Genomic DNA, 455,069 nt, shown 5'->3' with positions numbered 1-455,069 from the left:
CTCTTCGGCCTGCCGGGCGGCAACACCGGCGTGCAGATGGGTGGCTGGTTCCGCAAGGAAATCAACACGGTCGCCGACCTCTCGGGCCTCAAGATGCGCATTGGCGGCTTCGCCGGCAAGGTGGTGCAGAAGCTCGGCGTCGTGCCACAGCAGATCGCCGGCGGCGACATCTATCCGGCGCTGGAAAAAGGCACGATCGACGCCGCCGAATGGGTCGGCCCCTATGACGACGAGAAGCTCGGTTTCTACAAGGTCGCGCCCTATTACTACTATCCCGGCTGGTGGGAAGGCGGCCCGACCGTGCATTTGATGTTCAACAAGGCGAAATACGAAGAGCTTTCGCCGGCCTACAAATCGCTGCTGCGCACCGCCGCGCAGGCCGCCGATGCCGACATGCTGCAGAAATACGATTATGTGAACCCGGCGGCGGTGAAGCGGCTGGTCGCCGGCGGCGCCAAACTGCGTCCGTTCAGCCAGGAGATCATGGCCGCCTGCTTCGAAAAGGCCAACGAGGTCTATGCCGAGATGGAGGCATCCAATGCGCCGTTCAAGAAGATCTGGGAATCGATCAAGGGCTTCCGCAAGGAGCACTATCTCTGGGCGCAGGTGGCCGAATACAATTACGACACCTTCATGATGGTCCAGCAGCGCAACGGCAAGCTGTAAACTGTCCCATCGCGTTCGTTCGAGAGACCCCGGGCAGCTCGTCCGGGGTCTTTCTTTTCAGATTGGCGAGGAACTAACCTCGACCAGTATTCCGCCGGCGCCATGCAGTAGAGGTCGTCGATTTAAAGCCGCCGCGTGCCAGGCGGCGTAACGGCAAGCAGGTCCGGCGCGACTGGCCTTTGGTTCAGCCCCGACCTGGCACCACCAGCACCTTGACCTCGCCGGGCGCCGGCGGGTTGGCGATCACGGCGACCGCCTCTTCGAGCGGCACCTGCCTGGAGATCAGCCGGTCGATCTCGATCGCGCCCGAAGCGATCAATTGGGCGGCGCGGCGGTGCGTGTAGGGATTGAGGAACGAACCGACCACCTTCAATTCCCGAAACAGCAGGTCGAAAGGCTCGAATTCCGCCTTCATGCCTTGCGGCGTCACGCCGACGATGACGACGGTGCCGCCGGCCCTTGCCAGCCGCATCGACTGCTCGACGGTATCGCGCACGCCGGCGCATTCGAACACTACGTCGGCGCCTCCGGGCATCATGCCCGCGGGTCCCGCGATGGCATCGATGACGTCGCCGGCGGTAGGATCGACCGTCGCCGTCGCGCCGAGCGCTTCGGCAAGCGTGCGCCGCGAGGCCTGCCTGGTCGACAGAATGATGGTCGTGGCACCGGCCAGTTTTGCCAATTGCACGGTCAGCAGGCCGATCACGCCGCCGCCCAGCACGATCACCGAACTGCCCGGCTTGATCTCGGCAAGGTCGACGCCATGCAGGCAGCAGCCGAGCGGCTCGCAGAAGGCGCCATGCGTCGGCGGCAATTCGGCGGGCAGGATGAAAGCCTGTTTCTGCGGCAGCACGACATACTCGGCAAAGCCGCCATCGCGGTGGATGCCGATGGCATTGAGATTGCGGCAGAGATTGACCCGGCCGGCATGGCAATGCGGGCACCGTCCGCAGGCGATGTTGGGATCGCCGGTGACACGATCGCCGACGGCAAAGCCGGAGACACCGTTGCCGATCGCCTCGATGATGCCCGAAAATTCATGTCCGGGCGTCACCGGCGGCCGGCAGGGAAATTCGCCGTGGAAAAGATGCCGGTCGGTGCCGCAGACGCCGCAGGCCTCGATCCGCACCAGAAGCTCGTCCGGGCCGGCGACAGGTTTGCCGACTTCCCGCAGCGCAATGCTGCCCACCGCCTCCAGCCGCACCGCCTTCATGACGCCGTCCCCATCAATTGAAGCTCGGCGGCTGCGAAAGGTCCGGCGCCGGCGCCGCCGGCTTGGCCGGCGGTGCATCGCCGAAACTTGGCGGTTGCGACAGGTCCGGCGCCGCCGGCTTGGCCGGCTGCGCATCGCCGAAACTCGGCGGTTGCGACAGGTCCGGCGCGCCGGGCGCGGCCGGTGCGCTGCCGCCATTGGCAGGGGCCGTGCCACCAGCCGGCGGTGTACCGAGCGGCGACAGGCCGGGCACCTCCGGCACCTTGTAGTCGATCGTGCCCGGATCGATCACCGTGCCCTTGTAGCGCATCACCATTTGCGGGAAGGCGATGGTCAGTCCGATCATCACCACCTGGATCAGCACGAAGGGCACCGCGCCCCAATAGATCTGGCCGGTCGTCACCGGCGCGATCTTCTTGCCGGTAAGGCGGTCGAGATAGGGCACGCGCGCGGCGACCGAGCGCAGGTAGAACAGCGCGAAGCCGAAGGGCGGATGCATGAAGCTGGTCTGCATGTTGACGCCGAGCAGCACGCCGAACCAGATCAGGTCGATGCCGAGCTTGTCTGCCGCCGGCGCCAGCAGCGGCACGATGATGAAGGCCAGTTCGAAGAAATCCAGGAAGAAGGCCAGGAAGAAGACGAGGATGTTGACGCCGATCAGGAAGCCGACTTCGCCGCCCGGCAGCGAGATCAAAAGGTGTTCGACCCAGATGTGGCCGTTGACGCCGTAGAAGGTCAGCGAGAACACGCGCGCGCCGATCAGGATGAACAGCACGAAGGACGACAGCCGCGTCGTCGAGGTCAATGCCTGCTTGATCACGTCCAGCGACAGCCGGCCTTTTGCCGCCGCCATGATCAACGCGCCGACAGAGCCCATGGCGCCGCCCTCGGTCGGGGTGGCGATGCCGAGGAAGATGGTGCCAAGCACCAGGAAGATCAGTGCCAGCGGCGGGATCAGCACGATGATCACCTGCTGCGCCAGCCTGGACATCATGTTGAAGTTCAGGCGTTTGTCGGCAATTGCCACGATGTAGATGAAGAGCACCCCTACGGTGGCGCCGAGAATGTCGGCATTGTCGCCATGAGCTGGCGCGAGATAGCGATACGCGGCATAGGAGATGGCCACCGCCACCACCAGCGCCACCAGCAGCGACAGAACACCGTGGCCAAGCGTGCGTGCTTCGAGCGGCAGCGCCGGCACCATTTTCGGCCGGAAGATCGAAACGATGAGGACGTAAAGCGCGTAGAGGCCGGTCAGCACCATGCCCGGGATCAGTGCGCCGGCGTACATGTCGCCGACCGAGCGGCCGAGCTGGTCGGCAAGCACGATCAGCACCAGTGATGGCGGGATGATCTGGGCCAGCGTGCCGGATGCCGCGATAACACCGGCAGCCAGCCGCCGGTCGTAGCCGTAGCGCAACATGATCGGCAGCGAGATCAGACCCATGGCAATGACGGATGCCGCCACCACGCCGGTGGTCGCCGCCAGCAGCGCGCCGACGAAGATCACCGCATAGGCGAGGCCGCCGCGGATCGGACCGAACAACTGGCCGATCGTGTCGAGCAGATCCTCGGCCATGCCAGATCGTTCGAGCACGATGCCCATGAAGGTGAAGAACGGAATGGCCAGCAGCGTGTCGTTAGACATCACCCTGCTGCCGTAGAAATTATCCGGCAGTGCGTGCAGAAGCGGCCAGGCGAGATTGATCGATCCACCAGAATAGGGCGAGAGGAGCACGCCGATGAAGAAAAACATCAAGCCGTTGGCGGCCAACGAGAAGGCCACTGGGTAGCCGATCAGCAGGAAGATGATCAGCGAGGCGAACATGATCGGCGCCATGTTCTGGGCGATGAATTCCATCATGAGCGCACCTCGTCGGCCAGTGCCTTGGCTTCGAGTTCGGCTTGCTCATGTGCCGATATGAACGGATTGGGGTCGTCCATGTCGCCGCGCATGATGGCGATCTTCTTGATGATTTCGGAGATGCCCTGCAGGGCCAGCAGGAAAAAGCCGACCAGCAGGATGGCCTTGGCCGGCCAGATGATAAGCCCGCCGGAATTATTGGACATCTCGCCGCTGCGAAACGACAGCGAGACGTAGGGAACGAAATAGATGACCATCAGCGTCACGAACGGCATCAGGAAGATGAGATGGCCGAGAAGGTCGATCCAGTGCTGCACGCGGCGTGAAAACAGGCCGTAGACGACATCGATGCGGATATGGTCGTTCTGCTTCAGCGTATAGGCGGCGGCCAGCATGAAGGCGGCGCCGAACAAATACCATTGCAGCTCCAGCCAGGCATTCGACGATATGTCGAAGATCTTGCGGATGACGGCGTTGGCCGCGCTCACCAGGATCGCCAGCAGGATCAGCCAGGATACCGATTTGCCGATGAATTCGTTGGCGCGATCGATCACCCTGGATAGAGCGAGAAGCCCTGCCATGCATTCCTCCCTTTTGTCGGAGGCGTGTCGGCTCCCCTTATTCCGTCACGCCGCTTGGTCCAACGGTATGCCGCGCGTGGACTGACGGGTCAACAAGGATGGGAGCAACAAAACAGCATCAACTGAAAGCGAGGGGCGGAGACTGGCGGTCTGCCCCGGCGTCATGCAACCAAAGTCTGATGGTTCAGACGACCTTGCCGGTGTCGCGGCCGGCGCCGATCAGGATCAGCATGGCCACCAGGAACAGATACATCCACGCATCGCGCCATTCGATCGGGAAATAGCCGGCCCACAGTGATTCGGCCATGCCGAAGGCGGCGGCACCCAGAGCCGCCCGTGGCGGCGAGAGATAGCCGCCGACCGCGGTCACGAACAGGATCTTCAGGCCGTAGACGAGACCGGAACCGAAGCTGACATTGCCGTAGTAGAGGCTGGCCATGACGCCGGCCAGCGCGGCGCAGAAGCCGCCGAGCAGCACGGCGTTCCGGAACACGCCGCGAACGTCGATGCCGCACAGCGCGGCGGCGCGCGGGTCGTCGGAGACGGCCCGCCAGCGCCGGCCGAAGCTGGAGCGGGCAAAGGCGGAGGTGGCCAGTGCGACCGCCGCCAGCACCACCGCGCAGTCGAGCACCTGGATCAGCGTCAGCGTCGCCTTGAAGCCGGCGCCTTCGGCAAAGACGATGGGCTGTGCCAGCATTGGCGGCAGCCACAGATCATGCGTATCGGCGGCGATGCGGCTAGCTTCCGACAGGACGATCAGGATGCCGAGCGTCGTCACCACGATGGCGTTGGGCGTGCGGTCGGCCAACGGTTCGAAGACGCTGCGCGACAGGACATGGCTGATCAGCGCGGCATAGAGGAATGCCGCGACGACGCCGAACAGCACCGACGCCAACAGCGTCAGCCACAGCACCTGGTAGCCGAAGGCGACGCTCAGGATCATTGCCTGGCCGCTGAAGGCGAACAGCGCGCCATAGGCCAAGTTGGTGCGGTGCAGGATGCCGTTGATCAGCACGTAGCCGAAGGCGAGCAGCGCGTAGAGCGCGCCGGAATGCAGCCCGTTCAGGACCTGCTGGAAGAAATAGAGCATGCTCAACAACACCTGAAGCATCTCGCCGACAGCGGTTAGGACGACGGAATGCTCGAGACAAAGGCGACGATACCCTGCGCAGAAGAGGTTTGCATCGCCGAATCTAACTTGTCAAACGCGATTTATTGGTTAGATTTTGCGGCATGACAGTCGCCTGGACCCCGCACCGCTTCACCGGCGGCCTGCTTGCGCTCGATACGGCGAACACCGTCGTGCTGCGCGGCGATCCGGAGCGCACGTTCGACCGCTTCGATGATCCGGCCGAAATCGCCCGCTTCGCCGACGCGGCCAGCGCCTTTCGCGCCGCCGAACTCGGCGACCGGCGGCTTGCCGTGTCTTCGCCGACGGCAATCGCACCCGTCGTGCTGTCGATCCGCGAGACGACCGACCGGCTGTTTCGCGGCGCGGTGTCGAATGGCGCGGTCGCCACCGCCGACTTGCCCGATTTCCTGCGCGCCTGTGCCGAAGGCCTGGCCGGCAGCCGGACCGAGATCGGCGCACCGGGAAGGCCGTTCGGCGATCCCCGTGTGCCGATCCCCTTCGAGGCGGCGCTGGCGGTCTCGGCCCTTTCGCTGCTGCGCGACGACACGGTCGCGCGGCTCAGGATCTGCCCCAACTGCACCTGGCTGTTCGTCGACAGAAGCCGCAATTCCAGCCGGCTTTGGTGCGATATGGCTGTGTGCGGCAACCGGCAGAAGGCCAGTCGTCACTATCGTCGCCGCCGCATGGCGGCCCATGAGGTCAAGGATGCCTAGAGGATTTTCACGCGCGCTCGTTGCCGGCGCCATGTTGATTGCCGCAGCGACCCTCGGCGCCTGCCGCGACACCGGCGGCGAGGGCAAGCTGTTCGAGGTTTCCGGCAAGATATTCGTCTTCAACTACCGTCTCGCCAGGGCGACCTATGTCGTGACGCTGCGGCCCTTGCAGCCGATGGGCGAGGGCCAGGTGGCGGTTGCCAGCTTCCAGAATCCGGCCGGCGGTGCGCCCTTGGTGGTCGAGCAGAAGGTTTGGCCGAAGCTCGACAAGGTCAGCCTGGAGAGCCCGGCGTTGACATGCATCGTCAAGAACAAGCCCTATGCCATCGCCATCAGCATCAAGGGACCCGACGGCGCGGTCCTGCAGAAGATCGACACCACGCTGATGTCGACGGAAGACCAGTCGATCCTGCCCGACCGGCCGCTGGTCATCGACCAGCTCTATACGGCCAATCCCGACCTCGCCGGCCATCCCGACGGCAAGCTGCCCGGCGAGCCGAAGCCGGACTGCTCGAAAGCCGGCTGACACCTTCCGACGGCATCGATTCCGGCCGGAGTTTTCGTGCGCCGAGGCACTCTCGGCGTGCGGTTTCATGCGCGCTCCTGCGCCCGCCGGACTGTTTGTTGCGCGTTGCCTGGCCCCTGCGATTTTGTTTGACCTCACTTGCAAGGGGAGAAAGGATGCGTCATCCGACCCCGACGTTGGCTGCCTGCCCCCGCGCGGCCTTCGCAGAGGAAATGCCTGATGACGCTGCATGATGTCGCGCTCGACGACAAGTTCGACCTCGGGAAGGAGCGCATCTTCCTGTCCGGCGCGCAGGCGGTCATCCGCATGCTCCTGATGCAGCGCGAGCGCGACCGCCGCGCTGGCCTGAACACGGCCGGCTTCGTCTCCGGCTATCGCGGCTCGCCGCTCGGCGGCCTCGACATGCAGCTGTGGAAGGCGAAGAAGCAGCTCGCCGGGGCCGACATCGTCTTTCAGCCAGGCCTCAACGAGGAGCTCGCCGCCACCGCCTGTTGGGGATCGCAGCAGACGGAGCTGCTGGGCGAGGGCACCCATGATGGCGTCTTTTCCGTCTGGTACGGCAAGGGCCCGGGCGTCGATCGTTCGGGCGACGTGTTCCGTCACGCCAATCTCGCCGGCTCGTCCAAGCATGGCGGCGTACTTGCGCTCATGGGCGACGACCATATGGCCGAATCCTCGACCAACGCGCACGCCACCGAATTCCTCTTCGTCGACACCATGGTGCCGATCCTCAACCCGGCCGGTGTCCAGGAGATCATCGATTACGGGCTGTACGGCTTTGCCATGTCGCGTTTCGCCGGCACCTGGGCGGCGATCAAATGCGTCAAGGACAATATCGAATCGACGGCCTCGGTCGATGCCTCGCTCGAGCGCTTGAACATCGTCGTGCCGGAGTTCGACATGCCGCCGGGCGGCCTCAACATCCGCCACGAGATCGACATGCTGGGCCAGGAGGAGCGGCTGCACGAATACAAGCGTGCCGCGGCCTCCGCCTTCATCCATGCCAACGGGCTGAACCGCATCGTCTATTCGGGCGGCCGCAGCCCCAAGCTCGGCATCATCACGCTGGGCAAGAGCTATCTCGATGTCCGCCAGGCGCTGGAGGATATCGGCATCGACGAGGCCGCCGCAAACCGCATCGGCGTGCGGCTGTTCAAGGTCGGCTGCCCCTGGCCGCTCGACCTGCATCACATCGCCGAGTTTGCCCGCGGCCTCGACACCATCGTCGTCGTCGAGGAGAAGCGTTCGCTGATCGAGGTGCAGCTGCGCGAAAGCCTCTACGGCACCGCCTCGCAGCCGGTCATCGTCGGCAAGAAGGACGAGCGCGGCGACTGGCTGTTTCCGGCCAAGGGCGCGCTTGATCCCAACGAGATCGCCATTGCCCTTGGCGAGAGGATCGTCAAGACCATCGGCCCCTCGGAGGAGATCTCGGCGCGGGTCGGCAAGCTGCGCCAATTCCAGGCGATGCTGGCGGACGCCACCGACATCGGTTCGCGCACGCCCTTCTTCTGCTCGGGCTGTCCGCACAATTCCTCGACCAAGGTGCCGGACGGTTCGATCGCCGCCGCCGGCATCGGCTGCCATTTCATGGCGCTTTGGATGGACCGCAACACTCTGGGCTTCACCGCCATGGGCGGCGAGGGCGCGCAATGGGTTGGCCAGGCGCCGTTCTCGAAGCGCGGCCACATCTTCCAGAATCTCGGCGACGGCACCTACAATCATTCCGGCACGCTGGCGATCCGCTTCGCTTTGTCGAGCGAAGCCAACATCACCTACAAGATCCTCTACAACGATGCGGTGGCCATGACCGGCGGCCAGCCGCATGAAGGCGGCCTGACGGTGGACATGATCGCCAGGCAGGTGCGGGCAGAAGGTGTCGACCGCATCGCCATCGTCACCGACGAGCCCGACAAATATGCCGGCAAGGTCGAATTCCCGGCCGGCGCCACCATCCATCACCGCGACGACCTCGATCTGGTCCAGCGCGAGCTGCGCGACGTCAAAGGCGTGTCGATCCTGCTCTACGACCAGACCTGTGCCGCCGAAAAACGCCGGCGGCGCAAGCGCGGCACCTTTCCCGATCCCGACAAGCGCGTCTTCATCAACGAGCTGGTCTGCGAAGGCTGCGGCGATTGCGGCGTGCAGTCGAACTGCGTCTCGATCCAGCCGGTCGAGACCGAATTCGGCCGCAAGCGCAAGATCGACCAGTCGAGCTGCAACAAGGACTTCTCCTGCGTCAACGGCTTCTGCCCGTCCTTCGTCACCGTCCACGGCGCCAAGATCCGCAAGGCCGAGGGCCTTGCCGGCAAGACCGATCCGCTTGCCGGCGTGCCGACACCGGCCGAATTCCCGTTGGGCGCCGAGGGCTGGGCGGCGATCATCGACGGCGTCGGCGGCACCGGCGTCGTCACCGTCGGCGCCGTGCTCGGCATGGCGGCCCATCTCGAGGACAAGGGCTGCGGCATGATCGACATGGCCGGCCTGGCCCAGAAGGGCGGCTCGGTGTTCACCCATGTCCGCATCGCCCGCACGCCGGACGACATCCATGCCATCCGCGTCTCGGCGGGCAAGGCCGACCTCGTGCTTGGCTGCGACCTCGTCGTGTCGGGCGCCAAGAAGGTGCTGACCGCGGTGCGCGAGGGCCATACGATCTTCCTCGCCAACACCGCCGAGATCATGCCCGGCGAGTTCGCCCGCTCGGCGGATTTCTCTTTGCCGATTGAGCGCCTGAAGAAGGCGATCCGCACCGCCGCCGGCGACGACAAGGCGCATTTCTTCGACGCCACCCGCACCGCCACGGCGCTGTTCGGCAATTCGCTCGGCGCCAACATGTTCATGCTCGGTTTCGCCTTCCAGCATGGCGGCCTGCCGCTGTCGGCCGAGGCTGTCGAGAGGGCGATCGAGCTCAACGGCGAAGCGGTGGCGATGAACATCGCCGCCTTCCGCTGGGGCCGCCGCGCGGCGCACCAGCCGGATTTCGTGCGTGGCCTCGTCGCTCAGCCGGGCAAGGCGGGACAAACAGCCCCCGTCGCGCAGACGCTGGACGAGATCATTGCCCGGCGTGTCGCCTTCCTGACGGCCTACCAGAACACCGCCTATGGCAAGCGCTATGCCGACAGGCTGGCGCTGCTGCGCGCCGCCGAGGCCAGGGCCGTGCCCGGCTCGACCGCCGTGACCGAGGCGGCGGCCAGGAACCTGTTCAAGCTGATGGCGATCAAGGACGAGTACGAGGTGGCGCGGCTCTACACCGACGGCTCCTTTGCCGCCGAGCTTGGCAAGCAGTTCCAGAGCTATGAAAAACTCGAATTCCACCTCGCCCCGCCGATCATGGGCCGTCGCGGCAATGACGGCAAGCCGAGGAAGTCGAGCTTCGGCCCCTGGATGATGAAGGGTTTCCGCCTGCTGGCGGCGCTGAAGGGGCTGCGCGGCACCGCTTTCGACCTGTTCGGCTATAGTGCCGAAAGGCGCATGGAACGGCAGCTTTTGGCGCAGTATGAAGGCGATCTTGAACTCGCCGCCAGGTCGCTGGCGCCGGGCAAGGCCGAGGCGGCGGTCGCACTGGTTTCGGTTCCCGCGCTCATCCGTGGTTATGGCCATGTCCGGCAGGCCAGCGCGGAAAAGGCCGCGGGCGAGCGTCGAAGACTGGTCGAGCGACTGACCCAAACCATGCCGGTACCGGTCCTCAGTGCCGCTGAGTGATTCCTCCGCCAACGCCCGAAGCCTGCTGCGAGGTTCCTCTTGCCGCTGCGGGCGGGCCGAAGCCGTAGCTTAAGCCCTGTCTAAGCCTTTCTTAAGGCGGTTGTGGCATGACAAGGCTTAGCGTTGGGCCGATCATATGGGCAAAACAAAGACCGAAAGCATCCCCGCGGATGTCTATATCCAATTTGTGCGGTCGTTGTTCGACAACGCGCACATGTTGGTGATCGGTGGCGTGTGCTACTGGATCCTCGGATTCATGATTTATCTGCGCACGCAAAATCCGTTGTTTCTCGCCTTTTCTTTTGTTCTGCTGCCGATCAGCCTTCTGCGTTATTTCGGTATTCGCAGCTTCCTGAGGACGGGCGGCGTGATTGCCGACGTCGAACACGCACACCGATTGGAGCGCAGTTACATCCTCAAGGGCTGCTTGCAGGGCCTCGGATTGGGTGCGCTGTGCTTCGTGTCGATCTATGTGTATCCCGACCCATTCGCCGAACTGGCGGCGATGTCGCTGACCCTGGCGACCCTGGTCACGGTTGTCGCCCGTAATTACGGGTCTCCGCGCATGGTGCGGATTTTTTCGGTAACCTTCATCGGTCCGGCGGCGCTGGCGCTCCTGCTGCGTCTGGATGCCCCGTCCGTCGTCCTCGGTCTGATGATCTTCCCGATGACGTTCATTACCATCAACAGCGCCGACCATGTTCGCAACGTGCTGTTTTCCGCGGTCATCGGCCACAAGCAGGCGAAAAGCATAACGCGCAAGTTCGATCGCGCGCTCAACACCATGTCGCACGGCCTAGTCATGCTCGGCCCTGACGGGCGCGTCGCGGTCGCCAACGCCGAGGCCGCCCACCTGATGTCGCTGAAATCGGCCGACGCGCTGCTCGGGCGCTCCATTCACGGCCTTCTGATGCGCGGTGTCGCCGGCGGCATGCTGGCGCCGAAGGACTGCCGCTACGTCGAGGCGCAGCTGACGCGCGCCCTGCGCGAGGGCAGGGACCGCAAGGTGCTTGTTTCGCTCGCCAACGGCCAGCATTACGAATTCTCCGCGCGCGAAGGCAGCCAGGAACTCGGCGTGATCACCTTCGAGGATGTCACGGCGCGCGTCGAAGCGGAGGAAAAGATCCGCTTCATGGCGCGCTACGACAATCTCACCGGCCTTCCCAACCGCGCCTATTTCCACGAACTGGTCGGCGAGCTGATGGCCTCCGGGGACCGGGATCGCCTGTGCGGCCTCGCCGTGATCGACCTCGACGATTTCAAGAGTGTCAATGACACGCTCGGCCATCCGATCGGCGACGGTTTGATCTACGCGGTCGCCGAGCGTCTCGCCGCCGTTGCCGGGCAAGGCATCACCGTCAGCCGTTTCGGCGGCGACGAATTCATGGTCTTCTTCGACCGCATCGACGATGAGAGCCATCTGACCATGCAGATCGACGAGATCTTCGCGGCATTGCAGGGCGAAGTGGACGTCGCCGGGCATGGATTGCGGATCCAGGCCAGCGCCGGCGCGGTTCTGTCCAAGGTCGCGGAAACCGATGTCGATGCCATGATCGTCAAGGCAGACCTCGCGCTCTACAAGGCCAAGGAGCTTGGCAAGAACGGCTGGCGGCTGTTCGAGGCGGCAATGGACGCCGCCTTCCGCAACCGGCAGCTGATGAAGGCGGATCTCCGCAGCGCGGTGGAAACCAAGAACCTGCGGGTCGTCTACCAGCCGATCGTTGCGATGGACACCATGCGCATCGCCAGCTGCGAGGCGCTGTGCCGCTGGGACCATCCCGATCTCGGACCGATCTCACCCGGCGTCTTCATCCCGCTGGCCGAGGAGATGGGCATCATCTCCGAGATCAGCACCTTTGTGCTGCATGCAGCTTGCACCGAATGCGCCAAATGGCCTGACCAGACCAGCGTCTCGGTCAATCTCTCGGCGAGGGATTTCCGCAGCCGCGACGTCATCCAAAAGGTGCGCGATGCGTTGGCTAATTCCGGCCTCGACGCTAGCCGCCTAGAGATCGAAGTCACGGAAACCGCGCTGCTCGACGACAAATCCATGACCCGCCAGTATATCGAGGAACTGAAGCAGCTTGGCGTCCGCATCGCACTCGACGATTTCGGCACCGGCTATTCAAGCCTGAGCTATCTCCATAAGCTTCCACTCGACAAGATCAAGATCGACCGGTCGTTCGTGATGGACGTCACCCACAATCCGCGCTCGCTCGCGCTGTTGAAGGGCGTCGTCGACCTGACCCGTGTCCTGGGACTCACCGTCACCATCGAAGGCGTGGAAACATTCGAGCAGCTTAAAATCCTCATGCGTTCGGTGAGGCCGGATCTTGTCCAAGGCTTCCTGTTCGGCGCAGCGCTCAGCGCGTCGGGCATCGAGACGATGTCGAACGTCACCTGGCCGTTTGCCGCGGATTTGCGTCTCGCCGCCAAGCGCACAGTCGGCTAGCTTTCGTCGCAGGTTCTTGCCAGTTGAAGCTGATAAAGCGCGTTGCTTGGATCGTGCGACAGGTACGAGCCAGAATATTTGTTTGGTGGCGAAAAAATCCAAAGCAAAGCGCGCAGTAGTTTTGGCAGAATTTGAATAAGCGAAAGGTTTGACTGGATCGGCGCATCTGTCAAAGCGGAACGCTCCAGTGCTTTTCGCGCCCGAGTTTGCAGCGCTCTTCATAGGAATGCAGACTTGGATTCGAACGTCCAAGCTGCTCCTTCAGCAACCACTCTGCAGCCAAGGATCTCTGGCTGTTAAGGTTAACAAGTGGTAAATTAGTGGGATCCAATTTTCAGCTTGTGTCTCATTTCAACTCGAATAGCCTGTTCACAGGCGGATTACGAGGACATGAGAATGGATGTTGCGAGAAACGATGCGCGGGTTGGCGCCAGCTCCAATGCTGGGTCGGCGCTGAACCAGTCGATCATGCAGTTGCTTGAGCATGTCGACTACCGTCTCATCACCGGAGGCGAGGATCTGGAGGCGATCTATCGCCTTCGCTATCAATCCTACCTGCAGTCGGGCATGTGCGGCCCGATCGCCAGCGGGATGTTCGAGGATCGCTGGGACAATCTGCCGAATTCCTATCGGTTCGGCGTCTATTTCGATGGACACCTGGTCAGCACGTTACGGCTCCACTACATTTCCCGAGAGCACCCCTATTCGCCGTCCGTCGACGCTTATCCGGAAATATTGGCCGAGCGGCTTGCCCGCGGAGAGACGTTCATCGACGGGACTCGCTTCGCAACCGATGCCGACAACGCGCCCGCGGCCGGAGTTCTGCCTTTTCTGACGCTCAGGCTTGGCATGGTGGCCGCCTCTTACTTTGGGCTCACTGCAGTGCTTACGCCGATCAAGATCGAGCATTCCGCTTACTATGCTCGTATCTTTCATGCCGTTCAGAGGACAGAAGGCAAGGTGTTCCCGGGTGTCCTCGCGCCGATCGCTCTGTTCGAAATCCCCTGCGGCGAAAACTTGCGCCAGACGCTCGAACGGTTCCCGTTCTTTAAGTCGACAGCCGTGGAACAGCGGATGATGTTCGCCAATCCGGCCATCAACCGGTTGACGCCGCTGTCCATTGTGCCGACGGCGAAATACTACCGCGATGCTGCCTGAACGGGCGTCATCTCTGCATCTGAACCTTCCCGCGGCTTCGCCGTTATAGGTAGTGGCATCGCCATCGAGTATCGCCGCGATCCTGCCCGACGGGCATTTCGCCCCGGGCTCCTGTCGCATTGTTCGTGGAAAGGAATACGGTCATGACCATCCACTCGCTTGCGCTCACGCCGCTTATCTCGCTGATCGCCGGCGTGCTGATCCTGATCATGCCACGGCTGCTGAACTACATCGTCGCGCTCTATCTGATCGTCGTCGGCCTGCTCGGGCTTTTCCCGCACCTCGCTGGCTGAGGGCTATCGAGCTGGCCTGCCGCAAAGCCGCCCTTCGCCGAACCGGCCGGCGGTTTCAATTTTCCCTTGAGGCAGTTGTCGGCTCCAATGCGGCAATAGCGCCATTGCTCTCGGGCCGGCTTTTCGCTATGTGCCTGAAAGATGTCTTCGAAGGGGTATTCCTATGGCTGATCACTCGCCGACCGGTCCTGTCGAACTGGGCGCGAAGATGGACTATGCCGAGCACGACCGCACCTATGCGGGCTTTCTCGCTCTGGCCAAATACGGATCGCTGTTCTGCGGCGCGCTGCTCATCGCGATGGCCTTCGGCTTCTTCGCGGGCGGTTTCTTCTCGGCGACTATCCTCTTCATCCTGATCATGGCCGCCGGCGCCTTCATTCTGCGATAGACCTTCCAAAACCCCATTGCCATTGACGTCGCCGGATGATCCGGCCGACATTTTGCGCAAACAGGTTCCAGCCGAAAGGATCATGCGGTGGGACAGACGGTTTTCATCCCTCGTGAGCTTGATGCGAACGAGCCGCGGGTCGCGGCCTCGCCCGATACGGTCAAGCGGCTGGCGGGGCTGGGCTTCGACGTGATTGTCGAAACCGGCGCCGGCACAAGGTCGCGCATCCCCGACGAAGAGTTTGCCAAGGCAGGTGCCGTCATCGGCAAGGCTGTGGACGTTGCCAAGGCCGATGTCGTGCTGAAGGTCCGCCGGCCTGATGAAACCGAGTTGAAGAGCTACAAATCCGGCGCCGCCGTGATCGCCATCATGGATCCCTACGGCAACGATGCCGCCGTCGCGGCGCTCGCAAAGGCTGGTGTCATTGCCTTTTCGATGGAATTCATGCCGCGCATCACCCGCGCGCAATCGATGGACGTGCTGTCCAGCCAGGCCAATCTTGCCGGCTATCAGGCGGTCATCGACGGCGCCTCGGAATATGACCGTGCCTTGCCGATGATGATGACGGCAGCCGGCACGGTGCCGGCGGCGAAGATCTTCATCATGGGCGTCGGCGTCGCCGGCCTGCAGGCGATCGCAACGGCGCGTCGCCTCGGCGCCGTCGTCACCGCCACCGACGTGCGCCCCGCCGCCAAGGAACAGGTCGCCTCGCTCGGCGCGAAGTTCCTGGCCGTCGAGGACGAAGAGTTCAAGGCCGCCGAAACAGCCGGCGGTTACGCCAAGGAAATGTCCAAGGAATACCAAGCCAAGCAGGCGGCACTCACCGCCGAGCACATCGCCAAGCAGGACATCGTCATCACCACGGCGCTGATTCCAGGCCGGCCGGCGCCGAAGCTGGTGTCGGCGGCGATGGTCGCCTCGATGAAGCCGGGCTCGGTGCTCGTCGACCTGGCCGTCGAACGTGGCGGCAATGTCGAGGGCGCTAAGCCGGGTCAGGTGGTGACTACGGCCAATGGCGTAAAGATCGTCGGCCACCTCAACGTGCCGGGCCGCGTCGCCGCGTCCGCATCGCTGCTCTATGCGAAGAACCTGTTCGCTTTCCTCGAGACGCTGGTCGACAAGACCACCAAGACGCTCGCCATCAAGCGCGATGACGAACTGGTCAAGGCGACGATGCTGACCGATGGCGGCAAGGTGGTCCATCCGGCCTTCGCCAAGGCCGACCAGCAGCCGCATGTCGAACCCGCGGCGATCCCGGCCACGACCATGGTCGCCGATGCCTCGGCAGCGCCCAAGAAGCCCGCGCCCAGGAAGACGGCCTCATCCAAATCGTCCTCGCCCAAATCGTCCTCGCCCAAGTCGTCCTCGCCCAAGTCGAAAGGCACCGCGTGATGGATCAGACCCTGCAGAAAGCCCTCGACCAGCTCGACCAGGCAAGTGCGGCCGTCCGGCTGGCGGTGCAGAACCTGGCCAATGCTCCAGGCGGCGCCGAGGCGGCGGGTGATGCCGCGCACGCCCTGTCCGGCGGCGCCATCGATCCCTTCGTCTTCCGCTTCGCCATCTTCGTGCTGGCAATCTTCGTCGGCTACTATGTCGTCTGGTCGGTGACCCCTGCGCTGCACACGCCGCTGATGGCCGTCACCAACGCCATCTCGTCGGTCATCGTCGTCGGCGCGCTGCTCGCCGTCGGCATCGCCGCTTCCGGCGTTGCCGCCGGCTTCGGCTTCGTGGCGCTGATGCTGGTCTCGGTCAACATCTTCGGCGGCTTCCTCGTCACCCAGCGCATGCTGGCCATGTACAAGAAGAAGGACAAGTAGAGCGCCATGAACGCCAACTTCGCGTCCTTCCTCTATCTCGTCTCCGGCGTCCTGTTCATCATGGCGCTGCGCGGCCTGTCGCATCCGACCACCAGCCGCCAGGGCAATCTCTACGGCATGATCGGCATGGGCATTGCCATTGCGACCACGCTGGCGCTGGCAACCCCGTCCGCGGGCCGCTTCGGCCTCATCGTCCTCGGCCTCGCCATCGGCGGCGGCGTCGGTGCCGTCACCGCGCGCCGCATCGCCATGACCTCGATGCCGCAGCTGGTTGCCGCCTTCCACTCGCTGGTCGGCCTCGCCGCCGTCATGGTCGCGGCCGCCGCCATCTATGCGCCGGAAAGCTTCGGCATCGGCACGGCGGGCGACATCCACGCCCAGGCACTGATCGAGATGAGCCTCGGCGTCGCCATCGGCGCCATCACCTTCACCGGCTCGGTCATCGCCTTCCTGAAGCTCGACGGCCGCATGTCGGGCAAACCGATCATGATCGGCGGTCGCCACTTCATCAACGCGGCCCTCGGCGTCGCGCTCATCGTGCTGATCGTGCTTCTGGTCACCACGGAATCGAAGCTGGTGTTCTGGCTGATCGTCGCCGCTTCGCTGGTGCTCGGCATCCTTTTGATCATCCCGATCGGCGGCGCCGACATGCCGGTCGTCGTCTCGATGCTGAACTCCTATTCGGGCTGGGCGGCGGCCGCGCTCGGCTTCACGCTCGGCAATCTGGCGCTGATCATCACCGGCGCGCTAGTCGGCTCGTCCGGCGCGATCCTGTCCTACATCATGTGCAAGGGCATGAACCGAAGCTTCATTTCGGTCATTCTCGGCGGCTTCGGTGGGGAAACGGCGGCAGCAGCCGACGACGGCATCGAGCGCACGGTCAAGCAGGGTTCGGCCGACGACGCCGCCTATCTGATGATGAATGCGCAGAAGGTCATCATCGTGCCGGGCTACGGCATGGCGGTCGCCCAGGCACAGCACGCGCTGCGCGAAATGGCCGATAAGCTGAAGGCCAACGGCGTCGACGTGAAGTACGCCATCCACCCGGTCGCCGGCCGCATGCCCGGCCACATGAATGTGCTCCTGGCCGAAGCCAACGTGCCCTATGACGAAGTGTTCGAGCTCGAGGACATCAATTCGGAGTTCGCGCAGGCCGATGTCGCCTATGTCATCGGCGCCAACGACGTCACCAACCCCTCGGCCCGCGACGACAAGTCGTCGCCGATTTACGGCATGCCGATCCTCGACGTCGACAAGGCCCGCACCTGCCTGTTCGTCAAGCGTTCGCTCGGCTCCGGCTATGCCGGCATCGACAACACGCTGTTCTACAAGGACGGCACCATGATGCTGCTCGGCGACGCCAAGAAGATGACCGAGGAAATCGTCAAGGCCATGGATCACTGATCCGGCCGATAGGCGGAAATAGCAACGAGCCCGAAATAGCAACGAGCCCGGCTCTGGAGCCGGGCTCGTTGATTTCTGGCGTAAGCCTGCGTTTAGCGGCTGCTCAGGAAAGCCGCTTCCTCTTCGTCGCGCTGCCTGCCGCCGAGCGCTGCGGCCGCACTGGCGATGAAGGCGCCGATGACCAGAGACAAGGCGCCGAGCAGCGCGAAGGTCGCGCTGGCCTTCCTGGCGCTATCGGCCGCCTGCTTGGCCTTGACCTTGGCGTCCTCGACCTTGGCAACCATCGCATCGACACGCGCCTTGGCGTCGGCCTCGGAAAGGCCGGTGCGGGCGGCGACCAGTTGCGCCAGGTAGGTCTTGTCGTCGGCCGAAATCTCGCCCGCCGCGGCGCTGGCAATGAGGATACGCGAGGCCTGGCCTACAGCGGCGGCATCGCCATCCGGAGTGGCAGCAGCCAGCTTGCTCGGATCGGCGGGACGAAACAGCGAATCCACCAGATAGGAGGTCGCGCTGTTGGCCGGCGCATTGCCGGCGTTGCCGGCGGCACCAGCAGATGCTCCCATGGCTGCGCCCGACGCCGCTGTGGACACGGCCTGTACGCCCGAGCCAAGCACTGCGGAAAGCGCTGAGCCGAGGACGCCGACGACAAGCAACGTGGCCAATGCCCAGGCAAGAAAGCCGTGAGCCGTGTCGCGGAAATAAACCTCGTCAGTGTGGATGCCGACCCATTTGGTGCGCAAGCGCCCGGCAAGGTAGCCGCCGACGCCGGAGGACAGCCACTGCACGATAACCAGCCAGATCGCGGTCGACGCCGCGAAGGTGGTGATCGACGCGCCGGAGCCCGACCATGGCGAAACCATGGTGAGCCCAAGCCCGGAGCCGAGCAGCATGAGGATGAAAGTCAGCGTCGAGGCGGCGAAGGCGCCAGCGATGATCGGCCCCCAGCTGACGGCTGTCGCGGAGGATTCTTCTGAAGCGGACAGGTCGATAGCCGATACGGTGGGCTGCATTAACGCCCCCTACCGTACGAACAACATGATGAGGATGATGATCGGGATCGGAATACCGAGCAACCAGAGCAAAATGCCACGTCCCATGAAAGCCTCCTGTGGGAAATTGTGATCGATGTTGGCACAATGTCCCGTGAGGACTTCCGTTCCGGCGGGCTAGAAAATGATTTTGTTTGCCGGCGATGGAACAATTCGGAGCGCGGCTCCGCAGCAATGTCTCAAATGATCCTGTTGCGGTTTGACCCATGGATCGCATCGGGCAAAAGCGGAAATCCGAGGCTTCGACGGCGCGCGACCCCTCCCGACATCTGCATCGATGCGCCCGGCTTTGACCGGGCCGCGTTCCATCAGCGCCGAGCGCTGCCCTGGCAGACTTCTTCAGCGCATCGCTACAGTCTCAAAGCCCGTCGCATTGAAGCGGATTCAGCCGGCGCGCTTTAAGCTCGTGTGCATGTCGTTCGCCCAAAACCGCTGCACGGTTTTGCGTGACATGCATCAAATATCCAGATTGGCGACCGACAGCGCGTTGTCCTGGATGAATTCGCGCCGTGGCTCGACCTCGTCGCCCATCAGCCGCGAGAACAGGCTGTCGGCATCGGTCGCGTCGTTGACCTTCACCTGCAGCAGCGACCGTACATTCGGGTCGAGCGTGGTTTCCCACAATTGCTCGGCGTTCATCTCGCCGAGACCCTTGTAGCGCTGCATGGTCAGCCCTTTGCGGCCGGTCGCAAAGACTGCGTTGAGCAGCGCCAGCGGTCCCGAGACGGTTTCGGAGACATCCTTGCGGCGCAGCACCGGCGGCGTCCCGTAGACCTCGCTGAGGCGCTGTGCGTAGCGGTCGAGCTGGCGGGCGTCGGCCGAATTGACCAGCCCCATGTCGAGATGGGCGTATTCCTTGACGCTGCGCACGGTGCGCTCGAAGACATAGCCGCCGCTGCCGTCATTCGAGGTCGACATCCGGCCGGTCCAGCCGCGCTCGGTGTCCTCGGCTATGATGTCGAGGCGCTGTGCGATCCGCTCCGCCATGGCGTTGGCGCGGCCAAGATCGCTGAAGACGTCGGGGTTGAGACCGCCGGCGATCGACGCTTGTTCGACCACGCCTCTGTTATAGCGCGTGTGCAGGCCGTTGATGAGCTGGCGCACAGCCAGCGCATCGTCGACCGCACCGCGCAGATCCTGCCCGGTCCGCACTTCCCCCGAGCCCAGCGTCAGCGAAGCGTCCTCCAGCCCGGACTCGATCAGGAACTCCTCGAAGGCGCTTTCATTCTTGATGTATTGCGAGCTCTTGCCGCGCGTCACTTTGTAAAGCGGTGGCTGGGCGATGTAGAGATGGCCGCGCTCGATCAGCTCCGGCATCTGCCGGAAGAAGAAGGTGAGCAGCAAGGTTCTGATATGGGCGCCGTCGACGTCGGCGTCGGTCATCAGGATGATCTTGTGGTAGCGCAGCTTGTCGGCGTTGAACTCGTCCTTGCCGATCGAGGTGCCGAGCGCCGTGATCAGCGTGCCGATCATGTCGGAGCCGAGCATGCGGTCGAAACGCGCCCGCTCGACATTGAGGATCTTGCCGCGCAGGGGAAGGATGGCCTGGTTCTGGCGCGAACGGCCGCCCTTGGCCGAGCCGCCGGCCGAGTCACCCTCGACGATGAAGATTTCGGATTTCGCCGGATCGCGCTCCTGGCAGTCGGCCAGCTTGCCGGGCAAGGAGGTGACGCCGAGCGAGCTCTTGCGGGTGATGTCGCGCGCCTTGCGCGCGGCTTCGCGCGCCGCCGCCGCCTGGATCACCTTGTCGATGACCACCTTGCCTTCGGTCGGGTGCTCTTCCAGCCAGGTGCCGAGCGCCTCGTTGACCAGCCCCTCGACCACCGGGCGGACCTCGGAGGAAACCAGCTTGTCCTTGGTCTGCGACGAGAATTTCGGATCGGGAACCTTGACCGACAGCACCGCCGTCAGCCCTTCGCGGCAATCATCGCCGATCAGCGAGACCTTTTCCTTCTTGGTCAGGCCCGAGGAGTCGCCATAACCGGTGATCTGGCGCGTCAGCGCGCCACGGAAACCGGCCAGATGGGTGCCGCCATCGCGCTGCGGGATGTTGTTGGTGAAGGCCAGCACGTTCTCATGGTAGCTGTCGTTCCACCACATCGCCACTTCGACGGTAATGCCGTCGCGCTCGGCCTTGATGGCGATCGGCTTCTCGATCAGCGGCTTCTTGACCCGGTCGAGATATTTGACGAACTCCTCGAGACCGCCATCATAGTGCAGTTCATGCCGCACGACGTCGGCGTGGCGGGCGTCGGTCAGTATGATGCGCACGCCGGAATTGAGGAAGGCGAGCTCGCGCAGGCGGTGCTCCAGCGTGCCGAAGTCGAACTCGACCATGGTGAAGGTTTCGGCCGACGGGAAGAAGGTGATCGAGCTGCCGCTGCGGCCCTCATAGGTGCCGGGCTGCCTGTCCTGCTCGTAGCTGCCTGTGGCCTTCAACGGCGCATCGGCATTGCCGTGCGTGAAGCTCATTTCGAAGATCTGGCCGTTGCGGCGGATCTTGAGCTTCAGCCATGCCGAAAGGGCGTTGACCACCGAGACGCCGACGCCATGCAGGCCGCCCGACACCTTGTAGGAATTCTGGTCGAATTTGCCGCCGGCATGCAGCTGCGTCATGATCACTTCGGCCGCCGAAATGCCTTCGCCGGTGTGGATATCGGTCGGAATGCCACGGCCATTGTCGATCACCGTCACCGAACCATCGGGGTTGAGCGTCACGGTGACGAGGTCGGCGTGCCCTGCCAGGGCCTCGTCGATGGCGTTATCGACCACCTCGTAGACCATGTGATGCAGGCCCGAACCGTCGTCGGTGTCGCCGATATACATGCCCGGGCGTTTGCGGACTGCGTCCAAGCCCTTCAAAACCTTGATGGAATCGGCGCCGTATTCGGCTTCGGCGCCGTTGGTGTTCTCGATCTGGTCGCTCATGAAAACCTATTGTCTAGATGCCGCTTGTACAGCGCGAAAAATCGGCCCCGAATCGCGCGTCTGATATAGCGCAGATATAGGCGCTAAAGGCGGTTTTTCCAAGGTTTGCGGGCATTTCCAGGCCGAATCCCGGGCTGGCACCCGGCTATTTTTTCCGGGCGTTCAATTTGGCGAGAAGGCCGCGCAAATATTTGATCGTGGGTTTGTCTCTTGGAGCCAGCCGACCCGTGCGGTCGAGCTCCAGCGTCAGGTTCAGCGCCTTGGTCAGCACAGCCTTCGGATCCTTCGCCACATACGCATAGTTGATGTAGGCCTGTACCAGATCAAATTGCCAGATCGCATTGTTCGGATCGGACTGGGCCAGTTTCTGGCGGATGCCGAGGCTGGCCTCGAAGGCCTTCTCGGAGCCCTCGAAGTGGCGCTGCTTGGTCTCCAGCATGCCGATTTCCGAGAGCGTGATCGACAGGTCGCGTTGCCAGTCGGAATTGCCTGGATCGAGCTTGGTCAGCCGGTCGACAATGGCAAGACTATCCTGGTAGTTTTGCAATGCGCCGCCGACATTGCCCTGGGCATCAAGCACACCGGCAACTTTTTCCAGGCAGACCGACAGGTCGCGCTGCCAGTCGGTGTTGCCAGGGTCATCGGCGGCAAGTTCGCGCGCCACGGCCAGCGCTTGCTGATAGGAAGCCAGCGCGGCCGGCCAGTTCTCCTGGTCGTTGAGCGCGTTGCCGATCTTGGCGTAACTGATCGACAGGTCGCGCTTCAAGTCGGTGTCGTTAGGGTCACGGCGGACCAGTTCCTCGGCGATCGCCTGGCTCTTGCTGTAGGCCACGAGCGCACCGGCGGCGTCGCCGCGCTCGCGCAGTACATCCCCGATCCTCTCGTGGCTGACGGAAACCGCGCGCTGGCGTTCAGGGTCCTCGGGTTTGTTCGCGGCCAGCGCAAGCCGAATTCTCAGGCTCTCTCCAAAGGCCGTCTGGGCGCCGTCCAACTGCCCGGCGGTCCGGGCAAGGTCGCCGATTTCATCATAGGTTATGGTCACGTCGCGCAGCAGGTAGGCGCTGTTCGGCTGGGTATCGGCCAATTGCTGCTTGATCGACAGGCTTTCCTGGTAGGCCTTGGCCGCCGCACCCACATCGCCCTGCGTTGCCAGCACGTTGCCGATCTTGTCATTGGCCATGGCAAGATCCCCGAGCCAGCCTTTCTCGTCCGGCGTGCTTGCGGTCAGGTCCTGCAGCATGTCCCGGGCCGCCTCATAGTGCTCCAGAGAGGTTGGCAGGTCGCCCTGCACCATCTTTATGTTGGCGAGCTTGATGTGGCTGATGGCGAGATCGCGCTTGACGCTGGGGTCGGTTTCCTGGCGCGACCGCTGTTCGAGGTTGGCCAACAGTGCGGTAAAGGCGCGGCCGGCCGCCTCGACATTGCCCACTGTCGTATAGAGAATTCCGAGTTCCTCCAGCGTGCGGCTCTGGCGATCGGCCTGCTCCAGGTTGAGCGAGGTCTGCCCAGCCTCGCCATAGAGCGCCAGCACCGATTCATAGTCACCGATGGCCGTGGCGTAGTCGAGGTCGGCGCGCGCCGCACCACCGGATAGGAAACGCGTCGCGGCCTCGGACAGGGTGCGGCTGACGAAATTGACCTTCAGCGCCTGGCGCGAAACATTGTCGATGTCGGCGGCCTTGGCCAGAAGAGCGCGGGCACCATCGAAGGCGCCGAGCGAAAGCTGTTCCTCGGCCTGCCGGCGCAATTCCGCCACCTGCGGATCGTCGGAGGCGAGCGTCTTCATTTCGCCGCGCACCTTGACGAAGGCGTCGGCGGCCTCGCGCAGCCGGACGTTCAGGCTGTCGGCGGAGAGATGGCTGGCGTCGGAACTGATCAGCGCGCCATAAAGCGGCGCCAGCGGCATGTCGGCGTCGCTGGCGATCTGTTCGACCTCGCCGCGCATTTCCGGGGTCACGTCGGCCATGGCGAGCAGCAGCCGTTCGCGCTCCGGCAGCTGTTCCTTGGCCGCAGCGGCAAAGAACAATTTCGGCAGGCCGCTTTCGACATAGGGCAACTGCTTGCCGTGGGACAGGTCATAGACCTCCTGCTGCACCAGCGTCAGCACCGAGCGGATCTCCAATCCATCCGTGCCGAGATATTTGGTCAGCGCGGTCGCGAAGGGCGAGTTCTGGCCGGTGCCGTCGGCGGCGGTCTCGCCCGGGGCGGCCGAGAAGGCGAACAGGATGTTCTCGGCACGCCCGACGCGGCCGAGGCCCGGCTTGACCTTGTCGGCGACATCCTTCGCCAGCGAAGTCGCGCTACGCCCTTCGCCGCTGCTTGCCGAGAAGGGATCGCTGCGGCACGCATCGAGCACGATCAGCCCGACCTTGGCGGTCGCGGCGACGGCATCGCGCACCTCCTCCAGCGGCAGACTGGTCTTGTTCAGTTGATCGAGCGAAGACGCGTCGGCATCGACCGGCAGCAGCCGGTTGTCGCCTGAGATTTCGACGCCATGGCCGGAGAAATAGACCATTGCGACATCGGCGCCCTTGGCATCCTGGCGAAAGTCGTCGAGCGCGCGCCGCATGCGTCGAAGGTCGCGGTTGGTTTCCAGGGTGACCTCGAAGCCGAGCTTCTTAAGCGCGGCTTCCATAGCCTCGCCGTCATGGATGGGATTGGCCAGCGGCCGCACCAACCGATAGTCGTCCTCTGCCATGACCAGCGCCACGCGCCGTTCCGCCACCGCGGTGGCGGTGGTCGCAATCGTCAGCAGCAAGGCAAACAGCAAGCGCAAGTCGAACCGCCCCCGGCTCAGTCACTTGCCGACCATTCCACCTCTTTACGGCGCGGGCAAGCCGGCGCGTTTGGCCAAACACCGGCCCATTCAGGCAGCGCGCAGCGGCTTCAGCGCTTCGCTCCAGCGCAACAGCTCGTCCAGCATGGTCCTGGCGCCGCCGGTCACCTGTTCGCTGGCGCTGAAGGCGCCGTTCTCGTCGAGCAGCTTCTGATACATCGGCAGCGCGACGCCTTCCGGGATCGGCATGATCCCCACCGACGTCAAAAGGGGCTTCAGCGCCTGCGCAGCGCGCAGGCCGCCGGACACGCCGCCATAGCTGAAAATGGCGGCCGGCTTGTACTTCCATTCGCGCAGCAGGTAGTCGATCGCGTTGACGATCGCGGGCGCTGCGAAATAATTATACTCCGGCGCCACGAACACGAAGGCGTCCGCGGCGTCGATCGCCTTCGACCAGGCCTTGGTGTGGTCGTTCTGATAATTGCCAAGCCTTGGATGGTGGGGCTCGTCCAGCACCGGCAGATGGAACGCGGCGATGTCGGTCAGCACCGGCTCGAATTTCCCGTGCTGGCGCGCAAATGTCTCCAGCCACTCGGCAAAAACCGGGCCGGCGCGGCCGGGCCGCGTGCTGCCGATGATGATGCTCAACTGGTGCTTCAAGGCGGGCTCCTTTGTCAGGCGGTATCTGTTGGTGACTGTCACTACGGCAGAGCGTGCCGGCGGACAAGGCGGGATGCCGGAGCGGGCGGTCACGATCGGATGAACGGAGCGTCTGCCGGGCGCCGAGAATTGCCTGCCGTCCGGTCACATGGACGCCGGGATCGCCAGCCACTACATTGATGTGAGCAGCGGAGCACTTCATGGACATTCAGCCCGCCCCCTTCGTTCCTCCCGCGCCGAAGCCGCGCACCTCGCCGCCTTCGACGCTGGAGATGATCCGCATCGTCTATCGCAATCCGCTCGAACTCTGGGGCGAGCCGACCTACAACGAGCCGTGGATTTCCGCCAATGGCGTCGGTGGCCATCTGATCGTCGCCAACGATCCCGGCCTCATCCGCCATGTGCTGGTCGACAACGCCAAGAACTACAAGATGGCGACGGTGCGCCAGAAGATCCTTCGGCCAATCCTGCGCGATGGCCTGCTGACCGCCGAGGGCGAAGTGTGGAAACGGTCGCGCAAGGCGATGGCGCCGGTGTTCACGCCGCGCCATATCTTCGGCTTTGCCCAGCCGATGCTGAAACGCACCAGGGAGTTCGTCACCCGCTACGAGGCGGGCGGCACATCCGACATCGCCCACGACATGACATTGCTCACCTATGATATCCTGGCCGAGACGCTGTTTTCCGGCGAGATCGCGGGCGAGCCGGGCAGTTTCGCCAACGAGATCGACCGCCTGTTCGAGACCATGGGCCGTGTCGATCCGCTCGATCTGTTGCGCGCCCCCGACTGGCTGCCGCGTCTGACCCGCATCCGCGGCCGCAAGACCATGGCCTATTTCCGCAAGATCGTGACCGATACGGTCAAGATGCGCGAGGAGAAATTCAGGCGCGATCCCGATGCGGTGCCGCAGGATTTCCTGACGCTGCTGCTCAAGGCCGAAGGTCCCGACGGGCTGACGCGCTCGGAGGTCGAGGACAACATCATCACCTTCATCGGCGCCGGTCATGAGACCACCGCGCGGGCGTTGGGCTGGACGCTTTACTGCCTCGCCGAATCGCCATGGGAACGCAATCGGGTCGAGCAGGAGATCGATGAGGTGCTGGCGCGCGAACCCGATCCGACGAAGTGGCTCGACGCCATGCCGTTGACCCGCGCCGCCTTCGACGAGGCGCTCCGGCTCTATCCGCCGGCGCCCTCCATCAACCGCGAGCCGATCGAGCCGGAGATGTGGAAGGATCTTTATATCCCCAAGCACGCGGCCGTGCTGGTCATGCCCTGGGTCGTCCACCGCCACAGGAAGCTGTGGGACAGGCCCGATGCCTTCCTGCCCGAGCGCTTCCACCCGGGCAACCGTGAAAAGATCGATCGCTTCCAGTATCTGCCCTTCGGTGCGGGGCCGCGCGTCTGCATCGGTGCCAGCTTCGCCATGCAGGAGGCGATCATCGCGCTCGCCATCCTCTTGTCGCGCTTCCGCTTCGACACCACTGCCGAGACCAGGCCTTGGCCGGTGCAGAAGCTGACGACCCAACCGCAAGGTGGGCTACCTATGCAGGTCACGCCGCGCTAGGCGTGCCTTTCAGGCGGTTGCGGTGAATCAAGCCGCGGGCTTGCGCTGCTGGAACTGGCCGGCGGCGCGGAAGCGCCAGAGGTAGCTGGGCAGGATCGTCCCGATCGATTGCGGCTGGATGCCGAGCCCGGCGAGTGTCCTGTTGGCCTTGGCGGCGGCTTCCGAGACGATGTTGTGCTCGCGCAGCTGCATCACCTGGTCCTTGGTCAGCATCGGATTGGGCAACAGGCCGAGGATCGAGGCCTGGATGTTGGCCACCCACCACGGCACCGGCACCAGCAGGCGCTTGCGCTCGATCACGGTCAGCAGCTCTTCCATGCACTTCTTGAAGGTGAGCACGTTGGGGCCGCCGAGTTCGTAGATCTGGCCGCGATTGATCTTGCCGTCGACCGAGCGCGCCACCGCTTCGGCGACGTCGCCGACATAGACCGGCTGGAACTTGGTCTGGCCGCCGCCGATCAGTGGCAGCACCGGCGAATAGCGCGCCATGCTGGCAAAGCGGTTAAAGAAGCTGTCTTCCGGTCCGAAATTGATCGACGGCCGGAAGATCACGGCGTCGTTGATCGTCTCGAGCACGGCCTTCTCGCCAAGTGCCTTGGTGCGCGCGTAATCCGATTCGGAGTCCGCATCTGCGCCAAGCGCTGAAATATGGGTCAGCCCGGCACCGACCGAACGCGCCGCCTCGGCGACCGCGCGGGAGCCGAATTCGTGCACAGCGGGGAATTTCTGCCGGCCGGTCTCATGCAGGATGGCGACGAGATTGACGACATGGTCGGCTCCTTGCACGGCGCGGTCGACTGACCAGCGCACGCGCACATTGGCCTGCACCGGCTGGATCTGACCGACATTGCCGAGCGGCTGCAAATGGCCGGCAAGATCGGGCCGCCGGCAGGCAACCCGGATTCGATAGCCGCGCTTGGCCAGCGCGCGCACGACATGGCGGCCGACAAAGCCAGACCCGCCAAAGACGACGACGAGCTTTGGGGTCTGCAGGATTTCGGTCATGGCTGGCTCCGGCGCACTTTCCAGATGGCTTGGCTGAAGCCGTTTCATAGTCGGTTTTGCGTCAAAGGCAAAGGGTGACGCGTCGTCGCGTCACCCCTCTTGAAAGCTCGTCAGAGTGCCTTGCCGATGCGGGCCTCGACCGAGTGGCGTTTGCCGCCGCGAATGGCGAGGAACAAGAGGATCGCGGCCTACAAAGGGGACTTTTCGGCACCCGACAACCGTGGCCCATGATCACCAGTGGAACCAGGCGGTCACCAGCAGCACGAAACGCAGAAAACCCCGCCGAAGCGGGGTTTTCCGGGTGAAGCTCATGCCGAAACCAGGGTCCAACGAGGCGGCCTGACCTGAGACGGTATCAGCGTGGCGTAAGACGCCCGCCCCAGCCCTGGACGCATTCGACAGGAGACACCGACCGGGCAACCCCGACCCGGACAGCCATTGGTCGCCGCGACATGCGGGAAGGTTCACGAAGGCGCAAAAAATCGCACCGCCGGGGCGACATGAATGCGGTATTCCGTAGGCGGGCTCCGCGAGAAACATCCCACGATCCACTAAAGCGCGTCGCGTCTGAACGGATTCATGCGACGCGCTTCAGGTCTTTGTTTTTATGCATGTCGTTCTCCCAAAACCGGGGCCACTTTTGGGCGACATGCATTATGTCGCCGACCGGCGCTTCGTCGTCGATCAAAGTGTCGCGACGACAACGGGGATCACCGATGATGCCGACCCTGATCGAGGCCATCGCCGGCCGGGACAAGGCCGAAGCCGTCGGCCGTGATCTGGGCCTAGCGCACTGGGATGCGCGGCATGACAGCGGCGCCTTCAAGTTCACCGCCCATTCGCGCTGACGGCGATCGGCAACACACTTGCCGTCCTGAGCAGTTCGGTATCGCGCTCACATCAGGCGTGGACGAGGTGTTGCTGGCGCTGGCCGCCGACGCCTGGTCGCCAACGTTTCGCTCCGGCGCGGTCGCAATTCAGGCCGAATAGCGCTCGGCGAATTCGGAAATCCGCTGCACCACCGCCTTGGGCGCGGTGATGCCGCGCGCCTGCGCCTTCTCGGCGGTTTCAGCCCGGGCGCGGCCGGGAACATGCACGCCGAAGCGGCGGCGCAGGCGGTCGAGCTGGTCCTTCATGCGCTGTTCGAAATCCGGATCGAGCAGCTTGGGCTCGACGGCCAGCACGAACAGGCCGGTTCCGGGGCTATCCGGGCCGCCGGTGAACCACGGCGCGTCGAGCGACCAGTTGGCGCCCGACAGGCCGGCAGCCAGCACTTCGACCATCAGCGCGATGTTGGCGCCGCGCTGGCCGCCAAAGGCAAGCATGGCGCCCTTCATGGCCGCCGCCGGGTCGGTGGTCGGGTTGCCGCTGGCGTCCAGCGCCCAGCCTTCGGGGATTTTCTTGCCGTCTTCGGCCGCCTTGCGGATGTTGACGAAGGCAGTGGCGCTCGACGACTGGTCGATGACCAGCGGCGCGCCGTCGGCGGCGGGCGCGGCAAACGACATCGGGTTGGTGCAATAGACCGGCTTGACCGAGCCCGAGCCGGCAAGAACCGCCGGGCCGTTGGTCGCGGCGAAAGACACCAGCCCCTGCGCAGCCAGCCTGCCGGTAAAGTAGCCGAGCGCGCCGCACGTATAGGCGTTCTTCTGCGAGAAGATGGCGACGCCGAACAGCTTTGCCGCCTTGGCAAGATCGTCGATCGTCCGGTCGAAGCCGGTATGCGCCAGTCCGCCGCGTGCATCGGAGAGATAGACGGCCAGCGCCGGCCTTGTGATCACCGGATCGGCATTGCCGTCGATGCGCCCGGCCTCCAGCGCTTCGAGATAATCGATGAAATGCGACAGGCCGACGGTCGAAAGCCCTTCCGCCTCGGCGGCGATGATCGAGGCGGTGAGCGACTGCGCCGCCTCCTCATTGGCGCCGGCGCCGAGTGCCGCCATCCGGCACAGTCCTCTTGCCTGGTCGAGACTGAGTTGCATAGTAGCTGCCTCTAAGGGAGTAGTGGGTAGGGAGTAGTGAATAGGGCATGAAGCGAGCCGCTTCTACTCACTATTCGCTACTCGCTCCTCGCTCCTCACTAACCGACCTTGACCGGAATCCGCGCCTCGATCCGGCTGAGGGCAAGGACCAGAATGCCGGTGATCGCCATATAGATCAACGCCAGCAGCAGCAAGGGTTCATAAGTAAGGTAGGTGTCCTGCCGCACCTTGCCGGCGACGGCGAAGATATCGATCACGCTGATTGTCGCCACCAGCGGCGTCGACTTCAACTGCAGCACGGTCTCGCCGGTCAGCGTCGGCAGCGCCCGGTAGAAGGCCTGCGGCAGCCAGATGCGCCGGAGGATCTTCCAGCGGCTCATGCCGAAGGCGCGGGCGGCTTCCAACTGCCCCTTGGGCACGCCGGCAAAGGCGCCGCGCATCACTTCGCCCTCGTAACCGGCGAAGGACAGCGTGAGAGCCAGAACGCCGTACGGCCATGCCTGCCTCAGATAGGGCCACATCCAGGAGTCGCGGATCCATGGATATTGCGGGAACAGCGAGCCCAGCCCGTAATAGAGCAGCCACAGCTGCAGAAGCAGCGGCGTGCCGCGGATGATGGTGCAGAAGACTTTCGCCGGCGCCGCGACCCAGATTGAGCCGGCGGCCTGTGCCAGCCCGACCGGCACTGCGATCAGGAAGCCGAGCGCGCAGGTGACGGCCAGGATCCACAGGGCCCGCCAGATGCCCATCAGGCCCATTTCCCAATATTGCGGCAGCCAGTTCCAGCGCATGAAATAGGCGGCCGACAGCACCAGCCCCAGCGCGATCAGGACGAGGACGATGCGATGCGGCTGCAGCCAGAGCGAGGCGCGCGCCGCCGTGTTGATGATGGCCGCTTCGCCCGCCATCAGCGTGCCTCCTTGACCGAAGGCATGCCCCGCCGCGCCCATTTCTCGGCGCGGCCAAGCAGGAAGTTCGAAAACAGCGTCACCGCGAGATAGAGAACGCCGGCGGCGAGATAGAATATCAGATAAGCCTTGGTGACGCCTGCCGCCTGCCGTGTCGCCAGCGTCAACTCGAAGAAGCCGACGACGGCCAGCAGCGCGGTGTCCTTCGTCGCGATCAGCCACAGATTGGCGAGACCTGGAATGGCAAAGGGCAGCATCGCCGGCAGCGTGATGCGCCGCAAGAGAAGGCCGGGAGACATGCCGAAGGCGCGGGCGGCTTCGATCTGGCCTTGCGGGATGGCCAGGATCGCGCCGCGCATGACTTCCGTCGAATAGGCGCCCTGGCAGAAGCCGAGCACGGCTATGCCGGCCACCAGCCCGCTAATATCGACACGCTGGTAACCGATAGCGGTCAGCACCTGGTTAATCAGGTCGGTGCCGGCATAGTAGAGCAGCAGGATCAGCACCAGTTCCGGCACGGCGCGCACCACGGTGGTGTAGACCGCGAGCAGGTCGCGCACGACAGGTCCGCCATAGAGTTTGCCATAGGCGCCGCAGATACCGATGAACAGGCCGACGATCGTGGCGCCGACGGCAATCTCGAGCGAATGCAACAGCCCGAGCATGAGTGTGCCGCCCCAGCCGATGGGCGCGGGCGAGAGAAGTTCGATGATACCGGCCGCCGAGGCCGGAAGAAACGCGTCGATCAGCTTTGCCCCCGGATTGCTGGCTCTTTCCGCCGACGCCAGCGGCCGGCGGCAGGCATGCGTGGGAAGGATAGGCGGGAGGGCACGACTATGGCGTCATGCCCTCCGGCTCATGCGCGGGGCGTCAGTTCGACTGCGTCGAGCCGCCGTAAATGTCGAAATCGAAATATTTCTTCGAGATCTCGTCATACTTGCCGTTGGAGCGGATCGCCTTGATGCCGGCGTTGATCTTTTCCTTCAGGTCGGTGTCTTCCTTGCGCACGCCGGCGCCGACGCCCGGCCCGAGCACCTCGTCGTCCGGAGCCACCATGCCCTTCAGGTCGCAGCAGGCTTTGCCCTGGTCGGACTTCAGGAATTCGCCAAGCGCGATGGAATCGGCCTGCACCGCATCGAGGCGGCCGGCGGCGAGATCCTGGTTGGCTTCGTCCTGGGTCTGGTATTCCTTGATTTCAGAGGCGGTCGCGCCGAAATGCTTCTTGGCGTAGACGGCGTGGACGGTCGACACCTGGACGCCGACCACCTTGCCCTTCAGGTCGTCAGGCGTGGCGCCGAACTTCTGGTCCTTCGGTCCGATGATCGCCGTCGGCGTGTTGTAGTACTTGTCCGAGAAGTCGATCGTCTTCTTGCGCTCGTCGGTGATCGACATCGACGAGACGATGAGGTCGATCTTCTTGGTGGTCAGCGCCGGGATGATGCCGTCCCAGGCGACAGGCGTGATGACGCAGTCGAGTTTCTCCTCGGCGCACACGGCATCGATGAAGTCGATCTCCCAGCCGACCCATTTGCCCGAAGCATCCGGTGAGGTGAAGGGCGGATAGGGCTCGGCGGCGACGCCGATCTTGACCGGATCGGCCTTGGCCACACCCATGGCGGCGACGCCGAGCAGCAGCGCCGCGGCGAATGTCTTCAGAACAGTCTTCATTTCAAACTCCCAGTTTGTTGTTGGTTCCCGGTTTTCGTCCGTCCCGGCCTGTCCCTAGCCGACGTTGCGGATGAACTGCTTGAGCCTTTCGGATTTCGGCGCGCCGAAGATCTGCTCCGGCGGCCCTTCTTCCTCGACCAGCCCGTTGTAGAGATAGACGACATGGGTCGCGACCTCGCGGGCGAATTTCATCTCATGGGTGACCAGCACCATGGTGCGGCCTTCGCGCGCCAGATCGCCGATAACCTTCAGCACCTCGCCGACCAGTTCGGGGTCGAGCGCCGAGGTCGGCTCGTCGAACAGCATGACGCGCGGATTGATGGCGAGCGCGCGGGCGATCGCGGCGCGCTGCTGCTGCCCGCCAGAAAGATAGGCCGGATAGACGTCGCGCTTTTCGGCAAGTCCGACGCGCGCCAGCAGTTTTTCGGCCTGGGCGATCGCCTCGTCGCGCTTGACGCCGAGCACGTGCACGGGAACCTCGATGACGTTTTCGATCAGCGTCATGTGGCTCCACAGGTTGAAGTTCTGGAACACCATGCCGAGCTTGGAGCGGATGCGCTCAATCTGCTTGCGGTCGGCCGGAACGGTGTGGCCATGGCTGTCCGCCTTGAGCTTGATCTCCTCGCCGTTGACGCGGATGATGCCGCTGGTCGGATTTTCCAGGCAGTTGATGCAGCGCAGCAGCGTCGATTTGCCCGAACCCGAGCCGCCGATGATGGCGATCACCTCGCCGTCGCGCGCCGAGAGCGACACGCCCTTCAGCACATGCAACTGGCCGAATTTCTTGTGCAGGTTTTCGACATGGATGGCTTCGGCGGCGCCACTCTGCGCCTTGCCGGATGAGACTGCGGCAGCTTCCACAGCGCTCACCGGCTGACCTCTGCATCGTCGTCGGCAGTTCGTCGAACGTCTATCCGGCTAATCAACATATACGCTGTACTGCCCCGCTCCAGACTTCAGCATGGACCCAACGGCGCGAGCCCGTCAATCCCGCTCATTACGGCACTTGCGAGCTTGTTGTGCAAGTGTATAAATAGCCCTCCATGAAATTTTCTCGGTTTTTTTCAGCAAAAAAAGGGCTTCGATGAGCGCTTTCGGATCACAATCCATGGCAGCGCCGCTGCGACGCGTGCTGATGCGGTCGGCGGCCAACGCGATGCGCGACGCCGACAGAGCTGCCTGGCACTATGGCCCAGGATTCAATCCGGCGAAAGCAGCATCGCAGCACGCGGCGCTTGCCGAACTGGTGGCGGCCTCCGGCGCTGAAATCGAATGGATCGAGGACCAGGCCGATGGACTTTCGGACTCGGTGTTCACGCACGACCCATCGCTGATGACCGACCGCGGCGCACTGATTCTGTCCATGGGCAAGCCGTTGCGCGCCCGGGAGCCCTCGCTGCACGAGGAGACCTACAGAAGGCTGGGCATTCCGATCCTTGGCCGCGTCGAGGCCCCAGGCCAGGTCGAAGGCGGTGACTGTGTCTGGCTCGATGCGCGCACGCTGGTGATTGGACGCGGTGTCCGTTCCAACCAGGAAGGCATCCAGCAGATCTCCAACCTGCTGACGCCGCTGGGCGTTTCCGTCTACGGCTTTGACCTTCCGTTGTGGCAGGGCGAAGAGGCCTGCCTGCATCTGATGTCTGTGATCAGCCCGCTGGCCGACGACCTCGCTTTGGTCTATTCACCGCTTTTGCCGGCCCCTTTCTATCAGATGCTGAAGGCGCGCGGCATCCGTCTGGTCGAAGGCGATGCAGAAGAGTTCGCGGCTTCCAACGGCCTCAGCCTGAACGTGCTGCCGACCAACCCGCTCAAGGTCATTGCCGTCGCCGGCTTTCCAAAGACCAAAGCCGCGATGGAAGCCGCCGGCTGCACGGTCGAGATCTTCGAGGCGGATGCGCTCTGCATCGCCTGCGAAGGCGGGCCGACATGCCTGACGCGGCCAATCCTGCGCCAATGAATACGCCATCCCGCCGCAGGTTCCGTCGCGAGGGCGAGGAGCGGCGGCGGCAGGATCTGATCGAGGCAACTCTGGACAGCGTGGCGGAACATGGCCTGCAGGGCGCCACCTTGCGCACCATCGCATTGCGCGCCGGCGTCACCGCCGGCCTGATCCGGCACTATTTCCCCGGCAAGGAAGAACTGCTGCAGGAAGCCTATGCCGCCCTCATGGGCCGCATGACCGAGCAGGCGAAAGCGGCGTTGGTCATGGAAGATGCCTCGCCGCGCCAGCGCCTTGCCGCTTTCGTCACCGCCAACCTCAACGTGCCGATCATCGACGCGCGGGTATTTTCACTCTGGGCAACCTTCATCGGCCGCGCCGGTGCGGATCCAAGCCTGGCTCGCGCCCACCGCGAGGGCTACCTTGGCTTTCGCAACGAGGTGGAAGCCGTTGTGGCCGAGGTGCTCGCCGCCGAACGGCGCGAACCGGATGCAAGCCAGTTGCGCCACCATGCCATCGCGATCAATGCCATCATCGACGGGCTCTGGATCGAAGGCTGCCTGGCCGGCGACATGTTCTCGCCCGGCGAATTGGCGGCGATCGGCATCAAGACTGTAGAGGCCGAACTGGGCCTCGCGCCGGAAAGGGAAGACAATCAATGACAACACTCGGCGAAGCCCTGATCACGCTGCTCGAAGCGCATGGCGTCGATACCGTCTTCGGCATTCCGGGCGTCCACACCGTCGAGCTCTACCGTGGCCTTGCGCGCTCGAAGATCCGCCACGTCACGCCGCGCCATGAACAGGGTGCCGGCTTCATGGCCGACGGCTATGCCCGCGCCAGCGGCAGGCCAGGCGTCGCCTTCGTCATCACCGGGCCGGGGCTGACCAACACCATCACCGCCATGGGCCAGGCGCGCGCCGATTCGGTGCCGATGCTGGTCATATCGGGCGTCAACGCAATGCCGACGCTGGGCAAGGGGCTGGGCTTCCTGCATGAGCTGCCGGACCAGCGCGGCATGATGGAAAAGGTGGCGTTGCTGTCGCGGCGTGTCATCGGGGCCAGCGAATTGCCTGACGCGCTGGCACAGGCCTTCGCGCTGTTTTCATCCTCGCGGCCGGGCCCGGTGCATATCGAGATCCCGACCGATGTCATGGTCGAGCCGGCCGACGATATCGCGGCACTGTTGAGCAACGCGGCGCCTCCGGCGCCGGATGGCGCGGCCATTGCCACGGCTGCCAAACTCATCGCCGCCGCGCGCCGGCCGCTGATCCTGGCCGGCGGCGGCGCCAAGCGAGCCGAGACGGCGCTGCGGCGCCTGGCCGAGACACTGCGCGCGCCGGTCGTCGAGACCACCAACGCGCGTGGCCTGCTGCACCGCCACCCGCTCTGCGTGCCGGCAAGCCCAAGCCTGAAAGCGGTTCGCTCCCTGATGGCCGAGGCCGATCTGGTGATTGCCGCCGGCACCGAATTCGGCCCGACCGACTATGACGGCTATGGCGACGGCGGCTTTGTGCTGCCTTCCAACCTGATTCGCATCGACATCGGCGCCGACCAGCTCGCACGCCGCCCGGTGACGGTCGGCATCCAGGCCGACTGCGCCGAGGCGATCGAAGCCTTGCTTGCCGCGATCGGTTCCGCTCACCCTGCCGTGCCGGACGGCGAGGTGCGCGCCGCCGCCGCACGGAGGGCGGCATCCGCCGAGCTGAGCCCGGCCTATTTGGCGCAGGTGCATGCCGTGGAAATGATCCGCGATGCCTTGCCGGGGGCCATCATCGTTGGCGATTCGACGCAGCCGGTCTACGCCGCCAACCTCTGCTATGATCACGACCGGCCGGGCGGCTGGTTCAACGCCGCCACCGGCTTCGGCGCGCTTGGCTACGGCCCGCCGGCGGCGATCGGCGCCGCACTTGCCGTGCCCGACGCGCCGGTTGTCTGCCTGACCGGCGATGGCGGCTTCCAGTTCACCTTGCCCGAACTTGGCGCGGCGCTCGATGCAAAGGCGCCGGTCATCTTCGTGGTCTGGAACAACAGGGGCTATCGCGAGATCGAGACCTCGATGCTCGATGTCGGCGTCGAGCCCGTCGGGGTCTCGCCGGCGCCCCCGGATTTCTGCAAGCTCGCCGAAGCCTATGGCATCGGTGCCGAACGGCTCGCCAATATCGGCGCCTTGCCACAGGCCTTGAAGCGCGCCCGGGCAACCGGATTGCCTTGCGTCATCGAAATCACCGTCGATTGAAGGCTTCAGCCCAGCGTTGATTTTTCTCGTCTGCATCGGACCATTCGTCGGCTCGGCTGTTGTACCGCAACGGCCGCATGACTGATGCCATTGCCATAATATGCGTTGTGACGCATGCAAAGACGCGACGGCTGCCATGTCGAGATATCAATTGAGTGATCGCCCGAAAGGCGCGACGCTTCGCGTCGGGGCGGCACAACAAGCGACACAATCATAAAAATACGACAGGAGCGGTCCAGGATGACGGAAACACTTCAAGGCAGGCATATCGTTGTGACCGGTGGGACCGGCGCGCTCGGCGGTGCGGTGGTTGGCCGGCTGCTGGAACAGGGCGCTATCTGCCACGTGCCGAACGCGCACGCCGCAGCACCCCAGCAATTTCCTTTCACCGCCCACGACAACGTCAAGCTGGCGCACAATGTCGACCTATCGGACTCCGCCAAGGTCGAAGCCTTCTATGCCCAGGTTCCTGCCTTGTGGGGATCGATCCATCTCGCCGGCGGCTTCACGATGGCGCCGGTGGAAAAGATCGAATCGGCATCCTTTGCCGAGATGATGGACACCAACGCCCGCACCACCTTCCTGTGCAGCCGCGCGGCGATCCGCTCGATGCTGGCGTCGGGCACATCAGGCCGCATCGTCAATGTCACCGCGCGCGCCGGGCTCGACCCCAGGCGCGGCGCCGGCATGGTCGCCTACACCGCCAGCAAGGCGGCGGTCGCGGCCATGACTGTGGCGATGGCCGAAGAACTCAAGGCAAAGGGCATCCTGGTCAATGCCGTGGCGCCGTCGACGCTCGACACGCCGGCAAACCGCGCCGACATGCCGGATGCCGATTTCAGCAAATGGGTCAGCCTCGAGGCGGCGGCCGAAGCCATCGCCTATCTCGCCTCGCCGGCCAACCAGGCGATGAGCGGAACGCTGGTGCCGCTCTACGGCCGGGCCTGAGCGGCGAGCGTCGAAGTCGGGCACGCGGCATCCGATCCATCGGCGTTGCGATAGCTGTAGATGCGCAACGGCGATGAAGCTTTCGTCGGGCACTCCCGCAACCATGCCGGCGGCCGGCCTTCAATCAGGCCCGCCGCGAATGGATAGGCGGCTTCCAGTCCCGGCAATGGCGGGCCTCGCCAGGCGCAAATCGCCACATGCGTTGCCTTGGAGGCATCGAGTATCGCGCGTGGGTCGGCGGTCGCCGGATCCAGAAAACGATAGCTGCGCTCGATGCCCTTGGCCGATGGATGGTTGGGGATCGTCACCACCTTGGGACCTTCAGCAAGGGCGACGAAACGCGAGCCGATCAGCGGTGGAGAAAGAACGATTGCGCCGGACGGCCAACCCTGTTCCGGTTCAAAAGGGCTGGAATAGCAGCCGTCGGCAAGTTCCGCGGCGGGAACCGCCGCGTGTGCCGGTTTTACCGACAAATGGTACAGCACCATTGCTCCGGACAAAACGAGACCGGGCAGGATCAGTGCGTATCCGTGCGATGCCGCCGGCACCGGAGATTTCAAATAACGACCCAACCCCGCATTCGGCAGGAGGCTCGCCAGGGCGAAGATGAGGCCGATGCCGGAAAAGATCGGAAGGTAGCGGTAGTAGCGGACATAACCGATCGCAAGCGCCAGCGAGACCAGCGCGAACAGCGCCAATATGACGAGAGGCCGGCTTCGGCCTTCCGGCCTGGCGCAGATCACGGCTGGCGCAAGCGCGCCGATAAACAGCAGCGCCATGCTGAGAAAACCTGTCGACAGGACGACATCGGGGCGCCGAAACAGGCTCAATTCCTGGAGAATTCTGTTGATCATATTGTCGCGGACATAGGCGTCGATCGAAGCATAGGGGCTGGCCAGGCATTGCGGGAACAACACCGCCAGCACCGCAGCGCTGGCCGCCGCGAACACCAGTAGAATTGCCGAGCGCATCGGCCACCCTCCACGCCGGCCGGCAAGCAAAGGCACGACGGCGAATGAAAGCCCGGCCGCGACCAGTGCCGTGACATGCGGCGTCGAATAGGTGTCGCATCTGACCGCGGTATAGGCAGAGGGTGGCACGATCGCCGCGAACAGGGCGATTGCTCCGACGGTCAAGGCAAGCCCGAAACCGACGATCCTGCTTTCACCGCCCTCGCGGTCGAAGATCCAGTCGAAGGCATAGACCGCCATCACCAGCGCGTAGAACGGCGCGAATTCGGCGCTGACGGCGATTGCCAGGGCGGTCAGCAGCCCGTTGACGAAGGCCGAAAAGCGGTTCTGCGACATCATCAAAACCAGCGCCGCCAGCAGAAGCAGGATTTGCAGATTGTGATAGTCGATCCGTCCCGGGGCGAATTCGAAAAAGCTGCGCGCGGCAAAGATCAAGGCCAACGGCAATGCCACGGCCGGGTAGGCAAAGCCGATGGCTGTCACCAGCCTATTGTAGAAATAGAGCGCGGGCGCCAGCAGCAGCAGCGGGACGGCAAAGCTTGCCAGCGTCAGAGCCGGCTCGAAGCCGGCAAACGGCGCGAACAGGCGCGCGAAGGCGGCGTAGGGCAGGTCCACGATCCACGGCCAGTGTGAGACATAAGGCTCTGGCTGGACGATACCGGGCAGCGTGCGGTCGAAGATGTTGCCCGTTTCAAGCAAAGTGCGGATTTCGTGCAGCTTGAGGAGATCGTCCGCGTCATTGTTGAGCTGGAAGCCCAGGCACCACAGAGCGGTCGTCAGGATCGCCATTGCGCAAAAGCAGAACAGGACAGGCATGCTGGTGTAAAGGCGCAGCAACCCCGAAGGCTGCGCAGCGGCACGAATGGCGCCAGTGCTCATGGAAGTGTTCCGTTGGACCACCGGCAAATACGCGATGAAGTTTATGTTCCCGTAAAGAAAAGACCCGCCGGATCGCTCCGGCGGGTCTTTTTGTAAGGCCGGACGCGAGGCGTGCTGGCTATGGCTGACGCCTTAGTTGCCCTGCTTCTTCAGCGCGGCACCCAGGATGTCGCCCAGCGAAGCGCCGGAGTCGGTCGAGCCGTACTGGGCGACCGCTTCCTTCTCTTCGGCGATTTCCAGCGCCTTGATCGAGACCTGCAGCTTGCGGGTCTTCTTGTCGAAGGCGATGACGCGGGCATCGACCTTCTGGCCGACGGTGAAGCGCTCGGGGCGCTGCTCGTCGCGGTCACGGCTGAGGTCGGAGCGCTTGATGAAGGTCTCGATGCCGCTGTCGACCAGCCGCACTTCGAGACCGCCATCCTTGACGCCGATGACTTCACAGGTGACCACGGCGTTCTTGCGCAGTTCGCCCGAAGTCGCCGCTTCGCCGACCGTGTCGCGGGCCAGCTGCTTGATGCCGAGCGAGATGCGCTCCTTGTCGATGTCGACGTCGAGCACCTGCGCCTTGACCATGTCGCCGCGATTGTACTCTTCGATGACTTGCTCGCCCGGACGAGTCCAGTCGAGGTCGGAGAGGTGCACCATGCCGTCCACGTCGCCTTCCAGGCCGATGAACAGGCCGAACTCGGTCTTGTTCTTGACCTCGCCCTCGACCTGGCTGCCGACCGGATGGCTGCGTGCGAAGGCTTCCCACGGATTCTCCAGCGTCTGCTTGAGGCCGAGCGAGATGCGGCGCTTGGCCGGATCGACCTCGAGCACCACCACGTCGACTTCCTGGGTCGTCGACAGGATCTTGCCGGGATGCACGTTCTTCTTGGTCCACGACATTTCCGAAACGTGGATGAGGCCCTCGATGCCCGGCTCCAGCTCGACGAACGCGCCGTAGTCGGTGATGTTGGTGACGGTGCCCTTGATCTTCTTGCCGATCGGGAACTTGGTGCCGATCTCGGACCACGGGTCGCTCTCGAGCTGCTTCATGCCGAGCGAGATACGGTGGGTTTCCTGGTTGATGCGGATGATCTGCACCTTGACCGTCTGACCGATGTTGAGGATTTCGGTCGGATGGTTGACGCGGCGCCAGGCCATGTCGGTGACATGCAGCAGGCCGTCGATGCCGCCGAGGTCGACGAACGCACCGTAATCGGTGATGTTCTTGACGACGCCTTCGACAACCTGGCCTTCTTCGAGGTTCTGCACGATTTCCGAACGCTGTTCGGCGCGGCTCTCCTCGAGCACGGTGCGGCGCGACACCACGATGTTGCCGCGGCGGCGATCCATCTTGAGGATCTCGAATGGCTGCGGGTTGTGCATCAGCGGGGAGACGTCGCGGATCGGGCGGATATCGACCTGGCTGCGCGGCAGGAAGGCCACGGCGCCGTCGAGGTCGACGGTGAAGCCGCCCTTGACCTGGTTGAAGATGACGCCTTCGACGCGCTCACCCTTGGTGAACTTCTCTTCGAGACGGACCCAGCTCTCTTCACGGCGGGCCTTTTCACGCGAAAGCATCGCTTCGCCAAGCGCGTTCTCGATGCGCTCGACATAGACTTCGACGGTGTCACCGACCTTAAGGGTGGTGTCCTTGCCCTTGACGCCGAATTCCTTCAGCGGCACGCGGCCTTCGACCTTGAGGCCGACGTCGATGATGGCCATGTCCTTTTCGATGGCGGTGATCGTGCCCTTGACGACCTGACCTTCGCCGGAGTGGCCGGTGGTGAATGATTCTTCGAGCAGGCTCGCGAAATCATCGCGAGTGGGATTTGCAGCTGACATTGTTTCTCCTGGAGTGCCCCGCATCTTTGAGCGGGACGGGGCGCCGTGGGTTAGCGTTGCGTTGGCCTGCCGGCGTTCCGGGCTTAAAAAAGCCCTGGGCCGCATTTTAAGCGGCAATTCCGGCGCATGAAGAATGCTGGCAGGCTGGTTCGTGCCCGATATGGGTATTTTCTGCGCTTCCGGCAACGGAAACGCGGGAGAAAACCCGGATCAGGCCTTGTTTCTCCTGGCCAGCGCGTCGTCAACGATCGCCATGGCCGCGAGAAACGCGGCTTCTATAGCCATTTCGCTGGTATCAAGCAAGTGCGCGTCGGCGGCAGGCTTCAGCGGCGAGTCGGCACGGCCCATGTCGCGCTCGTCGCGGCGCACGATGTCGGCGAGGATTTCGGCGAAATTGGCGGTGCCGCCGATGCTTTCGATCTCGGCCAGCCGACGCTTGGCCCGCACCTCGGCGCTTGCCGTCACATAGAGTTTGATGTCGGCGTCGGGGCAGACGACCGTGCCGATGTCGCGCCCGTCCAGCACCGCGCCCGGCGGCGTCCTGGCGAAGGCACGCTGCTTTTCCACGAGAATGCGCCGCACGGTCGGATACACCGCAACTTTCGAGGCGGCCTCGCCGATGGCATGCGCCGACAGCACCGCCCGGTCGAGCTTGGCCATATCGACCTGGCGGGCCGCGGTTTCCGCCGCCGAGACATTGTCGAGCGGCAATGCGTGCTGGATGAGCGCGTAGGCAACGGCACGATAGGTGAGGCCGGTGTCGAGCAGGTTCAGCCGGTAATGGTCGGCGAGACGGCGGGCGAGGGTGCCTTTTCCGGCGCCGGCGGGGCCGTCTATGGCGATGGTAAAGGGCAATTCGCTACCTCGAAGACTCAATGCTCGTAAGTGCTAGGGTCGAAACTGGAAACCCGCATCTTTCAGCTTCAGAGCCTCATTTCCAGCGTAGAAGCCACTATGCAGATGATTTAGATTTTTCCGGACTAGGCGTAGCAGTGAGTCGCCTATCTTGTTGAACGTCGCATGCTTCTCTACCAATTGCCCAAGATCGTCGACGTAGCGCGCTTGAAAATAAAATCGACCCTGAAAAATTGAACTGCCTTCGATCCGGCACGGGTTGTACTGCACGACTGGTGAGCGGCCGAGGTCAGGATCATACGTGTCATTATGTTTGTTGTGATCCCAAACAATTTCCCCGCTAAGTGCCTTGGGGACGAGATGAAAACGCTCGACCTTGTGGTCTGGATGAATTCGTTCAAGTCTCTCCTTCATCAAAAGCTCCGGGGCCGACGAATGGCTGTTGAGCACCGCGAACGAACCCTTTGAAAGGACGATGGACTCAAGATCAGTTTGGTCTTTGACCGACAACCAGAAATTGACCTGCCTGCCCATCATTGTAGCGATTCCTACGCTGCGCTCTCAGAGGCGAAATTGCATGTCGTCGACGCAGGGAATCAGCTGATCTCCGCGCCCAGCCCCGTCATCAGCCCCATGAACTCCGGAAAGCTCGTCGCGATCATCGCCTGGTCGTCGATGGTGACAGGCTTTTCCGTTGCCAGCCCCATCACCAGAAAACTCATGGCGATGCGGTGGTCGAGATGCGTCTTCACGGTCGTATCCAGGCCGTTGGGATGGCCGCCCAGCCCCTTGCCACCCGGCTTGCCGCGAACAGCAAGGGAAGCCTCGCCTTCGGTGCAGTCGACGCCGTTGAGCTTCAGCCCGTTGGCGACGGCCGACAGCCGGTCGGACTCCTTCACCCGCAATTCTTCCAACCCCTGCATCAGCGTTTCGCCCTCGGCGAAGCTGGCGGCGACGGCCAGCACCGGGTACTCGTCGATCATCGACGGTGCCCGCTCGGGCGGAACGGTGACGCCCTTTAGCTCGGAATAACGCACGCGCAGATCGGCGACATCCTCGCCGCCGGCATTGCGCGGGTTCAAGATGTCGATCTTGCCGCCCATTTCCTGCAGCGTCAGCAGCAAGCCGGTGCGGGTCGGGTTCATCAGCACGTTTTCGATCACGATGTCCGAACCCGGCACGATCAGCGCGGCGACGAGCGGGAAGCCGGCAGAGGACGGGTCGCCGGGCACGGCGATCGTCTGGCCGGTCAGTCTGCCCTGACCCTCGATGAAGATGTGGCGCACGCCGCGCTCGTCGGTCTCGACCGAAAGATTGGCGCCGAAGCCTTTGAGCATCTTTTCGGTGTGGTCACGCGTCATCACCGGCTCGATGACGGTGGTGATGCCGGGCGTGTTGAGGCCGGCAAGCAGCACCGCCGACTTCACCTGTGCCGAGGCCATCGGCACGCGGTAGGTGATCGGGGCGGCGTGCTTGGGGCCATGCAGCGTGATCGGCATGCGGTCGCCGGGCGTCGCCTTCAGCACCTGCACGCCCATCTGGCGCAGCGGCTCCAGCACGCGGCCCATCGGCCGGCCCGACAGCGAGGCGTCGCCGATGAAGGTGGTTTCCATGTCATAGGTGCCGACGAGGCCCATGGTGAGCCGCGAGCCGGTGCCGGCATTGCCGAAGTCGAGCGGGCCTTCCGGCTGCAGCAGCGCACCGTTGCCGGTGCCGCGGATCACCCATTCGGCGCCGCGCTTCTCGATATGCGCGCCCATCGCTTTCATGGCCGCGCCCGTGCGCATCACGTCCTCGCCCTCGAGCAGGCCGGTGATGCGGGTTTCGCCGGAGGCGAGGCCGCCGAACATGAAGGAGCGATGCGAGATCGACTTGTCGCCCGGCACACGCGCGGTGCCGGAAAGGGCTTGAGATTTGCGGGCGGTGGCCGGCTTGGCAGCGGCGGCGTGAGACATGGAATTTCCCTGGACGGAATGCCGGCGGGCCGGCGCTTTTCATTTGTTGCGGCGGTCTCGTATCACGGCGAGGCGAAATGGTCATCCCCATGGTCGTCACTTGCCGCGAGGCCTTTCAGGACTTGGTTTTGTGACGCCGGCTTTTGGCTTTGACAGCGCCGCAAACAGTGGTTAAGGGGACCACTCTTTTATTGACGAGGCTTGCCGTGGCAAAAACCGAACTTGGCACAAAGCGTATCGATCCTGAGACGGGTCGAAAATTCTACGACCTGAACAAGGACCCGATCGTCTCGCCCTACACCGGCAAGACCTATCCGCGTTCCTATTTCGAGGAAGGCAAGATCGCCGCCCTCGAGGAGGAAGAGGAAGTGGCCGAGAAGGAAGTGGACGCCGAGGACGAAGAGGGCGTTGAAGTCGTCTCGCTCGAAGAGGCCGACGACGACGCCAAGGGCGACGATCTGCCCGATCTCGGCGATGACGAGGACGTCGACCTCGGCGACGACGAGGATGATACTTTCCTTGCCGACGAAGAGGAAGAAGACGACGACGTTGCCGACATGATCGGCGTCGGCGACGACGACGACGAGGTCTGACAGGCCTAGACGCAAGCGTTTGCAGGCTTTCTCGGCCTGTGAACAAAAAGCCGCTCTTCAAGGCTTGATATCTGAGAAAGGCGGGGTTAGAAGCCGCCTGCACTAACGGCGCGGTGTTCCAACCCGCGCTGATCTCTTCGCCGGAAACGGCGCCGGCTGACTGCCGGGAGTGGGGCCATAGCTCAGTTGGGAGAGCGCTTGAATGGCATTCAAGAGGTCGTCGGTTCGATTCCGATTGGCTCCACCAAACAGTCTTCCAATGTTTTCAGGTTATTTGCCGTTTGCGTATCCGAGGCTGACATTCGGAAACCTGCCGGGCACGGCCAGGAGCGTTTTCGACCCGGAGACCAGGTTTGCGAGCGGGACTGACAGGAAAAAGCGGGAAAGCCGCGGCCGAGCCTCAAGTTTCACCAGCACCGCAAGCCTTTAGGACTACTCTTGGTAGGGAAGCTTCACTTCGTCGTGCAAACCTGCGGCAAGCAAGCGCCGTCTACGGTCGGGATCGTTCGACAGAGCTTGGGAATGGCGCAAGCAGATGACGGCCAAACGGCTTTGGCGCTTGACGGGCGCTGGCCACTCCATCACTTCGCCCGTAGGCGGCGTCATGCTCACAGTAGGTTGCGGCCGGCCTGTCGGTCATCATCGGCCCGATGAGACGCTACCGTCTCGACGGATGGGCTGATGAGCAGTATCCGGTTTTGTGTCGGTGCTTTTCGTCGAGCGCTTGTAGAAAAGCCCAAATGCCAGCAGGAAATATCCAACCTGCAGCATCATCAGTGTGAGGACGGTCCAAGCGAGCGCTTTGGCGACAGATCCAGTTTCTATGCCGGCCCAGATCGCCACTACGGCCGACGTGGCGAACATCCCCACCAAGAATTGCGGAAAATACATGGCTGCCCGCCCCCCGTTGTTGATAGCCCGCCGCTCCATTCGCGAAGCGGCGGGGCCCCCCATCTGCCCCCCGATTGCTGGGTGAGAGATGTCGCCGGCATTGCCGACTGTGCAATGACGGTGCCAGACACGGTGACCCATTAAGGGACACCTATGCCGACGATGCAAGGCCGGATAGCTGATTCACATTACCTGTGGCTAATATGACACCTAGGAGTCGGAAGGATCGCCAAACAGTGTTCTCCAATTCGCCAGGGCCTGACGCCAGCGAGCTGCCGAGGATCAGGCGCGGCTTCGATCGAACGAAGAGAATTTCCAATTTCAACGGCGGATTTGGAATAAACTAACTCTACAGAGTTTATAGAATAAGCAAAGTGCGGACAATCTGTTTTCCCGGACAGGACTCCGCCATGCCCGCCTCTCTGCGTCCGCTCTCAACCCCGCCAGGCACAGACCGCCATTGCCGCCGGCTCGCGGGAGGCAGGCAATGACCCGCGACATTCCGGACCGCATCAAGGTCCTCTGGTTCCTGCCGACGCATGGCGACAGCCGTTATCTCGGCACCGCCGCGGGCAGCCGGTCGGTCGATCTGCCCTATCTGACGCAAGTGGCGGAGGCCGCCGACACGCTGGGTTACTACGGCGTGCTGCTGCCGACCGGCCGGTCGTGCGAGGATTCCTGGGTGATCGCCTCGGCGCTGGTGCCGCTGACCGAGCGGCTGCGTTTCCTGGTCGCCGTGCGGCCGGGCCTGCAATCGCCGACGCTCGCCGCGCGCATGACGGCGACGCTCGACCGCATCTCCAATGGCCGCCTGCTGATCAATGTCGTAACGGGCGGCGATCCGCTTGAGAACAAGGGCGACGGCATTTTCCTGTCGCATGCCGAGCGCTACGAGGTGACGCAGGAATTCCTGCGGATCTACAAGCGCGTGCTGAGCGGTGAGACGGTCGAGCACCAGGGCAAGCATTTCCACATCGAGGACGGCAGGCTGCTGTTCCCGCCGGTGCAGACGCCCTATCCGCCGCTCTATTTCGGCGGCTCGTCCGATGCCGGGTCGACGGTTGCGGCGCAGGAGATCGACAAATATCTGACCTGGGGCGAACCGCCCGCCGATGTCGAGCGCAAGCTGGACGCCGTGCGAGAACTGGCCGAGAAGGCCGGCCGCAAGCTTTCCTTCGGCATTCGCCTGCATGTCATCGCGCGGGAAACCACCGAGGAGGCCTGGGCCGCCGCCGACCGGCTGATCAGCCGCCTCGACGACGCGACGATCGCTTCGGCCCAGACAGTCTTTGCCCGCATGGATTCGGTCGGCCAGGCGCGGATGAGCGCGCTGCATGGCGGCGACCGCGCCAAGCTCGAGATCGCGCCCAATCTGTGGGCCGGTGTCGGCCTGGTGCGCGGCGGCGCGGGGACAGCCCTGGTCGGCGACCCCGACACCATCGCCGAGCGCATCGACGAATATCGCCGCCTCGGCATCGACACCTTCATCCTGTCCGGCTACCCGCATCTGGAGGAAGCCTATCGTTTTGGCGAACTGGTGCTGCCGAAATTGCCGACCGATCATCCGGTCAAAGCCGCCGGCTCATCCGTCAACACCGGCCCGTTCGGCGAGACCATCGCCGGCGACCACCGGCCGAAGTCGCTCGCCAGCGCCTCGTGAACGCGCTGCCTCCGGCCCGCCGACTGCGCGTCGCCATCATCGGCGGCGGCTTTTCCGGCGCGGCGTTGGCCTGGCATCTTGCGCGGGCGCATCGGCCGGAGCGCCTGTCGATCTCGGTGATCGAGCCACGCCCAGCGCTCGGCGGCGGTCTGGCCTATTCCAGCGAAGAGCCGGCGCACCGGGTCAATGTGCCGGCCGTCAGAATGAGCATGGCTCCCGACGACCCGCAGCATTTTGCCCGCTGGTTGGCCGGCTCCGGCGAACTCGAACGTGACGCGGACGCGATCTGGAAGAATGACGACGCCTATCCGCGCCGGCGTGTGTTCGGCCGCTATGTCGCCGAGCACCTCGCGCCCTGTCTGGCTTCAGGCGCGGTCCGTCATGTCGGCGGTCTCGCCACCGGCGTGACACGCAAAGCCAATGGCGCGGGCTGGACCGTGCAAACCTCCGCCGGACCTGTCATCGCCGACATTGCGGTCCTCGCCGCGACGCATCCTGCCCCCGCAATCCCGGCAGCGCTTGCTTGCCTGGCCGAAGCGCCGGGTTTTGTCGCCGATCCCTACGCAGCGTCGGCACTTGCCAGGATCGAGCCGGACGCTTCCGTGCTGATCGTCGGCTCCGGGCTGACCTCGGCCGACATGGTCGCAGAGCTCGATCGCCGCGGCCATCGCGGCCGTATCCTGGCGCTGTCGCGCCGCGGACTGCGCTCGCGCGGCCATCCTGATGTCCGGGGCGAACCTTTCGGAGATTTCGCATCGGCGCCGGCCACATCGGCGCTCGGTCTGCTTCGCGACATTCGCGCGACGCTGGCGGCGGCGCGCCAGGCCAATGTCAACTGGCAGTCCGTCTTCGACCAGCTGCGCCTGCAGGGGCCGGTTCTGTGGGCCGCCCTTGCTCCATCGGAACGGGCAAGGTTGGTCCGCCAACTGCGTGTGTTCTGGGACGTGCATCGCTTCAGGATCGCCCCCCAAATTGCTTCCGTCCTTGACCGCCGCCAGGCTGCCGGCACGTTCGACACCATTGCCGCCAGGCTTGTCGCGTCGAACGACGAGGGCGAGAACCTCGCGGTCAGCTTTCAGCGGCGCGGCCAGACACGGATCGAGACGGCGCGCTTCGATGCCGTCATCAACACGACAGGGCCTGCCCATGGGCAGGCGCTTCAGCTCAATCCGGCGCTGCGCTCCCTGGCCGAGACCGGATTGATCAGGGTCGACGCCTACGGACTCGGCATCGAGACAAATCTCGACAGCCTCGCCATCGGCTGGGATGGCGAGGCGGTCGCCGGGCTCTTCGTCGCCGGGCCGCTGGCGCGGGGCACCTTTGGTGAACTCATGGGCCTGCCAGAGGTCGCCCGCCATGCCCAGATGGTCGCGACCGAGATCGCAAGGCTGGTCGACAGGTTTCCGTCCGTCGAGGCGGTTGGCGCCAATGCCAGCGACGTTGCGGCCGCCCGCTGACAGGCCGAAGCCGGCCTGGCCGGCCAAAATTGGTATTTCCGTCCCAAGCGGCCGCCAAAAACGGAAAATCCTACTTTGTATATATAATCAGTAGACATAATAAATATCGGCGAGATCCGGCCACGCCGGACCGATCAACGACACGGCCTGAAAGGGAGACAGTTCATGGCACACGCAGCAACCGACGCGGTCAAATTCGCCTATTGGGTGCCGAATGTTTCGGGCGGCCTGGTGATTTCCAACATCGAGCAGCGCACCAACCATTCGGCCGAATACAACTGCAAGCTGGCGCAGATTGCCGAGAAGGTCGGCTTCGACTATGCGCTGAGCCAGATCCGTTTCACCGCCGGCTACGGCGCCGACGAACAGCATGAATCGGTTGCCTTCAGCCATCATCTGCTGGCCGCCACCAAGACGCTGAAGGTGATCGCCGCGATCCTGCCCGGGCCGTGGAATCCGGCGCTGGCTGCCAAGCAACTCGCCACCATCAGCTACTTGACCAATGGCCGCGTCGCCATCAACCTCGTCTCCGGCTGGTTCCGTGGCGAGTTCCATGCCATCGGCGAGCATTGGCTCGACCATGACGAGCGCTACCGCCGTTCGGAAGAATTCATCCGCGCCTTGCGTGGAATATGGACACAGGACAGCTTCACCTTCCGCGGCGATTTCTACCGCTTCAACGAATATTCACTGAAGCCGAAGCCGCCGCAGCCTTTGCCGGAAATCTTCCAGGGCGGCTCGTCGCGTGCCGCGCGCGACATGGTCTCGCGTGTCTCGGACTGGTACTTCACCAACGGCAACACGCCCGCCGAAATCGCCAGGCAGGTGGATGACATCAGGGCCAAGGCGAAGGCCAACGACCATTCGGTCAAGGTTGGCGTCAACGCCTTCGCCATCGTCCGCGAGACGGAGGACGAGGCCAAGGCGGTGCTCGCCGAAATCATCGCCAAGGCCAACCCCGAAGCGGTCAACGCCTTCGGCCACGAGGTCAAGAATGCCGGCAAGGCCTCGCCGGAAGGCGAGGGCAACTGGGCAAAATCCTCCTTCGACGATCTGGTCCAGTACAATGACGGCTTCCGTTCGAACCTGATCGGCACGCCAAGGCAGGTCGCCGAGCGCATCGTCGATCTCAAGCGCGCCGGCGCCGATCTCATCCTGCTCGGCTTCCTGCACTTCCAGGAAGAGGTCGAGTATTTCGGCAAGCATGTCATCCCCCTCGTCCGCGAACTGGAAAATGCCGAGCAGGCTGCATCGCTGGCAGCGGAATAACCCTTTTCAAAAAGCAGGCCGGTCAGTCCGGCCTGCACACCAATGAAGGTTCCCAAGCGCGCTCGATCGATCGGGCGGCGATGAGGATTCGTGCGCCTGTGAAGCAATCGAGGACGATTGGAATGCCCTTGGCCAGTTACGCCCTTGGAATGATGGACGCGTCGGTCTATGCGCCGGAAGTCTTTGCGCGCGGCCTGCCGTTAACGCCCCAGTCGTCCGTCGTCGGCGTCGTGCCGACAGGGTCGATCGCGGATGCCGCCGCTCCGTTGCTCGTCCTGCAGGGCATCGGCCTGTCGTTCGGCGGCGTAGTCGCGCTGGCCGATATCGAGCTGTCGGTGCGCCCCGGCGAGATCCGCGCCATCATCGGCCCCAACGGCGCCGGCAAGAGCTCGCTGATCAACGTCATCAGCGGCGTCTACCGGCCGGATAGAGGCCATGTCCTGCTCGATGGCATCCGCTATGATCAGGTGCCGACACAGCGGCTGGCGCATCTCGGTGTTGCCAGGACGTTTCAGAACCTTGCTCTGTTCAAGGGCCTCAGCGTCCTCGACAATGTCGCCTCCGGCCTCGCCTACAAGGTCCGCTCCAATTTTGCCGGGCAGGTGCTCGGCATCGGCCGCTCGCCTGGCGAGCAGCGCGACTCCCTGAGCCGCGCCGACCACATCCTCGAATTCCTCGATCTCACCGCGGTCCGCGATCGTCTCGCCGGCACGCTGCCTTACGGGCTGCAGAAGCGGGTGGAACTGGCCCGCGCCTTGGTCGCTGAGCCGCGCCTGCTTCTGCTCGACGAACCGATGGCCGGCATGACCGCAAGCGAGAAAAGCGAGATGGCAAGTTTCGTGCGCGCCGCGCGCGACCGCTTCGCCACCACGGTCGTGCTGATCGAGCATGATGTCGGCGTCGTCATGGGCCTGTCCGACCGCATCGCCGTTCTCGACTACGGCCGCAAGATCGCCGACGCCACGCCTGACGAGGTCAGGAACGACCAGCGCGTCATTGATGCCTATCTCGGCGTCGCCTCCGACAATGAGGACGGGGCTGGCATATGATCGCCGATTTCGACTACCAGTTCTTCATCGAAGTGCTCGTCGGCGGCCTGCTCTCCGGCGTCATGTACTCGCTGGTCGCGATCGGCTTCGTGCTGATCTACAAGACATCAGGCGTGCTGAATTTCGCGCAAGGCGCGCTGCTGTTGTTCGCGGCGCTGACCTTCGTCAGCCTGGTTGAGCGCGGTGTTCCCTTCGCCTTGGCGCTGGCGGCCACCTTCGCCATCATGGTGGCCATCGGCGTCGCCATCGAGCGCACCGTGCTGCGGCCGCTCACCAACAAGCCGCCGATCACGCTGTTCATGGCGACGCTCGGCCTGTCCTACATCATCGAGGGTGCCGCCCAGCTGATCTGGGGCACGCAGGTCCACGGCCTCGACCTCGGCATCGAGGATGTGCCGCTGGAAGTCGGTGGCGTGCTGATCAGCCAGTTCGACATCTTCGCCGCGTTGGTCGCCGCCGGCATGGTTCTGCTGCTGTCGCTGTTCTTCCGCTATACCCGCATCGGCCTCTCCTTCCGCGCCGTCGCCGACGACCAGTTCGCCGCCCTGGCGGTCGGCCTCAGGCTGCCGCTGATCTGGGCAACCGTCTGGGCCGCCGCCGGCCTGGTCGCGCTGGTTGCGGGGTTGCTCTGGGGCGCCCGCCTCGGCGTGCAGTTCTCCCTGTCTCTGGTGGTGCTCAAGGCGCTGCCGGTGCTGGTGCTTGGCGGCTTCGATTCTATCCTCGGCGCCATCGTCGGCGGCCTCTTGATCGGCGCCAGCGAGAAGCTCGCCGAGGTCTATATCGGCGACTATTTCGGCGGCGGCATCGAGAGCTGGTTCGCCTATGTCGTGGCGCTCGCCTTCCTGCTGATCCGTCCCTCGGGCCTGTTTGGCCAGAAGCTCGTGGAAAGGGTCTGAGCCATGGCCGTGATCACAAGCGATCTCACCTCCGCCGCACCGGTGCTGCCGAAATGGATCGCGCCCGTCCTGCTGCTCGCCTTCGCCTATGGCGTCGTGCCGCTGATCGGCTCGAGCTATCTGTTCGAGGCCATCCTGCTGCCGTTCCTGGCGCTCGGCCTTGCCGGCGTCGGGCTGAACATCCTCACCGGCTATGCCGGCCAGGTCTCGCTGGGCAGCGCCGCCTTCATGGCGACGGGCGCCTTCGCCGCCTATAATTTCAACCTGAGGGTCGAAGGCCTGCCACTGATCGGCAGCATTGTCCTCGCCGGTATCGTCGCCTCCGCGATTGGCATCGTCTTCGGCCTGCCAAGCCTGCGGCTGAAAGGCTTCTACCTCGCGGTCTCGACGCTCGCCGCGCAGTTCTTCGTGCAATGGGCGCTGACCAAGTTCAGCTGGTTCTCCAACGACTCGGCGTCCGGTGTCATCGACGCGCCGCGGCTGTCTATCGGCGGCGTTGCGTTGGATGGCGCCGTCGGCCGCTATCTCTTCGCGCTGACCATCGTCAGCATACTCACCTTCCTCGCCCACCGTCTGGTCACATCGCAGACCGGGCGCAACTTCATCGCCATCCGCGACAATGAAACCGCCGCCCGCATCATCGGCATCCCGGTGCTGAAGACCAAGCTGCTGGCCTTCGCCATCTCGTCCTTCATCATCGGCGTTGCCGGCGTCATCTGGGCCTTCGCCTATCTGCGGACCGTCGAGCCGGACGGCTTCGATCTCGACCGCTCGTTCCAGATCCTGTTCATCATCATCATAGGCGGCCTGGCCTCGATCCGTGGCGCCTTCTTCGGCGCCGCCCTGATCGTCGTCTTTCCGCTTGGCTTGTCGCGTCTCGGCGGCTTCCTGCTCGGCGATGTCTTCGACTCGGGCGTCCTCGACATGAGCCAGCGCATCGTGCTCGGCGCTCTCATCATCCTGTTTCTGATCCTCGAACCGGACGGGCTGGTGGCCCTGTGGGACAGGGTCCGAAGACGGCTCCTGCTCGCCTGGCAGTCGACATGAGCCTGCGGGGCAACCCGCATCGAACTGAATCGGAAAATGAACCAGAGGCCGAACCAAGACGGCCCATACCGGGAGTATCTCGACCATGACTTTCCTCAGCACAATCAAGGCGGCGGCGCTGTCCGCGGCGATGATCGTGTCGGTGGCCTTGCCATCGGCCCACGCCGACGAACAATACTTTCCGCTGCAGAGCTATCGCGTCGGTCCCTACGCGGCCGGCGGCACCGGCTTCTTCGGCGGCTTCATCGATTATCTCAACCTCATCAACATCCGCGACGGCGGCGTCAACGGCGTCAAGCTGACCTGGGACGAATGCGAAACCCGGTACGAGGTCGAGCGCGGCGTCGAATGCTATGAGCGGCAGAAGAGCCATGCCGGCGCCGCCGCCTGGAATCCGCTTTCGGTCGGCATCGCCTATGCCATGATCGACCGCATCACGGCCGACAAGGTGCCGCTGATCACCGTCAACCACGGCCGCACCGATTCCACCGACGGCCGCGTTTTCCCTTACGTCTTCCCGCTACTGCTCAACCCCTATAGCGAGACGTCCGGAATCGTGAACTACATCGCCGCAAAGGAAGGCGGCATCGACAAGCTCAAGGGCAAGAAGATCGCCGTGCTCTATCACGGCTCGCCTTACGGCAAGGAAACCATCCCGATCTACGAACTGCTGGCGCAGAAATACGGCTTCACCGTCCAGCAGATCGAAGTGCCGCATCCCGGCAACGAGCAGCAGTCGCAGTGGCTGACCATCCGCCGCGCCAAGCCCGACTTTGTCGTGCTGCGCGGCTGGGGCGTGATGAACCCGGTGGCGCTGAAGACGGCGGTCAAGGTCGGCTATCCCGTCGACCACATCGTCGGCAATGTCTGGTCGAATTCGGAAGAGGACGTCATCCCGGCCGGCGATGCCGCCAAGGGTTACACCGCCATCACCACCCAGGCCTCCGGCAACACCTATCCGGTGGTGCAGGAGATCGTGAAGACGGTCTACGGCGCCGGCAAGGGCAATCTGGAAGACAAGTCGCGCATCGGCTCGGTCTACCACAATCTCGGCATCGTCAACGGCATCCTCAATGTCGAGGCGATCCGCGTCGCGCAGGAGAAGTTCGGCCACCGCACGCTGACCGGCGACGAAGTCCGTTGGGGCTTCGAACATCTCAAGCTCGACCCGGCCAAGGTCGAGGCGCTTGGCGCCAAGGACCTGTTCCACTCGATCAACGTCAGCTGGGACAATCACGAGGGCGAGGGCTACGTGACCTTCCAGCAGTGGGACGGCCAGAAGTGGAACGTCGTCTCCGACTGGATCGCGCCGGACTGGGCGCTGCTGCGGCCAATCATCGAGAAGTCGGCCGAGGCCTATGCCGCCGAGAAGGGCATCAAGCTGCGCACCGCCGATGATGCCAACGCCGTGACCACCAACTGATCAGCCACTGCCGGGCGCCACGGACAGCTTCCGCGGCGCCCGCTCCTTACGGTTTTCGAACCGCGGAAGAAGAGCCCCATGCCGGACAATGACGTCATCCTTGCGGTCGACACGATCCATGCCACCTATAACCACGCCATCACGGCGCTGCATGGCGTCAGTTTCGAGATCAGGCGCGGCGAAATCCTGGCGCTGCTCGGCGCCAACGGCGCCGGCAAGACCACCACGCTGAAGGCCGTTTCCAACCTGCTGCCGGCCGAGCGTGGACAGGTCAACGCCGGCACCATCCGCTATGACGGCGCCGATGTCTCACGCCGCAAGCCGGGCAGCCTGGTGCGCGATGGCCTGGTTCCGGTGCTGGAAGGCCGCCACTGCTTCAAGAGCCTCACCGTCGAAGAAAACCTGGTCGCCGGCGGCATCGGCCGCAGCGGCCGCCGCACCGAGATCAGCGCGGATCTTGAGCGGATCTATTCCTATTTTCCCCGGCTGAAGGAAAAGCGCCGGACATTGTCCGGCCTGACCTCGGGCGGCGAACAGCAGATGACCGCGATCGGCCGGGCGCTGATGTCGCGGCCGCGCCTGTTGGTCCTCGACGAACCGTCGATGGGGCTCGCCCCGCTCATCGTCCAGGACATCTTTCAGACGCTGAGGAAACTGAACCGCGAGAGCGGCCTGTCGATCCTGGTCGCCGAGCAGAACTCCGCTGTCGCGCTGCGCTATGCCGACCACGCCACGGTGCTCGAAAACGGCGTCTCTGTTCTCGCCGGCGCGGCCGCCGATCTTCGCCAGCGCGAGGATGTCCGCGCCTTCTATCTCGGCCAACAACCGTCGCCGGCTGCGAAGCCAACCCGTCTCCATGCCGTTGCCTGAAACGAAATCTCGAGGAGCAGCAATATGACCGTCTCTACCGTCAAGACAGACCACGCCTCCGCCGCCGTGCCGCCGGTCGCAAGGCCGTCGGCGCCGGCCCACATCATCCGGGATGATGCCGAAGCGATCGCGGTCGCCCGCGCCCTCGCCGCCGAATTCGTCAAGGACTCCTCCCGGCGCGACCGCGAGCGGATCTGGCCGGTCGCCGAACTCGACGCCTTCTCGCAGAGCGGCCTGTGGTCGATCAACGTACCCAAGGCATTCGGCGGACCGGAGGTGTCTTATGCGACGCTGGCCAAGGTGATCGAGATCATCTCGGCTGCGGATTCCTCGATCGGCCAGATCGCCCAGAACCATCTCGGCGTCGTCGCTGCGATCCGCACCGTTTCCGACGCGGACCAGCAGAAGCTGCTGTTCGCCGAGGTGCTGAAAGGCACGCGGTTCGGCAACGCCTTTTCCGAGTTCGGTTCCAAGCGCGCCGCCGATTTCGAGACCCGTTTCACCGATGCCGGCGACCATGTCGTCGTCAACGGCCGCAAATTCTATTCCTCCGGCGCGTTGCTTGCCCATCTGGTGCCGATCGTGGCGCTCGATGACGAGGGCCGCGCCTGGTATGCGATTGCCGACCGGGCAGCGCCAGGCCTGACCGTCATCGACGACTGGTCGAGCTTCGGCCAGCGCACGACCTTGTCCGGCACCGTCATCATCGACAACGTCAAGGTGCCGAAGACTTTTCTGGTGCCCGGCTACAAGGGCTACGACAGACCGACCGCCGACGGCGCCATCTTCCAGATCATCCAGGTGGCGGTCGACACCGGCATCGCCCAGGCAGCCATCGACGAAACGGTTCACTTCGTCAGGACCAGAAGCCGCGCCTGGATCGACAGCGGCGTCGACAATGCCTGGGACGACCCCTACACCATCCAGGCGGTCGGCGACCTGACATTGCGCCTGCACGCTGCGCAGGCACTGCTCGAAAAAGCGGGCCTGGCGATCGACAAGGCGGTGGCCGAGCCGACCGCCGAAACGGTGGCGCATGCGCAGATCGTCACGGCGGAAGCAAAAATCCTGTCGACCGAGATCGCCATTGCCGCCACCAACAGTCTGTTCGAACTGGCCGGCACCCGCTCGACGCTGGCCGAGCACAATCTCGACAGGCATTGGCGCAATGCCCGCACCCACACGCTGCACGATCCGGTACGCTGGAAGTACTCGATTCTCGGCAAATATTTCCTCAATGGCGAAAACCCGCCGCTGCACGCCTGGAGCTGATTTCCCTCGGCGGGCCATGTGGCCCGCCATTTCCAACTTCGACATCCGAGAGGCCCACTGCCATGTCAAACCCCACAGTCGTCGGTTTTTCCGGCAACATCACCCGGCCGTCAAAGACGCGCTCCTTCGTCGAATTGGTCACCAGGGACATCGCCGCGCGCCATGGCCTGTCGGCTGTCACCTACGATGTCGAGGATCTCGGTCCATCGCTCGGCAGCGCACGGTGGGCGCGCGACCTCGACAGCCAGGCGCAGCCGATCCTGGCGCAGATCCTCGCCGCTGATGCGCTGGTGGTCGGTTCGCCGACCTACAAGGGCAGCTATACCGGCCTGTTCAAGCACTTCTTCGACCTGATCGACCCGGCAGCACTCCGCGGAAAGCCCGTCCTGTTGACAGCGACCGGTGGCGGCGAGCGCCATGCCTTGATCGTCGAGCATCAGCTGCGGCCGCTGTTCGGTTTCTTCGAGGCCTTTGCCTTGCCGACAGCCGTCTATGCCACCGACAAGGATTTCACCGACGGCGTGCTGCGCTCCGAGGCGATCCTGAAGCGCGCGGCGCAGGCGGTGGATGAGGTCGGCTTCGTGCTGGCCAATCGCTCGACAGGCAGGGTCGCCGCCGAATAGCGGCCCGACAGCGGATTTCACCGATTGAAATCGGCACCGGTGGTGCCGTCGCTTACGTGCAATTTACGACCGCCCGCTACAAAGTTCCTGTCTGATTCGTCCGGGACAGGAACACCATGAGCAAAGCCCTCACGACCTTCGCACTCGTTGCCGTGCTGACCGCCCTGCTCATGGCGCTGAGCCTGGCGGTGGCCCGTCACGGCTATCCCTATGGCGCGATCGGCGTCAGGCGGCTCGACGGCATCGCCGATGCCGGAACCTTCATTCCGCTCGCCGCCGTCTTCTTCTTCAGCGCGCTGTTGATGATGATCCTGCCGATCCGCGCGGCCAGCATCGTCCTTACCCATGCGGCCGACGCGATCTTCTGGACGGTGATCGCGCTGTTTGCCACCATCGTCGGCGGCCTTCTCGCCCGATGGGCCTTCGGCCAGGGCAGCGCTCTCCTGGCCTTGCTGAACTGGCGGTTCCTGTTTGCCGTCGCCATCGTCGGCTGTCACTTCGTCATGAACGAACTGCGCCGCAACGTGCTGTTGCGCAGCCTGTTCTTCGTGGTCTTCGCCGCCGCGACGCTCGCCTGCCTGTTCTGGTCGTTCACCCTCTAGAAAAGCGGAATATTCGTCAGCCTCCATCCTCTGTTGCCGGGTGGCGGAACGCCGCACCGCATACCGTTTCGTCGTGCATCCCTCATGCCTCAACGGGCGCGAGAATGAGACCTGTCGCGTGCTCGTCTCGTCCGGATGAATTGCGCAAATTTACAATCCGCGCTGCCGCCGTTCCCATACTTTGGCTCCATCGAAAAAGAACAAGGAGCTGCGAGAATGAACCGCCGCGAATTTGCCAAAAGCCTCATCGCGGCAGCCCTTCTCGGCGGTCTCGCCGATCGCAGCGCCTTCTCACAGGAGAACACGACAATGGCCAAGCCGACCCCGTTCAAGATTGCCGTTTCCGATGACCAGCTCGCCGATCTCACGACGCGCCTGAGCCACACCCGCTGGCCGGATGAGCCCGCCGGAGCGGGATGGATGACTGGCACAAATCTCGATTACATGAAGAAGCTGACCGACTACTGGCTCCATGACTATGATTGGCGAAAGGCCGAAGCGGGCCTGAACGCATTGCCGAATTACAAGGTCGATATCGAGGGCATCGACCTCCATTTCGTCCATCAGCCGTCGAGAAAGAAGGGCGCGACGGCAATCCTTCTGCTGCATGGCTGGCCGGACAGTTTTTACCGCTATCACAAGGTCGTGGATGCCCTGGCGGAGGAGTTTCACGTCGTCGTGCCGTCCATTCCGGGGACCGGCTTCTCCGGCAGAACGGCTCTGCCCGCCGACAAGGTGGCCGACATTTTTGCAAACCTCATGAATGACATCCTGGGTTACGACAGCTTCATCGTGGCTGGCGGTGACCTGGGGTCGGTAATCGCCATGTCGCTGGCGCAGCGCCACCCGGACAAGCTTATCGGCTCCCACCTGACCGATGTGGGCTACCCGGACCAGACCACGGATTTTGGCGCCCTCAGCGGGCCGGAGCAAGGTTATGCCGGCGCGATCCAGCAATGGTTCTTCATGCACGGCGCCTTTAATCTGGTCCAGGCGACAAAGCCGCAAAGCATCGCCTTCGCCATGAACGATTCGCCCGTCGGACTTGCCGCATGGATCATGAGCTTCATGGCCGGGATGGGGGTCGGCGATGAGGCCGACGCCAGATTTGGTCGCGACGAGCTTTTGACCAACATCATGATCTATTGGCTGACGGAAACGGCGGCCTCGTCCTTCCGCATTTACAATCAGAACGCGATGCAGCAGCCGACCATCAAGGGAAACAACACGGGGGTGCCGGTGGCGGTGGCGACCGAAGTGCCGATCCCGGGCGGCGTTCGCTTGCCGCGCGAATGGGCGGACCGCCAGACCTCGGGAAATGTCGCGCAATTTCACGATATGGAGAAAGCGGGCCATTTCGCCGCGTGGGAAGATCCCGCATTCTATGTCGAAGACATCAAGCAATTCGCCGCACTCGTCACGAAATAGCGCCGTGAATCCGCCGGGCGAAACCTTCGCCCGGCGTCAGATCTTGTGAACCGCATCGAGGTTTGAGGGCAGAGAACCCATGATCCTCTTTATGGATTTGATCATGTGCGGTTGATCCGTATAGCCAAGATCGAAAGCCACGGCTGTGGCACTATGGCCGGCTTTCAAACGCCGAACCGCTTCCTGGGCGCGGCGGATTAACTGGAAATCCTTCTGCGTAATGCCGGTGGTGTTTTTGAAATGCTGTTGCACGGAGCGTTTGGAGGCGGCCTTGGGCTTCTCGGTAAAGGCGCTGGCCACGACGTCGTCGGACGCAAGCAGCCCTGCCGCGATCATCTCGTCGACAAGAGCTTCAGCGTTCAGGAAAGTCGGTAACGGCAGTTCCACGCCATCCAATAGAAATTCGTCCCCTTCTACACCCAGAAAACGGACCGCCGCGCCGGTTCGCACCTCCATGTCGCGCGCAAGATAGACATGGGCGGCAAATGAGATGACAACCGAGTGCTCACCCTCGACATATGGCACGTCGACCGGCTCGGTTGCCTGGCCGCTCAAGAACACCACGGAAATCCCGTCAGGCGCGACGCTGCGGATCAGATCCCACGAACCGTCCGGTGTGGCTTTGTAAATCCCGTCTCTTAAACACACGGTTTGCCAGACAGTGTCGATCCAGGGATGGGGGGATGACCGGCTCGTATGCTTTTGGACCATGATCGGCAATTGCTCCGGCAAAACTGCGAATTCGATTCATGAATGGAGATCATACAGTCGAACCCTTGCGCGATGCTGGCAATGGGGGGTGCGCGCTCTACGGATCGCGTCTGGAAAACTGTCGGGTCAGGGCCGGCCGGCGACTGCGTCTATCGTTTGCCAGAAAGCGTCTTCTCGACGTATCGAGCGAAGTCCTCGACATCTTCCGCCGGAGGCTCCTGGCCGGTGAAGCTGCGCAGATAGGAGGCGACGTGCGCGAGACGGGTGCTCATCGGCTCATTGAGCTCAAGCGAGTAATAGCCGATCTGCATGAAATAGAGGACGCGAGCGCGCACGAAGGCGTCCTCGTCCTCATAGCCATGACGCTTGAACATGTCGCGTATGGCATTGACGCGCTCCTCGTCGGCCTCGTCGAGCGCGCGCCTGATGGTGGGTGAGCGCCGGGCCCAGGCCCTGATCGCGAAGTCCAGCCGGGGATCGAACAGCCTTTCGTCCACCCAGCATTCGAAAATGCTCATCACGCCGCGGATGACGGTCGCGGAAGGCCGCGAGGCGCGCTCGACGATGAACCTTGTGTTGGTCTGCCGCCAATAGTCCAGCAGCTGGTCGAGCAGATCCTGGCGGCTTTTGAAATACCAGTAGAAGCTGGATCGCGAGACATCGAGCTGCTGGCCAAGTGTCAGCACGCGGACGCGTTCGACACCATCCGAGATCAGTGTCTCAAGCGCCAACTTCAGCCAGTCTTCACGCGTGGCCTTGATGTTGCCGGTGGCGCCGGCGCGCTGGATCGTCGTTTCGAGTGCTGCCATCTGTACGACGCATGACACGCCGCATCAGCCAAATCAAGGCTATGGACATAGGTGTGCAGGGCAACTCGCCTGGTCGGAAACAACGCTCCGCGGATACCAGCCGGGCTGGCTGCAACGGCTGGCCCGGGGATTTTTGTCGCGGCTGTTCGACCAGTGCGTGCTTTCCCGCAGGGCATTTGTCTGGCAAATACCAGTTCACACAGATGCCGCCGCGCGGCCAACCAGCAGGAAAGACCAGATATGGCACAGTTTCGAAAGAACCTCATCGATGGCGAATGGGTCGGCGATGCCGGCTCCCGCAACATCAACCCTTCGGACACCGGCGACGTCGTCGGCGAATATGCCTCGGCTGGGGTCGACCAGGCCAAGCAGGCAATCGCGGCGGCCAAGGCGGCGTTTCCTTCATGGTCCCGCTCCGGTCCATTGGCCCGCCATGCGGTGCTGAAAAAGGCATCCGACGAGATCATGGCGCGCAAGGACGAGATCGGCCGCAATCTGGCGCGTGAGGAAGGCAAGACGCTGGCCGAAGGCATTGGCGAGACCATCCGCGCCGCCCAGATATTCGATTTCTTTGCCGGCGAAACATTGCGCCTGACCGGAGAGATGGTGCCGAGCGTGCGGCCGGGCGTCGGCGTCGAGATCACCCGGGAGGCTGTCGGCGTGGTCGGCATCATCACGCCGTGGAATTTCCCCATCGCCATCCCCGCCTGGAAGATCGCGCCGGCACTCGCCCATGGCAACACCATCGTCTTCAAGCCGGCCGAGCTGGTTCCGGAGAGCGCCTGGTCCATCGTCGATATCCTGCACCGCGCCGGCCTGCCCAAGGGAGTGCTCAACCTCGTGATGGGCAAGGGCTCGGTGGTCGGCCAGGCGATGCTGGATAGCCCCGATGTCAACGCCATCACCTTCACCGGTTCGGTCGGCACGGGAAAACGCGTCGCCGCGGCAAGTGTCGAGCATATGCGCAAGTTCCAGCTCGAAATGGGCGGCAAGAACCCGCTGGTCGTGCTCGACGACGCCGATCTCGCGGTCGCCGTCGATTGCGCGCTCAACGGCGCCTTCTTCTCGACCGGCCAGCGCTGCACCGCCTCGTCCAGGCTGATCGTGACCGAAGGTATCCATGACCGTTTCGTCGATGCGCTGAAGGAGCGGATGGGCAAGCTGGTGATCGGTGATGCGCTCGATGCGCAGACCCAGATTGGCCCGGTCGTCGACGCGACCCAGCTGAAGCAGGACGAGGATTATATCGCCATCGGCGTCAGGGAGGGCGCCACGCTCGCCTTCGGCGGCGAACGGCTCGACCGCAAGACGCCCGGCTTCTACCTCAGCCCGGCCCTGCTGACCGAAGCCACCAATGGCATGCGCAGCTCGCGCGAGGAGATTTTCGGCCCAGTCGCCAGCGTCATCCGCGTCAAGGATTTTGACGAGGCGCTTGCCGTCGCCAACGACACGCCTTTCGGGCTCACCTCGGGCATCTGCACCACGAGCCTGAAACATGCCACCCACTTCAAGCGCAATTCGGAGGCCGGCATGGTGATGGTCAACCTGCCGACGGCGGGCGTCGATTTCCATGTTCCCTTCGGCGGCCGCAAGGGCTCGAGCTTCGGCCCGCGCGAACAGGGCCGCTATGCCATGGAGTTCTACACCACGGTAAAGACCGCCTATACATTCGCGGGCTGATCGGGCGCCGGCCTGTCGGGCCGGCGACCTTCACCACGGAACCGGCATGAGGCGATGACATTGCAGGGCCTGACCTGGCTCAACCCGCCGCCGCATCACGCCATCGACGGCGATGCGGTGCGCGTGCGCACCGGCAAGGAGACCGATTTCTGGCGCGAGACCTTCTACGGTTTCTGGCGCGACAACGGCCATTTCCTGCATCGGCCGGTCGAGGGCGATTTCACCGCCGAAGTCACCGTCAAGGGCGACTACAAGGTGCTCTATGACCAGGCCGGACTGATGGTCCGGCTCGGCCAAACGCATTGGATCAAGGCTGGCATCGAATACACCGACGGCCTTGCCTATTTCTCCGTCGTCGTCACCAACGACACATCGGACTGGTCGCTGGTCGCCATTCATGCCGGTCCGAACGGGGTCAGCATCCGTCTGACCCGCCACGGCGAGGCGATCCGCGTCCAGTATCTCGACACTTCGGACGGTCGCTGGAAGCCGGTGCGGCTCGCCTATTTTCCGATCTCGAAGACGGTCGATGTCGGCATGATGTGCTGTTCGCCGCAGCGCGAGGGTTTCGAGGTCACATTCTCCGGATTTTCGGTCGGCCCGCCGATTTCCCGGGAACTCCACGGCTGACGTTCGGGCGGGAACTGGGACATTGCAGGCGCGACGGTGTCTGGGCTAAGCCTTGCCGATGGGCATGTCGCGTTGGCGGGCAAAACTCAAAAAGGCGGTGCGGTCCTGGGCGCTGAGATCTCTCGGCGTTCCGTCCGTGCTGTGGTCGCAAGGCATCGCTTGCTTCTGCGACTTCGCCGGACCCGAGTGGTATCGCAACGCGCCGACCGAATCGACGCAGAGCGAGGCCTTTTTCCGCGACCACTACAGTGGCGCGCACGGCATCGTCTGGGTGCGGCTGAGCACATTGGCCAGGGAGCGGCGAAACTGCGACCTCGATACGTTCACCCGGGTCGTCTTGCCGACCATCAAGGCTCCCTTCATCCTGCTGACGACAGACGGCGATGCCTCGGTGCCGTCGGACCTGGCGAAGGACACCGTCGAGCGGCTTCTCGCCAACCCCTATCTGGTGTCCTGGTACAGCCAGAACTGCGATGGCGTTCATCCCCGGATCAATCCGTTCCCGATCGGGCTGGACCTCCATACGCCACGCTCCCTTGCGACGCCTGCCGGACTGGTGCGGCAACTGCAAACCCTGCGCGGCCGGCAAGGCAATGCGGATCGTCGTCAGCCCAGGATATTCTGTGATTTCAGCGTCAGCAGCGGCTCGAGCGAGCGTCGGGAATTGCTTGATGTCCTGGACGGATGCCCGCATGTCGACTTCCTAAAAAGACGCGTTTCGCAGCGCGGCATCTGGCAGCTGTATTCGCAATATCCGCTCGTGCTTTCGACCACGGGAAACGGCCTCGACTGCCACCGCACATGGGAGCTGCTATATCTCGGGTGCATCGTGGTGACCAAGACCTCGCCGCTCGATCCTCTCTACGAAGGCTTGCCGGTCATCATTGTCGAGGATTGGCACGAGGTCAGGGATCCAGAAGCGCCACAGCGCTGGATCGGCAAGGCCGCGCATCTGACGGACCGGGAATATTTGTGGCGGCGCCTGCGGCCGCAGGCCTATCTGGAACCCCTCAGGCAGGAACTTCGGCAGGCTGCCGCTTCACCAGGGGACGTGTAGGATCTCCAGCTTCGGCAGGCCGACCGGCCGGATGCCGAGATCGTTGGCGAGCACCCCAAAGGCTTCGGTCTCGATCAGGTCGCGGTAGGGAATTTCAGGGAAGCGAAGGCCGCCGCGATGCAGAGCGGCATCGACCAGAAGCATGGTCCCGCCGACCGCATCGAGGCCGATGATGTCGAGATGCCTGACATCGCTCAGGTGATATCGATATGGTGTCTCCCTGGGAGGCTGGTGCAGACCGCCGCGTATCTCGCGGTAATAGCGATAATCCCTGGTCTGCCGTCGGATAACGAAACTGTTGAGGTCGAAGCTGCTGCCGCCGGCGATCTTCACGCAGTTGGGCACAGCGATGCGATGCCGCGTGGCGATCAGCCGGTTCAGCACATCGCCGGGAAAGCGCCAGACGTCGATATCGATCCACAGCGCCCAGTCGTCGTCTTCCTTCAGCCCGTGGTCGATGAGGTAATTTCGCACCTTGGCAATCGCGCCGCGCCTCACGCGTCGCATCCTCGGCTTGGCCCGTTTTGCCCTGTCCAGCCTGGTGCCGACATGTCGTTGCAGCAGCACGATATCGCGATATTTGCCGGCCAGTCCCGCCGTCGCGGCCTGCAGCCGTTCCCAGCTGCCATCCAGGCTGTCGCCTTCGCAGAAGACCAGCTTGAGCCTGTCCTTGGGGTAGTCGAGCCCGTCCAGCGCATCGAGAAAGGGTTGGATGAGGTCGGCGGCGTCGCGAAGCGGCACCAGAACGGCGATGTTCTGGCCTGAAGGCGGCGGCGCCGCCAGAACCGCCTTGTCGACGCCGGCTTTGGCCTCGGCCTCATCCAGATACGCGCCGCGCGTCAGCTGGAACCGGAGCCGATAGGCTTGATTGCGCAGCCTGGTCGTCCATCTCGGTGGCGGCTCCGGGATCCACCATGTGCCGGCCCAGTGATGGATCGAAAGTGCCGCAGTATCGTCGCCGGCCTCACGCTCCATGCTCCCCGCGGACGTCACCGGCGTGAACAGGCCGGAAGGGTGAATGGCCAAGGCTTCCTGATCGCCGTAGCTGCGCTGGGCGGAGGTCAAAAGGCAGGGACCGGTCGCGTCGAGCACGTCCTTGGCGCCGGCGAGCCCGGGCATCATGGCCAGGACATGCATCCAGAACGGATGCCTGGGCGGGCTGGCGATTGTTCCGTTGAACAGAAGATAGGGCAGGCCCCGGAAATCCGCCTGGACGGCCGCATGCGACGCCGGCTCCTTGCACAGCACGACACGGGTCTCATCCATGATGGGATCGAAGGCCGCGACGCATTCGCAGTCGATGTCGGCATAGACCCCGCCAAAATGATGCAGCAGCATGTAGCGGGCCGCATCCGAGCGCTGCACGCCCCTCGTGTAGCCGCAGAACATCGACAGGAAATCAGGGTAGTGCTCGGCCACGAATTCGAGCAGCATCCGGTCGCTCCAGAACATCACCGTCCAGTGCGGATTGTGCCGCTTCCAGCTGTCTGCATATGCCTGGAAGCGCGCGGGAATGGCGTCGCTCTTCCAGGTCTGGTGCAGGATTGCCGGAATCATCCAGCAGCGCCGTTTGGTCCAAGCCCGTCACGAACGGCATCGCGGATCGCTTGCGGGCCGAACCTTGCCCATACCGCCTGATGCGCCCGAAGGCGTTGCCGCGCCCTGCGTTCGGGATCGAGACAGAGTCCGATGGTCATCTCGGCAAGCGTTTCGTCGGATTGAGACAGCAACACCTCGTCATTTTCGACCAGATCCAGGCCTTCGGCCGCGATCGGCGTGGCGATCACCGGCACGCCCGCGGCCATTGCTTCCAGGATCTTGATGCGTGTGCCGCCACCCGCCGTCAGCGGGACGATGGTGAGATGCGCGCTGGACAACAGCGGCGCGACATCCGCGGGATCTTCGATGAGCTCCACACCAGGCAAGCTGGCCAATGCCTGCACTTCCGGTCGCGGGGTGCGTCCCGCCAGGACGAGCCTGGCATCCGGCAGGGCGTTTCGGATACGGGGCAATATGACACTGGCCAGCCGCTGGGCGGCATCGATGTTTGGCGGGTAGGCGAGATGGCCGATGAACACGATCACCGGAAAGCCGTTGTCGGTCGGCGGCTCGGCGGGCAGGCGCGCGCGACTGTCCCCGGGCTGCGGAATTCCGTTCGGAACAACGTCGATCGGGATCTTGTGCCGGGAAAGCGTCATCAGCTTCTGGCGATCGAGGTTCGAGCAGACCCATACCCTGTCGACAAGGGACAGTGCTTTTCTCTCGAGGAACCGGACGCCGAATGCTGCCGCGCTTCGCTTGGCACTGAGACGCCTGATCTGTCCGGCCAGGTCGGACTCGACATTGTGCATGTCGAGAATGAGCTGCTCCGCCAGCGGCCGCAGCGGCCGCAGCAGCTTGAACAGGCCGACCCCCTCGACAATGATGGTGTCAGGGCGGAATTCACGGACGAGTGCTTCAAGCCGGGTCAGCGCGGAACGCGGTATGCGATTCTCCACCCTTGAGCGCCACCAACCGATCGAGGCCGTGCGAGGCTCCCCCTCGATCGACAGGGCCTCGACCCGGATCAATGGATCAGGCGCATTCCTTGCATTGTTCGGCTTCACCGAAACCAGGCACACCGGTCCGAACCTGGCGGCCGCTTCGGCGTTGCGATAGTTTCTCAGATCCGCGCCTGAAGCCGGCGGAAAGCCCGGGTCGTGCGACACGACCAGCGTACGCTTCTGGGTCGCCCGCCCGGGCTGGCAGACAGCTGGTTGCGCGCCTGTGCCGTTCAATGCTGACGCCTGGGGCTTTGTGCCAGGCAGGGGGTCCAATTCGGATGGCATTCAGAACGATTCCGTGACTACAGGCATCAGCGCCACCTTGTTTAGCTGAACAAGGCTTTCGTCAAGCACTGGATATTTTGAGTCCGCCGCGCCCCCGAGTCCTCGGCGCGCGGCCAGGCTCATCGCCTCGACCAGGCCAGCCAGCGCGCCGCCAGACGCCTGCGCAAGGAGGTGAACCGGGTTCGCCTGTAGGCATCGCCCGCCATCTTGATGCCTTGTGCCTGCGTCGGGAAGGGATGGATGACGTCGGCCAGGGCTTGCAATCCCATGCCGGACCTTATGGCAAGCGTCACCGCATTGATCATCTCGCCGGCATGGGCCGCGACGACCGTCGCCCCCAGGATGCGGTCGGATCCCTCCCGGGCATGGATCTTGACGAACCCTTCCTCCTCGCCGTCCATCACGGCGCGGGCGACGTCATGCATCAGCACCGTATAGGTCTTGACCGGAATGCCGTTCTGCCGCGCCTCGATTGGATAGAGCCCGACATGGGCGATCTCCGGATCGGTATAGGTGCACCAGGGAACGACGAGGTCACTGAGCCTTTCGCGCCCGCGAAACAGGGCATTGCGCACGACAATACGTGCCGTTGCCTCGGCGGTATGGGTGAACTTGTACTCCAGGCACACATCGCCCGCCGCGTAGATGTGCGGATTGGTCGTCCTGAGGTGATCGTCCACCTTGATGCCGCTGGCGTCATACACTACCCCGGCCTCTTCCAGCCCGAGATCCCTGACATTGGGCGAACGGCCGACGCCGGTGATGATCTCGTCGACGGAGATCGTTGTCGTGTCGCCGTCCCGCAGAAGGTCGGCGAGCTTCTTGCCGCCTTCCTCGCGCACCGCCACCACCTCGGTGTTCAGGCGTACCTCCACCCCCTCGCGCGCCAGCGCGTCCGATAGGATCTGCGCGGCGTCGCGTTCCTCGCCGGGCAGGAACATCGGATCGCTCTGCGCCAGGATGACCTTCGCGCCGAGCAGGCAGAAGGCCTGCGCCGTCTCGCAGCCAAGCGGCCCGCCGCCGATGACCAGGAGCCGCTCGGGACGTCGCGTGAGGTTGAACATGCTCTCATTGTCGAGATAGCCGGCCTCGGCAAGTCCAGGGATCGCCGGCCCGCTGGGACGCGCGCCGGTCGCGACCAGGGCCTTCTTGAAATGCAGCGTCTTGCCGGCGACCAACACCGTATCGGGTCCGCCAAAGCGCGCTTCGCCGAAATAGAGGTCGATGCCTTCGGCTGTGATGGCAGCGGCCGAATCGGCACGGCTGAGCCGCTGCCGGATCTGCCGCATCCGCATCATGGCCCGTTCGAAGTCGACCGGAAGACGCGCCGGCGTGTCGCCGCCGAAATTCTCGGCATCGCGCATGTCGGCATAGAGCCGGGCCGTACGGATGATCGACTTCGACGGGATGCCGCCGACATTGATGCAGGCGCCGCCGATCAGCCCGCGCTCGATCAGCGCAACTTTCGCGCCAAGGCTTGCGGCGTCGCGCGCCGCGGTCAGCCCGGCTGGTCCGGCGCCGATGACGACGAGATTGTAGGGGCCGTCGGGCGTAGGGTTCTTCCAGTGAGGCGGATGCGCGCCTCGGACCAGGTCGACGTCGTTGCGGTCGACAGGGAAGGTGGCCGCCCTTGTCTGTTCACGCGCCATCGTAGACTCCCGATGCGGAGCCTGCCGGCTGTGCCAGCCAGCCGCCGGTGAAACCCGCTTTGTCCAGGCCGCGGCGGATGTGCCGATTGGAGCGCATCAGCTCCCAGATCAGGCGCGAGCGGTGGTTCTCGATCATCATCACCACAATGCCCTGGTCCAGCCCGTAATGGCCTTCCGACACCCAGCCGTTGCCGCCGAATTTTCGCCGGTTGGCCAAGGTCGGATTGAAGCCGCTCGGCAGGCGGAAATTGTCGATCACTTGCGGATAGCGCTCGCCGAGATGACGCATGGCTGCCAGGCAGATGTCAGGCGCGAAAGGCAGCGACGCTGGATAGGACCATGGCGCGATCGTCCCGTCATCCGGCCCGAACGGTGCACCGCGCGCGGCATAACCCGAAAACCGGTGCCTCCGTCGCTCCACACTGGCGCGGAAGCCGCCCGGCCCGTCTCCGGCCGAAAGGCCCCAAAGGTTCTCGCCATAGCCGTCGAAGCCATAGGGGTTGTGGCGGGCATAGTCGCGGTGGAGATAGGTCGAGCGGCGGCTGTTTTCGAAATAGTCCGAGTTCTTCTCGCGCATGAAAGCGTCGCGGATGCCGGCGAAATCGATCCAGGCATGCGAGAATTGATGCATGAACAGCGGACCGCCATAGAGCACGTCATGGCCGTAGATGTTTTCCCACTGGTAGGTTGCCGTCCAGGCTTCGTAACTGTCGTCGGAAGTCGGGCTGTCCGGCGAGGCCATCGACAGCACATAGAGGATGGTCGCCTCGTTATAGCCTTCCCAGCCATAGTGGAGAAAACCGCTCTTCGGCTTCCAGCCTTGCCGCAAGGTCGGGCTGCTGCCTTGCGCCCAGCGCCAGTCGACGCGCCGGTAGAGTGCTTCGGCCAGTCGCCGGATTTCGGCCTCCTTCTCATTCCCGCCGGAGAAATAGGCGCCGGCCACCAATATGCCGGCCATCAGCAAGGCGGTGTCCACCATCGACAGCTCGCAGCGCCAGACGCGCAGCCCGGTGCGCATGTCGAGGAAGTGGTAGTAGAAACCCTTGTGGCCGGTGACGCCATCACCACCGTTTTGCGGGCTGGCCGAGAAGAAACGCAGCGCCGCAAGCGTGAGCTCCACCGCCGCCGAGCGCGTCATCCAGCCGCGTTCGACGCCGATCGGATAGCAGGAGAGGGCGAAACCGACGACCGCGATGCTGGCCGGCGAATTCGGCCGCGATGTATCGGCGACCAGCCCGTTGTCGGGGTTCACATTCTCCAGGAAATAGCCGAAGGCCGCGCGCTGGTAGCGGTCCAGAAGTTCGTCATCGGACAGCGCTGCGGGCTCTGCTTCAGGCAAGCGATGCAATCTCCAGCCCGATGGCCGTGGGCCCTGTCGATCTCCCGGCGTCGGCACGGCGGCCATCGGTCATCGCCAAACTGTCTCGTCGTGTCATGGCTTTCCCTCAAACCCTGTTCTGTCGCCAATACAGACGTCAGCGACTATAAGCCTGTCCAGTTCCGATCGTTGCCTCGTCACGCGGATTTGTAGTTGCACCGGCCAATGTGGGGATGTTCCGGCCCGGATCAATACGTGGCGCGGCCACCGGAAACGTCGAAGACGGCGGCGGTCGTGAACGAGCATTCTTCCGAGGCGATCCAGCAGATCAGCGCCGCCACTTCCTCGACCTCGCCAAAGCGCGCCATCGGAATCTTGGACAGCATGAAGTCGATGTGCTCCTGTTTCATCTGCTTGAAGATCGCTGTGCGCACAGCCGCCGGCGTCACGCAATTCACCGTCACCTTGGTCTTGGCCAGTTCCTTGCCGAGCGACTTGGTCAGCCCGATCACGGCGGCTTTGGACGTGCTGTAGGCGGAAGCGTTGGGATTGCCTTCCTTGCCGGCGATCGAGGCGATGTTGACGATGCGGCCATAATTGCGTTCCAGCATGTGCGGCACCAGCGCCTTGTTGCAGTAGAAGACGCCGTTGATGTTGATGTCGATGACCTTCTGCCAATCCTCGGTCGAATAGGCCCAGGTTGTCATGTTCGGTCCGGTGATGGCCGCGCTGGTCACCAGAATGTCGACGCCGCCAAGCGCTTCGATCGTCCTTGCGGCGGCGCCTTCGACGCCGGCGGCATCGGCGACGTCAATGGCGACACCATGCAGGCCAGGGATGAGAGTTTTCGCCTGTTCGATCTGGGCCGGATCACGGTCCCAGACGCAGACGCGCCCGCCTTCCTCGACGATCCGTTGTGCGACCGCCAGGCCGATGCCCGAGGCTCCGCCGGTGATGACGGCTGACCGGCCAGCGAAGCGTCCCGCGAAGTTCAACATATATCTTCCTCCCAATCGGTGGCGAATGTGAAGTCAACGGCAACCAAGTTCAAGGCGGGATCGGGCTCGCCCAACGGGATATTGGTAGGCCAGCAGGGGCGCTATCGGTGCTGAAAGAACTGCAAAAACAGCTCCCGCTCGGTGGTGATGTCGAGCTTTCGCCGGAGGGGTGGCGCATGGCGTCACCTGCGTCATGATCGGCCCGACCTGGGTCGAGACCGAACTGATGCGCCGCAACGTGACGCAGGTCGTCGAGCGCGAGGGCAAGAGGCGCACGGCGCAGCAAGCGACGGCCGAGATCGCCAGGGGCAACCCGCAGCAGAGCATGCTGCAGCCGCAGAAGATCGCCGCACTGGCGGTGTTCCTGTGCTCGGATCTGGCCAAGGGCATCGCCATGGAAAACATCCAGATCACCGGCGGAGCGCTGTGGTAGCGTTCTTGTTGCTGATGCAGGCGGCTGTCGCGGGCGGGGCCACCGGCTGCCCTCTCGCCGTCCGCTAGAGTAATTCCAGGAAAAGTGTGAACGGTTTTCCGTCCGGAATAGCGTCAAAACAAAGAGTTAGAGCGGTTCGCGGTTTCCGTGAAACGGTGAACTGCCCTGATGTAAGACAAGGTGACCGGATTTGCCATTGAGCATGCGGTGCCATAGGTTATATTGCACTGCACAATGGAGATGCCGTTTATTGCACGCCCCTCTTTGCGGATATGCCGGCTGGCCTGCCGCCTGCCGGATTTGCTGGTCTTGGGCCGCTCCGACCGGACTCTGAGATGAAAATTCCAAAGTCCCTGCTGGTCGATCCCGAGAAGAACTCGGTCTACGGCGCTTTTGCCGTTGCCGTTTCGATCTGGGCGTTCTCCTATTCCGTCATTTTCGGCCAGGTGCTGATCCTGGCCTACTACGCCGTCTGGCTTCCGCTCGTCCTGGTCGACTACCGGCGCTTCCTGCGCCAGCTCTCCAGCGCCTGGCTGCCGCTGCTGTTCGCGGCCTATATCTGTTTTTCCATCTTCTGGTCGCAGGCGCCCGGCGTCACCGCCAGAACGGCGGTCCAGTACCTGTCCCACATCGCCTGTGCCTATGTCGCGGCGCGCACCGTCAGCGTGCGCACCCTGACGCTCGGCGCCCTGGTCGGGATTTTCTTCGTCATGCTCTATTCGCTCAAGGTCGGGGCCTATTCCGAGGACGTCCTTGACGGCACCTACAATTTCGTCGGCGCTTTTGCCTCCAAGAACCAGATCGGCTTCGTCGGCTCGCTCGGCATCTATTTCTCCGTGGTGTTCCTCGCTTTCCTGCGGCGTGGCCGGCTGAGTTTCATCCTGACCGTGCCTGTCGTGCTGTTGTCGGCCTACCTGCTGGTCATTTCGCATTCCGCCACGTCGATGGCCTCGATACCGGCGGTCCTGGCGCTGATCGCGCTTCTTGCCATGACCAAGCTTTTGTCACGGCGCTATCGCCGGGTGATCTTCCTGGTCGGCGCCGGCCTGATCGTGGTGGTGGCCGTTGTGGCCCTCAATCTCGGGCTCATGGACTTCGTGCTTGGCCTCTTCGGCAAGGATTCGACGCTCACCGGGCGGACCTATCTGTGGGAGCAGGGCTGGAACGCCGCGCAGCGCTCGCCGATCCTCGGCGTCGGCTATGCCGCCTATTGGGTGCAGGGCTTTGCCGAGGCCGAGCGGCTGTGGAATGAATTCTACATCACCACCCGCACCGGCTTCCATTTCCACAACACCTATGTCGAGGCGCTTGTCGAACTCGGCTTTACCGGTGCGGTGATGATCTCGCTGATCATGCTGCGAACGCTCTACGGCCATGTCTCGACGGTGATTTTCAAGGCATGGCAGGCCGAATCGGTGGTGCTGTTCGGCGTGATGGTGTTGCTGCTCATCCGCTCCTTCGTCGAGGTCGAGGTCCTCAACCCCTACATTATGGGCTCCTTCCTGATGTATTTCAGCTACTTCAAGCTGGCACGGCTGCCAGTCACCCGCACGCGCTGGTCGCCGGCCTTCGAGCCGGCGGATGCGGCGGCAAGGGGCGAGCCGGCCTGGCCCCGGCATGTCGGCCGTCCGGCCGCAGCCGATCCATCATGAGCCCATCCACGTTGCCCAAAGGCGCATAGCGCCTTGCGGCAACGAGACATTCCCGTCCTTCGAGGCGGCGCGCTCTGGAGCAATTCCGGGAAAAGCGCGTGGCGGTTTCCCTTGGGAATTGCGTCGGAACAAAGAGATGGAACGGCTCGCCGTTTCCGTGAAACGGTGAAACGCTCTATCATTTCGCGGCCTGGATCGCTCATCATGGCAAAACCTCCACCAGACGGGCCTGGTGGAGGTTGGAACTCGTTGTGCGATGGAACGGAGCGGCTGGATCGCGCCGAAGTCCGCGACCTATTGGCTGGCCAGCGGTGCCAGCTTGACCTTGATCACGTCGCCGGGCAGCACCGGTGTTTCTTCCTTGGCCGCGATTTCGCTGGTCTTGCCGTCGACATTGCGCACCAGCGAATAAAGCAGGGTAGGCTGCTGGCCATTGGTGATGGCGGCCGTCGTCGCGGGATCGCTGGCCTGGGCTATCAGGCCTTTCTGCATGTTCACCTTCAGCGCGGCCTCGTTCAGGTCGGCTTCGGTCTGCTGCCGGTCGGCGGCGAGGCTCGAGCTCAACGTGTTCTGGGCATCGATGGCATCCTGCGTCGCCTTGCTGATCGACTGCTTGGCGGTGAGGATGGCCGTCTCGTAGTCGAGGATCTTGCCCTGCAGGTCGGTGACGGACTGCTGCGAATCCAGCAGCCGCGCATTGGCGACCAGTCCCTTCTGCGCCAGCGGACCGATACTGGTGAGCTGCTGCTGCGCCAGGTCGACCTGCTTCTGCTGGTTGACGATCTTCTTCTGCAGTGATTCGATTTCGGACTGAAGGACACTCTTGAGATCGTCGAGCGCCTCGAGCTTCAGCTTCAGCGCCTTCTGATCTGCGGTCAGGATCGTCATTTCGTCGGCGACGATGGTCGGCAGCCGCGGATCGCCCTCGACCTCTTTGGGCGCTTCGAAACTTGCCTTGCCGGCCAGATCGGCATCGATGCGGGCGCGCCTGACGAGCAGCCGGACGCGCTGGTCGTCGGAGATATCGAAATTGCCCTTGGCGGTGACCAGGTCCTTGCCGAGCTGGGGACCGTAATCGGCGCTGCGCCTGATGCCGCCGGCGACGCTGATCGCTTTCAGCACCGTCAGTTCGGGCACAAAAGGAAACTGGCCGGGATTCTGCACTTCGCCCGAAATATAGAAGGGCCGGAACTGCGCCATCTCGACCGAGGCCTCGGGCTTGTCCGACAGAGCGAGCTTGTGCTGCAGTGCCTCGCCGATTGCCGCCGCGACTTCCGCCGTGGTCTTGCCGGCCGCCGGCAACTCGCCGACGAAAGGCACCGACAGCGTGCCGGCCGGGCCGATCGTGTATTCGCCGTTCACCGCCGACCAGTCGCGGAACGTGCCTTCGACGGTCTGCCATTCGGCTATACGGATGTTGAGTTTGTCCTGCGAGCCGAGCTGGTATTCGCCTGAGATGGCGACCTGGGGAAGAAAAGCGAGCGACATCGCAAGGCAGGTGGCCATAAGCCGAGAGCGGCCGGAAAAGCGGCCGCTGCCAAAAGCTTCGAACATGTCTTTTTTCAACTGAACGTTCCGATCCGTTTTAGCCCCATCGCCCGATGAGCTTGCCGCCGGATGCCTGGTCCCGGCGTCCGGTCAGTAGGAGCCGCGTGACATCCAGACGGCCGGCACGGTCTTGATGATGATGCGCACGTCGCCGAACAGCGACCAGTTCTCGACATAGTGGCGGTCGAAGGCGACGCGGCTGTCGTAGGAGACGTCGTTGCGGCCGCTGACCTGCCACAGGCCGGTCAGGCCGGGCCGCGACTTCAGATAGTAGACGGCGGCGCTGCCGTAGATTTCCAGCTCGTCGCGCACCACCGGGCGAGGCCCGACAAGGCTCATATCGCCCTGCAGAATGTTGATGATCTGCGGCAACTCGTCGAGGCTGAGCTTCCGCAACACCGCGCCGACACGGGTGACGCGCGGATCGTTCTTCAGCTTGCGGGTCGCTATCCATTCCGCATTGGCCTCCGGATTGGTGGCGAGATAGGCGGCCAGCACCTTGTCACCGTCCGGAACCATGGTGCGGAACTTCAGGCACGGAAAAATCCGTCCGCCGCGCCCGATTCGCCGATGGCCGTAGAAAATCGATCCACCGTCGGAAAATTTGACCAGCAGCGCTACCATGATGAACAGCGGGCTGAGCGCGATCAGACCAACCAGTGAACCGACAATATCGAAGCTGCGCTTGATGAGGCCGCCGATAGGCGGCGGAAAATCGGTGTCAGCCTGCGAAAAGCCCGCCGTGGCCGACTTGGCAATATCCCTCATGCGGAAACTCCATGCGTTGAACGAATGGTTCACCACACGATACCAAAAAAATGTTGCAGCGCAACACACAATTTCCCGGCCCACTGAAATAGTCACGTCATGAATTGACTAAATAATAAGCTAGCGATGCACATTTTTCAGGATGTTTAGCACAATTGTGACAATAAATGGGCAAGCGTAAAAAAATGCGGCTCTTTTCGCGGCGAATCTGGGGCAAGGCGTTCTCGCAGGCCCGGAATGGCACATATTAGAGCTTTAGGAAGGCGCAAAGTTCCTGACTATTAACATAAAATACTACATAATATTGGGAATTGTACTGAAACGGGTCGGCGGCTGCAGGTTGAGTGAATTGCGGTGGTGTGCGTTGCAGCATGCCAGAGTCGATCGCGCAAGCTCAATCAAAAATATGTGCGGTTGCCCTTGCCGCCTTCTGCTCGCCTTAATAGAATTGCAAATTATACCTGTCAGAATGGCGACAGGTTGAAAGGCCGGAAGCAACCGGCCGATAGCGGGCACCTCTACAAGCCCGCATGACAAGGGACGGCGCTCGGGTGGGGCTATCGTTTGATATAACCCGGGCCGGTTTATGGGCTGTTGGGTATGTCGCTTCCAAAATTCATCGTTGGGATGATTTTCGCTCTTGCAATCGTCGTCGCCTGGTCATGGCTTGGCGGCGCTTCGCTGGGCATGACGCTGATGCGCGTCATCATCTGTGCCGGTATCATCCAGGCCGGCTATTTCGTCCTCGTCTATGCCATGATCGCCAGGAGTGCGCCGACGCAAGCCGACAGGCTGCGCGAAGCTGAGAGAAAGCTGAGTGCGCCCGACGTGACCGAAGGCGAGAAGCTGGGCAACGCCCGGCGCAGCCTGCATTAGCTCCTGCAAAGGTATCCGCGGCCTCAGGCCACATCGGCGGGTTCGGTTTCCGATTGTTCCCCCGACAGCATCCTCGACAGCCGGCTCGCCGGCTTGGCCTTCAGCCGCTGATACTGGCCGACCTCCACGATACGGCCGTCTTCCATCGCCACCACCCAGTCGGCGAAGGCGATCATCGATGGCCGGTGCGCGATGGTCAGGATGGTCATCGCGCCGCGCAAGCCGTCGATCGACCGGGCGATCAGCGACTGGTTCTGCCAGTCGAGCGCGCTGGTCGCCTCATCGAGGATGAGCAGCGACGGCTTGCGCAGCAGCGCACGCGCCAGCGCAATGCGCTGGCGCTCGCCGCCGGAGAGCCGCACGCCGCGGTCGCCGACCACCGTCTTGAGCTGCAGGTCGAGCCGTTCGACGAAGTCACCGGCATGAGCGGCGCGCAGCGCGATCCACAGATCGTCGTCGCTGGCCTGCGGCGCGGCAAGGCGCAGGTTCGCCGCGATCGTGTCATGCAGCAGGAACACGTCCTGCGGCACATAGGCCACCTGATCACGCCAGCGCCGGCGATTGCCGGCATCGATCTCGACGCCGTCGACCAGGATCTTGCCGGCGGTCGGCTCGAGCAGGCCGAGCAGCATGTCGGCGATCGTGCTCTTGCCCGATCCCGAGGGGCCGATCAGGGCGGTGACTTTTCCGGCAGGGAGACCGAAGGTGATGTCGCTCACCACTGCCTTGCCGGAGCCGTCGTCGTAGCCGAAGGAGACGCCGCGAATGTTCAGCCCGGTATCGAGCGACAGCTTGCCGGCATCCCCGGATTCGGCATGGCCGGGTTCGCGCTCGGCTTCGAAACGGGCCTGCAGGCTGCGCATGGCCGTATAGGCAGGCAGGTTGATCAGCACCTGCTGGGCCTGCGTCTGCATGTCCATGAAGCGCGGCGCGATGCGCATGAAGACGAGAAGCAGAACGACAATCTCGGCCAGCGACAGGTTGAAGCGGACCAGCGCCACATAGATGAACAGGCTGAGGCCTACCACGCTCGCCACCTGGAACACCGCGGTGCCGATCGAGCTGTTGCGCACATAGTCGATATTGTCGGCCTTCATCTTTTCCAACGTCGACCGCAACTGCGCGAAATAGCTGGCCTCGACATTCAGGCTCTTGGCCACCTTGATGCCGCCGAGGAACTCCGAGACCGTGCGGTACTGATCCTGGCGATTGCTGGTCAGGACACGCCCGAAAGCGGTGGCGCGCGCGCGAAACGGCTGCAGCGCTATGAACATCACGATGCCGATGACGATCGCAAACGCCGTCATCACCGGCGAGATGAACATCGAGATCACGAGATAGCCCACCAAAAGCACCGCGATCTGCACCAGCATCAAAAGCGAGAAGGCGGCGCCCTGGACGCGATCGATGTCGCCGGTCAGGGCATGGTCGAGATCGGAGCTTCGCATGCGCGAGAACACGCCCCAGCGCGCCTTGCCGATGCTCTCGAACAGGTTCATGCGCAAACGGTTGACGAAATCGAAGAGAAGCCTGGCCATGTAGACCGACTTGAATCGGTTGAATGCTGCCTGCACGGCAACGAGCCCGACCAGCGCGCACAGCACCGTCGTCAGTTGCAGCGTTCCCTCGGGCACCAGCCAGCGCACGAAATCATTGTTCGGCAAGCGGACCGCGAAATCCTGGTCGGCGCGCCCGACCAGGTGCAGCAGCGGCACAAGCAGCAGGATCGAAATGCCTTCCGTCAGGCTGCCGAGGATCAGGAACAGCAGTGCCGTCCAGGTCCGCCGCCCGCCGATCTGGGCGATGACGGCGCCGAACGCGGCGACATCGCGAAACAGCGACAGGCGAAGGATCGAAGATTTCGACATGATTGCGCTCACCGCCGCCGACGGCCGGCCGCCAGCTCTCTGGTCGTGAGGTCCGGGGCCGCCAGATCCCCGGCCGCCAGGTCGCCTTCGATCAGCGCCACGGCCTCGCCAATCCTGTCGAGGCCGGTCGGAACTTCCAGCCGGAAGACGCCGATATGGTTAGCGATTGCTGAACATTGGCGAAGATGCAGCGCCGCGAAATCGCCAGGGAGCGCCGCGCGGCCGAACCGCGTCACATAGGAGAACTTGATGATCGCCGGCAGGGCGGCAATGCCGGGCAAGGGCGTGATCGCGGCCTTCGCACCGCGCTCGAGGACATAGATCCTGGTCGCCGGCACCATGCCGCCGGAGAAGGCGCCATGCAGGCGGTGCTGCATCTTCTCGATCGCCGGATGCACTTGCGGCCGCACCTCCGCCTGGCCAAGCGAGATCGCGGCCGCGGCGTCCGCGGCAAGCTTGATCTGGGGAAAGCCCGGAACGATCATCGGCGCGTCCGGCCTGGCGAGATCGAGCGCCACGACATCGTCGGTAAGCAGATGATGACCGGCCCGGATCATGGCGCTTGCCGTGGTCGATTTGCCGGCACCCTTGTCGCCCATGAAGATGGCTCCCCTGCCGGCCACCGCGATGGCGCTGGCATGCAGGACGAGCAGGCTGCGCTGGTGCAGCAGCAGCGCCATCACCGGCCCAAGCAATGGAAAGGCAAGCAGGGCGTCATCCACGCCGGGTGCCGGCTCGATGTCGATGCGGCTGGCATCGCTGATCAGGAAGGCGCCGACGGCATGCCAAGCCAGATATTGCCGGTCCGGCTCAAAGCGGAAGATCGTCGCGGCCTCGGACGAAGGCTTCGGCATGTCGATCGTGCCGATGGCGATCAGTATATCCGCCGCAGCCGGCTCCGCCGGCTCCAGCTCGGGCAGCGCCACGTCGGACGCCACGGTCAGGCCGTAAGCCCGGTAGTAGCGACGCTCCCTCGTGGTCCGGCCATGGGGGGGATCGCCGACATATGTGGCGAGCGGCTGGTTGCGCGGCATCATGCGGGGCTCCCGCCGTGCTGGACCTGCCGCAGCCACAACGACAGCGAGGCCGAACGCCAGACATACTGGACATCCAGCGGCGCTGCCTGATCGGGCTGGCGCAGCAGCCGCGCATAGGCGGCGCTCACCTGCGGCAGGTTGACATAGGGCGCGATACGGCCGGCATCCGAAACCAGTAGCTGTTGCAGGAGGTCGCGGTGGTTGCGCACCATGCCGTTGACGAGATTGGCGGTGAAATCGATCTTGTCGCGCCGCCACTGCACCGCTGCCGGCAGGATGCCCTCCATCGCCCGCCGCAACACGTAGCGGCCAAAGCCGTGGCTGAGTTTCTCCTCGCCCGGCAGCGCCAGGCAGAATTCGACCAGCGGCTTGTCCCAGAACGGATAGCGCGGCTCGACGCCGAAATTGGCAGCGGCCTTGTCGAGCACTTCGAAAGAGTGCGGCACATAGCCGTTGGACAGGATCCAGCGATGGCTGAGCGCGTCGCTGGCCTGGACGCCGGGCGGCATGTAGCCGGCCCGATGGAAGCGGTCGATGAGTTCGGTCCGCCTGGCCAGGTCCGGATTGATCAGGTCGCGCCAGCTGCGGCCGCGCTGCATTTGCGTGGGCTTGCGTATCCTGTTGAGGGCACGGTTCGCCAGCTGTCTCGCCTTGGCGATGCGCCAGGCCGGTCCGTAAAGGGTCAGGAACTGGAAATAAAGGCCGTGCGTGCTGTCGCCATAGGTGTTGGAGGCGCTGCGAACCTCGCGCCAAAGGTCCAGCCACCTTCCGCCATTGGCAAGCTCGTGCAGATGGCCATGTCCCTGTGAGACGACCTCGTCGCCGCCATGGCCGTCGAGCAGCACCTTGACGCCTTTTGCGCCCGCCGTCCGGTAGATGCCGCGGGTCAGCGTCAGGCCCGGCGCCAGGAAGGTGCCCTCCTGTTCCTCCAGCACCCGTTCGAACTCGGCGAAGGGCGCATAATTGCCGACGGGGATCAATGTCGGATCGGTCTTCTGCTGATCGAGCACCGCATCGATGAAGACCCGTTCGTCCATCGACGAGCCCTTCTCGAAAACCAGCGAAAAGGTCGGCAGCCTGGGTTTCCGCTCGGCGGCGTTCTGCAGGCCGGCGACACAGGCGATCGAGGAGGAATCGAGGCCGCCGCTCAGCATCGCGCCGACGGACGGGCTTCCGCGCATGCGATTGCGCACCGATTGCGAAAACAGATGCGCGAATTCCTCCGCCGCATCCGACCGCGGCGGTCGTGCCGACGGCTCGATCTGCCAGTATCGGCGCAGCACCACTTGTTGCGCGGTGACCGTCAGGCTGTGACGCGCCGGCAGGCTGAAGATATCGCTGTAGGGGGTGGATTGCGGGTCGTCGGGAAGCCCGGCCAGGAATCCCGAAATCCGATGCTCGCTGATGCGCGCGCCGACCCCGTCAAGCCCAAGCATAGGCCCGATCTCGGAGGCAAAGGCAAAACGCCGGTCCGCCGCGTGGTAGTAGAATGGCTTGACCCCGAAATGGTCGCGCGCGCAGAACAGCAGCTGCCGCTCGGCGTCCCAGATGGCAAAGGCGAAATCGCCCTGCAGATGCACGGGGCAGGCTTCGCCCCAGCGCAGATAGGCCCGCATCAGCAATACGGCGTCCGCAACCGACCTGTCGCGTATGCCAAGCCTCGCCATCAGCTCGTCGCGATTGTCCAGCCGGCAATCGGCGGTGATGGCGAGCTTGCCGCCGGCCATCGTCAGCGGGCCGGGGCCGGCTTCATCCGTGGTGTTGAGCCAGGCGTGGCCAAGGGCGACGGCGCTGTCCAGCCACCATGAATTTCCGTCGGGACCGCGATGGCGCATGCGGGCCAGCATCCGCTGGATATCGGTCGCCGCGTCCGCCGGCGCGTGTCCCCGGACCGTTTCAGCGTGTCCTCGGACCGCTACCGCGTGTCCCCGGACCGCTACAGCGTGTCCCTGTCGCAGCAGGATTCCGACCACGCCGCTCATCGGCTGCCGTGGTCGACCAGATGCGCGAAACCATCGACGGAGCCGCCAAGCACGACATGGTTGTCGCTGACCAGCCAGGCATGCGCCTTCAACTGCTCGCCCGTGCCGCGTTCGATGCCGATGCGGATGTTGGAGGCATTGCCCTGGCGTGCGAGAATGTATTGGCCCGAAAGCGCCTGGGTAAGGCAGGTGGCGCGCGGCACGAACCGTGCGGCCGCGGCAACCCCCCAGGCGACGAGCCGCAGTTCGCCCATGCTGGCGCACTGGCGCGCGTCGAGCCGGGTCACCATGCCGCGAACACGGTTGTAGGAAAACAAGGTCAGCCCCAGCCGGACGGTCGCGACCACCAGCAGGCAGTGGCAGAGGAAAAGGGCTTCCGAGCCGCTCAGGGACAGGATCCTGGCCAATCCCCGGCCGGGCCGGCGTTTGGCAGGCCTCGGTCTTTGGTCCATCGCAGGTCTCTGCCGCGAGATCATGGCCTTCTGCGGAACCTGCCTAGACAAGTGCCTCATTGTGCAGCCTCGCAAGTCCGTTTTCGGCGAAGCCCTTAAGCAAGGCGTCGACGTCAGCCTTGCAGCGCTCGGCGTCGACATTGTAGCGCGCAAGCACGGCGCTGCGGATATCGGCGATCGACTTCGGCTCCTGGATCTGCTCCCAGATGAACGCACCGACGCTGTTGAGGCTGTAATAGATATTGGATTTCAGGTTGAGAAGCGCCAGGCCATCGCCGAATTCACAGGCCACCGCATCCCCGGTGGCCCTTACGCAATCGTGCTCGGATGGGTTCCAGTTCATGCCAAAACCTCGTTAGCAACACACGGTCTACGCGTCGTCAGTTCAAAAAGCGGAAAGTCGGGGATTTTCATCCCCGGCTCCATTTGCGGTCTTCAATCCTGGAGGCCCAACGTCACTCCTCCAGAACCAAGCTAGTCTCAGGAGAACGTCAGATCGCCAATCGGGGTGTGCGCCGGAAACGACGCGTCGATTGCCGTGCTGCCGCCACCGCCCTGGGTAATGGTTTCGATCGAACCATGGACCGTCAGGCTTGGCGTTTCGTACTCATGCTTTTCAACATTCTGTTCCATTTTACTCTCCACTGAGGACTGGAAACGGCCTGTCGAGTGCCGTCAGCACTTTCATGCTGCGATGCAATAGCTGCATAGCAACATTTATGAGTCAAGCCGGATTTACTTCTGGTTAATCAATTACGGGTTGCGGGCGTCACCATGCGTGTGCGAAATGCTCAAGATTCCGCCTCTGTCGAGCCGAAGCTCGGTGCAGTCTGCCTTCAGCACGGGCGATTCTTTAAGCAATTGAATTTGCTTGCATAAAAAGCTCATGGCGATGACGCTTTTTTAGGCATGTCTAAAATGATGGATTCTTGTCAGCCAGCCGGTGTCGATGATCAACTGTAGCGCCACGATTGCGTCGGAATTTCAGCCGAATGTTGCGCCGCATCGAGGAAGCGCGGCAAACGCTCTGGTTGCAAAATTTCGCACTGCGAAAGGAAAGACTTTACGGCGTCCAGGTTTTTGAGGATGCTTTGTTTCGCACTTGCAGCATAAACGCCGCGCAAACCGCATTTTGGAGACCATGCGCTCAATGGCCTTGCCGGAAAGTTCCTATGAACGACTGCGCGCCGCCGACTGTGCCGACGAGATTGCCTATGTGCAGGCCTGCCTGCGGTTGTATTTCTCAGGCGCGGCGGCTCTGGCCGGCAATGTGTCGACGCCGAGCCTTTCCGCCGCCGCCGTCGCCGATATCGCCAGGCTGAACAAGGTCGCCACCTTCGTTTTGAAAGCGCTGTCGCGCGCCCCGGCCACCGAAAGGCCCGCCGTACTTTTCCAATGGCTCGACACCTATCGCCGGCGTACGGTGTCGATGAACGCCGCCTGTCTCATGGATTCGATGGCGATCCATCGGGCGCTGCGCGACAGGCAGATCGATTTCGTCTTTCTCAAAGGTCCCTTCCAGCAGCATCTGCTCTATGACGACCATTTCATGAAGCCTTCGGGCGATGTCGACATCCTGGTTTCCCCGTCCGGATTCGCGAAAGCACGCAATGCACTGCGCTCGATCGGCTATGAGGTCTCAGGCAAGTCACGCTCCGTCTGGTGGGTCCGCTTCCTTGGCGAGCAGCACATGATCCGTGGCAACGGGCCGTCCACGGTCGACCTTCATTACCGCCTCCAGCAGCCCGGCTCGCCCAGTCCGCGCGATGCCGACGGTTTCCTGCGGCGCAAGCGGCTGGTCGAGATCACCGGCACCGAAGTGCCGTTCACGTCGGCCGCCGACACGTTGATGCTGTCCTGCATCAGCGTCGCCAAGGCACTGTTCAACCGCGAACCCTGTGCCGGCTATGTCTGCGATATCAGGGCCAGCGCCAACCGTCTTGGCGAGGCCGATCAGCAGCGTGTGCTGGATGCAGCGGTGAGCCAGGGGCTGGACGACACGTTGCTGCTCGGCCTGCGCGCCGCCGATGTGCTGCTGGGCGCCACCGGCACGCTTCTGTCGGAGCGGGCCAAGCCGGTTTTGTCGCGCATCGGCAACGAGGACCTGCTCAACATGGTCATCGCGCCATGGCTGTCATCCTTGCGGTGGCCGCAGCGGCGAACGGTGTTGTGGGAATTGTGCGGCAGGGCTCCCGTCCGCTACCTGGCCGAAGCCGGCTGGGCAGCGTCGGCGGATATCAGTCGCCGCATCTTCGAGCGGCCGGCCAGCCCGTGATGGCGGTGGTGTTGCAATACGTACAGGGCGAGGGCAAATCGGAACCTGTGCAAGAGGCTAACCCATGTCGATGACGAAATCAGAGGTCTGCGTGATCATCGCGGCCAAAAACGCGGCACGCACGATCGCGGTCGCCATCGCGTCCGCATTGCGCGAGCCCGAGGTGGCGGAGGTCGTTGTCGTCGACGACGGCTCTACCGACAATACGGCCGAGGTCGCCCGCGCCGCCGACGACGGCAGCGGCCGGCTCAAGGTCATGCGCCTTGAGGTCAATCGTGGCCCCTCCTTCGCGCGCAATGCCGCGATCGCCGGTTCGAAAGCGCCGTTCATCAGCATTCTGGATGCCGACGACTTCTTCCTCGGGGGCCGGTTCCGCAATCTGTTTGCCGCCGCCGACTGGGATTTCGCGGCCGACAACATCATGCTCATCAGGGATGATGCGACTGATGACGCGACCAAGATCGTCGCTCCGGATTTTGCCGCCGAACCGGAATTCCTCGACTTCGAGCGCTTCGTCGAAGGCAACATCTCCAGGCGCCGCGTGCAAAGAGGCGAGCTTGGCTTCTTGAAGCCGGTGATCAGCCGCGCCTTCCTCGATCGGCACCGATTGCGCTACGACGAAAGCCTGCGGCTGGGCGAGGACTACGAACTCTATGCGCGCGCGGTCGCCCACGGCGCGCGGTTCAAGGTCATCCGTTCCTGCGGCTACGGTGCCATCGTACGCGCTGATTCGCTCAGCGGCCGCCACAAGACGCAGGATCTGAAGCGGCTGGCCGACGCCGATCTGGCGCTGTTGGCGATAGACAGCCTGCCGGAAGGCTCCAGGGCGGTGCTGCGGCGGCACGAGCGGCATGTGCGCGACAAATACCGGCTGCGCAATTTCCTCGACGTGAAGGCCGAGCGCGGGCTGGCCTCGGCCGCGGCCTACGCCTTTGCAAGTCAATCCAACCTGGTCCCCATCGTCCAGGGCGTGGCGTCCGACAAGCTGGAGGCGCTGTTTCGGCGCGTTGGCCTTGTGTCCAGGCAAAAGCGCGTGCCGCCGTTGCGTTTCCTGATGGCCGGGACCAGTGCGGGCAAGGAGCGGTAAGGGGCGCCCGCGTCACCCGTCAAACAGCATTCGCACTGTGCAAACCATTTCCACTGGATTTAAGAGTTTACGAATTGGGTGGTTGCCTCACGGCTCCGACGATGGCAGTCTATGTTGCGGTGCAGCAAATCGAACGACCAACCGAATTGGCCCCCGATCGGATTGGTCCGACGTCTCTCCCGTCAAAGGAGTTGGACGATGCGGTACGAGCTTTTCAGCCCTGCTTGCGGGGATCGGCCAGTGGTCGGCAGTAAGCCGGCGATGACAGGAATTTAAGCCCATGGCCTCGATATTTGGCTTCAGATCAAGGGATCCTGCCCGCGACCGGCAGGCCGACATCGCCCGCCTCGACCGGCTGGCGAAACTGTTCGAGCAGATCTCCGCCGAGATCGCAGCCGAGAAAACGGGCCTGGAGAGCCGCTACCGCAAGACGGCGACCAACGCGGCCTTTCTCGTCGAAGCCATGGAAAACGGCTCCGCTTCCGAGAAGCGCTCATCCGAAGTCAGCGCGCTGACGCAATCGATCCTGAATTGCGAGCGCCGCATCGCGGCGCTGTCGCGCCAGCACGGTTTGATGAAGGAACTGCGTCGTTCGCTCGATATGGTCTTCGACGCGGGTGGGGAGTCCGATTCGGCCGCCACGGCTGATTTCGCCAAGCCCGCGGGCGCCAGCCGGGCGTGAGACTACTTCAAAGGCATGATGCAAGCTTCAAAGCTATGATGCAGGACAGGAGAGGGATTTCTGGGGGCTCGAAAAGGAGGCCAAGGTTGGCCCGTTTGGAAGCGGTTCAAACGTCGACTTTGGGTTGGGGACGCACAGCACAAAGGTGAGTTTGGCATGAATTTAGATCCGAAAACCACGTCCACGACAGCAATTGCCGCAACCTCCGTCGCGCATGAGATCCGGCAAGGCGACCTGCGGCGGTTGGGCTTGATCGGCGGATTGCTGCTGGCTGCTCTCGGCAGCCTCTTTGCGGCTCCATCCCATGCGCAGGATATCCAGTCCGCTCCCTCTTTCGTCGATGATTTCAAGAGCTTCGACAAGTCTCGCTGGTATGTCTCCGACGGCTGGAGCAACGGCAGCCACCAGAATTGCACCTGGTCGAAGGGGCTGGTCGAGCTTTCAGACGGTGTGCTGTCGCTCGGCTTCGGAAAACAGAAGCTGAAGGATCGCGAGTTCGCCTGCGGCGAGATCCAGACCAAGCAGCGCTTTGGTTATGGCACCTATGAGGCGCGGCTGAAGACCGACACCGGTTCCGGCCTCAACGCGGCCTTCTTCACCTATATCGGCCCGTCGGACAAGCAGCCCTGGGACGAGATCGACTTCGAGATCCTGACCAAGGACACCTCCAAGGTGCAGGTCAACGCCTATATCGACGGTAAGGGCAAGAACGAGAAGCTGGTCGAGGTGCCGGGCGGCACCGACAAGGCCTTCAACGACTACGCCTTCGTCTGGGAGAAGGACAGTTTGCGCTGGTACGTCAACGGCCAGCTGGTGAACACCATCACCGACCCGGCGAAGCTGCCCAGCCACGCGCAGAAGATCTTCTTCAGCCTTTGGGGCAGCGACACCATGAAGGGTTGGATGGGCGCCTTCGCTGATCCGGGCCGCAAGCTTTCGCTGCAGGTCGAACGCGTTGCCTTCACCGCGCTCGGCGAGCCATGCCAGTTTCCGGAATCGCTCGTATGCAGCGTAAAAGAGTTGGGAAAGACGAATTGAACCGGCCGGACCGAGAACGGGTCGCGGCCATGGATGGGAATGAAACCGAATGAACTTGACGGTGTTTGGAATTGGCTATGTCGGCCTCGTGCAGGCGGCGGTGCTTGCCGAGGTTGGCCACCAGGTGGTTTGCGTCGACATCGACGAAAGCAAGGTGGAGCGCCTCAACCAGGGCTTCGTCCCGATCTTCGAGCCAGGCCTCGAAAGCATCGTCAGGGAGAATCATGCCGCCGGCCGCATCAAATTCACCACCGATGCCGCCGCCGCCGTCCGGCACGGTGAAATCCAGATGATCGCGGTCGGCACGCCGCCCGGCGAGGACGGCTCGGCCGACCTCAAATACGTGCTGGCGGTCGCCGAGACCATCGGCCGCGAGATGGATAGCGCCAAGATCGTCGTCGGCAAGTCGACCGTGCCGGTCGGTACCTGCGAAAAGGTGAAAGCCAGGATCGCCGAGACGCTGAAGAAGAGAGGGCGTGAGGATCTTGCCTTCGACGTCGCCTCCAATCCCGAATTCCTCAAGGAAGGCTCGGCCGTCGCCGATTGCATGAAGCCCGACCGTATCATCGTCGGCACCTCGAGCGAGGAGACCGAGGTGGTGATGCGTGAGCTTTACGCGCCCTTCAACCGCAACCACGAAAAGATGATCGTGATGGACGTGCGCAGCGCCGAATTCACGAAATACGCCGCCAACTGCATGCTGGCCACCAAGATCAGCTTCATGAACGAGATGGCCAATCTGGCCGAGCAGCTCGGCGCCGACATCGAGGAGGTGCGCAAGGGCATCGGCAGCGATCCGCGCATCGGCTACCACTTCATTTATCCGGGTCTCGGCTATGGCGGCTCGTGCTTTCCCAAGGACGTCCGCGCCCTGATCAAGACCGCCGAGGGCGTCAAGTTCGACGCCAAGCTGCTGCGCGCCGTCGAGGAACGCAACAATGACCAGAAATCCGTGCTGTTCGACAAGGTGAACCGCTATTTCAAGGGCAGTCTCAAGGGCAAGACCTTTGCGCTGTGGGGCCTGGCCTTCAAGCCCAACACCGACGACATGCGCGAGGCGCCGGCACGCGTCCTGATGGAAGCGCTGTGGAAGGCCGGCGCGACCGTACAGGCTTATGATCCGGAGGCGATGCAGGAATGCCAGGCCATTTACGGCCTGCGCGACGACCTGCTGCTGTGCGGCACCAAGGAAGCGGCCTTGCGCGGCGCCGATGCGCTGCTCATCGCCACCGAATGGAAGAGCTTTCGCGCCCCGTCCTTCGACGCGTTGAAGGACGCGCTGACCACGCCGGTCATCTTCGACGGCCGCAATCTCTATGACCCCAAGGTCGTGGCGCGCCACGGCATCGAATATCACTCGATCGGCAGAATGGCGGCATGAGAGCGACCGCGGGAAGCAAGCGGAATTTGGCATACGCGCCCGGCGCGGAAAGGAGTTGCGGCTGATGGTGCTGGACGTAAAGCCAGAGCAAATCACCAAGGATCATTTCGATCTCATCGCGATCGGTTCCGGTTTCGGTTCGACCTTCTTCCTGCACGAATTCGCCATGCGGCGTAAGGCGCGCATCCTGATCCTGGAATGGGGTCGGCACAACACGCATGAATGGCAGCTCGCCCAGAACGCCAACACCGACATCGACGACGAGTCGACATACAAGACCAACTCCGACAAGCCGTGGAATTACACGATCGGACTGGGTGGCGGGACCAACTGCTGGTTCGCCCAGACGCCGAGGTTCCATCCCAATGACTTCAGGCTGAAAAGCACCTATGGCGTCGGCAATGACTGGCCGATCAGCTATGACGACGTCGAGCCATTCTACTGCGATGCCGAAGAGATCATGTCGATCTCCGGCGATCCCGACATGGCGGCGATGCTGCCGCGCTCGAAACCGTTTCCGCAGCCGCCGCATCGCATGTCGACGCCGGACAAGATGATGAAGGTGGCCCAGCCCGGCCAGCATTTCGTCATGCCGACCGCTCGCGCCCGGGTCCCGACCGCGCAGCGCACCTCGTGCTGTGCCAATCTGCGCTGCTGGCTGTGCCCGGTCGACGCGAAATTCACCGCCAACAATGGCCTGATGCATGTCTTCGAGCATCCCGACGTTTCGGTCTGCCTCGGTGCGGAAGTGCGCAGGCTCGATCAGGTCGGCGGCGCGGTCCGTTCGGTCACCTTCGTTCATGACGGCAAGGAGTATCAGGTCAGCGGCGACCTTTTCATTCTCGGCGCCAACGCCATCCAGAGCGCGGCGATCATGCTGCGCTCCGGCCTGGGAGACGAATTCGTCGGGCGCGGCCTGCATGAATCCTATGGCTGGAATTTCGAGGTCTATCTCGACGGCGTCGACAATTTCGACGGCAGCACCATCACCACCGGCCTGAATTTTGGCCTCTATGACGGTCCGCACCGGTCCGAGCATGCGGCGGCACTGGTCTATTTCGAAAACCGCTGGCAGCACGGGATGCGCGCCGAGCAGGGGCGGTTGCGCCAGACGCTGCCGCTGGTCGTGGTCACCGAAAACCTGCTCGATCACGAGAATTTCGTCACCCTCGACAAGGACGACAATGCCTTCGTCTCCTTCAAGGCACCGTCGGACTATGCGGTCAAGGGCATGGCCCGGGCGCTGGACAAATTGCCGGCGCTGCTTGCCCCGCTGCCGGTCGAGCGGCTCTTCGACCGCGGCATCCGGCCAACGGAATCGCATGTCCAGGGTACGCTGAGGATGGGTACCGGCCCGGCTGATTCGGTGATCGACAGCAACATGATCCATCACCGGTTGAGAAACCTGGTTGTCGTCGGAACCAGCACCTATCCGAGCTGCTCCTGCGCCAACCCAAGCCTGACCGCGGCGGCTTTGTCCCTGCGGGCGGCGAGCCGGATCGCGTGAGAGGAGCGGCCCGATGATCGAAGTCACACGGCGTTCCGCACTGGCCATCCTGGCGGGTGGCGTTGCCTCGACGGGCGTTGCCTACGCCGCCGTCTCCTCGTTTTCGGACGAGGATCTGGTTCGCGTCACGCTCGAAAAATATCTCGGCAGGCTGAATATGCGCATCGAGCACCTGCAGCAGTTCGTGCTGGAGTTCCGCAACCGCAATCCCTGGATCTTTCCGAGCGAGAAATTGAGCGACGCAGTCACTCTGGCCGAGGAGCTCAAACTGGGCGCCGTCCGCCGTCTGCTGCCCCATGAAAAGCGGGAAGATCTGGTACATTTCGACCGCTGGGTCATCGCCGAATTCCATATGCTGACGGACTACGCCTGGCGCAGTTCGCCTGACGATCCGATCCGGTTCACCGGATGGCACTCATGTACCAATCCGTTCGCGACGCTTGACCCGCCAAAGAGCGCGTGAGGCGCTTTCGACACGGCGAAAAGACAGGAGCCACGACCATGAAAGTTCTTTTTGCAGGCGGCAACGGCTACCCGCCGGAGTTCAGCGGCGGCGTTCAGTCGAGCACGCATCATCTGGCCGAACAGCTGATCGAGCACGGACATGAGGCCGCGGTGCTTGCCGCTCTCTTCGGCGACGGCGTCTTCGGCTTGAAGGCGCGTGCCAAGATGAAGCTGTTGCGCCAGCCTGCGGTCGTCGACAGTTTTCCCGGCTACCCGGTGATCCGGGCGTGGTTTCCCTGGGAAGCGGCGGGTTTTGCCGTCAAGAAACTGAGGCCGGACGTGGCGGTGGTTCAGTGCCACAAATCGGTGCCCCTCGGCAAAGCGCTGAAGGCCGAGGGCGTGCCGCTGGTCGTCTATCTCAGAAATGTCGAGTTCCACGAGTTGGGCGGCGATTTGCGCGAACTGGGTTCCGCACTCTACATCGCCAATTCGGAGTTCACCGCGCGCACCTACAAGCGGGAATTCGGCATCGAGGCGACAGTGATCCCGCCGACCATCAACCCGACGCAGTACAGCACGCCGACCACGGGCCAGTTCGTCACGCTGATCAACCCCTATGAGGAAAAGGGCTTCGAACTGGCGGTCCGCATCGCCGGCGCCTGCCCGGAAATCCCGTTCCTGTTCGTCGAAAGCTGGAAGCTGGACGACGACCACCGCGCGCGCATCGAGGAGACGATCGCGCCGCTCGGCAACGTCACGCTGGAGAGCCGCACCAACGACATGAAGACGGTCTATGGCCGCACGAGGATCCTGCTTGCGCCCTCGAAATGGGAGGAGGCCTGGGGCCGAGTCGCGTCCGAGGCCCATTGCAGCGGCATCCCGGTCGTCGGTTCGCGGCGCGGTGGCCTGCCCGAAGCCATCGGCCCCGGCGGCACGGTACTCGACTACGATGCTCCGCTCATCGACTGGGTCGCGGCTGTCAGGCAGCTGTGGAACGATAACAAGGAATATGAAGGGGTTTCAAACCTGGCGCGCGGCTTCGCGGCGCGTCCGGAGCTCGATCCGGACCGCCAGTTCGTCACCTTCTTCTCTATCCTGGACAGGGCGGTTCAGCAGCGGGCGCGCCAGGCGGCGTAGCCGGCGCTCAGAAAGCCAGCCGATCAGGCCGGGCGCTTGACCCGGCTTTTCAGCGTCTCGTAGCCGCGGGCGCCGAGCAGGGCGCGGGCCAGGGCCTTGGCGGCGCCCTTGCGGCCTTGCTGCGAGTTGATCTGCCGCAGCCTTGCCGGCAGATTGCGCGCGGCTTGGCCGAGCGCCGGCAGCGACAGCGCATCGGGGAAGCTCACCATATGGGTTTCGACGCACAGCACCGGCTTGCCCGACAGCTCCGTGATCTTCAGCGCCTGCGCATGCTCGCTTTCGATGAACAGGATAGCGTTGGATTTGCGGTAGAAATCAGCCTTGAAACTGCCATGCGCGCCGAGCCGCTGGCGCTCCGCCTTGCTCGGCAGGTCGAGCATGATCAGTTGGTCGTACACGATCCCATTCTTGGCCAGCCACGCCTCGGTCAGCGCACGGTATTTCTCCAGCCGGCTGGTGACCAGCCAGCCGATCCGGTGGGTCGGGGCATGAAGCGGGCGCGCTTCGCTGAGGAATTTCTCATAGGCCGGACCATCGTCGTTTTCCGCCTCGGTCGGATCGAGGCACAATACGCCGTCAATGTCGACGCAGCATTGCGCCAGGAATTTGTGATGCATGAAATTCCACTGGAACATGCGCGGATGCGGCACGACTTCGAAGACGACGTCGGTTTCCCGATGCTTCGGCTCCAGGCCGAATACCGCGGCATAGATGAAATCACCCTCTATGCCGGCAGCCTCGATACGGGCACGGGCATCGCGCATGGCGTTGCCGCCGGCGATGCTGTCGTCGATCACCAGCACCTTGCGCATGTCCGAGACCTTGCGGTCGAGCGCGGCGCGCCGCTTGGTGATGCCGGACGTATAGACCCGGCCGTCCAGGAAGGAATCCAGGTCGGTCATCGGAATGTTCGCCGCAAGGCTGACCAGCGTCGCCGCCAGCACGCCGCTTCTGGGCACGCCGACCACCAGGTCGATGTCGCGCGGCAGCCGGTGAAGGTTGCCGACAATCGTGTCGTTCATGTCGGAGATCGATCGGTAGTGCATGCATCAGACCTGATGTTCGTGTGGATATTGGGTAGCCGGCAAAGGCGCCGAAATTATTGCGCCTCGCGCGGCGTTGCCGCCGGCTGTCTTGCCGGCAGCATCTTCAGGGCCTCGCGCAAGGCCTCGCGGCCGGATGCGAAGGCCAGCGCGACGACAATGGTGATGAGGTAGGCAAGCATGGCGCCGCTGGCCAGGGCGACGACATGCTGCTGCGGCAGCATCGGCTTGATCAGCCAGACCGCCGCCAGTGCCAGATGCGCGCCGAGCACGAATGGCGTTGCCGCGCGCAGCACATGGCTGGCCCGCAGCGGTCCGCTCTTGCCGACATAGAGCCACAGGAACGGCGTGCGCAGATATTCGCTGACCGCATAGGCTATCGCCACGCCGAGCGCGCCATAGGGCAGGCCGAGCGCGAAGGCGAGCACCGAGGTCACGGCGGTGATGATGCCCCAGCGCATGAAGTCGCCGGAGCGGCCCTGGCTTACGAAAAGCCAGCCTGCCGGGTTGTTGAGCGGCTGCAGCAGCCCGGCAAAGCCGAGCGCCAGGAAGATCGAGGCGCTTGCGCGCCACTGTTCGCCGAGCACGAAGGGGATCAGCACATCCGACATTGCGGTGGCGAAGGCGACGCCGGGCAGCGCCACCAAAAGGATCAGCGGCATGACGCGCAGATAGGCGCTGCGGTAGCGGTCCGGCTCGTCTTTCAGCCTGGACAGCGCCGGCACCATGACCTTCGACAGCGGATTGGTGATCTGGCTGAGCGGGAACAGAAGCAGCTTGTAGGCGCGGTCGTAGAGGCCGAGTTGCTGCTCGCCCCAGTATTTGCCGATCAGCACATTGTCGAGGTTGCGGGCGAAGAAATTGGCGAAGTTGAAGCCGGTGATGCCGGCGCCGAAATTGATCAACTCGCCGATGCCGGCGACCTTGCGCGGCAGGCCGGGCCGCCAGCGCGAGCTTGCCCAGTAGCACAGCGTCGGCAGCACCGCGCCGGTCAGCGTGCCGGCAAACAGCGCCCAGTAGGAGCGGTCGATGAAGGTCCAGGCGATCGACACCACCAGCCCGGCAACCGCGCTGGCGACGTCGATGACCGCCAGGCGCCCGAACTGCATGCGTCGTGTCAAAAGCGCCAGATGCTGGGCGCCGAGCCCATAGGCCATGATCTGCAGCCCGAACGCGGCGACCAGCCCGGCCACGCGCGGCTCACCGTAGAAGGCGGCGACCAGCGGTGCCGCACCCGCGAGCACGCAGGCCAGGATGGCACTGACCGCGACATTGATCCAGAAGAGGTAGTTCACCTCCTCATGGCGGATGCCCGATTTCTGGATCGTCGCCTGGGTCAGGCCGAAATCCTGGAACAGCGCGATGAAGGCCAGCACCGGCGCGCACATCGCCACGACGCCGAAATCCTGCGGCGACAAGAGCCGCGACAGCACGATGACGGATATGATCTGCGTCGCGACCCGCACCGATTGCGACATGGCGGTCACCACCGCGCCGCGCCCGACCGATTTACGCAGCGAGCCTTCCGGCGGATCGAATGGGTTGGCTTCCAAATTCAGGATTCCTGATTTTTTGCGCGGATTTCCGAACCCTGAAAATCCACGACCGCCGCCATCCCCAAACTACGGCAATAATTTTGCAGTGCAACAGAAAATGTCCATTGCCGCGCCAAAAATGTTGCGATGCAGCAAGAGCTGTACTAGCATCCTTGTGGGTGGGGTCAAACAGCGGTCGAGTTTTCATGCTGCATGTCTTGTACCTGGTGCACGATGTTTCCGATCCGGCGGTTCGCCGACGGATCACAATGCTCAGGACAGGCGGTGCCCGGGTCACTCTGGCGGGCTTTCGCCGCACCGCGACCCCGATCGCCGACATCGAAGGATTGCAGCCGGTCGACCTCGGCGCGACGCGCGACGGCCGATTCGCCCAGCGCCTGGCGGCGGTGGCGAAAGCGGCGGTTTCGATAGGCTCGAAGCTGAAGGGCGCGCCGCGGCCCGATCTCATCATCGCGCGCAATCTGGAAATGCTGGCGCTGGCGCGCCGCGCCAGGTCGGCCTTCGGCGCCTCGGTGCCGATAGTCTATGAATGCCTCGACATCCACCGCTTGGTGCTTCGCGACGACATCTTCGGCAAGGCGCTGCGCGCCACCGAGCGCCATCTGGCGCGCGACGTGAAGCTGCTGGTGACCAGTTCGCCCGCCTTCATCGCCAATTATTTCAAGCCCTTCCGCCAGGTCGCCGCACCCGTCGAGCTGATCGAGAACAAATATTTCGAGGCAGCGGCGATCCTGCCCGGCGAGCGTGAAACGGTCGAAGCGCCCGCCACCCCGCCATGGCGGATCGGCTGGTTCGGAGCGCTGCGCTGCCGCCGCTCGCTCAAGCTTCTGGCTGATTTCACCCGCCGCATGGATGGACGTTTCGAAATCGTGCTGCGCGGCCGTCCGGCGCTTTCCGAATTCCCCGATTTCCACGCCTTCGTCGATGCCGAACCTTATCTGTCGTTTCGTGGACCCTACCGCAATCCAGAGGACATGGCGGCGATCTACCAGGACGTGCATTTCTCCTGGGCGATCGATTTCTTCGAGGAGGGGCAGAATTCGGAATGGCTGCTGCCCAACCGCCTCTATGAAGGCTGCCGCTTCGGGGCGGTGCCGATCTCGATGGGCCATACGGAAACCGGACGGTTCCTCAGCCAGCAGGACATCGGCATCCTGTTGTCCAAGGCGACGCCCGAGGCGCTCGAAACCGCACTCGGCACGATGGAGGAGCAGCGCTTCGGCAGACTGAAGGCGCGCGTCCTTGCCCGCAATCCGAGGACGTGGAGCTACGATCGCAGCGACTGCAGCGCGCTGGTCGAAAAACTGCGCCGCCTGACCACCGTGCGCGAGTCCCTCGCGACCGAAGCCCTGGCATAGGATGGACTTCTCCCGATGACGCAAGCGCTTCCCTCCAGCCTGATCGTGATCCCTTGCCTGAACGAGGCAGCCCATATCAGCGCGCTGCTCGGCCAGCTTTGCCCGGCGGCGGCAAGGCTTGGCGCCCGGATCGTCGTTGCCGATGGCGGCAGCACCGACGGCACGCTGGCCATTGTCGAGCAGATCGTCGCGAAGGACCCGCGCGTTGTCCTGCTTCACAACAGGCGGCGCATCCAGAGCGCGGCGATCAATCTCGCCGTCGGCACTTTTGGCGAAGGTGCGGAATATCTCATCCGCATCGACGCGCATGGCGGCTATCCCGACGATTACTGCGACCGGCTGCTTGAGGAAGCGCTGGCCACATCAGCCGATTCGGTCGTGGTTTCGATGCTGACCAGCGGCAGCGGCGCCGTGCAGAAGTCGGTTGCGGCGGCGCAGAATTCGAAACTCGGCACCGGTGGTTCCAAGCATCGTCACCTCTCGGCCGGAGAATGGGTCGACCACGGCCATCACGCGCTGATGCGGATATCGGCCTTCGGCGCTGTCGGCGGCTATGACGAGAGCTTCAGCCACAATGAGGATGCCGAGCTCGACTACCGGCTGCGGCAGGCCGGCTACAGGATCTGGATGAGCGGCAAGACGCAGATGGTCTACTATCCGCGCGCCTCGCTCAAAGGCCTCTATTTCCAGTATCTCGGCTATGGCCGCGGCCGCGCCAAGAATGTGTTGAAGCACCGCGTCATCCCGAAGGTCCGGCAGATGGTGCCACTGGCGGTCTTCCCGGTGGTTCTTCTGGCGGCCTTCTCCTTCGTGCACTGGATCGCGGCTGTGCCGCTGCTGATCTGGGCTTCGGTCTGCCTCGGCTATGGCCTGGTGACGGCCATTCGCCAGCGCAATGCCGACATCGCACTGGCCGGCGTTTCGGCCATGGTCATGCATTTCGGCTGGTCCGTCGGCTTCTGGCTGCAACTTCTCGGCCTCGGCGCGCGACGCGGGGTGGCGTGATGGTGGCTCAGGCCAAGAACCGCAGCATCGACATCGGCGTGTGCACGTTCCGCCGGCCGGAGCTGGCCGACACGCTGCGTTCGCTTGCCGCCATGGAGATGCCCGAGGGCTTCGATGTCGGCGTCATTGTCGCGGACAATGACGACACGCCGAGCGCGCAGGCATTGGTGACGGCGCTGTCGCAGGAATTGGCGCTGGCGGTCCGCTACCGGCATGCCCCGGCGCGCAACATCTCGGTCGCCCGCAATGCTTGCCTCGATGCCAGCGAGGCGGATTTCCTCGCCTTCATCGACGACGATGAGACTGCCTCCGCCCGTTGGCTGGCCGAGTTGGTGGCGACGGCCGAGGACAGTGGTGCAACAGCCGTGCTCGGTCCGGTGCGGGCGCTCTACCGTCCGGATGCACCCGAATGGATGCGCCGGGGCGATTTCCATTCGACCTTGCCGGTCTGGGTGCGCGGCGAGATCCGCACCGGCTACACCTGCAACGTCCTGCTGCGCATGCGGTCGGACAGCCTGCGCGGCCGTCGCTTCAGCCTGGCGCGCGGCCAGACCGGCGGCGAGGACACCGAACTCTTCGATCAGATGGTCAAGGCCGGCGGCCGCATCGCCTTCGCTCGAGAGGCCTGGGTGGACGAGGTGGTGCCGCGCTCAAGGGCCGCGTTCGATTGGCTCGGCCGCCGCCGTTTTCGCGTCGGCCAGACGCATGGTCACCTCTTGGGCAGCAATGCGCGCGGCATCGGGCTGATCAAGCATGTCGGCCTTGCCGCCGCAAAGGCAGCCTTTTGTTTCGCCGCGGCCCTTCCCGTGGTCGCCAGCCCGGTGCGCAGGAACCGCAGCGTCCTGCGCGGCATCATGCATGTCGGCGTCGTCAGCGGCCTTGTCGGCGTCCGCGAACTCCGGCTCTACGGCCAATCGTCATCCCCGGAAGGAGGCAAGCGTGCAGCCTGACGTTTCCTTCGCTCCGGATGTTTCCTTTGTCATCGCCGCCTACAATGCAGAGGCGACGCTCGACCGCGCGATTGCCAGCGCCATGGCGCAGAAGGGTGTCAGCGTCGAGATCATCGTCGTCGACGACCAGTCGCGCGATGCCACGCTCGATGTGGCGCGGGCCTATCCGCAAGACATTGTGCGCGTCGTCGCGCTTGCCAGGAATCGCGGTCCCGGCGGCGCCCGAAATGCCGGACTCGACGTCGCCCGCGGCAGGTGGGTCGCGGTGCTCGATTCCGACGATGCCGTCTTCCCTGGCCGTATCGCCGCCATGATCGGCCGTGCCGAAAAAGCGGATGCCCAGATCGCCGTCGACAATCTCCAGGTCATCCGCGAGGACGGCGTCGTCGAGGATGCGATGTTCCCAAGGCGTTATCTGGAAGGCCTGCGCGAGATTTCGCTGGCCACCTACATCGCCGGCAACGTCGTCTTCGAATCGAAGTTCAACCTCGGCTACCTCAAGCCGATCTTCCAGCGCCGGTTCCTGGACGAAAACCGGCTTCGCTATGACGAGAAACTGAGGATCGGCGAAGACTACATCCTGTTTGCCGAGGCGCTCGCCAAGGGCGGCAGATGCGTGGTCGAGCCGGAGATCGGCTACGCCTACCATATTCGCAGTGGCTCCATCTCGCGTGTGCTCGAGCTTCACCATGTAGAAGCGATGCGCAAGGCGGATGCCGTATTCGCACAAATCCATCGGATGGACGAGGCGGCCCAGGCGGCCTTTGCCCGGCGCGGCCGCAGCCTGCGCAAGGCAGCCTCCTTCCTGGCGATGGTCCAGCACATCAAGGCGCGGTCCCCGCTCAAAGCGATCCGGACGGCGCTCAGCGACCCGGCGGCGGTCAGGCATATGGGCATGCCGATCGCCGTGCGGTTGCGACGAGTAGCGGCACAATTTGCCGCGGGGGCGGGGAGGTGAAGGTGCAGGCACATGGAGGGATTTTTCGTGGCCTGTGAATGGACTGAAGTCGATCTCCTCAGAAGGAATTTGCGATGAAGAAAATCAGGAAGGCCGTGATACCGGTGGCGGGGCTTGGAACACGGTTCCTGCCGGCGACCAAGTCGATGCCGAAGGAAATGCTTCCGGTGGTCGACAGGCCTGTCGTGCAATATGCGGTGGACGAGGCCTTCGAAGCCGGCATCGAGCACATCGTGTTCGTGACCGGCCGCAACAAGGCGGTCATTGAGGACTATTTCGACCTGCATCCGGAATTGATCGGAACCCTGGAGCAGACCGGCAAGAAGACCCAGCTGGAGGCGCTCGAAAGCATGCTGCCTGTGGCCGGCGCCACCTCCTTCATCCGCCAGCAGTCGCCGCAAGGTCTCGGTCACGCCGTCTGGTGCGCCCGCGAGGTCATCGGCAGCGAGCCCTTCGCCCTGCTTTTGCCGGACATGGTCTCCTTCGGCGGGCGCGGTTGTCTTGCCGAAACCGTCGACCTCTATGAGCGCACCGGCGGCAATGTCATCGCCGTCGAACGCTGCGATCCGAGCGAGACCAACAAATACGGCATTGTCGGCCGCGGTGCCGAAATCGGCGGCGGCTTCGAAGTCACAGCGATGGTCGAAAAGCCGGCCCCGGCCGACGCGCCGTCAAATTTCTACATCAACGGCCGCTATATCCTGCAGCCCGAGATCTTCGCGCTGCTGGGCAATCAGCAGCGTGGCGCCGGCAACGAGATCCAGCTGACGGACGCCATGGTCCGCCTGTCGAAGGACCAGCCGTTCTTTGCCCAGCCTTTCCTGGGACGCATGTTCGACTGCGGGTCCAAGGAAGGCTTCATCCAGGCCAACATCGCTTTTGCGCTGGCGCGCAACGACATGAAGGGCCCGGTTTTCGAGATGCTTCAGGAGTTCGTCCGGTCGCATGAACGCCAGGAAGAAGCCGCATAATGCCCATCTTTCGGGAGTATTGCCGGATGGCTGGCGGCGAGGGGCCGACAGGCCCCGTCGTCTGGCATGAAGCTTGCGTTGCTTCTTGGCAATGCTCCCGACCGTTGGGGCGCCTGCAAGCCCAAGCATGATCCCGGAAAGTGGCTCCCGGTTTCCGCAAAGGTCATGCTTAAACTTAGACAGGTCATGATTCCCGAAGGTTTCGGAAAAGATCATGCCCAAACAAAGAGATAGAGCCTCAACCCGATTATCGGGAACGCAGCGGGCTCTGGGATTGGACCGACGATGAATTATGCCAACTTTCCTCTCGACAAGAGGATGCCATTGCCGAATTCGGACGCAGGAAACGGCGAAGACTTCATCGATATCGAGCGGCTGCTTGGCATGGCTGCGCGGCAGGCCAAGGTGGTTGCCGTGTGCGCCGTCATCGGTCTTTTCCTGGGCATGCTCTATCTGCAGACAACCCCGCCCAAATATGTGTCGGTCTCGAGCGTGCTGATCGACGAGGGCCTGAACAAGATCGTCGACGACATTTCAGCGGCGTCGACGACCATGCAGACCGATTCCGCCATCCTGAGCCAGATCGAGATCCTGACCTCGACGCGCCTTGCCGCGGTCGTCGTCGACAAGCTCAAGCTCGACCAGAACGATGCGTTCATGAACCCGCCGCAGTCCGCCCTTGCCCAGGGCGTCGGCCTGATCCGCGGCCTGATCCAGTATGTCCGGCCCAGCCCGACCATCCCGGGCGTCGGTGACATCAGCAAGCTCGACCCCGCCACCCGTGATGCGCTGATCGCCACGTCGCGCCGCGACTATGCGATCCTCAAGCTGCAGAGCGAGATCCAGGCGGATCGCGTCGGACGAAGCTACGTCATCGCGCTTGGTTATCAGGCGACCGATCCGGGCCTGGCGAAAGCGATTACCAAGGCCTATGCCGACGCCTATCTGGCCGATCAGCTCGATGCCAGCTTCGACGCCACCGAGCGCGCGGCGGTCTGGCTGCAGGGCCGGCTGACGGAACTGCGCGAGAGCTCGCAGCAGGCATCGCTGGCGGTCGAAAAATTCAGGGCCGAACACGGCCTGTCCGCCAACAGCGATGGCCAGCTGTTGAGCGACAAGCAGCTTGCCGACCTCAACGCCCAGCTCATCGTGGCGCAGGCCGACACGGCGCGCGCCAGCGCCCGCTACCAGCAGTACAAGTCGATCGTCGACAGCGGCTCGGACAACGCTTTCAAGGATGCCGCCATTTCGAGCGATCAGCCGAGCAGCTCGGTCATTTCGGCGCTCAAGACCCGCTACCTCACCGTCTCCAAGCGTCAGCAGGATGTCGAGGCGAATTTCGGTCCTCAACATCCGCAGGCCGTGGCGCTTGCCAAGGAAAAGGCCGACATATCGGCGCAGATTTTCGGCGAGCTGAAGCAGCTCACCGAAAGTTATCGCAACGAGTATGAGGTGGCGCTGGCGCGCGAGACCGCGCTCAGGGCCAATGTTGCCGCCGCTCAGGGCAAGAGCTCCGTCGACAACCAGTCGCAGGTGCAGTTGCGCGACCTCGACCAGAAGGCGACGGCGCTCACCACGCTCTATCAGACGTTCCTCGGCCGCTACGAGGAAGCCGCGCAGCAGCAATCTTTCCCGGTCGGCAAGATCCGCATCATCTCGGATGCCTCGACGCCGCTCTCCGCCTCGAGCCCGCGCACCATCATCGTGCTCGGACTGTCTCTCGTGCTCGGCGTGCTGATGGGCGCCGGCTTCGGCGGCCTCAACGAGTTCAACGAGCGGTTCTTCCGGACCGGCGAGGAGGTCCGCGACCGCGTCGGCCTCAAATTCCTCGGCTATCTGCCGACCATCGGCAGCAGGCCCGCCAAGGACGACAAGCCGGCCGAGGCTCAGCCGGATGCCAAGGCAGCGAGGTCGCCGGCGGCCATCGAAAGGCGCGCGCGCATGCGGGTGAGCATCGACGCGCCGGCATCGATGTTCTCCGAAACGCTGCGCAGCGCCAAGATCGCCTTCGATGTCGTGATGGAAGGACAGGGCAGCCGCGTCGTCGGCGTCATCTCGGTGCTTCCCGGCGAAGGCAAGTCGACGGTCGCGGCCAATCTTGCCGGACTGCTGGCCGCCAATGGCGCCAGGACGCTGCTCATCGACGGTGACTTGCGCAATCCGGGGTTGAGCCGCAGCCTCGGCATGGAAGCCGAGCAGGGCCTGATGGAAGCGGTGATGAATGGCCAGACCTGGCAGTCGGTCGGCAAGATCGACCGGCAGACGAAACTCGCCATCATCCCGGCCGTGCTGCGCGGCCACTTCTCGCACACCAGCGAGCTGTTGTCCTCGGCTGGCATGCGGCGCTTCATCGAGAACGCCAAGGAGACGTTCGAATACATCGTCGTCGATCTGCCGCCGCTCGGGCCGGTGGTCGACGCCAAGGCTTTCGCGCCGTTGGTCGACGGCTTCGTGCTGGTCACCGAATGGGGCCGCACGCCGCGCGCCATGGTCAGGTCGATGCTGGAATCCGAACCCTATGTCGCCAACAAGATCGTCGGCGCGGTGCTGAACAAGGTCGACCTGAAGAAGCTCGCCAAATACGGATCGTTCGGCGCGTCGGAAAAATTCTTCGACAAATATTCGAGCTACTATCTCGACAAGTCCGAAGTGCGCAGCAAGGCGACGGTATAGAGCATTCCAGGAAAGCCGTTTCACGCTTTCCTGGAGCGGCTCCAAAATGAATATCTCAAGCGGCTACCTGGATTTCCGTCTTGACGGAATTGGCGATGAAGCACTGTTCATGCGCCAAGTGGTGCAACTCCGCTTGCGTTGCGGCATGTGGCAGCTGGAAATCGCCGCGATGTAGGCCTCCTCCGGATCGACATTGGCCTCGACGGAATAAGGAAGCGGAACGATATGCGGCGACGCCGACGCCGGCACGACCTGGCCGCCGTCAAAGCGCCAAATGTGCGCGCGGCTGTAACGTCAGTGAAGACCGCTCCTTCGCGCTCCCAATGTACTGGTTCGTCCGGTCGACGCCCGCCTCACGCCGGCATGGACGAACACCATTTCCTCAAACGGACGATCGCGGCTACGCTGCCTTGAGCCGATAACGGAAGACGGTGTGGTCGAGCAGCAGCCTTATGCGCGGTTCGGCTTCCGTCGCCACCAGCCAGCTTGCCGCGATCATGGTCGCGCCGACCACTGCCATCGACAGGAGATAAGGCATCCCTGCACGGACCATCGCCCCGAGCATCGCCGCGCCGACGACGTCGTGGATCAGGTAGAGCGGATAGGTCATCAGGCCGATCCGGCGCCAGCCGCTCCAGCTGAGGTCGAGCCGCAGCGACCACGCCATCAGCGCGATGGCGACGAGGAAGATCAGGATCGGCGGCGCATAGGGCATCACGGCATTGACCTTGATGCTGTGGACGTCGACTGAACTGGCGATCTGCAGCACGCCCCCGCCGAGGAACAGCAGGCAGAAGCCAAGGCGAGGCGCCGTCAGCGCCTTGAACCGGATCAGCCACAGCAGCACGCCGACGGCGAAGAAGCAGCCGTGATGCACCAAAGTGAGCTGGAGCAGCCGCGTCTCGGCGAAGTCGGCCCAGCCGAGCGGATAATAGAGGCACCAGAACAGCGTGCTGACCAGGCCGATGACGATGGCGACCGCCTCCATCAGATCGAAACGGCCAAGCCGCAGCAGGATCCAGACGATGGCGTAGAAGGCGATCTCGATGCCGAGTGTCCAGTAGACGCTGTCCACCCAGGGACCATAGGGCACGAACAGCCCGGTGCGAACCAGCCTGACCACCGCGTCGGTCGGCCAGCTCAGGCCGATGGCAAGAAGCAGCACGGCGGTGACCGGCGCGCAGATCCAGACCGCCGGCGCCAGCCGCTTCACCCTGGCCTCGAAGAACCGCAGCGGCGTCGACTTCTCGGCGCTGAAGGCGATGACGAAACCGCTGATGACGAAGAAGATCTCGACGCCGACCCATCCGGATCCGACCCAGGCGCCTATGTCAGGCTGCGCCGGCACGCCGCCCGTGGCCTGTGCCGAGATGCCATCGGGATAGGCCCACACCCAGAAGCCATAGTGGTAGACCATGACCAGAACGGCTGCGAGAAACCGCAGGATGTCGACGCCGCCAAAGGTAATTTTTTGCTGAGCCATACCGCACCGTCGGATGGCCCCCCAGGAGACACTGTAGGGTGGCTTGCTGCATTGCACAATAAGAGATTGGTGCTGAAGGGCAATCGCGTCAGGTTTCGGCTTCGCCGAGGCACCCTCCCACTCCGGGGGAGAGAACGGCGCGAGTTCGCCGGCCTTGGCGCGTGTCCGAACCGGATAGATAGGTAACAGAATGGACCGGTAGCATGGGTGACAGTTCTCTTGTCCGCCGGAGGACCGGCGATGGCCTAAAGCGCGTCGCGTCTGAACGGATTCATACGACGCGCTTTAGGTCTTTGTTTTCATGCATGTCGTTCTCCCAAAACCGGGGCCACTTTTGGGCGGCATGCATTATGCGATTGGCTGCCCCTAAACCCCGATCCCCCGCGCCTTTATCGCAGCGGTGATCTCGTCGAGGATGGCCGGGTCGTCGATCGTCGCCGGCATCGTCCATTCTTCCTTGTCGGCGATCTTCTGCATGGTGCCGCGCAGGATCTTTCCGGACCGCGTCTTGGGCAGGCGCTTGATCGTCACCACGGTCTTGAAGGCGGCGACCGGCCCGATCCGCTCGCGCACCAGCGCCACGACCTCCTTCTCGATGGCGCCGCCGTCGCGCGCGACACCGGCGTTCAGCACCACGAAGCCGAGCGGAATTTGCCCCTTCATCGCATCGGCAATGCCGACGACGGCGCATTCGGCGACATCGGGATGGGCGGCCAGCACCTCTTCCATGGCGCCGGTCGACAGCCGGTGGCCGGCAACATTGATGATGTCGTCGGTGCGCGCCATCACGTAGAGATAGCCGTCCTCGTCGATCATGCCGGCATCCGCGGTCTTGTAGTAGCCGGGAAACTCATCGAGATAGGCCTGGCGGAAGCGGGCGTCGGCGTTCCACAGCGTCGGCAGGCAGCCGGCCGGCAACGGCAGCTTGACCACGACATTGCCGAGCGTCCCGCGCGGCACCTCGTGGCCGGCATCGTCGAGCACGCGGATGTCATAGCCGGGCATCGGCACGCCGGGCGAACCGTATTTCACCGGCAGCAGGCCGAGCCCCGCCGGGTTGATGGTCATCGGCGAGCCGGTCTCGGTCTGCCACCAATGGTCGACCACTGGCAGGTTCAGCTTCTGCTCCGCCCATTTGATGGTTTCGGGGTCGGCGCGCTCGCCGGCGAGGAACAGCGTGCGGAATTTCGACAGATCGTATCTGGCAACGAACTCACCCCGCGGATCCTGGCCCTTGATCGCCCGGAACGCCGTGGGCGCGGTGAACAGCGCGACCACCCCATGGTCCGAGATGACCCGCCAGTAGGTGCCGGCATCCGGCGTCCCGATCGGCTTGCCTTCGAACAGGACGCTGGTGCTGCCATGCAGCAGCGGTCCGTAGACGATGTAGGAATGGCCGACGACCCAGCCGACATCGGACGCCGCCCAGAACACTTCGCCCGGTTTGACGCCGAACTCGTTTTCCATCGTCCATTTCAGCGCGACCATGTGGCCGCCATTGTCGCGCACAATCCCCTTGGGCTGGCCGGTCGTGCCTGACGTGTAGATGATGTAGAGCGGGTCGGTGGCCAGCACCGGCACGCAGTCGACATTGGCGCCGGCCGCCCGCTCACGCGCGACGGCGTCGGCATAGTCGATGTCGAAATGCTCCTTCAGGTCGCAGCGCAGCTGGTCGCGCTGCAGGATCAGGCAGGCATCCGGCTTGTGGTGGGACATCTCGATCGCCTTGTCGAGCAGCGGCTTGTAGGCGACGACCCGGCCCGGCTCCAGGCCGCAGGAGGCCGAGATGATCAGCTTCGGCTTGGCATCGTCGATGCGGGTGGCCAGTTCATGCGAGGCAAAGCCGCCGAACACAACCGAATGCACGGCGCCGATGCGGGCGCAGGCAAGCATGGCGATGGCCGCCTCCGCCACCATCGGCATGTAGATGATGACGCGGTCGCCCTTGCCGATGCCCCGGTTCTTCAGCACCGAGGTCAGCGCCACCACTTCGCGCTTGAGTTCGGCGTAGGTGAATTTTTTCACCGTTCCGGTGATGGCGCTGTCATAGATCAGTGCGATCTGGTCGGCGCGTCCGCCGGCGACATGCCGGTCGATGGCGTTGTAGCAGGTGTTGCAGGTCGCGCCGGTAAACCAGCGGCCATAGACGCCGGCGGTGGCGTCGAACACCTTGTCCCAGGGCGAATACCAGTCGATGGCGCCGGCCGCGTCCGCCCAGAATTGTTCCGGGTCGCGTTTCCAGCCGTCATAGACCTCATGATAGCGTGAAGCCATCCGTAACCTCCCCAGGAACCATTTGACGTCTTTGCCGACAGCCTATGCTGTTTTTTCCGGCGCTGTCTCCCCTGATTTTCGTATGAACCGGTCCCGGCTTGGATCGTGAAGTGAGGTCTTCTCGGGGGGACGGGATCTCAGCGATGCGCCATCCGGCGTCGATCATGGCAAAACCGGTTCTTGCGCTGGCGATCGGCGCGGTGCTCGCGATCTCAACCGCCTTGGCCGGAGATGCCGCGGCCCATCATCGGCTTTTCGCCCGATGGCCGCTATTTCGCCTTCGAGCAGTACGGCCAGCGCCTTCCGGCAAACCGGCGGTGATTGTCGTGCTGGGACTTTGAAGGGCGCGACCGCCGCTTCATCGCCGTGACCGGGCAGCCTTGCCGAGAGGCCAGCCGATAGCCGCCTAACAAACGGTATTCATGGGACGAAATGGTCTACCGCACTAGATCGGCAGGGCCACAAGCATGAGGCCCACGCCACCGAAGATCAAAATGGCCGCCGCCAGCGCTTTCCGATGACGTTCGAAAGTCGTCGGCGCCCGCTCCCAGTTGTAACGCATACGCTATCTCCCCAAAAATCCCGGGAGTCCTTACCTTACTTTGGGGAAGAAAGGCAACGGCCCGGCGAGTCAACGCACTTACCGGAGGCTTCATGGTGACGACTATTTCTGGGGTGATTTCCGCTGAGAGCAGGCCATTCCCAACGGAAGCGCTATGGCTCTTCCAGGGAAAATCGCCGCGCACTCGAATTGCTACATGCCCCAACGCAGCGCCGCCGTATGGACAGGCGCGTCCCACCAGCCGGTCATCTCTTCGTCGAGCATGGTGAGCGTGATCGAGCAGCCGGCCATGTCGAGCGAGGTGACATAGCTGCCGACCAGCGAGCGGATTACCGTCACGCCATGCGTCTCGAAGATCTTTCGCGCGCTGTTGTACATCAGATAGAGCTCCATCAGCGGCGTGCCGCCGAATCCGTTGACGAACAGCAGCGCCGGTCCTTTCGCTTTGTCGCCGAGATCGCCGAGGATCGCTGTGCAGATCTCCCCGGCGATCGCGTCGGCGCTCTTTAAGGCATCGCGCCGGCGGCCAGGCTCGCCATGGATGCCGACGCCGAATTCCATCTCGCCGTCGCCGATGTCGAAGGTCGGCTTGCCGGCGGCCGGCACGGTGCCGCTGGTCAGCGCCACGCCCATCGAGCGGGTCGCGGCGTTGACGCGCTCGCCCAACGTCTTCAGCACCGGCAGTGCCAGGCCGTGCTCGGCCGCCGCGCCGACGATCTTTTCCACCACCAGCGTGCCCGCCACGCCGCGCCGGCCGGTCGTGTAGGACGAATTCTCGACGGCGACATCGTCATTGGTCACCACCTGCTGGACGCCATCGGACATTTCGGCAGCCATGTCGAAATTCATCACATCGCCCTCGTAGTTCTTGACGATGAACAGGCAGCCGGCGCCGGTGTCGACGGCCTGCGCCGCCGCCAGCATCTGGTCCGGCGTCGGCGAGGTGAACACCTGGCCGGGGCAGGCGGCGTCCAGCATGCCATGGCCGACAAAGCCGCCATGCAGCGGCTCGTGGCCCGAGCCGCCGCCGGAGATCAGCGCCACCTTGCCCGGCCGCAACGTCCTGCGGCGGACGAATTTGTGCTCCTCGCCAAGCACGAGGATATCGGCGTGGGCGGCCACGAAACCGTCGAGGCTCTCCGTCAGCACCGTGTCCACCGCATTCATAAATTTCTTCATGGCGTCCTCCCAAACAGCCCGGCAAGAATGGTCAGCTGCCACCCTTGCCGGCGATGCTGGTGATCTTCTGGATGAATTCATTGATCGCCCGATCGAGCGCCGCATTCTGCTTGTCGTCGCCGAAATCCGGCACGACGAGCGACACATGCCGCGTCTTGCGCATGCCCGCGGCGATCGACATTTTTCCCGGATGCGCCTGATGGTAGGCGGCGAGAAACTGATCCCGCTCGGCTGGACTGAAATGGCAGACGGAAAAAATAGCCGGCAAATGCTTCGACGGAATCGGCACCGTATAGGCAGGGCTTGAAATCTGCGTCACGAAGCTGCGGTGCTTGCCAAGCGCGTCGGCCAGGCGCTGGCGCATGCCGGACGGTCGCTGGTCGATGACCTGCGACAGGATCGTCTTGTAGGCGCGGATTGCCTCTTCGGAGCCGGGTTCGGGTTTGATGTCAACCATGCCGGCCGCGCCTAGACCGGGACATCGGATATGGCCGCCTTGGCCATGGCGAGTTGCGCCGGTGCAACGGACAGATCGCGCAAACCAGCCTTCAGCAGCGAAGGGATCGACGCGGGATCGCCGCCGGCATCGCCGCACAGGCTGACTGGAATGCCGTTTTCCCGTCCGAAGGCCGTGACCGAGCCGATCAACCGCAGCACAGCGGGATGACGGACCGAATTGAGATGGGCCACAGCAGCGTTATCCCGCGCGGCCGCCATCACATATTGCGTCAAGTCGTTGGAGCCGATCGAGAAGAAGGCGACGCCTGCGAATGCTTCCGGCGCGATGGCCACCGACGGCACCTCGACCATGATGCCCAGCGGCGGCATCCTGTGGGCGACGCCACGCGCGGCAAGGGCTGCCTGCTCTTCGGCGAACAGGGCGGCTGCGCGCTCATACTCATCGGCCATGGCGATCATCGGAAACATCACCTTGAGAGTGCCGTGTGGCGCGGCGCGCAGCAATGCCCTGATCTGTACGCGAAAAATATCGAGCCGCGCCAGCGACAGCCTGATGCCGCGCAGGCCAAGGAATGGATTGCCTTCCTCGACGGTGAAGCCCGGTACCGGCTTGTCGCCGCCGGCGTCGACAGTACGGATCGTCACTGGTTTTTCCCCAGCCCATTCCAGCACCTTGCGATAGGCGCGATATTGCGTCTCCTCATCCGGCAAATTCTTGCCGAACAGGAACTCAGTTCGCATCAGCCCGACACCGTCGCAGGTCGCGATGTCGATGCCGTCGACATCGGACGGATCGGCGATGTTGACCTGCACCCGCACCGCCGTGCCGGCCTTGGTCACCGCCGGCCGCGCCAGAAAACGCCGGGCCACGCCCTGGCGGGCGACGAAGGAAGCGGATGACAGCCGGAACGCGCCGATCTCCGCCGGCGAGGGCGCCAGCACGATGCTGCCATGCTCGGCGTCGAGCAGTGCCATGCCGGCAAGATCGCCAAGCGGTTCGCGCAGCCCCACCACCATCGGCACGCCACGCGAGCGCGCCAGCATGGCGACATGGCTGGCGGTGCTGCCCGCCTTCAGCGCAATGCCGCCGCCATGGCTCCAGTCGGTTTCGAGGAAGCGCGTCGGCGCGATGTCCTCGCCGCAGAGGATGGCACCGGTAGGCGCTGTGCTGTCGACGTCCTCGGTCAAGGCACGCAGCACCTGGTCCCTGATATCGCGCAAATCCGTGGCGCGGGCGCGGAAATAGTCCTGGTCCGAGGCCTCGTAACCGGCGATCTCGGCATCAAGCGCCTCTCGCCATGCCGCGTCGGCGGTCTGTCCGGAAGCGATCGACGCGAAGGCCGGCCCGCTCAAGGCGTTGTCTTCCAGCATGGCAATGTGGAATTCGAGTATGCCGGCGGCGTCGCTGTCGGCGGTCTCCGCCATGGCGGCAAGCCGGCTCACTGCCGTGCCGATCGCGGCTTGCAGCGACGTCTTCTCTTCCGTAGCGGTGGCTTTGCCTGCGTAGACGGCCGGCGACCGATCGAGGTCGAACAGCGGCCCCTCGGCATAGCCGGCCGAGGCCGGAACGCCCTCAATCCGCATGGCCCGCATTCCCTGCGGGCCGGCGAAGAAGCGCGCCAGCCTCACGCCGAGCGGACATGACCGGCGTCCTCGTCGAAGTCGCGCTGCACCAGCTCGATCAGTGCGCGCACCGCATCATCGGCGCCGTTGCCCCTGGCCCTGATGTGCAGCACCGTGCCCTTCGGCGCCTTGGCTGCCATCACCTTGACGATGCTCTTGGCGTCGAACCACGGCCCGTTGGCGGCCAGCGCGATTTCCACGTCGGCGGCAAAGGTCTTGGCCAGCTTGGTGAACTTCACCGACGGGCGCGCGTGCAGCCCCACATCGTGGGTGATCAGGACGGTCGCTTCGGCGGCTGCGGACATTTTTCAGAAATCCCGTTTACTCACGACGGCGACAATTCGTGCGCCGTCGCCACCACTTCCTTCAGTGAAGCGCCGCCGGAGGATTCGGTCGCGGCCATCACCGCGCCCTCGACGATCGGCGCGTTGCACACGATGATCTTCTGCGCACGCGGCTCGCCGATCATCTCCACCGCCATTTCCGAGTTGGTCTCGGCGCCGCCGAGATCGACAAGGATGGCGACACCGGCTTCCGACCAGGCCTTGTCGATGGCGCCCATGATCGCCTCGACATTGGTGCCGAGCCCGCCATGGCCGTTTCCGCCGCACCATGCAAGCGGCACTTCGTCGCCCACCATCTGGCGTACCATGTCGGCCGTGCCCTCCGCGACCAGCGGCGAATGCGACACGATCACGATCCCGACATTGCTCATGCACTTTCCCCGATCGCTTGCCCCACCGAGCGCACCAGCAGCGCGGTTGAGCGCGCGCCGGCATCCATATGGCCGATCGAGCGCTCGCCAAGGAACGAGGCGCGACCGCGCAGCGCCTTCATCGGCACCGTCGCTTCGGCGGCGGCGTCGGCGATGTCGGCGATCTCAGCCGCCGTCTTGTCCCCGGCCAAGGCGTCATGCACCGGCTGCAGCACATCGAGCATGGTTTTTTGTCCGATCTGCGACTTGCCGCGAGCGGCCACGGCTTCGACAGCCTTGCCGAAGGCAGCGGCCAGGTTTTTGCGATCGGGGTCCGCCGCGATCTCCTTGCCCAAGGCCATGAACAGCGTGCCGAACAAGGGACCCGAAGCGCCGCCCACCGTCATCACCAGCTTGGTTCCGATCGCTTTCAGGGCGTCAGGCAACGGCTTTGCGGCGAACGCATCGGCCTCGGCTCGCACGGCCTCGAAGCCGCGCTTCATGTTCAGCCCATGGTCGCCGTCGCCGATCGCCTGGTCGAGCGCCGTCAATTCCTCGGCGTGAGCGGCAATCGTATCGGCGGCCACCGCGATCAGCCTGGCAAGGTGCAACGCCGCCATATCGCCCAAAATCCCGGTTTCCACTTTGCCGGCAGTAGCGAAAGAACGGTCATTCGACAACTGGTGCATGCGTCAGGCTGTGACGAGCAGCGTGGCGGCGGCCGAAAACACCTCGGCCACCGCATGGGCACCGGGGTCCACCACGCCTTGCAATTTGGTGCCGACATAGGCCGACCGTCCGGCCTTCGCCTTCTCCATGGCGGCCGTGGCCTCGGCACCACGCCTCGCCGCTGTTGCTGCCTCCTCCAGACCATCGGCATCAAGTGCCTTCAGCGCGGGCTCCAGCGCATCGACCATGGTGCGATCACCCGGTCTGGCGCCGCCGTAGAAGATCATCCGCTCAAGTCCGGCAAGCAGCGCCTTGGACAAACTGTCCCCGCCGCCGAGGGCCTGCGCCGCCGCCGTGAAGAAGATCGACAGCAGCACCCCGCTGGAACCACCCATCGACGCGCTCAATATGTCGCCTATCGCGCCAAGCGTCGCAGCGGGGTTGGCAAGCGGCAGCGTGTCGAGCCGATCGAGGACGCAGCGCGCGCCGGTCGCCACCGTCGAGCCGGTGTCGCCGTCGCCCGCCTTGGCGTCGAGCCCGTTCAATGACGCCTCGAGCGAGATCAGTCTTTCGCAGACCGTGACGATCAGGCGCCTGGTGCCAGCATGCTGGCTGGCCTTGTGCGCAGCGCTTTGTCCGGCTGCTTTCGCCATCGGCACGATGACAGGCGCCGCGACCGGCTTGGCCGGCATCCAGGCATGCGGACCGACCGGCGCCAGCAGGGCGGCTTCACGCGCCGTATCGAGCCGGATCAGCGACAGCGAGAAGCCGTTCATGTTGAGCGCCGTCATCAGCGGCCCCGGGCCGATCGTCAGCTTGACCGTCTTGGCCAGTGGCGAGGCCAGCACCGCATTGGCAATCAGCGACATTTCGAGCGGAGGCACCGCGCCGAGATTGTTGATCAGCAAGGCATGGCTCGCCTTCGGGTCGAGCCCAGCAGCGAGGCGCTCCGCCATGATCGCGACCAGCCTGTCGACGCTTTGCAAGGCAATCCGCTCGACGCCCGGCTCGCCATGAATGCCCAGGCCAAGTTCGCCGTCGTCCGCGCCAAACCTGTCTTCATGCGGCTGGCCGGGGATGGAACAGGAGGACAGCGACATTCCGAGCGATACGATATCCTTTGCCGCCGCCCGCGCCGCTGCCGCGATCTCGGAAAGATCATGGCCGGCCTCCGACAGATGGCCTGAAATCTTGTGCACGAACAGCGTGCCGGCGACGCCGCGCGGCTGGTTGATGTCAGGCAAGGCTATGTCGTCGGCAACAATCACCATCTCGACGCGAAAGCCCTCGGCGCGCGCCTTCTCCGCCGCCAGGCCGAAATTGAGCCGGTCGCCGGTATAGTTCTTGACGATCAGCAGGCAGCCGGCCGGGCCGGTGACCGCGCGGATCCCCGCCAGCACCGCCTCGACGCTCGGCGAGGCGAAGATCTCGCCGGAGACCGCCGCCGTCAGCATGCCCTTGCCGACAAAGCCTGCATGCGAAGGCTCATGCCCGGCGCCGCCGCCGGAGACGACGCTGACCTTCGACTTGTCCCAGTCGGCGCGCAGCACGACCTTGATCTCGGGATAGCCGTCGAGGCGCGCGAGATCGCCCGAGCCGATGGTGCGCAACAGGCCGTCCAGCGCCTCGGTGACGATCGTTTCCCTGCGGTTGAAAAAGTGCTTCATCGAATTCGTCCCGTATTCGCGATCGTCAATCGGAGGAGGCATTGTCCCTTTGGTGGGGAAACACCGAAACCATTCACATCAATCTTTGTCCATCGGCGCCGAAATAGAGTGGCGAGCGGTAGCGGATCACCACCTTGTCGCCTTGCGACAGATCGGTGTCCGGGTCGGTCAGCGTCACCAGCTTCTTCGGCCCGACCGTCACATGCAGATGGTTCTGGTCGCCGAGATGCTCGACCCAGTCGACGACGCCGTCGGCATGGCCATTCATCGCTTTCTCGATCGTCAGATGTTCGGTGCGCGCGCCGATCGTCCTGGTGCCGGCCGGCGCACCGCCGTCGGGCAGCAGGCCGGTCGGCAGAAGATTGATCGCTGGCTGGCCGAGCCTTGCCGCGACATGCAGGTTTGCCGGCTCCGAATAGATGGTTCGCGGCGACCCGATCTGCACCAGCACGCCGTCGGCGAGGATGCCGATGCGGTCGGCCATGGTCATCGCCTCGATCTGGTCGTGCGTAACATAGAGCATGGTGGCGCCGAGTTCGGACTGGATGCGTTTCAGCTCCAGCCGCAGATCCGCGCGCAGCTTGGCGTCGAGCGACGACAGCGGCTCGTCCATCAGATAGATCGCCGGTTTGCGCACCAAGGCGCGGCCGATGGCGACGCGCTGCATTTCGCCGCCCGAAAGTTTGGTCGAGCGGTTGGCGAGCTTGTGATGGATGCGCACCATCTTCGCCACGTCCTCGACCCGCCGGCGGATCTGGTCCTCCGGGATTTTGCGCGCCGGCGAGCGCAGCGGGAAGGCGAGATTGTCGTAGACCGACAGATGTGGATAGAGCGAGTACTGCTGGAACACGAAGGCCGTGTCGCGCTCGGCCGGCGACAGCGTCGTCGCATTTTGGCCGCCGATCTCGATCGTGCCGCTGTCCGGCCGTTCCAGCCCGGCGATCAGCCGCAGCGTCGTCGTCTTGCCGGCCCCGGTCGGCCCGAGCAGCACGACGAATTCGCCGTCCGCTATATGCAGGTCGAGACCGTTGACGGCGACATGCTCGTCAAAGCTCTTGGTCACGTTCTTGATGTGCACGTCAGCCATGCTGCGCTCTCCCCTGAGAGGCGGTGTCGTGGACCGCGGTTCTCACCGCGCGGCCCGATCCCTTGTCGAACAGCGACAGCCGGGCGCTGTTCAGGGCCAGGCCGACATGATCGCCGGCATTGAGCCGGATTTCGGCCGGCACCCGCGCCTTGATGATGCCGTCGGCCGTTTCCACCGCGACGATCTGCGTGGTGCCGAGATATTCGGTGCCGTAGATGGCGCCGCGCAGCTTGGAAGTGTCGTCGAAACGGATATGTTCGGGCCGGATGCCGAGCGCCATGTCGGCCGGCGCGATATCCTCGCGCACCTCCGGCACCGCGACCTTCGCGCCCTGGACGACGATTTCCTTCGCGCCTTTGGCGAGCCCGCCGCCGAAGCCCAGAAAATTCATCGACGGCGAGCCGATGAAGTCGGCGACGAACATGGTCGCCGGGCGGTCGTAGATTTCGCGCGGTGTGCCGAACTGCTCGATGACGCCGTGGTTCATCACAGCGATCTTGTCGGCCATCGACATCGCCTCCATCTGGTCATGCGTGACATAGACGGTGGTGGCGTGGATGCGGTTGTGCAGTTCGCGCAGTTCATGGACCATGAGGTCGCGGAATTCGGTGTCCAAGGTGCCGAGCGGCTCGTCCATCAAAAAACATTTCGGCCGCCGCACGATGGCGCGCCCAAGCGCCACGCGCTGACGGTCGCCGCCGGCAAGGCCGGAGACCGACTTGTTGAGCAGATGGTCGATGCGCAGGAGTTTTGCCGTCTCTTCGACGCGCGCGCGGATTTCGGCCGACGGCATGCCCTGCGCCAGCAGTGGAAAGCCGATGTTCTTGCGCACATTCATATGCGGATAGAGCGCGAACAGTTGGAAGACGAAAGCGATGTCGCGCTCGCGTGCCCGCAGCATGGTGACGTCCTCGCCGCCGAGCAGGATCTGGCCGCCGGTCGGTAGTTCGAGCCCGGCGATCATGCGCAGTGTCGTCGTCTTGCCGCAGCCCGACGGCCCGAGCATGACGAAGAACTCGCCATCCTCGACGAGGAAGTTGGAATCCTGCACGGCGACGAAATCGCCGAAGGCCTTTCTCAGGTGCTGAACACGGATCTCGGCCATGATTATTCCGGGAACTTCGAGACGATGATGAACATCACGGTGCCGGCGAGCATGGTGATGAAGGAATAGGTGTAGAGCGACAGCGCGAAAGGCTGGAACAGCATCAGGAAACCGATGGCGATCAGTGCGGTCGCGATGTTTTCCATCAGGCCGCGCCGCGCCCAGGCCGGCCAGCGCGATTTGCGTTTGACGGGATTGGTCATGCTCATTTGCGTACCGCGCCGAAGGTGATGCCGCGCAGCAATTGCTTGCGAAGCAGGATAGTGAAAACCAGGATCGGCACCAGGAAGATCGTCGTGCCGGCCGCCACAGCCGGCCAGTCCTGGCCGCCTTCGCCGATGATGGTCGGGATGAAGGGCGGCGCGGTCTGGGCCGTGCCCGAGGTCAAGAGTGCCGCGAAGGCATATTCGTTCCAGGCGAAGATCAGGCAGAAGATCGCGGTCGCGGCAATGCCGGTGGTCGCCTGCGGCAGCACGGTGCGCCAGAAGGCCTGCAGCCGCGTGTAGCCGTCGATCATCGCCGCTTCCTCATATTCGCGCGGGATCTCGTCGATGAAGCCTTTCAAGAGCCACACCGCCAGCGACACGTTGACCGCCGTGTAGAGCAGGATCATGCCGAGCGCGGTGTCCGACAGGCCGAGCTCGCGGTACATCAGGTAGATCGGAATGGCGACCGCGATCGGGGGCATGAAGCGGGTCGACAGGATGAAGAACAGAAGGTCGTCGGCGAGCGGAACCTTGAAGCGCGAGAAACCATAGGCCGACAGCGTGCCGAGAAAGACCGCGCAGAAGGTCGAGCCGAAGGCGATGATCAGCGAGTTGAGGAAGCGCGGCAGGAAGTTGGACGGGCCGGCGATCACCATGTTGCGCTTGCGCACGGTCTCGTCGCAGAAGCCGGTCGCCGGCCCCAGCGAGTTGATGTATTCCGGCGTCTGCCGCGTCCGCGTCGTGAACAGGTTGCAATAGCCTTCGATGCTCGGCTGGAACACGATTTTTGGCGGATAGGCGATCGAATCCGGCGGCGTCTTGAAGCTGGTGGCGAAGATCCACAACAGCGGCACGATCGAGATCAGCGCGTAGGCGATGATGATCGCGCCGGCGATGCGCTTCGAATTCGCTGACGGTGCGACGACCGAATGGGCAGTGGTCAGGCTCATCTCTGCTTCACCTTGTTGAGCGCCTTGACGTAGATGTTGGCCAGCCCGAACACCGCCACGAACAGGATGATGGCGAAGGCCGAGGAATAGCCGGTGCGCCAGCTCTCGAAAGCCTGCCGCTTCAGCGTGATCGAGGCGACCTCGGTGGTCGAGCCCGGCCCGCCGCCGGTCAGCAGGTTGACCATGTCGAACATCTTGAAGTTCTCGATGCCGCGAAACAGCACCGCCAGCATGATGAAGGGCAGCGCCATCGGCAGCGTGATCGACCAGAATTGCCGCCAGTTGGACGCGCGGTCGACCTCGGCCGCCTCATAGATGTATTCGGGGATGGAGCGCAGCCCGGCGAGGCAGATAAGCATCACGTAGGGCGTCCACATCCAGGTATCGACGATGATGATCGACCATGGCGCCAGCGACACGTTGGAAAGCATCTGGATGCTTGTCGGCGGGATGCCGCTGACGAACGAGATGACATAGGAGAACAGGCCGATCTGCGGCTCGTAGAGGAAGCGCCAGAAATTGCCGACCACCGCCGGCGACAGCATCATCGGCACCAGGATCAGCGTCGTCCAGAAGGCGTGGCCGCGGAATTTCCGGTCGATCAGCCAGGCCAGGGTGAAGCCGATCAGCGTCTGCAACAGGATGGTCCAGAACACGAAATGCGCCGTCGTCTGCATGGCGATCCAGATGTCCTGGTCGCCGAGGATGCGCTGATAGTTGGCAAAGCCGAGATTCTTCACCACTTCGTTCGGCCGGTTGGCCCGGAAGTTGGTGAAGGATAGGTAGATCGCCCAGAACAGCGGGAAGATGTTGATGGCCAGCAGCAACAGGATCGTCGGCGAAATGAACAGCCAGGCGAGGCCCTTGTCGCTGATGCCCCGGACCTTGCGAGCCAACGGTTCCGGGGTCGCCCGGGCAACGTTCTCCGCGGTCCGATTGAGCATGGTCAGTCCTGCTTCGGTCACTTGGGTCGTCTCTGTGATGGAATTTATCTGAACTGCGTCCCGTGCCAAGGGTGGCACGGGACGCGTCGGTCTGGCTCGGGAGGAGCCGGTTACATCTTGCCCCGGTTACATCTTGCCATCGTCCTGGAACACCTGGGTCCAGTCCTTGACCAGGCCGTCGAGTGCATCCTTGGCCGAACCCTGGCCGGCGACGACATAGTCATGGAAGCGCTTCTGCGAGGCCTGCAGCAAAGGCGCGTAGCTCGGCTCGGCCCAGAAGTCCTTCACGATCGCCATCGAGTCGAGGAAGGCCTGCGCGTAGGGCTGGCTGGCGGGGAATTTCGGGTCCTTCACCACGGCGTTCAGGCAGGAATAGCCGCCGAGCGACCACCACTTGGCCTGCACGTCCTTGTTGGCGAACCACTTGATGTATTTCAGCGCCGATTCGTGCTTGTCGGAATAGGACACCACCGAGATGCCCTGGCCGCCGAGCTGGGCGAACTGGTCGCCGTCGGGTCCCTTCGGGTTGACGAAGTAACCGATCTTGTCGCCGCCGACATTCTCGTCCTTCTGCAGGCCGGGCCAGGTAAAGGCGAAGTTCATGTGCATAGCCACCTGTCCGGATTTGAAGGCATCGACGCCTTCGCCCATATAGCTGTTGGAGGCGCCGGGCGGCGTGCAGCAATCATAGAGCGCCTTGTAGAATTCCAGCCCCTTCACCGATTTCTCGGAATTGACGAAGCCTTCCATCTCGTAGGGCTTCTTCGGGTTCTCATACTGGAAGCCGTAGCTGTAGAGCACGTCCATGGCGCCCATGGTGATGCCTTCCGAGCCGCGCTCGGTGTAGATCGAGGCGCCATAGACCGTCTTGCCGTCGATCTGCCGCTTCTGGAAGAATTCGGCGATCTGTTTCAGCTGGTCGAAAGTGGCCGGCGGGCCGAGGTCCCAGCCATACTTTTCCTTGAATTCCTTCTGCAGCTCGGGCTTGGAGAACCAGTCCTTGCGATAGGTCCAGCCGACGACGTCGCCCATGGCCGGCAGCGCCCAGTAGTTCGGCGTGTTTTTCGGCCATTCCGAATAGCCGACGACGGTCGCCGGCACGAAGTCGTCCATGCTGATCTTCTCCTTGTCGAAGAAGTCGTTCAGCTTGACGTAGTGGCCGTTCTCGGCCGCGCCGCCGATCCACTGGCTGTCGCCGATGATCAGGTCGCACAATTTGCCGTGCGAGTTCAGTTCGTTGAGGAAGCGGTCGGCATAGTTGGTCCACGGCACGAACTCGAATTTCATGCCGATGCCGGTTTCCTTGGTAAAATCCTTGGACAGTTCGACGAGTGCGTTGGCCGGGTCCCACGCGGCCCAGCAAAGCGTCAGGTCTTCAGCGTGTGCGGCGTTTGAGACGGCTGTCGACGCTGCAATCGCCGAGGCCAGTCCCAACGCCAGTTTCAAGCTCGATTTCATGCCTTCCTCCCATTTGCGAAACGCGCCCGGATGACGGTTTCAAGAGCCTCAACCTCTCTCCTCAGAGGCCTAAACATGGCGGCGCCGGAGCGCGGCAGATGTTTAGTAATTTGTTTAGTGATGCAATTTTTACTAAACAACGCAAGCGAATTCGTTGCTGCGTCGCAACATGACGAAACGGATGATTGAAATTGTTGGGAAATGGTCGCCGGATGTTTCTCCGGCAGCGGCTCAGCCGGCCTCGCTGATGGCGTTCGTCTGTGGCGCCACCGGCCGGACCGGCGGCGCGGGCGGCAGCAAGGCGCGTATGTCGGCGAAGGGAAATGTAGGCTCGAAGCGAAAAGCCTCGGCCAGAGAACCGGGGAAAGCGTTGCATTGGCCGGCGCGAAATTCATTCTGGATGCGCGCCCGGTCGACATATTGCTCCGGCCGCTGTGACCGGTGCATGCGGATCGCCTGTGTCTTGATATCCCGGTAGGCGGAAATATCGACATAGTGCGTCGGTGAGAACCCGGTGCCGCCCATCGTATCGGCATGCAGCACCGGAACCGCGAACGAGGCCGCGATGCGCACGCCGTCCGACAGCGCGCGGTGGTCGGCGTGATAGTCGTTGGACGCGTGCGTGATCACCAGCTCAGGCCCGGTCTCGCGGATCAGCGTTTTCAGCGCGCCGATGAGCGCGGCATCGGCCACCAGCTCGCCGTCGGGAAAGTCGAGAAAGCGTGGCGCGGCACCAAGTAGTGCTGCCGCCGCCGTTGCTTCCTCGCGGCGGACACGCGCAAGGACCGTGGCATCACTCTTGCCGCCCTTGGCCCCATCCGTGGCCGCGGCAAAAGTCAGTTCTGCGCCTTGCGCCGCGTAGGCGGCCAGAGTACCGAACATGAAGATCTCGATGTCGTCCGGATGCGCACCGAGCGTCAAAATTTTCAAGCTGCTCTCTCCCGGAAATGGAAAAACGTGCCGAACGGAATCCTGCTCGCTCTGCTCGCCTATGCAAGCTATTCGGGCAGCGATGCCGTTATCAAGAGCCTGGGCGGACAGTTCACCGTCTTCGAGATCGGGTTCTTCGCCACTTTGTTTGCCGGCTTTTTCCTGTTCTTCACCCGCCCGGCCGCTGAACGCTGGCGCGATTTCTGGCGCATGAAGCGGCCATGGGCAGTGCAGGCGCGCGCCTGGGCCGGCATCGCCTCCGGTGTGCTCAGCGTCTATGCCTTCACCCACATTCCGCTTGCCGAAGTCTACGCGCTGATCTTCCTGGCGCCCTTGCTTGTCACCATCCTGTCCACCGTCATCCTGAAGGAACAGGTCGGCCCATGGCGATGGCTGGCGGTGGTGGCCGGCTTTGCCGGGGTGATGTTGGTGGTGCGGCCGGGTTTTCGCGAATTGAACCTCGGCCACCTGGCCGCCTTCGTAAACGCCTTCCTCGCCGCGGCCAGCGTCATCCTGCTGCGCTCGCTCGCCCAGCAGGAAAAGCGCACCTCGATGCTCGGCGTGCTTGTCGGCTATGGTCTGCTGTTCAACGGGGCGGGCGCTGCGGCCACCTCCTTCACCTTGCCGAATGCCATGCAGCTCGTCTGGCTGGCGATGGCCGGCGCCTTCACCGCGGGTGGGCAATTCATGCAGCTGCTCGCCGCCAAATACGCTCCCGCCAACCGGATCGCGCCGACGCATTATTCGCAGATCGTCTGGGCGGTGATCCTCGGCGCGTTGTTCTTCCGGGAATACCCGGACTGGCTGTCGCTGGTCGGCCTTGCGGTCGTCGGCGGGGCCGGCCTGCTGACCATGGTGCGCGAGGAGGTGCGGCTGGGCACCGTGCGCTGGAACCCGTTTGCGCGCACCCGGCTTTGAGCCGGCGCCGGTTGCACGGTGACCGTGACCGCTGATATGCGGACGCGATGACGACAAGATCCCTGCCGGAGCTTCCGGTATCCGCCGTGCTGCCGGCTTTGGGTGCGGCGCTGGCCGAACGCAACAGCGCCGTGCTGGTGGCGCCGCCCGGCGCCGGCAAGACGACGCTGGTGCCGCTGGCGCTGCTCGATGCGCCATGGCTGGGGACAGGCAAGATCGTCCTGCTCGAACCGCGCCGGCTCGCCGCCCGCGCCGCCGCACGTCGCATGGCGCAATTGCTGGATGAGGAGCCCGGCGCGACCGTCGGCTATGCCATGCGCATGGAAAACCGCACCTCGGCCAAGACCAGGATACTGGTCGTCACCGAGGGCGTGCTGGCGCGCATGATCCTCGACGATCCCGAACTGCCCGGCGTCTCGGCGGTCCTCTTCGACGAATTCCACGAGCGCTCGCTCGACGGCGATTTCGGCCTGGCGCTGGCGCTCGACGTGCAGGGTGCGCTGCGGCCGGATCTGCGGCTGCTGGTGATGTCGGCGACACTGGATGGCGCGCGCGTGGCAAAACTCCTGTCGGGCGCGCCGGTGATCGAAAGCGAGGGCCGCGCCTTCCCCGTCGACATAGGCTACGACGAACGGCCGGCCGGCGTCCCGATCGAGAATGCGATGGCCAAGGCGATCCGCGCCGCCCTTGCCGACGAGAGCGGTAGCGTGCTTGCCTTCCTGCCCGGCCAGCGCGAGATCGAGCGCACCGCCGAACGGCTGGCCGGCAAGGTCGGCGCCGACACCGACATCGTCCCGCTTTATGGCCAGCTCGATGGCAAGGCGCAGGACGCCGCGATCAAGCCGGCGCCGCCGGGCCGCCGCAAGGTGGTACTGGCGACGTCGATTGCCGAGACCTCCATCACCATCGACGGCGTGCGTGTCGTCATCGATTCCGGCCTGTCGCGCCTGCCGCGCTATGAGCCGGCGAGCGGCCTGACGCGGCTGGAGACGGTGCGCGTCAGCAAGGCATCCGCCGACCAGCGCGCCGGCCGCGCCGGGCGCACGCAGGCCGGCGTCGCCATCCGGCTCTGGCGCGCCGAACAGACGGCGGCACTTCCCGCCTTCACGCCGCCGGAAATCCTCGAAGCAGACCTTTCAGGCCTGCTGCTCGACTGTGCCGCCTTCGGCGTCGCCGACCCAACCGGTCTCGCCTTCCTCGATCCGCCGCCGGCGCCGGCGCTCAACGAGGCAAGGCTGCTGCTGCGCGCGCTCCATGCCATCGACGATGCGGGGTGTTTGACGGAAGCGGGCGCTTCGATGCGCAAGCTCGCTCTGCCGGTGCGGCTGGCACACATGGTTGCCGAGGCCGCCAAGAGCGGCCATGCGGGCGAGGCGGCCATGCTGGCCGTGCTGCTCACCGAACGCGGCCTTGGCGGCGATGGCGCCGATCTGGAGCGGCGGCTGATGCGCTTTCGCGGGGAAAGATCGCCGCGTGCCACCGCCGCGCGACAACTCGCGGAGAGGCTGGCCAAACAGGCCGGCGGCGCGAAGAACGGTGAACCTGTTTCCGCCGGCGCGCTCCTCGTGAACGCCTGGCCGGACCGCGTCGCCAAGGCGCGTGGCGAGCGCGGCCGGTTCGTGCTGGCCAATGGCTCCGGCGCCATGCTCGATGCCGCCGACCCGCTGGCCGGCGAGCCGTTTCTGGTCGTCGCCGACCTGCAGGGCAAGGCGCAGAATGCCCGCATCGCGGCTGCCGCGGCAATAAGCGAGGACGACATCCGCGCCACGCTGGCCGACCGGATCGAAACGCGCCGGCAGACCAGCTTCGATCGCGAGCGCCGCGCCGTGCGTGTGCGTGAAGCCGTTCGCCTTGGCGCCATCACGCTCGCCGAACGGATGCTGCCGGCTCCTTCAGGCGCCGATGCCGACCGCGCCATAATAGATGCGCTGCGCGAGCACGGCCTGTCGCTGCTCGGCTGGAGCAGGGAGGCCGAGACGCTGCGCCAGCGGCTGTCCTGGCTGCATCGTGGCCTCGGCGCACCCTGGCCCGACATGTCGGATGAAGCGCTGATCGAACGCCTCGACGACTGGCTGCTGCCCTTCCTGTCGGGGGCGGCGTCCCTGGCCGCCATCGATCCCGGAGTTGTCTCGGCCGCCCTGGCCTCGCTCGTGCCGCACGAGCTGCAGCGCAAGGTCGATGCACTGGCGCCGACGCATTTCGATGCGCCGTCCGGCAGTCATGTGCCGATCCGCTATGACGGCGAATGGCCGGTTCTGGCGGTGCGCGTGCAGGAGCTGTTTGGCCTCGACCGCCACCCCTCGATTGCCAACGGCACCGTGCCGCTGACACTCGAGTTGCTGTCGCCGGCGCACCGGCCGATCCAGACGACACGCGACCTGCCCGGCTTCTGGCGCGGCTCCTGGGCCGATGTGCGCGCCGACATGCGCGGGCGCTATCCCAAGCATGTCTGGCCAGAAAATCCGCTGCTTGCCGCCGCTACAGCCCGTGCCAAGCCACGCGGGAGCTAGCGCTCCTGCTTTCCCGGCTGTAATCCATGGCCATGATCAACATCCTGAACGCGCCCGATTTTCAGCAAAGCCAGCGGCTGCGCCTGAACACGCTGATCCGGCTGCGCTGGCTGGCCATCGTCGGCCAGAGCGTGGCGGTGCTTGTCGTCGCCTATGGGTTGAAATTCCCGCTGCCGGTCAGCCTGTGCTTCGCGCTGATCGCCTGTTCGGCCTGGATGAACCTGTTCCTGGCCTTCCGCTTTCCGGCGGCGCACCGGCTCACCCCGTTTGCCGCCTTCGGCATCCTGATCTTCGACAGCCTGCAGCTTGCCGGGCTGCTCTATATGACCGGCGGCCTGACCAATCCGTTCTCGCTGCTGATGACCGTGCCTGTCGTCATTTCGGCGACGTCACTGCCGCTACGCCTCACCGCCATCCTCGGCGGACTGGTGATGCTGGCGGCGACCTTGCTGGTGTTCTTCCATCTGCCGTTGCCCTGGTATGAAGGCGCGCCGCTGGCCATGCCTTTCATCTATGTCGCCGGCATGTGGATGGCGGTGCTGTCCTCGATCGCCTTCACCGCCATGTATGCCTTCCGGGTGGCCGCCGAAGCGCGGCTTTTGGCCAATGCGCTTGCCGCCACCGAGCTGGTGCTGCAGCGCGAACAGCACCTTTCGGCGCTCGACGGCCTGGCGGCGGCGGCCGCGCATGAGCTCGGCACGCCGCTCGCCACCATCACGCTCGTCGCCAAGGAGATGGAAAAGGCGCTCGGCAGCGACCCGAAATACGGGGAAGACGTGAAGCTGCTGCGCTCGCAAAGCGAACGCTGCCGCGAAATCCTCAAGCGCCTGACCAGCCTTTCGTCGGAGGGCGAGGCGCATCTTTCCCGTTTGCCGCTGACCTCGCTGGTCGAGGAGGTCACCGCGCCGCATCGCGACTTCGGCATCTCGATCAAGCTTCGCCCGGGCGAGCGCACCGGCCCGGAGCCGGTCGGGCGCCGCAATCCGGGCGTTATCTACGGCCTCGGCAATCTGGTCGAGAACGCCGTCGATTTCGCCCGCAAGAGCGTCACCGTGCGCTGGAGCTGGGACGAGGCGACCGTCACCTTCTCGATCATCGATGACGGGCCTGGTTTCCCACCCGAAATCATCGACCGCATCGGCGAGCCGTATATGTCGACGCGCCAGGGCACCGAGGCCGGCGGCGGCCTGGGACTCGGCCTGTTCATCGCCAAGACTCTGCTCGAACGCTCGGGCGCCACGCTCGATTTCCGCAATTCGAGCGGCCTGGGCGAGGGCGCCGTGGTGCAGATTTCGTGGCCGAGATCGGTCTTCCTGAACCCGGAAACGGCCCCGGCCACCATGTTTGACACTGCGTGAATTGGACAATAGCGGCGCAAAACTATATCTGCGTAAAATTAAGGCAGCAGGAATTCTCACGACGATGACAGGCGATGAAAATATTGGCGCAATGGTTGAAGGCGAGGACACCTCGCTTCTGATCGTCGATGACGACAAGCCGTTCCTCACGCGTCTCGCCCGCGCCATGGAAACCAGGGGTTTTGTGGTCGAGACCGCCGAGAGCGTCGAGGAGGCCGTGGGCAAGGCCCGCGCCAATCCGCCGGCCTATGCTGTGGTCGACATGCGGCTCGGCGACGGCAACGGCCTCGATGTCGTCGCCGCCATCCGCGAGAAGCGCGAAGATTCCCGCACCATCATCCTGACCGGCTACGGCAACATCGCCACCGCGGTGACCGCGGTGAAGCTTGGCGCCGTCGATTATCTGTCGAAGCCTGCCGATGCCGACGACATCTTCGCCGCCCTCACCCGCACCTCGGGCGAGCGCGCCGCACCGCCGGAAAACCCGATGTCGGCCGACCGCGTGCGTTGGGAGCATATCCAGCGCGTCTACGAAATGTGCGAGCGCAACGTTTCCGAAACAGCGCGCCGGCTCAACATGCATCGCCGCACGCTGCAGCGCATACTGGCCAAGCGCGCGCCGCGTTAGGATCCAGGACACGCAAGGCAATTGCCTTGGGCCGATTTCGAGTTCGCGGTGGAGGCCGTCAATTCTCAAAGTCAGCGCCGCCCCTCATCGCCCTGCCGGGCACTTCTCCCCGTATAGTGACGGGGAGAAGGGGGCTGGCCGATGCCGGCGCCCTTCTTGCGACGTTGGCGATTGGCGAAATCGGCGATGACAGCGCCCCTCTCCCCGTCACTATACGGGGAGAGGATGCCGGCAGGCAGGTGAGGGGCGGCACCGGCGTTTGGATAGTGAAGCCTGCTGATCAGGCGGCTTAACGGAGGCGACATGCAGGATTTGAAGCAGCGGCCGGTTTCCGTCTTCCGCGAATTCCTCGACAGCGAGGCGGCTGGCGGCATCATCCTGATGGTGGCGGCGGCACTCGCCTTGATCGTCGCCAACTCACCGCTCGCCGAAACCTATTTCTCCGTTCTCCATGCCTATCTCGGACCGCTCAGCATCTCGCACTGGGTCAATGACGGGCTGATGGCGGTGTTCTTCCTGCTCGTCGGGCTGGAGATCAAGCGCGAGATGCTGGATGGCCAGCTGTCGACCTGGCCGCGCCGCGTGCTGCCCGGCATCGCAGCGGCCGGCGGCATGGTGGTTCCGGCGCTGGTCTATGTCTTGATCAACCGCAACAATTCGGCGGCACTCTCCGGCTGGGCGATCCCGACCGCCACCGACATCGCCTTCGCGCTTGGCGTGCTGTCGCTGCTCGGCAGCCGTGTGCCGGCTTCGCTGAAAGTCTTCCTGACCGCGCTCGCCATCATCGACGACCTCGGCGCCGTCATCATCATCGCCATCTTCTATACGAGTGGCCTGTCGCTCGCCTATCTCGGCGCCGCCTTCGCCGTCATTGCGGTGCTTGTCGTGCTCAACCGCATGCGGGTGATGACGCTGGTGCCCTATCTCGTGCTCGGCGCAATCCTGTGGGTATTGGTGCTGAAATCGGGCGTCCACGCCACGCTTGCCGGCGTTGCGCTGGCGCTGACCATTCCGCTCGAGCGCTCCGCCGGGATCGGCCACGATCTCGACCATTCGCCGCTGCACCGGCTCGAGCATGGCCTGCACAAGATCGTGCCCTTTTTCGTCATCCCGATCTTCGGTTTCGCCAATGCCGGCGTTTCGCTCGCCGGCCTGAGTTTTGGCGCGCTGATCGAGCCGCTGACGCTGGGCGTCGCCGCCGGCCTGGTGGTCGGCAAGCTGGTCGGCGTCTTCGGCTCTTCGGCACTCGCCATAAGGCTCGGCCTGGCCGACCTGCCGGCCCATGCCGGATGGTCGCATATGATCGGCATCTCGCTGCTCTGCGGCATCGGCTTCACCATGAGCCTGTTCATCGGCCTGCTCGCCTTTGCCGGCGACGTAGCCCTGCAGGATGCGGTCAAGGTCGGCATCCTCGCCGGCTCCTTCGTCGCCGCCATCCTCGGCGCGGCCGTGCTGCTGATGGCGCCGGCCGCGGGTGGGGCGGAAGAAGAGCAGGAGTAGCGGCGCGGTTCGCGGTTCCGCGAACTATTCGCTCTCCCCTTCCAGCGCCGGCACCGAGACGCCGGCCAGTTCCGCCGCCAGCAGCCGCGCCGCACCGGCGCGCGCGATGCGCAGCATCAGCGCCTTGCGCGTTGCCGCCGCCATGCGGTGCTCCGGCGCCTCGCGCAGGATCTCGGCGCCATAGCCGTCGGAGAGGATGAAGCCGCACTCTTCGGGAAAGATCTCCGAGGGCACGCCGGGATGGGTGGCGAAGAAGAAGCGGTCGGAATGCAGCCGGTAATCGGGCCATTTGCGGTCGACCCGGAAATCCTCGATCGAGGATTTGATCTCGATGATCCAGATGTCGCCCTGGCGGGTCAGCGCCACGAGGTCGGCGCGGCGGCCGGTGGCCAGCGACAGTTCAGGCAGCACATGCGCGCCCATCGCCATGAGCAGCCGCTGCACGCCGCGCCGCACCAGCATGGCGCGTTCGGACTGGCGACCGTCGATGAGGGGGTTGATTGCGATGGGGGAAATGATCGGCATGGCAGGCACCATGCCAGATTTTGTTCACGGTTTGAACTCTTTTGTGATAGGCGATTATATATTTGACAGACCCGGCTTTCCTTAGCGGTCGCGCGGTGCTACCACTCCCCTGAGTAAAATCTTGGGGGAATCAAATGCCTTATCGTTATGTGCCTGTTGTCCGCACTAAAGCCGGCGAAGCTGATGCGCTTGGAAACTTGGATGCCGTAGCAAGGGCTCGCGTATTTCCTCTCGTGAGACTTACCGGGACGATCCCCACGACATTCCTAGCAAAGATGGTTGCCAGTGCGGCTGGTTTTCCTATCGCATTGGACGGTATCTATAACTTCGAGGTCACCGGTAGCACCGTAGCTTATACCGCGCTTTTCAATGGGCTTGGCCAAGGCGGCGTACCAGTTATTCCAACGTTGTCGATTAGGGCTCAGCCAGCCTACAACAACGCTGCCGCTGCATTAATAGGCGCATTCGGCGCTGGTTTTGTATTGCACGTCCCGTTAGCCGATTTGCCGCACCTCGCGCCATGGGTGGCCGGCGTTGCGGCGTGGAATCCCGGCCAGATTGATGTCTTGATTGACGTTGGTGGAGTGGCAGAGCACGCCCCTGCTCCCTATGGCAACTATGTTGCGCACACCATCAATGCTTCGCTGGCGGCCAATCATCCTTGGAGGTCGGTAACCCTTCACGGCTGGAGTGCTCCAAAGGATTATGGGCCTTTGAACCCCGGTCGCAATGATGTAGCGCGGCGCGACTGGCAGATTTGGGAATGGGTCAAGGGTTTGGTCCCTTTCCAACTCGACTATTCTGATTCAGGACACGTGCACCCGTCGCTTGATGAAGTGCCGGGGTATGCGATGGCGAACGCGACGGTAAGTGTCCGATACGCAATCGACGATCAATGGATCATTCATAAAGGCGTCAGAACCAGTGGCGCAAACGGCATCGCTATGGGTACGCAATATAGAGGCCATGCGCAGACCTTGTTGGCGGATCCTGATTTTGGAGGCCTAGCGATACCAAGTTGGGGCGACGGGCGCATCCAGCATTACGCGACCACCCAGGGCGGCGCTGGGGGGCGGGGGCAATGGGCCGCTGTGCTGCTTAATCGACATATCGCGCATGTCGCGGACAGGTTGCCTTAGCCAAGAGGGTCTAGACTTCAGCGCTCGCCGCACCTCGTCGCTCAGGTCCGAAAAGGATAATTCCCCCGCTAGCCTCTGGTGGATCACTTTTGCCGGTTTGCTTCGCCATCCGGCAGCAAGCCCATGCTCCTCCAGCACCATAAGGGCCTCCTCTTTCCAGAGGAGGCCAGCTATCAGGTTTGGATCAGGCGATGGATTTCTGGACCCGCATTTGTGGCACTGTAGAACAACCCCATCGTTGGTTTGTTCTGCGACCATAACGCCCCACCAGCTTGGAATAATGTCCGTTGCCTTGGCTGCGTGCCGCTGCCCAACGACAAGCGTTACCTGATCGAATACACGACTATAGATATCCGCCTGTACCGGTAGCCGTTGGAGCGTATCGCTGTCGCTCTTAAGTTCGAAACCCGATAGCTCGCCATTGATAACGGCAAGATCGACGCGAACGGAGCCAGACCATACGCCCATCTCTTCAACGATGCGGGTGTCTTCGTCGCCTTTGTGCAAGGCTTCAAGATGGCTTCTAACCGCCAGCCTAACGTCCCTGTCGCGCATCTAGTCCCCAATGCAACCCGCTTCGTCCCGAAGCGTAACCGCAAAACGTTAATAGAACTTTTACCAATTGGTCAAGGAATCGCAGGTTGTAAACTGGTCTATTCCTCTTTCTTTTTTTGTTCTTCGTGCCTTGGCGGCGGCGACTTGGCCACCTTCCTAAGCGCTTCGTTCAACGGCTCTTCGGAATCGACGGTGCCGATTTTGCGGGCCAGATCGCGGAACTTTTCCACTTGCGGCTTTTCGGTTCGTTCAGGCATCTTACGATCCTTTCGCAGGGGCGGGCATGATGCTGCAATCTCTAATTATATACTGCGACGAATCCGACGATAAGGGAGAATTCTATTCACATTTTTATGGCGGCGCCTTGATACATGCTCGCGATCAAAGCACGCTAACGGAATTGCTAAACACCAAAAAAGCCGATTTGAACATACACTCAGAAATGAAGTGGGATCGGGTCACGGCGTCATATAAAGACAAATACATAGAATTCATAAAGTACTATTTCGAGTTTGTTAGGGATGGACGGATCAAGCTTCGTGTCATGTTCACCCAAAACATAAATCAAGCCCGGGGTCTGACCGACGAACATATCGGAAACGACTACTTTCTATTGTACTATCAATTCATAAAGCACTCGTTTGGATTGCGATATTGCAACGGAAATTATGAAAGGCACCAAGGTCACATTACTCCTCGACGACGTTCCGCAAACCAGCTCCAAATTTGAACTATTCAAAGACTATATGTCTTCTCTCTCTGCATTCCCGATCTGGAGGCAGGCACAGGTGGCAATTAAGAAGGACGATATCGCCTCCATCAATTCAAAGGCTCACCCCATCCTACAAGGACTAGACATAGTTCTTGGAGCGATGCAGTCCCGCTTAAATGAAAAACACACTCGACCGCCGAAACCTCGCGCCCGGCGGTCGAAGCGAGCCGTCGCCAAAGAAGCAGTCTACAAAGCCATAAAAGATGAGATTTGGTCGCTCTATCCAAACTTCAACGTTGGCACCAGCACAGCATGCGCAAATGGCGTTGAAGAGAGATGGCTGCACCCCTATAGGCACTGGTTGTTCAAGCCGAGCAATAGCACCCAGGATCTGAAAAGAGGGAAGAGAAAGAAGCCCCACTAAGGCCTACATGAGTACCCTACGTGTGAACGCAAGGCTTCGACCGAAGCAGGGCTCGCGAATCAAGATATAGCGTTTCAGAACCAATTCAAGACCATTAGGCTTGACCTAGCGAAATAAATGGGTATAAGCCGCGCGGCTCGTTTCGCTACCGAAACTTTCGGCGCTTTCGTGCCTCGTACTTCCACAACGGAAGTATTAGCTGGACAGGTTTCCGGTAGTGCTCATGCCTCGCGTTGACGAGGCCCCCCATAGGTCAGGCGCTTGCCCTTGGCACCCCGCAACGCGATCAACGAGCGAACGTTGTCGTCAATGCCAAGCGCGACTCGGTTCGAATACCGGAAATCGAACTCTGCCAGATAGCGGTGCAGATGGTGTTCCGCGCAATGCTGGTAGACGCCCTTCATGCCGCGCTTGAAGATCGAATAGTAGCCTTCCACGGTGTTCGTATGCACGGTGCCGCGAACGTATTCGTCCTTGGAATGCGTGACGAAATCGTGCGACGCAAATTCCTGGCCCACGCGGCGATAGATACCGCTCTCGTCGGTCATGATCGCGCTTTCGCGGGCGATGTTTGCGCGAACAATTGGCATAACCGTGCCGATACGGGCAGTATCGACGTGGAACGAGCGAGCGCGGCCACCACGCTCGACAAGCGTTAGGACGGTGTTCTTGTGAGCGCCGCCGCCAGACTTAACCGGCGTACCCTTCAAGCGACCGATGTACGTTTCGTCAGCTTCCACGGTCTTGCCTTCGCCACCCATGGGCGTGAAGTCATCCGAGCGCATCATTTCGCGGATGCGATGGCACAGGAACCAAGCGGTCTTGTAGGTGATTTCCAGAGCGCGGTGCAGCTGGTGGGCAGAAACGCCCTTCTTGCTGGCGCACATGGCGTGCATTGCCTGAAGCCAGATGTGCAGGGGCAGATGGCTTTCCTCGAAAACCGTGCCCATGCGAACCGTGAACTTCTTGCGGCAGTCGCGGCACTTATAGAGGCCGTGGATTTCGACGCCGTTCGGGTTCTTCTTCGAGGGCTTCGTGCGACCGCCCTTCAAGGCGTAGTGCTTTTCCATCGATCCACAATGACGGCAAACCGGACCCTGCGGCCACAGCATACCCTCGACGTGTTCGAAGGCGGCGGCTTCATCGTGGAAGTAGGGGCGGGACAGAACGGACATAGCGATAACTCCTTGGAATCGTTATCGCACGCCGATTTGGGTCTGTCAAATATATAATCGCCTTGTGATAGGCGATTATCTGGTTGACAAACCAAGAGTCCGAGGGAGCCCCCGATGACAAGGTTGACTAGTTGCTGACGGATTAGGCATAGAGGCATACAAGGTCTGAGGGCGGGACGGTGACGCATCGGTCTGCAAAACCGACGTAATGGGTTCAATTCCCATTCAGAACTCCATCCCTCCTAGCAGGCCGGTTCAGTCCTCTTGTTGACGCTTCCGTCGCGCCAGTTCCTTTATCTGCTCATTGGTGAGCTTCGGCGCGTGGGCGATCTTGTTGACCGCCGCCTCGAAAGCGTTGTCGGATTGATCCGCGCCCACCTCTGGGGAATCACCTAATGGTGCTTCTCCCGAGCGGATGCGCTGGGCATACTACCGGCAATGTGCCATGGTTGAGTGTCGGAGGCAGCATGACCCAGTTGATACTTGCTGGAACCATCGGCGGTCTTCTTGGCAGCGGGATGGCTCTAATCGGCGTTCGGCAGGCGAGAATTCTCGACTGCATCGTCACGTTCGGCATGTTGATGCTAGGGCTGACGTGGTTTGTGGTCTAGCCCTTCTCTTGCCCACGCTTCTGCCGCGCCAATTCCATTATCTGCTCATTGGTGAGCTTGGCGCGTGAGCGATCTTGGTCCTGCGGGCTACGGGTTTGTCAAATATATGATCGGCTTATGATAGGCGATATTATACGCGGGCAGACCTACAACCGATGCAGCCCGTAGGGTGGTGGTAGGGAAGTCGAATATGTCTAGCAGACCGATGCAGACCTCTGCGGCTGGGAATCAGTTCGATTCGCGCTGACGTACGCGTTGTTTTTCGAGGAACCGCTTGGCGTGTTCCCCCCACTCCGCTGCCGTGGTTTTGTGCTCTCGAACGTACGTGTCGAAGGCCTTGCGCAGAGCGTCCAGGTCCAAAGCCCAAAACTGCTTGTCTTTTTCGTCGTTCAACATTGTGTCGCCAAGCCCATTCGGCTGACGGTATGCCCTTCAAGTCAAGCATTCAATAACCGATCCTGACTTCTTTTGGGTGTATCGGCCCTGAATATTCATTCCGTGAAAAGTGCGGAACAGGTTCTGCTGTCTGAAGCTGGTGGTCGGTGGGCGGGACTTCAGTCTTAATTGAGCTGACGCTAATAGACGTATAGCTTAGGCAGTGCGGAGACGATCCCAAAAACCTGACCCGCAACGACCCGGCACGACCCATGTCCCCCGACTGCGAGCGTGCCGGGTCGTTCCTGCGGGGCGTGGCAAGCGGCGCATCCAAGGCGCGATCGCTCGCGCAACATTGGTCTGTCGATCATGCAATCGCTCTATGCCGGCCGATTGGGTTGGCGAACCGCAGCCCTAGGGGCCTTCCGTGATCGCGCAATATCCGGGTGGGGGCAGTCTGGTATTCATCTCTGTGGAGCCCTATGTCGTGGCGATCAACTTGCGCTCTTCACTAGAGAGCGGCAAGACTAAGGTCTTGCGTGCCGGTGTACAAAGGTCTGAGGGGACCTTTTAGGTTCCGCAAATGTCCATTGGACGTTCCATTACTTTAGATAGTCGGCATATAAGGGCTGGCGTAAGGAATATGCCTGGCGGAATGGCCGGCGCAGTTTGGCTTTGGTCTATAGGGGGCTGCACCGGCCATTGCGGGTTTGGGCTTTGGGTGATTGTCCCCGCGCTGATTAACCTATCTGTATATTAGCAATCGCGCAAATAAGACTGAAGTCCCTGGTTCCACCGGACCTGGCCGGACGTCCTCATGATCTTGATTTTCGCCAGCCGGCCTTCCGGGCTTCTTGCTCCGAACAGAACCAGCGTTCGCCCTTCCACAGGCTGATCCGGGTCTCGTTGTAATATTGCTGTCCCGGAACGTGATAGATGCGCTCGCCCGTATTGTACCTGATGTTTCCCTTGATGTTGCAGCCCACCAGAGGCGGCCCGGCCTTGACTGCGATCAGGCTGGCCAGGATGGCGATCGCCGCGGCAATCAATGTCCACCAGATGGTGTTGCGCGAGGGACGCCAATGCCGGCGACGCCTGGCGCGCCTTCGCCAGCGGTCGGAACGATTGTCGTAGCGAGACTTGTCCACTCCCCCTCCCGAGAGGAGAATGCCGCCGCTCTGGCGATGAGTCTATAAGCATTGTCTAACGTAATGGCGCGCCGTCCCGGCCGGCAGAGGGCGAACAACGGCGCCCAATGCGGTGGATGACGGAAAGCCATCTCTCTCGCTCTGCCCAAAATCCCTTGCTGGGGTCTGCTATGGTCTCGCCGGGACGGGTTTGTCGCCAGGCGCCGCGGCCCCTGCCATGTCATCCAGGATCGGGCAATCCGGCCGCTCGTCGCCATGGCAGGCGTGGATCAGTTTCTGCAGGGTCGAGCGCATCGACTGCAGCTCGCGCACCTTCTCCTCGATGGCCGTGACATGGGCGGCGGCGATCTCGCGCACGTCGGCGCTGGCGCGGCCGCGATCCTGGTAAAGCGCCATCAGCTGGCGGCAATCGTCGATGGAAAAGCCGAGGTTGCGCGCGCGGCGCAGGAAGGTCAGCCGATGGATGTCGTCACCGGAATAATCGCGGTAACCGTTGGCGGCGCGCGCCGGCGCGATCAGGCCGATCTCCTCATAGTAGCGGATGGTCTTGGCCGGCAGGCCTGAACGATGGGCGGCGTCGCCGACATTCATGGCGTTGTCCTCGATCTTGCCGGGCCCGCGAGTCAGGCCCATTGAATTTCCTTCACAATCCGGTGAAGGCTGTTGCCGAAATGCCATACTGATACGCTTACCAGCACGTAAGTCCCAGCATATAGGCATCGTGCGCTTGGCAAGCAAAGCAAATGCCAGCATGAATGAAGGCAAGAAAGCGGCCGACTCGTGCCGCTGAAGTTTGGGCAGGGCACCGGATCATCTCATGCGCATGAAGTCGCTTGCAATAATTGCCGCATTGGCGCTGTCCACGGCCATCGCCGGCTGCAGCACCATAGGCGGACAGATCTTCTCCAACGACTACGGCGCAGTGACCGATGCTGGCTACCAACTGCCGCGCGTCCCGATCGAAAAGGTGCCGAGGCAGTATCGCCGGCAGGAAGTGAACTACGACACCAAGGAAAAGCCGGGCACCATCATAGTCGATACGCAGAACAAGTACCTCTACTTCGTCGAGGGTGACGGCCTGGCGATCCGCTACGGCATCGGCGTTGGTCGCGAAGGCTTCGAGTGGCACGGCACCGCCCATATCGCGCTGAAGCGCGAATGGCCGACCTGGACGCCGCCCCGCGAAATGATCAGGCGCCAGCCGGAACTGGCGAAGTTCGCCAATGGCATGGAGCCGGGCCTGAAGAACCCGCTTGGCGCGCGCGCCATGTATCTCTTCAACAAGGGCGGCGACATGGGCTACCGCCTGCACGGCAGCCCGGAATGGAATTCGATCGGCAAGGCGATGTCGTCCGGCTGCATCAGGCTGATGAACCAGGACATCATCGATCTCTATGACCGCGCCTCGGTCGGCGCCAAGGTCATCGTGATGTAAGGACCATGATCCCTCGCGGGATCACGGTCAAACGAGAAGACAAGTTCATACGCGGACCGTCTAGGCAACAACGGACGTCCCAAACAGAAAACCGGGCAATTCGGCCCGGTTTTTTGTTTTTTACGACTGAAGTCGTGCTGGCAACGGGGACGATCAGGCGACCTGTTCGACCTGCTGCACTTCCGGCACGAAATGCCGAAGCAGGTTCTGGATGCCGTGCTTCAGCGTCGCCGTCGATGACGGACAGCCGGCGCAGGCACCCTTCATGTGCAGGAACACCGTGCCGTTCTCGAAGCCGCGGAAGGTGATGTCGCCGCCATCCTGGGCCACCGCCGGGCGCACCCTGGTGTCGAGCAGTTCCTTGATTGTAATGACCAGTTCCTCGTCCGCCTTGTCGTAGAACTCGCCGGTCTGGCTGGTCTCCGCGGCCGGGCCGCTTTTCGCCATGACAGGGGCACCCGACATGAAATGCTCCATGATGGCGCCGAGGATCGCCGGCTTCAGGTGCTGCCAGTCGGGACCGTCCTTGGTCACCGTGATGAAATCGTAACCGAAGAAGACGCCGGTGACGCCGGGGATTTCGAACAGCCGGCCGGCCAGGGGCGAGGCCGTTGCCGCACTGTCGGCATCGCGGAAATCGGCGGTACCTTCCACCAGCACTTCCTTGCCGGGCAGGAATTTCAGCGTCGCCGGATTGGGCGTCGATTCGGTCTGGATGAACATGGCCGTCTCCGTGCCCGCTACGGGCAGATAGTTTGGAATAGTTCTAAATAGGCTTTATCGGCTGGACATTCAAGCGAAACGCATCGCCCGAACGACTGGCTTGCGGAATGTTTTTGCTGGCTGGGGGACAGAATCCCGGGCGGGCGTCAGGCGAGGCTGTCGATCTCCTCGTCCGACAGATTCTGCGGCACCACCGTGACCGGAATGGGGAAGGCGGCGCCCTTGCCGGCCACGGCACCGACCAGCGGCCCGGGACCTTCCTTGCCGGCGCCGGCCGCCAGCACCAGGATGGCGATGTCCTGGTCCTCCTCGATCAGTTTGTGGATCTCTTCCGTCGGCTTGCCTTCACGCACCACCATCTCCGGCTCGATGCCGAGCTTCTGGCGTACCTTGTTGGCGTAGCCATCGAGAGCCGCCCGCGCCGTGGCGTTCGCCTCCTCGCGCATGATCTTCTCGACGCCCAGCCAATGCTGGAAATCGTCCGGCACGATGACATAGAGCAGCACCAGCGTGCCGCTGGTGCTCTGCGCCCGCTTCGAGGCGTAGGCGACGGCGCGCTCGCACTCGGGCGTATCGTCGATGATCGTCAGGAATTTCCTGCGATGACCGGCTTCGCGGCTGAGGCGTTTGGAGACCATGTCTATCTACCTAGTGTCGTGATTTCGAAGTTCGCCTGCTTTCGATATCGCGCTCCGAGCGAACTTCGAAATCAAAAACGACACTGGAAATCAATAGTTTGCTCGTGTCACTGATTTTGAAATTCGCATTGCCCTTGATATCCAACTCTGGCGAATTTCAAAATCGGTGACGCGAGTGCGTTTTCGGCCGCAATCTGCCACCGCCGCCGACCGGCGGCAAGCCGCCGACCTTAGGCCAGTATGTCTTGCGCCGGAATGGTGCGCTGCACTGACGATGCGGATCAGTTCTGAAGCAGCCCGATGATGTCGCGCACCGTCGTCATCGTCGCCTCGGCGAGCACGCCGGCGCGTTCGCCGCCGTCCCTGAGCACCGCGTCGACATAGGCGCGGTCGCCTTCGATGCGGCGCATCTCGCCGGCGATCGGCGCCAGCTTCTCAACCGCAAGGTCGGCCAGTGCCGGCTTGAACACGGAAAACTGCTGGCCGCCGAATTCCTTCAGCACGTCGGCCTTCGACATCTCGGCCAGCCCGGCATAGATGCCGACCAGGTTTTCCGCTTCCGGCCGGCTTTCCAGCCCGTCGACTTCGCTCGGCAAAGCCTCGGGATCGGTCTTGGCCTTGCGGATCTTCTTCGAGATGGTGTCGGCATCGTCGGTCAGGTTGATGCGTGACAGGTCCGACGGGTCCGACTTCGACATCTTCTTCGAACCGTCGCGCAGGCTCATGATGCGCGCCGCCGGGCCGCCGATCACCGGTTCGGTGATCGGGAAGAAGCCGTTCACCGTCTCCTCGCCGACCTGCATCTCGACGCCGACGCCAAGCCGGGCGATGCGGTCGGAAAAATCATTGTTGAATTTCTGGGCGATGTCGCGGGTCAGCTCCAGATGCTGCTTCTGGTCCTCGCCCACCGGCACATGCGTGGCGCGGTAGAGCAGGATGTCGGCAGCCATCAGCGAGGGATAGGCGAGCAGGCCCAGCGAAGCATTTTCGCGGTCCTTGCCGGCCTTGTCCTTGAACTGCGTCATCTTGTTCATCCAGCCGATGCGCGCGACGCAATTGAAGATCCAGGCAAGCTCGGCATGCTGCATCACCCGCGACTGGTTGAAGACGATGTGCTTCTTCGGGTCGATGCCGGAGGCAAGGAAGGCGGCGGTGATCGAGCGCGTCTGGTCGGCAAGGTCGTCATAAACGAGTTGCGCGGTCAGCGAATGCAGGTCGACGACGCAGTAGATGCAATCGGAGGTGTCCTGCAGGGCGACGAATTTCTTGATGGCGCCGAGATAGTTGCCGAGATGCAGGTTGCCGGTCGGCTGGACGCCGGAAAAGACGAGTGGCTTGAAGGCGGACATGGGTTCCTCATGGCTTGTGGAGGGCCGTATAAGCATGATTCCAAAAAGTTGCAGACTTTTTGGAGCCAATCACGCGGCTGGAAACCGCGCGCGGCGAAAGTCTTGCGACGGCGCGCTTATGGACGACGGGTGAAAAACCGGCAAGAGGTATCAGCGGGCTGGGCGGAACTTTGCCAGCAGCCGCGTGCCTTTTGCAACAATGCTTCGCCACCCCAACGGGGTCACCACTATGTCGGCAACGCCGATGCCGCTGCGTTCCGCGGGTCTTTGCAATCTGGTGAGATGAAGTTCCAGAATCGTATGATCGTGCCTTCGTAGCGCCGTTTCAAACGTCGCTTGTGCGTTCCAGAGATTGCCTTCCTGGCGCACGTTGCAAAGGCTTGCCACAGCCGGCTGTCCGTTTGCGGACAATTTGAGCTCGGTCAGCGCCTCGCGTAGGGGGTGCCGGATGTCCAGGCGAATCCGCGCCTTGCCGGCATATTTGAACGGCACAAGCAGCTTTGGGCGCGGATTGCAGCCGACCCACAATACCCAGTCGCCGCCCGCTTCGAGTGGAAACCAGTCGAGCGCTTTTGGCGAGTTGTCCTGCTTGATGACCTCGCGCTGTCTGAGCTTGCGCAGATCCGGGCGGACGACGCCCTTGGCCATCGCATTCTGACTCGAAACCTGACCATTTTCATAGCGCTCGTAGTCCGGATGAACGACGATCATGTAAGCGCCGGCGGCCTTCGCCTTGGCCAGTTCGGACGCCAGATAGGCGTCATATCCCGGCCGGGCTATTCGCCGGACCATTCGCTCCTGCTCGTCCGAAGTGTGGCTCGTATAACTCAGGTAGCGGTGGCCGGCCGCGAACTTGTGGACAGTGACCCGCTGTGTCGAGACAAAATTCATCCCGGACCTTGCCGCCCGCAAAAGGAAATCCGCGTCAACGGGCGCTGTGATCTCTTTGGCATGGCGCCATTTCCCAATTCGATCGGTGACGTCGCGTCGGTGACCGAAACTGGAAGGCGGGAAGAAGTGCCTGAGAGCGGTGTCCGATTCGTCGAAAATGCCGGTCACCCACCGAAAATTGCTTGCCCTGGGGCCATGAAAGATCGCGCCGCTCACGACAAAGTCCGGCTGCGGGTTGTGCCCGAAAAGATCTGCCAGTGCCTGGAGATGGTCCGGAGCCCAGATATCGTCATGACCGAGATAGGCAATGTATTGCCCGCGCGACATCTCTATGCCCGCATTGTTGGGGAAGGCTTGGCTGCCGCCGCGCTCGGGCAGGTTCAGCCAGCGGATTTGCGGAGACGCGAGCGCCCGAACCACATCGGCCGTATCGTCAGTGCAGCAATCGCCTACCACCAACAGCTCGAAGTCCCGACAGGTCTGGCGCAGCACCGATTGTATCGACGGAAGAATATGTCTGCCGCGATTGTAGGTGGCCATGATGACGGAAAACGTGGTCATGTTTATCCGAATTTGTAAGGGATGCCTGGATGATCGTAGGGGATTCGTGATTTGTCCGGATGTTTAGGATCGTAGACGGTTGTCGGCATGTTGATGAATGTCGCGATGCTCTTGCCCCGATTCTGAATCCCGTGAACGACACAGGGCGGAATCGTCAGCAGGATCTTGTTCGCCGCACCGACGTCGAGGACCTCCAGTTTTTGGTATGTCGGGCTATCCTCGCGCAGATCGTAGAGTACGACCCTGAGGTCGCCATTTGTATAGGCGAGCCGGTCGAACTGTCGTTTGTGATAGACCCACGCCCTGATCGATCCCGCCTCGGCCGATACCAGATAGACATGTGGCGGCGGACTTATGGGCTCCAGCAGTGCCGACATGAGAACCGTAAGCTCGCCACGCTTGTCGCCCCTTGTAACCAGCCGCTGCATCCGCACGCCCGCTATCGGATTTTCAATGGAAATGTCTTCCAGAAGCGGAACGTCGTCTCCCCAAGGCTGATCATCAACAAAATCTTCGAGTGATAGCCTGTCCATCGAGCCCTCCAACGTTAGTGGCAACGCAATCTAGGCTTGTCCTGCTGTCAGTCGGCGCCAAAGGCAATACACGAAGAGGCGATGGCGCCTCAGCACTCGCATATCCACAGGGTTCAAGGCGGTCGCACGGCATCCGCGGCGGCAGTATCAAGAGTCCGGTGATCGTCAGCCGACAGGCGGCGATCCCTTACGCCCGATATTTCTCCGGATCATGCCGAAATCAGCGCCGCCGGTGGCAAAGGCGGTGACGAAGTAGAGCAACGCCCCGCCGGCCACCAACGCCAGCAGCGTCGTCGCCTTGACGACCAGCGGCGAGCCGGGACCGAGCCTGGCGGCCAGCCAGTGCTCGGCGAAATACAGCGCCACCGCCATCACCGCCGCCGACAGCACCAGTCGGGGAATGCGCTTCAGGAGCGGCACGTCGCGGCCCCAATGGCCGCGCCGGATCAAGACCGCAAGCAGCATCAGCGCGTTGACCCAGCCGGCCACGGCCGAGGCCACCGCAATGCCGGGTGCGCCCATCCTGGGAAACAGCGTCAGCGCGGTGGCGACGTTCACCGCCACCGAGATGGCGGCGAAGATCATCGGCGTGCGCGTGTCCTCGCGGGCGAAATAGCCCGGGGTGAAGGCCTTGATCAGCACGAAGGCCGGCAGGCCAAGGCCGAAGATCGCCAGGATCGCCGCCACGGTCGGCGTCGAATGGTTGGCGGCGAACGCGCCGCGCTCATAGACCAGCCGCACGATCGGCTCCGACATCACCCAGAGCGCCGCCGCCGCCGGCAGCGTCATGAACAGGGTGAATTCGACGGAGCGGTTCTGCAGATTGGCCGCCTCGATGAGATTGCCCGATTTCAGCGCCCGCGACAGTTCCGGCAACAGCACGATCGCCACCGCCACGCCGACGACACCGAGCGGCAGCTGGTAGACGCGGTCGGCATAGGCGAGTGAGGACACCGCACTGTCCTGCGCCGACGCGATCGCCGTGCCGATCAGCTGGTTGATCTGGGTGATGCCGCCGGTGATCGCCGCCGGCAGGGCCAGGATCAGCAGGCGCTTGACGTTCGGCGTCATCTTCGGCCGGCGGAAGCCGATCGAGATGCCGGCATTGCGCACCGCCACCCACACGATGGCGAGCTGCACAAGCCCCGCAGCCAGCACGCCCCAGGACAGGCTGAAGCCTACGGCATGCGCGTCCAGCCCGCGGTACCAGGCATAGCCAAGCACGCTGATCAGGATGATGTTGAGGAAGGCGGGCGCGATCGCTGCCGCGAAATAGCGGCGCAGCGAATTCAGCATGCCGGCCATCATGGCCGCGAGCGACATGCAGATGAGATAGGGGAACATGATCGTCGCCAGCAGGACGGTCGTCTCGAACTTGCCCGGCGTGTCGGCAAAGCCAGGCGCCACCAGGTAGCGCACGAGCAGCGGCATCGCCAGTTCCATGGCGATGGTCAGCGCCAGCAGTGCCGAGAACAGCACGCCGAACACTTCCTCGGAAAAACGCTTGGCGCCGTCGGTGCCGTGCGTCTCGATCTCCTTGGCAAACAGCGGCACGAAGGCGGCGTTGAAGGCGCCTTCGGCGAACAGCCGGCGAAAGGTGTTGGGGAATTGGAACGCGGCGTTGAAGGCGTCGGCCACCGGTCCGGTGCCGAGCGCTGCCGCCATCAGCATCTCGCGGCCGAAACCGAGCGCGCGGCTCATCAGCGTGCCGGAAGCGACGGTAGCGAATTTCTTGACGAGGCTCATGCGTTCGAAGACTGCCTTAGAGCGGTTTTCCCGGGAAAAGCGCGTCGCGCTTTGCCTTGGGAATTGCGTTGGAACAAAAAGCTGGAGCGGTTCGCCGTTTCCATGAAACGGTGAACAGCCCTGGAGCGTGGGACAAGGTGGGGATGGCAGTCACTCGGCGGCCGCCTTGGCCTTGCCGCCGCGTTCGGGCGAGATGCCTTCGAGCGTTGTCGTCAGCCGGTTGCGGATGGTGGCGATGCGGGTCGGGCTGTCGATCTTCTGGCCGGTGAGGTCCGTGACATAGAAGGTGTCGATGACCTTTTCGCCGAAAGTCGTGATGTGTGCCGATGCGATGTCGAGCGACAGGTCGGACAGCGTGCCGGTGATCTCCGACAGCAGGCCCGGGCGGTCGAGCCCCTCGACCTCGATGACCGAAAACCGGTTCGAAAGCGTATTGCGGATTTCGGCGCGTGGCGGGATCTTGAACACCTTGGCGCCGCGCTTTGGCTTGGTGCGCTTCTCGATCATCTCCGGCAGCCAGCTCTTGCCCGACAGCACGTCCTCGATCAGCCGGCCGACACGCTCGGCGCGCCGGCGTTCGTCCTCGTCACGGTCGAATTCCCTCGAAATCAGGATGGTGTCGAGCGCGCGGCCGTCGGCGGTGGTGAAGATCTGCGCGTCGACGATATTGCCGCCGGCGCCGACGCATGCCCCGGCAATGACCGAGAGGAGACGGGGATGGTCCTGCGCCAGCACGGTGATTTCGGTCACTGCCTCGAACTGGTGGGTCTTGACCATGGTGGCGAGCTTCTTGCCGGCGGCGTCGGCCTCGCGGACGAATTCGGCGTGGCGCAGCTGATCCGGCAGGTCGACGGTCAGCAGGTAGTTCTCGTAATGCAGCCCGACATAGCGCTTGCGGTCCTTGTTGGACCAGTCGGCGAGCGCCTCGGCCAGGCGTTCGCGCGCCGCCGCCGTGCGCTTGGCGCGCGACACTTCCGAAAAACCGCCGGTCAGCAGCAGTTCTGTCTCGTAATAGAGCGTGCGCAGCAACTGGCCCTTCCAGCCGTTCCACACACCCGGCCCGACACCCCTGATGTCGCAGACTGTGAGGACCAACAGCAGCTTCAGCCGCTCGACCGACTGCACGATCGAGGCGAAATCCTCGATGGTCTTGCGGTCGTTGAGGTCGCGGGTCTGCGCCGTCATCGACATGACGAGGTGGTTCTCGACCAGCCAGGCGACGGTTTCCGTGTCCGCCACCGACATCCCCATATGCGGGCAGATGCGCCGTGCGATGCGGGCGCCGGCCTCGGAATGATCTTCCGGCCTGCCCTTGGCGATGTCGTGCAGCAAGACGGCGACATAAAGCGCCTCGCGGCTCTTCTTGAGGCCGGGCATCAGCGAATGCGACAGCGGATGCACCTTTTCGCCATCGCCGCGCTCGATCTCGGCCAGCACGCCGATGCAGCGGATCAGGTGCTCGTCGACGGTGTAGTGGTGGTACATTGAGAACTGCATCATGGCGACGATCTTGCCGAAATCGGGGATCAGCCTGCCGAGCAGCCCGGCCTCGTTCATGCGCCGCAGATTGAGTTCGGCATTGCGGTCCGAGGTCAATATGTCGAGGAACAGCCGGTTGGCCTCTTCGTCGCGCCGCAGCGATTTGTTGACTAGGCCGAGCGAGCGGGTGAGCAGTTTCAGCGCATCGGGATGGAATTCCAGCCCGTGCTTGTCGGCGAACCAGAACAGCCTGAGCAGGTTGACCGGATCGCGCTCGAACACCTGGTCGTCGGCGATGTTGATGCGGTGGTTGTCGACAATGAAATCGGAAGTGCCGGCAAGCTTGCGCTTGCGGCGCTGGAAGGTGAGGAAGATGCGGTTGAAGCCGGGAACGTGCTTGGCCTGTTCCTCCTCGAGCGCCGCGCAGAAGATGCGGGTCAGGTCGCCGACATCCTTGGCGACGAGGAAATAGTGCTTCATGAAGCGCTCGACCGCCGACAGGCCGGGATGGGTGGTGTAGCCGAGCCGCTCGGCGATCTCGCGCTGGATGTCGAAATGCAGCCGCTCCTCCGCCTTGCCGGTGAGGAAATGCATGTGGCAGCGCACTGCCCACAGGAAGTCCTCTGCCTTCTGGAACTCGCGGTACTCGGCCTCGGTGAAGACGCCCTTTTCGACCAGTTCCTCGCCGGTGCGCACGCGGTAGAAATACTTGCCGATCCAGAACAGCGTCTGCAGGTCGCGCAGGCCGCCCTTGCCATCCTTGACGTTGGGCTCGACCAGATAGCGGCTTTCGCCGGCCTTGGCATGGCGATCGTCGCGTTCGGCAAGCTTGGCCTGGACATATTCGGGGCCGGTCGTGCGCACCACCTCGTGGTCGAAGCGCACCATCAGTTCGTCATAGAGCTTGCGTTCGCCCCACAGGAAGCGCGCTTCGAGGATCGAGGTGCGGATGGTGATGTCGGTGCGCGACAGCCGCAGGCACTCATCGATGTTGCGGGTGGCGTGGCCGACCTTCAAGCCGAGATCCCACAGCATGTAGAGCATGTATTCGACGGTCTGCTCGCCCCATGGCGTTTGCTTGTAGGGCAAGAGGAACAGAAGATCGATGTCGGATCCCGGCGCCAGTGTGCCGCGGCCATAGCCGCCGACCGCCACGACGGCCATGCGTTCGGCCGACGAACGGTTCTTCACGCGGTACACATGCGTCGCGGCGAAATCGTAAAGCGCCCGGATCAGCTCATCCATCAAATGCGACAATCGCTCGGCGCAGGCATTGCCGCCGCCATCCTGCTTCAGCATGGCCTCGGCAATCTTTCGGCCTTCGGCGAGCCGGGCCTTGACAAGCTGCAGCACGCCGGCGCGGGCGGCGGGTCCCGAACCATCACCCGCCGTGGCCGTCGTCAGCGCGGTCATCTCGCGGCGCAAGGCTTCGCCGTCGATCAGTTCATCGAGCTTCAGGGAGATTTTCGCCATAGGTATCAGTCGGCCTTGCCATTTGGGCGGCGTCTATAGCGTGTTTTCGCGGCGCTGGGTATGGGGCCCGCTGATGGCCCGGCAAGCGACTTAGTCCGATGCCTCGACCGGATCGAGGGGAACGACGATCCGTTGCCGGAATCTGCAGAAATCGGCGATCCACCGTGCGGTTCGCCCGGCCTCTCTGCTGATTCTCACGGCCATCGGCTTCCTCTGCCTTGCCATAAGCCCGCTGGCGGTTCGCGCGGCATCGCGTTCCTGGTCAAGCAGGCTCGCCAGCCTTCCGTCGACGAATTGATCCTGTGCGCAGAGCGCCGGAACAAGTTGGTAGATGGTCTTGCCGGCCGACATGATGGGGTTGAAGATGAGATCATCGACAGCAATGTTGGCCTGCGCCGTTGCCTGCAGAAAATCGCGTGCCGTTCGCCGCGAGAGCAGATAACCGCCCGCCCCCGGATGGCCCTTGCGGAGACGGAACATGGAAAAACCATGCCCGGCAGGGGTCCTTCTCCTCTGGATCACGGTTCTGGAGAAGAACGTCTCGAGCTTCACGACATCGGCGTCCGCCGGCACCCAACTCGTATCGCCCAGCAACGCCCCGGCCTTACTGGAGAAGACCATGTCGTCCTCGAACACGGCGCCGTATGGGGCCCCGTCCTGTGCAATGATCGTCCAGCAGGCTCGATGACTGTGCAGGCAGGCGATTTCACTGCCGGAGAGCGGCCGGGTGGCGTGTATTGCATGCTGCGGCTGCAGCATCAGGTCGGGATGTTGCTTGCCATCGATCCCCGCGACCCGCTCGAACCCAATGCCGATGCGAGCGAATTCCCTCGACATGTGAGCAAGCCGCTCGGGAGATCGATCGAGGTTGATGACCAGACGCTTCATTTTCACGAGCTATTTTTTCGAAACCCTTGCTTCCACGGAACCGGCGCGAACCGCCAATCACCGCGGGAGCCTGCTAGCACGGGTGACGCTATGGTTTGTTGATCTTTTCTGGCGTGAATATCATGCCGCAAGGGGAGAGCCAACAGAGAGCCAAGCTCTCAAGGCCAGCCTGATTTCCCGGGAGATTGCGCCCGATGTCGGGAACGCCGGATTGAAGACGAGATCATCCGGCTACGCGCAGGCCGGTGCGGTAGCGTCGAGGACGTCGCGTGCCATTTGCCTCGACATGATGTAGCTGCCGGTAACGGGCGAGCGGCCAATGCCGGGCTGGAAACGAAAAAATCGGAACAGCCCTTGACCTTCCAGTTACTGGAAGCACTACCTCCGCAATCAGGCAGAGGGATAGAGGCATTTTGGAATGACGCATCCAGACCATGACCATCGCGGCGATCACCACGCACATGGCCCGCACGGCAGCTGTTGCGCGCCGAAGGAGGCCGATGCGACAGCCGTTCTACGCGATCCGGTCTGCGGCATGACCGTGGATCCAGCCGCCGGCAAGCCGACATCGGAGCATGGCGGCCGCCTCTACCATTTCTGCAGCGAGCGCTGCCGTTCGAAATTCCAGGCCGAGCCGGAACAATACCTCACGGCCACCGACCCCGTCTGTGGCATGAGCGTCGACCGTGCCACAGCCAGGCACTTCGTGCGCCATGAAGGCCAGGGCTTCTATTTCTGTTCCGCCGGCTGCAAGGCGAAATTCGAGGCGGCACCGCAGACCTATCTCGGCGACAGGCCGGCACCGCCGCCCGCGCCCAAGGGCACGCAGTATACCTGCCCGATGCATCCCCAAATCGTCCGCGACAAGCCCGGCTCCTGCCCGATCTGCGGCATGGCGCTTGAGCCGATGGGCGTGCCATCGGGGGATGAGGGGCCAAATCCCGAACTGGTCGATTTCACCAGGCGGTTCTGGGTCAGCGCGCTCCTGTCGATCCCGCTTCTGATCGTCGCGATGGCGCCGATGATTGGTGTGTCGTTCGAAAGCTGGGTCGATGATCGCACAAAGGTCTGGATAGAATTGCTCCTGGCAAGCCCGGTAGTGCTCTGGGCCGCTTTTCCCTTCTTCCACCGTGGCTGGGAGTCTGTCCTCAACCGCAGCCCCAACATGTGGACGCTGATTTCGCTGGGCGTCGGCGCGGCCTACCTCTACAGCGTCGTCGCCACCCTGTTTCCCGACATCTTCCCGCATCAGTTCCGCGGCCATGGCGGGGCTGTGCCGGTCTATTTCGAGGCCGCCGCCGTCATTGTCGCGCTGGTTTTCCTCGGCCAGGTACTGGAACTGCGTGCCCGCGAAAAGACCGGCTCGGCAATCCGCGCCTTGCTCGATCTGGCGCCGAAGACCGCGCGGCGTATGGCCGAAGACGGTTCCGAGACCGATGTGCCGCTGGACAGCGTCAAGGCCGGCGATCGCCTGCGCATCCGGCCCGGTGATGCGGTGCCGGTCGACGGCACGGTGCTCGAAGGCCGCTCCTCCATCGACGAATCGATGATCACGGGCGAGCCGCTGCCGGTCGAAAAGGCCGAGGGCGATGCTCTCACCGGCGGCACGCTCAACAGGCAGGGTTCGCTGATCATGCGCGCCGAACGGATCGGCGCCGAGACCACGCTGGCGCGCATCGTCGAACTCGTCGCCAAGGCACAGCGCTCGCGCGCGCCGATCCAGGGATTGGCCGACCGCGTTTCCTTCTACTTTGTCCCGGCCGTCGTCCTTGTCGCCGTCGTGGCCTTCATCGCCTGGGCCGTCTTCGGTCCCGAGCCCAGCCTGATCTTCGCCATCGTCTCGGCGGTCTCGGTGCTGATCATCGCCTGTCCCTGTGCGCTTGGCCTCGCCACGCCGATGTCGATCATGACCGCCACCGGGCGCGGGGCGCATGCAGGCGTGCTGATCAAGGAAGCCGCCGCGCTCGAACGCTTCGCCTCCGTCGACACGCTGATCGTCGACAAGACCGGCACGCTGACCGAGGGGCGGCCGAAACTGACGGATGTCGTCGCGGCAAACGGCTTTTCCGAAGACGATTTGCTGGGGCACGCCGCGAGCCTGGAGAAGGGCTCGGAACATCCGCTGGCCGAGGCCATCGTCGAGGGCGCCGCGGCGCGCGGAGCGGCCGTCACCGACGCCGGCGATTTCGAGGCGGTTACCGGCAAGGGTGTTTCCGGCACGGTGTCGGGCAAGGCCATGGCGCTCGGCAATGCCGCGATGATGGGCGATCTCGGCGTCGATGTCTCTTTCCTTGCGGCCAGCGCAGAAGCGCTGCAGGGCGACGGCAAGACGGCGATGTTCGTCGCTGTCGGCGGCAGACTGGCCGGCATCGTCGCCGTCGCCGATCCCATCAAGGCGACCACCGCCGAGGCGATCAAGGCGCTGCATGACAGCGGCCTCAGGATCATCATGGCGACCGGCGACAATGAGCGCACGGCCAACGCAATCGCCAAAAGCCTTGGCATCGACGAGGTTCGCGCCGGCCTGTTGCCGGAACAGAAGGCAGCCCTGGTCGAGGAACTGCGCGGCAGGGGCGCCGGTGTCGCCATGGCCGGCGACGGCGTCAACGATGCGCCGGCCTTGGCCAGCGCCGATGTCGGCATTGCCATGGGCACCGGCGCCGATGTCGCGGTCGAAAGCGCCGGCATCACTTTGGTCAAGGGCGACCTCAACGGCATCGTCCGCGCCCGCACCTTGGCCCAGGCGACGATCGGCAACATCCGCCAGAACCTGTTCTTCGCCTTCCTCTACAATGTGCTTGGCGTGCCGGTCGCCGCGGGCGTGCTCTATCCGATCACCGGCATGCTCTTGTCGCCGATGCTGGCGGCGGCGGCGATGAGCCTGTCCTCCGTCTCGGTCATTGCCAACGCATTGCGGCTGCGGACGTTGAAACTCTGATCCAAACCCCCAAATACGAAACCCCCAGATACCGAACCAAAGCAACAGGAGACCATGAATGACCTTGGCCAAGAAACTCGTGCTCTTGCTGATGGCGGCCGGAATGCTGATCGCCGTCTTCCTCGAAAGCGTTCCGGCGCAGAGCGAAGAGATGAAACACGACATGGCTGGGATGTCGATGGGCGCGACCGGCCCTTCGACCGAAGGCTACAAGGCGGCGATGGACAAGATGCATGCCGACATGATGGCGTCGCAATACACCGGCAATGCCGATGTCGATTTCGTCCGCGGCATGATCCCTCACCATCAGGGCGCCATCGACATGGCCAAGGTCGAGCTTGCCAACGGCAAGGACCCGGAAATCCGCAAGCTCGCCGAAGGCGTCATCGCCGCGCAGGAAGCCGAGATCAAGCAGATGCAGGACTGGCTCGCCGCGCATCCGGTCAAGTGAGCCTTTCGCGACGGTGAGATTTGGGCGACAACGCCTCTGGATTTTCTCGCCCGTCCTGTGATGCGATTCGGCCTCGAACGGAGCCTGCCATGCCATCGACCATCAGAACCACCACGCTGCCCTCTGGCGAAGCCGTTCAGGTGCTCGGCCAGGGCACGTGGAAGATGGGTGAGGATTCGCGCCGCCGTGCCGATGAGGTCAACGCTCTCAAACTCGGCCTCGACCTTGGCCTCACGCTGATCGACACCGCCGAAATGTATGCCAGCGGCGGCGCCGAGGAAGTGGTGGCGCAAGCCATTGCCGGGCGCCGCGCCGAGGTCTTCGTGGTCTCGAAGGTTCTGCCGTCGAACGCATCGCGCGCGGGCGTGCAGCGCGCCTGCGAGAACAGCCTCAAGCGCCTGCGCACCGACCGCATCGATCTCTACCTCCTGCATTGGCCGGGCAGTGTGCCTTTGGCCGAGACGGTCGAGGCCTTCGAGGCCTTGAAGAAGGCCGGCAAGATCCGCCATTGGGGCGTCAGCAATTTCGACACCGAGGACATGGAGGACTTGGCCGGCTTGCCCGATGGCGGCAACGTCCAGACCAACCAGGTGCTTTACAATCTGGTCCGGCGCGGCCCCGAATTCGATCTGGCGCCCTGGAGCCGCAGGCGCGGCATTCCCCTGATGGCCTATTCGCCGGTCGAGCAGGGCGCGCTGGCGCGCAATGCCAGGCTCGATGCCGTCGCCGCCCGCCGCAATGCGACCGCGGCACAAATCGCCCTGGCCTGGGTGATGCATCAGGAGGGCGTCATCGCTATTCCGAAGGCCAGCAGCCAGGAGCACGTCCGCCAGAATTTCGCGGCGCTCGACATCAAGCTTACGGGCGAGGATCTCGCCGACCTCGACCGCGCCTTTCCGCCGCCAACACGCAGGCGCGGCCTGGAGATGATCTGACTACTTCCCCGCCAGTCCCTTCAGCCGGTAAAGCGCTTCCAGCGCTTCCCTTGGGGTCATCTCGTCCGGATTGATCTCGCCGAGGGCGGCGCCGAGCGCGTCGCTCTTCACCGGCTTCGGCGCCTCCCGCTTCACCGCCACGGAAAACAGCGGCAGGTCGTCGACCAGCCGGTTGGTCTTGCCGGAAACCTCGCCTTCCTCCAGCTGGTGCAGCACCTGCTTGGCCCGGTCGACCACCGCTTCCGGCAGGCCGGCGAGCCGTGCCACCTGGACGCCGTAGGAGCGGTCGGCGGCACCCTTGCCGACCTCGTGCAGGAAGACGACGTCGCCTTCCCATTCCTTGACCCGCATGGTGACGTTGTGGAGCCGCGCCAGCTTGCCGGCCAGCGAGGTCATTTCGTGGAAATGGGTGGCGAAGATCGCCCGGCAGCGGTTCTTCTCATGCAGATATTCCACTGCCGCCCATGCGATCGACAGGCCGTCGAAGGTGGCGGTGCCGCGGCCGATCTCGTCGAGGATCACCAGCGCTCGTTCGCCGGCCTGGTTGAGGATCGCCGCCGTCTCGACCATCTCGACCATGAAGGTCGAGCGGCCGCGCGCCAGATCGTCCGAAGCGCCGACGCGCGAGAACAGCCGGTCGACGACGCCAATATGGGCCGATGCCGCCGGCACGAAGGAGCCGGTCTGGGCCAAGATGGCGATCAGCGCGTTTTGCCGCAGAAACGTCGATTTACCGCCCATGTTGGGGCCGGTCAGCAGCCAGATCGCGCCGTTCTTGCCGTTCCCTTCCGGCGACAGGTCGCAATCATTGGCGACGAACGGTCCCTCGCCCGAACGGCGCAAGGCCTGCTCGACCACCGGATGACGGCCACCTGATATCTCGAAGGCAAGGCTCGAATCCACCACCGGCCGGCACCAGGCTTCGCTTTCCGAAAGCAACGCAAGTGCCGCCGAGACATCGATCGCTGCCAGCGCATCGGCGCCGGCACGGATCTTTTCCGCCTCGCCGACGGCTTGCGCCGTCAGCGCATCGAACGCTGCCAGCTCGATGCTGAGCGCCCGGTCTGCGGCGTTGGCGATCTTGGTCTCGAGTTCGGCAAGCTCCGTCGTGGTGAAGCGCATGGCATTGGCCATGGTCTGGCGGTGGATGAAGCGCGCTTTGGCGCCATCGCTGCCGGTCATGACCGCGTGGTGATTGGCGGTCACCTCGATGTAGTAACCCAGCACGTTGTTGTGCCGGATTTTCAGCGAACGGATGCCGGTCTCCTCGATCAGCGAGCGCTCCAGCCCGGCGATCACTTTTCGCGATTCGTCGCGCAGCGCCCGCATCTCGTCGAGTTCCGGGTGATAGCCGCCGCGCAGGAAGCCGCCGTCGCGTTTGAGCAGCGGCAATTCCTCGCCGAGCGCCTGGGTCAGATGCTGGGCAAGCGCCTGCGGCAGCGCCTGGATGGCGGCCATCGCCTCCGCCAGTTCCTGGGGCAGGGCGGTCGCGGCGAAGATTTCGACGATGGCGCCGGCCGCCTCGAAACCGGCGCGCAGTGCGCCGAGGTCGCGCGGGCCGCCGCGGTTGAGCGCCAGCCGCGACAGCGCGCGCGGCATGTCGGCGACGCTTTTCAGGCTCGTCCGCACCGCCTGGCACAACCGCGTTTCGGAGCGGAAGAACGACACCGAATCCAGGCGCGCGCCGATCGCCGCCGGGTCGGTCAGCGGCGCCATCAGCCGGTCGGCGAGCAGCCTTGCGCCGCCGCCGGTCACCGTGCGGTCGATCGCCTTGAACAGCGAGCCCTCGCGACTGCCCGACAGCGTGCGTAAGAGCTCGAGATTGCCGCGCGTCGCCGGATCGATGAACAGGGTCGAGCCCTGCTCCTCGCGCTCGGGCCGCGACAAAGGCGGGCGCTCGGCTTTCTGCGTCTTCTCGACATAGGCGATGGCGCCGGAGATCGCCGACAGTTCGGCGCGCGAAAACGTACCAAAGCTGTCCGGCGTCGCCACCTCGAAGAAGCGGGCGATGCGCCCGGTGGCCGAGGCCGAATCAAACAGCGATGGCGGCTGCGGGTTGGCGATGCGGCCAAGCACGTCGAACACCGGCCTCAGCTCGGGATCATGGAACACCGGCTCGGCGACGATCAGCTCGCGCGGATCGACGCGGAAGACGTCGGCCAGCAGCCGGTCGGCGGTGGTCTCGGCAACGCGGAAGGCGCCGGTCGAGATGTCGATCCAGGCAATTGCGAAGGCATGGTCGCTGCCGCCCTTCACCCGCCCCAGCGCCATCAGGAAGCTCGATTCCGACGGCGCCAGCAATTTGTCCTCGGTGATGGTGCCCGGCGTCACCAGCCGCACCACGTCGCGGCGCACCACCGATTTGGAGCCGCGCTTCTTCGCTTCGGCCGGATCTTCGATCTGCTCGCAGACGGCGACGCGGAATCCCTGGCCGATCAGCTTCTGCAGATAGTCGTCGGCAGCATGCACCGGCACGCCGCACATCGGGATATCGTGGCCCTGGTGCTTGCCGCGCTTGGTCAGGACGATGCCCAGCGCCCGGCTCGCCTTTTCGGCGTCGTCGAAGAACAGTTCGTAGAAATCGCCCATGCGGTAGAACAAGAGCGAATCCGGGTTCGCCGCCTTGATCTCGATGAACTGCTCCATCATCGGCGTGACGGCGGCCGTGCCGGGCTGGGGCGGCGTCATCACCTCGGGGGCGTCGGGCTCATTGGCTATGTGCATGTTCATGGCGCGGCACGCTAGCAGATGTGGTGGCCGGGTTTAATGCCGGGGCTTCGAAAAGCAGGGGAAGACCGAGGCGATGGTTTGCAAGCAATTGCCCGTCGGCCTGCGATTCCCGCGCGCTGGCGGTTTACACGCGGCGGCGCGTGGTCTTAATTCGGACCGAAACAAAGCACCCGCTTCAAGGAGGTGCTGCACCCGGTGAGGAAATCGAAAAGCATCATGGCCAGGAAAACCGAGAACAACGATCCGTCCGTCAGCGCGCAGGAAGCGCTCGAATTTCACGCGATGGGTCGGCCCGGCAAGCTGGAGATCGTCGCCACCAAGCCGATGACGACGCAGCGCGATCTGAGCCTCGCCTATTCGCCGGGCGTCGCCGTGCCGGTACGCGCCATCGCCGAGGACCCCAGCCGCGCCTTCGACTACACGACGCGCGGCAACATGGTCGCCGTCATCTCCAACGGCACCGCCATCCTTGGCCTCGGCAATCTCGGCGCGCTGGCCTCCAAGCCGGTGATGGAAGGCAAGGCGGTGCTGTTCAAGCGCTTCGCCGATGTCGATTCCATCGATCTCGAGGTCGACACCGAGGATGCCGACGAGTTCATCAACTGCGTGCGCTTCCTCGGACCCTCCTTCGGCGGCATCAACCTGGAAGACATCAAGGCGCCGGAATGCTTCATCATCGAGCAGCGCCTGCGCGAACTGATGGACATCCCGGTCTTCCACGACGACCAGCACGGCACCGCCATCATCTCGTCCGCCGGGCTGATCAACGCGCTGGAGATCACCGGCCGCGACATGAAGACCACGAAGATGGTCTGCAACGGTGCGGGTGCCGCCGGCATCGCCTGCATCGAGCTGATGAAAGCGATGGGCTTCGCGCCCGAAAACATCATCCTGTGCGACACCAAGGGCGTGGTCTTCCAGGGCCGCACCGAAGGCATGAACCAGTGGAAATCGGCGCATGCGGTCAAGACCGAGGCACGCAGCCTTGCCGAGGCGCTCGACGGCGCCGACGTCTTCCTCGGCCTCTCGGCCAAGGGGGCGCTGACCACCGCCATGGTGCAGTCGATGGGCAAGAACCCGATCATCTTCGCCATGGCCAACCCCGACCCGGAAATCACCCCGGAGGAAGTGGCCGAGATCCGCACCGACGCCATCATGGCGACGGGCCGTTCGGACTATCCGAACCAGGTCAACAACGTGCTCGGCTTCCCCTACATCTTCCGCGGCGCGCTGGATGTGCGGGCCACCACCATCAATGACGACATGAAGATCGCCGCGGCCCGCGCGCTCGCCGAGCTGGCGCGCCAGGACGTGCCCGACGACGTCGCCGCCGCCTATCAGGGCAACCGGCCGAGATTCGGCCCCAACTACATCATTCCGGTGCCGTTCGACCCGCGGCTGATCTCGGCCATTCCGCTAGCGGTGGCCAAGGCGGCGATGGAGTCGGGCGTCGCCCGCAAGCCGATCCTCGATCTCGACCGCTATGCGCAGGAACTGTCGGCTCGCCGCGACCCGATCGCCTCTACCCTGCAGCGCATCTACGACCGCGTGCGCCGCCAGCCCAAGCGCATCGTCTTCGCCGAGGGCGAGGAGGAGCAGGTGATGCGCGCCGCCGTCTCCTATGTGAACCAGCGCCTCGGCACCGCCATCCTGCTTGGCCGCGACGATATCATCAAGGAAAACGCCAAGCACGCCGGCATCGACCTCAACAAGCAAGGCATCGAGATCATCAATGCAAGGCTGTCGCGCCGCAACGGCATCTACACCGACTATCTCTACGAGCGCATGCAGCGCAAAGGTTTCCTGTTCCGCGATTGCCAGCGGCTGATCAACAACGACCGCAACCATTTCGCCGCCTGCATGGTGGCGCTGGGCGACGCCGACGGCATCGTCACCGGCGTCACCCGTAACTATTCCACCGCGCTCGACGACATCCGCCGCGTCATCGACGCCAAGCCCGGCCACCGCGTCATCGGCGTCTCGATCGTGCTGGCGCGAGGTAAAACCGTCCTCGTTGCCGACACCGCCGTGCACGACATGCCCAATGCCGAGCAGATCGCCGACATCGCCGAGGAGGCGGCAGGCTTCGCCCGCCGCATGGGCTATGAGCCGAGGCTCGCCATGCTCGCCTATTCCACCTTCGGCCACCCGCAAGGAGAGCGGTCCGAGCGTGTCCAGGAGGCCGTGCGCATCCTCGACAAACGCCGCGTCGATTTCGAATATGACGGCGAAATGGCCGCCGATGTCGCGCTGAATGCCCGGGCGATGGCGCAATACCCGTTCATCCGCCTCACCGGCCCGGCCAATGTGCTGATCATGCCGGCCTTCCACTCGGCCTCGATCTCCACCAAGATGTTGCAGGAACTCGGCGGCTCGACAGTGATCGGCCCGCTGCTGGTCGGCCTGAACAAACCGGTGCAGATCGTCTCGCTGAATGCCAAGGATTCGGACATCGTCAACATGGCCGCGATCGCGGCCTATACGGCGGGGACTTGAGGGGCGGTCCGCGTGGAAGGCGGAAGCTAACGATCTGGCTCTTCGAACCCGGCGGCTCGAAACGCCGCCGGCTCCCCATAACAGATTGATAAGATTCAGCTGATATAGGGAAGCTCTTGCCGACATGCCGTAACGGCATCCACGGCGCGCTCAGACCGCTAAATGGGGGTGCGGCCATGAAGCATGACGGAGTTTCCGTATCCACGGTCGGCCCAGTGGTCTACCACGACGAGCGGCTGGACGCCTTGCTCAGCATTACCGGCCGTATGGACGGTTATCTCTATCGCTGCCGCAACGACGCGTCCTACACCATGCTCTATATCAGCGACGGCATCTTCACCGTCAGCGGTTATCGGCCGAGCGATTTCATCCACAATGCGGTGCGCGACTACGTCTCGGCCATCCACCCGGATGACCTCCCGTCGGTCTATGCCGCCGTCGACGCCGCGCTCGAGGCGCGCCGCAATTGGAACGTCGACTATCGCATTGTGCCGAGGGCCGGCGAACCGCTCTGGGTCCGCGAGATCGGCGGCGGTGTCTGGGACAAAGCCGGCGATCTCGAATTTCTGGAGGGCTTCGTCGTCGACATCAGCGACCGCAAGGTCGTCGAGGACCTGAACGCCCAGTTGGTCCTGGATCTGAAGATCGCCAACGAGGAACTCTCGGCGCAAAAGCGCGAGATCGAGGTGGCGAAGCAGCAGAGCGACCATTCGGCCAACCACGATGCCTTGACCGACCTGCCCAACCGGCGTGCCTTCCACAACGAGATCAGATCGGTCGTCACCCGCTGCGGCGCCACCGGCGAGGCGGCCGGGTTGCTGTTCATCGATCTCGACCGGTTCAAGGAAGTCAATGACACGCTTGGCCACGAGGCCGGCGATGCGCTGCTGCAGCGCGTGTCGAGCCAGCTTCGCTCGATCCTGCGCAGCGCCGATTTCGTCGCCCGGCTCGGCGGCGACGAGTTCGCCTTCCTGTTCTCGGCCGACACCGAGCTGGCACGGCAGAAGGCCGTGCGCGTCGCCGAACGCATCCTGGAAAGGTTGCGGATCAAGGTTCCCACGCCCAATGGCGCCATCCAGGTCGGCTGCACCGTCGGCGTGGCCATGTATCCGGCGGAAGCTCGCGACTCCGAAGCGCTGATCGCGCTCGCCGACCGGCTGATGTACATCGGCAAGAAGAGCGGCCGAAATCGGCTGGTCACCGCCAGCGAAATGGCGCCGCAACAGCCGTCGTCCAGGCCTCGCCTTCGCAAGACGGCCTAGTTATCGCCAAGAACTGTGCCGACTCCAAAATCCAAGGGATGACCGCGCCGGCTTCAGCCCGGCGCGAACGCCCGTGCCGCTTCGACGACGTCCTCGATCTGGTCCTGCCGCAGCAGGTCGATCGGAATGCGGCCGTCGAGTTGTGCCGCCGGGCGCGTCAGCCACAGCCAGGCGAGCCTCGGATTGCCGATCAGCGACTGCACGTCGCTTATGCCCGCGACGGGCCTGCCGTCGACGAATTGCGCCAGCGGGAAAACGTGCTTGCGGCCGCCCTTGCGCAAGGCGATGACATCGCCGCGCCTTTGCCAGCGGTGCAGGGTCGAGCGGGCGATGCGCAGATTCTCTTCCAGATAGGTCGAGCCGGCGACACGGCCGGCCCAGTCCTCGATCAGCATCGATTCCAGATCGTCGGACCGTGGCGGCGCGGCAAGCGTTTCATCGGCCGGCAAAGCCGTCGGCATATCGGTGGAGCCGGCCTCGCTGCGGCGCGCGGCTTCCGCCGCCAGAGCGCGCACGAATTTCGAGGCAAGGCCGGGAAGGTCGGCATGGATGGCGTCGATGGCGCGCTGGTGCTTCGGCGACAGCAAGGTGACGGCGGATGCTATGCTGCCGGCGATCTTGCCGACCGAGACCACGGTGGACTGGTTTATGGCCTCGTCATAATGGGCAAGCGCGCGTTCGACGTCCTCCGCGACCATCTCCGCGAAGTCGTCCTGTCCAAGACCGGTTGTCTGAAATCTGCTCATGCACATGTCTTCCGGCCGCGCGCTCCTCCCTCAGCCGCGGCCGATTGCTGAAATTACTACTGCGGAAAATGGAAATCATGGCGGCGACGGGTCACGCCGCCCGACAGCTTGCTGTCTTGCATCTTTTCAACATCCCATCTGACCGCGGGCGCCCCGAAATGTCAGTCACGGGACGCTCTCGATTTCGTCTAGGAGCGATGTGTGACAACTGCGCGACGGTGAGAAGCGGATGCTACAGCAACCCAGCCAGTTCCGCCTCGCGGCGCAGGTTCTGCCTCGGCCTTGGGCCGATCTGCTGGATCACAAGACCGGCCGCCAGTGAGCCAAGGTCGCCACAGGTCTTGAGGTCGCGGCCTTGCGTATAGCCATGCAGGAAACCGGCGGCGTAGAGGTCGCCGGCGCCCGTCGTGTCGACCAGTTCCCGGATCGCCGTCGCCTGGATCACCACGGTCTCGTCGCCGCGCACGATGACCGAGCCTTTTTCCGACCGCGTGACGGCGGCTATTCCGCAGTCCTTGCGGATCTTGGCCAGCGCCTCGTCGAAGGACGATGTCTGGTAGAGCGACTTGATCTCGTGGCTGTTGGCAAAGACGATGTCGACCGTGCCCGACCGCATCAGCTCGAGGAATTCGTCGCGGTAGCGGTCAACGCAGAACGAATCCGACAGCGTCATGGAGACTTCGCGGCCTGCGGCGTGCGCCAGCCGGGCCGTCTGCCGGATCGCCTCCTTGGCGCGCGGCGGGTCCCACAGATAGCCTTCGAAATAGGTGACCTTGGCCGCAGAGGCCTTGTCGGCCTCGACATCCTCAGGCCCAAGCTCGACGCAGGCGCCGAGATAGGTGTTCATCGAGCGTTCGCCGTCGGGTGTGACGAAGATCATCGAGCGTGCCGTCGGCGGCTCGCCCTGGAGCGGCTTGGTGTCGAAGGCGACGCCCTGCGCGCGGATGTCGTGCGCGTAGATTCCGCCCAGCGCATCGTTGGAGACCTTGCCAAAGAAGGCGGCGCGTCCGCCGAAGGAGGCAACACCGGCCGCCGTGTTGCCGGCGCTGCCGCCGGAGGCTTCGATCGCCGGACCCATCCGGCTGTAGAGCAGCTCGGCGCGGTGGGTGTCGATGAGGTTCATCGCGCCCTTGATGATGCCGTTGGTTTCGAGGAAAGCCTCCTCGCACTGGGCGATGATGTCGACAATGGCATTGCCGATGCAAAGCACGTCATAATCCGGCATCAATGTCTCCGCCAAAAACCCGAGCCGGCTTCTTGCCACGCTGGCCGGGCGCGGGTTTAGCGATTCGCGGCGGCTTTGCCTAGGGTGTGTCGCTATTCAGGTGATGCCGGCCAGACCTGAATTGCAACGAACCCTGGAGCGCGACACGCCAGGCGCTACGACAATTCGACCGTGGACGAAGCATTTCGTCTGGCCGTCGCTTACAAGCTGGCTCTGCCGATCAGCCATCAAAGGCAAGCCATTCCCCATGTCTGCAAAGAGCGATACGACAATCGACCTGGCCTTGCTCGGCGTGCTGGCTGTGCTGTGGGGCGCCTCCTACACCTTCATCAAGATCGGCGTCGAGACCATCCCGCCCGTCACCTTCATCGCCGCGCGCACCTTGATCGCCGGTGGCATCCTGTTGGCCATCATCCGCTGGCGCGGACTTGCCATGCCACGCGACACAGCCACCTGGCGCCGCTTCGCCTTCCAGGCCTGCCTCAACAGCGTCATACCGTTCACGCTGATCGCCGCGGCCGAGCGCTCGGTCGATGCCGGCCTCGCCACCATTCTCAACGCCACCTCGCCGATCTTCACCTTCCTGCTCACCGCTCTGATCACCCGCCATGAGCCGGTCACGGTGCGCAAGTTGATCGGTGTCGGCGCCGGCATAGCCGGAATATGCCTCATCGTCGGCACCGAGGCGTTGGGTGGCATCGGCCACGAGCTGTGGGCGCAGGTCGCCATCGTCGCGGCAACGATCTGCTATGCCGGTGCCGCCATCTTCGGCCGCGGCTTCAAGGGTCTCGATCCGATGCTGCCGGCGGCAGGCTCGATGCTGTGCGGCTCGGCCATGCTGGTGCCGCTCAGCCTGGTGGTCGACCAGCCCTGGACGCTCTCGCCATCGACGGCGTCGATCCTGGCTCTGCTCGGCCTGTCGGTGTTTTCGACCGCGCTTGCCTTCGTCATCTATTTCCGCCTCATCCACACGCTGGGTTCGGTCGGCACCACGTCACAGGCCTATCTGCGCGTGCCGATCGGCGTCGGCATCGGCGCCGTCTTCCTCGGCGAAAGTCTGGGGCCGACGGCATGGCTGGGCATGGCTTTTGTCGTGTCCGGCGTCGCGGCCATGACCATCCCGGTTGGAAAGTCGGCCTTTGCCCGATAGCGATATGCTTGTGCTCGCGGCCAGCGCTGCCTATCTCGGGAGCGTCCCGCCTGTCGGCGGTGTCCGCTGACCCGGGGGTTGAAGCACGGTGATTTTCGACGCTGCCCGCATCGCGGTCCTCGAGCTGCTCTCGCCGCCGTTTCGTGCCGTGTTCATCAAGACGCTCGGCCTGACCGTGCTGGCGCTGGTCGCCTTCTGGTTTGGCCTGACCAGTCTTGTCGAGTGGCTGGCTTTGCCATGGCTCCAGACATTGCTGCCGGGCATGCCGTCCTGGGCCGGCTGGCTTGGCGGCATCATCGCGGCCATCGCCCTTGCCTTCGGCATGGCCTTGCTCGTCGCCCCGGTCACGGCGGTGATCGCCGGCCTGTTCCTCGACGATGTCGCCGAAGTGGTCGAGCGCACCGACTATCCCTGCGACCCCGTCGGGCGCGCCATGCCGGCATTGCGCTCGCTGGTGCTGGCGATAGAATTCCTCGGCGTCGTCATCCTGGGCAACATCGTGGCGCTCATGCTCCTGCTGGTGCCCGGTATCAACATCGCCGCCTTCTTCATCGTCAACGGCTATCTGCTCGGCCGCGAATTCTTCGAATTCGCCGCGATGCGCTTTCGCCCTGAGGACGAAGCCAGGGCCTTGCGCCGGCAGTATGCCGGCACGGTGTTTCTCGCCGGGCTGGTCATAGCGGCCTTCCTTGCCGTGCCGCTGCTCAATTTGCTGACGCCGCTCTTCGCCGCCGCCATGATGGTGCATCTGCACAAGGCGGTCTCGGCGCGGGAAGCCGCCGCTGACCGCGGTCGCCATATGACGGCCGCCGTTTAATCGGCGGATTTGCCGAACAGCGCCTGCAATTTGCCGAACGGCATGGCGGCGCGGGTGAAGCCGAACGTGCCGTCCTGCTGGATTTCGCGCGTCGCCGTCTCCAGCATGCCATAGGCGAAATTGGTCAGCCAGGGCCCGAGCGAAATGCGCTTCACGCCAGCCTTTGAGAGATCGGCGATGGTGAAGCCCGGTTTCGCCATGACGTTGACCGGCTTGCTGACCGCCGAACACAACGTTTTCACCATCTCGACATCGCCGATCCCAGGCGCATAGAGCACATCGGCGCCGGCCTTCTCGAAGGCCTGCAGCCGCTTGATGGTGTCGTCGAGATCGGGCTTGCCCCACAGAAAATTCTCGGCCCGCGCGGTGAAGACGAAATCGCGTTTCAAGGCCCGAGCCGCCTCCGCCGCCGCCGCGACGCGCTCGACCGCGTGGGAGAAATCATAGATCGGCCTGTCGGGATCGCCGGTGTGGTCCTCGATCGAGCAGCCGGCAAGGCCGGCCGCTTCCGCCGCGAAGATGGTTTCGGCGGCCCGCTCGGCACTGTCGCCCTTGCCTTTCTCGAGATCGGCCGAGACCGGCAGGTCGGTCGCCGCCGTCACCTCGCGGCAGTGATGGATCATCTGCTCGAAGGTCACCGCGCCGTCCGGCAGGCCGCGCGAAAAGGCAAAGCCGGCGCTGGTCGTCGCCAGCGCCTTGAAGCCGAAGGATCCGAGCAGCTTGGTCGTGCCCGGATCCCAGGGATTGGGCATGACGAAGGTCGAGGCATGCAGGTCGCGAAAGATCTTGCCCTTGTCCATGAATGCTCCCCATCAGAAGTGTCGGGGCGGATGCTATCTCGCCGTCTTCGGCCGGGCAAATAAATGCGCTTGGTTCAGAAGCGTTTCTCGTTCTCAGCTGCCAATTTCTCGAATGCGTCGGAATCCTTGACGTAGCGCGATGTCTTCTTGTCCCAATGATAGGTGACGGAAATGTCGTGCGACGACGCTTCGGGCGGCGCGTCATCGCAGCTTTCATCGCTTGGCACGGTGCTGTCGGTGACCGTCGCCTTGACGGCGGCATAGGGCTGGCCGTCGGCGATGGTCTGGAAGGTCACATCCTGCTTGCGGCTGTAGGCGCAGAGCCTTTCGTCGAACGTGTAGATCATGTCGATCAGCTCGAATTTGTCGTCGCGGACCATGATCAGCGGGGTGATCACATAGCCCTGGCTCGAATTGAAATGCGTGCTCATGGTGATGAGCATGTCGTCGCCGGCGCCGATCGAAAGCTTGTTCGGCTCGCGGAAATAAGTGCTGCGGTCGACCGCGACATTGGCCGCATCGAGCAGTTTCGGCTTGGCCGTGACGTCGTAGAGCGCCAGCACCGCATAGCCCTCTGCGCTGTCGGGAGAATCGCCGAGGTCGAACAGCATGGCCATCCGGTCGTTGCCGCCGGACTTGACGGGAAGCACGGCGGCGTTGGGGAAGCTGGATGTCTCGGGCGGCGAACCGCCACTATCCGGTCCCTCGATGTGGCGCATCTCGATCGGCAATCCGCCCTTGTAGAAACCGTCTCCGTCCGCGGCGAGGCTCGGAATGACCATTCTGGCCAGGTCGAGATAGGTAACATCGCTGCGGCCGGGCAGCGGGCTGCCGAGATCCGGGAAGCTGACGGTTTGAGCGCCGGCCACGGTCCACAGGAACGGCAGCATCATCACGGCGAGGATCAAGCGGAAAAAGTTCGTTGGCATGAGCGCCCCCCAAGATCAGGCCACTCACGCTAGCACGGGTTCCAGCATCGCGCAGCCGTGCTGGACCCGGATCAGTGGATCGGCACCAGCCCGGCCAGTTCGCGCATGTCGTCGAACAGGATGCCGCCGGCCTCGATCAGGCCGTCACGGTCGGAATAGGGATCGCCATGATAGGAAAACACCCGCATGCCGGCGGCGATGCCGGCCTGCGTGCCGGCGACGCTGTCCTCGATGACGATGCAGTCGGCCGGCGCGAAGCCCAAGGTCTTGGCCGCATGCAGGAACAGGTCGGGGAACGGCTTGCCGCGCCCGACCATGGTCGAGGAAAACATCGCATGTTCGAACAGCGGCAACAGCCCGGTCTGGCCGAGCGTGATGTGCATCTTCGAAATCCGGGCCGAGGTGGCGACGCAATAGGGGATGCCGGCCGCGCGGACCGCCTCGATGAACTCCCGCACGTAGGGGATCGCTTCGACGCCATGGGAGAACAGGTCCGGCAGGCCGGCGTTCCAGCGATCGACGAAATCGGCGCCGAGACGAACCTCGGTCCGCTCTTCGATCTCCTTCTGCACCGAGGCCATGCTGCGGCCGGAGAAATTCCTGCGGCAATATTCGAAGCTTGTCGGATAGCCGGCGGCCGTCAACCATTCGGCGAGGCGTCGATTGGCGAGATTCTCCGTGTCGACGAGAATGCCGTCGCAGTCGAAGATGACCAGCTTTGGTATTTGCATCAGGCGGTGCCGGTCGATCCGAACCCGCCCGAACCACGCGCCGTGCCGCCGGCCAGCGAACGCTCTTCGACGGCCACCTGCGTCACCGCGGCGAAAACGATCTGGGCGACGCGCATGCCGCGCGTCACGGCAAAATCCTCGTCGCCGAGATTGATCAAAAGCACCTTCACCTCGCCGCGATAGTCGCTGTCGACCGTGCCGGGTGAATTGAGGACGGTGAGGCCATGCTTGAAAGCGAGGCCGGAGCGCGGCCGCACCTGGCCTTCCATGCCTTCGGGGATTTCCAGGATCAGCCCGGTCGGCACCAAGGCGCGTTTCCCAGGCAGGATCAGCAGTGGCCGGTCGTCGGGTACCGCCGCGCGAAGATCCATGCCGGCCGCGCCGGCGCTTTCGTAGGCGGGGAGGGGAAGTCCTTCAGCATGCGGCAATCTGACGAAGCCGACGGTCGGACCGATGACGGAGGAGTTTTGGAGGGCTGCGCGCATAAAATCGATCCTATCGGCGCGATTACCGATTCGGTCAATTCGCCCGCGCCGCTATCAACGGCTTTCTTTCAGGCATCACTATGGCCTGAGCACGCTTTAGCGCACTTCCATTGGAACTACCGTCGTCTCCTTGATCTCCTCCATGACGAAGGAGGCGGACACATCGGACAGCGCCACCTTGGCGATCAGCCGCTGGTAGAGCCGGTCGTAAGCCTTCACGTCGGCAACGCGGGCACGCAGGACATAGTCGAGGTCGCCGGACATGCGATAGACGCCGGTGATCTCGGGAAGGCTGGTCACCGCCGCCCGAAACTTTTGCAACCAGTCGGGATCATGGTTGGACGTACGGACCAGGATGAACACCGAAAGGCCAAGCCCGAGCTTGTCGGCATCGACCAGCGCCACGCGGCCGGTGATGACGCCATCCTCCTCCAGCCGCTTGACGCGCCGCCAGCAGGCATTGCGCGACAACGCCACCCGTTCCGACAGCTGGTCGACCGACAGCGTGCCGTCGCGTTGCAATTCGGCAAGCAGTTTTCGGTCTATTTCATCGATATCCAGCGCCATGTTGGGATGTGTGTCCCACAAAGTGGCAAAATACAAGGACATTTTGAGACCGATGAACCGGCGAAGCGTGTCAGGATACTCATATCTGAACGCAAGCGCTGAAGGGGACCTCAATGTCGGTTGCAAGGATCTTCACTTCCCATCCCGCCAAGGTCGGCGAAACCTATTTCGGCCATATGGCCTTTGCCGCCTGGTTCTCCTCGCGCCTGCTGCTGGCGGCCGGCGCCGCCCTCGTTCACGCTTTCTTGCCATTTCTCTTCGAGACTACCGCCAGCCGAATCGTCCGCGAGCTTTACGACCGGACGCACAACAGAGGCACACACGCGACCAAGGAGCCGGCGGCTCTCATGGATCGCGCCTAGAGGACGACAGAAGCGATGTGCCGGTGGGCGGCCTATCTCGGTGAAGCGGTCTTTCTTGAAGACATTCTCACGGCGCCCTGCCACTCGCTGATCGCCCAGAGCCATTGCGCCCAGGAAGCCAAGTCGCCGACCAATGGCGACGGTTTCGGCCTCGCCTGGTATGGCGACCGGCCGGAGCCCGGCCTCTACCGCGACATCCTGCCGGCCTGGTCCGATCCCAATCTGAAGAGCCTGTGCCGGCAGATCAGATCCGGCCTATTCCTCGCCCATGTGCGGGCCTCGACCGGCGGCGCCACCAGCCGCATGAACTGCCATCCCTTCATCTCCGGTTCCTGGTCGTTCATGCACAATGGCCAGATCGGCGGCTTCGAGAAAATCCGCCGCGCGCTGGAGAATTCGCTGTCGGACGCCGTCTTCGACCAGCGCGAAGGCACCACCGATTCCGAATTGTTCTTTCTCCTGATGATCGACGAGGGCCTGGCCGGCGACCCGCAAGGCGCGGTCTCGCGCGCCACTGCCCGCGTGCTCGAAGCCTCGCGCCGCGCCGGCCTCGAACCGGCACTGAAACTCACCGCCGCCTTCTCGGACGGGCAGGCGCTGCACGCGGTGCGCTATGCCACCGACGCCCATGCGCCGACGCTCTACACCTCCTCCTTGCGCAAAGGCGGCGGCCGCTGCATCGTCTCCGAACCTTTCGATCGCGAGGGCGGCGACTGGCAGGCGATCCCGCCGTCGAGTTTTGTCACCATGACTGGGGACGGGATCAGCATTCGGCCCTTTGCCCCGACGGCGGCGAAGTTGGCCTTGGTCGGGTAAATCCTTCTCTAAGTCGGAACCGCCGCAGGACAGGGGGCGCCGTAGAGCGCAGACCTCAACGGACGGTCGGCGCAATTTCGATCAAACACCACTAGGCCGCGAATGCTCAACTCTGCTTGAAGCCGCGCCGCTCTCCGCCATCTTGATCTGATGAGCGCGGCCAAGCCGGAGCATTCGCCATGGACATCGTCTTCTCCTCAACCGTCGAACTCGCCACCGCCATCGCCCGTCGCAAAATCTCCGCCGTCGAAGCCCTCGATGCTCATCTGGCGCAGATCGACCGGCGCAATGAAGGCGTCAACGCCGTCATCTCGCTCGACCGGGAGGGCGCGTATGAACGCGCCGGGAAGGCCGACGCGGCACTTGCGCGCGGGGCCACACCCGGGCCGTTGCATGGCGTTCCCTTCACGCTGAAGGACATGCACGAAACCATCGGCATGAAAACCACGGTGGGCTTCCCGCCCTTCGCCGACTATGTCGCCAGCCACGACAGCCCGGTCGTTGCGAGACTGAAGGCGGCCGGCGGCGTGCTGATGGCCAAGACCAATGTAGCCACCATGCTGTCGGACTGGCAGTCGAACAATCCGCTGTTCGGGCGCACGAGCAATCCATGGAACCTTGAGCGCACGGCGGGCGGCTCAAGCGGCGGCGCCGCGGCGGCGGTGGCGGCCGGCATGACGCCGTTCGATGTCGGCACCGACATGCAGGATTCCATCCGGCTTCCGGCCGCCTTCTGTGGCGTGTACGGCCTGAAGCCGACCGAACACCGCGTCTCGCTGGCCGGCGCCTTCCCAAATCCTGGCAATGCCGCGCGCAGCGTGCGGCTGATGTCTTGCCTCGGCCCGCTGGCGCGCTGCGTGGACGATCTGTCGCTGATCTATCAAATCATCGCCGGGCCGGACGGGCGCGACACCGATCTGGCGCCGGTGCCGGTCGAAATCACGCCGAAGCTCAGCACGAAGACCCTGCGAATCGCCTTCGCTCCGTCCTTGCCCGGCTTCCCGGTGGCCGGCGCTGTCGGCGCCGCGGTCGAAAATCTCGCAAGGCAGCTGCAATCGGCGGGGGCGATCGTGGAACAGGCGAAGCTGCCCGAGCTCGATCTGCACGACGATCTCGCGCAGGGCGGCGCGCTGATCGGCATGATGATGGAGGCCGCGCAGCCGGAGCCGCCGAAGCGGCCGACGTCGGTCTCGCGCTGGTTCGAGGCGCTTGCCCGCCGCGACAAATCCATTCTCGCCTGGGACCGGTTCTTGGACGACTGGGACGCGCTGCTCTGCCCGGTCGCGATGACCACGGCCTTTCCGCATTGCGAGCCGGGCACGCCGATCAAGGTCGACGGCAAGGATCAAGACTACTGGATGCTGCCGGCCTATGGCGCCGTCTTCAACTACAGCGGCCATCCTGCACTTTCGATGCCGTGCGGAAAAGATCGCGACGGCCTGCCGATCGGCCTGCAATTGGTCGGCAAACGCTGGTCGGAGGCGCGGCTGCTTGGTGTCGCGGCGGCCATTGAGCCGCTTACCGGTGGCTTTCGCCGCCCGCCGGCTTATTGAGCAAAGCGCGACAGCCCATACGGTGCCAGCAGCGGATCGCGCTCGCCGTCGAGGATTTCCCGGGTCGCAAACAGGCCGACGGCCGGCGCCAGCGTGATGCCCGAATGCATCACCGCGACATAGAGCCCGTCCATGCCCTCGGCGCGGCCGATGATCGGAAAGCCATCGATCGGATGGGGACGGTAGCCGATGGTGTGGAAATCGAGCTCCAGCCCTTCGGCGCCGCGCAATGCCGCCTTCGTCACCGCGAACAGGTCGCGCGCCGTCGCTTCGGGGTTTTGGCCGGGATCGCCGCCGGCGAAATCAGAGCCGGCGATGATGCGGCCCTCTGCCGTCTGGCGCATATGCAGTCTCTCGACGTGCACCAGACCGTTGAGCAGCTTCTTGTATGGCCGCGAATGGACGATCAGGCCAGGTGGCGTTTCGATCGGCAGCTTGATGCCGGCCGTCGCGGCAATGTCGGGCGAGCCGACGCCAGCGGCGATCACCACGTCGTCGGCGGCAATCAGCCCATGCGATGTGTCCACGCCGGTCGTCCTGCCGTTGGTCTGGGCCAGCGCCGAGACCGTGCTGGCAATGACCCGCGCGCCACGCCGTTCGGCGTCCGCCAGCAGAGCCCTGGCCGTCGCGATCGGCTCGGCCACGCCTTCCTCCGCGACATAAACAGCGAATTCAGGAGGCTCGACCAGGCTGGGTTCGATTTGCGCCGCCCGCTCGCGGCCAACGCGTTCGATGCCGTAGCCCCATGAAGAATGTTCGGCCGCGTAGGCCTCGAGCCGGTCGGCCGGCAGGTCCCAGCACAGCCCGCCGCACCAGGCGAGCGGCAGCCCAGGCAGTTCGTTCGCCAGTCGCCTCCACTCGGCCATGGCGCGGGTGCGCAGCCGGAAATAGATTTCGGGGTTACCCCAGCTGGCGTTGATCCAGGCAAAGGAATTGGGCGTCGCGACGCCACCCGCGCCGCTTTCGGAAACGACCGTGACCTGGGCGCCTGCCCTGGTCAGATGCCAGGCGACCGAGGCGCCGATGATGCCGGCGCCGATGACGATCACTTGTTTCGCCGCAGCCATGTTCGCTCCTTTACTGGTTGTCCGCCGAGGACACTCTTGCAGTGCCACCCCGTTCGTCACTTGCCAACATAGGACACAGCAAAAATATGCGCTTGACATCAATACGTACGTACGTATTATTTCACCATGGCTAGACAATCACTCCGCGAAAAACTTCTCGACGCCGGTTTCCGGACCATCTGGAATTCAGGCTATGCCGCCGCCGGCGTGCGAGACATCGTTGCTGCCGCCGACGCCCGGCCGGGATCCTTCACCAATCATTTCGCCTCCAAGGAGGCGTTCGCCGGCGAAGTGCTGGATCGCTACTTCACCTATGTCAGTGGGCTGGTCGAGGCTGCGCTGGCGCAGGACGGCACGCCGCCCATAGGCAGGCTGAGCCGCTACCTCGACGTCATCACCTCGAAGCTCGAGGCGCATGACTGGGCGCACGGCTGCATGATCGGCAATCTCAGCCTCGAGACAGCCGTGCACAGCGAGCCGTTGCGCTTGCAACTCGTCGCCATCTTCGAGCGCTGGCGCCAGCCATTCGCCGTCTGCATTGCAGAAGGCCAGGCGGCCGGCGACATCGCCAAGACCTTCGAGGCCGAGGACCTCGCCGACTTCCTGCTGTCGTCCTGGCAGGGCGCCATGCTGCGCATGAAGGTCGAGCGCAGCCCCGAACCGCTCGAGCGGTTCAAGAAAGTCATCTTCAGCACAGTGTTTGCAAAGGAGCCGACCCCATGAGTTCGAAAGCCAACCCGCCTCAGCCCGTCGCCACCGCGCCGAAACGCTTGCAGATTCCCGTACTCGATTCGACCATGTCCTATGTCGAGGCGGGAGCGTCCGGCCCGACCGTGCTGTTCCTGCACGGCAACCCGACCTCGTCCCATATCTGGCGCAACATCATCCCGCATGTCGCGCCGTTCGGCCGCTGCATCGCGCCCGACCTGATCGGCTATGGCCAGTCCGGCAAGCCCGATATCGACTATCGCTTCTTCGACCAGGTCCGCTATCTCGATGCCTTCCTCGACGCCCTCGACATCAGCGATGTGGTGCTGATCGCGCAGGATTGGGGCACGGCACTTGCCTTCCATCTCGCGGCAAGGCGGCCGCAGCGCATCCTCGGCCTTGCCTTCATGGAATTCATCCGGCCCTTCGAGCGCTGGGAGGATTTTCACCAGCGCCCGCAAGCCCGCGAAATGTTCAAGGCGCTCCGCACGCCCGGCGTCGGCGAAAAGCTGGTTCTGGAGGACAATGTCTTCGTCGAGAAAGTGCTGCCGGCCTCGGTGCTGCGCACGATGAGCGACGAGGAAATGGCCGCCTATCGGGCGCCGTTCCCGACGCCGCAATCGCGCAGGCCGGTGTTGCGCCTGCCCCGGGAAATGCCCATCGAAGGCCAGCCCGCCGACGTCGCCGCCATCAGCGCGCACGACCATCGCGCGCTGCGGCTGTCCACCTATCCGAAACTGCTGTTCGCGGGTGATCCGGGCGCGCTGATCGGGCCGCAGGCCGCGCGCGAATTCGCGGCCGGTTTGAAGAACTGCGGTTTCATCGATCTCGGGCGTGGTGCGCACTATCTTCAGGAGGATCATGCCGATGCGATTGGCGGCGCTATCGCCAGCTGGCTTCCGGAGGTCGTTTTGGCGAACCGGATGGGCGAGCTGGCCTGAGGCAAGCCATGGCATCCGGCGGCGTCCGCCCCGCCGGACCGGTCGACAGCCCGGCACTACGCTGCTAGAAGCCCGGCCTGTCACACGGAAATCCCAGAGAATGCCCGAAACAATACCAGAGGAAGTGGCGCGCCGCCGCACCTTCGCGATCATCGCGCACCCAGACGCCGGCAAGACGACGCTCACCGAAAAGCTGCTGCTGTTCGGCGGCGCCATCCAGCTTGCCGGCGAGGTCAAGGCCAAGAAGGACAAGATCCAGACGCGCTCCGACTGGATGAAGATCGAGCGCGAGCGCGGCATTTCGGTCGTCACCTCGGTGATGACCTTCGAGTATGAAGACAACGTCTTCAACCTGCTCGACACGCCCGGCCACGAGGATTTCGCCGACGACACCTACCGCACGCTGTCGGCGGTCGACTCGGCCGTCATGGTCATCGACGCCGCCAAGGGCATCGAGCCGCGTACGCTGAAACTGTTCGAAGTCTGCCGGCTGCGCGACATCCCGATCATCACCTTCGTCAACAAGATGGACCGCGAAAGCCGCGATCCGTTCGAGATTCTGGACGAGATCGAGCAGAAGCTGGCGCTGGATACCGCACCCATCACCTGGCCGATCGGCCGCGGCAGGACGTTTTCCGGCACCTATCACCTGGCGTTGAACGCGGTGCGCAAGGGCGACGACGAGAAGGAACGCACGCCGGTCAACGGTCCCGATTCCAACCGCGTCGCCGGGCTGCTGCCGGAGAATGAGCGCGAGGCCTTCATCGAGGAACTGGAACTCGCGCGCGAAGCCTGCCGGCCGCTCGACATCGACGGCTTTCGCGAGGGCCATCTGACGCCGGTCTATTTCGGCTCGGCGCTGCGCAATTATGGCGTGCGCGACCTGATCGAGGCGCTCGGCGCCTTCGGGCCTCCGCCGCGCGCGCAGGAGGCCGACACCCGCAAGGTCGAGGCGACCGAGGACAAGATGACCTCCTTCGTCTTCAAGATCCAGGCCAACATGGATCCCAACCACCGCGACCGTATCGCTTTCGTGCGCGTCTGCTCGGGCAAGCTCGAGCGCGGCATGAAAGCCAAGCTGGTGCGAACGGGCAAACCGATGAGCCTGTCGGCGCCGCAGTTCTTCTTCGCCCGCACCCGCGTCACGGCGGATGAAGCCTTTGCCGGCGACGTCGTCGGCATTCCCAACCATGGCACGCTGCGCATCGGCGACACGCTGACCGAGGGCGAGGAGATTCTTTTCAGGGGCGTGCCGAACTTCGCCCCGGAAATCCTGCGCCGCGTGCGCCTCGGCGACGCCATGAAGGCCAAGAAACTCAGGGAAGCGCTGCACCAGATGGCCGAGGAAGGCGTCGTGCAGCTGTTCTCGCCCGAGGATGGCTCACCGGCCATCGTCGGCGTCGTCGGCGCCCTGCAGCTCGATGTGCTGAAGGAGCGGCTGAACTTCGAATACACGCTGCCGGTCGAATTCGAAATGTCGCGCTTTTCCGTCTGCCGCTGGATCTCGGCTGACGACAAGGCCGAGACGCTTCGCTTCATCGAGGCGCATCGCGGCGACATCGCCAGGGACCTCGACAACGACCCGGTATTTCTGGCCCAGCACGCTTTCTCGCTGAACTACGAAGCCGAGCGCTGGAAAGCGATCCGCTTCGCCACGATCAAGGACTATCAGGTCCGCGACAAGGCGGCTTGAGCGCCAGTTTCCCTTCTCCCCCTTGGGCAGAAGGGAAGATCACGGCTCTCACCCTTTCGCCGCCTCTTCCAGCTTGGCGATGTCGATCTTGCCCATCTGCATCATCGCATCCATCACCCGGCCGGCCTTGGCCCGGTCCGCATCCCCGAGCAGGCGCGGCAGCTGTTCCGGCACGACCTGCCAGGAAACGCCGAACTTGTCCTTCAGCCAGCTGCATTGCGATGGTTCGCCGCCGCCTTCGATGAGCCTGTCCCAGAAATAATCCACCTCTTCCTGTGTCTTGCAGTCGATCGACTGTGACATCGCTTCGTTGAACTTGAATTGCGGTCCGCCGTTCAGCGCCTGGAACTGCACGCCGTCGAGCTCGAACGTGGTCACCAGCACTTTGCCTTCATCGGCGTGGCCTTCGGGCCAACGCATCACGCTCAGCACCTTCGAATTCTTGAAGATGGAGACGTAGAAATTCATCGCCTCTTCGGCCTGGTCGTCGAACCACAGGCAGGTGGTGATCTTTTGCATGTCGTGCTCCTCGGTTGCTTTTGCTGTTACGATGAAACGGTTGACTCCGAGAATGGTGCCATCTCCGTACCGTCCGCCCAAGGACGGTCCTGCGCGACGCGATCCGACAGCCGCATGTAATTTCTTTCGGGAGCTCGCGTTTTTCGGGAGACTCTGGCGCATTGCAAAAATGTGGCCAGACCATACTTGCGCGTCTATAAAGCCAGCGATCCGAATTCAGCTCCGCCGCGTCGTTCCCGGGCTGCGGCCAGCCACCAAGGAAAAAACATGCCTGCCTATCGCTCCCGCACCACCACCCATGGCCGCAACATGGCCGGCGCCCGCGGCCTGTGGCGCGCCACCGGTATGAAGGATTCGGATTTCGGCAAGCCGATTATCGCGGTGGTCAATTCCTTCACCCAGTTCGTGCCGGGCCACGTGCATTTGAAGGACCTCGGCCAACTGGTGGCACGCGAGATCGAGAAGGCTGGCGGCGTCGCCAAGGAATTCAACACCATCGCCGTCGATGACGGCATCGCCATGGGCCATGACGGCATGCTCTATTCGCTGCCGTCGCGCGAGCTGATCGCCGACTCCGTCGAATACATGGTCAACGCCCACTGCGCCGACGCCATGGTCTGCATCTCCAATTGCGACAAGATCACCCCCGGCATGCTGATGGCCTCGCTGCGCCTCAACATTCCGACCGTCTTCGTCTCCGGCGGGCCGATGGAAGCCGGCAAGGTGGTGCTGGCCGGCAAGACCCAGGCGCTCGACCTGGTCGACGCCATGGTCGCGGCCGCCGACGACAAAATCTCCGACGAGGACGTCAAGGTCATCGAGCGCTCGGCCTGTCCGACCTGCGGCTCCTGCTCGGGCATGTTCACCGCCAATTCGATGAACTGCCTGACCGAGGCGCTCGGCCTGTCGCTGCCGGGCAACGGCTCGACGCTGGCCACGCATGCCGACCGCAAGCGGCTGTTCGTCGAGGCCGGCCATCTCGTCGTCGATCTGGCCCAGCGCTATTACGAGCAGGATGACGAAACGGCACTGCCGCGCACCATTGCCTCGAAAGGCGCCTTCGAAAACGCCATGACGCTCGACATCGCCATGGGCGGCTCGACCAACACCGTGCTGCACATCCTGGCCGCCGCCCATGAGGGCGAGGTCGACTTCACGATGGAGGATATCGACCGGCTGTCGCGGCGGGTTCCGGTGCTCTGCAAGGTGGCGCCGGCCAAGTCCGACGTCCACATGGAAGACGTTCATCGCGCCGGCGGCATCATGGCCATCCTCGGCCAGCTCGATAATGCCGGGCTAATCAACCGCGACCTGCCGACCGTGCACACATCAAGCCTCGGCGAGGCGCTCGACCATTGGGATATTTCCCGTACCTCCAGCCAGAATGTCCGCGACTTCTTCCTCGCCGCCCCCGGCGGCGTGCCGACCCAGGTCGCCTTCAGCCAGGACCGCCGCTGGGAGGAGCTCGATCTCGATCGTGAAAAGGGTGTCATCCGTTCGGCGGAAACGCCATTCTCGAAAGATGGCGGTCTTGCCGTGCTGAAAGGCAATCTGGCGCTCGACGGCTGCATCGTGAAGACGGCCGGCGTCGACGAGTCGATCCTGAAGTTCACCGGCCCGGCGCGGGTGTTCGAAAGCCAGGATGCTTCGGTCAAGGCCATCCTGTCCAACGAGATCAAGGCCGGCGATGTCGTCGTCATCCGCTATGAGGGCCCGCGTGGCGGCCCCGGCATGCAGGAGATGCTCTACCCGACCAGCTATCTGAAGTCGAAGGGCCTCGGCAAGGCCTGCGCGCTGGTCACCGACGGCCGCTTCTCCGGCGGCACGTCGGGCCTGTCGATCGGTCATGCCTCGCCGGAAGCCGCCGAAGGCGGCACGATCGGACTGGTGCAGGAAGGCGACACGATCGAGATCGACATCCCCAACCGCACCATCCGCCTCGCTGTCAGCGACGCCGAACTTGAAGCGCGCCGGGCGGCGATGGAAGCCAAGGGCGCCCTGGCCTGGAAGCCGGAGGAAAAGCGTAAGCGCAAGGTGACGACCGCGCTGCGCGCCTACGCCGCCTTCGCCACCAGCGCCGACAAGGGCGCCGTGCGGAAAGTGCCGGAGTGACCTGCCGAGGCTAGCGGTACTGGCCGTACCAAGGCCATTCCGCATTGGGAAGATAGGGCCAATCCGCTCGGGTTGGCAGCGATCGCTTTGCGTCCTCCGCCTGTGATGGTGTCAAGAAGATGCCGAAGAGATCGTTTCCGCCGTTAAGCGCATAGAACCGCACGTCCGAACTAGCGAGTTGGTCGTTGATGATTTTGAAGAATACGTAAGTGGCGGTGCCCCAGCTTTTGCGCTCGCTATCTGGAACATCTGGGGCATATATCACGAATTCTTGGGCTGCTGCGCGCACTACATATCGGGTCGCGTGCGCGTCGATGCTCTCCTCGATCGCGATCGGGTTTTTCAGATACTGTCGAAGCTCTGGCAAAACCTGATAGTAGGCCTTAGCTATTCCTTGCTCAGCCAGGTTCTCTGCGTCGAGTAAATGCGCCTTGTCGTAGTCGATAGCCAGGGCCGGAGATTGCACGGCAAAGGTGCCGAACAAAACGCACCGTAGAAAGGACGCGAGTCGAGCACAGCGCATAACCGAACTCCGCTACGGCATCAGCTGATATTCATAAAGCTTCTGGTAAAGCCCGCCCTGCGTGAGCAGGGCACGATGCGGCCCGCTCTCGACCACCTTGCCGCCTTCCAGCACGACGATCGTGTCGGCCTGGTGCACGGTCGACAGGCGGTGCGCGATGACGATCGTCGTGCGACCTTCGGTCAGCTGCTGCAGCGCGTCGCGGAACAGCGCTTCGGATTCGGCGTCGAGCGCGCTGGTCGCCTCGTCGAGCAGCAGGATTTCGGCGTTGCGCAGCATGGCACGCGCGATCGAGATGCGTTGGCGCTGGCCGCCCGACAAGAGGCCGCCATTCTCGCCGACTTCTGTCTCGTAGCCCTTGGCCTGCGCCATGATAAAGTCATGCGCGTTGGCGGCTTTGGCCGCGGCAATCACCTCTTCATCGGTCGCGTCCTGCCGCCCGAGCCGGATGTTGTGCATGATGGTGCCGGCAAACAGGAACGTGTCCTGGCTGACATAGGCGATCTTTTCCCGCAGCGAGGCGAGGGTGGCATGCGAAATGTCCTGGCCGTCGAGCAGCACCTTGCCGTTCTTCGGGTCATACATGCGCATGATCAGGTTCAGGATCGTCGACTTGCCGCCGCCGGAGGGCCCGACCAGCGCCGTCATCTTTCCCGGCTCAAGGGTGAGGTCGAACCGGTCGAGCACTGGCGGCCCATTCTGGTAGGCGAAGCTGACGGCGTCGAACTGGATCTCGCCCGGTCCGGCCCGAAGCGGCTTTGCATCGGGCTTCTCGGCCAGTGTCAGCGGCTCGTCGGCGAGCTGGAACATCATGCGCACGCCGACAATGCCGCTTTCCAGTGAGATGCGCACGCGCGCCAGGCGCTTTGCCGGTTCATAGGCGAGCAGCAGCGCCGCGATGAACGCCATGATGTTGCCGGGCATCTGGCCGCCCTGCAGAACCAGGAGGCCGCTGACCATGACGGCGCCGGCGATCGCCAGCCCGGCCAGCGTCTCCATCACCGGGCTGGTCACCGCCTCCAGCGCGGCAATGTTGTTGGCCCGATCCTCGACGTCTGCCACCGCCTTGTACATGCGCTTGCGCATCAAGCTTTCGAGGTTGAAGGATTTGACCACGCGCACGCCGATAGCGGTTTCTTGCATCACCTGAACGATCTGGCCAACCGAGCGGAACTCCATGGCGGCGAACTTGCGCACACGCTTCAGGATGCGGTTGACGCCATAGATGGCCACAGGCCCGGCGACGAAGCAGATCAGCGACAGCACCGGCTGCTGCCAGACCATGACACCAACCAAGGCAAGCAGGGTCACCAGATCGCGCACATAGGAGGTGACGATCAGGTCGAGCACGTTGCGTGCCGCCTGGGCATTGTTGGTCATGCGGGTGATCAGGTCGGATGACGAGGTCGAATGGTAGAATTCGATGCCTTGCGCCAGGATGCGGTCGTATATCTTGCGCTGCCGGTCGGCGATGATGGCATTGCCGACCCGGCTCATGAAATAGGCCTGGACGAAATTGGCGAGGCCCTTGAGGATGAAGATCCCGGCGACCGCCGCGGCGATCATGTTGACGCGGTCGACCCGCTTGTCGATCACGAATTCATTGGTGATTTCGCGCAGGATCCAGGCGCTGGCGGCGGTCATGCCGGCCACCACCAGCATCGAAAGAATGGCCGCGCCATATCCGAACATATGCTCCCGGAACGATTCCTTGACCAGCCTTGCGACGAGGCGCTGGTTTTCCGTCGAGCGGAAGAAACGAAACAAAGGCTGATCCTTGGTGGCGCAATAACGAAGGCGGCTTATAGAGGGAGTTGTCGCCGGATGGAACCATTGGCGGCTTCTGGAAAGAAACCGCTGCGTCAAGCTGTCTTTTGCGACACGATGGCAAAGTGATTCTTCAGGCGAGATGACGGCAGATGGATTTCGACCTTATCGTTCGTGGCGGCACGCTGCCGGATGGCAGGATTGCCGATATCGGCATCAGCGGCGAGACAATTGCTGCGATCGAGCCCAAATTGCAGGGTTCCGCCCGGGCCGAGGTCGATGCCGGCGGGAATCTGGTCTCGCCCCCTTTTGTCGATCCGCATTTCCATATGGATGCCACGCTGTCCTACGGCATTCCGCGCATCAACGCCTCGGGCACGCTGCTGGAAGGCATTGCGCTATGGGGTGAGCTGAAGCCGCTTTTGACGCATGAGGCGGTGCGCGACCGGGCGCTCGCCTATTGCGACTGGGCGGTATCGATGGGCCTGCTCGCCATCCGCACCCATGTCGACGTCTGCGACGACAGGCTGCTGGCGGTCGAGGCCCTGCTCGACGTCAAGAAAACGATCGCGCCCTACATCGACCTGCAACTCGTGGCCTTTCCGCAGGACGGTTTCTACCGCTCGCCGAAGGCGCGTGAAAACACCATCCGTGCGCTGGACATGGGCGTCGACATCGTCGGCGGCATTCCGCATTTCGAACGCAGCATGGCAGACGGCACGCGCTCGGTGACAGAACTGTGCGAGATCGCGGCCAAACGTGGCCTGATGGTCGACCTGCATTGCGACGAGACCGACGACCCACTGTCGCGCCACATCGAGCAACTGGCTTATGAAACGCAGCGCCTTGGCCTGCAGGGCAAGGTGGCCGGCTCGCACCTCACCTCCATGCATTCGATGGACAATTACTATGTCTCGAAGCTTCTGCCGCTGATCGCCGAGGCCGGCGTTTCCGCTATCCCCAATCCGCTGATCAACATCATGCTTCAGGGCCGCCACGACACATTTCCAAAGCGCCGCGGCCTGACCCGGGTCAAGGAGATGCAGGCGCTCGGCATCCGTGTCGGCTGGGGTCAGGATTGCGTGCTCGATCCCTGGTACTCGCTGGGCACCGCCGACATGCTCGACGTCGCCTTCATGGGCCTGCACGTCGCGCAGATGTCGAGCCCGGCCGACATGGCGCGCTGCTTCGACATGGTCACCAACGTCAACGCCGCCATCATGGGTCTGGACCATCTCGGTCTCGCCGTCGGCAAGCGCGCCAGCCTCGTCGTCCTCGACGCCGGCAATCCGATCGAGGCCCTGCGCCTGCGCGCCGAGCGCATCTGCGTCATCGCCAGGGGCAAGGTGGTGTCGCAACGGACGCGGCAGGATACAAGGCTTTCCATCCCGGGCAGGCCGGCACTGGTCAACCGCAGGCACAAAGCCACGTAGGCCCAGCCGATTCCCGGTCCTGGTCTGGCGATTTCCCGGATTCCTCTCGTCAAAGCCGCCGCTTCCGTCTACGACGCGACTTGAGCGAGGGAGGAATCGGGATCGGCATGACGCAACCCGTTGCGCAGAATTCCACGATCAGGAACGTGCTTCTGGCCGGCATTCTGCTGATGCTGGCCGGCGACTTCCTGTTTGCGCTGAACGATGCGATGGGCAAGTGGCTGGTCGCCAGCTTCTCCGTCGGCCAGGTGGTTCTGATCCGGTCCATCGGCGCCTTCTTCGTTCTCGGGCCGATGATCGCGCATCAGGGCACCGCCAGGCTGTTTCGCATGGAACGCCCTGAACTGCAGGTCTTGCGTGTCGTCATGACCACGCTCGACACCGCACTCTTCTATGCCGCGGTCGTCTATTTGCCGCTTGCCGACGTCATGAGTTTCTACATGGCGGGGCCGATCTATGTCGCGGCGCTCTCGCACCTGCTGCTCGGCGAAAAGGTCGGCTGGCGCCGCTGGGTGGCGATCCTGCTCGGCTTCTGCGGCGTGGTGATCATGCTGAAGCCTTCCTCCGCGGCATTTTCGCTGTCGTCGAGCTTCGCGCTTGCCGGCAGCATCGCCTTTGCCTTCGCCATCATCCTCAACCGGCGACTGCGCGGCACCAGCGACACCAACCTGGTGACATGGCAGACGATAGGCACGCTGCTGGTCGGTGGCGTGCTGACCATGGGCGCCTGGCAAACCCCCTCGGCGCTCGATTTCGGCGCCATGCTGCTGCTCGGCATCGTTTCCTGCAGCGCCCATCTGATGATCACGCGGGCGCTCAAGCTGGCGCCGGCCTCGACGCTGGCGCCGCTGCACTACACGCTGCTCCTGTGGGCCGTGGTGTTCGGGCTGGTGTTCTTCGGCGACGTCCCCGGTCCGCGCATCCTGATCGGCTCCGGCATCATCGTGCTGGCGGGCCTGTTCATTTTCCATCGCCAAAAGGTGGTCGACACCACTGTGCCGCCCGAAAACGTGCCGAAGGGCGTGAATTAAGGCGGTTCCAGGAAAGTGTAAGAAGGCTTTCCGTCCGCGATTGGGTCTAAACAAAGCATCCGGCACATCACAGGCTGCCGTTTCGAAGCTCCGCACCCAGCGGCGGAAGGCTATCATGCGGAATTGTCGGAGTTTCCGGTCAGAAAATCCGATATTTACATCGATACTTTGCGGTGTACGTTGCCTTTCGGGCGCAATACGGGATTGATTCTTGTCCGGACGAAGCAGGATCAGCATCCCAAGAAAACTGCGACAGAGGGGGCGATGATGGGAAGTTTTTCCATATGGCATTGGCTGATCGTTTTGATCCTGATCGGCTTGCCGCTGGTGTTTATTCTAAGAGCAGCGCCAGCCGGTGCCAACCGGTTCGGAGAAATACCGCTTTCGATGAATTTCGGTGAAGCCGTTTCAAGCTTCTTTCGAAATTACGTGAATTTTTCCGGCAGGGCCAGCCGCTCGGAGTTCTGGTATTCCTACCTCTTCATTTTCATAGTCGGTGTCATTCTTGTCATAGTCGATGCCATTGTGAAGAATGAAATCATCTCATCGATCTGGAATCTTGCCATCCTTCTGCCGACGCTTGCCATGACCGCTCGCCGACTGCATGACATCAACAGAAGCGGTTGGCATCAACTCCTTGCGGGGTTGTTCCCCATCGGCACCATTGCGTTGATCATTTGGTATTGCAAAAAATCCGACGACACGGTGACTTTGACCGAAATAGAGAGGGTTTTCAGGTAGGCTGGAGCCCCGCCATATGGATTTGCTTTAACCCATGCGCAAAGCCGCCAAGTGCCTTGAAAACTCCGGCGTCTCCATCAACGCCTTGCAGCGGGCGAAGCGGCCGTCGGCATAGGCGCGGAAATCGTCGACGGGATTTTCGTTGGCAAGCTGGATCAACCCCCAAAGCGTCCAGAGCAGATCGCACATCGCCTTGTAGATGACGACGCGGCCGCGTTCCGCCGGCCTCGCCTCGCGGCCGAAATAGGCGCGCATCAGCTCTTCGTCCTGGTCCGCATCGAACTTGCCTTCCACACTGAGGTCGCCGAGATCCCAGAGCGGGTCGTTCATCCCCGAATATTCCCAGTCGACGATCCACATCCGCTCGCCCGTATCCAGGAAGTTCTCGCACAGCGGATCGCAGTGGCAGGCGACGAGGGGGAGCGGATGAGCGGCCAGCGCCGAGCGCACGCTGCCGGCCTCGCGCACCACGTCGTGATAGCCGGCAGGCAGGGTGACGTCCTTGGTCGACAGCACCTTGAGGTAATCGTCGATCATCGAAAATAGTTCGAAGCGGAAGGGGAACACCGCACCGGACGCGTGCAGCTTGCGGAAGGCTTCGCCGGCCCGGGCGGGGCTGCCCGGCCTCTCCCTGAATTTCTCCGGCGACATGGTCTGCGCGCCGGCGATGAAGCGCGTCACCATCACGCCGGTATCGGCGTCGGCATGCAGCACTTGCGGGCTGACGCCGGCTTTAGCGGCCTCGCGCGCGGCCACCGCTTCGTTGGCGCGGTTGATGTATTCCGCAGTGCCTTTGCCCGGAATGCGCAGGCAGAGATCGCCGGCCCTGAAGACGAGATTGGTGAGGCCGCCAAGCCGCTCCAGCGGCCCGGTATAGCCGGCAAGCATGGGAATGGCGGCCAGCTTTGCCCGCGCTTCGTCTGTCACCATGCCCGCGCCCCCACGCCGTTATTTCTCACCGCAACGGTTCCACAATTTTCGCCGTTTGGCTATCATCCGATCAAAGGCAACTTGATCAGGCGACACAGCGGCGATGACGGACGGTAAACACTTGGACGCGCTCAGCGCGGCCTACGCAGCCAAACGCCCGGAGGAGGTGGCCGCACTCTATGATCGCTGGTCGCAGACCTATGACGCCGACATGTCTGCCGCCGGTTATCGTCATCCGACGATCTGCCTTGCCCTGCTGACCCGCCATCTGCCGCGCGGCGCGGCGCCGTTGCTCGATGCAGGCGCGGGCACCGGGCTCATCGGCGAATGGCTCGATATATCAGGCTATCCTGAAGTCGAGGCGCTGGACATCTCGCAAGGCATGCTGGACCAGGCCGCCCGCAAGGGTGTCTATTCCGCGCTACATTGCCTCGCGCTCGGCGGCACGCTGCCCTTTGCCGACGATGCCTATGCCGGGATCGTCTCGGCCGGTGTCTTCACTTCAGGCCATGTCGGCGTCGAAGGGCTGGATGAGCTGATCCGCATCTGCCGGCCCGGCGGGATCATCGTGCTGACGGTCAAGAACACGCTGTGGGATCAGGGTTTTGCCGCACGCATCGCCGAACTCGAAGCACAAGGCGTCGTCACCCGTGCCGAGGAAACGCGCCCTTACGTCTCGATGCCGGGCGAGGCCGACACCGTGCCCAGCCGGGGCCTCGCTCTGCTAGTGAACTAGGCCTTTACCCTCTCCGCCGTCGGGTCGAACATCGGCTCGAGATGGATCCTGGCCGGCGTCCGCTCCATCGCGACAACCAGCTCGTAGTCGCCCGTGGCGAGGAAATCGTCGCTCACCCCGTCGCCGTTGCGCACATAGCCGTAGCCGATGTTCTTGCCCAGCGTGTAGCCATAGCCGCCGCTGGTCAGATAGCCGACCGGCTCACCATTGCGCAGGATGGTCTCCCGGCCGAGCAGCACGACTTCAGGACTGTCGACCGTGAAGCCGGCAAAGCGCTTCTTCAGCGGCGCGCCGACAACCGTCTCGAGCGCGCGCCGGCCGACGAAATCGGTGTTCTTCCTGAGCTTGACCGCCCAGCCGAGCCCGGCTTCCTGCGGCGTGTCGTTGGGTGTGATGTCGGAACCCCAGGCGCGGTAGCCCTTTTCCAGCCGCAGCGATTCCAGCGCCCGGTAGCCGACCGGGCGGATGCAATGCGTCTTGCCGGCCGCCATCAGCGCGTCGAAGACTTCGCCTGTCGCCGCGATCGGCACATGCAGTTCCCAGCCGAGTTCGCCGACATAGGTGACACGCAGCGCCCGAATCGTGTGGCCGGCGATGGTGACCTCGCGCACATGGCCGAACGGGAACGAAGCATTCGACACATCGGCATCGGTCACAGCGGCGAGCACGTCGCGCGCCCTCGGGCCCATCAGCGACAGCGTGCCGAACTCCTCGGTGACATCGGTCAATTCCGCATCGTGACCCTCGCCGATATGGTCGCTGATCCACGAGGCATCATGCGTGCGGAAGCCGGTGCCTGTGACGATGTAGAATTTCTCCTCGGCCAGCCGCGCCACGGTCAGGTCGGCCTCGATGCCGCCGCGCGTGTTGAGAAGCTGCGTGTAGGTCAGCCTTCCGACCGGTTTGCTGACGTCGTTGGCGCAAATCCAGTCGAGCGCCTTGGCCGCGTCGGGTCCGCTCAATTCGTACTTGGCGAAGGACGACTGGTCGAAGATGCCGACCTTCTCGCGCACATGCCGGTGCTCGTCGCCGACAGCTGAAAACCAGTTCTGCCGGCCCATTGAATAGATGTCCCGCGGCTCGACGCCCTCCGGTGCGAACCAGTTCGGCCGCTCCCAGCCGAGCTTCGAGCCGAACACGGCGCGCTGCTGCTTCAGCCTGTCGTAAAGCGGCGAGACGATGCGCGGCCGGCCGCTGGCATACTCCTCGTGCGGGAAGCCGATCGTGTAATGCTTGCCATAGGCTTCCAGCGTCCGCTCGCGCACCCATTGCCGGTCGCGGTGCAGGTTGGAGAAGCGCCTGATGTCGACCACCCACAGGTCGAGCGGCGCCTCGCCGTCCATCACCCATTGCGCCAGCACCCAGCCGGCGCCGCCGCCAGAGGCGATGCCGAAGGCGTTGAAGCCGGCGCCGACGAACATGTTGGCGCATTCTGGTGCCGTGCCGAGGATGAAATTGCCGTCCGGCGTGAAGCTTTCCGGCCCGTTGATCATCTGCTTGACGCCGACGGTTTCCAGCGCCGGCACCCGCGCGATCGCCTGTGTCATATGCTGCTCGAAATGGTCGTAGTCGTCGTCGAACAGCCGGAACTCCCAGTCGTTGGGCACGTCGCCGCCGGGGAGATCGGTCGCCCAGGACTGCGGGTTCGGCTCATAGCCGCCCATCACCAGTCCGCCGACCTCCTCCTTGAAATAGGTGCGCCGGTCGGGGTCGCGCAGCGTCGGCGCGTCGGTCGCCAGGCCATCGATCTTCTCGGTGATGATGTATTGGTGCTTCACCGGCTGCAGCGGCACGTTGATGCCGGCCATGGCGCCGACCTGCCGCGCCCATTGTCCGGCGCAGTTCACCACCTTGTCGCAGGCGATGTCGCCTTGATCGGTCTTCACCGCCGTGATGCGGCCGCCCTCCATCTCGAAGCCGGTGACGCGGACATTCTCATAGAGCTTGGCGCCATGCATCCGCGCGCCCTTGGCCAGCGACTGCGTGATGTCGGAGGGGCTGGCCTGTCCGTCTGTCGGCAGCCAGGAGGCGCCGACGAGATCGCCGGTTTCCATCAGCGGCCACATCGCCTTGACCTCGGCCGGGGACAAAAGATGCATGTCCATGCCGAAGCTCTTCGCCGTGGTCGCCAGCCTTTTGTACTCGGTCCAGCGGTCGGCATTGGTGGCGAGCCGCAGGCAGCCGGTCATCTTCCAGCCGGTGGCAAGGCCGGTTTCGGCCTCCAGCCCCTTGTAGAGGTCGACCGAATATTTGAGCACGCGGGTGATCGAGGCGGACGAGCGCAATTGCCCGACCAGGCCGGCGGCGTGCCAGGTCGAGCCCGAGGTCAACTTGCCCTGTTCGAGCAGCACGACGTCGGCCTTGTGGTCGCGCGCCAGATGATAGGCCGTCGAGCAGCCGATGATGCCGCCGCCGATGACGACGATGGCGGCCTGGCTGGGCAAGGTCATGATTTCAGGATCCCGTATTTTGTCCGGTAGTTTTCCAGCGCCGCGTCGAGCCGCACCAAATTTTCCTCGGTGTAGGCGACGTAGTCGATGCCGGGCGCGTCGAGATAGAGTTCCGAAACCATGCTCCACATCGCCTCGCGCAACAGCGAGGCGCATTGCATGGCGGCGTGCGAGCGGCGGATCGCCTCGTCCGGCTCCTTCATGAAATAGGCGGTCAGGAAGGCGAAGGATTCCGCGTCGCTCATGCCGGCGTTCGAGGCGACGCCGGCGAGGTCGAACATTGCCGTGTTGAAGCCGGCATATTCGAAATCGATCAGCCACAGCCTGTTGCCGTCGTCGAGAATATTAGCCGGCAATAGATCATTGTGACCGAAGACGATCGGCAGCAATTTCTGCGCCCGCTCCAGTTCGTCGGCCAGCGTCAGCAGACGCGGCAAGTCGTTGCGCTTGCGGCTGTTGCCCTCCTCGAGCGTGCGCGCATAGTCGCGGATGACGTGGAATACCCAGAACATGAAGCCGGCGCCGGAGACATGGTTCGGCATCTCGCGATGGAAGGATCGCAGCAGGGCCGCCACGCGCCCGAGATTGGCGCGCACGTCTTCGGCGAGGTAGGTCCTGGCGCCGAGAAACTGCGTCACCAGGATGCCAGGTTCGGAATAGCGCACGGCCGGCGCGAAGCCGGCGGCATGGGCCGCCCGCGCGGTCATCACCTCGCGCTCGCGGAAGACATGGTGGAAGGGATAGTCCTGGCCGAAGCGCACGACATGTTTGCCGGCAGCGTCACTGACCACATAATTGGCGTTGCTCAGGCCGCCGGGCAGGGGGGCGATCTCGATGGCGCCGGTCCAGCACGGCAGGGCGCGGATGCGATCTTCGGCAATCACGGGATCATCCCTGGTTTGCTGGGCTTCGACAAGGCGCCATGGACAGCGCGACGAGAGCGGGGAGAAACGCAAATAATCTCGTCGGTGCGGGACGCCAGGATCGGTATCCCGCACCGCACCGACGAGCCCCTTGGCCAGGATTCTGATCCCGGCATCCGCCCCCGCGGATCTGAAAATTCCTTACCCCAGACGCGTTCAAGACCGCCTGGCCAGTGAGTTGCGGCTCTGCCATCGCCCTCCCGTTGCAGCTCCGAACCCTGCTGATGCGTTAGATTTCACGCCAGGGTTGCCCGGTTGTCAATAAAAAGATGTGACTTTTTTTGGGTGTTTTGCCCGAAAGCAAGGAGCGGTATCTTTAAAACTGCTTGAATTACCTTAAAACCGGTCAAAGGCGAAGTCCGGGAAACCCAATGGTCCATTCCAAACGCCACGGCGAGATCCTGCGGCTGCTGCAGGAAGAAGGAACCGTCACCATCGCCAGCCTGGCCGATCGGCTGGGTGTTTCGCTGGAAACCGTGCGGCGCGACGTCAAGCCACTCACCAGCGACGGCTCGGTGCTGAAGATGCATGGCGCCATCGGCCTGCCGTCCATGGTCGGCGAGGCGCCGTTCGAACGGCGCATGCGCGAGAATGCCGATGCCAAGCGCATCATTGCCCGCATGGTCGCCGCCACCATCCGCGACGGGGAATCGGTCATGCTCGACACCGGCACCACCACCTCGTTCCTGGCCCGGGAACTGCTCGGCCACCGGCGCCTGACGGTCGTCACCAATTCGTCCGACATCGCCCGCACGCTGGCCACCATCAACGGCAACAAGGTCTATATGGCCGGCGGCGAATTGCGCAGCGATTCAGGTGCCGCGTTCGGCACTTCGGCCATCGACTTCGTCAGCCGCTTCTCGGTAAGCCATGCCATCATATCCACCGGCGCCGTCGATGCGGTGACGGGCGTCATGGACTATGATCTGGAAGAGGCCGAATTCGCCCGCATGGTGCTGTCGCGCGGTCAGCGCTCAATCGTCATCACCGACCACACCAAGTTCGGCCGCCAGGGCCTGGTCCAGGTCTGCGGCTTCGACGGCTTTTCCGAACTCGCCACCGACCGTTCGCCGCCGCACGACATAGCCGCGGCGCTGACGCAGGCCGGCGCGCGGCTCAGCATTGCCGGCGGCGAAGCCGGATTCTAACCGAACACCAGCGATTGGTGGGCGCACACGCCCGCGAAGGTCCCACCCGATACCGCGAAGGCGATGTTGTGCATAGCGCGTGCGGCGTCTCCGGCGGCGTAGACGCCGGGAATTGTCGTCTGCTGCCGGTCATCGACGGATATTACCGGACCGAGCAGGCCGTCCGTGAAGCCGCAGCCGAGTTGCTCCGCCAGCGGGCTCGCCATCGTGTTGCGCGGCGCGGCGAACATCGCCCTGACGCCAGCTTTTCGGCCGCCCTCGAGATGGACGATCAGGCCGCCGGAGCCGTCTTCCCTGAGTTCGCTGACGATCGCGGATTCGAACGTGATAGTCTTGCTTTCAAGGGCGAGCATCTGCCCGGCGTCGGGTTCGATCTGGCCGTTGCCGAACAGCGTGACGTCGCCCCAGTCGGCGATCAACTGCGCCTGATGCATGGACATCGGGCCGGTCGCGAGCACGCCAAGCGGTCCGCCGGAAACCTCGTAGCCGTGGCAATAGGGGCAGTGCAACACCGTCTTGCCCCATTGCTCGGCTAGCCCGGGAACCTCCGGCAGGATGTCGCGCACCCCGGTGGCCAGCACCAGCCGCGCGGCGCCGAATGTCTCGCCACCATCGGTGGTGATCTCGAAATCGCTGCTGCTGTTGGCGACGGCTCTGTCTGCACGGGCATTGACGAGCCTGGCTGTGGGATAGGCCAGCAATTGCCGCCTTGCATCATCGAGGATGGCGCCGGGCGTGCGCCCGTCCTGGCCGAGAAAGCCATGCGAATGCGCGGCGAAACGGTTGCGCGGCCGGCCGGCGTCGATCACCAGCACGTTGCGCCGGGCCCGCGCCGCCTGGATGGCGGCGGACAGGCCGGCAAAGCTGCCGCCGATGACGGCGAGATCATACTGCATGGCTGGAAACTCCAATGAGGTCGTAACGGCGGCGGAAATCGGCGGTCAGGTCGGCCAGCGTGATGCGGCTGAGCTTCTCCGCCAGCAGCTTTTCGGCCGCGACGCGAAAATCGTCGAGCACGGCGATCACCGCTTGCTCGACAAGGCAGCCCGGGCTTTCCTGCTCGGTGCCGAACGGCAGCAGCGTCTCGCCAAGCGCGGCGCTGATCTCGGCCAGCGAGATGTTTTCGGGCGCGCGCCCGAGCAGCCAGCCACCACCATGCCCGCGCGACGAGGTGACGATGCCGGCGTCTCGCAAGCCGGCGATGGTGCGGCGCACCACCACCGGGTTGGTGTGAATGAAGGTGGCAAGCTGCCCGGAGGTCAGCGCGTGCTCTGGCTTCTCGGCCATGTGGACGAGAATGTGCAAGGTGGAGGACAGTCGGCTGTTGCGCTTCATGTAACTTATTTAGTTACGATATCGGCGATGTCAAACACGCCAGCGCAATTTTGTCGTTGAGGCCGGTGTTATGCCGGCAAGGCGCGAAAACTCATCCTGAAGCACGCGCCGCTCGGCTTGCCGTCGAGGATCTCGATGCGCCCACCATGCAACTGCATGATTTCCTGCACCAGGTTGAGCCCGAGCCCGGCGCCGTGATCCTGCGGGCGCAACCGGTAGAAGGGCTCGAAGATGCGTTCGCGCTCGGCTGGCGGCACGCCGTCGCCTTCGTCCCGCACCTCGATGACGGCCGGAGCGGTGACACTGACGGTGATCTTGCCCGTGCGCCCGCCATGCTCGATGGCGTTCTGGACGATGTTGGTCACGGCGCGCTCGATCGCGGTGCGATCGCCGGTGGCGAAAACCGCTTCCCGTTGCGGCTCGAACGATATCTCGTATCCGGCCGAAAACGCCATCGGTGCGAGGTCGACGATAACGCCGCGCGCGATCGCCACGAGATCGACTTTCTCGAACGGCGAGGTCTGCCGGTCGAGGCGTTGCAGGTCGAGCAACTGGTCGGTCAGCGTCGAAAGCCGCGCTGAGTCCTGCAGCAGCCGGGCTCGCTCCGGTGTCGCCGGCAGCGAGGCCAGGCGCGTGTTGAGGATGGCGACCGGCGTTCGGAGTTCATGGGCGGCGTCGGTCAGGAAGCGCTTGTGGCGCTCGTAGCCCTTGTCCAGGCGTGCAAGGGCGGCGTTCACCGCCTTGACCAGCGGCGTGACTTCCTTTGGCACATCCTTCAGTGGCAGTTGCACGCCGCGCTGGTCGATGTCGATGCGTTCGGCTTCGGCGGCGGCATGGCCAAGGCCCGACAGCGCGCCGCGCACCACCCATGGCGTCGCGAACAGCGTGGCCAGCGCCATCAGGCCGGCGAGCGGCAATATGCCTTGCAGGAAGAATTGCGGCGCCTGTCCGAGCAGGCGCAGCAGCGAAAGCCCGCCCTTGGTGCCGGTGAAGATCTGGAGGTTGCCCGCGGCCGTTTCGGTCCAGCGGATCTTCGCATCCGGCGGCGCGCTCTCGCCGATGGAATGGTCGATACGCGCGTCGCTGATGGTGTCCAGCAGTCCGGCGAAAGGCTGGAAGATGGCCGGCACCGTGCCTTCCTGCAGCCGCTGCCCCTGTCTGTCGCGGATGATGAACCAGAGGTCGGGGACTTCGGATCGCAGCTTCGTCAAGTCCGAGGTCTCGCGCAGCACAAGCTTGCCGCCAGCGTCACGCGCGACTGCATCCGCCAGCACGTCCATCGTGCCGTCCTCATAGTCGTGCGGAATGAGGCCGGTGGCGAGCAATGCGCCGAGGATGCCGACGATGATCAGCGTCAGCATCGCGCATTGCAGCAAGGCGATGCGCAGCACCAGGCTCCATTTGAGCGAACGCGGGCGTCTGAGGCTCATCGATCGAGGCTCACGTCGTTTCGCGCAGCAGATAGCCGACGCCGCGAATGCCGTTGATCGTCACCCCGGCATCGGCGTCGGCGAGCTTGCGGCGCAGGCGCGAGACATGGGTGTCGAGCGCATTGGACTGGATCTCGTCGTCGAGGCCGAACACCGCTTCCATCAGCGCCTCGCGCTGCACCATGCGGCCGGTGCGCCGCATCAGCGCCTCCAGCACCAGGAGTTCGCGGCGCGGCAGGCTGAGCGGCTCGCCGCGGATCGCAGCCTCGCGGTGTCCGACATCGAGCACCAGATGGCCGGCGCGGATGAATTGCGACTGCATCGGCGCTGGCCGCCTGAGCAAGGCGCGCAAGCGGGCCAGCAATTCCTCGAAGGCGAACGGCTTTGCCAGATAGTCGTCCGCGCCCATGTCCAGCCCGTCGACCTTGTCGGACGTGTCGCCCTTGGCCGTCAGCACCAGCACGGGCGTGGTGTTCGCCGCCGAGCGCAATCTCGGCACCAGCGACAGCCCGTCGCCGTCAGGCAAATGGCGGTCGAGCAGGATGGCATCGTAGCTGTCGACGGCAACGAAGCCTTCCGCCTCAAGCAATGTGCCGGCGTGATCGACCACCATGTCGTGGCGCTTCAGCGCGGCGCGCAGCGCCGAGACCATCTCGGGCTCGTCTTCGACCAGCAAGATACGCATCCACACTCCCCGGCTACGAGCACACCGGATCGGGCGCTACCGTGCCAACATTGCGTGGACATGGCAAAGCCGAACGGCCGGCGGCCGGCAAGTTCTTTCTTTGCGTCCAAGCTATTGCGCAATGTCTATGCAATCCAGCCACGGCAAACAGCGCCGGTCGGCAGGAACCGCCCATGCCGGCGTCAAGGCGTCGGGCCCGAAGATGCAACAGGTTCGGGTCCGACGCCGAAACGAAATCAAGCGGCCGCGCCGAATTGGTTGGCGTGCCGTTGTTCGGGATTGAGGTTGGTTATGCCTGCACATGATGCCCTGTCTTTTCTCATGGCGTGGACCGTGGCGCCGTTCAGGGTCGGCTCCGTCACACCGTCCAGTTCCAGCCTGGCGGCCTTGATGACGCGCGACATCGGTCCCGAGACCGGCCCCGTGCTGGAGCTCGGTCCCGGAACCGGCCCGTTCACGCGGGCGCTGCTGTCCCGCGGGGTGCAGCAAGAGGATCTGACGCTGATCGAATCCGATCCGGATTTTGCGGCACTTCTCATGCGGCGCTTTCCCACCGCCCGCATTTTCGAGATGGATGCCGCCGGCCTGCGCCATCTGTCGCTGTTTCCCGGGCCGGTGGTTGGCGCCGCCGTCAGCGGACTGCCCTTCCGCTTGATTTCGCCACGCAAGACGCTTGCCATTCTCGAAGGTGTTTTCGCAAACCTTCGCCCGGGTGGGGCGCTCTACCAGTTCACGCTCGGCCGGCGCTGCCCGTTCGACCAGTCGCTGCTCGACCGGCTCGATCTCGAAGTCACGCGGGTCGGCCACACCTTTCGCAATTTCCCGCCGGCGACGGTCTATCGCCTCGCCAGGATCAAGACGCTTGGAACCTATGACTGGCGCTTTGCATGACCGGTCCATTGTCGGCCATTCTCGGCTTCGGCCTGTTCGGCGTCTTCTGCCTCGCCTTCACCGAGAAGATCCTGCCGATACCGCCGTCCCATGTGCTGCTGCTGTTCCTCGGCATGACGGCGGCGCCGAATGGCGCGGCGCTGCTGGTCCTGCTGGCGGTGACGACGCTAGCCTCCTTCGCCGGCTGCCTTGTCTGGTATGCGGTTGGCCGCCGGATCGGATTTGACCGTGCCGACCACCTGATCGAACAGATCGGCAGATATGTCTTCCTGCGCCCGGCAACCTACCGCAAGCTTGGCCAGGCCTATCGCCGCAATCATGTCCGGGTGTCGCTGTTGGCGCAGTTCATCCCGACGGTGCGCAACTATCTGCCGATCGCGGCCGGCGCGCTTTGTCTGCCGGCGCTGCCCTTCGCGATGGCGACGCTGCTCGGCGCCACCATCTGGAATGCGGGCTTCCTCCTGACCGGCTACCTCTTGCGCGGCAGCGGCCAGGATTCCTTCACGGTGGGCTTGCGCATCATCGTCATTGTCGTGGTGCTGGAGACGGCCTTCATGCTTGCATTGCGCTATGGCCCCGCATGGCGGCGGCGCATCAGGCTGGCGCTCGGCTGAGCACCAGTCTCCAGCCATGGGATAAGTTCCGCCGTCGGCTTTCCTTCGCTCGGCCGCCGGTGTTTAGTCCGGCCATGGCCTTCACCATCCGCCAACTGCAGTTCTTCATCGCCGTCGCCGAACAAGGCACGGTGTCGGGCGCCGCACAGAACCTCTCCATCTCGCAATCGTCCGTCACCGAAGCGATCAAGGAACTCGAAAGCGATCTTGGCGTCGAACTGTTCGAACGCCATCCGCGCGGCCTCAACATCACGCATAAGGGCCACCAGTTCCTGCGCCATGCGACCAAGATCCTGGCCGACGTGTCCGACGCCCGCCGCTCTTTTTCCGGCGAACAGGCCGTGGCTGGAGGGCGGCTGCAGCTTGGCGTCACCTCGCTGGTCGCCGGCTATGTGCTATCGGATCTGCTTTCCCGCTATCGCCGCGCCTATCCGGGCGTCGAGGTCTCGGCCATCGAGGACAATGGCGACTACCTCGAACATCTCCTGATCGGCGGCAAGCTCGATATCGCCGTCATGGTGACCTCCAATCTGCGCGACCGCACGGCGCTGCAATCAGAAATCCTCGAGGTCTCGACCTACCGCCTGTGGCTGCCGCTCGGCCATTCCCTCGTCGGCGCCGACATCATCAGCATTGGCGATATCGCCGGCGAGCCTCTGATCATGCTCACCGTCGACGAGATCGAGGAGAACACGGGAAAACTGCTGGCGGCGATCGGCGCCAAGCCGCATGTCGCCTTCCGCACCCGTTCGGTGGAAGCGGTGCGCAGCCTGGTCGCTACCGGTGCCGGCGTGGCGCTGCTGCCCGACCTCGTCTACCGGCCATGGTCACTGGAAGGCGACCGCATCGAATCGCGCGATATTTCGGGCTCCTTGCCAGTGGTGCAGGTCGGCATGGTCTGGCGGCGCGGTTCCAGCTTGCCGCAGGCGGCGCGCGACTTCATCGGCCTTGCCCAGTCTCAGCGGACGGTCCGTCGCTAGTGGCCTACTCCAGCCTGACGTGGCCAGTCCTACGCTTGCGCCTTGTGACGGAAACCGCCTCCGCCTTGAACGGCGCGAGCGGAGCAACCTCGAAGCGACCGGCACCGGCAAGCCTGACGGCGCGGCGGAACGTCGGACACTCCATCGGCCGGGCGGCCGGACATTTAGCGGCGTGACGCAAAGCCTCTCGGATCGCCGTCAGCCGTTGGATGGTTTGGTCCAGTTCGTTCGCCTTGGCATCCAGGCGCCCTCGATCCATTTTCGGCAGGCCGTCGGGCGTTAGCATCGAGGAAATCTCGTCCAGTGCGAATCCACCGGCGCGTCCGAGCGCGATCAAGGCCAGTCGGTCCAGGACGGCAGGGTCGAACAGGCGGCGCTGGCCGCGACGGCCGATCGAGGCGACGAGGCCCCTCTCCTCGTAGTAGCGAAGTGTGGAGGCGGGCACGCCGGTGCGGCGCGACACTTCGGCAATGTCCATACCTTTCATGCTTGACCTCAAGTCGGCTTGAACTCGTAGAGTGCTCGCGACGATCAGCGAGAGCAACACGAAAGCGAGGTCCGTTATGCCGCAATCCGCGCCGCCAAACACATGTCAAGCCGCGCTCTGGAACGATGTCAGCGGAAAGACCTGGGTCGAGATGCAGCCGATCCTCGACGAGACACTGGCGCCGTTCGAGCGGCTGGTGGTCGATGCCGGCTATCCCGGGGAAGGGGGCAATGTCCTGGACGTCGGCTGCGGTGCCGGCGCCACGACTCTGGCGATGGCGCGCCGCGTGGGCAGCGACGGAAATTGTGTGGGGCTCGACATATCGCAGCCGCTTGTCGCCCTGGCGACGGAGCGCACGAAGGTGGGAGGGGTAGCAAACGCAAGTTTTGAAGTGGGCGATGCCCAGGCATATGCGTTCGAACCGGGGTACTTCGACGCTGTTATCTCGCGCTTCGGTGTCATGTTCTTCGATGATCCCGTGGCCGCGTTCACCAACATAAGAAAGGCCGCGAGGCGCGGCGGCAAACTCGCCTTTGTTGCCTGGCGCAGTCCGCTCGAGAATGATTTCATGACGACCGCCGCGCGAGCGGCTGCGCCTTTCCTGCCGCCCGCACCCACGCCGGACCCCGATGCGCCGGGTCAGTTCGCCTTTGCCGACGGCGCCAAGGTGAGGCGGATCCTGGAAGCGAGCGGCTGGGCTTCAATCGCAGTCGAACAGGCAGACGTCCCGTGTCGGATCGCCCAACGCGATCTGATGACGTTCGTCACCCGGCTAGGGCCGGTCGGCGCCGCGCTGCGCGAGGTTGACCGGGCGACGGCCGAAAAAATCACCACGGTGTTGCCGGCTGCGTTCGCGCCTTTCGTTGAGGACGGTGAGGCTCGCTTTAACGCCGCCTGCTGGCTGGTGACGGCGCTTGCTTAAAGCGGCGGCCGTCTATCGGAAAAACCGATATCGTCTTTCTGATAAATGAATTTGCGAAACCGGAATTTTCCAAGCACTTTCGGTGTCAGGGACCAAAGCCGCCAGCAGAGCGACATCAAGTCCACAGGACGAACTGATATGTTTTTCAGTCCGCGCGTGATCTGGCGAAAACCGGAGCGGTTTCGTGGGCATGCGCCAAAATGGGAGATCGATGATGAATTCATTTCTGAAGTCGTGCACGGCGCTGACGGTCGCGCTGACCTTCTCCGGTCAGGCCGTCGCCCAGGTCAAGGAACTCGGCAAGGGCGAGGGCCAGGTCAACATCGTTGCCTGGCCGGGCTACATCGAGCGCGGCGAGACCGACAAGGGCTATGACTGGGTCACCGCCTTCGAGAAGGAGAGCGGCTGCAAGGTCAACGTCAAGACCGCCAACACGTCGGATGAGATGGTCTCGCTGATGAACGAGGGCGGCTTCGACCTCGTCACGGCTTCGGGTGATGCCTCGCTGCGCCTCGTCGCCGGCAAGCGCGTGCAGCCGATCAACACCGATCTGATCCCGAGCTGGAAGACGGTCGACGACCGGCTGAAGGACGCGCCCTGGTTCACCGTCGACAAGGTGCATTACGGCGTTCCTTACCAGTGGGGACCGAACATCCTGATGTACAACACCGAGGTGTTCAAGGAAGCGCCCAAGAGCTGGAACGTCGTCTTCGAGGAAATGAAGCTGCCGGACGGCAAGTCCAACAAGGGCCGCGTCCAGGCCTATGACGGGCCGATCCACATCGCCGACGCCGCCAACTATCTGATGTTCCACAAGCCGGAACTCGGCATCAAGGATCCCTACGAACTGAACGAGGACCAGTACAAGGCAGCCCTCGAACTGCTGCGCGTCCAGCGCACGCTGGTCGGCCGCTACTGGCATGACGCCGCCATCCAGGTCGACGATTTCCAGAATGAAGGTGTCGTCGCCTCCGGTTCATGGCCGTATCAGGTCAACACGTTGGTCGCCGCCAAGAAGCCGGTTGCCTCGACCGTGCCGGAAGAAGGCGTCACCGGCTGGGCCGACACCACCATGATGGAAGCCGACGCGGCCCACCCGAACTGCGCCTATATGTGGCTCGAACATTCGCTGTCGCCGAAAGTGCAGGGCGATGTCTCGGCCTGGTTCGGATCGCTCCCCGTGGTGCCCGCCGCCTGCAAGGGCAACGAGCTCTTGACCGACGAAGGCTGCAAGACCAACGGCTACGACAATTTCGACAAGATCAAGTTCTGGAAGACGCCGGTCTCGAAATGCGCCACCCAGAACGACCAGTGCGTGCCTTACTACCGCTGGGTGTCGGACTATATCGGCGTTATCGGCGGACGGTGATTTCGCTTACCCTCCCCCTTGTGGGGAGGGTCGACGCGCAGCGTCGGCGTGGGGGCTGCCCGAAACGTCGGCGCCGTCACCCCTACCCGCGGCTTCGCCGCGACCTCCCCCATCGAGGGGGAGGTGGACTGTCGCTCCGGTCCTAATCGGGCGGCAAGAGCCATTTCGACCAAAGACAAACCGGCAACAGACTGAGAGCCCATGACATCAGCCGTCTCCTTTCAGAAAGTCTCGCGCCATTTCGGCAGTGTGCGCGCCGTCGATGCTGTCGATCTCGACATTGTACCGGGCGAGTTCTTCGCCATGCTCGGTCCCTCCGGTTCCGGCAAGACGACATGCCTGCGCCTGATCGCCGGCTTCGAGCAGCCGACTTCGGGTTCGATCTCGATCTTCGGCGAGCGCGCCGAGGGCGTGCCGCCCTATCGCCGCAACGTCAACACGGTGTTCCAGGACTACGCGCTGTTCCCGCATCTCAATGTGCTCGATAACGTTGCCTATGGGCTGATGGTCAAGGGCGTCGGCAAGGCCGGACGGCACAAGGCGGCCGAGGAAGCCCTGTCGCTGGTGCGGCTGCCAGGCTACGGCGCCCGCCGCCCCGGGCAGCTTTCCGGCGGCCAGCGCCAGCGCGTCGCGCTCGCCCGCGCTCTGGTCAACCAGCCCAAGGTACTGCTGCTCGACGAGCCGCTCGGCGCGCTTGACCTGAAGCTGCGCGAGAACATGCAGGAGGAGCTGAAATCGCTGCAGAAGGCGCTCGGCATCACCTTCGTCTTCGTCACCCACGACCAGGGCGAGGCGCTGTCGATGGCCGACCGCGTCGCCGTCTTCAACGACGGCAGGATCATGCAGATCGGCACGCCGGAGGATATTTATCAGCGGCCGAGAACCCGCTTCGTCGCCGATTTCGTCGGCTCCTCCAACGTGCTGCCGCCGGATTTCGTCCAGCGTTATTCCGGTCAGCACTGCTGGGGCAGTCTCCGCCCCGAATCCATTCGCGTCAGCCGCGCCGCAAGCGGCGAAGGCGTCGCCGCCCGCCTCGTCTCGACCAACTATCTCGGCGCCACCACCAGGCTGGCGCTTGATGCCGACGGATTGAAGCTGCACGCCGTGGTGCCAGCCGGCACGGCGCTGCCTGCCGAAGGCGAAGCGGTGGTGCTCACCTTCAACCGCGAGCACCTGCATCTGATGGATGAGCCGGCATGAGCGTCGACGCCACCATGCCGCGCGCCACGGCCCCCGCCATCCTGCCCGGCAGCGGCGGCATGCGCGGCGCGCTGTCGGACCTGTTCTGGCGCCGGCCGCAACTGCTTCTGCTGCTCATGCTTTTGCCGCCGGTGCTGTGGCTCGGCATCGTCTATATCGGCTCGCTCTTCGCGCTGCTGGCACAGAGCTTCTTCTCCATCGACGAGTTCTCCGGCCTCATCAACCGCCAGTTCACGCTGAAGACCTATGGCGACCTGCTGCAGGCCGCCAATCTCGACATCATCCTGCGCACCGTCACCATGGCGGCCTTGGTCACGCTGGCCTCGGCCATCGTCGCCTTTCCGATCGCCTACTATGCCGCGCGCTATGCCCGTGGCCGCTGGAAGGCGCTGTTCTATCTCGGCGTCATGCTGCCGCTGTGGTCGAGCTACCTGGTCAAGATCTATGCCTGGAAGCTGATCCTGGCCAAGGAAGGCATCCTCACCTGGCTCTTCGCCAAGCTGCATGTGCTGTGGCTGCTCGATGCCTGGCTGGCGTTGCCGGTCGTCGGCGGCAACTCGCTGTCGGTGTCGTTCACAGGCACCTTCATCGTCTTCGTCTATGTCTGGCTGCCCTTCATGATCCTCCCCGTTCAGGCCTCCCTTGAGCGCGTACCCGGCAATCTGGTGGAAGCTTCGTCCGACCTCGGCGCTTCGCCCGGCCAGACCTTCCGCAACGTGCTGTTCCCGCTGGCGCTGCCCGGCATAGTCGCCGGCTCGATCTTCACCTTCTCGCTGACATTGGGCGATTACATCATCCCGCAGATCATCGGCACGTCGCGCCTGTTCATCGGCCAGGCCGTCTATTCGCAGCAAGGTACCGCCGGCAACATCCCGCTCGCCGCCGCCTTCACCGTGGTGCCCATCGTCATCATGGGCTTCTACCTCTGGGGCGCCAAGCGCATGGGGGCTTTCGATGCGCTCTGACCGTGGTCAATCGGCTCCGCTCGGCTTGAAGATCGCCGCCGCCTGCGGCCTGCTCTTCCTGCATTTGCCGATCCTGCTGATCTTCGTCTACGCCTTCACCACCGAGGAGAAGAGCTTCGTCTGGCCGCCGCCGGGGCTGACCACGCAGTGGTTCGCCGTCACATGGAACCGGCCTGACGTGTGGGAAGCGCTGTCGCTGTCGGTGCGCGTCGCCGCCATCTCGACGGCGATCGCACTGGTGCTCGGCACGCTGTGCGCCGCCGCTGTGTCACGGACGAAATTCTTCGGCCGCGAGACCATCTCGCTGCTGGTCATCCTGCCGATCGCGCTGCCCGGCATCATCACCGGCATCGCGCTCCGCTCGGCCTTTTCGCTCGCCGACATTCCTTTCTCGTTCTGGACGATCGTGCTCGGCCACGCCACTTTCTGCGTGGTCGTCGTCTACAACAATGCGGTCGCCCGTTTCCGTCGCACATCCGGTTCGATGATCGAGGCCTCGATGGATCTCGGCGCCGACAGTTTTCAGACCTTCCGCCATGTCGTGCTGCCCAACATCGCCACCGCGCTGCTTGCAGGCGGCATGCTGGCCTTCGCTTTGTCTTTCGACGAAGTCATCGTCACCACCTTCACCGCCGGCCAGCAGCAGACCGTGCCGATCTGGATGCTGGAGGAGCTGATCCGCCCGCGCCAGCGCCCGGTCACCAATGTCGTGGCCATGGTCGTCGTGCTGGTGACGCTGCTGCCCATCCTGTTTGCCTATTACCTCACCCGCGACGGCGACCAGATCGCTGGTTCGGGCAAATAACGTCAGTTCGTAAGGGAGAGACGTCCATGGACACCCAGATGCTGATCGGCTCGAAATTCGAGAACGGCGCCGAGACCGAGGAGCCGATCCTCAATCCGAAGACCGGGGCGACCATTCTCAACCTGCCCGAGGCCAGCCAGGCGCAGATCGAGGCGGCGGTGGCGGCCGCCGAACAAGCGTTCGTCCTGTGGTCGCGCACCACGCCGGCGCAGCGCTCTGGTTATCTCCTCAAGATCGCCGACCGCATCGAGGCCGAGGCCAAGGACTTCGCCGCTCTCGAGGCGCTGAACTGCGGCAAGCCGATCAATTCCGTGCTCAATGACGAGATTCCGGCCATCGTCGACTGCTACCGCTTCTTCGCCGGCGCGGTCCGTACGATGCCGGGCGTCGTCGCAGGCGAATATCTGCCCGGCCACACCTCGATGGTGCGACGCGACCCGATCGGCATCGTCGCCTCGATCGCGCCCTGGAACTACCCGCTGATGATGATGGCCTGGAAGCTGGCGCCGGCGATCGGCGGCGGCAACACCGTCGTCTTCAAGCCGTCGGAGCAGACGCCGCTGACGACGCTGAAGCTGGCCAGGATCCTGGCCGAAATCCTCCCCGAAGGCGTGGTCAATGTCGTGCTCGGCCGTGGCGACAGCGTCGGCAACGCGCTGATCAACCATCCCAAGGTCAACATGATCTCGATCACCGGCGACGTCGCCACCGGCAAGAAGGTGCTGCAGGCGGCCGCCAAATCGGTCAAGCGCACGCATCTCGAACTCGGCGGCAAGGCCCCGGTCATCGTCTTCGACGACGCCGACCTTGGCGCGGTAGTCAATGGCCTGCGCGCCTTCGGCTACTACAATGCCGGCCAGGACTGCACCGCCGCCTGCCGCATCTATGCCGGCAAGAAGGTCTACGACAAGCTCGTCGCTGACCTCTCTTCCGCCGTCTCGACCATCAGGTACAACCAGCCGGACGACACCGAAAACGAGATCGGCCCGCTGATCTCGCGCCGCCAGCGCGACCGCGTGTCGAGCTTCGTCGAACGCGCCTCCGAGCTGAAGCACATCGAGATCACCACCGGCGGCAAGCCGGGCGAGGGCACCGGCTTCTACTATCAGCCGACCGTCGTCGCCGGTGCCTTGCAGGAGGACGAAATCGTGCGTCGCGAAGTGTTCGGCCCGGTCGTCTCGGTCACCCGTTTCACGGAAGTCGACGAGGCGGTCAACTGGGCCAATGACAGCGACTACGGCCTGGCGTCATCGGTTTGGACCAAGGACGTCTCGCGCGCCATGGCGACGGCGGCCCGCCTGCAATATGGCTGCACATGGATCAACACCCATTTCATGCTGACCAACGAGATGCCGCATGGCGGGTTGAAGCAGTCCGGCTACGGCAAGGACATGTCGCTCTATGCACTGGAAGACTATACCGCCGTGCGGCACGTGATGGTGGCGCACGCGTAGCGCAGTTTCCCTTCTCCCCCGCGGGAGAAGGTGGATCGGCGCGCAGCGCCGAGACGGATGAGGGTGTTCCAGCTTGGCGCCAAGTCACCCCTCACCCGGATTGCCAGCCGAATTGCGAAGGGCAATTCGGGGCAATCCGACCTCTCCCACAAGGGGAAGAGGTAGCGGTGCTACTCGACGATACGATAGATGTTCCACAGGCTGGTGCCTGACACGACATAGGGCTCCATCTCCTTGCCCCATTTGGCGTGTGCGTCGATCTTGCTGATCTTGGCGAACATCGCCTCCAGCTGGGCCAGGCTTTCGACCTGATGGTGCGACTCGACCGTCGCTTCGCGTGCGCCGATCGATCCGGTCATGATCTGGAACTTCAGCTCGGCGAGGCCGACCTGCGAGCCGATCTCGCGTTCCCATTTCTTCAACAGGTCGAGCACGGTCTGTTTATGCCCGAACTTCGCGTCGATCTGCCATCTAGCGCTGAACATGCTGGTTCCTCCCAAGGTTGAGTTGGTGGCTGTTTGCCTATTCATCCCAGGCTTGCACGACGGTCTGCCGCGCGATTCGCCCGTTCTTCAGCTCCAGCATCGCGGCGGCGAACACTTTTGTACCGTCCGGATAGGCGCAGGCCTGGGTGAAGGCGAGGCTGTCGCCGTCGGCGATCGTGGTGTCGACCTTGTGGGTCATCGCCCGGCTGCAGATGTCGTCCCAGAAGGTGGTGATCGCCGCGCGCCCGCGGATCTCGCGCGGCTTGCTCGGCGGGTTGTTGCGGTCGATCACCCGCACCAGCGCGTCGTCGGCATAGAAGCCAGACAGCATCTTGCCATCGCGGCTCTCGATCGCCTTCTTGATCGCCGCGCCATCCACGACTTGAGTCTTGGTCAGCATCTTATCCTCCATATGCCCGTCTTCACGCGGGCGGGTGATATTCAGTAGGGGGCTGCCCGGCGCTCGCCGCCAGGCAGGGGTTCTCACTGCGACTTCGCCTTGACGGCCGCGAAGACGTCGTCGGTCTGCTTCTTGAAAGTGGCGAGATCGACCTGGCTTCCATTGAGCATCGTCGACCAATGGCGCACGATCGCCGCCATCGCGATCGTCTCCTTGATCTCCTCGTCGCTCGCGCCGTTGAGCTTGGCGGCCTCGGTATGGAAATAGATGCAGTACTGGCAAGGTATCTGCGCGGCCACCGCAAGACCTATCAGTTCCTTGGTCTTGCCATCGAGCGCGGTCTTGGGATTGAGCTGCACGCCCTTGATTTCGGCCCAGGCGCCGGCGACCGCCACGTCAGGCAGTGTCTTGAACATGTCCGGCACCGAGCCGAGCGTCGCCTGGATGTCCTTGTAGGCGGCTGTCGCCGATGCATCCTCGGCCTTTGCGGGAGTGATCGTGAACAGCGCGCCAATGCCTGCCGCGATCACAAATGATCTGACGTTCAGTTTTGACTCGAGCATTTCATCCTCCGTTCGCAGTGCCTTCCCGGCGATATCCGCCTGGCCTGCATGGGGGAATTGATAGCGCTTGGATCGGCGTGCCCGCTTCGCCCGAAAGCGCCATGGCTGTCATGGCCCGTCCGGGCCAGCGTGCCTGGCGGAGAATGCCGCCGCCGCCGCACGCGATGGCAGGTCGAGCTTGAGCAGAATGTTGGCGACGTGACGCTTGACCGTGTGCTCGCTCAGCCTGAGCTCGCCAGCGATCGCCGCATTGCTTTTGCCATCGGCGATCAGGTTCACCACCTCGCTTTCCCGTGCCGTCAACACGGCGGGTTCAGCCGGCTTGGATTTCGAGCGGCAGGCCGGTTCCAGATGCTGCTCCGACGTCGCATGCATCACCGGCAATGGCTCGTCGAGTTCGCCGAGGCTGACACGGCCGGCGTCGACGAAATGCAGGCCGGATCCCACCGCCAGGTCGGCAACCAGCCGGGAGGCCAGAATCTCGCCACGCCCGGCATGGTTCGCCAATTGCATGGTCACGCGTGCCGTCAGTCCGACCGGCGGGCCGCGCGCTTCGATCTCGCCGACATGGACCCCTTGCGCGCTCGCCACGCCGATCTGCTGCGCCGCCTCGCGCAACGCCGCCGCGCAGCGTATGGCGCGCGCCGGCCCGTCGAAGCGCGAAATCATCAATTCACCATGCGTACCCGTCGCGCGTCCGCCATGACGCCCGACCAGCAGCCGCCAGCTCTCCTGAAAGCGCTGACTGCGCTCGTGCCACATGCGATCGCCAAGCTTGGCCGTGTCGTAGATGCGCGTCACTAGCAATGCGGCAAGCACGCGCTCGGTGTCGGCCACCGCCGGCTGGCCGGTCAGAAATTCCTCGATCAGGTCGGCGACGCGGTCGACGTCGCCGGTCCAGATCGGATGGTCGCGCCCGGCGATCTCGACCAGCCGCGCATTCGGGATATTCTTTGCCAGGAAGCGGCTGGCTTCGGGATCGACGCGAACATCGTTGCGGCGATGGATCAGCAGTGTCGGCGCGTTGATCGCGCCGAGGATGTCCCGCACGTCGATCCCGGCATTCATGCGGGCAAGTGCTGCCGCTGCGGTCGGGCTTGCCGACAAGCGCTCGAAGCGCGCCCACCACCGGGTGAAATGCGGGTCGTCGACCCGGCCCGGCGCGAAGCTGGGCAAGGTGGCACCCGTGCCCCATGACGTTTCCGTCGTCTCGATGAAGGCGCCGAGGCGTTCGGGCGATATCACCCATTTGTGGAAATGCGCATAGCCGCCATAGAGCGCCAGCGCCCGCGTCCGTTCCGGATAGGTGGCGGCGAACAGCATCGCCATTGGTGCGCCTTCCGAGGCGCCAAGTAGCGCCGCGCGGCCGCTGCCGGTTGCGTCCATCACCGCGCGCACATCGTCCATGCGGGTTTCGAGGCTGGGCAAGTGATGGACATCGACACGGTCGGAAAGACCGGTGCCGCGCTTGTCGAACAGGATCAGCCGCGAGAATGCCGAAAGCCGCCTCAGGAGCCTTGTATAGCCCTCGTCTTCCCAATGCAGGTCGAGATTGGAAATGAAGCCCGGAACGAAGACAAGATCAAGCGAGCCCTGGCCGACCACCTGATAGGCGATCCGCGCCTCGCCACTGAGGGCATATCGGGTCTCGATCGGCCTCACGAGTTTCTTCCGCCCGGCCTGACGATTTCTGATCGGTAACCATAGCAGAGCCGCGTCGATAGCGGCAGCTCAAACCTTAGTGGAAATGATTATAGGCTCGCGCAGCCGGCTTGCGGCTACTTTTGCGACGCGGCGGCGTCGGCCGGGAAGGGTTTGAGCCCGAGCTTGAGATCGGCCTCGGCTGGCGTGATCGGCCGCTTGATCCTGGCCGATGCCGCCACGACGAGTTCGTCGAAGCCTTCGCCGCTGTCCAGCAGTTCGAAGAACTGCCGCCGCATCCTCGGTTCCCAGAATTTGTTGATGTGCTCGGCGACGCCGGCAACACCTTCCTCGCGCGACTTGGAATGGAAGAAGGCCGCGATCTGGTTGGCCATGCGCACCAGCTTTTCGCTGGTGCTCGTGATGTGGTCTTCGTCATGCGACATGCTGGGCAACTCCCAAAACCACCCGGTCGGGGTGGGTGAAAACATCGAAATCCTCGCCGCGCACCAGCGCCACCAGCGTCATGCCGGCCTCATCGGCCGTGCGGATGGCAAGCGCGGTCGGCGCCGAGACGGCGATGATGAAGGCCGAGCCGACCGCCGCCGTCTTCTGCACCATTTCGACGGACACGCGCGACGTCACCACAACGGCTCCCGAGGCGCCGTCGATGCCGGCTTTGGCCAACGCGCCTGCGAGCTTGTCCAGCGCATTGTGGCGGCCGACATCCTCGCGCGCCATGACGACGCCCTTGCCAGGAATATAGAAGCCGGCGGCATGTACGGCTCCGGTTTCCTGATGCAGCGGCTGCACCTTCGACAAAAGCTTGACGGAGCGGACGATGTCGTCGGCATCAAGCGTAAGTTTTGACGCACCAACGGCGTCGACGGACCGCATCGCTTCCTCGATGGACTCAATGCCGCACAGCCCGCAGCCAACCGGCCCGGCAAGCCTGCGCCGCCGCGCCTCGAAGCGTGTATTGGCCTGATCCTTGAGCCGGATCTGGATATCGATGCCGGCGCCATGATCCTCGACTTCGATCGCCTCGATCTCTTGCGGGTCGGCAATGATGCCTTCCGTCAGCGAGAAGCCGAGCGCGAAATCCTCGAAGTCGGCAGGGCTCGCCATCATCACCGCATGCGTGGTTCCGGCAAAGGAAAACGCCACCGGCGTCTCCTCCGGCACCATGCGGTTGGCAACAGTCGTACTGCTGGCGCGGTGCGCCAGGCGCGATATCTCGGTCGTGGCTTTGCGGCGCGCGGCCACGGCTACTCCGCCGCCTGCAGCGAGGCGATGCGGCGGCTGTTCCTGGCCTGCTCGTCATACTCGCGTTGCCAATCCGACGGGCCGTTCGAGGCGCCGACCTGCACCGCCGTCACCTTGTACTCCGGACAGTTGGTCGCCCAGTCCGAGAAGTCGGTGGTGATGACGTTGGCCTGCGTGTCCGGATGGTGGAAGGTGGTGTAGACCACGCCAGGCGACACACGGTCCGTGATCAGCGCCCGCAGCGTCGTCTCGCCGGAGCGGCTGGTCAGCCGCACCCAGTCGCCATCGCGCAGGCCGCGGTTCTCGGCATCGTGCGGATGGATCTCCAGCCGGTCTTCCGAGTGCCACATGACGTTGTCGGTGCGCCGCGTCTGCGCGCCGACATTGTACTGGCTGAGGATGCGGCCAGTGGTCAAAAGCAGCGGGAAGCGCGGCCCGGTCCTCTCGTCCGTCGCCACATATTCGGTGCGGATGAACTTGCCCTTGCCGCGCACGAAGCCGTCTATGTGCATGATCGGCGTTCCGAGCGGGGCCTTCTCGTTGCACGGCCATTGCACCGATCCGACCCGGTCGAGCAGCTCGAAGGAGACATTGGCGAAGCTCGGCGTCGTCTGGGCGATCTCGTCCATGATCTGCGAGGGATGCGTGTAGTTCCAGTCGAGCCCGATCGCGCGGGCAAGCTCCTGCGTCGCCTCCCAGTCGGCATAGCGCGCCTTCGGTTCCAGCACCTTGCGCACCATGTTGATGCGCCGCTCGGCATTGGTGAAGGTGCCGTCCTTTTCCAGGAAGGTCGAGCCCGGCAGGAAGACATGCGCGTAATTCGCCGTCTCGTTGAGGAAGAGATCGTGCACGACCACGCACTCCATGGCCGCGAGACCGCCCGCGACATGCTTGGTGTCGGGATCGGACTGCAAGATGTCCTCGCCCTGGATGTAGATGCCCTTGAAGGAGCCGTCGACGGCGGCGTCCAGCATGTTGGGAATGCGCAGGCCGGGTTCGTCGTCCAGCTTCACGCCCCAAAGGCTTTCATAGATATCGCGCACGGCTTCGCCGGAGATGTGGCGATAGCCGGGCAGTTCGTGCGGGAAGGAGCCCATGTCGCACGAGCCCTGCACATTGTTCTGGCCACGCAGCGGATTCACGCCGACGCCCGGGCGGCCGATATTGCCGGTGGCCATGGCGAGGTTGGCGATCGCCATCACCGTGGTCGAGCCCTGGCTGTGCTCGGTGACGCCGAGGCCGTAATAGATCGCGCCATTGCCGCCCTTGGCGTAGAGCCGCGCGGCACCCCGGATCAGTTCCGGGTCGACTCCGGAAAGCTTGCCGACGATTTCAGGGCTGTTCTCCGGCAAGGCGACGAAGGAGGCCCAGTCCTGGAACTCCGTCCAGTCGCAGCGTTCGCGGATGAAGGCTTCGTCGAAAAGCCCTTCGGTAACGATGACATGCGCCAGTGACGTCAGCACCGCCACGTTGGTGCCGGGCTTCAGCGGCAGGTGATAGTCGGCCTCGATATGCGCCGACTTGACCATCTCGGTGCGGCGCGGATCGAGCACGATCAGCTTGGCGCCCTGGCGCAGCCGCTTCTTGAGACGCGAGGCGAACACCGGATGGGCGGAAACCGGATTGGCGCCGATGATGACGGCGACGTCGGTGAATTCGACCGAGTCGAAATCCTGCGTGCCGGCCGAGGTGCCGTAGGTCTGGCCGAGCCCGTAGCCGGTCGGCGAATGGCAGACGCGGGCGCAGGTGTCGACATTGTTGTTGCGGAAACCCTGCCGCACCAGCTTCTGCACGAGATAGGTCTCCTCGTTCGTGCAGCGCGAGGAGGTGATGCCGCCGATCGAGGTGCGGCCGTATTGATACTGGATCCGGCGGAATTCCTTGGCGGTGTGGGCGATCGCCTCTTCCCAGCTCACTTCGCGCCACGGATCGGAGATCTTCTCGCGGATCATCGGCGACAGGATGCGGTCCTTGTGGGTGGCGTAGCCATAGGCGAAGCGGCCCTTGACGCAGCTGTGGCCGTGGTTCGCCTTGCCGTCCTTGTAGGGCATCATGCGGATGACTTCGTCGTCCTTCACCTCGGCCTTGAACGAGCAGCCGACGCCGCAATAGGCGCAGGTGGTAACGGCCGAGCGTTCCGGCATGCCCTTCTCGAGCACCGTCTTCTCGCGCAGCGCGTCGGTCGGGCAGGCCTGCACGCAGGCTCCGCATGACACGCATTCGGAAGCGATGAAATCCTCATGCATGCCGGCGACCATGCGCGATTCGAAACCGCGGCCCTCGATGGTCAGCGCGAAGGTGCCCTGCACTTCCTCGCACGCCCGCACGCAGCGCGAGCAGACGATGCACTGCGCCGGATCATAGGTGAAATAAGGATTGGATTCGTCGCGGGCGATGTAGTCGACCGCCAGCGAGCCATGGCCGGGCGCCACGCCGTCTTCCTGCTTGACGTGGTTGCGGCCCTCGACGCCGTAGCGGTTCTCGGTCAGACCGACCGACTTCGCCACTGTGTCGAATTCGCTGGCGCCGGTGCCGGCCTTCTCGTTCCAGCCGGTCGGATGGTCGGAGACGTAAAGCTCCATGACGCCGCGGCGGATGGCGTCGAGCCGGTCGGACTGCGTGCGCACCACCATGCCTTCGCCAACCGGCGTCGTGCAGGACGCCGGCGTGCCGCCGCGCCCTTCGATCTCGACCAGGCAGACACGGCACGAGCCGAATGAGTCCAGCATGTCGGTGGCACAGAGCTTCGGGATCTCGACGCCGCCTTCCATAGCGGCGCGCATGATCGAGGTGCCTTCCGGCACCGTGATGCTGCGGCCGTCGACGCTCAGCGTGACCTGCTTTTGCGCCCGCGATTCCGGGGTTCCGTAGTCGATCTCTTCGACGAGCGATGGGAAGTCGGCCTTGATGTTCATCTGCCAGCTCCTACTCAGCAGCCACGCGCGCTGGCGCGGGCTTGAAATCTTCGGGGAAATGCGTGATCGAACTCATCACCGGGTAAGGCGTGAAGCCGCCCAGCGCGCACAGCGAACCGAACTTCATCGTGTTGCAGAGGTCGGTGACCAAAGCGAGATTCTTTTCCGGCTCGATCCCGGCGGCAAGCCTGTCGATGGTCTCGATGCCGCGCGTCGAGCCGATGCGACAGGGCGTGCACTTGCCGCAGCTTTCGATGGCGCAGAACTCCATCGCGAAGCGCGCCTGCTTCAGCATGTCGGCCGTGTCGTCGAACACGGTGATGCCGGCATGGCCGATCAGCCCGTCGCGCTTGGCGAATTCCTCATAGTCGAACGGCGTGTCGAACAGGGCGCGCGGGAAATAAGCACCGAGCGGGCCGCCGACCTGTACTGCCTTCACCGGACGGCCAGTGGCCGTGCCGCCGCCGATGTCATCGACGATCTCGCCGAGCGTAAGGCCGAAGGCGGTCTCGAACAGGCCGCCATTCCTGACATTGCCGGCGATCTGGATAGGGATGGTGCCGCGCGAGCGGCCCATGCCGAAATCCTTGTAGAAGGCCGCGCCCTTGTCCATGATGATCGGCACCGAGGCCAGGCTGATGACGTTGTTGATCACCGTCGGCTTGCCGAACAGGCCCTGGATGGCCGGCAGCGGCGGCTTGGCGCGCACCACGCCGCGCTTGCCTTCCAGGCTGTTCAACAGCGAGGTTTCCTCGCCGCAGACATAGGCGCCGGCGCCGACGCGGATTTCCATGTCGAAGGCGTTGGGCGAACCCAGTACGTTGACGCCGAGCACGCCGGCCTTGCGGGCGATTTCGACGGCCTTGTTCATTGTCGCCACCGCATGCGGATATTCCGAGCGGATATAGACGAAGCCCTTGGTCGCTCCGGTGGCGATGCCGGCGATCGTCATGCCCTCGATCAGCACGAAGGGGTCGCCCTCCATGATCATGCGGTCGGCGAAAGTCGCGCTGTCGCCCTCGTCGGCGTTGCAGACGATGTATTTGCGCTCGGATGTCGTATCCAGCACCGTCTTCCACTTGATGCCGGTCGGGAAGCCGGCGCCGCCACGGCCACGCAGGCCTGAGTCGGTAACCTGCTTGACGATGTCGGCCGGCGCCATGGCCACGGCGTTCTGCAAACCCTTGAGCCCACCAAGCGATTTGTAGGCGTCGAGCGACAGCGGGTCGTTGATGCCGCAGCGGGCAAAGGTCAGCCGGGTCTGCTTGGCCAGGAACGGGATCTTGTCGGGCGCGCCGAGCCAGCGCTTGTGGTGGCCACCGGTGAGGAAGCCGCTGTCGAACAGGCTCCTGACGTCGGAAGGCTTGACCGGTCCGTAGGCGACGCGGCCGCTGGCGGTCGCCACTTCGACCATCGGCTCGAGGAAATAAGCGCCGCGCGAGCCGTTGCGGACGATCTTGGCCTCGATGCCACGCTCGGCGAGTTCCGCGCGAACAGCCATGGCGACCTTCTCGGCGCCGAGCGCCAACGCGCCGGAATCGCCGGGAATGTAGATGCGGGGGATCATGAGCGCACCTCGGCAAGGATCTCGTCGATCTTCTCGTCATCGAGCCGCCCGATCACCTCGCCGTCGAGCATCGCCGACGGCGAACAGGCGCAAAGCCCGAGGCAATAGACCGGCTCGAGTGTAACCGATCCGTCGCTTGTGGTCTCGTGGAAACCGATGCCCAGCAACTGTTTGATCTTGGCGGCGACGGAATCCGAGCCCATCGACTGGCAGGCTTCCGCCTGGCACAGCTTGAGGACATGCCGCCCGGCCGGCCGGGCACGGAAATCATGGTAGAAGGTGACGACGCCGTGCACCTCGGCCCTGGAGAGATTGAGCCCATCGGCGATAACAGGCAGGGCCGCCTGCGGCACATGGCCGAATTCTTCCTGGATCTCGTGCAGGATCGGCAGCAATGGGCCTTCGAGGCCCTTCATGTCTTCGATAATCGCCGCCGTGCGCGATGCGATCTCGGTACTTGCAGGCTGCATCGTCATGCAGCGCCCTCCCTGGTCGGTGCGCTCTAGCGCTAAGTCGTTACAAAAACAGAGGAAACCAGCGAAATCAATAAAGCTGATCCGTCGCTTGATAGAAATCTTCTATCAAGCACGCTCAGCCGCCATTCTCTACCCTAGTGATGGGCGCGGAAATCGTCTGCCAGCGCCATTGCCTCGTCCAGCAGCGCCTGCACCAGCGGCGTGTGCGGCTCACGCGGCGCGGCCACCAGGCCGACCGTGTGGCTGGCGTCGGGCTCGACGATCGGAATGGCCCGGATCGGCTCTGAAAAGCCGAATGTTTCCGCAAGGTTGAGCGGCATGACCGACGACCATTTGCCGGTGTGGATGTGCGAGAACAGCACGATCATCGAATTGGATTCAAGCGTCGGCCGTACCTCCACGCCGGCCTCGGCCAGATGCTGGTCGATGATGCGGCGGTTCTGCATGTCCGGCGTCAGCAGGCACAGCGGCAACCGGCTGATCTCGGCCCATGTCACTTTGTCGCGGTCAAAATAGGGGTTTCCGACCGCCGTGATCAGCTGATAGCGCTCGTCATACAGCGGCACGCTGGTTACCCGCCCGAGCGGCTCATTGTCGAGATAGGTGATACCGGCGTCGATGTCGAAATTGCCGAGCAGCGACAAGACTTCGATCGAGGTGCGCGACAGCACCGAAAAGGTGACGCCCGGGTGCTTTTCGCGAAACGGCGTCGTCAGCCGCGCCACCATGGCGAGTGCGGTCGGGATGGCGGCAATGCGGATGCGTCCGGAAAGGCCGTGGCGCGCCGCGCGCATCTCCTCGCGCATGCTCCTTGAATCACCGACGATGCGGCGCGCCCAGACCAGCACCTGCTTGCCTTCCGGCGTCAGCCCCTGGAACCGCGACCCGCGATTGACCAGCATGACGCCGAGTTGCCCCTCCAATTGCTTGATACCGGCCGACAAGGTCGGCTGGGTGACCCCACAGGCCTCAGCCGCCCGGCCGAAATGCTCTTCCTTGGCCAATGCGATGAAGAATTCGAGTTTGTCGATCATGCCATCCTTCCGGTCGTCATGCGCAGGCTCGGGGAAATTCGCCTTTGCCGCAAGCGCCATGCGTAATCGTCCCGCATCCACATCTTTCAGCCGGCTTACTGTTTCCTGCGGCGTCGTGCGGCGCTATGTCAATGAAACGGTCGTGAACCGGGCGCGATGGGAGACTGACATGCTGGGCTGGTTCCGCAAGCTGCTGCCGCGCGAAGATCGTTTCTTCGAGCTGTTCGAGCGGCATTCCCGCACGGTGGTCGGCGGCGCGGAAGCGCTGCAGCAACTGCTTCAGGGCAAGGACATCGATCGCTGGTGCCAGAAGATCATCGATCTCGAGGACGAGGCCGATCATATCACCGCGGAGGTCCTGCTTGCCGTGCGGCGCTCTTTCATAACGCCTTTCGATCGCGGCGACATCAAGGATCTGATCCAGTCGATGGATGACGCCATCGACATGATGCACAAGACCGTCAAGACGGTGAGGCTGTTCGAGAAGCGGGAGTTCGATCCGCTGATGCAGGAAATGGGCGCCGTCATCGTCGACGCCGCCCGGCTGGTCGCCGAAGCAATCCCGTTGCTTGCCAAGGTCGGCGCCAACAGCGCACGCCTCAACGCTATTGCCGAGGAGGTAATGCGCGCCGAAGGCCGGGCCGACGATTTGCATGAGCAGGGCCTGAAGGATCTGTTCAGGCGCCATGGCCGCGATGACGCGATGGCCTATCTGATCGGCAGCGAGATCTATGGCCAGCTGGAGAAGGTGGTCGACCGTTTCGAGGACGTCGCCAACGAGATCAGCGGCATCGTCATCGAGAACGTCTAGACGATGGATGCCGCGATCGCCTTCCCCCTGCTGGCCGGCCTCGTCGCCGTCGCGCTGTTCTTCGATTTTCTCAATGGCCTGCACGATGCGGCCAATTCCATCGCCACCATCGTCTCCACACGCGTGCTCAGGCCGCACTATGCCGTGCTGTGGGCGGCCTTCTTCAACTTCATCGCCTTCATCTTCTTCGGCCTTCATGTCGCCGAGACTGTCGGGAAAGGCATCGTCGACGTCAGCATCGTCACGCCGGGGGTGATCTTCTCGGCCCTCGTTGGCGCCATCGTCTGGAACATCGTCACCTGGATCGCCGGCATTCCCTCGAGCAGTTCGCACGCGCTGATCGGTGGGCTGGTCGGTGCCGGCGTTGCGAAGGGGGGCATCGGCGCCATCGTCTGGTCTGGGCTTGGCAAGACGGTCGCCGCGATCGTGCTCTCGCCGGCGACTGGTTTTATCCTGGCGCTCGTCCTGGTCCTGGTGGTTTCGTGGCTGTTCGTACGCCAGACGCCGTTCGCCGTCGACAGCACCTTTCGCGTCCTGCAGTTCTTCTCCGCTTCGCTCTATTCGCTCGGCCATGGCGGCAACGATGCGCAGAAGACCATGGGCATCATCGCCGTGCTGCTCTATTCGCAAGGCATGCTCGGCGAGAAATTCTACGTGCCGCTCTGGGTCGTCCTGACCTGCCAGTCGGCGCTGGCGCTTGGCACCCTATTGGGCGGCTGGCGGATCGTCCACACAATGGGTTCGAAGATTACCCGGCTCAATCCGATGCAGGGCTTCTGCGCTGAAACCGGCGGCGCCATAACGCTGTTCGCCGCCACCTGGCTCGGCGTTCCCGTATCGACCACGCATACGATTACTGGCGCCATCATCGGCGTTGGCGCCGCCCGCCGTGTCTCGGCGGTGCGCTGGGGCATCGCCGGCAACATCGTCATTGCCTGGATCGTCACCTTGCCGGCGACGGCGGCGATTTCGGCTTTTACTTATTTCGTCACAAGCCTGGCAGGCTGACGCGGAGCGCCGAAGCCTATTTGTCGACGAGGTTCAGGATGTTGCCGTCCGGGTCCTTGAACCAGGCGACCTTCATGTCCTGGCCGACATGGATGTCGCCCTTGATCGTCAGGCCGGGCATTTCGTAATGCTCGAAGACAACGCCTTTCGATTTCAATGATTTGACGACAGTCTCGATCCGATCGCCCACCGTCCACGTCACCGCCGTCGCCTTGTTGGTACCTGCGAATTGGGAATGGTAGACATTGATGAGCGTGTCGCCGCTTTTGTAGACGACAAGCTCGCCGCCCATGTCGTCGACCTGCTTGAGGCCCAGCGTGCCTTCATAGAAGGCCTTTGCCTTTGCCAGGTCCCTGACGGCCAGATTGGCCGTTGCGTTGCTGTTTTCGAGCATGACCGTCTCCTTCCTGGATTGTCGTGTCCTCGCTCAGGCAAACGAAATAGGGCACGCGGCCCGTTTGGCCATCGGCAATCGGCCGGAAGCGTCATCCGGCAAGAATCCGACAGCATCGGTCGTTTTCCGTGGCACGCCGAGCAAGCCTTTGCGTCACGGCTTGGTTCTCGCTGGAAACTGCACTATCTGGATTGCCAAACGCCGAGGAAAGATCATGTCCGTCACCAAGGAAATCGTCATCGAGCGCCTGAAGACGGTCAACGGGCCGGACTTCACCGGCAACATCGTCGATCTCGGCATGGTTTCCGAGATTTTCATCGCCGATTCGAAAGTCTTCTTCTCGATCACCGTTCCCGCCGCCAGGGCGCAGGAAATGGAACCGCTGCGTGCCGCCGCGGAGCGCGTGGTCAAGGCAATTCCAGGGGTTGCCGGCGCCGTGGTGGCGCTGACTGCAGAGAAAAAAGGCGGCGGCATGGAGGCGCCGGTGCCAGCGCGCCCCGCGGCCCGACCGGCACCACCCGCCGCTCCGCGCCCCGCGCCGCATGCTCCCGCGTCGCACAGTTCGGGCAAGCGCGGCGTGCCCGGTATCGAGGCGATCATCGCGGTTGCTTCCGGCAAGGGCGGCGTCGGCAAATCGACCACCGCAGTCAATCTGGCGCTTGGCCTTGCCGCCAACGGCTTGCGGGTCGGCGTGCTCGATGCCGACATCTACGGCCCGTCCATGCCGAAGCTGCTCAACATTCATGGCCGGCCGCAGACGGTTGACGGCAAGATCCTGAAGCCGATGGAGAATTACGGCCTCAAGGTGATGTCGATGGGCTTCCTCGTCGATGAGGAGACGCCGATGATCTGGCGCGGGCCGATGGTGATGTCGGCGCTGACGCAGATGCTGCGCGAGGTCGAATGGGGCCGGCTCGACGTGCTTGTCGTCGACATGCCGCCTGGAACCGGCGACGCGCAGCTGACCATGGCGCAGCAGGTGCCGCTGGCCGGAGCCGTCATTGTCTCGACGCCGCAGGACCTGGCGCTGATCGATGCCCGCAAGGGGCTGAACATGTTCAAGAAGGTCGACGTACCGCTGCTCGGCATCGTCGAGAACATGAGCTATTTCATCGCGCCCGATACCGGCAAGCGGTATGACATTTTCGGCCATGGCGGCGCGTGCCGCGAGGCCGAACGCCTCGGCGTCACCTTCCTCGGCGAGGTGCCGCTGGAAATGGGCATCCGCGAAAGCTCGGATGCCGGGGCGCCAGTGGTTGTCTCGAAGCCCGATGGCGCCGAAGCGAAAACCTATCGCGACATCGCCGCCAAGGTCTGGGACAGGGTCAATGAAGAACGCGGCGCGGCCGAAGCGGCGGTGCCGAGCATCGTCTTCGAGTGACCTCTTTTTGGTTTTGACGCAAATCCCAAGGGAAAGCCCTACGCGCTTTTCCCGGGAAAACCGTTTCACACTTTTCCTGGCATTGCTCTGGCGGGAGGGTCAGCCGCCGACCTTCTCGCCAAAACTCGAAAAGAACTGCCCGGCCAGTTTCTTCGACGTCGATTCGATCAGCCGGCTGCCGAGCTGGGCAATCTTGCCGCCGACATCGGCCTTGGCCGCGTATTTGAGCACCGTGGCATCCGGCCCATCCTCGGTCAGCGTCACGTCGGCGCCGCCCTTGGCGAAGCCGGCAATGCCGCCCTTGCCTTCGCCCTGGATGGTGTAGGAATGCGGCGGCTTGAGATTTTTCAGCGTCACTTCGCCGTTGAAGGTCGCCTTGATAGGCCCGATCTTCAGCACCACCGTCGCGGCCATCTCGGTCGGCGACTTCATGTCAAGGCTCTGGCAGCCGGGAATGGTCGCCTTCAAAACCTCGGGATCGTTCAGCGCTTCCCAGACTTTTTGCAGGGGTGCGGCAATGCGTTCCTCGCCTTCGATCACCAAAGCCATCAAGAACCTCCCGGAAACAATGGTTCGAAGCCCTAGCGCAGAGGCGCTGTTGTGTCTATCGCACCAAAGTGCGGGTTGGGAACGCGCGTGCCCCTTGCTTGCATTGACGCGTTGTCATATCGATTTGTCATACAAATACGGAGACCGTGATGGCCGGCGCCCCCACCAAGAAGAAAAAATTCCGCTCGCAGGAGTGGTTCGACAACCCCGACAACCCCGGCATGACGGCGCTCTATCTCGAGCGCTACCTGAATTATGGGCTGACGCGTGCCGAACTGATGTCGGGCAAGCCGCTGATCGGCATCGCCCAGACCGGCTCGGATCTGTCGCCGTGCAACCGCCACCATATCGAGCTCGCCAAGCGCGTGCGCGAAGGCATTGTCTCGATGGGCGGCATCCCGTTCGAATTCCCGTGCCATCCGATCCAGGAGACCGGCAAGCGCCCGACCGCGGCCCTTGACCGCAACCTTGCCTATCTCAGCCTCGTCGAGGTGCTCTACGGCTACCCGCTCGACGGCGTCGTGCTGACCATCGGTTGCGACAAGACGACGCCGGCGCTGCTGATGGCAGCGGCCACCGTCAACATCCCGGCCATCGCGCTGTCGGTCGGTCCGATGCTCAACGGCTGGCACAAGGGCAAGCGCACCGGCTCCGGCACCATCGTCTGGGAATCGCGCCAGCGCCTGTCGGCCGGCGAGATCGACTATGACGAGTTCATGGATATCGTTGCCTCCTCGGCGCCCTCGACCGGCTACTGCAACACGATGGGCACCGCCACCACGATGAATTCGCTGGCCGAGGCGCTCGGCATGCAATTGCCGGGTTCAGCCGCTATTCCCGCCCCCTATCGCGAGCGCGGCCAGATTTCCTATGAGACGGGAAAACGCATTGTCGAGATGGTGCATGAGGATTTGAAGCCGTCCGACATCATGACGAGAGAGGCTTTCGAGAACGCCATTGTCGTCAATTCGGCCATTGGCGGCTCGACCAACGCGCCTATCCATCTCAACGCCATCGCCCGCCACCTCGGCGTCAAGCTCGACAATGACGACTGGCAGACGGTCGGCCTCAATGTGCCGCTGCTGGTTAATTTGCAGCCGACGGGCGAATATCTGGGCGAGGATTACCATCATGCCGGCGGCGTGCCGGCGGTTATCGCCGAACTGATGAAGGGCGGGCTGTTGCCGCACCCCGGCGCGCGCACGGTCAACGGCAAGTCGATCGGTGAGAATAGCGAGGGCGTCGCCAACGAAAACACCGACGTCATCCGCAGCGTCGACAAGCCGCTGAAGGTCAATGCCGGCTTCATCAACCTCAGCGGCAATCTGTTCGATTCGGCGATCATGAAGACCAGCGGCATCTCGCCAGAATTCCGCGAGCGCTACCTCTCCAATCCGAAGGACCCGGAAGCCTTCGAAGGCAACGCCATGGTCTTTGACGGGCCGGAGGATTACCACGCCCGCATCGACGATCCGGCGCAAGGCATCGACGAGCACACGATCCTGTTCATGCGCGGCGCCGGCCCGGTCGGCTATCCCGGCGGTGCCGAGGTCGTCAACATGCAGCCGCCGGCATACCTCATCAAGAAGGGCATTCATGCGCTGGCCTGTATCGGCGACGGTCGCCAGTCGGGCACGTCGGGCTCGCCGTCGATCCTCAACGCCTCGCCGGAAGCCGCCATTGGCGGCGGGCTGGCGCTGCTCAAGACCGGCGACCGCGTCCGCATCGACCTGAACAAGGGCACCGCCAACATTCTGGTCAGCGACGAAGAGATCGCCAAGCGCCGCGCGGCGCTGCAGGGCAATGGCGGCTACCACTATCCGCAGCACCAGACGCCATGGCAGGAAATCCAGCGCGGCATGGTCGACCAGTTCGACCAGGGCATGGTGCTGAAGCCGGCGGTGAAATACCAGGATGTCGCTCACACCAGGGGCGTGCCCAGGGACAACCACTGAGCACATCGCGGTGCTCATGCGGCGGCTTGATCTCAGGTCAAGCCGTCGCTGATGGCTTGAGGTTGGATTGTCTTAGCCCCTCACTGGAAAAGGCTGATGATTGCTTGCCGGATGCCGTGCTGAGACCGGATATCGCTGTCGTCTTCCAGCACATTTCGAGCATTTGTCTTACTGCTCCTCCGGCGGCTTGATGTGCCGAAGGCTCCAAAGCAGGGCAAAATCATAGATGATCTTGAGGACGCCGCAGATGATCAAAGGCCATGCCTCGTAGCCGGCTTCGAAGAGCGCGCCGGCAATGGCTGGGCTTGCGGCCGCCGCGAGGCTTCTCGGAACTGAGGTCACGCTTGCGGCCGCCGGCCGTTCCGGTGGTGTGACGACTGCCATCACGTAGGAGGATCGCGTCGGGACATCCATTTGGGAGAGCGCGGCGCGTATCAGCAGCAGCGAGAGCGCCAGCTGGAGATTTGGCACGATCGCCGCCAGGATCAGGCAAACGCTCGAAGGGGCATGCGTGAACACCATGGTGTTGATGAGGCCGAAGCGCTCGGACAGTCGCGCCGCCGCCGGCAGTGAGAACGCGGAAAGTAGTCCAGTGCAGAAGAAGAACAATCCCGCGGCCGAAAGCGATAGCCCGAACTTATCGAACAGCCAGAGAGCGACAAGCGACTGCACGGAAAATCCTCCGGCAAAAGCGTCGATGCTGAACAAGGCCGCCATCTTGTAGACGATACCGCGCGACTGCCCGAGCGCAGCCACCGGCTTGCCTTCCATCTTCTTCGTTTCGACGGGAACGCGCAGATAGAGCACGCCGCCCACGACGCCGAGAAGCGCGTAAAATACGAACATTGCTCTAAGGGCCGCGAGGCGCGTCACTCCGAAATCGCTCAGAAGATCGGGGCTGGCCGAAGCGAGTGCACCTGCCGCTGCAGCGAGCGCCCCGATAAGGCCGTAGCGCGCAAACATCCTCGTGCGGTTCTTGTCCGACACCAAACCTGCAAGAACCGCGTGTTCGAGCGGTACAAAAATGCTGACGCTGCCTGCGGACGGATTGATCGTTCCAACGAAGGCGACGAGCATAACAACAGCCGTCGTGCTGGAAGACGCGAATAGGAGGCCGGTCGCGGTCATCAAGGCCGCCGCTCCGATCAACAATCGACGTAGGTTGGTTCGGACACCAAGAAACCCGATACCAAGAGTGATCAAGGCTGATCCCAGGAGGGCAAGTGTGGCGACCACCCCGATCTCGAATGCGCCAAGCCCGAGCATCGCCAGGTAGACCGGCAACAGCACGGCCACGAACCCGTCCCCGAAGTCGCGGAGCGCGCGTGCGGCATAAAGGTAGACCGTCGGCGGCCGCTCCCCGGTTTTGCTCTGTTCGTTGGTTTCGCGAAGACCTGTGACCACTAATAACTCCCCGCTGGTCAGGCGATCCCTTCAGGGACAAAGAATATCGCCTGTCATCGCTGTCCACCGAGCAGCGGCCCGGCCAGTCGAGGGACCCCGGCTGGCGCATAACGCTCGGTCAAAAGGCCGATATGCAGCAAGTCCCCTCAACTCTTCCTGACATCGACTTGGTCCAACGCACATGACGTTCTCCGGGTTGTTGCCCCCCGATGGCGATAGGTCGTGAACTCCGCCTCATTGCGACCCCACGAGCAGAGTTTCGGCCCGCAGGCTTCCGGGGCCTTAAGCCGCAGTCGGCTTCGTTGCTGGCGGCCAGCTATGCGTCTCTGACTTTCGCCGTGAGGCCCAGGCGTAGAGCGCGTCGTAGATGACAAAGCCGTGCTTCAGCACCTCATGGTCATCGGGCGTCACGTCCCGCAAGCCCATCGAAATCGCCAGCAGTCCAGCCGATTGTGGGGTGAGGTCATGTCGATCAGTGTCGGCGCCGCGCACGATCGCGGCGATCCCAACGATCGCAGCATCGCGATCGAGGCCGTATTTCGAGACGAAGGTGTCGAAGCTGCAGCCTTCGCCAACATGCGTGAATTCGACGCCTGGCACATCGTAGGGTGTTGCCCCGGTCTCCTTGGCAACCCGCATCACTTCGGCGGGCGGCACGAACAGAAATTCCGGTTCCTTGTCGATGAAGCGGGCAATCAGCCAGGGACAGGCAATGCGGTCGATAACCGGACGTTCGCGCGTGACCCATTTCATGACTCTACCTCCCTTTGGTGAGTGAGCGGGACCGTTGGCGCGCCTATGGCGTGCCAAGCGGCGATGCCGCCGGAGAGCGTCAGTGCATTGAAGCCGCGACGGCGAAGTTCGGCGACGGCATCGCCACTGACCTGGAAGCCATAGACGCAGTAGACGACGATCGGCTTGTCCTTGGGTAGCTCGCCGGCCCAATCGGCGATCGTCTCTGGAGCGCGGATCAACGCGCCTGGCAGCATGTCGCTGCGTTTCGCCAAATCTTCGGCGAGGCAGACGTCAAGCACGACGATATCCTCATGGCGCTCGATACAGCCGCGCAAATCCTCCGGGGCGACTACATGATCGTTTGCAGCAGCAGTGGTCGCGCCGCCTTGCTTCCTGGTCACGCGCCCGTAGCGCTCGCCGACTCGCCCCCAATGGATGTTCTTCATGAACGCATCGACATAGGCGCCCGCCCTGGCGCCGAAATCGAGATGATAGGCGTGCTCGTACATGTCGAGCGCCAGGATTGGCATACCGCCAGCCAGACAGTTGGTGTGATCCGCAGCCCATTGGATCGTCAGCCGGCCATGGCGCTCGGACCAGGTGAGCAGCGTCCAGCCCGAGCCGCCGGCTTGAGCCTTGGCGCAAGCCGTGAACTGGGTGCGCCAGGCAGCAACGCTGCCAAAGTCGCGCTCCAAGGTGGAGGCCAGATCGCCCGCCGCATCTCCCGAACCGCCAAGGCCGTCGAAATAGATCTCATGCAGGATCGCCGAGTTGGCCGCGACCAACTCCTCCCGTTTCAACCCGTTGATCTCGAATACCGGCGCCGCTGCCCAATCGAGCCCATCGAGGCGACGCTCGATTGCGTTCAGGCGCCGGACCGCGCCGCCGTAATTGTTTTCGTAATGACTTGCCAATAGCCGTTCAGAAAGCCCGTCAAGACGGGGCGGCTTGAAGGGCAACGGCATGATCTGGTGCTGCATCATATCCTCGCTCGGCGGTGTGCAACGTCAGTGAGGAGACGAACGCTACGCCCGAATCTAAAATGATACAAGTGTTGCTTTTTCGATATCTGATGATACGGTATCCCTATGAATGAAGGCGGAATATCAGCGGAGCAGCGTTGGCTGCTCCTGATCCACCAGCTGCCCAGCAAGCCGGCTTATTTCAGGGTCAAGGTCTGGCGGCGACTGCACGGTATTGGGGCGGTGGCCGTAAAGAGCACGGTCTATGCGCTGCCCTCGAATGCCGAGACGCAAGAGGATTTCGAATGGCTTCTGAAAGAGATCGTCGAGGGTGGCGGCGAGGCCATGGTCTGCGAAGCGCGCCTTGTAGATGGTCTGTCGGATCCTCAGGCACGGGCGCTGTTCGATACCGCGAGAGATGCCGACTACGAGGAGATTGCCAGGGATACCAGATCGCTTGCCGCGAAGCTCGAAACGGCCATCACGCTGGAGGAACGGGCCGAGGCACGGACGCAGATTGGCCGCCTGCGCAAGAGGCTCAAGGATGTCGTCACCATCGATTTCTTCGGCGCCAATAGTCGCCTGCCGGTGGAGGGCCTGATTGCGGGAGTGGAGGCCCAACTGACGGAGGACAAGAAAATGACCGAAGGGCCGGCCAAGACCGATGCAGGGACGCTTGCCGATCTCAAGGGGCGGACCTGGGTCACGCGCGAAGGTGTCTACGTCGATCGCATAGCGTGCAGTTGGCTGATCAGTCGATTCATCGATCCAGCGGCTGTGATCCGTTTCGTGTCGGGCAAAGGTTACGTCCCGAACCCGGGGGAGCTGCGTTTCGACATGTTCGAAGGCGAGTTCACGCACGAGGGTGATCGTTGCAGCTTCGAAGTGTTACTGGCTCGCGCGGGTCTCACTGATCCTGCACTGCAGGCGATCGGGGAGATCGTCCACGATATCGATCTGAAGGACGCCAAGTTCGCACGCGAAGAGGCAACAGGCATTGCCAGTCTGATCGCTGGGATCGCCATGGCCAATCAGGATGACGAGCAACGCGTCGCCCAGGGCGCTCCCGTCTTCGACAATCTCTATCAATATTTCCGCAACAAGCGCGGGTAACAAACGGGGACGAGCCGATGAACAAGGCCGAGAGCATCAAGGCGACGCCGGCAGGACCTTCCGGAACGCCGGCTCATGGCATTCCGTTCGGCGAAGCCGTCCGCGTTTGGGCGCGGGTCGCGGCACTGAGCTTTGGCGGCCCGGCGGGGCAGATTGCAGTGATGCACCGTATCCTCGTCGAGGAGAAACGCTGGATCGGCGAGACGCGGTTCCTGCATGCGCTGAACTACTGCATGCTGCTGCCAGGCCCCGAGGCTCAGCAACTCGCGATCTATATCGGCTGGCTGCTGCACAAGACCAAAGGCGGGCTCGTCGCTGGTAGCCTGTTCGTGCTGCCGGGCGTCGTCGCCATCATGGCACTGAGCTGGATCTATGCCATCTTCGGCAATGTCGGCGCGGTCCAGGCTCTGTTCTTCGGATTGAAAGCCGCCGTGCTGGCCGTCGTGCTTGAGGCTGTGGTGCGGATCGGCAAGCGGGCCCTTAGGAACAACGTCATGGTGGCGCTGGCCGCCGCCGCCTTTGTCGCGATCTTCTTCTTCCGCCTGCCATTCCCGCTGATCATCCTCACAGCCGCAGTGATTGGGTATATCGGCGGTCGGGCCGGATTGGCGCCGTTCATCGCCGGCAACGGGCATGGCAAGGTCGGCGGCAAGCAGGTTGCCGATGCCGATACAGCTCTGGGCGAAGACACACCGGCTCATGCGAGGCCGACCCTTGGCTGGTCGCTCAAAATCGCCGCCGTGTTTCTGGTGCTATGGTTCACGCCCGTCCTCGGCCTGTTGGCCTTGTTCGGGCCCGGGAATGTCTTTACCGACATAGCCATCTTCTTTTCGAAAATGGCAGTGGTGACCTTCGGTGGCGCCTATGCGGTGCTCGCCTATGTCGCGCAGCAGGCCGTAACGACCTATGGCTGGCTCAAACCTGGCGAGATGCTCGATGGTCTCGGCATGGCCGAGACCACGCCTGGCCCGTTGATCATGGTCACGCAGTTCGTCGGTTTCATGGGTGCGTTTCGCGCGCCTGGCACGCTTCATCCGCTCGTTGCCGGGACCCTGGGTGGGCTGTTGACGACATGGGTCACCTTTACGCCGTGCTTTCTCTGGATCTTTCTCGGCGCCCCCTACATCGAGAACTTGCGAAGCAACAAGGCTTTGTCCGCCGCGCTCGCGACGATCACCGCTGCTGTCGTCGGGGTGATCCTGAACCTGGCGGTGTGGTTTGGGCTCCACGTGCTGTTTCGCGAGTTGCATGAAAGGCAAGGATTCGGCATGAACGTCGACGTGCCGGTGCTGAGTTCAATCAACATCCCCTCGCTGGTCCTGACGATTGGCGCATTGCTGGCCGTATTCCGCTTCAAGGTTGGCATGCTGCCGGTGTTGGCAGTCTGCTCGGTGCTCGGGGTGCTCTATGGCTTCGCCACCGGCGCGATATAGGCGGAGCGATCTCAACTGCGCCGTAAGTTTGGCTCGTGCCGTTCGCTGACTTTGTATTCCTTTGGCCAACCACCTAAGTGGTTGGAAACGGATTGGATGATCATGGCGGCACGGCGCTCTTCCCTCGGCTTTCTCGGCATGTTCGGCCGCTCGGGCGACCTGAGGCAGCTCGACGCGGCATTGCGCGGCGCCGACCTGCATCCCGCCCTCGTGCCGGAGGGCGTGAAGCTCACCATCGTCAATCTGATGAAGGATCGCTGGCCCGACGAGCCGCCGCCACAGGCCTATCCGGACGTGGCGCGGCTGTTCAGCTATTGCATCGCCGGTACGGAAACCTTCGAAAGCGCGCATGGCTTGCAGCAGCGGCAGGACGTCGAACGCCGGATCGAGGCCGCGGTGGAAGCCGGCGACAGTTTCGACGCCCAGATCGTGCTGATGGCCCTGCACGCCAAGCTGATCAATGCAGAGGTCGTCGAGCGCTACGGGCTGGGCGCCGACTAGCCTAGAGCAATTCCAGGAAAAGTGTGAGCGGTTTTCCGTCCGGAATTGCGTCAAAACAAAGAGTTAGAGCGGTTCGCCGTTTCCATGAAACGGTGAAACGCTCTAGGGCATTGATGTTCAGGCGATGATGCCGGTCAGCAAACCGGCTATCCACCCATATTGGCGCGCGGCAGCTTGATCATGTCGCCGAAGCGGGCGCGCAGTTTGTCGTCGAGCAGTTTTGCGACGTGGCGCGGGAAACGCTCGGCCAGGATGCGCTTCTTCTCGATGATCGCGCGCTGCAATATGTCGGGACGGCCCTTCTCGTTCCATTCCTTCGGCGAAAACCGGTCGCCGACGGCCGGGTAGAAATACTCCGTCTGCATCAGCCGCAGCGTCTGCTCGTTGCCGAGATAGTGGCCCGGCCCATTCAGGCAGACTTCGGCGATGGTATCGATCGACAGCGCTTCGTCGGTCACCTCGATGCCGCGCACGCAGCGCAGGCAATGGCCGAGCATGTCATTGTCGATGATCAGGCTTTCCAGGCAGAAGCCGAGCAACGAGGCATGCATGCCGGCAGATTCATAGACGAGGTTGAGCCCGGCAAGGCCGGCCATCACGTCGGTGATGCCCTTTTCGTAGCCGGACTGGATGTCGGGCAGTTTCGAATCCGTCATGCCGGCGGCCGAACCGCCCGGCAGGTCGTAGAACTGCGCCATCTGCGCGCAGGCCGCGGTCAGCACCGCCTGTTCGGCCGAGCCGCCCGACATCGCGCCGGTCCGCAGGTCCGACACGAACGGCCAGGTGCCGAAGATTGCCGGATGCCCCGGTTTGATGGTGTTGACATAGACCAGGCCGGCCAGCACTTCGGCCACGGCCTGCACCACGGCACCGGCAATCGCCGCCGGAGCGGTTGCACCGGCCTGGCCGGCCGACAAAAGCAGGATCGGGATGCCGCCTTCGACGCAGGCCTCGAGCACACCGCAGGCGTCCTCGGCGAATTTCATCGGCGGCACGACAAAGCAGTTGGAGTTCGACACGAACGGCCGGGCGCGGAAATTCTCCTCGCCGCCGGCAATGGCATAGAGCATTTCCAGCGCCGGCTGCACGTTCTCGCGCACCGTGAACGAGGTGCCGACATGCTTGGACGTACCCGTCACGCAGGCATAGAGCGTGTTGAAGTCCATTTCGAGCGGATCGGGAATGTCGCGCGGCACCATCGGCCGCTGGAAGAAATGGATGTTGTCGAGCCCGTCGACGATGCGGGCGGCGTCATAGATGTCCTGCAGCAGCGATTCGCGGTATTCGCGCTTCTCGACATCGACCAGATGCACGGCGGCGCCGGCCGTGCCGTAGTGCACGCGCTTGCCCTGGATCACCATGTCGTGTTTCGGATCCTGGCCGTGCAAGGTGAAATTGCGTGCCGCTTTTTTGATGGTATCGAGCACCAGAGCGCGCGGGAAACGGATACGGCCGTCATCGCCATAGGTGGCGCCGGCCTTGGTCAGCGCCTCGATGCAAGAGGGGATGGCATTGGCGAAACCGACCGTCTCCAGCAGCGTCAGCACCGCCTCGTGGATGCGCTCCTGGTCGTTGCCGCGCAACGGTCCGTAGCTGCCGCCCTCGAGGCCGGCGCGCACCGGCCTGATGTCGTCGGCGAGCGGCGCTGCCCGCATCGCGCGGCGCGCTTCGCGTCCACCGGAGCGGCGCGAGCGCTGATCCGCCGCCGCTTCCTGCTTTTCAAGAACCACTGACATGGAGGCACTCCACCTTTTCTCGGAAACAGGGCGGCGGTTGGTCCACCATCGGCTGCTTCTTCCCCTTTGTGCCACGACTATGCCGCCGGCATTGGCCCAGACCATGAGCCAGCTGGTCTGGTTGCATATGCCAGCGCTAAAGGAAACGGGGCCGCGATTGGGCGGCCCCGGTCAAAGGATCGGATACGTGGATCAGGCGGCGGCGGGCCTGCGTCCGGCGGCCGTGGCCAGTTCCCGGATGCCTGGCTCGATGTGCTGCAGCGCAATCGAGGAAATGCCCAACCGCATGAAACGCGAAGGCTTTTCGGTGCGGTCGAAGAAGCGGTCTCCCGGCTCGATGATGACGCTGCGCGAGGCCGCGGCCTCGGCCAAACCGCGGGAATCGGTGCCGCGCGGGCCTTCGAGCCAGAGTGACGTGCCGCCGGCCGAGTCGGTCGAGCGCCATTCCGGCAGGAAAGCGGAAATCGCATGGACCAGACGCTTGCGCCGCTCGTCGAAGGCGCTCGACAGACGCCGCACCAACGCCTCGTGATGGCCGAGCGACAGGAAGAGCGCCACGGCACGCTGGTTGTTGGCCGGCGGATGGCGCAGCATGAAGCGGCGCAGTGCCCTCAGCTCCGAGATTAGTCCAGCAGAGGCCACGATATAGCCGAGCCGCAGGCCCGGAGCCAGCGTCTTGGACATCGAGCCGACATAGACGACGCGGCCCGAACGATCGAGGCTCTTCAGCGCCTGCTGTGGCGCCTCGTCGAGAAGCTGGCTGTCGTAGCCGTCCTCGATGATGATCTGGTTGTGCCGGTTGGCGCGCGCCAGAAGGTCCTGCCGCCGCTCGGCCGACAACGGCACCATGGTCGGGCAATGATGGCTGGGCGTGACGAAGACGAAGCCGGAATCGTTGGGGATAGAAGAAGTTACGATGCCGGATTGGTCGACCGGCACCGGCTGGATGTCGGCGCCTGCAAGCCGGAAGATCGAGCGTGCGTCGGGGTAGCCGGGGTCTTCCATCGCCACCTTCGAACCCTTGGTCATCAGCAGCGAAGCCAGCATGTAGAGCGCGTTCTGGGCGCCGAGCGTGACGATGATCTCGTCGGGATTGGCGAAGATGCCGCGCCTGGGCAGGAGCCGCGCCTGGATCTGCTCGATCAGCAGCGGATCGTCGCGATCGACCATGTCGGACGCCCAGTTGCGGATTTCGAGCACCGCTAGCGCCATGCGGTTGCACTCGCGCCATTCGGCGGTCGGGAACAGCGCTGGGTCGAACTGGCCGTAGACGAAGGGATAGGACGACTTGATCCAGTTCTCGTGCTTGGCCGGCGGCGGCATGTCGCTGGCGGCGATCTGCCGGCGTGCCTTCCAGTCGATCTCATTGGCCTGGTCGGGCGCTTTCTGGTGCGGCTTGGCCGGTGTTGCCAGCACGTCGGGGTTGACGAAATGGCCGCGCCGCTCGCGCGCCACCAGAAACCCCTGGTCGACGAGCTGCTGGAAGGCCAGCACCACCGTCCCGCGTGCAACGCCGAGCTTCTCGGCCAGGATGCGGCAGGAGGGAAGCGGCATCGAGGCGGCGATCTGACGGTCGAGAATGGCGGCCACGATGGCCTGACGGATCTGCGCCTGCAGGGTTTGGCCGGATTCGGCCGAAATCCGGAACAGGCCGGACCATATGGCCGTGTCGTTGCGCTGTGGCATGGGAAATCTTCCTCGGATGGCCAGCCATTTTCATTTGGCTGGACCAGTCGAGTGTATGGGTGGCACAAGGGGTTGCGCCAATCAATTTTTCTGATCTTTGGGATTTATGCCAGTGATCCTTCAGCCGAAATGGAGCCCTGCGGCCGCCCGGATCGACACATTGTGTCATCGCATCGTGATGCGATGCGGCATCGCCGCGTATTGACCGCACGGAATTCGGCTCAATAGGTTTGTCGCGACGACACGCGCCGGAAACATCCGGTCTGATAAAGTACGTCGAAAAACGCCAGGAGCTCCCCGCCATTGGATAAGTCAGCCTTCCAGAAACAGCTCGCCGCCTTGCGCGATCATCGCACCGCGGCGCCTGCCAGCATGCGCCAGGCCTTCGCCGACGATCCACGACGTTTCCAGACATTCTCAGCCACCGACGGTGACCTTTTGCTCGACTGGTCAAAATGCGCCGTCGATGCCGTCACCATGGACTTGCTGGAGAAGCTCGGCGCTGCTGCCGATCTCGAGGGCCGCCGCGCCGCCATGTTCGCCGGCAAGAAGATCAACATCACCGAGGACCGTGCCGTGCTGCACACGGCGCTGCGCAATCTCAGCGGCAAGGGCGTCACGGTCGACGGCCAGGACGTCAAGGCCGACGTCATTTCCGTGCTCGACGCGATGGGCGCCTTCGCCGATGCCATCCGCTCCGGCAAGGCGCTAGGCGCCACCGGCAAGAAGATCACCGACATCGTCAACATCGGCATTGGCGGCTCCGACCTCGGCCCGGCCATGGCGACGCTGGCGCTGGCGCCATATCATGACGGGCCGCGCGCGCACTATGTCTCCAACATCGACGGCGCCCATATCCATGACACGCTGAAGGGCCTGAAGGCCGAAACCACGCTGTTCATCGTCGCCTCCAAGACCTTCACCACGGTCGAGACGATGACCAACGCGCAGACGGCACGCGACTGGGTGCAGAAGGCGCTCGGCAAGCAGGCGGTCGGCAAGCATTTCGCCGCTGTTTCGACGGCGCTCGACCTGGTGGCCAAGTTCGGCATCGAGCAGGACCGCGTCTTCGGCTTTTGGGACTGGGTCGGCGGCCGCTATTCGGTCTGGGGCGCGATTGGCCTGCCCGTCATGATCGCCGTCGGTCCGCGGAATTTCCGCGCCTTCCTCGATGGCGCGCACGAGATGGACGAGCATTTCCGCACCGCCCCGCTCGCCGGGAACCTGCCGGCGCTTCTGGGGCTGGTCGGCTGGTGGCATCGCGTGATCTGCGGCTATCCGGCCCGCGCGGTCATTCCCTATGACCAGCGCCTGTCCCGGCTGCCGGCCTATCTGCAGCAGCTCGACATGGAATCGAACGGCAAGGGCGTCACCCTTGAAGGCACACCGGTGGCGACGCCGACCGGGCCGTTGGTCTGGGGCGAGCCGGGCACCAATGGCCAGCACGCCTTCTTCCAGCTCCTGCACCAGGGCACCGACTTCATCCCGGTCGAGTTCCTTGCCGCGGCCGTCGGCCATGAGCCGGAGCTGAAGCACCAGCATGATCTTCTGCTCGCCAATTGCCTGGCGCAGTCGGAAGCGCTGATGAAGGGCCGCACGCTGGACGAGGCGCGCGCGCAGATGCTGGCCAAGGGCATGAAGCCCGCAGACGTCGACAAGATAGCGCCGCACCGTGTCTTCTCCGGCAACCGGCCTTCGGTGACCATCCTCTATCGCAAGCTCGACCCGCGTACCTTCGGCCGGCTGATCGCGCTCTACGAGCACCGCGTCTTCGTCGAGGGCACGCTGTTCAATATCAATTCCTTCGACCAGTGGGGCGTCGAGCTCGGCAAGGAGCTGGCGACCGGCCTGCTGCCTGTCGTGGAAGGCAAGGAAAGCGCCGCAAACCGGGACGCCTCGACCAGGGGCCTTGTGGAACGCATCCACCAATTGCGCGGTTCGGAGTGACTGATTTGGCAGACATCAAGGGTATATTGTTCGACAAGGACGGGACACTTGTCGACTTCAACGCGACCTGGCTCGGCGTCGCCGATTTCATGGCCATGGATGCCGCCGATGGCGACCGCTGGAAGGCCGACAGGCTGCTTGCGGCCGCCGGCTTCGATTTCGCCAACAGGCGCTTCAAGCCCGATTCGATCTTTGCCTCGGGCACCAACATGGATGTCGTCGAGCTGTGGTTCCCGCGTCTGTCCGACGAAGACCAGATGCTGGCCGTCGCGCGCTTCAACGAGATCACCTCGGTGCAGGGTTCGACGATGGCGGTGGCGCTGCCGGGCATCGTCGATACCTTGGCGGTGCTGCACAAAAGATCCTACCGGCTTGGCGTCGCCACCAACGATTCCACCAGCGGCGCGGAAAAGACCTTGGTCACGCTGGGCGTCGCCCAACTGTTCGACGCCGCCTATGGCTACGACGCGGTGGCCAATCCCAAACCCGCGCCCGACACCATCCAGGCCTTTTGCGACCTCACCGGCCTGAAGTCGGCGGAGATCGCCATGGTCGGCGACAACCGCCACGATCTCGAAATGGCGCGCGCCGGCGGCTGCGGCCTGGCGGTGGGCGTGCTGTCCGGCACCGGCACGCGCGAATCCCTGGCCGGCATTGCCGACGTCGTCCTCGATTCTGTAGCCGACCTGCCGGACTTCCTGTCGACGCGGGTCAAGGAGACGGTTTGATCGCTCCCGCCAGCGCAGGCGCGGTCTCGAAACGAAAGACGCCGCTCGGTTTCAGCGCGGCGTCTTTTGCGTCGCCGAAATCCGGCACCTGATATTCGGCGAGCAGTCGCAGCCGGGACAGCGGCAGGTCATGGCGACGGGGATCGCCGACCAGCACCTCGATACCGGCTTCCAGGCAGCGATCGAGGAACGGGGTAACCCGCAGAGCGACCTCGTGGCCGTAGAACACGTCGCCGGCAAGCACGAGGTCGACAGCCGGCGGCGGACCCGTGGTGATATCCTGGTGGACGATCCTGATCTCGACGCCGTTGGCTTCCGCGTTGAGGCCGATGGCGGCAACGCCGTTGCGGTCGATCTCGGCGGCGATCACCTCGCTTGCGCCGGCCGTGGCGGCGGCAATGCCGACAATGCCCGAACCCGCGCCAAGGTCCAGCACGCGACGGCCCGCCACGGTCATCGGATTGTCGAGGATGTGGCGCGCCAGCACCGCGCCGCCGGCCCATGCATAGGCCCAGTAGGGCGGTTGGGGCTCTGGCGCGTCGTCGTCCGCCTCAGCATCGTCTTCAGCATCGACGAGCCGTCTCAACCCGCTGCCGGGGTGGGCGGTGTAGAGCCGGATTTCGACAAGCCTGGGCACCGGCACAAGGCGCATGTTCGCCTTGATGAATTCCGCCGGGTCGAGGCGCGGGCGGCGGCTTGGCAAATCCTTGCTCGGTCCCTCGTCGCCGGAGGGATGGCCCCCCGCTAAAGCGCGCTGCGCTTCAGCTCTTTGTTTTGGTGCATGTCGTTCTCCCAAAACCGAGGTCACTTTTGGGCGATGTGCATCAGGCGCGCAGAGCCCGCCGCAGGATCTTGCCGACTGGCGTCTTCGGCAATTCGGTCCTGAACTCGACATATTTGGGCCGCTTGTAGCCGGTCAGGTTCTCGCGGCAAAAAGCGGTGATGGCTTCCACGGTCAGGGCCGGATCCTTCTTGACGATGAACAGCTTCGGCACTTCTCCCGAATGCTCGTCCGGTACGCCGATCGCCGCGACTTCGAGCACGCCCGGATGCATGGCCACGACCTCTTCGAGTTCGTTCGGATAGACGTTGAAGCCCGAGACCAGGATCATATCCTTTTTGCGGTCGACGATCTTGGTGTAGCCGCGCTCGTCCATGAAGCCCATGTCGCCGGACTTGAAGTAGCCGTCCTTGGTCATCACCTTGGCGGTTTCGTCAGGCCGGTTCCAGTAGCCCGCCATCACCTGCGGTCCCCTGATGCAGATCTCGCCGACCTCGCCGAGCGGCAAATTGTTGCCGTCATCGTCGCGAATAGCGATTTCCGTCGACGGCAGCGGCAGGCCGATCGTGCCGGTGAAGTCGCCGGAACTGAACTTGTTGGCCGTCGCCACCGGCGAGGTTTCCGAGAGGCCGTAGCCTTCAGTGACAGGGCAGCCGGTCAACGCCTTCCAGCGTTCGGCGACGCCCTTCTGCACCGCCATGCCGCCGCCCAGCGTCAGCACGAGCGGCTTGAAGTCGAGTTTGCGGAAGTCCTCATTGTTGAGCAGCGCGTTGAACAGCGTGTTGAGGCCGGGAAAGATGTGGACCGGATACTTCTGGAGTTCCTTGACGAAGCCCGGAATATCGCGCGGATTGGGAATGAGCACGTTGCGAGCGCCTTGCTGCATGCCCATCAGCGCGTTCACCGTCAGCGCGAAGATATGATAGAGCGGCAGCGCGCAGATGAAGTTCGGGTGCGCGGGCTTCGGCTTGATCGTATAGGCGTCTTCCATCCACTGCGCGTTCTGCACGACATTGGAAAGCACATTGCGGTGCAGCAGCGTGGCGCCTTTCGACACGCCCGTGGTGCCGCCCGTATACTGCAGGAAGGCGACATCGTCGGCCGCAACCTTGGCCGGCTTGAAGCCAAGGCCGGCGCCGGCCTTCATCGCCGCGTTGAACTTGACATGCCCGGGCAGCGACCATGCCGGCACCATCTTCTTCACGCGGCGCACGACGAAGTTGACGATCGAGCCCTTGAGGCCGCCAAGCATGTCGCCCATGGCCGCCACCACGACATGCTTGACCGCGGTCCTGGCGGTTACCGCCTGCAAGGTGTTGGCGAAGTTTTCCAAGATGACGATGGCTTGCGCGCCGGAATCCTTGAGCTGGTGCTCAAGCTCGCGCGGCGTGTAAAGCGGATTGATGTTTACCACGACATAGCCGGCGCGCAGGATGCCCATCATCGCCACCGGATATTGCAGAACGTTAGGCATCATGATGGCGACGCGCGCACCCTTTTGCAGCCCCTTCGATTGCAGATAGGCACCGAAGGCCGCCGACAACTGCTCGACATCGGCATAGCTGATGGATTTGTCCATGCAGGTGAAGGCCGGCTGGGCGGAAAACTGCTTGCAGGCGGCGACCAGGAAATCGCCGATCGAACTGTAGGGCAACGCACCGATCTCGGCCGCCACGTTCTTCGGATAGCTCTTGAGCCACGGCTTTTCCGGCAGGCCGGCGGCAAGTTCCGTGAGCGCCTTCGGCAACCGCTTGGCGGCAGCCGTCGCCGGTTTCGATGGCGGCGCTGCGTTTGCTGGCGATGCGGCCTTTGTTACCCCAGCCTTTGCGGGAGAAGCCTTTGCTGGAGTCTTCGTCGGCGAAGTTTTCGTCGCTGAGGTCTTTGCCGGGGCGGCTTTTGCCGCCGGCTTCGCAATGGCCTTGGCGGTGGCCGCCTGTGCCGTCTTGGCAGGCTTTGCGCCTGTGCTGGCGGTCGAGGCCTTGGCACCGGCTTTACCTTGGCCGGCGGCGGCGGCTGGTTTCGAGGCTGCCTTTGCCGACGCCTTCACCGGCGCCTTTGATGCTTTTGCCACCCGTTCCTCCTCGACAATTCCTGTTCGCCCGTTTCGGTCGCCTATGCCGCGCCCGCCTCCGAATTGACAGAGACGTCCTCCGTGCCGCCAGCATATCCATCTATGTATTGCCTCTATCGGCGGCGGTGCAAGTCTTGCCCTAGCGGCAAGGCGCCGAAAGATTTGCCGTCGAAAATCTTTCCCGCCGGCGACCCTGGAACCGGTATCTTTCCGCATCGATGATCGGATGAGGGCGGACGCGGCGTCCATGTCGCCATATGTCAGATCAATAAAAAAATGCGGTCGTTAATAATCTCGTGAGTGGAAAAAACTGCTAATTTTTTCTGCCATTTAGCAAAACGGCGGATTTTTTTCCTGCTTCCCGAGGGGTAAGCAAACGGGGTGTTCCAAAGCCGGAAAAACGGTGCTTATATGCGCGCTTCGCGAGCCTGCTAGAGGGGCTTGGAAGAACATCAGGGAGTGCTCAATGAAAAAGAAACTCGCTTTTGCGGCCGCTTTGCTGGCCGCAAGCGTTCTCAGCGGCATGGCCAATGCAAAGACGCTCGTCTATTGCTCGGAAGCGTCGCCTGCCAATTTTGATCCGGGTACCACGACTGGCGGCAACGACTTCGATGCCTCGTCGCGTACCGTCTATTCGCGTCTGGTCGAATTCAAGCATGGCGGCACCGAAGTCGAGCCCGGCCTTGCCGACAAGTGGGAGATTTCCGACGACGGCCTGGTCTACACTTTCCACCTGCATCCGGGCGTCAAGTTCCAGACCACCGACTATTTCAAGCCGACGCGTGACCTCAACGCCGACGACGTCGTTTTCTCCTTTGATCGCCAGTTCAACAAGGCGAACCCCTGGAACGGCGACAAGTACCTGCCCAACCTGACCTGGGACTACTACACCGGCATGGACATGCCGAAATACGTCGCCAAGTGGGAGAAGGTCGACGACCTGACCGTCAAGCTGACGCTGACCGAGCCGAACGCGCCGATGCTGGCCAACCTTGGCATGGACTTCGCCTCGATCGTGTCGAAGGAATATGCCGACCAGCTGGAGAAGTCCGGCAAGATGGCCGATTTCTCGACCAAGCCGATCGGCACAGGTCCGTTCCAGTTCGTCGACTACCAGCTGGATTCGGTCATCCGCTACGCGGCCCACCCGGATTATTTCAAGGGCAAGGAAAAGATCGACGATCTCGTCTTCGCCATCACGCCCGACGCCACCGCCCGCACCCAGAAGGTGCTCGCCGGGGAATGCGACATCGCGCCCTATCCGAACCCGGCCGACATCGCCACCATCAAGGCCAACAAGGACGTGACCCTGATGGATCAGGCCGGCCTGAACATCGGCTATATGAGCTACAACACCACCATCCCGCCGCTCGACAAGCCCGAGGTGCGCCATGCGCTCAACCAGGCGATCGATCGCGAATCGCTGATCAAGTCGCTGTTCCAGGATGCCGGCGCCACGCCTGCCGAAAACCTGATCCCGCCGACCATGTGGTCGTGGAACAAGGATGTGAAGACCGACGCCTACAATCCGGAAGCGGCCAAGAAGGTGCTGGCCGACGCCGGCCTGAAGGAAATCCAGCTCTGGGCATCCGACCGCGTTCGCCCGTACAACCCGAACTTCCAGCGCGCTGCCGAACTGATCCAGGCCGACTGGGCCAAGGTCGGCGTCAAGGCGGAGATCGTCAACTACGAGTGGACCAAGTATCGCTCGGAAGGCAAGAAGAAGGACCGTCCAGGCGCTTTCCAGATCGGCTGGACCGGCGACAATGGCGATCCGGACAACTTCTTCGCCACCCTGTTCGCCTGCTCCGCCATCGGCGTGTCGAACTACTCGAGCTGGTGCGACAAGGACTTCGAGGATCTGATCCAGAAGGCCAAGAAGACCAGCGACCAGGCCGAGCGCACCAAGCTCTACGAGCAGGCGCAGGTGATCTTCGCCAAGGAAGCGCCCGCCTTCCTGCTGGTCCATAGCCAAGTCTATGCGGTCGTGCGCAACAATGTCAGCGGTTTCAAGATGGATCCGCTCGGCATTCACCGCTTCGACGGCGTTGACAAGGCCGAATAAGACTATAGAGCGGGGCGGCGCAATGAAGCGCCGCCCCCCTACATCATGCTAAAATACATCCTCCACCGAATTGCACTTTTGATCCCGACGCTTGTCGGCATCACGATCTGCGCCTTCGCCTTCGTCAGGCTGCTGCCCGGCGATCCTATTCTTGCCATGGCCGGTGAACACGGCGTGGCGCCGGCGCGTTATGAAGAGCTCAAGGAGCAGTTCGGCTACAATCTGCCGATCTGGCAGCAATACACACGCTATGTCGGTGAGGTCGTGACCGGCGATTTCGGCGTCTCGATTTCGTCCAAGCGCCCGGTGCTCGAAGAGTTCAAGACGCTCTTCCCGGCGACGCTGGAACTGTCGTTCTTTGCCATGATCTTCGCCATGGTACTGGGCATTCCGGCCGGCATCTTCGCGGCGGTCAAGCGCGGCTCCTGGTTCGATCAGTCGCTGATGGGCACCGCGCTCGTCGGCTATTCCATGCCGATCTTCTGGTGGGGACTGCTGCTGATCATCTTCTTCTCCGGTTACCTCGGCTGGACGCCGGTTAACGGCCGCATCGACCTGCAGTACTTCTTCAAGCCGATCACCGGCTTCATGACCATCGACACCTTGCTCTACGGCAAATGGGCTGCATTTCGCTCGGTATTGCGCCATCTGGTGCTGCCGACAATTGTGCTCGGCACCATTCCGCTGGCTGTGATAGCGCGCCAGACACGCTCCGCCATGCTCGAGGTGCTGGGCGAGGACTATGTGCGGACGGCCCGAGCCAAAGGGCTTTCGTCGGCCCGGGTCATCGGCGTGCATGCCCTGCGCAACGCACTCATCCCGGTGGTCACCACCATCGGCCTGCAGGTTAGTACGCTGCTCGCCGGTGCCATCCTTACCGAAACGATCTTCTCATGGCCCGGCATCGGCAGGTGGATGGTCGAATCCATATCCAAGCGCGATTATGTCGTCGTGCAGTCTGGCCTGCTTTTGATCGCGCTTATCGTCATGGCCGTGAATCTGATCGTCGACGTGCTCTATGCCGTTATCAACCCACGCATAAGGGCGGCGTGATGAGCCAGTCGACCGAAATCGCCCCGATGGCCGCCGGCAACCCGGATCGCCTCACCGGTCTCAGGACCTTCTGGTTTTATTTCTCGGTGAACCGGGGCGCCGTTATAGGCCTGTTCGTCTTCCTCCTTTTGGTGCTGGCGGCGCTCTTTGCGCCGCTGCTGGCCCCCTACGCGCCAGACATCCAGGACAAGACCGCATTCTTGCGGCCGCCTGCATGGCAGGCAGGCGGCAGCTCGCAATATCTGCTCGGCACCGATCCGGTTGGGCGCGACATCCTTTCACGCCTGCTCTACGGCGCGCGCTTCTCGCTGCTGATCGGCGCGGTCGTGGTCTCGCTGGCGCTCATCGGCGGCATCACGCTTGGCCTGCTGGCCGGTTATTTCCGCGGCTGGGTCGACGTGGCGATCATGCGCGTCATGGACCTTATCCTGGCCTTCCCGTCGCTGTTGCTGGCGCTGGTGATGGTCACCATCCTCGGTCCCGGCCTGTTCAATGCGATGCTGGCCATCGCGCTCGTGCTGCAGCCGCATTTCGCGCGGCTGGTGCGCGCCGCGGTGATGGCCGAGAAGAGCCGCGAATATGTCGTGGCGGCGAAGGTCGCCGGCGCCGGGCATCTCAGGCTGATGCTTCGCACCATCCTGCCCAATTGCCTGGGACCGCTGATCGTCCAGGGCACCTTGTCTTTCTCCAACGCCATCCTCGAAGCGGCCGCCCTCGGCTTCCTCGGTCTCGGTGCCCAGCCACCGACGCCCGAATGGGGCACGATGCTCGCCTCGGCGCGTGAATTCATCCTGCGCGCCTGGTGGGTGGTGACCTTCCCAGGCCTGGCGATCCTGATCACCGTGCTTGCCATCAATCTGATCGGCGACGGTCTGCGCGATGCGCTCGATCCGAAATTGAGGAGGTCGTGATGGCGCTGCTGGACATCCAGAACCTCGTCGTCGAATTCCAGACCGCATCAGGTATGTTCCGGGCGGTCGATGGCGTTTCCTTGCATGTCGACGAGCGCGAAGTGCTGGCGATCGTCGGCGAATCCGGTTCCGGCAAGTCGGTCTCGATGCTGGCGGTGATGGGCCTTTTGCCGTGGACCGCGAAGGTCACGGCCGACCGCATGAGCTTCAATGGCCGCGATCTTCTGAAGCTGAGCCCTGCCGAGCGGCGCAAGATCGTCGGCAAGGACATGTCGATGATCTTCCAGGAGCCGATGGCCAGCCTCAATCCCTGCTTCACCGTCGGCTTCCAGATCGAGGAGGTGCTGCGTTTCCATATGGGCATGGACGGTGCGCAGCGCCGGGAGCGCGCCATCGAACTCCTCACCCAAGTCGGCATTGCCGAGCCGGCGGAACGGCTGAACTCGTTCCCGCACCAGATGTCGGGCGGCCAATGCCAGCGCGTTATGATCGCCATTGCCATCGCCTGCAATCCGAAGCTTTTGATTGCCGACGAGCCGACTACCGCGCTCGACGTCACCATCCAGAAGCAGATCCTCGATCTCCTGGTCTCTCTGCAGGCCAAATACGGCATGGGCCTGATCATGATCACCCACAATATGGGCGTGGTGGCCGAGACCGCCGACCGCGTCATCGTCCAGTACAAGGGCCGCAAGATGGAAGAGGCCGACGTGCTGTCGCTGTTTGAGCAGCCGAAGAGCAATTACACCCGCGCGCTTTTGTCGGCGCTGCCGGAGAACGCGGTGGGCGACCGGCTGCCGACCGTCTCCGACATGCTGTTCGAGCCGGCGCCCTCGGGAGCCGCCGCATGAGCGTCAAGGTCGTCGAAGGCAAGAATATCGTGCGCGACTACCATGTCGGCGGCGGGCTGTTTCGCGCGCAGCGCACCGTGCATGCGGTCAAGGGTGTCTCGTTCAGCGTCGACAAGGGCAAGACGCTGGCCATCGTCGGTGAAAGCGGCTGTGGCAAGTCGACGCTCGCCCGCATCATCACGCTGATCGATCCGGCGACTTCGGGGGAGCTGTTCATCGACGGCAACAAGGTCGACATCGCCAGGAGCGGATTGACCAAGGAGATGCGCCGCAAGGTGCAGATCGTCTTCCAGAACCCGTACGGCTCGCTCAACCCGCGCCAGAAGATCGGCGACGTGCTGGGGGAACCGCTGCTCATCAACACCAACAAGCCGGCCGAGGAACGGCGCGACCTCGCCATGAAGATGCTGAAGAAGGTCGGCCTTGGCCCCGAACACTACAACCGCTACCCGCATATGTTCTCAGGCGGCCAGCGCCAGCGCATCGCCATCGCCCGCGCACTGATGCTCAATCCGAGCCTGCTGGTGCTGGACGAGCCGGTCTCGGCGCTCGACCTTTCGGTGCAGGCGCAGGTGCTCAACCTGCTCGCCGACCTGCAGGACGAGTTCCAGCTGACTTATGTCTTCATAAGCCATGATTTGTCGGTCGTGCGCTACATCGCCGACGACGTGATGGTGATGTATTTCGGCGAAGCGGTCGAATACGGCCCGCGCGAAGAGGTCTTCGCCGATCCCAAGCACAGCTACACCAAGACGCTGTTCGCCGCGACGCCGCGCGCCGACGTGGCGAGCATCAAGGCCAGGTTGGCGAAGAAGAAGGCCGCCTGAACCTCGGATTTCGTCATCCTATGGTCTGCGCCGCGTCGCTTCGCTCCTGCTTCGCCATAGGATGACGACGTCGAGGAACCGCAACCGACTCCCATGCAAGGGTCGGACCAAAGGTCCAGGCTCAAGACAGCCTGGCGATAATCGCGCCCAGCGCTTCGCCGAATTTGTGCACTTCCTCGACCGTGTTGTAATGCACCAGCGAGGCGCGGATGGCGCCGCTGTCCATCGACAAATTGAGGCGCTTCATCAGTCGCGGCGCGTACATGTGCCCGTCGCGGATGCCGATCTGCATCTCGGCCATCTCCTCGACGATCCGTTGCGGTGAGAGCTTGCCGATGTTGAAGCAGAAAGTCGGCACGCGCTCGTTGATGCGGGCCTCGTCGGCGACGCCGTAGACGGTCGCGCCGCAGCCTTTCAGCACGGCAAGCATCTCGCGCGCCAAAAGCAGCTCATAGTCGCGGATGGCGCCCATGCCGGCGACGATGTTCTCGCGCCGCGAGCGGTTGTTGGAGGGGGCCAGATTGCGGCCGATCAGTTCCAGATACTGCACGGCCGCATCCATGCCCGAGACGTTCTCGTAGATGAAGGTGCCGGCCTCGACCTTGTAGGGCGGCTCGTCGGGGATGAAGTCCTCGCGAAAAGTCGGCAGCCGCTTGAGCGTATCGAAGCGGCCCCAGAGAAAACCTATATGCGGCGAGAAATTCTTGTAGCCGGAGCAGACGAGATAGTCGCAGTCCCAGGCCTGCACGTCGATCAGCCCGTGTGGACCGTAGTGCACGCAGTCGAGGAACACTTCGGCGCCGGCCGCATGCGCGATCCTGGCGACCGAGGCGACGTCGACGATCGAGCCGATCGAATGCGCGGTGACCGTGCAGGCGACGAGGCGGGTGCGGTCGGAAACCAGCGGGCGCAAATCGTCGACATGCAGATTGCCGTCCTCGCGCATGCGCCACCATTTGAACTTGGCGCCGGCGGATTCCAGTGCCAGCCAGGTCGCGATGTTGGCGTCGTGGTCCATGTCGGTGATGACGATCTCGTCGCGTTCCCCAAGCATCTGGCCGATGCCGAGGCTGACGAGGCGGATGAACGAGGTGGCGTTCATGCCGAAGCAGATTTCCGCCGAGCTATAGGCGTTGATCAGCAGCGCCACGCTTGTCCGGGCGTCGGCGACGGACTGGTCGACGGTGACGCTGCGGCCATAGCGGCCGCCGCGCTGTACATTGTGCGAAACCAGATGGTTGGTCACCGCGTCGAGCACGCTCTGCGGGATCTGCGCGCCGGCGGCATTGTCCATGAAGATGAAATCGCCGGCCCGCTGCAGGGCGGGAAACATGGCGCGGATGGTGTCGACGGGGAACGCTGCGGCGTTCGCGTTGTCGGTTTGGTGCTTGTTCACGGGCAGGCTCCTGCGAAGAATTTGGCGGGTGGAGAACGGTTGGCGAGGTCAGCGCGCCTTCTCGGTCTTGAAGCGGTCTTCAAGCAGGCTGACGAGGCGCACCATCGGCCAGAGGAAGATGAGATAGACCAGTGCAGCGCCGATCAGCGGCGAGGGATTGGCGTAAAGCGACTGCGCGTTGGTCGCTTCCTTCAGGAGTTCCGGCAGCGCCACGGTGGAGGCGAGCGAGGTGTCCTTGAACATCGAGACGCAATTGCTGGTCATCGGCGGGATGACGACGCGGATCGCCTGCGGCAGCACCACCTTGCGCAAGGTCAAGAGGAACGGCAGGCCCAGCGCCTGCGACGCCTCGAACTGGCCTTTCGGAATGCTTTCTATGCCGGAGCGGAACACTTCCGCCGAATAGGCCGACATGATGAAGGCGAAGGCCGTCACCGCGGACGCCCAGGACGACAGGCGGATGCCGAGGAAGGGCAGGGCATAGTAGATCAGGATCAGCACCACCAGCACCGGCAGCGCGCGAAAAATATCGGTGTAGGCGACCGCCAGCCAGCGCAGCGGCTTCGGCGCATAGAGCCGCACCAGGCTGATCAGCAGGCCGATGGGGATGCCGATGCCGATGCTGAAAATGCCAAGCAGCAGCGTGTTCAGGAAGCCGCGCAGCAGCGCAGGCAGGCTGGCCATGATGACGTCGGGATTGAAGAAGGTGTCGATCAGCGACATGGGAGCGTTCCCGAACCCCAGAGCAAGGGGTGCTCAAAGTTGAAACCAATCGACCTCGCCCATGGCGAGACGGTCCGCGCGGCAGTGCGAAAGCGTGAAATGAATCGTGCCGGCCTGGAAAGCCGGCACGATTTCAGTGCATCTCCGCTCAGGCCTTCGGCAGCGGCATTTCCTTGACGGTCGAGGAATCGGCCGGCGCGTCGCTGCCGAACCACTTCTTGTGGATCGCGGCCAGCGTGCCGTCCTTCTTCATCGCGGTCAGCGCGTCGTTGAGCTTGCCGAGCAGCGGGTGGTCCTTGGTCATCATCAGCCCGTACTGTTCACCGGTCTTGATGCGCTGCTTGACCTTCAGATCCTTCATCTTGGTGAAGGAGTATTCCATGCCCGGAATGTCGCTGACGGCGGCGTCGACGCGGCCGGCGCTGAGGTCGAGCAGCAGGTTCTGCTGCGTGTCATAGCCCTTCACATCGCTAAAGCCGTCGGCTTCCTGATGAGCCTTGACCCAGGTCTCGCCGGTCGAGCCGGAGAGCACGCCGACGATCTTGCCCTTGAGGTCGGCTTCGGTGTTAACAGCGCTGTCGGTCTTCGTCGCAATGCCCATGTCGGAATCATAGTAGGGCTGGGTGAAAGACTGCGACTTCAGCCGCTCGGCCGTGATGGTGATCGACGAGATGGCGACATCGATGCGCTTCGACGTGGTGGCCGCGAACAGCGCCTGGAAGCCGAGATCGGCGATATCGGTGGTCATGCCGATGCGCTTGGCGGCTTCGTTGACGATGTCGACTTCAAAGCCCTCGAAGGTGCCGCTCTCGTTCTTGTACTCGAAGGGCGGATTGGTCGGATAGGCGCCGACATTGAGCACATCGGCGGCGTAAGCCGTGGCGGGGCCGGCGGCGATGCCGATGGCGGCGGCAAGCAGGATGAGATTGCGACGTGTCAGGTTCATTTGGTGTTCCCTCTGGGGTATCCCCTCTGGTTGTTGATCGGGCGGGCTCGCCCCGCACGGTTTCTTGCCGTCCCACCTCCCAGCGGGGCGTCAATTCATGGCAGCGACCTGCGCGCGTGGTTGGCGATGGTCTCTGTACGCGGATCGCGGATCTGGCAGCGCACGCCGTCGAAAGCACAGCGCGCGCTGGATGATGACTGGGGCAGCATGAACGACAAGGACTGAACCCCCCGAAGCACCACGATGGACTGGCCGGCAACCCCTGCGGCAGGGCCGCCGTCATCGATCTTGAATGCTTATCCAAAGTGGGACGCATTTCAAGGCGAAAGTTTTAAGCTTAAAAAGCTTGGCTTGCGTGTTGCTCCGGCGATACGCCTTTTTGTCTGGCCGCGCCTGTCTATGCCAATTCGTCGCGCGCCGCGGCAGCGTTGGCCGCGGCGCCGGCGCCCAGAAACATCGTGTCGCTGGCCAGCACGAAGAAACTCGCGCCGATGGCTGCCCACCGGCTGATGGCCTGTGGGCTGGCGCAAAATATGCCTGATGTCTTTCCGCGTGCGACCGTCGCGCCGATGACTGTCCGGATCGCCGCATTGAGCTTGTCGGCGCCTTGCGGTCCGATCGCGTCGATCGACACCGAAAGATCGCCCGGGCCGACGAAGATCACGTCGACGCCGTCGGTGGCCGCGATCGCATCGATGTTGGCGAGCCCCGCCGCTGTCTCGACCTGAACCGCGACGACGGTTCTGTCGTTGGCGCCGGCAAGATATTCGGGAATGCGATAACCATAGCCGGCGGCTCGGCCAGGCCCGACGCCACGCTCGCCCAGCGGCGGATAGCGCGAGGCTTTCACTGCTGCTTCGGCCTGCGCGGCGGTCGAGACGCGCGGCACCAGCACGCCTTGCGCGCCGCTGTCCAGCGCCGCCTGGATGGCTTCCGGCGCATGGCCGGGAACGCGTACCATCGCCGGCACGCGGCGAACGTCGGCCGCGCGCACCATGGTCTCGATCATGTCGCGCGAGATCTGCGCATGCTCCCAGTCGATGCAGAGGAAGTCGAGGCCCGACAGCGCCATCACTTCGACCGCGACCGGATGGGGAATGGCGGCAAACGAACCGACGAGGTTTGCCTTGCCGATGCATTTCTGGCGGAATTCGCTCATGCCGATCCCCTTTGTCGTCTGGCCCAAACTCATATCCGCAATCGGCGGCGAGGCGAAGCTATTTCAGGCTTGAAATATTTTACCGCGAGCCTAGCGTGTGGCCTCCCGCCGCGAGTTCCCGAGATGATCAAAGCGCATCCCCTGCACGGCCCGAACAAACTGAAGCTCGGCGTCTTTTCGACCAACGCCGATGGCGGGCTTGCCATCACCGATGTGCCGGAACGCTGGACGGCAAGCTGGCAGGACAATCTGACGGCAGCGCAAATTGCCGACCGCGCCGGGCTGGAATTCATGCTGCCGATCGCGCGCTGGCGCGGCTTTGGCGGCCGCAACAAGGTGCGCGAATGGTCGTTCGAAACCTTCACCTGGGCGGCTGCTCTGGCGGTGGCCACCGACCAGATCGGCCTGTTCATGACCGTGCACGTGCCGTTGGTGCATCCGCTCTATGCCGCCAAGGCGCTGGCGACGGTCGACCACATCAGCCAGGGCCGCGCCGGGCTCAACATCGTCTGCGGCTGGAACCCGAAGGAATTCGGCATGTTCGGCACGCCGCTGGTCGAGAAGGGCTACGACCAGGCGGCCGAGTGGATCGAGATTCTTGAAAAGCTCTATGCATCGGCCGGGCCGCTCGACTATGAAGGCACCTATTATCGCCTGAAGGAAGCGGTGAGCCGGCCGGCCAGTCTGCAGCTTCCTCGCCCGGTGACTATGAATGCCGCTTTCGGCGGGCCGGGCCGCGACTTCGCCGCCGCCCGGTGCGATTATCTGTTCACGACCTTTTCCGAGATGAGCGATGCCGGCAAGCATGTCGCCGATATCGGCGAGCGCGCCGACAAGGCCGGCCGCGATGTCGGCGTCTACACCGTGGCGCATGTCGTCTGCCGCCCGACCATGGAGGAGGCGCAGGCCTATTACATGCGTTACGCGGTTGATCTGGCCGACCATGACGCGGTCGACGCCCATATGGCTGGCAAGAAGGAATTCTCGCAGTCGCACGACCCGCACGCCTATGACCGGTACCGCCAACGCTTCGCCGGCGGGGCCGGCACCTATCCGCTGGTCGGAACACCCGAAACGATCGCCGCCGACATGGCCGCCATTGCCGGGAACGGCTATCAGGGCATCGCGCTCTCCTTCGTCAACTACACGCAGGAGCTGCCCTATTTCTGCGACCACGTGCTGCCGATTTTGAGGAAGGCTGGTCTGCGGGTAACTTAGTCCGGACGAACGAGTTCGTCCGGTATCACAGCGGTGGCCTGGATCTCCACCTTGGCGCGGTCCTCGACCAGCGCCATCACCTGCATGGCGGCCATCGCCGGGAAATGTCGGCCGATCACCTCGCGATAGGCTTCGCCGAGCCCCCTGAGATTGGCGAGATACTCGGCCTTGTCGGTGAAATACCAGGTCATCGAGGTGATGTGCCGCGGCTCGGCACCGGCCTCGGCCAGCACAGCGACGATGTTTTGCAGCGTCTGCCGCACCTGGCCGACGAAGTCGTCGGTTTCGAACTGGCACTGCCCGTTCCAGCCGACCTGTCCGCCGACGAAGATGAGCCGTCCACGCGCCGCGACGCCATTGGCGTAGCCGACCGGTTTGGCCCAGCCTTCCGGCTGCAGAATCTCATGCATTTGAAGCCTCCCGGTATTCCTGAAACCAAGTCTCAAAATCGAATGCCCGTCAATTTTCCCGCCGTCAGGCCGCGCCCATCACTTGCCGCGCGATGACCACCTTCTGCACGTCGGAGGCACCCTCGTAGATGCGCAGCGCGCGGATCTCGCGATACAGGCTTTCGACGATGTGGCCTTTGCGCACGCCGTCGCCGCCATGCAGTTGCACCGCTTTGTCGATCACCTCCTGCGCCTTGTCGGTGGCGAACAGTTTTGCCATCGCCGCCTCGCGTGTCACCCGCGCCGCGCCCATGTCCTTGGTCCAGGCGGCGCGGTAGACCAGAAGCGCCGCCGCATCGACGTCGAGGGCCATGTCGGCGATGTGACCCTGCACCATCTGCAAATCGGCCATCGGTGCGCCGAACAGTTTGCGCTCGGCCACTCTGCTGATGCTTTCTTCCAGCGCCCGGCGGGCAAAGCCGAGCGCTGCCGCACCGACGGTCGAGCGGAACACGTCGAGCACCGACATGGCGATGCGGAAGCCGTCACCTGGCTTGCCGATCAGGGCCGAGATGGGGACACGGACCTGATCGAAGGAAAGCCGCGCCAGCGGATGCGGCGCGATCACTTCGAGGCGCTCGGCGATGCCGAGGCCCGCAATGTCGCCAGGCACGATAAACGCGGAAAGTCCCTTGGCGCCCGGCGCCTCGCCGGTGCGGGCAAAGACGATGTAGAGATCGGCGATCCCGCCATTGGAGATCCAGGTCTTCTCGCCGGTGAGCACATAGCTGTCGCCGTCGCGGGTCGCCGTCATCTCGGTGTTGGCGACATCGGAGCCGGAGCGCGGTTCCGACAGGGCGAAGGCCGAGATCGCCTTGCCGGCCCGCGTTTTCGCCAGCCATTGCTGCTGGTCGGCCGTGCCGAACAGGCTGAGCGCGCCGGTGCCCAGCCCCTGCATGGCAAAGGCGAAATCGGCGAGCCCGTCATGGCGGGCAAGCGTCTCGCGCGTGATGCACAAAGTGCGGACATCGAGCGGGCCGGGATTGTCGGTGTCAACAGCGGTCGGCTTCAGCCAACCGTCGCGGCCAAGTTTTTGCACCAGCGCGCGGCAGGCGGCATCGACGTCATGGTGGCTGACGGGGAGATTTCTTGCGCACCATGCTTCCAGGCTCTCGGCGAGTTCGCGATGGCGGTTCTCGAAAAAGGGCCAGTTGAGGAAGGAACGGTCAGGCATGCTGGCCTCCGCAGCACATGGAGTGTTGCGCTCTATGACGCCCCCCTCTGTCCTGCCGGACATCTCCCCCACAAGGGGGGAGATCGGCTATTATTGCCGCATTCGCCAATCGCCAGCGTTGCAAGACGGGAGCCGGCGCCCAAGCTGCCAATCTCCCCCCAAGTGGGGGAGATGTCCGGCAGGACAGAGGGGGGCGCTGCCCCGCCGGCAAGTCCTTCTTGAGCGAAGAAAACATCTCAATTCCCCTCGAACACCGGCTTCTGCTTGTCGACGAACGCCTTGTAAGCGCGCTCGAAATCGCGCGTCTGCATGCAGATCGCCTGTGCCTGCGCTTCCGCCTCGATCGCCTGGTCGAGGCCCATCGACCATTCCTGGTTGAGCTGCGTCTTGGTGATGCCGTGGGCGAAGGTCGGGCCGGAGACGATGCGCGCCGCCATGTCGAGTGCGTCCGCCTCGAGCGAGGCCGCATCGACCAGCCTGTTGTAGAACCCCCACCGCTCGCCCTCGGCGGCAGTCATGGTGCGGCCGGTGTAGAGCAGTTCGGCGGCGCGGCCCTGGCCGATGATGCGCGGCAGGATCGCGCAGGCGCCCATGTCGCAGCCGGCAAGGCCGACGCGGGTGAACAGGAAGGCGGTCTTGGCCTCAGGCGTGGCGATGCGGATGTCGGAGCTCATGGCGATGATGGCGCCGGCGCCGACCGCCACGCCGTCGACGGCGGCGATGATCGGCTTGCCGCAGTTCAGCATCGCCTTGACGAAATCGCCGGTCATGCGGGTGAAGGCGAGGAGCTGCTTCATGTCCATCTTGACCAGCGGGCCGATAATGTCGTGGACATCGCCGCCGGAGCAGAAATTGCGGCCATTGGAGAGGAACACCACGGCGTCGACATCGTCGGCATAGACGAGGTCGCGGAAGGTGTCGCGCAGTTCGGCATAGCTGTCGAAGGTCAGCGGGTTCTTGCGCTCCAGCCGGTCGAGCCGGATCTTGGCGATCCTGCCTTCGACCTCCCACAGGAAATGCTTCGGCTTCAGCCCGGCCATCCCGGTCATTCGCGTCCCTCCCAGTTGCTGCGGAACGAGGTCAGCATGCCGGTCAGCCGGCGCGCATCCTCCTCGCTGACCTTGCCCAGCAATTCGCCGATCCAGCCCTCATGGGCGGCGGCGATGGTGGCAAAGGATTTGGTGCCTTCCTCGGTCAGCCGCACCATGGAGGTGCGGCGGTCGCCATTGCGGCGGGCCCGAGCGACCAGTCCTTCGGAAACCAGCCGGTCGACAATGCCGGTGACATTGCCGTTGGAGACCAGCAGGAAGCGCGACAGGTCGCTCATCAGCATGCCTTCAGGCACGCGATAGAGGGCCGCCATCACGTCGAAGCGCGGCAGGGTCGTATCGAATTCTTTCTTCAGGCGTTCGCGCAGTTCGGCCTCGATCGTGCGCGAGGCGCGCAGCAGCCTGATCCACAGACGCAGACGGTCCTTGCCGGGTCCCGACGGTGCGGGCAGGGGGCCGGCTACCATGTTTCGCCTCCTGAGATGGAAATTGCCTGTCCGGTGATCGATGACGCTGCCTCGCCGCACAGCCACAGCACGGCGGCGGCGACTTCCTGCGGCTGGATGAAGCGGCCTTGCGGGTTGGTCGAGGCAAGGCTCGCCCGCGCCTCGCCGGCCGAGCGGCCGGTCTTTTCAACGATGCGCTGGATGGATTCTTCCAGCATATCGGTCTCGACGAAGCCCGGGCACACAGCGTTGACGGTGACGCCGGATTTCGCGGTCTCCGCCGCCAGCGCCCGCATCAGCCCGACGACGCCATGCTTGGCCGCCACGTAAGGTGCCACGTAAGCGTAGCCTTTCAGCCCTGCCGTTGAGGCAATGAAGATGATCCGTCCTGTCTTGCGCGCGGCCATGCCGGCCAGCGCCGGCTTCACCGTCAGGAAGGCGCCGGTCAGGTTGACGTCGAGCGTCTTCTGCCAGTCGGCGAGCGTGGTCTTGTGCGCCGGTGTGCTGCCGGCCATGCCGGCATTGGCAATGACGATGTCGAACGGCCCGCGCTCGGATTCCGCCCTCTGGTAGAGCGAGGCCATCGACACCTCATTGGTGACATCGGCGGCGATGCCGAAGATACGGTCGCTTTCGCCGGCCACTTTGGCAAGCTCGGCGTCGCGCCGGCCGCAGACGGTCACGTCGATGCCGGTACCAGCCAACGCCAGCGCGATGGCCCGGCCGACACCGGAGCCACCGCCAGTGACCAGCGCATGCTTGCCGGAGATCGCTGGTGCCGCCGTCATACTTTCAGCCCCGCGGCGGCATCGCGCTCGGCCAGCCGGTAGATCTGGTCGCGTCCGGGCAGATAGGGATCCGGCCATTTCACGCCGCGGTCACCGAGCGTCACCGCCGCGTGCAGCGTCCAGTACGGGTCGGCAAGGTGCGGCCGTGCCAGCGCCACCAGGTCGGCGCGGCCGGCCATCAGGATCGAGTTGACATGGTCCGGCTCGTAGATGTTGCCGACCGCCATCGTCGCCATGCCGACCTCGTTGCGGATGCGGTCCGAGAACGGTGTCTGGAACATGCGGCCGTAAACGGGTTTTGCCGCCGTTGAGGTCTGGCCGGCGGACACGTCGCAGATGTCGACGCCGGCCTCATGCAGCAGCCGCGCGATCTCGACTGCGTCGGCGGGTGTGACGCCTTCGATGCCGACCCAGTCATTGGCTGAAATGCGCACCGAGATCGGCTTCTCCGCCGGCCAAGCGGCGCGCACGGCGTGGAAGATTTCCAGGGGATAGCGCATGCGATTTTCCAGCGCGCCGCCATAGGCGTCGGTGCGCCGGTTGGTGACCGGGGTGATGAAGGACGACAAGAGATAGCCGTGCGCGGCATGGATCTCCAGCATGTCGAAGCCGCAGCGGTCGGCCATCTCGGCCGAGGCCACGAACTCGTCGCGCACCTTGTCCATGTCGGCGCGATCCATCGCCTTCGGCACCTGGTTCTGCGGCGACCACGCGATCGCCGAGGCCGCCATGACAGGCCAGTTGCCCGACACCAGGGGCACGTCGGTGCCTTCCCAGCCGACACGGGTTGAGCCCTTGGCGCCGGAATGGCCGATCTGGGCGCAGATCTTGGCCTCGGTCTCTGTGTGGACGAAGTCCAGCAGCCGCTTCCAGGCCACCTCGTGCTCGGGCGCGTAGAAGCCGGGACAACCGGGCGTGATACGGCCTTCCGGGCTGACGCAGGTCATCTCGATATAGACGAGTCCGGCGCCGCCCTTGGCGCGCTCGGCATAATGGGTGAAATGCCAGTCGGTCGGGCAGCCGTCGACGGCCTTGTACTGCGCCATCGGTGAGACGACGACGCGGTTCTGCAGCTTCATGTCGCGCAGCTTGAACGGCGCGAACATCGGCGCCCGGCGCAGCCTGTTGCCGCCGGCACCCGCCTGGCGCTGGAACCATTCTTCGGCACCCCCCAGCCATTCGGCATCGCGCAGCCGCAAATTCTCGTGGCTGATGCGCTGCGAGCGGGTCAGCAGCGAATAGTTGAACTGCACCGGATCGAGGCCAAGATAGCGCTCGACCTCCTCGAACCATTCGAGCGAATTGCGCGCCGCCGATTGCAGCTTAAGCACCTCGGTTCGCCGTGCGTCCTCATATTTGCGGAACGCGGCATCGAGATCCGGCTCGGTTTCCACATACTCGGCCAGCGCGACCGCGCTTTCCAGCGCCAGCTTGGTGCCGGAGCCGATCGAGAAATGCGCCGATGCCGCCGCGTCGCCCATCAGCGCCAGGTTCTTGTACGACCAGCGTTCGCACAGCACGCGCGGGAAATTGATCCAGGCCGAACCCCTGATGTGGTTGGCATTGGTCATCAACGCGTGGCCGCCGAGATGCCTGGCGAAGATGCGCTCGCACACCGCGATCGATTCCTGCTGCGTCATCACACCGAAGCCGAAGGCAGCCCAGGTCTGCTCGCTGCATTCGACGATGAAGGTCGCGGTCTCACTGTCGAACTGGTAGGCATGCGCCCACACCCAGCCATGCTCGGTCTTCTCGAAGATGAAGGTGAAGGCGTCGTCGAATTTCTGGTTGGTGCCGAGCCAGACGAACTTGCATTTGCGGGTGTCGATGTCCGGCTTGAAGATGTCGACGAAGGTGTTGCGCGCCCTGGAATTCAGCCCGTCCGCGGCGACGACTAGATCATGAGACTCCATGTAAGGCTTGGGATCGGCGATATCGGTCTCGAACATCAGCTTGACGCCGAGCTCGCGGGCGCGACGCTGCAAAAGGATCAGCAACCGCTTGCGGCCGATGCCGCAGAAACCGTGACCTGACGAGACCGTGCGCACGCCGTCATGAATGACGGCAATGTCGTCCCAATAGGCAAAATGCTTCTTGATCCAGACGGCGCTGACCGGATCGTTCTTGGCGAGGTTCTCAAGCGTTTCGGCCGACAGCACGACGCCCCAGCCGAACGTGTCGTCGGCGCGGTTGCGCTCGAACACCGTCACATCGTGCGCGGCGTCCCTGAGCTTCATCGATATGGCAAAGTAGAGGCCGGCTGGACCGCCGCCGAGAACCGCAACCTTCATCTGTGCGATCTCCTCTTCGCTTGCTGCCTGGTGAGTATCGCGCCGGCGGCAAAATATTTCAAGCTTAAAGTTTTATGTCGAAATCATTATGCCGATACCGGGCAGCGCGCTTGCGTGTCGCCCCGCAAGCGCGCGCCAAGGGTCACTTTTCCGGGTTCTTCGGGCTCCACAGCACCGTCTCGGCACCCTTCTCATAGGCCATGCCGTCGGGGTAGCTGATCGCTTCCAGCTGCAATCCCCAGGGCGCCTGGAAATAGAGAATGGTCTGGCCGGCGGCGGGCCCTTGCTTGACCGGCAGGGGCCCCATGCGTGTCTTGACGCCCTTGCCATCGAGATAGGCTTTGGCGGCGGCAACGTCGTCGACATAGAGGGCGATATGGAAGCCGCCAATGTCGCTGTTCTTCGGCGTCAGATCCTTCTGGTCGGGCGCGGTGTATTTGAACAGCTCGATGTTCGAGCCATAGCCGCAACGCACCATGGTGACCTGCTCGATGACGGCCTTGGGATCGACGCCCAGAAGGTCCTGCATGAAGGTACCCTTGTCATCGGCGAACGGGCCGAACGACATTGCCTTCTTGCAGCCGACCACCTCGGTGAAGAAGTCGACCGCCTGCTTCATGTCGGGGACGGTGATGCCGGTGTGATCGTGGCCGCGCATGCCGGGGATCGAATCGGCCGAGGCCATGCCGGCGCCGCCAAGGACAGCGGCGGCAAGCGTTGCATTTCGAAGTATCGTCTTCATGTCAGTCCTCTCCATTGGCGGGACCTGGGTCTTTGCGGTCGCATGTCCGAACCCCGCTTTTCGGCATGTGTATGCATTCATGTCGGGGCCTTGGCGGCGGCAGGAATGTCCAGCCAGCCGGCGTCGATTTCGGGCAGCGGAATGGCTCCGATGAGGTCGCGCGTGTAGGCCTGCCTGGGATTGTCGAACAAGGCGTCGGTGGCGCTGGCTTCGACGATCATGCCTTCGCGCATGACGATGACTTGCCGGCACAGCCGCCGGATGACCGACAGGTCGTGGCTGATGAAGGCGACGGTCAGGCCCATGTCGGCTGCGAGCTTCTCCAGCAGGGTCAGGATCTGCGCCTGCGTCGACACGTCGAGGCCGGAGACTATCTCGTCGGCCAGCACGAATTTCGGCGACAGCGCCAGAGCGCGCGCAATGCCAACGCGCTGGCGCTGGCCGCCAGACAGTTCGTGGCGGTAACGGCCGGCAAAGCTCTGCGGCAGGCCGACCCGCTGCAGCGCCTCGGCGACGCGCGCCTTCAGATTGTCGCCAAGCCCGTTCTGCTTGAGCGGCGCGGCGATGATGCTGGCGATGGTGCGGCGCGGATTGAGCGACGACATCGGATCCTGGAAGATCATCTGCAGATTGCGGCGCAACGGCCGCAACTCCGCTTCCGGCAGATGCGTGATGTCGCGGCCGTCGAAGCCGATGCTGCCGGCGCTGGGCTCCAGCAGGCGCACCAGGGCACGACCGAGTGTCGACTTGCCGGAACCGGATTCGCCGACGATGCCGGTCACCGAGCCCTTCGGCAAGTCGAAGTCGAACCCTTTCAGGATTTCGGCCAAAGGCGCACGGCCGATCAGCGGCTTGCGCGTCATGTCGGGCAAGGCGACCTTCAGCCCGCGTACGGAAAACAGCGGCTCAACCATGCGGCCGCCTCCACGCCAGGTCTGCTGCTGCGATCTCGGCGGCAAGCCCAGCCAGCACCGCTCCGTCCACGGGTTTCAGCGAGGCGAAAGGGTCGGTATAGCGCGGCGTCGCCGCCATCAGCGCCCGCGTATAGGCGTGCTGAGGGGCGGCGAAGAGCGCTGCCGTATCGGCTTCCTCCACCACCTTACCGGCATAGAGCACCGAGACCTTCTGGCTGATCTTGGCGACGACGCCGAGATCGTGGGTGACGAACAGGATCGCGGTGCCGTGCTCGCGCTGCAACGCGGCGATCAGGCGCAGGATCTGCTTCTGCACGGTGACGTCGAGCGCCGTCGTCGGCTCGTCGGCGACGATCAGCCGGGGTTCGGCGGCGAAGGCGGCCGCGATCAGCACGCGCTGGCGCATGCCGCCGGACAGCTCGTGCGGATAGCTTTTCAGCACGCGCTCGGGATCGCGGATCTGCACCTCGTCCAGCAACTGCCGGGTGCGCCGATCGGCCTTCTCGCCGCTCCAGCCGAGAATGCGCACCAGCCGGTCGGTCATCTGCGGACCGATGCGGCGCGACGGGTTGAGCGCGGTCAGCGGATCCTGCGGGATCAGCGCGGTGCGGGCGCCGATCAGCGTGCGCCGTGCCTTGGGCTGAAGCCTGCCGAGGTCTTCGCCCTCGAGCAGCATGTCGCCTTCGACGAGCCGCACGCTCGACGGCAACACGCCGAGCACCGCCTTGCCGATCATCGTCTTGCCGGCGCCGCTCTCGCCGACCAGTGCGCGCACCTCGCCGGGTTGCACGGCAAGCGACACTGAGCGCAGCACGCGCTGGCCGTTCGGCAGCACGGCGCTGAGATTGGCGATGTCGAGACAGGCGCTCATCGCAGCACCGGGTCGAAACGGGCCTTCAGCGCTTCGCCGAACTGGCTGAACGACAGCACGGTGAGGATCAGCGTGATCAGCGGAAACACCAGCACCCACCAGGCCTGATGGATCGACAGCCGGCCCTCGGCGATGATGCTGCCCCAGGTCGGATCGTCGGTCGAGATCGACAGATTGACGAAGGACAGGATCGCCTCGACGATGACGGCGATGCCCATCTCCAGCGACAAAAGCGCCACGATCGACGGCACCACATTGGGCAGCACTTCGCGCAGCATGATGCCGATGCGGCCATAGCCGGCGATGCGGGCATTCTCGACATAGTCCATGCGCGACTGGCCCATCGCCTCGGCGCGGATCACCCGGCAGAAGCGCGTCCAGTCGATGATGGCGATCGCCAGGATGACGGAGCTGAGGCCGGTGCCGAGCACAGCGACCAAGAGGATGGCGAACAGCACCGGCGGAAACGCCATCCAGATATCGACGACGCGCGAAATGATGCGGTCGGCCCAGCCGCCGAAATAGCCTGCGATCAGCCCGAGCGTCGAGCCGACGAGGCAGGCGGCGATGGCCGCCGCGAAAGCGACGATGAAGGCGATACGGCCGCCGAAGATCAGCCGGGACAACAGATCGCGGCCGAGGCTGTCGGTGCCCAGCCAATAGCCGGGCTCGGCGCCATCAAGCCAGAAGGGCGGCAGCCGCTCCAGCATCAGATCCTGCGCCAGTGGATCCTGCGGCGCCACCAGCGGCGCGAAGATCGCCGCCAGCAGAGCCAGCAGCAGCCAGCCGCCGGCGAGCCACAGCCTGGGGCTCGGTCCGCGTCTTGATGTGCGGGCCTCATCCATGGCGCAGCCTCGGGTTGAGCAGGGCATACATCATGTCGACCACGAGATTGATCAGCACGAACAGCAGCGCGAAGACCAGCACGATGCCCTGGATCAGCGGCAGGTCGCGGTTGATGACGGCATCGATCGCCATGTTGCCGAGGCCTTCATAGGAAAACAGCCGCTCGACGATGACGGTGCCGCCGATCAGGAAGGTGAACTGCACGCCGACCAGGGTCAGCGTCGGCAGGGCGGCGTTCTTCAGCGCCTCTCGCAGGATGACCTGCGTCTCGGAAAAACCCTTGACCCGCGCCAGCACGACATAGTCGAGGTCGAGCACTTCCTTCAGCGACTGTTTCAGCAGTTGCGAGATGATCGCCGCCAGCGGCAGCGCCAGCGCCACCGCCGGCATCAGCATGTGCTTCAACAGGTCCCAGGTCAGGTCGAAGCGCAGCCGCAGCAGGCTCTCGAAGAAATAGAACTGGGTGGCGAAGGGCAGGTCGAGCTGCGGCGACACACGGCCGGAAATGTCGAAGATCGGCACCAGCACGCCGAACAACAGGATCAGCACCAGGCCCCACAGGAAATCGGGAATGGAAAGTGCCGCCCCGCTGGCGATGTCGATGCCTGCCTCCACCGCCGTGCCGCGTTCTCTGGCGCCGAGGACCGCCGTCGTACCGCCGATCGCCACCGCCATGATCAGCGCGACGATGGCCAGTTCCAGCGTCGCCGGCAGCCGGTTGAAGACGAGGCCGAGCACGTCCTGCCGCAGCGAAATCGAGGTGCCGAAATCGCCCCGGACAACGCCGGACAACCAGATGAAGAATTGCTGCACGATGGTCTTGTCGAGCCCGTAGAGCGCGCGCAGGCGGGCGATGTCGTCATCCGTCGCGCCGGGCGGCAGCATCATGGCGATCGGATCGCCGGGCGCGACGCGGATCACGACGAAAACGACGATGGCCACGCCGAACAGCGTGATCAGCATCGTCAGAAGACGGATCAGGAATCTTTGCAGGAGCATGCTGGCTGAAGCCCGGCCTGTCTCAGTGATCGGTTAAGCGAAACGCCCTCTCATCCGGCCGCTTGGCGGCCACCTGCTCCCCGAGGGGAGAAGGTGGCCCGAAGGGCCAGATGAGGGGGCCTGCGTAAGTTGCACGCTGTCTTGGAACAGCGTGCCTTGTCGTCAGTCTCAGGCCGGGGTCATCAGTGCCGGCAGCAACGCGCCGGAGACATGCTGCACCACCTTGACGCCCTTGGCATGCACGATCGGCTGCGCATACTGCATAAGCGGCAGCACATAGGCCTGCTCGGCGATGTATTTGTCGACCGCCTTCCAGCCGGCGATGCGCTTGGCCTCGTCCTTCTCGCCCCACAGCGGGTTGATCATGTCGATCAGGTCCTGGCTGTCCCACACCGAGTGCGGGCTCGGCCCGTACATGGCAAAGCCGGTCGAGGTCGTCGGGTCGCCGATGGCGTTGCCCCAATTGTAGAAGGCCGCCGGCGCCAGCTTGTCGGCGGCGCGCAGTTCGTAGTGCTTGGCGATCTCGTAGACTTCGATCGTCGCTTCGATGCCGACCTTGCGCCACATGCCGACGATCGCCTGGATCATCTCATAATCCTTGGGCTTGAAGCCCTTGGTCGTCTGGATGGTGAACTTGACCGGCTTTTCCGGCGAATAGCCGGAGGCTGCAAGCAACTCCTTGGCCTTTTCCGGATTGTGCTCGACCTTGATCGACGCATCGTAGGCCGTGTATTCCGGCGTCTCCAGCGTGGCGATCGGCTGGCCGTAGCCGCGCAGCAGCCGCTTGACCAGAAGCTCCTTGTCCACCGCCATCACGGCTGCTTGGCGCACGTTCTTGTCCAGCATCGCCTCGATGTCGTTGAAGAAGATCATGCCGATGTCGGAAACATTCTTGATCGAGCCGGCAAGTCCGCCCTTGGCGATCAGGCGGTCATATTCCTCGTAGGGGATTTCGAGCGTCACCTGCGAGGAGCCGGATTCGATCTCGGCGACGCGGCTCGCCGCGTCGGTGACGAACTTGATCGTCACATTCTCGAAAGCCGGCTTGCCGCCCCAATAGTTCGGATTGGCCTTCAGCCGCAGGAAGGCGTTGCGCTCGAACTTTTCCACCATGTAGGGGCCGGTGCCGATCGGCGCTTTCTCGAAGCCTTCGGCGCCGACCTTCTCATAATAGGCCTTCGGCAGGATGTAGCCGGTCAGGAACGACATCCATTTGAAATAGACCGGGTCGAACTGCACCACGTCGCCAGTGATCTTGTTGCCGTCGATCTTGAAGTTGCTGACGTTCTTCCAGACGAACTGGATCGGGTTGCCGGTCTTCTCGTCGCCCGCGCGCTGCAGCGACCAGACAACGTCCTCGGGCGTGAAGGGTGAGCCGTCATGCCATTTCACGCCCTCGCGCACCGTCATCATCACCTTGGTGCGGTCGTCGTTCCAGCCCCATTCGGTGAGCAGGCCAGGGGCGAAGGACAGGTCGGGCTTCTGCGGGATAAACTGGTCGAACACCGACTGGTAGAGGCCCTGGATCGTCGGGTTGACGGCCGAGGGCCCAGTGGTCGGATCCCAGGACGGCAGGTTGACATTGTATGCGATGGTCAGTTCGCCGGCCGCCGCCTTGGCTATTTTCGGCAGGCCAACCGCGGCCACGCCGAGTGCCGCGGCACTGTATCCCAGCAATTCGCGTCTGTTGATTTTCATGGTCGTTCCCCTTGTTGGTTATTGTCTTTGCGCGGCACTATCCGTTCATTGGTTCAGGCTTCGTGGGCAGCAGCGCCTTGCCCCTCGTCACCTCGATAAAATCGTCGGAGCCTACCTCCCGCCAAGCTGTTGCGCGAGCATGAAACCCGAGGCCGCACCGGTCCCGGCACCCGGCCATGTCGCGGCTCCCGTCAGATGCAGATTGCCGACCGGCGTGTTCCAGCCGGCATAGCCGCGCGCCGGGCGGAACAAGAAGTTCTGCGCCAGATGGTGGCTGCCGCAAACCTGGTCGCCACCGACCAGGTTCGGGTTCTCGCGCTCGAGGTCGATGGGCGAGAACACGGACCGGCCGAGGATTTTGGCGCGCAGGCCGGGCGCATAAGTCTCGATGATGTCGAGCACGCGATCGCCATAGGCGTCCTTGACCTGATCCCAATGCGCGGGCGCAATCTTGCCGGCAGCATCGCCTGTTATCTCGGCGGGCAGCATGCGCACCTGCACCCACAGCACATGCTTGCCCCGCGGCGCGCGTGACGGATCGATCGCGCTTGGCTGGCCGACGACCAGCACCGGTTCGTCCGGCAGCATGCCGGCCATTGCCTGCTGATAGGTGCGCGACATGGCGTCGAGCGAGGGCGACAGATGCACATAGGCGAACTGCCGCAACTCAGACCCGGCGCGCCAGTCCGGCAGGTCGTCCAGCGCCAGGTGGATCATCATCGTACCCGGCGCATACCGAAACTTCTTCATCGCCGTATCGAAGCCGGCATTGCCGGAACCCCCCGGCAGCAGCGTGCCGGTCAGCGCCTTTGGCGCGACGCCGGCGATGACGGCCTTGGTGGCTGTATGGGTCTCACCGGAAACAAGCCGCACCCCGGTCGCCTTGCCGGCGGAAACGGTGATCTCGGCCACTTCCGCGCCAGTGACGATCTTGCCGCCGGCGGACGTCACCATGCCGGCCAGCGCCCGGATGATGGTGTCGGCGCCGCCCTTGCCCAGCACCATGCCGAAGCTCTGGTTGGCCATCGATTCCAGATAGGGGAACACCGCACCGCCGGCGATGTCGGGGGCGAAGTCGAGATGCATGCCCCAGGTGGCGAGCGTCGCCCGCACATAAGGCGACTCGAAAGTCTCCTCCAGCCACGCGCGGGGTGACGACAGCAACAGCCTTCCCGTGTCGAGCGCGCCGGATATGCCCTTCTTGCGCCACAGCTTCCACGCCGAGCCGGCCAGCGCGCGGGCGCTCATCGGCGAGCCCAGCAGCCGGAACAGATGTTCGGCCTCGGCCGGGAAGGCGGCAACAAGCCCGCGCCATGTCGCGGCATCGGCGGTGGAGAAAGCGGCCATGCGCGTGGCGGTCTTTTCCAGATCGTTGCTGACGCCGAACCAGCGTCCGTTCGGAAAGGCGCTGGCGAAACAGTCGGCGACCGGAGCGAATTCCAGGCCCTGCGCTTTCAATTCATTTGCATATTTCCGGTGGAAGACAGAGCCGGCAAAGAGGCTCAGATTCATCGCGCCGAAGTCGTGGCGGAAACCGGGAAGGGTGAATTCGCGGGTCTGGACGGCGCCGCCAATCGTGGAATTGCGCTCGAAAATCCCGGTTTTCCAGCCTTTGAGCGCCAGATGCGCGGCGCATGCCAGACTGTTGTGGCCCGCCCCGACAAAGATCGCGTCGAACTCGCTCACGCCCCGTTCCCATTTCCTTTATGCTTAAAGATAATTGCAGATGCATATGTTTTCGTCTAGTAGGATATTAAGGGCCGAGACGAGCCTCGATCATCACCACAAAAGAGGGAACACAAACATGGATACGCAAAAACTCCTCGGCGAAGTCGCCGGCCGGCTGCTTTCAGGGGCCATCAAGGTGGTCGACCTGTCGGCGCCGCTCGGACCGGACACGCCGCTGATCAAGCTGCCACCGGAACTCGCCGTCGACACGCCCAAGGTCGAGATCCATTCGATTTCCCGCTATGACAAGAACGGCCCTTGGTGGGCGTGGAACTGGCTGAAGCTCGGCGAGCATTCCGGCACGCATTTCGATGCGCCGCAGCATTGGATCACCGGCAAGGACTATCCGGACGGCGCCACCGATACCATTCCGGCGCAGAACTTTGTCGGCCCGGTCAATGTCATCGACTGCTCCAAGGAAGCCGCCGCCGACCACGATTTCCTGCTCACCGTCGACCACATCAAGGCGTGGGAAGCCAAGCACGGCGCCATCAACGCCGGCGAGTGGGTGGTGATGCGCACCGACTGGTACAAGCGCAACGGTTCGGAAGCCGAGTTCCTCAACGCCAACGAGACCGGCCCGCATACGCCCGGCCCGACGGCCGAAGCCATCCAGTATCTGATAGCCAAGGACATCAAGGGCTGGGGCTCGGAGACGATCGGAACCGACGCCGGCAAGGCGGGCGGCATGGAGCCGCCATTCCCGGCGCACACGCTGATGCACAAGGCCAACCGCTACGGCCTCGCCAGCCTGTGCAACCTCGACCAGCTGCCGCCGAAGGGCGCCATCCTGATCGCGGCGCCGCTCAAGATCGAGCACGGCACTGGCAGCCCGATCCGCGCGCTGGCGCTGGTCTCGGGGCAATAGGCGAGGTGGCGGTCTTCGGGAGAAGATCATGGTCGAGGGCAAAACTTCGATGACGAAGTGGGGAAGACCGTCTTGTGACGTCAGCGTTCTACGGCGCCCCCCTCTGTCCAGAGGGGGGCGCGAAGGAACGCGGCTTAGCCCGATTGGCCTCCCGTCATCCAAGGGCACTCCCCAATGAAAGCGCCCGATCACATCATCGTCGGCAGCGGCATCAACGCGCTGGTCTGCGCGGCGATGCTTGGCGGCAAGGGCGCCAAGGTGCTCGTCCTCGAACGCAACGACCGCATCGGCGGCTGCATGCGCACCGAGGAGATCACCGCGCCCGGCTTCATACACGATGTGATGGCGACGACCTTCGTGCTGTTCATCACCTCGCCGGCCTTTGCGGCATTGGGCGGCGACCTCGCCCGGCACGGGCTGGAGTTCTGCCACACGGCCACGCCGACCGGCGTGCTGCGGCCGGACGGCAGCCACGCGGTGCTCAGCACCGACCGCGCCGCCAACGTCGCCGCCCTCAATGCGATCGCGGCGGGTGATGGCGACCGCCACGCCGACGACGTCGGTGGCATCGAACGCAATGCCGGCCTGCTGTTCGGCCTGCTCGGCGGCAGCCTGTGGTCCTATCCGACGGCCAAGCTTTTGGCCGGCGATGCCTGGCGGCGCGGCCCGCGCGGCCTTGCCGCCTTTCTCGGCGACGCTCTGGCGCCGGCACGCGGCTGGCTGGAAAGCACCTACCAGTCCGAAACCATCCGTGCGCTTTGGGCGCCCTGGGTGCTGCATGCCGGGCTCGGGCCGGAAGATGCCTTCTCCGGCCAGATCGCCAAGGTGATCGCCTTCGCGCTCGAAGCCGCGGGCGCCCCGATCGTCAAGGGCGGGGCAAGGAACCTGCTGTCGGCCTTCGAGGCATTGATCATCGAGCGCGGCGGCGTCATCTCCACCGAAGCGGACGTCGCCTCCATCATCCTGGCTGGTGGTCGCGCCACCGGTGTGCGGCTGGCCTCGGGCGAAACGGTCCATGCGAAGAAGAGCATCATCTGCTCGGTGACGCCGACGCAGCTTTATGGCCGGCTGCTAGGCAGCGAGGCGCCCAAAGCCGACATCGAGGCAACGCGGAAATACCGTTACGGCAAAGGCAACTTCCAGATCCACTACGCCCTCGACAAGCCGCCGGCATGGCGCGGCGGAGGACTGGACAAGGTGGCGTTGTTGCATCTGACGCCGGGCCTGGATGGCGTGTCGAAAGCCTGCAACGAGGCGGTGCGCGGCATGCTGCCGGAAGTGCCGACCATCTGCGTCGGCCAGCCGCACGCGCTCGACCCGTCGCGCTGTCCGCAAGGCAAGGCGATCCTCTGGCTGCAACTGCCAGAGGCGCCGCGCCACATCAAAGGCGATGCCGCCGGTAAGCTGGAGGCCCCGGCTGATGGGCAATGGACCGACGCATTGCGCGAGGCCTATGCCGACCGCGCTGGAGCGATCCTCGCCAGCCACATCGATGGCTTCAAGGACAGCGTGATTGCGCGCCGAGCCTATTCGCCGACCGACCTTGAAGCGATGAACATCAATCTGGTCGGCGGCGATCCCTATGGCGGCTCCTCGACCATCGACCAGTCATTCCTGTGGCGGCCGTTCAAGACCAGCCGCAACCACCAGACCGGCATAAAGGGGCTTTATCATATCGGCGCCTCGACCCACCCGGGCGCGGGTCTCGGCGGCGGTTCCGGCTTTCTCCTGGCGAGGAGGCTGTGATGGAACAGAAGGTGGCGGAAAAGCGCCAGCGCATTTCGACGCTCGGGCAGATCGGCCTGCAGCAATTCGCGCCCTATCTGATGAACCGCATCATGGGCCGCTACAACGCCACCTTGCGCGATGATTTCCGCAAGCAGGGCCTGACCATTCCGCAGGTGCGCACGCTGGCCGTGCTGTCGGTCACCGATGGCGTCACCGTCAACGACCTCTCGGTCTATACGGTGATCGAGCAGTCGACCTTGAGCCGCACGCTGGACACACTGGAGGGGCAAGGCTTCGTGCGGCGCGAACAGGGCGTCACCGACAGCCGCATCCGCCATGTCTTCCTGACCGATGAGGGCCGCGCCGAGTTCACTCGCGCCTGGCCGGCCATGCATGACGCGTTCGAGGCGATGTTCGACGATATCGACGACGCTGAATATGCGGCACTCATCGCCACACTTTTGAAGATGCTCAAGAACATTCGCAAGCACGACATCTAGACGTACGCGCCGCCGGTTCTCGGCGGCAACGGAAGGAGGCAGAGATGGCCGAACGGTCTTTCGCCAAGGAAGTTGAAAAACTCAGGCTCGGTGCCGGCGAGGAGTTTGCCGGCGAGGGCATCCTCGCCATCACCAAGGCGCTGCTGCAATGCGGCGTCGGCTATGTCGGCGGCTACCAGGGCGCGCCGATCAGCCATCTGATGGATGTGCTGGCCGACGCGCAGGACATTCTGGGCGAACTCGGCGTGCATTTCGAGGCGAGTGCTTCCGAAGCCACCGCCACTGCCATGCTCGCCGCCTCGGTGCATTATCCGATCCGCGGTGCCGCGACCTTCAAATCGACCGTCGGCACCAATGTCGCCTCCGATGCGCTCGCCAATCTGGCGTCGGGCGGCGTCACCGGTGGCGCGCTGATCATCGTCGGCGAGGACTATGGCGAGGGCTCCTCGATCATGCAGGAGCGCAGCCATGCCTTCGCCATGAAGAGCCAGGTCTGGCTGCTCGATCCACGCCCCAACCTGCCGTCGATCGTCAAGGCGGTGGAGGACGGCTTCGAGCTGTCGGAAGCCTCCAACACGCCGGTCATGCTGCAGGTGCGCATCCGCTGCTGCCACGTTCACGGCCATTTCACCGCCAAGGACAACAAGCGGCCGCCGATGACGGTCGCCGATGCGCTCGAAGCCCCGCGCCGCGACACCGGCCGCATCGTGCTGCCGCCCGCCTCCTTCCTGCATGAGAAGGAGAAGGTGGCGAAGCGCTGGCCGGCCGCCGTCGATTTCATCAAGAGCCGCAAGATCAACGAATTCTTCGGTTCGGACCACGGCTCGGTCGGTATCGTCATGCAGGGCGGCATGTACAATTCCGTCATCCGCGCCTTGCAGCGTCTCGGCCTTGCCGACACCTATGGCGAGACGGACGTGCCGCTCTACGTGCTCAACGCCGTCTATCCCTTGATCGACGACGAGTTCCTGTCCTTCTGCGAGGGCAAGCAGGCGGTGCTGGTCGTCGAGGAGGGCCAGCCCAATTACATCGAGCAGGCCTTCGCGGCGATGCTGCACAAGGCCGGGCGTGGCTCCAGGCTGGTCGGCAAGGAATATCTGCCGATGGCCGGCGAATACACCGGCCAGGTCATGCTCGACGGCATCGGCGCCTTTCTGCGCGCCGAGGCGCCGCATCTGCTGCCCGGTGAAGTGCGCGCGCCCAACAAGGTCGGCGACGGCGTCGACACCGCGGACCTGATCAATGTGGTGCCGGGCCGTCCGCCGGGCTTCTGTATCGGCTGCCCGGAGCGGCCGATCTTCGCCGCGACCAAGCTGGTCGAGCAGGAACTCGGCAAGCACCACATCGCCTCCGATATCGGCTGCCATCTGTTCTCAATCATGCCGCCCTTCGAGCTCGGCGCCACCACCATGGGCTATGGGCTGGGGCCGGCCTCGGCGTCGGCGTTCAATTCGCCCGACGCCAAGCGCCGCTCGATCTCCTTCGTCGGCGATGGCGGCTTCTGGCACAACGGCCTGACCTCCTCGATCGGCAATGCCGTGTTCAACAAGAATGACGGCGTCATCGTCATCGTCGATAATTTCTATTCGGCCGCTACCGGCGGGCAGGACATCCTGTCATCGCGCGCTGGCAACAAGACCAAGTCGACAAAACATCCGATCACCGAGGCGGTGAAGGGCATGGGCGTCAAATGGCTGCGCCATGTCGACCGCACCTACGATGTCGGCAAGATGCAGGACACGTTGCGCGAGGCGCTGACGACGGAGGAGAAGGGGCCGAAGGTCATCGTCGCCTCGTCAGAATGCATGCTCAACCGCCAGCGCCGCGAAAAGCCGCTGGTCGACAAGGCGATCAAGGGCGGCGAGCGCGTGATCAAACCGAAATTCGGTGTCGACGAGGACATCTGCACCGGCGACCACGCCTGCATGCGGTTGTCGGGCTGCCCGTCACTGTCGGTGAAGTCGCTCGACGATCCGCTGCGCGACGATCCGGTGGCATCGATCGACCAGAACTGCGTCGGCTGCGGCAATTGCGGCGAGGTCGCCGATGCCGCCGTACTCTGCCCGTCCTTCTACCGCGCCGATGTAGTCCACAATCCGAGCCGCTGGGACCGTTTCCTGGAATCCGCGCGTCGCGCGGTGATCAGCCTTCTGCAGCGCCGCCGCGAAAGCCGGCGCCTGACGTTCGCCAATGCTTGACGCTGTCCCGCCATTCCGCGCCAAGGACGGCACCCAGGACGACCAGCGCGTCATCAAGCTCGCCGTGCTGGCGGTCGGCGGCCAGGGCGGCGGCGTGCTGGCCGACTGGATCACCGATGTCGCCGAACGCAATGGCTATGTCGCGCAATCGACCTCGGTCGCCGGCGTGGCGCAGCGCACCGGCGCCACCATCTATTATGTCGAAATGGCCCGGGACACCGGCCGGCTGCCGGTCTTCGCGCTGTCGCCCTCGCAAGGCGATGTCGACATATTGATCGCCGCCGAATTGATGGAAGCCGGCCGTGCCATCATCCGTGGTTTCGTCACGCCGGAGCGCACCACGCTGATCGCCTCTTCGCACCGCATCGCCGCGGTATCGGAGAAGATCGAGCCGGGCGACGGCCGGGCCTCATCTGCCAAGGTGCATGCGACGGCGGAATCCGCATCGAAGCGCTTCATCGCCTTCGACATGGAAAAGATCGCCGCCGACAATGGTTCGATGATCTCGGCCAGCCTGCTTGGCGCGCTGGCGGGCTCGGACGCACTGCCCTTCACGCGCGAAAGCTACGAGCAGGCGGTCAGTGCCGGCGGCCGCGGCGTCAAGGCCAGCCTCGCCGCCTTTGGCGCCGCCTATGACCGGGCGCGCGGCACGGCCGCACCGGCGCCGAGGCCAGCAGGGCCGGCCATTGTCGAATCCGCATTGGGCGCAGGGCGCGTGAGCGGCCCGCAAAACCTGCTGCAGGGCTGGCAGGCGCTCGCTGCCCGCATCGACCTGATGCCCGTGGCGGTGCGTGACATGGCGTTGCGGGGCCTGAGGAAGGTCGTCGACTATCAGGACATCGCCTATGGCGGCGAGTATCTTGACCGGCTGGACAAGGCCGTCGCGGTGGATCGCGCCGACCATGCCCATGCGCTGTCCATCGCCGCCGCCAAGCACCTCGCCAACGCGCTGTGCTATGACGACATGATCCGTGTCGCCGACCTGAAAACACGGTCGACCCGTGACAGGCGCGTGCGCAAGGAAGCCGGCGTCAAGGAAGGTTCGATCCTGCAGGTCACCGAATATTTTCATCCGCGCATCGAGGAGTTCTGCGGCACGATGCCGGCGGGGCTGGGCAGCTATATCGAGAGCCGGCCGAAGCTTGCCGCCTTCCTCGACCGCCGCATCAACCATGGCCGCCGCATCCGCACCGACAGCTTTGCCGGCTTTGCGGCACTCTGGTTTATCGGCGGCCTGCGCCGCTGGCGCCGCGGCCTGCTGAGGCACAAGGTCGAGACCGCGCATCTCGATCGCTGGTACGCGCTGGCGCTCGCCCATGTGCCCCAGGACTATGCGCTGGCCGTCGAAATCCTCAACTGCCGCCGGCTGATCAAGGGCTACAGCGACACCCATGTTCGCGCCCAGTCCAAATTCGACCGCGTGCTGTCGGCGCTTGCCATGCTCAAGGGCCGCGACGATGCCGCCGACTGGATCCGCCGCCTGCGCGAGGCGGCGCTGAAGGACGAAAACGGCGACATGCTCGACGGCGCGCTGAAGACAGTGGCGACGCTCGGGCCAGGTGCGGCAATCTCGGCGCCCTAACCCCGAGATACCAGAGGCATCACCGGTTCCGGGTTCCGTTTCCAGGCGCAATGAACGACGTTCATTTTTCGCTTGAACAATGTTCAAGATGTGATAGGGTGCGCTTATGAACGATGTTCATTTCTGGCGAACCGAAAGCCGCGATATGGACATCGGGCACTGTAAGGAAGTTTAACCAGCTCATGACTATCACTGAGCTTGAAATAGCGCCTGCAACCCGCAGGGCCTCCGGCGAATAGCCGTAGGGTTCCGCCAAGTGGAAATCGCCATGAACACGCATCTGATGTTGTCCCGGCGCTTTGCGCCTCTGTTCTGGACGCAGTTCCTGTCCGCCTTCAACGACAATTTCCTCAAGAACACGCTCGTGTTCCTGATCCTCTTCACGCTGGCAGCCGACCAGGCGGCCTCGCTGGTCACTTTGGCTGGCGCCGTCTTCATGGCGCCCTTCCTGTTGTTGTCGGCGCTTGGCGGCGAGATCGCCGACCGCTTCGACAAGGCGCTGATCGCGCGCCGGCTGAAATTCGCCGAGATCGCCGCCGCGGGTGTCTCCGTCGTCGGCATCGCGCTGTCGTCTATTCCCGTGCTGATGACGGCGCTGCTGATGTTCGGCATCATCTCGGCGCTGTTCGGGCCGATCAAATACGGCATCCTGCCCGATCACCTCGAGCGCAAGGAACTGCCTAAGGCCAACGCCTGGATCGAGTCGGCCACGTTTGCCGCCATCCTCGGCGGCACCATCGCCGGCGGCGTCGTGTCGGCCGATGGCATCGGCGTCACGGTGTTTGGACCGATCATGATGGCCCTGGCCGTCGGCTGCTGGTTCGTCAGCCGCTATATTCCGCCCACGGGTTCCGCGGCACCTGACCTCGTCATCGACAGGAACATCTTTCGCTCGACCTGGCGCCAGGTCAGCGAGCTGCGGACCGACACGCGGATCTGGCGCGCCGGCCTGATGACCTCATGGTTCTGGCTGATCGGCGCCATCGTGCTTTCGATCCTGCCGACCTTGATCAAGGATTCGCTCGGCGGCAACGAGATCGCCGTCACCGTCTATCTCGCTGTGTTCGCCGTCTCGATCGCCATCGGCTCGGCGATTACCGCATGGATGTCGCAGGGGCGTATCGTGCTGCTGCCCGCACCGGTCGGCACGGCGCTGCTGGCGCTGTTTGGCCTGCATTTGGCCTGGACCATCTGGAGCATGCAGCCTTCGCCGAAGGCGCAAACTCTTGCCCTGTTCTTTGCCGGGCCAGACACCATCCCTGTGGCGATCGACCTCGCCGGCATGGCCATCGCCAGCGCCTTCCTCGTGGTGCCGACCTTCGCCGCCGTGCAGGCCTGGTCGCCCGAGGCGCGCCGCGCCCGTGTCGTCGCCGCGGTCAGCATCGTCAATGCCGGCTTCATGACCGTCGGCGGCATCCTCGTCGCCGCGATCCAGACGAAAGTCTCGACCGGCGGCATCCTGTTCGGCCTCGCCGCGGCCAATGCCGTCGCCGCCTGGCTGATGCTGAAATTCCTGCCGACCAACGCCTTCCGCGATTTCGTCTCCATCCTGTTCCGCGCCTTCCTGCGCCTGGAGGTCGAGGGCATGGAGAACCTCAAGGCGGCCGGCACGGCGCCGATCCTGGCGCTCAACCATGTGAGCTTCCTCGACGGTCCGCTGGCGCTGACGCTGACCGACGAGGAGCCGGTCTTCGCCATCGACTACGCCATAGCCCAGGCCTGGTGGATGAAGCCGTTCATGAAGCTCGCCCGTGCCTTGCCGCTCAATCCGGCCAAGCCGATGTCGACCCGCACGCTGATCAAGATCGTGCAGGGCGGCGATCCGCTGGTCATTTTCCCCGAAGGCCGCATCACCGTCACCGGCGGGCTGATGAAGGTCTATGATGGCGCCGCCATGGTGGCGGACAAGACCGGCTCGATGGTCGTGCCGATCCGCATCGACGGGCTGGAGAAAAGCCCGTTCTCCCGGCTGACGTCGCAGCATGTGCGCCGCCGTCTGCTCCCGAAGGTCAAGGTGACCATACTGGAGCCGGTCAAGCTGCAAGTGCCGCCGGGGCTGAAAGGCCGCAAGCGCCGCGCCGCGGCGGGGTCTGCACTCTACCAGGTCATGTCGGATCTCGTCTTCCGCACCCAGGACATCGACAGGACGGTGCTGGAAAAGATCATCCTGACGGCGAATGAACGCGGCATGAAACGGCTCGCCGTGCAGGATCCGGTCACCGGCTCGCTGAGCTATGGCAAGCTGCTGACGGCGGCCGCCGTGCTCGGCGAGAAATTCCAGAACCTTTATGCCGATCAGCAGACGCTCGGCATCATGCTGCCCAACGCCAACGGCTCGTGCGCCACGCTGCTCGGCGTGATGTCGTCCGGCAAGGTGCCGGCGATGATCAACTTCACCGCCGGTGCCGCCAACATCCTTTCCGCCTGCAAAGCCGCTGAGGTGAAGACCGTGCTCACGTCCCGCGCGTTTGTCGAACAGGCCAAGCTTGGCGCGGTGGTCGAGGAGATCGGCCGGTCGGTTGACATCGTCTGGCTCGACGATCTGCGTGCAACCATCGGTCTCAAGGACAAGCTGCTTGGCCTGTTGCGCAAGTCGACACCGCGCGCGCCGCGCAAGCCTGACGACCCGGCGGTAATCCTATTCACCTCAGGCTCGGAAGGCACGCCGAAGGGCGTCGTGCTCACCCATCGCAACATCCTGGCTAATGCCGCGCAGGCGGCCTCGCGCATCGACTTCCACTCGGGCGACAAGGTGTTCAACGTTTTGCCGATCTTCCATTCCTTCGGCATGACGGCCGGCACGGTGCTGCCGTTGATCTCGGGCGTGCCGGTCTATTTCTACCCATCGCCGCTGCACTACCGCATCGTTCCGGAACTGATCTACGCCTCCAACGCGACGATCATCTTCGGCACCGATACGTTCCTCAGCGGCTATGCCCGCACAGCGCACCCCTACGACTTCCGCTCGATACGCTATTGTTTTGCCGGCGCGGAACCGGTCAAGGCAGCGACGCGCATGACCTACATGGAGAAGTTCGGGGTGCGTATCCTCGAGGGCTACGGCGTGACCGAAGCGGCGCCGGTGATCGCCATCAACACGCCGATGTACAACAGGTCCGGCAGCGTCGGCAAAATCATGCCCGGCATGGAATACCGCCTGGATCCGGTACCCGGCGTGGATGAAGGCGGGCGTCTCTACGTGCGCGGCCCAAATGTCATGTCGGGCTATCTGCGCGCCGAGAAGCCGGGTGTGCTGGAACCGCTGGTCGACGGCTGGCATGACACCGGCGATGTCGTCTCGGTCGACGAGGGCGGCTTCATCACCATTCGCGGCCGCGCCAAGCGTTTCGCCAAGATCGGCGGCGAGATGATTTCCCTTGCCGCCGTCGAGGCGCTGGCGGGTGAATTGTGGAAAGGCTCGTTGTCGGCGGTCGCTTCCGTGCCGGATGCGCGCAAGGGCGAGAAGCTCATTCTCATCACCGAGGCTCCCGGCGCCACACGTGCCGAGTTCCTGGCCTTCGCCAAGGCCAATGGCGCCATGGACCTGATGGTGCCCGCCGAAGTGCGCGTCGTCCCGAAAGTGCCGGTGCTCGGCTCCGGCAAGCTCGACTTCGCCGGCGTAACCAAACTGGTGCGGGGGCAGGAGGCGCCGGCCGCCAAGGTCGAGGCCGCCTGACCGAGGCGACATGCTCGACGCTCGACGACGCCGCGCTGAAAGTCGCGGCGTCGCTTGGAGGACTCGATCATGCTCGCAGATACATTCTGCCAATTGCCGTCGCCGCAGGCGCATTGATGCTGTCGAGTGTCAGCTCGCAGGCGCTGCCCACGGCCAAGCCCAGTACCGCCGCCGCTTGATAATCCGACCGATACATCATTGGCACCATCGCTGGCGATCACGGAGCGGATCGACACGGCGGTGGCTGCGAAGCGGGGTGGGCGCTTCCCCAAGGATGGCGGTCGTGACGCCATCGTGCTTCTTCAAGCGATGAGATCCCGCATCGGCTTCACCCCCGCCGACTCGGGAAACACCTTGTCGCCGAGCACGGCTGCGGACAGGCCGAACTGGTCGGCGAGCAGGCCTTTCAACACCGCCCTGACATCGCTGGTCGGGGCGAGGTCGCGTTGCTGGTAGAGTTGCGCCGGCTTCAATCCCGGCCAGTCCGCGATGACGCGGCCGCCCTTGATCGCGCCGCCGGCGAGCAGCACTACCGTGCCGGTGCCATGATCGGTTCCGACCGTCCCATTGATCCGCGCCGTGCGCCCGAATTCGGTGACGGCAACGATCGCCGTGTCCTTCCAGCGCTCGCCGAGACCCTTTTCGAATTCCTCGAAGGCGCCGTCGAGGCCGCCGAGCAAGGTGGCGAGCCGGCCCGTGGCGCCGCCTTCGTTGACATGCGTATCCCAGCCGTCGAAGACAAGCGCCGCAACACGCAGCCCGTCATCGGCCGCGATCAGCCTGGCCGCACCTTGCGCGGCCTGCCGCATGCCGGCGGCGCTGCCGAGGCCACCCTTCGGCTTCATCGCCCCATCCTTCGGCTTAATCGCGTTGCCGCCGGGCCGGTCGTCGAGCGCCATGCGGTCGGCATCGAGGCCGTTTTGCAGCGCCATCGCCAGGACCAGGTCGCGATGCTGGTAGAGGTCGAGAACCCGCGCCGCGAGGTCGCCGGCTGGCGCCGGCATCGATTGCGGCGCCCAGCCGAGCACGGGAGCCGCGCCGCGGATCACCAGCGGCGTCGATGGTCCGACGGCCAGCCCGCCGAGCGTCGCCACGCGGTCGCCCGCCGGCAGGCTCTCCAGCGCCCGGTTGAGCCATCCTGTGGCGACGTGGCCCGGCCCGGCGAAACCGCTTTCCAGCACGTCCTGGCCGTCGAAATGCGAGCGTTCGCGATAGCCGGTCGCGGCCGCATGCACCACCGCCGCCTGCTTGTCCTTGAACAGCCGCGCAAAGACCGGCATCGCCGGATTGACCGCGAAGAAACCATCGAGCGGCAATGCCGCGTGCGGGCCGGCAAGCGACAAAGCGATGTCGCCATGCAGGCCGGCATAGTCGGGATCGCCGATCGGACCGACCGCCGACAGGCCGTCGAGCGCGCCGCGCAGCACGATGACGATCAGGCGCGGGTCGCGATTGTCGGCGGCGCGGGCAAAGCGCGGCAGATAGGCCCAGGCAAACAGCGCGCCGCCGGTCATCAGCACGGCACGGCGGGAAGGGTGAGGGGTTTCACACAGCAGGCTCATGACTTGGTCTCCATGTCGGCGCCGGACCTGTCGCTCGCGCTATCGTCTCTGGAATTCGGGCGCCATCAAGAGCAGCGCCAGGCCTTGCTGCTTGGACTCGGCGCGGGCGACCGCTTGCCGCGTTTCCGGCGAGGCGGAGGGACCGATGACGGCGTCGAGCATGTCGTTGGGATTGCCGATATCCTTGACCTGGCGGGCCGCCTGCCAGGCGATGTCGAGGCGGATCTTCATGCCTTCGGCCGAGGTCCAGCTGTCCGCCTGGTCGGAAAAACCGTTCGGCCCCGGCGGTTGCCAGAGCGGCTCGCCCAGCGCATTGAGCCAATTGAGCGACTGGCCGGGATCGTTCGCCGGACCCGGACCGGCCGCCCGGCGGATGGCGGCGATATAGTCGAAAGGCGAGCGCATCTTGGCCAGAGGCGCCGACCAGGCCTCCGGCATGTCGATGAGGGTCGCCGCCAATGCCCGGAGATTGCCGTCGCTCTTGGCGAAAACCTTGGCGAGGCGCGCGACAGCCGCGGGCGGCGGATCGTCGGCTATGAAATGTCGGGCAAGTTCCGTGGCGATGTGCGGCGCCGTCGCCGGATGGCGGGCGATGTCGTTGAGCGCCGCCTCGGCCTGACCCATGCCGCCGGCCGGATATGTCTTGCCCAGCAGCACCGCATCGCCCGGCTCATGCGCGTTGGCGTTGAAGACGGAACTGCCGGGTTCGCCCAGCTGGCCTTTGCGCCCGGCCATCGTCCAGCCGGTCAGGATGCGTGCGAAACTGGTGACGTCGGCCTGGGTATAGCCGCTGCCGACGCCCAGCGTGTGCAGTTCCATGATCTCGCGGGCGAGGTTCTCGTTGAGGCCGCGCCGGCGGTTCTTGCCGGCGCGCGAATCAGGGCCGATTGATTGCTGGTTGTCGAGATAGAACAGCATCGCCGGATGCCGCTCCACCGCCATCAGCATGTCGGCGAAACGGCCGAGCACGAAGGGGCGGATGGCTTCCCGCTCGAAGGCGCCGGCGCTCGCCCGCACGATGTTGTCCTTCGCCACGGAGACGCAGAAATGGTTCGACCAGAAATACACCAGGCGTTCGACGAAGCCGGCCTCGGCGCCAAAAGCCTTGTCGAGGCGCGCCTGGGCTTCGGCGCGAAACAGCGTGGCCTCGATTGGCGGCGCGGGTTTGGCCGGTGGCGCGGGCGGCGGAACAGGTTGGGCAGGCGCAACCGGTTCCGGCGTGGCCTGGGTGCTCGCCATTGCGGGCTGCGCCGTGGCTGCGGCCATGTGCTCGCGGTCGAGCTTGCGTTGGAAGTTTGCCGCCATGCTGGCCTGGATGGCCGGCGTGCTGCCCGGCAGGCTCGCATAGGCCGGATCGTCGAGCGGGATCAGGGCGATGTCGGGCTGCCGCAGTTCCGCCTTCAGATAGCCCCGCGGGTCGTGGGCCACCCTGTCGCGGTCGCCGGGCCTTGCCCCGAGCCCGAAGCGGTTGAAAGCGACGAGCACTGGATCTGGCGGGGAATTGGAGGCCGGGATATCCAAGTCAGCTCTCCATTGCTGGGGCTTCCCGCGCACGGCGCCGGAAGCCCGTTCGAGCCGTTTCGTGCCTGTTCAACTGAGGTCGTGGGGCCGACGAAGTTGTCGGCCCCCGAAGCCCCTACCAGCGATGCCAGCGGTGCCAGTGACGGTGCGGATGCCACCCATAGAAGACCGGGCGATGCCAATAATGGTAACCGGGGTAGACGACCACGCGATTGGGGACGCAGCGCCCCCAGGGATTGGGATGCCAGCCAGGTCCGCAACCCCAGGCGACGTGCTCGACCAGCGCCGGGGCGGCAACCGGCGCCAGTGGCATTGCCGAGGATGCCGCGACCGTAGCCACCGCTCCGGTCATCGCGAGAGCGGCGGTGGCCGCGTATTTTGTCAGATAGTTCATGAACATGCTCCGAAGTTGTCCGAGGTTGAAACCTGTCGGCGCCAGATGGCCCGGCAGATCCTGCCCTTCATCTCGTTAAACGGGCGCCATCGGCATTTTCCGTCGGTCGTCACGGCGATTTTTTTGGCGGTGTCGACGGCTGCGGCCCGGCGCGCCTTGAGAGCCCTTCCGCCAGCAGGCTGCGATCCTCGGCGGAGCCTGCCGCCGCGAACTCGATGATGCGCTGCTCCAGCCGCGTGCGCACGGTGACGTCGGCATTGCGGGCTCGCTCCAGGGCGGCGGCCAGGGCCGCCGTGTCGAGGACGGGCTGCCGCAGCAGATCCGCCGCATCGCGCCTGGCCTGCTGGCCGTCGCGAATGATTTCGCGCGACTCTTGGCGGACTTCGCGCAGCGCCTTGCGGAACAGCGTGCGTTGCTGGTCGGGAAGCCGGCCGCCTGCCGCCTCCAGCGAATAGCCCTGGGCCGGCTTGCCGCGTTTTATCCAGACGGCCCCGCCGGCAAGCGCGCCGGCCAGGAAGACGTTCAGCATCACCGATGCGATGAGGAGATTGCGGCCGGTGCTCATAGGTCTTCCTCGATCGTGTCGGGTCCGGCATCGCCGAACGCCGTCGCATTGGCGTCGAGCACATAATGGTCGGGCTGAACTTCGGGCGTGACGACGGTCACCAGGGCCAGTCCGGCAATGGCGCCGGCCAGCCCTATGCCGGCCAGCCCCAGCCCCAGCCACCAGAAGCGCTGATGCCGCCGCCGGACGATGTACCGGTCGGCGGTCCGCAGGATCGTATCGTGCAGCGCCTTGCCGGGGTGCGGGACGCGATAACTGTCGAGCACGGCGTCAAGCGTATCGGCCCGTCGCGAGATGGCCTGGCCTGTCTCGCTTGAGGCAAAGGCGGTGGCGGCGTCGCGCTCCGCTTGTGGCCAGCGCCGCAGATCGCCGCCATAGGCTTCGGCGAGCGCCGCGAAACGCCTGGCGTCCATTGCCGGTCCGTCCTCGATGTCTTCAGCCATCTGTCTTCCCCTTGCCCCTTGGTGCCGCGTGCCCACGCGGGTTGGAAACGAGGCCGGCCGGCCCCCGCCGGACGTCCATAAAGCGCGGTGAATGTCCGCCATTCATGGTCGCGGTCTTCTCAGTCATGGACGCCATCCCTGGCCAGGATCATCTGCAAGGCCCGCCGGCCGCGCGAAAGCAGGCTCTCCAGCGCATCGACGCTGATCTCCAGGGTCGCGGCCGCCTCGATGTTGGACATCTCCTGATAATAGACCAGGATGATCGCCTCGCGCTGGCGTGGCGCGATCGCCTGCAAGGCCTGCTCGATCCCCTGCGGCTCTTCGCGGGCGTCGGGAAGCGGGGCAGGGTCGACCATGTCCGGCAAATCGTCGGTCACCAGTTCCCGGCGCCGGCGCAGCCGGTCGTAGCAGAGGTTGAGCGTCACCCGATGGATCCAGCTGTCGAAGCGTGCATTGCCGCGCCGCCAGCTCGAGGCGTGGCGCCAGATGCGCACGAAGGTCTCCTGTGCGACATCCTCGGCCTCCGCCGCATCGCCCAGCATGCGCACGGCGAGCGAAAGGATGCGCGGCAATTTGCGTGCGACGAGCGTCTGCACGGCCGCCGGGTCGCCGGCACCGACCCGGCGAACCAACTCCTCGTCCGGATCGGCGCTCATCGGCTGGCGCACTCCCGATTTCCATCACGTGTCATGGCCTCTTGGTCATTGCTCCGGCTTGGGAGCGGATTTGTGGCCTGGCATCTCGTCGGCCGTCAGAACGCCGTCGCCATTCTTGTCGAGCTTGGCAAAGCGCTTGGCGAAGAACGCATCGACCTCGGCACGATCGATGAAGCCATCATGGTTCGAACCGATGCGCGCGAAGGATTTGGCCGCATCGCCCTTGATGTTGCGCTTGGCCTGAAAAGCCTCCCACTCCAGCAGGCTGATCTTGCCGTCGCCATCCGCGTCGGCGGCCATGATCGCCTTCTCCCGCCGCTTCTGGAACTTGGCCAGCGTGATGTCGGACTTGGCCCTTGGTGCGGCTGGGGCGGCGGCTGGCGGCGTGGCGCCGGGAGACGTCACGCCAAGCGGCGCAGCAGCTCGGGGCTGGGTCGCCGTCTGGGCGAGGGCCGCAACGGTCAGCAGGCTCAGGGCAGCGGCAAGGATTGAACGGCTTATCATGCTTCGGCGTCTCCGGTTGGCGCGTCGGCCACGGCCCATGCCGCAGTCACGCTTCAGCCGTTAAACGCCGTGACCACGGAAATCCGTCGGTCGCCTGTGCCGATCATCCGATTCGGCGATGCCGCCTCAGTGCCTGTGCCAAAAGCAGCGGCCATGACACCCCATCCGGCGTCATCCGAATGCACGCCGGTTTAGCCATTGCCCTTGGCGAACGGGCAGGAGCTATGCCGACGGGTCGGCGGCCACCAGCTGGTCCGGTTTGAAACCCGCATGCTGCGGGATCCAGACATCGCCCTCGCGGTTGAACCAGTGGCACAGATACATGCCGGAAGCGGCACCGTCGCTGACCGTCATCTTCGGCCCTCCCGACTTCAGCTTGACGACGTCTCCGGTCTTGAAAGTGTTGGGCATTTTCGACCTCCCATGCTGAGGCCCGCGATTTTCCCACCAAAGCTGAGTCTCGACAATGGCGGATATGGGAACCGGCAGCGCGATCCACCGCACAGGCAGTGGTCGAGTGTCGATTGCGGCACATGGAGGATAGGAAGGGAACTGGTGCCGCTTAGGTGACTCGAACACCTGACCCCATCATTACGAATGATGTGCTCTACCAACTGAGCTAAAGCGGCCCGGGAGGCCAGGGCCTCCACGATGGGCTGGGTGATAGACTCAACCGGCCGCGAATTCAAGATGCCACTTGGCAAATCATGCAAGAGCGCCTGCCGCCACCGAAACCAGGTTCGCACCTCCCCGCGCGCGAGAATTGCCGGCATGTTCCGATTTTGTTTGCCGGAATATCGCCGAGATGGACTTTGGACGGCCCGTCGAGGCAGAATGCGGCCGCCCGCCCGTTGATTGATTGGTCGCCTACGGCTAACCATCACGGAAGTTTGGGCAATTTGCAGAGGGATCCCGCTTGGACGCGATCGAAAAAGCGATCCGGAACGCCTTGGAGAAGGGCAATGCCGAGGACCGCGCGTTCCGCGAGAAGGTCTATCGGTCGGCCTTTGCCGCGCTTGACCGTGCGCTCCAGGCCAATCCCGGGGTGACCGTGGAAGTCGCCATCAAGCGCCGCAAGGCGATCCAGGCGACGATCACCGAAATCGAATCCGAGTTCCTGCCGGCCGTGCCGGATGTCGGCCTGGAGGTCGACGACCCGGCGGCCGAGCCCGCGGCCGCCGCGGCGCCCGCCATCGAGATCGGCGACAAGGCGCCATTGCCCGCCGTCACCGTCGACGGTCCCGCGCAGCCGGCATCCGATGCGCCGCGATCGCGCGTGTTGCCGGTCGTTCCCGACATCATGCCGGACGCGACGCTTCCTGGCGCGCCGGCCATCGACATGTCCGTTCCCGCCGCTTCAGGTACCGCGACGGAAGTGGCGCCCGATCGCGATGAGCGGCGCATTCGCGGGCGCCGCCTGCCGTTGACCGCCATTTTCTTCACTGTCACCCTGCTTGCGGCGATCGGCATCGGCGTGTTCTTCGCCATGCAGACCGGCGTGTTCAAGACGGCGGCGCAGCTCGACACGGCGCCGCCCGAGGCGCCGCCAACCGTCGAGGACGATGATTTCACCCCGGCCGACGGCGCCAACGCGCCGGCCAAGCCCGGCGCCGCGGACCAGTCGCGCACCTGGATCAATGTGTTCTCGCCGGCCGACCCGACGCATGTCGCAGCCCCTTCGGACGCCAAGGCCTCGGTGATGAAGGACGATACCGGTCCGTTCCTGCGCATCCAGTCCGGCCCCTCCGGTTCGGCGATCGCTTTCGATGTCGGGCAGGGCGTGCTGGAGAAGCTCGCCGGCAAGCACGCCGTATTCGACATCATCGCGCGTGCCGAGGACGGCAAGGATACGCAGATTTCCGTCGACTGCAATTTCGGCGAGCTCGGCGATTGCGGCCGCAAGCGCTACGCGGTCGGCCAGCAGCGCAACGAATATCTGTTCGACGTGCAGTTCCCCAACAAGCATCCGGGCTCGGCCGGAACCATCGCCGTCAATTCCGATTTCGACAAGCAGGGCAAGGCGGTCGACATCTACGAGATCCGCGTCTCGATCGAGCCGTAAGGCTAGCGGTCGAGCAGCGCCTGCAGCGTCTCGATGCGGTCGGCCTCGTTGGCCGGCTTGTCCCAGCGCAGCCGTGAAATGCGGGGAAAGCGCATGGCGACGCCGGATTTGTGCCGGGTCGAACGGTTGAGCCCCTCGAAGGCGACTTCCAGCACCAGGCCATTGTCACGATCCGCCCGCACCGAACGCACCGGGCCGAAACGCTCGACCGTGTTGTCCCGGACATATTTGTCGATCTGCTTCAGCTCCTCGTCGGTGAAGCCGAAATAAGCCTTGCCGACCGGCACCAGTTCCTCCTCGCCCGCGGCTCCGGACCAGACGCCGAACGTGTAGTCGGAGTAGAAACTCGAGCGCTTGCCGTGGCCGCGCTGGGCGTACATCAGCACAGCGTCCACCGTGTGCGGATCGCGCTTCCACTTGAACCACGGGCCTTTCGGCCGGCCGGCGACATAGGGCGAATCCCAGCGTTTCAGCATCACGCCCTCGATGATCGGGTGCGGCGGCGCGCGGCGCAGGTTCTCCAGCGCCTGCCAATCCGCGAAGTCGACGAAGGGCGACAGATCGAAACGGCTGGGGTCAAGCGCTTTCATGAGGGCTTCGAGGCGGCCACGCCGTTCGCGGAACGGCAATGCGCGAAGGTCTTCGTCGCCGAGCTGAAGCAGGTCGTAACAGCGCATGAAAGCCGGATATTGCTGCTGCATCTTCGGCGTCACCGTCTTGCGGTTCAGCCGCTGCTGCAAATCCGAGAAGGTTCCCGTCGCCTCTCGCGGGTCGCCGACCAGCAATTCGCCATCGAGCGTCGCGGAAAAATGCATCGCGTCGGCTAGGTCGGGAAAGGCGCCGGAGACATCGTCGCCGGTGCGCGAATAGAGCCGGTGGATGCCGCCTTCCGCCACCGCCTGGACGCGGATGCCGTCCCATTTCCATTCGGCCGCGTAGTCCGCCGGATCGAGTTTTTCGAGATCGCCGTCGCCGACCGGATTGGACAGCATCACCGGACGGAACAAAGCCATCGCCGTGTTGCGGGGTTTTTCGGCCTTGCCTTCCAGCCAGGCGAACAGCGCCATATAGGGCGGCGACAGCCCGTGCCATAGCTCCTCGATCTCGGCGACGTCGACCTTGCCGAAATCCGCCAGCGCCTGTTTGGCGAGACGCGCCGAGACGCCGATGCGCAGGCCGCCGGTGACCAGCTTGATGATGGCAAAGCGCGCCGAGATGCCGGCGCTGTCGAGCAAGCCGGCCAGCACTTTCGGTCCGTCCGAGCGGCTTACCGCCTGTAGTTTGGCCACGACCTCGCCAAGCGTCGGCTCGCGGTTGGGGATCTTGCCCGGCGTCTGTGGCCAGACCAGCGACACCGTTTCGGCGAGATCGCCGACATAGTCGTAAGAGTAGCCGAACAGCACAGGGTCCATGCGTTCGGTGACCAGCATGCGCAGCATCGCCGGCTTGACCGCGGCTATAGTAAGGTCCCCGGTGATGGCCGCCAGCGCCAGCCCGCGATCCGGGTCCTCGACAGTTCGGAAATAGTCGACCAGCAGCGTCAGCTTGCCGTTGCGCGACGGCGTCAGCACCAGGCGGTCGAGGAGTTCGGCGAAGCGGTTCATGATGGTATGAACCACGCCATTGATGGAGGTTTGCGCTCTACGGCGCCCCCCTCTGTCCTGCCGGACATCTCCCCCACAAGGGGGGAGCTTGGCAGCTTCGGCGCCGGCTCATCTTCGGCAACGATGGAGATTGGCGAACGCCGACGCGACGTCCGATCTCCCCCCTCGTGGGGGAGATGGCCGGCAGGCCAGAGTTGGGCGCCACAGTGCTCGAAGGTGGTGATTGACGAGCAATACTGCATCAATCGCCCTCGTCCTCATAGCCCACCAGATGCAGCGGCCGGGCGGCGATGCTTTCGAGCTCGCACCAGCGAACCAGCGCTTCCTCGCGGCCATGCGTCACCCAGATCTCCTCGGCGCCGGTCTCCTTGATGGTGGCCGTGAGCTCGTCCCAATCGGCATGGTCCGAGATGATCAGCGGCAGTTCGACGCCACCTTGCTTGGCGCGCTGGCGGATCCGCATCCAGCCCGACGCGAAGCACGAGATCGGATCGGGAAAGCGCCGCGCCCAGCGATCGGCGAAGGCCGATGGCGGGCCGACGACGATGGCGCCAGTGAAGTCGTCCTTGCCGTCTTCGACCGTTGCCGGCTCGAGGATACCCAGGTCGATGCCCTGGCTCTGATAGTATTCGCTGAGCCTGGCCAGCGCGCCATGGATGTAGAGCGGCTTGTCATAGCCGGTATCGCGCAACAGCCGCATCACCCGCTGCGCCTTGCCCAGCGCATAGGCGCCGACCAGATGCGAGCGTTCGGGAAACTGCGCTGCCGATTTCAACAGGCGGGCGATCTCCCCCGTGTCCGGCGGATGGCGAAACACCGGCAGGCCGAAGGTCGCTTCGGTGATGAACACGTCGCAACGGATCGGCTCGAACGGCACGCAGGTCGCATCCCTTTGTCGTTTGTAATCGCCGGAGGCGACGATGCGCGTGCCCTGATGCTCGACCGATATCTGCGCCGAACCCAGCACATGGCCGGCCGGATGGAAGCTGACGCTGACGCCGTTCAGCGCGATCGTCTCGCCGAGCCGCGCGGCTTGCGTCGTTCCGGCAAAGTCCTCGCCGTAGCGCAGACCCATAATGTCGAGCGTCTGCTGCGTCGCCAGCACCGAGCGGTGGCCGGAGCGTGCATGGTCGGAATGGCCGTGCGTGATCAGCGCGCGGCCCACCGGCCGCACTGGGTCGATGAAGAAATCGCCCGGCGGGCAGTAAAGGCCCTCGGGCCGGGGATGAAGCAGGTCGGCGGCGCGCATGGTCCCCAAGATAGGATATAATTCCGCTGCGGGAAGCCGTCTGTCGGAGACTGCTGACTCTCAGGCCAGCTTTGCCCTACAGAGATGGCGGCCCGGCTGCCATCCGCCGGCGGAAACATCATCATGAAACCGCTTCAGACATCGTCCGGCGATTTGAACGCCGATCGCCGTGCCGACTATGCCGAGATGCTCTTTGCCTCCGGCGATCCCACGGCGGCGGCCGAGCTGCTGCTCGGCGCATTGGAGCTGGCGCCGCAATGGGCAATGGGCTGGTTCCGCCTCGGCGAGATGCACGAGGCATCGGGCAGGCTCGACCTGGCGGCGCAGGCCTGGGCGATGTCGCTGAAACTGGATGCGGCCGATCGCCAGGGCGCCGCCCTCAAACTGCAGCTGATCGGCAAGGCTCCGGTTGCCGCCGCGCCGCCCAGCGCCTTTGTCGAAGCGCTGTTCGATCATTATGCCGAAACATTCGAGGAGATGCTGGTCGGCAAGCTCGACTACCGACTCCCCGAATTCCTCGAGCAGATGATTCGCACGGCAAGGCCGGGCCACTTCCGCCTGGCGCTCGACCTGGGCTGCGGAACCGGGCTGATGGGCGAGAGGCTGAGGCCGATCGTCGACCGGCTGGAAGGGGTCGATATCTCGGCCAGGATGCTGAAGAAGACTCGGGCGAAAGGCATCTACGACACGCTGACGAAAGCCGATCTGCAGGGATTCTCTCATTCAGGCGAAAAGCCCGATCTGGTGACATCGGCCGATGTCTTGATCTACATCGGCGCGCTCGACGGTCTGGTGGGCACCGTTGCCGGCCTGCTCGCCGAAGGCGGCCTGTTTGCCTTTTCCGTCGAGACCCTTGCAGACGACGGCGACTTCGCGCTGCAGCCCTCGCGGCGCTATGCTCATTCGCAACCCTATGTCAGGCGGACACTCGAAGCCAACGGGCTTGCGATCCTGGCGCTGGAGCCAACCACCATCCGGCAGGATCGCCGCGAGCCCGTCAAAGGGCTGGGCGTTGTGGCGTGGAAGCCTCACGCCGTTTGAAGCGTGCATGAACACCATCCCGCTGCTGCGAAAAAGTCCGATTTGCGTGCGCGACTGATATTTGCGATCTGGTCGCATCAGTGCGGGATATCAGGAGGAGCATATCGGATGCGCTGGAACATGATGATCTTGGCATCCTGCCTGGCAACGGCCGGCTGCGTCGGCAACTCGATGTCCGAGCGGCAGGACGCCAACGTAGAATCCTCCCTGCAATACGATACCGTGCCGTGCGACCAGTTGCTGGCGCAGCGCAATGGCCTGGCGCAGCAATACAACCTTCCGGTGACCGCGAAGCCGACCTTCTCCAATCCCGCCATGGGTTTCGGTCCGTTCACGCCCGACATGCGCTCCAAGGCCAAGCGCGACAGTGACAAGGCGTCAGGCGAGATCGATGCCATGAACCGGTCGATCGAGCGCCGCGACTGCGGCAAGCCGGACAATCAGAAGAAGAAGTTCGCCCTGCCTGCCTGAAGATAGAAGCAGCAGCCGACGAGAGCGATCGCCGGCAGCATGCTCGCGTCCGCATGGGGGCGATCAATGAAACTCTCGGACCTAGGCGACCGCATCTGCATTCTGGGGCCGTCCAACAGCGGCAAGTCGACCCTGGCCGTCGCGATTGCCCGCAAGCGTGGCCTTGACCCCGTTCACCTCGATCTGCTTCATCATCTGCCCAACACAGACTGGGAGGCGCGTCCAAAGAGCGAATTCATCGCCATGCATGACGCCGCGATCGCCGGCGAGCGCTGGGTGATGGACGGAAATTACTCGATCTGCATGCCGCAACGTTTTCGGCGGGCGACGGGAGTGATCCTGCTGGATATCTCCACGCCGGCAAGCCTGCTGCGTTACTTCAGGCGAAGCTGGTTTGAGAAGAACAGACGCGGAGCCCTGGAGGGCGGACGCGACAGCGTCAAATGGGACATGATCCACCATATTGCCGTGACCACGCCGAAAAACCGCAGAAGATACCAGGCGATGTTCGAGGAACTCGACCTGCCGAAGCTCCAGCTGTCCTCGATGGGAGCAATCAAGCAGTGCTTCAGGCAATGGGACCTGGCTATATAGGACGCCTGGCTAATATCCCGCCTTGCGATCCACCAGATTCTCGAGCTTCTCGCCGCGCTCGAAGGCGTCCATCTGGCGCAGCATGGTCGGCACCAGATGCATGGGATCGGAGGTCGCCGCGGCGTGCGGAGTCACGAACACCTTCGGATGGTTCCACAGCGGGCTGGTCTTCGGCAGCGGTTCGACCTCGAACACATCGAGGCTCGCCTCCTTCAGCGTGCCGTCGTCCAGCGCCCGCACGATGTCGGCATCCTTCTGCAGGCGGCCGCGTCCGGCGTTGATCAGCACCGAGCCGCCGAGGCCGTTGCGCTTGCGCAATTCCTTCAGCACGCCGTAATTGATGATGCCTTGCGTGTCCGGCGTCAGCGGCAAAAGCACGACAAGGATATCTGTTGCCTTGAGGAAGGGGATCAACCCGGCCTCGCCGGAATAGGTCGCCACCCCTTGCATCGGCCGCTCGGTGCGCGACCAGCCATTGACCGCGAAGCCGAGCGACAGCAGCACCGAGGCCGCAGCACGGCCGAGATTGCCGAGCCCCATAATGCCGACAGAGATGTCGCCGGCTGGCCGCTGCGGCGGCTCGTGCCAGATCTTCTTTTGCTGCTGCTGCCGGTAGAGCAGGCCCTGGCGATGATGATCGAGCACCCGCCAGACGACATATTCGGTCATGTATTGCGTAAGATTGTCGGCGACGACCTTGAGGATCGGCACGTCGGGCAGGCCTGGATCGGCGAAAATATGGTCGACGCCGGCGCCGATGGAGAAGATGGCGCGCAGATTGGGCAGCGAAGACAACAAATTGGGCTTCTGCCTCCACACCACCGCATAGGTGATCGACGGATCCTTGGCGCCATCCGGCTCCAGCACTACCTCGCGCTCGGCCGACAGCAACTCGCGCCAGCGCTGCGGATGAAAGCCGGTGACGGCAAGCAGGATGCGGCCTTTTTCCATCGCGATTCGTCTAGTCCCTCTTTACGCAAATTACTGGCTGACGATGCCGACCGGCGCCGTCTCTATCTTGAAGGCGGCCGAGATCAGCGCCCGAGTATAGTCGGTTTGCGGATTTTCAAAAATCTGCTGGGAGGGGCCGGCTTCGACGATCTGGCCGTTGCGCATGACGATGACATCGTTGGCAAGCGCCCGGATGACCTTGAGGTCATGGCTGATGAAGAGATAGGCGAGGTCATGCTTGGCCTGCAGATTGCGCAGGAGGTCGACGACCTGCGCCTGCACGCTCATGTCGAGCGCCGATGTCGGCTCGTCCAGCATGACGAAGCGCGGGTTGAGCACCATGGCGCGCGCGATCGCGACACGCTGGCGCTGGCCGCCGGAAAACTCGTGCGGATAGCGGTTGCGGGTCGCCGGATCGAGGCCGACCTCCTTCAGCACGTCCGCAACCTTGTCGTCGCGTTCATCGGGCGACAGTTCCGGCTCGTGGATCTTCAGCCCTTCCTCGATGATCTCGGCGATCGACATGCGCGGGCTGAGCGAACCGAACGGGTCCTGGAACACGATCTGCAATTCGCGCCTGAGCGGCCGCATGGCGTTGAAGGTGAGCTGGTTGATGTCGCGGCCGTTGAACCGGATGGTTCCCGTCGACGAGATCATGCGCGCCAGGGCCAGGCCGAGCGTCGTCTTGCCGGAACCGGATTCGCCGACCACGCCCAGCGTCTGGCCGGCGCGCACGGTGACATCGATGCCGTCGACCGCCTTCACATGGTCGACCGTGCGGCGGAAGAAGCCCTGCTTGATCGGGAACCAGACCTTGATGTCCTTTCCGGTCATCACCGGCTTGGCGTCGGCGTTGGCGGCCGGCGGCTTGCCCTTCGGCTCGGCTGCCAGCAGGTGGCGCGTATAGGGGTGCTGCGGATTGGCGAAGATGTCCTTGGTCGGTCCGGTCTCGACGATCTTGCCCTTGGTCATGACGCAAACCCGGTCGGCGATCTTGCGCACGATGCCGAGATCGTGGGTGATGAACAGCATCGACATGCCTTTGCGGCTTTTGAGGCCCGCCAGCAGTTCGAGGATCTGCGCCTGCACGGTGACGTCGAGCGCCGTCGTCGGCTCGTCGGCGATCAGCAGTTCCGGTTCGTTGGCCAGAGCCATGGCGATCATGACGCGCTGGCGCTGGCCGCCGGACAGCTGGTGCGGATAGGCGTCGAGCCGCTTCTGCGGATCGCGGATGCCGACCTCGTTGAGGAGCGCCAGCGTGCGCGCCTTGGCCGCGCGGTCGGCCATGCCCTGATGCAGCTTCAGGATCTCGACGATCTGCTGCTCGATCGTGTGCAGCGGATTGAGCGAGGTCATCGGCTCCTGGAAGATCATGGTGATCTTGTTGCCGCGCACCTGTCGCAATTGCTTCTCGCTCATCGCCAGCAGGTCGGCGCCCTCGAACTGGATCTTTCCCGAGGGGTGGCTGGCACTGGGGTAGGGCAGGAGTTTCAACACCGACAGCGCCGAGACCGACTTGCCGGAGCCGGACTCGCCGACCAGCGCGATCGTCTCGCCCTTGGCGATGTCGAAGGAGATGTGGTCGACAGCGACAGACTGGCCGCCGCCCTGGCCGAAGGCGACGCTGAGGTCCTGGACGCTGAGCAGAGGCGCTTCGCTCATTTGAACGTCTTGCGCGGATCGAAGGCGTCGCGCGTCGCCTCGCCGACAAAGACCAGCAGCGACAGCATCAGCGAGATGACGACGAAGCCGGAAATGCCGAGCCACGGCGCATTGAGGTTGCGCTGCGCCTGCTTCAGCAACTCACCGAGCGAGGCGGACCCCGGCGGCAGGCCGAAGCCGAGATAGTCGAGCGAGGTCAGCGTCGAGATCGAGCCAGAGAGCAGGAAGGGCAGGAAGGTCAATGTCGCCACCATGGCATTGGGCAACAGATGCCGGAACATGATGGTGCGGTTGGGCACGCCGAGCGCGCGCGCGGCGTTGACGTACTCGAAGTTGCGGGCGCGCAGGAACTCGGCCCGCACGACGCCGACCAGCGCTACCCAGGAGAACAACAGCATCAGCCCGAGCAGGATGAAAAAGCCCGGTGGCAGGATGGCGGCGACGATGAGCAAGAGGTAAAGCACCGGGATCGCCGACCAGATTTCGATGAAGCGCTGGAACAGCAGGTCCGTCCAGCCGCCGAAATAGCCCTGCAAGGCGCCGGCGCCGACGCCGATCAGGGCCGAGCCGGCGGTCAGGATCAGCCCGAACAGCACCGATATACGGAAGCCGTAGATGACGCGCGCCAAGACGTCACGCGCCTGGTCGTCGGTGCCGAGCCAGTTCCAGTTGCCGACGATGCAGGCGGGGTCGGCGGCCCCTTGCGGATACTGGTTGCAGCGCTTCGCGGCGTCATACTGCCAGGACGGCTTGGCCGGTGCCGCTTCCGGAATGGCATTGTTGACGGTCTGGTAGGAATAGCGGATCGGCGGCCAGATCATCCAGCCATTGGCGTTGATCTCGTCCTGGATCACCGGATCGCGATAATCGGTGACGGCATAGAAGCCGCCGAATTTTTCCTCGGGGTAGGCGACCAGCACCGGAAACAGGATTTCACCCTTGTAGGACGCGATGATCGGCTTGTCGTTGGCGATGAATTCGGCAAACAGCGACAGCGCGAACAGGACGAGGAAAATCCACAACGACCAGTAGCCGCGCCGGTTGGCCTTGAAATTCTGCAGGCGGCGCTTGTTGAGCGGCGACAGGAACGGCCGTGGCATCCGCTCCGGCACCACGCCGGCAGTGACGCTTGCCTCCGACATCAGACGTCTCTCCGCTCGAAATCGATGCGCGGATCGACCCAGGTGTAGATGAGGTCGGACAGCAATCCGACGAACAGGCCGAGAAGCGAGAAAATATAGAGATTGGCGAACACCACCGGATAGTCGCGCTCGACCACCGAGCGGAAGCCGAGCAGGCCGAGGCCATCGAGCGAGAAGATGTTCTCGATCAGCAGCGAACCGGTGAAGAAGGCCGAGATGAAGGCGCCGGGGAAGCCGGCAATGACGATCAGCATGGCATTGCGGAAGACATGGCCGTAGAGCACCTGTCGCTCCGACAGGCCCTTGGCCCGCGCCGTCACCACATACTGCTTGCGGATTTCCTCCAGGAACGAGTTCTTGGTGAGCAGCGTCGTCGTGGCGAAGGCCGACAGCACCAGCGCCGTCAGCGGCAGGGTCATGTGCCAGAAATAGTCGGCGATCTTGCCTGGCCAGGACAACTGGTCCCAATTGTCCGAGACGATGCCGCGCAACGGGAACCAGTCCCAGAAGGATCCGCCGGCGAACAGCACCATCAGCATGATGCCGAACAGGAAGCCCGGAATGGCATAGCCGACGATGACGACGCCGCTGGTCCAGACGTCGAAAGGCGTGCCGTCCTTCACCGCCTTGCGGATACCGAGCGGGATGGAAATCAGATAGGACAAGAGCGTGATCCAGAGCCCGATCGAAATCGACACCGGCATCTTCTCGAGGATCAGGTCGAGCACCGAGATGTCGCGGAAGTAGCTGTTGCCGAAATCGAACCGGATATAGTTCCACAGCATCATGCCGAAGCGCTCGAGCGGCGGCTTGTCGAAGCCGTACTGCTTCTCCAGCTTCTTGATGAATTCCGGATCGAGCCCCTGCGCGCCGCGATATTTCGAGCTGACGTCGCTGGCGACGTCGAAATTGGAACCGCCCGCATCGCCGCCGCCACCGCCGAGGCGGTCGCTGCCGCCCTGATTGGTCAGCTTGGCGATCACCTGCTCGACCGGGCCGCCCGGCGCGAACTGGATGACGGCGAAGGAAATCGCCATGATGCCGAACAGGGTCGGGATCATCAAAAGGATGCGGCGCAGTATATAGGCGCCCATCAGGCCTCCTGCCCTTTGCGGACCGATACTTCAGCCTTTGCCAATTTTTGCCGCCTTGCCCTTATCGAACCACCACTGCGTCTCGACCGGAAAGCCGAAATCGGGCTTTTGCTCGACAAAGCCGAACATGTCCCAATAGGCGACGCGGTGATTCGCCAGATAGTATGTTGGAATCCAGTCTAGCCGCGCGCGCAAGACCCGGTCGAGCGCTCTGAGCGCGGTGACGAGTTCTGTTCGGCTGCGCGCCTTGCCGGCGGCCACGATCAGCGCGTCGATGGCCTTGCTTTCGGTACCCGGATAATTGCGCTGCCCCGGCGTGTTCGCCATGCGGGAATCGTAGAGCATCTCCAGGCTGTCGACCGTGGGCGTTGCTCCGATTGACCAATGGAGGAGGTTGAGGTCGAAATCGAAATCACTCTGCCGCTGTTCATATTGCGCCGAATCGACCTGCCGGATCGAAGCATCGATCCCGATCGCCTTCATGTTCTCGGACCACGGAGTGAAAATGCGAACGATGCCTTCGTCCTCCGCCAGCATTTCCACCCGCAGCCGTTCGCCCTTGTCGTTGACGACGAAACTGCCCGTCCGTTTCCAGCCGGCTTCGGCAAGCAGTTTCGAGGCCGCGCTCAGCAGCTTGCGGTCATGCCCTGAACCGTCCGAGAGCGGCTGCGTTACCGCCTCGCCAAACACCTCCGGCGGCAACTCGGCCCGCAACGGCTCCAGCAGGGCCAATTCGCCTGGCGAGGGCAGGCCCTCGGCCTTGTAATCCGAACGTTCGAAATTCGATTGCGAGCGCTCGTAGGAGCCGTAAAACAGCGCGCGCTTCATCCATTCGAAATCGAAGCAGTTGGCGATCGCCTGTCGCACCCGCTCATCGCGGAATTGCGGACGGCGCTGGTTCAGCGCGACGCCCTGCATGTCCGGCGTCTTCTCGCCGGGAAATTCCCTTTTGACGACCTTGCCATCGTTCAACGCCGGAAAATCATATCCGGTGGCCCATACACGCGAGGTGAACTCCTCACGAAAATGCGTATCGCCTTTCTTGAAGGCCTCGAATGCGGCTTGCCGGTCGAGATAGAAGTCGATGCGGATGCGGTCGAAATTGTACTGGCCGCGGTTCACCGCGAGATCGCGGCCCCAATAGTCGGCGACGCGTTCATATTCGACAGCCTGTCCGGCGACCACGCGTCCGATCTTGTAGGGTCCCGAGCCAAGCGGCGGTGTCATGGTCGAGGCATCGAACTCATTGGCCGTATAATAGGCCTTGGACACGATCGGCATGGCCACGACCGCCAGGATGTTTTGCGCCGACTGTTCGCCATTGAAGGTCAGCTCAAGGGTGACGGGGTCGACCGCGACCGCGTCGGTCATGTACCGCAATGCCTTGGAAAGGTTCGGGTGACCCTTGTCCTTGTAGAGCTTCAACGCGAAGACAACGTCTTCGGCGGTCAGCGGCGAGCCGTCGTGGAAGCGCGCCTGCGGACGAAGCACGAAGCGAAAGCCATTGCGGTCCGACGACAAGGTGACGGACTCGGCGAGCAGGCCGTAGACCGTGTCCGGCTCATCGAGCGCGCTTGCCATCAGGGAATCGAAACAGAGTTCGGCGCGCGGCGGCGCCTCCCCCTTCAACACCAGGAAATTCAGTGTGTTGAAAGTCAGGAAGCTCTGGTTGAGGGTTGCGCTGGGCGGCGTGAAATTCATCTGGCCGCCCTTGGGCGCGTCCGGATTGACATAGTCGAAATGCGCAAAATCCGGTCTGTATTTGAGGTCCCCGAAGGCCGACATGCCGTGCAATTTCACGCCGGTCGCAATGTCGGCGAAGGCTCTTCCCGGCAGCAGGGCCGCGGCAGCGGCGGCCCCGCTCAGTGCCAGGAAATCGCGGCGCGGCAGCATCGCCATCAATTGCCGCCCTTGTATTTGGCGGCCAGTGCCTTCTCCTTGTCGAGGTCAATCCACCAGGAATCGATGTCGACACCGACATAGGCGGGCTGCTTGTCGGGGAATTTGAACTTGTCCCAATAGGCCAGCCAGACCGCCGACCGATAATATTGCGGCACGACGTAGAAGTTCCAAAGCAGCACCCGGTCGAGCGCATGAGTGGCGGCGACAAGATCCTCGCGGTCGGTGGCGAAGATGACACGGTCGACCAGCGCATCGACGGTCGGATCCTTGATGCCCATCAGATTGCGCGAGCCCGGCGTGTCAGCGGCTTTCGAGCTCCAGAAATCGCGTTGCTCGTTGCCGGCCGAGTCCGATTGGCCGAACAAGCCCGTGACGGCATCGAAATCGAAATTGTTGACCCGGTTGATGTACTGGGTCTGGTCGATGATGCGCAGCGAAGCGTCGACGCCGATCTTGCGCAGATTGGCGATGTAGGGACTGGCGATCACCTGGTCGGTGTCATTCCAGCCAAGGATCTCGAACTTGAACGGGGCGCCTGTCTTGGCGTTGACCATCTTGCCGCCCTTGATCACCCAGCCTGCCTTGGCGAATAGATCGACCGCCTGTTTCAGGTATTTTCGCTCCGCTTGTGGCGAATCGTAGACCGGCAGCTTGAACTCTTGCGTGAAGAGCTCGGGTGGTAGCTTGTCGCGATATTTCTCGAGGATCTCCAATTCCTTGCCTTGCGGCAGCCCGCTCGACGCCAATTCGGTACCCTGGAAATAGCTCGACGTGCGGGTGTTGAAGCCGAAGAACAGCGTGCGATTCATGCTCTCGAAATCGAATGGGATGGTCAGTGCCTCGCGAACAAGCCGGTCCTGGAATAGCGGCCTTCGCTGGTTGAGGACAAAGCCCTGCATCGGCTGCGGCGATTGGGTCTGGAAGTCCTTCTTGACGACGTCCCCGGCCTGGATGGCCGGGAAATTATAGGCGGTCGCCCATTTGCGGGAGCTGTACTCGCGGTTGATGTCTTCCAATCCGCCCTTGGTGAAGGCCAGCCAGGCGGCATTGTCGTCGAGGATGTAGGTATATCGGCGCGTGTCGAAATTCTCGCGACCGATCTTCACCGGCAGCTTGGCCGCCCAATAGTCCGGCACGCGCTGCCAGACGATTTCCGACCCCGGCTTGAAGCTGGCGATCTTGTAGGCCGCCGATCCCAGCGGAATTTCCAGCGTCGGCTTGGTGACGTCGCGCTTCTTGCCATTGGCGTCGGTGCCTTCCCACCAGTGCTTCGGCAGCACGGCGAGGTCGCCGATGATCTTCGGCAGTTCCCGGTTGCCCTTCTGGTTGAAATGGAACTCGACCTCGCGGTCGGAGATCGCCACTGCGTCGGTGACATTCTCGAAATAGCGGCTGTATTGCGGGCTGTTTGCCTTCAACACCTGGAACGACCAGATCACGTCGTCGACGGTGATCGGCTGGCCGTCATGCCATTTCGCGCGCGGGTCGAGCCGGTAGGTGGCCGAGGAATAGTCAGCCGGATATTTGTAAGCGTCGGCGATCAGTGGGTGGCTGGTGCTGCCCTCATCGGTCGCCTGCTCCATCAGCGTGTCGTAGAGCAGGCCGCCGCCGAAACCGACGAGGCCCGCCGCCGGCGATCCCTGCACGATGTAAGGGTTGAAGCTGTCATAGGTGCCGAGCAGCACCGAATTCAGCGTGCCGCCCTTGGGCGCGTTCGGGTTGACGTAGTCGTAGTGCTGAAAATTGTCGCCGTATTTCGAGTCGCCGATCAGCGATGAGGTGGTTCGCCACTCGTCGGCCAGGGTCGTCTGCAGTCCGGCCACCAAAAGGGCTGCCGCCAGCAACGACCTGAGAAGCGTTCGGCCAACCGTCATGCACTGTCCTCTTCGCGATGCGTTTCTCCGGACCATCCAGAAAAGGCAATCTAGATGATTTGGCGCTCCTGAAAACCGCCATGCGCGGCTTTGTCGCCGCATATGCGTTTTTCCTAACAAAAAAGCCGGGCAGAACCCGGCTTTTCTATGAACGCTTTGATGACAATTCGGTTATTTGGCCGGCGCGGCTGGTGCCGGAGCCGCGGGCGCGGCAGGCTTGGCCGGCGCCGCGCCGTCAGCCGGCTTGGCCGGAGCGCTGGCGTCGGCGGCGGCGCCCGGTGCCGGCAGCGGCTTGGGATTGTCCGACAGCGTGCGCAGATAGGCGATGACGTTGGCGCGGTCCTCGTCCTTGGGCAGGCCGGCGAAGCCCATGGCCGTGCCCTTCACGAATTTCTTCGGCGAGGTGATGAAGTGGTTGATGTTGTCGTAGGTCCACTTCTCGGTGCCGCCCTTGGAAAATTCCTTCATGCCGGCCGAGTAGGCAAAGCCTTCATGTTCGGCGACAGGACGATCGACGAGATCCCACAGATCGGGGCCGACCTTGTTGGGGCCACCCTTTTCACCGGAATGGCAGGCCTGGCATTTCTTGAAGACCGCAGCACCCGCCTCGACATTGGCGGTCGCCAGCAGGTCGGCGATCGGCTTGGCTTCGGCGGCCGGGGCGGCCGGGCCGCCTTCGGCCGGCTCGGCTGCCTCGATGGCAAAACCGGGCTTTTCAGGAGCCGGCGAGGCAAACAGCGCGTCAGATACCAGGCCGACCGAGAAAACGACGAAAACGGTTCCGAGCAATCCGGCAAGCAGCTTGTTGACTTCGTTGGAATCCATACGCCCCTTGCTCCCTTTTCCGGCGGACCGAACCGTCCACTCCGTCCGTCGGTATCGAGACCCGCCCTCCAGAGCCGGTCAAATCGGGCGGAAACTAGGTCTTTTGCTCCGGCGTTGCAACACCTATAAGGGCGCTGCCAGTGAGACCTTTTGCCACTTTTCCCCTCCTCTTTTCGAACGCCTTGCCACCGCCATGTCTACCCTGATCCTGATACCGGCCCGCATGGCCTCCACCCGCCTGCCGGGCAAGCCGCTGGCCGACATATCCGGCGCGCCGATGATCGTCCATGTCGCGCGTCGCGCGGCCGAAGCCGGCCTCGGCCGCGTGGTGGTGGCGACTGACACGCAAAGCGTCGCCGAAGCGGTGCGCGCGCATGGTTTCGAGGCGGTGATGACGCGCATCGACCATGAATCCGGCTCCGACCGCATTCACGAGGCGCTGGCCGCGCTTGATCCCGGATGCAAGGTCGAAACGATCGTCAATGTGCAGGGCGACCTGCCGACCATCGAGCCCGGCATCATCGCCGCCTCGCTCAGGCCGTTCGAGGACGCGGCGGTGGATATCGCCACGCTTGGTGTCGAGATCGTCCGCGAAGAGGAAAAGACCAATCCGAACGTCGTCAAGATCGTCGGTTCGCCGCTGTCAGCCACGCGGCTGAGGGCGCTCTATTTCACCCGCGCCACAGCGCCTTGGGGCGAGGGGCCGCTCTATCACCATGTCGGCCTCTACGCCTATCGCCGCTCGGCACTCGAACGCTTCGTTGCACTGAAACCGTCGCCGCTGGAGCGCCGCGAACGGCTGGAGCAGTTGCGGGCGCTGGAAGCCGGCATGCGCATCGATGCCGAGATCGTCCGGTCGCTGCCGCTCGGCGTCGATACGCCACAAGACCTCGAGCGCGCCCGAACCATCCTTTCAAACTGAGAAATCCCTTCGACACCGTGAATCGAGACCCGGCCCATGCCTGAAAAGACCAACAGAATATCCTTCCAGGGCGAGCCGGGCGCCAATTCCGACACCGCCTGCCGCAACGTCTATCCCTCGATGGAGCCGTTGCCGTGCCCGACCTTCGAGGATGCCTTCAACGCGGTCGAGACCGGCAAGGCCGACCTCGCCATGATCCCGATCGAGAACACCATCGCCGGCCGCGTCGCCGACATCCATCATCTGCTGCCGGAATCGCGGATGCACATCGTCGGCGAGTATTTCCTGCCGATCCATTTCCAGCTGATGGTGCTGCCCGGCGTCAAGCGCGACGAGATCAAGACGGTTCACAGCCACATCCACGCACTTGGCCAGTGCCGCAAATACATCCGCAAGAACGGCTGGAAGGCGGTCGTCGCCGGCGATACGGCCGGTGCCGCCAAGATGATCTCCGAGGTCAAGGACCGCACCATGGCCGCGCTGTCGCCGGCGCTGGCCGCGACGCTCTACGGGCTCGATATCATCGAGGAAAATGTCGAGGACACGGATTCGAACGTCACCCGTTTTGTCGTCCTGACCAAGAGCAAACAATGGGCCGAGCGGCCTTCAGCCGACACCAAGATGATGACGACTTTCATCTTCCGCGTCCGCAACGTGCCGGCGGCCCTCTACAAAGCCATGGGCGGCTTCGCCACCAACGGCATCAACATGACCAAGCTGGAGAGCTACCAGCTCGGCGCTTTCACCGCGACCCTGTTCTACGCCGACATCGAGGGCCATCCCGACGATCCGCTGGTCAAGCTGGCGCTGGACGAGTTGCGCTTCTTCTCGCGAGAGGTGCGGATCCTGGGCGTCTATCCGGCCAGCGAGTCGCGTGAGCAGTGGAAAGTGGCGGATTAGAGCAATCCCAGGAAGCCATGACTTAAAAGCCTACGCCTGGATGGCCCACGGATTTACCAATGTTACTCCCGTTCCCTCGAAATCGCCAATGTTGCGCGTCACCAGCGTCATCCGCCGAGTGAAGGCCGTGGCCGCGATATAGGCATCATTGATCGGTTTGGGATTGGGCACGTGCCATTGTGCCGCCTGAACGGCCGCTGCGTCGTCCAGCGGCAAGATACGACCGGAAAATGTTGTGAGAACCGCATTTTCCAACCAATTGCGCAGCACTTTGCCAGCAACGGCGTCGTTGTGCTCTACGAGTCTTACGCCAATCTCCAGTTCGTGCAGGACTACGGACGAAATGAAGGTTTCGGCGGGATCGACGGTTTCGTTCCAGACCACGACATTGGGATGCGCCCTACCACTCGATACCTTGCGCAATTCGGACACGACATTGGTATCGAGCAACAGCATCAGGACAGGTCTACTGGTTGGGCATGTTCCGTGCGGGCCGGGAGCGGCAAGTCAACGTCACCCGCTTCCGGTGTGGCCAGCATGTCACCGAGCGACCGCGTTTTACCGGTGAGCCGTTTATATTCATCGAACGATAAGAGGACATGCACTGGCCGCCCTCTGTCGGTGATGATCACGGGGCCGTCCTTGGCAGCGCGTTTTGCGCGGCCTAGATCCTGATTGAGTTCGCGACCTGAAAGCGTGGTGATCATACCAATTCCGCAAATGTGGTTACGTAACCACATTTAATCCGTTTGAGCGGAAATTGCAAGGTTGAGCGCACGAATGGCAACCCATCGCAAGTTTCATGGATAGGGTTGCGTCGCCCTTGCCAGGAGCGCTATCGCGCTCGCTGTTGTTCAACGCTGGCTGCGCTTAAATCACCGCACCCAGCGGCACATAGTCGATCTCGAGAAATTTCTCGACCTCGGGCACCCAGCGGTCGCGCACGAAGGCGACATGGTCGGGATGATCGTTGTATCTGGTGTAGGCGGCCTGGTCGGCGAACTCCATCGAGAAGCCGAACTGATAGTCGTTCTTGGGGCTGATCTGCCGCAACTGTTCGAAATGCGTGACGCCCCGGATCGTCGAGAGGGCTTTCTTGGCATCGACCAGGAAACGCTTTTCCTCCAGCGAATGCGGCGGATGCTTCAGCGTGAAGACGACGGTGTGACGGATCATTTTCTACTCCTGCAATGCTTCCAAAAATTTTCCCAACTTCTCAGCCTCGCTGGAAGGAGGCCTATGGAAAGGAGAATCTTACTGCTTGGGTTGTCGAATGACATCTATGCCCTCCAATTTGCCAATAATCTCGATGAGTTTCCTCATGAGTTTGCCATCGGATTGCTCTATTGGACCAGAATCGAACCTCTTTGATATCTGTGCCAATTTTCTGATGGTATATAAGCAGTTATCGCTTGAAAGGTTTCTATCTATTCTTAGATCTATGGAGCAATAGAAAAATCTTCGCTCTATCCTGCCAGACATTTGTAAATTGCTTATGAAGCCTTCTGGATCTGACGCTGTAGGGCCGCCGAAGGTATGGCCGGCTGCAGGATCGACTGACAGCAACCCAACCAAAACAGACGCCCACATATGACGCAGAATAAATTCGCTCATTCGCTGTCGACCCAGGCGCGGATGAGATGGTGCGCGATCGCCCCTTTCGGCGGCGTGACAAGGTTGTCGGCATGCTCCCTGGCCAGCATGAGGCGAACCTCGTCGCGGCCGAACCAGCGGCAGTCCTCTAGCTCGTTGAGGTCGGCCTGGATGTCCTCATTGAGCGGCTCGCCGAAGCAGCCGATCATCAGCGAATAGGGAAATGGCCAGGGCTGGCTGGCGTGGTAGACGACGCGGCCGAGCCGGATGCCGGCCTCCTCCAGCGTTTCGCGGCGCACCGCCGCCTCAATCGTCTCGCCCGGCTCGATGAAACCGGCAAGCGCCGAATACATGCCCGGCGCGAAATGCCGGCCGCGTCCGAGCAGGCATTTTTCCCGTGTCGCCGTCAGCATGATGGCCACCGGGTCGGTACGCGGAAAATGTTCGGTGCCGCAATTCGGGCAATGGCGCTTGTAGCCGCCAGCCCGCATTTGCGATTGCGTGCCGCATTTGCTGCAAAAACGATGGCTGGCGTGCCAGGCAAGCAGGGCCGCCCCTTGCGCCATCGCTCCCGCCGCCGCTTCGTCGATCAGCCCCTGCATGTAGACAGACCGGTAGTCGATCGCCTTGACGGTCTCGGGCAGCTGTTCGGCCTCGATCCCCACAGGCATCGCCAGTACCGGCCCCTGTTCGGAAAAGCCGAGCAGCACAGCCCCGGCGAGGGACGGCTTGAAGGGCTCGCTCCCGGCGGCGTCGAACCAGGGATCGAGACTGCCGCTGTTACCAAGCTTCAGGTGGAGCCGGCCGCCATTCATCAGCAAAAGCCGCGTCGTCGGATCCGCCAGCGCCTTGTCGACCGAATCGTCGGCTCGATTCTCGGATTGCCGGTCGATCATGTTGCCGGCAAAGCCGACGAACTGGCTCGGCTCGCGCAAAGGCGCGTCAAACAGGCGGAAGCTCATGCGGTCTCTGATGCTTTGGAATGGACATGTCCGGGAATGAACGTGTTTCGGAACAACACCGGGGAAGGCTTATAGCGCCGCCCTTACGGTTTCGGCAAACCGGCGCAGGTCGGAACGCTGATAGGGCTCGCGCAGGCCATACCCCCACACCGGGCCGGGCCAGCCGGGATCGCCTTCGGACCGTGCGACGATATGGATATGCAGTTGGCGCACGATATTGCCAAGCGCGCCGGTGTTGATCTTGGTGCAGCCGCTGACTTTCTTGAGCGCCTGCGCCACCATATTGGTTTCGAAGGTCAGCATCGCCTGGTCGAGCGGCGTCATGTCGTGGATTTCTTCCGCGCCCGGCCGCTGTGGCACCAGGAGCAGCCATGGCCAGCGGCGGTCGTTCATCACCCGCAATTCGCACAGCCCAAGCCACATCAACTGCTCGCTGTCCGCCTCCAGCCGGGCATCCAGCGTGAATCCGGCCTTCAGGCCCGGCAGCATCGGCGTTTCCCTTGCTTTTCTTGTTTTCATCAAACCACGAACGCTAGAGCGGCTGCATCGGGGCTGCAAGCGAATCTCTCTTGTGATGGCGCCGATTTGCCTGCGCACTTGCATTTCGTCGCGCAATTGCCGATATGGACATCGGGAGGTTGGTGGTGGACGATCCACTCGCCAACCGGGTCAGGTCCGGAAGGAAGCAGCCCTAACGAGCCCGGAACGGGTCATTGTTCCAGCCTCCCACCTCATCGGCCCTTCCTCGCGACATTGACGACGCATTGCAGCGCGGGCGAGACTATGCGCAGGAATCGGCGCCTTTGGGCGCGGCCTTTTGGAGCTTAACGGGCGAATGAGCGAAGCCGGAAATTCGGGGCCAAAAAGCCCGGAGAATGGAAAGGCCGCCGCCTACCGCGTGCTGGCGCGCAAATACCGGCCGTCGAATTTTTCCGAGCTGGTCGGCCAGGAGCCGATGGTGCGCACCCTTACCAACGCCTTTGCCACCGGCCGCATTGCCCAGGCCTGGATGCTGACCGGCGTGCGCGGTGTCGGCAAGACCACCACGGCGCGCATCCTGGCGCGGGCGCTGAACTACAAGACCGCGACCGTCGACCAGCCTTCCGTCGACCTCGCCGTGCTCGGCGAGCATTGCCAGGCGATCATGGAAGGCCGCCATGTCGACGTCATCGAGATGGACGCCGCCTCGCACACCGGCATCGACGACATCAGGGACATCATCGAGCGCGTGCGCTACGCGCCGGTCTCGGCCCGCTACAAGGTCTACATCATCGACGAAGTGCACATGCTGTCGACGCAGGCCTTCAACGGCCTGCTGAAAACGCTGGAAGAGCCGCCGCCGCACGTCAAATTCATTTTCGCCACCACCGAGATCCGCAAGGTTCCGATCACCGTCCTGTCGCGCTGCCAGCGCTTTGACCTCAGGCGCATCGACGCCGGCGCGCTGGTGGCGCATCTCTCCTCGATCGCCGCCAAGGAAGGCATTTTGGTCGACGACGACGCGCTGGCGATGATCGCGCGCGCGGCCGAAGGCTCGGCTCGCGATTCGCTCTCCATCCTCGACCAGGCGATCGCGCACGGCGGCGGCGCCGTCAGCGCCGAAGCGGTGCGGACCATGCTGGGCCTGGCCGACCGCGCCCGCATCGTCGATCTGTTCGAACATGTGATGAAGGGCGACGTGGCGGCGGCACTCGCCGAATTCCGCGCGCAATACGACACCGGCGCCGATCCGGCCGCGGTGCTGACCGATCTTGCCGAGTTCAACCACCTCGTCACCCGGTTGCGTTTCGTGCCGACCGCCATGGACGATGCATCGCTGTCGCAGGACGAGCGCCAGCGCGGCGCCGATTTCGCCAGGGCGCTGTCGGTCCGTGTGCTGTCGCGGACCTGGCAGATGCTGCTCAAGGGAATTCCCGAGGTGCAGTCCTCCAACCGGCCGGTCAGTGCCGCCGAAATGGTGCTGATCCGGCTGGCGCATGCCGCCGACCTGCCGACTCTGGACGAGGCGTTGCGATCACTGGACGGGGCAGCAACAGTTCAGAATGGCGCATCGCGCCCGAATGGCGCCCCTGCCGGTCCTGGCAATGGCGGCGCGGCCAGCGCGGTGGCGCAGGCGCGCATGCCATCCGGTTCCGGTGGCGCGCAGACCATGCGGCTGGTCGAGGCCACGCCGGCGCCGGCCGCCTTCGTCGCGCCGCCCGCGCCGGTGTCCGAGCCGCAGCAGGTGCCGGTCAGGTCGCTGGCCGACATCGTTGCGCTTGCCGACGCGCAGCGCGACATAGCTTTCAAGGTGCTGGTCAAGCGTTGCATCCGTCCTGTCCGCTTCGAGCCCGGCCGCATCGACGTCAGCCTGACCGACGATGCGCCCAAGCTGCTGCTCAACGACCTGACGACGAAACTGCGCGCCTGGACCGGCCGCAACTGGCTGGTGTCGCTGTCGAAGGAAGAGGGCGGCCAGACACTGGCCGAAATGGAATCGACCAAGCGCGAAAACGCCTTCCTCGATGCAAAGAGCGATCCGACGGTTGCCGCCATCCTGGCGCGCTTTCCCGGCGCCAAGATCATCGACGTGCGCATTCCCGACGCGCCGGAGGCAGACGCGACCGAAGCCGAAGTGCCGGTCGAGCCGCCGGCGGATGACGACGAGACCTGACAAACCAAGACAAGGATCGGACCATGAAAGATCTTCTCGGCCTGATGGGCAAGGCGAAGGAAATGCAGGCCAAGTTCCAGGCCATGCAGGATGAGATCGCCACGGTCGAATCCGTCGGCCAGGCCGGCGGTGGCCTGGTCAGCGTCACCTTGAGCGGCAAGTTCGAGATGAAGTCGCTGAAGATCGACCCGTCCCTGTTCAAGGAGGATGAGGTCGAGATCCTCGAGGACCTGATTCTGGCCGCCCACAATGACGCCAAGGCCAAGGTCGAGCAGATCATGCAGGAAAAGACCAAGGCGCTGACATCAGGCCTGCCGATCCCGCCGGGAATGAAACTGCCGTTCTGATGCGTCTCGCTCAAGACCGTGCAGCGGTTTTGGGGTAACGGCATGCATGAAAGTTTAAACCAGCGGCGATGCGCCCATGACCGAAGAGCCGTCCGAAAGACTGATCGAGCAGCGTATCCGCAACAGGATCTACGAGATTCTGGAAATTCTCGCCGATTGCGATGCCGGCGTCGATATTGTCGGCATCAAGGGCTACTTCTACCTGTTCGAGGATTTCGTGCACCGGCCGTCGATCGAGGCCGGCACGTCGGCGCTTTCGAAGGACGAACGCGCTGTCGTGCTGGAGATCGCCGAATTCCTCGAGGCGGCCTCCGAAACAAATCCCGATTTCACCAAGGCCGAATTCATCGACAGCGACTGGCCGGGAAAGATCGCGCCGGCGGCCAGGGACGCGCGGGCGCTGTTTCTCAGGCGCGGCCTGTTTTCGGAGAAGGTCGAGGAGGCTGAGCCTGGCCAGCCGGCGGCGATTGCGACCGCGCGGTAGCGATTCCCGGAAAAACGGGACGAGGTTTTCCCTCGGCAATTGCGGCGAAACCAAGAGAGAGCGGTCATCGCTTTCGTGAAATGACGGCTCGATCTATCTGGAAAGGCTCAAAATTGTGCCTTTTCGGCAACAGTACTTTGTTAATAACGTTTTGGCCATCATTTTGCCCGAAAGTGTCTCATTCTTGCCGCAGCCCGGGGGCGGGCATCGAAGTGAGAGGGTAGCCTGTTGATCGTCACGCGATGGAAGACGCCGCTGTTGCTCGGCGTCATCACGTCTCCCCTGTTTTTGGCCGCCTGCAGCCAGACCACTTCGCACGGCATGTCCGTTGCAGGCCTGACCGATGCCATCACGCCGAGCTTCCTGACGTCGCGCGCCTCCAGCCACTCGCCGAAGGACAGGGAGTGCCTGGAAAGGGCGATGTTCTTCGAATCCAACCGCTCGAGCCGCGATGGCATGATCGCTGTCGGCACCGTGGTCATGAACCGGCTGCGCTCGGGCAACCACGGCAGCACCATCTGCCAGGTGGTCGGAGAGCCGGGGCAATTCGCGCCGGGCGTCATGACCAGGCCGATGAATTCGCGAGCCATGCCCGATGTCGAGGAAGCGGCCGATGCCGTGCTCAAAGGCGAGCGCAAGGCCAAGCTGAAGAACACGATGTATTTCCACACCGCCGGCCTGCGTTTCCCCTACAAGAACATGCACTACACCATGGTTGCCGGCGGCAATGCCTTCTACGAGAAGCGCGGCCGCAACTGGCAGCCGCTGCCGGATGAACCAATGGTGGCGGTTGCGTCGGCCGGGTCCGAGATCGTGAAGCCGGCCGCGCCGGTGACGATGGTTGCCTCGACGGAGCCGGCGCGCCCCGCCAAAACGTCCCGAACCGCTCCGGCGCAGCAGGCCTATATGACCGCCGCCGCGGAACCGGCTCATCAGCCCAAGATCAGGACCGCCGCCCCGGCTCAAGAGACCTATGTGACCGCCGCCGCGGCGCCCACGGCCAAGTCGGCGCGGGTGACCGTGAAGCCGACAATGGTCGCGATGCAGGAGCCGATGGAAGAACCGGACGCCGCCCGTTTCGGCGGAACCTTGAACACCCGCGTCATTTCCTCGGTTCAGGATGCTCCGCAAGAGGCGGCGATGGGGTTCCAGTCGACGCCTGAGAACACCGACGCCATCGGTGCCATGATCGCCAGCCAGTCTCGACCGCTCGAGGTCAACTGATTCGCATCGCACGGCTTCGATTGGCAGTATGGCGACCATGCGCGAACGCCGGATGTTCCAAAGCGCTCTGAAAAACCCTAGATCAGAGCAATGTCCAAGCGAATCGCCGGTCCCGAGATCGAACGCCTGATCCAACTCCTGGCCAAGGTGCCGGGACTTGGCCCCCGTTCGGCCAGGCGCGCGGCGCTGCATCTGATCAAGAAGAAGGAACAGTTGCTGTCGCCGCTCGCCGCCGCCATGGGCGAAGCCGCCGACAAGGTGCGCATCTGTTCCACTTGCGGCAATGTCGACACATCCGACCCTTGCATGATCTGCACCGATCCGCGCCGCGACGCCGCCACGCTGATCGTCGTGGAGGACGTGTCGGATCTCTGGGCGTTGGAGCGGGCAGCCGCCATGAATGTGCGCTACCATGTGCTCGGCGGTACGCTGTCGCCGCTCGATGGTGTCGGCCCCGACCAGCTCAACATCCGCTCGTTGATCGACCGCGTCGCCGGCGGCGAGGTCAAGGAGATCATCCTCGCCGTCAACGCAACGGTCGAGGGCCAGACGACCGCGCACTACCTCACCGACCAGCTGTCCGGCTTCGACATCAAGGTGACAAGGCTGGCGCATGGCGTGCCGGTCGGCGGTGAACTCGACTATCTCGACGAGGGCACGCTCGCCGCCGCGCTGCGCGCACGGACGGCGTTTTGATGCAATTGGCGGGAAGGGTGCGGATAATGATTGTTGCGCGTCCTTCGAGGCTGGTGCCAAGCACCGACACAGAACGCGGACGTCGCCAGCTCTGTCTTGCATTTTTCCTGGCTGCGCTTGCCTTCCTCGTCTTTTCTGCCCCCGCCTCGGCCGCCAAGATCGACGACCAATTCCGCGCCTGGCTGCAGAACGACCTCTGGCCCGAGGCCAAGGCCAAAGGCATTTCCAAGCAGACTTTCGATGCCGCCTTCGACGGCATAAGGCCCAATTTGAAGCTGCCCGACCTTGTCATGCCCGGCGAGAAGCCGAAGACGCCGCAGAAGCAGCATCAGGCCGAGTTCGGCTCGCCCGGCGCCTATTTCGCCGAGAAGACGGTTCGTGCGGTGACGTCGGGCGGCCGCGCGCGCGAAGCCGCCAACGCCAGGACGCTTGCGGCGATCGAAAAGCGCTATGGCGTGCCCGGCGAGATCCTTCTGGCGATCTGGGGCCGCGAGACCGGCTTCGGCGCGGCAAAGATGCCTTACGACGCCTTCGAGGTGCTGGGCACCAAGGCGTTCATGTCGACGAAGGAGGATTTCTTTCGCACCGAGCTGTTGGCCGCGCTGGAAATCGTCCAACGCGGCCTCGCCCCGGTCGGCGCGATGAAATCGTCCTGGGCCGGTGCGCTTGGCCAGCCGCAATTCATGCCGACCTCCTTTCTCAAGCACGCGGTGGATTTCGACGGTGATGGGCGCGTCGACATCTGGAACTCGACGCCCGACGTGCTCGCCTCGATCGCCAACTATCTCGTCCATTATGGCTGGGTGAGGGGACGCGGCTGGGGCTTCGAGGTAACCGTGCCCGACAGCGTCTCCTGCTCGCTGGAAGGTCCCGATCAGGGCAAGAAGATCTCCGAGTGGGCTGGCATGGGCATCAAGCGCGTCGGCGGCAAGCCGTTTCCGGCGAGCGAGCTGAAGGTGGAGGGCTTCCTGCTGATGCCGGCCGGCCGCAGCGGGCCGGCTTTTATCGCTACCCCCAATTTCTATGTGCTGAAGGAATACAACACCAGCGACCTCTACGCGCTGTTCATCGGTCACGGCGCCGACCGCATTGCGCATGGCGACCAGAATTTTGCCGGCAACTGGGGTCCGGTCGGCGATCTCCATCGCTCCGACATCGCCGCCTTGCAGCGGGCGCTGGAGGCCAAGGGCTATGATGTCGGCAGCGCCGACGGCTTGCCGGGCTTCAAGACCCGCCGTTCGATCGGCAAGTGGCAGTCCAAGAACGGCCAGGCAGCGACCTGCTTTCCCGATGCCGGCCTGGTCGCCGTGCTGAAATAACTCGAAGAATTGGCAGATTTTCTCGTCCGGCGGCCCCGATCGGCCGGCCCGTGCGTCGACGCGCTGCCCGCCATTCTGCTCCAATGGGCCGTTCTGCAAATGCTCGTTGCCCGTCACAAAGCGGCCGGATATGCTGTTGACCAATTGGACAAAAACCACGACGGTAAGGGGCTTGAGGGCTGTCGTTCGGCCCCGACAAGAATTCTGCAACCCTGAGCCGGGAACTCAGGTCAACAACCAACAAAACAGGGAACAATCACGATGATGATGGAAAAATTTGCTCTTCGCTCGCGTGCCTTGCTGGCGGGCGCGGCGGTGTCCGCGCTGCTCATTGGCGCAGCGCCTGCCTTCGCCGTCACGCCCGCCGACACGCTGGTCGAGGGATTCGCCATCGACGACATCATCTCCATGGATCCGGGCGAAGCGTTCGAGCTGTCGACCGCCGAAGTCACCGGCAACACCTATGACCTGCTGGTCCGTCTCGACCTCGGCGACACCTCCAAGGTCAAGCCGGATCTCGCGGAGAGCTGGACCGTCTCCGACGATGGCCTGACCTATACTTTCAAGCTCAAGCCGGGCCTCAAATTTGCCTCGGGCAACCCGATCACCGCGGCTGACGTCGCCTATTCGTTCGAGCGCGCCGTCAAGCTGGACAAGAGCCCGGCCTTCATCATCGACCAGTTCGGCATAAGCGGCGACAACGTCGCCGAAAAGGCCAAGGCAATCGACGACACCACATTCCAGTTCACCGTCGACAAGGCGTATGCGCCGAGCTTCGTGCTGAACTGCCTGTCGGCCACCGTCGCCTCGATCGTTGATGCCAAGCTGGTCAAGGAGCATGTCGCCGCGGTGACGCCGAGCGCCGACTACAAATGGGACAACGACTTCGGCAATGCCTGGCTGAAAACCGGTTATGCCGGCTCCGGCGCCTACAAGCTGCGCGAATGGCGCGCCAACGAAGCTGTCGTCATGGAGCGCAACGACAACTATCACGGTGAAAAAGCCAAGCTCGCCCGCGTCATCTACCGCAACATGAAGGAAAGCTCGGCCCAGCGCCTGGCGCTCGAAGCCGGCGACATCGACGTCGCCCGCAACCTCGAGCCGAACGATCTCGACGCCATCGCCAAGAACGACAAGCTCACCACCACCAGCGCGCCGAAAGGCACGGTCTACTACATCAGCCTCAACCAGAAGAACCCGAACCTCGCCGAGCCCGAGGTCCGCCAGGCCTTCAAATATCTGGTAGACTACGATGCGTTGAGCTCGACCATCCTCAAGGGTATCGGCGAAATCCACCAATCATTCTTGCCCAAGGGCGATCTCGGCGCCATCGACACCAATCCCTTCAAGCTCGACGTTGCCAAGGCCAAGGAATTGCTGGCCAAGGCCGGCCTGGCCGACGGCTTCAGCGTCACCATGGACGTGCGCACCGGCCAGCCGACGACCGGCATGGCGGAATCGATCCAGCAGACGCTCGGCCAGGCCGGCATCAAGCTGGAAATCATCCCCGGCGACGGCAAGCAGACGCTGACCAAGTACCGCGCCCGCAACCATGACATCTATATCGGCAATTGGGGCCAGGATTATTTCGATCCGAACTCCAACGCCCAGACCTTCGCCTCCAACCCCGACAATTCGGATGCCGGCAAGTCGCACACGCTTGCCTGGCGCAATTCCTGGGACATTCCGGACCTGACCAAGGAAACCGAAGCGGCACTGCTGGAGAAGGATACGGGCAAGCGCGCCGACATGTACAAGGATTTGCAGCAGAAGATCCTCGACACCAGCCCCTTCGTCATCATCCATCAGCAATTGGAAGTGGCAGGGCTGCGCAAGAACCTCAAGGGCTTCGCGCTCGGCCCGAGCTTCGACACCAACTTCGTCGGGCCGGTCTCGAAAGAATAGCGCGCGCGGACGCGCCGCATGAGCGCGGTTGAAAACGAGAGCGGGCGCGGCAGCGCCCGCGCCGTCGCCATTGCGTCGGCGATCGGCCGTTTCCTGGTCATCGCGGTGACGACCTACCTTGGTCTTCTCGCGGTCACCTTCTTCATCGGCCGTGTCATCCCGATCGACCCGGTGCTGGCGGTGCTCGGCGACCGGGCGCCGGCCAATGTCGTCGAGCGCACGCGCCGCGAGATGGGCCTCGACCTGCCGCTGATCGAACAATTCTACATCTATGTGAAGAATGCCCTGAGCGGTGATTTCGGCACCTCGGTGCTGACCACCAATCCGGTCATGACCGACATCCGTCGTGCTTTTCCCGCAACCATCGAACTGGCGACGTTGGGAACACTGATCGGCTCGTTCATCGGCGTGCCGCTCGGCGTGCTGGCGGCGGTCAGGCGCGGCAGCATCATCGACCAGATCGTGCGCATTATCGGCCTGATCGGCTATTCCGTGCCGATCTTCTGGCTCGGCCTGCTGGCACTGGTGCTGTTCTACGCCAAGCTGCAATGGGTGGCTTTCCCGGCGCGGCTCGATGTCGTCTACGAATACACCTTCACGCCGATCACCGGTTTCTACCTTCTCGATTCGGCGATGCAGGGGCAATGGGATGTCTTCTGGGACGCCTACCGCCACATTGTCCTGCCGGCCTCGCTGCTCGGCTATTTTTCGCTCGCCTATATCAGCCGCATGACGCGTTCCTTCATGCTCAACGAACTCGCGCAGGAATACATCGTCGCCGCGCGTGCCAAGGGCTTGTCGGAACGGCGCATCATCTGGGCCCACGCGCTGCGCAACGCCGCCGTGCCGATGGTGACGGTGATCGCGCTCTCCTATGCCAACCTGCTCGAAGGCTCGGTGCTGACCGAAACCGTTTTTTCCTGGCCCGGCATCGGTCTCTACATCACCAATTCGCTGCAGAATGCCGATATGAATGCCGTGCTCGGCGGCACCATCGCCATCGGTTCGGTCTTCATTGGCATCAATCTTCTGTCCGATCTTCTGTACCGCGTGCTCGATCCAAGGACGAAGGCAGGATGAGCGCCGAGGCGATCCAGAGCCGTCGCGATTGGCTGCTCAGCGAGCGGCCGGCCTCCCGCATGCAGGCAAGGCTTGGCCGCGCCTATGTCGCGTGGCGGCGTTTTTCCGCCAACCGGCTGGCTTTTGTCGGGCTGCTGATCATCATCGCCCTGCTGGTCATCGCGGCCCTCGCCGGCGTGCTGGCACCCTATTCGCCGACCTTCGGCGACCTGAAGAACGCGCGGCTGCTGGCGCCGAGTTCCGGGCACTGGTTCGGCACGGACGACCTCGGCCGCGATATCCTTTCGCGCATCCTCTACGGCTCGCGCTGGACGCTCTACGTCGTCATCCTGGTCGCCATCATCGCCGCACCCATCGGCCTGCTGGTCGGAACCGTCGCCGGTTATGCCGGCGGCTGGACCGATGCCATCTTGATGCGCATCACCGATGTCTTCCTCGCCTTCCCCAAGCTGGTCCTGGCGCTGGCCCTCGTCGCCGCGCTCGGCCCCGGCATCGAGAACGCGGTGCTGGCGATAGCCATCACCTCCTGGCCGCCCTATGCGCGAATTGCGCGCGCGGAAACGCTGACGGTGCGCAATTCCGATTACATCAAGGCAGTACAACTGATGGGTGCCTCGCCCTTCCGCATCGTGCTGCGCCACATCATGCCGCTCTGCATCTCCTCGCTGATCATCCGGGTGACGCTCGACATGGCCGGCATCATTCTGATCGCCGCCGGCCTGGGTTTCCTCGGCCTCGGCGCGCAGCCGCCGCTGCCCGAATGGGGCACCATGATCGCGTCGGGCCGCCGCTTCATTCTCGACCAGTGGTGGGTGGCCGGCGCGCCCGGCTTCGCCATCCTCATCGTCAGCCTCGGCTTCAACCTGCTTGGCGACGGCTTGCGCGATGCCCTCGATCCGCGGAGCGGTGACCAATGAGCGACACCCTGCTCGACGTCGACGATCTTAGGGTCGATTTTCCGACGCGCACCGGCCTGGTCCGGGCGGTGCGCGGCGTGTCCTTCACGCTAGGCCGCGAGCGGCTCGGCATCGTCGGCGAAAGCGGCTCGGGAAAATCGCAGACCGGCCGCGCCATCATGGGCCTGACGCCGCCGCAGGCCAGGATATCGGCCAAAAAATTGGCCTTCGACGGCATTGACCTGCTCGGCATCTCGCCGCGTCAGCGCCGGGCATTGCGGGGCAACCGCATCGCCATGATCCTGCAGGATCCGAAATATTCGCTCGACCCGGTGATGAGCATCGGCCGGCAGATCGTCGAAACCCTGCGCACGCATGAAAAGGTCTCCAAGGCCGAGGCGCGCGAGCGTGCGCTGGCCATGCTGGAGGCGGTCCAGATCCGCGATCCCAAGCGGGTCTTCGACCTGCACCCGCATGAAGTCTCCGGCGGCATGGGCCAGCGCGCCATGATCGCCATGATGCTGATCGCCGGACCGGAAATGATGATCGCCGACGAGCCGACCTCGGCGCTCGACGTCACCGTGCAACTCGACGTGCTCGGCATCCTCGATAAATTGGTCAGCGATCGCGGCATGGGCCTGATCTTCATTTCGCATGATCTGCGCCTGGTCTCGTCCTTCTGCGATCGCGTCATCGTCATGTATGCCGGCAAGGTGGTCGAGCAGCTCAAGGCCTCCGAACTCGGCCAGGCCCAGCATCCATACACGCGCGGCCTGCTCAACTGCATGCCCAGGATCGGCTTCGAGCGTCACCCCCTGCCTGTGCTCGACCGCAAGCCGGAGTGGGCGGCATGACAGCTGCGATCACCGTCGACGGGCTGGAAGTGATCTTCGACCGGTTTCGCGCGCTGAAAGGCGTCAGCCTCGAAGTCAGGTCAGGCGAATCCTTCGGCCTGGTCGGTGAGAGCGGTTCCGGCAAATCGACGCTGCTCAGGGCGATCGCCGGCCTTGCGCCGGTCGCCTCGGGCAGCATCACCGTCAACGGCAAGACGCTCGGCGCGCGCCGCGACAAGGCCTTTTATCGCGAAGTGCAGATGGTCTTCCAGGATCCTTATGGCTCGCTGCACCCGCGCCAGACCGTCGACCGGCTGCTGCAGGAGCCGCTTGCCATCCATGGTTTTGCCGATGGCGAAAAGCGCATAGAACGCGCGCTCGATGAAGTCGGTCTCGGCAACGGTTTCCGCTTCCGCTACGCACATCAATTGTCGGGTGGCCAGCGCCAGCGTGTGGCGATCGCACGCGCGCTGATCCTCGAGCCGGCAATCCTGCTGCTCGACGAGCCGACCTCGGCGCTGGATGCCTCGGTGCAGGCCGAAGTGCTCAACCTGCTGGAAGAGGTCCGCCGACGGCGCAAGCTGACCTTCCTGATGGTCAGCCACGACCTCGCCATCATCACCCATATGTGCGAGCGGTTGATGGTGATGCAAAGCGGCGAGGCGGTCGAGAACCTCACGGCAGCCCAACTCGTCGCGCACCGCGTGACCGAGGATTATACACGCAATCTGCTGAGAGCGAGCGATGGCTTCGTGAGGGCGTAGCCAAATTTGATAAATCGACTTCTTGGCGCCACGCGAGCGTCAGGCTGCTCCGCCCTCAGGCAAGACTTCGCTGTGTCCAGCCTGGCTCGATTGCTTCGGCTCCTTGATCCTGAACCACGTCACATAAAGCGCCGGCAGGAACAGCAGCGTGATCGCTGTGCCCGCGATGATGCCGCCCATCATGGCGTAGGCCATCGGGCCCCAGAACACTTCGCGTGCGATCGGGATGAGCGCCAGGCTGGCGGCGGCCGCCGTCAGCGCGATCGGCCGCATGCGGTGTTCGGTCGCCTCGATGACGGCCGCCCAGCGGTCCTTGCCCTCGGCGACGAGGTCCTCGATCTGCACGATCAGGATGACCGAGTTGCGTATCAGGATGCCGATCAGCGCCAGCACGCCGAGGATGGCGACGAAGCCGAGCGGCGCGCCGCTCGGCACCAGGGCCGCGACCACGCCGATCAGCCCGAGCGGCGCCACCGCCACCACCAGGAACAGGCGCTGGAAGCTCTGCAACTGGATCATCAGGATCGTGGCCATGACGAAGAGCATCAGCGGCACCACGGCCGCGATCGGACCCTGGCTCTTGGCGCTTTCCTCGACCGAGCCGGCGGTCTCGACAGAATAGCCCGGCGGCAGCTTGGCGATGAAGGCATCGACCGATGGCTTCAGCTCGTTGACCACGGTGGCCGGCAGCACGTCGCCGACCAGTCCGGCGCGCACGGTGATCGTCGGAATGCGGTCGCGTCGCCATACTGTCGGCTGCTCCAGCTCGTAGCGGAAGTTGGCCACCGCCGCGAGCGGGATCGCCTCGCCGGTGCTGGTCGGCAACTGCATGTTCTGCAGCGTCCCGATCGAGCCGCGTTCGGCATCGCGTGAGCGCGCCACGACATTGATCAGATAGGTGGCGTCGCGCACCTGCGTGATGGTGGCGCCGCCGACCGTGCTGTTCAGCGCGCTGGCGATGTCGGAAGAGGTGATGCCGAGCTGGCGGGCCTTGTCCTGCAGCACGTCGACCCTCAGCACGCGTTGCGGCTCGTTCCAGTCGAAGGTGGGTGCTGCCAGCTTCGGATTGGCCGAGATCACGCCGGCGAATTGTTGCGCCAGCTCGCGCACCGTCTGTATGTCGGGACCACCGACGCGGTACTGCACCGGACGGCCGACCGGCGGCCCGAGTTCGAGCAATTTGACGAAGGCGTCGGTGCCGACGAACTCCTCGCGCAGCAGCTTTTCCAGCGCCGGCTTGACCCGGTTGCGCGCCTCGATGCTCTTGGTGACGATCACGGTCTGGCCGAAATAGGGGTTGGCCGGCTGCACGTCATAGGCCAGCACGAAGCGCACCGCGCCCTCGCCGATATAGGACGAGAAATGGTCGATATCGGGATTGCCGACCAGCGCCCGCTGCTCGAAGCGCTCCATCTGGTCGCGCGTCTCGGCGATCGAGGAATTCTGCGGCAGGTTCCAGTCGACGATCAGCTCGGGCCGGTCGGAGGGCGGGAAGAACTGCTGCTGGACGAGACCGAAGCCGGCGATCGAGGCGGCAAACAACAGCACCGTGGCGATGATGGTCAGCCAGTGGTGGCGCACCGAGCCGACAAGGACGCGCCGGAACAGCGAAGTGAAGCGTCCCGGCTGGTCATGGTGTTTCGTCTTCATCGTCGCCGGCAGGATGGTGACGCCGAGCAGCGGCGCGAACAGCACCGCCACGATCCATGACACCAAAAGCGACACGGCGATGACGACGAACAGGGTGAAAGTGTATTCGCCGGCGGCACTCGAATTGAGCCCAATCGGGATGAAGCCGGCGACCGTCACCAGCGTGCCGGTCAGCATCGGGAAGGCGGTCGAGGTGTAGACATAGGTGGCCGCCTTGCGCAGATTGTCGCCGACCTCCAGCCGCGCCACCATCATCTCGACGGCGATCATCGCGTCGTCGACCAAAAGGCCGAGCGCGATGATCAGCGCGCCGAGCGAAATGCGCTGCAGCGAAATGCCGAGATAGGCCATGACCGTGAAGGTGATGGCCAGCACCAGCGGGATCGACAGCGCCACGACGAAGCCGGCCCGCATGCCGAGGCTGATGAACGATACTGCGAGCACGATGGCCACCGCCTCGAACAAAGCGCGGGTGAAGCCCGAGACGGCCTCCTCGACGATGACCGGCTGGTCGGCAACCAGATGCACGCCGACACCGACCGGCAGGTCGGCCAGCACCTTGTTCATCTCCTCATGCAGCGCCTCCCCGAACTGCAGCAGATTGGCGTTGGGCTTCATGCCGATGGCGAGCCCGATGGCATCCTGGCCGTTGAAGCGGAACAGCGCCGTTGGCGGATCGGCATAGCCGCGCGTGATCGTCGCCACGTCGCTCAGCCGGAAGAAGCGGTCGTTGACGCGCAGGTTGATGGCGCGAAGGCTGTCCTCGGAGGTGAACTGGCCGCCGACGCGCACGCTGATGCGCTCCGGTCCAGACTGGATGACGCCGGACGGCGTGATCGCGTTCTGCGCCTGCAGGCTTGCCACGATCGCCTGCTGGTTGAGGCCGAGGGCGGCGATCTGGCGGGTCGAGAACTCGAGATAGATGGCTTCGTCCTGCGCGCCGACGAGATCGACCTTGCCGGCATTGGGCACGGTCAGGACCTTGGCGCGGACATCCTCGACATAGTCGCGCAATTGGCGCGGCGTCAGCCCGTCCGATGTGAAGGCGTAGATGTTGCCGTAGACATCGCCGAAGCGGTCATTGAAGAACGGTCCCTGCACGCCTTGCGGAAGCTGTGCCTTGATGTCGTTGACCATGTTGCGCACCTGAATCCAGTTCGGCACGACATCGCGCGCCTTGGTGGTGTCCTTCAGGTTGACGAAGATGACGGTCTGGCCGGCGGTGGTGACGGATTTGGTGTAGTCGAGGCTGTCGAGTTCCTCGAGCTTCTTCTCGATGCGGTCGGTGACTTGCTGCAAGGTCTCCTTGACGGAGGCGCCCGGCCAGTTGGCCTGGATGATCATCGTCTTGATGGTGAAGTTAGGGTCTTCCTCACGGCCGAGATTGAGGTAGGAGAAGATGCCGGCCACCACGAAGACCAGCATGAAATACCAGACCATGGAGCGGTGGCTTAGCGCCCAGTCGGAGAGATTGAAGCCCTTCATCAGACGCCGCCCTCCGGCACTTTGACCTTCTGGCCTTCGCTCAGGCTGTGGACGCCCGCGGTGACGACGCGCATGCCGGCCTCCAGCCCTTCGGCGACGGTAAAGGTTGCGGCACCCTTGGCGGCCACCTTGATCTCTTTCGTGCTCACGCTCGATGTCTGCGGATCGACGATCCACACCTTGTCGGCACCGTTCTTTTCCAGCAGCGCCGAGATGGGCAGTTCGATCGTCGGCGCCACCTTGGTCACGCGGGTCGCCGTCACCGTCGAGCCGAGCCGGAAGGCCTGCGGCGGATCGGTGAGCGTCAGCTTGACGCGCCGGGTGCGGGTCGAGCCCTCGGCCTGCGGCGCGATCTCGCGCAGCTTGGCCTGGGTCTCGATCGTCGGCAGCGATTGCAGGATGACCTGGAACGGCGTGCCGGCCGTCAGATCGCCGGTCAACTGATCGGGAATATCGACCACGGCTTCGCGCAGATCCGAGCGTGCCACGGTGACGACCGTCTGGCCGGCCGAGACGGTCTGCCCGACTTCGGCGCCGACAGCGGTGACGACGCCGTCGAAATCCGAGAACAGCCTGGCGTAGCCAAGCTGCTCCTGCGATTTGGCAAGCGAAGCCTTGGCCCGCTCGACATTGGCTTCCGCGGCCTTGCGTGCCTGCTGCGCGGTGTCGAAGACCGCCTGCGAGGCGTTGGCCGAGGCAAGCAGCTGGCGCTGGCGCTCCTCGCTGGCGGCGGCGTTGGCGAACTGGGCCTCGGCATTGGAGAGCTCGGCCTTGGCTGCTTGTACCGCCAGCTCCAGCGCGGTCGGGTCGAGTGCGGCGATCGTCGTGCCCTTGCTGACGATGTCGCCGACCTTGACGTCGCGCGAGACGACCCGGCCAAGCAGGCGGAAGGCAAGGTCGGCGCTGACCTGCGGCTCGACCGAGCCGGCAAAGCCGAAGGTCTGCGTTGTGCGCGGCTCGACCACCATCGACAGGACCGGCCGGATGACCTCTGGCGGCTTTTCCTCCGATTTCGAGCAGGCGGCGAGCGCGCCAAGCGCGAACAGGCCAAGCATGACAGGCCGGTTCATTGGGCTGCTCCCGATATCTCGACCGTCTGGCCAGGACTGAGCAACTGCCCGCCCGCGGTCACGACGCTCTGGCCCTCGTTCAGTCCGCCGGTGATGACGACCGTGCCTGAATCGAAGGCCTGCACCTCGACCGGCGTCGGCGCCACCGCCTTGGTAGAGGGGTCGACGATCCACACCGCCGGCTTGCCGGCGCTGGATGTCAGCGCCTGCCAGGGCAGCAGGATCGCCTTCGCCGGCTTGGCGCTGACCGAGCCGATGACGGCCGCCCCCAGCGGCATGCCGGCTGGCGTGTCGGCAATGCCGACCTTCACCCGGATCGAACCGGAAGCCTGGTCGACCGCCGGCGAGATTTCGCGCACCTTGCCTGTCGCCCGGACCTGCGGGTCGGACAACAATGTGATCGTCACCGCCGGCGAGGCCGGCGTCCTGGCGACCAGCGTCTCCTGCACGTTGAACACCGCATCGCGGTCACCGTCCTCGGCGACGGTGAAGACGGTTTGTGCCGCCTGCACTACCTGGCCGGTTTCGACCTGGCGGGCGGTGATGACGCCGGCGGCACCCGCCTTGAGCTCGGTGAAGGACAGATTCTGCTGGGCGTTGGCGAATGCGCTCTGCGCGGCATCGACGCTGCCTTGCGCCACCTTCAGCGCCTGGTCGGCGGCGTCATAGTCGCGCCTTGTGGTGAAGCCCTGGGCAAGCAGCGTCTTCTGCCGGTCGAAGGCGGCGGCGGACTGGGTCAGCTGCGCTCGTGCTGCATCGAGATCGGCCTGTGCGGAGCGCAGGTCGGATTGCTGCTCCTGCGGATCGATGCGGGCAAGCACCACCCCCTGGTCGACATGCTGGCCGACATCGACAAGTCGCTCGGCAATGCGGCCGCCAACCCTAAACGACAGATTGTTCAGCGTGCGCGCGGCGATCACCCCGGTCAGCGAGGTTCTCGGCGCATAGTCGGCCATCGCCACCGTTTCGGTACGCACCATGATTGGCAGTTTCTTGTCCGCCGCTTCCTGCTTCTGGCAGCCGGCCAGCAGCAATGCGGCTGCGCAGGCGCACACTGCCGAGGCAATTGGAAATGACAAAAGGCTGGAGGTTTTGACGGATGGCGGCGAGACGGACGATGTCGCGTTCCTCATCATGGGCTCCCCCAGCCGCAGGTCGCTGATCGCGATGCCTCGCGGATGTCGGGAGGATAATCGATCCCCGCAAAAAGGAAACCGGCCTCGTACGCGTATCGTCCGACTGGTTAAGGCCCGGATCTTCTCGTCGCAGGCCCAATCGCCCGCCGGTGGTGCCGACTTGAGGAAAACGTGAAATAAGGTCAGAAGACACCTGATCAACGAGGACGGGCGCCGGCCCGATGAGGGATATCATGAAGAATTCAGCCATTTCCGAACGCAAAAACCAGTCGATCTCGCGCGGCGTCGGCATGACCACGCAAATCTATGCCGACCGGGCCGAAAATTCGGAAATCTGGGATGTCGAAGGCCGTCGCTATATCGACTTTTCCTCTGGCATCGCCGTCGTCAACACCGGCCACCGCCATCCCAGGGTGATCGAAGCGGTCAAGGCGCAGCTCGACCGTTTCACCCACACCTGCCACCAGGTCGTGCCCTATGAAAGCTATGTCAGGCTGGCCGAGCGGCTGAACGCAATGCTGCCCGGCAAGTTCGACAAGAAGACCATCTTCGTCACCACCGGCGCCGAGGCGGTCGAGAACGCAATCAAGATCGCCCGCAATGCCACCGGACGCCCGGCCGTCATCGCCTTCGCCGGCGGCTTCCATGGCCGCACCTTCATGGGCATGGCGCTGACCGGCAAGGTCGTGCCCTACAAGGTCGGCTTCGGCGCCATGCCGGGCGACGTCTATCACGCGCCGTTCCCGGTGCCGCTGCACGGCGTGTCGGTTGCCGATTCGCTTGCCGCACTCGACCGGTTGTTCAAGGCCGATGTCGATCCGGCCCGCGTCGCCGCCATCATTGTCGAGCCGGTTCAGGGCGAGGGCGGTTTCTACGAGGCGCCGCGCGAATTCCTGACCGCGCTGCGCAAGCTCTGCGACCAGCACGGCATGCTTTTGATCGCCGACGAGGTGCAGACCGGTTTTGCCCGCACCGGCAAGATGTTCGCGATGGATCACCACGACGTCGCGGCCGACATCACCACAATGGCCAAGAGCCTGGCCGGCGGCTTCCCGCTGTCGGCCGTCACCGGCCGCGCCGAGATCATGGATGCGCCCGGCCCCGGCGGCCTCGGCGGCACCTATGGCGGCAGCCCGATCGGCGTTGCGGCCGCGCATGCCGTGCTTGATGTGATCGAGGACGAAAAGCTGTGCGACCGTGCCAACACGCTGGGCGCGCGGCTGAAGCAGCGCCTGCAGTCGATCCGCGACGACGTGCCCGAGATCGTCGATATAAGAGGCCTCGGCTTCATGAACGCGGTCGAGTTCAACGACGTCAAGAAGGGCCTGCCGTCGGCCGAGATCGCCAACGCCATCCGGCTGAAGGCGCTCGACAAGGGCCTGATCCTGCTGACCTGCGGCGTCTACGGCAACGTCATCCGTTTCCTCGCGCCGATCACCATCCAGGATGAGGTCATGAACGAGGCGCTCGACATACTGGAGAGCTCGATCCGTGAAGTCTGCGCTGCCTGAACCACCTTACCTCCCTCTGGTGGGGAGGTCAGACCGCAGGTCCGGGTGGGGGCATTGCGCCGACCCCCACCCCGCTGCTTCGCAGCGACCCCTCCCCACAAGGGGAGGGTAAGCGCGGCTATCCCGCAGCTCTTGCCGGCTCATCCTGCTGAAAGGCAGCCAGAGCCGCCTTCAACCCTTCGGGACCCATTGCCACGGTCTCCGGCGTCGGCGAGAAGCCGGCGCCGAGCATCTTGCGGCCAAGCATGTGGTCGCCGGGGCGGTTGACGGATTCGATGCCGAGCAACCGGTCGCCGGCATAATGGTAGATCGAGAACTTGTTGTCGGGCAGTTCGCCCAGCACGACTTGGCTGTCGCCGCCGGCGGTCAGTCCGACCATCTGCAGCTTCATGTCGCCAATATCGGACCAGAACCATGGCACCGCCGAATAGGCATCCGCGTGACCGGTGATCGTGCGCGCCGCGAGGCGGGCCTGGTCGGTGGCGTTCTGCACCGATTCCAGCCGCACATCGCCGCCGGTGAACCAGTGCCGGTAGGAGGCGACGTCGCCGATGGCCAGGATTTCTGGCACCGAACTGCGCATCTGGTGATCGACACGGATGCCGTTGGCGATGGCAAGGCCGGCGTCCTGCGCCAGTTCGACATTGGGCACGGCGCCGATGCCGACGATGACCATGCGCGCCGGCAGCCTTTCGCCTGACGAGGTGATCGCGGCGACGACATGGCCGTTTTCGCCTTCGAGGCTTGAAATCGAGGTGCCAGTCAGGATGCGCACGCCGGTCGCTTCCAGCCTTTGCCGGACATGGCTCGCCACCACCGGCGCCACGGCGCGGCCAAGCAGCCGGTCCACCGCTTCCACCACCGTCACCGTGCGGCCGGCCGCGCGCAGCGTCGCGGCGATCTCCAGCCCGATGAAGCCGCCACCGAGGATGACGACATCTTCGCTCCGTGCGCTCAGGTCGCGGATCCGCCGTGCATCGGCCAGCGAGCGCAGCGACAAGACGCCGGCCAGATCAGCGCCTGGCAGCGGCAGGAGGCGCGGGCGCGACCCGGTCGCCAGGATCAGATGGTCGAAGGCAAGCATGCCGCCGCCTGATATCTCCAGGCTGCGGCCGCCGACATCGATGCGCTCGATCCGCACGTCCGACCGGTAGTCGATGGCGCTGCCGGTATAGAAGGCCTCACCCCGAAGCGGTTGCGGCTTGGCCTCGGCATCCTTGATGAAGGTCTTCGACAGCGGCGGCTTATGGTAGGGCAGTTCGTTCTCGTCACTGATGAGGATCACCGGCCCGTCATAGCCGTCCTCGCGCAGACTGGCGGCCGCTTGCACGCCCGCATGACCCGCACCGACAATGACCACGCCGTTCTTCATCGCGTCCCAAATCCTGATTCGATCCTAGGATCTCTCGGCAGGTGGCAATTGTCTGGCGCCGCCGCAAGAGAGCGTTTGCGGGTCGCACCCGGAACGGCGGCTGTCAATCGTACAGTTCGACAGCGAAGCCGGTGCAGCCGAGGTGTAAAGTTGACTTCTGTAGTTTAGAATAATTCTAAACTATTGTTTCAATTGGCTTTTCCCGCAGATTTTCGTTGACTTCCATCGGCGTCGAAGCTTTATGGGACCCTGCGTATTGGCGCATCCCTTTGATGTCTGGGCCTTGAACCCGTTCGATTGGAGGCATTTTGGTGTCTTTCTTCCCTGAACCGCGCAATGGCGCGGCAAGTCTTGGCGCTTTTGGCAACGACGTGGCCCCGCGCCGGTCGCCGCGCGCGCCGCTTATGGAATTTCCGAGAAACTGGAGAGTGATGATGACAGCACGATATGGCGGCAGGCTGGCGGCGATTGGTGCCACGGCGCTGCTGACGGCGGCGGTGTTCGTGCTGCCTGCCAAGGCGGAAACCGACGCGAAAGCGGTCATCAGGACCTATTCCGACATCGCGCTTGCCAAATATGAGGATTCGTTGACCACGGCGCAGGCTCTCGACGAGGCGGTCGATGCGCTGCTGGCCAACCCGTCGGCGGAAACGCTCAATGCCGCCCGCGCCGCCTGGAAGGCATCGCGCGTTCCCTACCAGCAGACCGAGGTCTACCGCTTCGGCAACAAGATCGTCGACGACTGGGAAGGCGAGGTGAATTCCTGGCCGCTGGACGAAGGCCTGATCGACTATGTCGCCAAGAGCTACGGCACGGAATCGGACACGAATTCGCTCTATACGGCCAATGTGATCGCCAACAAGGAAATCGAGATCAACGGCAAGAAGGTCGATGCCTCGAAGCTTTCGCCGGAATTCCTCTCCGGCACGCTGCAGCAAGCCGGCGGCGTCGAGGCCAATGTCGCCACCGGCTATCACGCCATCGAATTCCTGCTCTGGGGCCAGGACCTGCACGGCACCGGCCCGGGCGCCGGCGAGCGCCCTTACACCGACTACGACCTCAAGAACTGCACCGGCGGCAATTGTGACCGCCGTGCCGAATATCTGAAGTCCGCCACCACCCTTCTGGTTTCGGACCTGCAGAAGATGGTCAGCGACTGGAAGGAAGACGGGGCCGCACGCAAGAACCTGGTCGATGGCGAGCCGAACACGGCGATCTCGGTCATCTTCACCGGCATGGGCTCGCTGTCCTACGGCGAACTGGCCGGTGAACGCATGAAACTCGGCTTGATGCTGCATGATCCCGAGGAGGAACAAGACTGCTTCTCCGACAACACCTACAATTCCCACCTCTATGATGCGATAGGCATCCGCGCCGCCTACCTGGCCAGCTACACGCGCCTCGACGGCACCGTCGTTTCCGGACCTTCGGTGCATGACATGGTCAAGGCGGCCGATCCTGCGATCGACAAGGAGCTGTCTGACAAGCTCGACGTCACCGTCGCCAAGATGGAGGCGATCAAGGCGCGGGCCGAGGCCGGCGAGGCCTATGACCAGCAGATCGCCGAGGGTAACGCTGCGGGCAACGCCACCGTGCAGGCGGCGATCGACGCCCTGATCGATCAGACCAAATCGATCGAGCGTGCCGTCGGCTCGCTGAAACTCAACGCCATCGCCTTCGAAGGCTCCGACAGCCTCGACGCACCCGACAAGGTGTTCAAGTAAGCGCCGAAACCTGGAGCCCGGTCGGAAGCTGATAATCGGCTTCGAAATGGGCTCCGGGACCAGAACAAGCCACACGGCGCGGGAGGCGCCGTCAGCCATCCGAGCCCTGTAAATGCTGATCTGCCATTGCAATGTCATCACCGAGAAGGAGATCGAGCAGACGATCATCGGGCTGCTGGACCTGGACCCCTGGCAACTCATCGTGCCGGCCAAGGTCTATCACGCGATGCAAAAGCGTGGCCGCTGTTGCGGCTGTTTCCCAAATGTGGTCGAAACGATCATTCGGGTTACCGAAAATTACCACGCCCGCTCGGAGGCGAGCGGCGTCGATGTCGTTTCACACCTGGATCGCGTCAGAGGCCTGCGCGTCCAATACGGGAGCAGAACCCATGAAAGGCGAAAGTCTGATCATCGAGCGGCTTAACGAGGCGCTTTTCCTGGAGCTTGGAGCCGTCAATCAATATTGGGTGCATTTCCGTCTGCTGGAGGATTGGGGGTACACGAAGCTGGCCAAGAAGGAGCGGGCGGAATCGATCGAGGAGATGCACCACGCCGACAGGCTCATCGCCCGGATCATCTTCCTTGAAGGCCATCCGAACCTGCAGTCCGTGGCGCCGCTGCGCATCGGGCAGAATGTCAAGGAAGTGCTCGAATCCGACCTTGCCGGCGAATATGATGCGCGCACGGCCTACAAGCGTTCGCGCGAAATCTGCCATGAGGTGGGCGACTACGTGACGATGAAACTGTTTGAGGATCTGCTGGCTGACGAGGAAGGTCACATCGACTTCCTCGAGACGCAGCTCGACCTGCTCGCCTCGATCGGCGAGGAGAAGTACGGCCAGCTCAACGCCGACTCGGCCAACGAGGCGGAGTAAAGGCATGCGGGAATGCGGCGCCTGCTAGAATTATCCCGCCGCTTGCGGCGGGCCGATGGCTCGCCGTTTCACCTGAAGAGACCAGCCGGACTGGCTCGTCGGCGCTGCACCATTCTCGTGTTGGCGCTGACATCGCCCGCGATTGCCGGCGAGCTTCAGCCGGCCGGACTCGCCACGACGCGCAGCGACCTCAATGCCAAGGATCAGGCGCGCGTCACCGCCGTCACCAGGTTGACCACGGATTTCTCCAAACCCGAGCCGTTCGAACTGATGCAAGGCGGCGCCGGCACGTCTGAGAAAGACGTCAGCCGCGACGCCTTCTCGCAATCCTCGGCCAACATCAGCTTCGAGCAACAGGGCACTTTCAAGCTCGGCGACGCCCTGTTCCGCAAGAACTGGGTGTCGTCGCCATCTTCGACGCAGGCGTCGGACGGGCTGGGTCCGCTGTTCAACGAACGCGCCTGCCAGAACTGCCATCTGAAGGACGGCCGCGGTCGCCCGCCGCATGGCGATATCGGCACCACCTCGATGTTCCTGCGGCTGGCGCGCGACGCCAGCAGCGCAGAGGAAAAGTCGGCCATTGCCGACCGCGATCTGCCCAATTTCCCCGACCCGGTCTATGGGACGCAGTTGCAGGAGCTGGCCGTGCCCGGCTTGCGCGGCGAAGGCCGGATGCGCGTCGATTATCAGGAACGGCAGGTGACGCTGGCGGACGGCACGGCGGTTTCCCTGCGCAAGCCCAGCTACTCCGTCACCGATCTCGCTTATGGGCCGCTTGATCCGCGCACCACGCTGTCGCCGCGCCTGACGCCGCCGATGATCGGCCTTGGCCTGATCGAGCAGATCGCGCCGGCTGACATTCTTGCTCATGCCGATCCGGAAGACCGCGACAATGACGGCATCTCCGGCAAGCCGAACATCGTGCGTGACAGGCTGAGTGGCGAACTGACGCTTGGCCGTTTCGGCTGGAAAGCACAGACCGCGACGATCCGCCAGCAGGCGGCGGACGCCTTCGCCGGTGATATCGGCATCTCGACGCCGGAACAACCAAAGCACTGGGGCGATTGCACCACCGCACAGGCAAAATGCCTGGCCATGCCGAATGGCGTGCAGGCGCGCCTCGGTCCGGTCGAGGCGCCGCCGCCAGTGATGGCTCTCGTCACCTTCTATTCGCAGAACCTGGCGGTGCCGGCGCGGCGCGATCTCGCCGCGCCTGGCGCGCTCGCCGGCAAGAAGCTCTTTTACGAGATCGGCTGCGTTGCCTGCCACACACCGAAATTCGTCACTCGTCGCGATGCGCCCAACAAGGCGCAGGCCTTCCAGCTGATCTGGCCCTATTCCGATTTCCTGCTGCACGACATGGGACCCGACCTGGCCGACGGCCAGGCGGTGGGCGATGCGACGGGAAGCGAATGGCGCACGCCGCCGCTGTGGGGCATCGGCCTCACCGAAACCGTCAACGGCAATTCCTTCTTTCTGCATGATGGCCGCGCGCGCAGCCTGACCGAGGCGATCCTGTGGCATGGTGGCGAGGCGCGGAAGGCGCGCGACCGCTTTGCCGCCGCCAACGCGGCCGAGCGCGATGCGCTGGTCAAATTCCTGGAGTCACTGTGATGCTGAAGCGCTCTGCACTGGTTCTCGTTCTTCCGCTGGCTCTGCTCGGTGTTTTCCCGGCCTCGGCGGCGGTGAAAGCCTCCGACATCATCCAGCGGGCAATCGACGGCTTTGTCCGTCCGGCCTATGCCGATCTGCACCAGCATGCGGAGGCGTTGACGCATGCGATGCACAAGCTCTGTGAAGCGCCCTCGCAAGGGGAGCTGGATGCGGTGCGGGCCGAATTCTCGGCCACGGTCTATGCCTGGTCGTCGGCCGAAATCATCGGTTTCGGCCCGATCAAGGAGAACAATCGGCTGGAGCGCATCCTCTACTGGCCGGATCGCAAGAGCATAGGCCTGAAACAGGTGCAGGCGGCGCTGGCGGACAAGGATTCGACGGCGACCGATCCGAAACAACTGGCCGGCAAGAGCGTCGCCATGCAGGGGCTCGGCGCGCTGGAGTTCGTGCTTTTCGGCGACGGCGCCGACGCGCTGGCGGGCAAGGACGATCCCTATCGCTGCGCCTATGGCGCGGCGGTTGCCGGCAATATCGAAACCATGGCCGGTGACGTCAGCGCGGCCTGGAACAAGCCGGACGGCTTTGCCGCGCTTTGGGCCAATCCGGGACCGCAGAACGCGCTCTACCGCGACGGCAACGAAGCGGTCACCGAACTGGTCGGCGTTTTCATCAACGAGCTGGAGATGGTCAGGGATGTCCGCCTGAAAGGTTTCCTTGGCGGCAAGCCGGATTCGGACAAGCCGAAACAGGCAATCTACTGGCGCTCGCAAAACACCGCCAATGCGCTGGCCGGAAATCTCGCCGGCGTCGACGCGCTGTTCCAGGCCTCGAAACTTGGCGATGCGCTACCGCCCGATGCACGCTGGATGGCGGAGTCCATCCACATCCAGCTGGTCAACGGCGTCGCCACCGCGAAATCGATCCAGGGTCCGATCGACAAGACGCTCGCCGACCCCGCGCTGCGCGAAAAGCTCGAGCATTTCGCGCTGATCACCTCCAGCCTGTCGACCCTGATCGGCACCCGGCTGACCGCCGAATTCGGCCTGACCGCCGGGTTTTCGTCATTGGATGGGGACTGAGCATGCGCACGCCGCTCATCGATCGCCGGGATTTCCTGAGGGTTGCGGGCATCGGCTTCGCTGCCGCGATGGCGCCGTCGGCCTGGGCGAAGACGCTTGCTGTCGACGCCGTCTTCGCCACCGCTTTCCTCAAGCGCGACGGCGGTTTTGGCGCCGCCGTGCTGTCCGAGGCCGGCAAGGTGCTGCATGCGATCGACCTGCCCGATCGCGGCCACGACGTCGCTTTTGATCCCCTGTCGAAGCGCTCGGTGGTCTTCGCCCGCCAGCCCGGTACCTTCGCCGTCGTTTTCGATCATTCGGGCCGTGAGGCGCCGCAGACCATCGCCAGCATCGCCGGCAGGCATTTCTTCGGCCATGGCGTGTTCTCGCCCGACGGCGCCCTGCTCTATGCCACCGAGAACGATTTCGACAATGCGGCCGGCGTCGTCGGCGTCTACGATGCACGCGCGAAATTCAGTCGCATCGGCGAATTCCCGACCTTTGGCGTGGGCCCGCACGAACTCCTGCTCATGGGCGACGGCCGGACGATTGCGGTCGCCAATGGCGGCATCGAGACCCATCCCGATTATGGCCGCGCCGAGCTCAACATCGCTACCATGAAGCCGTCCTACGTGCTCATCGACCGCGTCACCGGCGACCTGATCGAAAGGCATGAATTGCCGGCTTCCCTGCACCAGCTGTCGATCCGCCACATGGATACCGACCCGTCCGGCACCGTCTGGTTTGGCTGCCAGTACCGGGGGCCGGGCACCGATCGTCCGCTGCTGGTCGGCCGCGCCGTGCGCGGCAAGGAGTTGCAGCTTCTCGACATGCCGCAGGACGTGCTGTCCGGCTTCCGCAACTATATCGGCTCGGTCGCCACCAACGCGACCGCCGGCACCGTCGCCGTCTCGTCGCCGGAAGGCAATTCGCTTGTCGTGATCGACGCGGCCAGCGGCCGGGTCGTCTCGTCCAGCGCGCTGGTCGAGGTCTGTGGCCTGGCGCCGGACGGATCGGGCTTCATGGCCACCACCGGCGCCGGCGAGATTATCGAGGGCAGCGGCGCGACACGGTCAGAGCCGGACTATGTCTGGGACAACCACATGCTGCGCATCGAACAGGTCTGACAGCGCGCTGGCGGAACCGAAGCCGCTTAACAAATTATGCTTGCGGTGGCGCGCCCTGGCGGGCACAGGGAAGTGTTTCTCGGAACCGGTCGTTTCATGAAAGTGCTTGCCATCGACTGTGCCGCCAGCCTCTGCGCCGCCTGCGTCTACGACGCGGCGGCCGGGCGAGAGCTTGGCCGTGCGGTGCTCGATCTCGGCAAGGGCCATGCCGAGCACCTGATGGCCGTCATCGCCGAGGCGCTGAAGGCCGCCGCAACCGACTACCCCGGCCTTGGCGCCATTGCCGTTTCCGTCGGCCCCGGTTCCTTCACCGGCCTGCGCGTCGGTGTCTCCACGGCGCGTGGCCTGGCGCTGGCGCTGAAAATCCCGGCGATCGGCGTGACGACGCTCGAAGCTTTGGCCGCCGAGGCCGCACTGGCATTTCCCGGCCGCGCCGTGCTGGCGGCGCTGGATGCCGGTCGCGAGGAAATCCATGCAGCACTGTACGATAGAGCGTTAGTTTTGACTTACGGTCCAGCAGTGACCACGCTGCCGGAGGTCAGTGCCTTGGCGAGGGAGACCTCTGCGGCGCTTGCCGGAACTGCGGCAGTGCAGATCGCCGAATCGGTGGGCCGGCGTTCCGATATCGGGCCTCAGACGGCGACCGCCGATATTCTCACCTACGCCCGTCTGGCCGCCGCCAAAGGCGAGGGCGAAAGGCCGAAACCACTTTACCTGCGCGGCGCGGATGCAAAGCCGCAAGCCGGATTTATTCTTTCGAGGCAACAAAATTGATGCGCATACCTTTTCTGCAGCCGCGCCGCCGGGACTATGCCCTCGAGCCGCTCAGGATCACCGACAGCCCCGCGGTCTCGGTGCTGCATCGCGAGGACTTTGTCCGTCCGTGGACCGATGGCGAGTTCGCCGCCCTGCTCGAGCAGGACACCGTGTTCGGTTACGCCGCGCGCGAGACCGGGCAGGGCGCCAAGCCGCCCGTCGGCTTTGTGCTCGCCCGCCTGGCCGCCGGCGAGGGCGAGATCCTGACGGTCGCGGTGGCGCGATCGCACCGCCGCCAGGGACTGGGCTGGCAATTGATGGATGCGGTGCTGCGCGAATTGCACGCCCAGCGCGCCGAAGCGCTGTTCCTCGAGGTCGACGAGACCAATGTCGCCGCCATTGCCCTCTACCGTCGCTTGGGCTTCCGCGAAGTCGGCAAGCGCCCGGACTACTACAAGTCGCCCGATCGCGGGCCGACCGGCGCGCTTGTCATGCGCCGCGATCTTCGCTAGCCAGAGGTCGGGTGGGGCAGGACAGCATGATCGGAAAAATCAGGATTTTCCTGGCCCTGGGCCTTGTCGTCGCCGGCTCGCTGGTCCTGGTGCCATTGCAGATCCTGTCGATGAAGACCGGCTGGTGGCCGGAAACCGTCATTCTCAAGATCTGGCACCGGCTGATCCTCAGGGCGCTCGGCATGCGCGTCCATGTCAAGGGAACGCTGTCCGACAAGCGCCCCTTGCTGGTGGCCTCCAACCACATCTCCTGGACCGACATCATGGTGCTTGGGTCCTTTGCCGATGTGAAGTTCATCGCCAGGGCCGATATGGAAGGCTGGCCGCTGATCGGCATGCTGTCGAAACTGCAGCGAACCGTCTTCATCGAGCGCGAACGCAAGCGTTCTTCCGGCGACCAGGCAAGCGAGATCGCCAGTCGCATGGCCAAGGGCGATGCCATGGTGCTGTTTGCCGAGGGGTCGACCGGCGACGGCAATGCCGTCCTGCCGTTCAAGAGCACGCTGTTCGGTGCGGCCTCGATGGCGCTTTCGGAGGGCGCGGCCGAGCAGGTGTTCATCCAGCCGGTGGCGATCGCCTATACGCGCCTGCACGGCGTGCCGCTCGGCCGCCGCCATCGGCCGATCTCGGCCTGGATCGGCGACGAGGATCTGATGCCGCACCTCAAGGTGCTGATGGCGGAGGGCGCGCTCGACGTGGAAGTGCATTTCGGCGAGCCGGTCGCCTTTGCCAAGGGCTCGAACCGCAAGGAAACGGCCAGGCTGATGGAAAGCCAGGTGCGCGGGATGATGCAGGCGGCACTCGCCGATCCGCGCCCGAGCCGCTAGCCTGGATCCTGCGCCTGCGCGTGCACGCCGAGAATCGCCTGTTTTTTGTCACGGAAAGGCGTTAGAAGCCGCCGGATGGACTTGAACACGATTGAAAGCGACGACATCGGCAGTGTGGCCGGACAGCCGGCAGTGCGCGCCAAGGCAGCGAAGAAGGTCTTCATCAAGACCTATGGCTGCCAGATGAACGTCTATGATTCACAGCGCATGGGCGATGCGCTGGCCGCCGACGGCTACACCGCGACCGATGCCATCGACGAGGCCGACCTGGTGCTGCTCAATACCTGCCACATCAGGGAGAAAGCGGCGGAGAAGGTCTATTCCGAGCTCGGCCGCATCCGCGACATGAAGGCGGAGCGCGCCATTGCCGGCCGCGAAATGCTGATCGGCGTCGCTGGCTGCGTGGCGCAGGCCGAGGGTGCCGAGATCATCAGGCGCTCGCCGGCCGTCGACCTTGTCATCGGGCCGCAGACCTATCACCGTCTGCCCGACGTGCTGGCGAGGGTGCGCGGCGGCGAGAAGATCGTCGAGACCGACTACGCCATCGAAGACAAGTTCGACCATCTGCCGCAGCCCAAGCGCGCCGAGGTCATCAAGCGCGGCGTCACCGCCTTCCTCACCGTGCAGGAAGGCTGCGACAAGTTCTGCACCTTCTGCGTCGTGCCCTATACAAGGGGCTCGGAAGTGTCGCGACCGGTGGCGCAGATCGTCGCCGAGGCCGAGCGCCTGGCGGAGGCTGGCGTGCGCGAGGTGACGCTGCTCGGCCAGAACGTCAATGCCTGGCACGGCCAGGGCGCGAACGGCGAGGAATGGGGCCTTGGCCGCCTGCTGTTCCGGCTGGCCGAAATTCCTGGACTGGCGCGGCTGCGCTACACCACGAGCCACCCGCGCGACATGGATGACGAGCTCATATCAGCCCACCGCGACCTGCCGTCGCTGATGCCTTATCTGCATCTGCCGGTGCAATCGGGGTCCGACCGCATCCTCAAGGCGATGAACCGCAGGCATACGGCCAGGGATTATCTGGCCCTGCTCGATCGCATCCGTGCCGCACGTCCCGATATCGCTTTGTCCGGTGACTTCATCGTCGGCTTCCCCGGCGAGACGGAGGCCGATTTCGAGGCGACGATGGACCTGGTGCGTCAGGTGAATTACGCCTCGGCCTTTTCGTTCAAATATTCGCCGCGCCCCGGCACGCCGGGCGCCGAAATGGCCGATCATGTGCCCGAAACAGTCAAGGACGAGCGCTTGCAGCGGCTGCAGGCACTGCTGTTGAAGCAACAGCAGGACTTCGGTTCCAGCCTGGTCGGCAGCACCATCGACACGCTGATCGAGAAGCCCGGCCGGCAGGCCGGCCAGAAGGTCGGCCGCTCACCTTGGCTGCAGCCGGTTATTGTTGATGAAAAGGCCGGCGAAATCGGTGACATTATCCAGGTGCGAATCACGAAGACGGGCTACAATAGCCTGTTCGCCGAATTGGCCTGATGGTCTCGGCAGATGAGGAGAGACGGTTGAGCGCAGCAGAGCTGAAGAACCTGCCCCCGGTACCGGCATCTGGGGCTTCTGACATGGCGCACATCGTTCTGACTTTCGACAACAACAAGCTTGCCAGCGCCCTTTACGGTCAGTTCGACGAGAACCTCGCCCGGCTCGAGCAGAAGCTCGGCGTCGACATCCGCTCGCGCGGCAACCAGCTGACCATCAAGGGGTCGGCTTCGGCCGCTGAACAGGCGCGCCGTGTCTTGGACAATCTCTATGGCATTCTGCAGAAGGGCGTCGATATCGGCCAGTCCGACGTTGACGGCGCCGTGCGCATGGCGGTCGCCGCCGACGATCAACTGACCCTGCCGACGCTGGAGCGCAAGGGCAAGGTCTCCGCTGCCCAGATCTCCACCCGCAAGAAGACCATCTATGCCCGTTCGCTGAACCAGGACGCCTATATGCGGGCCCTGGAGCGGTCGGAACTGGTGTTCGGCATCGGTCCGGCAGGCACCGGCAAGACCTATCTGGCGGTTGCGCATGCGGCGATGCTGCTCGAGCGCGGCATGGTCGAGCGCATCATCCTGTCGCGGCCGGCCGTCGAGGCCGGCGAGCGGCTGGGCTTTCTGCCCGGCGACATGAAGGAGAAGGTCGATCCCTATCTGCGGCCGCTCTATGACGCCCTCTACGATATGATGCCGGCCGACAAGGTCGAGCGCGCCATTGCCGCCGAAGTCATTGAAATCGCGCCGCTCGCCTTCATGCGCGGCCGCACGCTGGCGCATGCAGCGGTCATCCTCGACGAGGCGCAGAACACCACGCCGATGCAGATGAAGATGTTCCTGACCCGTCTCGGCGAGAATTCGCGCATGATCGTCACCGGCGATCCCACCCAGATCGACCTTCCCCCGAGCACGAAATCGGGCCTGGTCGAAGCCTTGCGCGTCCTCGACGGCGTGGCCGGCGCGGTCACCGTGCGTTTCAACGATGTCGATGTCGTTCGCCATCCGCTGGTGGCGGAAATCGTCAGGGCCTATGACCGCGACGCCAAGCTGGCGCGCGGCCTCGGCGCCGAGAATTGATTTTTGTCGATGCCGCTTCATGCCTGAGGACAATTTATCCGGCGACGGGGAGCCTCCCGTCGACATCGATATATCGGTCGAAGCGGGTGATTGGCCCGATGAGGCAAGCCTGACACGGCTGGTCGATCGTGCGGTTGGCGCTGCTTTCACCGAGACCGGCGTGACTGGCCGTTCCGAACTCAGCGTCGTTTTTTCCGACGACGCTCATATACGTACGCTCAATGCCGAATGGCGGGGTAAGGACAAGCCCACCAACGTCTTGTCTTTCCCGGCTTTTCCGTTTGTACAAGGCGGCCCGCTGCCGCCGATGCTGGGCGATATCGTGCTCGCCGCCGAGACGGTTTCTCGCGAGGCGGCACTGGAAGACAAGCCAGTGCAGAACCATATCACCCATCTCGTCATCCACGGCCTGCTGCATTTGCTGGGCCATGATCACGAGACCGACGCCGAGGCCGAGGAGATGGAGGCCATCGAACGCGCAGCGCTCGCAAGGCTTGCCATTCCCGATCCCTACGCGTAACTACATCTGACAATTGACCGGACGACGATGAACGACAAACCAGAGACTGCCGCCCGCCCTGACGCCGGCAGTGCGCCCAAGGCTTCCGATACGTCGGAAGAGGGATCAAGTCCGAGTACCGTTACCTCTGGTGCTGCCAGCGCCGGCAGTGCAGCCAGCGAGCCTTCGCCTGCCGGACCCTCCCTGTTCGATCGTGTTTTGGGCCTGTTCAGGCAACGTAATGGCACCAGCCTGCGCGAGGAAATCGCCGACGCTCTGGCCGAGACGGCGAGCGATGCCGGCGCCTTCTCGCCCGGCGAGCGCGCCATGCTCAACAACATCCTGCGCCTGCGTGAAGTGCGCGTCGAGGATGTCATGGTGCCGCGCGCCGATATCGAGGCGGTCGAGATCACCACGACACTCGGCGATCTCCTGGGCACCTTCGAACAATCCGGCCATTCCCGCATGCCGGTCTATTCCGAGACGCTCGATGACCCGCGCGGCATGGTCCATATCCGCGACGTTCTGGCCCACATCACCAAGCTCGCGCGCGTCAAGAAGGGGCGCACGACCAGGAAGACGCCCGTCGCCACGCAGCTCGATCTTGCCCAGGTCGACCTCGCGCGCACCATCGGCGAGCTCAATCTGATCCGCCAGGTTCTTTTCGTGCCGCCCTCGATGCTTGCTTCCGACCTGATGGGCCGGATGCAGACAACGCGCACGCAGATGGCGCTGGTCATCGATGAGTATGGCGGCACGGACGGGCTTGTCTCGCTCGAGGACATTGTCGAAATGGTCGTCGGCGACATCGAGGACGAGCATGACGACGACGAGCCGATGATCACCCAGGCCGGCGACGGTGTCTTCATCGTCGACGGCAAGGCCGAGATCGACGAGGTCGCCAAGATGATCGGCGAGGATTTCGCCGCCGGCGAACATGGCGAATATGTCGACACCATCGGCGGCATGATCTTCAACACGCTCGGCCGCGTGCCGGCGCGCGGCGAGGTGGTGCAGGCCATTCCGGGCTTCGAGTTCCATGTCCTCGATGCCGATCCGCGCCGCGTCAAGCGCGTGCGCATCGTGCAAAGCCAGAAGGGCGAACGCCGTCGCCGCGCCACGGCCCGCACCGAACAGGCTTGAGTTTCCGCTGCAGATGACGGTGGACGACCCGTTCAAGCATTCAAGTCTGGGTTCCGGTGTCTTCTACAGAGATCCGCGCGCAGCGCTGGCGTGGCTCGAAGCGGCTTTCGGCTTCGAGCGCAGCATGGTGGTGAGCGATGCCGACGGCAACCTCGTCCACGCCGAGATGCGGTTCGGCGACTGCTACATCATCGTCGATTCCGAATGGAGCGATTATGTCGCGAGCCCGGCTTCGGTCTCGGGCAAGAACACGCAGTCGGTCTATGTCAGGCTCAGGGATGGCCTGGAGGCGCATTGCGAGAAGGCGCGGGCGGCCGGCGCCGACATAATCCAGGAGCCGACGGACCAGTTCTACGGCGAACGCCAGTATCGGGCTCGCGATCGCGAGGGCCATGTCTGGACCTTCACCCAGCCCATCCGTTGCGTTTCCCGCGAAGAGGCCGAGCGGCTGAGCGGCCTGCGCATCGACGGCTGGCACCGGTAATGCATGTCGCCCCAAAAGTGACCTCGGTTTGGGAGAACGACATGCATAAAAACAAAGCTCTAAAGCGCGTCGCATGAATCCGTTTCAACGCGACGCCCTCCAGAGCGCGATCGGATCATCGCGGCTGACAGGCAGGCGTTTGGAGCGCGGGCCGCGGCCTGATAAATCTTGCGTCCTGATTCGCGCGACTCGGAAGTATGCATGGAGCGCCTGACCGGCCGGATAATTCTGCTTTGGGGTTGGCGGCGTGCGCTCCTGGCCTTTCTTGCCGGGGCGCTGGCGGTGCTTGGCCAGGCGCCCTATGATTTCTTCGCTGCCTGCTTCATCTCGTTTCCGCTGCTGGTCTGGCTGCTCGACGGCGCGACCGGCGAAGCTTCAGGCAGCCTTTTCAGACGCTTGCGGCCGGCCTTCGCCGTCGGCTGGTGGTTCGGCTTCGGCTATTTCCTCGCCGGCCTCTGGTGGATCGGCTCGGCGTTGCTGGTCGAGGCAGACGACTTTGCCTGGGCGCTGCCCTTCGCCGTGGTCGGCATTCCCTTCGCGCTCGCCTTTTTCTACGGCTTCGCGACGATGGTCGCCCGGCTTCTGTGGAGCAGCGATATCGGCCGCATCGCCGCCCTTGCCTTCGGCTTCGGGCTGATGGAGTGGCTGCGCGGCTTCCTGTTCACCGGTTTCCCCTGGAATGCCATAGGCTACGCAGCAATGCCGGTGCCTCTCCTCATGCAGAGCGTGTCGGTGACCGGCATGATCGGCATGAACGTGCTTGCCGTGTTCCTCTTTTCATTGCCGGCGCTGCTCGCGGCGCGCCGGCATCTGCGCCTGGGTGCGGCGCTGTTCGGCCTGCTTGCATCGGCCCATGTCGGTTTCGGCTACATCCGGCTTGCCGCTCCTGAAAAACCGGCGGAGCGCAGCCTCGATGTCCGCATTGTCCAACCGGCCGTCGACCTCAGTGAAAAATGGGATGCCTCGGTGCGCGACCGTATCTTCGCCACCTTGCTCGGCCTGTCCGCCAAGGCGCCGGACCCCGGTCACGCCAAGCCACAGCTCATTCTTTGGCCGGAAACCTCGGTGCCGTTCCTCTTCACCGAGCGCCCCGACGCGTTGACGGCGCTGGGCGACATGCTGGCCGATGGCCAGATGCTGATCGCCGGCGTCGTTCGCGAGGAAGGCGGCTCGGCGGCCAGCACTGACAGCCGCTATTACAATTCCGTGGTGGCGATCAACGACAGGGGCGAAATCGTCGATGCCGTCGACAAGGTCCATCTGGTGCCGTTCGGCGAGTACCTGCCTTTCGCCGACCTGCTCAACCGTTTCGGCATCGCGCAGCTTGTCGCCGGACCGGTGACGTTCGCTGCCGGCAACGAGCGCCACGCCATCACACTGCCGGGCGGCATCCGTGCCCTGCCTTTTATCTGTTACGAGGTGATCTTTCCCGATCTTGTGGCAGTTGACGCTACGTCAGCACAGCTTATTGTGAACGTTACCAATGATGCCTGGTTCGGGGACACACCGGGACCGTATCAGCATTTCAGGCAGGCCCAGATTCGCGCGGTGGAGAACGGATTGCCCTTGCTGCGTGCTGCCAACAACGGCATCTCGGCCGTCGTCGATCCACACGGACGCATCGTCGATGCACTGGGCATCGACGCGCGCGGAGCCATCGATGTGAAGGTGCCGATTGCCGGACAGACGGTCATTTCCTCGGGCCAGAGGCGCATTAACGGAATGCTGATCATGTTGCTGTTTGCGCTCGGGGGAGCGCTGTTGAGCGTAAGGCAAAGGCTACGGGTGAATTGACAGTCGACACATTAGAAACTCATACTGTATCGCCTGAAAATTTCTCGAAGTCGGTGGATCGGTCTGTTGGGGCAGTCGCCTCCGGCTTTTTTTGGGCGGGAAAAAATCACAAAGCCGAAAAAATTCGGCGAGGAAAAAATGACAGAAGAAAACAAGAAGAAACCCAATCCCATAGACATTCACGTTGGAAGCCGCATCCGGCTTCGCCGCAACATGCTCGGAATGAGCCAGGAAAAGCTGGGCGAAAATCTCGGCATCACATTTCAACAGATCCAGAAATATGAAAAGGGCACCAACCGCGTCGGCGCCAGCCGGCTGCAGGCGATAGCCTCGATACTCGGCGTGCCCGTCGCCTTCTTCTTCGAGGATGCGCCGGGCCAGGAGGCGGCGGCCGGCCGCGGCTTTTCCGAGGATGCGTCGATGGCTTTCGCCGTCGAATTCTGCGGCAGTCCCGAAGGCCTTCAGCTCAACCGGGCCTTCGTCAAGATCGCCGACGTCAAGGTCCGCCGCAGGATCATCGACCTGGTGAAGTCGCTCGCCGCCGAAGATCTCGACTGACCCTCGATACACCTCGAACCGGCGGCATTCGCCGCCGGTGGCACAAGATATCGACATCGACAGTCGTGCCAGCATGGCGGCAACGCTTGACGAGCGACGCTTTGCCCCGCTAACACGTGGCGCGCCAAAATCGGCAGCCTGCCGATCGTTTTTCAAGAGGGGACACCCGTGACGCGGCAGAACTACTTCTTTACCTCGGAATCCGTTGCCGAGGGCCATCCCGACAAAGTCTGTGACCGGATCTCCGACGAGATTGTCGATCTGGTCTACCGTGAGGCCAAAAAGACCGGCATGGACCCATGGAAAGTCCGTGTCGCCTGCGAGACGCTCGCGACCACCAACCGCGTCGTCATCGCCGGCGAAGTGCGCGTTCCCGAGACGCTGCTGAAGAAGGACAAGGCTGGCAACATCCTCAAGGACGCCGCGGGCCACCCGGTGGTGAATCCGGCAAAATTCAAATCCGTCGCCCGCAAGGCGATCCGAGAGATCGGCTACGAGCAGGCCGGGTTCCACTGGAAGACGGCCAAGATCGAGGTTCTGCTGCACGGCCAGTCGCCCGACATCGGCCAGGGCGTCGACAACGCCGCCGACCGCCAGGGCGAGGAAGGTGCGGGCGATCAGGGCATCATGTTCGGCTATGCCTGCCGCGAGACGCCGGACCTGATGCCGGCGCCGATCTACTATAGCCACAAGATCCTCGAACTGCTGGCCGCCGCCCGCCACCAAAACAACGGCGAGGCCGGCAAGCTCGGCCCGGACGCCAAGAGCCAGGTCACCGTCCGCTACGTCGACGGCAAGGCCGCCGAGGCAACGCAGATCGTGCTGTCGACCCAGCATCTCGACGCGACGTGGGACTCCAAGAAGGTCCGAAAGGTCGTCGAACCCTACATCCGCGAGGCGCTTGGCGAGCTCAAGATCGCCGACGATTGCATGTGGTACATCAACCCGACCGGCAAGTTTGTCATCGGCGGCCCGGACGGTGACGCCGGCCTCACCGGCCGCAAGATCATCGTCGACACTTATGGTGGCGCGGCACCGCATGGCGGCGGCGCCTTCTCGGGCAAGGACACGACCAAGGTCGACCGTTCGGCAGCCTATGCAGCGCGCTATCTCGCCAAGAATGTCGTGGCGGCGAAGCTTGCCGACCGCTGCACCATCCAGCTTTCCTACGCCATCGGCGTCGCCCAGCCTCTGTCGGTCTATGTCGACCTGCACGGCACCGGCAAGGTCGACGAGGCGAGGCTCGAGGATGCGCTGCGCACGGTGATGGACCTGTCACCGTCGGGCATCCGCCGCCACCTCGACCTCAACAAGCCGATCTATGCCAAGACGTCGTCCTACGGCCATTTCGGCCGCAAGGCCGGCCGCGACGGGTCTTTCTCCTGGGAAAAGACCGATCTCGCCAAGGCGCTCAAGGATGCTGTCGCGGCCTGAACGCTGCGACAGACCTGCGCCGCCAGATGAGCCCGCAAGACAGGCCAAGCCGTACGACCGAAGCCTTTTTCGGTCGTCGGCGCGGCAAGCCCGTCCGTCCGCAGCAGGCGGCGGCCCTGGAAAGCGGGCTTGGCGCCTACCGGCTCGATCTGACGGCTGATGCGCCGTCGGATCTGCGCACTCTGTTTGAAAGTGACGTTTCGGCCGTCAGGCTCGAGATCGGCTTTGGCGGCGGCGAACATCTTCTGCACCGCGCCATCGAGGCGCCGACAACAGGCTTCATCGGTGTCGAGCCCTTCGTCAACGGCATGGCCAAGATGATGATGGCGGTGCGGGCAACGCCGCTGGCCAATTTGCGGGTCCATGACGATGACGCCACCCGGCTGCTCGACTGGCTGCCGCCGGCCTCGCTCGACGGCATCGATCTTCTCTATCCAGATCCATGGCCGAAAAAGAAGCACTGGAAGCGGCGTTTCGTCAGTCCGGTCAATCTCGAGCGTTTCGCGCGGGTCTTGAAACCGGGCTCAAAATTCCGCTTCGCGTCCGATATCGACACCTATGTGAACTGGACCTTGCTGCATTGCCGGGCGCATGGCGCCTTCGCATGGCAGGCGGCCGAAGCCGCCGACTGGCATCGCCCCTATGAGGGCTGGCCAGGCACGCGTTACGAGGCGAAGGCCGTTCGCGAGGGCCGGCGGCCTGCCTATCTGACCTTTGTCAGGAAATAGGCGCGCCCCTCGCCAGATTTTCAGAAACGGCCGATTCTGTTGAAGATGGCCGGATCCATGCCGAGCTTGCGCAAATCGTCGGCGCGAGGCTTGCGCCCGGCTTCCACCGAGCGTGACGCTGCAACGGCGCCGCCGAATGCGGTGAAGATCTCGCCCAAGGCGGAAAACAGTCTGCGATTGCTCATGATCTTGTCCTTTCGCGCGCCACCGCGCGCCTCTTCTGTTCGTGTCGTGGCTAACAAATAAGAGCGCTCCGCCGGCTCTCACAGGGGGATTGGCGCATGGTGGCCATGCGCCTGGAGCAATGCTGACGCTGTCAGCCCTTTTGCCGGTTCGGCACGGCGGGCTTGAAACACAGGCCATGTTCGTTTATATCAACCTCAAATTCTTGGTCGGTATGACGAAGAGTGGGTCCACCCGGTCCCGCTCTTTTTTATTACCTGCCGATAGGTTCGAAACGACAGGTACTTGATGACTGCAACGGCAAGCGAAGGTGACGACCGCATCATCCGCGAAAGCGGCATCGATGCGCGCATTGCGCTGATCGTTCAGCCGGTGCTGCGCGGCATCGGCTTTCGCCTCGTGCGGGTGCATCTGTCCGGCCAGAACGGACTGACGCTGCAGATCATGGCCGAACGCGAGGACGGCACCATGACCGTCGAGGATTGCGAAGAGGTCAGCCGCGCGGTGTCGCCGGCGCTCGACGTCGATGATCCGATCGAAAAGGCCTATCATCTCGAAGTCTCTTCGCCCGGCATCGACCGGCCGTTGGTGCGCAAATCCGATTTCGTGACCTGGACCGGTCATCTGGTGAAGATGGAAACATCGGTCATCGTCGCGGATCGCAAGCGCTTCAAGGGCAAGATCGCCGAGGCCGGTGAGAACGACGTGCTGATCGAGCGCGACAAGGCGGCCTATGGCGAGGAACCGACGGTGCGTGTGCCTTACGACGCCATTGCCGAAACCCGGCTGATCCTGACCGACGATCTCATCCGCGACGCGTTGTCGAAGGACAACAGGGCGCGCAAGGAAGCCAAGAAACGCCGCGGCGAACCGGATGACGACGCGCCCGAGGGCGCGGAAGCGGACGCCACGGAAGAACACGAACAGGAAAGTTGATTGAGCTGCCGGGCCCAAAAGTCCGGCAAACAGGCTCGGGAGAAAAAACATGGTTGTAAGCGCCAATAGACTTGAACTGCTGCAGATTGCCGACGCGGTCGCGCGTGAAAAGTCGATCGACAAGTCGATCGTCATCGCCGCCATGGCCGATGCGATCCAGAAGGCGGCGCGTTCGCGTTACGGCCAGGAGACCAACATCCGCGCCGACATCAACCCGAACACCGGCGAAATGAAGCTGCAGCGGCTGATGGAAGTGGTCGAAAAGGTCGACGACTACGCCACCCAGATCGCCATTTCCTCGGCTCGCGAGCGCAATCCCGACGCGCAGCTCGGCGACTTCATCGCCGAACAGCTGCCGCCGATGGATTTCGGCCGCATCGCCGCGCAGTCCGCCAAGCAGGTCATCGTGCAGAAGGTGCGCGAGGCCGAGCGCGACCGCCAGTATGACGAATACAAGGACCGCATCGGCGAGATCGTCAACGGCACCGTCAAGCGTGTCGAATATGGCAATGTCATCGTCGATCTCGGCCGTGGCGAGGCGATCATCCGCCGCGACGAGCTCATTCCGCGCGAAAACTACAAATATGGCGACCGCGTCCGCGCCTATGTCTACGACGTGCGCCGCGAGCAGCGCGGCCCGCAGATCTTCCTGTCGCGTACGCATCCGCAGTTCATGGCCAAGTTGTTCACCATGGAAGTGCCGGAAATCTATGACGGCATCATCGAGATCAAGTCGGTCGCCCGCGACCCGGGCTCGCGCGCCAAGATCGCCGTCATCTCGCGTGATAGTTCGATCGATCCGGTCGGCGCCTGCGTCGGTATGCGCGGCAGCCGTGTCCAGGCCGTCGTCGGCGAATTGCAGGGTGAGAAGATCGACATCATTCCGTGGTCGCCCTCGGCCGCCTCCTTCATCGTCAATGCGCTGCAGCCGGCGGAAGTCGCCAAGGTCGTGCTCGACGAGGATGCCGAGCGTATCGAAGTGGTGGTTCCCGACGATCAGCTGTCGCTGGCCATCGGCCGCCGCGGCCAGAACGTGCGTCTCGCCTCGCAGCTCACCGGCTGGGATATCGACATCCTGACCGAGGCCGAGGAATCCGAGCGCCGCCAGAAGGAATTCGTCGAGCGCTCGGCGCTGTTCATGGAAGCCCTCGATGTCGACGAGATGGTCGGCCAGGTGCTGGCCTCCGAAGGCTTCACCAGCGTCGAGGAGGTCGCCTATGTCGACGCCGGCGAAATCGCCTCGATCGACGGCTTCGACGACGACACCGCTTCCGAAATCCAGACCCGCGCCCGCGAGTACCTCGAAAAGATCGAGGCCGAGCACGACGAGAAGCGCAAGGCGCTGGGCGTCAAGGACGAACTGCGCGAAATCCCCGGCATCACCACCGCCATGATGGTGACGCTCGGTGAGGATGGTGTGAAGACGATCGAGGATTTCGCCGGCTATGCCGCCGACGACCTGACCGGTTGGAAGGAACGCAAGGACGGCGAGACCAAGGTCTATCCGGGCGTGCTGGCCAATCACGGTGTTTCGCGCGCCGATGCCGAACAGATGGTGCTCAACGCCCGTCTCAAGGCCGGCTGGATTTCCGAAGACGAGCTTGCGGCCGAAGAAGCATCGGCTGACGAAGCCGTTGGTGCGTGAGGTGAAACCGCATCGCACACAACCCGCCCTTGGACGAGATGAACGATCGCACCTGCATCGTTACCCGCAAGCAGGCCGAACCGGATGAACTGATCCGGTTCGTCGTCGGCCCGGATTCGGCCGTCGTTCCCGATCTCAAGAGAAATCTGCCCGGCCGCGGTTGCTGGGTGAGTGCCGACCGCCTACATATTGAGAAGGCGGCGGCCAAGAACCTTTTTGCCCGCGCCTTCAAGGCACAGGTGGTTGTGCCGTCGGATCTTGGCGGCATGGTCGATGGGCTGCTTTCCAGATCCGCTCTGGGCATGTTGGGTCTCGCCCGCAAGGCAGGCGCAATTTCTCTTGGCGCCACCAAGGTTGAGAGTGCCGTGCGCGGCGGACTGGCGCTTTTCGTGCTCCACGCGACCGAAGCGTCGGACGATGGCGTGCGCAAGATCAGCCAGGCGCGGCGGGCGACCGTCCATATCGGCGGCCCTTCCATCCTTGCCTACAAACTTTTCTCCGAGGCCGAGTTGAGCTTGGCATTGGGGGGTACAAATGTGATACATGCTGCCGTCCTCGCGGGAGACGCGGGTAAGGCGGTCCAGAAGCGCATGGTTGCGCTCGACCGGTATCGGGGCGGTACCCCGGACGATCTGGCAATGCTTGCGGCCGTTGCTGACGAAGATGAGGCCGCAGAGGATATGGAATGAGCGATACGAAATCGGGCGACGACAAGACGTTGAGTGTTACACCTAAGAAGACCTTGACGCTGAAGCGCCCCGGCATGGAACAGGGCACCGTGCGCCAGAACTTCTCGCATGGCCGTACCAAGTCGGTCGTGGTCGAGACCAAGAAGCGCAAATTCTCGCTGCCCGGCGACAAGCCGGAGCCGGCTGCCGCGGCCCCTGTGCCCGTCTTCACGCCGAAGCCGCCGGTCGCGGCGGCCCCCGTCGTGCAGGAAGCGCCGAAGGCTGCGCCTCCGCCTGCCCCGCCGGCTCCGGTCGAGCGCAGCGGCATGGTGCTGAACGAACTGTCGCGCAGCGAAATGGAAGCCCGCCGCAGGGCGCTGGAAGGGTCCAAGGTCCGCGAGGTCGAAGACCGTCAGCGCGCCGCCGAGGAAGCCAAGCGCCGGGCCGAGGACGAAGAGCGCCGCAAGCGCGAGCGCGAGGAATCCGCACGCCGCCAGGCCGAGGAAGAGGCACGGCTGCAGGCCGAGGCCGAATCGCGCCGCCGTGCCGAGGAAGAAGCACGCCGCCGCGCGCCGCTGGCCGCGGAACTGGCAACGGCGGACGAAGAAGAGGTCAAGCCGAAGCGGGCTGGCGCGGGCGCGCCGGTGCGTCGCCTGGTCACGCCCGAAGTGGCGCGTCCGGCCAAGCCGACCAAGGGCGAGGAAGATCGTCGCCGTGGCAAGCTGACGCTGAATTCCGCGCTTTCCGACGAGGATGCGCGGGCCCGTTCGCTGTCGTCGATGCGTCGCCGTCAGGAGAAGTTCAAGCGCGCGATGCACAATGAGCCGCGCGAGAAAGTCATGCGCGAAGTGATCCTGCCCGAGACCATCACCATCCAGGAACTGGCGCAGCGCATGTCCGAACGTGCGGTCGATGTGGTCAAGTTCTTCATGAAGCAGGGTCAGATCCTGAAGCCTGGCGACGTCATCGACGCCGACACGGCCGAACTGGTCGCCACCGAATTCGGCCACACGGTCCGCCGCGTCGCCGAATCCGACATCGAGGAAGGCCTGTTCAACATCGCCGACAACGCCGAGGACCTGGTGCCGCGTCCGCCGGTCGTGACCATCATGGGCCACGTCGACCACGGCAAGACCTCGCTGCTCGATGCCATCCGCAACGCCAATGTCGTCTCCGGCGAGGCCGGCGGCATCACCCAGCATATCGGCGCCTATCAGGTCGAGAAGAACGGTCAGAAGATCACCTTCATCGACACGCCCGGCCACGCTGCCTTCACGGCGATGCGTGCCCGCGGCGCCCAGGCCACCGACATCGCTATCCTGGTGGTGGCGGCCGACGACAGCGTCATGCCGCAGACGATCGAATCGATCAGCCATGCCAAGGCCGCCGGCGTTCCGATCATCGTGGCCATCAACAAGATCGACAAGCATGACGCCGATCCGCAGAAGGTGCGCTCCGAACTGCTGCGCCATGAGGTCTTCGTCGAATCGATGGGCGGTGAAGTGCTTGACGTCGAAGTGTCGGCGACCAAGGGCACCAATCTCGACAAGCTGCTGGAGGCGATCCTGCTGCAGGCCGAAATCCTCGACCTGAAGGCCAATCCGGACCGTACCGCCGAGGGTGTCGTCATCGAAGCGCAACTCGACAAGGGCCGTGGCCCCGTCGCCACCGTGCTGGTGCAGACCGGCACCTTGATGCCGGGCGACATCCTCGTCGCCGGCAACGAATGGGGTCGCGTACGCGCTCTGGTCAACGATCGCGGCGAGCAGATCAAGGAAGCGCCGCCGGCGATGCCGGTCGAGGTGCTCGGCCTTCAGGGCACACCACAGGCCGGCGACCGCTTCGCCGTGGTCAACAACGAGGCCCGCGCTCGCGAGATCACCGAGTATCGCCAGCGTCTGGCGCGCGAGAAGGCGGTGGCCAAGCATGCCGGCCAGCGCGGCTCGCTCGAACAGATGATGTCGCAGTTGCAGACGAGCGGGTTGAAGGAATTCCCGCTGGTCATCAAGGGTGACGTGCAGGGTTCGATCGAGGCGATCAATGCCGCGTTGGACAAGCTCGGCACCGACGAGGTGCGTGCGCGCATCGTCCATGCTGGCGCCGGCGCCATCACCGAAAGCGACGTCTCGCTGGCGGAAACGTCTGGTGCGGCAATCATCGGCTTCAACGTCCGTGCCAACGCACAGGCACGTGCCGCGGCAGCCGCCGCGGGCATCGAAATCCGCTACTACTCGATCATCTACAACCTGGTAGATGATGTGAAGGCGGCTTTGTCGGGCCTGCTGTCGCCGGAGCGTCGCGAGACCTTCATCGGCAATGCCGAGATCCTCGAGATCTTCGACATCACCAAGGTCGGCAAGATCGCCGGCTGCCGTGTCACCGAAGGCAAGGTCGAGCGTGGCGCGGGCGTGCGCCTGATCCGCGACAACGTCGTCATTCACGAAGGCACGCTGAAGACGCTGAAGCGCTTCAAGGACGAGGTTTCGGAAGTCCCCGGCGGCCAGGAGTGCGGCATGGCCTTCCAGAACTACGAGGACATGCGCGTCGGCGACGTCATCGAGTGCTTCCGCGTCGAGATGGTGACCCGGACGCTCTGAGTTCACGTGACTTGTCCATGCCAGGCGGTGGTCGAAAGACCGTCGCCTGGAGTTTATTGTGAAATTGCGCATCGTGCTTTTCGAAACCGAATTCGATTTCAGGCCGATGCGTTGACATATGAGACATGCGGCACGGTCCTATCCCGTGCCTCACGCTTTCAGGATTGAGAAAAATGCCCCGTCCAACCACATCCAGCCCGTCCCAGCGTATGCTGCGCGTTGCCGAACAGGTGCGCCACGCGCTGTCCGAAACGTTGCAGCGCGGGGAGATCATCGATCCGCTGATCGAAAATACCGTTGTGTCGGTCTCGGAAGTGCGCATGTCGCCCGACCTGAGGGTTGCCACCGCTTTCGTTTCGCCGCTTGGCGCCAAGGACGCGAATGCTGTTGTGGAGGCGTTGAACAGGCATGCGAAATTCGTCCGCGGCCGTGTCTCCGGCGCTCTGCGGCAGATGAAGTTCATGCCGGAGTTCCGCTTCAAGCTCGACACCTCCTTCGACAATTTCGCCAGGATCAACGATCTGCTGAAGTCGCCTGAAGTGGCGCGCGATCTCGATGCGGACGACGACAAGACCAGAGACGACAGGGCCAGAGACGACAAGGCCAAAGACGACAGGGACAGCGAATAATGGGGCGCCGCGGCGAGAAGAAGGGCCGGCCGGTCTCCGGCTGGGTGGTGCTGGACAAGCCCGTGGGCATGGGCTCGACCGAGGCCGTGTCCAAGATCAAATGGCTGTTCCAGGCGGAAAAGGCCGGTCATGCCGGCACGCTCGATCCGTTGGCCTCCGGCATGCTGCCGATCGCGCTCGGTGAAGCCACCAAGACCGTCCCCTATGTGCAGGATGGCGCCAAGATCTACCGCTTCACCGTCGCCTGGGGGCAGGAGCGCTCGACCGACGACCTTGAAGGACCGGTGACGAAGAGTTCAGACCTGCGTCCGGCGGAGACCGAGGTCAAGGCGCTGCTGCCGAAATACACCGGCGTCATCATGCAGACGCCGCCGCAATTTTCGGCCATCAAGATCGCGGGCGAACGCGCCTACGACCTCGCCCGCGAAGGTGAGACAGTCGATATTCCCGCGCGCGAGATCGAGATCGGCCGCCTCGACGTGGTCGAACACCACGCCGACCATACCGTTTTCGAGGTCGAATGCGGCAAGGGCACCTATGTGCGTTCCCTGGCCCGTGACATGGGCCGAGATCTCGGCTGCTTCGGCCATATCAGCAATTTGCGCCGGGTCGAGGTCGAGCCGTTTACATCGGAGGATTTCGTCACCATCGCCGAGCTGGAAGCGGCCCGTTTCGGTGTGCAAGGCGAGGACAAGCCGGAGCCTGCCGACGACGCCGATGCGATTGACGTGCCGGTGGACTTCGGCGCGATCGACGCGCTTCTTGTCGACACGTCGGCGGCTCTCGACTGCCTGCCGCAGATCGCCATCAGCGACGATGCGGCGACCAAGATCCGCCTCGGCAATCCGGTCATCATTCGCGGCCGCGATGCGCCTGTCGAGGCCGAGGAAGCCTGCGCGACGGCTCGCGGCAAGCTGGTGGCCATCGGCGCGATCGAACAAGGCATGTTCAAGCCCAAGCGGGTCTTTGCCGGTTGACGGCTCTCGGCTAACTTCACATCGACTCTACGCTCGAGGGGCACATGGCAAAGGCCGAGGCGGTGAAGAAGCGGGCGCCTGTAAAGATGAGGCGGCCGCCGGTAGGCGCTTCGCCGGGCACGCTGATCGCCGATCCGGCGGCGCGACGCTCCGAATTGCGGCTGACCTTGATCTCGCCGCAGAAGTTCAAGACCATCGACAATGCCAGCATCGACGATGTCGAGGCCAATTGCCACAAATGGCCGGTGATCTGGCTCGACTGCACCGGCCTCGCCAACATCCAGCTGATCAAGGAGATCGGCCGCATCTTCAGCCTGCATCCGCTGGCGCTGGAGGATGTCGTCAACACCGGCCAGCGGCCCAAGGTCGACTTCTTCGAGGATCATGCCTTCGTCGTCGTGCGCATGATCGACGATGTCACCGCGCATCGCTACGAGCAGATCGCCGTCTTCGTCGGAGAGAACTTCGTCGTCACTTTTCAGGAGCGCGAGGGCGATCCGTTCGACCCGGTGCGCAAGCGCATCGAGAGTTCGGCGCCCAACCGCTTGCGCACGCGCGGCGCCGACTATCTGGCCTACGCGTTGATCGACGCCATCGTCGACAGCTATTTCCCGCCGATCGAGGCGGCCGGCGACCTGGTCGACGGCATCGAGGATGAGATGCTGCATTCGCCGCACAAGCATCAGATGCGGCAACTGCACGAATTGCGGCGCGACGCCAACGTGCTGAAGGGCGTGCTGTGGCCGATGCGCGATGCATTGGCGACGCTGATCCGCAACGACGTGCCCTATGTTGGAGCCGAGACCAAGGTCTTCCTCAATGACACGCTCGACCACTCACTCAGGCTGATCGAACTGGTCGAGACCCAGCGCGACATGCTGACCGGGCTGATCGAGATGCATCTGTCGCTGAGCCAGGCGCGCACCAACGACGTCATCAGCTATCTCACCATCGTCTCGGTCATCTTCATGCCGCTCACCTTCCTGGTCGGCGTCTGGGGCATGAATTTCAGTCCCGATACCTCGCCATGGAACATGCCGGAGCTGCGGTCTTACTATGGCTATCCGGCGGCACTCGTCTTCATGCTGCTTGTCGCGGTCGGCTTGATTGCCTTCTTCAAATGGAAGAAATGGCTCTGACGCCGATAAAACCGGGCATTTGGGGCTGAAAAGCCGGCTTGGTGAATTGGGCTGGTGTTTTGCCGGGAATTGCACTATATGCGCCGCAGCATAGCGCCACGACGCTTTGCTTGCACCGGCCCCTGCTGGACGACATCCCGGCTGAGGGCGACCCGTTTCCTCAAACAGATAAGGAAAAACACGATGTCGATTACTGCCGAGCGCAAGAAGGAATTGATGGGTGAATTCGCGACCGCCAAGGGCGATACCGGGTCTCCGGAAGTCCAGGTGGCCATCCTTTCCGAGCGCATCAAGAACCTGACCGACCATTTCAAGGACCACAAGAAGGATAACCATTCCCGCCGTGGTCTGCTCGCTCTCGTGTCCCAGCGCCGCAGCCTGCTTGATTACCTCAAGCGCAAGGACGACGCGCGCTATCAGACACTGATCGAGAAGCTCGGTCTGCGCCGTTGACGAATTGACCGGCGGGCTCCCTCAAGGAGTCCGCCGGTCGCGCATTCGAGCACCGGACCAATCCGATCTCGAATGCAGGACTGGAGCGCCGCGCAGCCCATCGGGATGCCGGACGGACGCTCCGAAAAGTTGAATTGCGCATGACGCGTTCCGTAAGCCGTGGGTTTCGGGGTCATGCGCAGGCCGATCGATCGATTGGCCATATCCGGCTTCGAGCGTGCAGAGGGCCACTCGGAGCCGCCCATGGACGGTCATGGGGCAGGATTGCAGGACGCTCGTATGGCCACCGTGCCGACAGACCCGAGCCTCCCGTTGTCTTGCCCGTGGCTGCCCGAGAAAGGAAGCCAGAAGAAAGGGCACCCGCGCACGCTGAAACGGCGCGGCCCTTCCTCATACAAAGGACAAGACATGTTCAATCAGCACAAAGTGGAAATCGAATGGGGCGGTCGCCCGCTCATCCTCGAAACCGGCAAGATCGCCCGTCAGGCTGACGGCGCTGTGCTCGCCACCTACGGCGAGACCAAGGTTCTGGCCACCGTCGTTTCGATGAAGGAGCCCAAGCCTGGCCTCGATTTCTTTCCGCTGACCGTCAACTACCAGGAAAAGACCTATGCCGCCGGCAAGATCCCGGGCGGCTATTTCAAGCGGGAAGGCCGTCCGAGCGAAAAGGAAACGCTGGTTTCGCGCCTCATCGACCGCCCGATCCGTCCGCTCTTCGCCGACGGCTACAAGAACGACACGCAGATCGTCGTCACGGTCGTCCAGCATGACCTCGAGAATGATCCGGACATCCTGTCGATCGTAGCCACCTCGGCCGCTCTGACCCTGTCGGGCGTTCCCTTCATGGGCCCGGTCGGCGGTGCGCGCGTCGGCTACATCAACGGCGAATACGTCCTCAACCCGCACATCGACGAAATGCAGGAATCCAAGCTCGACCTCGTCGTCGCCGGCACCGCCGACGCCGTGCTGATGGTTGAGTCGGAAGCCAAGGAACTTGGCGAAGAGCTGATGCTCGGCGCTGTCATGTTCGGCCACAAGGGCTTCCAGCCCGTCATCGACGCCATCATCAAGCTGGCCGAAGTTGCCGCCAAGGAGCCACGCGACTTCACCGCGCCGGATTATTCCGCGCTCGAAGCCGAGATGCTGAAGATCGTCGGCGACGAGCTTCGTGAGGCTTACAAGATTACCGACAAGCAGCAGCGCTATGCCGCCGTCGACGCCGTCAAGGCGAAGGTCAAGGCAGCCTTTGCTCCGGCCGAAGGCGAAGAGGCCAAGTACACCTCCGAGCAGATCGGCTCGGTGTTCAAGGAACTGCAGGCCAAGGTCGTGCGCTGGAACATCCTCGACACCGGCTCGCGCATCGATGGCCGCGACCTGAAGACGGTCCGCAAGATCGTTTCCGAAGTCGGCGTCCTGCCGCGCACCCATGGTTCGGCGCTGTTCACCCGTGGCGAGACCCAGGCGCTGGTCGTTGCCACGCTCGGCACCGGCGAAGACGAGCAGTATGTCGATTCGCTGACCGGCATGTACAAGGAGAAGTTCCTCCTTCACTACAACTTCCCTCCCTATTCCGTCGGTGAGACCGGCCGCATGGGTTCGCCGGGCCGCCGCGAAATCGGCCACGGCAAGCTCGCCTGGCGCGCCATCCGTCCGATGCTGCCGAGCGCTGACCAGTTCCCCTACACGCTGCGCGTCGTCTCGGAGATCACCGAGTCCAACGGCTCGTCCTCGATGGCCACCGTCTGTGGCACCTCGCTGGCGCTGATGGATGCCGGCGTGCCGCTGGCCAAGCCGGTTGCCGGTATCGCCATGGGCCTGATCAAGGAAGGCGAGCGCTTCGCCGTGCTTTCCGACATCCTGGGCGACGAGGATCACCTCGGCGACATGGACTTCAAGGTCGCCGGCACCGCCAACGGCATCACCTCGCTGCAGATGGACATCAAGATCGAGGGCATCACCGAGGAGATCATGAAGATCGCGCTGGATCAGGCCAAGGACGGCCGCCAGCATATCCTCGGCGAAATGGCTCATGCCCTGACTGGCGCCCGCCCCGAACTCGGCGAATTCGCGCCGCGCATCGAGGTCATGCACATCCCGACCGACAAGATCCGCGACGTCATCGGTTCGGGCGGCAAAGTCATCCGCGAGATCGTCGAGAAGACCGGCGCCAAGATCAACATCGAGGACGACGGCACGGTGAAGATCGCTTCTTCGAACGCCAAGGAGATCGAAGCGGCGAAGAAGTGGATCCACACCATCGTCGCCGAGCCGGAAGTCGGCGAAATCTACGAAGGCACGGTCGTCAAGACCGCCGACTTCGGCGCCTTCGTCAACTTCTTCGGTCCGCGTGATGGCCTCGTCCACATCTCGCAGCTCGCCAACGAGCGCGTCGCCAAGACCTCCGACGTCGTCAAGGAAGGCGACAAGGTCTGGGTCAAGCTGATGGGCTTCGACGAGCGCGGCAAGGTCCGCCTGTCGATGAAGGTCGTCGACCAGGCCACCGGCAAGGAAATCGTGCGCGACAAGAAGGCCGAAGGCGAAGAAGACGCCGCCTGAGCGATCTGACGGAAAAATCGAAGCGGGCGCGGCTTATGTCGCGCCCGTTTTCGTTTGGAGCGGTTCCAGGAAAGTATGAGGCGCTTTCCCTTGGGAATTGCGTAAGACTCTGGGAGCACTTCCATGTCCGCTGAAGCGCTGAAGACACTTTTCCATCCCTTCGAGGCCGAGGCTCTTGCCTTGCCGCGAAAGGGCGAGCGCATCCTCTTCCTCGGCGCCGAGCCCGGCCTGCGCGTGCCGTCGGGTTTCGAGGCCACGCTGCATCTCGTACTGGGCTTCCGGCCATATTTCCGTGCATTGCAGGCAGCGGGCTTTTCCGTCACGCCGCAAACCGAGGGGGACGGATTTGATGCCGCCCTGGTGCTCGCGGGCCGTCACCGCGGCCAGAACGAACTGCGTATCGCCGAGGCCCTCAAGCGCGTGGCGCCAGGCGGGCTTGTCGTCGTCGCCGGCGGCAAGGACGACGGCATTGCTAGCCTGCGCAAGCGCGTCGACGAGCTCGTGCCGCTCGACGGCCATATGCCGAAATATCACGGCATCGCCTTCTGGCTGCGCCGCCCTGTGGATATGCAGGCCGCAGCCACGCTTCGCGCCGCCAATCCCGCTTTGCTGATCGAGGAGCGGTTCCACACCGCACCTGGTATGTTCTCCTTCGATCGCGTCGATGCGGGTTCGAAACTGCTGGTCGACAATTTGCCCAATGACCTGCGCGGCAATGCGGCCGATTTCTGTGCTGGTTGGGGTTATGTCGCGGCTGAGATGGCTGCCCGCTCGTCAGGCCTGTCGGGTCTCGATCTCTATGAGGCCGATTTCGATGCGCTGGAGGCGGCCAAGGACAACTTGGCCAACACAGTGGCGCAAGGCTTCTTCTGGATGGATCTGCTCGCCGAGCCTGTCGAGCGCCGTTACGACGTCGTCGCCATGAACCCGCCCTTTCATCGCAGCCGTGCTGCGGAGCCGGAGATCGGCGCCGGCATGATCCGCGCGGCGGCCAAGGCGTTGAAGCCCGGTGGCAGGCTGTTCATGGTCGCCAACCGTCAGCTTCCCTACGAGCCCGTGCTGTCGGCCGCCTTTGCCAGCCACGCGGAGCTTGCCCGCGACGGCATGTTCAAGGTATTTTCCGCTCGGCGCTGACTTGCTCAATGCAGGTTGGCGACGCGCCGGACCTCGTCGGTGGCGTGCTCGTCGCCAAGCCTGAACTGGAGCGGCGCCGGCCGGCCGAACAAATAACCCTGCACCACCTCGCAGCCGGCCGCCCGCAACAGCGTCGCCTGGCTCTCGGTCTCGACGCCTTCGGCGATGATGCTGACGCCGAGCGCGCGCGAAAGCCCGACAATGGTCGAGACGACAGCGCCGGAGCTGGAATCGGTATCGATGCGGCTGACGAAGGAACGGTCGATCTTCAGCTTGCCGAATGAGAAGTCGATGAGGTAGCTGAGGTTCGAATAACCGGTGCCGAAATCGTCGACGGCAACGGAGATGCCCATTTCGGCAAGCTCTTTCAGGATAGCGGCCGCGCGGTCGCGGTCCTGCATCATCGCCGTCTCGGTGACTTCCAGCTCAAGCCGCGAGGGCTTGATGCCGGTGGCCCGCATGGTGTCGCGCACGATGCCGACGAAGTCCTTGGTCATGAACTGGACCGGCGAGATGTTGACGGCGACGAAACAGTCGTCCGGCAGATGACGGGCATCGCTGCAGGCCTTGCGCAGAACCCATTCGCCGATCGGGTGGATCATCCCGGTTTCCTCGGCGATCTGGATGAACTCCAAGGGTGGGATCATGCCGCGTTCGGGATGGTTCCAGCGGATCAGCGCCTCGTAGCCGATGATGCGGCCGGTCGGCAGGTCGAGCTGTGGCTGATAGTGCAGGTCGAAGTCTCCGCGCTCGAAAGCGGTGTGCAGTTCGGATTCGACCCATTGACGATGATCGGCGACACGCGCCATCTCGCTGTTGAACACCGACCAGTTGCCGACCCCGCCGGCGCGCGCATTCTGCAGCGCCAGGTTGGAGCGGCGCAGGATAAGGACCGGATCGACGCCATCCTTGGGCATGGCCACGATACCCACCGACAGGCTCACCGATTGCTGATGGGTGCTCAGTTCATAGGGCTCCATCATTTCGTCGATGAGCCGTTCGACCATGCTTTCCATCGTTCCCTGGATCTGATGATCCGCAAGCAGCACCGCGAACTCGCCGGCGCCGATACGCCCGACCAGGGCGCGTGCGGGCACGCAGGTCTGCAGCCGCTTGGTGAAGGCGCGGATCAACTCGTCGCCCTGCGTATAGCCGATCGCGTCGTTGATCTGCTTGAACCGGTCGATGTCGATGTCGATCAGGAACACCGGTTCCCCGGTCCGGCTTGTCGCGCATGCCGCCTCGGCGACCTTGCCGACCATCGCCGGGCGCGCCAGCAGTCCGGTCAGCTTGTCGAAATGGGTTTCGTTGAAGACGAAATCCGCCGATTCATCGACGCCGGCGAAGAACGACATGGCCGCCACCGACGCCGCCAGCGCGCAAAGCGCAGCCATGATCGCGACCATCATGTCCATCGATATGCCGGCAAACCCATCGCCGAGGCCGTGCTTCAGGCCCCAGATGCCGAGGACAAAACTGCCAATGCCCGAACTCGCTATCGTGAGCAGTCGGAACACCGGTGTTCGCTTCGGGTTGCTGACGGCAGTCATTCAAAGGTCCCCAGATTGCGGGACTCTATAGCGGAAATCCCCTTAAAATGAGTTTCCGCGAATGTATCCAATTTTACTGGAGAAGATTATTTTCTTTACTGGAAAGAGAGCCATTTCTCCAAACGGTTGCCCAAAGCGTGGCGCCTTGATCCGTAAGGGCCGGTTAGCCATCCGTCTGCTTCAACTCGTCGAGCGTCGGCATGGAGACGATGTGATAGCCGGAATCGACATAGTGGATTTCGCCGGTGACGCCCGAGGCAAGGTCGGACAGCAAATAAAGCGCGGAGCCGCCGACCTCGTCGATGGTCACCGTGCGGCGCAGCGGCGAGTTGCGCTGCTGGTACGAGAACATGTGACGGGCGTCCGAAATGCCGGCGCCGGCGAGCGTGCGTACCGGGCCCGCCGAGATGCCGTTCACCCGGATGCCACGCGGACCGTAGTCGTTGGCAAGGTAGCGCACGCTGGCCTCGAGGCCGGCCTTGGCGACGCCCATGACATTGTAGTTCGGCATGACGCGCACCGAACCGGCATAGGTCAGCGTGATCATCGAGCCGCCTTCCGTCATCAGGGCCGCGGCGTTGCGCGCCACTTCGGTGAAGGAGTAGCAGGAGATCACCATGGTGCGGACGAAATTGTCCCGGCTGGTGTCGGCGTAGAGGCCCTTCAACTCATTCTTGTCGGAAAAGCCGATGGCGTGGACGACGAAGTCCAGTCCGCCCCATTCCTTGCCGAGCGTCTCGAACGTGGCGGCGACCGAAGCGCTGTCCTCGACATCGCAGGGAACGACCAGCGAGGCGCCGAGCTTGTCGGCGAGCGGCTTGACCCGGCGGCCGAAGGCGTCGCCCTGATAGGTGAACGCGAGCTCCGCCCCATGTTCGGACAATTTCTTGGCGATGCCCCAGGCGATCGAATGATCGTTGGCGACACCCATGACAAGCCCGCGCTTGCCCTTCATCAATCCGTCCATGGCAGGCAATCCTTTTAGAAAACCGCTGGCCTTATGCGGAATAGCGCTGGAAAACCAGCGTTGCGTTGGTGCCACCGAAACCGAAGGAGTTTGACAGGACGGTATCGATCTTGGCGTTGTCGATGCGCTTGCGCACGATCGGCATGCCCTCGAATTCGGGGTCGAGGGTCTCGATATGGGCGCTTTCGCCGATGAAGCCGCCTTGCATCATCAGGATCGAATAGATGGATTCCTGAACGCCGGCCGCGCCCAGCGAATGGCCGGTCAGCGACTTCGTCGAGGTGATGAACGGCATTTTTTCGCCGAACACCTCGCGGATGGCGCCCATTTCCTTGGAATCCCCCACCGGCGTCGAGGTGCCGTGGGTGTTGATGTAGTCGACCGGCGTGGACACCGTCGCCAGCGCCTGGCGCATGCAGCGGACCGCGCCTTCGCCGGAGGGTGCCACCATGTCGAAACCGTCCGAGGTCGCGCCGTAGCCGACGATCTCGGCGTAGATCTTGGCGCCGCGCGCCTTGGCATGCTCCAGTTCTTCCAGCACCAGCACGCCGGCGCCGCCGGCGATGACGAAGCCGTCGCGATTGACGTCATAGGCTCGGGAAGCGGCCGAGGCCCTGTCGTTGAACTTGGACGACATGGCGCCCATGGCGTCGAACAGGTCCGACATCGTCCAGTCGAGATCCTCGTGGCCGCCGGCAAAGACCATGTCCTGCTTGCCCCACTGGATCAGCTCGTAGCCATTGCCGATGCAATGCGCCGAGGTCGAGCAGGCCGACGAGATCGAGTAGTTGACGCCGTGGATCTTGAACCAGGTGGCCAGCGTTGCCGACGCGGTCGACGACATCGCCTTCGGCACCGCGAAGGGGCCGATGCGCTTGGGGCTGCCGTTCTTCAGCGTGGTCTCGGCCGCCTCGACGATGGTGCGGGTGGAGGGGCCTCCCGAGCCCATGACGATACCGGTGCGCTCATTGGTGATGTCGCTTTCGCCGAGGCCCGCATCGGCGATCGCCTGGTCCATGGCGACGTGGTTCCAGGCAGCTCCTTGGCTCAGGAAGCGCATCGCGCGGCGATCGATCATGGCCGAGGGGTCGAGTGTCGGTGCGCCCCAGACCTGGCAGCGGAAGCCGTGCTCGGCAAAGGAATCGGAAAAGCTGATGCCGGATCTGGCGTCATGCAGCGAGGTCTGCACCTCGTTGGCATTGTTGCCGATCGACGACACGATGCCGAGGCCTGTGACTACGACACGTCTCATTCGCAACTCCTTCCAGGGATGCTGGCCAGTGGGTCGGCCAAGGGTGCGGTCAACCGACCGCCGACTGCTTGGACAGACCGACCTTCAGGTCCGTCGCCGCATATATGGGCTCGCCATCCGCCTTCATCCAGCCATCGGCGATGCCCAGCACCAACCGGCCGCGCATGACACGCTTGAAATCCACGCCATACTCGACCTTCTTGACCGATGGCGTGACCATGCCCTTGAACTTGACCTCACCGGTCGACAGCGCCATTCCCTTGCCGGGTTCGCCGAGCCAGCCAAGGTAGAAGCCGGTCAACTGCCATAAGGCGTCCAGGCCGAGGCACCCTGGCATGATCGGATTGCCGATAAAATGGCAGGCAAAGAACCACAGGTCCGGCTTGATATCGAACTCCGCACGGATAAAGCCCTTGTCGAAGGCGCCGCCGGTCTCGCTGATCTCGGTGATACGGTCGAACATCAGCATCGGCGGGTAGGGCAGCTGGGCATTGCCCTCTCCGAACAGCTCGCCGCGGGCGCAGGCCAGCAATTCTTCGTAGTCGTAGCTGGATTTACCCGGCATCAATCTCGTCCCCATATCGTCCGGGCGGTAGCGCGCCCTTGTCGTTGGTGTCCTAACACAATCTGTTTCAGGCCGGAAACCGGCGTTTGCGCTTAACCCGCCAGTCTGCCCGGGTCAATGCGCGCTATTGATCGCATTCGGACGACCGAATATATGTCAACAGGGGTCCGGTTTCGGCAGGCATTCATTTTTTTGCCATTCTGGGCGTGTCTTGAAGCGGGACTGTTGGCTTGGAAGACCAGATGGACCGGGGCTGCCGGAAGGAAAATGTCGCTGTGGACAAGCGGGTACGTGAGGCCGGCCTGAGGCCGACACGGCAGCGCATTGCGCTGGCCGACCTGCTTTTCGCCAAGGGCGATCGCCATCTCTCGGCCGAGGAACTGCACGAGGAGGCGCTGGCCGCCGGCGTGCCGGTGTCGCTGGCCACGGTCTACAACGCGCTCCACCAGTTCACCCAGGCGGGGCTGCTGCGCATCCTCGCCGTCGAGGGCGCCAAGACCTATTTCGACACCAATACCTCCGACCACCATCATTTCTACATCGAAGGCGAAAACCGGATTTTCGACATCGCCAACGGTCCGGTGACGGTCACCAACCTGCCGGATCCGCCAGAGGGCATGGAAATCGCCAATGTCGACATCGTGGTGAGGCTGCGCCCCAAGCGCCAGGAATGACCGGTGAGGCCAGAACAATCGGTTCGGCCGGCAATGACCTGTCAGGCCAGAATAATCTGTCAGGCCAGAGTAATCTGCCAGGGATGAAGCCCCTCGACTTGATAATCCGGCTCGAATGGGCTGTCGTGGCGGCCGTTGCGATCGTCTTCTACGCTTGGTCAGGCGTTTCCTGGTGGCTCTTCGGATTGCTCATCCTGGCGCCGGACCTGTCAATGTTCGGCTATCTCGGCGGGCCGCGCACCGGCGCCATCGCCTACAACGCCCTGCACATCCTCATCGTACCGGTGCTGCTGCTGCTCGTCGGGTACCTGTCCGGTCATGCGGTCGCGAGCGCGGTCGCACTGATCTGGATCGCCCACATCGCCATCGACCGCGCACTGGGCTACGGCCTGAAACTGCCAACCGGTTTTCAGGACACCCACCTTGGCCGCATCGGGCGCAAGCGGGACGAGCTCAGTCCTTGACCCGCTCTCCGGGATAGGCGCCCCAGACCGCGGCCTGGGCGAGCCAGCCGGTGTGGCCGTCGAGCGTCATTTCGCACCACTGGCCGTCGCAGGACTTGATCGTGCCCATGACGCCCGGCTCGACGATCGCCACCACACGAGCATCCTTGTCGGGACTTTTCATAAGGTTGATCTGGGCACCCTTGCCGCGCTGCCAGGGCGCGATGATCGCCGTGCGCCGGCCTGACAGCAGCGACTGGTTGATCCAGCCCTCCGAGCCATCGGCGTCGCGCACGCGGCGCCACGTGTCGAATTCCTGGACGACCTCCATCGGCAGGCCGGCCTTCATATACATCCAGTCGACCGAGTAGTTGGCGCCGGGGCCGACGCGCGAATTGACGCGGCCCGACTTCAGGCTGACGAATCGCGGCAGCGGCAGGCCGCTCGGCCCGAGCGTGACGGCGCTCTGGGCGGGCGCGGCCGCGCCCTGCGCCACGGCAAGCGGGGAATAGAGGAGAGCGCCGAGAAATGCTGCGCTGATGGCCAGGCGAAGCGACGCGAAACCAGACACTTTCGTTCCTTTCGGCGCCGGCCCGGTGGCCTTGGCGCCCCTTTTTCTTTGTCTTCGGCGGCACCGCTTGTTACATGGGTAAATCGGCTACCGCGACAGGCTTTCAGTTTCGCCGGTCTTGGTTAAAGAGGTCTCAACGAGGGAAACAATGGTAGGCAAAAAGAAGCCTCTCGTGGTCATCACGCGAAAGCTGCCCGACCCTGTCGAGACCCGCATGCGCGAGCTGTTCGACGCCAGGCTGAATGTCGAGGACAGGCCGATGACGCAGCCGGAGCTGGTCGCCGCGGTCAAGGAAGCCGACGTGCTGGTGCCGACGGTGACCGACCAGATCGACGCGGCGCTGATCGCCCAGGCCGGCGACAACCTCAAGCTGATCGCCAATTTCGGCAACGGCGTCGACAAGATCGACGTGGCCGCGGCCGCCAAGAGGGGCATCACCGTCACCAACACGCCTAATGTGCTGACCGAAGACACCGCCGACATGACCATGGCGCTGATGCTGGCGGTGCCGCGCCGGCTCGCGGAGGGCGCCAATGTGCTCACCGGCGACAAGAAATGGGCCGGCTGGTCGCCGACCTGGATGCTTGGCCGGCGCATCTGGGGCAAGCGGCTGGGCATCGTCGGCATGGGCCGCATCGGCACGGCCGTCGCGCGCCGGGCCAAGGCTTTCGGCCTGTCCATCCACTATCACAACCGCCATCGTGTTTTGCCGGCGGTCGAGGACGGGCTGGAGGCGACCTATTGGGAGAGCCTCGACCAGATGCTGGCCCGCATGGACATCATTTCCGTCAATTGTCCGTCGACGCCCGCGACCTTCCATCTTCTGTCGGCACGGCGCTTGGCGCTGCTGCAGCCGACGGCCTATGTCGTCAACACCGCGCGCGGCGACATCATCGATGAGGAAGCGCTGGTCAAGCTGATCCAGGACGGCAAGATCGCCGGCGCCGGCCTCGACGTCTACGAGCATGAGCCGGCGCTCAATGCCAAGCTGCTCAAGCTTGCCGCCCGGCACAAAGTCGTGCTTTTGCCGCATATGGGTTCGGCGACGCTCGAGGGCCGCATCGACATGGGCGAGAAAGTCATCATCAACATCCGGGCCTTCGTTGACGGTCACCGCCCGCCCGACCGCGTGCTGCCGCTCAGAACCTGACGGTATCGCGCTCCGCGCTCCCTGTTCTTCAAATGCAAGCCAAGGCTTACGAAAGGGCCTTGCGCATGGTGATCGATGTCGGCTTGGCGTAGCCCTCATGCGCCGTCCGCCCGGTCTCGTGAAAGCCGAGGCGGGCAAAGGCGGCGTGATTGGCGGTAAGCTCGATGCGCGTCTGCAGTTCCAGCGCCGCCTTGCCGCGATCGAGCGCGAGACGTTCGACCGACTTCATCAGTCGCCGGCCGATGCCTTGCCCCTGGCAGTCCGGGGCGACGGCGAGCTTGCCGACGTAAAGATCGTCGGCCCTTTCCTCAGCGAAGACGCAGCCGACGATCCTGTCGCCATCGATGGCCACGAACCCGGTCTCTCGCCGGGCCTTGTCGCGCAGTGTGTCGATGGTGAGCAGGTGAGCCGAGGACGGAGGGTCGATGACGCCGTCCATGAAGGCGAAGGCACGCATGATCAAGGCAAGCACCTCGTCCCAGCGGCCGAAATCGGCCGGAATGCGGTCGATTGTAAGGGGCATGGTCCGCTCCAAGGTCAGCGCCTGGCGTAGCGGATCGTCTCAAAGCGCGCGGCGAGCGCATCGTAGAGCAGCAGTCGGCCGACCAGCGGCTCGCCGATGCCGGTGATCAGCTTGATCGCCTCCATCGCCTGCAGCGTGCCGACGACGCCGGTCAGCGCACCAAGCACCCCGGCCTCGGCGCAGGACGGCACCAGGCCTGGCGGTGGCGCTTCGGGAAAGAGATCGCGATAGCCCGGGTTGGGCTTGCCATCCTTGCCGACCTCGAACGGCTTCAGCACCGTCACCGACCCATCGAAGCGGCCAACGGCGGCATGCACCAGGGGTTTCCGCGCGCTCGCACAGGCGTCGGCCACCGTATAACGGGTCTCGAAATTGTCGGAACCGTCGACCACGATGTCATAGCGGGCGACGAGGGCAGGGGCGTTGTCGGCGCTCAGCCGGAACGTGTGCGTCTCGACCGCGGTGTTGGGATTGATGCGGGCGATTGCCGCCCTGGCGCTGTCGGTTTTCAGTTTACCGACCGTATCGGTGTCGTGGATGACCTGACGCTGCAGATTGGAGAGCGACACGGTGTCGTCGTCGACAATGCCGAGCGTGCCGACGCCGGCCGCCGCAAGGTATTCGAGCACCGGCGCGCCCAGCCCGCCGGCGCCGATCACCAGGACGCGCGCTTGCTTGAGTTTCTGTTGGCCCGCACCGCCGACCTCCGGCAGCACGATGTGGCGGGCATAGCGTTCGATCTCGTCGGCGGTGAGCGCAGTGGTCATGTCAGGACAATACAGTGGCCGAAAAACCTTGTCAGGCGTCTTCGGTTGGCCCAACCGTGCCATGGTCGACGGTCAGGAATTGCGCACGCCCCCTGAGGCTGGAGAACAGCGCGGCATCGGTTCCCGTCATGAAGGCCTGGCAGTTCAACTCCTCGAGGATCGAGAACAGTGCCGCCCGCCGCCCTCCGTCGAGATGGGCGGCGATCTCATCCAGCAGCAGGATCGGCGTCATGCCGGACATCTCGCCGGTCAGTCGTGCGTGCGAGAGCACGATACCGACCAGCAAGGCCTTCTGCTCGCCGGTCGAACAAAGCTCGGCGAGCATCGCCTTGGGCCGGTGCCGCACCAGGAGATCGGAACGGTGCGGGCCTTCGAGCGTTCGTCCCGCGGCACGATCGCGATCACGTCCACCGGCGAGCGCGCGGCGGAACCGCTCCTCGACATCGACCGCCGGCGCGCTGGAAACCTCGGCTTCCAGATCGCCCGAAAGGCTGATGTCGGCCTGCGGGAACGGCCCCGTGTCGGGCAGCCTGTCGATCATGGCGGCCAGCAGGCGCACCAGTTCGGCGCGCGCCGCCGCAATGGCGACGCCGGTTTCGGCCATCTGCGTCTCGATCGCCTCGAACCAGCGATCGTCGCGAGATCCATCCGTAAGCAGGCGATTACGGCCGCGCATGGCCTTTTCGTAGTCGAGCGCACGCTGGCCGTGGCCGGGATCGATCGCCAGAACCAGCCGGTCGAGAAAGCGCCGGCGATCCGCGGCCGGTCCGGTGAACAGCGCATCCATGGCCGGCGTCAGCCACACCACGCGCAGCCATTCCAGCATGTCTTCGGCCGATCGGGCGGTCGCGCCGTTGATGCGAACGCGCCTGCCGCCTTCGCCCTCGCCGACGGAAACGCCCGTGCCGATCTCGACCCGGCCGTCGGGCCCATCGAGCCGGGCATGCAGCGCAAAGCCGCCATCGCCGCCTTCGCGCGCGACATCGGCGTAAGGGGCACGGCGCAAGCCACGCCCGGGCGTCAGAAAGGAAATCGCTTCGAGCAGGTTGGTTTTGCCGGCGCCATTGTCGCCGGAAAACACGACTGCGCCCGGGGCGAGATCGATCGCCAGCGCCGCATAGTTGCGGAAATTAGTAAGTGTAAGCTTACTTATATGCGTCTGTGCCGGCAACCGCTATCCGCCTGTAGAAGTGCCGCAATCATTGTTCTTGCCGCCGGTCCTGTCGCAGCGCCGGATCGATGATGCAGCGCCGGCTACACCCGCATCGGCATCAGCACGTAAAGCGCGGTCTCGTCGGCCATGTCGTGGATCAGGGTCGGCGAGCCGGCATCGGCCAGCATGAATTTGGCTTCCGTGCCGGTCAGCTGCGCGGCGACATCGAGCAGATATTTGGCGTTGAAGCCGATCTCGATCGGGTCGGACGAGTAATCGGCAGCCAGTTCCTCGGTGGCGCTGCCGGAATCCGGGTTGTTGACCGCAAGCGTCACCTGGCCTTCGCTGATCGAAAGCTTCACCGCGCGGCCGCGTTCGGAGGAAATGGTCGAGACGCGATCGACCGCAGCGGCAAAGCTCTGGCGGTCGAGGATCAGCTTCTTGTCGTTGCCCGTCGGAATGACCCGCTGATAATCGGGGAAGGTGCCGTCGATCAGCTTCGAGGTCAGGACCACGCTGCCGATGGTGAAGCGGATCTTGGTATCGGATAGTTCGGTGGTCACGGCGACATCCGGATCGTCGACCAGTTTCTGCAGCTCGCTCACCGTCTTGCGCGGAATGATGATGCCCGGCATGCCTTCGGAACCTGCTGGCGCGTCGATTTCGGCGCGCGCCAGGCGGTGGCCGTCGGTCGCCACCGAGCGCAGCTTCAGCTTGCCGCCGACTTCATGCGTGTGCAGGTAGATGCCGTTGAGATAATAGCGCGTCTCCTCGGTGGAAATGGCGAACTGCGTCTTCTCGATCAGCCCCTTCAGGGCAACCGAGTCGAGCCGGAAGATATGCGAGAACGATCCGGCCGAAAGTTCGGGGAAATCGGATTGCGGCAGGCACTGCAGGCGGAAGCTCGAGCGGCCCGACGTCACCGTCATGGCGTTGCCGTCCTCGTCCGTTTTCAGCATCACCTCGGCGCCGTCCGAAAGCTTGCGCACGATGTCGTAGAGCAGATGCGCGGGGACCGTCGTCGCCCCACCACGCTCCACCTTGGCTGGCGTTGCTTCCGTCACCTCCAGGTCGAGGTCGGTGGCCTTCATTTCCAGGCTGGCGCCTTCGGCGCTGAGCAGCACATTGGACAGGATCGGTATCGTGTTGCGCCGTTCGACCACACGGTGGACGTGGTTGAGCGACTTCAGGAGATTTGACCGTTCCAGGATAACACGCATGACGAAACAGGCTCGCTTGAAAGGATGAGCGGGTCTCCGGCTGGCGGCGCCCCGCGAAAGGTCTGAACAGGCTCAGAATCTGCGTAAACTGACAGGAAAAAGCTAGCAAACGCAAGCCCGCGACACCGGTTCGGGCCGGCTGCGCGGGCTTTCTGGGGATAAACGCCGCGAAGACCTCCTGCCGGTGTGCTGAATCCGGAATCTGGATCGTCGCCGGTCGATGCCGCGAGCCCATTCCGGACCGACAGCTGGGCAGGCAAGCCGTTGAATTCTAACGCAGTTCCGGCTTGCCTGTTCCGGGCCAGATCAGGCCTGATCGTTGATCAGCCGTCGCAGCAGCTCGAGTTCCTGTGCCAGCGTGTTGTCATTGCCGGAAAGGTCTTCGATCTTGCGCACGGCGTGCAGCACGGTGGTGTGGTCGCGGCCGCCGAAGCGCCGTCCGATTTCCGGCAGTGAGCGGGGCGTCATCACCTTCGACAGGTACATCGCGACCTGCCGTGGCTTGACGATGGTGCGCGTGCGCCGGTTGGAAAGCAATTCGGTCTTCGACACATTGTAGTGGCGCGCCACGATGCGCTGGATGTCCTCAATGCGGACCCGCTTCGGCTCGCCGGTGCGATAGATGTGGCCGAGGATCTCATCGATGCGGTCGATGGTGATCTGCGGCTCGAACGACTGCCGGAACAGCAGCTGATTGAAGGCGCCCTCCAGTTCGCGTCCGCTGCCGGTCACGGTGCGGGCGACGTGATTGAGGATCTCTTCGGAAATATCGAGCGATGCGTCGTCGACCCTGGCCGTGGCCAGGCGCAGCTTGAGCATGCCGAGGCGCATGGCGAAATCGGGCGCCGACATTTCAAGCGCGACGCCGCCATTGAGACGCGAGCGGACGCGCGGCTCCAGCGATTCCAGCTCCGACGGCGGCCGGTCGGCAGCGACAACGACCTGCTTGGCGCTGTCGAGCAGCATGTTGATCAAATGGCAGAATTCATGCTGGATCGACTTGCCCTGCAGGAACTGCATGTCGTCGATGATCAGGAGGTCGATGTCGCGCAGCTGCTCCTTGAGCGTCAGCGCGTTGTTGTCGCGGATCGCCGTGGCGAAGCGCCACATGAAATATTCCGCGGTGAGGTAGACGACGCGGGCCTTCGGGTTCTGCTTCAGCGATTCCGCCGCGATGGCCTGCAGCAGGTGGGTCTTGCCGAGCCCGACGGTCGCATGCAGGAATAGTGGATTGAAGCGCACGGCGCTCGACTGCGATTCCGCCACGGCCTTGGCGGCGGCGAACGCCACCCGGTTCGACGGCCCCTCGATGAAGGAGCCGAACGTGTAGCGCGGATCAAGCGGCGACCCCAGAACATTATGGCGGAACTCGCTCTCGACCGCCGCACCCGGGCGCGGTACCGGGGGCCGTTCGACCCTGCCGGGGCTTACGGTGCCGGCGGCCAGCGCCGTCTGCGTCTGCCGTGTCATCTTGCGAGCCGGCGCCAATTCCGGTTCGACATGGCTGCGCCCCTGACGAGTGGCCGTGCGCACCACGATCTCGATCTTGAGGAGATCGGCATCCTCCTGCTTCCACAGTTCGGAGATGAGGTCGAGGTAATGGCCATTGATCCACGAGCGCAGGAACGCGGTGGGGACCGAGATGCGGACAATGCCCTTGGACGCTTCCGCGACCTTCATGCGGCCGAACCAGCTCGAATAGACTTCAGCTCCCAGACGCGCCTTCAACTGGGCTTTGACCCGGTCGAACTTCTGTTCCGCGTCGCTGGAGACCGCCATCTCGTTTGCTCCGATCAAAGTTCCAGGAAATGGGAGGTCGCCCGTAAGCTCCCTTTCGATGCCGCTCTGCATGATCGAGTTCCTTGTCTTTCTGTACCTGTTTTCCGCCGGGGATGCGCCTCCTGCATCCTTGTTCCAGCGACTGTGTCTTCGCTACGATGCCCGTTGCCGCCGCCGGCAATGAACGTCGCCACAATCCGTAGGGAACCGGTGCCGGCCCATGGAAGCCAGTCCGCGTTGGGTATGTCAGGGCAATACAACATCGTCCGGCGAAAAACGCCGGCGCGCTGTCAACCTGCCATGTCTCGTTACGCCAGTCCCCTACCGTATCGAAAAGAGCAAACCAAAGCCGTCCGCGGAATTGATCCGCGTCGCAAATCCCGCCAATTTAAGCTGGCCGCGTCAGGCTGGGTTAAGGACCAGAGGCCCGTCCCCTTCGATGGATGGACATTACCGAAATCGCTGTGGATAGGGCAAGGCCACGTCTAACGGATTTTTAAGGAATCTGGTTACCTCCGGCGCCTTCGGGCGCCATACCGCAGCGGCGTATTTTGACAAAGCCATTGTGATTCAAACCCTTTTCCGGCGAATATGAAAAAGCCGGGCCGATACGAAATATTCTGAAATAATTCGCTTGACAGCCAGTTGTCCTCCCGTCCCTTTGGAGCGCTGTGGACATGCTGTGGATGACCATTGCTAACTGTCTGAAAAATATTGCTTATTTCTGACAGTCAAGGATTTCCTGGGCGACGCTTTTTAAGCGTGCCAACCATCGGCGGGCATGTATGTGCCGGCAAAGCATTTGAAAGCTTGGAAGCCGCCCTAGGCGCCGTTTCCGAGCATTCTTTTTAAGTACTTGCCGGCAAACGAAAAAAACCCGGCGCGATCGGCCGGGTTTTAGACAAGCTAGTCTGTATAGCGATGTTAGGCCGACAGCACCTTGAGCCGTGCGGCCAGGCGCGACACCTTGCGGGACGCCGTGTTCTTGTGGATGACGCCCTTGGTTGCGGCACGCATCAATTCCGGCTCGGCGGCCTTGAAGGCGGCCTGCGCGGCAGCCTTGTCACCGGAGGCGAGCGCCTCTTCGACCTGGCGGACATAGGTGCGCACGCGCGAGCGGCGGTTCTTGTTGATCGCCGCGCGGCGGGCGATCTTGCGCGTTGCCTTTTTGGCCGAGGATGTGTTGGCCATGATGCCTCTCTTCTGATCTGGTCGGCGCACGCGGCATGCCGCAGGGCGCAAAAAACAAACGGGCAGCCACAGGGCCGCCTCGGTTGGTGGGGCTTATAGTTCAGCTTTTCCGGCGCGTCAACGCTGCCTGGCGTTCTTTTTGGCCGACGCCACAGGGTTTCGATCGCGGGCCGGCAAGGCTCTACCGATTGGCGAAATTCGGCTTCCGCTTTTCGGCGAAGGCCGCCATGCCTTCCTTCTGGTCTTCGAGCGCGAAAAGCGAATGGAACAGACGACGTTCGAACCGCAATCCCTCGGCCAGCGTCGTCTCATAGGAACGGTTGACGGCTTCCTTCGCCATCATCACCGACGGCAGCGAGAAGTCGGCGATCTTGGCGGCCGCCTTGACCGCCTCCTCGACAAGCTCGGCGGCGGGCACGACCCGCGACACCAGACCTGAGCGCTCGGCTTCCGCCGCATCCATCATCCGTCCGGTCAGGCACATGTCCATTGCCTTCGACTTGCCGACAAACCGGGTCAGGCGTTGCGACCCGCCCATGCCGGGAATGACGCCGAGCGTGATTTCGGGCTGACCGAATTTGGCCGTGTCGGCGGCAATGATGAAGTCGCACATCATTGCCAGTTCGCATCCGCCGCCGAGCGCATAGCCGGCCACCGCGGCGATAACGGGTTTGCGCACCCGCGTCAGGTCTTCCCAGCCGCCGAACAGGTCCTGCAGATAGGCGTCCGCAAAGGAGATTGCCTGCATTTCCTTGATGTCGGCGCCAGCGGCAAAGGCCTTGTCGGAACCTGTAATGACCACGGCGCCGATGCCGGCGTCGGCGTCGAAGTCCTTCACGGCCGCGACCAGTTCGGCCAGAAGCTGAAGGTTCAGCGCATTGAGCGCCTTTGGCCGGTTCAGAGTGACCAGTCCGACCTTGCCGCGCGTCTCGGTGATGATCGTTTCATAGGCCATGGCTGCTTCTCCTCGCTCCACCCCGGTCTAACTCAGCTCTGACACGTCCGGCAATAGAAGGTCGAGCGTCCGCTCTGCACGACGCGCTCGATATGGCCGCCGCAGCCAGGCTTCGCGCAGGGCTCGCCCTCACGGTCGTAGACGGCGAAGGAATGCTGGAAATAGCCCAGCGATCCGTCGGTGTGCATGTAGTCGCGCAGCGAAGACCCGCCGGCGGCGATGGCATCCGATATGACCGAGCGGATCGCCTCGGCGAGGCGTTCGCTTTGTTGTCTGGCCTTCTTGCCCGGCTTGGCGATGGTGCCCGCCTCGCGCAAGGGCGACAGGCCGGCGCGCCAAAGCGCCTCCGAGACATAAATATTGCCAAGTCCCGCGATCAGCTTCTGGTCAAGAAGTGCTGCCTTCAGCGGCGATCCGCGGCCTTGCAGCAACGAGGCGAGCAGCGCGCCGTCCAGCGTGTTGCCCGTTGGCTCGACGCCCAGCCCGGCCAGCATCGGATGCGTCTCCGGCGATCCTTCCGCAAACAGCATGAAGCCGAAGCGGCGCGGGTCGTTGAAGATCACGCGGGACCGGGCGCCGTCGGCACCGACCACATCGAACACCACATGGTCGTGTGCCGTGCTTTTCGAGCGCGCGTGGTGGAACACGCCGGGTGTCTCACCGTCGTCGTCGGTCTCGACGCGAAAGGAGCCCGACATGCCGAGATGGCAGATCAGCACGGGGCCGTCCTGCACATGCATGGTCAGATATTTGGCCCGGCGGCCGAGTGCAGTGATGGTCCTGCTCGTCAGCCTTTCCGAAAACCGTTCGGGAAAGGGAAACCGGAGGTCTGGCCGACGCGCCTCGACCCTTGCCAGACGGGCACCTTCCAGGACCGGCTGCAGGCCACGCCGGACCGTTTCGACTTCGGGCAATTCAGGCATGGCTGCCAATCATCGGATGGAAAGAAGTGCCGTAGCGGCCGGGCGCCAGCCCGAGGTGTTCGGCGACGGTTTCGCCGATATCGGCGAATGTCGTTCTCAGTCCGATATCGCCACCTGCCAGACCCGGTCCCATGCCGATCACCGGGATGCGTTCACGCGTGTGATCGGTCCCTCGCCAGGTCGGGTCATTGCCGTGGTCGGCCGTCAGGATGAGAAGGTCGCCCTGCCGCAGCTTCGCGAATGCTTCCGGCAGCCGTCGGTCGAAGGCCTCGAGCGCGGCGGCATAGCCGGCGACGTCGCGGCGATGGCCGAATTCGGTGTCGAAATCGACGAAATTGGCGAAAACGAGATCGCCGTCGCCGGCATCGTCCATCGCACCGAGCGCCTTGTCGAACATGGCCATGTTGCCGGCGGCCTTGCGCACTTCCGAAATCCCGCGATGGGCGAAGATGTCACCGATCTTGCCGACGGCGATGACGCGGCTTCCCCGCGCCGTCAGCCGGTCAAGCAAGGTCGGCTCCGGAGGTGGCACGGCATAGTCATGGCGATTGTAGGTCCGCTGGAAGGTGGCGGCGGTCTCGCCGACGAACGGCCGTGCGATCACGCGCCCGATTCTGAGCGGATCAACCAGCCGGCGCACCACCTGACAGAATTCATAAAGCCGATCCAACCCGAAATGAACTTCATGCGCGGCGATCTGCAGGACCGAATCGACGGAGGTGTAACAGATCGGCTTGCCGGTACGGATGTGTTCCTCGCCGAACCGTTCGATGATTTCGGTGCCCGGCGCATGGCAGTTGCCGAGGATGCCTGGCACCTCGCCCTCGCGGATCATCGCCGCGGTCAGATCAGCGGGAAAGGCCGGAACCGTATCCGGGAAGTAACCCCAGTCGAAACGCACCGGCAGCCCGGCGATCTCCCAGTGGCCGGAGGGCGTGTCCTTGCCGCTCGAAACTTCCTGCGCCGCGCCATGGAAGGCGTTGGCGACCAGATCCGTCCCGAAATGGGCAAAACCCAACCCTGTCGCCGTCTCCGCTGCCTTGCCAAGCCCGAGCGACGCCATGTGCGGGACAAACAGCGGCCCTTGCCGAAGCCGCTCGCGATCCGCGCGCCCTTCGGCGCAAGCTTCGGCAATGTGCGCAAGCGTGTTGGCGCCGGCGTCGCCATAGCGTTCGGCGTCGGTCGCACCGCCGATGCCGAAAGAGTCCAGGACGAAGAGGAAAGCGCGCGCCATCGGTCATTGTTGCCAGTTTGGACGCCCAGACATAGGGTTCCAAGACGGCATTGGCAATTCGGAAACCAAACGGCAACGGCTTGGCGCGACAGTCCAGTCCATGTCGCCCGAAAACGTGCAGCGGTTTTGGGACAACGGCATGGACAAACCAAGAGAGCATGTCGCCCAAGTGCGCGCGGGTTGGGGCAACGACGACTGACACAATCCGAGATGTAAAGCACGACGCACGGGCTTGGACATGGATCGAAGGAAACGCAGGACAGTTCTTGTCATGAGCGCCGCGCTGAAGACATATGCTGCCCTCGTGGTCATGCACGGCGCGCTCTGCTGTGGTCCGGCGCGGGCCGACTGGCGCGACGATATCGGCACATTCCGCATCGGCATCGTCGCCGAGCCCGGCGCCGGCAACACTGTCCCGGGGCTGGCGCTGTTGACGCAATCCTTTACCAACGCGCTTGGCATGAAGGTGGAGTTTGTCGTCGCGCGCGACTACGCGGCACTGATCGAGGCGCAGGCCAACGCCCGGATCGAGTACGCCATCTATTCGGCGACGGCCTACGCGACGGCGCTGCAGCGTTGCGGATGTGTCGAACCGCTTGTGGCTCCGGTCGATTCCGATGGTGCGGTCGGCATCCGCTCCGTGCTGTTGACCCGGGACGGCAAGCTGTCAGGCCTGGCGGCGATGGAGACGCACCGGATCGCCATGCCGCCGCCGGACAGCGTCGGGGGCTCGCTTTTGCCGCTGATGGAGCTGGCCGCCGAACACGCTGAGATCGCCGAGGATGCCCCGTTTCTGATCCGTGCCGATACGGCGTCCGCGGCGGAAACCATGCTTGTCGACGGCCATGCCGACGCCACGTTCGGCTGGGTGAGGGCCGCGGCCGACGGCCAGCCGCTGCTATCGGGCGGCACGCAGGCCAGGCTCGAAGCGGCCGGCCTTTCGCCGTCGGCTCTCCAGGTGGTGTGGATGTCGAGCCTGCTGAGATACGGTCCCCATGCCGTGCGCAGCGATCTCGACCCGGAAGCCAGGCGCCGGCTGACCGTATTCCTCACCAACCTCAAATCGACGACGCCGGATCTCTACGATCTCCTGGAATCGAAGCACTCCGGCGGCTTTCTGACCGTCGCCCCAAAAGACTATGCGACGGCGCAAGCCATCGTGCGCCTGGTGTCGGCCGATGGCGGCCGGCAGTAAAAGGCTTCAGCAATCGCCGCAGGGGATGGTCAGGCTTCTGCGCGGACGCAGGTAGTAGGTCTCGCCCATCGGGATCGTGGTGGTAAGGGATTGGGTCAATCCGAGCTTCTGCTGGGTGTCCGTCGTCCAACCGATGATCGGTGTATAGGCCAGATTGCTCTCGACGCGGATGAGGAAGGTTCCGGCGACCCTGAGCGTTGCCGGAACCGTCGTGGTCGTGCCCGCGGCGGCACCGACGCCGTAGACGCCACCCGCCACCTTGCGCGACCACACCACTTTCACCAGCGGCGTTGCGTCGGTCGTGACCTGTATTGCCGTGATCGTGATGTTCGGCGTCGAGCGGTTGTAGGGCTGAATGGTCGAGGTGCCGATTTTCATGATGGCGTCGAGATCCGTCTTGACGATGGTCGGCTGCTGCGTGACGAGATCGGCAACCATGCTGCCGATGCGGCTGACCTTCTTGCTGGTCTCGATGGCCTGCGAAGCCTCCATGGTCATGAAGTACAAGACCAGCAGGATCGGAACGATAAGAGCGAACTCGACCGCCGCGATGCCCTTGCGATTAGACAAGAATCCGATCGCCCTGCTCCAGGACTCCGAGATTTTCAGATGTGCCCCCGCACGCATCATGGCATTTGCCTTTTTCTTGTTGGTCGTTCTGAACTCAATTGTCGAACGGCTCGTTCTGCCAGGTCACCGATGCAAAATGCAGCGTCCTGCCACCACTCAGATTGGCCATCGACTTGGCCATCAGATCGGTCATGACAGGCCATTTGTAGAAGACCCGCAGCATGTTCTTAGATTCCGCCAGGCCAGGCGTGTTTGCGAAAGTCTGTGAGTTCGTGCCTTGCATCAGCACGACATCGCCGTTCTGGATCTTGAAGGTCGCGGTGGCCGCGTCAGCGAAGGTCGGATACTCGCGAAGGTCCACGAGCAGTTGTTGCGGGCAATCCGTGGAGACGATGATCTGCAGCCTGCCGCAGATCAGGGTCGTCAATTTGCTCCCGGCGACATCCGCCGGCCGCAGCTGGCCGGTGCGCAACTGGCGCGCGACATCGTCGGTGATGTTGGCCATCACTTCCTGGCCGGCAAACGAGATGCAGCTTTCAAGGATGGCGAATATGAGGAGGGCGAACGGCAATGCAAGTATCGAGAATTCGATGGCGGTGCTGCCACGGCGATTGCGAAGGAAGCGCGTCAGAAACCCGGCGCGCTCCGCCTTGTGCTGATCTGTCGAGCTGAATTCGTTGCCCATGTCCTGTTCCTGCCACCCCTGGACGGTTCCGACAGGTGCATTAGCGCAAACCAATTGAGGCCCGGTTTGAATGATCGTTAAAGTCGGCGCCGGCGCCTTAACCGGCCGGTAACCTGGACAGGCTGGTGGCGCCGCGCAGCCTATTTGCTCACGCTCATCTCGGCCTCGGAGGATTTTTCAGCCTCGCTCTTGTAGGAGCTTTCGCAATAGGGCGTGCAGGACATGGTCTGGACCTCTGCACGCCGGTAAATGCGAACCGACGAGGCCGCCTGCCGCACGACGGTAACCTGCGCGTCGACGATCGGGCTGCCCTCCTGGTCGAGAACGACGAGATTGGTGACGCCGAAACCCTTGCCGGTGAGCACGATCGTGGAGGCGTCCTGGACCGAGGCATCAGCGATGGCCGGGTTGCCGACGACAATCGTGTCGGCGGGACGCGACAACTTCACGATCTTGGCCTGATTCATCGTCACTTCGATATCGGCGGCGGCCACGGCTGGCGTGATCAAGCTCGTGGCGGCAAGAAGCACGGCAATCAGGATTGAGGATCTCTGCACGGCCATCGATGCGCTCCCGCAAGCAAACTGTTCAACGGAACATGAACGAGATTGGTGAACCAACGGTTAAGTCGGCTTGCCGGCGCCGGATGTGGCGATCGACGTGGCTGTTCACGGGGTTGGATTCGCGCCAGTCGCAAGCTTTGCCAAAGCCTTGTCTTTCGCGGCATTGGCTTGGGAAACAGTAGGTTAGCCAGCGCTTAGCGTCGGGTTAACCACGCATTCCGTTCGAGCCGGGAAAGGAATCGGTAAGGCTGTTTATTAAGCCGATCGAAAGAGCTTCTCCCTAGATTGGCAGCATCCGATCAACCATCACAGAAGTTGACGGAAGTGCTGTAACACGTGGAGTAGGAGCTCTCGAATGTCTAACCTTTTTGCACGTTTCGTGAAGGACGAATCCGGCGCGACCGCTATCGAATATGGTCTGATCGCCGCCCTCATCGCGCTCGCCATCATCACCGGCGCCGGCGCCCTTGGCAATGCAATCAACGCCAAGTTCACGTCGATCGGAACCACCCTGAACAGCAGCGGCAGCTGATCTGCCTATTGCTGAACGCTCAGCTAATGTTCTGGACAGGGGCCGCTACATAGCGGCCCCTGTTTTGTTCTCGTTGGCAAGGGTGGGCGTCTCTCTTTACGGGTCTCATCGAACGTTAATCGAACCGGCCTATATTGAATTGCTTGGAAGCCCCTACAAATAGGCATGAGCGCCGATGCTTGAAGCCCTGATCTTCGTCGTCTTTCCGTTCTGCATGCTGTTTGCAGCGATCTCCGACATGCTGTCGATGACAATTGCCAATCGCGTGTCGGTGCTGCTTGTCGTCGTGTTCGCGCTGGTCGCGCCGCTGACGGGTATGGAATGGGCAGCCTATGGTTGGCATTTCGCCGCCGGCGCCCTGGTCCTTGCCGTGACGTTTGGCCTGTTCGCAATGGGTGGCATGGGAGGCGGCGATGCCAAGCTGCTGGCCGCGACGGCCGTGTGGATGGGGTTGAACATCCAACTCGTCGAATACCTTGTTGTCTCGACACTCATCGGCGGCCTGCTGACGATCGCCATCCTGCTTTACCGGAAGTCGCCGCTGGCGGTTATGACGGGCAGCAATCCGTTCCTGCGCCATTTCGCGGAAGAGTCGGTCGGGATTCCCTACGGGATCGCGCTCGGCCTTGGCGGGCTGCTGACCTATCCGGACTCACCTTTGATGGTGTGGGCGCTGGCCAGGCTTGCGAGCTGAACGCGATCGTTTTCCGTTTCCCCCACCGCATTGCCCGGCCGGCTTTGAAATGAGCCTTCGCTAGGCCCCTTTGATCCGTGGCGGCGCGATCCAGACAATTTATGTAAACCTTAAATTAATCACGATCGTAAGCATTACATTAACCTTGTTTTGACGATTGCCGCTGCAAAGTCCGGCTTGGCTACGTGGTTTGCCAAGGGCGAGGTTCGGACAGATGCCAGCATCCCGACTTATTATTCTTAGCGTGGCGGTGGCCGCGGCGGGTGGCGCTGGCTATGTCGCGAAGAACATGGTCACCGCGCCGCCGCCGCAGATCGTGGTCGATTCCGGCCCCCAGGCTCCCGCCGTGCCCCTGCAGGACGTGCTTGTGCTCTCGGGCGATGTCGCGATGGGCAACGCGCTGCAGAACAACATTTCCTGGCAATCCTGGCCGGCCGACGGGGTCAACGCGAATTTCATCACCAAGGCCAATGCTCCCGACGCCCTGGAGAAATTGAAGGCATCGATCGCCCGCGTGCCGATGTATGCCGGTGAGCCGGTGCGGCGTTCCAAGCTGATCGGCGAGGGGCAGAGCTTCATGTCGTCCATCCTGCCCTCCGGGATGCGGGCAGTCGCCACGACCATCTCGGCCGACACTTCGGCCGGCGGCTTCATCCTTCCCAACGACTTCGTCGACGTCATCATGACCCGCAGGGCGGATGCCAACAGCGGCAGCACGGGCTTCAACACCGAAACCATCCTCAAGAACATCCGCGTCCTGGCGATCGACCAGACGATCCAGGAAGACGAGGAGGGCAAGAAGACAAGGGTGGGCCAGACCGCCACGCTGGAGCTGACGCCCAAGCAGGCGGAGATCATCACCGTCGCCCAGCAGATGGCGGATCGCCTGACGCTGGCCTTGCGCGCGGTCGCGGACACCCAGGAAAAGAATGTGGGCGAGGCCGACTATCTCGTTTCCGGCAATGGCCGCAAGGGAACGGTGAGACTGATCAAGTCGGGCGAAGTCTCCGAAGTAGGGGCAAGGAAATGAGGCTAAGCGGTAAACTGCCGGCAATCGCAGCCGCGGCATTCGGCCTGCTGCTCGTCGGAACGAATGTGCAGGGCGTCGTCGAGGCGAAGAGCACGCAGGTGTCGGCCACGACAGCCACGCAGCGCGTCAAGCTCGGCCTCAACAAATCGGTGGTCATAGACCTGCCGAGCGATGCCTACGACATTCTCGTCGCCAACCCGACCGTTGCTGATGCGGTGACCCGCACTGCAAGGCGTATCTATCTGTTCGGCAAATCGGTCGGCGAGACCAACATTTTCGTCTTCGGCCCGAACGGCGAACAGATCGCCAGCCTGGACCTGGCAGTCGAACGCGACGTCGCCGGCCTGGAAGATTATATCAAGCGCTTCCTTCCGACCTCGGACGTGAAGGTGGAACTGCTGAACGACAATGTCGTCTTGACCGGAATGGTCGATACGCCGCTGGACGCGAAGCGGGCGGTCGACCTGGCGACGATCTTCGTCTCAGGCGGTGAAGCAACGACCGGGCAGTATTCGCAGACCGCGGCCGGCGGCTCGGCCCAGAGCGGCGTCGACATCAACAACCCCGACCAGGAACGACGCGTCTCGAAGATCGTCAATCTTCTGCAGATCATCGGCGACGACCAGGTCACGCTCAAGGTGACCGTCGCTGAAGTCAGTCGCTCTGTGATGAAGCAGCTTGGTGTCAACATGGTTGGCAGCGGCAACAGCAACGGTATCAGCTGGAACGCGCTAAGCTCGCCGAATTACGGCTTGGGCAAACCACTATCGCAGAATTCAGGCTTTAGCCTTGGAAGCGCAACCTCACCCTTTCAGGCCTACATAAATGCGATGGAACAGTCGGGAGTCATGAAAACCCTGGCTGAACCGACACTGACGGCTGTCTCGGGTGAGAAGGCGACATTCAAGGTCGGCGGTGAGTTCAATATCATTACCGGGCGCACAAGCAACGTCTCCACGGACAACCAGACCGGCCAGGTGACATACACCAACCAGCAGATTGAATACGGTATTGGCCTCGAGTTCCAACCGGTCGTGCTGTCGGCTGGGCGTATCAGTCTCAAGGTCAGGACGGCCGTTTCGGAGCCGACCACGGAAGGTGGCACGACCTTGGAAGCGGGGGGGTCCTTACCTGGCACCACACTGCTGTCTATCCGTAAGCGCCTTGCCGACACCACGGTCGAATTGCCTTCCGGCGGCTCCATGATGATAGCGGGTCTGGTCCGCGACGACGTGCGTCAAGCGGTCTCCGGACTGCCAGGTCTCACCAAGATCCCGGTCCTTGGCACCTTGTTCCGCAGTAGAGACTTCGTGCGCAACGAGACCGAGCTGGTGATTTTCATCACGCCCTATCTCACCAAGCCAGTGGCGCGCAACGATCTCGCCAAGCCGGACGACAATTTCAACCCTGCCAGCGACGGCGCCGCCAATTTTCTTGGCAAGGTCAATCGCGTCTACGGCACCATGCAGACAGACAAGCCCAACGGCCGTTACCACGGCGTTGTCGGCTACATCTACAAGTGAATGGGGAAGCGGACATGTCTCAGTCAGCGTTGAAGACAAGGACCATCGCCACGACGATGCGCGCCTGCCGTTCGCGGACCGGCCTGCGGGTGCTGCCGGTTCTGGCGGTGGCGATGACCGCCGCTCTGCTGGCCGGGTGCGCCCAGCGCGACAGCATCACCGTCGGCGCCGTTCCGGACGACTATCGCACCAACCATCCGATCGTCATCGCGGAGAAGAACCAGAAGATCGACCTGCCTGTCGGCGCCGGCGACCGCGGCATGACCGGTTCGCAGCGCGACACGCTGCTCGGTTTCCTCGATGGCTACGACAAGAGTGCTGCTCCGACATTGACCATCCAGATTCCGAGCGGATCGGCCAACGAGGTCGCCGCGACGGCGGCCGGCCGTGATTTCGCCAGGCTCGCGGTCGCCAGCGGTATCAAGCGCAACCGGATCGTCGTGGTCTCCTACCAGGCCGGTTCGAGTGAGACATCCGCTCCGGTTCGCGTCTCCTATATCGCGGTGAGGGCGCAGACCGACAAATGCGGACGCTGGCCCGACGATGTGCTCGAGACGTCGGAAAACAAGCACTATGCCGACTTCGGCTGTTCCTATCAAAACAATCTCGCTGCCCAGATGGCCAACCCGGCCGATCTGCTCGGGCCGCGCAAGCAGACCACCATCGACGCTGAAAACCGCGGCAAGGTGATCGATGTCTATCGTGCAAGAGGTATTTCGGATGAATTCCTCGGCAATTCGGAAGTGACGTACTGAGCCGAGCCCTCGAGGAAGAGAAGCCACGGAAAAGAGCATGACCATGAGCAATCTTGCCTATGACGCCACCGTGGACGGCGGTGATACATCACCGCAGGACATCGCCGCGATGCAGGCGTTGCGGCCGGTTCCGCGCATCTCGATCCAGGCATTCTGCGAGACCGAGGGCGTCGCCAATCCGGTCGAGCGCGCCGGCGAGGACCGCCGTATGACCAAGGCGCATCTCAAAGTCCATATGGGCGGCATTCCCACGGCGATCGAGTTCTATCAATCGGCGCCGACCCCGAACCTGATCCTGCTGGAGTCACGCAGCGAACCCAAGCAATTGCTGGAGCAGCTCGCCCAGCTCTCTGAATACTGCGATCCATCCTCGAAAGTGGTGGTGATCGGCCATTACAATGATGTCGGTCTCTATCGCGAGCTCATCCGCTCCGGCATCTCCGAATATGTCATCGCGCCCGTTTCGATGGCTGACATCGTCAGTGTCGTGTCGTCGATTTTCGTCGATCCGGAGGCTGAACCCATCGGCCGTTCGATCGCCTTTGTCGGCGCCAAGGGCGGTGTCGGCTCTTCCACCATCGCCCACAATGTCGCCTGGGCGATGTCCTCCCTGTTCAAATCCGAGGTCGTCGTCGCCGACCTCGATCTCGCCTTCGGCACGGCCAACATCAATTTCGACCAGGATCCGGCCCAGGGCATCGCCGAAGCGGTGTTCTCGCCCGAGCGCGTCGACGAAGTCTATCTCGACCGGCTGCTGACGCAGTGCGCCGAGCATTTGTCGTTGCTCGCCGCGCCCTCGACGCTGGAACGCGTCTACGACTTCGATCCCGACGCCTTTGCTCAGCTTGTCGATACCGCGCAGCGCAGCGTGCCGCTCCTGGTCCTGGACGTCCCCCATGTCTGGACGGGCTGGGCCAAGAACACGCTGGTCAAGGCCGACGAGATCGTCATCACGGCGACCCCGGAACTGGCCAATCTGCGCAACACCAAGAACATGGTCGACATGCTCAAGCGGCTTCGCCCCAACGACCCGCCGCCGAAGCTGATCATCAACCAGGCCGGCGTTCCCAAGCGGCCGGAAATTTCGCCGTCCGATTTCGCCGAGCCGCTCGGCCTCACGCCAATGTCGGTCATCGGCTTCGATCCATTGCTGTTCGGCAATGCCGCCAATAATGGGCGGATGCTCGGCGAGATGGATGCCAAGAACCCTGTTGTCGCGATCATCAACGAGATTGCCCACGTGCTGACCGGGCGAAGCGAAATCCGCACGAAAAAGAAGGCCGGCCTGGGCAGTCTGCTCGGCAAGCTCTCGCGCAACAAGAAGTGACGCTTTTGGAACCGGTAGTCGATCATGTTCGGTAAAAGAGGCAACGACGACGGCAACCGGTTCACACCGGAATTCCGCCAGCCAGCACCGGCGCCGGCCGCGCCGCCGCCAGCGGGTTCGGCGGATACGGCGGTTCTTGCCCGGCCCGCGGCACCGCTGCAGCCAAGCGCGCCTGTGGCGCCGCCGGCTCGCCGCGCCGTCGAGGCGCCGCCCATCGCGCCGGAGGCGAGGCGCCCCCAACGCGAAAAGAGCGAAACCTATTACGACACCAAGAGCCAGGTCTTCTCGGCGCTCATCGACACGATCGACCTGTCGCAGCTGGCCAAGCTCGACCCGGAGACCGCGCGCGAGGAAATCCGCGACATCGTCAACGACATCATCGCGATCAAGAATTTCGCAATGTCGATCGCCGAGCAGGAGGAATTGCTCGAGGACATCTGCAACGACGTGCTTGGTTATGGGCCGCTCGAACCATTGCTCGCCCGCGACGACATCGCCGACATCATGGTCAACGGCTCCAAGAACGTCTACATCGAAGTCAATGGCAAGGTCGAGCAGACCGGCATTCGCTTTCGTGACAACCAGCAGCTTCTCAACATCTGCCAGCGCATCGTCAGTCAGGTCGGTCGCCGTGTCGATGAATCCAGCCCGATCTGCGACGCCCGCCTTCCCGACGGCTCCCGCGTCAACGTCATCGCTCCGCCCCTCGCCATCGACGGCACCGCACTCACCATCCGCAAATTCAAGAAGGACAAGCTGACGCTCGATCAGCTGGTCAAGTTCGGGGCCATCTCGCCGCAGGGCGCCGAAGTCCTCAAGATCATCGGTCGTGTTCGCTGCAACATCGTCATCTCGGGCGGCACCGGTTCCGGCAAGACGACACTGCTCAACTGCCTCACCAACTACATCGACCGCGACGAGCGCGTCATCACCTGCGAGGACTCGGCCGAACTGCAACTGCAGCAGCCACATGTCGTGCGTCTGGAAACCCGACCGCCCAACCTCGAAGGCGAAGGCGAAGTGACGATGCGCGACCTGGTCAAGAACTGCCTGCGCATGCGGCCCGAGCGCATCATCGTCGGCGAGGTGCGCGGACCCGAAGTGTTCGATCTTCTGCAGGCGATGAACACCGGCCATGACGGTTCGATGGGAACGATCCACTCGAACAGCCCGCGCGAATGCCTGAACCGTATCGAATCCATGATCGCCATGGGCGGTTATTCGCTGCCGCAGAAAACCGTGCGTGAAATCGTCGTCGGTTCCATCGATGTGATCATCCAGGCGGCGCGCCTGCGCGACGGATCGCGTCGTATCACTCACATCACCGAGGTGATCGGGATGGAAGGCGACGTCATCATCACGCAGGACATCGTCCTCTACAACATCAAGGGCGAGGACGCCAACGGCAGGCTGCTGGGCGAGCATGTCTCGACCGGCATCGGCCGCCCGCATTTTTGGGATCGGGCTCGCTACTACGGCGAGGAGCAGCGCCTCGCCGTTGCGCTCGAGGCTATGGAGAAACGCGCTGACTGACGCGGCGTTGAGGGTTCTGGTCGATGTTTGGAATTGACGGCACCGTATTGGCGTTTGTCGTGCTCGCCGGCTTCAGCGCCGGCGCGGTCGCCTATGCATTCCTGTTCAACCAGATCAGCAACGAGAAACAGGCTGGCAAGCGGCTGGAGACGATCAAGGCCGCCGAGACGGACCGGTCCGTCGTCAAGGCCACCCGCGACCGCGCGACGGATGCAGCCAAGCGCCGGAAATCCGTGCAGGATTCGCTGAAGGAACTCGACGAAAAGCAGAAGACCAAGGACAGCGCCATCAAGAAGCCGCCGCTGAAGGCGCAACTCCGGCAGGCCGGGATGAAGGTCTCAATCGAGCGTTTCTACATCTATTCCGCCATATGCGGTCTCGCGCTGACGGTGGTCGCGTTCGTGGCCGGTGCGCCGATGCTTGTCTTGCCCGGTGTGTTGTTGGCTGGCGCGCTCGGCCTGCCGCGCTGGTTCGTATCGTTTCGCCGCGCGCGCCGGGTCAAGGCATTCCTCAACGAATTTCCAAACGCGCTCGATATCATCGTGCGCGCGGTCAAGTCCGGCCTGCCGCTGAACGATGCCGTACGCCTCATCGCCAACGAATCCCCCGAGCCGGTGAAGATGGAGTTTCGCCGCATCGTCGATTCGCAGCAGATGGGCCTGTCGATCCCCGATGCGACCTTGCGCATGCCCGAAACCATGCCGTGCACCGAGGCGAGTTTCTTTGGCATCGTCATCCAGATCCAGTCGCAGGCCGGCGGCAATCTGTCCGAGGCGCTGGGCAACCTTTCACGCGTGCTTCGTGATCGCAAGAAGATGAAAGCCAAGGTGCAGGCGCTGTCCATGGAGGCGAAGGCGTCCGCCGCCATCATCGGCGCGCTGCCCTTCATCGTTGCCTTTCTCGTCTATCTTTCCAGCCCCGACTATCTGATGCCGCTGTTCAACACCAGCGTTGGCAATCTGATACTGGGCTGTGCCGCTGTATGGATGTCGATCGGCATCCTGGTCATGCGCAAGATGATGAACTTTGAAGTCTAGGGCCGCGGCATGACCGACCAAGTCATCAAATCATTGACGGATCCCAGCCTGCTGATCGCGCTGCTGGTCGCCATCGCCGTGTTCGCGACGGTCTTTACATTGCTGCCGGCATTCGGCGGAAACCAGCTCAAGTCGCGCATGAAGTCGGTCGCGCTGGAGCGCGATGAGCTTCGCGCCAAGCAGCGCGCGCGGCTCGCGAGCGAGGCCGATCGCCGCCGAAAGGGCCTGCGCGAGCAACAGTCGGTCGGTATGCGCAACATTGTCGATCGGCTCGACCTGCGGCGCGCACTGGCCGACGAGAGCACCTTGCAGAAGCTCAAGGTCGCCGGCTTTCGCGGACAGAACCCGCTGACGCGGTTTCTCTTTTTCCGCCTCGTGTTGCCTTTTGTCGGCTTCGCGCTGGGGCTGGTCTACATATTCGTGCTCGGAGGATTGCCCGACAAACCCCTGGTCATCCGGCTGTTCGTCTGCATCCTGGTCGCCTATGGCGGCTTCTATGCCCCGGTCGTCTATGTCAACAATCGCGCCACCAAGCGCAAGCAGTCGATCCAGATGGCGTGGCCGGATGCGCTGGACCTGATGCTGATCTGCGTGGAGTCGGGCATGTCGGTGGAAGCCGCGCTCCGCAAGGTCGCCGACGAGATCGGCGCGCAGTCGGTGGCTCTGGCTGAAGAATTCATCCTGACCAACGCCGAGCTCTCCTATCTGCAGGAACGCAAGCAGGCCTATGAGAATCTTGCGAACCGTACCGGTCTGGAATCGGTCAAATCGGTGTCGCAGGCGCTCGTCCAGGCCGAACGCTACGGCACTCCGGTGGCGCACGCATTGCGCGTGCTTGCCGCCGAAAGCCGGGACCAGCGCATGAATGCCGCCGAGAAGAAGGCCGCCGCCTTGCCGCCCAAGCTCACCGTGCCGATGATCCTGTTCTTCCTGCCGGTGCTTTTCGCCATCATCCTGGGTCCGGCCGGCATCCAGGTCAGCCAGCGCGGCATCTTCGGCACCGATCATCCGTCATCATCGACCAAGTAGCGGCGAGGCACGTGGAAACAAACGAAGAAGCCGCGCTGAACTCAGCGCGGCTTCTTCGTTCAATTGGGGCCTTTGTAGATCGTCGCCTCAGTTGGTTGCCGTCTTCGGCTTGTCCTGATCCTTGAGCTGCCTCCAGGCATTCTGTTGCGCAAGCATCTGCCTGAGATAAGCGACATTGGCCTGTGCCTGCTCGGGCGAGAGCTCCTGCGAGGCGATCTTCTCGGCTTCGTCGAAGCGGCCCTGCAGGCCGACGACCAGCGCCAGGTTCTGGCGCACGCGGCTATCGGCGTTGGGCTGCTGGGCGGCCGAACGCATATAGGTTTCCGCGGTGCGCAGATCCCCCTCCAGCACATAGGACATGCCGAGATTGGAGAGAACCGAGGGCTCATTCGGCTTGAGTTCGAGCGCCTTTCGGTAAAGCTGGCGCGCATCGTCCTTCTGACCGAGCTGATCAAGGATCGCCGCTTCCGCCGACACCAGCTTCCAGTCGGGATATTCCGGTGTCTGTGCGCGGCGCACGGCGTCGAGCGCTGCCTCGAACTGGCCATTGGCGGCCAGCGCCTTGCCATAGGCGGCGAGCACGTCGCGATCCTTGGGATAGGCGATCGCCAGTTTGCGCATCACGGCAAGCGACTGGTCGGCATCGCCGTCCATCTGCAGCGCGGCCGCGAAGTTGGTTGCGATGCGCTTGTCGTTGGGATTCCTGGAGTAGGACTGGCCGAGGGCGGCCGTGGCATTGTGCACTTCTCCCGCCGACATGCTCTCCAGCGGCTTGCCGCTGGTACGAGCGATCGAGCCGGTAGTCATCCTGCTGGTTCCGCATCCGGCGACGCCCGCCGCGAGCGCCAGCATGAGGGCGGTGGTGGCGAGCCGTTTTCCTCTGGCATTCATTGTGCGGTTGGTCGGCATCGACACCTAAGCCTCCATTCATGCGCGGCCATTGCGTGGCCATCTTCCCTCCCGCAGAAATATTCTGTTAACCCTAACGGAGAGTTAAGAAACGCCGACTCGCGAAGGGTCGGCAGGAGAGAACATCGAATGCCTGTCGAACTCGTCGAGACGAAATTGCAAGGTGCGCTGCCGGTGCATCTGGTGGCCCGTGACGGCCTGGAGGCCGCGGGCCTTGCACCATCTGCTGTCGCATGGGGCAGGGCCAACGGCTTTTCCGGCGAGGCAGGCAGGACGCTGGCCGTGCCCGGCGAGAACGGCGCACTTGCCGGCGCCCTGTTTGGCACCGGCGACGGGGAAGGTTCACTCGCGCTCGGTGCACTGTCGAAAACCCTGCCGGAAGGCGACTGGCATTTCGCCTCCCTTCCTGCCGAGCCGGAACTCGCGGCAATCGCGCTGGCGCTCGGCGGCTATGTCTTCACCCGTTACGGCAAGAAGCCAGGCAAGGCGCTGCGTTTCGACGTGCCGGCCGGCGTCGACGCGGCGCGCGTTCGCCGCATCGCCAATGGCGTCTTCCTGGCCCGCGATCTGGTCAACACACCGACCAGCGACATGGGGCCGGATGATCTGGAGAAGGCGGTGCGCACCCTGGCCGCGGCTCACAAGGCCGAAGTTTCCGTCATCAAGGGCGACGAGCTGCTGACCCAGAACTTCCCGATGATCCACGCCGTCGGCCGCGCTTCATCAGGTGCGCCGCGTCTGATCGACATGATCTGGGGGCAACCGGGCGCGCCGAAGGTGACGCTGGTCGGCAAGGGCGTCTGCTTCGACACAGGCGGTCTCGACATCAAGCCGTCATCCGGCATGCTGTTGATGAAGAAGGACATGGGCGGCGCCGCCAATGTGCTTGGCCTGGCCTCGATGATCATGGCCGCCGGGTTGAAGGTGCGACTGCGCGTGCTCATCCCCGCGGTCGAGAACTCGATTGCCGGCAATGCCTTCAGACCCGGCGACGTGCTGGCGAGCCGCAAGGGCATCACTGTCGAGATCGGCAACACCGACGCCGAAGGCAGGCTCGTGCTCGGCGACGCGCTGGCGCTGGCCGATGACGAGGAGCCGCAGCTGCTGGTCGACATGGCGACGCTGACCGGAGCCGCCCGTGTCGCGCTTGGCCCCGATCTGCCGCCTTTCTATACCGGCGACGAGGCGCTGGCCTCGGACCTCGCCGCGGCATCGCTGGCGGTCGAGGATCCGCTGTGGCGCTTGCCGCTGTGGCGGCCCTACGATGCTAAGCTGTCGTCGAAGATCGCCGACGTCAACAATGTCACCACCGACGGTTTCGCCGGTTCGATCACGGCGGCGCTGTTCCTCAAGCGCTTTGTCGACAAGACGGCGAGCTGGGCGCATTTCGACATCTTTGCCTGGAACCCCGCCGATCGCCCGCATGGGCCCGCCGGTGGCGAGGCGCAAGGCATTCGCGCGCTGGAGCGGATCATCTCGACACGCTTTGGCTGACGGGGTGGCAGCAAGCAGCGCCGGCAAATCGCTAAAACTGAAACGGAACCGAAACAATTTGCCGTCATGCTGGCGCGATGTCGATTGCGATGCGCCCGAGCCAGGCTTTGCGACTGTGGCAGCAAGTCATGTTGTCGCAGGTGCGCGACGATGCGCCCGACCTGACCATGCGCCAGACGGCGATCCTGTTCACCATCTATCTCGATCCGCCGCCGCACACGGTGCGCGGGCTGGCCGCCCGCCTCAACGTCACCAAGCCGGTGATCACCCGCGCGCTCGACACGATGGGCGCGCTGAAGCTGGTGTCGCGCCATCGCGACGAACTCGACAAGCGCAACGTGCTGATCAAGCGCACGGTCGAGGGCGCGCTCTTTGTCGAGCGCTTCGGCGATGGTATCATCGCCAGGGCGCTTGAACTGCCCAACTGACCATCTTGCCCATACAACAGGGTTGCCGATTTTGACTGCTCACGATGCCCGTCTCCACGCCTTCCGTTCCGACCTTGCCGATTCAAGGCTGAAAGGCGAGGTTTCCGCCGAGCGTTTTGTCGCCGGCCGGCCGGCGCGGATTTCGGCCTCGGTGGCCGACATCCGCAAGGCGCCGCGCGCGGATGCCGGCGTCAACACGCAAGCCCTGTTCGGCGACGATGTGCTGGTTTTCGAGGATGCCGAAGGCTGGGCCTGGATCCAGGCCGAACGCGACGGCTATGTCGGCTACGTCGCCGCAACCGAGCTGGGCGGACGGGAACACGCGCCTACCCATATCGTCTCGGTGCCCCGCACCTTTCTCTATCCCGGTCCGGATCTGCGCTTTCCGATCACGGGACAGCTGTCGATGGGGTCGACGGTGACCGTGAGGGGAGCCGCCGAGACGCGCGGCACACACTACGCCGTCCTGCCGTCGGGCGAAGCGATCATCGCGGGTCACCTCAGGCCAATCGCAGAAATTGCCGCCGACTATGTCGCGGTTGCCGAGACGTTTCTAGGCACGCCCTATCTGTGGGGCGGCGCGTCCGGCTTCGGCATCGACTGTTCCGGCCTGGTGCAACTTGCGATGCGCATGGCGGGCAAAAACGTGCTGCGCGATTCCGACATGCAGGCGGCAAGCATTGGCGAGCCGCTCGAACCGGGTCCGGATTATGCCGGATTGCGTCGGGGCGACCTCGTCTTCTGGAAAGGCCATGTCGCTGTCATGACCGATGCCGAGACCATGATCCACGCCAACGGCCACACCATGCTGGTCTCGCGCGAAGGGCTGAAGGACGCCATCGCCCGCATCGGCTACCTCTATGGCGGCCCGACCGGGTTTCGAAGGCCGTGAGCTTCTTCCTCCTCTCGTAAACGGGGCGAGGAACGCTACGATCCCCTTTTGTTCCGATTTTCCTTGGCGATCGCCCGTAGCCGCGCTACCTCTGGCGCGTGACAGTTGAGCCGCGCCTTGCCGAGCAGAATGCCGCCATTGCCCTGCCCGAGCCATTCCTCCGATGGTTCGGCGAGAAAGGCTGGTCGCCGCGCGCCCATCAGATCGAATTGCTGGCGAAGGCTCAAAGCGGCCAATCGGTACTGTTGATCGCGCCGACCGGGGCCGGCAAGACGCTGGCCGGTTTCCTGCCCTCGCTCACTGAACTCGCCGTCAGGCCAAGGCGAAAGCCGGGGCAGGCGCATCGCGGCATCCACACGCTCTACATCTCGCCGCTCAAGGCGCTGGCCGTCGACATCGAGCGCAATCTCGGCAAGCCGGTCGAGGAGATCGGTCTGCCGATCAGCATCGAGACGCGCACCGGCGACACGCCTTCCCACAAGCGCCAGCGCCAGAAGCTGGCGCCGCCGGATATATTGCTGACCACGCCCGAGCAACTGGCGCTGCTGATCGCGGCAGGTGATGCAAAGCGCTTCTTCGCGGATTTGCGCTACGTCGTGCTCGACGAATTGCATTCGCTGGTGACGTCCAAGCGCGGACATCTCTTGGCGCTCGGCTTGGCGCGGCTGCGCAGCTTTGTGCCCGGCCTGCAGACGATCGGTCTGTCGGCAACGGTGGCCGAGCCCGACGAACTGCGGCGCTGGCTGGTCAGCCAGAATCCACCGGGCGACATGGCCGAATTGATCGTCGTCACCGGCGGTGCGAAGCCCGAAATTTCCATCCTCGATTCGGAGGCGCACGTGCCGTGGGCGGGGCATTCGGCCCGCTATGCCACGCCGGAGATCTACCGCGAGATCAAGCGCCACAAGACGACCCTGCTGTTCGTCAACACCCGCAGCCAGGCGGAGCTGCTTTTCCAGGAATTGTGGCGGGTCAACGAGGACACGTTGCCGATCGCGCTGCATCACGGCTCTCTCGACGTCGGCCAGCGGCGGCGCGTCGAGAAGGCGATGGGCGACAACGCGCTGCGCGCCATCGTCGCCACCTCGACCCTCGACCTCGGCATCGACTGGGGCGATGTCGACCTGGTTGTGCATGTCGGCGCGCCGAAGGGCGCCAGCCGGCTGGCGCAGCGCATCGGCCGGGCCAACCACCGCATGGATGAGCCATCCAAGGCGATCCTGATCCCGGCCAATCGCTTCGAGGTGCTCGAATGCCGAGCAGCGCTCGACGCCAATTATCTTGGCGCGCAGGACACGCCGCCGCTGGTCGATGGCGGCCTCGATGTGCTGGCGCAACATGTGCTCGGCTGCGCCTGCGGCGCACCGTTCCGTGCCGACGATCTCCACGAGGAAGTACGAACGGCGGCACCCTACACCAGCCTCGATAGGATTACCTTCGACCGCGTCATCGATTTCGTCGCCACCGGCGGCTATGCGCTGAAGAATTACGAGCGCTATGCTCGTATCCGCCTGAACAAGGACGGGTTGTGGCGCGTCTCCAACCCGCGCGTGGCTCAGCAATACCGGCTGAATGTCGGCACCATCATCGAAGTGCCGGCGCTCAACGTGCGTTACGTCAAAGCAGGCAGCAAAGGCTCGGCTACACGCGGCGGCGCCGTTCTCGGCAAGATCGAGGAGGCCTTCCTCGAAACGCTGACGCATGGCGACACCTTCATGTTCGCCGGCAAGGTGCTGCGTTTCGAGGGCATACGCGAGAACGAATGCTTCGTGTCCAACGCGCCCGGCAGCGACGCCAAGGTGCCCTATTATGGCGGCGGCAAGTTCCCGCTTTCGACCTACCTTGCCGAGCAGGTCCGCATCATGCTGGACGATCCGCAGCGCTGGAAGAAGCTGCCGGAGCAGGTGGCCGACTGGCTGCGATTCCAGGCCGACAAATCGGTTCTGCCCAAACGCGATGACCTGCTGATCGAGACCTTTCCACGCGGCAACCGCTACTATCTGGTCGCTTATCCCTTTGAAGGCAGGCTGGCCCACCAGACACTCGGCATGCTGCTTACCCGGCGCCTCGACAGGGTCGGCGCCAGGCCACTCGGCTTTGTCGCCACCGATTACGCCCTTGCCATATGGTCGCTGGGCGACATGGGCGCGATGTTCAAAGCCAGGAAACCGTCTCTCGGCGCATTGTTCGACCAGGACATGCTGGGCGACGACCTCGAAGCCTGGCTGGCCGACAGCTGGCTTCTCAAGCGCACCTTCCGCAATTGCGCGCTGATTTCGGGGTTGATCGAGAAGCGCCATCCGGGCCAGGAGAAGAGCGGCCGCCAGGTCACCGTGTCGACCGACCTGATCTACGATGTGCTGCGCAGCCATGAGCCGGACCATATTCTGCTGCAGGCGACGCGTGCGGATGCGGCGGCCGGCCTGCTCGATGTCAGCAGACTTGCCGACATGCTCTCGCGCGTCCAGGGTCGAATCATGCATAAGAATCTCGAGCAGATTTCGCCACTGGCCGTGCCGATCATGCTCGAGATCGGCAAGATGCCCGTGAACGGCGAAGCCGATGAAACACTGCTGATGGATGCGGCGACTTTGGTCGAGGAGGCCATGGGTCCGGGAATGAGTGAGGCATGAATTTTTCGCTGGCGCGCACGACGCTGATCGGCGAGGCCGACATGATAGGCATCGCCGGCGAACGTGCGGTCTGCGATCCGCGCGGCGTGCTCTATTTTCCCGAGCTCAGGCTGTTGGCGGTCTCCGACCTGCATCTGGAAAAAGGCTCTTCGCTGGCAAGGCGCGGCACGCTGATCCCGCCCTATGACACCGGCGCGACCTTGCTCAGACTGCAGGCCGTCATATCCGACTACCAGCCGTCGATCGTCATCAGCCTGGGCGACTCCTTTCACGATGGCGGCGGTGCCGAGCGCCTGCATGCGAGTTTTCGCGAGCGGCTGGAAGCGCTGATGGCAGGCCGTGACTGGTTCTGGGTCGCCGGCAATCACGATCCGGAAGCGCCGGCCGATCTTCCCGGTGAAACGGTGCGGGAATTGGCCATAGGCTCGCTGCTGTTCCGGCATGAGCCGTCGAAAGTGCGCGTCGAGGGCGAGATCGCGGGCCACCTGCATCCCTGCGCGCGCATCGTCCAGCGCGGCCGTTCGGTGCGGCGGCGCTGTTTTGCCGGCGATGGCGGCCGCATGATCATGCCGGCCTTCGGCGCCTACACCGGTTCGCTTAACGTGCTCGATCGCGCCTATGCCGGGCTGTTTCGCCTGGAATCGCTGATGGCCTACATGCTTGGCAGCGACCGCATCTTCGCCATCTCCCGCTCGATGCTGCGGCCAGGCTGAGCAGCCCTATCTGCCGTAATATAGGGTGACCGTGTGCTTTGCCTCGGCGAAGAAAAGCCAGCGCTCCACCAGCATCCCGGCGAACTGGACGATCGCAGCGAGCACCGACGGGATCGCCCCAAAGGGCCACGGCAAGGCGAAAGTGGCCGCGAGCAGCAGAACGGGCAGGGCGAAGGCCAATCCCTGTGTGAGCATGCGCAGCTTCGCACCGTGCTTGCGCGCGATGCGAAAGCCCATTTCCTTGAGCAGATAGTTTTCCTCGGTATGCGGCCATTCCAGCGACCGTACCGTGCCGCCGGCCAAACCGGTCGCGGTGTTGGCGGTGGTAGGGATTTCGAGACGGTCATTGTGCCGCCAGGTCGCGAGCTTCCAGCCCCAGCCGGCAAGAGTGGCCAGCAGCGATAATACCAGCACGGCCACCGAGCCGACGCCGAAGCCCTGCAGCAGCGCGTTCAACAGAACGCTGCCGGTCATGGCCGCGAAGATCAGATAGGCCGGCAAGGTATAGCGGCTGTGCCACTGGGCGATCGGTTTCAGCGACGCGTAGATCATGCCGGTGGTGCAGACGGTGACGATTGCACCGATGGCGGCCAGCAATCCGGCAATCGCCACCCAGCCGCCAGTGCGGCCCAACAACACCCAGCCGAGCCCGAACAGTCCCGCTGGGATGAAGGTGATGGCCGACGACACGCCTTCGCGCGACAGCCAGGAACTGCGCCATTGCGAGAACGCCCGCCAGGCGCGCTCCGGCCTGCCGAGATGGCCGGTCGAGGACAACAGTCCCGCCGCGATCAGGCCGAGCGCCAAACCCAGGCCGACGAAGCCGAGCCAGAAATCGGCCGGGACGATCTGCAATCCAGCCAGCACGCCGAGCAATGCCAGCAGGCCGTAGCCGGCACCTGTGGCGGTGGTGAAGAAGACGACGGAGAAGGCTGGATGCATGGTCAGTTCGAAAGCATGCGATCGACCCAGCCGAGGAAGCCGCCTTCGGCCCGCACCGGCTCCAGCGCCTTCGCCGGCACCGATGCGCCGCGCTGCGTATGGGTGCGCGGCGGCAGGTATTTGTTGGTCGGTTGATAGCCGAGTTCCGGCATCAGGTCGACGCCGCCGCGCTCCGCCACCAGTTGCGAGACGGCGGACTGGGGGTCGCCGAGATCACCGAAATGCCGCGCGCTGGTCGGGCAGGCGGCGACACAGGCCGGCACGCGGTCTTCTTCGGCCAGGTTGTCGTTGTAGATGCGATCGACGCACAGCGTGCATTTCTTCATCACGCCGACATCGGTGTCGAATTCGCGCGCGCCATAGGGGCAGGCCCAACTGCACAATTTGCAGCCGATGCACTTGTCCTCGTCGATCAGCACGATGCCGTCCGAGGTCCTCTTGTAGGAAGCGCCGGTCGGGCAGACGGTGACGCAGGCTGGTGTTTCGCAATGCAGGCAGGAACGCGGGAAGTTCACCGTGCGCCCGCCCATCTCTGTCGTGTGCTCGTAGCTGTGCACGCGGTTGAACCAGACGCCGTCGACATGGCCGCCATAGGGGTCGATGTCGGTCAGCGGCGCCATGTGACCGCCGGTATTCCACTCCTTGCAGGCCGTGACGCAGGCCTGGCAGCCGACGCAGGTGTCGAGGTCGATGACGAGCCCGAGTTTCTTGTCAGGATGCTTGGGGAGGCAGGTCATTCGGCTGCCTCTCTTGCCCGGCGGAATTCGGCGCCGAAGCGAAGGATGTCGAGCGAAGGCTCGAAATGCGGCGGCTGGCTGAAACGCTCGAATTGCGGCTCGGTGAAGCCGGCCTCTTCCGCCCTGCATTTGACGATGCGCACGCGCAGATCGAACCATGCCGCCTGGCCGGTCACGGGATCGGAATTCGAATAGCGTTTGCCCTGCGCGTCGGCGGAGGTCTGGTCGCCGATGATATGGTTGAGCAGGAAGCCGCGATGGCTCTCGGCGGCATCATCTTTCAGTCCCCAGCTGCCGCGCCTTTTGCCGATCGCGTTCCAGGTCCAGACCGTGCTTTCATTCACCCCGTCGACCAGCTTGATCTGCCCCTTCACTTTGCCGTTGATGCTCTCGATCCACACCCAGTCGTCATCGACGAGACCGAGGCCGGCGCCGGTCCGGTGATGCACGAACAGCCGGTTCTGGCTGGTGATCTGCCGCAGCCACGCATTCTGCGAACCCCAGGAATGATACATGTGCATCGGCCGCTGCGTCAGCGCGTGCAGGGGGTATTTTTCGAGGTCGACCGCCGCTTCCTCGAATGGCATGTACCAGAACGGCAGCGGATCCATGTAGGTCTCGATGCGCTGCCGCTCGGCCTCCGGCGGCAGGACACGGCCATGGCCGCGTGCGGCGAGCCGAAAGCGCTGCAGGGGCTCGCAATAGAGCTGGAAGACGATCGGCTCGGCCTTCGGGATGAAACCCATCTGCACCGCGAAATCGAGATAGGAGCGGTTGGCCATCTTGTAGTAGCGCTGGTCGTCGGCGAAGTCGTGATGCCAGAAGCCGCCATTGTCGATGTAGCGCTGCAACTGGTTCGGATTGACCTCGCCCTTGCCGATCGATGTCCCATCCTTGCCGCGCCAGCCGGCCAGCGGTCCGATGCCCGGTGTGCGCTCGTGGTTGACGATATAGTCGGCATAATCGGCATATCTGGCCGCTCCGTCCTCGCCGACGAAACCGGGCAGGCCAAGCCGCGCGCCAAGCTCGATCAGCACCGACTGGAACGGCCTGACGTCGCGATCGGGCTCGACGACGGGATGGCGGATGGCATCGCCCGGCCCGTCGGCATGGCTGATCGGCCGGTCGAGCAGGCTGATGCAGTCGTGCCGTTCGAGATAGGTGGTGTCCGGCAGCACCAGGTCGGCGAACGGGATTGTCTCGGAATAATAGGCGTCGGAATAGATGATGAAGGGGATCTTGTAGTTGCCCGCCTCGTCGTGGTCGGTCAGCATACGCATCGTCTCGACGGTGTTCATCGAGGAATTCCAGGCCATGTTCGACATGTACATCATCAGCGTGTCGATCGGGTAGGGATCGCCGGCCCAGGCATTGCGGATGACGGTGTGCATAAGCCCATGCGCGGCGAGCGGCGCGTCCCAGGAATAGGCTTTGTCGATGCGGGTCGGCGTGCCGTCTTCGTCGACCAGCAGGTCGTCCGGCCCGCAGACGAAACCAAGCGGCATGCCGTCCAGCGGCGTCATCGGCTTGACCGTCTTGCCGGCGGGTTTCGGCCCCGGCGGCGCCGAACGAGGATAGGGCGGCTTGAAGCGAAAGCCGCCGGGAACATCCACCGTGCCCAGAAGCACTTGCAGCAGGTGGATGGCGCGGCAAGAGTGAAAGCCGTTCGAATGGGCTGATATGCCGCGCATGGCATGCATCGAAACCGGCCGGCCCTTGATCGTCTCGTGCCGGCGCCCGGCCCAGTCGGTCCATGCGATAGCCAGTTCGATCGTCTGTTCGAAGGCGACATGGGCAAGCTCGGCGGCGATCCGGCGGATCGTATCGGCGGCAATGCCGCAGCGCTCGGCGACCGCATCCGGCGCATAGCTGTCATCGAGATAGCGGTCGGCGATCAACTGGAACACCGGCGTGCAGCGGCAACCGCCGACTTCGAAGCTGCCGGTCAGCGCCGGCTTCGCTTCCGGGTCGGTTGCCTTGATGGCGGTTTTCTCCACCCTGTCCATGGCCAGCGGATTGCCGTCGGCATCCCTGACGAACAGCCCATCGTCGGACGCGCCAGGCTCCTGCACGACGAGGACATGGGCGTTGGTGTAGCGGAGCAAATAATCGAGATCGACACGACCGGCCTTCAGCAATTCGTGGATGATCGCGAAGACGAGCAGGCCGTCCGTGCCGGGCCGGATGCCGATCCAGTCGTCGGCAATCGCATTGTAGCCGGTCCGGCAGGGGTTGATCGACACCACCTTGGCGCCGCGCGCCTTGAGCTTGCCCAGTCCGATCTTGATCGGGTTGGAATCATGGTCCTCGGCGACGCCGAACAGCATGAAATATCGTGTGTTGTCCCAGTCGGGCTCGCCGAACTCCCAGAACGAGCCGCCGATCGAATAGAGCCCGCCGGCCGCCATGTTGACCGAACAGAAGCCGCCATGGGCGGCGAAATTCGGCGTGCCGAACTGGCTCGCCCACCAACCGGTCAAGGATTGCGACTGGTCGCGGCCAGTGAAGAAGGCGAGTTTTTTTGGATCGGTGCGACGGATCGCCGAGAGCCGCTGCGTCGCGATCGAAAAAGCCTCCTCCCACTCGATCTCGTGGAACGCGCCGGAGCCGCGCGGGCCGGTGCGCAGCAGCGGCTTCTTCAGCCGGGCGGGGCTGTAATGCTGCATGATGCCGGAACTGCCCTTGCCGCAGATCACGCCGCGATTGACCGGATGGTCCTTGTTGCCGTTGATGTAGCGGACCTTGCCGTCCTTGATGTGCACGTCGATGCCGCAGCGGCAGGCGCACATATAGCAGGTCGTCTTGGCGATGCTGTCGGAAATGCCAGGCGAGGTGTCGACGCCGTCGCCTTCATCGGGCGCGCGCGTGTCGGCAAGCGGGCGTTGCGATGGTGCCGAATTCGCGCCGCGCGGCGTTGGATGCCTCATGATCCGGATGTGCCCGCGCGGCCGGCCGATTTGGCGCGTGTCTTCGGCCCGGGGCCGCGCATGTAGTGCTCTTCCGGGTGATAGCGATCGCCGGCCAGCCGTCTGCGGATGCCGCGGGTCCACTGCGCGAGAAGGGACTTGAACCGCCCGATCATTTTAGTCTCTGCCATTCTCTGGCGAATTTTTTCTAACTTCGCGTGAAAATGTAGAATGAGGCTATCGATCCGTCTAATCAGTTGTTCTTGTAAATTCGATCGATATTGGTTCTTAATGCTGACATGACCCTGGATCAGTTGCGCATTTTCGTCGCCGTCGCCGAACGCGGCCACATGACCAAGGCGGCGGAGCTTCTGGGCATCTCCCAGTCGGCGGCATCGGCCGCCATTCGCGCGCTTGAAGAGCAGCACGGCGTCCATCTGTTCAACCGCGTCGGCCGCAACATCGAGCTTGCCCAGACCGGCCACCGGTTCCTGCCGGAGGCAAAGGCCGTGTTGGAGCGGGCCGCCGCCGCGCGCAATGTGCTGGAACATGTCTCGCAGACGGTCGCCGGCAGCCTCTCCATCGCCGCCAGCCTGACCATCGCCAGCTACTGGCTGCCGCGCCGGCTGGCGTCCTTTCACGAGGCCTATCCCGCGGTGCGGCTGAGCGTCAGCATCGGTAACACGAGGCAGGTCGAGGCCAGCGTGCTGGATGGAACCGCCGATCTCGGCCTGGTCGAGGGGCGCACCGAATCCGACATATTGCGCCGGGCCAAGGTCGATACCGACCGGTTGATGCTGGTGGTTGCCGCGTCACATCCCGAAATCGTCGAAACCGCGCCGGGCCGTCCCGACATCAGGGGCCTGCGCTGGATCATCCGCGAGGGCGGGTCGGGCACGCGCGAGGTGCTGGAGGATCTGGCGCGGCGTGAGGGGATTTCGCTTGCCGATTTGCAGGTGTTCCTGGTGCTCCCAAGCAACGAGGCGGTTCGCCAGGCGGTCGAGGCGGGTGCCGGCGCCACCATCATTTCGGAGCTCGTCGTCGGACGCGCCGTCGCCGAAGGCAGCCTGCGATCCGTGCCGCTCGAACTGCCGAAACGCGACTTCGCCATGATCACCCACCGCGACCGCCAGGCAAGCCTGGCCCAGATGGCGCTGAAGGCGCATCTCGGCGCCGAGACGACCTGAAGCGGTTCAGCCTGATCAGCCGAACTTCCGTTGCGCATCCAGTGCCAGGCCAAGCCCGACCGAGCCGAACATGTCGCCGTCGATGACCGAAGCCTGCGGCACCAGCGCCAGGATTTCGCGTCTTGCCAGCGGGATCGCGGTCGAGCCGCCGGTCAGGAACACCGCGGTGATGTCGGACGGCTTGACCTGCGCGTCCCGCATGGTCTCAGCCACCGTTGCGGTGACCCGCCCGATGTCCCGGGCGATGGTGGCGTCCAGCCCGTCACGCGCGATTTCGGCGGCGAACTCCACGTCGGATAGCCTCACCGCGACTTCGGCCGATGACAGGCCGGTCAACTCTATCTTGGCTTTTTCCACCAATGCCGCCAAAGCGTGCCCATAACGGTGCTCGACAATGTGGATGAAGCGATCGACCAGGTCGGCGCGCGCGGCCTCGTAACGGATCTGGCGCAGATGCGTCATCGCCTTGGCGGTGTAGACCAGGTTGATGCGCTGCCATGTCGCGAGATCGATGAAGTAGCTGGCCGGCAGATTGCGCTTACCGTCCTTGGTCTGGGTCAAATAGCCGAGCTGCGGCATCACATGGGCAATACTGAGCAGCCGGTCGAAATCCGTACCGCCGATATGGACGCCCCGGCTGGCCAGGATATCGTCCTTGCGGTCCGGCAGTCGGGCACGTTCAGGCGAGACGCGCACGACTGAAAAGTCGGACGTGCCGCCGCCCATGTCGATGATCAGCGCCAGCTCCTCGCGCGTCACCCTCTGCTCGTAGTCGAGCGCCGCGGCAATCGGCTCGAACTGGAAGGCGATGTGCTTGAAGCCCTGGGCATGCGCGGCCTTTTCCAGGTCGCTCTGCGCGTTCGCGTCGGCCTGTGGGTCGTCATCGACAAACTGCACCGGACGGCCGAGCACCACGGTCTCGACCAGATCGCCGCCATCTTCTTCAAGCTTCTTTCTGAGATGCCCGAGGAACAGGCCGATGATCTCCATGAAGCCGATCGAGCGCGCCTTGATGCGCGTCTTCTCATGCGCCAGCGAGCTGCCCAGCACGCTCTTCAGCGAGCGCATCAGCCGGCCTTCCACGCTGTCGGTGTAGTTGGCGATGGCCTGGCGGCCAAAACAGATGCGGCCGTCCTCGAAATTGAAGAACACCGCGCTGGGCAGCGTGACCTGGCCGCCTTCGAGCGCGACGAGGTGGGGCTGCCCGTTGCGGACCACGCCGACCGTGGAGTTCGAAGTGCCGAAGTCGATACCGGCGAATGCTGGTCGCAAGGCAGCCTCCTGTCATTGGCGGCAGACAGCGGATCGGCGCTCGCGGGAGAAGCGTGCGCTGTGGTTCCGGGCGACCGGACCGCTCTGCCGAATTGAATTGTGCGTGCTTGCCCGTTGGGCGGGGAGGTGCGGTCTATAGCATGACGCGGGAAAGGGAAACCCCTTTTGGCCGCTCAATCCTTGCGGAAGATCAGCCTGCCGAGCCAGCCCGTCAGCATGGCCAGCGATATGGCGAAGACGCCGTAGAGGAAGGAGTAGTCATGGGCGACCCGGAAGATCGACTGTTCGAAGCCGGACTTGCGGATTTCGAGCTGGGCTGAGCTCTCCTTGATGAACAGGCCGCTCTTGAACAGGAAAGCGCGGGCCTTATGGGTTCCGACCGGCACATTCGGTGCCAGCCTGACGGTGGCGCGGAACAGGTTCTGCGACAGGAACTGCACGCCGCCGACATTCTCGCTGTAGAGGCCGGCCGCGCCCTTGCGTTCGCGCAGCGCCGCGGTGAATTCCTCGATCGTTGCCGGGCCGTCGCCGGCGTCGGCGGGCTGCATGTAGAGGTTGGAGGCCCCGAGCGACAGTTGCTTGTAGCTGTTTGGTTCGGTGATGTCCTGCAGCGGCCGCGTCGTCGCCACCGAATAGGAGACCGGCACGTTCTCGAAGGTTTCGGAGTCCAGATTGACCCAGACGCCGAGCACCCGGTCTTTGCGGCGTACCACCACCGGCTTGGGTGGCCCTTCGAGCACGACGATGACGTCGTAGCGGCCCTGGCGGGCGACCAGCGGGTCGGGATTTTCCAGCGAGCCGAAGATGGTCAGGTCGGCGCCGGAAAAACCGGCGGTGATCGAGACATTGTCGGTGGAGAGACCGATCTGGATGCCTTCCGTCAGCGGCGTCTGTGCCTTCGCCGGCGCGGCGGCGGTAAGCAGTGACAGGAGGATGGCGGCTGCGAATGCCTTCGGGCCTGCCATCAGTTGAGGCCCGCGCTGGACAGCGAATAGAGATTGGGCGGGGTGACGAAAAGATCGATGGCCAGCCTGATCGCCACAGCCAGCACCAGCAAGGCCAGCAGCGCCCTGAGCTGCTCGCCGCGCAGCCTCTGGCCGGCCTTGGCGCCATATTGCGCGCCGGCGACGCCGCCCGCCATCAGCAGGAAGGCCAGCACGACGTCGACCGTCTGGTTCGTGGTGGCGTGGACCAGCGTGGTGTAGGCGGACGTGAAGATGATCTGGAACAGCGAGGTGCCGATGACGACATTGGTCGGCACTTTGAGCAGATAGATCAGCGCCGGCACCATGATGAAACCGCCACCGACACCCATGATCGACGACAGGAAGCCGATGCCGGCGCCAAGGCCGAGCACCGGGATGACGCTGACGAACAGTTTCGACGCCCTGAAGCGCATCTTCAGCGGCAGCCGGTGTATCCAGTTGTGCTGGCCGGATTTCTTCAGCACCGGCGCGGCGCCGCTGCGTGTGGCGCGCAGCGCATTGATGCTTTCGACCAGCATCAGCCCGCCGACCGTGCCGAGCAGCACGACATAGAGCAGCGAGATGAACAGGTCGAGCTGACCAAGTCGGCGCAGCAAGGCGAACACGTAGATACCGGCGGTGGAGCCGATGATGCCGCCAGCTAGAAGCACGCCGCCGAGCTTGAAGTCGAGCGTGCCCCGCTTCATGTGCGACAGCACGCCCGAGACGGACGAGGCGATGACCTGGTTGGCGCCGGTGGCGACCGCGATCGCCGGAGGGATGTTGTAGAAGATCAGGAGCGGCGTGATGAGAAACCCGCCGCCGACGCCGAACATGCCCGACAGGAAGCCCACCGCAGCGCCCATGGCCAGCAGCACGAAGACGTTGACGGAAATTTCCGCAATCGGGAGATAGATGCCCACCCGTCAGTCTCGATCAGTTTGCCTGTCGGCGAATACAGCCGTTCTGGGCAGTCTCGCACCGAAAAGCCAATTTTTCCTTGCGCCGACGCGGCGGCGGGGTCAAACCCCGTCGCCGCGTCGAAACAAAAAATATCTCAATCAGTTAACAGGCAAATGTGTGGCAAGAGCGTCGTGGAAACGACGCTTCTCTGTTATTTGCGCGCCAGCAGCGCCCGCACCAGTTTTTCATCGACGGCGCCGGTCGCCGGCAGCTTGTTGTCGGTCTGGAAAGCGATGATCGCGGTCTTGGTCTTCTCGCCCATGACGCCGTCGGCGCCGCCGGCGTCATAGCCGTTCTTGTTGAGGATGAGCTGGATGTTCTTGACCGCCTTCTTCATGTCGATGCCGGCGGTCGTCTGCGGCGTGCCTTCCTGCCAGGATTCGGGAATGTCGGCCGAATTGGTCGCCGCATTGAGCGGCTTGGCCTTCCACAGTTCGGTCGCGGCGCGTGCCCGCTCGAGCTGTTCGGGCCGCAGCGCATTGGCGATCTCGTCGCGCTTGGCGGCAGCGTCCTTGTCGCCGGTCTTGGCGACGAGAGCGAACCATTTGTAGGATTCCTCGAGGTTCTGCTTCATGCCGACGCCCTTGGCGGCCAGGATACCGAGATTGAACTGGCTGTCCTTGACGCCGAGATCGGCGGCCTCCTGGAACCAGTGCGCGGCCGATTCATTGTCGGTCACGCCATCGGCGGCCATGGCGAACAGCACGGCCAGATTGTGCATGGCGCTGGCATTGCCCTGCTCGGCGGCCAGTTGGTACCAGGTCTTCGACTTCTTGATGTCGCGGGCGACGCCGATGCCCTTCTCATAGAAATTGCCGATGCGGTATTCGGCCGGGGCGAAACCGAGTTCCGCCGATTTCTCGTACCATTTGGCGGCTGCCGCCATGTCTTCCTTGACGCCGCGAGATTCCGCGTAGCGCGAGCCGATCTCGAACAGCGCCTTGGCGTCGCCACCAGCGGCGGCATCGCGCAGCGCGGCCGGGCCGGCATCGGCCGGAATATCGAACTTGGCCGCGGCTGCTGTCGCAGGGGCAGCCGTCGGTGCAACGGCACCGGTCGTGTCCTTGGCGATGGCGTCGTTGGCCGCCGTTGGGGCTGCGACCGGCTGGGTATCGGTATCCGTCGCTTGCGCGCCGCCGGTAGCAGCGGCCGGCTCTGAAGCCGTCGCATCCATAGGGGGCGCGGCGATAGGCGCAACTGGTGCTGGAGCGGCCGAAGCCATGGGGCCGGAAGAGGCGGCAGAAGCAGCGGGCTCTGCAACCGGCGCCGTATTCGCCATTGCGTCCGTGTCCGACGGCATCGCCATGGCGGTCTGCGCCACCATGTCGTCCTTGGTCGTGGGCGCGGATTGCTCGGCCTGCCTGACGGCACGGGCCGGCTCGTCGTCCGTCGCTGCCGGCTGGGCTTCCGCCTTCGGCTGGCTCGCCGTGTCGACGGATGCCGTCTGCACCGGCTGCGCGGCAACGGCCGGTGCGGCGTCGTTGTTTGCCACCTGAACGGGATCAGAGAGGAACGCCTTGCCGAGCTGCAGGCCGGCAAGCGCCAGCATGATCGCCGCCGCCGCCATCAGGATCGGCTTGCGCCGCGCCTTGAGCAGGTCGCCGATCCTGAGCGCCTTCACCGGGCCTTTCACTGTCGACTGGCGCTTCAGGGCGTCGGCCTCCGCGGCGGCGGCCTGCGCGGCGCGCCGCGCGGCTGCGATGAAATCCGATTTGGCGGCGTCGCTTTCGCCAAGCTTTGCCGGCTGGCCGCGCTCGTCGCGAACCCGCTTCATGATGGCATTGAGGTCGGGCGCGCCGGAGCCTGGCTCCAGCGGGCGGTTGGCCACTTTCGGGTCGAGCGGCTCGTCAAGATCGACCGTCGGAATATCGCTGCTCGGCGGCGAACCGGCCAGCGGCGGGACGTCCGCCGCCACCTTCTTGCCCTTGAAGGCGCGGGCCAGCCCGCCGAACATCGATTTGCGGCCTGCCGGCTGGTCCTTCTCGGCGATGGTGTCGGAACCGAGTGCGGCCATAGCGGCGGCGGCGGCGGCTTCCGCCGGCGTTCGCGTGCCCAGCTCGCCACGCGTACCCGGGTCGCCACGCGTACCCAGGTCGCCACGCGCGCCCTCGTTACGCATTATGGCGGCGGCGCGGGCATCGAGATCGGCCATGTCGCCGCTCAGCGGCATCGGCTCGTCGATATCCATCGACGGCGCTTCGACAGCCATCTTGGCGGTTCGTGTGCGGCGCTTGCCGGCCGCCTCGTCCTGGCGCGTGGCCAGGAGCTCGCTCACCGCTTCGGACGGCTCGTTGGTTTCCAGCGAACCCAGTCTGTCGACGATCTTGAGCAGCGTGTCGTGGATGGCCTCGAAAGTTCGCGAATTGCGCTCGTCGGAGCGCCGCGTCAGCGTTTCCAGCGTTTTCAGGTCCTGGGCGAGTCCGGAAACCGCCGACGCATTGGCGTTCGACCCGGCCAGCGAACGCACCGCGTTCTCGGCCGCTTCGCGTGCCGCGCCGAGGATGGAATCGCGGGTGCCGGCCAGCGCCTTCTCGATTTCGTCGAGGCGCGGGCTGATGTCCTCGAATTCCGGCAGCGGCGTGCTGGGCCTGGACAGATGGGCGGACAGGCCGGCGACCTGTGCCTCCAGGCTGCGGATCAGCGCCGGATCGATGCCGGCCACTTGGGCCGCCGAGGCGTCGAGCCGGCTGGAAATGTCCTCGAGCCGGCTTTCCAGTCCACGGATCGCCGCTTCGCCGGCGGGATCGGCGGCGCGGCTCTCCATGCGCGTGGCGAGTGCGGTGAAGCGGGCGTCGATGGCTTCCATGATGCCGGCGCTGTCGATCTGCGGCGCGAGGCGCTGGTCGAGCCGGTCGGCAACCTCGTCGAGACGGCGCTCGAGATCGCGAAACAGCATGTTGCCCTGTTCGATGGCATCGCCCTGGCGGCGTTCCATCATGCCGGACAGCACGTCGAAGCGCTGCTCGAGCCCGTGGAAGATGTAGTCGGCGTCGGGCATGGCCGGCGCCTGGTCGATCTTGTCGGCGATGAGGGTGATCTGCTTGGCCAGCCGTTCCATCGCCTGTTCGGGCAAATTAGCGCGGCCGGCGAGTTCGTCGACGCGGCTCGACAGGGTGCTCAGGCGATCCATGACCGCGTTGCCGGGGCGATCCTGCGCCACCTCCTCGATCTGCCGGGCGAGCGAGTCGATGCGCTTCTCGATACGGTCGAAGGCTTCGTGGTCGACGGAATTGGCCTGTGCCGCGACGGTCGAGGCAACGATGGCGCGGGAAATCTCGTCCAGCCGCTCATCGATCATGGCAAGCGTGTCGCCGCCGCGATTGTCCTGCTGGCCCGCGAAGTGTTCGACGGCGCCGGCCAGCGTGCGCACCTTTTCCTCGAGCGAGCGCAGCGACAGCGATTCAGGCAGATTGTTGACGGCGTTGCTGATCTGCTCCAGCCGGTCGGTCAGGGCCGCAAGGGCGGGGTCGTCGGAGCGCTTGCGCTGGTCGGCGTCGACGCGGTCCTCGAAAGCCGTCCAGCGGCGGTCGAAATCGTCCCAGCGGCGGTCGACCTTCTGCACGCTCTCCTCGCGCGCCAGCGTGTCGAGCGCGGCCTTCACCTGCTCGAGTTCCAGCCGCAGCATGTTGACGCTTCTGTCGTCGCTTTTCTCCGACAGCGACTTGATGGCGCCGGAAAGCCGTTCGAATTCGACGCCGAGTTCGGCACTGCCCTTGCCCGCTGTGCCGGACCTGGCGTTGGCCTGGAAGGCGCGGTCGATATCCTTGCGCAGCGCATCGAATTCGCGCTGCAGGCCCGCCGTCATCTGGTGGCGCAGTTCCTCGCGCATGCCGCGCAATTCGCCGGCAATCTTGCCGACCATGGCGACGCTGTCTTCCTGGCTGCGCACGCGGTCGATGTCACGGGCGATGGCCTGGTAGTTCTGGTCGAAGGCGGGGGCTGGCGCCGGGGTCTGCGGGCGCGCCGCCGGCCGCGGTTCCTCATACCAGCGCTGCTGACCGGTTGGCTGGGCGGCTGGATAACGCGGGTCGACGGCGGGATAGCGCGGGTCCGCGCCGTATTGGCGCGGAGCGGGACGTGCCGTCACCTCCTCGCGGGTCTGCCCCAGCCGCTGTTCCAGCGTCTCCAGCGAGCGGTTCAGTTGCTCGAGCGTGGTCTGCGGCTTGCGCTGCCTGCCGGCGTTGAGTGTGTCGAGATAGGACCGCTTGCTGTTCATCGGTGCGTCCGTCTTTCAGATTGGCCGGCTTGCGACCAGCTCCCCAAGTCCCTGCCGGAACGAAGGCGACCGCGCTTCCACGGTGGAAGACAAGCTTCCCGGGGTTTCACCCGCGCTCCGAAAACCGTGAAAAATTCGATACAGGATAAACACGGGTAGCCGACGCGCCCACATTTCCCCCAACGTGGTAAACAACGCGTTAACCAAGCTTAAGAAGTTGGAAGGAAGTTCGCTCTCGCTGCCACGGTGCGGCATAAAGCACCTTCACAGAACGCCCCTTGCGTCATGAGGCGGCTATCGGTATAGAATTGACGTAAACGTAAAAGGCGCATTTGAGTGTGCTGTTTGCGATTTTGTTTGTCGAAACCACGACTGGAAGCACGCCCCCGCTTCCAGTCAGGCGACGCATGGTCCAGGACCGCGACGCCACCAGACGGGGAAAGCCAGTGACCATGAAGCTTATCTCGGCCGGCGAGACCGCGGCCAATACCAATAATGTATCTGTCGAAGCCGGCGAGGACCTCGCCCGCATCGGCGAAATGGCCAAGAAATACGGCGTCACGCTGCGCACGCTGCGTTTCTACGAAGACAAGGGCCTGCTCAACCCGCAGCGCGACGGCTCCACCCGTCTCTACACGCGCCGCGACAAGGCCCGCCTGAAGCTGATCCTGCTCGGCCGCAAGGTCGGGTTCTCGCTGCGCGACGTCAAGCAGATGATGGATCTCTACGATCCGACCGGTTCCAACACCAAGCAGCTGCGGCTGGCGCTGGACAAGTCGGAGAAGCAGCTCGCCCGCCTGCAGAAGCAGCGGGCGCTGATCGATGACGCCATCAACGAGCTCTCCGGCTCGATGTCCGCGGTGCGCCAGATGTTGGCCGAACGCACGGCTCCACATGCAAGCGTCGCGAGCTGAAGCAATCTACCGGTTCCGACTTCGTCGGAGTCTCGACCATCAAAGCCGCGTTGGCTCTGCCGCGCGGCTTTTTCGTTGCCTGCATCCGCCTGACTGGTTCCTTCGGCGCTGGCCTGCTTGACGTCGCGCCGCTAGAGCAATTCCAGGAAAAGTGTGAGCGGTTTTCCGTCCGGACTTGCGTTAAAACAATGAGATAGAGCGTTTCGCCGTTTCCGTGAAACGGTGAAACACTCTAGCTTCCCCAAGCTGGGTGGTCGGGAAATCTTGTCGCATCAAAAAATTGACGTTTACGCAAACGTCAATTTTTGCTATCCCGGCTTCAACACGGGTCTGCATGCTGCCCTGACATTAATTCGGGGGCTTTCGGACCAGGTCCGCAGGGTGGAGAAAAAGCATGCCGACATACAGGGCGCCGGTCCAGGATACGCTGTTCGTACTCAACGAGGTGCTGGGCTATCAGCGCTATTCGAACCTTCCCGGATTTGCCGACGCGACGCCAGACGTGCTGGAAGCGATCCTGGCCGAAGGTGCCAAGCTCGCCGAAAACGTCATGCATCCGCTCAACCGCGTCGGCGACATGGAAGGCTGCGTGCGTCACGACGACGGCTCGGTGACCACGCCCAAAGGCTTCAAGGAGGCCTTCGGCCAGTATCGCGAAGGCGGCTGGATGGGGCTGGCGGCGCCGGTCGAGTTTGGCGGCCAGGGCCTGCCCTATGCCGTACACACCGCCGTCGCCGAATACATGGTCTCGGCCAACATGTCGCTGATGATGTATCCGGGTCTGACCCAGGGCGCCATCGCGGCGATCATCACCCACGGCACCGACGAGCAGAAGGCCAAATGGCTGCCGAAGATGGTCGAGGGCTCCTGGACCGGCACCATGAACCTGACCGAACCGCATTGCGGCACCGATCTCGGCCTGCTGCGCACCAAGGCGGTGCCGAACGGCGACGGTACCTACAAGATCTCGGGCCAAAAGATTTTCATTTCGGCCGGCGAGCACGACATGTCGGACAACATCGTCCATCTGGTGCTGGCCCGCATCGAGGGCGCGCCGGAAGGCGTCAAGGGTATCTCGCTGTTCATCGTGCCGAAGCTCAAGCTCGATGCTGCGGGCAATCCGGGCGAACGCAACACGCTCTCCTGTGGCTCGATCGAGGAGAAGATGGGCATCCACGGCAATTCGACTTGCGTCATGAACTATGACGAGGCCGAAGGCACGCTGCTCGGTGAGGAGAATGGCGGCCTCAAGGCGATGTTCACGATGATGAACGAGGCCCGCCTCGGCGTCGGCCTGCAAGGGCTTTCGCTGTCGGAGATCGCCTACCAGAACGCCGTTGCCTACGCCAAGGACCGCTTGCAGGGCCGTTCGCTCTCAGGCGCCAAGGCGCCGGACAAGAAGGCCGACCCGATCATAGTCCATCCTGACATCCGCCGCTCGCTGATGACCATGAAGGCCTTCAACGAGGCCGGCCGTGCGCTGGCACTGTGGACGGCGATCAAGTCCGACATCGCGCATCGCTCCGCCGACGACAAGGACCGCCAGGCGGCGGACGACTACACCGGCCTGATGACGCCGGTGGTCAAGGGCGTGCTCACCGACAAGGGCTTCGACCACGCCGTCATGGCGCAGCAGGTGTTCGGCGGTCACGGCTATATCGAAGAGCACGGCATGAGCCAGTTCGTGCGCGATGCCCGCATCGCCATGATCTATGAAGGCGCCAACGGCATCCAGGCGCTCGACCTCGTCGGCCGAAAGCTCGGCCTGAATGGCGGCCGCGCCATCCAGGCCTTCTTCAAGGAGGTCGGCGAATTCTGCGAGGAGAACCGCGCCGACGAGAAGATGGCGCCCTTCACCAAGGGGTTGAAGAAAGGCCTGAACGATCTGCAGGCCGCGACCATGTGGCTGGTGCAGAACGGCATGGCCAAGCCCGACAATGCCGGCGCGGCCTCGACCGACTATATGCACCTCTTCGGCCTTGTTGCTCTGGGCTACATGTGGGCGCAGATGGCCAAGGCAGCTCAGGGCAAGACCGGCGCCAACGGCACCCAGTCCTTCTACGACAACAAGGTGGTGACGGCGCGCTTCTTCATGGAGCGGATCATGCCGGAGACGTCGGCGCATCTCGCCCGTATTTCGAGCGGCGCTGACACGCTGATGGCCCTGCCTGCGGAAGCGTTCTAAAGATGGTTGCCCTCTCCTTCGGGGGGAGGGTCGGTTGAGGCCAGCGTGACGTGCGCCGGCGTCAACGCTGACGATGCGCTCTGGGAGGAGTACCATATCCACATGACCAGCCCCGCCGAAATACTTGGCCTTTCCAAGCCCGCCTGGGCGGCGGACGAGGTCGGCATGCTCTACGACATGGCAACCCGCTTCATGTCGGAGGAGATCGCGCCGCGCTACGACGAGTTCGAGAAGAACGAGATGGTCGACCGCGAGAGCTGGCGCAAGGCCGGCGCCGCCGGCCTGCTCTGCGCCTCGATGCCGGAGGAATATGGCGGTTCCGGCGGCACCTTCGCCCATGAGAGCGCCATCATCGAGGCGATCGGCCATGTCGGCGTCGATGGTTTTGGCATCGGCCTGCACAATTCGATCGTCGCCCCTTACATCCTCCACTACGGCTCCGAGGAGCAGAAGAAGAAGTGGCTGCCGAAGCTCGCCACCGGCGAGCTGATCGGCGCCATCGCCATGACCGAACCGGGCGCCGGCTCCGACCTGCAAGGCGTCAAGACGCGGGCCGAGAAGGACGGCAACCAGTACAGGATCAATGGTTCCAAGACCTTCATCACCAACGGCCAGCTGGCCAACTTCATCATCGTCGTCACCAAGACCGATCCGGAAAAGGGTGCCAAGGGCACCTCGCTGATTGTCGTCGAGACCGACGAGGTCGAAGGTTTTGAGCGCGGCCGCAACCTCGACAAGATCGGCCTGAAGGCCAACGACACGTCAGAACTGTTCTTCAACGATGTGCGCGTCCCGACCTCCAATTTGCTCGGCCACGAGGAAGGGCAGGGCTTCATCCAGCTGATGCAGCAATTGCCGCAGGAGCGGCTGCAGATCGGCACAGGCGCCATTGCCATGATCGAGCGGGCGCTGGCGTTGACCATCGACTACGTCAAGGAACGCAAGGCCTTCGGCAAGGCGATCATCGATTTCCAGAACACCCAGTTCAAGCTGGCCGAGCTCAAGACCGAGGCGACGATCGGCCGCGTCTTCTACAATGACTGCGTCACCCGCCACATCAATGGCGGCCTCGATCCCGTGACGGCCTCGATGGCCAAGTACTGGCTGAGCGACCTGCAGGGAAAAGTCGTCGACGAATGCCTTCAACTGCACGGCGGCTATGGCTACATGAATGAATATCCGATCGCCCGCATGTTCCGCGACGCTCGCGTCCAGCGCATCTACGGCGGCACCAACGAGATCATGAAATTGCTGATCGGCCGCTCGCTCTGAGAGCGGCGACCGGCAAACCCAAGGAGCACGAAAATGGCCGAAGCTTACGTCTATGACGCCGTGCGCACGCCGCGCGGCAAGGGCAAGAAGGATGGATCGCTGCACGAAGTGCCGGCGGTGCGGCTTGCCGCCAAGACGCTGGAAGCGCTGCGCGACCGCAACGGGCTGGACACCGGCACCGTCGACGACATCATCTTCGGCTGCGTCGATCCGGTCGGCGAGGCCGGCTCGGTCATTCCGCGCGCCGCCGCCTTCGAGGCCGGCTACGACACCAAGGCGCCTGGCATGCAGATCTCGCGCTTCTGCGCCTCCGGTCTCGACGCCATCAATTTCGGCGCCGCCAAGATCGCGCAGGGCGCCGACGAGATCGTCATCGCCGGTGGTGTCGAATCCATGTCGCGCGTCGGCATGGGTGCCTCCGGCGGCGCCTGGTTCATGGATCCTTCGGTCGGCCTGCCCGGCTGGTTCGTGCCGCAAGGCATCTCGGCAGACCTGATCGCCACCAAATACGGTTTCTCCCGTGACGACGTCGACGCCTATGCGGTCGAAAGCCAGACGCGGGCCGCCAAGTCCTGGTCTGACGGCCGCTTCAAGAATTCGGTCATTCCGATCAAGGACCAGAACGGCCTGACCATCCTCGACCATGACGAGCACATGCGGCCTTCGACCGACATGCAGTCGCTGGCATCGCTCAACCCATCCTTCGTCATGCCCGGCGAAATGGGCGGCTTCGATGCGGTCGCGGTGCAGAAGCACCCCGAGGTGGAAGAGGTCAACCACGTCCACCACGCCGGCAACTCGTCCGGTATCGTCGACGGCGCGGCGGCCGTGCTGCTCGGCTCGAAGAAGGCCGGCAAGGCGATGGGCCTCAAGCCCCGCGCGCGCATCCGCACCTTCGCCAATATCGGCTCCGAGCCGGTGCTGATGCTGACCGGCCCGGTCGATGTCACCGAGAAGCTCCTGAAGCGCGCCAAGATGAAGCTGTCGGACATCGACCTGTTCGAGCTCAACGAGGCCTTCGCCTCGGTGGTGCTGCGCTACATGCAGGCTTTCGAGATCCCGCACGACAAGATCAACGTCAATGGTGGCGCCATCGCCATGGGCCATCCGCTCGGCGCCACCGGCGCGATGATCTTCGGCACGGTGCTGGACGAACTCGAGCGCCGCGATCTGAACACCGCGCTGGTGACGCTGTGCATCGGCGCCGGCATGGGCACCGCAACGATCATCGAACGCGTCTGACGGGGAGAGAAACAATGAGCTACATCAATTTCACCCTCGATACCGACGCTGACGGCATTGCGCTCGTCACCTGGAACATGCCGGATCGCTCGATGAACGTGTTCACCGAGGAGGTGATGGGCGAACTCGACAAGATCATCGATCAGGTAGTGGCCGACGCCGCCATCAAGGGTGCGGTGATCACCTCGGGCAAGGACAGCTTCTCCGGCGGCGCTGATCTGACCATGCTGCAGAAGATGCTTGCCGTGTTCGCCAGGGAAAAGACCAAGGACCCGGAGAAGGCGGCAAAGCTGCTGTTCGACAATGCCGGTCGCATGAGCGGTCTGTGGCGCAAGCTCGAAACATCGGGCAAGCCCTGGGTATCGGCGATCAACGGCACCTGCATGGGCGGCGCCTTCGAATTGTCGCTGGCCTGCCACGGTCGCGTCGCCGCCGATTCAGACAAGGTCAAGATGGCCTTGCCGGAAGTCAAGGTCGGCATCTTCCCCGGCGCCGGCGGCACCCAGCGCGTGCCGCGGCTGACCGATCAGCAGCAGACGCTGCAGATGCTGACCTCCGGCCAGAATCTGTCGCCGCAGAAGGCCAAGGCCATGGGCCTGATCCACGAGATCGCCGAGCCGGCCAAGCTGGTCGAGACTGCAAAGGCCATGATCAGGAACGGACTGAAAGCCGTCCAGCCCTGGGACGAGAAGGGCTTCAGGCTGCCCGGCGGTCAGATCTATTCGCCGGCCGGCTTCAATCTGTGGCCGCCGGCCATCGCCATCCTTCGTCGCGAGACCTATGGCAATTATCCGGCCGCCGCCGCCATCCTGAAATGCGTCTATGAAGGCCTGCTGGTGCCGTTCGACACCGCTCTGAGAATCGAACAGCGCTATTTCACCGAGATCATGCAGACCAGGGAAGCGGCGGCGATGATCCGCTCGCTGTTCGTGTCACTGCAGGAACTGAACAAGGGCGCCCGCCGCCCGGACGGCGTGCCGGAAACCAAGTTCAAGAAGATCGGCATTCTCGGCGCCGGCTTCATGGGCGCCGGTATCGCCTATGTCACGGCCAAGGCCGGCATTCCGGTGGTGCTGCTCGACCGCGACATGGAGTCGGCCGAAAAGGGCAAGGCGCATTCGGACAGCCTGGTCTCGGATCAGGTCAGGAAGGGCCGCGCCAAGCCGGAGGAGAAGGACAAGCTCCTGTCGCTGATCACGCCGACAGCCGATTATGCCGATCTTGCCGGCTGCGACCTCGTGGTCGAGGCGGTGTTCGAGGATTCGGCCGTCAAGAAGGCCGCCACAGAACAGGCGGAAGCCGTGCTTAAGTCGTCCGCGATCTTCGCGTCGAACACCTCGACCATTCCGATCACCTCGCTGGCGAAGAATTCGGCTCGGCCGAAGAATTTTGTCGGCATCCACTTCTTCTCGCCGGTCGACAAGATGATGCTGGTCGAGATCATTTTGGGCAAGAAGACCGGCGACAAGGCGCTCGCCACCGCGATCGACTTTGTCCGAGCCATCAAGAAGACACCGATCGTCGTCAACGACACGCGCGGCTTCTACGTCAACCGCTGCGTGCTGCGCTACATGTCGGAAGCCTACAAGATGCTGATCGAGGGCGTGCCCGCGCCGATGATCGAGAATGCGGCGAAGGCCGCCGGCATGCCGGTCGGTCCCTTGGCGCTGACCGACGAGACGGCGATCGACCTTGCCCAGAAGATCATGAAGCAGACCAGCAGGGATCTCGGTGACAAGGCCGTCGACCCCAAGCAGATGGCGCTGATCAACACCATGGTCGACGACCATGGCCGCTTCGGCCGCAAGAACGGCAAGGGTTTCTACGATTATCCGGCCAAGCCGGCCAAGAAGAAGCTGTGGCCGGGACTGAAGGACCTCTATCCGCAGCTTGCGCCCGAGAAGGTCGATTACGAGGAGCTGCAGCAACGGCTGTTGGTCACCACGGCGCTGGAAGCGGCGCGGGTGATGGAGGAAGGCATCGTCACCGATCCTCGCGAGGCCGATGTGGGCTCGATCCTGGCCTTCGGCTTCGCGCCCTACACTGGCGGCGCGCTGTCCTATATCGACGGCATTGGCGCCAAGGAATTCGTCAAGATCGCCAAGGGACTGCAGAAGAAATACGGCGCCGAGTTCAAGGCGCCCAAGCTGCTCCTCGACATGGCCGAAAAGGGCGAAACTTTCTACCAGCGCTTCGACCCCTACGCCAAGGGCGACGTGAAACAGGCCGCCTGACGCCGGCCGAAACACAAAGGCTGGCCGACACACAAGGGACGCCATAGCACGTTCATTTTGCGCATGATGGCCACGGCACGCAGCCGTGGCCGAGCGGATGTTCATAACCTCCCATCAGGGCCTGCGCCCGGATAGGCTGATCTCCGACCATCGACCGCTGAAACCGCGCTCTTCGCGCGGCCAAGGGCGCGCCGTCTGGGCGTGGCGGCACGCAGTTTTGTTAGCGATCTGCCAGCTGCGCCCGGGTAGTGTCTCAGTTTGAAATCCGGCGGCCTTTACGCGCTGCTCGCTCTTGCCCTTCCGATGCGGTATGATTTTGTTTGGGAAAGCCAAATTTGATGGGCATTGGAATGTTGTCCTCCGACCTCACGAATGTCATCGAACAGGATCATTTGGCTGTGGGTGCTTTTGTTAAGGGCGATCCTGAGCCCCTGAAAAGCCTGTATTCGCGACGCGATGACGTGATAATCGCGAACCCGTTCGGTCCACCGGCCAGGGGATGGACAAAGGCTGCTGAGACCATGGATCGAGCTGCCACCAACTACCGGGATGGCGAGGTCATCGGCTTTGAGCGAATTGCCGAGTACGCGACGGCAGACTTGGGCTATATCATGGAGATCGAGCGGGTCCGATCCAAGGTTGGCGGCGCCGATAAACTGGCGCCGATTGCGCTTCGGACCACCACTATTTTCCGGCGGGAGGATGGCGTGTGGAGGATCGTTCTACGTCACGCCGATCCTATCACGTCGGGACGGCCAGCGGCGTCGGTAGTTGGTCAGTAGAAGATACCAACTGGACCGAAAGGTCAAAAGCGCCCCGCCGATGTGATCGGCAATGCCGTCCGCACCATGCGCATTGCTACCGACGAGGAAGCCGACGATCTGCAGGTCGACGGCAAGAGCGCCGCCGCCAAAGAGCTTGATTCGAAGGGTGGCAAGAAGCGCGCCGAGAATATGACGCCAGCACGGCGCGCCGAGATCGCGAAGAAGGAGGCGGAAAGCCGCTGGAAGCGCTAGGCGCGCGCCTCTCGCCATTGCCGCTCCGCAAACTAAGACACTACCTGCGCCCGGTGGACATGGCGGCGAATGCGCGCTAGACAGGAAGAGGCATTTTTTCCTGTTTCGAGGAGAGCGAGATTGCTCTCGCATGAGCGTGTCTGGGCTGCCATCGATGCTCTTGCCGAGCGCTATTCGCTTTCGGCGTCAGGTCTGGCGAGGCGCGCGGGCCTCGATTCGACCGCCTTCAACAAGTCGAAGCGCCTGTCCTCGGATGGCCGGCCGCGCTGGCCCTCGACCGAATCACTGGCCAAGATCATCGAGGCGACGGGTGCCTCGCTCGACGAATTCACCGGGCTGATCGAAGGCCGTATAGGCGCTGCGCCCGCCTACAGGCGCTCCGTGCCGCTGCTCGGCTTTGCCCAGGCCGGTGCCGGTGGCTTCTTCGATGATGCCGGGTTTCCGGCCGGGCAGGGCTGGGATCTGGTCGAACTGCCGGCGCAATCGACCGAAAGCTCCTATGCGCTGCAGGTGCAGGGCGATTCCATGCTGCCGCTCTATCGCAATGGCGACGTCCTCATCGTCGAGCCGGGAGCCATCACCCGCAAGGGCGATCGCGTCGTCGTCAAGACCATATCGGGCGAGGTGATGGCCAAGGTGCTCGAGCGCCAGACCGTCAAGTCGATCGCGCTGGTCTCACTCAATCCCGATCATCCCGACCGCGACATTCCCATGCGCGAGGTCGAATGGGTGGCGCGGATTGTCTGGGCAAGCCAGTAGGTCGGGCTGGTGCGGGTACCTCATCTCATTGTGGCGGTTCTGATGATCCCGGTGATGGCGGCCCTGGTCGTCGCCGGCGGCCGCACGCTGAAAGGAAGCCAAGGCACCGTCGCGGTGGATCAGATCGATCCCGGCGCGGACACGATCTCTCAGGCCGGCACCGATGCCGGGTCTGACGAGCCGGCCACCTCAGCCATTCCCGCGCCGGCCGTTCCGCCACCGCCAAAGGCGGCGGTGCATTCGCGGGCGATCGATCCGGACGTCGTCGCGCCGCCGGAACTGCGCGTTGGGGAGCTCGAGCGGGTCGAGCCGCGCCAGCCGCTGAGCAAGCTGGCGCTGGCCATGCCGCCCAAGCCGAAGATGCCCGATGACTGGAATGGCACCAAGCTGTTCCAGCCGGTGGCGACCGCCGCCGGCCTGATCGAGGCGAAAGGCTATTCGGTCGCGATCTCCGGCATCGATGCCGTCGGGCAGGACGAGACCTGCACCACCGACGGCAAGTCCTGGCCGTGCGGCATTCGTGCGCGCACGGCGTTCCGCGCTTTCCTGCGCGGCCGCGCCGTGGTCTGCACGGTGCCGCCCGAAGGCGGCCGCGACCGCATCGCGGCGGAGTGCCGGATCGGCAAGCAGGACGTCGGCCAATGGCTGGTCGACAATGGCTGGGCGCGTGCCGCCAAGGGCGGACCCTATGTCGCGGCCGGTGAAAAGGCGCAAAGCGCGAAGAAGGGCATTTTCGGGTCGGCGCCGAACCTGGCCGGCATATCAGCGGTTCCGCCCGCGCCAGCCCCGGCGCCTCAGGCGCCGGGCTCGATCCTGGAAGAGGTCGACGGCGCCCTCAAGCCAGCTGACCAGCCAGCGCCTGCTGAATGAGCGCGCGGGTCTCGGCGACGCCGTAGAGCGCGGCGAACGAGCCGAAGCGCGGACCGCGCTCCTGGCCGATGAGCACCTGGTAGATCATCTGGAAGAAGGCGCCCGAAACGCCCGGGCCGCCCTCCGGGCTCTGCTTGGAATGATCCTGATAGCGTTCGATCTTGCGCGCCACATTGAGCGAAGCGTTCTGGATCGCTTCGCCGCCGGCATCCGCCGGCAATGCACCAAGTGCCGCGTCCAGGGCCTCGAGCGCCTCGCGTTCGACCTCGTCGGCCGCACGGAAGGTCTTCGTCGGCCGCACGAAATCGTCGAAATAGCGGATGGCGTGGCCGACCAGCTGGTCGAGATCGGGATGCGTCTTTGGCGTCACGCCTTGCGTATGGCGCGAGATGAAGCCCCACAGCACGTCCTTGTTCTGCGCATTGGAGGCGCTGACCAGGTTGAGCAGCAGCGAGAACGGCACCGGCATGTCGATATCAGGCGGATTGCCGTCATGCATGTGCCAGACCGGATTGCCCAGCCGCTCCTTCCAGTCCTGCCTGGGGTAGGCGCCCAGGAAGGTGTAATACTCATCCACCGCCCTCGGAATGACGTCGAAATAGAGCTTCTTGGCCTGCCGCGGCCGCTGGTACATGTAGAGCCCGAGACTTTCGGTCGGCGCATAGGTCAGCCACTCGTCGATGGTCAGGCCGTTGCCCTTCGACTTCGAGATCTTCTGGCCGTTTTCGTCGAGGAACAGCTCGTAGACGAAATGCTCCGGCGCGCGCCCGCCCAGGATGTTGCAGATGCGGTCATAGACCACCGCGTTGGTCTGATGGTCCTTGCCGAACATTTCGAAATCGACGCCGAGCGCTGCCCAGCGCATGCCGAAATCCGGCTTCCACTGCAGCTTCACCCGGCCGCCGGTGATCGAAAGCGTGGTCTCGGTGCCTTCATCGTCGAAGGTGATGGTGCCGGCCTTGGCGTCGACATGCTTCATCGGCACGTAAAGCACACGGCCGCTCTTAGGAGAAATTGGCAGGAACGGGCTGTAGGTCGCCTGCCGTTCCGACCCGAGCGTCGGCAGCATCACCGCCATGATCTTGTCGTAGCGCTCGGCGGCGCGCAGCAGCATGGCGTCGAAACGGCCTGACTTGTAGTACTGCGTCGCGCTGGCGAATTCGTAGTCGAAGCCGAACGTGTCGAGGAAGCGGCAGAGCATCGCATTGTTGTGGTCGGCGAAGCTCGCATAGTCGCCGCCGAACGGATTGGGGACCGAAGACAGCGGCTTGTGCAGATGCGGCTCGAGTGCCGCGCGATCCGGCACGTTGTCGGGTATCTTGCGCATCCCGTCCATGTCGTCGGAGAAGCACAGCAGCTTGGTGGCGACCTTGTCCTGTGTCAGCACGCGGAATGCATGGCGCACCATCGAGGTGCGCGCCACCTCGCCGAACGTGCCGATGTGCGGCAGGCCCGACGGGCCATAGCCGGTCTCGAACAGGATCGTCTCGGGGAAGTCGCTGCCTTTGTAGCGCTCGATGATCTTTTTGGCTTCCTCGAACGGCCATGCCTTGCTCTCGGCCGCTGCCGCCAGCAGTTCGGGGTTGAGATCGATTGTGTTTGATCCCGCCATGGTCGCGTTTTCCAAATTGTTCGCCGGCCAGATCATTCGCCGGTATGGTCGCAGTGTCGATTTTCAACGGTCCTCTAGGCGCGCATGGCCGGAGCGTCAACGCGTGGGGCGCTTTTTCCTTGCGACCTTCGACCCCCGTTCCTACCTTCGAAACCCGTTCAAGGAGTAAAGAATGCCGTCGCCGACCCCGCATGAAGCCCTGATCTACCTGATGGTCATCACCTCGGCCTCCGACCGCGACATGACCGATGTCGAACTGGCCCGGATCGGCGACGTTGTCCGCTCATGGCCGGTGTTCGAGGATTTCAAGCAGGACCGCCTGGTTCCCGTCGCCCAGGCTTGCCAGAAGCTGCTGCAGGAAAAGGATGGCCTCGAGGGTGTCCTGGCCCAAATTGCCGACGCCCTGCCGGAGCGCCTGCGCGACACCGCCTACGCCGCCGCCTTCGAAGTGGCCGCCGTCGATCTCGAAATGCGCATGGAGGAAGTCCGGGTGCTGCAGTTGATCCGCCGCAAGCTCGATCTCGACACGCTGACCGTCGCCGCCATCGGCCGCGCGGCCAAGGCGCGGCTGCGCACCCTGACCTGAATCTCAACAACCCTGGGCCGTGCTCTGAATCAGAAAAAACTGACCGGGAAATAGCGCAGGTAGAATTCGGCGAAGGTGCCTTTCATCGAGATCTCCTGCAGCGCGTAATTGATCGCTGCGGCCAGCGCCGGATTGTCCGCCCGTGTGGCGATAGCCATGCCCGTGCCCAGATATTCGGGCGCCAGATAGGGACCGCCGGCAAAACGGCAGCACCGGGCAGCATCCGAGCCGCCCAGCCAGAAGGCGAAACGCATGCCGTCACCGAAGGCGGCATCGATCTTGCCCGCCTTGAGATCGCTGTAGAGGGCTTCCGGTCCGTCGAAGGAGACGATTTGGACCGTGCTGAAATAGTCGCGCAGCATGCGCTCATGCGCCGAGCCGGCGAGAACGCCGACGCGCTTGCTGCGCAGCTTGTCGAAGACCGGTTCGGCAAGTGCCTTGTTCTTCGGCGTGATGAAGCGCGCCGGAAACGGCAGATAGGAGCGCGAGAAGGCGTATGTCTCGCGCGATTGCGGCGTCGCGGCGATGCCGGCGATGATTGCTTCGCCTTCGCCTTTCTCGAGAGCCCCTTCAAGCTCGCCCCAGGGCAATGCCTGGATCTGGCATTTGTCGGCAATGCCGAGTTCGGCGCAGATGGCGCGCGCCAGGTCGATGTGGAAACCGGACAGCTTTCCCGCGCCATCGAGGAAATTGAAAGGCGGAAAATCCGTGGTCGTCAGGAATCGCAGCCGTGGCAGTGCCGAGAGGTCGGGCTTTGGCAACCGCTCCTTGGTGTCCCACAATACCGGTACCTGCGGTTCGGCCGCGCGCGCCGCAGGAGCCGATGGCAGTGCCGCGATCAGCAGCGACGCCAGGACCAGGAACCTCCATTGGAACGCCACGATAGAACTCCGCGCCCTCGATTAGCACCGGTTTTGGTACGAAAATGGTACAGGCACAATGGTTATTGATTTCAACGCGCCAATTTCAGGCTATGCTTTAGCACGTTTGCAAACAGCGGTGGCTGCCCTGGTTGGGGGACCCGGGTCGAGAACCACAACCGAGAATGTGCGTGTTGCAATCCGTGGTCGGTGGCCAAATGCAGACAACGCATGGACCATTGATCTCAATGCATGAGGCAACATGGGGTTATGTTGCGATGGGTCAATTCGATCGCACGCTGGAATACATAGACCAACTGCAGCACGCCGGAACGGCGGGGGCGGTCTGCGAGAAACTTTTGGGCATAACCTCGGATTTCGGCCTGACCGCGCTGATGGCGGGAACCGTTCCGCAGCCAGGCACACCGACAGGGCAGCAAAAGCAGCATGTGCTGCTTTGCGACTGGCCTGTCGAATGGCTGGAGCGCTACGTGGCGCGCAACTATGTCGATCACGATCCGGTGGTCAGCCACATGAAGCAGCTGCAGGCGCCGTTCCAGTGGCGCGAAGCCGCCCAGGGCATTAGCTTCGACAAGAGCAGCGATGAGGTGATGGGCGATGCCGGCGCCTTCAAGCTGCGCGACGGGCTGGCCTTCCCGCTGATCACGCTCGATGGCCAGATCGTCATGGTGTCGCTGGGTGGCGAGGCCGTGCAGCTGTCGGCGGCCGAGTTCGGCCTTGTGTCGCTGGTCTCGACCTATGCCGTTGGCCGCGCCATGCAAATCCACACCATGGCGACCAAGACCATCGACCACATAGAACTGACCCCGCGCGAGCGCGAATGCCTGCAATGGGCCGCCGTCGGCAAGTCGGAATGGGAGATTTCGCAAATCCTCGGCATCTCCGAACACACGTCGGAGAAACATCTTCTTAACGCCAAAAGCAAACTCGGTGCCGTCAACCGGGTCCAGGCCGTCGCCGAAGCGATAAGGCGCGGCTACATTAGTTAGGTCGGCCGTGCCGACCTGGAATTTCTTGCCTACGTGATCACGCAATTTTCTCGTTGAGGCACGGCCGTATCTTCCTCTTAAACCCAGGAGACGACGGCATGCTTTTTTGTCTTACAACTCAGGAATTGATGGAACGTCCCGACCTTTGGGAGGCCGTCCATCGTCTACGCTACCAGATATTTGTCGAGGAGATGGGGTGGGAGGACCTGCGGCGGCCGGACGGATTCGAGGTCGACCAGTTCGACCATGACGAGGCGGTGCATCAGATCGTCATCAGAGGCAACGAAGTCGCGGGCTATCAACGGATGTTGCCGACCACGCGGCCCCATCTGCTGACCGAGGTCTTGGCAGACCTTTCCGAAGGAACGCCACCATCGGGCCCCAACATCTGGGAATTGACCCGCTATGCGGTGGCTCCCGGCTTTCGCGATGGTCGTCGCGGCGTCTCGACCGTCGGAACCGAATTGATCGCCGGCTTCGTCGAGTGGGGGCTGAAGCGCGGTGTCGACAAGGTGATCATCGAGTTCGAGCCGATGTGGGTGCTGCGCGCCCTGCAGCTGCATTTCCTGGCGACGCCGTTGGGCTATCAGCGCACCTATGGCAATCAGCAGGTCGTGGCGACCCTGCTCTCCTTCAATGAGCACACGCTGGACGTTGTGCGTTCGCGCCGCAACCACCACGCTCCCGTCCTGGCCCGGGGATATCCCGACATGTTCGGCCAAAGGAGGGCGTCATGAGGTTGGAGACCGCCATGAACCCGCACCCGCAGCCGGAACTGCGCAACCACACGCTGATCGTCACCGTGTCGTCGAATGACGGCCGGCCGGTGCTCGACAGAAGGGCCTATGAAAGCCTTGCCAGGACGTTCCATGAAGCCGCCGACAATGACGAGGTCCGTGTCGTCGTGCTGCGTGGCCTGGCAGGCTGCTTCTGCCTCGGCGGCGACTTTTCCGAATTCCTCGACGCCACCAAGCACCAGAAGCTGATCGCCGCCGTTACCGACATGTTCCGCACGCTGGCGACATTCCCCAAGCCCATCCTCGCCTGCGTCGACGGCGATGCCGTCGGTGTCGGCTGCACCATCCTGTTCCACTGCGACATGGTGATCGCCTCGAATGAAAGCACGTTCCGCGTGCCGTTCGTCGATTTCGGCCTTGTGCCGGATGCGGCGACCAGCATCCTGGCGCCGCAGAAGCTCGGCTATGCCGGCGCCTTCCGCTTCTTCTGTCTCGGCGACACGCTTCACGCCGAGGACGCCAGGGCACTCGGCCTCGTCGCCGAAATCGTGCATGACGGCGTGGAGGAGGCGACACTTGGCCGCGCCAGGCAGCTCGCCAAGAAGCCGGTTGCCGCCCTGCTGCAGACCCGCGGCCTGCTCAAGGGCAACACCGGCGCGCTGTGCGACCGCATCGACCAGGAGATATCGCTGTTCCAGCAGGCGTTGCAGGACGACACCACGCTGCGGCGCCTGCAGCGGATCGCCCGGCTCGCGGCCTGAGCAACCGCGTCAAGAGCCACGCGCCGCGCTGCCAGGTGGCCGCGCGGCGCGGGAAGGCCTAGCCTTCCTTGCCGAGGAATGACGGCCCTTCGCCGATGATCTTCTTGTCTTCCTTGCCGATGATATCGAGATCGCGCCCCTCATAGGGTACCGACAACAGGATGCGCCGCATCACCGCCAACCGCGCGCGGCGCTTGTCATTGGCCCGCACGATGATCCATGGCGCGAATGCCTTGTGGGTGCTCTCGAACATGGTGTCGCGCGCCTTGGTGTAATCGTCCCATTTCGTGATGCCGGCGACATCGATCGGCGAGAACTTCCAGCTCTTCAGCGGGCTGTAGCGGCGATCGTGAAAACGCTCGAGCTGCGTTTCCCGGCCGATGTTCAGCCAGAATTTGAAGAAATGGATGTCGTCGTTGACGATCATTCGTTCGAAATGCGGCGTCTCGTCGAGAAACTTCTCGTGCTGCTCGGGCGTGCAGAAGCCCATCACCGGCTCGACGCCGGCGCGGTTGTACCAGGAGCGGTCGAAGGTGACGAATTCGCCCGCCGTCGGGAAATGGTCGACATAGCGCTGGTAGTACCATTGTCCCAGTTCGGTGTGGGTTGGCTTGGTCAGCGCCACGTTGCGCGCCGTGCGCGGGTTGAGATACTGGTGCACCACGAAGATCGTGCCGCCCTTGCCGGCGGCGTCGCGGCCCTCGAACAGCGCCATCACCCGCTTGCCGGTCGCCTGCAGCCATGCCTGCGCCTTCACCAGCTCGATCTGCAATTTCTCGAGCGTCTCGTCATAGTCGTCGCTGTTCATCTTCTTGTCGTAGGGGTAGCCGCCCGCCGTCAGCTTGTTGTCCTCGACCCAGTCCGGGAGCTCGGGATTCTCGATGTCGAACTCCCGCTCCTTGCCTCCGATCCTGATCTTCAGCGGACCTGACGTCGCTGTTGCGGGATTTTCCTTGGCCTTTTTCATCGAGACGAACCCTTTCCAGCTTACGGACTCATGCTATTGGGAGCCTCCATGCCGGTCTAGCAGGAAGTTGCCATACGGCCGGACAGCGCCCGAGAGGGCTATAGGATGCGCGGATGGCTGAGCAAAGCGCAGAGCAGGCAAGTGTGGCGCAAGCCATGGCCATCCGGCTGTGGAACAGCCGCTGGCTGCTTGCGGCCGGTGTCGTCGCGGTTCTGACAGCTTTTGCCTTTGCCAATATTTCCGCCTACGTGCTGGTGCCGGCGCTGCTCCTGTTGCTTGTCGCTGCGATGCTGCCGGCCGCAGGCCTGCGCCAGTCGGCCGAGAATGCCGCCGCGATCGAGGCGGTCGGCCTGCAACGCCTGTCGGGCGAATATCTGGCGGCGGCCGTCGCCGACCCGCTGATCATTTTCGACCGCTCCGCCACCATCGTCCATGCCAACGCCGCCGCCTTTGCCGCTTTTGGCGGCATCGCGCCGGGCCTGTCGCTGCCGCTGAAATTCCGGGCGCCGGAAATGCAGACGCTGCTCGACAGCGTGCTGTCGGGCACGATCGCCTCCGATGTGGTCGACTATACCGAAAAGCTCCCGGTCGAACGGGCCTACCGGGTCAGCGCGTCCTCGGTCGGGCACGGCACCGACCTGTATGTGCTGGTGTTCAAGGACCAGAGCGAAACGCGCAGGATCGACCGCATGCGCGCCGATTTCATCGCCAATGCCAGCCACGAATTGCGCACCCCGCTCGCCTCGATCGCCGGTTTCATCGAAACGCTGCGCGGACCGGCCCGCAACGATCCGGCGGCGCGCGAGCAATTCCTGCAGATCATGCAGAACCAGACCGGCCGCATGGCGCGTCTGATCGATGACCTGCTGTCATTGTCCCGGCTGGAGATGAAGCCCTATCTGAAGCCCGGAACCGAGGTCGACCTGCGCCAGACCGTCGACAGCGTCATCGATTCACTGGCTCCGCTTGCCCGCGAAAACAGCGTCGTCATCGAGCGTGATTTCGCCAAGGGAGCACTCAATGTGCCGGGCGATCGCGACGAGCTGTTCCAGGTTTTCGAGAACTTGCTGGAAAACGCCTGCAAATACGGCCAGTCCGGCGGCCGTGTCGTGGTCTCGATCGCGGGCGCCGATGACGGTTCCGAACCCGGCATCGACGTCACCATCCGGGATTTCGGTCCCGGCATTCCCGAGGAGCACATTCCGCGCATCACCGAGCGCTTCTATCGCATCGATGTCGAGACCAGCCGGACCAAGAAAGGCACCGGCCTTGGCCTGTCCATCGTCAAGCACATCCTGACGCGCCACAATGCCAGGCTGACGATCAAATCCGAGGTCGGTAAGGGCGCTGCCTTCTCGGTTCATTTGCCGACGCACTGATAGTGCCCTAGTTTCCCCTGGAAGCGTTTCTTTTTTCTGTCATCCGGCTAGCGTATCAGCGGGGATTCGAGGAAACGACTCAAGAATCCGTGGGAAGGCATTTCATCCATGCAGTCCGTGCACATAATGAGCGCCTTTGACGAGGAGCTGAAATATCTGTCGAAGCGCATCGCGGCGATGGGCGGCCATGCCGAGCGCATGGTCGAGCAGGCGGTCGCCGCTCTCGTCAATGCCGATCCTGGGCTGGCCCAGAAGGTCATTAACGACGATGCAGTGCTGGATGAGGGGCAGCGCGAGATCGACGACAAGGCGATCATCATCATCGCCAAGCGCCAGCCGATGGCGACCGACCTGCGCGAGATCGTCGGCGCCATCCGCATTTCGGCCGACCTCGAACGCGTCGGCGACCTCGGCAAGAACGTCGCCAAGCGGGTGGTCGCCGTCACCGACGGCCGCCAGCCGACCAGCCTGTTTCGCGGTCTGGAGGCCCTGGCCAATCTGGCGCTGACCCAGCTCAAGGAAGTTCTCGACGTCTACGCATCGCGCTCGGTCGACAAGATCGGCTTCGTGCGCGACCGTGACGATCAGATCGATGCCATGTACACGTCGCTGTTTCGCGAATTGCTGACCTACATGATGGAAGATCCTCGCAACATCACGCCCTGCACGCATCTTCTGTTCTGCGCCAAGAACATCGAGCGCATCGGCGATCATGCCACCAACATCGCCGAGACCATCTATTACATTGTCACCGGCGACCAGATGCCGGCCGAGCGGCCGAAAGGCGACAAGACGGACAAGATCAGCCTTTCGGCGCCGCTTCCGGCGAAATGAACGTTCATCCTCTCGAACGCCAGATCATATTGCGCTAAACTATCCCGGCGTTAAGCTTCTCAGGCCTTGATAAGGGGCCTGCTTTCAGGAGGCTGCGATGGAATATGTCCGAGAGTTCAAGCCCGCGGCGCCGACATCAGGCATCATCGCCTCCAGTGTCTACATGGCCGGGCGGCGCATCGCGGACATTCCGATCGAGGAAGCCGGCGAATGGGCCAAGAAATCGGGACATGTCGTCTGGATCGGGCTGCTCGAACCGGATCGCGAGCTTCTGTTGCGCGTCCAGGCCCAGTTCCATCTGCATGAGCTGGCGATCGAGGATGCAGAGCATCCGCACCAGCGGCCGAAGATCGAGCAATATGGCGATGCGCTGTTCATCGTCGCCCGCACCGCGCAATTGATCGAAGGACGGGTGACTTTCGGCGAGACGCATCTATTCGTCGGCTCGGGCTACATCGTCAGCGTCAGGCACGGCCCGTCGACCTCCTACGCCGCTGTGCGCCAGCACTGGGAAAGCTGCCCGCATTCGCTGGCCAAGGGCGAGGATTTCGTTCTCTACGCCATTCTCGATTTCATCGTCGACAACTACATGCCGGTGCTCGAACAGATCGAGGACGAGGTCGAGGTGATCGAGGACCGGGTGCTTTTGAAGCCGATGACCGGCCCCGATATCGAGCGGCTCTACATGCTGCGCCGCGATCTGCTGCGCCTGCGCAATGCGGCGCTTCCGCTGGTGGAAGTCTGCCGCCGCCTGACCAGCGCCGACCTGCCGCAGATCCATTCAGCCATGCACCCGCTCTTTCGCGACGTGACGGATCACATCCGCACCGTCCAGGAAAAGATCGACAGCCTGCGCGAGGTGCTGGCCTTCGCCTTCGAGGCGAGCCTGCTGGTCGGTCAGAGCCAGGAAACGGCGATTTCCAAGAAACTCGCCTCATGGGCGGCCATATTGGCGGTGCCGACGGCGTTCGCCGGCATCTACGGCATGAACTTCACCGACATGCCGGAACTGAAGATGGAATATGGCTACCCCATCGTGCTGGCCACCATCGCGGCGATCTGCGCGTTTCTCTACTGGCGGTTTCGCAAGAATGGGTGGCTGTGAAAGGAAGTCAGTAGAAATTAGTGAGGAGTGAACAGTGCTCCACGCGCCCCATACTACTCACTACTCACCGACTCCGCCGCCGCTCCGCCGCTGGCTGGAAGGCCACGCGGGCGTGGTACTTGCAATAAGGACCGGTTTCGGCGGCCTCGTTGCCGCAGAAGTTGAAGTCCTCCGATAGCGGATCGCCGTTCGGCCATTTGCAGGTGCGCTCGGTCAGCTCGACGAGTTGCAGATGCCGTGAGATCGGTACCACGACATTCTCGACTGGGCGGATATAGTGCCGCGCCACCGGCTCGGCGTCGAATTGCGTCTGAAGGGCGGTCGCGCCGATCGATGTCGTGACGTGGCGAGCCGTGCTCGCGGCGCGCGCCACCGATTTCTGAACGGTCGAGCCCTGTGTCGTCTTCTTCTGGCGTGCCGGCGTCGCCGTTGCGCGGCCGCGGCCCGACAGCTTCAGACGGTGCACCTTGCCGATGACGGCATTTCGGCTCACCCCTCCAAGCTGGGCAGCAATCTGGCTTGCGCTCAGACCCTCCGACCACAATTTTCTGAGAAGTTCGACCCGCTCGTCAGTCCAGTTCATGAGACCGCGCTCCTGCTAAGCGTGCGGCAATCAGAATCCTTTCCCGACCCAGCACCACTGCTGGGGCAGACACCACATATATCTGGTGATTAGGTCCGCCGCACGAAATCTAGTTATTTCTCGACTACAATTACCTTATGCGCAGACTCGGTGACAAGAGTCCCAAGTGCAACACGAATCGGTTTTTTCGGTTTTCCCCAACTTGCCGGTCGCTTATGAGCCGGCGTCTCGTCAGGGGGCTTGCCGCGTGCCACTACGCGACCTTTTCGTTGACTTCATGGCCGAAAAACACGATAAGCCGCACAAGGCCGCCGCTTTGGCGGCTTTTTTGATTTTCCGGTACCGGAGACGCATATAATGAGCGGTTCGGCGCTTTACGAGACCTTTGCTCGCGCTCCCCTGGCTTTCGACCACGGGGAAGGCACTTGGCTGGTTACCGACAAGGGCGAGCGATATCTCGATTTCGCCGGCGGCATCGCGGTCAATTCGCTCGGCCATGGCCATCCGCATCTGGTCGCTGCGCTGACCGAGCAGGCGGCAAAGCTGTGGCACGTCTCCAATCTCTACGAGATTCCCGGGCAGAGCCGGCTTGGCGAGCGCCTGGCCGATGCCACATTCGCCGACAAGGTGTTCTTCACCAATTCCGGCGCCGAGGCGCTGGAATGCGCGATCAAGACGGCGCGGCGCTACCATTTCGTCAAGGGGCATCCCGAGCGCTTCCGCGTCATCACCTTCGAAGGCGCCTTCCATGGCCGCACGCTGGCGACCATCGCGGCCGGCGGCCAGTACAAATACCTCGAAGGCTTCGGCCCCAAGGTCGAAGGCTTCGACCAGGTCGGCTTCGACGACATCGATGCCGCCGAGAAGGCGATTACGCCGGAAACCGCCGCGATCCTGATCGAACCGGTGCAGGGCGAGGGCGGCATCCGCCCGGTCCCGACGCAGTCCCTGAAGCGACTGCGGCAGCTTTGCGACCAGCACGGCCTGTTGTTGATCTATGACGAGGTCCAGTGCGGCATCGGCCGCACCGGAAAGCTGTTCGCGCATGAATGGTCAGGTGTTGCGCCCGACATCATGGCGATCGCCAAAGGCATTGGCGGCGGCTTTCCGATGGGCGCTTGCCTTGCAACCGACGAAGCAGCCGTCGGCATGACGGCTGGCGTGCACGGCACCACATTCGGCGGCAATCCGTTGGCCATGGCGGTCGGCAACGCCGTGCTCGACGTGGTGCTGGAAGAGGGCTTCCTCGAAGACGTCCAGCGCAAGGCATTGCTGATCAAGCAGGGCCTGGCGGCGATCGCCGACGAGTTTCCCGATGTCATCGAAGACATCCGGGGCACCGGCCTCATGCTTGGCCTCAAATGCGCCATGCCCAACACCAAGGTGAACATGGCGCTGCGCGACCAGCATTTGCTGGCGGTTCCGGCCGGCGACAACGTCATTCGCCTGCTGCCGCCGCTCACCGTCACCGACGCCGAGATCCACGAAGCGCTCAACCGCATCCGCGCCGGTGCCAAAGGCCTGGCGGATGCCATCGCCGTGGCCGCCGCGAAGTAATTCCGGAAAATTGCCGATGTCAGTTCGCCATTTCACCGATCTTTCCACCGTTTCCGAAGGCGACCTGCGCTTCATGCTGGACGACGCGGTGGTGCGAAAGGCGCGCCTCAAGGCCGGCGAGCGGACCCGGCCGCTCGAAGGCAAGGTGCTGGCGATGATCTTCGACAAGCCGTCGACGCGCACGCGCGTCTCCTTCGATGTCGGCATGCGCCAGCTCGGCGGCGAGACCATCATGCTGACCGGCACCGAAATGCAGCTTGGCCGCTCCGAAACCATCGCCGACACCGCCAAGGTTCTGTCGCGCTATGTCGACGCGATCATGATCCGCACCACCTCGCATGAACGGTTGCTGGAGCTGACCGAGAACGCCACGGTTCCGGTGATCAACGGGCTGACGGATGACACCCATCCGTGCCAGCTGATGGCAGACATCATGACCTTCGAGGAGCATCGCGGTCCGGTGGCCGGCAAGACCATCGCCTGGACCGGCGACGGCAACAATGTGCTGCATTCGCTGCTCGAGGCCTCGGCGCGGTTCCGCTTCAACCTCAACGTCGCCGTGCCGGAAGGCAGCGAGCCGGCGCAGAAGCATATCGACTGGTCCAAGGCGCATGGCGGCAAGCTGCACTTCACCCGCTCGCCCGAGGAAGCCGTCGACCAGGCCGACTGCGTCGTCACCGATTGCTGGGTGTCGATGGGCCAGGAGCATCGCGCCCGCGGCCACAACGTCTTCTCGCCCTACCAGGTCAATGCCAAGCTGATGGCGCATGCCAAGCCGGACGCGCTGTTCATGCACTGCCTGCCGGCGCATCGCGGCGAGGAAGTCACCGACGAGGTCATCGACGGACCCCATTCGGTGGTCTTCGACGAGGCCGAGAACCGGCTCCACGCCCAAAAGGCGGTGCTTGCCTGGTGTCTTGGGGCTTGAAGTGTCTTGGGGTTCGAAGTGGCTTGGGGTTTGAAAGGTCCGGGCGCTTGATCTGCGGAGGCGCGATGCCTATCTGCGCCGCATCACGCAAATCAAGCGCGTTTGGACGCATGCACCCCAGGGGGCGGCATGGCCGCGCCCTGGAGCTTTGTCATGTTGGAAACGCATCAAGTGACTGAACATCACCCCAAACTCGGCGAGTTCGGCTATGCCGGCGACGACCATGTCGTGCCGTTCGAGGTCGGCCCGCTCGACGTGCGCGGCCGTACCGTGCAGCTCGGGCCGATGCTCGACGCCATTCTCAGCCGCCACGATTATCCCGAGCCGGTCGCCCGCCTTCTGGCGGAAGCCTGTGTGCTGACGGTGCTGCTCGGCACCTCGCTCAAATTCGAGGGCAAGTTCATCCTGCAGACCCGCACCGATGGGCCGGTCGACATGCTGGTGGCGGATTTCACCACGCCGTCGGCGCTGCGTGCCTATGCGCGCTTCGATGCCGATCGCCTCGAGGCACTGGTCGCCGCAGGCGAAACGTCCCAGCAGACACTGCTCGGCGGCGGTGTGCTGGCACTGACCATCGACCAGGGCGCCCATACGCAGCGCTATCAGGGTATCGTCCAGCTCGACGGCGAGACGCTGGAAGACGCGGCGCGCACCTATTTCCGCCAGTCGGAGCAGATCCCGACGGATATCAGGCTGTCCGTGGCCAAGCTGTTGACGCCCGGCGTCGGCGGCGCGCGCGAACAATGGCGCGCCGGCGGTATCCTGGCGCAGTTCCTGCCGCAGGCGTCCGATCGCATGCGCGTTCCGGACCTGCACGGCGGCGATGGCGATCCGCGCGAGGAGATCCATGATCCCACCGACAATTCCTGGCAGGAATTGCTGGCGCTGCTCGGCACCATCGAGCCGACTGAGCTGATCGATCCGACGATCGGTACCGAACGGCTGCTCTATCGCCTGTTCCATGAGCATGGCGTGCGGGTTTTCGGCGGCGTTCCCGTCGCCGACCAGTGCTCATGCTCGCGCGACAAGATCCGCGGCATCCTCGAGGGCTTCTCCGCGCAGGAGATCAAGGACAGCACCGAGGATGGCGGCATCCACGTCGCCTGCGAATTCTGCTCGACACAGTACGACTTCGATCCGGCGGAATTTGCCGCGCAATAAAGCCAGTCCTTCTCCTCGTAAAACGGGGAGAAGGACGCTAATTCACCGTACGCCTGGTCCCCGGCAGATCCAGCGAAAATGCCGGGATGGCGATGTCGAAAGTCTCGCCGCGCTTGTTGCGCATCGTGTAGTGCCCGACCATGATGCCTGATGGCGTCGAGAGCGGGCAGCCGGACGTGTATTGATAGCTGTCGCCGGGATTGAGTTCGGGCTGGTCGCCGACGACACCCGGGCCACGCACTTCCTCGACCCGGCCGGCACCGTCGGTGATGTGCCAATAACGCGACAGAAGCTGCACGAATTCGTCCGACTGGTTGTCGATCGTTATCTGATAACCCCAGACATAGCGGTTCTCGGAAGGATCGGAGCGGTCCTCGAGGTAGAACGGCCTGACCTGCACTTCGATGTTGCGCGTGACGGCGCGGTACATAAGCGGCTCCAAAACGATCCGATACCTTTCGGCGCTCCCGGCGAGCAGATCAACGAGCGCGTCTTGTCGCGCCTCGTCTTGAAACGCAGGTGCCGGCAAAGAATGTCATTTAAGTGACACATGACAATGATGGGGTGCGCCGACCAATGCCGGGCGACTCGGGCGCTCTGTCGAACTGTCGAAAACGGCCGCCACACCGGCCGGTTTTTCTGGAGTGACCGGATCTCGATGGAACTCACTCTCATAACCGCCTCGCTGTCGTCCGCTCTCATTGCCTCAAACCTCGCCAGTATCCTGCTCGCCGCCTCACAGCTGGGACGGCGCACCACGATCGCACCGCCGGTCGGCAAATCGCCGCCGGTATCGATCGTCATACCCTCGCGCGGCGTCGAGCCGTTCACGCAGGAGACGCTGGAGCGCGCTTTCTCGCTCGACTGGCCGCGCTACGAGCTGATCTTCTGCGTTGCCCATGGCGACGATCCGGTGGCCAGGTTGATCCGCGCCGCCATTGGCCGCTTTCCAAAAGTGCCGGCCCGGCTGTTGATCGGTGACGACCGCGTCAGCGCCAATCCCAAGCTCAACAATTGCGTCAAGGGTTGGGAAGCCGCGCGGCACAACTGGGTCGTCCTCGCCGACTCCAACGTGCTGATGCCGAGAGACTACATCCAGCATCTGATGGCGGCGTGGCAGCCGGATACCGGCCTTGTCTGCTCGACACCGATCGGCTCGCGGCCGGAGGGCTTCTGGGCCGAGGTCGAATGCGCCTTCCTCAACACGCTGCAGGCCCGCTGGCAATATGCCGGCGAGGCGCTCGGCCTTGGCTTCGCCCAGGGCAAGAGCATGTTGTGGAACAAGCCGATGCTGGATGCCAATGGCGGCATCCGCGCGCTGGCCGCCGAAATCGCCGAGGACGCCGCCGCGACCAAGCTGGTCAATGGGCTTGGCCTATGCGTCAATCTCGTCGCGGCACCCTTCGAGCAGCCGCTTGGCAGGCGCACGCTTGGCACGATCTGGTCACGCCAGGCCCGCTGGGCGCGCCTGCGCCGCGTAACCTTCCCGCGGTTCTTCGCCCCGGAAATCCTGACGGGCGCGGTGGTGCCGCTGGCGCTTGCGCTGGTTGCGGCGGCAAGCGCCGGCTTCAGCCTGCCGCTGACGGCCATCGCCGTGCTGGCGGCCTTTTATCTACCGGAATGCGCCCTGGCCTGGTCCAAGGGCTGGCACCTGTCGCCGCGCACGGTCGCGGCGATGATTGCGCGGGACTTGATGCTTCCAACCATGTGGGCGCGCGGCTGGCTCGGCGGCGCCGTCGACTGGCGCGGCAATGCGATGATCATCGGCACCAAGGCCGCCGAACTGGAAGAGGCGTCGTCGCGCGCCTGATCGCGGCGCGGACGACGCTGCCTCGACGGCTCCCTATTTGGCGCCCTTCAGCGCCTGCGCGATGTCTTCCAGAAGGTCGTCGGTATCCTCAAGGCCTACCGACAGCCTGAGCGTTCCTGGCCCGATGCCGAGTTCGGCGCGCGCCTCTTCGCTTAAATTCTTGTGCGTGGTCGTCGCCGGATGGGTGATCAGGCTCTTGGCGTCGCCGAGATTGTTCGAGATCAGCACGATGTCGAGCGCGTTCTGCAGGGCGAAAGCCGCCTGCTTGCCGCCCTTGACGTCGAGGCAAATCAGCGTCGAGCCGCCCGACATCTGCTTCTTGACGATCTCGGCCTGCGGATGGTCGGCGCGGCCGGGATAGATGACGCGGGCAATCTGCGGCTGCTCGGCGAGGAAATCCGCGATCTTGCCGGCGCTCTCCGTCTGCTGGCGCACACGCAGCGGCAGCGTCTCCAGGCCCTTCAGCAGCGTCCAGGCGTTGAAGGGCGACAGGCTGGGGCCGGTGTGGCGGAAATAGTCATGCAAATTCTCGTCGATCCACTTCTTGTCCGACAGGATCACGCCGCCGAGACAGCGGCCCTGGCCATCGATGTGCTTGGTGGCCGAATAGACGACGATATGCGCGCCGAGCTGCAACGGCTTCTGCTGGAGAGGCGTGGCAAAGACATTGTCGACGACAAGCCGCGCGCCGATCGAATTGGCGAGCGCAGCCACAGCAGCGATGTCGACCACTTCCAATGTCGGGTTGGTCGGGCTTTCCAGGAAGAACAGCTTGGTGTTGGGCCTGACCGCCTTTTCCCAGTTGGCGATATCGGTGCCGTCGACCAGCGTCGCCTCGATGCCGTAGCGCGGTGCCAGCGTCTCGACCACCCAACGGCAGGAGCCGAACAGCGCGCGCGCCGCCACGATGTGGTCACCGGCCTTGACGCTGCAAAGAAGGGCCGCCGTCACCGCCGCCATGCCCGATGCCGTGGCGCGCGCATCCTCGGCGCCTTCGAGCGCACACATGCGCTTTTCAAACATGTCGACGGTCGGATTGGCGTAGCGCGAATAGATGAAGCCCGGCTCCTCGCCCTTGAAGCGGGCTTCGGCGGCTTGCGCCGTTTGATAGACATAGCCTTGGGTCAGGTACATCGCCTCGGAGGTCTCGCCGAAGCCGGAACGCAGGGTTCCGCCATGCACGAGGGCTGTTTGAGGCTTCCAGTTGCGCTTCTTGCTGCTCATTGCTTTTGTTCCAGACACAAAAAAACCGGTCGCGAAAGTCGCAACCGGTCCATACGGCCTCGCGGCCAACGGTCCTTTAGCGACTTGTTTAACGTGGCTGCAAGCCGACCGGCCAAATCACCACGGGATAACGACCCTTTAGACCCGTACCACGCTTGCGTCAATTGCCGGCTTCATTAAGAGGTTTGTACCAAGCAGGTTCCGCAAAAGCGTTTCACGGTTTTGCGGCGAGAACCTGCGGCAGGAAAATCGTCTGGCCTAGGAGCGGAGCCTTGCGGCAGACAGGCATTCTTCCCGATCAGGATATCTCGGCGCTGTTCCAGTCCGGCGCGCTGAAGTCGCCGCGCGCGCTCGATGCCGACCAGATCCAGCCGGCCAGCCTCGATCTCAGGCTCGGCGACAAGGCCTGGCGGGTGCGGGCGTCCTTCCTGCCGGGTCCGGATCATCGGGTTGCCGACAAACTCGACCGACTGAAGCTGCATGAGTTCAGCCTCGCCGATGGCGCGGTGCTGGAAACGGGCTGTGTTTACATCGTGCCGCTGCTGGAAAGCCTTGCGCTGCCCCCAACCGTGTCCGCCTCGGCCAATCCGAAGAGTTCGACCGGGCGGCTCGACATTTTCACCCGCGTCATGACCGACCGTGGCCACGAGTTCGACAAGATCGCCGCCGGCTACAACGGTCCGCTTTACCTGGAAGTCAGCCCGCGCACCTTCCCGATCGTCGTGCGCACCGGCTCGCGCCTGTCGCAGATCCGCTTCCGCACCGGCAACGCGCTGCTCTCGGAAGCCGAATTGCATGAATTGCACCGCGCGCAGATGCTGGTCGCCACCGAGCCCCCGAATATTTCGGGCGGCGGCATCGCGCTGTCGATCGATCTCAAGGGCGACGGTGACGGGCTGGTCGGCTATCGCGGCAAGCATCACACCGGCCTTGTCGATGTCGACAAGCGCGCCGCGCAGGACGTCGTCGATTTCTGGGAACCCATCCACAAGAGCGGCGCCGGCGAACTGGTGCTCGATCCGGACGAATTCTACATTCTCGTCAGCCAGGAGGCGGTGCATGTGCCGCCGCTCTATGCTGCCGAGATGACGCCCTTCGACCCGCTGGTCGGCGAATTTCGCGTCCATTATGCCGGCTTCTTCGATCCGGGCTTCGGCCATTCGGCGGCCGGTGGCACCGGCAGCCGGGCGGTGCTTGAAGTGCGCAGCCACGAAGTGCCGTTCATCCTCGACCATGGCCAGATCGTCGGCCGGCTGGTCTACGAGCACATGCTGAAGCGGCCGCAGGCGCTCTACGGCACCGATCTCGGCTCCAACTACCAGGCACAGGGCCTGAAGCTCTCCAAGCATTTCCGCGCCGCGCGCTGAACCCCGATTGCCGCCAGGCAAGATACTTGCCTGCCGGCACATCATGCGTGGCTGGCCTGTCGGTCGCCGGGATGGCGGCGCTCAAGGCGAACAAGAAAATGCAGATCTCGAAATGGATCCTGTCGGCGGCAGGCGCCGCCCGGCGCTGTAAGCCACGGAGGAAGAACAGGCGAGGGATAGGGCCAAGCCCGCTAAGATGAAACCAAGCCCCATCCCGTTCATTTTCTCTCCCAGGATATTGGCGCTATCTCAAAGCGCCTTCACCGCCACCTTCACTGGTTTTTCGATCTCGAGCGGGTTGCGCAGCGGCAGGCCGAAATCCCCGGCCTCGATCTCGAACACATCACCGGCCTCGGTCTTGACGCCGTCGGCGAAGGACAGCGTCGCGGTGCCGAACATATGCACATGCACGTCGCCCGGCTGGCGGAACGCCGAATATTTGAAGTGATGGTGTTCCAGATTGGCGATGGTGTGCGACATGTTCGCTTCGCCCGACAGGAACGGCTTTTCCCACAGCGTCTTGCCGTCGCGCACGATGCGCGAGGTGCCGCGGATGTCGGAAGGCAGGTCGCCGATCAGGATCTCCGGTCCGAACGAGGCGTTGCGCAGCTTGGAGTGGGCGAGGAAGAGATAGTTCACCCGCTCGGTCACGTGGTCGGAAAACTCGTTCGACAGCGTGAAGCCGACGCGGAAGGCGGCGCCGTCATCGCCGATGACATAGATGCCGGCGATCTCTGGTTCCTCGCCGGCGTCCTTGGCGAAGGCCGGTGACAGGAGTGCGGCACCCGGCGCCACGGCCATCGTGCCGTTGCCCTTGTAGAACCATTCCGGCTGCACGCCGACCTGGCCCTTGGCGGGCTTGCCCCCCTCCAGTCCCATGCGGAACATCTTCATGGAATCAGTGAGCTGCTCCTCGCCATCGGTGCTGAGCTTCTTGTGCATGGAATCGCGCGTCGCCGCCGAGCCGAGATGGGTCAGGCCGGTGCCGGTGAGGTGCAGATGCGCCGGGTCGGGGTGATTGATCGGCGACAACAGCCGCCCCTTCTTGTAGGCGGCATCGAGGTCGACCGTCTCGCCGAGCCCCTTGCGCTCGATCAGGGTGGCCAGGCCGACGCCGGTGCGGGCCGCCTCCATCGCCAGCGAATAGACGCTGCGGGCGCCGTTGATGATCCGGGTCTTGCCGCCATTGCGGGCAACGACGCGGATGGTCTCGGCGTCATCGAGAATCTGCGAGATCAGCATGATCAATCCTCTCTCATGTGCGTTGGCATGGCTGCCGCCGCGGCAAACCTTCCCAAGCGCGGCTGGGACGTCGCCCATGCCACGGGTGAAATTCTCCGTTCGGATTGCGCTCGCGGGGCCTGGTTCCTTGAGGGAACTTCTTCGTGCCGGTCGGTTGCCGGCAGCGCCGCGATGTGACCCGTATGCCTTCCTCGTTGCCTCGCCGGAGCAGTTCGGTCCGCTCCCGGTATTTTGTTTTCACGCAATTCCCGTGGGAAAACCGCGATGCGCTTTCCTGGAATTGTTCCTGTCAGGCCTTGTTCTTGTTGTAGACGTCGAAGATCACGGCGCCGAGCAGGACCAGACCTTTGACCACCTGCTGCCAGTCGACATTGACGCCCATGATCGACATGCCGTTGTTCATCACGCCCATGATGAAGCCGCCGACCACGGCGCCGATGACCTGGCCGACGCCGCCCATCGCCGAGGCGCCGCCGATGAAGACGGCGGCGATGACGTCGAGCTCTGAGCCCAGACCGGCCGCCGGCACGGCCTGGCCAAGGCGAGCCGCGATGATCAGGCCGCCCAGCGCCGACAGCACGCCCATATTGATGAACACCAGCAGCGTCAGCCGCTCGGTGTTGATGCCAGACAGCTGCGCCGCCTTGGGGTTGCCGCCCATGGCGTAGATGCGGCGACCGATGGTCATGCGCTTGGTGACGAAGACGAACAGCGAGATCAGCACGCCCATGACCAGCAGCACCACCGGCAGGCCCCTGTAGCTGGCGAACTCATAGACCAGGAACAGCGCCAGCGCGCTGGCGACCAGCGTCTTGACGACGAACAGGGGGAAGGGCTCGGCTTCATAGCCGTGGCGTTCGCGCTTGCGTCGTGTCCTCACGCCGAAATAGGCATAGGCCAGCACGGCGATCAGGCCGAGCACGACCGTCGTCATGTGCAGCGTCAGGCCGCTGCCCACGATGGTCTTGCCGGCGGCGTTCACCGTGGGCGGGATCAACGTCAGCGGGCCGATAACGTCCGGGATGAAGCCGGAGCTCAGCGCCTTGAAGCCGTCTGGAAGGGGGCCTACCGAGGAGCCGCCGCCCAGCAGCGCCTGGCAGATGCCGCGGAAGATCAGCATGCCGGCCAATGTCACGATGAAGCTCGGTATTCGGTGATAGGCGATCCAATAGCCTTGCGCCGCACCGATCAGGCCGCCCACGATGAGGCATACGATCGAAACCACCAGCGGATTGCTGAGCGGCCCGAGCTGCCAGATGACCATCATGTTTGCCGCCAGGGCGCCGATGAAACCGGCGACCGAGCCGACGCTGAGGTCGATATAGCCGGAAACGATGACCAGCAGCATACCCAGCGCCATCACGATGATGAACGAGTTCTGCTGCACCAGATTGCTGAGGTTGACCGGCTTGAACAGCGTTCCCGACGTGGTGAACTGGAAGAACAGCATGATGACGATCAGCGCGATGATGAGACCGTATTCGCGCAGGTTCGTCGTCAGCGCCGAGACGGCAATGCGTGGACGCTGGTCCTCGGCGATGTTGCCCTGCGGGGCGGGGGCGCTGTCGGTGCTCATGCTGCTTTTCCTTCTCCCCGAACGATGGCGCGCATTATTTTTTCCTGGCTTGCGTCCGCCGCGGGCATTTCGCCGACGATGCGGCCTTCGTTCATGACGTAGATGCGATCGGTGATGCCGAGCAATTCCGGCATTTCCGACGAGATGACCACGATCGCCTTACCCTCCGAGGCAAGACGCGCGATGATCGTGTAGATTTCGTACTTGGCGCCGACGTCGATGCCGCGCGTCGGCTCGTCGAGGATCAGCAAATCCGGATCGGCGAACAGCCATTTCGACAACACCACCTTCTGCTGGTTGCCGCCGGAAAGATTGCCCGTCATCTGATAGACGCTCGAAGCGCGGATGTTGGTCTTCTTGCGATAATCGTTGGCAACGGCGAGTTCGCCCAGATCGTCGATCACGCTGTGACGCGACACGCCGCCGAGATTGGCAAGCGTGATGTTGTGCTTGATATGGTCGATCAGGTTGAGACCGTAAGTCTTGCGGTCCTCGGTCACGTAGGCGATGCCGTGTTCGACCGCCTTGCTCACGGACGAGACATCGATCGGCTTGCCCTTGAGCAGCACCTCGCCCCTGATGTGGCGGCCATAGGAGCGGCCGAACAGGCTCATGGCGAATTCGGTGCGGCCGGCGCCCATCAGCCCGGCTATGCCGACCACCTCGCCCTTGCGCACATTGATGTCGATGCCCTTGATCACCTGCCGTTCGGCATGAATCGGGTGATAGACCGACCAGTTTTTCACTTCGAAGACGACCTCGCCGATCTTTGGTTCCCGCGGCGGATAGCGGTCGTCGAGCGAACGGCCGACCATCGAGGTGATGATTCGGTCTTCCGAGATATCCTTCTTGGCCAGCGTCTCGATGGTGCGCCCGTCTCGGATGACGGTAACCTTGTCGGCGACCCGGTTCACCTCGTTGAGTTTGTGCGAGATCAGGATCGAGGTCATGCCTTGCCGCTTGAACTCGAGCAAAAGGTCGAGCAGCGCCTGGCTGTCCTTCTCGCTGAGCGATGCGGTCGGCTCGTCGAGGATCAGCAGTTTGACTTCCTTGCTCAACGCCTTGGCGATCTCGACCAGCTGCTGCTTGCCGACGCCGATATTGGTGATCAGCGTCTTGGGGTCCTCCTTGAGGCCCACCTTCTTCAACAGCGCGCTGGTGCGCGCCTCGTTGGCGTCCCAGTCGATCATGCCGTATTTGGCGTGTTCGTTGCCGAGGAAAATGTTTTCGGCAATCGACAGCATCGGCACCAGCGCAAGCTCCTGGTGGATGATGACGATGCCCTTGTGTTCGCTGTCATGGATGCCTTTGAACTGGCATTCCTGGCCTTGAAAGATGATCTGGCCTTCATATGTGCCCGCGGGATAGACGCCCGACAGCACTTTCATCAGCGTCGACTTGCCGGCGCCGTTCTCGCCGACCACGGCGTGGATTTCGCCTTCCTCGACGCTGAGGTTGACATTCGACAGCGCCTTCACGCCGGGAAACGTCTTGGTGATGTCGCGCATCTCCAAAATCGTCGAGGTCATCAGGGCAAGCTCCTAGACTTTCTTGTTTTTACGCAATTCCCAGGGGAAAGCGTTACGCGCGTTTCCTGGAATTGCTCTAGGCCGGCAGTAACAATACCGGGGTCGCTTGTGAACGAAAAGGGGCCCTGCGTCGCGCAGGACCCCAGACTTCGTAACAGAGATTACTTCAGGTCTTCGGCCTTGATGTAGCCGGAGTCGACGACCAGCTTCTGGTAGTTCGACTTGTCGACATCATGCGGCGTCAGCAGGATCGAGGGAACGACCTTGACGTCGTTGTTGTAGGTCTTGGTGTCGAGGCCGTCAGGCTTGCCGCCCGAGAGCACCTTGTCGACCAGTTCGACGGTCGACTTGGCCAGTTCGCGGGTGTCCTTGAACACGGTCGAATACTGCTCGCCCGAGATGATCAGCTTGACCGAGGCGGTCTCGGCGTCCTGACCGGTCACGATCGGCCAGGGCTGAGCGGCCGTGCCGTAACCCACGGCGCGCAGCGAGGCGGTGATGCCGCGCGACAGGCCATCATAGGGCGACAGAACGCCATCGACGCGGCTGCCGTCCGAGTAGTTGGCCGACAGCAGGTTGTCCATACGCGCCTGGGCGGTTGCCGCCAGCCAGCGCAGCGTGCCGACCTTGTCCATACCGGTCTGGCCGGACTTGATCTTGATCGAGCCGTCGTCGATCAGCGGCTGCAGGACGGAAATCGCACCGTTGTAGAAGAAGAAGGCGTTGTTGTCGTCGGGCGAGCCGCCGAACAGTTCGACGTTCCACGGCTTGGTGTTCGGGAAGCGCTCCTTGAGGCCCTTGACCAGCGAATTCGCCTGGATCACGCCGACGCCGAAATTGTCGAAGGTGGTGTAATAGTCGACATTGGCGGTCTTCTTGATCAGGCGGTCATAAGCAACGACGACGACGCCCGCGTCAGCGGCCTTCTGCAGCGCATCCGACAGGGTGGTGCCGTCGATCGAGGCGATGATCAGCGCCTTCGGGCCCTTGGTGATTTCGTTCTCCAGCTGGCTGAGCTGGTTGGGGATGTCGTCCTGCGCATATTGCAGGTCGACGGTGTAGCCGAGAGCCTCGAGCTGGGACTTGACGGCGTCGCCGTCATTGATCCAGCGCTGCGAAGTCTTGGTCGGCATCAGCACGCCGACGAGACCCTTGTCGGCCGCGTGCGCCGACGAATAGGTCATGGCAGCGATGCCAAGCGCCGCGACTGCGGCCAGTGTCTTGATGATTTTCACGTAACTCTCCCTGGTTGATGGACGCAGCACCCCGGGGGTCGCGGGCCGCGCAATCGTGCAGAAGTGCCGACGCACTGCTGCCGTCATATCGATCTCCGGTATCCTCCCATGGCCCCGAGCCGCTGATTTCAATCGATACGATTTTATCGTTGGCGACCGTTGCGTCTCGGAACGGGCTGACGTTGCCGTCCTTTTGCCATAACTGTCAAATGCGATCTTTGATGGTTGCTATACCGCAAGTGGTATATGTTATGACGCTTGACGGGCTGCTGGCAAATGCCTGCGGGCGGCGGGCGGAGGCAGGAAAAACCATGGCGGCGTTACGGAATCCGGCTGCGGGTTCAAATGATTACAACGAGACCCCAGGCGATGGCGAAACCCTGCTGCGCAGCGGCCTCAGCCTGCGTCATATGCGCATGATCGTCGCGCTCGACGATCACGGTCGGGTGAGCGCGGCGGCGCAGGTCATGAACATTTCGCAGCCGGCGGCATCGCGCATGATTGCCGAGATGGAGGCGGTGCTCGCGGTCAAGCTGTGCGAGAGGCTGCCGCGCGGCATCACGCTCACGCCCTACGGCAAGGCCTTGGCCAGGCGTGCGCGTTCGATCCTGCTGGAGATGCGCGAGGTCGATCGCGAGATTTCCGAGCTCAAGGCGGGCAAGGGCGGTTCCGTGTTTCTCGGTGCGGTGACGGCGCCGGCGATCGAACTGGCGGTGCCGGCGATCCGCGAAATCCGCCGCATCTATCCACGCATCGAGATCACCATGCAGGTCGAGACCTCGAATGTGCTGGCGCGCGAACTGATCGCCTCGCGCCATGATTTCATCATTGCGCGCATCCCCGACGATCTCAATCCGCGGCTGTTCGAATCGCGTGTCATCGGCGTCGAGAAAGCCTGCCTGATCGTGCGTCGTGGCCACCCGCTGACCAGGGGCAGTGTGGTGCGGCTGGAAGACACTGCCGCCTATGACTGGGTTTTCCAGTCGGGCGGCTCGCCCTTGCGTCAGGCGATGGAGAGCAATTTCCTCAACCGCAACATCGCGCTGCCGGACCGGATCCTCAACACCAGTTCGCTGCTCCTGACGCTGGTCATGGTAGCGCAGTCCGACGCCATCGCGCCGGTCTCGGTGCAGGTGGCGAAATTCATCCAGAATCCCGACGGACTCGCCGGCGCCATCGATGTCGTCCAGACCGAGTTCGACATCGAGGTCAGGCCCTACAGCCTGATCACGGTCAGGAATCGCGCGCTGTCGCCGGCCGCCAAGATGCTGCACGATTTCATCCTGCGCGAAGTGGGGTGATGGAACAAGAAGTGCAGTCACACGTTCAGGCCAAACGGCATGCTCGCTGGAGCTCGTTTAGGGCGAGGGAACGAGGTGCCGATGTCAACAACTCGGGAGGTTTTGATGGAACGTCGGTTGTTTCTTACAGGAATGCTGGGCGTTGCGGGAGCCGTGGCGTTTGCGGGCATAGCCGGACCTGGCAGCGCGGTTGCCGGCATTCCTCAGGGCGACGGAATTCTCGATGAACTAGACAAGCCGGATCCGGCTGTCTTCGAAGGCGATGACGACCTCGAAGTGGAAAAGGTCTCTCACCGTCGTTGGCATCATCGCTACTACGGAGATCGCTATTACGGAGAGAGGCGGCGGCGGCGCCGCGGCTGGAGAAGGGTTTGCCGTCGGTATTGGCGCCATGGACGCCGTCATGTGCGTTGCTGGCGCGAGCGGGTGTGGCTCCGCGTCTGGCTGTGACGACCCGTTGACGAAAAGGCCGGCCACCGCTGCGTGCCAGGACGGAGACACAGCTTGCCATTGCCCGGGCCATGATGCGCGCGGGCAAGTTGCTTTAGGTAATCACAACACCGTAAAAATCGTACATTCATTTTCAATTGAAATGAGACGACAGGAGAGTAGGATTTTGGCTCTTCGCCCGGCTTCCTCAAACGGCCGGCGCGGCCCGGCTAGTCATCCTGTGTCAACCTGAAGGCTGCCGGGCCGCCTCGACGATTCCTAGCGACCGAGCGGCCATCGCGAAAGCGAGACGAGTTCAGCCTCGTCTTTGATGCCGGCCATATAATTTGCGATAACCCGCGATGCGATCATGTCGAGGGTGTCCGGTGGCGGATGCTCAAGTTTCAGCTTGTCGAAAACCCTGCCGAAGAGTGCCAATTCGGTTGCGTCGAAAATGCCGGCTTCAGTCGCCTTTCGCCGAATTGGCATGATCTTCCTCCCGCAAATCCTGAAGGGAACCATGCCGTAAGTCTTCTTCGCCGCGCAAGTGCTTTATCCGGCCGATGATTGCGGGCTTCACCCATTGTGTCGCCGGATGCTTCATGCCCTTCGGCCCCGGCCCGGCGTGCTCCCGGACGCGCTCCCACAACCGCTCTCGGATGGCCCCCGACATAACGGCCTGTCGCCCGATCCGCCATCAGGTCAAAGGCCGGCTTTCCAGCCTTGCGCTCGACGCCGAGCAGCTTGCATTCGTCGACCGAGTAGCATTTCGCCTGTGGTATTTGCTGTCGCGGCGCTTCGATGCCATTCCTTCAAGGCCAGCCTTGTCGGGCCTTTAGCCAATCGTGACATAAGACACTGATAACATTACATTTTTTTGCTACCCATCGCGGCGGACAGCATGGCCCAGACAAAGGACGCGAGGAGGGAGACACAGCTTGCCATTGCTCGGGCCATGATGCGGGCCGGGAAGCCTTTATAGCTGAGGAATTGTAGGCACGACACGAGCCGCCGTTACTCGAAGGCGGACCTAGGCCCGCCTTCGAGTCCAGTCTAGATTCAGCCGCCCATCTTCTTTGCCATGGCGCAGAAATCTGCGTGCGACTTGTTGAGCGTGGTATCGCCGCAATCTTTCAACACCGCTTTCTGTTCATCGGGTTTCATGGCCGTCCATGCGGCCTTGAAATCCTTTTCCGTCTTCAAAGTTTTCATGCCGGCATCGGTGAAGAACGGCGACATCTTTGCCGGATCGTCGAGTGCAGATGTGTTGCCGGCGGCAAGAGCCGAACCGGTCATCATCGCAAGCGCCATCGCGCCCATTGTGAGCATCTTGATATTCATTGTTTCCTCCGTCGTTGGGTCATTCAGCATGACCTTGGGAAAAAACGTGGATTACCGAACTCGGTTCCCAGCGCTCCACTAGCGCAATCCCTGCATCATGAATCTGTAGATCGTGCCAATTTCTTCATCGATCTCTTCGCCAGGAATGCCTGGCCTCAGCCGCCCGTTTCGCATCCACAGCCATTTCAATGATCAACAGTACGTGGTCACTGATCGGATCGTCGGATAAATGGTCCGATATCCAATGGTAGCTACCTCGCATGCTCATTCCTCACGGAAATCCTGCTGCGAAGCGTGGCGGAGGTCGCCCCGTACGCGCTTCACGCGGCCGATCAAGTCAGGCCTGACCCATTGCGTCGCCGGCCGCCTCATCCCCTTCGGCGGCGGCCCGGCATGTTCCTGGACCCGCTTCCATAGCCGCTCGCGGATGGCCGGCTGGAATTGATGAAGGCCGACCCGACATAGCGGCCGGTCGCCCGATCCGCCATCAGGGCAAAGGCCGGCCTTCGAGCCTTGCGCTCGACGCCGAGCAACTCGTATTGATCGACCGGGTAGCATTTCGCCTTCAGCCAGTCGTCGACGGGCCGCCGCGGACTTGCTGTCGCGGCGCTTCGATACCATTCCTTCAAGGCCAGCCTTGTCGAGCTTTTAGCCAATCGTGATATAAGTCACTGATAACATTACTTTTGGGGCTACTATCGCGGCTGACAACATGGCCCAGACAACGTACGCGAGGACGGAAACACAGCTTGCCATTGCTCGGGCCAGGATGCGGGCTGGAAAGTCCTTCTAGGAAGCTCCGATTGACGGCACCCTATTTTGCGCCTTTCTAGGCAGCATACACGATCCACACTAGAAGAACGAACAGAGCCGCACCCAACGCAAACAGCGTATAGTTCGCAAGGAGTAAAAGGATGGGGAAAAAGTCACTGCGGTAGGCTGTCAGGATCATCCGGACTAGAGGGTTCGAAATTTCATTGTGCAATACCTCGTCTTTGTTTCCTACCGCTCCGATACGTGGAGTTTTGTTCGCCTCAGTCGCCTCAGTCGCCTCAGTCGCCTCAGTCGCCTCAGTCGCCCCTGCCCGCTCTGACTTCGCCGCTGTCTCGGAATTCTCAGCCGCCTCTAAAATCCTGTTTGATATATGGGTCGCCACCAACGGATCATCGGATAGATGGTCCGGTGAAACCGGTTTGGCGAAGATTTCAACGCCATGTGTGCCCATGGGCCACTAAGCGTCTTTCCTGACTTAAGTTCCCTCCAAAGGGCCGCGCGAGAGTAAGATGGGCCTTTGGTCCGACCAGTATCCGACTGAAGTCCGCCGTCAGGGAACCATGCCGCTGGCGGTAAGTTCGGAACAGCGGCGGGCGGAAGGTCCCGCTGTCGTCAGATTACAAGAGGAGAAAATTATGAGAATGCATCTAACCAGCGCCGCGGCGGCGCTCGTCCTGCTTGCCGGCGTTGGCGCAGTGGCCGCGGAGGATGTTGTCATCACACCTGAGCAGGATACCGTAGTACGCGAATACGTGAAGAAGCAGCCGCTGGCTTCCGTCAAGCTTCCGGGAGTGGAACTCAACGTCGGCACAGCTCTGCCGGATACGGTCGAGTTGCACGAGGTTCCGAACGTCAAATACCGCTACGTTGTGATCGACAACCGGACGGTTCTTGTGGAACCGAGCACGCGTAAGATCATCAAGGTCTACAACTGATCTGATGTAACAGCTCGTCGCCTTCATTGGCGGCGGGCTTTACGAGGAATTGCGATAGGTATCACCATGTCACATCGTGAGGTTGGGAATTCCGAGGCTTTGGCGTCGCGCGTCGTCGATCTCAAGACCCGAATGCTCGAAGCGAACATTACAGACGGCGAGATCGAGACATTCCAGAAGGTGGCTGCCCTTCTGGAGGATGTCCACGGGCGTATCGAGGGCGACGACCTGATTGCCGCGTCGTTCCTTGTCGACCCGCATGTCGGTTGAAGCGGCCTGTTCCCGGGGCTCATGTGGACCGCGATCGACCGCTGGGGCGTCAAGTCCGGCCTCCATCAAAGGACTGAAGTCCCTTCCCGATCCGCCAGAAGGCCCAGCCTGGAACATTTTCCGCCACTCTTGTTTGTTCTCAATGGGACACCGGTTGGGAGAAATACGGAAATGGCTTTGTGCGATGAACTGAGCGACGTGACGATGGAGTTCCACTGTCCGGCCTGCTCACACCCTATGGCAAGGCCTGGTTCCTGGCTCCGCACAATCGGAAGCTTCAGATGCGACAGCTGCAAAGCTATGGTGCGCATAGGTTATGAAAAGAAGCTGTCGATCTTTGCGGGCTACCTGAAAAACCGGCACCAGCATGGCGCCGGCGTCGCGCCATCACGCCAGGCGGATCGACCAATTCCGCGCTTTCCTCTGCATGGAGCATAAGCCCTGGCGGCCCGGCGGTTGACGATTGGGGCACTTGGTCAGCAGCCGGGCCTAACCGGCGGTTTGTTGGGGTATGTGGGTTGCCGCCGGCTGGGGCAAAAATGCGCCGAACCCAAGAGGCTGGCATCATTCGAACAGGCGATCAGGAATGCGGGCAAGCGCGTCCTTACAAGAATAGAGTTGCCTGACCGAATCTTTACGCCAGTTTGAATGATATCGGGTGCAACCAGCAAAAGGCGCGCCCGGTTAAGAGACCGCATTGCGCTCCCGCCCCAGGAGACGCGACGTGGCGGAAACCAATCCCAATTTCAATCAGACAGGCTCAGGAGTTGCGGTCCCTGTCCGCAAGCTGGAGCGGGTAGCGGGAATCGAACCCGCGCGTTCAGCTTGGGAAGCTGACAGGCTACCATTACATCATACCCGCGCGTGCCCTCGTTACCATGAGGTTCGGCCTTCGGGCAATCGCAAAGCGGTTCCCTCGAACAAACGCTTTCGCTGGTCCTCGGCGCTGGCCGTGATTCCTATTTTGCCTTGGCGACTTTGTTGCTGGCGGCAAAGCTTGGCCAGTATTTCGAGATGGCGAGCGTCGCGCCGGCGGACGAGAAATGACCGTAGTCGAAGTAGAGAAACTGCCTGGTGCCGGCGTCGGCATAGGAGCAGCCGGCCGCGTCGCACAGATAGGCCAGCGGGTCGATGAAAGTCGCCCCTTTGACGAATGGCAGCACCTGCTTGTTGATGTCCGGATCCATGGCCATCGGCCAGGATGTGTTCGCGACGTGCTCCCTTCTTGCGAAGAAGGCGATTTTCTGGACGTCGGCGATGAACTCCGGAGACTGGCCGATGACATAGACCTTGACGCCCATGTCGCGCAGCCGGTCGACTGTCTTCTGCAGGCCGTCGAAGCCCCGTGCCTGATAGTCGGTCCACCGGCCGCTCAGGATCACCGCCTGGATGTTGGCATCGTGGATGATCGACAACGCCCGTTCGTTGAAACGCGTGCAGGCCGGCCGGGCATAGGAAAAGTAGCTCAGATTGGGCGGGCAGCCGGCATAGGTATACTGGATGATATTGGCCTGGATTTTCTGCGCATTGGCTTCCAGCCCCGACACGTAGTGCGCGGCGAAGGAATCGCCCCACAGCAGCACATTGGTGGGAAAGCCGTGCGTTCGGGTGCAGTCGGCGAGGTTCCAGTTCTCGATCCGGCTCGCGCCCTCGTTGAAACAGACGCCATTGCGCCAGTCACCCACCAGGACCCGTTCCGTCGAGAAATCCGGGAACCGTTGCGGAAAACCCTTGCCCAGCGCACCGGCCAGGCCGCCGACGCACAGCAGGGCGATCGCCGCGGCCGAGAAGGCGAAGATGGGCAGGGGGGCGGTGAAGGCTCGCTTCTGGCGGAAGGGCTGCTCGACATATTTCCACGAGAACGTGGCAAGCGCGACGCTTGCCACGATCATCGCCATGATCGTCGGCACGCCGATGGCCTTGAGCGAGAGATAGTGGACGAACGAATTGATCGGCCAGTGAACGAGGTAGAGCGAATAGGAGATAAGGCCGATCCACACCAGCGGTGCGAGCCGCAGCACCTGCGTGGCGACGGGGACCGGCCTGTCCGCATGGGGCTGGCCAGCATAGATGAGCAGCGCCGTTCCCATGCAGGGAAACAGGGCATTGTAGCCCGGAAACGGATCGCTTTCCGAAATCGTCAGAAAGCCGAAGGCGATCAGGCCAAAACCGGCCAGCCCGATCAGTTCAGTCAGCGGACGGCTGGCAAGCGCCGGCGGCTTTCTCAGCATCAGCATGGCGCCCAGCGCCAGCTCCCAGATGCGCGTCGGCAACAGGTAGAAGCCGGCGGTCGGCGCCAGCGTGGTTGCCATGACCGCCAGGGCAAAACTGCCTACGGCAATCGGCAGCAATATCGTCAGCCAGCGCTTCGAGGCGTATCGGTAGATCAGATACACCAGGACCGGTGCGAAGATGTAATACTGCTCCTCGACCGAAAGCGACCATGTGTGCAGCAGCGGCCGTAGTTCCGCGTCGATGGAGAAATAGTTGGTCGTTTTCCAGAAATAGATGTTCGACCAGAAGGTCGAGGCCGCGATCACGCTGAGGCTGTACTCGTGGAGATCCGACGGCAGGAGGATGAACCAGGCGGCGACACTGGCGAGCAGGATGACGAAGGTCAGCGCCGGCAGGATGCGCCGCGCGCGGCGCCAGTAAAAGCGGCCGATCGAGAACTGGCCGCGCTCGAGGTCGTCGAGCAGGCTGCCGCTGATCAGATAGCCCGATATGACGAAGAAGATATCGACACCGGTGAAGCCGCCGGGAATGGCCGATACGCCGAAATGGAAGAGCACGACGGGCAGCACCGCAACGGCCCGCAGGCCATCAATATCACGCCTGTAGTTCATTCGGCGGGTCCGTACGCCGTGGCCCTTGGCAGCCGTGCGGCGGAACCTGACATGCTCCTCATGCGGCGATGTCCCCGTCGTTCGAAAAATCGTGGCTCGTAGGTTTCACGGACTGTGCTCTGCAACACAAGTTTGCTGCACTGCAACATCCATGTCAAGGCAGATGCCAGATCTTCGAACGCTGACGAAACCGGTTTCGAACGGAGGCTGTAGATCAGGCGGGAGGCAGGTAGATCACGGCGTCGTCGTCCGCATAGGCTCGCTTCCAGCCCAACTCCGCGAAGAATGGGATGCGGGTATCGTCGGCCGTAAGGAGTGCCCAGCCGATGGCGTATTTCTTCAACTGGGCCTCGAGCAGCGGTTTTCCGTCGCTGTGTCCCGTCGCGTCCTCGGCTTTCGTGAAGCCGCCGAGGAACAGCTGGTCCGTCCTGCCGTCGACGTAGGTCTTGATGCCGTGAAAGATCAGCGTGCCGCCGAAATTATAGGAATTCAGCACATTGCCGGAAAGCTGGTGATCGCGTGCGTATGCGAGGGCGCCGTTGGCCGCTGTCTTCGGGCTCGGCGCCACCTGGTAGGCACTGCCGAGGATGACGACCGCACCGATCAGCAGGACAGCGATTGCGCCGCAGATCGCGTAAAACTGGCTGGCGAAGAGTCTTTCCAGTCCGTCACGCTTTTCCGCCAGCCAGGTCGGGGTCGAGACCGAGGGGTATTGCCGGGCGACTTCGACCGCGATCACCAAGGGGATCAGCAGGAAGGGCAGATATACGAACCGCAGATGGGCGAGATAGACATGCAAGGCGAAGACGATGAACACTGCCTTGGCCCAACCGATCCGCAGCCTCGATACCAAAAGTCCAAAAAGCGCCAACAGCATCACCGCTTCCTGGAGGATCTGCTCCTGCGCGTTGAACGCCCGCCACTCCAGGATGAGTGGCACCGCCTCGTTGCCATAGGCCACCGTGAACGTCGCCAGGATGGCTTTCATCCCATAGGGATGCATCAGGCTGACCAGCGGGCAGAGCAGGCCGAAAGCAACCCATTTTGCCAGGAGGGCGGGTTTCGACAGGCCCGAGCGCGCCAGGAGATCGAGCCCGGCGAAGGCAGCGATGACGAAGCTCAGGGTGAACGTGGCATGAAGGTTGGCCCACAAGACCACAAGCACCAGCAGCCACGGGGGCGGGGCTCTCTCTTCCTGCGCGGCGCCAAACAGCATTGCCGTCCAGACGACGATGATCGGCAAGGTGAAGACGTGTGGACGGGCCGTATAGATCGGGGCGATCAGCAAAGCCGCGGCGAAGGCCAGCGCTATCGCCAGTGTCGGCTTCAGCCATGCGCTGAGGAACCATCCCATCAGGAAGACCGTCAGGCTGACCGTGGCGATGATCAGTGTGACGACGCCATTCCAGCCGCCGGCACGGTAGGCGAGGGCCAGAAAGACCTGCCCCAGCCATTCCTTGGCGATCCAGGGCTGACCGGCGAACGTATAGGAATAGGGGTCGACGACGGGAAACGTCCGGTTTTCCAGAAAGTCCAATCCGACCTTCACCTGCCACCAACTGTCGGGATCCTGAAGCATCGCGCTGGCCAAGGTGGCAAGCAGATAGGCCACCAGGCAGGCGCAGAGAAGGCAGAGTATCAGCCTGATGCGTTGCGCGTCCCCGAGCGACGGCCTCGCCGCCGCGATTGCTGTGGACTGGTTCATGTCGCGGCTCCAGGTGGCGGCGTCGCCGCCACGACTGGTGTATGGCCGAGCGTCGTGTAGAGAAGCCCGACGGCGCCAAAGCGCAGCATCCGCGAGACATCAAACGGAAGAGCCGACCGCATCCTGCCCATGCCGTTCCCGTTGCATCCGCTCGCCCTTCGCCTCAGCCACGCGCGGCTCTTTTCGCCATCTCCTGCAGGCGATGGACGGGCAGGTCGCTGTCCTTGGCCGGCTGGTCGCGCGAAACGATTTCGTTGACGAAATACAGCGGCCGCCGCTTCGTCTCCATGTACATGCGGCCTAGATACTCGCCGAAAATGCCGAGCACTAGAAGCTGGACGCTGCCCAGGATCAGCATGATCGCGGCAAGGCTCGTCCAGCCGGGCACCACGTTGCCCCTGGACCATTCGATCAGCGTGTAGCCGAGCACGACCAGGCCGAGCAGGCCGAACATTATCCCCAGCATCGAGGCAAACCGCAAAGGCACGATCGAAAAGCTGGTCATCGCGTCGACCGCCAGCAGGATCATCTTCTTCAGCGGATAGTGGGTGGTGCCGGCGAAGCGCCGGTGCCGCTCGTAAGGGAAGGCGACCTGCCTGAGCCCGATCCAACTCACCATGCCGCGAATGAACCTGTAGCGTTCGGGCATCGCATTCAGATGGTCGAGCGCCCGGCGGCTCATCAGCCGGAAGTCTCCGGAGTCCGGTGCGATCTCGACATCGACCATCCGGCCGAGCAGGCGGTAGAACATCGAGGCGGAGGCCAGCTTGAACCAGCCTTCGCCGTCGCGCTTGACCCTCTGGCCGTAGACGACGTCGAAGCCTTCATCCATCTTCGCCATCATCGCGCCGAGCAGTTCTGGCGGATCCTGGAGATCGGCGTCGAGAATGAGGATGCGCTCGCCGCGGCAGAATTCCAGCCCCGCGCTCAAGGCGATCTGGTGGCCGTAATTGCGGGCAAGGTCGATGGCGACCACATGGTCGTCCTTTTCGGCCAGTTCGAAAATGGCCTCGCGGGTGCCGTCGGTCGCCCCATCGATGACAAGCACGATCTCGTAGGAACGGCCTTGCTCGAGGCATACGGCGCTGACGCGTCGGTGAAGCTCGGCCACGCCGTCGCGCTCGTTGTAGCATGGCACGACGACCGACAGCGTGACCGCGCGGTGCGCGCCGATTTTTCCCGTTCCCACCAAAGCCTGGCTCCCGCTCTTGCCATGGCAATAGCGGCAATTGGTTAGAAAACAGATAAGCCAGGGATCGACATCGGATCATCGGCCGGCCGACGCGATGGGCTCGGCACGTCACGAACGCACCGGCAACTCCATGCGGATGCGGGCGCCGCGCCAGGAGCCCGTCAGGATGCGGATCGTCCCGTCATGCAGCAGCGCGATCTGCCGGGCGAGGTTCAGTCCCAGCCCCGCGCCGCGCGACTGCGGCTGCAAGCGGTAGAAGGGCTCGAAGACGTTCTCGTGCTCTTCCGCGGGAATGCCCGGCCCCTCGTCGCGCACCTCGATGCCACCGGCCGCGTCGATGGCGATCGTGATCGTGCCGCCGCCGCCGCCATGCTCGATTGCGTTGCGCACTAGGTTGGCGAGCGCCCGCTCGATCTGCAGGACATTGATCTCTGCTCGGGCCTTGTTTGGCGACGGTTCGAAGGCAAGGTCATAGCCGGCCTCGATGGCGAGCGGTGCGAAGTCGGCCGCCACCCGGCTGACGAGATCGTCGAGATCGACGATCTGGCGCTGGTCCGACGGGCGGTCGAGCAACTGATGGTCGAGCAGTTGCTGGGCAAGATGCGACAGGCGTTCGATGTCACGCAGCAGTCGCGCGCTCTGCGGTTCCTGCTTCAAAAGTTCGGCGCGTGTGCGCAGGATGGCGATCGGCGTGCGCAGTTCATGCGCCGCGTCGGTGAGGAAACGGTTGTGGCGGTCGTAACCCTGGGCGAGGCGGGCAAGCGCCTCGTTGAAGGCATGCACGAGCGGCGCGATTTCCTGCGGCACCTGCTTGACCGGCAGTTGCATGGCGCGGGTGCCGATGTCGATGCGCGCCGCCTGGCGGACCGTTTCGACAAGGCCGGCGAAGGAACGGCGCACCACGGCTGGCGTCGTCACCAGCGTCGTCGTGCCCATGACGAGAATGATGGGCAAAAGCAGGATCGCGATGACGAGCGCGAGCGCCGGCAGGGCGCGCTCCCAGTTCCTGCTGCCGTCCGGATTGCGGGCGACTTCGACGGTGGCCGAAATGTTGATTTCGAGGCCGTCGGTTTGCTGGCGCGACGACTGCGTCGCGGCGATGATCTGCACCATGCCGGCCTTGGTCGAAGCGTTTTCGATATAGGCTTCCGGCCGCATGTCCTTGTCGGAGAACCCGATCGTGGCGTGATCGGCCGCGTCAAGCAACTCGTCGAAGCCTTTGGTGTAGATGTCGGGTATGTTGCCGGCACGGACGCTCTCGCCGCTGCCATCGCGAACGAGGTACCAGACATTGGGGAAGCTCTCGCGAAACGCGGTGAGTTCCTCCGTTTCACGCACGATCAGCCTGCCGTCCTTGTCCCGGTCGACGGCATCCTTGACGGCCGCGACGGCGGCCTCGTTGTCGATCAAAAGGCGCGGATTGGCGATCCAAAGGGCTGCCGCGCAAAGCACGATGAAGATGAGCAGCGTCGCCGCCTGCAGCAGGATCAGCCGCCGGACCAGGATCCATTGCAGCGAGCCGGTGCGGACCTTTTTCACGAGACCGCCCGCAGGAGATAGCCGAGATTGCGGATCGCCCGGATCTCGATGCCGGCGGCGACATCGTCGAGCTTGCGGCGCAGCCGCGAAATATGCGCATCGAGCGCATTGGAGCCGATCTCGTCGTCGAGGGCATAGACAGCCTCTTCCAGCGCGCTGCGCATGATGGTCCGGCCCGGCCGGCGGATCAGCGTTTCCAGCACCAGCCTCTCGCGCCGCGGCAGATCGAGCGCCTGGTCCTCGATCAGCGCCTCGCGATGGCGGAAATCATAGGTGAGGCGGCCGACCATTGTCTGGTTGGCGCGCGATGTGAACGAGCGCCGGTGCAAGGCATGAAGCCGCGCGACGAGTTCCACCGTGGCGAAGGGCTTGACCATGTAATCGTCGGCCCCGGCATCGAGCCCGGCGACCCGGTCGTCCAGCCCGCTCATCGCCGTCAATGCGATGACAGGTACTTCCAGATGCAAGGCACGCAGGCGCGGTATGAGGCTGAGACCGTCGCCATCCGGTAGCCGGCGGTCCAGCACCACCGCGTCGTGATAGCCCAGGCGGGCCATCGCCTCGGCATCGGCCAATGTCGCGGCATGGTCGACGATGATGTCCACACGCTCGAGAGCGACCTTGAGCACGGAGGCCATTTCCGGTTCGTCCTCGATCAACAGGACGCGCATGAATATTCTCCTTTATCCGCGGCCGGTCGGGGGTCCGCGGCCGCGGCAGTTCATTCGCATTCCAGCTTTGGCTGGCGGAAATTGGTGATGAACCAGCGACCGCCGGAAGCGCGGGCATAGAATGTGTAGAAGCATTCCTGACGCTCGATATAGCCGGGCGTCTCGGTCTCTTCATAGACGGTTCCGTGTTTTGTCTCGCGAACCTCGCCGCTCGATGTCCCGGAAACCGCTGACGTCGACACCTTGCGCCACTGATAGGCGCGCTCGCCCTGGCCAAGATCGACGATCGCCGTCGGCGGACCATAATCGAGGACGACCGATTCGACCGGCTGCCCGACATAATTTTTCATGATGTCGGAGGCACAGCCTGCGAGCGCGATTGCGATGAAGACGATCTTCGGGGCCTGGGTCAGGAGGCTGGCGCCATGCGTGGACATATCGGAACAGATTCCCATGGTGAAAATTCACGCGCGGACCTAGATCGCGAAGATTGCATCGACATTGCAGCGACGCGTGGGAAGGGCGCCATTGCGGAAAAAGCCGCTGTGCGGTGGATATCGAGACACCGGATTGCGCGACGCCCAGCGGCATCGTGCAATCCGGTTCGCTCGGTTCTAGAACCGGTAATTGATGCCGGCCTTCAGTTCATGGCTGCCGATCGTCGTCTTCGACGTGCCAAGAGCCGATGTCGTCTCGACGCCGCGGGTGCGGACATAGTCGTACTCGACCTTGGCGGACAGCCCGCCGGCGAAGCCCTGCTCGATGCCGGCGCCCAGGAGGTAGCCGACCTTCCATCCATCGGCGCTGCTGACGTTGTCGCCCTTGTCGAATTTGGTCAGGGCAACGCCGCCGGTGCCAAACAGCAGCGTCTGGTCGAAGCTCAATCCTGCCTTGGCCTTGGCGGCGCCGCGCCATTTCTCCTTGATCTTGCCGCCCTGGACGTCGTGTTCGGCGCCGCCCAGATAGGAGCCTTCGATCTCGGCGCCGAGAACGGTGGGACCCATCTGCTGGTTGTAGCCGGCCTGGACGCCGCCGCTGAAGCCATTGCGGCCTGCAAACGGGTTTGGCATCCCGGTGAACGCCGTGCCGCCATGCACGCCGACATAGGCGCCGCTCCACTGGAAGGCGGGCGGGTCGTTGTAGGTGGGTGAAAGGTCGGCGGCCATCGCCGGCCCGAGAAGGCAAAAGGCGAGGCTAGCCGCCGTCAGGACGATCTTTACTTGAGAGGACACAGCATTACTCCAACACAAACGCGCATCCAGCAATCGACACGCAGGTTAACTCCCGGGGAGCTTGGCCGCTGGGGCGGTCAGGGCTCCTGTTTGGTGTCTTTCAGGGATGGTTGCACGGTCCTGAGACTGGCGTTCGCCAGCTGTGGCAGGGGGTCGGAGCGCCGCGCAACCAGTCACCTGAAAGACGCCGACTGTCTCGCAGGTGAAAATTGCACGCACATTGCGCAAAATTCGAAAATGACGATTTTGTGCTTTATTTTCAACAAATTAAAATGATCTTGTTTACCTATATTTAAGAATTGCGGGCCGTCTGAAGCTCGGAGTCTCGATCGCCTGTTCCAGCCCGGGCACCAACCGCGCTGGCTTGATGGAAAGCCGCCAAGCACGTATCTCTGGGCCGTGCCCGTGAGTCTGGGCATCTCAATCGGGAGACGACCTTGTCCGCACTGACACGCTTTCTCGGCGACTCGCCGCTCAGGGTGATCCTGAAGCTGCTGGTGGTGTCGTTCCTCGTCGGCCTTGTCATGAATGCCTTCGGCTGGTCGCCGATGGATGTCTTCTACGGCATCCAGAAGTTCTTCATCGATCTCTGGAACCTGGGCTTCCACGCCATTGACCGCTTCCTCGGCTACATCCTGCTTGGGGCCGCGATCGTCGTGCCGGCCTTCATCCTGCTCAGGATCGCCAACTATCGGAAGTGACTTTCAGGTATAGGCCGAGGCGACCTCGAACAGGATGGCGTGCCGTGCGGCAAGGGCCGGAACATCAGTGGAATAGCCGCCACCGATGACGCCGCAGATCGGAATGCCGAGCGCACGAAAATGGCCGATGACCATCTCGTCGCGAGCGTGCAGGCCGTCATTGGAAAGCGCCAGCCTGCCAAGCCGGTCCTCGGCATGGACGTCGACGCCGGCATTGTAGAAAACGATGTCCCAGCGCGCCCGGGCCGACAGCTCCGGCAGGATCGTGGCCAGCCTCCGGAGATAGGCGGCATCGCCCGTGCCGTCGGCAAGCGCGATGTCGAGATCGGAGGCGATCTTGCGCGCGGGATAGTTGCGCTCGCCATGCATGGAGAAGGTGAATACACCTGGCTCGTCGCTCAGAATATCCGCCGTACCGTCGCCCTGATGCACATCGAGATCGACGACCAGGATGTTTTGTGCGGCACCCTCGTCGAGCAGCACCAGCGAGGCGACGGCAACGTCGTTGAAGGTGCAGAAGCCGGCGCCTTGCGCGCGCCGCGCATGATGGCTGCCGCCCGCGGTGTTGCAGGCGATGCCATGGCGCAAGGCGAGCCGCGCGGCCAGTATCGTGCCGCCGGTCGCAAGCTGCGCGCGGCGCGAAACGCGCGGGCCGACCGGAAAGCCGATCTCGCGTTCGATTTTTTCCGGCACTGAACAGTTGATGACCTGGTCGACATAGTCGGCCGCATGGGCAAGCCTCAGCCATGATGCCGGTGCGGGATCCGCGGCGTTGAGCGCGTCAGGCCTGGCCAGGCCGCGTGCGCGCAAAGCCTCCATCAGCAGCGGATACTTGCTCATCGGGAAGCGATGGTTGGTGGCAAAGCCGGCGTCGTAGTCGGGGTGGTGGACGATCTGCAGGGGCATGAACGGAATCCGGCGGCTTCGCGCCAGACCGGGATTTCGGTTGGCCATCGCGGGAAGAATGATTGCGCGGTGGCCGGAAAATGGGGCACATCGGCTCTTCGATCAAGCCGCAAATCAGCAAGGCAGCAATCCCTTGGACAACGGCGCAACTCCAGTCGACGCCAGAGCTTTTGTCGTTACCAACCGTTCCGTGCTCGCCATAGCGGTGCCGATGACGCTCGCCTATCTGACCACGCCGATGCTCGGCCTGGTCGACACGGCTGTTGTCGGCCAGTTCGGTAACGCTGCTTTGCTCGGCGGCCTTGCGGCGGGCGCACTTGTTTTCGACGTCGTCTTCACCAGCTTCAATTTTCTGCGTTCGGGCACCACCGGCCTCGTCGCCCAGGCTTTCGGGCGTGGCGACGCGCTCGAGGAACAGGCGGTGTTCTGGCGCGCCGTGCTGATCGCGGTCGTTGCCGGTGTCGTGCTGGCGGCGCTTTCGCCGTTGATCGCCATCGGCGGCCAGTGGTTCATGGGCGCCGAACCGCGCGTCAGCGAGGCGATGGGCGTCTACATCAGGATCAGGCTGCTTGCCGCACCGTTCTCGCTGATCAACTACGCCATTCTCGGCTATGTGCTGGGGCGTGGCGAGGGCGGGCTCGGCCTTGTGCTGCAATTGGTGCTCAACGGCATCAACATCGCGCTCTGCTTCCTGCTTGGCCTGAAGCTTGGCTGGGGCGTTGCCGGCGTTGCCTGGGCAACGGTCACGGGCGAATTCCTGGCCATGCTGCTGGGTCTCGCCATCGTGGTCCGTCGCTTCCGCGCGACCCCGCCCTTGCCGCGCCATCGGCTGCTCGACATGGCCGCCTTCCTGCGCATGCTGTCGCTCAACCGCGATATCATGATCCGCTCGTTCTCGCTGCTTGCCGCCTTCGCGCTGTTCACCCGCCAGGGCGCGCAGTTCGGCACGGTGACGCTGGCAGCCAATGCGGTGTTGATGAACTTCTTCCTCGTCGCCGGCTATTTCCTCGACGGATTTGCCACCGCCGCCGAGCAGCTCGCGGGCCGTGCCGTCGGCGCGCGCGCCGAGCAACCCTTCCGGCAGGCGGTGCGGCTGACCCTGTTCTGGGGTTTAGGGCTGGCCGGTGCCGCGACCCTGGTGCTGCTGTCGGCCGGCGCCAACCTGGTCGCCATCGTCACGACATCGCAGGAGGTCCGTTCGGTGGCCGACATCTATTTGCCCTGGGCGGCATTCACCGCGCTGAGCGGCGTGCTGGCGTTCCAGATGGATGGCGTCTTCATCGGCGCGACCTGGTCGCGCGACATGCGCAACATGATGTTGCTGTCGTTTCTGGTCTTTGCCGTCGCGCTGCTGACGCTGGCGCCCGCCTTCGGCAATCACGGCCTGTGGGCGGCGCTGCACGTTTTCCTGCTGGCGCGCGGCTTCAGCCTGCTGACTATTTTGCGGTTGCGGGTGCAGACGGCGTTCAGCTGAGCGGCTTGGACGCCCACCGATCGAGGTGGCTGTCGCGCAATTCGCCAATGGACTTCAGCCGCTCCGTCTCGCAAAAGCGTGCCATGCCGGCGACGATACGGCCCGGCAGCGCGGGTCCGGCATAGATCATGCCGGTGTAGAGCTGCACCAGGTCGGCCCCGGCGCGGATCTTCTCCAGCGCGGTCTCGGCGGAATCCACGCCGCCGACCCCGACAATGGCGATGCCCGGCCCGAGCAGCTTGCGCATCTTCGCCAGCACGACAGTCGAGCGTTCGAACAGCGGTTTTCCCGAAAGCCCGCCGGTCTCGCCTGCGACGCCGCCGCTGCGCAGCGGCGGCCGCGAAATTGTGGTGTTGGAGACGATGATTCCGTCGATCCGTTTTTCCGCGACCTCGGCGGCGATGTCTTCCAACTCGGCCTCGACCAGATCCGGCGCGATCTTGAGGAAAATGGGCGGCTGGGCCGCCGCCGACGCGCGCGCGGCCATGACACGCGACAAAAGTTCGCCGAGTTGCTCGCGCGCCTGCATGTTGCGCAGGCCGGGCGTGTTGGGCGAGGAGATGTTGACCGTGAGGTAGCTGGCATAGGGGGCAAAGCGGGTGACGCCGCGCTCATAGTCGCCGATGCGATCGGCGCTGTCCTTGTTGGCACCGATATTGACGCCGACAATGCCGGAACGTCCCTTGCGCGCGGCAAGGCGTTTTTCGGCCGCGGCATGACCTTCATTGTTGAAGCCCAGCCGGTTGATCACCGCTTCATCCGCCGTCAGCCGGAAGATGCGCGGTTTCGGATTGCCGGCCTGCGGCAGCGGCGTGAGCGTGCCGACCTCGGCAAAGCCGAAGCCGAGGCCAAGCAGCGCGTCGGGCACCTCGGCATTCTTGTCGTAGCCGGCCGCCATGCCGAGCGGGTTGGGGAAATCGAGGCCGCAGAGGCTGGCCTTCAGCCTGATGTCGCGCACCGTCCGCGCGCCGGCAGGCAGGCCGCAGCGCAGCGCCGCGATCGACAGGCCATGCGCGGTTTCCGGATCGAAGGTGAACAGCAGCTTCTGGCCGAGTCGGTCGAGCACGCTCATTGCCCCTCCAGCGGCGGGAACCGATGCGCGCCATCGGCACCGAGCGGCAGCGGCCGCACCCATTTGACGGTATCCAGCACCAGCACGCCGTAAAGATGCGGAAACAGCGCGCCGCCGCGCGAAACCTCGTATTTCAGCGCGTCGCCCAGGCTGGCGTCGTCGACGGCGACCAGCAGAAGGTCTGTCTGGCCGGAAAAATGCTTTGCCGCGGTTTCCCGGACCTGCGCCGCCGTGGAGAAATGGATGAAGCCGTCGGCGACGTCGATCGGCGCGCCGGTGAAGCGGCCACTGGCTTCGGCCTCGCGCCAAAGCGCTTGCGGGGTTATCTTGTAGATAAACTGAGACATGGTTGCGCTATAGTCTGAACCAGTCGTGCGGGGAAGGCCACGCCAAGGGTCTTCCCCATTTCCGGCGCAAACATGCGATATTTCAGGCCTTGGCCATGGAGGACAACATGCGTCTGCAACACATCTTGATCCCCGCCGCGCTGGTTTCACTGGTCGCGGTATCAGCTTATTCGGAAGAGACCGATCGCTACCGGCTGGAAAAATCCGCCAACGGCTATGTCCGCATGGACACGCAGACCGGTGCGATGTCGATCTGCGAGGAACGCTCCGGTCAGCTCGTCTGCAAGGTGGCGGCCGACGAACGCGCCGCGTTCCAGGACGAAATCGACCGCCTGCAGACCTCGATGAAGGCAATGGACGAGCGCGTCACCAAGCTGGAGAATTCGCTCTCCGCCCGCCTCGAATCGAAACTGCCGAGCGAGGAGGATTTCAACAAGACGATGAGCTACATGGAGCGCTTCCTCAGGGGCTTCATGGGCATCGTCAAGGATATGGACAAGGATAACGGCGGCGGCGCCCAGCTCAACTCGCAGAAGACCTGAGCTCCTATGGCGCCGTGCGTCCTTTTGGATGCGCAAAGGACGCTGTAGGACTTTGATCTTGCGAAGCAGGGAAAACGCGGCGCACTGGTTTTGCCGCTTGAAAACAGCGCGCTGCCCCTCATAATCGTCCGACTGGTCCCGAAAAGCTAAAAAATCATCGACGGGATTCGGGGAGGAACATTTGCCGTCAGGCTATTCTTTCGTCATCGCCGACGATCACCCGCTGTTTCGCGGTGCACTCCGCGAAGCGCTTGCCGGCATCGGCAGTGTCGCCGCCATTCACGAGGCCGGCGATTTCGAAAGCGCCAAGGCATTGGTCGTGGCCAATGAGGATGTCGATCTGGTGCTGCTCGATTTGTCGATGCCGGGCGCCAGCGGTCTCTCCGGCCTGATCTCGCTGCGCGGCATTCACCCTGCGGTGCCACTGATCGTGGTCTCAGCGCATGACGATCCGGCGACCATCCGGCGCGCGCTCGATCTCGGCGCATCCGGCTTCATCTCCAAATCGGCCAGCATGGAGGAAATCCGCAACGCCGTGCAATCGGTGCTGGCCGGCGACATCGCGGCGCCCGTTGGCGTCGATCTCGGTGTCGAGCGCGATCCCGAAATATCGGACCTGATCAAGCGGCTGCAGGCGCTGACGCCGCAACAGACGCGCGTGCTCGGCATGCTGGCCGAAGGCTTGCTCAACAAGCAGATCGCCTATGAGCTCGGCGTTTCCGAGGCGACCATCAAGGCGCATGTCTCGGCCATCCTGCAGAAGCTCGGCGTGGACAGCCGCACCCAGGCGGTGATCCTTCTGTCCAAGATCGGCACCGACCCTTTGCAGACCAACAGCTGAGCGTCTGCGTCGCCCGTTCAATCGGGACACTGGACCTCTGTCCGCCCCGGTCGGGCGTTGAAACTCACGAAGCTGATGGCGGCCATGATCCAGACGCCGATGCCGCCATAGAGCATCACCCAGCCAAAGCCGTTGCGCAGTGCATTATGGACAACGGAATCAGCCGGTCTCGCCGCATCGGTGTTCTCTTGCCGCCTCGCCCCGCCCGGCACCATCGAGGTCAGCCGCAAATTCGGCCTTCCACCGCTGCCGGCGTCGGAGATCGTGCTGTTGTCCACGCTCTCAGACCCGCAATCGCGCGATGCATCGCGCACCCTTGCCATGGCGTTTCGCGAGCACCGTCCGTCGCCGGCGGCCAGCGGCGCGAAGCCCCGGTTCCGCAATTCGCACACGCTGGACAGCCCCTTCTGAGGCTATCGACCCGCGTCTGTGCGATGGCGCCGAATCTCAGCGATAGTTTTCGACGGCTGAACCCAGTTGCGGCGTGGCATCATCCTCGGTCGGCCGCGAAGGATTGCGCGCCCGGCCGATGGCGGCGCCGAGGCCGAGCGATGCGATCGCCACCAGCGGAATGCCGGCGATCCAGGGTAGGCGCGGTGCCAGCGCGTAAAGCGCCGTGCCGATCGACGGCCCCAACGAGTCCTTGAGGTCGACCGCCACCGACGAAGCCGCCATGTAGGAGGCGCGCCGTGCGGGCGGCGCCAGCGCATTGACGGCGGTCGGCACCAGCGGTCCGACTAGCATCTGCGCCATCGAGCACAGGCTGACCGCTCCGATCAGCGTCAGCATCGCCGGCGACGCGGCGAGCAGCGCAAAGGCGAGGATCGTCGCAAGGCCGGCGCCGACCGTCAGCCAGAGCGCGGATCGTGCCTCGATCAGGCGGCTGACCAGCATCTGCAGGCCGACCGTCAGGGCGGCGGCGTAGGCGAACAGCGCGCCGACGCCGGATGGCGTCAGCGTCCCTGCATCCTGCGCGTAGAGCGGGATCACCGCCTCGATCCAGTTGCCGGCGACCTCGAACAGCACGACCCAGAGCAGCAGCTTCGCCAGCCGGCCGTCGCGGAACGCCGGCAGCAGCGCGGACAGGCCTTCCTCTTCGTTGTCTTCGCCGCCGTGGCGATCGTCGCCGGCGGCGAGGCCGATGCCGATCGTCTCGTTCAGGGCGAAGAGCATCACGATGCCGCCCAGCACAAGCATCGTGCCGCCGGCGAGGAAAACGCTGCGTAGCGATAGCAGCGCCAGCAGGGCGCCGCTGGCCGGCCCGAGAATCTGCCCGGCGCTTGAACTCACGCGCGCCAGGCTGAACCAGCGCGGATGCGCGGATGGCGGGGTCACATCGGCGATCGTGGTCAAAATCGTTGGATGAAGCACCGATTCGCACATGCCGGTTAGAAGCAGCACGATCGCGGTAACGGCGACGCCATGCACGAAGAACAGGGCCAGGAAGCCGGCGCCGACGCCAAGCGACGAGGCGATCAGCACCGGCCGCCGGCCGACCCGGTCGGCGATGCCGCCGATCAGCGGCGCCGCCAGCAGTTCGCCCCCGGCATAGCAGCCGAACAGCAGGCCGATCGCGCCGACGGGAATGCCCGCCTCGCTGCTTGCCCAGAGCGGAAAGAAAGGCACGAGCGCGCCATCGGCGAAACCCGCGCAGAAGAACAGCAGAAGCCCCATCAGGGCTGGGCGCGGGGCTGCGCGCCAGGAGGAAAGAAGCGTGTTGATCATGACGTCACCTGCGCATGGAGGCCGACTGTCGTCGACGGCCCGGGGTTTGCGCGTTGGTTGACGTAAACGCCTACGGTCGCCCTGGAGCGACAAGGAGGTTTGAGCCGCGTGGTAGTATCCAATACGGCGATGGGGCCGGCTTCAGCCGAGCCGCACGGACAATTCGACGTCCTCGCCGAACGGCGTGGACATGTAGCCCGACGCCGGCGAGCGCACCCGCTCGAGATATTCGGGCGAGAAATCGGCATTGTCGGCGATGACCAGCGCGCCTGGCCGCAAGCGGCTCTCGACCAGGCTGAGGATCTCCGGATAGATCGCCTTGGCGCCGTCGAGCAGCAAAAGGTCGATCGTTTCGGGCAGGTCGGTGCTCAGCGTTTCAAGCGCGTCGCCCTCGCGGATCTCCACCAGGTCGATGAGGCCGCCCTCGGTCAGATTGGCCTTGGCCCGCATCACCTTGGACGGCTCGAATTCAGTGGTGATCAGGCGGCCGCCACCATTGTCCCTGAGCGCTGCCGCAAGATAGAGCGTCGAGATGCCGAACGAGGTGCCGAACTCGATGATGATGCGCGCGCCGCTGCTGCGCGCCAGCATGTAGAGCAGCGTGCCGGTCTCCGGCGAGATCGCCAGCCAGAGGTCCTTCAGCCGACCGTAGAAATCGACATATTCGGTCTTGCTGTTGATCAGGCGCGCCCGCTCTTCGTGCGAGAGTCCCGCCACCGGACTGGTTGCGGCATTGGCTTCTTCGAACAGGCGGGCGAGCAGCGGGGCCAGCGGGGCATTGGTCAGCGTCGTCATGAACGTCTCCGGTCGAAATGGCTGCGTGCTTGTGTTGCGCCGAAAATACGAATAATCCTTCAGGTTTCCAATTCGCATTACCGGGCCGAGACATGACCGAACGCCCAAGTCATTCGATTTCCTCACGAAAACAGCCCAAACAGGCTCGCGCGACGGACCTTGTCGCGGCTCTTTTGCAGGCTGCTGTTCAGGTTTTGGAGAAGGAAGGCGCGCAGCGTTTCACCACCACGCGCGTGGCCGAAAGGGCCGGAGTCAGCGTCGGCTCGCTCTATCAGTATTTCCCCAACAAGGCGGCACTTCTGTTCCGGCTGCAGAGCGACGAATGGCAGCAAACGACCCACCTGCTGTGCCGTATTCTCCAGGAGGTCGAGAAGCCGCCCCTCGAGCGGCTGCGCATCCTGGTGCATGCCTTTGTCCGCTCCGAGTGTGAAGAAGCGGCAGTGCGTGGCGCGCTCAACGACGCGGCGCCGCTTTATCGGGATGCGCCAGAGGCTCAAGAGGCGCGGGCTTCGGCGGAGCGCACGGTCGAGATATTCATGCAGGAGACACTGCCCGAGGCCTCCGATGCCACCCGAGCCATGGCCGGCGAGCTGGTCACGACGATGCTCAGTGCGGCGGGACGGGATTTTTCGGCAAGTTCGCGAATGCCGGCGGAGATCGAGACCTATTCCGATGCGATAGCCGATATGTTCTGCGCCTACCTCAGGAGCCTGGGGCACAGGGCCTGAAAGCGCCAGCTGTGGCCGGCCGGCCCGTTGGCGTCACTCTGCCGCCGATGCCAGCGGCCTCACCCTGGCCATCATCGAACGCAGCACCGCCGGTTTCAGCGGCTTGTTGATCACCGCAATATCGAGCCCAGCTGCCGCCGCCCGCACCTCGTTGGACCGGTCGGCGGTGACCAGCACGGCGGTCAGGTCGTTGCCATGGGTCGCACGCAGCCGGGCGATGATATCGAGGCCGGTTTCGCCGTCGAGATGGTAATCGGCAAGCACGATATCCGGGCGGTGTAGCGCGGCGTTCTCCAGATCCCGTGAGCCGGACACGGTATCAACCTTGCATCCCCAGCCTTCGAGCAGCAGCCGCATGCCCTCCAGGATGCGGGCGTCATTGTCGATACACAGCACATGCAGCCCGGCGAGCGAAGCCGCGGCACGGGCGGGAGCCTTGGTTTCGACCTCGCGTCGCGGCTCCTGCACCGCTGCGACCGGCAGGATGACCGAAAAGCGCGTGCCCTTGCCTGGATTGGAGAAGATGCGGATTTCCAGCCGAAGCACCCGGGCGATGCGGTCCACGATGGAGAGGCCAAGGCCGAGCCCTTCGGCTTCGCGCGCGCCTTCATCGAGCCGGGTGAACTCATGGAAGACCGTGTTCAGCTTCTCGCCGGCAATGCCGATGCCGGTGTCGATCACCTGGATCTCCGCCAGTTCGCCGCGCCGCCGCACGCCGACCAGGATGCGACCCCTGCGGGTATACTTGATGGCGTTGGAGACAAGATTCTGGATCAGGCGGCGCAACAAATTGCGATCGGTCACCACAGTCAGCGAAGACGGCATGATCGTCAGGCCGAGCTTTTTCTCGGCGGCCATCGGCCGAAAATCATTGCCGATCTGGCGCAGCAGGCCGTCGAGATTGAAGGCGGTATCGTCCGGCTTCATCGCCCCGGCATCGAGGCGCGAGATGTCGAGCACGGCGCCGAGAATCGTCTCGACCGATTCCAGCGAGGATTCGATATTGACCGCCGCCTTGCCGGCTGGGCCTTTGCCGGCCTTCTCGATCAGCGAGGAACAATAGAGCCGGGCGGCGTTCAGCGGCTGCAGGATGTCGTGGCCGGCGGCGGCGAGGAAGCGCGTCTTGCCGAGATTGGCCTCCTCGGCCAGCATCTGCGCCTGCGCCAGTTCCTCGTTGACCCGGGTCAACTCCTCGTTGACCCGGGTCAGTTCGATGGTGCGGGTCTTGACGCGCTGTTCCAGCGACTCATTGGCGCGCTTCAGCGCCAGATCCTGTTCGACGCGCCCGGAAATGTCGGCATAGGTGGCGACGATGCCGCCATCCGGCATCGGGTTGGAGCGCAGTTCCAGGATGCGGCCGCTGGTCTTCAGTTCCATCTGCCAGGGGCTGACGAAGCTGGTCAGCCGGTTGAGCATCGCCACGCGCTGGTCGGCGGGGATGTCGCCGCGCTCGGCGAGATGGCGTAGAATCTGGTCGAGCGAGACGCCGACCTGGCCCATCTCGTCGGGCAGGTCGAACAGCGCCCGGTACTGGCGGTTCCAGCAGATCAGCCGGAAATCGCGGTCGAAGACGGTGATGCCCTGCTCCATCTGGTCGAGCGCGATCTGCAGGAGGTCGCGGTTGTGCTGCAGCGCCTCGGTGGCGTCGTCGAGAAGGCGGAAGGCATCCCGGGATTCGCGGTCATGGCGCCGGAACAGCAGCGATAGGATCAGCCGCGCCGAGGAGGAGCCGACGGCGCTGGCCAAAAGCTGCTCGGAGAAGCGGATGACCTCCATGCTCGCCTGCTCCTTGCCGTGCAGCGAGGTGCCGTTGGTCTTCTCGAACGACTGGAAGGAACGCTCGGTGCGCTCGACGCCGAGGTAGCGCGCGATCGTGTCCTTGAGGTCGTTGACGGTGATGGCGGTGCGGAAGCGGCGCAGGCTCGGCATCGGACTGGCGTCGCGTGGCACGAAGATCGACGCCTGGATGCGCTCCAGCGGCACCGACGCGCGCGACAGCGAGCCAAGGGCGAAGAACAGCGTGTTGATCGACAGGCTCCACAACACGCCATGGTTCAGCGGTTCGGCGACCGTTCCGAACAGCGCCTGCGGCCGCAATGCCTCGAAACCGAACAGCCCTTGCAAGATGATGTCGGCATCGGGTGCGACAAGCGAGGGCAAAAGCAGTGTGTAGCCCCATACGAGGATGCCGGCGATCATGCCGACTGCGGCGCCCCTGCCATTGGCGCCGCGCCAGATCAGCCCGCCGATCAGCGCCGGCGCGAACTGCGCGATGGCCGCGAATGACATCAGCCCGATCGACGACAGCCGCGCGCTGTTGGTGCTCTCGCGGTAGTAGAGGAAGGCGATGAACAACAGGATGAAGATCGCTCCGCGCCGCACATTCAGGATGAGCGTCGACCAGTCCTCGTTCTCGGAGGTCGAGGTCTTGAGCAGGCGGCGCACGAACAGCGGAATGACGAGGTCGTTGGAGATCATGATCGAGAGCGCCACGCTTTCGACGATGACCATGGCCGTTGCCGCAGACAGTCCGCCGATGAAGGCCGCCATGGCGAGCACGTCGTGGCCGCTGAACAGGGGCAGCGACAGCACGTAGAGATCGCTGCTGGTGCCGGTGCCGACCAGCGACAGGCCGGCAAAGGCGATCGGCAGCACGAACAGGTTGATCGCCACGAGATAGAGCGGAAACACCCAGGTCGCGGTGCGCAGTTCGGCTTCACCGCGGTTCTCGACGATGGTGACGTAGAACTGCCGCGGCAGCATGACGATGGCAAAGCCGCTCAGACAAGTCAGCACCAGCCAGGTGGCGAGCGAGGTGTTGTAGCCCATCGCCTGGCGCACTTGTGCATTCTGCGCCAGCTTGGCGAACATGTCGCCCGGGCCGCCGAAGATCAGGAAGGTGACCATCAGACCGATTGCCAGGAAGGCGGCGAGCTTGACCACGGTTTCGACCGCCACCGCCAGCACCAGCCCGTCCTGATGTTCGGTGGCGTCGGCATGGCGGGTGCCGAACAAGACGGCAAACAAGGCCAGCAGCATGGCGACGACCAGCGAGATGTCGCTGACGAACGGATCGAAAGAGGGCGGCGATCCCGTATAGTGCTCGACCATCAGGCTGACCGAGCCGGAAATCGCCTTCAGCTGCAGCGCGATATAGGGCACCGCCCCGATGGTGGCGATCAGCGTGGCGATCGCCGCGACGGTGAAGCTCTTGCCGTAGCGCGCGCCGAGGAAGTCGGCGATCGAGGTGATCTTCTCGGTCTTAGCCAGCCGCACGATGCGGTTGAGCAGCGGAAAACCGAACACGAACACCAGCACCGGGCCGGTATAGATGCCGAGGAATTCGAGGCCGCGTTCGGAGGAGAGCCCGACCGAGCCGAAGAAGGTCCACGAGGTACAATAGATCGCCAGGCTGAGCGCATAGATGAAGGGTCGCGCACGACCGGGCCCGGAGATGGCCGAGCGGCGGTCGCCCAGGCTGGCGATGGCGAACAGCAACGTCACATAGGCGATCGCGATGATGACGATGAACAAGCCTTGCACGCCCGGAATTTCCTCCTTTGCCGTCTTTCTGTCCGGCTTGTCCGAACGCAATCACAGCTTGGGTCCCAAGTCCATCACGGCTTTGGGTGCATGAAGCGCGTTATTTCTGGAGGCTAACGGCAGGGAAGGAGAAAGCGATTGCTTTCTCCTTTTTGCCCATGTTGCAACCGGAGGTTTTTGTTATGTTGTCGCCGGGTCGATGCGGCAAGGACGGAACGGCAGCGCGGCCCGCCATGCAAGGAGGGTCGAATGCTGAAAGAATTCCAGGAATTCATTTCCAAGGGTAACGTGATGGACTTGGCCGTAGGCGTCATCATCGGCGCTGCCTTCGGCAAGATCGTCACTTCGCTGGTCGATGATGTCATCATGCCTTTCATTGGCGCGCTCGGAGGGGTCGATTTCAACAACTACTTCATTGGCCTGTCGCACAATGTAACTGCGACCAACCTTGAAGATGCGCGCAAGCAAGGCGCGGTCTTTGCCTATGGCAGCTTCATCACCGTGGCGCTGAACTTCCTGATCATTGCCTTTGTCATCTTCCTGATGGTCAAGGGGGTGAACAATCTGCGCCGGCGGCTCGAGCGCGAGAAGCCGGCTACCCCGGCCGCGCCGCCCCCCGCCGATGTCGCGCTGCTCACCGAAATCCGCGATCTGCTCGCCAAGCGATAATTCAGCCAGCCATTGCTGGACCAAAGCCCCGGTCGTTCGCGGCTGGGGTTTTCTGTTTTCGTATCTGGTAAAGAGCGGCAAGCCTAGAGCAATTCCAGGAAAAGTGTGAAACGGTTTTCCCGGGAAACCGCGTAGCGCTTTCCCTGGGGAATTGCGTTAAAACAAAGAGTTAGAGCGGGTTGCCGTTTCCGTGAAACGGTGAACTGCTCTAAGGGAAAACGGATTTGTCCATGAGCCTGATCGATAGCTTTCGCGCCGAAGCCCGCGCCGCACCGGAAAGCGGCATTGTCGCCGTCGTCAATTACGGCCGCCTGCGCGAGGGCCTGATCCCGCTCTGGGCCGGCGAGGGCGACCTGCCGACACCCGCCTTCATCACCGATGCCGCGTCGAAGGCGCTGGCCGGCGGCGAGACATTCTACACCTGGCAGAGGGGCATCCCCGACCTCAGGCAGGCGCTGGCACGCTACTACGCCAGGCATTTCGGCAAGACGTTCCCGGAGGAGCAATTCATCGTCACTGGATCCGGCATGCATGCCATCCAGATGTCCCTTACCGCTCTCGCCGGCGCCGGCGACGAGGTGATCTATCTGTCGCCGGCCTGGCCGAATTTCGACGCTGCCGCCGCCCTGTCGGGAGCCGTTCCGGTGCCGGTCACGCTCGATCATTCCGGCAATGGCTGGTCCTGCGACGTCGAGAAGATCGCCGCGGCGATCACGCCGCGCACCAAGGCGCTGTTCATCAACACGCCGTCGAACCCGACCGGCTGGACCGCCGACCACGAGACCTTGCAGGCCATCCTCGACCTGGCGCGCGCCAAGAACGTCTGGATCATCGCCGACGAGATCTATTCGCTGTTCCACTATGGCCATGGTCGTGCGCCGTCCTTCCTCGACATAGCGACGGAGGAGGACCGCATCCTGTTCGTCAACTCCTTTTCCAAGAACTGGGCGATGACCGGCTGGCGCGTCGGCTGGATCAAGACGCATCCGAGCCTGCAGCAGGTGTTCGAGAACCTGATCCAGTATTCGAATTCCGGCGTTGCCCAGTTCATGCAGCGCGGCGCGGTGGCTGCGCTTGACGAGGGCGATGGCTTCGTCGCCGAACAGGTGGAGCGGGCGAGAAAAGCGCGCGACCTGGTCTGCGGCATTCTCGGCGCCACCGGCCGCGCGCGGTTTACCGTGCCGCAGGGCGCCTTCTATCTGTTCTTCACCGTCGACGGCATCACCGATTCCCGCACCGCCGCCTTCGACATCGTCGACAAGGCCAATGTCGGCCTGGCGCCCGGCACCGCCTTCGGCCCCGGCGGCGAAGCCTTCCTCAGGCTGTGCTTCCACCGCCGCCTCGACCAGATCGAGGACGCCGCGCACCGGCTGGCGAAATGGATGAAGACTATTTAGCCAGCCCGCGTCGGCTGGCAGTCGAGCCGCGTTTCAACCGCCGGACTTGGGCACCAGGAGCGGAACGATCCGATCGCTCTTCGCAACAATGGGCCGTCCTGCCGAGCCGTAGGGAATGCCGAGCGCGTCCCAGGTCTCGACCAGCGCGTCCTGCAGCTCGGCGATCAGCGCATCGGAATGGAACG

At 63.6% G+C, this 455,069-nt stretch carries 414 protein-coding genes, 4 tRNA genes, 1 other RNA gene, 6 pseudogenes and 1 riboswitch (1 of these 426 running past the window's edge); of the genes and pseudogenes, 213 read left to right on the top strand and 212 right to left on the bottom strand.

Features of this window, described 5'->3' with window-relative positions; genetic code table 11:
- On the top strand, positions 1–666 hold the 3' portion of the coding sequence (locus tag CK226_RS12950; protein ID WP_038651600.1) for a TRAP transporter substrate-binding protein. Its footprint begins 444 nt before the window's first position; only the last 666 of its 1,110 coding nucleotides appear in the window; its start codon lies beyond the left edge, outside the window; it ends in the stop codon at positions 664–666.
- Between the two features lie 184 nt (positions 667–850).
- Here the strand turns inward: CK226_RS12950 and CK226_RS12945 are convergent, their stop codons facing one another.
- The 4 genes from CK226_RS12945 to CK226_RS12930 all read right to left on the bottom strand — a co-directional run bounded on the left by CK226_RS12945 (position 851) and on the right by CK226_RS12930 (position 5,414).
- Positions 851–1,879: a zinc-dependent alcohol dehydrogenase family protein gene (locus tag CK226_RS12945; protein ID WP_095792053.1), complete on the bottom strand. Its 1,029-nt coding sequence runs from the start codon at positions 1,877–1,879 to the stop codon at positions 851–853.
- Between the two features lie 13 nt (positions 1,880–1,892).
- A complete protein-coding gene (locus CK226_RS12940; RefSeq protein WP_095792052.1) occupies positions 1,893–3,743 on the bottom strand; it encodes a TRAP transporter large permease subunit in 1,851 nt (616 codons plus the stop codon).
- Positions 3,740–4,324, bottom strand: coding sequence for a TRAP transporter small permease subunit (locus tag CK226_RS12935; RefSeq protein ID WP_095771591.1), 585 nt, complete (start codon positions 4,322–4,324; stop codon positions 3,740–3,742). Before CK226_RS12935 ends, CK226_RS12940 begins: the two co-directional genes overlap by 4 nt.
- A gap of 184 nt (positions 4,325–4,508) precedes the next feature.
- Positions 4,509–5,414 (bottom strand): branched-chain amino acid ABC transporter permease, encoded by a 906-nt coding sequence (locus CK226_RS12930; RefSeq protein ID WP_095771934.1) that lies wholly within the window; start codon positions 5,412–5,414, stop codon positions 4,509–4,511.
- Between the two features lie 143 nt (positions 5,415–5,557).
- Here CK226_RS12930 and CK226_RS12925 point away from each other — a divergent pair, with 143 nt between their 5' ends.
- From CK226_RS12925 to CK226_RS12880, 10 genes are all read left to right on the top strand, one after another.
- Positions 5,558–6,169, top strand: a complete 612-nt coding sequence (locus CK226_RS12925) for a CGNR zinc finger domain-containing protein (RefSeq protein ID WP_095789447.1) — start codon at positions 5,558–5,560, stop codon at positions 6,167–6,169.
- On the top strand, positions 6,162–6,695 hold the full coding sequence (locus CK226_RS12920) for a hypothetical protein (RefSeq protein WP_095789448.1): 534 nt from the start codon (positions 6,162–6,164) through the stop codon (positions 6,693–6,695). Before CK226_RS12925 ends, CK226_RS12920 begins: the two co-directional genes overlap by 8 nt.
- 219 nt (positions 6,696–6,914) lie before the next feature.
- Positions 6,915–10,394: an indolepyruvate ferredoxin oxidoreductase family protein gene (locus CK226_RS12915; protein WP_095792051.1), complete on the top strand. Its 3,480-nt coding sequence runs from the start codon at positions 6,915–6,917 to the stop codon at positions 10,392–10,394.
- A 136-nt stretch (positions 10,395–10,530) separates the two neighbouring features.
- Positions 10,531–12,846: an EAL domain-containing protein gene (locus CK226_RS12910; RefSeq protein WP_095792050.1), complete on the top strand. Its 2,316-nt coding sequence runs from the start codon at positions 10,531–10,533 to the stop codon at positions 12,844–12,846.
- Positions 12,847–13,242: 396 nt separating this feature from the next.
- Complete coding sequence (locus CK226_RS12905; protein ID WP_095789451.1) at positions 13,243–14,004, top strand: hypothetical protein; 762 nt, start codon at positions 13,243–13,245, stop codon at positions 14,002–14,004.
- A 143-nt stretch (positions 14,005–14,147) separates the two neighbouring features.
- The gene (locus CK226_RS12900; protein WP_015314280.1) at positions 14,148–14,297 is read left to right on the top strand and encodes a DUF3096 domain-containing protein; all 150 of its coding nucleotides are present in this window, start codon (positions 14,148–14,150) and stop codon (positions 14,295–14,297) included.
- Between the two features lie 163 nt (positions 14,298–14,460).
- Positions 14,461–14,685, top strand: a complete 225-nt coding sequence (locus tag CK226_RS12895) for an aa3-type cytochrome c oxidase subunit IV (protein ID WP_095771597.1) — start codon at positions 14,461–14,463, stop codon at positions 14,683–14,685.
- A gap of 87 nt (positions 14,686–14,772) precedes the next feature.
- Complete coding sequence (locus CK226_RS12890; protein WP_095792049.1) at positions 14,773–16,077, top strand: Re/Si-specific NAD(P)(+) transhydrogenase subunit alpha; 1,305 nt, start codon at positions 14,773–14,775, stop codon at positions 16,075–16,077.
- The gene (locus CK226_RS12885) at positions 16,074–16,502 is read left to right on the top strand and encodes a proton-translocating transhydrogenase family protein (RefSeq protein ID WP_027023845.1); all 429 of its coding nucleotides are present in this window, start codon (positions 16,074–16,076) and stop codon (positions 16,500–16,502) included. The genes CK226_RS12890 and CK226_RS12885 overlap by 4 nt, the downstream gene beginning before the upstream one ends.
- Positions 16,503–16,508: 6 nt before the next feature.
- Positions 16,509–17,906 carry an NAD(P)(+) transhydrogenase (Re/Si-specific) subunit beta gene (locus CK226_RS12880; RefSeq protein ID WP_095771600.1) on the top strand — a complete coding sequence of 466 codons (1,398 nt, stop codon included), beginning with the start codon at positions 16,509–16,511 and terminating at the stop codon, positions 17,904–17,906.
- Between the two features lie 92 nt (positions 17,907–17,998).
- Here CK226_RS12880 and CK226_RS12875 read toward each other — a convergent pair whose 3' ends face one another.
- Positions 17,999–18,916 carry a hypothetical protein gene (locus CK226_RS12875; protein ID WP_095792048.1) on the bottom strand — a complete coding sequence of 306 codons (918 nt, stop codon included), beginning with the start codon at positions 18,914–18,916 and terminating at the stop codon, positions 17,999–18,001.
- Between the two features lie 126 nt (positions 18,917–19,042).
- Here CK226_RS12875 and CK226_RS34375 point away from each other — a divergent pair, with 126 nt between their 5' ends.
- Complete coding sequence (locus CK226_RS34375; protein ID WP_143750383.1) at positions 19,043–19,357, top strand: hypothetical protein; 315 nt, start codon at positions 19,043–19,045, stop codon at positions 19,355–19,357.
- A 54-nt stretch (positions 19,358–19,411) separates the two neighbouring features.
- Here CK226_RS34375 and gyrB read toward each other — a convergent pair whose 3' ends face one another.
- From gyrB to CK226_RS12860, 3 genes are all read right to left on the bottom strand, one after another.
- Positions 19,412–21,883 (bottom strand): DNA topoisomerase (ATP-hydrolyzing) subunit B, encoded by a 2,472-nt coding sequence (gene gyrB / locus CK226_RS12870; protein WP_095771602.1) that lies wholly within the window; start codon positions 21,881–21,883, stop codon positions 19,412–19,414.
- 145 nt (positions 21,884–22,028) lie between these two features.
- Positions 22,029–24,659: a caspase family protein gene (locus tag CK226_RS12865; protein WP_245437741.1), complete on the bottom strand. Its 2,631-nt coding sequence runs from the start codon at positions 24,657–24,659 to the stop codon at positions 22,029–22,031.
- 90 nt (positions 24,660–24,749) lie between these two features.
- The gene (locus CK226_RS12860) at positions 24,750–25,319 is read right to left on the bottom strand and encodes an NADPH-dependent FMN reductase (RefSeq protein ID WP_095792172.1); all 570 of its coding nucleotides are present in this window, start codon (positions 25,317–25,319) and stop codon (positions 24,750–24,752) included.
- Positions 25,320–25,519: 200 nt separating this feature from the next.
- On the opposite strand from CK226_RS12860, the gene CK226_RS12855 reads away from it, so the two are divergent.
- Positions 25,520–26,887, top strand: a complete 1,368-nt coding sequence (locus CK226_RS12855; RefSeq protein ID WP_095792047.1) for a cytochrome P450 — start codon at positions 25,520–25,522, stop codon at positions 26,885–26,887.
- Positions 26,888–26,914: 27 nt separating this feature from the next.
- Here the strand turns inward: CK226_RS12855 and CK226_RS12850 are convergent, their stop codons facing one another.
- Positions 26,915–27,892, bottom strand: coding sequence for a complex I NDUFA9 subunit family protein (locus CK226_RS12850; protein ID WP_095792171.1), 978 nt, complete (start codon positions 27,890–27,892; stop codon positions 26,915–26,917).
- Positions 27,893–28,002: 110 nt separating this feature from the next.
- Positions 28,003–28,159, bottom strand: a pseudogene (locus CK226_RS35520) (DoxX family protein); the annotation flags it as partial.
- 385 nt (positions 28,160–28,544) lie between these two features.
- On the opposite strand from CK226_RS35520, the pseudogene CK226_RS12835 reads away from it, so the two are divergent.
- Positions 28,545–28,864: pseudogene (locus CK226_RS12835) on the top strand (transcriptional regulator); the annotation flags it as partial.
- 5 nt (positions 28,865–28,869) lie between these two features.
- Here the strand turns inward: CK226_RS12835 and CK226_RS12830 are convergent.
- The 5 genes from CK226_RS12830 to CK226_RS12810 form a co-directional block, all read right to left on the bottom strand.
- Positions 28,870–29,871, bottom strand: a complete 1,002-nt coding sequence (locus tag CK226_RS12830) for an Ldh family oxidoreductase (protein ID WP_095771605.1) — start codon at positions 29,869–29,871, stop codon at positions 28,870–28,872.
- 98 nt (positions 29,872–29,969) lie between these two features.
- Positions 29,970–30,779 (bottom strand): ABC transporter permease, encoded by an 810-nt coding sequence (locus CK226_RS12825; protein WP_095789494.1) that lies wholly within the window; start codon positions 30,777–30,779, stop codon positions 29,970–29,972.
- Positions 30,779–31,444, bottom strand: coding sequence for an ABC transporter permease (locus CK226_RS12820; protein WP_095792046.1), 666 nt, complete (start codon positions 31,442–31,444; stop codon positions 30,779–30,781). Before CK226_RS12820 ends, CK226_RS12825 begins: the two co-directional genes overlap by 1 nt.
- Positions 31,445–31,649: 205 nt before the next feature.
- Positions 31,650–32,447 carry a transporter substrate-binding domain-containing protein gene (locus tag CK226_RS12815; RefSeq protein ID WP_019862782.1) on the bottom strand — a complete coding sequence of 266 codons (798 nt, stop codon included), beginning with the start codon at positions 32,445–32,447 and terminating at the stop codon, positions 31,650–31,652.
- Between the two features lie 54 nt (positions 32,448–32,501).
- Entirely contained in the window at positions 32,502–33,317 is an 816-nt protein-coding gene (locus CK226_RS12810; RefSeq protein WP_095792045.1) for an ABC transporter ATP-binding protein, read from the bottom strand.
- A gap of 214 nt (positions 33,318–33,531) precedes the next feature.
- Between CK226_RS12810 and CK226_RS12805 the strand changes: the two genes are divergently transcribed.
- From CK226_RS12805 to CK226_RS12790, 4 genes are all read left to right on the top strand, one after another.
- A complete protein-coding gene (locus CK226_RS12805) occupies positions 33,532–34,404 on the top strand; it encodes a dimethylarginine dimethylaminohydrolase family protein (protein ID WP_095771607.1) in 873 nt (290 codons plus the stop codon).
- Complete coding sequence (locus CK226_RS12800; protein WP_179301040.1) at positions 34,401–35,048, top strand: TetR family transcriptional regulator C-terminal domain-containing protein; 648 nt, start codon at positions 34,401–34,403, stop codon at positions 35,046–35,048. The genes CK226_RS12805 and CK226_RS12800 overlap by 4 nt, the downstream gene beginning before the upstream one ends.
- On the top strand, positions 35,045–36,625 hold the full coding sequence (locus tag CK226_RS12795; protein ID WP_095792043.1) for a 5-guanidino-2-oxopentanoate decarboxylase: 1,581 nt from the start codon (positions 35,045–35,047) through the stop codon (positions 36,623–36,625). The genes CK226_RS12800 and CK226_RS12795 overlap by 4 nt, the downstream gene beginning before the upstream one ends.
- Before the next feature lie 240 nt (positions 36,626–36,865).
- Positions 36,866–37,573, top strand: a complete 708-nt coding sequence (locus CK226_RS12790; RefSeq protein WP_019862788.1) for an SDR family NAD(P)-dependent oxidoreductase — start codon at positions 36,866–36,868, stop codon at positions 37,571–37,573.
- On the opposite strand, the gene CK226_RS12785 is transcribed toward CK226_RS12790, so the two are convergent.
- From CK226_RS12785 to aroA, 5 genes are all read right to left on the bottom strand, one after another.
- Positions 37,558–39,423, bottom strand: a complete 1,866-nt coding sequence (locus CK226_RS12785; RefSeq protein ID WP_095792042.1) for a hypothetical protein — start codon at positions 39,421–39,423, stop codon at positions 37,558–37,560. The genes CK226_RS12790 and CK226_RS12785 overlap by 16 nt on opposite strands.
- A gap of 132 nt (positions 39,424–39,555) precedes the next feature.
- Positions 39,556–41,253, bottom strand: a complete 1,698-nt coding sequence (gene rpsA / locus CK226_RS12780) for a 30S ribosomal protein S1 (protein ID WP_095789457.1) — start codon at positions 41,251–41,253, stop codon at positions 39,556–39,558.
- A 210-nt stretch (positions 41,254–41,463) separates the two neighbouring features.
- Positions 41,464–42,108: a (d)CMP kinase gene (gene cmk, locus CK226_RS12775; protein WP_095771612.1), complete on the bottom strand. Its 645-nt coding sequence runs from the start codon at positions 42,106–42,108 to the stop codon at positions 41,464–41,466.
- A 33-nt stretch (positions 42,109–42,141) separates the two neighbouring features.
- Entirely contained in the window at positions 42,142–42,645 is a 504-nt protein-coding gene (locus tag CK226_RS12770) for a hypothetical protein (RefSeq protein ID WP_095771613.1), read from the bottom strand.
- A 59-nt stretch (positions 42,646–42,704) separates the two neighbouring features.
- On the bottom strand, positions 42,705–44,063 hold the full coding sequence (aroA, locus tag CK226_RS12765) for a 3-phosphoshikimate 1-carboxyvinyltransferase (RefSeq protein ID WP_095792041.1): 1,359 nt from the start codon (positions 44,061–44,063) through the stop codon (positions 42,705–42,707).
- Positions 44,064–44,269: 206 nt separating this feature from the next.
- Here aroA and CK226_RS12760 point away from each other — a divergent pair, with 206 nt between their 5' ends.
- Positions 44,270–44,656: a TIGR02300 family protein gene (locus tag CK226_RS12760; protein WP_095771615.1), complete on the top strand. Its 387-nt coding sequence runs from the start codon at positions 44,270–44,272 to the stop codon at positions 44,654–44,656.
- Positions 44,657–44,827: 171 nt separating this feature from the next.
- Positions 44,828–44,903, top strand: a tRNA-Ala gene (locus tag CK226_RS12755).
- 392 nt (positions 44,904–45,295) lie between these two features.
- Here the strand turns inward: CK226_RS12755 and CK226_RS12750 are convergent.
- The gene (locus CK226_RS12750) at positions 45,296–45,547 is read right to left on the bottom strand and encodes a hypothetical protein (RefSeq protein ID WP_179301039.1); all 252 of its coding nucleotides are present in this window, start codon (positions 45,545–45,547) and stop codon (positions 45,296–45,298) included.
- Positions 45,548–46,034: 487 nt separating this feature from the next.
- On the opposite strand from CK226_RS12750, the gene ssuD reads away from it, so the two are divergent.
- From ssuD to CK226_RS12690, 12 genes are all read left to right on the top strand, one after another.
- On the top strand, positions 46,035–47,207 hold the full coding sequence (gene ssuD, locus CK226_RS12745; RefSeq protein ID WP_095792039.1) for an FMNH2-dependent alkanesulfonate monooxygenase: 1,173 nt from the start codon (positions 46,035–46,037) through the stop codon (positions 47,205–47,207).
- On the top strand, positions 47,204–48,664 hold the full coding sequence (locus CK226_RS12740; protein WP_095792038.1) for an FAD/NAD(P)-binding protein: 1,461 nt from the start codon (positions 47,204–47,206) through the stop codon (positions 48,662–48,664). Before ssuD ends, CK226_RS12740 begins: the two co-directional genes overlap by 4 nt.
- Positions 48,665–48,829: 165 nt before the next feature.
- Positions 48,830–49,933 (top strand): dimethylsulfone monooxygenase SfnG, encoded by a 1,104-nt coding sequence (gene sfnG / locus CK226_RS12735; protein ID WP_095792037.1) that lies wholly within the window; start codon positions 48,830–48,832, stop codon positions 49,931–49,933.
- Between the two features lie 122 nt (positions 49,934–50,055).
- On the top strand, positions 50,056–50,982 hold the full coding sequence (locus CK226_RS12730; RefSeq protein ID WP_095792036.1) for an ABC transporter ATP-binding protein: 927 nt from the start codon (positions 50,056–50,058) through the stop codon (positions 50,980–50,982).
- A complete protein-coding gene (locus CK226_RS12725) occupies positions 50,979–51,878 on the top strand; it encodes a branched-chain amino acid ABC transporter permease (protein ID WP_095789465.1) in 900 nt (299 codons plus the stop codon). Before CK226_RS12730 ends, CK226_RS12725 begins: the two co-directional genes overlap by 4 nt.
- Positions 51,879–51,881: 3 nt before the next feature.
- Positions 51,882–52,925: a branched-chain amino acid ABC transporter permease gene (locus CK226_RS12720; RefSeq protein ID WP_095789466.1), complete on the top strand. Its 1,044-nt coding sequence runs from the start codon at positions 51,882–51,884 to the stop codon at positions 52,923–52,925.
- An 85-nt stretch (positions 52,926–53,010) separates the two neighbouring features.
- A complete protein-coding gene (locus CK226_RS12715) occupies positions 53,011–54,348 on the top strand; it encodes an ABC transporter substrate-binding protein (protein WP_095792035.1) in 1,338 nt (445 codons plus the stop codon).
- Positions 54,349–54,426: 78 nt separating this feature from the next.
- On the top strand, positions 54,427–55,218 hold the full coding sequence (locus CK226_RS12710; RefSeq protein ID WP_095792034.1) for an ABC transporter ATP-binding protein: 792 nt from the start codon (positions 54,427–54,429) through the stop codon (positions 55,216–55,218).
- Between the two features lie 24 nt (positions 55,219–55,242).
- Positions 55,243–56,490, top strand: coding sequence for an SfnB family sulfur acquisition oxidoreductase (locus tag CK226_RS12705; RefSeq protein ID WP_095792033.1), 1,248 nt, complete (start codon positions 55,243–55,245; stop codon positions 56,488–56,490).
- Between the two features lie 62 nt (positions 56,491–56,552).
- Positions 56,553–57,113 carry an FMN reductase gene (msuE, locus tag CK226_RS12700; RefSeq protein WP_095792032.1) on the top strand — a complete coding sequence of 187 codons (561 nt, stop codon included), beginning with the start codon at positions 56,553–56,555 and terminating at the stop codon, positions 57,111–57,113.
- 116 nt (positions 57,114–57,229) lie between these two features.
- Positions 57,230–57,715: a hypothetical protein gene (locus tag CK226_RS12695; RefSeq protein ID WP_095792031.1), complete on the top strand. Its 486-nt coding sequence runs from the start codon at positions 57,230–57,232 to the stop codon at positions 57,713–57,715.
- A gap of 216 nt (positions 57,716–57,931) precedes the next feature.
- Positions 57,932–59,143 (top strand): epoxide hydrolase family protein, encoded by a 1,212-nt coding sequence (locus tag CK226_RS12690; protein WP_095792030.1) that lies wholly within the window; start codon positions 57,932–57,934, stop codon positions 59,141–59,143.
- Between the two features lie 36 nt (positions 59,144–59,179).
- Here the strand turns inward: CK226_RS12690 and CK226_RS12685 are convergent, their stop codons facing one another.
- Complete coding sequence (locus CK226_RS12685; RefSeq protein ID WP_095792170.1) at positions 59,180–59,854, bottom strand: helix-turn-helix domain-containing protein; 675 nt, start codon at positions 59,852–59,854, stop codon at positions 59,180–59,182.
- A gap of 149 nt (positions 59,855–60,003) precedes the next feature.
- Entirely contained in the window at positions 60,004–60,663 is a 660-nt protein-coding gene (locus CK226_RS12680; protein WP_179296377.1) for a TetR/AcrR family transcriptional regulator, read from the bottom strand.
- Positions 60,664–60,903: 240 nt separating this feature from the next.
- Here CK226_RS12680 and CK226_RS12675 point away from each other — a divergent pair, with 240 nt between their 5' ends.
- The 3 genes from CK226_RS12675 (at position 60,904) to CK226_RS12665 (ending at position 64,030) form a co-directional block, all read left to right on the top strand.
- Entirely contained in the window at positions 60,904–62,343 is a 1,440-nt protein-coding gene (locus tag CK226_RS12675; RefSeq protein WP_095792029.1) for an aldehyde dehydrogenase family protein, read from the top strand.
- Between the two features lie 54 nt (positions 62,344–62,397).
- Positions 62,398–62,973: a DUF1349 domain-containing protein gene (locus tag CK226_RS12670; RefSeq protein WP_095792028.1), complete on the top strand. Its 576-nt coding sequence runs from the start codon at positions 62,398–62,400 to the stop codon at positions 62,971–62,973.
- A gap of 64 nt (positions 62,974–63,037) precedes the next feature.
- Positions 63,038–64,030 carry a hypothetical protein gene (locus CK226_RS12665; protein WP_095789496.1) on the top strand — a complete coding sequence of 331 codons (993 nt, stop codon included), beginning with the start codon at positions 63,038–63,040 and terminating at the stop codon, positions 64,028–64,030.
- Here the strand turns inward: CK226_RS12665 and CK226_RS12660 are convergent.
- The 5 genes from CK226_RS12660 to CK226_RS12640 form a co-directional block, all read right to left on the bottom strand.
- Positions 64,013–65,587 carry a glycosyltransferase gene (locus tag CK226_RS12660; protein WP_095792027.1) on the bottom strand — a complete coding sequence of 525 codons (1,575 nt, stop codon included), beginning with the start codon at positions 65,585–65,587 and terminating at the stop codon, positions 64,013–64,015. The two genes, CK226_RS12665 and CK226_RS12660, sit on opposite strands and share 18 nt — an antisense overlap.
- Positions 65,584–66,807 (bottom strand): glycosyltransferase family 4 protein, encoded by a 1,224-nt coding sequence (locus CK226_RS12655; protein ID WP_095792026.1) that lies wholly within the window; start codon positions 66,805–66,807, stop codon positions 65,584–65,586. Before CK226_RS12655 ends, CK226_RS12660 begins: the two co-directional genes overlap by 4 nt.
- Positions 66,808–66,977: 170 nt before the next feature.
- A complete protein-coding gene (locus CK226_RS12650) occupies positions 66,978–68,507 on the bottom strand; it encodes a mercuric reductase (protein WP_095792025.1) in 1,530 nt (509 codons plus the stop codon).
- The gene (locus CK226_RS12645; protein WP_095792024.1) at positions 68,497–69,846 is read right to left on the bottom strand and encodes a glucoamylase family protein; all 1,350 of its coding nucleotides are present in this window, start codon (positions 69,844–69,846) and stop codon (positions 68,497–68,499) included. The genes CK226_RS12650 and CK226_RS12645 overlap by 11 nt, the downstream gene beginning before the upstream one ends.
- A gap of 227 nt (positions 69,847–70,073) precedes the next feature.
- Positions 70,074–70,823: an SDR family NAD(P)-dependent oxidoreductase gene (locus CK226_RS12640; RefSeq protein WP_095792023.1), complete on the bottom strand. Its 750-nt coding sequence runs from the start codon at positions 70,821–70,823 to the stop codon at positions 70,074–70,076.
- A gap of 175 nt (positions 70,824–70,998) precedes the next feature.
- Between CK226_RS12640 and CK226_RS12635 the strand changes: the two are divergent.
- Together CK226_RS12635 and CK226_RS12630 are read left to right on the top strand one after the other, a co-directional pair.
- Positions 70,999–71,256: pseudogene (locus CK226_RS12635) on the top strand (SDR family oxidoreductase); the annotation flags it as partial.
- Between the two features lie 335 nt (positions 71,257–71,591).
- Positions 71,592–72,908 (top strand): O-antigen ligase, encoded by a 1,317-nt coding sequence (locus CK226_RS12630; protein WP_095792022.1) that lies wholly within the window; start codon positions 71,592–71,594, stop codon positions 72,906–72,908.
- Between the two features lie 294 nt (positions 72,909–73,202).
- On the opposite strand, the gene CK226_RS12625 is transcribed toward CK226_RS12630, so the two are convergent.
- Both CK226_RS12625 and CK226_RS12620 read right to left on the bottom strand, forming a co-directional pair.
- A complete protein-coding gene (locus CK226_RS12625; RefSeq protein ID WP_179295820.1) occupies positions 73,203–74,462 on the bottom strand; it encodes a polysaccharide biosynthesis/export family protein in 1,260 nt (419 codons plus the stop codon).
- 84 nt (positions 74,463–74,546) lie between these two features.
- The gene (locus CK226_RS12620) at positions 74,547–75,224 is read right to left on the bottom strand and encodes a sugar transferase (RefSeq protein WP_095771942.1); all 678 of its coding nucleotides are present in this window, start codon (positions 75,222–75,224) and stop codon (positions 74,547–74,549) included.
- A gap of 600 nt (positions 75,225–75,824) precedes the next feature.
- Here CK226_RS12620 and CK226_RS12615 point away from each other — a divergent pair.
- Complete coding sequence (locus CK226_RS12615) at positions 75,825–76,100, top strand: exopolysaccharide production repressor exox (protein ID WP_095771639.1); 276 nt, start codon at positions 75,825–75,827, stop codon at positions 76,098–76,100.
- A 23-nt stretch (positions 76,101–76,123) separates the two neighbouring features.
- On the opposite strand, the gene CK226_RS12610 is transcribed toward CK226_RS12615, so the two are convergent.
- The 7 genes from CK226_RS12610 to CK226_RS35350 form a co-directional block, all read right to left on the bottom strand.
- Positions 76,124–77,968, bottom strand: a complete 1,845-nt coding sequence (locus tag CK226_RS12610; protein WP_095792021.1) for an ABC transporter ATP-binding protein — start codon at positions 77,966–77,968, stop codon at positions 76,124–76,126.
- Positions 77,969–77,976: 8 nt separating this feature from the next.
- A complete protein-coding gene (locus CK226_RS12605; protein WP_095792020.1) occupies positions 77,977–79,005 on the bottom strand; it encodes a serine kinase in 1,029 nt (342 codons plus the stop codon).
- The gene (locus CK226_RS12600) at positions 79,002–80,987 is read right to left on the bottom strand and encodes a lasso peptide isopeptide bond-forming cyclase (RefSeq protein WP_095792019.1); all 1,986 of its coding nucleotides are present in this window, start codon (positions 80,985–80,987) and stop codon (positions 79,002–79,004) included. Before CK226_RS12600 ends, CK226_RS12605 begins: the two co-directional genes overlap by 4 nt.
- Positions 80,984–81,439 (bottom strand): lasso peptide biosynthesis B2 protein, encoded by a 456-nt coding sequence (locus CK226_RS12595; protein WP_245318068.1) that lies wholly within the window; start codon positions 81,437–81,439, stop codon positions 80,984–80,986. The genes CK226_RS12600 and CK226_RS12595 overlap by 4 nt, the downstream gene beginning before the upstream one ends.
- Before the next feature lie 43 nt (positions 81,440–81,482).
- Complete coding sequence (locus CK226_RS12590) at positions 81,483–81,782, bottom strand: PqqD family protein (RefSeq protein ID WP_095792017.1); 300 nt, start codon at positions 81,780–81,782, stop codon at positions 81,483–81,485.
- A gap of 137 nt (positions 81,783–81,919) precedes the next feature.
- Complete coding sequence (locus tag CK226_RS12585; RefSeq protein ID WP_010913078.1) at positions 81,920–82,072, bottom strand: lasso peptide; 153 nt, start codon at positions 82,070–82,072, stop codon at positions 81,920–81,922.
- A 320-nt stretch (positions 82,073–82,392) separates the two neighbouring features.
- Entirely contained in the window at positions 82,393–82,590 is a 198-nt protein-coding gene (locus CK226_RS35350) for a hypothetical protein (RefSeq protein ID WP_210202238.1), read from the bottom strand.
- Between CK226_RS35350 and CK226_RS12580 the strand changes: the two genes are divergently transcribed.
- From CK226_RS12580 to CK226_RS12545, 8 genes are all read left to right on the top strand, one after another.
- Entirely contained in the window at positions 82,590–83,714 is a 1,125-nt protein-coding gene (locus tag CK226_RS12580) for a nucleotidyltransferase family protein (RefSeq protein ID WP_095792016.1), read from the top strand. The two genes, CK226_RS35350 and CK226_RS12580, sit on opposite strands and share 1 nt — an antisense overlap.
- 64 nt (positions 83,715–83,778) lie before the next feature.
- Positions 83,779–84,801 carry a glycosyltransferase gene (locus CK226_RS12575; protein ID WP_095792015.1) on the top strand — a complete coding sequence of 341 codons (1,023 nt, stop codon included), beginning with the start codon at positions 83,779–83,781 and terminating at the stop codon, positions 84,799–84,801.
- A gap of 280 nt (positions 84,802–85,081) precedes the next feature.
- A complete protein-coding gene (locus CK226_RS12570) occupies positions 85,082–85,483 on the top strand; it encodes a hypothetical protein (protein ID WP_095792014.1) in 402 nt (133 codons plus the stop codon).
- A 156-nt stretch (positions 85,484–85,639) separates the two neighbouring features.
- Positions 85,640–86,521, top strand: a complete 882-nt coding sequence (locus CK226_RS12565; protein WP_095787158.1) for a family 16 glycosylhydrolase — start codon at positions 85,640–85,642, stop codon at positions 86,519–86,521.
- A gap of 49 nt (positions 86,522–86,570) precedes the next feature.
- Entirely contained in the window at positions 86,571–87,902 is a 1,332-nt protein-coding gene (locus CK226_RS12560; RefSeq protein WP_095771649.1) for a UDP-glucose/GDP-mannose dehydrogenase family protein, read from the top strand.
- A 64-nt stretch (positions 87,903–87,966) separates the two neighbouring features.
- Positions 87,967–89,409: a GMC family oxidoreductase gene (locus CK226_RS12555; RefSeq protein ID WP_095771943.1), complete on the top strand. Its 1,443-nt coding sequence runs from the start codon at positions 87,967–87,969 to the stop codon at positions 89,407–89,409.
- Positions 89,410–89,422: 13 nt separating this feature from the next.
- The gene (locus CK226_RS12550) at positions 89,423–89,872 is read left to right on the top strand and encodes a hypothetical protein (RefSeq protein WP_095771650.1); all 450 of its coding nucleotides are present in this window, start codon (positions 89,423–89,425) and stop codon (positions 89,870–89,872) included.
- Between the two features lie 38 nt (positions 89,873–89,910).
- A complete protein-coding gene (locus CK226_RS12545; RefSeq protein ID WP_095792013.1) occupies positions 89,911–90,990 on the top strand; it encodes a glycosyltransferase in 1,080 nt (359 codons plus the stop codon).
- Positions 90,991–91,013: 23 nt separating this feature from the next.
- Here the strand turns inward: CK226_RS12545 and CK226_RS12540 are convergent, their stop codons facing one another.
- Both CK226_RS12540 and CK226_RS12535 read right to left on the bottom strand, forming a co-directional pair.
- Positions 91,014–92,036 (bottom strand): phosphoribosyltransferase family protein, encoded by a 1,023-nt coding sequence (locus CK226_RS12540; RefSeq protein WP_095771652.1) that lies wholly within the window; start codon positions 92,034–92,036, stop codon positions 91,014–91,016.
- 53 nt (positions 92,037–92,089) lie between these two features.
- Entirely contained in the window at positions 92,090–93,586 is a 1,497-nt protein-coding gene (locus CK226_RS12535) for a lipopolysaccharide biosynthesis protein (RefSeq protein WP_095771653.1), read from the bottom strand.
- Between the two features lie 188 nt (positions 93,587–93,774).
- Here CK226_RS12535 and CK226_RS12530 point away from each other — a divergent pair, with 188 nt between their 5' ends.
- The 6 genes from CK226_RS12530 (at position 93,775) to CK226_RS12505 (ending at position 101,504) form a co-directional block, all read left to right on the top strand.
- Positions 93,775–94,947 carry a glycosyl transferase family 1 gene (locus CK226_RS12530; RefSeq protein WP_095792012.1) on the top strand — a complete coding sequence of 391 codons (1,173 nt, stop codon included), beginning with the start codon at positions 93,775–93,777 and terminating at the stop codon, positions 94,945–94,947.
- Positions 94,948–94,962: 15 nt separating this feature from the next.
- Entirely contained in the window at positions 94,963–95,952 is a 990-nt protein-coding gene (locus CK226_RS12525; protein ID WP_095792011.1) for a glycosyltransferase family 2 protein, read from the top strand.
- Positions 95,952–96,902 carry a glycosyltransferase family 2 protein gene (locus tag CK226_RS12520; RefSeq protein ID WP_095792010.1) on the top strand — a complete coding sequence of 317 codons (951 nt, stop codon included), beginning with the start codon at positions 95,952–95,954 and terminating at the stop codon, positions 96,900–96,902. Before CK226_RS12525 ends, CK226_RS12520 begins: the two co-directional genes overlap by 1 nt.
- The gene (locus CK226_RS12515; RefSeq protein WP_095792009.1) at positions 96,892–97,860 is read left to right on the top strand and encodes a glycosyltransferase family 2 protein; all 969 of its coding nucleotides are present in this window, start codon (positions 96,892–96,894) and stop codon (positions 97,858–97,860) included. The genes CK226_RS12520 and CK226_RS12515 overlap by 11 nt, the downstream gene beginning before the upstream one ends.
- A gap of 74 nt (positions 97,861–97,934) precedes the next feature.
- A complete protein-coding gene (locus CK226_RS12510; protein WP_095792008.1) occupies positions 97,935–98,831 on the top strand; it encodes a UTP--glucose-1-phosphate uridylyltransferase in 897 nt (298 codons plus the stop codon).
- 285 nt (positions 98,832–99,116) lie between these two features.
- Positions 99,117–101,504, top strand: coding sequence for a polysaccharide biosynthesis tyrosine autokinase (locus tag CK226_RS12505; RefSeq protein WP_095792007.1), 2,388 nt, complete (start codon positions 99,117–99,119; stop codon positions 101,502–101,504).
- A 55-nt stretch (positions 101,505–101,559) separates the two neighbouring features.
- On the opposite strand, the pseudogene CK226_RS35515 reads toward CK226_RS12505, so the two are convergent.
- From CK226_RS35515 to CK226_RS12490, 3 genes and pseudogenes are all read right to left on the bottom strand, one after another.
- Positions 101,560–101,833, bottom strand: a pseudogene (locus CK226_RS35515) (OsmC family peroxiredoxin); the annotation flags it as partial.
- Between the two features lie 71 nt (positions 101,834–101,904).
- On the bottom strand, positions 101,905–102,987 hold the full coding sequence (locus CK226_RS12495) for an acyltransferase (RefSeq protein ID WP_095771659.1): 1,083 nt from the start codon (positions 102,985–102,987) through the stop codon (positions 101,905–101,907).
- 366 nt (positions 102,988–103,353) lie between these two features.
- Positions 103,354–105,261, bottom strand: coding sequence for a propionyl-CoA synthetase (locus CK226_RS12490; RefSeq protein WP_095792006.1), 1,908 nt, complete (start codon positions 105,259–105,261; stop codon positions 103,354–103,356).
- A 143-nt stretch (positions 105,262–105,404) separates the two neighbouring features.
- Between CK226_RS12490 and CK226_RS34895 the strand changes: the two genes are divergently transcribed.
- On the top strand, positions 105,405–105,602 hold the full coding sequence (locus tag CK226_RS34895) for a hypothetical protein (protein ID WP_179301038.1): 198 nt from the start codon (positions 105,405–105,407) through the stop codon (positions 105,600–105,602).
- Positions 105,603–106,015: 413 nt separating this feature from the next.
- On the opposite strand, the gene dhaK is transcribed toward CK226_RS34895, so the two are convergent.
- The 14 genes from dhaK to CK226_RS12415 form a co-directional block, all read right to left on the bottom strand.
- Positions 106,016–107,002 (bottom strand): dihydroxyacetone kinase subunit DhaK, encoded by a 987-nt coding sequence (dhaK, locus tag CK226_RS12480; RefSeq protein ID WP_095771661.1) that lies wholly within the window; start codon positions 107,000–107,002, stop codon positions 106,016–106,018.
- A 31-nt stretch (positions 107,003–107,033) separates the two neighbouring features.
- A complete protein-coding gene (locus tag CK226_RS12475; RefSeq protein WP_019862863.1) occupies positions 107,034–107,459 on the bottom strand; it encodes a hypothetical protein in 426 nt (141 codons plus the stop codon).
- A gap of 11 nt (positions 107,460–107,470) precedes the next feature.
- Positions 107,471–109,045: a phosphoenolpyruvate--protein phosphotransferase gene (ptsP, locus tag CK226_RS12470; RefSeq protein ID WP_179301037.1), complete on the bottom strand. Its 1,575-nt coding sequence runs from the start codon at positions 109,043–109,045 to the stop codon at positions 107,471–107,473.
- Between the two features lie 41 nt (positions 109,046–109,086).
- Positions 109,087–109,389 (bottom strand): HPr family phosphocarrier protein, encoded by a 303-nt coding sequence (locus CK226_RS12465; RefSeq protein WP_095771662.1) that lies wholly within the window; start codon positions 109,387–109,389, stop codon positions 109,087–109,089.
- A gap of 20 nt (positions 109,390–109,409) precedes the next feature.
- Entirely contained in the window at positions 109,410–109,799 is a 390-nt protein-coding gene (gene dhaM / locus CK226_RS12460; protein ID WP_010913108.1) for a dihydroxyacetone kinase phosphoryl donor subunit DhaM, read from the bottom strand.
- Entirely contained in the window at positions 109,796–110,398 is a 603-nt protein-coding gene (gene dhaL, locus CK226_RS12455; RefSeq protein WP_095771945.1) for a dihydroxyacetone kinase subunit DhaL, read from the bottom strand. The genes dhaM and dhaL overlap by 4 nt, the downstream gene beginning before the upstream one ends.
- A gap of 72 nt (positions 110,399–110,470) precedes the next feature.
- Positions 110,471–112,114 (bottom strand): dihydroxyacetone kinase subunit DhaK, encoded by a 1,644-nt coding sequence (locus tag CK226_RS12450; RefSeq protein WP_095792005.1) that lies wholly within the window; start codon positions 112,112–112,114, stop codon positions 110,471–110,473.
- Between the two features lie 73 nt (positions 112,115–112,187).
- Entirely contained in the window at positions 112,188–113,201 is a 1,014-nt protein-coding gene (locus CK226_RS12445) for an ABC transporter ATP-binding protein (protein WP_095792004.1), read from the bottom strand.
- Positions 113,194–114,306, bottom strand: a complete 1,113-nt coding sequence (locus CK226_RS12440; protein WP_095792003.1) for an ABC transporter ATP-binding protein — start codon at positions 114,304–114,306, stop codon at positions 113,194–113,196. Before CK226_RS12440 ends, CK226_RS12445 begins: the two co-directional genes overlap by 8 nt.
- A 2-nt stretch (positions 114,307–114,308) precedes the next feature.
- Positions 114,309–114,515, bottom strand: a complete 207-nt coding sequence (locus CK226_RS12435) for a hypothetical protein (RefSeq protein ID WP_095771666.1) — start codon at positions 114,513–114,515, stop codon at positions 114,309–114,311.
- Positions 114,512–115,462: a carbohydrate ABC transporter permease gene (locus tag CK226_RS12430; RefSeq protein ID WP_010913114.1), complete on the bottom strand. Its 951-nt coding sequence runs from the start codon at positions 115,460–115,462 to the stop codon at positions 114,512–114,514. The genes CK226_RS12435 and CK226_RS12430 overlap by 4 nt, the downstream gene beginning before the upstream one ends.
- On the bottom strand, positions 115,459–116,406 hold the full coding sequence (locus CK226_RS12425) for a sugar ABC transporter permease (RefSeq protein ID WP_095771946.1): 948 nt from the start codon (positions 116,404–116,406) through the stop codon (positions 115,459–115,461). The genes CK226_RS12430 and CK226_RS12425 overlap by 4 nt, the downstream gene beginning before the upstream one ends.
- A gap of 126 nt (positions 116,407–116,532) precedes the next feature.
- Positions 116,533–117,864 carry an ABC transporter substrate-binding protein gene (locus CK226_RS12420; RefSeq protein WP_095792002.1) on the bottom strand — a complete coding sequence of 444 codons (1,332 nt, stop codon included), beginning with the start codon at positions 117,862–117,864 and terminating at the stop codon, positions 116,533–116,535.
- A 231-nt stretch (positions 117,865–118,095) separates the two neighbouring features.
- Positions 118,096–118,794, bottom strand: coding sequence for a PIG-L deacetylase family protein (locus tag CK226_RS12415; RefSeq protein WP_095792001.1), 699 nt, complete (start codon positions 118,792–118,794; stop codon positions 118,096–118,098).
- Between the two features lie 27 nt (positions 118,795–118,821).
- Here CK226_RS12415 and CK226_RS12410 point away from each other — a divergent pair, with 27 nt between their 5' ends.
- From CK226_RS12410 to nhaA, 5 genes are all read left to right on the top strand, one after another.
- Positions 118,822–119,712, top strand: coding sequence for a DMT family transporter (locus tag CK226_RS12410; RefSeq protein ID WP_095792000.1), 891 nt, complete (start codon positions 118,822–118,824; stop codon positions 119,710–119,712).
- A gap of 47 nt (positions 119,713–119,759) precedes the next feature.
- The gene (gene hrpB / locus CK226_RS12405; RefSeq protein ID WP_095791999.1) at positions 119,760–122,222 is read left to right on the top strand and encodes an ATP-dependent helicase HrpB; all 2,463 of its coding nucleotides are present in this window, start codon (positions 119,760–119,762) and stop codon (positions 122,220–122,222) included.
- A gap of 26 nt (positions 122,223–122,248) precedes the next feature.
- Positions 122,249–123,580: an ActS/PrrB/RegB family redox-sensitive histidine kinase gene (locus CK226_RS12400; protein ID WP_095771671.1), complete on the top strand. Its 1,332-nt coding sequence runs from the start codon at positions 122,249–122,251 to the stop codon at positions 123,578–123,580.
- A 64-nt stretch (positions 123,581–123,644) separates the two neighbouring features.
- The gene (locus tag CK226_RS12395; protein WP_010913121.1) at positions 123,645–124,208 is read left to right on the top strand and encodes an ActR/PrrA/RegA family redox response regulator transcription factor; all 564 of its coding nucleotides are present in this window, start codon (positions 123,645–123,647) and stop codon (positions 124,206–124,208) included.
- Between the two features lie 303 nt (positions 124,209–124,511).
- Positions 124,512–125,708, top strand: a complete 1,197-nt coding sequence (gene nhaA / locus CK226_RS12385) for a Na+/H+ antiporter NhaA (protein WP_095787172.1) — start codon at positions 124,512–124,514, stop codon at positions 125,706–125,708.
- A gap of 24 nt (positions 125,709–125,732) precedes the next feature.
- On the opposite strand, the gene CK226_RS12380 is transcribed toward nhaA, so the two are convergent.
- The gene (locus CK226_RS12380; protein ID WP_179295823.1) at positions 125,733–126,233 is read right to left on the bottom strand and encodes an MmcB family DNA repair protein; all 501 of its coding nucleotides are present in this window, start codon (positions 126,231–126,233) and stop codon (positions 125,733–125,735) included.
- Positions 126,234–126,367: 134 nt separating this feature from the next.
- On the opposite strand from CK226_RS12380, the gene CK226_RS12375 reads away from it, so the two are divergent.
- Complete coding sequence (locus CK226_RS12375) at positions 126,368–127,372, top strand: hypothetical protein (protein WP_095791998.1); 1,005 nt, start codon at positions 126,368–126,370, stop codon at positions 127,370–127,372.
- A 653-nt stretch (positions 127,373–128,025) separates the two neighbouring features.
- On the opposite strand, the gene CK226_RS34890 is transcribed toward CK226_RS12375, so the two are convergent.
- Complete coding sequence (locus CK226_RS34890) at positions 128,026–128,184, bottom strand: hypothetical protein (RefSeq protein ID WP_179301036.1); 159 nt, start codon at positions 128,182–128,184, stop codon at positions 128,026–128,028.
- 411 nt (positions 128,185–128,595) lie between these two features.
- On the opposite strand from CK226_RS34890, the gene CK226_RS12370 reads away from it, so the two are divergent.
- Positions 128,596–129,063, top strand: a complete 468-nt coding sequence (locus CK226_RS12370) for a hypothetical protein (protein WP_095791997.1) — start codon at positions 128,596–128,598, stop codon at positions 129,061–129,063.
- 221 nt (positions 129,064–129,284) lie between these two features.
- Here CK226_RS12370 and CK226_RS12365 read toward each other — a convergent pair whose 3' ends face one another.
- Positions 129,285–130,238 carry an IS1595 family transposase gene (locus CK226_RS12365; RefSeq protein WP_095791996.1) on the bottom strand — a complete coding sequence of 318 codons (954 nt, stop codon included), beginning with the start codon at positions 130,236–130,238 and terminating at the stop codon, positions 129,285–129,287.
- 162 nt (positions 130,239–130,400) lie between these two features.
- Between CK226_RS12365 and CK226_RS12360 the strand changes: the two genes are divergently transcribed.
- Positions 130,401–130,474, top strand: a tRNA-Cys gene (locus CK226_RS12360).
- A 19-nt stretch (positions 130,475–130,493) separates the two neighbouring features.
- Here CK226_RS12360 and CK226_RS36010 read toward each other — a convergent pair.
- Complete coding sequence (locus CK226_RS36010) at positions 130,494–130,616, bottom strand: hypothetical protein (protein WP_280951475.1); 123 nt, start codon at positions 130,614–130,616, stop codon at positions 130,494–130,496.
- A gap of 89 nt (positions 130,617–130,705) precedes the next feature.
- On the opposite strand from CK226_RS36010, the gene CK226_RS34885 reads away from it, so the two are divergent.
- A complete protein-coding gene (locus CK226_RS34885) occupies positions 130,706–130,849 on the top strand; it encodes a hypothetical protein (protein WP_179301035.1) in 144 nt (47 codons plus the stop codon).
- A gap of 228 nt (positions 130,850–131,077) precedes the next feature.
- Here CK226_RS34885 and CK226_RS34880 read toward each other — a convergent pair whose 3' ends face one another.
- From CK226_RS34880 to cueR, 3 genes are all read right to left on the bottom strand, one after another.
- Entirely contained in the window at positions 131,078–131,242 is a 165-nt protein-coding gene (locus tag CK226_RS34880; protein ID WP_179301034.1) for a hypothetical protein, read from the bottom strand.
- A 797-nt stretch (positions 131,243–132,039) separates the two neighbouring features.
- On the bottom strand, positions 132,040–132,372 hold the full coding sequence (locus CK226_RS12350) for a hypothetical protein (protein WP_179301033.1): 333 nt from the start codon (positions 132,370–132,372) through the stop codon (positions 132,040–132,042).
- Positions 132,373–132,540: 168 nt separating this feature from the next.
- A complete protein-coding gene (cueR, locus tag CK226_RS12345; RefSeq protein ID WP_095792167.1) occupies positions 132,541–132,963 on the bottom strand; it encodes a Cu(I)-responsive transcriptional regulator in 423 nt (140 codons plus the stop codon).
- A gap of 226 nt (positions 132,964–133,189) precedes the next feature.
- On the opposite strand from cueR, the gene CK226_RS12340 reads away from it, so the two are divergent.
- The gene (locus CK226_RS12340; RefSeq protein ID WP_095771676.1) at positions 133,190–133,807 is read left to right on the top strand and encodes a L,D-transpeptidase; all 618 of its coding nucleotides are present in this window, start codon (positions 133,190–133,192) and stop codon (positions 133,805–133,807) included.
- Positions 133,808–133,960: 153 nt separating this feature from the next.
- Here CK226_RS12340 and CK226_RS12335 read toward each other — a convergent pair whose 3' ends face one another.
- The 8 genes from CK226_RS12335 to CK226_RS12300 form a co-directional block, all read right to left on the bottom strand.
- Positions 133,961–134,530 carry a NifU family protein gene (locus tag CK226_RS12335; protein WP_095771677.1) on the bottom strand — a complete coding sequence of 190 codons (570 nt, stop codon included), beginning with the start codon at positions 134,528–134,530 and terminating at the stop codon, positions 133,961–133,963.
- 146 nt (positions 134,531–134,676) lie between these two features.
- Positions 134,677–135,168, bottom strand: coding sequence for a universal stress protein (locus CK226_RS12330; RefSeq protein ID WP_010913128.1), 492 nt, complete (start codon positions 135,166–135,168; stop codon positions 134,677–134,679).
- Positions 135,169–135,449: 281 nt separating this feature from the next.
- Positions 135,450–136,517, bottom strand: coding sequence for a tryptophan--tRNA ligase (gene trpS, locus CK226_RS12325; RefSeq protein ID WP_095771678.1), 1,068 nt, complete (start codon positions 136,515–136,517; stop codon positions 135,450–135,452).
- 150 nt (positions 136,518–136,667) lie between these two features.
- Entirely contained in the window at positions 136,668–137,969 is a 1,302-nt protein-coding gene (locus CK226_RS12320; RefSeq protein ID WP_095771679.1) for a glycosyltransferase, read from the bottom strand.
- A gap of 2 nt (positions 137,970–137,971) precedes the next feature.
- Positions 137,972–138,502: a dTDP-4-dehydrorhamnose 3,5-epimerase family protein gene (locus CK226_RS12315; protein ID WP_095771680.1), complete on the bottom strand. Its 531-nt coding sequence runs from the start codon at positions 138,500–138,502 to the stop codon at positions 137,972–137,974.
- 165 nt (positions 138,503–138,667) lie between these two features.
- A complete protein-coding gene (gene murJ / locus CK226_RS12310; protein WP_095771681.1) occupies positions 138,668–140,248 on the bottom strand; it encodes a murein biosynthesis integral membrane protein MurJ in 1,581 nt (526 codons plus the stop codon).
- A 150-nt stretch (positions 140,249–140,398) separates the two neighbouring features.
- Positions 140,399–143,200, bottom strand: a complete 2,802-nt coding sequence (locus tag CK226_RS12305; protein ID WP_095791994.1) for a [protein-PII] uridylyltransferase — start codon at positions 143,198–143,200, stop codon at positions 140,399–140,401.
- 90 nt (positions 143,201–143,290) lie between these two features.
- Positions 143,291–144,088 (bottom strand): glycosyltransferase family 25 protein, encoded by a 798-nt coding sequence (locus CK226_RS12300; RefSeq protein WP_095771683.1) that lies wholly within the window; start codon positions 144,086–144,088, stop codon positions 143,291–143,293.
- Between CK226_RS12300 and CK226_RS34360 the strand changes: the two genes are divergently transcribed.
- The 4 genes from CK226_RS34360 to CK226_RS12285 all read left to right on the top strand — a co-directional run bounded on the left by CK226_RS34360 (position 144,072) and on the right by CK226_RS12285 (position 148,412).
- Positions 144,072–144,383: a hypothetical protein gene (locus tag CK226_RS34360; RefSeq protein ID WP_142887608.1), complete on the top strand. Its 312-nt coding sequence runs from the start codon at positions 144,072–144,074 to the stop codon at positions 144,381–144,383. The genes CK226_RS12300 and CK226_RS34360 overlap by 17 nt on opposite strands.
- A gap of 123 nt (positions 144,384–144,506) precedes the next feature.
- Positions 144,507–147,026 carry a heavy metal translocating P-type ATPase gene (locus CK226_RS12295; RefSeq protein ID WP_095791993.1) on the top strand — a complete coding sequence of 840 codons (2,520 nt, stop codon included), beginning with the start codon at positions 144,507–144,509 and terminating at the stop codon, positions 147,024–147,026.
- Between the two features lie 58 nt (positions 147,027–147,084).
- A complete protein-coding gene (locus CK226_RS12290; protein WP_095791992.1) occupies positions 147,085–147,477 on the top strand; it encodes a DUF305 domain-containing protein in 393 nt (130 codons plus the stop codon).
- 89 nt (positions 147,478–147,566) lie between these two features.
- Entirely contained in the window at positions 147,567–148,412 is an 846-nt protein-coding gene (locus tag CK226_RS12285; protein WP_095791991.1) for an aldo/keto reductase, read from the top strand.
- Here CK226_RS12285 and mutS read toward each other — a convergent pair whose 3' ends face one another.
- Entirely contained in the window at positions 148,413–151,142 is a 2,730-nt protein-coding gene (gene mutS / locus CK226_RS12280; protein WP_095771687.1) for a DNA mismatch repair protein MutS, read from the bottom strand.
- 216 nt (positions 151,143–151,358) lie between these two features.
- Here mutS and CK226_RS12275 point away from each other — a divergent pair, with 216 nt between their 5' ends.
- Together CK226_RS12275 and CK226_RS12270 are read left to right on the top strand one after the other, a co-directional pair.
- On the top strand, positions 151,359–153,638 hold the full coding sequence (locus CK226_RS12275) for an NADP-dependent malic enzyme (RefSeq protein ID WP_095792166.1): 2,280 nt from the start codon (positions 151,359–151,361) through the stop codon (positions 153,636–153,638).
- Positions 153,639–153,814: 176 nt separating this feature from the next.
- On the top strand, positions 153,815–154,900 hold the full coding sequence (locus CK226_RS12270; RefSeq protein WP_095791990.1) for a sensor domain-containing diguanylate cyclase: 1,086 nt from the start codon (positions 153,815–153,817) through the stop codon (positions 154,898–154,900).
- A 53-nt stretch (positions 154,901–154,953) separates the two neighbouring features.
- Here CK226_RS12270 and CK226_RS12265 read toward each other — a convergent pair whose 3' ends face one another.
- Positions 154,954–155,646 carry an antitoxin Xre/MbcA/ParS toxin-binding domain-containing protein gene (locus tag CK226_RS12265; protein ID WP_095792165.1) on the bottom strand — a complete coding sequence of 231 codons (693 nt, stop codon included), beginning with the start codon at positions 155,644–155,646 and terminating at the stop codon, positions 154,954–154,956.
- A gap of 232 nt (positions 155,647–155,878) precedes the next feature.
- Complete coding sequence (locus CK226_RS12260; RefSeq protein WP_095771691.1) at positions 155,879–156,871, bottom strand: adenosine kinase; 993 nt, start codon at positions 156,869–156,871, stop codon at positions 155,879–155,881.
- Between the two features lie 247 nt (positions 156,872–157,118).
- On the opposite strand from CK226_RS12260, the gene CK226_RS12255 reads away from it, so the two are divergent.
- Both CK226_RS12255 and CK226_RS12250 read left to right on the top strand, forming a co-directional pair.
- Entirely contained in the window at positions 157,119–158,021 is a 903-nt protein-coding gene (locus tag CK226_RS12255; protein ID WP_095791989.1) for an EamA family transporter, read from the top strand.
- 88 nt (positions 158,022–158,109) lie between these two features.
- Entirely contained in the window at positions 158,110–158,838 is a 729-nt protein-coding gene (locus CK226_RS12250; protein WP_095791988.1) for a sulfate transporter family protein, read from the top strand.
- On the opposite strand, the gene CK226_RS12245 is transcribed toward CK226_RS12250, so the two are convergent.
- The 5 genes from CK226_RS12245 to CK226_RS12225 form a co-directional block, all read right to left on the bottom strand.
- Positions 158,835–159,638 carry an oxaloacetate decarboxylase gene (locus CK226_RS12245; RefSeq protein ID WP_095791987.1) on the bottom strand — a complete coding sequence of 268 codons (804 nt, stop codon included), beginning with the start codon at positions 159,636–159,638 and terminating at the stop codon, positions 158,835–158,837. The two genes, CK226_RS12250 and CK226_RS12245, sit on opposite strands and share 4 nt — an antisense overlap.
- A 74-nt stretch (positions 159,639–159,712) precedes the next feature.
- Entirely contained in the window at positions 159,713–160,567 is an 855-nt protein-coding gene (locus CK226_RS12240; RefSeq protein WP_095791986.1) for a hypothetical protein, read from the bottom strand.
- Between the two features lie 71 nt (positions 160,568–160,638).
- Complete coding sequence (locus CK226_RS12235) at positions 160,639–161,298, bottom strand: HAD family phosphatase (protein WP_179295825.1); 660 nt, start codon at positions 161,296–161,298, stop codon at positions 160,639–160,641.
- Entirely contained in the window at positions 161,298–161,783 is a 486-nt protein-coding gene (dut, locus tag CK226_RS12230; protein ID WP_095771697.1) for a dUTP diphosphatase, read from the bottom strand. The genes CK226_RS12235 and dut overlap by 1 nt, the downstream gene beginning before the upstream one ends.
- Before the next feature lie 96 nt (positions 161,784–161,879).
- Entirely contained in the window at positions 161,880–162,350 is a 471-nt protein-coding gene (locus tag CK226_RS12225; protein WP_095791985.1) for an Lrp/AsnC family transcriptional regulator, read from the bottom strand.
- Between the two features lie 113 nt (positions 162,351–162,463).
- Between CK226_RS12225 and CK226_RS12220 the strand changes: the two genes are divergently transcribed.
- The 3 genes from CK226_RS12220 to CK226_RS12210 all read left to right on the top strand — a co-directional run bounded on the left by CK226_RS12220 (position 162,464) and on the right by CK226_RS12210 (position 165,081).
- Positions 162,464–162,712: a DUF6356 family protein gene (locus CK226_RS12220; RefSeq protein ID WP_095771698.1), complete on the top strand. Its 249-nt coding sequence runs from the start codon at positions 162,464–162,466 to the stop codon at positions 162,710–162,712.
- A gap of 15 nt (positions 162,713–162,727) precedes the next feature.
- A complete protein-coding gene (locus tag CK226_RS12215) occupies positions 162,728–163,528 on the top strand; it encodes a class II glutamine amidotransferase (RefSeq protein WP_095771699.1) in 801 nt (266 codons plus the stop codon).
- Positions 163,529–163,707: 179 nt separating this feature from the next.
- Positions 163,708–165,081: an amidase gene (locus CK226_RS12210; RefSeq protein ID WP_095791984.1), complete on the top strand. Its 1,374-nt coding sequence runs from the start codon at positions 163,708–163,710 to the stop codon at positions 165,079–165,081.
- Here the strand turns inward: CK226_RS12210 and CK226_RS12205 are convergent.
- Positions 165,075–166,148, bottom strand: coding sequence for an FAD-binding oxidoreductase (locus CK226_RS12205; protein WP_095791983.1), 1,074 nt, complete (start codon positions 166,146–166,148; stop codon positions 165,075–165,077). The genes CK226_RS12210 and CK226_RS12205 overlap by 7 nt on opposite strands.
- 126 nt (positions 166,149–166,274) lie before the next feature.
- Between CK226_RS12205 and CK226_RS12200 the strand changes: the two genes are divergently transcribed.
- The 3 genes from CK226_RS12200 to CK226_RS12190 all read left to right on the top strand — a co-directional run bounded on the left by CK226_RS12200 (position 166,275) and on the right by CK226_RS12190 (position 169,490).
- Positions 166,275–166,871 carry a TetR/AcrR family transcriptional regulator gene (locus CK226_RS12200; protein WP_095791982.1) on the top strand — a complete coding sequence of 199 codons (597 nt, stop codon included), beginning with the start codon at positions 166,275–166,277 and terminating at the stop codon, positions 166,869–166,871.
- A complete protein-coding gene (locus CK226_RS12195; RefSeq protein WP_095791981.1) occupies positions 166,868–167,797 on the top strand; it encodes a haloalkane dehalogenase in 930 nt (309 codons plus the stop codon). The genes CK226_RS12200 and CK226_RS12195 overlap by 4 nt, the downstream gene beginning before the upstream one ends.
- A 100-nt stretch (positions 167,798–167,897) precedes the next feature.
- Entirely contained in the window at positions 167,898–169,490 is a 1,593-nt protein-coding gene (locus CK226_RS12190) for a peptide chain release factor 3 (RefSeq protein WP_095791980.1), read from the top strand.
- A gap of 48 nt (positions 169,491–169,538) precedes the next feature.
- On the opposite strand, the gene CK226_RS12185 is transcribed toward CK226_RS12190, so the two are convergent.
- A complete protein-coding gene (locus tag CK226_RS12185; protein ID WP_095771705.1) occupies positions 169,539–170,009 on the bottom strand; it encodes a VOC family protein in 471 nt (156 codons plus the stop codon).
- A 267-nt stretch (positions 170,010–170,276) separates the two neighbouring features.
- Between CK226_RS12185 and ilvD the strand changes: the two genes are divergently transcribed.
- Entirely contained in the window at positions 170,277–172,121 is a 1,845-nt protein-coding gene (gene ilvD / locus CK226_RS12180; protein ID WP_095787197.1) for a dihydroxy-acid dehydratase, read from the top strand.
- Between the two features lie 10 nt (positions 172,122–172,131).
- Here ilvD and CK226_RS12175 read toward each other — a convergent pair whose 3' ends face one another.
- Both CK226_RS12175 and CK226_RS12170 read right to left on the bottom strand, forming a co-directional pair.
- On the bottom strand, positions 172,132–172,605 hold the full coding sequence (locus tag CK226_RS12175; RefSeq protein WP_095791979.1) for a hypothetical protein: 474 nt from the start codon (positions 172,603–172,605) through the stop codon (positions 172,132–172,134).
- 51 nt (positions 172,606–172,656) lie between these two features.
- Complete coding sequence (locus CK226_RS12170) at positions 172,657–174,411, bottom strand: ABC transporter ATP-binding protein (protein WP_095791978.1); 1,755 nt, start codon at positions 174,409–174,411, stop codon at positions 172,657–172,659.
- A gap of 152 nt (positions 174,412–174,563) precedes the next feature.
- Between CK226_RS12170 and CK226_RS12165 the strand changes: the two genes are divergently transcribed.
- The 3 genes from CK226_RS12165 to CK226_RS12155 all read left to right on the top strand — a co-directional run bounded on the left by CK226_RS12165 (position 174,564) and on the right by CK226_RS12155 (position 177,616).
- Positions 174,564–175,844, top strand: a complete 1,281-nt coding sequence (locus tag CK226_RS12165; protein WP_095791977.1) for an amidohydrolase family protein — start codon at positions 174,564–174,566, stop codon at positions 175,842–175,844.
- Positions 175,845–175,951: 107 nt separating this feature from the next.
- Complete coding sequence (locus tag CK226_RS12160; RefSeq protein WP_095791976.1) at positions 175,952–176,875, top strand: DMT family transporter; 924 nt, start codon at positions 175,952–175,954, stop codon at positions 176,873–176,875.
- Between the two features lie 267 nt (positions 176,876–177,142).
- The gene (locus CK226_RS12155; protein WP_095792164.1) at positions 177,143–177,616 is read left to right on the top strand and encodes a DUF805 domain-containing protein; all 474 of its coding nucleotides are present in this window, start codon (positions 177,143–177,145) and stop codon (positions 177,614–177,616) included.
- Between the two features lie 27 nt (positions 177,617–177,643).
- Here the strand turns inward: CK226_RS12155 and CK226_RS12150 are convergent, their stop codons facing one another.
- Positions 177,644–178,546 (bottom strand): phosphotransferase family protein, encoded by a 903-nt coding sequence (locus tag CK226_RS12150; protein ID WP_095791975.1) that lies wholly within the window; start codon positions 178,544–178,546, stop codon positions 177,644–177,646.
- A 103-nt stretch (positions 178,547–178,649) separates the two neighbouring features.
- Between CK226_RS12150 and CK226_RS12145 the strand changes: the two genes are divergently transcribed.
- Positions 178,650–179,282 (top strand): class I SAM-dependent methyltransferase, encoded by a 633-nt coding sequence (locus tag CK226_RS12145; protein ID WP_095791974.1) that lies wholly within the window; start codon positions 178,650–178,652, stop codon positions 179,280–179,282.
- Here CK226_RS12145 and CK226_RS12140 read toward each other — a convergent pair.
- Complete coding sequence (locus CK226_RS12140) at positions 179,279–181,732, bottom strand: FAD-dependent oxidoreductase (RefSeq protein ID WP_095791973.1); 2,454 nt, start codon at positions 181,730–181,732, stop codon at positions 179,279–179,281. The genes CK226_RS12145 and CK226_RS12140 overlap by 4 nt on opposite strands.
- Positions 181,729–182,616, bottom strand: a complete 888-nt coding sequence (locus CK226_RS12135; RefSeq protein ID WP_095771714.1) for a phosphotransferase family protein — start codon at positions 182,614–182,616, stop codon at positions 181,729–181,731. Before CK226_RS12135 ends, CK226_RS12140 begins: the two co-directional genes overlap by 4 nt.
- A gap of 410 nt (positions 182,617–183,026) precedes the next feature.
- Here CK226_RS12135 and CK226_RS12130 point away from each other — a divergent pair, with 410 nt between their 5' ends.
- Positions 183,027–183,803 (top strand): DeoR/GlpR family DNA-binding transcription regulator, encoded by a 777-nt coding sequence (locus tag CK226_RS12130; protein ID WP_095791972.1) that lies wholly within the window; start codon positions 183,027–183,029, stop codon positions 183,801–183,803.
- On the opposite strand, the gene CK226_RS12125 is transcribed toward CK226_RS12130, so the two are convergent.
- The 4 genes from CK226_RS12125 to CK226_RS12110 all read right to left on the bottom strand — a co-directional run bounded on the left by CK226_RS12125 (position 183,800) and on the right by CK226_RS12110 (position 187,253).
- Positions 183,800–184,699 (bottom strand): NAD(P)/FAD-dependent oxidoreductase, encoded by a 900-nt coding sequence (locus tag CK226_RS12125; RefSeq protein WP_095791971.1) that lies wholly within the window; start codon positions 184,697–184,699, stop codon positions 183,800–183,802. The two genes, CK226_RS12130 and CK226_RS12125, sit on opposite strands and share 4 nt — an antisense overlap.
- Entirely contained in the window at positions 184,689–185,138 is a 450-nt protein-coding gene (locus CK226_RS12120; RefSeq protein WP_095791970.1) for an Rrf2 family transcriptional regulator, read from the bottom strand. The genes CK226_RS12125 and CK226_RS12120 overlap by 11 nt, the downstream gene beginning before the upstream one ends.
- A gap of 68 nt (positions 185,139–185,206) precedes the next feature.
- The gene (locus CK226_RS12115) at positions 185,207–186,568 is read right to left on the bottom strand and encodes a HAMP domain-containing sensor histidine kinase (protein ID WP_095791969.1); all 1,362 of its coding nucleotides are present in this window, start codon (positions 186,566–186,568) and stop codon (positions 185,207–185,209) included.
- A gap of 10 nt (positions 186,569–186,578) precedes the next feature.
- Positions 186,579–187,253 (bottom strand): response regulator transcription factor, encoded by a 675-nt coding sequence (locus CK226_RS12110; RefSeq protein ID WP_095791968.1) that lies wholly within the window; start codon positions 187,251–187,253, stop codon positions 186,579–186,581.
- Positions 187,254–187,574: 321 nt separating this feature from the next.
- Between CK226_RS12110 and CK226_RS12105 the strand changes: the two genes are divergently transcribed.
- From CK226_RS12105 to CK226_RS12095, 3 genes are all read left to right on the top strand, one after another.
- A complete protein-coding gene (locus CK226_RS12105) occupies positions 187,575–188,144 on the top strand; it encodes a methyltransferase domain-containing protein (RefSeq protein WP_245437739.1) in 570 nt (189 codons plus the stop codon).
- Positions 188,141–188,758 (top strand): DedA family protein, encoded by a 618-nt coding sequence (locus CK226_RS12100; RefSeq protein WP_095771719.1) that lies wholly within the window; start codon positions 188,141–188,143, stop codon positions 188,756–188,758. The genes CK226_RS12105 and CK226_RS12100 overlap by 4 nt, the downstream gene beginning before the upstream one ends.
- Positions 188,759–188,832: 74 nt before the next feature.
- Positions 188,833–189,738, top strand: a complete 906-nt coding sequence (locus CK226_RS12095) for a LysR family transcriptional regulator (RefSeq protein ID WP_095771720.1) — start codon at positions 188,833–188,835, stop codon at positions 189,736–189,738.
- Positions 189,739–189,742: 4 nt separating this feature from the next.
- On the opposite strand, the gene CK226_RS12090 is transcribed toward CK226_RS12095, so the two are convergent.
- Positions 189,743–190,225 (bottom strand): helix-turn-helix domain-containing protein, encoded by a 483-nt coding sequence (locus CK226_RS12090; protein WP_095792163.1) that lies wholly within the window; start codon positions 190,223–190,225, stop codon positions 189,743–189,745.
- A 31-nt stretch (positions 190,226–190,256) separates the two neighbouring features.
- Between CK226_RS12090 and CK226_RS12085 the strand changes: the two genes are divergently transcribed.
- The 6 genes from CK226_RS12085 to CK226_RS12060 all read left to right on the top strand — a co-directional run bounded on the left by CK226_RS12085 (position 190,257) and on the right by CK226_RS12060 (position 196,940).
- A complete protein-coding gene (locus CK226_RS12085; protein WP_245437738.1) occupies positions 190,257–191,147 on the top strand; it encodes a class I SAM-dependent methyltransferase in 891 nt (296 codons plus the stop codon).
- Positions 191,148–191,361: 214 nt separating this feature from the next.
- A complete protein-coding gene (locus CK226_RS12080; protein ID WP_095792162.1) occupies positions 191,362–192,516 on the top strand; it encodes an ABC transporter substrate-binding protein in 1,155 nt (384 codons plus the stop codon).
- A 201-nt stretch (positions 192,517–192,717) separates the two neighbouring features.
- A complete protein-coding gene (locus tag CK226_RS12075) occupies positions 192,718–193,716 on the top strand; it encodes an ABC transporter ATP-binding protein (protein WP_095771722.1) in 999 nt (332 codons plus the stop codon).
- A gap of 14 nt (positions 193,717–193,730) precedes the next feature.
- Positions 193,731–194,681, top strand: coding sequence for an ABC transporter permease (locus CK226_RS12070; protein WP_210202240.1), 951 nt, complete (start codon positions 193,731–193,733; stop codon positions 194,679–194,681).
- Entirely contained in the window at positions 194,671–195,486 is an 816-nt protein-coding gene (locus CK226_RS12065) for an ABC transporter permease (RefSeq protein WP_095791964.1), read from the top strand. Before CK226_RS12070 ends, CK226_RS12065 begins: the two co-directional genes overlap by 11 nt.
- 26 nt (positions 195,487–195,512) lie before the next feature.
- Positions 195,513–196,940 carry a gamma-aminobutyraldehyde dehydrogenase gene (locus CK226_RS12060; protein WP_095771725.1) on the top strand — a complete coding sequence of 476 codons (1,428 nt, stop codon included), beginning with the start codon at positions 195,513–195,515 and terminating at the stop codon, positions 196,938–196,940.
- 170 nt (positions 196,941–197,110) lie between these two features.
- Here CK226_RS12060 and CK226_RS12055 read toward each other — a convergent pair whose 3' ends face one another.
- The 10 genes from CK226_RS12055 to CK226_RS12010 form a co-directional block, all read right to left on the bottom strand.
- The gene (locus CK226_RS12055) at positions 197,111–197,425 is read right to left on the bottom strand and encodes a hypothetical protein (protein WP_010913185.1); all 315 of its coding nucleotides are present in this window, start codon (positions 197,423–197,425) and stop codon (positions 197,111–197,113) included.
- Between the two features lie 37 nt (positions 197,426–197,462).
- Positions 197,463–197,825 (bottom strand): nuclear transport factor 2 family protein, encoded by a 363-nt coding sequence (locus CK226_RS12050; protein WP_095792161.1) that lies wholly within the window; start codon positions 197,823–197,825, stop codon positions 197,463–197,465.
- An 83-nt stretch (positions 197,826–197,908) separates the two neighbouring features.
- On the bottom strand, positions 197,909–198,388 hold the full coding sequence (locus tag CK226_RS12045; protein ID WP_095771726.1) for a carboxymuconolactone decarboxylase family protein: 480 nt from the start codon (positions 198,386–198,388) through the stop codon (positions 197,909–197,911).
- 108 nt (positions 198,389–198,496) lie between these two features.
- Positions 198,497–200,050 (bottom strand): alpha/beta fold hydrolase, encoded by a 1,554-nt coding sequence (locus CK226_RS12040; RefSeq protein ID WP_095791963.1) that lies wholly within the window; start codon positions 200,048–200,050, stop codon positions 198,497–198,499.
- Between the two features lie 116 nt (positions 200,051–200,166).
- Positions 200,167–200,475, bottom strand: a complete 309-nt coding sequence (locus tag CK226_RS12035; protein WP_095787208.1) for a formate dehydrogenase subunit delta — start codon at positions 200,473–200,475, stop codon at positions 200,167–200,169.
- The gene (gene fdhD, locus CK226_RS12030) at positions 200,465–201,295 is read right to left on the bottom strand and encodes a formate dehydrogenase accessory sulfurtransferase FdhD (protein ID WP_095771729.1); all 831 of its coding nucleotides are present in this window, start codon (positions 201,293–201,295) and stop codon (positions 200,465–200,467) included. Before fdhD ends, CK226_RS12035 begins: the two co-directional genes overlap by 11 nt.
- A gap of 2 nt (positions 201,296–201,297) precedes the next feature.
- Positions 201,298–204,210 (bottom strand): formate dehydrogenase subunit alpha, encoded by a 2,913-nt coding sequence (gene fdhF / locus CK226_RS12025; RefSeq protein ID WP_095791962.1) that lies wholly within the window; start codon positions 204,208–204,210, stop codon positions 201,298–201,300.
- 10 nt (positions 204,211–204,220) lie between these two features.
- Positions 204,221–205,777, bottom strand: coding sequence for an NADH-quinone oxidoreductase subunit NuoF (locus tag CK226_RS12020; RefSeq protein ID WP_095791961.1), 1,557 nt, complete (start codon positions 205,775–205,777; stop codon positions 204,221–204,223).
- On the bottom strand, positions 205,774–206,253 hold the full coding sequence (locus CK226_RS12015) for a formate dehydrogenase subunit gamma (RefSeq protein WP_095791960.1): 480 nt from the start codon (positions 206,251–206,253) through the stop codon (positions 205,774–205,776). The genes CK226_RS12020 and CK226_RS12015 overlap by 4 nt, the downstream gene beginning before the upstream one ends.
- Before the next feature lie 134 nt (positions 206,254–206,387).
- Positions 206,388–207,287, bottom strand: a complete 900-nt coding sequence (locus CK226_RS12010) for a LysR family transcriptional regulator (protein ID WP_095771952.1) — start codon at positions 207,285–207,287, stop codon at positions 206,388–206,390.
- Between the two features lie 169 nt (positions 207,288–207,456).
- Between CK226_RS12010 and CK226_RS12005 the strand changes: the two genes are divergently transcribed.
- Positions 207,457–208,098 (top strand): DUF47 domain-containing protein, encoded by a 642-nt coding sequence (locus CK226_RS12005; protein ID WP_095792160.1) that lies wholly within the window; start codon positions 207,457–207,459, stop codon positions 208,096–208,098.
- Positions 208,099–208,101: 3 nt separating this feature from the next.
- Positions 208,102–209,106 (top strand): inorganic phosphate transporter, encoded by a 1,005-nt coding sequence (locus CK226_RS12000; protein ID WP_095771733.1) that lies wholly within the window; start codon positions 208,102–208,104, stop codon positions 209,104–209,106.
- A 16-nt stretch (positions 209,107–209,122) separates the two neighbouring features.
- Here CK226_RS12000 and CK226_RS11995 read toward each other — a convergent pair whose 3' ends face one another.
- A complete protein-coding gene (locus tag CK226_RS11995) occupies positions 209,123–209,500 on the bottom strand; it encodes a VOC family protein (protein WP_095771734.1) in 378 nt (125 codons plus the stop codon).
- Positions 209,501–209,711: 211 nt separating this feature from the next.
- Between CK226_RS11995 and CK226_RS11990 the strand changes: the two genes are divergently transcribed.
- On the top strand, positions 209,712–210,881 hold the full coding sequence (locus CK226_RS11990; RefSeq protein ID WP_245437749.1) for an Mrp/NBP35 family ATP-binding protein: 1,170 nt from the start codon (positions 209,712–209,714) through the stop codon (positions 210,879–210,881).
- A 99-nt stretch (positions 210,882–210,980) separates the two neighbouring features.
- On the opposite strand, the gene CK226_RS11985 is transcribed toward CK226_RS11990, so the two are convergent.
- The gene (locus tag CK226_RS11985; RefSeq protein ID WP_019862969.1) at positions 210,981–211,430 is read right to left on the bottom strand and encodes a carbon monoxide dehydrogenase subunit G; all 450 of its coding nucleotides are present in this window, start codon (positions 211,428–211,430) and stop codon (positions 210,981–210,983) included.
- A gap of 149 nt (positions 211,431–211,579) precedes the next feature.
- Between CK226_RS11985 and CK226_RS11980 the strand changes: the two genes are divergently transcribed.
- The gene (locus CK226_RS11980; RefSeq protein WP_095771736.1) at positions 211,580–213,385 is read left to right on the top strand and encodes an IlvD/Edd family dehydratase; all 1,806 of its coding nucleotides are present in this window, start codon (positions 211,580–211,582) and stop codon (positions 213,383–213,385) included.
- A gap of 168 nt (positions 213,386–213,553) precedes the next feature.
- Here the strand turns inward: CK226_RS11980 and CK226_RS11975 are convergent, their stop codons facing one another.
- The 3 genes from CK226_RS11975 to CK226_RS11965 all read right to left on the bottom strand — a co-directional run bounded on the left by CK226_RS11975 (position 213,554) and on the right by CK226_RS11965 (position 216,504).
- On the bottom strand, positions 213,554–214,789 hold the full coding sequence (locus CK226_RS11975; protein ID WP_348629082.1) for an MFS transporter: 1,236 nt from the start codon (positions 214,787–214,789) through the stop codon (positions 213,554–213,556).
- A gap of 282 nt (positions 214,790–215,071) precedes the next feature.
- Positions 215,072–215,542: a chromate resistance protein ChrB domain-containing protein gene (locus tag CK226_RS11970; protein ID WP_095791958.1), complete on the bottom strand. Its 471-nt coding sequence runs from the start codon at positions 215,540–215,542 to the stop codon at positions 215,072–215,074.
- Complete coding sequence (locus tag CK226_RS11965) at positions 215,539–216,504, bottom strand: Fe-Mn family superoxide dismutase (RefSeq protein WP_095792158.1); 966 nt, start codon at positions 216,502–216,504, stop codon at positions 215,539–215,541. The genes CK226_RS11970 and CK226_RS11965 overlap by 4 nt, the downstream gene beginning before the upstream one ends.
- A gap of 108 nt (positions 216,505–216,612) precedes the next feature.
- Here CK226_RS11965 and CK226_RS11960 point away from each other — a divergent pair, with 108 nt between their 5' ends.
- The 3 genes from CK226_RS11960 to CK226_RS11950 all read left to right on the top strand — a co-directional run bounded on the left by CK226_RS11960 (position 216,613) and on the right by CK226_RS11950 (position 219,533).
- Positions 216,613–217,599, top strand: coding sequence for a chromate resistance protein ChrB domain-containing protein (locus CK226_RS11960; RefSeq protein ID WP_179301032.1), 987 nt, complete (start codon positions 216,613–216,615; stop codon positions 217,597–217,599).
- Between the two features lie 17 nt (positions 217,600–217,616).
- Complete coding sequence (chrA, locus tag CK226_RS11955) at positions 217,617–219,032, top strand: chromate efflux transporter (protein ID WP_095791957.1); 1,416 nt, start codon at positions 217,617–217,619, stop codon at positions 219,030–219,032.
- Positions 219,033–219,134: 102 nt separating this feature from the next.
- Positions 219,135–219,533, top strand: a complete 399-nt coding sequence (locus tag CK226_RS11950; protein ID WP_095792156.1) for a hypothetical protein — start codon at positions 219,135–219,137, stop codon at positions 219,531–219,533.
- 146 nt (positions 219,534–219,679) lie between these two features.
- Here the strand turns inward: CK226_RS11950 and CK226_RS11945 are convergent, their stop codons facing one another.
- Complete coding sequence (locus CK226_RS11945) at positions 219,680–221,269, bottom strand: trimethylamine methyltransferase family protein (RefSeq protein ID WP_095791956.1); 1,590 nt, start codon at positions 221,267–221,269, stop codon at positions 219,680–219,682.
- A gap of 192 nt (positions 221,270–221,461) precedes the next feature.
- Complete coding sequence (locus CK226_RS11940; protein WP_010913204.1) at positions 221,462–222,955, bottom strand: PLP-dependent aminotransferase family protein; 1,494 nt, start codon at positions 222,953–222,955, stop codon at positions 221,462–221,464.
- A gap of 303 nt (positions 222,956–223,258) precedes the next feature.
- Between CK226_RS11940 and pgi the strand changes: the two genes are divergently transcribed.
- Complete coding sequence (pgi, locus tag CK226_RS11935; RefSeq protein ID WP_095791955.1) at positions 223,259–224,902, top strand: glucose-6-phosphate isomerase; 1,644 nt, start codon at positions 223,259–223,261, stop codon at positions 224,900–224,902.
- Between the two features lie 5 nt (positions 224,903–224,907).
- Positions 224,908–225,630: an HAD family hydrolase gene (locus tag CK226_RS11930; protein WP_095771741.1), complete on the top strand. Its 723-nt coding sequence runs from the start codon at positions 224,908–224,910 to the stop codon at positions 225,628–225,630.
- Here the strand turns inward: CK226_RS11930 and CK226_RS11925 are convergent.
- Together CK226_RS11925 and CK226_RS11920 are read right to left on the bottom strand one after the other, a co-directional pair.
- A complete protein-coding gene (locus tag CK226_RS11925) occupies positions 225,614–226,438 on the bottom strand; it encodes a methyltransferase (protein WP_245437737.1) in 825 nt (274 codons plus the stop codon). The genes CK226_RS11930 and CK226_RS11925 overlap by 17 nt on opposite strands.
- Positions 226,439–226,454: 16 nt before the next feature.
- Positions 226,455–228,158 (bottom strand): long-chain fatty acid--CoA ligase, encoded by a 1,704-nt coding sequence (locus tag CK226_RS11920; RefSeq protein WP_245437736.1) that lies wholly within the window; start codon positions 228,156–228,158, stop codon positions 226,455–226,457.
- Positions 228,159–228,162: 4 nt separating this feature from the next.
- On the opposite strand from CK226_RS11920, the gene CK226_RS35510 reads away from it, so the two are divergent.
- The 6 genes from CK226_RS35510 to CK226_RS11895 all read left to right on the top strand — a co-directional run bounded on the left by CK226_RS35510 (position 228,163) and on the right by CK226_RS11895 (position 234,189).
- Positions 228,163–228,549 (top strand): hypothetical protein, encoded by a 387-nt coding sequence (locus tag CK226_RS35510; RefSeq protein ID WP_245437735.1) that lies wholly within the window; start codon positions 228,163–228,165, stop codon positions 228,547–228,549.
- 399 nt (positions 228,550–228,948) lie between these two features.
- On the top strand, positions 228,949–230,547 hold the full coding sequence (locus CK226_RS11915; RefSeq protein WP_038651939.1) for an ABC transporter substrate-binding protein: 1,599 nt from the start codon (positions 228,949–228,951) through the stop codon (positions 230,545–230,547).
- A 45-nt stretch (positions 230,548–230,592) separates the two neighbouring features.
- Positions 230,593–231,600, top strand: a complete 1,008-nt coding sequence (locus CK226_RS11910) for an ABC transporter permease subunit (RefSeq protein ID WP_095771743.1) — start codon at positions 230,593–230,595, stop codon at positions 231,598–231,600.
- A gap of 26 nt (positions 231,601–231,626) precedes the next feature.
- Positions 231,627–232,511, top strand: coding sequence for an ABC transporter permease subunit (locus CK226_RS11905; RefSeq protein WP_245437747.1), 885 nt, complete (start codon positions 231,627–231,629; stop codon positions 232,509–232,511).
- Positions 232,511–233,362 (top strand): ABC transporter ATP-binding protein, encoded by an 852-nt coding sequence (locus tag CK226_RS11900; RefSeq protein ID WP_095771745.1) that lies wholly within the window; start codon positions 232,511–232,513, stop codon positions 233,360–233,362. Before CK226_RS11905 ends, CK226_RS11900 begins: the two co-directional genes overlap by 1 nt.
- On the top strand, positions 233,359–234,189 hold the full coding sequence (locus tag CK226_RS11895; RefSeq protein WP_095791952.1) for a dipeptide ABC transporter ATP-binding protein: 831 nt from the start codon (positions 233,359–233,361) through the stop codon (positions 234,187–234,189). The genes CK226_RS11900 and CK226_RS11895 overlap by 4 nt, the downstream gene beginning before the upstream one ends.
- A 121-nt stretch (positions 234,190–234,310) precedes the next feature.
- Here the strand turns inward: CK226_RS11895 and CK226_RS11890 are convergent, their stop codons facing one another.
- From CK226_RS11890 to CK226_RS11875, 4 genes are all read right to left on the bottom strand, one after another.
- Positions 234,311–235,585 carry a cysteine desulfurase-like protein gene (locus CK226_RS11890; RefSeq protein ID WP_095791951.1) on the bottom strand — a complete coding sequence of 425 codons (1,275 nt, stop codon included), beginning with the start codon at positions 235,583–235,585 and terminating at the stop codon, positions 234,311–234,313.
- A 48-nt stretch (positions 235,586–235,633) separates the two neighbouring features.
- Positions 235,634–236,308: an amino acid ABC transporter permease gene (locus tag CK226_RS11885; protein WP_095791950.1), complete on the bottom strand. Its 675-nt coding sequence runs from the start codon at positions 236,306–236,308 to the stop codon at positions 235,634–235,636.
- 148 nt (positions 236,309–236,456) lie between these two features.
- Positions 236,457–237,254, bottom strand: coding sequence for an ABC transporter substrate-binding protein (locus tag CK226_RS11880; RefSeq protein ID WP_019862988.1), 798 nt, complete (start codon positions 237,252–237,254; stop codon positions 236,457–236,459).
- A 397-nt stretch (positions 237,255–237,651) separates the two neighbouring features.
- A complete protein-coding gene (locus tag CK226_RS11875) occupies positions 237,652–238,413 on the bottom strand; it encodes an HpcH/HpaI aldolase/citrate lyase family protein (RefSeq protein WP_095792155.1) in 762 nt (253 codons plus the stop codon).
- A gap of 123 nt (positions 238,414–238,536) precedes the next feature.
- Between CK226_RS11875 and CK226_RS11870 the strand changes: the two genes are divergently transcribed.
- Entirely contained in the window at positions 238,537–239,631 is a 1,095-nt protein-coding gene (locus CK226_RS11870) for an LLM class flavin-dependent oxidoreductase (RefSeq protein ID WP_095791949.1), read from the top strand.
- Here the strand turns inward: CK226_RS11870 and CK226_RS11865 are convergent.
- The 13 genes from CK226_RS11865 to CK226_RS11800 form a co-directional block, all read right to left on the bottom strand.
- Entirely contained in the window at positions 239,628–240,041 is a 414-nt protein-coding gene (locus CK226_RS11865) for a RidA family protein (protein ID WP_095787228.1), read from the bottom strand. The genes CK226_RS11870 and CK226_RS11865 overlap by 4 nt on opposite strands.
- A gap of 64 nt (positions 240,042–240,105) precedes the next feature.
- On the bottom strand, positions 240,106–241,254 hold the full coding sequence (locus CK226_RS11860; protein ID WP_095792154.1) for an acyl-CoA dehydrogenase family protein: 1,149 nt from the start codon (positions 241,252–241,254) through the stop codon (positions 240,106–240,108).
- A gap of 236 nt (positions 241,255–241,490) precedes the next feature.
- Positions 241,491–242,303, bottom strand: a complete 813-nt coding sequence (locus CK226_RS11850) for an enoyl-CoA hydratase family protein (protein WP_095791948.1) — start codon at positions 242,301–242,303, stop codon at positions 241,491–241,493.
- Positions 242,300–242,770, bottom strand: coding sequence for a MarR family transcriptional regulator (locus CK226_RS11845; RefSeq protein ID WP_010913223.1), 471 nt, complete (start codon positions 242,768–242,770; stop codon positions 242,300–242,302). The genes CK226_RS11850 and CK226_RS11845 overlap by 4 nt, the downstream gene beginning before the upstream one ends.
- Positions 242,764–243,537: an SDR family NAD(P)-dependent oxidoreductase gene (locus CK226_RS11840; protein ID WP_095791947.1), complete on the bottom strand. Its 774-nt coding sequence runs from the start codon at positions 243,535–243,537 to the stop codon at positions 242,764–242,766. Before CK226_RS11840 ends, CK226_RS11845 begins: the two co-directional genes overlap by 7 nt.
- Entirely contained in the window at positions 243,534–245,828 is a 2,295-nt protein-coding gene (locus CK226_RS11835) for a bifunctional salicylyl-CoA 5-hydroxylase/oxidoreductase (protein ID WP_095791946.1), read from the bottom strand. The genes CK226_RS11840 and CK226_RS11835 overlap by 4 nt, the downstream gene beginning before the upstream one ends.
- Positions 245,829–245,970: 142 nt before the next feature.
- The gene (locus CK226_RS11830) at positions 245,971–246,570 is read right to left on the bottom strand and encodes a VOC family protein (RefSeq protein WP_095771756.1); all 600 of its coding nucleotides are present in this window, start codon (positions 246,568–246,570) and stop codon (positions 245,971–245,973) included.
- Positions 246,571–246,647: 77 nt separating this feature from the next.
- A complete protein-coding gene (locus CK226_RS11825; RefSeq protein ID WP_095791945.1) occupies positions 246,648–247,484 on the bottom strand; it encodes an ATP-binding cassette domain-containing protein in 837 nt (278 codons plus the stop codon).
- On the bottom strand, positions 247,477–248,355 hold the full coding sequence (locus CK226_RS11820; RefSeq protein ID WP_095791944.1) for an ABC transporter ATP-binding protein: 879 nt from the start codon (positions 248,353–248,355) through the stop codon (positions 247,477–247,479). Before CK226_RS11820 ends, CK226_RS11825 begins: the two co-directional genes overlap by 8 nt.
- Complete coding sequence (locus CK226_RS11815) at positions 248,352–249,200, bottom strand: ABC transporter permease (RefSeq protein WP_095771759.1); 849 nt, start codon at positions 249,198–249,200, stop codon at positions 248,352–248,354. The genes CK226_RS11820 and CK226_RS11815 overlap by 4 nt, the downstream gene beginning before the upstream one ends.
- Positions 249,193–250,200 (bottom strand): ABC transporter permease, encoded by a 1,008-nt coding sequence (locus tag CK226_RS11810; RefSeq protein ID WP_095771760.1) that lies wholly within the window; start codon positions 250,198–250,200, stop codon positions 249,193–249,195. Before CK226_RS11810 ends, CK226_RS11815 begins: the two co-directional genes overlap by 8 nt.
- A gap of 168 nt (positions 250,201–250,368) precedes the next feature.
- Positions 250,369–251,898, bottom strand: a complete 1,530-nt coding sequence (locus CK226_RS11805; RefSeq protein WP_095791943.1) for an ABC transporter substrate-binding protein — start codon at positions 251,896–251,898, stop codon at positions 250,369–250,371.
- A 111-nt stretch (positions 251,899–252,009) separates the two neighbouring features.
- Positions 252,010–253,584: an NAD(P)/FAD-dependent oxidoreductase gene (locus CK226_RS11800; RefSeq protein WP_095787237.1), complete on the bottom strand. Its 1,575-nt coding sequence runs from the start codon at positions 253,582–253,584 to the stop codon at positions 252,010–252,012.
- A gap of 118 nt (positions 253,585–253,702) precedes the next feature.
- On the opposite strand from CK226_RS11800, the gene CK226_RS11795 reads away from it, so the two are divergent.
- The 5 genes from CK226_RS11795 (at position 253,703) to CK226_RS11775 (ending at position 260,502) form a co-directional block, all read left to right on the top strand.
- Positions 253,703–254,494, top strand: coding sequence for a cyclase family protein (locus CK226_RS11795; protein WP_095791942.1), 792 nt, complete (start codon positions 253,703–253,705; stop codon positions 254,492–254,494).
- Between the two features lie 174 nt (positions 254,495–254,668).
- Positions 254,669–256,240: an NAD(P)/FAD-dependent oxidoreductase gene (locus tag CK226_RS11790; protein ID WP_095771764.1), complete on the top strand. Its 1,572-nt coding sequence runs from the start codon at positions 254,669–254,671 to the stop codon at positions 256,238–256,240.
- Positions 256,240–256,722, top strand: coding sequence for a MarR family transcriptional regulator (locus CK226_RS11785; RefSeq protein WP_095771765.1), 483 nt, complete (start codon positions 256,240–256,242; stop codon positions 256,720–256,722). Before CK226_RS11790 ends, CK226_RS11785 begins: the two co-directional genes overlap by 1 nt.
- Positions 256,723–256,766: 44 nt before the next feature.
- Positions 256,767–258,920 carry an indolepyruvate ferredoxin oxidoreductase subunit alpha gene (locus CK226_RS11780; RefSeq protein WP_095791941.1) on the top strand — a complete coding sequence of 718 codons (2,154 nt, stop codon included), beginning with the start codon at positions 256,767–256,769 and terminating at the stop codon, positions 258,918–258,920.
- Positions 258,913–260,502 (top strand): indolepyruvate oxidoreductase subunit beta family protein, encoded by a 1,590-nt coding sequence (locus tag CK226_RS11775; RefSeq protein WP_095791940.1) that lies wholly within the window; start codon positions 258,913–258,915, stop codon positions 260,500–260,502. The genes CK226_RS11780 and CK226_RS11775 overlap by 8 nt, the downstream gene beginning before the upstream one ends.
- Before the next feature lie 61 nt (positions 260,503–260,563).
- On the opposite strand, the gene CK226_RS34350 is transcribed toward CK226_RS11775, so the two are convergent.
- Positions 260,564–260,782 carry a hypothetical protein gene (locus tag CK226_RS34350; protein WP_142886539.1) on the bottom strand — a complete coding sequence of 73 codons (219 nt, stop codon included), beginning with the start codon at positions 260,780–260,782 and terminating at the stop codon, positions 260,564–260,566.
- Between CK226_RS34350 and CK226_RS11770 the strand changes: the two genes are divergently transcribed.
- The gene (locus CK226_RS11770) at positions 260,771–264,178 is read left to right on the top strand and encodes an acyl-[ACP]--phospholipid O-acyltransferase (RefSeq protein ID WP_095791939.1); all 3,408 of its coding nucleotides are present in this window, start codon (positions 260,771–260,773) and stop codon (positions 264,176–264,178) included. The two genes, CK226_RS34350 and CK226_RS11770, sit on opposite strands and share 12 nt — an antisense overlap.
- Before the next feature lie 302 nt (positions 264,179–264,480).
- Here the strand turns inward: CK226_RS11770 and CK226_RS11765 are convergent, their stop codons facing one another.
- From CK226_RS11765 to CK226_RS11725, 9 genes are all read right to left on the bottom strand, one after another.
- Positions 264,481–265,740, bottom strand: coding sequence for a DUF1501 domain-containing protein (locus CK226_RS11765; protein WP_095791938.1), 1,260 nt, complete (start codon positions 265,738–265,740; stop codon positions 264,481–264,483).
- Positions 265,741–265,779: 39 nt separating this feature from the next.
- Positions 265,780–267,225 carry a DUF1800 family protein gene (locus CK226_RS11760; protein WP_245437734.1) on the bottom strand — a complete coding sequence of 482 codons (1,446 nt, stop codon included), beginning with the start codon at positions 267,223–267,225 and terminating at the stop codon, positions 265,780–265,782.
- 151 nt (positions 267,226–267,376) lie between these two features.
- Positions 267,377–267,655, bottom strand: a complete 279-nt coding sequence (locus CK226_RS11755) for a hypothetical protein (RefSeq protein WP_095792153.1) — start codon at positions 267,653–267,655, stop codon at positions 267,377–267,379.
- 109 nt (positions 267,656–267,764) lie between these two features.
- A complete protein-coding gene (locus CK226_RS11750) occupies positions 267,765–268,220 on the bottom strand; it encodes a periplasmic heavy metal sensor (protein WP_095791936.1) in 456 nt (151 codons plus the stop codon).
- On the bottom strand, positions 268,217–268,663 hold the full coding sequence (locus CK226_RS11745; RefSeq protein WP_245437733.1) for a hypothetical protein: 447 nt from the start codon (positions 268,661–268,663) through the stop codon (positions 268,217–268,219). The genes CK226_RS11750 and CK226_RS11745 overlap by 4 nt, the downstream gene beginning before the upstream one ends.
- 119 nt (positions 268,664–268,782) lie before the next feature.
- A complete protein-coding gene (locus tag CK226_RS11740; protein WP_095791935.1) occupies positions 268,783–269,319 on the bottom strand; it encodes an RNA polymerase sigma factor in 537 nt (178 codons plus the stop codon).
- Positions 269,320–269,364: 45 nt separating this feature from the next.
- On the bottom strand, positions 269,365–269,823 hold the full coding sequence (locus tag CK226_RS11735; protein WP_095791934.1) for an acid-shock protein: 459 nt from the start codon (positions 269,821–269,823) through the stop codon (positions 269,365–269,367).
- A 222-nt stretch (positions 269,824–270,045) separates the two neighbouring features.
- Positions 270,046–270,234, bottom strand: a complete 189-nt coding sequence (locus CK226_RS11730; protein WP_019863018.1) for a YodC family protein — start codon at positions 270,232–270,234, stop codon at positions 270,046–270,048.
- Between the two features lie 142 nt (positions 270,235–270,376).
- Positions 270,377–270,452 (bottom strand) — tRNA-Thr (locus CK226_RS11725).
- 287 nt (positions 270,453–270,739) lie between these two features.
- Between CK226_RS11725 and CK226_RS11720 the strand changes: the two genes are divergently transcribed.
- Positions 270,740–271,885, top strand: coding sequence for a hypothetical protein (locus tag CK226_RS11720; protein WP_095791933.1), 1,146 nt, complete (start codon positions 270,740–270,742; stop codon positions 271,883–271,885).
- Between the two features lie 2 nt (positions 271,886–271,887).
- Here CK226_RS11720 and CK226_RS11715 read toward each other — a convergent pair whose 3' ends face one another.
- Positions 271,888–273,489, bottom strand: a complete 1,602-nt coding sequence (locus CK226_RS11715; protein ID WP_095791932.1) for a cisplatin damage response ATP-dependent DNA ligase — start codon at positions 273,487–273,489, stop codon at positions 271,888–271,890.
- Positions 273,490–273,730: 241 nt separating this feature from the next.
- Positions 273,731–274,738: a ligase-associated DNA damage response exonuclease gene (locus tag CK226_RS11705; protein WP_095791931.1), complete on the bottom strand. Its 1,008-nt coding sequence runs from the start codon at positions 274,736–274,738 to the stop codon at positions 273,731–273,733.
- A gap of 123 nt (positions 274,739–274,861) precedes the next feature.
- Between CK226_RS11705 and CK226_RS11700 the strand changes: the two genes are divergently transcribed.
- The 3 genes from CK226_RS11700 (at position 274,862) to CK226_RS11690 (ending at position 276,844) form a co-directional block, all read left to right on the top strand.
- Positions 274,862–275,779: a class I SAM-dependent methyltransferase gene (locus tag CK226_RS11700; protein WP_095792152.1), complete on the top strand. Its 918-nt coding sequence runs from the start codon at positions 274,862–274,864 to the stop codon at positions 275,777–275,779.
- 108 nt (positions 275,780–275,887) lie between these two features.
- Entirely contained in the window at positions 275,888–276,250 is a 363-nt protein-coding gene (locus CK226_RS11695; RefSeq protein WP_095787250.1) for a hypothetical protein, read from the top strand.
- Positions 276,251–276,316: 66 nt separating this feature from the next.
- Positions 276,317–276,844, top strand: a complete 528-nt coding sequence (locus CK226_RS11690) for an AAA family ATPase (RefSeq protein ID WP_095787251.1) — start codon at positions 276,317–276,319, stop codon at positions 276,842–276,844.
- Positions 276,845–276,853: 9 nt separating this feature from the next.
- On the opposite strand, the gene CK226_RS11685 is transcribed toward CK226_RS11690, so the two are convergent.
- The 7 genes from CK226_RS11685 to CK226_RS11655 all read right to left on the bottom strand — a co-directional run bounded on the left by CK226_RS11685 (position 276,854) and on the right by CK226_RS11655 (position 286,294).
- Positions 276,854–277,795, bottom strand: a complete 942-nt coding sequence (locus CK226_RS11685; protein WP_095791930.1) for a glyoxylate/hydroxypyruvate reductase A — start codon at positions 277,793–277,795, stop codon at positions 276,854–276,856.
- A gap of 30 nt (positions 277,796–277,825) precedes the next feature.
- Positions 277,826–279,457: an ABC transporter ATP-binding protein gene (locus CK226_RS11680; RefSeq protein ID WP_095791929.1), complete on the bottom strand. Its 1,632-nt coding sequence runs from the start codon at positions 279,455–279,457 to the stop codon at positions 277,826–277,828.
- Complete coding sequence (locus tag CK226_RS11675) at positions 279,454–280,599, bottom strand: ABC transporter permease (RefSeq protein WP_095787254.1); 1,146 nt, start codon at positions 280,597–280,599, stop codon at positions 279,454–279,456. Before CK226_RS11675 ends, CK226_RS11680 begins: the two co-directional genes overlap by 4 nt.
- The gene (locus CK226_RS11670; RefSeq protein WP_095791928.1) at positions 280,599–281,693 is read right to left on the bottom strand and encodes a microcin C ABC transporter permease YejB; all 1,095 of its coding nucleotides are present in this window, start codon (positions 281,691–281,693) and stop codon (positions 280,599–280,601) included. Before CK226_RS11670 ends, CK226_RS11675 begins: the two co-directional genes overlap by 1 nt.
- A gap of 30 nt (positions 281,694–281,723) precedes the next feature.
- Positions 281,724–283,592 (bottom strand): extracellular solute-binding protein, encoded by a 1,869-nt coding sequence (locus CK226_RS11665; protein ID WP_095791927.1) that lies wholly within the window; start codon positions 283,590–283,592, stop codon positions 281,724–281,726.
- A complete protein-coding gene (locus tag CK226_RS11660; protein WP_095791926.1) occupies positions 283,592–285,469 on the bottom strand; it encodes an extracellular solute-binding protein in 1,878 nt (625 codons plus the stop codon). Before CK226_RS11660 ends, CK226_RS11665 begins: the two co-directional genes overlap by 1 nt.
- A 171-nt stretch (positions 285,470–285,640) precedes the next feature.
- A complete protein-coding gene (locus CK226_RS11655; RefSeq protein ID WP_095787258.1) occupies positions 285,641–286,294 on the bottom strand; it encodes a cytochrome c family protein in 654 nt (217 codons plus the stop codon).
- 193 nt (positions 286,295–286,487) lie between these two features.
- On the opposite strand from CK226_RS11655, the gene CK226_RS11650 reads away from it, so the two are divergent.
- Positions 286,488–287,216 (top strand): 3-deoxy-manno-octulosonate cytidylyltransferase, encoded by a 729-nt coding sequence (locus CK226_RS11650; RefSeq protein WP_095791925.1) that lies wholly within the window; start codon positions 286,488–286,490, stop codon positions 287,214–287,216.
- Positions 287,217–287,252: 36 nt separating this feature from the next.
- Positions 287,253–288,116, top strand: coding sequence for a prephenate dehydratase (locus tag CK226_RS11645; protein ID WP_064984594.1), 864 nt, complete (start codon positions 287,253–287,255; stop codon positions 288,114–288,116).
- 30 nt (positions 288,117–288,146) lie between these two features.
- Here CK226_RS11645 and CK226_RS11640 read toward each other — a convergent pair whose 3' ends face one another.
- The 5 genes from CK226_RS11640 to CK226_RS11620 form a co-directional block, all read right to left on the bottom strand.
- Positions 288,147–288,572, bottom strand: a complete 426-nt coding sequence (locus CK226_RS11640; protein ID WP_095791924.1) for a type II toxin-antitoxin system VapC family toxin — start codon at positions 288,570–288,572, stop codon at positions 288,147–288,149.
- Positions 288,572–288,823: a type II toxin-antitoxin system Phd/YefM family antitoxin gene (locus tag CK226_RS11635; protein WP_095791923.1), complete on the bottom strand. Its 252-nt coding sequence runs from the start codon at positions 288,821–288,823 to the stop codon at positions 288,572–288,574. The genes CK226_RS11640 and CK226_RS11635 overlap by 1 nt, the downstream gene beginning before the upstream one ends.
- A gap of 163 nt (positions 288,824–288,986) precedes the next feature.
- Entirely contained in the window at positions 288,987–289,292 is a 306-nt protein-coding gene (locus CK226_RS11630; protein WP_095771792.1) for a Dabb family protein, read from the bottom strand.
- Between the two features lie 434 nt (positions 289,293–289,726).
- The gene (nudC, locus tag CK226_RS11625) at positions 289,727–290,671 is read right to left on the bottom strand and encodes an NAD(+) diphosphatase (RefSeq protein ID WP_095791922.1); all 945 of its coding nucleotides are present in this window, start codon (positions 290,669–290,671) and stop codon (positions 289,727–289,729) included.
- 69 nt (positions 290,672–290,740) lie between these two features.
- Positions 290,741–291,160, bottom strand: a complete 420-nt coding sequence (locus CK226_RS11620) for an HIT family protein (RefSeq protein WP_095771794.1) — start codon at positions 291,158–291,160, stop codon at positions 290,741–290,743.
- A 144-nt stretch (positions 291,161–291,304) separates the two neighbouring features.
- Here CK226_RS11620 and ffs point away from each other — a divergent pair.
- From ffs to CK226_RS11560, 12 genes are all read left to right on the top strand, one after another.
- An RNA gene (gene ffs, locus CK226_RS11615) (signal recognition particle sRNA small type) lies at positions 291,305–291,401 on the top strand.
- A 105-nt stretch (positions 291,402–291,506) separates the two neighbouring features.
- On the top strand, positions 291,507–293,324 hold the full coding sequence (locus CK226_RS11610) for a DNA polymerase III subunit gamma/tau (protein ID WP_095791921.1): 1,818 nt from the start codon (positions 291,507–291,509) through the stop codon (positions 293,322–293,324).
- 23 nt (positions 293,325–293,347) lie between these two features.
- Entirely contained in the window at positions 293,348–293,671 is a 324-nt protein-coding gene (locus tag CK226_RS11605) for a YbaB/EbfC family nucleoid-associated protein (RefSeq protein WP_095771796.1), read from the top strand.
- 76 nt (positions 293,672–293,747) lie between these two features.
- Positions 293,748–294,155, top strand: coding sequence for a hypothetical protein (locus CK226_RS11600; protein WP_095791920.1), 408 nt, complete (start codon positions 293,748–293,750; stop codon positions 294,153–294,155).
- A 228-nt stretch (positions 294,156–294,383) separates the two neighbouring features.
- Positions 294,384–295,379 carry a cell wall hydrolase gene (locus CK226_RS11595; RefSeq protein ID WP_095787265.1) on the top strand — a complete coding sequence of 332 codons (996 nt, stop codon included), beginning with the start codon at positions 294,384–294,386 and terminating at the stop codon, positions 295,377–295,379.
- Between the two features lie 90 nt (positions 295,380–295,469).
- Positions 295,470–296,075: a recombination mediator RecR gene (gene recR / locus CK226_RS11590; RefSeq protein WP_095771799.1), complete on the top strand. Its 606-nt coding sequence runs from the start codon at positions 295,470–295,472 to the stop codon at positions 296,073–296,075.
- A gap of 26 nt (positions 296,076–296,101) precedes the next feature.
- Positions 296,102–297,394: a lytic murein transglycosylase gene (locus CK226_RS11585; protein ID WP_095791919.1), complete on the top strand. Its 1,293-nt coding sequence runs from the start codon at positions 296,102–296,104 to the stop codon at positions 297,392–297,394.
- A gap of 261 nt (positions 297,395–297,655) precedes the next feature.
- Positions 297,656–299,299 (top strand): ABC transporter substrate-binding protein, encoded by a 1,644-nt coding sequence (locus CK226_RS11580; protein WP_095791918.1) that lies wholly within the window; start codon positions 297,656–297,658, stop codon positions 299,297–299,299.
- An 18-nt stretch (positions 299,300–299,317) separates the two neighbouring features.
- Complete coding sequence (locus CK226_RS11575; RefSeq protein WP_095771802.1) at positions 299,318–300,379, top strand: ABC transporter permease; 1,062 nt, start codon at positions 299,318–299,320, stop codon at positions 300,377–300,379.
- On the top strand, positions 300,376–301,296 hold the full coding sequence (nikC, locus tag CK226_RS11570; protein ID WP_095771803.1) for a nickel transporter permease: 921 nt from the start codon (positions 300,376–300,378) through the stop codon (positions 301,294–301,296). Before CK226_RS11575 ends, nikC begins: the two co-directional genes overlap by 4 nt.
- On the top strand, positions 301,293–302,129 hold the full coding sequence (locus CK226_RS11565; protein ID WP_095791917.1) for an ABC transporter ATP-binding protein: 837 nt from the start codon (positions 301,293–301,295) through the stop codon (positions 302,127–302,129). The genes nikC and CK226_RS11565 overlap by 4 nt, the downstream gene beginning before the upstream one ends.
- Positions 302,126–302,872: an ABC transporter ATP-binding protein gene (locus CK226_RS11560; protein ID WP_095787340.1), complete on the top strand. Its 747-nt coding sequence runs from the start codon at positions 302,126–302,128 to the stop codon at positions 302,870–302,872. Before CK226_RS11565 ends, CK226_RS11560 begins: the two co-directional genes overlap by 4 nt.
- 39 nt (positions 302,873–302,911) lie before the next feature.
- Here the strand turns inward: CK226_RS11560 and CK226_RS11555 are convergent, their stop codons facing one another.
- Genes CK226_RS11555 through CK226_RS11545 form a run of 3 tightly spaced genes read right to left on the bottom strand, consistent with a single transcriptional unit; the run spans position 302,912 to position 308,210 of the window.
- Positions 302,912–306,007 (bottom strand): efflux RND transporter permease subunit, encoded by a 3,096-nt coding sequence (locus CK226_RS11555; RefSeq protein WP_095791916.1) that lies wholly within the window; start codon positions 306,005–306,007, stop codon positions 302,912–302,914.
- Complete coding sequence (locus CK226_RS11550; protein ID WP_095791915.1) at positions 306,007–307,077, bottom strand: efflux RND transporter periplasmic adaptor subunit; 1,071 nt, start codon at positions 307,075–307,077, stop codon at positions 306,007–306,009. Before CK226_RS11550 ends, CK226_RS11555 begins: the two co-directional genes overlap by 1 nt.
- Entirely contained in the window at positions 307,074–308,210 is a 1,137-nt protein-coding gene (locus CK226_RS11545) for an efflux RND transporter periplasmic adaptor subunit (protein WP_245437732.1), read from the bottom strand. Before CK226_RS11545 ends, CK226_RS11550 begins: the two co-directional genes overlap by 4 nt.
- A 236-nt stretch (positions 308,211–308,446) precedes the next feature.
- Here CK226_RS11545 and CK226_RS11540 point away from each other — a divergent pair, with 236 nt between their 5' ends.
- Positions 308,447–309,724: a 4-aminobutyrate--2-oxoglutarate transaminase gene (locus CK226_RS11540; protein ID WP_095771966.1), complete on the top strand. Its 1,278-nt coding sequence runs from the start codon at positions 308,447–308,449 to the stop codon at positions 309,722–309,724.
- A 118-nt stretch (positions 309,725–309,842) separates the two neighbouring features.
- Here the strand turns inward: CK226_RS11540 and CK226_RS11535 are convergent, their stop codons facing one another.
- Complete coding sequence (locus CK226_RS11535; protein ID WP_095771808.1) at positions 309,843–311,096, bottom strand: FAD-dependent oxidoreductase; 1,254 nt, start codon at positions 311,094–311,096, stop codon at positions 309,843–309,845.
- Positions 311,097–311,530: 434 nt separating this feature from the next.
- Between CK226_RS11535 and CK226_RS11530 the strand changes: the two genes are divergently transcribed.
- From CK226_RS11530 to CK226_RS11445, 18 genes are all read left to right on the top strand, one after another.
- Entirely contained in the window at positions 311,531–312,820 is a 1,290-nt protein-coding gene (locus tag CK226_RS11530; protein WP_095792151.1) for an imelysin family protein, read from the top strand.
- A gap of 112 nt (positions 312,821–312,932) precedes the next feature.
- Positions 312,933–313,244, top strand: a complete 312-nt coding sequence (locus CK226_RS11525) for a (2Fe-2S)-binding protein (protein WP_095791913.1) — start codon at positions 312,933–312,935, stop codon at positions 313,242–313,244.
- Positions 313,210–313,695, top strand: coding sequence for a bacterioferritin (gene bfr, locus CK226_RS11520; protein ID WP_019863056.1), 486 nt, complete (start codon positions 313,210–313,212; stop codon positions 313,693–313,695). The genes CK226_RS11525 and bfr overlap by 35 nt, the downstream gene beginning before the upstream one ends.
- Before the next feature lie 12 nt (positions 313,696–313,707).
- Positions 313,708–315,309, top strand: a complete 1,602-nt coding sequence (locus CK226_RS11515; RefSeq protein WP_095791912.1) for a di-heme oxidoredictase family protein — start codon at positions 313,708–313,710, stop codon at positions 315,307–315,309.
- Positions 315,309–316,388, top strand: a complete 1,080-nt coding sequence (locus CK226_RS11510; RefSeq protein WP_095771811.1) for an imelysin family protein — start codon at positions 315,309–315,311, stop codon at positions 316,386–316,388. Before CK226_RS11515 ends, CK226_RS11510 begins: the two co-directional genes overlap by 1 nt.
- Positions 316,389–316,390: 2 nt before the next feature.
- Positions 316,391–317,494: a DUF1513 domain-containing protein gene (locus CK226_RS11505; protein WP_095771812.1), complete on the top strand. Its 1,104-nt coding sequence runs from the start codon at positions 316,391–316,393 to the stop codon at positions 317,492–317,494.
- A gap of 96 nt (positions 317,495–317,590) precedes the next feature.
- Positions 317,591–318,268, top strand: coding sequence for a tRNA (adenosine(37)-N6)-threonylcarbamoyltransferase complex dimerization subunit type 1 TsaB (tsaB, locus tag CK226_RS11500; RefSeq protein WP_095791911.1), 678 nt, complete (start codon positions 317,591–317,593; stop codon positions 318,266–318,268).
- Complete coding sequence (gene rimI / locus CK226_RS11495; RefSeq protein WP_010913305.1) at positions 318,268–318,762, top strand: ribosomal protein S18-alanine N-acetyltransferase; 495 nt, start codon at positions 318,268–318,270, stop codon at positions 318,760–318,762. Before tsaB ends, rimI begins: the two co-directional genes overlap by 1 nt.
- 26 nt (positions 318,763–318,788) lie before the next feature.
- The gene (locus tag CK226_RS11490; protein ID WP_095771814.1) at positions 318,789–319,589 is read left to right on the top strand and encodes a 1-acyl-sn-glycerol-3-phosphate acyltransferase; all 801 of its coding nucleotides are present in this window, start codon (positions 318,789–318,791) and stop codon (positions 319,587–319,589) included.
- 75 nt (positions 319,590–319,664) lie between these two features.
- Complete coding sequence (miaB, locus tag CK226_RS11485) at positions 319,665–321,074, top strand: tRNA (N6-isopentenyl adenosine(37)-C2)-methylthiotransferase MiaB (protein ID WP_095771815.1); 1,410 nt, start codon at positions 319,665–319,667, stop codon at positions 321,072–321,074.
- Positions 321,075–321,157: 83 nt separating this feature from the next.
- Positions 321,158–322,150 (top strand): PhoH family protein, encoded by a 993-nt coding sequence (locus tag CK226_RS11480; RefSeq protein WP_245437731.1) that lies wholly within the window; start codon positions 321,158–321,160, stop codon positions 322,148–322,150.
- A 19-nt stretch (positions 322,151–322,169) separates the two neighbouring features.
- Positions 322,170–322,670: an rRNA maturation RNase YbeY gene (ybeY, locus tag CK226_RS11475; protein WP_095771817.1), complete on the top strand. Its 501-nt coding sequence runs from the start codon at positions 322,170–322,172 to the stop codon at positions 322,668–322,670.
- A 27-nt stretch (positions 322,671–322,697) separates the two neighbouring features.
- Positions 322,698–323,792, top strand: coding sequence for a hemolysin family protein (locus CK226_RS11470; protein ID WP_095771818.1), 1,095 nt, complete (start codon positions 322,698–322,700; stop codon positions 323,790–323,792).
- Between the two features lie 13 nt (positions 323,793–323,805).
- Complete coding sequence (locus CK226_RS11465; protein ID WP_095771819.1) at positions 323,806–324,276, top strand: VOC family protein; 471 nt, start codon at positions 323,806–323,808, stop codon at positions 324,274–324,276.
- A gap of 201 nt (positions 324,277–324,477) precedes the next feature.
- A complete protein-coding gene (lnt, locus tag CK226_RS11460) occupies positions 324,478–326,070 on the top strand; it encodes an apolipoprotein N-acyltransferase (protein ID WP_095791909.1) in 1,593 nt (530 codons plus the stop codon).
- Positions 326,071–326,208: 138 nt separating this feature from the next.
- A complete protein-coding gene (locus tag CK226_RS11455; protein ID WP_095771968.1) occupies positions 326,209–326,628 on the top strand; it encodes a helix-turn-helix transcriptional regulator in 420 nt (139 codons plus the stop codon).
- 168 nt (positions 326,629–326,796) lie between these two features.
- Positions 326,797–328,062 (top strand): methionine adenosyltransferase, encoded by a 1,266-nt coding sequence (gene metK, locus CK226_RS11450; protein ID WP_095791908.1) that lies wholly within the window; start codon positions 326,797–326,799, stop codon positions 328,060–328,062.
- 26 nt (positions 328,063–328,088) lie between these two features.
- Positions 328,089–328,790 (top strand): tRNA (guanosine(46)-N(7))-methyltransferase TrmB, encoded by a 702-nt coding sequence (locus CK226_RS11445; RefSeq protein ID WP_095771822.1) that lies wholly within the window; start codon positions 328,089–328,091, stop codon positions 328,788–328,790.
- Between the two features lie 20 nt (positions 328,791–328,810).
- Here the strand turns inward: CK226_RS11445 and CK226_RS34875 are convergent, their stop codons facing one another.
- On the bottom strand, positions 328,811–328,975 hold the full coding sequence (locus CK226_RS34875; RefSeq protein WP_095771969.1) for a hypothetical protein: 165 nt from the start codon (positions 328,973–328,975) through the stop codon (positions 328,811–328,813).
- A gap of 286 nt (positions 328,976–329,261) precedes the next feature.
- On the opposite strand from CK226_RS34875, the gene rimP reads away from it, so the two are divergent.
- The 10 genes from rimP to CK226_RS11390 all read left to right on the top strand — a co-directional run bounded on the left by rimP (position 329,262) and on the right by CK226_RS11390 (position 341,707).
- Positions 329,262–329,909 (top strand): ribosome maturation factor RimP, encoded by a 648-nt coding sequence (gene rimP, locus CK226_RS11435; protein ID WP_095771823.1) that lies wholly within the window; start codon positions 329,262–329,264, stop codon positions 329,907–329,909.
- A gap of 49 nt (positions 329,910–329,958) precedes the next feature.
- Positions 329,959–331,554, top strand: coding sequence for a transcription termination factor NusA (gene nusA, locus CK226_RS11430; RefSeq protein ID WP_010913320.1), 1,596 nt, complete (start codon positions 329,959–329,961; stop codon positions 331,552–331,554).
- 38 nt (positions 331,555–331,592) lie between these two features.
- Positions 331,593–332,243, top strand: coding sequence for an RNA-binding protein (locus tag CK226_RS11425; RefSeq protein ID WP_095771825.1), 651 nt, complete (start codon positions 331,593–331,595; stop codon positions 332,241–332,243).
- Entirely contained in the window at positions 332,240–334,819 is a 2,580-nt protein-coding gene (gene infB / locus CK226_RS11420) for a translation initiation factor IF-2 (protein ID WP_095787278.1), read from the top strand. Before CK226_RS11425 ends, infB begins: the two co-directional genes overlap by 4 nt.
- Before the next feature lie 173 nt (positions 334,820–334,992).
- Positions 334,993–335,448 (top strand): 30S ribosome-binding factor RbfA, encoded by a 456-nt coding sequence (rbfA, locus tag CK226_RS11415; RefSeq protein ID WP_095787279.1) that lies wholly within the window; start codon positions 334,993–334,995, stop codon positions 335,446–335,448.
- Positions 335,448–336,425 carry a tRNA pseudouridine(55) synthase TruB gene (gene truB / locus CK226_RS11410; protein WP_095791907.1) on the top strand — a complete coding sequence of 326 codons (978 nt, stop codon included), beginning with the start codon at positions 335,448–335,450 and terminating at the stop codon, positions 336,423–336,425. The genes rbfA and truB overlap by 1 nt, the downstream gene beginning before the upstream one ends.
- A 44-nt stretch (positions 336,426–336,469) precedes the next feature.
- Entirely contained in the window at positions 336,470–337,564 is a 1,095-nt protein-coding gene (gene corA / locus CK226_RS11405; protein WP_095787281.1) for a magnesium/cobalt transporter CorA, read from the top strand.
- Between the two features lie 78 nt (positions 337,565–337,642).
- Positions 337,643–338,017 (top strand): 30S ribosomal protein S15, encoded by a 375-nt coding sequence (rpsO, locus tag CK226_RS11400; RefSeq protein WP_269465810.1) that lies wholly within the window; start codon positions 337,643–337,645, stop codon positions 338,015–338,017.
- Between the two features lie 408 nt (positions 338,018–338,425).
- Positions 338,426–340,573: a polyribonucleotide nucleotidyltransferase gene (gene pnp, locus CK226_RS11395; protein WP_095771830.1), complete on the top strand. Its 2,148-nt coding sequence runs from the start codon at positions 338,426–338,428 to the stop codon at positions 340,571–340,573.
- Positions 340,574–340,696: 123 nt separating this feature from the next.
- Complete coding sequence (locus tag CK226_RS11390; RefSeq protein WP_095791906.1) at positions 340,697–341,707, top strand: class I SAM-dependent methyltransferase; 1,011 nt, start codon at positions 340,697–340,699, stop codon at positions 341,705–341,707.
- Positions 341,708–341,712: 5 nt separating this feature from the next.
- On the opposite strand, the gene CK226_RS11385 is transcribed toward CK226_RS11390, so the two are convergent.
- The 4 genes from CK226_RS11385 to fabA form a co-directional block, all read right to left on the bottom strand.
- Entirely contained in the window at positions 341,713–343,257 is a 1,545-nt protein-coding gene (locus tag CK226_RS11385) for a bifunctional diguanylate cyclase/phosphodiesterase (protein WP_095791905.1), read from the bottom strand.
- Between the two features lie 163 nt (positions 343,258–343,420).
- On the bottom strand, positions 343,421–344,224 hold the full coding sequence (gene fabI, locus CK226_RS11380; protein ID WP_010913330.1) for an enoyl-ACP reductase FabI: 804 nt from the start codon (positions 344,222–344,224) through the stop codon (positions 343,421–343,423).
- A 31-nt stretch (positions 344,225–344,255) separates the two neighbouring features.
- A complete protein-coding gene (gene fabB / locus CK226_RS11375; protein WP_095771833.1) occupies positions 344,256–345,476 on the bottom strand; it encodes a beta-ketoacyl-ACP synthase I in 1,221 nt (406 codons plus the stop codon).
- 49 nt (positions 345,477–345,525) lie between these two features.
- On the bottom strand, positions 345,526–346,041 hold the full coding sequence (gene fabA / locus CK226_RS11370; protein ID WP_095771834.1) for a 3-hydroxyacyl-[acyl-carrier-protein] dehydratase FabA: 516 nt from the start codon (positions 346,039–346,041) through the stop codon (positions 345,526–345,528).
- 242 nt (positions 346,042–346,283) lie between these two features.
- On the opposite strand from fabA, the gene irrA reads away from it, so the two are divergent.
- Together irrA and CK226_RS11360 are read left to right on the top strand one after the other, a co-directional pair.
- Entirely contained in the window at positions 346,284–346,715 is a 432-nt protein-coding gene (gene irrA / locus CK226_RS11365) for an iron response transcriptional regulator IrrA (RefSeq protein WP_010913333.1), read from the top strand.
- Positions 346,712–347,179: a DUF4260 domain-containing protein gene (locus CK226_RS11360; RefSeq protein ID WP_245437730.1), complete on the top strand. Its 468-nt coding sequence runs from the start codon at positions 346,712–346,714 to the stop codon at positions 347,177–347,179. Before irrA ends, CK226_RS11360 begins: the two co-directional genes overlap by 4 nt.
- Here the strand turns inward: CK226_RS11360 and CK226_RS11355 are convergent.
- Complete coding sequence (locus tag CK226_RS11355) at positions 347,169–347,729, bottom strand: SH3 domain-containing protein (RefSeq protein ID WP_095771836.1); 561 nt, start codon at positions 347,727–347,729, stop codon at positions 347,169–347,171. The genes CK226_RS11360 and CK226_RS11355 overlap by 11 nt on opposite strands.
- Positions 347,730–347,877: 148 nt before the next feature.
- On the opposite strand from CK226_RS11355, the gene CK226_RS11350 reads away from it, so the two are divergent.
- A complete protein-coding gene (locus tag CK226_RS11350) occupies positions 347,878–348,879 on the top strand; it encodes a D-glycerate dehydrogenase (protein WP_019863085.1) in 1,002 nt (333 codons plus the stop codon).
- A gap of 46 nt (positions 348,880–348,925) precedes the next feature.
- Here CK226_RS11350 and CK226_RS11345 read toward each other — a convergent pair whose 3' ends face one another.
- The 9 genes from CK226_RS11345 to CK226_RS11305 all read right to left on the bottom strand — a co-directional run bounded on the left by CK226_RS11345 (position 348,926) and on the right by CK226_RS11305 (position 358,624).
- Positions 348,926–349,402: a GNAT family N-acetyltransferase gene (locus tag CK226_RS11345; protein ID WP_095792149.1), complete on the bottom strand. Its 477-nt coding sequence runs from the start codon at positions 349,400–349,402 to the stop codon at positions 348,926–348,928.
- 14 nt (positions 349,403–349,416) lie between these two features.
- On the bottom strand, positions 349,417–350,169 hold the full coding sequence (locus tag CK226_RS11340; protein WP_095771837.1) for a molybdopterin-synthase adenylyltransferase MoeB: 753 nt from the start codon (positions 350,167–350,169) through the stop codon (positions 349,417–349,419).
- Positions 350,170–350,200: 31 nt separating this feature from the next.
- Positions 350,201–351,340, bottom strand: coding sequence for a DNA replication/repair protein RecF (recF, locus tag CK226_RS11335; protein ID WP_095791904.1), 1,140 nt, complete (start codon positions 351,338–351,340; stop codon positions 350,201–350,203).
- An 83-nt stretch (positions 351,341–351,423) separates the two neighbouring features.
- Positions 351,424–352,542, bottom strand: coding sequence for a DNA polymerase III subunit beta (dnaN, locus tag CK226_RS11330; RefSeq protein ID WP_010913340.1), 1,119 nt, complete (start codon positions 352,540–352,542; stop codon positions 351,424–351,426).
- A 306-nt stretch (positions 352,543–352,848) separates the two neighbouring features.
- Positions 352,849–354,393, bottom strand: coding sequence for a chromosomal replication initiator protein DnaA (dnaA, locus tag CK226_RS11325; RefSeq protein WP_095771839.1), 1,545 nt, complete (start codon positions 354,391–354,393; stop codon positions 352,849–352,851).
- An 852-nt stretch (positions 354,394–355,245) separates the two neighbouring features.
- Complete coding sequence (gene rpsT, locus CK226_RS11320) at positions 355,246–355,512, bottom strand: 30S ribosomal protein S20 (protein ID WP_010913342.1); 267 nt, start codon at positions 355,510–355,512, stop codon at positions 355,246–355,248.
- Positions 355,513–355,693: 181 nt separating this feature from the next.
- Complete coding sequence (locus tag CK226_RS11315) at positions 355,694–356,467, bottom strand: enoyl-CoA hydratase (protein WP_095787288.1); 774 nt, start codon at positions 356,465–356,467, stop codon at positions 355,694–355,696.
- Positions 356,468–356,499: 32 nt separating this feature from the next.
- Entirely contained in the window at positions 356,500–357,390 is an 891-nt protein-coding gene (gene mutM / locus CK226_RS11310) for a bifunctional DNA-formamidopyrimidine glycosylase/DNA-(apurinic or apyrimidinic site) lyase (protein WP_095791903.1), read from the bottom strand.
- Positions 357,383–358,624: a phosphopentomutase gene (locus CK226_RS11305; RefSeq protein WP_095791902.1), complete on the bottom strand. Its 1,242-nt coding sequence runs from the start codon at positions 358,622–358,624 to the stop codon at positions 357,383–357,385. Before CK226_RS11305 ends, mutM begins: the two co-directional genes overlap by 8 nt.
- 271 nt (positions 358,625–358,895) lie before the next feature.
- Here CK226_RS11305 and CK226_RS11300 point away from each other — a divergent pair, with 271 nt between their 5' ends.
- Positions 358,896–359,819 (top strand): phosphate/phosphite/phosphonate ABC transporter substrate-binding protein, encoded by a 924-nt coding sequence (locus CK226_RS11300; protein WP_179301030.1) that lies wholly within the window; start codon positions 358,896–358,898, stop codon positions 359,817–359,819.
- Positions 359,820–359,825: 6 nt separating this feature from the next.
- On the opposite strand, the gene CK226_RS11295 is transcribed toward CK226_RS11300, so the two are convergent.
- From CK226_RS11295 to CK226_RS11285, 3 genes are all read right to left on the bottom strand, one after another.
- On the bottom strand, positions 359,826–360,449 hold the full coding sequence (locus CK226_RS11295; RefSeq protein ID WP_095791900.1) for a TadE/TadG family type IV pilus assembly protein: 624 nt from the start codon (positions 360,447–360,449) through the stop codon (positions 359,826–359,828).
- A 34-nt stretch (positions 360,450–360,483) separates the two neighbouring features.
- A complete protein-coding gene (locus tag CK226_RS11290) occupies positions 360,484–361,074 on the bottom strand; it encodes a TadE/TadG family type IV pilus assembly protein (RefSeq protein WP_095771845.1) in 591 nt (196 codons plus the stop codon).
- Between the two features lie 140 nt (positions 361,075–361,214).
- Positions 361,215–361,637, bottom strand: a complete 423-nt coding sequence (locus tag CK226_RS11285; RefSeq protein ID WP_095771846.1) for a pilus assembly protein N-terminal domain-containing protein — start codon at positions 361,635–361,637, stop codon at positions 361,215–361,217.
- Positions 361,638–361,992: 355 nt separating this feature from the next.
- Here CK226_RS11285 and CK226_RS11280 point away from each other — a divergent pair, with 355 nt between their 5' ends.
- The 9 genes from CK226_RS11280 to CK226_RS11240 all read left to right on the top strand — a co-directional run bounded on the left by CK226_RS11280 (position 361,993) and on the right by CK226_RS11240 (position 371,097).
- The gene (locus tag CK226_RS11280) at positions 361,993–362,169 is read left to right on the top strand and encodes a Flp family type IVb pilin (protein WP_027043512.1); all 177 of its coding nucleotides are present in this window, start codon (positions 361,993–361,995) and stop codon (positions 362,167–362,169) included.
- 175 nt (positions 362,170–362,344) lie between these two features.
- Complete coding sequence (locus CK226_RS11275) at positions 362,345–362,863, top strand: prepilin peptidase (RefSeq protein ID WP_095771847.1); 519 nt, start codon at positions 362,345–362,347, stop codon at positions 362,861–362,863.
- A gap of 214 nt (positions 362,864–363,077) precedes the next feature.
- Positions 363,078–363,893, top strand: a complete 816-nt coding sequence (gene cpaB / locus CK226_RS11270) for a Flp pilus assembly protein CpaB (RefSeq protein WP_095791899.1) — start codon at positions 363,078–363,080, stop codon at positions 363,891–363,893.
- On the top strand, positions 363,890–365,416 hold the full coding sequence (locus CK226_RS11265) for a type II and III secretion system protein family protein (RefSeq protein WP_095771849.1): 1,527 nt from the start codon (positions 363,890–363,892) through the stop codon (positions 365,414–365,416). Before cpaB ends, CK226_RS11265 begins: the two co-directional genes overlap by 4 nt.
- A gap of 14 nt (positions 365,417–365,430) precedes the next feature.
- Positions 365,431–366,171 (top strand): CpaD family pilus assembly protein, encoded by a 741-nt coding sequence (locus CK226_RS11260; RefSeq protein ID WP_095771850.1) that lies wholly within the window; start codon positions 365,431–365,433, stop codon positions 366,169–366,171.
- A gap of 37 nt (positions 366,172–366,208) precedes the next feature.
- A complete protein-coding gene (locus CK226_RS11255) occupies positions 366,209–367,498 on the top strand; it encodes a CpaE family protein (RefSeq protein ID WP_020629131.1) in 1,290 nt (429 codons plus the stop codon).
- Between the two features lie 24 nt (positions 367,499–367,522).
- Positions 367,523–369,031, top strand: a complete 1,509-nt coding sequence (locus tag CK226_RS11250) for a CpaF family protein (RefSeq protein WP_095771851.1) — start codon at positions 367,523–367,525, stop codon at positions 369,029–369,031.
- 23 nt (positions 369,032–369,054) lie between these two features.
- Entirely contained in the window at positions 369,055–370,068 is a 1,014-nt protein-coding gene (locus CK226_RS11245; protein ID WP_095771852.1) for a type II secretion system F family protein, read from the top strand.
- Between the two features lie 9 nt (positions 370,069–370,077).
- Complete coding sequence (locus CK226_RS11240) at positions 370,078–371,097, top strand: type II secretion system F family protein (protein ID WP_095771853.1); 1,020 nt, start codon at positions 370,078–370,080, stop codon at positions 371,095–371,097.
- 87 nt (positions 371,098–371,184) lie between these two features.
- Here CK226_RS11240 and CK226_RS11235 read toward each other — a convergent pair whose 3' ends face one another.
- Positions 371,185–372,006: a tetratricopeptide repeat protein gene (locus tag CK226_RS11235; RefSeq protein ID WP_095771854.1), complete on the bottom strand. Its 822-nt coding sequence runs from the start codon at positions 372,004–372,006 to the stop codon at positions 371,185–371,187.
- Between the two features lie 129 nt (positions 372,007–372,135).
- Here CK226_RS11235 and CK226_RS11230 point away from each other — a divergent pair, with 129 nt between their 5' ends.
- The 5 genes from CK226_RS11230 (at position 372,136) to pdeM (ending at position 378,166) form a co-directional block, all read left to right on the top strand.
- Positions 372,136–373,500: a M17 family metallopeptidase gene (locus CK226_RS11230; protein ID WP_095791898.1), complete on the top strand. Its 1,365-nt coding sequence runs from the start codon at positions 372,136–372,138 to the stop codon at positions 373,498–373,500.
- 77 nt (positions 373,501–373,577) lie between these two features.
- Positions 373,578–373,928, top strand: coding sequence for a MarR family winged helix-turn-helix transcriptional regulator (locus tag CK226_RS11225; RefSeq protein WP_095791897.1), 351 nt, complete (start codon positions 373,578–373,580; stop codon positions 373,926–373,928).
- Between the two features lie 31 nt (positions 373,929–373,959).
- Positions 373,960–374,820, top strand: coding sequence for an NlpC/P60 family protein (locus tag CK226_RS11220; RefSeq protein ID WP_095792148.1), 861 nt, complete (start codon positions 373,960–373,962; stop codon positions 374,818–374,820).
- 98 nt (positions 374,821–374,918) lie between these two features.
- Positions 374,919–377,453, top strand: a complete 2,535-nt coding sequence (locus CK226_RS11215) for a ligase-associated DNA damage response DEXH box helicase (protein WP_095791896.1) — start codon at positions 374,919–374,921, stop codon at positions 377,451–377,453.
- The gene (gene pdeM / locus CK226_RS11210) at positions 377,450–378,166 is read left to right on the top strand and encodes a ligase-associated DNA damage response endonuclease PdeM (RefSeq protein WP_095791895.1); all 717 of its coding nucleotides are present in this window, start codon (positions 377,450–377,452) and stop codon (positions 378,164–378,166) included. The genes CK226_RS11215 and pdeM overlap by 4 nt, the downstream gene beginning before the upstream one ends.
- 6 nt (positions 378,167–378,172) lie before the next feature.
- Here the strand turns inward: pdeM and CK226_RS11205 are convergent, their stop codons facing one another.
- From CK226_RS11205 to CK226_RS34870, 4 genes are read right to left on the bottom strand one after another with little or no spacing between them, the layout of a single operon-like run.
- On the bottom strand, positions 378,173–379,108 hold the full coding sequence (locus CK226_RS11205) for a dimethyl sulfoxide reductase anchor subunit family protein (RefSeq protein WP_095791894.1): 936 nt from the start codon (positions 379,106–379,108) through the stop codon (positions 378,173–378,175).
- Between the two features lie 2 nt (positions 379,109–379,110).
- Positions 379,111–379,845: a 4Fe-4S dicluster domain-containing protein gene (locus tag CK226_RS11200; protein ID WP_095791893.1), complete on the bottom strand. Its 735-nt coding sequence runs from the start codon at positions 379,843–379,845 to the stop codon at positions 379,111–379,113.
- Positions 379,842–382,772: a molybdopterin oxidoreductase family protein gene (locus tag CK226_RS11195; RefSeq protein WP_095791892.1), complete on the bottom strand. Its 2,931-nt coding sequence runs from the start codon at positions 382,770–382,772 to the stop codon at positions 379,842–379,844. Before CK226_RS11195 ends, CK226_RS11200 begins: the two co-directional genes overlap by 4 nt.
- Entirely contained in the window at positions 382,769–382,942 is a 174-nt protein-coding gene (locus CK226_RS34870) for a hypothetical protein (protein ID WP_179301029.1), read from the bottom strand. Before CK226_RS34870 ends, CK226_RS11195 begins: the two co-directional genes overlap by 4 nt.
- 108 nt (positions 382,943–383,050) lie before the next feature.
- On the opposite strand from CK226_RS34870, the gene CK226_RS11190 reads away from it, so the two are divergent.
- Positions 383,051–383,938, top strand: a complete 888-nt coding sequence (locus CK226_RS11190) for a LysR family transcriptional regulator (RefSeq protein WP_095791891.1) — start codon at positions 383,051–383,053, stop codon at positions 383,936–383,938.
- Between the two features lie 15 nt (positions 383,939–383,953).
- Here CK226_RS11190 and CK226_RS11185 read toward each other — a convergent pair whose 3' ends face one another.
- The 4 genes from CK226_RS11185 to CK226_RS11170 form a co-directional block, all read right to left on the bottom strand.
- Positions 383,954–385,210, bottom strand: coding sequence for an Hsp70 family protein (locus CK226_RS11185; RefSeq protein ID WP_095791890.1), 1,257 nt, complete (start codon positions 385,208–385,210; stop codon positions 383,954–383,956).
- 173 nt (positions 385,211–385,383) lie between these two features.
- A complete protein-coding gene (locus CK226_RS11180) occupies positions 385,384–386,175 on the bottom strand; it encodes a TIGR02186 family protein (protein ID WP_095771870.1) in 792 nt (263 codons plus the stop codon).
- A complete protein-coding gene (locus tag CK226_RS11175) occupies positions 386,175–387,098 on the bottom strand; it encodes a sulfite exporter TauE/SafE family protein (protein WP_095771871.1) in 924 nt (307 codons plus the stop codon). The genes CK226_RS11180 and CK226_RS11175 overlap by 1 nt, the downstream gene beginning before the upstream one ends.
- A 191-nt stretch (positions 387,099–387,289) precedes the next feature.
- Entirely contained in the window at positions 387,290–391,354 is a 4,065-nt protein-coding gene (locus tag CK226_RS11170; RefSeq protein ID WP_095791889.1) for a peptidoglycan-binding protein, read from the bottom strand.
- A 452-nt stretch (positions 391,355–391,806) separates the two neighbouring features.
- Between CK226_RS11170 and CK226_RS11165 the strand changes: the two genes are divergently transcribed.
- The 9 genes from CK226_RS11165 to CK226_RS11125 all read left to right on the top strand — a co-directional run bounded on the left by CK226_RS11165 (position 391,807) and on the right by CK226_RS11125 (position 401,846).
- Positions 391,807–392,268 carry a MerR family DNA-binding transcriptional regulator gene (locus CK226_RS11165; protein ID WP_095771972.1) on the top strand — a complete coding sequence of 154 codons (462 nt, stop codon included), beginning with the start codon at positions 391,807–391,809 and terminating at the stop codon, positions 392,266–392,268.
- A 394-nt stretch (positions 392,269–392,662) separates the two neighbouring features.
- Positions 392,663–394,453: an acyl-CoA dehydrogenase gene (locus tag CK226_RS11160; protein ID WP_095791888.1), complete on the top strand. Its 1,791-nt coding sequence runs from the start codon at positions 392,663–392,665 to the stop codon at positions 394,451–394,453.
- Positions 394,454–394,555: 102 nt separating this feature from the next.
- Positions 394,556–395,725 carry an acyl-CoA dehydrogenase family protein gene (locus CK226_RS11155; protein WP_095791887.1) on the top strand — a complete coding sequence of 390 codons (1,170 nt, stop codon included), beginning with the start codon at positions 394,556–394,558 and terminating at the stop codon, positions 395,723–395,725.
- Between the two features lie 33 nt (positions 395,726–395,758).
- Entirely contained in the window at positions 395,759–396,967 is a 1,209-nt protein-coding gene (locus CK226_RS11150) for an acetyl-CoA C-acetyltransferase (RefSeq protein ID WP_095787303.1), read from the top strand.
- 14 nt (positions 396,968–396,981) lie between these two features.
- Positions 396,982–399,201: a 3-hydroxyacyl-CoA dehydrogenase NAD-binding domain-containing protein gene (locus CK226_RS11145; protein WP_095791886.1), complete on the top strand. Its 2,220-nt coding sequence runs from the start codon at positions 396,982–396,984 to the stop codon at positions 399,199–399,201.
- Between the two features lie 338 nt (positions 399,202–399,539).
- Positions 399,540–399,983, top strand: coding sequence for a nuclear transport factor 2 family protein (locus tag CK226_RS11140; protein WP_095791885.1), 444 nt, complete (start codon positions 399,540–399,542; stop codon positions 399,981–399,983).
- 42 nt (positions 399,984–400,025) lie between these two features.
- Positions 400,026–400,217 carry an RNA-binding protein gene (locus CK226_RS11135; RefSeq protein ID WP_245437729.1) on the top strand — a complete coding sequence of 64 codons (192 nt, stop codon included), beginning with the start codon at positions 400,026–400,028 and terminating at the stop codon, positions 400,215–400,217.
- 120 nt (positions 400,218–400,337) lie between these two features.
- Positions 400,338–400,976 (top strand): helix-turn-helix transcriptional regulator, encoded by a 639-nt coding sequence (locus tag CK226_RS11130; protein WP_095771878.1) that lies wholly within the window; start codon positions 400,338–400,340, stop codon positions 400,974–400,976.
- A gap of 9 nt (positions 400,977–400,985) precedes the next feature.
- On the top strand, positions 400,986–401,846 hold the full coding sequence (locus tag CK226_RS11125; protein ID WP_348629081.1) for a thermonuclease family protein: 861 nt from the start codon (positions 400,986–400,988) through the stop codon (positions 401,844–401,846).
- On the opposite strand, the gene CK226_RS11120 is transcribed toward CK226_RS11125, so the two are convergent.
- Positions 401,812–403,458, bottom strand: a complete 1,647-nt coding sequence (locus CK226_RS11120; protein WP_095771973.1) for a lysine--tRNA ligase — start codon at positions 403,456–403,458, stop codon at positions 401,812–401,814. The genes CK226_RS11125 and CK226_RS11120 overlap by 35 nt on opposite strands.
- A gap of 172 nt (positions 403,459–403,630) precedes the next feature.
- On the opposite strand from CK226_RS11120, the gene CK226_RS11115 reads away from it, so the two are divergent.
- Complete coding sequence (locus CK226_RS11115; RefSeq protein ID WP_095771880.1) at positions 403,631–404,044, top strand: tellurite resistance TerB family protein; 414 nt, start codon at positions 403,631–403,633, stop codon at positions 404,042–404,044.
- 29 nt (positions 404,045–404,073) lie between these two features.
- On the opposite strand, the gene CK226_RS11110 is transcribed toward CK226_RS11115, so the two are convergent.
- Positions 404,074–404,925 (bottom strand): transporter substrate-binding domain-containing protein, encoded by an 852-nt coding sequence (locus CK226_RS11110; protein WP_095791882.1) that lies wholly within the window; start codon positions 404,923–404,925, stop codon positions 404,074–404,076.
- Positions 404,926–405,182: 257 nt separating this feature from the next.
- Between CK226_RS11110 and CK226_RS11105 the strand changes: the two genes are divergently transcribed.
- The 3 genes from CK226_RS11105 to CK226_RS11095 all read left to right on the top strand — a co-directional run bounded on the left by CK226_RS11105 (position 405,183) and on the right by CK226_RS11095 (position 407,412).
- A complete protein-coding gene (locus CK226_RS11105; RefSeq protein WP_095791881.1) occupies positions 405,183–405,914 on the top strand; it encodes a LuxR family transcriptional regulator in 732 nt (243 codons plus the stop codon).
- 98 nt (positions 405,915–406,012) lie between these two features.
- Positions 406,013–406,651 (top strand): acyl-homoserine-lactone synthase, encoded by a 639-nt coding sequence (locus tag CK226_RS11100; RefSeq protein ID WP_095771883.1) that lies wholly within the window; start codon positions 406,013–406,015, stop codon positions 406,649–406,651.
- Positions 406,648–407,412, top strand: coding sequence for an enoyl-CoA hydratase-related protein (locus CK226_RS11095; RefSeq protein WP_245437728.1), 765 nt, complete (start codon positions 406,648–406,650; stop codon positions 407,410–407,412). Before CK226_RS11100 ends, CK226_RS11095 begins: the two co-directional genes overlap by 4 nt.
- A gap of 58 nt (positions 407,413–407,470) precedes the next feature.
- Here CK226_RS11095 and ppk2 read toward each other — a convergent pair whose 3' ends face one another.
- Positions 407,471–408,379 (bottom strand): polyphosphate kinase 2, encoded by a 909-nt coding sequence (gene ppk2, locus CK226_RS11090; protein ID WP_095791880.1) that lies wholly within the window; start codon positions 408,377–408,379, stop codon positions 407,471–407,473.
- A 113-nt stretch (positions 408,380–408,492) separates the two neighbouring features.
- On the opposite strand from ppk2, the gene CK226_RS11085 reads away from it, so the two are divergent.
- The 3 genes from CK226_RS11085 to CK226_RS11075 all read left to right on the top strand — a co-directional run bounded on the left by CK226_RS11085 (position 408,493) and on the right by CK226_RS11075 (position 411,697).
- The gene (locus tag CK226_RS11085) at positions 408,493–409,758 is read left to right on the top strand and encodes an ATP-binding protein (RefSeq protein ID WP_095791879.1); all 1,266 of its coding nucleotides are present in this window, start codon (positions 408,493–408,495) and stop codon (positions 409,756–409,758) included.
- Between the two features lie 108 nt (positions 409,759–409,866).
- Positions 409,867–410,592, top strand: coding sequence for a phosphate signaling complex protein PhoU (phoU, locus tag CK226_RS11080; protein WP_095771886.1), 726 nt, complete (start codon positions 409,867–409,869; stop codon positions 410,590–410,592).
- A gap of 97 nt (positions 410,593–410,689) precedes the next feature.
- The gene (locus CK226_RS11075) at positions 410,690–411,697 is read left to right on the top strand and encodes a magnesium and cobalt transport protein CorA (protein WP_095771887.1); all 1,008 of its coding nucleotides are present in this window, start codon (positions 410,690–410,692) and stop codon (positions 411,695–411,697) included.
- A 64-nt stretch (positions 411,698–411,761) separates the two neighbouring features.
- On the opposite strand, the gene CK226_RS11070 is transcribed toward CK226_RS11075, so the two are convergent.
- The gene (locus tag CK226_RS11070) at positions 411,762–412,280 is read right to left on the bottom strand and encodes a GcrA family cell cycle regulator (RefSeq protein WP_095771888.1); all 519 of its coding nucleotides are present in this window, start codon (positions 412,278–412,280) and stop codon (positions 411,762–411,764) included.
- Between the two features lie 357 nt (positions 412,281–412,637).
- Here CK226_RS11070 and CK226_RS11065 point away from each other — a divergent pair, with 357 nt between their 5' ends.
- The 3 genes from CK226_RS11065 to CK226_RS11055 all read left to right on the top strand — a co-directional run bounded on the left by CK226_RS11065 (position 412,638) and on the right by CK226_RS11055 (position 415,926).
- Positions 412,638–413,837, top strand: coding sequence for an aspartate aminotransferase family protein (locus tag CK226_RS11065; RefSeq protein WP_095771889.1), 1,200 nt, complete (start codon positions 412,638–412,640; stop codon positions 413,835–413,837).
- Between the two features lie 16 nt (positions 413,838–413,853).
- Entirely contained in the window at positions 413,854–414,765 is a 912-nt protein-coding gene (gene argF / locus CK226_RS11060) for an ornithine carbamoyltransferase (RefSeq protein ID WP_095198318.1), read from the top strand.
- A 129-nt stretch (positions 414,766–414,894) separates the two neighbouring features.
- Positions 414,895–415,926 (top strand): Hsp33 family molecular chaperone, encoded by a 1,032-nt coding sequence (locus tag CK226_RS11055; protein ID WP_095771890.1) that lies wholly within the window; start codon positions 414,895–414,897, stop codon positions 415,924–415,926.
- A 37-nt stretch (positions 415,927–415,963) separates the two neighbouring features.
- Here CK226_RS11055 and apaG read toward each other — a convergent pair whose 3' ends face one another.
- On the bottom strand, positions 415,964–416,356 hold the full coding sequence (apaG, locus tag CK226_RS11050; RefSeq protein ID WP_010913396.1) for a Co2+/Mg2+ efflux protein ApaG: 393 nt from the start codon (positions 416,354–416,356) through the stop codon (positions 415,964–415,966).
- A 228-nt stretch (positions 416,357–416,584) separates the two neighbouring features.
- Between apaG and CK226_RS11045 the strand changes: the two genes are divergently transcribed.
- Positions 416,585–417,736 (top strand): ceramide glucosyltransferase, encoded by a 1,152-nt coding sequence (locus tag CK226_RS11045; protein WP_095791878.1) that lies wholly within the window; start codon positions 416,585–416,587, stop codon positions 417,734–417,736.
- A 33-nt stretch (positions 417,737–417,769) separates the two neighbouring features.
- Here CK226_RS11045 and CK226_RS11040 read toward each other — a convergent pair whose 3' ends face one another.
- Positions 417,770–418,960: an O-succinylhomoserine sulfhydrylase gene (locus CK226_RS11040; RefSeq protein ID WP_095771892.1), complete on the bottom strand. Its 1,191-nt coding sequence runs from the start codon at positions 418,958–418,960 to the stop codon at positions 417,770–417,772.
- 56 nt (positions 418,961–419,016) lie between these two features.
- A riboswitch (SAM riboswitch) is annotated at positions 419,017–419,094 on the bottom strand.
- 138 nt (positions 419,095–419,232) lie between these two features.
- Between CK226_RS11040 and CK226_RS11035 the strand changes: the two genes are divergently transcribed.
- Positions 419,233–420,327 (top strand): 2'-deoxycytidine 5'-triphosphate deaminase, encoded by a 1,095-nt coding sequence (locus tag CK226_RS11035; RefSeq protein WP_095771893.1) that lies wholly within the window; start codon positions 419,233–419,235, stop codon positions 420,325–420,327.
- Between the two features lie 249 nt (positions 420,328–420,576).
- Here CK226_RS11035 and araD1 read toward each other — a convergent pair whose 3' ends face one another.
- From araD1 to chvE, 4 genes are all read right to left on the bottom strand, one after another.
- Entirely contained in the window at positions 420,577–421,569 is a 993-nt protein-coding gene (gene araD1 / locus CK226_RS11030; protein WP_095771975.1) for an AraD1 family protein, read from the bottom strand.
- A gap of 289 nt (positions 421,570–421,858) precedes the next feature.
- Entirely contained in the window at positions 421,859–423,145 is a 1,287-nt protein-coding gene (gene mmsB, locus CK226_RS11025; RefSeq protein WP_095771894.1) for a multiple monosaccharide ABC transporter permease, read from the bottom strand.
- Positions 423,142–424,674, bottom strand: coding sequence for a multiple monosaccharide ABC transporter ATP-binding protein (gene mmsA / locus CK226_RS11020; protein WP_095787313.1), 1,533 nt, complete (start codon positions 424,672–424,674; stop codon positions 423,142–423,144). The genes mmsB and mmsA overlap by 4 nt, the downstream gene beginning before the upstream one ends.
- Positions 424,675–424,835: 161 nt before the next feature.
- Positions 424,836–425,909: a multiple monosaccharide ABC transporter substrate-binding protein gene (gene chvE / locus CK226_RS11015; protein ID WP_095771896.1), complete on the bottom strand. Its 1,074-nt coding sequence runs from the start codon at positions 425,907–425,909 to the stop codon at positions 424,836–424,838.
- Between the two features lie 311 nt (positions 425,910–426,220).
- On the opposite strand from chvE, the gene CK226_RS11010 reads away from it, so the two are divergent.
- Positions 426,221–427,210, top strand: a complete 990-nt coding sequence (locus tag CK226_RS11010; RefSeq protein WP_095771976.1) for a LysR family transcriptional regulator — start codon at positions 426,221–426,223, stop codon at positions 427,208–427,210.
- A gap of 105 nt (positions 427,211–427,315) precedes the next feature.
- Positions 427,316–427,660 carry a protamine-2 (modular protein) gene (locus CK226_RS11005; protein ID WP_095771977.1) on the top strand — a complete coding sequence of 115 codons (345 nt, stop codon included), beginning with the start codon at positions 427,316–427,318 and terminating at the stop codon, positions 427,658–427,660.
- Between the two features lie 258 nt (positions 427,661–427,918).
- Here the strand turns inward: CK226_RS11005 and CK226_RS11000 are convergent, their stop codons facing one another.
- The 4 genes from CK226_RS11000 to CK226_RS10965 form a co-directional block, all read right to left on the bottom strand.
- The gene (locus tag CK226_RS11000) at positions 427,919–428,128 is read right to left on the bottom strand and encodes a hypothetical protein (RefSeq protein WP_095771897.1); all 210 of its coding nucleotides are present in this window, start codon (positions 428,126–428,128) and stop codon (positions 427,919–427,921) included.
- Between the two features lie 570 nt (positions 428,129–428,698).
- Complete coding sequence (locus CK226_RS10985; RefSeq protein ID WP_095787349.1) at positions 428,699–428,980, bottom strand: hypothetical protein; 282 nt, start codon at positions 428,978–428,980, stop codon at positions 428,699–428,701.
- Positions 428,981–429,348: 368 nt separating this feature from the next.
- Positions 429,349–429,636, bottom strand: coding sequence for a hypothetical protein (locus CK226_RS35345; protein WP_245437727.1), 288 nt, complete (start codon positions 429,634–429,636; stop codon positions 429,349–429,351).
- A gap of 173 nt (positions 429,637–429,809) precedes the next feature.
- The gene (locus CK226_RS10965) at positions 429,810–430,205 is read right to left on the bottom strand and encodes a hypothetical protein (RefSeq protein WP_095791877.1); all 396 of its coding nucleotides are present in this window, start codon (positions 430,203–430,205) and stop codon (positions 429,810–429,812) included.
- Positions 430,206–430,389: 184 nt separating this feature from the next.
- Here CK226_RS10965 and CK226_RS10960 point away from each other — a divergent pair, with 184 nt between their 5' ends.
- Positions 430,390–430,689, top strand: a complete 300-nt coding sequence (locus CK226_RS10960; protein WP_095787315.1) for a DUF1236 domain-containing protein — start codon at positions 430,390–430,392, stop codon at positions 430,687–430,689.
- 132 nt (positions 430,690–430,821) lie between these two features.
- Complete coding sequence (locus CK226_RS10955; RefSeq protein ID WP_348628961.1) at positions 430,822–430,959, top strand: hypothetical protein; 138 nt, start codon at positions 430,822–430,824, stop codon at positions 430,957–430,959.
- A gap of 788 nt (positions 430,960–431,747) precedes the next feature.
- Here the strand turns inward: CK226_RS10955 and CK226_RS10945 are convergent.
- The 8 genes from CK226_RS10945 to CK226_RS10905 all read right to left on the bottom strand — a co-directional run bounded on the left by CK226_RS10945 (position 431,748) and on the right by CK226_RS10905 (position 440,144).
- A tRNA-Gly gene (locus CK226_RS10945) sits at positions 431,748–431,821 on the bottom strand.
- 97 nt (positions 431,822–431,918) lie between these two features.
- Positions 431,919–433,805: an acyltransferase family protein gene (locus CK226_RS10940; protein WP_095791876.1), complete on the bottom strand. Its 1,887-nt coding sequence runs from the start codon at positions 433,803–433,805 to the stop codon at positions 431,919–431,921.
- Positions 433,806–434,019: 214 nt separating this feature from the next.
- Positions 434,020–435,510, bottom strand: coding sequence for a hypothetical protein (locus CK226_RS10935; protein WP_095787317.1), 1,491 nt, complete (start codon positions 435,508–435,510; stop codon positions 434,020–434,022).
- Positions 435,511–435,673: 163 nt separating this feature from the next.
- Positions 435,674–436,699 (bottom strand): glycosyltransferase family 2 protein, encoded by a 1,026-nt coding sequence (locus CK226_RS10925; protein WP_095771979.1) that lies wholly within the window; start codon positions 436,697–436,699, stop codon positions 435,674–435,676.
- A 111-nt stretch (positions 436,700–436,810) separates the two neighbouring features.
- On the bottom strand, positions 436,811–438,241 hold the full coding sequence (locus CK226_RS10920) for a HAMP domain-containing sensor histidine kinase (protein ID WP_095791875.1): 1,431 nt from the start codon (positions 438,239–438,241) through the stop codon (positions 436,811–436,813).
- On the bottom strand, positions 438,238–438,912 hold the full coding sequence (locus tag CK226_RS10915; RefSeq protein ID WP_095791874.1) for a response regulator transcription factor: 675 nt from the start codon (positions 438,910–438,912) through the stop codon (positions 438,238–438,240). The genes CK226_RS10920 and CK226_RS10915 overlap by 4 nt, the downstream gene beginning before the upstream one ends.
- Positions 438,913–438,962: 50 nt before the next feature.
- Positions 438,963–439,349, bottom strand: coding sequence for a hypothetical protein (locus CK226_RS10910; RefSeq protein WP_095791873.1), 387 nt, complete (start codon positions 439,347–439,349; stop codon positions 438,963–438,965).
- 177 nt (positions 439,350–439,526) lie between these two features.
- A complete protein-coding gene (locus CK226_RS10905; RefSeq protein ID WP_095771906.1) occupies positions 439,527–440,144 on the bottom strand; it encodes an outer membrane protein in 618 nt (205 codons plus the stop codon).
- 437 nt (positions 440,145–440,581) lie between these two features.
- On the opposite strand from CK226_RS10905, the gene CK226_RS10900 reads away from it, so the two are divergent.
- Positions 440,582–440,845, top strand: coding sequence for a DUF6460 domain-containing protein (locus CK226_RS10900; RefSeq protein WP_027047739.1), 264 nt, complete (start codon positions 440,582–440,584; stop codon positions 440,843–440,845).
- Positions 440,846–440,848: 3 nt separating this feature from the next.
- On the opposite strand, the gene CK226_RS10895 is transcribed toward CK226_RS10900, so the two are convergent.
- Complete coding sequence (locus CK226_RS10895) at positions 440,849–441,751, bottom strand: histone deacetylase (RefSeq protein WP_095792147.1); 903 nt, start codon at positions 441,749–441,751, stop codon at positions 440,849–440,851.
- A 133-nt stretch (positions 441,752–441,884) separates the two neighbouring features.
- On the opposite strand from CK226_RS10895, the gene CK226_RS10890 reads away from it, so the two are divergent.
- A complete protein-coding gene (locus tag CK226_RS10890) occupies positions 441,885–443,225 on the top strand; it encodes an MATE family efflux transporter (protein WP_095792146.1) in 1,341 nt (446 codons plus the stop codon).
- On the opposite strand, the gene CK226_RS10885 is transcribed toward CK226_RS10890, so the two are convergent.
- Positions 443,218–444,297 carry a quinone-dependent dihydroorotate dehydrogenase gene (locus CK226_RS10885; protein WP_095771907.1) on the bottom strand — a complete coding sequence of 360 codons (1,080 nt, stop codon included), beginning with the start codon at positions 444,295–444,297 and terminating at the stop codon, positions 443,218–443,220. The two genes, CK226_RS10890 and CK226_RS10885, sit on opposite strands and share 8 nt — an antisense overlap.
- Positions 444,294–444,644 carry a DUF952 domain-containing protein gene (locus tag CK226_RS10880; RefSeq protein WP_095791872.1) on the bottom strand — a complete coding sequence of 117 codons (351 nt, stop codon included), beginning with the start codon at positions 444,642–444,644 and terminating at the stop codon, positions 444,294–444,296. Before CK226_RS10880 ends, CK226_RS10885 begins: the two co-directional genes overlap by 4 nt.
- A 107-nt stretch (positions 444,645–444,751) precedes the next feature.
- Here CK226_RS10880 and CK226_RS10875 point away from each other — a divergent pair, with 107 nt between their 5' ends.
- Positions 444,752–445,186 (top strand): hypothetical protein, encoded by a 435-nt coding sequence (locus CK226_RS10875; protein WP_027047742.1) that lies wholly within the window; start codon positions 444,752–444,754, stop codon positions 445,184–445,186.
- A gap of 181 nt (positions 445,187–445,367) precedes the next feature.
- On the top strand, positions 445,368–446,027 hold the full coding sequence (locus tag CK226_RS10870) for a response regulator transcription factor (protein ID WP_095787323.1): 660 nt from the start codon (positions 445,368–445,370) through the stop codon (positions 446,025–446,027).
- A gap of 17 nt (positions 446,028–446,044) precedes the next feature.
- On the opposite strand, the gene CK226_RS34345 is transcribed toward CK226_RS10870, so the two are convergent.
- Positions 446,045–446,305, bottom strand: a complete 261-nt coding sequence (locus tag CK226_RS34345; protein WP_179301028.1) for a hypothetical protein — start codon at positions 446,303–446,305, stop codon at positions 446,045–446,047.
- Here CK226_RS34345 and CK226_RS10865 point away from each other — a divergent pair.
- A pseudogene (locus CK226_RS10865) lies at positions 446,187–446,438 on the top strand (LysR family transcriptional regulator); the annotation flags it as partial. The gene CK226_RS34345 and the pseudogene CK226_RS10865 sit on opposite strands and share 119 nt — an antisense overlap.
- Positions 446,439–446,474: 36 nt before the next feature.
- On the opposite strand, the gene CK226_RS10860 reads toward CK226_RS10865, so the two are convergent.
- A complete protein-coding gene (locus CK226_RS10860) occupies positions 446,475–447,752 on the bottom strand; it encodes an MFS transporter (protein ID WP_245437726.1) in 1,278 nt (425 codons plus the stop codon).
- A gap of 141 nt (positions 447,753–447,893) precedes the next feature.
- Positions 447,894–448,547, bottom strand: a complete 654-nt coding sequence (locus tag CK226_RS10855) for an O-methyltransferase (protein WP_095787352.1) — start codon at positions 448,545–448,547, stop codon at positions 447,894–447,896.
- 92 nt (positions 448,548–448,639) lie between these two features.
- Between CK226_RS10855 and CK226_RS10850 the strand changes: the two genes are divergently transcribed.
- Positions 448,640–449,275 (top strand): TetR family transcriptional regulator, encoded by a 636-nt coding sequence (locus tag CK226_RS10850; protein ID WP_095791870.1) that lies wholly within the window; start codon positions 448,640–448,642, stop codon positions 449,273–449,275.
- Positions 449,276–449,308: 33 nt separating this feature from the next.
- On the opposite strand, the gene CK226_RS10845 is transcribed toward CK226_RS10850, so the two are convergent.
- Positions 449,309–452,818 (bottom strand): PAS domain-containing hybrid sensor histidine kinase/response regulator, encoded by a 3,510-nt coding sequence (locus CK226_RS10845; protein WP_095792145.1) that lies wholly within the window; start codon positions 452,816–452,818, stop codon positions 449,309–449,311.
- Between the two features lie 249 nt (positions 452,819–453,067).
- Between CK226_RS10845 and mscL the strand changes: the two genes are divergently transcribed.
- Complete coding sequence (gene mscL / locus CK226_RS10840; RefSeq protein WP_095791869.1) at positions 453,068–453,487, top strand: large conductance mechanosensitive channel protein MscL; 420 nt, start codon at positions 453,068–453,070, stop codon at positions 453,485–453,487.
- A gap of 230 nt (positions 453,488–453,717) precedes the next feature.
- On the top strand, positions 453,718–454,884 hold the full coding sequence (locus tag CK226_RS10835; RefSeq protein ID WP_095791868.1) for a pyridoxal phosphate-dependent aminotransferase: 1,167 nt from the start codon (positions 453,718–453,720) through the stop codon (positions 454,882–454,884).
- 33 nt (positions 454,885–454,917) lie between these two features.
- On the opposite strand, the pseudogene CK226_RS35505 reads toward CK226_RS10835, so the two are convergent.
- A pseudogene (locus CK226_RS35505) lies at positions 454,918–455,069 on the bottom strand (5-aminolevulinate synthase); the annotation flags it as partial.

Origin of the sequence: Mesorhizobium sp. WSM4311, from assembly GCF_002295115.1 — a bacterium.
Lineage (GTDB): Bacteria > Pseudomonadota > Alphaproteobacteria > Rhizobiales > Rhizobiaceae > Mesorhizobium.
This window is presented reverse-complemented; position numbering and strand designations above follow the sequence as displayed.

Bases quoted from the DNA above. Each gene is read 5' to 3' on its own strand.
- trpS (WP_095771678.1), bottom strand. From the start codon at position 136,517: ATGTCCGCCTTCAAGCCACTCGTCTTTTCCGGCGTCCAGCCGACCGGC.
- CK226_RS12880 (WP_095771600.1), top strand. From the start codon at position 16,509: ATGAACGCCAACTTCGCGTCCTTCCTCTATCTCGTCTCCGGCGTCCTG.
- CK226_RS12270 (WP_095791990.1), top strand. From the start codon at position 153,815: ATGAAGCATGACGGAGTTTCCGTATCCACGGTCGGCCCAGTGGTCTAC.
- CK226_RS12915 (WP_095792051.1), top strand. From the start codon at position 6,915: ATGACGCTGCATGATGTCGCGCTCGACGACAAGTTCGACCTCGGGAAG.
- sfnG (WP_095792037.1), top strand. From the start codon at position 48,830: ATGGCACACGCAGCAACCGACGCGGTCAAATTCGCCTATTGGGTGCCG.
- CK226_RS11730 (WP_019863018.1), bottom strand. From the start codon at position 270,234: ATGCCCAACACTTTCAAGACCGGAGACGTCGTCAAGCTGAAGTCGGGA.
- CK226_RS11565 (WP_095791917.1), top strand. From the start codon at position 301,293: ATGAGCGACACCCTGCTCGACGTCGACGATCTTAGGGTCGATTTTCCG.
- rbfA (WP_095787279.1), top strand. From the start codon at position 334,993: ATGCCCCGTCCAACCACATCCAGCCCGTCCCAGCGTATGCTGCGCGTT.
- CK226_RS11225 (WP_095791897.1), top strand. From the start codon at position 373,578: ATGTCGATTGCGATGCGCCCGAGCCAGGCTTTGCGACTGTGGCAGCAA.
- CK226_RS12340 (WP_095771676.1), top strand. From the start codon at position 133,190: ATGCGCATGAAGTCGCTTGCAATAATTGCCGCATTGGCGCTGTCCACG.
- CK226_RS12070 (WP_210202240.1), top strand. From the start codon at position 193,731: ATGCCGCGCGCCACGGCCCCCGCCATCCTGCCCGGCAGCGGCGGCATG.
- CK226_RS12245 (WP_095791987.1), bottom strand. From the start codon at position 159,638: ATGGACAAGGGCAAGATCTTTCGCGACCTGCATGCCTCGACCTTCGTC.
- phoU (WP_095771886.1), top strand. From the start codon at position 409,867: ATGCAGTCCGTGCACATAATGAGCGCCTTTGACGAGGAGCTGAAATAT.
- CK226_RS10960 (WP_095787315.1), top strand. From the start codon at position 430,390: ATGAGAATGCATCTAACCAGCGCCGCGGCGGCGCTCGTCCTGCTTGCC.
- CK226_RS12565 (WP_095787158.1), top strand. From the start codon at position 85,640: ATGAATTTAGATCCGAAAACCACGTCCACGACAGCAATTGCCGCAACC.
- CK226_RS10850 (WP_095791870.1), top strand. From the start codon at position 448,640: ATGACCGAACGCCCAAGTCATTCGATTTCCTCACGAAAACAGCCCAAA.
- CK226_RS34350 (WP_142886539.1), bottom strand. From the start codon at position 260,782: ATGCGTGTTCATGGCGATTTCCACTTGGCGGAACCCTACGGCTATTCG.
- CK226_RS11120 (WP_095771973.1), bottom strand. From the start codon at position 403,458: ATGGCGGGATCAAACACAATCGATCTCAACCCCGAACTGCTGGCGGCA.
- CK226_RS12315 (WP_095771680.1), bottom strand. From the start codon at position 138,502: ATGGACAGGCTATCACTCGAAGATTTTGTTGATGATCAGCCTTGGGGA.
- CK226_RS12925 (WP_095789447.1), top strand. From the start codon at position 5,558: ATGACAGTCGCCTGGACCCCGCACCGCTTCACCGGCGGCCTGCTTGCG.
- CK226_RS11765 (WP_095791938.1), bottom strand. From the start codon at position 265,740: ATGAGCCTGCTGTGTGAAACCCCTCACCCTTCCCGCCGTGCCGTGCTG.
- CK226_RS11655 (WP_095787258.1), bottom strand. From the start codon at position 286,294: ATGGATTCCAACGAAGTCAACAAGCTGCTTGCCGGATTGCTCGGAACC.
- CK226_RS11490 (WP_095771814.1), top strand. From the start codon at position 318,789: ATGATCGGAAAAATCAGGATTTTCCTGGCCCTGGGCCTTGTCGTCGCC.
- CK226_RS12305 (WP_095791994.1), bottom strand. From the start codon at position 143,200: ATGGCGAAAATCTCCCTGAAGCTCGATGAACTGATCGACGGCGAAGCC.
- CK226_RS12285 (WP_095791991.1), top strand. From the start codon at position 147,567: ATGCCATCGACCATCAGAACCACCACGCTGCCCTCTGGCGAAGCCGTT.
- ybeY (WP_095771817.1), top strand. From the start codon at position 322,170: ATGCCTGAGGACAATTTATCCGGCGACGGGGAGCCTCCCGTCGACATC.
- CK226_RS11905 (WP_245437747.1), top strand. From the start codon at position 231,627: ATGGCCGCCGGCAACCCGGATCGCCTCACCGGTCTCAGGACCTTCTGG.
- rpsA (WP_095789457.1), bottom strand. From the start codon at position 41,253: ATGTCAGCTGCAAATCCCACTCGCGATGATTTCGCGAGCCTGCTCGAA.
- CK226_RS12555 (WP_095771943.1), top strand. From the start codon at position 87,967: ATGGTGCTGGACGTAAAGCCAGAGCAAATCACCAAGGATCATTTCGAT.
- CK226_RS12905 (WP_095789451.1), top strand. From the start codon at position 13,243: ATGGATGTTGCGAGAAACGATGCGCGGGTTGGCGCCAGCTCCAATGCT.
- CK226_RS12080 (WP_095792162.1), top strand. From the start codon at position 191,362: ATGAATTCATTTCTGAAGTCGTGCACGGCGCTGACGGTCGCGCTGACC.
- chrA (WP_095791957.1), top strand. From the start codon at position 217,617: ATGAACAAGGCCGAGAGCATCAAGGCGACGCCGGCAGGACCTTCCGGA.
- CK226_RS11700 (WP_095792152.1), top strand. From the start codon at position 274,862: ATGAAACCGCTTCAGACATCGTCCGGCGATTTGAACGCCGATCGCCGT.
- CK226_RS11995 (WP_095771734.1), bottom strand. From the start codon at position 209,500: ATGCTCGAAAACAGCAACGCAACGGCCAATCTGGCCGTCAGGGACCTG.
- mmsB (WP_095771894.1), bottom strand. From the start codon at position 423,145: ATGAGCACCGACAGCGCCCCCGCCCCGCAGGGCAACATCGCCGAGGAC.
- CK226_RS11280 (WP_027043512.1), top strand. From the start codon at position 361,993: ATGTCTAACCTTTTTGCACGTTTCGTGAAGGACGAATCCGGCGCGACC.
- dhaL (WP_095771945.1), bottom strand. From the start codon at position 110,398: ATGGCGGCGTTGCACCTTGCCAGGCTGATCGCGGTGGCCGCCGATACG.
- CK226_RS12450 (WP_095792005.1), bottom strand. From the start codon at position 112,114: ATGAAGCACTTTTTCAACCGCAGGGAAACGATCGTCACCGAGGCGCTG.
- CK226_RS11815 (WP_095771759.1), bottom strand. From the start codon at position 249,200: ATGGATGAGGCCCGCACATCAAGACGCGGACCGAGCCCCAGGCTGTGG.
- CK226_RS12300 (WP_095771683.1), bottom strand. From the start codon at position 144,088: ATGAAGCGTCTGGTCATCAACCTCGATCGATCTCCCGAGCGGCTTGCT.
- CK226_RS12730 (WP_095792036.1), top strand. From the start codon at position 50,056: ATGCCCTTGGCCAGTTACGCCCTTGGAATGATGGACGCGTCGGTCTAT.
- CK226_RS11635 (WP_095791923.1), bottom strand. From the start codon at position 288,823: ATGATCACCACGCTTTCAGGTCGCGAACTCAATCAGGATCTAGGCCGC.
- CK226_RS12695 (WP_095792031.1), top strand. From the start codon at position 57,230: ATGAGCAAAGCCCTCACGACCTTCGCACTCGTTGCCGTGCTGACCGCC.
- CK226_RS11610 (WP_095791921.1), top strand. From the start codon at position 291,507: ATGAGCGAAGCCGGAAATTCGGGGCCAAAAAGCCCGGAGAATGGAAAG.
- CK226_RS12225 (WP_095791985.1), bottom strand. From the start codon at position 162,350: ATGGCGCTGGATATCGATGAAATAGACCGAAAACTGCTTGCCGAATTG.
- CK226_RS11140 (WP_095791885.1), top strand. From the start codon at position 399,540: ATGGGCATTGGAATGTTGTCCTCCGACCTCACGAATGTCATCGAACAG.
- dhaM (WP_010913108.1), bottom strand. From the start codon at position 109,799: ATGAGCAATGTCGGGATCGTGATCGTGTCGCATTCGCCGCTGGTCGCG.
- CK226_RS12295 (WP_095791993.1), top strand. From the start codon at position 144,507: ATGACGCATCCAGACCATGACCATCGCGGCGATCACCACGCACATGGC.
- pdeM (WP_095791895.1), top strand. From the start codon at position 377,450: ATGAATTTTTCGCTGGCGCGCACGACGCTGATCGGCGAGGCCGACATG.
- CK226_RS11575 (WP_095771802.1), top strand. From the start codon at position 299,318: ATGAGCGCGGTTGAAAACGAGAGCGGGCGCGGCAGCGCCCGCGCCGTC.
- CK226_RS11535 (WP_095771808.1), bottom strand. From the start codon at position 311,096: ATGAAGAACGGCGTGGTCATTGTCGGTGCGGGTCATGCGGGCGTGCAA.
- CK226_RS11680 (WP_095791929.1), bottom strand. From the start codon at position 279,457: ATGAGCGAAGCGCCTCTGCTCAGCGTCCAGGACCTCAGCGTCGCCTTC.
- CK226_RS11950 (WP_095792156.1), top strand. From the start codon at position 219,135: ATGGCGGCACGGCGCTCTTCCCTCGGCTTTCTCGGCATGTTCGGCCGC.
- CK226_RS11550 (WP_095791915.1), bottom strand. From the start codon at position 307,077: ATGAACCGGCCTGTCATGCTTGGCCTGTTCGCGCTTGGCGCGCTCGCC.
- CK226_RS11160 (WP_095791888.1), top strand. From the start codon at position 392,663: ATGCCGACATACAGGGCGCCGGTCCAGGATACGCTGTTCGTACTCAAC.
- CK226_RS11835 (WP_095791946.1), bottom strand. From the start codon at position 245,828: ATGAAGGTTGCGGTTCTCGGCGGCGGTCCAGCCGGCCTCTACTTTGCC.
- CK226_RS11455 (WP_095771968.1), top strand. From the start codon at position 326,209: ATGACAGAAGAAAACAAGAAGAAACCCAATCCCATAGACATTCACGTT.
- CK226_RS11340 (WP_095771837.1), bottom strand. From the start codon at position 350,169: ATGACCACTGCGCTCACCGCCGACGAGATCGAACGCTATGCCCGCCAC.
- recR (WP_095771799.1), top strand. From the start codon at position 295,470: ATGTCCAAGCGAATCGCCGGTCCCGAGATCGAACGCCTGATCCAACTC.
- CK226_RS12815 (WP_019862782.1), bottom strand. From the start codon at position 32,447: ATGAAGACTGTTCTGAAGACATTCGCCGCGGCGCTGCTGCTCGGCGTC.
- CK226_RS12115 (WP_095791969.1), bottom strand. From the start codon at position 186,568: ATGAGCCTCAGACGCCCGCGTTCGCTCAAATGGAGCCTGGTGCTGCGC.
- CK226_RS12370 (WP_095791997.1), top strand. From the start codon at position 128,596: ATGAAAGGCACCAAGGTCACATTACTCCTCGACGACGTTCCGCAAACC.
- CK226_RS11240 (WP_095771853.1), top strand. From the start codon at position 370,078: ATGACCGACCAAGTCATCAAATCATTGACGGATCCCAGCCTGCTGATC.
- CK226_RS11620 (WP_095771794.1), bottom strand. From the start codon at position 291,160: ATGCTGCCGGGCCTGAAGGCCGGATTCACGCTGGATGCCCGGCTGGAG.
- tsaB (WP_095791911.1), top strand. From the start codon at position 317,591: ATGAAAGTGCTTGCCATCGACTGTGCCGCCAGCCTCTGCGCCGCCTGC.
- CK226_RS11945 (WP_095791956.1), bottom strand. From the start codon at position 221,269: ATGTCAGTGGTTCTTGAAAAGCAGGAAGCGGCGGCGGATCAGCGCTCG.
- CK226_RS11785 (WP_095771765.1), top strand. From the start codon at position 256,240: ATGGAACAGAAGGTGGCGGAAAAGCGCCAGCGCATTTCGACGCTCGGG.
- CK226_RS12505 (WP_095792007.1), top strand. From the start codon at position 99,117: ATGAATTATGCCAACTTTCCTCTCGACAAGAGGATGCCATTGCCGAAT.
- ptsP (WP_179301037.1), bottom strand. From the start codon at position 109,045: ATGCGGATTGAGGGCGTTCCGGCCTCGGCCGGCTATGCCGAGGGGCCG.
- fabB (WP_095771833.1), bottom strand. From the start codon at position 345,476: ATGAGACGTGTCGTAGTCACAGGCCTCGGCATCGTGTCGTCGATCGGC.
- ssuD (WP_095792039.1), top strand. From the start codon at position 46,035: ATGACCCGCGACATTCCGGACCGCATCAAGGTCCTCTGGTTCCTGCCG.
- CK226_RS12715 (WP_095792035.1), top strand. From the start codon at position 53,011: ATGACTTTCCTCAGCACAATCAAGGCGGCGGCGCTGTCCGCGGCGATG.
- CK226_RS10855 (WP_095787352.1), bottom strand. From the start codon at position 448,547: ATGACGACGCTGACCAATGCCCCGCTGGCCCCGCTGCTCGCCCGCCTG.
- CK226_RS11350 (WP_019863085.1), top strand. From the start codon at position 347,878: ATGGTAGGCAAAAAGAAGCCTCTCGTGGTCATCACGCGAAAGCTGCCC.
- CK226_RS10985 (WP_095787349.1), bottom strand. From the start codon at position 428,980: ATGAATATCAAGATGCTCACAATGGGCGCGATGGCGCTTGCGATGATG.
- CK226_RS11805 (WP_095791943.1), bottom strand. From the start codon at position 251,898: ATGAAAATCAACAGACGCGAATTGCTGGGATACAGTGCCGCGGCACTC.
- CK226_RS12095 (WP_095771720.1), top strand. From the start codon at position 188,833: ATGGCCTTCACCATCCGCCAACTGCAGTTCTTCATCGCCGTCGCCGAA.
- CK226_RS11155 (WP_095791887.1), top strand. From the start codon at position 394,556: ATGACCAGCCCCGCCGAAATACTTGGCCTTTCCAAGCCCGCCTGGGCG.
- CK226_RS12665 (WP_095789496.1), top strand. From the start codon at position 63,038: ATGTCGCGTTGGCGGGCAAAACTCAAAAAGGCGGTGCGGTCCTGGGCG.
- CK226_RS12615 (WP_095771639.1), top strand. From the start codon at position 75,825: ATGTCGCTTCCAAAATTCATCGTTGGGATGATTTTCGCTCTTGCAATC.
- CK226_RS12320 (WP_095771679.1), bottom strand. From the start codon at position 137,969: ATGACCACGTTTTCCGTCATCATGGCCACCTACAATCGCGGCAGACAT.
- CK226_RS11790 (WP_095771764.1), top strand. From the start codon at position 254,669: ATGAAAGCGCCCGATCACATCATCGTCGGCAGCGGCATCAACGCGCTG.
- CK226_RS11845 (WP_010913223.1), bottom strand. From the start codon at position 242,770: ATGGTAGCCGGCCCCCTGCCCGCACCGTCGGGACCCGGCAAGGACCGT.
- CK226_RS12200 (WP_095791982.1), top strand. From the start codon at position 166,275: ATGGCTAGACAATCACTCCGCGAAAAACTTCTCGACGCCGGTTTCCGG.
- CK226_RS10835 (WP_095791868.1), top strand. From the start codon at position 453,718: ATGAGCCTGATCGATAGCTTTCGCGCCGAAGCCCGCGCCGCACCGGAA.
- CK226_RS11850 (WP_095791948.1), bottom strand. From the start codon at position 242,303: ATGACCGGGATGGCCGGGCTGAAGCCGAAGCATTTCCTGTGGGAGGTC.
- CK226_RS11690 (WP_095787251.1), top strand. From the start codon at position 276,317: ATGAAACTCTCGGACCTAGGCGACCGCATCTGCATTCTGGGGCCGTCC.
- CK226_RS11980 (WP_095771736.1), top strand. From the start codon at position 211,580: ATGGCCGGCGCCCCCACCAAGAAGAAAAAATTCCGCTCGCAGGAGTGG.
- rpsT (WP_010913342.1), bottom strand. From the start codon at position 355,512: ATGGCCAACACATCCTCGGCCAAAAAGGCAACGCGCAAGATCGCCCGC.
- CK226_RS11825 (WP_095791945.1), bottom strand. From the start codon at position 247,484: ATGGTTGAGCCGCTGTTTTCCGTACGCGGGCTGAAGGTCGCCTTGCCC.
- CK226_RS12900 (WP_015314280.1), top strand. From the start codon at position 14,148: ATGACCATCCACTCGCTTGCGCTCACGCCGCTTATCTCGCTGATCGCC.
- CK226_RS12290 (WP_095791992.1), top strand. From the start codon at position 147,085: ATGACCTTGGCCAAGAAACTCGTGCTCTTGCTGATGGCGGCCGGAATG.
- CK226_RS12875 (WP_095792048.1), bottom strand. From the start codon at position 18,916: ATGCAGCCCACCGTATCGGCTATCGACCTGTCCGCTTCAGAAGAATCC.
- CK226_RS11265 (WP_095771849.1), top strand. From the start codon at position 363,890: ATGAGGCTAAGCGGTAAACTGCCGGCAATCGCAGCCGCGGCATTCGGC.
- CK226_RS12650 (WP_095792025.1), bottom strand. From the start codon at position 68,507: ATGGCGCGTGAACAGACAAGGGCGGCCACCTTCCCTGTCGACCGCAAC.
- CK226_RS11425 (WP_095771825.1), top strand. From the start codon at position 331,593: ATGAACGATCGCACCTGCATCGTTACCCGCAAGCAGGCCGAACCGGAT.
- fdhF (WP_095791962.1), bottom strand. From the start codon at position 204,210: ATGAACATCAAGGCCGACTTCCCATCGCTCGTCGAAGAGATCGACTAC.
- CK226_RS12545 (WP_095792013.1), top strand. From the start codon at position 89,911: ATGAAAGTTCTTTTTGCAGGCGGCAACGGCTACCCGCCGGAGTTCAGC.
- rimI (WP_010913305.1), top strand. From the start codon at position 318,268: ATGCGCATACCTTTTCTGCAGCCGCGCCGCCGGGACTATGCCCTCGAG.
- miaB (WP_095771815.1), top strand. From the start codon at position 319,665: ATGGACTTGAACACGATTGAAAGCGACGACATCGGCAGTGTGGCCGGA.
- CK226_RS10860 (WP_245437726.1), bottom strand. From the start codon at position 447,752: ATGATCAACACGCTTCTTTCCTCCTGGCGCGCAGCCCCGCGCCCAGCC.
- CK226_RS11660 (WP_095791926.1), bottom strand. From the start codon at position 285,469: ATGACGGTTGGCCGAACGCTTCTCAGGTCGTTGCTGGCGGCAGCCCTT.
- gyrB (WP_095771602.1), bottom strand. From the start codon at position 21,883: ATGAGCGACCAGATCGAGAACACCAACGGCGCCGAAGCCGAATACGGC.
- CK226_RS10875 (WP_027047742.1), top strand. From the start codon at position 444,752: ATGCGTCTGCAACACATCTTGATCCCCGCCGCGCTGGTTTCACTGGTC.
- CK226_RS12005 (WP_095792160.1), top strand. From the start codon at position 207,457: ATGCTGGGCTGGTTCCGCAAGCTGCTGCCGCGCGAAGATCGTTTCTTC.
- rimP (WP_095771823.1), top strand. From the start codon at position 329,262: ATGACTGCAACGGCAAGCGAAGGTGACGACCGCATCATCCGCGAAAGC.
- CK226_RS12075 (WP_095771722.1), top strand. From the start codon at position 192,718: ATGACATCAGCCGTCTCCTTTCAGAAAGTCTCGCGCCATTTCGGCAGT.
- CK226_RS34875 (WP_095771969.1), bottom strand. From the start codon at position 328,975: ATGAGCAATCGCAGACTGTTTTCCGCCTTGGGCGAGATCTTCACCGCA.
- CK226_RS12705 (WP_095792033.1), top strand. From the start codon at position 55,243: ATGACCGTCTCTACCGTCAAGACAGACCACGCCTCCGCCGCCGTGCCG.
- CK226_RS12420 (WP_095792002.1), bottom strand. From the start codon at position 117,864: ATGAAATCGAGCTTGAAACTGGCGTTGGGACTGGCCTCGGCGATTGCA.
- CK226_RS12020 (WP_095791961.1), bottom strand. From the start codon at position 205,777: ATGATCCCCCGCATCTACATTCCCGGCGATTCCGGCGCGTTGGCGCTC.
- CK226_RS12000 (WP_095771733.1), top strand. From the start codon at position 208,102: ATGGATGCCGCGATCGCCTTCCCCCTGCTGGCCGGCCTCGTCGCCGTC.
- CK226_RS11895 (WP_095791952.1), top strand. From the start codon at position 233,359: ATGAGCGTCAAGGTCGTCGAAGGCAAGAATATCGTGCGCGACTACCAT.
- CK226_RS11555 (WP_095791916.1), bottom strand. From the start codon at position 306,007: ATGAAGGGCTTCAATCTCTCCGACTGGGCGCTAAGCCACCGCTCCATG.
- CK226_RS12010 (WP_095771952.1), bottom strand. From the start codon at position 207,287: ATGATCGACAAACTCGAATTCTTCATCGCATTGGCCAAGGAAGAGCAT.
- dut (WP_095771697.1), bottom strand. From the start codon at position 161,783: ATGCGCGCAGCCCTCCAAAACTCCTCCGTCATCGGTCCGACCGTCGGC.
- CK226_RS12375 (WP_095791998.1), top strand. From the start codon at position 126,368: ATGCCTTATCGTTATGTGCCTGTTGTCCGCACTAAAGCCGGCGAAGCT.
- rpsO (WP_269465810.1), top strand. From the start codon at position 337,643: ATGCGCCGCAGCATAGCGCCACGACGCTTTGCTTGCACCGGCCCCTGC.
- CK226_RS11250 (WP_095771851.1), top strand. From the start codon at position 367,523: ATGTTCGGTAAAAGAGGCAACGACGACGGCAACCGGTTCACACCGGAA.
- CK226_RS11235 (WP_095771854.1), bottom strand. From the start codon at position 372,006: ATGCCGACCAACCGCACAATGAATGCCAGAGGAAAACGGCTCGCCACC.
- CK226_RS12605 (WP_095792020.1), bottom strand. From the start codon at position 79,005: ATGATGCCGCGCAACCAGCCGCTCGCCACATATGTCGGCGATCCCCCC.
- CK226_RS11865 (WP_095787228.1), bottom strand. From the start codon at position 240,041: ATGCATGAGATTCTGCAGCCGGAAGGCTGGGCCAAACCGGTCGGCTAC.
- CK226_RS12120 (WP_095791970.1), bottom strand. From the start codon at position 185,138: ATGAAGCGCAACAGCCGACTGTCCTCCACCTTGCACATTCTCGTCCAC.
- CK226_RS11345 (WP_095792149.1), bottom strand. From the start codon at position 349,402: ATGCCCCTTACAATCGACCGCATTCCGGCCGATTTCGGCCGCTGGGAC.
- CK226_RS12185 (WP_095771705.1), bottom strand. From the start codon at position 170,009: ATGCAAAAGATCACCACCTGCCTGTGGTTCGACGACCAGGCCGAAGAG.
- CK226_RS11100 (WP_095771883.1), top strand. From the start codon at position 406,013: ATGCTTTTTTGTCTTACAACTCAGGAATTGATGGAACGTCCCGACCTT.
- CK226_RS12130 (WP_095791972.1), top strand. From the start codon at position 183,027: ATGGTCCATTCCAAACGCCACGGCGAGATCCTGCGGCTGCTGCAGGAA.
- CK226_RS11640 (WP_095791924.1), bottom strand. From the start codon at position 288,572: ATGCTGTTGCTCGATACCAATGTCGTGTCCGAATTGCGCAAGGTATCG.
- CK226_RS12795 (WP_095792043.1), top strand. From the start codon at position 35,045: ATGACAACACTCGGCGAAGCCCTGATCACGCTGCTCGAAGCGCATGGC.
- CK226_RS12725 (WP_095789465.1), top strand. From the start codon at position 50,979: ATGATCGCCGATTTCGACTACCAGTTCTTCATCGAAGTGCTCGTCGGC.
- CK226_RS11875 (WP_095792155.1), bottom strand. From the start codon at position 238,413: ATGAGCGAATTCCGCCAGAAATGCATCGGCAAGGCAAACCTCGTCGGT.
- CK226_RS11605 (WP_095771796.1), top strand. From the start codon at position 293,348: ATGAAAGATCTTCTCGGCCTGATGGGCAAGGCGAAGGAAATGCAGGCC.
- CK226_RS11510 (WP_095771811.1), top strand. From the start codon at position 315,309: ATGCTGAAGCGCTCTGCACTGGTTCTCGTTCTTCCGCTGGCTCTGCTC.
- CK226_RS12530 (WP_095792012.1), top strand. From the start codon at position 93,775: ATGCTGCATGTCTTGTACCTGGTGCACGATGTTTCCGATCCGGCGGTT.
- CK226_RS10915 (WP_095791874.1), bottom strand. From the start codon at position 438,912: ATGCGCGTCCTGTTGATCGAGGACGAACCGGAAATGGCCTCCGTGCTC.
- CK226_RS11470 (WP_095771818.1), top strand. From the start codon at position 322,698: ATGAACGACAAACCAGAGACTGCCGCCCGCCCTGACGCCGGCAGTGCG.
- CK226_RS11010 (WP_095771976.1), top strand. From the start codon at position 426,221: ATGGCGGCGTTACGGAATCCGGCTGCGGGTTCAAATGATTACAACGAG.
- CK226_RS12570 (WP_095792014.1), top strand. From the start codon at position 85,082: ATGGCCTCGATATTTGGCTTCAGATCAAGGGATCCTGCCCGCGACCGG.
- CK226_RS11525 (WP_095791913.1), top strand. From the start codon at position 312,933: ATGCTGATCTGCCATTGCAATGTCATCACCGAGAAGGAGATCGAGCAG.
- CK226_RS12275 (WP_095792166.1), top strand. From the start codon at position 151,359: ATGGCCAGGAAAACCGAGAACAACGATCCGTCCGTCAGCGCGCAGGAA.
- nudC (WP_095791922.1), bottom strand. From the start codon at position 290,671: ATGAGCTTCCGCCTGTTTGACGCGCCTTTGCGCGAGCCGAGCCAGTTC.
- CK226_RS11255 (WP_020629131.1), top strand. From the start codon at position 366,209: ATGACCATGAGCAATCTTGCCTATGACGCCACCGTGGACGGCGGTGAT.
- CK226_RS11645 (WP_064984594.1), top strand. From the start codon at position 287,253: ATGCCTGAAAAGACCAACAGAATATCCTTCCAGGGCGAGCCGGGCGCC.
- CK226_RS12015 (WP_095791960.1), bottom strand. From the start codon at position 206,253: ATGACGATGCAGCCTGCAAGTACCGAGATCGCATCGCGCACGGCGGCG.
- CK226_RS12380 (WP_179295823.1), bottom strand. From the start codon at position 126,233: ATGCCGATCATTTCCCCCATCGCAATCAACCCCCTCATCGACGGTCGC.
- CK226_RS11960 (WP_179301032.1), top strand. From the start codon at position 216,613: ATGAATGAAGGCGGAATATCAGCGGAGCAGCGTTGGCTGCTCCTGATC.
- CK226_RS11245 (WP_095771852.1), top strand. From the start codon at position 369,055: ATGTTTGGAATTGACGGCACCGTATTGGCGTTTGTCGTGCTCGCCGGC.
- araD1 (WP_095771975.1), bottom strand. From the start codon at position 421,569: ATGCTGATCTCGCAGATTCTCGATGACGCCGAGACCATCCGCGTCGTT.
- CK226_RS11780 (WP_095791941.1), top strand. From the start codon at position 256,767: ATGGCCGAACGGTCTTTCGCCAAGGAAGTTGAAAAACTCAGGCTCGGT.
- CK226_RS11480 (WP_245437731.1), top strand. From the start codon at position 321,158: ATGGCGCACATCGTTCTGACTTTCGACAACAACAAGCTTGCCAGCGCC.
- CK226_RS11910 (WP_095771743.1), top strand. From the start codon at position 230,593: ATGCTAAAATACATCCTCCACCGAATTGCACTTTTGATCCCGACGCTT.
- CK226_RS11105 (WP_095791881.1), top strand. From the start codon at position 405,183: ATGGGTCAATTCGATCGCACGCTGGAATACATAGACCAACTGCAGCAC.
- CK226_RS12330 (WP_010913128.1), bottom strand. From the start codon at position 135,168: ATGGTCTCCAAACGCCTCAGCCGCGAAGCCGGTCATCGCAGGAAATTC.
- corA (WP_095787281.1), top strand. From the start codon at position 336,470: ATGGCAAAGGCCGAGGCGGTGAAGAAGCGGGCGCCTGTAAAGATGAGG.
- msuE (WP_095792032.1), top strand. From the start codon at position 56,553: ATGTCAAACCCCACAGTCGTCGGTTTTTCCGGCAACATCACCCGGCCG.
- CK226_RS12205 (WP_095791983.1), bottom strand. From the start codon at position 166,148: ATGGCTGCGGCGAAACAAGTGATCGTCATCGGCGCCGGCATCATCGGC.
- CK226_RS11965 (WP_095792158.1), bottom strand. From the start codon at position 216,504: ATGCAGCACCAGATCATGCCGTTGCCCTTCAAGCCGCCCCGTCTTGAC.
- CK226_RS34870 (WP_179301029.1), bottom strand. From the start codon at position 382,942: ATGGCAGAGACTAAAATGATCGGGCGGTTCAAGTCCCTTCTCGCGCAG.
- CK226_RS10885 (WP_095771907.1), bottom strand. From the start codon at position 444,297: ATGAGCGTGCTCGACCGACTCGGCCAGAAGCTGCTGTTCACCTTCGAT.
- CK226_RS12720 (WP_095789466.1), top strand. From the start codon at position 51,882: ATGGCCGTGATCACAAGCGATCTCACCTCCGCCGCACCGGTGCTGCCG.
- CK226_RS12935 (WP_095771591.1), bottom strand. From the start codon at position 4,324: ATGGCAGGGCTTCTCGCTCTATCCAGGGTGATCGATCGCGCCAACGAA.
- CK226_RS12930 (WP_095771934.1), bottom strand. From the start codon at position 5,414: ATGCTCTATTTCTTCCAGCAGGTCCTGAACGGGCTGCATTCCGGCGCG.
- CK226_RS10910 (WP_095791873.1), bottom strand. From the start codon at position 439,349: ATGTCCACGCATGGCGCCAGCCTCCTGACCCAGGCCCCGAAGATCGTC.
- CK226_RS12265 (WP_095792165.1), bottom strand. From the start codon at position 155,646: ATGAGCAGATTTCAGACAACCGGTCTTGGACAGGACGACTTCGCGGAG.
- CK226_RS11295 (WP_095791900.1), bottom strand. From the start codon at position 360,449: ATGATGCGTGCGGGGGCACATCTGAAAATCTCGGAGTCCTGGAGCAGG.
- CK226_RS11055 (WP_095771890.1), top strand. From the start codon at position 414,895: ATGGCCGCGCCCTGGAGCTTTGTCATGTTGGAAACGCATCAAGTGACT.
- CK226_RS12525 (WP_095792011.1), top strand. From the start codon at position 94,963: ATGACGCAAGCGCTTCCCTCCAGCCTGATCGTGATCCCTTGCCTGAAC.
- CK226_RS12215 (WP_095771699.1), top strand. From the start codon at position 162,728: ATGTGCCGGTGGGCGGCCTATCTCGGTGAAGCGGTCTTTCTTGAAGAC.
- CK226_RS12640 (WP_095792023.1), bottom strand. From the start codon at position 70,823: ATGTTGAACTTCGCGGGACGCTTCGCTGGCCGGTCAGCCGTCATCACC.
- CK226_RS11505 (WP_095771812.1), top strand. From the start codon at position 316,391: ATGCGCACGCCGCTCATCGATCGCCGGGATTTCCTGAGGGTTGCGGGC.
- CK226_RS12825 (WP_095789494.1), bottom strand. From the start codon at position 30,779: ATGGCGGGCGAAGCGGCCATCATCAACACGGCGGCGCGCGCCTCGCTC.
- CK226_RS12465 (WP_095771662.1), bottom strand. From the start codon at position 109,389: ATGTCCGCAGCCGCCGAAGCGACCGTCCTGATCACCCACGATGTGGGG.
- CK226_RS12395 (WP_010913121.1), top strand. From the start codon at position 123,645: ATGACAGGCGATGAAAATATTGGCGCAATGGTTGAAGGCGAGGACACC.
- CK226_RS11150 (WP_095787303.1), top strand. From the start codon at position 395,759: ATGGCCGAAGCTTACGTCTATGACGCCGTGCGCACGCCGCGCGGCAAG.
- CK226_RS12190 (WP_095791980.1), top strand. From the start codon at position 167,898: ATGCCCGAAACAATACCAGAGGAAGTGGCGCGCCGCCGCACCTTCGCG.
- CK226_RS12660 (WP_095792027.1), bottom strand. From the start codon at position 65,587: ATGATTCCGGCAATCCTGCACCAGACCTGGAAGAGCGACGCCATTCCC.
- CK226_RS11360 (WP_245437730.1), top strand. From the start codon at position 346,712: ATGACCGGTGAGGCCAGAACAATCGGTTCGGCCGGCAATGACCTGTCA.
- CK226_RS12805 (WP_095771607.1), top strand. From the start codon at position 33,532: ATGAGCGCTTTCGGATCACAATCCATGGCAGCGCCGCTGCGACGCGTG.
- CK226_RS11085 (WP_095791879.1), top strand. From the start codon at position 408,493: ATGGCTGAGCAAAGCGCAGAGCAGGCAAGTGTGGCGCAAGCCATGGCC.
- CK226_RS12150 (WP_095791975.1), bottom strand. From the start codon at position 178,546: ATGGTGACAGACGAAGCGCGGGCAAAGCTGGCCGCCATTCCCATGCTT.
- dnaA (WP_095771839.1), bottom strand. From the start codon at position 354,393: ATGCAGAGCGGCATCGAAAGGGAGCTTACGGGCGACCTCCCATTTCCT.
- CK226_RS12105 (WP_245437739.1), top strand. From the start codon at position 187,575: ATGGCGTGGACCGTGGCGCCGTTCAGGGTCGGCTCCGTCACACCGTCC.
- CK226_RS11705 (WP_095791931.1), bottom strand. From the start codon at position 274,738: ATGCGCGCCGCCGACCTGCTTCATCCCCGGCCCGAGGGCCTTTACTGC.
- CK226_RS11445 (WP_095771822.1), top strand. From the start codon at position 328,089: ATGAGCCCGCAAGACAGGCCAAGCCGTACGACCGAAGCCTTTTTCGGT.
- CK226_RS11560 (WP_095787340.1), top strand. From the start codon at position 302,126: ATGACAGCTGCGATCACCGTCGACGGGCTGGAAGTGATCTTCGACCGG.
- CK226_RS12425 (WP_095771946.1), bottom strand. From the start codon at position 116,406: ATGCTCAATCGGACCGCGGAGAACGTTGCCCGGGCGACCCCGGAACCG.
- CK226_RS34375 (WP_143750383.1), top strand. From the start codon at position 19,043: ATGTCCCGTGAGGACTTCCGTTCCGGCGGGCTAGAAAATGATTTTGTT.
- CK226_RS10955 (WP_348628961.1), top strand. From the start codon at position 430,822: ATGCTCGAAGCGAACATTACAGACGGCGAGATCGAGACATTCCAGAAG.
- CK226_RS11385 (WP_095791905.1), bottom strand. From the start codon at position 343,257: ATGACTGCCGTCAGCAACCCGAAGCGAACACCGGTGTTCCGACTGCTC.
- mmsA (WP_095787313.1), bottom strand. From the start codon at position 424,674: ATGACCTCGACGATTTTGGAGATGCGCGACATCACCAAGACGTTTCCC.
- CK226_RS10940 (WP_095791876.1), bottom strand. From the start codon at position 433,805: ATGAACTACAGGCGTGATATTGATGGCCTGCGGGCCGTTGCGGTGCTG.
- CK226_RS12445 (WP_095792004.1), bottom strand. From the start codon at position 113,201: ATGGCTGACGTGCACATCAAGAACGTGACCAAGAGCTTTGACGAGCAT.
- CK226_RS11190 (WP_095791891.1), top strand. From the start codon at position 383,051: ATGACCCTGGATCAGTTGCGCATTTTCGTCGCCGTCGCCGAACGCGGC.
- CK226_RS12125 (WP_095791971.1), bottom strand. From the start codon at position 184,699: ATGCAGTATGATCTCGCCGTCATCGGCGGCAGCTTTGCCGGCCTGTCC.
- CK226_RS12820 (WP_095792046.1), bottom strand. From the start codon at position 31,444: ATGCTCGGGCTGTTGCATTCGCTCGAGATTGCCGTCGGCGCCACGATC.
- CK226_RS12400 (WP_095771671.1), top strand. From the start codon at position 122,249: ATGGCCATGATCAACATCCTGAACGCGCCCGATTTTCAGCAAAGCCAG.
- murJ (WP_095771681.1), bottom strand. From the start codon at position 140,248: ATGAGCCTCGTCAAGAAATTCGCTACCGTCGCTTCCGGCACGCTGATG.
- dhaK (WP_095771661.1), bottom strand. From the start codon at position 107,002: ATGAAGAAATTTATGAATGCGGTGGACACGGTGCTGACGGAGAGCCTC.
- CK226_RS12580 (WP_095792016.1), top strand. From the start codon at position 82,590: ATGGCCTTGCCGGAAAGTTCCTATGAACGACTGCGCGCCGCCGACTGT.
- CK226_RS11315 (WP_095787288.1), bottom strand. From the start codon at position 356,467: ATGGCCTATGAAACGATCATCACCGAGACGCGCGGCAAGGTCGGACTG.
- CK226_RS11735 (WP_095791934.1), bottom strand. From the start codon at position 269,823: ATGATAAGCCGTTCAATCCTTGCCGCTGCCCTGAGCCTGCTGACCGTT.
- CK226_RS11540 (WP_095771966.1), top strand. From the start codon at position 308,447: ATGAAGAATTCAGCCATTTCCGAACGCAAAAACCAGTCGATCTCGCGC.
- ilvD (WP_095787197.1), top strand. From the start codon at position 170,277: ATGCCTGCCTATCGCTCCCGCACCACCACCCATGGCCGCAACATGGCC.
- CK226_RS11630 (WP_095771792.1), bottom strand. From the start codon at position 289,292: ATGATCCGTCACACCGTCGTCTTCACGCTGAAGCATCCGCCGCATTCG.
- CK226_RS11045 (WP_095791878.1), top strand. From the start codon at position 416,585: ATGGAACTCACTCTCATAACCGCCTCGCTGTCGTCCGCTCTCATTGCC.
- CK226_RS11775 (WP_095791940.1), top strand. From the start codon at position 258,913: ATGCTTGACGCTGTCCCGCCATTCCGCGCCAAGGACGGCACCCAGGAC.
- CK226_RS11170 (WP_095791889.1), bottom strand. From the start codon at position 391,354: ATGAACAGCAAGCGGTCCTATCTCGACACACTCAACGCCGGCAGGCAG.
- CK226_RS12850 (WP_095792171.1), bottom strand. From the start codon at position 27,892: ATGACCGAAATCCTGCAGACCCCAAAGCTCGTCGTCGTCTTTGGCGGG.
- CK226_RS11715 (WP_095791932.1), bottom strand. From the start codon at position 273,489: ATGAACCGCTTCGCCGAACTCCTCGACCGCCTGGTGCTGACGCCGTCG.
- CK226_RS12510 (WP_095792008.1), top strand. From the start codon at position 97,935: ATGAAGAAAATCAGGAAGGCCGTGATACCGGTGGCGGGGCTTGGAACA.
- cueR (WP_095792167.1), bottom strand. From the start codon at position 132,963: ATGAATGTCGGCGACGCCGCCCATCGTTCAGGCCTGCCGGCCAAGACC.
- CK226_RS11260 (WP_095771850.1), top strand. From the start codon at position 365,431: ATGTCTCAGTCAGCGTTGAAGACAAGGACCATCGCCACGACGATGCGC.
- CK226_RS12670 (WP_095792028.1), top strand. From the start codon at position 62,398: ATGACATTGCAGGGCCTGACCTGGCTCAACCCGCCGCCGCATCACGCC.
- CK226_RS11285 (WP_095771846.1), bottom strand. From the start codon at position 361,637: ATGGCCGTGCAGAGATCCTCAATCCTGATTGCCGTGCTTCTTGCCGCC.
- CK226_RS10895 (WP_095792147.1), bottom strand. From the start codon at position 441,751: ATGCCCCTGCAGATCGTCCACCACCCCGACTACGACGCCGGCTTTGCC.
- CK226_RS11230 (WP_095791898.1), top strand. From the start codon at position 372,136: ATGCCTGTCGAACTCGTCGAGACGAAATTGCAAGGTGCGCTGCCGGTG.
- CK226_RS11885 (WP_095791950.1), bottom strand. From the start codon at position 236,308: ATGTCGCTGATCGACACCTTCTTCAATCCCGACGTCATCATGGCCAGC.
- argF (WP_095198318.1), top strand. From the start codon at position 413,854: ATGTCAGTTCGCCATTTCACCGATCTTTCCACCGTTTCCGAAGGCGAC.
- CK226_RS11580 (WP_095791918.1), top strand. From the start codon at position 297,656: ATGATGATGGAAAAATTTGCTCTTCGCTCGCGTGCCTTGCTGGCGGGC.
- CK226_RS11005 (WP_095771977.1), top strand. From the start codon at position 427,316: ATGGAACGTCGGTTGTTTCTTACAGGAATGCTGGGCGTTGCGGGAGCC.
- CK226_RS34360 (WP_142887608.1), top strand. From the start codon at position 144,072: ATGACCAGACGCTTCATTTTCACGAGCTATTTTTTCGAAACCCTTGCT.
- CK226_RS11740 (WP_095791935.1), bottom strand. From the start codon at position 269,319: ATGAGCGCCGATCCGGACGAGGAGTTGGTTCGCCGGGTCGGTGCCGGC.
- CK226_RS11695 (WP_095787250.1), top strand. From the start codon at position 275,888: ATGCGCTGGAACATGATGATCTTGGCATCCTGCCTGGCAACGGCCGGC.
- CK226_RS12235 (WP_179295825.1), bottom strand. From the start codon at position 161,298: ATGCAAATACCAAAGCTGGTCATCTTCGACTGCGACGGCATTCTCGTC.
- CK226_RS12430 (WP_010913114.1), bottom strand. From the start codon at position 115,462: ATGAGCCTGACCACTGCCCATTCGGTCGTCGCACCGTCAGCGAATTCG.
- CK226_RS12240 (WP_095791986.1), bottom strand. From the start codon at position 160,567: ATGCCAACGAACTTTTTCCGCTTGATCCTCGCCGTGATGATGCTGCCG.
- CK226_RS11195 (WP_095791892.1), bottom strand. From the start codon at position 382,772: ATGAGGCATCCAACGCCGCGCGGCGCGAATTCGGCACCATCGCAACGC.
- ppk2 (WP_095791880.1), bottom strand. From the start codon at position 408,379: ATGAAAAAGGCCAAGGAAAATCCCGCAACAGCGACGTCAGGTCCGCTG.
- hrpB (WP_095791999.1), top strand. From the start codon at position 119,760: ATGACGACAAGATCCCTGCCGGAGCTTCCGGTATCCGCCGTGCTGCCG.
- CK226_RS12595 (WP_245318068.1), bottom strand. From the start codon at position 81,439: ATGGACCAAAGACCGAGGCCTGCCAAACGCCGGCCCGGCCGGGGATTG.
- CK226_RS11545 (WP_245437732.1), bottom strand. From the start codon at position 308,210: ATGAGGAACGCGACATCGTCCGTCTCGCCGCCATCCGTCAAAACCTCC.
- CK226_RS12590 (WP_095792017.1), bottom strand. From the start codon at position 81,782: ATGAACTGGAACCCATCCGAGCACGATTGCGTAAGGGCCACCGGGGAT.
- CK226_RS12750 (WP_179301039.1), bottom strand. From the start codon at position 45,547: ATGTATTTTCCGCAATTCTTGGTGGGGATGTTCGCCACGTCGGCCGTA.
- CK226_RS11840 (WP_095791947.1), bottom strand. From the start codon at position 243,537: ATGACGGCGGCACCAGCGATCTCCGGCAAGCATGCGCTGGTCACTGGC.
- bfr (WP_019863056.1), top strand. From the start codon at position 313,210: ATGAAAGGCGAAAGTCTGATCATCGAGCGGCTTAACGAGGCGCTTTTC.
- CK226_RS11145 (WP_095791886.1), top strand. From the start codon at position 396,982: ATGAGCTACATCAATTTCACCCTCGATACCGACGCTGACGGCATTGCG.
- CK226_RS34885 (WP_179301035.1), top strand. From the start codon at position 130,706: ATGACCCAGTTGATACTTGCTGGAACCATCGGCGGTCTTCTTGGCAGC.
- CK226_RS12575 (WP_095792015.1), top strand. From the start codon at position 83,779: ATGTCGATGACGAAATCAGAGGTCTGCGTGATCATCGCGGCCAAAAAC.
- CK226_RS11810 (WP_095771760.1), bottom strand. From the start codon at position 250,200: ATGCTCCTGCAAAGATTCCTGATCCGTCTTCTGACGATGCTGATCACG.
- CK226_RS12440 (WP_095792003.1), bottom strand. From the start codon at position 114,306: ATGGCCGAGATCCGTGTTCAGCACCTGAGAAAGGCCTTCGGCGATTTC.
- CK226_RS11650 (WP_095791925.1), top strand. From the start codon at position 286,488: ATGTCTACCCTGATCCTGATACCGGCCCGCATGGCCTCCACCCGCCTG.
- CK226_RS11040 (WP_095771892.1), bottom strand. From the start codon at position 418,960: ATGAGCAGCAAGAAGCGCAACTGGAAGCCTCAAACAGCCCTCGTGCAT.
- CK226_RS12365 (WP_095791996.1), bottom strand. From the start codon at position 130,238: ATGTCCGTTCTGTCCCGCCCCTACTTCCACGATGAAGCCGCCGCCTTC.
- CK226_RS12675 (WP_095792029.1), top strand. From the start codon at position 60,904: ATGGCACAGTTTCGAAAGAACCTCATCGATGGCGAATGGGTCGGCGAT.
- CK226_RS12520 (WP_095792010.1), top strand. From the start codon at position 95,952: ATGGTGGCTCAGGCCAAGAACCGCAGCATCGACATCGGCGTGTGCACG.
- CK226_RS12475 (WP_019862863.1), bottom strand. From the start codon at position 107,459: ATGGTTGACATCAAACCCGAACCCGGCTCCGAAGAGGCAATCCGCGCC.
- CK226_RS11070 (WP_095771888.1), bottom strand. From the start codon at position 412,280: ATGAACTGGACTGACGAGCGGGTCGAACTTCTCAGAAAATTGTGGTCG.
- CK226_RS12490 (WP_095792006.1), bottom strand. From the start codon at position 105,261: ATGGCTTCACGCTATCATGAGGTCTATGACGGCTGGAAACGCGACCCG.
- CK226_RS12060 (WP_095771725.1), top strand. From the start codon at position 195,513: ATGGACACCCAGATGCTGATCGGCTCGAAATTCGAGAACGGCGCCGAG.
- CK226_RS11675 (WP_095787254.1), bottom strand. From the start codon at position 280,599: ATGTCGGAGGCAAGCGTCACTGCCGGCGTGGTGCCGGAGCGGATGCCA.
- lnt (WP_095791909.1), top strand. From the start codon at position 324,478: ATGGAGCGCCTGACCGGCCGGATAATTCTGCTTTGGGGTTGGCGGCGT.
- CK226_RS12685 (WP_095792170.1), bottom strand. From the start codon at position 59,854: ATGGTCCAAAAGCATACGAGCCGGTCATCCCCCCATCCCTGGATCGAC.
- CK226_RS11915 (WP_038651939.1), top strand. From the start codon at position 228,949: ATGAAAAAGAAACTCGCTTTTGCGGCCGCTTTGCTGGCCGCAAGCGTT.
- CK226_RS12560 (WP_095771649.1), top strand. From the start codon at position 86,571: ATGAACTTGACGGTGTTTGGAATTGGCTATGTCGGCCTCGTGCAGGCG.
- CK226_RS12100 (WP_095771719.1), top strand. From the start codon at position 188,141: ATGACCGGTCCATTGTCGGCCATTCTCGGCTTCGGCCTGTTCGGCGTC.
- CK226_RS12800 (WP_179301040.1), top strand. From the start codon at position 34,401: ATGAATACGCCATCCCGCCGCAGGTTCCGTCGCGAGGGCGAGGAGCGG.
- CK226_RS12770 (WP_095771613.1), bottom strand. From the start codon at position 42,645: ATGATGGGCAGGCAGGTCAATTTCTGGTTGTCGGTCAAAGACCAAACT.
- CK226_RS12710 (WP_095792034.1), top strand. From the start codon at position 54,427: ATGCCGGACAATGACGTCATCCTTGCGGTCGACACGATCCATGCCACC.
- CK226_RS11000 (WP_095771897.1), bottom strand. From the start codon at position 428,128: ATGCCAATTCGGCGAAAGGCGACTGAAGCCGGCATTTTCGACGCAACC.
- CK226_RS12140 (WP_095791973.1), bottom strand. From the start codon at position 181,732: ATGACCTTGCCCAGCCAGGCCGCCATCGTCGTCATCGGCGGCGGCATC.
- CK226_RS11985 (WP_019862969.1), bottom strand. From the start codon at position 211,430: ATGGCTTTGGTGATCGAAGGCGAGGAACGCATTGCCGCACCCCTGCAA.
- CK226_RS11290 (WP_095771845.1), bottom strand. From the start codon at position 361,074: ATGGGCAACGAATTCAGCTCGACAGATCAGCACAAGGCGGAGCGCGCC.
- cpaB (WP_095791899.1), top strand. From the start codon at position 363,078: ATGCCAGCATCCCGACTTATTATTCTTAGCGTGGCGGTGGCCGCGGCG.
- CK226_RS12065 (WP_095791964.1), top strand. From the start codon at position 194,671: ATGCGCTCTGACCGTGGTCAATCGGCTCCGCTCGGCTTGAAGATCGCC.
- CK226_RS12540 (WP_095771652.1), bottom strand. From the start codon at position 92,036: ATGCACTACCGATCGATCTCCGACATGAACGACACGATTGTCGGCAAC.
- CK226_RS11205 (WP_095791894.1), bottom strand. From the start codon at position 379,108: ATGCATCCAGCCTTCTCCGTCGTCTTCTTCACCACCGCCACAGGTGCC.
- mutM (WP_095791903.1), bottom strand. From the start codon at position 357,390: ATGCCTGAATTGCCCGAAGTCGAAACGGTCCGGCGTGGCCTGCAGCCG.
- CK226_RS34890 (WP_179301036.1), bottom strand. From the start codon at position 128,184: ATGCCTGAACGAACCGAAAAGCCGCAAGTGGAAAAGTTCCGCGATCTG.
- CK226_RS12830 (WP_095771605.1), bottom strand. From the start codon at position 29,871: ATGCAACTCAGTCTCGACCAGGCAAGAGGACTGTGCCGGATGGCGGCA.
- CK226_RS11900 (WP_095771745.1), top strand. From the start codon at position 232,511: ATGGCGCTGCTGGACATCCAGAACCTCGTCGTCGAATTCCAGACCGCA.
- CK226_RS12165 (WP_095791977.1), top strand. From the start codon at position 174,564: ATGGATTTCGACCTTATCGTTCGTGGCGGCACGCTGCCGGATGGCAGG.
- CK226_RS12610 (WP_095792021.1), bottom strand. From the start codon at position 77,968: ATGTCGAAATCTTCGATCCTTCGCCTGTCGCTGTTTCGCGATGTCGCC.
- CK226_RS11870 (WP_095791949.1), top strand. From the start codon at position 238,537: ATGATCAAAGCGCATCCCCTGCACGGCCCGAACAAACTGAAGCTCGGC.
- infB (WP_095787278.1), top strand. From the start codon at position 332,240: ATGAGCGATACGAAATCGGGCGACGACAAGACGTTGAGTGTTACACCT.
- CK226_RS11830 (WP_095771756.1), bottom strand. From the start codon at position 246,570: ATGAAGACGATACTTCGAAATGCAACGCTTGCCGCCGCTGTCCTTGGC.
- CK226_RS11585 (WP_095791919.1), top strand. From the start codon at position 296,102: ATGATTGTTGCGCGTCCTTCGAGGCTGGTGCCAAGCACCGACACAGAA.
- CK226_RS12035 (WP_095787208.1), bottom strand. From the start codon at position 200,475: ATGTCGCATGACGAAGACCACATCACGAGCACCAGCGAAAAGCTGGTG.
- nusA (WP_010913320.1), top strand. From the start codon at position 329,959: ATGGTTGTAAGCGCCAATAGACTTGAACTGCTGCAGATTGCCGACGCG.
- CK226_RS11820 (WP_095791944.1), bottom strand. From the start codon at position 248,355: ATGAGCGCCTGTCTCGACATCGCCAATCTCAGCGCCGTGCTGCCGAAC.
- CK226_RS11750 (WP_095791936.1), bottom strand. From the start codon at position 268,220: ATGAGCACCGGCCGCAATCTCCTCATCGCATCGGTGATGCTGAACGTC.
- CK226_RS12195 (WP_095791981.1), top strand. From the start codon at position 166,868: ATGAGTTCGAAAGCCAACCCGCCTCAGCCCGTCGCCACCGCGCCGAAA.
- CK226_RS12220 (WP_095771698.1), top strand. From the start codon at position 162,464: ATGTCGGTTGCAAGGATCTTCACTTCCCATCCCGCCAAGGTCGGCGAA.
- CK226_RS12145 (WP_095791974.1), top strand. From the start codon at position 178,650: ATGACGGACGGTAAACACTTGGACGCGCTCAGCGCGGCCTACGCAGCC.
- CK226_RS12625 (WP_179295820.1), bottom strand. From the start codon at position 74,462: ATGTTCGAAGCTTTTGGCAGCGGCCGCTTTTCCGGCCGCTCTCGGCTT.
- CK226_RS12630 (WP_095792022.1), top strand. From the start codon at position 71,592: ATGAAAATTCCAAAGTCCCTGCTGGTCGATCCCGAGAAGAACTCGGTC.
- CK226_RS12680 (WP_179296377.1), bottom strand. From the start codon at position 60,663: ATGGCAGCACTCGAAACGACGATCCAGCGCGCCGGCGCCACCGGCAAC.
- CK226_RS12045 (WP_095771726.1), bottom strand. From the start codon at position 198,388: ATGCTCGAGTCAAAACTGAACGTCAGATCATTTGTGATCGCGGCAGGC.
- CK226_RS34895 (WP_179301038.1), top strand. From the start codon at position 105,405: ATGCGCCATCCGGCGTCGATCATGGCAAAACCGGTTCTTGCGCTGGCG.
- CK226_RS12210 (WP_095791984.1), top strand. From the start codon at position 163,708: ATGGACATCGTCTTCTCCTCAACCGTCGAACTCGCCACCGCCATCGCC.
- mscL (WP_095791869.1), top strand. From the start codon at position 453,068: ATGCTGAAAGAATTCCAGGAATTCATTTCCAAGGGTAACGTGATGGAC.
- CK226_RS11465 (WP_095771819.1), top strand. From the start codon at position 323,806: ATGACGGTGGACGACCCGTTCAAGCATTCAAGTCTGGGTTCCGGTGTC.
- CK226_RS12600 (WP_095792019.1), bottom strand. From the start codon at position 80,987: ATGAGCGGCGTGGTCGGAATCCTGCTGCGACAGGGACACGCTGTAGCG.
- CK226_RS12260 (WP_095771691.1), bottom strand. From the start codon at position 156,871: ATGCCGGATTATGACGTGCTTTGCATCGGCAATGCCATTGTCGACATC.
- dnaN (WP_010913340.1), bottom strand. From the start codon at position 352,542: ATGCGTGTTATCCTGGAACGGTCAAATCTCCTGAAGTCGCTCAACCAC.
- CK226_RS12620 (WP_095771942.1), bottom strand. From the start codon at position 75,224: ATGAGGGATATTGCCAAGTCGGCCACGGCGGGCTTTTCGCAGGCTGAC.
- CK226_RS12895 (WP_095771597.1), top strand. From the start codon at position 14,461: ATGGCTGATCACTCGCCGACCGGTCCTGTCGAACTGGGCGCGAAGATG.
- CK226_RS11530 (WP_095792151.1), top strand. From the start codon at position 311,531: ATGACAGCACGATATGGCGGCAGGCTGGCGGCGATTGGTGCCACGGCG.
- CK226_RS12945 (WP_095792053.1), bottom strand. From the start codon at position 1,879: ATGAAGGCGGTGCGGCTGGAGGCGGTGGGCAGCATTGCGCTGCGGGAA.
- CK226_RS12155 (WP_095792164.1), top strand. From the start codon at position 177,143: ATGGGAAGTTTTTCCATATGGCATTGGCTGATCGTTTTGATCCTGATC.
- CK226_RS11075 (WP_095771887.1), top strand. From the start codon at position 410,690: ATGGAATATGTCCGAGAGTTCAAGCCCGCGGCGCCGACATCAGGCATC.
- CK226_RS11390 (WP_095791906.1), top strand. From the start codon at position 340,697: ATGTCCGCTGAAGCGCTGAAGACACTTTTCCATCCCTTCGAGGCCGAG.
- irrA (WP_010913333.1), top strand. From the start codon at position 346,284: ATGGACCGGGGCTGCCGGAAGGAAAATGTCGCTGTGGACAAGCGGGTA.
- CK226_RS11065 (WP_095771889.1), top strand. From the start codon at position 412,638: ATGAGCGGTTCGGCGCTTTACGAGACCTTTGCTCGCGCTCCCCTGGCT.
- CK226_RS11670 (WP_095791928.1), bottom strand. From the start codon at position 281,693: ATGGGCGCCTATATACTGCGCCGCATCCTTTTGATGATCCCGACCCTG.
- CK226_RS11755 (WP_095792153.1), bottom strand. From the start codon at position 267,655: ATGAACTATCTGACAAAATACGCGGCCACCGCCGCTCTCGCGATGACC.
- CK226_RS11795 (WP_095791942.1), top strand. From the start codon at position 253,703: ATGGATACGCAAAAACTCCTCGGCGAAGTCGCCGGCCGGCTGCTTTCA.
- pnp (WP_095771830.1), top strand. From the start codon at position 338,426: ATGTTCAATCAGCACAAAGTGGAAATCGAATGGGGCGGTCGCCCGCTC.
- CK226_RS11600 (WP_095791920.1), top strand. From the start codon at position 293,748: ATGACCGAAGAGCCGTCCGAAAGACTGATCGAGCAGCGTATCCGCAAC.
- CK226_RS12920 (WP_095789448.1), top strand. From the start codon at position 6,162: ATGCCTAGAGGATTTTCACGCGCGCTCGTTGCCGGCGCCATGTTGATT.
- mutS (WP_095771687.1), bottom strand. From the start codon at position 151,142: ATGAACATGCACATAGCCAATGAGCCCGACGCCCCCGAGGTGATGACG.
- CK226_RS12550 (WP_095771650.1), top strand. From the start codon at position 89,423: ATGATCGAAGTCACACGGCGTTCCGCACTGGCCATCCTGGCGGGTGGC.
- CK226_RS11770 (WP_095791939.1), top strand. From the start codon at position 260,771: ATGAACACGCATCTGATGTTGTCCCGGCGCTTTGCGCCTCTGTTCTGG.
- CK226_RS11665 (WP_095791927.1), bottom strand. From the start codon at position 283,592: ATGGCGATGCTGCCGCGCCGCGATTTCCTGGCACTGAGCGGGGCCGCC.
- fabI (WP_010913330.1), bottom strand. From the start codon at position 344,224: ATGGACGGATTGATGAAGGGCAAGCGCGGGCTTGTCATGGGTGTCGCC.
- CK226_RS10935 (WP_095787317.1), bottom strand. From the start codon at position 435,510: ATGAACCAGTCCACAGCAATCGCGGCGGCGAGGCCGTCGCTCGGGGAC.
- CK226_RS11180 (WP_095771870.1), bottom strand. From the start codon at position 386,175: ATGGCAGGCCCGAAGGCATTCGCAGCCGCCATCCTCCTGTCACTGCTT.
- CK226_RS11880 (WP_019862988.1), bottom strand. From the start codon at position 237,254: ATGAACCTGACACGTCGCAATCTCATCCTGCTTGCCGCCGCCATCGGC.
- CK226_RS11860 (WP_095792154.1), bottom strand. From the start codon at position 241,254: ATGCCTGACCGTTCCTTCCTCAACTGGCCCTTTTTCGAGAACCGCCAT.
- CK226_RS12335 (WP_095771677.1), bottom strand. From the start codon at position 134,530: ATGTTCATCCAGACCGAATCGACGCCCAATCCGGCGACGCTGAAATTC.
- CK226_RS12790 (WP_019862788.1), top strand. From the start codon at position 36,866: ATGACGGAAACACTTCAAGGCAGGCATATCGTTGTGACCGGTGGGACC.
- CK226_RS11685 (WP_095791930.1), bottom strand. From the start codon at position 277,795: ATGGAAAAAGGCCGCATCCTGCTTGCCGTCACCGGCTTTCATCCGCAG.
- CK226_RS12110 (WP_095791968.1), bottom strand. From the start codon at position 187,253: ATGCGTATCTTGCTGGTCGAAGACGAGCCCGAGATGGTCTCGGCGCTG.
- CK226_RS10880 (WP_095791872.1), bottom strand. From the start codon at position 444,644: ATGTCTCAGTTTATCTACAAGATAACCCCGCAAGCGCTTTGGCGCGAG.
- fabA (WP_095771834.1), bottom strand. From the start codon at position 346,041: ATGCCGGGTAAATCCAGCTACGACTACGAAGAATTGCTGGCCTGCGCC.
- CK226_RS11745 (WP_245437733.1), bottom strand. From the start codon at position 268,663: ATGGCTGAAGACATCGAGGACGGACCGGCAATGGACGCCAGGCGTTTC.
- CK226_RS10965 (WP_095791877.1), bottom strand. From the start codon at position 430,205: ATGGGCACACATGGCGTTGAAATCTTCGCCAAACCGGTTTCACCGGAC.
- nikC (WP_095771803.1), top strand. From the start codon at position 300,376: ATGAGCGCCGAGGCGATCCAGAGCCGTCGCGATTGGCTGCTCAGCGAG.
- CK226_RS11305 (WP_095791902.1), bottom strand. From the start codon at position 358,624: ATGGCGCGCGCTTTCCTCTTCGTCCTGGACTCTTTCGGCATCGGCGGT.
- CK226_RS11970 (WP_095791958.1), bottom strand. From the start codon at position 215,542: ATGAAATGGGTCACGCGCGAACGTCCGGTTATCGACCGCATTGCCTGT.
- CK226_RS12090 (WP_095792163.1), bottom strand. From the start codon at position 190,225: ATGAAAGGTATGGACATTGCCGAAGTGTCGCGCCGCACCGGCGTGCCC.
- CK226_RS12690 (WP_095792030.1), top strand. From the start codon at position 57,932: ATGAACCGCCGCGAATTTGCCAAAAGCCTCATCGCGGCAGCCCTTCTC.
- CK226_RS12495 (WP_095771659.1), bottom strand. From the start codon at position 102,987: ATGGCTCAGCAAAAAATTACCTTTGGCGGCGTCGACATCCTGCGGTTT.
- CK226_RS11165 (WP_095771972.1), top strand. From the start codon at position 391,807: ATGAAGCTTATCTCGGCCGGCGAGACCGCGGCCAATACCAATAATGTA.
- CK226_RS11515 (WP_095791912.1), top strand. From the start codon at position 313,708: ATGCGGCGCCTGCTAGAATTATCCCGCCGCTTGCGGCGGGCCGATGGC.
- CK226_RS11200 (WP_095791893.1), bottom strand. From the start codon at position 379,845: ATGACCTGCCTCCCCAAGCATCCTGACAAGAAACTCGGGCTCGTCATC.
- aroA (WP_095792041.1), bottom strand. From the start codon at position 44,063: ATGTCTCACGCCGCCGCTGCCAAGCCGGCCACCGCCCGCAAATCTCAA.
- CK226_RS11095 (WP_245437728.1), top strand. From the start codon at position 406,648: ATGAGGTTGGAGACCGCCATGAACCCGCACCCGCAGCCGGAACTGCGC.
- CK226_RS12585 (WP_010913078.1), bottom strand. From the start codon at position 82,072: ATGGAACAGAATGTTGAAAAGCATGAGTACGAAACGCCAAGCCTGACG.
- CK226_RS11275 (WP_095771847.1), top strand. From the start codon at position 362,345: ATGCTTGAAGCCCTGATCTTCGTCGTCTTTCCGTTCTGCATGCTGTTT.
- apaG (WP_010913396.1), bottom strand. From the start codon at position 416,356: ATGTACCGCGCCGTCACGCGCAACATCGAAGTGCAGGTCAGGCCGTTC.
- CK226_RS12055 (WP_010913185.1), bottom strand. From the start codon at position 197,425: ATGTTCAGCGCTAGATGGCAGATCGACGCGAAGTTCGGGCATAAACAG.
- CK226_RS12855 (WP_095792047.1), top strand. From the start codon at position 25,520: ATGGACATTCAGCCCGCCCCCTTCGTTCCTCCCGCGCCGAAGCCGCGC.
- nhaA (WP_095787172.1), top strand. From the start codon at position 124,512: ATGCAGGATTTGAAGCAGCGGCCGGTTTCCGTCTTCCGCGAATTCCTC.
- CK226_RS12050 (WP_095792161.1), bottom strand. From the start codon at position 197,825: ATGCTGACCAAGACTCAAGTCGTGGATGGCGCGGCGATCAAGAAGGCG.
- CK226_RS12785 (WP_095792042.1), bottom strand. From the start codon at position 39,423: ATGAGCACTGGCGCCATTCGTGCCGCTGCGCAGCCTTCGGGGTTGCTG.
- CK226_RS11940 (WP_010913204.1), bottom strand. From the start codon at position 222,955: ATGCCACAGCGCAACGACACGGCCATATGGTCCGGCCTGTTCCGGATT.
- CK226_RS11300 (WP_179301030.1), top strand. From the start codon at position 358,896: ATGAGCGCCGCGCTGAAGACATATGCTGCCCTCGTGGTCATGCACGGC.
- CK226_RS12160 (WP_095791976.1), top strand. From the start codon at position 175,952: ATGACGCAACCCGTTGCGCAGAATTCCACGATCAGGAACGTGCTTCTG.
- CK226_RS12255 (WP_095791989.1), top strand. From the start codon at position 157,119: ATGTCTGCAAAGAGCGATACGACAATCGACCTGGCCTTGCTCGGCGTG.
- CK226_RS12940 (WP_095792052.1), bottom strand. From the start codon at position 3,743: ATGATGGAATTCATCGCCCAGAACATGGCGCCGATCATGTTCGCCTCG.
- CK226_RS11115 (WP_095771880.1), top strand. From the start codon at position 403,631: ATGCCGTCGCCGACCCCGCATGAAGCCCTGATCTACCTGATGGTCATC.
- CK226_RS12435 (WP_095771666.1), bottom strand. From the start codon at position 114,515: ATGAGCATGACCAATCCCGTCAAACGCAAATCGCGCTGGCCGGCCTGG.
- CK226_RS12910 (WP_095792050.1), top strand. From the start codon at position 10,531: ATGGGCAAAACAAAGACCGAAAGCATCCCCGCGGATGTCTATATCCAA.
- truB (WP_095791907.1), top strand. From the start codon at position 335,448: ATGGGGCGCCGCGGCGAGAAGAAGGGCCGGCCGGTCTCCGGCTGGGTG.